The sequence below is a fragment of the Micromonospora sp. A202 genome (genome assembly GCF_006715105.1).
Lineage (GTDB): Bacteria > Actinomycetota > Actinomycetes > Mycobacteriales > Micromonosporaceae > Micromonospora > Micromonospora zamorensis.
Genome location: NZ_VFMP01000001.1, coordinates 56,393 through 506,257 on the forward strand (window position 1 = coordinate 56,393; position 449,865 = coordinate 506,257).

Annotated in this window: 424 protein-coding genes, 4 tRNA genes, 12 pseudogenes and 1 riboswitch (2 of these 441 only partly in view); of the genes and pseudogenes, 259 read left to right on the forward strand and 181 right to left on the reverse strand. The window is 71.3% G+C overall.

What is annotated here, in order from left to right; translation table 11 throughout:
- From FBZ33_RS00260 to FBZ33_RS00270, 3 genes are all read left to right on the forward strand, one after another.
- On the forward strand, nt 1-684 hold the 3' portion of the coding sequence (locus FBZ33_RS00260) for an ABC transporter substrate-binding protein (protein ID WP_141907584.1). The gene continues 246 nt to the left of window position 1, outside the view; only the last 684 of its 930 coding nucleotides appear in the window; the start codon falls outside the window, past its left edge; the stop codon is at nt 682-684.
- A gap of 103 nt (nt 685-787) precedes the next feature.
- Complete coding sequence (locus FBZ33_RS00265) at nt 788-1,822, forward strand: FecCD family ABC transporter permease (protein WP_370453064.1); 1,035 nt, start codon at nt 788-790, stop codon at nt 1,820-1,822.
- Between the two features lie 104 nt (nt 1,823-1,926).
- On the forward strand, nt 1,927-2,763 hold the full coding sequence (locus FBZ33_RS00270) for an ABC transporter ATP-binding protein (RefSeq protein WP_141907586.1): 837 nt from the start codon (nt 1,927-1,929) through the stop codon (nt 2,761-2,763).
- Here the strand turns inward: FBZ33_RS00270 and FBZ33_RS00275 are convergent.
- From FBZ33_RS00275 to FBZ33_RS00295, 5 genes are all read right to left on the reverse strand, one after another.
- Nucleotides 2,713-3,477, reverse strand: coding sequence for a VOC family protein (locus FBZ33_RS00275; RefSeq protein WP_141907587.1), 765 nt, complete (start codon nt 3,475-3,477; stop codon nt 2,713-2,715). The genes FBZ33_RS00270 and FBZ33_RS00275 overlap by 51 nt on opposite strands.
- Nucleotides 3,478-3,571: 94 nt before the next feature.
- Entirely contained in the window at nt 3,572-4,309 is a 738-nt protein-coding gene (locus tag FBZ33_RS00280; protein ID WP_088951100.1) for an ABC transporter permease, read from the reverse strand.
- A gap of 10 nt (nt 4,310-4,319) precedes the next feature.
- Nucleotides 4,320-5,264: an ABC transporter ATP-binding protein gene (locus FBZ33_RS00285; protein ID WP_141907588.1), complete on the reverse strand. Its 945-nt coding sequence runs from the start codon at nt 5,262-5,264 to the stop codon at nt 4,320-4,322.
- The gene (locus FBZ33_RS00290) at nt 5,261-5,572 is read right to left on the reverse strand and encodes a transcriptional regulator (RefSeq protein ID WP_141907589.1); all 312 of its coding nucleotides are present in this window, start codon (nt 5,570-5,572) and stop codon (nt 5,261-5,263) included. The genes FBZ33_RS00285 and FBZ33_RS00290 overlap by 4 nt, the downstream gene beginning before the upstream one ends.
- Nucleotides 5,573-5,580: 8 nt before the next feature.
- Complete coding sequence (locus tag FBZ33_RS00295; protein ID WP_141907590.1) at nt 5,581-6,207, reverse strand: transporter; 627 nt, start codon at nt 6,205-6,207, stop codon at nt 5,581-5,583.
- Nucleotides 6,208-6,338: 131 nt separating this feature from the next.
- On the opposite strand from FBZ33_RS00295, the gene FBZ33_RS00300 reads away from it, so the two are divergent.
- Genes FBZ33_RS00300 through FBZ33_RS00315 form a run of 4 tightly spaced genes read left to right on the forward strand, consistent with a single transcriptional unit; the run spans nt 6,339 to nt 8,622 of the window.
- A complete protein-coding gene (locus FBZ33_RS00300; RefSeq protein ID WP_141907591.1) occupies nt 6,339-6,734 on the forward strand; it encodes a type VII secretion target in 396 nt (131 codons plus the stop codon).
- On the forward strand, nt 6,731-7,657 hold the full coding sequence (locus FBZ33_RS00305) for a WXG100 family type VII secretion target (RefSeq protein WP_141907592.1): 927 nt from the start codon (nt 6,731-6,733) through the stop codon (nt 7,655-7,657). Before FBZ33_RS00300 ends, FBZ33_RS00305 begins: the two co-directional genes overlap by 4 nt.
- A 9-nt stretch (nt 7,658-7,666) precedes the next feature.
- Complete coding sequence (locus FBZ33_RS00310) at nt 7,667-8,014, forward strand: YbaB/EbfC family nucleoid-associated protein (protein WP_099849887.1); 348 nt, start codon at nt 7,667-7,669, stop codon at nt 8,012-8,014.
- Nucleotides 8,011-8,622 (forward strand): hypothetical protein, encoded by a 612-nt coding sequence (locus tag FBZ33_RS00315; protein ID WP_141907593.1) that lies wholly within the window; start codon nt 8,011-8,013, stop codon nt 8,620-8,622. Before FBZ33_RS00310 ends, FBZ33_RS00315 begins: the two co-directional genes overlap by 4 nt.
- Here the strand turns inward: FBZ33_RS00315 and FBZ33_RS00320 are convergent.
- Nucleotides 8,611-10,719: an AAA family ATPase gene (locus FBZ33_RS00320; protein ID WP_141907594.1), complete on the reverse strand. Its 2,109-nt coding sequence runs from the start codon at nt 10,717-10,719 to the stop codon at nt 8,611-8,613. The genes FBZ33_RS00315 and FBZ33_RS00320 overlap by 12 nt on opposite strands.
- 245 nt (nt 10,720-10,964) lie before the next feature.
- Complete coding sequence (locus FBZ33_RS00325; RefSeq protein WP_255508669.1) at nt 10,965-12,005, reverse strand: HNH endonuclease signature motif containing protein; 1,041 nt, start codon at nt 12,003-12,005, stop codon at nt 10,965-10,967.
- Nucleotides 12,006-12,174: 169 nt separating this feature from the next.
- Here FBZ33_RS00325 and FBZ33_RS00330 point away from each other — a divergent pair, with 169 nt between their 5' ends.
- The 3 genes from FBZ33_RS00330 (at nt 12,175) to FBZ33_RS00340 (ending at nt 15,068) form a co-directional block, all read left to right on the forward strand.
- Nucleotides 12,175-12,759 carry a helix-turn-helix transcriptional regulator gene (locus FBZ33_RS00330; protein WP_141907595.1) on the forward strand — a complete coding sequence of 195 codons (585 nt, stop codon included), beginning with the start codon at nt 12,175-12,177 and terminating at the stop codon, nt 12,757-12,759.
- Between the two features lie 114 nt (nt 12,760-12,873).
- A complete protein-coding gene (locus FBZ33_RS00335) occupies nt 12,874-14,265 on the forward strand; it encodes an MFS transporter (protein ID WP_141907596.1) in 1,392 nt (463 codons plus the stop codon).
- Nucleotides 14,217-15,068, forward strand: coding sequence for a menaquinone biosynthetic enzyme MqnA/MqnD family protein (locus FBZ33_RS00340; protein WP_141907597.1), 852 nt, complete (start codon nt 14,217-14,219; stop codon nt 15,066-15,068). Before FBZ33_RS00335 ends, FBZ33_RS00340 begins: the two co-directional genes overlap by 49 nt.
- A gap of 70 nt (nt 15,069-15,138) precedes the next feature.
- On the opposite strand, the gene FBZ33_RS00345 is transcribed toward FBZ33_RS00340, so the two are convergent.
- Nucleotides 15,139-16,095 (reverse strand): serine hydrolase, encoded by a 957-nt coding sequence (locus tag FBZ33_RS00345; RefSeq protein WP_141907598.1) that lies wholly within the window; start codon nt 16,093-16,095, stop codon nt 15,139-15,141.
- Nucleotides 16,095-17,087, reverse strand: a complete 993-nt coding sequence (locus FBZ33_RS00350; RefSeq protein WP_141907599.1) for a hypothetical protein — start codon at nt 17,085-17,087, stop codon at nt 16,095-16,097. The genes FBZ33_RS00345 and FBZ33_RS00350 overlap by 1 nt, the downstream gene beginning before the upstream one ends.
- A 370-nt stretch (nt 17,088-17,457) precedes the next feature.
- On the opposite strand from FBZ33_RS00350, the gene paaA reads away from it, so the two are divergent.
- From paaA to FBZ33_RS00475, 25 genes and pseudogenes are all read left to right on the forward strand, one after another.
- Nucleotides 17,458-18,537, forward strand: coding sequence for a 1,2-phenylacetyl-CoA epoxidase subunit PaaA (gene paaA, locus FBZ33_RS00355; RefSeq protein WP_099849894.1), 1,080 nt, complete (start codon nt 17,458-17,460; stop codon nt 18,535-18,537).
- On the forward strand, nt 18,534-18,818 hold the full coding sequence (gene paaB, locus FBZ33_RS00360) for a 1,2-phenylacetyl-CoA epoxidase subunit PaaB (protein ID WP_088951115.1): 285 nt from the start codon (nt 18,534-18,536) through the stop codon (nt 18,816-18,818). Before paaA ends, paaB begins: the two co-directional genes overlap by 4 nt.
- 76 nt (nt 18,819-18,894) lie before the next feature.
- Nucleotides 18,895-19,620 (forward strand): 1,2-phenylacetyl-CoA epoxidase subunit PaaC, encoded by a 726-nt coding sequence (paaC, locus tag FBZ33_RS00365; RefSeq protein ID WP_088951116.1) that lies wholly within the window; start codon nt 18,895-18,897, stop codon nt 19,618-19,620.
- Nucleotides 19,614-20,090: a 1,2-phenylacetyl-CoA epoxidase subunit PaaD gene (gene paaD, locus FBZ33_RS00370; RefSeq protein ID WP_088951117.1), complete on the forward strand. Its 477-nt coding sequence runs from the start codon at nt 19,614-19,616 to the stop codon at nt 20,088-20,090. Before paaC ends, paaD begins: the two co-directional genes overlap by 7 nt.
- Nucleotides 20,087-21,196: a 1,2-phenylacetyl-CoA epoxidase subunit PaaE gene (gene paaE / locus FBZ33_RS00375; RefSeq protein WP_141907600.1), complete on the forward strand. Its 1,110-nt coding sequence runs from the start codon at nt 20,087-20,089 to the stop codon at nt 21,194-21,196. Before paaD ends, paaE begins: the two co-directional genes overlap by 4 nt.
- 170 nt (nt 21,197-21,366) lie before the next feature.
- On the forward strand, nt 21,367-22,557 hold the full coding sequence (gene mqnC / locus FBZ33_RS00380) for a cyclic dehypoxanthinyl futalosine synthase (protein ID WP_088951121.1): 1,191 nt from the start codon (nt 21,367-21,369) through the stop codon (nt 22,555-22,557).
- A gap of 420 nt (nt 22,558-22,977) precedes the next feature.
- Nucleotides 22,978-24,258, forward strand: a complete 1,281-nt coding sequence (locus FBZ33_RS00385; RefSeq protein WP_141907601.1) for a cell wall anchor protein — start codon at nt 22,978-22,980, stop codon at nt 24,256-24,258.
- Between the two features lie 165 nt (nt 24,259-24,423).
- A complete protein-coding gene (locus tag FBZ33_RS00390) occupies nt 24,424-25,134 on the forward strand; it encodes a demethylmenaquinone methyltransferase (protein ID WP_088951123.1) in 711 nt (236 codons plus the stop codon).
- Nucleotides 25,135-25,221: 87 nt separating this feature from the next.
- The gene (locus tag FBZ33_RS00395) at nt 25,222-25,446 is read left to right on the forward strand and encodes a hypothetical protein (protein WP_088951124.1); all 225 of its coding nucleotides are present in this window, start codon (nt 25,222-25,224) and stop codon (nt 25,444-25,446) included.
- A 139-nt stretch (nt 25,447-25,585) separates the two neighbouring features.
- Nucleotides 25,586-26,863 (forward strand): geranylgeranyl reductase family protein, encoded by a 1,278-nt coding sequence (locus tag FBZ33_RS00400; protein ID WP_088951125.1) that lies wholly within the window; start codon nt 25,586-25,588, stop codon nt 26,861-26,863.
- 135 nt (nt 26,864-26,998) lie between these two features.
- Nucleotides 26,999-27,364: an NADH-quinone oxidoreductase subunit A gene (locus tag FBZ33_RS00405; RefSeq protein ID WP_007454588.1), complete on the forward strand. Its 366-nt coding sequence runs from the start codon at nt 26,999-27,001 to the stop codon at nt 27,362-27,364.
- A 14-nt stretch (nt 27,365-27,378) separates the two neighbouring features.
- A complete protein-coding gene (locus FBZ33_RS00410; RefSeq protein ID WP_124821345.1) occupies nt 27,379-28,056 on the forward strand; it encodes an NADH-quinone oxidoreductase subunit B family protein in 678 nt (225 codons plus the stop codon).
- Nucleotides 28,053-28,790 (forward strand): NADH-quinone oxidoreductase subunit C, encoded by a 738-nt coding sequence (locus FBZ33_RS00415; protein ID WP_112638718.1) that lies wholly within the window; start codon nt 28,053-28,055, stop codon nt 28,788-28,790. The genes FBZ33_RS00410 and FBZ33_RS00415 overlap by 4 nt, the downstream gene beginning before the upstream one ends.
- Nucleotides 28,787-30,112, forward strand: coding sequence for an NADH-quinone oxidoreductase subunit D (locus FBZ33_RS00420; protein WP_141907602.1), 1,326 nt, complete (start codon nt 28,787-28,789; stop codon nt 30,110-30,112). The genes FBZ33_RS00415 and FBZ33_RS00420 overlap by 4 nt, the downstream gene beginning before the upstream one ends.
- Nucleotides 30,109-31,032, forward strand: a pseudogene (gene nuoE, locus FBZ33_RS00425) (NADH-quinone oxidoreductase subunit NuoE); the annotation flags it as partial. The gene FBZ33_RS00420 and the pseudogene nuoE, both read left to right, overlap by 4 nt.
- Before the next feature lie 287 nt (nt 31,033-31,319).
- Nucleotides 31,320-32,636 carry an NADH-quinone oxidoreductase subunit NuoF gene (gene nuoF / locus FBZ33_RS00430; RefSeq protein WP_099849910.1) on the forward strand — a complete coding sequence of 439 codons (1,317 nt, stop codon included), beginning with the start codon at nt 31,320-31,322 and terminating at the stop codon, nt 32,634-32,636.
- 58 nt (nt 32,637-32,694) lie between these two features.
- On the forward strand, nt 32,695-35,202 hold the full coding sequence (locus FBZ33_RS00435) for an NADH-quinone oxidoreductase subunit G (protein ID WP_141907604.1): 2,508 nt from the start codon (nt 32,695-32,697) through the stop codon (nt 35,200-35,202).
- Nucleotides 35,199-36,551, forward strand: coding sequence for an NADH-quinone oxidoreductase subunit NuoH (gene nuoH / locus FBZ33_RS00440; protein WP_141907605.1), 1,353 nt, complete (start codon nt 35,199-35,201; stop codon nt 36,549-36,551). Before FBZ33_RS00435 ends, nuoH begins: the two co-directional genes overlap by 4 nt.
- 1 nt (nt 36,552) lies before the next feature.
- On the forward strand, nt 36,553-37,194 hold the full coding sequence (gene nuoI / locus FBZ33_RS00445) for an NADH-quinone oxidoreductase subunit NuoI (RefSeq protein WP_141907606.1): 642 nt from the start codon (nt 36,553-36,555) through the stop codon (nt 37,192-37,194).
- On the forward strand, nt 37,191-37,961 hold the full coding sequence (locus tag FBZ33_RS00450) for an NADH-quinone oxidoreductase subunit J (protein WP_099849918.1): 771 nt from the start codon (nt 37,191-37,193) through the stop codon (nt 37,959-37,961). The genes nuoI and FBZ33_RS00450 overlap by 4 nt, the downstream gene beginning before the upstream one ends.
- 58 nt (nt 37,962-38,019) lie before the next feature.
- The gene (gene nuoK / locus FBZ33_RS00455) at nt 38,020-38,337 is read left to right on the forward strand and encodes an NADH-quinone oxidoreductase subunit NuoK (protein WP_088951135.1); all 318 of its coding nucleotides are present in this window, start codon (nt 38,020-38,022) and stop codon (nt 38,335-38,337) included.
- Nucleotides 38,338-38,349: 12 nt separating this feature from the next.
- Nucleotides 38,350-40,275 (forward strand): NADH-quinone oxidoreductase subunit L, encoded by a 1,926-nt coding sequence (gene nuoL, locus FBZ33_RS00460; protein WP_088951136.1) that lies wholly within the window; start codon nt 38,350-38,352, stop codon nt 40,273-40,275.
- Nucleotides 40,276-40,339: 64 nt separating this feature from the next.
- Nucleotides 40,340-41,875, forward strand: coding sequence for an NADH-quinone oxidoreductase subunit M (locus tag FBZ33_RS00465; RefSeq protein WP_141907607.1), 1,536 nt, complete (start codon nt 40,340-40,342; stop codon nt 41,873-41,875).
- A complete protein-coding gene (gene nuoN, locus FBZ33_RS00470) occupies nt 41,872-43,425 on the forward strand; it encodes an NADH-quinone oxidoreductase subunit NuoN (RefSeq protein WP_088951138.1) in 1,554 nt (517 codons plus the stop codon). Before FBZ33_RS00465 ends, nuoN begins: the two co-directional genes overlap by 4 nt.
- A gap of 90 nt (nt 43,426-43,515) precedes the next feature.
- Nucleotides 43,516-44,601, forward strand: a complete 1,086-nt coding sequence (locus tag FBZ33_RS00475; RefSeq protein WP_141907608.1) for a polyprenyl synthetase family protein — start codon at nt 43,516-43,518, stop codon at nt 44,599-44,601.
- Here FBZ33_RS00475 and FBZ33_RS00480 read toward each other — a convergent pair.
- A complete protein-coding gene (locus tag FBZ33_RS00480; RefSeq protein ID WP_141907609.1) occupies nt 44,577-45,806 on the reverse strand; it encodes an MFS transporter in 1,230 nt (409 codons plus the stop codon). The genes FBZ33_RS00475 and FBZ33_RS00480 overlap by 25 nt on opposite strands.
- Nucleotides 45,807-45,960: 154 nt before the next feature.
- Here FBZ33_RS00480 and FBZ33_RS00485 point away from each other — a divergent pair, with 154 nt between their 5' ends.
- From FBZ33_RS00485 to FBZ33_RS00495, 3 genes are all read left to right on the forward strand, one after another.
- Nucleotides 45,961-46,743 (forward strand): IclR family transcriptional regulator, encoded by a 783-nt coding sequence (locus FBZ33_RS00485; protein WP_088951141.1) that lies wholly within the window; start codon nt 45,961-45,963, stop codon nt 46,741-46,743.
- 307 nt (nt 46,744-47,050) lie between these two features.
- Nucleotides 47,051-47,566 carry a sigma-70 family RNA polymerase sigma factor gene (locus FBZ33_RS00490; RefSeq protein ID WP_141912302.1) on the forward strand — a complete coding sequence of 172 codons (516 nt, stop codon included), beginning with the start codon at nt 47,051-47,053 and terminating at the stop codon, nt 47,564-47,566.
- Nucleotides 47,563-48,282, forward strand: coding sequence for an anti-sigma factor (locus tag FBZ33_RS00495; protein ID WP_141907610.1), 720 nt, complete (start codon nt 47,563-47,565; stop codon nt 48,280-48,282). The genes FBZ33_RS00490 and FBZ33_RS00495 overlap by 4 nt, the downstream gene beginning before the upstream one ends.
- A gap of 22 nt (nt 48,283-48,304) precedes the next feature.
- On the opposite strand, the gene rarD is transcribed toward FBZ33_RS00495, so the two are convergent.
- From rarD to eccE, 4 genes are all read right to left on the reverse strand, one after another.
- The gene (gene rarD / locus FBZ33_RS00500) at nt 48,305-49,222 is read right to left on the reverse strand and encodes an EamA family transporter RarD (protein WP_141907611.1); all 918 of its coding nucleotides are present in this window, start codon (nt 49,220-49,222) and stop codon (nt 48,305-48,307) included.
- Nucleotides 49,219-49,716: a GNAT family N-acetyltransferase gene (locus FBZ33_RS00505; protein ID WP_141907612.1), complete on the reverse strand. Its 498-nt coding sequence runs from the start codon at nt 49,714-49,716 to the stop codon at nt 49,219-49,221. The genes rarD and FBZ33_RS00505 overlap by 4 nt, the downstream gene beginning before the upstream one ends.
- A gap of 112 nt (nt 49,717-49,828) precedes the next feature.
- Nucleotides 49,829-50,215 carry a phage holin family protein gene (locus FBZ33_RS00510; RefSeq protein ID WP_088951145.1) on the reverse strand — a complete coding sequence of 129 codons (387 nt, stop codon included), beginning with the start codon at nt 50,213-50,215 and terminating at the stop codon, nt 49,829-49,831.
- Nucleotides 50,216-50,276: 61 nt separating this feature from the next.
- A complete protein-coding gene (gene eccE / locus FBZ33_RS00515) occupies nt 50,277-52,280 on the reverse strand; it encodes a type VII secretion protein EccE (protein WP_141907613.1) in 2,004 nt (667 codons plus the stop codon).
- A gap of 203 nt (nt 52,281-52,483) precedes the next feature.
- Here eccE and FBZ33_RS00520 point away from each other — a divergent pair, with 203 nt between their 5' ends.
- Together FBZ33_RS00520 and FBZ33_RS00525 are read left to right on the forward strand one after the other, a co-directional pair.
- Nucleotides 52,484-52,804, forward strand: a complete 321-nt coding sequence (locus FBZ33_RS00520; RefSeq protein WP_088951147.1) for a WXG100 family type VII secretion target — start codon at nt 52,484-52,486, stop codon at nt 52,802-52,804.
- A gap of 23 nt (nt 52,805-52,827) precedes the next feature.
- Nucleotides 52,828-53,121: a WXG100 family type VII secretion target gene (locus FBZ33_RS00525; RefSeq protein ID WP_088951148.1), complete on the forward strand. Its 294-nt coding sequence runs from the start codon at nt 52,828-52,830 to the stop codon at nt 53,119-53,121.
- A gap of 85 nt (nt 53,122-53,206) precedes the next feature.
- Here FBZ33_RS00525 and mycP (FBZ33_RS00530) read toward each other — a convergent pair whose 3' ends face one another.
- On the reverse strand, nt 53,207-54,430 hold the full coding sequence (gene mycP, locus FBZ33_RS00530) for a type VII secretion-associated serine protease mycosin (RefSeq protein WP_141907614.1): 1,224 nt from the start codon (nt 54,428-54,430) through the stop codon (nt 53,207-53,209).
- Nucleotides 54,431-54,582: 152 nt separating this feature from the next.
- Here mycP (FBZ33_RS00530) and FBZ33_RS00535 point away from each other — a divergent pair, with 152 nt between their 5' ends.
- Nucleotides 54,583-57,489, forward strand: coding sequence for an SseB family protein (locus FBZ33_RS00535; RefSeq protein ID WP_141907615.1), 2,907 nt, complete (start codon nt 54,583-54,585; stop codon nt 57,487-57,489).
- On the forward strand, nt 57,486-57,851 hold the full coding sequence (locus FBZ33_RS00540; RefSeq protein ID WP_088951150.1) for a hypothetical protein: 366 nt from the start codon (nt 57,486-57,488) through the stop codon (nt 57,849-57,851). The genes FBZ33_RS00535 and FBZ33_RS00540 overlap by 4 nt, the downstream gene beginning before the upstream one ends.
- Nucleotides 57,852-57,855: 4 nt before the next feature.
- Here FBZ33_RS00540 and FBZ33_RS00545 read toward each other — a convergent pair whose 3' ends face one another.
- The 5 genes from FBZ33_RS00545 to acs form a co-directional block, all read right to left on the reverse strand.
- A complete protein-coding gene (locus FBZ33_RS00545; RefSeq protein ID WP_088951151.1) occupies nt 57,856-58,788 on the reverse strand; it encodes an alpha/beta fold hydrolase in 933 nt (310 codons plus the stop codon).
- 105 nt (nt 58,789-58,893) lie between these two features.
- On the reverse strand, nt 58,894-59,406 hold the full coding sequence (locus tag FBZ33_RS00550; protein WP_255508671.1) for a hypothetical protein: 513 nt from the start codon (nt 59,404-59,406) through the stop codon (nt 58,894-58,896).
- A 74-nt stretch (nt 59,407-59,480) separates the two neighbouring features.
- Nucleotides 59,481-61,922, reverse strand: coding sequence for an immune inhibitor A domain-containing protein (locus FBZ33_RS00555; protein WP_141912306.1), 2,442 nt, complete (start codon nt 61,920-61,922; stop codon nt 59,481-59,483).
- Nucleotides 61,923-62,249: 327 nt separating this feature from the next.
- Entirely contained in the window at nt 62,250-65,045 is a 2,796-nt protein-coding gene (locus tag FBZ33_RS00560) for an immune inhibitor A domain-containing protein (protein ID WP_141907616.1), read from the reverse strand.
- A gap of 268 nt (nt 65,046-65,313) precedes the next feature.
- Entirely contained in the window at nt 65,314-67,278 is a 1,965-nt protein-coding gene (acs, locus tag FBZ33_RS00565) for an acetate--CoA ligase (RefSeq protein WP_141907617.1), read from the reverse strand.
- Nucleotides 67,279-67,747: 469 nt separating this feature from the next.
- On the opposite strand from acs, the gene FBZ33_RS00570 reads away from it, so the two are divergent.
- The gene (locus tag FBZ33_RS00570) at nt 67,748-68,494 is read left to right on the forward strand and encodes an oxidoreductase (RefSeq protein WP_141907618.1); all 747 of its coding nucleotides are present in this window, start codon (nt 67,748-67,750) and stop codon (nt 68,492-68,494) included.
- Between the two features lie 7 nt (nt 68,495-68,501).
- On the opposite strand, the gene FBZ33_RS00575 is transcribed toward FBZ33_RS00570, so the two are convergent.
- From FBZ33_RS00575 to FBZ33_RS00595, 5 genes are all read right to left on the reverse strand, one after another.
- Nucleotides 68,502-69,134: a TetR/AcrR family transcriptional regulator gene (locus FBZ33_RS00575; RefSeq protein WP_099849945.1), complete on the reverse strand. Its 633-nt coding sequence runs from the start codon at nt 69,132-69,134 to the stop codon at nt 68,502-68,504.
- Nucleotides 69,029-70,393 (reverse strand): methyltransferase, encoded by a 1,365-nt coding sequence (locus FBZ33_RS00580; protein ID WP_141907619.1) that lies wholly within the window; start codon nt 70,391-70,393, stop codon nt 69,029-69,031. Before FBZ33_RS00580 ends, FBZ33_RS00575 begins: the two co-directional genes overlap by 106 nt.
- Nucleotides 70,390-71,286 carry a hypothetical protein gene (locus FBZ33_RS00585; protein WP_141907620.1) on the reverse strand — a complete coding sequence of 299 codons (897 nt, stop codon included), beginning with the start codon at nt 71,284-71,286 and terminating at the stop codon, nt 70,390-70,392. Before FBZ33_RS00585 ends, FBZ33_RS00580 begins: the two co-directional genes overlap by 4 nt.
- Nucleotides 71,287-71,461: 175 nt before the next feature.
- Nucleotides 71,462-72,268 carry an HAD family phosphatase gene (locus FBZ33_RS00590; protein WP_088951161.1) on the reverse strand — a complete coding sequence of 269 codons (807 nt, stop codon included), beginning with the start codon at nt 72,266-72,268 and terminating at the stop codon, nt 71,462-71,464.
- A gap of 812 nt (nt 72,269-73,080) precedes the next feature.
- Nucleotides 73,081-73,470, reverse strand: a complete 390-nt coding sequence (locus FBZ33_RS00595) for a hypothetical protein (RefSeq protein WP_141907621.1) — start codon at nt 73,468-73,470, stop codon at nt 73,081-73,083.
- A gap of 484 nt (nt 73,471-73,954) precedes the next feature.
- On the opposite strand from FBZ33_RS00595, the gene ssd reads away from it, so the two are divergent.
- The 7 genes and pseudogenes from ssd (at nt 73,955) to FBZ33_RS00635 (ending at nt 79,261) form a co-directional block, all read left to right on the forward strand.
- Nucleotides 73,955-75,058 carry a septum site-determining protein Ssd gene (ssd, locus tag FBZ33_RS00605; RefSeq protein WP_099849952.1) on the forward strand — a complete coding sequence of 368 codons (1,104 nt, stop codon included), beginning with the start codon at nt 73,955-73,957 and terminating at the stop codon, nt 75,056-75,058.
- On the forward strand, nt 75,055-76,266 hold the full coding sequence (locus FBZ33_RS00610) for a TadA family conjugal transfer-associated ATPase (protein ID WP_141907622.1): 1,212 nt from the start codon (nt 75,055-75,057) through the stop codon (nt 76,264-76,266). Before ssd ends, FBZ33_RS00610 begins: the two co-directional genes overlap by 4 nt.
- Nucleotides 76,267-76,880: 614 nt before the next feature.
- A pseudogene (locus tag FBZ33_RS00615) lies at nt 76,881-77,582 on the forward strand (type II secretion system F family protein); the annotation flags it as partial.
- Entirely contained in the window at nt 77,579-78,220 is a 642-nt protein-coding gene (locus FBZ33_RS00620; protein ID WP_141907623.1) for a type II secretion system F family protein, read from the forward strand. The pseudogene FBZ33_RS00615 and the gene FBZ33_RS00620, both read left to right, overlap by 4 nt.
- Nucleotides 78,221-78,243: 23 nt before the next feature.
- The gene (locus FBZ33_RS00625) at nt 78,244-78,411 is read left to right on the forward strand and encodes a DUF4244 domain-containing protein (RefSeq protein WP_081883916.1); all 168 of its coding nucleotides are present in this window, start codon (nt 78,244-78,246) and stop codon (nt 78,409-78,411) included.
- A 32-nt stretch (nt 78,412-78,443) separates the two neighbouring features.
- Complete coding sequence (locus tag FBZ33_RS00630) at nt 78,444-78,854, forward strand: TadE family type IV pilus minor pilin (RefSeq protein WP_141907624.1); 411 nt, start codon at nt 78,444-78,446, stop codon at nt 78,852-78,854.
- Nucleotides 78,854-79,261, forward strand: a complete 408-nt coding sequence (locus tag FBZ33_RS00635; protein ID WP_141907625.1) for an Rv3654c family TadE-like protein — start codon at nt 78,854-78,856, stop codon at nt 79,259-79,261. Before FBZ33_RS00630 ends, FBZ33_RS00635 begins: the two co-directional genes overlap by 1 nt.
- A 148-nt stretch (nt 79,262-79,409) precedes the next feature.
- Here the strand turns inward: FBZ33_RS00635 and FBZ33_RS00640 are convergent, their stop codons facing one another.
- The 3 genes from FBZ33_RS00640 to FBZ33_RS00650 all read right to left on the reverse strand — a co-directional run bounded on the left by FBZ33_RS00640 (nt 79,410) and on the right by FBZ33_RS00650 (nt 82,840).
- Complete coding sequence (locus FBZ33_RS00640; RefSeq protein WP_141907626.1) at nt 79,410-79,988, reverse strand: hypothetical protein; 579 nt, start codon at nt 79,986-79,988, stop codon at nt 79,410-79,412.
- A 144-nt stretch (nt 79,989-80,132) separates the two neighbouring features.
- A complete protein-coding gene (locus FBZ33_RS00645; RefSeq protein WP_141907627.1) occupies nt 80,133-80,342 on the reverse strand; it encodes a hypothetical protein in 210 nt (69 codons plus the stop codon).
- 98 nt (nt 80,343-80,440) lie between these two features.
- A complete protein-coding gene (locus FBZ33_RS00650) occupies nt 80,441-82,840 on the reverse strand; it encodes a DEAD/DEAH box helicase (RefSeq protein ID WP_255509094.1) in 2,400 nt (799 codons plus the stop codon).
- Nucleotides 82,841-83,001: 161 nt separating this feature from the next.
- Here FBZ33_RS00650 and FBZ33_RS00655 point away from each other — a divergent pair, with 161 nt between their 5' ends.
- The 6 genes from FBZ33_RS00655 to topA all read left to right on the forward strand — a co-directional run bounded on the left by FBZ33_RS00655 (nt 83,002) and on the right by topA (nt 91,142).
- Nucleotides 83,002-83,358, forward strand: a complete 357-nt coding sequence (locus FBZ33_RS00655) for an STAS domain-containing protein (protein WP_088951170.1) — start codon at nt 83,002-83,004, stop codon at nt 83,356-83,358.
- Complete coding sequence (locus FBZ33_RS00660) at nt 83,355-83,792, forward strand: ATP-binding protein (RefSeq protein ID WP_141907629.1); 438 nt, start codon at nt 83,355-83,357, stop codon at nt 83,790-83,792. Before FBZ33_RS00655 ends, FBZ33_RS00660 begins: the two co-directional genes overlap by 4 nt.
- 315 nt (nt 83,793-84,107) lie before the next feature.
- Nucleotides 84,108-86,468, forward strand: coding sequence for a sodium-translocating pyrophosphatase (locus FBZ33_RS00665; RefSeq protein WP_141907630.1), 2,361 nt, complete (start codon nt 84,108-84,110; stop codon nt 86,466-86,468).
- Between the two features lie 102 nt (nt 86,469-86,570).
- Entirely contained in the window at nt 86,571-87,113 is a 543-nt protein-coding gene (locus FBZ33_RS00670) for a hypothetical protein (protein WP_088951173.1), read from the forward strand.
- Nucleotides 87,104-87,835 (forward strand): hypothetical protein, encoded by a 732-nt coding sequence (locus tag FBZ33_RS00675; protein WP_141907631.1) that lies wholly within the window; start codon nt 87,104-87,106, stop codon nt 87,833-87,835. Before FBZ33_RS00670 ends, FBZ33_RS00675 begins: the two co-directional genes overlap by 10 nt.
- A gap of 478 nt (nt 87,836-88,313) precedes the next feature.
- A complete protein-coding gene (gene topA, locus FBZ33_RS00680; protein WP_141907632.1) occupies nt 88,314-91,142 on the forward strand; it encodes a type I DNA topoisomerase in 2,829 nt (942 codons plus the stop codon).
- Between the two features lie 127 nt (nt 91,143-91,269).
- On the opposite strand, the gene FBZ33_RS00685 is transcribed toward topA, so the two are convergent.
- Nucleotides 91,270-92,586 carry a D-arabinono-1,4-lactone oxidase gene (locus FBZ33_RS00685; RefSeq protein WP_141907633.1) on the reverse strand — a complete coding sequence of 439 codons (1,317 nt, stop codon included), beginning with the start codon at nt 92,584-92,586 and terminating at the stop codon, nt 91,270-91,272.
- Nucleotides 92,587-92,812: 226 nt separating this feature from the next.
- Between FBZ33_RS00685 and FBZ33_RS00690 the strand changes: the two genes are divergently transcribed.
- The gene (locus FBZ33_RS00690) at nt 92,813-93,418 is read left to right on the forward strand and encodes a TetR/AcrR family transcriptional regulator (RefSeq protein WP_088951177.1); all 606 of its coding nucleotides are present in this window, start codon (nt 92,813-92,815) and stop codon (nt 93,416-93,418) included.
- Nucleotides 93,419-93,450: 32 nt separating this feature from the next.
- On the opposite strand, the gene FBZ33_RS00695 is transcribed toward FBZ33_RS00690, so the two are convergent.
- Nucleotides 93,451-94,659: an amino acid deaminase/aldolase gene (locus FBZ33_RS00695; RefSeq protein WP_099849979.1), complete on the reverse strand. Its 1,209-nt coding sequence runs from the start codon at nt 94,657-94,659 to the stop codon at nt 93,451-93,453.
- 317 nt (nt 94,660-94,976) lie between these two features.
- Between FBZ33_RS00695 and tmk the strand changes: the two genes are divergently transcribed.
- The 8 genes and pseudogenes from tmk to FBZ33_RS33165 form a co-directional block, all read left to right on the forward strand.
- Nucleotides 94,977-97,067, forward strand: coding sequence for a dTMP kinase (gene tmk / locus FBZ33_RS00700; RefSeq protein WP_255509095.1), 2,091 nt, complete (start codon nt 94,977-94,979; stop codon nt 97,065-97,067).
- Entirely contained in the window at nt 97,067-98,332 is a 1,266-nt protein-coding gene (locus FBZ33_RS00705; RefSeq protein WP_141907634.1) for a DNA polymerase III subunit delta', read from the forward strand. The genes tmk and FBZ33_RS00705 overlap by 1 nt, the downstream gene beginning before the upstream one ends.
- A gap of 145 nt (nt 98,333-98,477) precedes the next feature.
- Nucleotides 98,478-98,807 carry a YbaB/EbfC family nucleoid-associated protein gene (locus tag FBZ33_RS00710; RefSeq protein ID WP_053659404.1) on the forward strand — a complete coding sequence of 110 codons (330 nt, stop codon included), beginning with the start codon at nt 98,478-98,480 and terminating at the stop codon, nt 98,805-98,807.
- A 1-nt stretch (nt 98,808) separates the two neighbouring features.
- On the forward strand, nt 98,809-99,114 hold the full coding sequence (locus FBZ33_RS00715; protein WP_088951180.1) for a type VII secretion target: 306 nt from the start codon (nt 98,809-98,811) through the stop codon (nt 99,112-99,114).
- Complete coding sequence (locus FBZ33_RS00720) at nt 99,114-99,794, forward strand: hypothetical protein (protein WP_141907635.1); 681 nt, start codon at nt 99,114-99,116, stop codon at nt 99,792-99,794. Before FBZ33_RS00715 ends, FBZ33_RS00720 begins: the two co-directional genes overlap by 1 nt.
- A 312-nt stretch (nt 99,795-100,106) precedes the next feature.
- Complete coding sequence (locus tag FBZ33_RS00725) at nt 100,107-100,967, forward strand: regulatory iron-sulfur-containing complex subunit RicT (RefSeq protein WP_099849985.1); 861 nt, start codon at nt 100,107-100,109, stop codon at nt 100,965-100,967.
- Nucleotides 100,968-101,064: 97 nt separating this feature from the next.
- Nucleotides 101,065-101,196 carry a hypothetical protein gene (locus FBZ33_RS33160; protein ID WP_255508672.1) on the forward strand — a complete coding sequence of 44 codons (132 nt, stop codon included), beginning with the start codon at nt 101,065-101,067 and terminating at the stop codon, nt 101,194-101,196.
- Nucleotides 101,197-101,216: 20 nt separating this feature from the next.
- Nucleotides 101,217-101,429 (forward strand): annotated as a pseudogene (locus FBZ33_RS33165) (regulatory iron-sulfur-containing complex subunit RicT); the annotation flags it as partial.
- Between the two features lie 54 nt (nt 101,430-101,483).
- Here the strand turns inward: FBZ33_RS33165 and FBZ33_RS00740 are convergent.
- Complete coding sequence (locus tag FBZ33_RS00740; protein ID WP_141907636.1) at nt 101,484-101,966, reverse strand: GNAT family N-acetyltransferase; 483 nt, start codon at nt 101,964-101,966, stop codon at nt 101,484-101,486.
- Nucleotides 101,967-102,180: 214 nt separating this feature from the next.
- On the opposite strand from FBZ33_RS00740, the pseudogene FBZ33_RS00745 reads away from it, so the two are divergent.
- A pseudogene (locus tag FBZ33_RS00745) lies at nt 102,181-102,390 on the forward strand (regulatory iron-sulfur-containing complex subunit RicT); the annotation flags it as partial.
- Between the two features lie 103 nt (nt 102,391-102,493).
- Here FBZ33_RS00745 and FBZ33_RS00750 read toward each other — a convergent pair.
- Nucleotides 102,494-104,236 carry a metallophosphoesterase gene (locus tag FBZ33_RS00750; protein WP_141907637.1) on the reverse strand — a complete coding sequence of 581 codons (1,743 nt, stop codon included), beginning with the start codon at nt 104,234-104,236 and terminating at the stop codon, nt 102,494-102,496.
- A gap of 144 nt (nt 104,237-104,380) precedes the next feature.
- On the opposite strand from FBZ33_RS00750, the gene FBZ33_RS00755 reads away from it, so the two are divergent.
- Nucleotides 104,381-104,457: transfer RNA gene (locus FBZ33_RS00755), tRNA-Thr, on the forward strand.
- A gap of 80 nt (nt 104,458-104,537) precedes the next feature.
- Here the strand turns inward: FBZ33_RS00755 and FBZ33_RS33670 are convergent.
- From FBZ33_RS33670 to FBZ33_RS00775, 5 genes and pseudogenes are all read right to left on the reverse strand, one after another.
- Nucleotides 104,538-104,840 (reverse strand): annotated as a pseudogene (locus FBZ33_RS33670) (tyrosine-type recombinase/integrase); the annotation flags it as partial.
- Nucleotides 104,841-106,261: 1,421 nt separating this feature from the next.
- Nucleotides 106,262-106,618 carry a hypothetical protein gene (locus tag FBZ33_RS00765; RefSeq protein ID WP_141907638.1) on the reverse strand — a complete coding sequence of 119 codons (357 nt, stop codon included), beginning with the start codon at nt 106,616-106,618 and terminating at the stop codon, nt 106,262-106,264.
- 158 nt (nt 106,619-106,776) lie between these two features.
- Nucleotides 106,777-107,310, reverse strand: a complete 534-nt coding sequence (locus FBZ33_RS00770; protein WP_141907639.1) for an AAA family ATPase — start codon at nt 107,308-107,310, stop codon at nt 106,777-106,779.
- Between the two features lie 669 nt (nt 107,311-107,979).
- A complete protein-coding gene (locus FBZ33_RS32570) occupies nt 107,980-108,147 on the reverse strand; it encodes a hypothetical protein (RefSeq protein WP_185755176.1) in 168 nt (55 codons plus the stop codon).
- 204 nt (nt 108,148-108,351) lie between these two features.
- On the reverse strand, nt 108,352-109,086 hold the full coding sequence (locus tag FBZ33_RS00775) for an LPXTG cell wall anchor domain-containing protein (protein ID WP_141907640.1): 735 nt from the start codon (nt 109,084-109,086) through the stop codon (nt 108,352-108,354).
- Between the two features lie 452 nt (nt 109,087-109,538).
- On the opposite strand from FBZ33_RS00775, the gene FBZ33_RS00780 reads away from it, so the two are divergent.
- Nucleotides 109,539-110,891, forward strand: coding sequence for a hypothetical protein (locus FBZ33_RS00780; protein WP_255508673.1), 1,353 nt, complete (start codon nt 109,539-109,541; stop codon nt 110,889-110,891).
- Between the two features lie 44 nt (nt 110,892-110,935).
- On the opposite strand, the gene FBZ33_RS00785 is transcribed toward FBZ33_RS00780, so the two are convergent.
- The 5 genes from FBZ33_RS00785 to FBZ33_RS00805 form a co-directional block, all read right to left on the reverse strand.
- Nucleotides 110,936-111,319 carry a hypothetical protein gene (locus tag FBZ33_RS00785; RefSeq protein WP_141907641.1) on the reverse strand — a complete coding sequence of 128 codons (384 nt, stop codon included), beginning with the start codon at nt 111,317-111,319 and terminating at the stop codon, nt 110,936-110,938.
- 42 nt (nt 111,320-111,361) lie between these two features.
- Nucleotides 111,362-111,688, reverse strand: coding sequence for a DUF6331 family protein (locus FBZ33_RS00790; RefSeq protein WP_088951189.1), 327 nt, complete (start codon nt 111,686-111,688; stop codon nt 111,362-111,364).
- A 68-nt stretch (nt 111,689-111,756) separates the two neighbouring features.
- On the reverse strand, nt 111,757-112,614 hold the full coding sequence (locus FBZ33_RS00795; RefSeq protein ID WP_141907642.1) for a patatin-like phospholipase family protein: 858 nt from the start codon (nt 112,612-112,614) through the stop codon (nt 111,757-111,759).
- An 84-nt stretch (nt 112,615-112,698) separates the two neighbouring features.
- Nucleotides 112,699-113,343 carry a class I SAM-dependent methyltransferase gene (locus FBZ33_RS00800; RefSeq protein WP_141907643.1) on the reverse strand — a complete coding sequence of 215 codons (645 nt, stop codon included), beginning with the start codon at nt 113,341-113,343 and terminating at the stop codon, nt 112,699-112,701.
- A 15-nt stretch (nt 113,344-113,358) separates the two neighbouring features.
- Nucleotides 113,359-113,937: a DUF5565 family protein gene (locus FBZ33_RS00805; protein ID WP_141907644.1), complete on the reverse strand. Its 579-nt coding sequence runs from the start codon at nt 113,935-113,937 to the stop codon at nt 113,359-113,361.
- Nucleotides 113,938-114,098: 161 nt separating this feature from the next.
- Between FBZ33_RS00805 and FBZ33_RS00810 the strand changes: the two genes are divergently transcribed.
- The 6 genes from FBZ33_RS00810 to FBZ33_RS00835 all read left to right on the forward strand — a co-directional run bounded on the left by FBZ33_RS00810 (nt 114,099) and on the right by FBZ33_RS00835 (nt 120,493).
- Complete coding sequence (locus FBZ33_RS00810; protein WP_141907645.1) at nt 114,099-114,503, forward strand: VOC family protein; 405 nt, start codon at nt 114,099-114,101, stop codon at nt 114,501-114,503.
- A 51-nt stretch (nt 114,504-114,554) separates the two neighbouring features.
- Nucleotides 114,555-115,094 carry a DUF4240 domain-containing protein gene (locus FBZ33_RS00815; protein ID WP_255508674.1) on the forward strand — a complete coding sequence of 180 codons (540 nt, stop codon included), beginning with the start codon at nt 114,555-114,557 and terminating at the stop codon, nt 115,092-115,094.
- A gap of 132 nt (nt 115,095-115,226) precedes the next feature.
- A complete protein-coding gene (locus tag FBZ33_RS00820; RefSeq protein WP_141907646.1) occupies nt 115,227-115,979 on the forward strand; it encodes an ABC transporter ATP-binding protein in 753 nt (250 codons plus the stop codon).
- A complete protein-coding gene (locus FBZ33_RS00825) occupies nt 115,976-118,516 on the forward strand; it encodes an ABC transporter permease (protein ID WP_141907647.1) in 2,541 nt (846 codons plus the stop codon). The genes FBZ33_RS00820 and FBZ33_RS00825 overlap by 4 nt, the downstream gene beginning before the upstream one ends.
- Before the next feature lie 115 nt (nt 118,517-118,631).
- Nucleotides 118,632-119,849, forward strand: a complete 1,218-nt coding sequence (locus FBZ33_RS00830) for a sensor histidine kinase (protein ID WP_141907648.1) — start codon at nt 118,632-118,634, stop codon at nt 119,847-119,849.
- Nucleotides 119,849-120,493, forward strand: a complete 645-nt coding sequence (locus FBZ33_RS00835) for a response regulator transcription factor (RefSeq protein ID WP_141907649.1) — start codon at nt 119,849-119,851, stop codon at nt 120,491-120,493. Before FBZ33_RS00830 ends, FBZ33_RS00835 begins: the two co-directional genes overlap by 1 nt.
- A 69-nt stretch (nt 120,494-120,562) precedes the next feature.
- On the opposite strand, the gene FBZ33_RS00840 is transcribed toward FBZ33_RS00835, so the two are convergent.
- Nucleotides 120,563-121,180, reverse strand: coding sequence for a pyridoxamine 5'-phosphate oxidase family protein (locus FBZ33_RS00840; protein ID WP_141907650.1), 618 nt, complete (start codon nt 121,178-121,180; stop codon nt 120,563-120,565).
- A gap of 167 nt (nt 121,181-121,347) precedes the next feature.
- Between FBZ33_RS00840 and FBZ33_RS00845 the strand changes: the two genes are divergently transcribed.
- From FBZ33_RS00845 to FBZ33_RS00855, 3 genes are read left to right on the forward strand one after another with little or no spacing between them, the layout of a single operon-like run.
- Nucleotides 121,348-121,851, forward strand: coding sequence for a DUF2231 domain-containing protein (locus FBZ33_RS00845; protein WP_141907651.1), 504 nt, complete (start codon nt 121,348-121,350; stop codon nt 121,849-121,851).
- A complete protein-coding gene (locus tag FBZ33_RS00850; protein WP_141907652.1) occupies nt 121,851-122,396 on the forward strand; it encodes an Hsp20/alpha crystallin family protein in 546 nt (181 codons plus the stop codon). The genes FBZ33_RS00845 and FBZ33_RS00850 overlap by 1 nt, the downstream gene beginning before the upstream one ends.
- Nucleotides 122,397-122,404: 8 nt before the next feature.
- Nucleotides 122,405-123,511: a glycosyltransferase family 9 protein gene (locus FBZ33_RS00855; RefSeq protein WP_141907653.1), complete on the forward strand. Its 1,107-nt coding sequence runs from the start codon at nt 122,405-122,407 to the stop codon at nt 123,509-123,511.
- A gap of 2 nt (nt 123,512-123,513) precedes the next feature.
- On the opposite strand, the gene FBZ33_RS00860 is transcribed toward FBZ33_RS00855, so the two are convergent.
- Complete coding sequence (locus tag FBZ33_RS00860) at nt 123,514-124,392, reverse strand: glycosyltransferase family 2 protein (protein ID WP_141907654.1); 879 nt, start codon at nt 124,390-124,392, stop codon at nt 123,514-123,516.
- Nucleotides 124,389-126,236, reverse strand: coding sequence for a D-glycero-beta-D-manno-heptose 1-phosphate adenylyltransferase (gene rfaE2, locus FBZ33_RS00865; RefSeq protein WP_141907655.1), 1,848 nt, complete (start codon nt 126,234-126,236; stop codon nt 124,389-124,391). The genes FBZ33_RS00860 and rfaE2 overlap by 4 nt, the downstream gene beginning before the upstream one ends.
- A 155-nt stretch (nt 126,237-126,391) precedes the next feature.
- On the opposite strand from rfaE2, the gene FBZ33_RS00870 reads away from it, so the two are divergent.
- The gene (locus FBZ33_RS00870) at nt 126,392-126,931 is read left to right on the forward strand and encodes a type 1 glutamine amidotransferase domain-containing protein (protein WP_088951201.1); all 540 of its coding nucleotides are present in this window, start codon (nt 126,392-126,394) and stop codon (nt 126,929-126,931) included.
- 195 nt (nt 126,932-127,126) lie between these two features.
- Nucleotides 127,127-128,803 (forward strand): MDR family MFS transporter, encoded by a 1,677-nt coding sequence (locus FBZ33_RS00875; RefSeq protein WP_141907656.1) that lies wholly within the window; start codon nt 127,127-127,129, stop codon nt 128,801-128,803.
- Nucleotides 128,804-128,846: 43 nt separating this feature from the next.
- Here the strand turns inward: FBZ33_RS00875 and FBZ33_RS00880 are convergent, their stop codons facing one another.
- A complete protein-coding gene (locus tag FBZ33_RS00880) occupies nt 128,847-129,701 on the reverse strand; it encodes a helix-turn-helix transcriptional regulator (RefSeq protein WP_141907657.1) in 855 nt (284 codons plus the stop codon).
- A gap of 152 nt (nt 129,702-129,853) precedes the next feature.
- On the opposite strand from FBZ33_RS00880, the gene FBZ33_RS00885 reads away from it, so the two are divergent.
- On the forward strand, nt 129,854-130,963 hold the full coding sequence (locus FBZ33_RS00885) for an NAD(P)/FAD-dependent oxidoreductase (RefSeq protein WP_141907658.1): 1,110 nt from the start codon (nt 129,854-129,856) through the stop codon (nt 130,961-130,963).
- Nucleotides 130,964-131,026: 63 nt separating this feature from the next.
- Here the strand turns inward: FBZ33_RS00885 and FBZ33_RS33025 are convergent, their stop codons facing one another.
- Nucleotides 131,027-131,665: a TetR/AcrR family transcriptional regulator gene (locus tag FBZ33_RS33025; protein ID WP_221629420.1), complete on the reverse strand. Its 639-nt coding sequence runs from the start codon at nt 131,663-131,665 to the stop codon at nt 131,027-131,029.
- 128 nt (nt 131,666-131,793) lie between these two features.
- Here FBZ33_RS33025 and FBZ33_RS00895 point away from each other — a divergent pair, with 128 nt between their 5' ends.
- Entirely contained in the window at nt 131,794-132,828 is a 1,035-nt protein-coding gene (locus FBZ33_RS00895) for an aldo/keto reductase (protein ID WP_088951204.1), read from the forward strand.
- Nucleotides 132,829-132,864: 36 nt separating this feature from the next.
- On the opposite strand, the gene FBZ33_RS00900 is transcribed toward FBZ33_RS00895, so the two are convergent.
- Nucleotides 132,865-133,356, reverse strand: coding sequence for an NUDIX domain-containing protein (locus FBZ33_RS00900; RefSeq protein ID WP_141907659.1), 492 nt, complete (start codon nt 133,354-133,356; stop codon nt 132,865-132,867).
- Between the two features lie 56 nt (nt 133,357-133,412).
- Here FBZ33_RS00900 and FBZ33_RS00905 point away from each other — a divergent pair, with 56 nt between their 5' ends.
- Nucleotides 133,413-135,062, forward strand: a complete 1,650-nt coding sequence (locus tag FBZ33_RS00905; protein ID WP_141907660.1) for a fatty acid--CoA ligase — start codon at nt 133,413-133,415, stop codon at nt 135,060-135,062.
- A 191-nt stretch (nt 135,063-135,253) separates the two neighbouring features.
- Here the strand turns inward: FBZ33_RS00905 and FBZ33_RS00910 are convergent, their stop codons facing one another.
- The 6 genes from FBZ33_RS00910 to FBZ33_RS00935 form a co-directional block, all read right to left on the reverse strand.
- Entirely contained in the window at nt 135,254-136,264 is a 1,011-nt protein-coding gene (locus FBZ33_RS00910) for an NADPH:quinone reductase (RefSeq protein ID WP_141907661.1), read from the reverse strand.
- A 70-nt stretch (nt 136,265-136,334) separates the two neighbouring features.
- A complete protein-coding gene (locus FBZ33_RS00915) occupies nt 136,335-136,988 on the reverse strand; it encodes an HAD family phosphatase (RefSeq protein WP_141907662.1) in 654 nt (217 codons plus the stop codon).
- Nucleotides 136,989-137,020: 32 nt separating this feature from the next.
- The gene (locus FBZ33_RS00920; protein ID WP_141912320.1) at nt 137,021-137,848 is read right to left on the reverse strand and encodes a hypothetical protein; all 828 of its coding nucleotides are present in this window, start codon (nt 137,846-137,848) and stop codon (nt 137,021-137,023) included.
- 189 nt (nt 137,849-138,037) lie between these two features.
- Complete coding sequence (locus FBZ33_RS00925; RefSeq protein WP_370453065.1) at nt 138,038-138,757, reverse strand: FKBP-type peptidyl-prolyl cis-trans isomerase; 720 nt, start codon at nt 138,755-138,757, stop codon at nt 138,038-138,040.
- 107 nt (nt 138,758-138,864) lie between these two features.
- Nucleotides 138,865-139,503 (reverse strand): DUF4241 domain-containing protein, encoded by a 639-nt coding sequence (locus FBZ33_RS00930; RefSeq protein ID WP_141907664.1) that lies wholly within the window; start codon nt 139,501-139,503, stop codon nt 138,865-138,867.
- 73 nt (nt 139,504-139,576) lie between these two features.
- Nucleotides 139,577-140,605 carry a Ku protein gene (locus tag FBZ33_RS00935; protein ID WP_141907665.1) on the reverse strand — a complete coding sequence of 343 codons (1,029 nt, stop codon included), beginning with the start codon at nt 140,603-140,605 and terminating at the stop codon, nt 139,577-139,579.
- 85 nt (nt 140,606-140,690) lie between these two features.
- On the opposite strand from FBZ33_RS00935, the gene ligD (FBZ33_RS00940) reads away from it, so the two are divergent.
- Both ligD (FBZ33_RS00940) and ligD (FBZ33_RS00945) read left to right on the forward strand, forming a co-directional pair.
- A complete protein-coding gene (gene ligD / locus FBZ33_RS00940; protein ID WP_088951212.1) occupies nt 140,691-141,632 on the forward strand; it encodes a non-homologous end-joining DNA ligase in 942 nt (313 codons plus the stop codon).
- Nucleotides 141,622-142,533, forward strand: coding sequence for a non-homologous end-joining DNA ligase (ligD, locus tag FBZ33_RS00945; protein WP_141907666.1), 912 nt, complete (start codon nt 141,622-141,624; stop codon nt 142,531-142,533). The genes ligD (FBZ33_RS00940) and ligD (FBZ33_RS00945) overlap by 11 nt, the downstream gene beginning before the upstream one ends.
- Before the next feature lie 314 nt (nt 142,534-142,847).
- On the opposite strand, the gene FBZ33_RS00950 is transcribed toward ligD (FBZ33_RS00945), so the two are convergent.
- Nucleotides 142,848-143,900, reverse strand: a complete 1,053-nt coding sequence (locus FBZ33_RS00950; RefSeq protein ID WP_141907667.1) for a hypothetical protein — start codon at nt 143,898-143,900, stop codon at nt 142,848-142,850.
- A 142-nt stretch (nt 143,901-144,042) separates the two neighbouring features.
- Between FBZ33_RS00950 and FBZ33_RS00955 the strand changes: the two genes are divergently transcribed.
- Nucleotides 144,043-144,795, forward strand: coding sequence for a TIGR03089 family protein (locus FBZ33_RS00955; RefSeq protein WP_141907668.1), 753 nt, complete (start codon nt 144,043-144,045; stop codon nt 144,793-144,795).
- 159 nt (nt 144,796-144,954) lie between these two features.
- The gene (locus FBZ33_RS00960; protein ID WP_141907669.1) at nt 144,955-145,917 is read left to right on the forward strand and encodes a zinc metalloprotease; all 963 of its coding nucleotides are present in this window, start codon (nt 144,955-144,957) and stop codon (nt 145,915-145,917) included.
- A 150-nt stretch (nt 145,918-146,067) separates the two neighbouring features.
- Here the strand turns inward: FBZ33_RS00960 and FBZ33_RS00965 are convergent, their stop codons facing one another.
- Entirely contained in the window at nt 146,068-147,747 is a 1,680-nt protein-coding gene (locus FBZ33_RS00965) for a DNA repair helicase XPB (protein WP_141907670.1), read from the reverse strand.
- A gap of 173 nt (nt 147,748-147,920) precedes the next feature.
- On the opposite strand from FBZ33_RS00965, the gene FBZ33_RS00970 reads away from it, so the two are divergent.
- Nucleotides 147,921-148,808: a L,D-transpeptidase family protein gene (locus tag FBZ33_RS00970; protein WP_141907671.1), complete on the forward strand. Its 888-nt coding sequence runs from the start codon at nt 147,921-147,923 to the stop codon at nt 148,806-148,808.
- Between the two features lie 99 nt (nt 148,809-148,907).
- Nucleotides 148,908-149,147 (forward strand): hypothetical protein, encoded by a 240-nt coding sequence (locus FBZ33_RS00975; RefSeq protein WP_141907672.1) that lies wholly within the window; start codon nt 148,908-148,910, stop codon nt 149,145-149,147.
- Nucleotides 149,148-149,194: 47 nt separating this feature from the next.
- On the opposite strand, the gene FBZ33_RS00980 is transcribed toward FBZ33_RS00975, so the two are convergent.
- Entirely contained in the window at nt 149,195-151,678 is a 2,484-nt protein-coding gene (locus tag FBZ33_RS00980) for a helicase-associated domain-containing protein (protein WP_099850050.1), read from the reverse strand.
- Between the two features lie 84 nt (nt 151,679-151,762).
- Between FBZ33_RS00980 and FBZ33_RS00985 the strand changes: the two genes are divergently transcribed.
- The gene (locus FBZ33_RS00985) at nt 151,763-152,386 is read left to right on the forward strand and encodes an HAD family hydrolase (RefSeq protein WP_141907673.1); all 624 of its coding nucleotides are present in this window, start codon (nt 151,763-151,765) and stop codon (nt 152,384-152,386) included.
- 27 nt (nt 152,387-152,413) lie between these two features.
- Nucleotides 152,414-152,800, forward strand: a complete 387-nt coding sequence (locus tag FBZ33_RS00990; RefSeq protein WP_088951221.1) for a cold-shock protein — start codon at nt 152,414-152,416, stop codon at nt 152,798-152,800.
- Here FBZ33_RS00990 and FBZ33_RS00995 read toward each other — a convergent pair.
- The 3 genes from FBZ33_RS00995 to FBZ33_RS01005 form a co-directional block, all read right to left on the reverse strand.
- Entirely contained in the window at nt 152,761-153,609 is an 849-nt protein-coding gene (locus FBZ33_RS00995; RefSeq protein ID WP_141907674.1) for a 1,4-dihydroxy-6-naphthoate synthase, read from the reverse strand. The genes FBZ33_RS00990 and FBZ33_RS00995 overlap by 40 nt on opposite strands.
- A gap of 411 nt (nt 153,610-154,020) precedes the next feature.
- Nucleotides 154,021-154,671 carry a futalosine hydrolase gene (locus FBZ33_RS01000; RefSeq protein ID WP_141907675.1) on the reverse strand — a complete coding sequence of 217 codons (651 nt, stop codon included), beginning with the start codon at nt 154,669-154,671 and terminating at the stop codon, nt 154,021-154,023.
- Nucleotides 154,668-156,269, reverse strand: a complete 1,602-nt coding sequence (locus FBZ33_RS01005; protein ID WP_141907676.1) for an MFS transporter — start codon at nt 156,267-156,269, stop codon at nt 154,668-154,670. Before FBZ33_RS01005 ends, FBZ33_RS01000 begins: the two co-directional genes overlap by 4 nt.
- Nucleotides 156,270-156,375: 106 nt before the next feature.
- Between FBZ33_RS01005 and FBZ33_RS01010 the strand changes: the two genes are divergently transcribed.
- Complete coding sequence (locus FBZ33_RS01010; protein WP_141907677.1) at nt 156,376-157,197, forward strand: DUF3027 domain-containing protein; 822 nt, start codon at nt 156,376-156,378, stop codon at nt 157,195-157,197.
- Nucleotides 157,198-157,233: 36 nt separating this feature from the next.
- Here the strand turns inward: FBZ33_RS01010 and FBZ33_RS01015 are convergent, their stop codons facing one another.
- On the reverse strand, nt 157,234-157,479 hold the full coding sequence (locus tag FBZ33_RS01015) for a DUF2530 domain-containing protein (protein ID WP_141907678.1): 246 nt from the start codon (nt 157,477-157,479) through the stop codon (nt 157,234-157,236).
- An 88-nt stretch (nt 157,480-157,567) separates the two neighbouring features.
- Here FBZ33_RS01015 and FBZ33_RS01020 point away from each other — a divergent pair, with 88 nt between their 5' ends.
- The 5 genes from FBZ33_RS01020 to thpR all read left to right on the forward strand — a co-directional run bounded on the left by FBZ33_RS01020 (nt 157,568) and on the right by thpR (nt 162,230).
- Complete coding sequence (locus FBZ33_RS01020; RefSeq protein WP_088952161.1) at nt 157,568-159,046, forward strand: NCS2 family permease; 1,479 nt, start codon at nt 157,568-157,570, stop codon at nt 159,044-159,046.
- Nucleotides 159,047-159,162: 116 nt separating this feature from the next.
- A complete protein-coding gene (locus FBZ33_RS01025) occupies nt 159,163-159,612 on the forward strand; it encodes a MarR family winged helix-turn-helix transcriptional regulator (protein WP_172862146.1) in 450 nt (149 codons plus the stop codon).
- Nucleotides 159,613-159,685: 73 nt separating this feature from the next.
- Nucleotides 159,686-160,969 carry an MFS transporter gene (locus tag FBZ33_RS01030; RefSeq protein ID WP_141907679.1) on the forward strand — a complete coding sequence of 428 codons (1,284 nt, stop codon included), beginning with the start codon at nt 159,686-159,688 and terminating at the stop codon, nt 160,967-160,969.
- Between the two features lie 161 nt (nt 160,970-161,130).
- Nucleotides 161,131-161,640 carry a hypothetical protein gene (locus tag FBZ33_RS01035; RefSeq protein WP_141907680.1) on the forward strand — a complete coding sequence of 170 codons (510 nt, stop codon included), beginning with the start codon at nt 161,131-161,133 and terminating at the stop codon, nt 161,638-161,640.
- A 5-nt stretch (nt 161,641-161,645) separates the two neighbouring features.
- Nucleotides 161,646-162,230, forward strand: coding sequence for an RNA 2',3'-cyclic phosphodiesterase (gene thpR / locus FBZ33_RS01040; RefSeq protein WP_141907681.1), 585 nt, complete (start codon nt 161,646-161,648; stop codon nt 162,228-162,230).
- Nucleotides 162,231-162,339: 109 nt separating this feature from the next.
- On the opposite strand, the gene sepH is transcribed toward thpR, so the two are convergent.
- From sepH to FBZ33_RS01055, 3 genes are all read right to left on the reverse strand, one after another.
- The gene (gene sepH / locus FBZ33_RS01045) at nt 162,340-163,419 is read right to left on the reverse strand and encodes a septation protein SepH (protein ID WP_088951230.1); all 1,080 of its coding nucleotides are present in this window, start codon (nt 163,417-163,419) and stop codon (nt 162,340-162,342) included.
- Nucleotides 163,420-163,604: 185 nt separating this feature from the next.
- Nucleotides 163,605-164,732: a phosphoserine transaminase gene (gene serC / locus FBZ33_RS01050; protein ID WP_088951231.1), complete on the reverse strand. Its 1,128-nt coding sequence runs from the start codon at nt 164,730-164,732 to the stop codon at nt 163,605-163,607.
- A gap of 207 nt (nt 164,733-164,939) precedes the next feature.
- The gene (locus FBZ33_RS01055) at nt 164,940-166,046 is read right to left on the reverse strand and encodes a citrate synthase 2 (RefSeq protein WP_141907682.1); all 1,107 of its coding nucleotides are present in this window, start codon (nt 166,044-166,046) and stop codon (nt 164,940-164,942) included.
- A gap of 279 nt (nt 166,047-166,325) precedes the next feature.
- On the opposite strand from FBZ33_RS01055, the gene pdxH reads away from it, so the two are divergent.
- The 7 genes from pdxH to FBZ33_RS01090 all read left to right on the forward strand — a co-directional run bounded on the left by pdxH (nt 166,326) and on the right by FBZ33_RS01090 (nt 172,493).
- The gene (gene pdxH / locus FBZ33_RS01060; protein WP_141912321.1) at nt 166,326-166,955 is read left to right on the forward strand and encodes a pyridoxamine 5'-phosphate oxidase; all 630 of its coding nucleotides are present in this window, start codon (nt 166,326-166,328) and stop codon (nt 166,953-166,955) included.
- Nucleotides 166,952-168,250, forward strand: coding sequence for an MFS transporter (locus FBZ33_RS01065; RefSeq protein WP_141907683.1), 1,299 nt, complete (start codon nt 166,952-166,954; stop codon nt 168,248-168,250). The genes pdxH and FBZ33_RS01065 overlap by 4 nt, the downstream gene beginning before the upstream one ends.
- 18 nt (nt 168,251-168,268) lie before the next feature.
- The gene (locus FBZ33_RS01070; RefSeq protein ID WP_141907684.1) at nt 168,269-169,198 is read left to right on the forward strand and encodes an aldose 1-epimerase family protein; all 930 of its coding nucleotides are present in this window, start codon (nt 168,269-168,271) and stop codon (nt 169,196-169,198) included.
- Entirely contained in the window at nt 169,198-169,800 is a 603-nt protein-coding gene (locus FBZ33_RS01075) for a nitroreductase family protein (protein ID WP_141907685.1), read from the forward strand. Before FBZ33_RS01070 ends, FBZ33_RS01075 begins: the two co-directional genes overlap by 1 nt.
- A gap of 187 nt (nt 169,801-169,987) precedes the next feature.
- On the forward strand, nt 169,988-170,293 hold the full coding sequence (locus FBZ33_RS01080) for a type II toxin-antitoxin system VapB family antitoxin (RefSeq protein WP_030329612.1): 306 nt from the start codon (nt 169,988-169,990) through the stop codon (nt 170,291-170,293).
- 44 nt (nt 170,294-170,337) lie between these two features.
- Complete coding sequence (locus tag FBZ33_RS01085; RefSeq protein ID WP_099856949.1) at nt 170,338-171,501, forward strand: acyl-CoA dehydrogenase family protein; 1,164 nt, start codon at nt 170,338-170,340, stop codon at nt 171,499-171,501.
- A 173-nt stretch (nt 171,502-171,674) separates the two neighbouring features.
- Nucleotides 171,675-172,493: a DUF4230 domain-containing protein gene (locus FBZ33_RS01090; protein ID WP_141907686.1), complete on the forward strand. Its 819-nt coding sequence runs from the start codon at nt 171,675-171,677 to the stop codon at nt 172,491-172,493.
- A gap of 355 nt (nt 172,494-172,848) precedes the next feature.
- Here the strand turns inward: FBZ33_RS01090 and FBZ33_RS01095 are convergent, their stop codons facing one another.
- A complete protein-coding gene (locus tag FBZ33_RS01095) occupies nt 172,849-173,058 on the reverse strand; it encodes a PspC domain-containing protein (protein WP_088951236.1) in 210 nt (69 codons plus the stop codon).
- Nucleotides 173,059-173,529: 471 nt separating this feature from the next.
- Here FBZ33_RS01095 and FBZ33_RS01100 point away from each other — a divergent pair, with 471 nt between their 5' ends.
- From FBZ33_RS01100 to FBZ33_RS01145, 10 genes are all read left to right on the forward strand, one after another.
- Complete coding sequence (locus FBZ33_RS01100) at nt 173,530-174,900, forward strand: L-serine ammonia-lyase (protein WP_088951237.1); 1,371 nt, start codon at nt 173,530-173,532, stop codon at nt 174,898-174,900.
- 72 nt (nt 174,901-174,972) lie between these two features.
- Nucleotides 174,973-175,800, forward strand: a complete 828-nt coding sequence (locus tag FBZ33_RS01105; RefSeq protein WP_141907687.1) for an ABC transporter permease — start codon at nt 174,973-174,975, stop codon at nt 175,798-175,800.
- A gap of 1 nt (nt 175,801) precedes the next feature.
- On the forward strand, nt 175,802-176,548 hold the full coding sequence (locus FBZ33_RS01110) for an ABC transporter ATP-binding protein (RefSeq protein ID WP_141907688.1): 747 nt from the start codon (nt 175,802-175,804) through the stop codon (nt 176,546-176,548).
- Nucleotides 176,545-178,512: a DUF5941 domain-containing protein gene (locus FBZ33_RS01115; RefSeq protein WP_141907689.1), complete on the forward strand. Its 1,968-nt coding sequence runs from the start codon at nt 176,545-176,547 to the stop codon at nt 178,510-178,512. The genes FBZ33_RS01110 and FBZ33_RS01115 overlap by 4 nt, the downstream gene beginning before the upstream one ends.
- 15 nt (nt 178,513-178,527) lie before the next feature.
- Nucleotides 178,528-180,738 carry a bifunctional glycosyltransferase family 2 protein/CDP-glycerol:glycerophosphate glycerophosphotransferase gene (locus FBZ33_RS01120; protein ID WP_141907690.1) on the forward strand — a complete coding sequence of 737 codons (2,211 nt, stop codon included), beginning with the start codon at nt 178,528-178,530 and terminating at the stop codon, nt 180,736-180,738.
- A gap of 133 nt (nt 180,739-180,871) precedes the next feature.
- A complete protein-coding gene (locus FBZ33_RS01125) occupies nt 180,872-182,173 on the forward strand; it encodes an ABC transporter ATP-binding protein (RefSeq protein WP_141907691.1) in 1,302 nt (433 codons plus the stop codon).
- A gap of 94 nt (nt 182,174-182,267) precedes the next feature.
- A complete protein-coding gene (locus FBZ33_RS01130; RefSeq protein WP_141907692.1) occupies nt 182,268-183,263 on the forward strand; it encodes a hypothetical protein in 996 nt (331 codons plus the stop codon).
- Between the two features lie 63 nt (nt 183,264-183,326).
- Nucleotides 183,327-183,791, forward strand: a complete 465-nt coding sequence (locus FBZ33_RS01135) for a DUF4442 domain-containing protein (RefSeq protein ID WP_141907693.1) — start codon at nt 183,327-183,329, stop codon at nt 183,789-183,791.
- A 59-nt stretch (nt 183,792-183,850) separates the two neighbouring features.
- The gene (locus FBZ33_RS01140) at nt 183,851-184,654 is read left to right on the forward strand and encodes a beta-phosphoglucomutase family hydrolase (RefSeq protein ID WP_141907694.1); all 804 of its coding nucleotides are present in this window, start codon (nt 183,851-183,853) and stop codon (nt 184,652-184,654) included.
- Nucleotides 184,651-187,023, forward strand: coding sequence for a glycoside hydrolase family 65 protein (locus FBZ33_RS01145; protein WP_141907695.1), 2,373 nt, complete (start codon nt 184,651-184,653; stop codon nt 187,021-187,023). Before FBZ33_RS01140 ends, FBZ33_RS01145 begins: the two co-directional genes overlap by 4 nt.
- A gap of 47 nt (nt 187,024-187,070) precedes the next feature.
- Here FBZ33_RS01145 and FBZ33_RS01150 read toward each other — a convergent pair whose 3' ends face one another.
- Nucleotides 187,071-187,250: a hypothetical protein gene (locus FBZ33_RS01150; protein WP_141907696.1), complete on the reverse strand. Its 180-nt coding sequence runs from the start codon at nt 187,248-187,250 to the stop codon at nt 187,071-187,073.
- A 170-nt stretch (nt 187,251-187,420) separates the two neighbouring features.
- Here FBZ33_RS01150 and FBZ33_RS01155 point away from each other — a divergent pair, with 170 nt between their 5' ends.
- The gene (locus tag FBZ33_RS01155) at nt 187,421-188,074 is read left to right on the forward strand and encodes a dienelactone hydrolase family protein (RefSeq protein WP_141907697.1); all 654 of its coding nucleotides are present in this window, start codon (nt 187,421-187,423) and stop codon (nt 188,072-188,074) included.
- On the opposite strand, the gene FBZ33_RS01160 is transcribed toward FBZ33_RS01155, so the two are convergent.
- Nucleotides 188,075-189,196, reverse strand: a complete 1,122-nt coding sequence (locus FBZ33_RS01160; RefSeq protein ID WP_141907698.1) for an AI-2E family transporter — start codon at nt 189,194-189,196, stop codon at nt 188,075-188,077.
- Nucleotides 189,197-189,421: 225 nt separating this feature from the next.
- On the opposite strand from FBZ33_RS01160, the gene FBZ33_RS01165 reads away from it, so the two are divergent.
- Nucleotides 189,422-189,592 (forward strand): antitoxin, encoded by a 171-nt coding sequence (locus tag FBZ33_RS01165; RefSeq protein ID WP_370453066.1) that lies wholly within the window; start codon nt 189,422-189,424, stop codon nt 189,590-189,592.
- 67 nt (nt 189,593-189,659) lie between these two features.
- On the opposite strand, the gene FBZ33_RS01170 is transcribed toward FBZ33_RS01165, so the two are convergent.
- A complete protein-coding gene (locus FBZ33_RS01170; protein ID WP_141907700.1) occupies nt 189,660-190,265 on the reverse strand; it encodes a hemerythrin domain-containing protein in 606 nt (201 codons plus the stop codon).
- A gap of 93 nt (nt 190,266-190,358) precedes the next feature.
- Here FBZ33_RS01170 and FBZ33_RS01175 point away from each other — a divergent pair, with 93 nt between their 5' ends.
- Nucleotides 190,359-191,759 carry an FUSC family protein gene (locus tag FBZ33_RS01175; RefSeq protein ID WP_255508676.1) on the forward strand — a complete coding sequence of 467 codons (1,401 nt, stop codon included), beginning with the start codon at nt 190,359-190,361 and terminating at the stop codon, nt 191,757-191,759.
- A 10-nt stretch (nt 191,760-191,769) separates the two neighbouring features.
- On the opposite strand, the gene FBZ33_RS01180 is transcribed toward FBZ33_RS01175, so the two are convergent.
- From FBZ33_RS01180 to eccB, 8 genes are all read right to left on the reverse strand, one after another.
- A complete protein-coding gene (locus tag FBZ33_RS01180; RefSeq protein ID WP_099850094.1) occupies nt 191,770-192,414 on the reverse strand; it encodes a C39 family peptidase in 645 nt (214 codons plus the stop codon).
- 269 nt (nt 192,415-192,683) lie between these two features.
- Complete coding sequence (locus FBZ33_RS01185; protein WP_141907701.1) at nt 192,684-193,091, reverse strand: pyridoxamine 5'-phosphate oxidase family protein; 408 nt, start codon at nt 193,089-193,091, stop codon at nt 192,684-192,686.
- Between the two features lie 31 nt (nt 193,092-193,122).
- A complete protein-coding gene (locus FBZ33_RS01190) occupies nt 193,123-193,464 on the reverse strand; it encodes a YkvA family protein (protein WP_088951252.1) in 342 nt (113 codons plus the stop codon).
- A 33-nt stretch (nt 193,465-193,497) separates the two neighbouring features.
- Nucleotides 193,498-194,295 (reverse strand): hypothetical protein, encoded by a 798-nt coding sequence (locus FBZ33_RS01195; protein ID WP_099856953.1) that lies wholly within the window; start codon nt 194,293-194,295, stop codon nt 193,498-193,500.
- A gap of 154 nt (nt 194,296-194,449) precedes the next feature.
- A complete protein-coding gene (locus FBZ33_RS01200; RefSeq protein ID WP_141907702.1) occupies nt 194,450-194,806 on the reverse strand; it encodes a hypothetical protein in 357 nt (118 codons plus the stop codon).
- A 206-nt stretch (nt 194,807-195,012) separates the two neighbouring features.
- The gene (locus tag FBZ33_RS01205; RefSeq protein ID WP_141907703.1) at nt 195,013-196,296 is read right to left on the reverse strand and encodes a WXG100 family type VII secretion target; all 1,284 of its coding nucleotides are present in this window, start codon (nt 196,294-196,296) and stop codon (nt 195,013-195,015) included.
- A complete protein-coding gene (locus tag FBZ33_RS01210) occupies nt 196,289-196,657 on the reverse strand; it encodes a hypothetical protein (protein ID WP_088951255.1) in 369 nt (122 codons plus the stop codon). Before FBZ33_RS01210 ends, FBZ33_RS01205 begins: the two co-directional genes overlap by 8 nt.
- A gap of 89 nt (nt 196,658-196,746) precedes the next feature.
- Entirely contained in the window at nt 196,747-198,282 is a 1,536-nt protein-coding gene (gene eccB, locus FBZ33_RS01215; protein WP_141907704.1) for a type VII secretion protein EccB, read from the reverse strand.
- A 160-nt stretch (nt 198,283-198,442) separates the two neighbouring features.
- Here eccB and FBZ33_RS01220 point away from each other — a divergent pair, with 160 nt between their 5' ends.
- Entirely contained in the window at nt 198,443-199,627 is a 1,185-nt protein-coding gene (locus FBZ33_RS01220) for a type VII secretion protein EccE (protein ID WP_141907705.1), read from the forward strand.
- Nucleotides 199,628-199,643: 16 nt separating this feature from the next.
- Here FBZ33_RS01220 and eccD read toward each other — a convergent pair whose 3' ends face one another.
- Nucleotides 199,644-201,041, reverse strand: a complete 1,398-nt coding sequence (eccD, locus tag FBZ33_RS01225) for a type VII secretion integral membrane protein EccD (protein WP_141907706.1) — start codon at nt 201,039-201,041, stop codon at nt 199,644-199,646.
- Between the two features lie 165 nt (nt 201,042-201,206).
- On the opposite strand from eccD, the gene eccCa reads away from it, so the two are divergent.
- From eccCa to FBZ33_RS01240, 3 genes are all read left to right on the forward strand, one after another.
- The gene (eccCa, locus tag FBZ33_RS01230; RefSeq protein WP_141907707.1) at nt 201,207-205,172 is read left to right on the forward strand and encodes a type VII secretion protein EccCa; all 3,966 of its coding nucleotides are present in this window, start codon (nt 201,207-201,209) and stop codon (nt 205,170-205,172) included.
- A gap of 206 nt (nt 205,173-205,378) precedes the next feature.
- Nucleotides 205,379-205,687 carry a WXG100 family type VII secretion target gene (locus tag FBZ33_RS01235; protein WP_088951260.1) on the forward strand — a complete coding sequence of 103 codons (309 nt, stop codon included), beginning with the start codon at nt 205,379-205,381 and terminating at the stop codon, nt 205,685-205,687.
- A 25-nt stretch (nt 205,688-205,712) separates the two neighbouring features.
- On the forward strand, nt 205,713-205,991 hold the full coding sequence (locus FBZ33_RS01240) for a WXG100 family type VII secretion target (RefSeq protein ID WP_088951261.1): 279 nt from the start codon (nt 205,713-205,715) through the stop codon (nt 205,989-205,991).
- A gap of 79 nt (nt 205,992-206,070) precedes the next feature.
- Here the strand turns inward: FBZ33_RS01240 and mycP (FBZ33_RS01245) are convergent, their stop codons facing one another.
- Together mycP (FBZ33_RS01245) and FBZ33_RS01250 are read right to left on the reverse strand one after the other, a co-directional pair.
- Entirely contained in the window at nt 206,071-207,303 is a 1,233-nt protein-coding gene (gene mycP / locus FBZ33_RS01245) for a type VII secretion-associated serine protease mycosin (RefSeq protein WP_255508677.1), read from the reverse strand.
- A 51-nt stretch (nt 207,304-207,354) separates the two neighbouring features.
- Nucleotides 207,355-207,690, reverse strand: coding sequence for a MarR family winged helix-turn-helix transcriptional regulator (locus FBZ33_RS01250; protein ID WP_088951263.1), 336 nt, complete (start codon nt 207,688-207,690; stop codon nt 207,355-207,357).
- 227 nt (nt 207,691-207,917) lie between these two features.
- Here FBZ33_RS01250 and FBZ33_RS01255 point away from each other — a divergent pair, with 227 nt between their 5' ends.
- Nucleotides 207,918-208,646 carry a carbonic anhydrase gene (locus tag FBZ33_RS01255; protein WP_141907708.1) on the forward strand — a complete coding sequence of 243 codons (729 nt, stop codon included), beginning with the start codon at nt 207,918-207,920 and terminating at the stop codon, nt 208,644-208,646.
- Nucleotides 208,647-208,708: 62 nt separating this feature from the next.
- Here the strand turns inward: FBZ33_RS01255 and FBZ33_RS01260 are convergent, their stop codons facing one another.
- Together FBZ33_RS01260 and FBZ33_RS01265 are read right to left on the reverse strand one after the other, a co-directional pair.
- Nucleotides 208,709-209,728 carry a hypothetical protein gene (locus FBZ33_RS01260; protein ID WP_088951265.1) on the reverse strand — a complete coding sequence of 340 codons (1,020 nt, stop codon included), beginning with the start codon at nt 209,726-209,728 and terminating at the stop codon, nt 208,709-208,711.
- A 4-nt stretch (nt 209,729-209,732) separates the two neighbouring features.
- Nucleotides 209,733-209,863, reverse strand: a riboswitch (cyclic di-AMP (ydaO/yuaA leader).
- A gap of 166 nt (nt 209,864-210,029) precedes the next feature.
- The gene (locus tag FBZ33_RS01265; protein WP_141907709.1) at nt 210,030-211,400 is read right to left on the reverse strand and encodes a YibE/F family protein; all 1,371 of its coding nucleotides are present in this window, start codon (nt 211,398-211,400) and stop codon (nt 210,030-210,032) included.
- A gap of 309 nt (nt 211,401-211,709) precedes the next feature.
- Between FBZ33_RS01265 and FBZ33_RS01270 the strand changes: the two genes are divergently transcribed.
- Entirely contained in the window at nt 211,710-213,806 is a 2,097-nt protein-coding gene (locus FBZ33_RS01270) for a copper-translocating P-type ATPase (RefSeq protein WP_141907710.1), read from the forward strand.
- 6 nt (nt 213,807-213,812) lie between these two features.
- On the opposite strand, the gene FBZ33_RS01275 is transcribed toward FBZ33_RS01270, so the two are convergent.
- Nucleotides 213,813-214,109, reverse strand: coding sequence for a metal-sensitive transcriptional regulator (locus FBZ33_RS01275; RefSeq protein WP_088951268.1), 297 nt, complete (start codon nt 214,107-214,109; stop codon nt 213,813-213,815).
- 98 nt (nt 214,110-214,207) lie between these two features.
- Between FBZ33_RS01275 and FBZ33_RS01280 the strand changes: the two genes are divergently transcribed.
- Genes FBZ33_RS01280 through FBZ33_RS01290 form a run of 3 tightly spaced genes read left to right on the forward strand, consistent with a single transcriptional unit; the run spans nt 214,208 to nt 217,655 of the window.
- Complete coding sequence (locus FBZ33_RS01280; RefSeq protein WP_141907711.1) at nt 214,208-214,417, forward strand: heavy-metal-associated domain-containing protein; 210 nt, start codon at nt 214,208-214,210, stop codon at nt 214,415-214,417.
- Nucleotides 214,418-214,430: 13 nt separating this feature from the next.
- Entirely contained in the window at nt 214,431-215,402 is a 972-nt protein-coding gene (locus FBZ33_RS01285; RefSeq protein WP_141907712.1) for a hypothetical protein, read from the forward strand.
- Between the two features lie 12 nt (nt 215,403-215,414).
- Nucleotides 215,415-217,655: a cation-translocating P-type ATPase gene (locus tag FBZ33_RS01290; RefSeq protein ID WP_141907713.1), complete on the forward strand. Its 2,241-nt coding sequence runs from the start codon at nt 215,415-215,417 to the stop codon at nt 217,653-217,655.
- 58 nt (nt 217,656-217,713) lie between these two features.
- On the opposite strand, the gene FBZ33_RS01295 is transcribed toward FBZ33_RS01290, so the two are convergent.
- A complete protein-coding gene (locus tag FBZ33_RS01295) occupies nt 217,714-219,174 on the reverse strand; it encodes an aminotransferase class I/II-fold pyridoxal phosphate-dependent enzyme (RefSeq protein ID WP_141907714.1) in 1,461 nt (486 codons plus the stop codon).
- Nucleotides 219,175-219,349: 175 nt separating this feature from the next.
- Here FBZ33_RS01295 and FBZ33_RS01300 point away from each other — a divergent pair, with 175 nt between their 5' ends.
- The 3 genes from FBZ33_RS01300 (at nt 219,350) to FBZ33_RS01315 (ending at nt 221,732) form a co-directional block, all read left to right on the forward strand.
- Entirely contained in the window at nt 219,350-219,523 is a 174-nt protein-coding gene (locus tag FBZ33_RS01300) for a CsbD family protein (RefSeq protein WP_099850124.1), read from the forward strand.
- 341 nt (nt 219,524-219,864) lie between these two features.
- Nucleotides 219,865-220,134, forward strand: a complete 270-nt coding sequence (locus FBZ33_RS01310) for a hypothetical protein (protein ID WP_141907715.1) — start codon at nt 219,865-219,867, stop codon at nt 220,132-220,134.
- 125 nt (nt 220,135-220,259) lie between these two features.
- Entirely contained in the window at nt 220,260-221,732 is a 1,473-nt protein-coding gene (locus FBZ33_RS01315) for an alpha/beta hydrolase (RefSeq protein ID WP_141907716.1), read from the forward strand.
- A 53-nt stretch (nt 221,733-221,785) separates the two neighbouring features.
- Here the strand turns inward: FBZ33_RS01315 and FBZ33_RS01320 are convergent, their stop codons facing one another.
- The gene (locus FBZ33_RS01320; protein WP_141907717.1) at nt 221,786-222,418 is read right to left on the reverse strand and encodes a bifunctional 2-polyprenyl-6-hydroxyphenol methylase/3-demethylubiquinol 3-O-methyltransferase UbiG; all 633 of its coding nucleotides are present in this window, start codon (nt 222,416-222,418) and stop codon (nt 221,786-221,788) included.
- 88 nt (nt 222,419-222,506) lie between these two features.
- Between FBZ33_RS01320 and FBZ33_RS01325 the strand changes: the two genes are divergently transcribed.
- A complete protein-coding gene (locus FBZ33_RS01325) occupies nt 222,507-223,091 on the forward strand; it encodes a helix-turn-helix domain-containing protein (RefSeq protein ID WP_141907718.1) in 585 nt (194 codons plus the stop codon).
- Between the two features lie 6 nt (nt 223,092-223,097).
- Here FBZ33_RS01325 and FBZ33_RS01330 read toward each other — a convergent pair whose 3' ends face one another.
- The 3 genes from FBZ33_RS01330 to FBZ33_RS01340 all read right to left on the reverse strand — a co-directional run bounded on the left by FBZ33_RS01330 (nt 223,098) and on the right by FBZ33_RS01340 (nt 226,117).
- The gene (locus FBZ33_RS01330) at nt 223,098-224,351 is read right to left on the reverse strand and encodes an RNA polymerase sigma factor (RefSeq protein WP_141907719.1); all 1,254 of its coding nucleotides are present in this window, start codon (nt 224,349-224,351) and stop codon (nt 223,098-223,100) included.
- A complete protein-coding gene (locus tag FBZ33_RS01335) occupies nt 224,348-224,704 on the reverse strand; it encodes a YciI family protein (RefSeq protein ID WP_255509098.1) in 357 nt (118 codons plus the stop codon). The genes FBZ33_RS01330 and FBZ33_RS01335 overlap by 4 nt, the downstream gene beginning before the upstream one ends.
- 147 nt (nt 224,705-224,851) lie before the next feature.
- Nucleotides 224,852-226,117, reverse strand: coding sequence for a DUF2786 domain-containing protein (locus FBZ33_RS01340; protein WP_141907721.1), 1,266 nt, complete (start codon nt 226,115-226,117; stop codon nt 224,852-224,854).
- Between the two features lie 187 nt (nt 226,118-226,304).
- On the opposite strand from FBZ33_RS01340, the gene FBZ33_RS01345 reads away from it, so the two are divergent.
- Together FBZ33_RS01345 and FBZ33_RS01350 are read left to right on the forward strand one after the other, a co-directional pair.
- Nucleotides 226,305-226,793: a DUF2243 domain-containing protein gene (locus tag FBZ33_RS01345; RefSeq protein ID WP_221629421.1), complete on the forward strand. Its 489-nt coding sequence runs from the start codon at nt 226,305-226,307 to the stop codon at nt 226,791-226,793.
- 2 nt (nt 226,794-226,795) lie between these two features.
- The gene (locus tag FBZ33_RS01350; protein WP_221629422.1) at nt 226,796-227,641 is read left to right on the forward strand and encodes a cytochrome c oxidase assembly protein; all 846 of its coding nucleotides are present in this window, start codon (nt 226,796-226,798) and stop codon (nt 227,639-227,641) included.
- Here the strand turns inward: FBZ33_RS01350 and FBZ33_RS01355 are convergent, their stop codons facing one another.
- The 7 genes from FBZ33_RS01355 to FBZ33_RS01385 all read right to left on the reverse strand — a co-directional run bounded on the left by FBZ33_RS01355 (nt 227,642) and on the right by FBZ33_RS01385 (nt 235,495).
- A complete protein-coding gene (locus tag FBZ33_RS01355; protein WP_141907723.1) occupies nt 227,642-227,917 on the reverse strand; it encodes a hypothetical protein in 276 nt (91 codons plus the stop codon).
- Between the two features lie 6 nt (nt 227,918-227,923).
- Complete coding sequence (locus tag FBZ33_RS01360; RefSeq protein ID WP_221629423.1) at nt 227,924-228,478, reverse strand: reverse transcriptase domain-containing protein; 555 nt, start codon at nt 228,476-228,478, stop codon at nt 227,924-227,926.
- 238 nt (nt 228,479-228,716) lie between these two features.
- Entirely contained in the window at nt 228,717-229,838 is a 1,122-nt protein-coding gene (locus FBZ33_RS01365) for a CaiB/BaiF CoA-transferase family protein (protein ID WP_141907725.1), read from the reverse strand.
- The gene (locus FBZ33_RS01370) at nt 229,835-231,991 is read right to left on the reverse strand and encodes a 3-hydroxyacyl-CoA dehydrogenase NAD-binding domain-containing protein (RefSeq protein WP_141907726.1); all 2,157 of its coding nucleotides are present in this window, start codon (nt 231,989-231,991) and stop codon (nt 229,835-229,837) included. The genes FBZ33_RS01365 and FBZ33_RS01370 overlap by 4 nt, the downstream gene beginning before the upstream one ends.
- A 17-nt stretch (nt 231,992-232,008) precedes the next feature.
- Nucleotides 232,009-233,223 carry an acetyl-CoA C-acetyltransferase gene (locus FBZ33_RS01375; RefSeq protein ID WP_141907727.1) on the reverse strand — a complete coding sequence of 405 codons (1,215 nt, stop codon included), beginning with the start codon at nt 233,221-233,223 and terminating at the stop codon, nt 232,009-232,011.
- Nucleotides 233,213-234,379 carry an acyl-CoA dehydrogenase family protein gene (locus FBZ33_RS01380; RefSeq protein ID WP_141907728.1) on the reverse strand — a complete coding sequence of 389 codons (1,167 nt, stop codon included), beginning with the start codon at nt 234,377-234,379 and terminating at the stop codon, nt 233,213-233,215. The genes FBZ33_RS01375 and FBZ33_RS01380 overlap by 11 nt, the downstream gene beginning before the upstream one ends.
- Nucleotides 234,380-234,520: 141 nt before the next feature.
- Nucleotides 234,521-235,495, reverse strand: coding sequence for a YafY family protein (locus tag FBZ33_RS01385; protein ID WP_141907729.1), 975 nt, complete (start codon nt 235,493-235,495; stop codon nt 234,521-234,523).
- Between the two features lie 100 nt (nt 235,496-235,595).
- Between FBZ33_RS01385 and FBZ33_RS01390 the strand changes: the two genes are divergently transcribed.
- From FBZ33_RS01390 to FBZ33_RS01405, 4 genes are all read left to right on the forward strand, one after another.
- Entirely contained in the window at nt 235,596-236,003 is a 408-nt protein-coding gene (locus FBZ33_RS01390; protein WP_088951289.1) for a VOC family protein, read from the forward strand.
- A gap of 21 nt (nt 236,004-236,024) precedes the next feature.
- Entirely contained in the window at nt 236,025-236,678 is a 654-nt protein-coding gene (locus FBZ33_RS01395) for a TetR/AcrR family transcriptional regulator (RefSeq protein WP_141907730.1), read from the forward strand.
- A 132-nt stretch (nt 236,679-236,810) separates the two neighbouring features.
- Nucleotides 236,811-237,659, forward strand: coding sequence for an MBL fold metallo-hydrolase (locus FBZ33_RS01400; protein ID WP_141907731.1), 849 nt, complete (start codon nt 236,811-236,813; stop codon nt 237,657-237,659).
- Nucleotides 237,652-238,326 carry a CGNR zinc finger domain-containing protein gene (locus tag FBZ33_RS01405; protein ID WP_255508678.1) on the forward strand — a complete coding sequence of 225 codons (675 nt, stop codon included), beginning with the start codon at nt 237,652-237,654 and terminating at the stop codon, nt 238,324-238,326. The genes FBZ33_RS01400 and FBZ33_RS01405 overlap by 8 nt, the downstream gene beginning before the upstream one ends.
- Nucleotides 238,327-238,335: 9 nt before the next feature.
- On the opposite strand, the gene FBZ33_RS01410 is transcribed toward FBZ33_RS01405, so the two are convergent.
- On the reverse strand, nt 238,336-239,193 hold the full coding sequence (locus FBZ33_RS01410) for a zf-HC2 domain-containing protein (protein WP_141907732.1): 858 nt from the start codon (nt 239,191-239,193) through the stop codon (nt 238,336-238,338).
- A gap of 72 nt (nt 239,194-239,265) precedes the next feature.
- Between FBZ33_RS01410 and FBZ33_RS01415 the strand changes: the two genes are divergently transcribed.
- The 7 genes from FBZ33_RS01415 (at nt 239,266) to FBZ33_RS01450 (ending at nt 248,907) form a co-directional block, all read left to right on the forward strand.
- Nucleotides 239,266-240,306 carry a TRM11 family methyltransferase gene (locus FBZ33_RS01415; RefSeq protein WP_141907733.1) on the forward strand — a complete coding sequence of 347 codons (1,041 nt, stop codon included), beginning with the start codon at nt 239,266-239,268 and terminating at the stop codon, nt 240,304-240,306.
- Between the two features lie 460 nt (nt 240,307-240,766).
- Nucleotides 240,767-240,856, forward strand: a complete 90-nt coding sequence (kdpF, locus tag FBZ33_RS01425; protein WP_088951295.1) for a K(+)-transporting ATPase subunit F — start codon at nt 240,767-240,769, stop codon at nt 240,854-240,856.
- Nucleotides 240,856-242,511, forward strand: a complete 1,656-nt coding sequence (kdpA, locus tag FBZ33_RS01430) for a potassium-transporting ATPase subunit KdpA (RefSeq protein WP_141907734.1) — start codon at nt 240,856-240,858, stop codon at nt 242,509-242,511. Before kdpF ends, kdpA begins: the two co-directional genes overlap by 1 nt.
- Before the next feature lie 20 nt (nt 242,512-242,531).
- A complete protein-coding gene (gene kdpB, locus FBZ33_RS01435) occupies nt 242,532-244,727 on the forward strand; it encodes a potassium-transporting ATPase subunit KdpB (protein WP_141907735.1) in 2,196 nt (731 codons plus the stop codon).
- Entirely contained in the window at nt 244,727-245,608 is an 882-nt protein-coding gene (locus tag FBZ33_RS01440; protein WP_141907736.1) for a potassium-transporting ATPase subunit C, read from the forward strand. Before kdpB ends, FBZ33_RS01440 begins: the two co-directional genes overlap by 1 nt.
- A gap of 72 nt (nt 245,609-245,680) precedes the next feature.
- Complete coding sequence (locus FBZ33_RS01445) at nt 245,681-248,230, forward strand: DUF4118 domain-containing protein (RefSeq protein WP_141907737.1); 2,550 nt, start codon at nt 245,681-245,683, stop codon at nt 248,228-248,230.
- The gene (locus FBZ33_RS01450; RefSeq protein WP_088951300.1) at nt 248,227-248,907 is read left to right on the forward strand and encodes a response regulator; all 681 of its coding nucleotides are present in this window, start codon (nt 248,227-248,229) and stop codon (nt 248,905-248,907) included. The genes FBZ33_RS01445 and FBZ33_RS01450 overlap by 4 nt, the downstream gene beginning before the upstream one ends.
- Here FBZ33_RS01450 and FBZ33_RS01455 read toward each other — a convergent pair.
- Both FBZ33_RS01455 and FBZ33_RS01460 read right to left on the reverse strand, forming a co-directional pair.
- A complete protein-coding gene (locus tag FBZ33_RS01455) occupies nt 248,895-249,302 on the reverse strand; it encodes an SAV_915 family protein (protein WP_141907738.1) in 408 nt (135 codons plus the stop codon). The genes FBZ33_RS01450 and FBZ33_RS01455 overlap by 13 nt on opposite strands.
- Nucleotides 249,299-249,709, reverse strand: coding sequence for a hypothetical protein (locus tag FBZ33_RS01460; protein WP_141907739.1), 411 nt, complete (start codon nt 249,707-249,709; stop codon nt 249,299-249,301). The genes FBZ33_RS01455 and FBZ33_RS01460 overlap by 4 nt, the downstream gene beginning before the upstream one ends.
- Before the next feature lie 164 nt (nt 249,710-249,873).
- Between FBZ33_RS01460 and FBZ33_RS01465 the strand changes: the two genes are divergently transcribed.
- Nucleotides 249,874-250,626, forward strand: a complete 753-nt coding sequence (locus FBZ33_RS01465; RefSeq protein ID WP_141907740.1) for a dienelactone hydrolase family protein — start codon at nt 249,874-249,876, stop codon at nt 250,624-250,626.
- Between the two features lie 18 nt (nt 250,627-250,644).
- On the opposite strand, the gene FBZ33_RS01470 is transcribed toward FBZ33_RS01465, so the two are convergent.
- From FBZ33_RS01470 to FBZ33_RS01505, 8 genes are all read right to left on the reverse strand, one after another.
- Entirely contained in the window at nt 250,645-251,748 is a 1,104-nt protein-coding gene (locus FBZ33_RS01470) for an L-dopachrome tautomerase-related protein (RefSeq protein WP_141907741.1), read from the reverse strand.
- A 117-nt stretch (nt 251,749-251,865) separates the two neighbouring features.
- Complete coding sequence (locus FBZ33_RS01475; RefSeq protein ID WP_141907742.1) at nt 251,866-252,747, reverse strand: SMP-30/gluconolactonase/LRE family protein; 882 nt, start codon at nt 252,745-252,747, stop codon at nt 251,866-251,868.
- A gap of 20 nt (nt 252,748-252,767) precedes the next feature.
- On the reverse strand, nt 252,768-253,709 hold the full coding sequence (locus tag FBZ33_RS01480) for a sugar kinase (protein WP_141907743.1): 942 nt from the start codon (nt 253,707-253,709) through the stop codon (nt 252,768-252,770).
- Nucleotides 253,706-254,326, reverse strand: coding sequence for a bifunctional 4-hydroxy-2-oxoglutarate aldolase/2-dehydro-3-deoxy-phosphogluconate aldolase (locus FBZ33_RS01485; protein WP_141907744.1), 621 nt, complete (start codon nt 254,324-254,326; stop codon nt 253,706-253,708). The genes FBZ33_RS01480 and FBZ33_RS01485 overlap by 4 nt, the downstream gene beginning before the upstream one ends.
- 10 nt (nt 254,327-254,336) lie before the next feature.
- Nucleotides 254,337-255,176, reverse strand: a complete 840-nt coding sequence (locus tag FBZ33_RS01490) for a hypothetical protein (protein WP_141907745.1) — start codon at nt 255,174-255,176, stop codon at nt 254,337-254,339.
- Nucleotides 255,170-256,315, reverse strand: coding sequence for a galactonate dehydratase (dgoD, locus tag FBZ33_RS01495; protein WP_141907746.1), 1,146 nt, complete (start codon nt 256,313-256,315; stop codon nt 255,170-255,172). The genes FBZ33_RS01490 and dgoD overlap by 7 nt, the downstream gene beginning before the upstream one ends.
- On the reverse strand, nt 256,312-257,022 hold the full coding sequence (locus FBZ33_RS01500) for a FadR/GntR family transcriptional regulator (protein WP_088951310.1): 711 nt from the start codon (nt 257,020-257,022) through the stop codon (nt 256,312-256,314). The genes dgoD and FBZ33_RS01500 overlap by 4 nt, the downstream gene beginning before the upstream one ends.
- Before the next feature lie 35 nt (nt 257,023-257,057).
- Nucleotides 257,058-257,804, reverse strand: coding sequence for an SDR family NAD(P)-dependent oxidoreductase (locus FBZ33_RS01505; protein ID WP_141907747.1), 747 nt, complete (start codon nt 257,802-257,804; stop codon nt 257,058-257,060).
- Nucleotides 257,805-257,963: 159 nt separating this feature from the next.
- Here FBZ33_RS01505 and FBZ33_RS01510 point away from each other — a divergent pair, with 159 nt between their 5' ends.
- Genes FBZ33_RS01510 through FBZ33_RS01530 form a run of 5 tightly spaced genes read left to right on the forward strand, consistent with a single transcriptional unit; the run spans nt 257,964 to nt 265,342 of the window.
- On the forward strand, nt 257,964-259,259 hold the full coding sequence (locus FBZ33_RS01510; RefSeq protein ID WP_141907748.1) for an ABC transporter substrate-binding protein: 1,296 nt from the start codon (nt 257,964-257,966) through the stop codon (nt 259,257-259,259).
- 1 nt (nt 259,260) lies between these two features.
- On the forward strand, nt 259,261-260,178 hold the full coding sequence (locus FBZ33_RS01515; protein ID WP_088951313.1) for a carbohydrate ABC transporter permease: 918 nt from the start codon (nt 259,261-259,263) through the stop codon (nt 260,176-260,178).
- Nucleotides 260,178-260,999, forward strand: coding sequence for a carbohydrate ABC transporter permease (locus tag FBZ33_RS01520; protein WP_141907749.1), 822 nt, complete (start codon nt 260,178-260,180; stop codon nt 260,997-260,999). Before FBZ33_RS01515 ends, FBZ33_RS01520 begins: the two co-directional genes overlap by 1 nt.
- Nucleotides 260,996-263,083 (forward strand): alpha-galactosidase, encoded by a 2,088-nt coding sequence (locus FBZ33_RS01525; protein WP_141907750.1) that lies wholly within the window; start codon nt 260,996-260,998, stop codon nt 263,081-263,083. The genes FBZ33_RS01520 and FBZ33_RS01525 overlap by 4 nt, the downstream gene beginning before the upstream one ends.
- 45 nt (nt 263,084-263,128) lie before the next feature.
- The gene (locus FBZ33_RS01530) at nt 263,129-265,342 is read left to right on the forward strand and encodes a glycoside hydrolase family 27 protein (protein WP_141907751.1); all 2,214 of its coding nucleotides are present in this window, start codon (nt 263,129-263,131) and stop codon (nt 265,340-265,342) included.
- A 130-nt stretch (nt 265,343-265,472) separates the two neighbouring features.
- On the opposite strand, the gene FBZ33_RS01535 is transcribed toward FBZ33_RS01530, so the two are convergent.
- Together FBZ33_RS01535 and FBZ33_RS01540 are read right to left on the reverse strand one after the other, a co-directional pair.
- On the reverse strand, nt 265,473-266,723 hold the full coding sequence (locus FBZ33_RS01535; protein WP_141907752.1) for an HNH endonuclease signature motif containing protein: 1,251 nt from the start codon (nt 266,721-266,723) through the stop codon (nt 265,473-265,475).
- Between the two features lie 153 nt (nt 266,724-266,876).
- Nucleotides 266,877-267,356, reverse strand: coding sequence for a helix-turn-helix domain-containing protein (locus FBZ33_RS01540; protein ID WP_088951318.1), 480 nt, complete (start codon nt 267,354-267,356; stop codon nt 266,877-266,879).
- A gap of 104 nt (nt 267,357-267,460) precedes the next feature.
- On the opposite strand from FBZ33_RS01540, the gene FBZ33_RS01545 reads away from it, so the two are divergent.
- Complete coding sequence (locus tag FBZ33_RS01545) at nt 267,461-269,008, forward strand: MFS transporter (protein ID WP_255508679.1); 1,548 nt, start codon at nt 267,461-267,463, stop codon at nt 269,006-269,008.
- A 70-nt stretch (nt 269,009-269,078) separates the two neighbouring features.
- Here the strand turns inward: FBZ33_RS01545 and FBZ33_RS01550 are convergent, their stop codons facing one another.
- Nucleotides 269,079-269,486: a RidA family protein gene (locus FBZ33_RS01550; RefSeq protein WP_185755177.1), complete on the reverse strand. Its 408-nt coding sequence runs from the start codon at nt 269,484-269,486 to the stop codon at nt 269,079-269,081.
- A complete protein-coding gene (locus tag FBZ33_RS01555) occupies nt 269,477-270,313 on the reverse strand; it encodes an NAD(P)-dependent oxidoreductase (protein WP_185755178.1) in 837 nt (278 codons plus the stop codon). The genes FBZ33_RS01550 and FBZ33_RS01555 overlap by 10 nt, the downstream gene beginning before the upstream one ends.
- 79 nt (nt 270,314-270,392) lie before the next feature.
- Here FBZ33_RS01555 and FBZ33_RS01560 point away from each other — a divergent pair, with 79 nt between their 5' ends.
- A complete protein-coding gene (locus FBZ33_RS01560; protein ID WP_141907754.1) occupies nt 270,393-271,298 on the forward strand; it encodes a LysR family transcriptional regulator in 906 nt (301 codons plus the stop codon).
- A gap of 34 nt (nt 271,299-271,332) precedes the next feature.
- Here FBZ33_RS01560 and FBZ33_RS01565 read toward each other — a convergent pair whose 3' ends face one another.
- Nucleotides 271,333-272,199 carry an oxidoreductase gene (locus FBZ33_RS01565; RefSeq protein WP_141907755.1) on the reverse strand — a complete coding sequence of 289 codons (867 nt, stop codon included), beginning with the start codon at nt 272,197-272,199 and terminating at the stop codon, nt 271,333-271,335.
- A 132-nt stretch (nt 272,200-272,331) separates the two neighbouring features.
- Between FBZ33_RS01565 and FBZ33_RS01570 the strand changes: the two genes are divergently transcribed.
- The gene (locus FBZ33_RS01570) at nt 272,332-273,213 is read left to right on the forward strand and encodes a helix-turn-helix domain-containing protein (protein ID WP_141907756.1); all 882 of its coding nucleotides are present in this window, start codon (nt 272,332-272,334) and stop codon (nt 273,211-273,213) included.
- A 223-nt stretch (nt 273,214-273,436) separates the two neighbouring features.
- On the opposite strand, the pseudogene FBZ33_RS33675 reads toward FBZ33_RS01570, so the two are convergent.
- A pseudogene (locus FBZ33_RS33675) lies at nt 273,437-273,646 on the reverse strand (winged helix-turn-helix transcriptional regulator); the annotation flags it as partial.
- Between FBZ33_RS33675 and FBZ33_RS01580 the strand changes: the two are divergent.
- From FBZ33_RS01580 to FBZ33_RS01620, 10 genes are all read left to right on the forward strand, one after another.
- Nucleotides 273,605-274,000: a nuclear transport factor 2 family protein gene (locus tag FBZ33_RS01580; protein WP_255508680.1), complete on the forward strand. Its 396-nt coding sequence runs from the start codon at nt 273,605-273,607 to the stop codon at nt 273,998-274,000. The pseudogene FBZ33_RS33675 and the gene FBZ33_RS01580 sit on opposite strands and share 42 nt — an antisense overlap.
- A 46-nt stretch (nt 274,001-274,046) precedes the next feature.
- Nucleotides 274,047-274,589, forward strand: a complete 543-nt coding sequence (locus FBZ33_RS01585; protein WP_099850179.1) for a TetR/AcrR family transcriptional regulator — start codon at nt 274,047-274,049, stop codon at nt 274,587-274,589.
- Between the two features lie 90 nt (nt 274,590-274,679).
- Nucleotides 274,680-275,711, forward strand: coding sequence for a medium chain dehydrogenase/reductase family protein (locus tag FBZ33_RS01590; protein ID WP_141907758.1), 1,032 nt, complete (start codon nt 274,680-274,682; stop codon nt 275,709-275,711).
- Between the two features lie 319 nt (nt 275,712-276,030).
- Nucleotides 276,031-276,204: a hypothetical protein gene (locus FBZ33_RS32575; protein WP_172862148.1), complete on the forward strand. Its 174-nt coding sequence runs from the start codon at nt 276,031-276,033 to the stop codon at nt 276,202-276,204.
- Nucleotides 276,201-277,205, forward strand: coding sequence for a glycosyltransferase family 4 protein (locus tag FBZ33_RS01595; protein ID WP_088951324.1), 1,005 nt, complete (start codon nt 276,201-276,203; stop codon nt 277,203-277,205). The genes FBZ33_RS32575 and FBZ33_RS01595 overlap by 4 nt, the downstream gene beginning before the upstream one ends.
- Nucleotides 277,206-277,322: 117 nt before the next feature.
- Nucleotides 277,323-278,459: a glycosyltransferase gene (locus tag FBZ33_RS01600; protein WP_141907759.1), complete on the forward strand. Its 1,137-nt coding sequence runs from the start codon at nt 277,323-277,325 to the stop codon at nt 278,457-278,459.
- Nucleotides 278,456-279,508: a glycosyltransferase gene (locus FBZ33_RS01605; protein WP_141907760.1), complete on the forward strand. Its 1,053-nt coding sequence runs from the start codon at nt 278,456-278,458 to the stop codon at nt 279,506-279,508. Before FBZ33_RS01600 ends, FBZ33_RS01605 begins: the two co-directional genes overlap by 4 nt.
- A complete protein-coding gene (locus FBZ33_RS01610; RefSeq protein WP_141907761.1) occupies nt 279,505-281,013 on the forward strand; it encodes a glycoside hydrolase family 130 protein in 1,509 nt (502 codons plus the stop codon). Before FBZ33_RS01605 ends, FBZ33_RS01610 begins: the two co-directional genes overlap by 4 nt.
- 58 nt (nt 281,014-281,071) lie before the next feature.
- Nucleotides 281,072-282,286, forward strand: coding sequence for a PP2C family protein-serine/threonine phosphatase (locus FBZ33_RS01615; RefSeq protein WP_255508681.1), 1,215 nt, complete (start codon nt 281,072-281,074; stop codon nt 282,284-282,286).
- Nucleotides 282,287-282,354: 68 nt separating this feature from the next.
- On the forward strand, nt 282,355-283,422 hold the full coding sequence (locus FBZ33_RS01620) for a DUF2855 family protein (RefSeq protein ID WP_141907762.1): 1,068 nt from the start codon (nt 282,355-282,357) through the stop codon (nt 283,420-283,422).
- Nucleotides 283,423-283,442: 20 nt separating this feature from the next.
- Here FBZ33_RS01620 and FBZ33_RS01625 read toward each other — a convergent pair whose 3' ends face one another.
- Together FBZ33_RS01625 and FBZ33_RS01630 are read right to left on the reverse strand one after the other, a co-directional pair.
- Nucleotides 283,443-284,249 carry a SigB/SigF/SigG family RNA polymerase sigma factor gene (locus tag FBZ33_RS01625; protein ID WP_141907763.1) on the reverse strand — a complete coding sequence of 269 codons (807 nt, stop codon included), beginning with the start codon at nt 284,247-284,249 and terminating at the stop codon, nt 283,443-283,445.
- 245 nt (nt 284,250-284,494) lie between these two features.
- Complete coding sequence (locus FBZ33_RS01630) at nt 284,495-284,680, reverse strand: hypothetical protein (protein ID WP_141907764.1); 186 nt, start codon at nt 284,678-284,680, stop codon at nt 284,495-284,497.
- Nucleotides 284,681-284,990: 310 nt separating this feature from the next.
- On the opposite strand from FBZ33_RS01630, the gene FBZ33_RS01635 reads away from it, so the two are divergent.
- Complete coding sequence (locus FBZ33_RS01635) at nt 284,991-286,880, forward strand: sigma-70 family RNA polymerase sigma factor (protein ID WP_141907765.1); 1,890 nt, start codon at nt 284,991-284,993, stop codon at nt 286,878-286,880.
- Nucleotides 286,877-287,578, forward strand: coding sequence for a DUF305 domain-containing protein (locus tag FBZ33_RS01640; RefSeq protein ID WP_255508682.1), 702 nt, complete (start codon nt 286,877-286,879; stop codon nt 287,576-287,578). The genes FBZ33_RS01635 and FBZ33_RS01640 overlap by 4 nt, the downstream gene beginning before the upstream one ends.
- A gap of 42 nt (nt 287,579-287,620) precedes the next feature.
- Here FBZ33_RS01640 and FBZ33_RS01645 read toward each other — a convergent pair whose 3' ends face one another.
- Nucleotides 287,621-288,181, reverse strand: a complete 561-nt coding sequence (locus FBZ33_RS01645; protein WP_141907766.1) for a GNAT family N-acetyltransferase — start codon at nt 288,179-288,181, stop codon at nt 287,621-287,623.
- Nucleotides 288,182-288,262: 81 nt separating this feature from the next.
- Between FBZ33_RS01645 and FBZ33_RS01650 the strand changes: the two genes are divergently transcribed.
- The 8 genes from FBZ33_RS01650 (at nt 288,263) to FBZ33_RS01685 (ending at nt 298,835) form a co-directional block, all read left to right on the forward strand.
- Nucleotides 288,263-288,973, forward strand: a complete 711-nt coding sequence (locus tag FBZ33_RS01650; RefSeq protein ID WP_141907767.1) for a siderophore-interacting protein — start codon at nt 288,263-288,265, stop codon at nt 288,971-288,973.
- The gene (locus FBZ33_RS01655; RefSeq protein ID WP_141907768.1) at nt 288,970-290,226 is read left to right on the forward strand and encodes an MFS transporter; all 1,257 of its coding nucleotides are present in this window, start codon (nt 288,970-288,972) and stop codon (nt 290,224-290,226) included. Before FBZ33_RS01650 ends, FBZ33_RS01655 begins: the two co-directional genes overlap by 4 nt.
- Nucleotides 290,223-291,746 (forward strand): MFS transporter, encoded by a 1,524-nt coding sequence (locus tag FBZ33_RS01660; protein WP_141907769.1) that lies wholly within the window; start codon nt 290,223-290,225, stop codon nt 291,744-291,746. The genes FBZ33_RS01655 and FBZ33_RS01660 overlap by 4 nt, the downstream gene beginning before the upstream one ends.
- 47 nt (nt 291,747-291,793) lie before the next feature.
- Nucleotides 291,794-292,963: an acetyl-CoA carboxylase biotin carboxylase subunit family protein gene (locus FBZ33_RS01665; protein WP_141907770.1), complete on the forward strand. Its 1,170-nt coding sequence runs from the start codon at nt 291,794-291,796 to the stop codon at nt 292,961-292,963.
- Nucleotides 292,960-294,588 (forward strand): IucA/IucC family protein, encoded by a 1,629-nt coding sequence (locus tag FBZ33_RS01670; RefSeq protein WP_141907771.1) that lies wholly within the window; start codon nt 292,960-292,962, stop codon nt 294,586-294,588. The genes FBZ33_RS01665 and FBZ33_RS01670 overlap by 4 nt, the downstream gene beginning before the upstream one ends.
- Nucleotides 294,585-296,183, forward strand: coding sequence for an IucA/IucC family siderophore biosynthesis protein (locus FBZ33_RS01675; protein ID WP_141907772.1), 1,599 nt, complete (start codon nt 294,585-294,587; stop codon nt 296,181-296,183). The genes FBZ33_RS01670 and FBZ33_RS01675 overlap by 4 nt, the downstream gene beginning before the upstream one ends.
- Complete coding sequence (locus FBZ33_RS01680) at nt 296,180-297,322, forward strand: alanine racemase (RefSeq protein ID WP_141907773.1); 1,143 nt, start codon at nt 296,180-296,182, stop codon at nt 297,320-297,322. The genes FBZ33_RS01675 and FBZ33_RS01680 overlap by 4 nt, the downstream gene beginning before the upstream one ends.
- A gap of 223 nt (nt 297,323-297,545) precedes the next feature.
- Nucleotides 297,546-298,835: a cellulose binding domain-containing protein gene (locus FBZ33_RS01685; RefSeq protein ID WP_141907774.1), complete on the forward strand. Its 1,290-nt coding sequence runs from the start codon at nt 297,546-297,548 to the stop codon at nt 298,833-298,835.
- A 57-nt stretch (nt 298,836-298,892) separates the two neighbouring features.
- Here the strand turns inward: FBZ33_RS01685 and FBZ33_RS01690 are convergent, their stop codons facing one another.
- A complete protein-coding gene (locus FBZ33_RS01690; protein WP_141907775.1) occupies nt 298,893-300,122 on the reverse strand; it encodes a serine protease in 1,230 nt (409 codons plus the stop codon).
- Nucleotides 300,123-300,304: 182 nt separating this feature from the next.
- Here FBZ33_RS01690 and FBZ33_RS01695 point away from each other — a divergent pair, with 182 nt between their 5' ends.
- Nucleotides 300,305-300,784 carry a DUF4383 domain-containing protein gene (locus FBZ33_RS01695; protein WP_255508683.1) on the forward strand — a complete coding sequence of 160 codons (480 nt, stop codon included), beginning with the start codon at nt 300,305-300,307 and terminating at the stop codon, nt 300,782-300,784.
- A gap of 81 nt (nt 300,785-300,865) precedes the next feature.
- Here FBZ33_RS01695 and FBZ33_RS01700 read toward each other — a convergent pair whose 3' ends face one another.
- The 6 genes and pseudogenes from FBZ33_RS01700 to FBZ33_RS01725 all read right to left on the reverse strand — a co-directional run bounded on the left by FBZ33_RS01700 (nt 300,866) and on the right by FBZ33_RS01725 (nt 307,394).
- Nucleotides 300,866-301,255 (reverse strand): STAS domain-containing protein, encoded by a 390-nt coding sequence (locus tag FBZ33_RS01700; RefSeq protein WP_185755179.1) that lies wholly within the window; start codon nt 301,253-301,255, stop codon nt 300,866-300,868.
- A 242-nt stretch (nt 301,256-301,497) separates the two neighbouring features.
- On the reverse strand, nt 301,498-301,956 hold the full coding sequence (locus tag FBZ33_RS01705) for a hypothetical protein (RefSeq protein WP_141907777.1): 459 nt from the start codon (nt 301,954-301,956) through the stop codon (nt 301,498-301,500).
- 3 nt (nt 301,957-301,959) lie between these two features.
- A complete protein-coding gene (locus tag FBZ33_RS01710; RefSeq protein ID WP_141907778.1) occupies nt 301,960-304,395 on the reverse strand; it encodes a molybdopterin oxidoreductase family protein in 2,436 nt (811 codons plus the stop codon).
- A 16-nt stretch (nt 304,396-304,411) separates the two neighbouring features.
- Nucleotides 304,412-304,810, reverse strand: a complete 399-nt coding sequence (locus FBZ33_RS01715) for an HPP family protein (RefSeq protein WP_141907779.1) — start codon at nt 304,808-304,810, stop codon at nt 304,412-304,414.
- Between the two features lie 84 nt (nt 304,811-304,894).
- Nucleotides 304,895-306,688 (reverse strand): annotated as a pseudogene (locus tag FBZ33_RS01720) (thiamine pyrophosphate-requiring protein).
- A gap of 199 nt (nt 306,689-306,887) precedes the next feature.
- Complete coding sequence (locus tag FBZ33_RS01725; protein ID WP_141907780.1) at nt 306,888-307,394, reverse strand: Lrp/AsnC family transcriptional regulator; 507 nt, start codon at nt 307,392-307,394, stop codon at nt 306,888-306,890.
- Between the two features lie 140 nt (nt 307,395-307,534).
- On the opposite strand from FBZ33_RS01725, the gene FBZ33_RS01730 reads away from it, so the two are divergent.
- A complete protein-coding gene (locus FBZ33_RS01730; RefSeq protein ID WP_255508686.1) occupies nt 307,535-308,740 on the forward strand; it encodes an MFS transporter in 1,206 nt (401 codons plus the stop codon).
- A 34-nt stretch (nt 308,741-308,774) separates the two neighbouring features.
- On the opposite strand, the gene FBZ33_RS01735 is transcribed toward FBZ33_RS01730, so the two are convergent.
- A complete protein-coding gene (locus FBZ33_RS01735; RefSeq protein WP_255508687.1) occupies nt 308,775-309,236 on the reverse strand; it encodes a pyridoxamine 5-phosphate oxidase in 462 nt (153 codons plus the stop codon).
- Between the two features lie 379 nt (nt 309,237-309,615).
- On the opposite strand from FBZ33_RS01735, the gene FBZ33_RS01740 reads away from it, so the two are divergent.
- From FBZ33_RS01740 to FBZ33_RS01750, 3 genes are all read left to right on the forward strand, one after another.
- Nucleotides 309,616-310,800 (forward strand): low temperature requirement protein A, encoded by a 1,185-nt coding sequence (locus FBZ33_RS01740; protein ID WP_185755180.1) that lies wholly within the window; start codon nt 309,616-309,618, stop codon nt 310,798-310,800.
- A 529-nt stretch (nt 310,801-311,329) separates the two neighbouring features.
- Nucleotides 311,330-311,920, forward strand: coding sequence for a hypothetical protein (locus FBZ33_RS01745; RefSeq protein ID WP_221629424.1), 591 nt, complete (start codon nt 311,330-311,332; stop codon nt 311,918-311,920).
- A 13-nt stretch (nt 311,921-311,933) separates the two neighbouring features.
- Nucleotides 311,934-313,082 carry a glutathione-independent formaldehyde dehydrogenase gene (locus FBZ33_RS01750; RefSeq protein ID WP_141907783.1) on the forward strand — a complete coding sequence of 383 codons (1,149 nt, stop codon included), beginning with the start codon at nt 311,934-311,936 and terminating at the stop codon, nt 313,080-313,082.
- A gap of 275 nt (nt 313,083-313,357) precedes the next feature.
- On the opposite strand, the gene FBZ33_RS01755 is transcribed toward FBZ33_RS01750, so the two are convergent.
- Complete coding sequence (locus FBZ33_RS01755) at nt 313,358-314,224, reverse strand: hypothetical protein (RefSeq protein WP_185755181.1); 867 nt, start codon at nt 314,222-314,224, stop codon at nt 313,358-313,360.
- 567 nt (nt 314,225-314,791) lie between these two features.
- Between FBZ33_RS01755 and FBZ33_RS01760 the strand changes: the two genes are divergently transcribed.
- Entirely contained in the window at nt 314,792-315,724 is a 933-nt protein-coding gene (locus FBZ33_RS01760) for a LysR family transcriptional regulator (RefSeq protein ID WP_255508688.1), read from the forward strand.
- Nucleotides 315,721-316,641 carry a serine hydrolase gene (locus FBZ33_RS01765; RefSeq protein ID WP_141907785.1) on the forward strand — a complete coding sequence of 307 codons (921 nt, stop codon included), beginning with the start codon at nt 315,721-315,723 and terminating at the stop codon, nt 316,639-316,641. The genes FBZ33_RS01760 and FBZ33_RS01765 overlap by 4 nt, the downstream gene beginning before the upstream one ends.
- 19 nt (nt 316,642-316,660) lie before the next feature.
- Here the strand turns inward: FBZ33_RS01765 and FBZ33_RS01770 are convergent.
- The 6 genes and pseudogenes from FBZ33_RS01770 to FBZ33_RS01795 all read right to left on the reverse strand — a co-directional run.
- Nucleotides 316,661-318,811, reverse strand: a pseudogene (locus tag FBZ33_RS01770) (transglycosylase domain-containing protein); the annotation flags it as partial.
- Between the two features lie 146 nt (nt 318,812-318,957).
- Nucleotides 318,958-319,863, reverse strand: a complete 906-nt coding sequence (gene bla, locus FBZ33_RS01775; protein ID WP_099850241.1) for a class A beta-lactamase — start codon at nt 319,861-319,863, stop codon at nt 318,958-318,960.
- A gap of 278 nt (nt 319,864-320,141) precedes the next feature.
- The gene (locus FBZ33_RS01780) at nt 320,142-320,369 is read right to left on the reverse strand and encodes a hypothetical protein (protein WP_255508689.1); all 228 of its coding nucleotides are present in this window, start codon (nt 320,367-320,369) and stop codon (nt 320,142-320,144) included.
- Nucleotides 320,370-320,391: 22 nt separating this feature from the next.
- Nucleotides 320,392-321,123, reverse strand: coding sequence for a MerR family transcriptional regulator (locus FBZ33_RS01785; RefSeq protein ID WP_141907787.1), 732 nt, complete (start codon nt 321,121-321,123; stop codon nt 320,392-320,394).
- A gap of 150 nt (nt 321,124-321,273) precedes the next feature.
- The gene (locus tag FBZ33_RS01790) at nt 321,274-321,786 is read right to left on the reverse strand and encodes a BBE domain-containing protein (RefSeq protein ID WP_221629425.1); all 513 of its coding nucleotides are present in this window, start codon (nt 321,784-321,786) and stop codon (nt 321,274-321,276) included.
- A 207-nt stretch (nt 321,787-321,993) separates the two neighbouring features.
- Nucleotides 321,994-322,433, reverse strand: a pseudogene (locus FBZ33_RS01795) (hypothetical protein).
- A 264-nt stretch (nt 322,434-322,697) separates the two neighbouring features.
- On the opposite strand from FBZ33_RS01795, the gene FBZ33_RS01800 reads away from it, so the two are divergent.
- Together FBZ33_RS01800 and FBZ33_RS01805 are read left to right on the forward strand one after the other, a co-directional pair.
- Nucleotides 322,698-322,770: transfer RNA gene (locus FBZ33_RS01800), tRNA-Arg, on the forward strand.
- A 178-nt stretch (nt 322,771-322,948) separates the two neighbouring features.
- A complete protein-coding gene (locus FBZ33_RS01805) occupies nt 322,949-323,416 on the forward strand; it encodes an NUDIX hydrolase (RefSeq protein ID WP_255508691.1) in 468 nt (155 codons plus the stop codon).
- 31 nt (nt 323,417-323,447) lie between these two features.
- Here FBZ33_RS01805 and FBZ33_RS01810 read toward each other — a convergent pair whose 3' ends face one another.
- The 4 genes from FBZ33_RS01810 to FBZ33_RS33680 all read right to left on the reverse strand — a co-directional run bounded on the left by FBZ33_RS01810 (nt 323,448) and on the right by FBZ33_RS33680 (nt 326,006).
- Nucleotides 323,448-323,798, reverse strand: coding sequence for a DoxX family protein (locus tag FBZ33_RS01810; RefSeq protein ID WP_141907788.1), 351 nt, complete (start codon nt 323,796-323,798; stop codon nt 323,448-323,450).
- A 132-nt stretch (nt 323,799-323,930) separates the two neighbouring features.
- On the reverse strand, nt 323,931-324,698 hold the full coding sequence (locus tag FBZ33_RS01815; protein ID WP_141907789.1) for a hypothetical protein: 768 nt from the start codon (nt 324,696-324,698) through the stop codon (nt 323,931-323,933).
- A gap of 73 nt (nt 324,699-324,771) precedes the next feature.
- The gene (locus tag FBZ33_RS01820; protein WP_088951348.1) at nt 324,772-325,371 is read right to left on the reverse strand and encodes a ClpP family protease; all 600 of its coding nucleotides are present in this window, start codon (nt 325,369-325,371) and stop codon (nt 324,772-324,774) included.
- A 137-nt stretch (nt 325,372-325,508) separates the two neighbouring features.
- On the reverse strand, nt 325,509-326,006 hold the full coding sequence (locus tag FBZ33_RS33680) for a helix-turn-helix domain-containing protein (protein WP_141907790.1): 498 nt from the start codon (nt 326,004-326,006) through the stop codon (nt 325,509-325,511).
- Between the two features lie 152 nt (nt 326,007-326,158).
- Between FBZ33_RS33680 and FBZ33_RS01830 the strand changes: the two genes are divergently transcribed.
- Complete coding sequence (locus FBZ33_RS01830; RefSeq protein ID WP_088951350.1) at nt 326,159-327,172, forward strand: TrkA family potassium uptake protein; 1,014 nt, start codon at nt 326,159-326,161, stop codon at nt 327,170-327,172.
- 17 nt (nt 327,173-327,189) lie between these two features.
- Here the strand turns inward: FBZ33_RS01830 and FBZ33_RS01835 are convergent, their stop codons facing one another.
- Entirely contained in the window at nt 327,190-327,669 is a 480-nt protein-coding gene (locus FBZ33_RS01835) for a MarR family winged helix-turn-helix transcriptional regulator (RefSeq protein WP_185755183.1), read from the reverse strand.
- Nucleotides 327,670-327,751: 82 nt separating this feature from the next.
- On the opposite strand from FBZ33_RS01835, the gene FBZ33_RS01840 reads away from it, so the two are divergent.
- Nucleotides 327,752-328,396, forward strand: coding sequence for an FMN-dependent NADH-azoreductase (locus tag FBZ33_RS01840; protein WP_141907791.1), 645 nt, complete (start codon nt 327,752-327,754; stop codon nt 328,394-328,396).
- 69 nt (nt 328,397-328,465) lie between these two features.
- On the opposite strand, the gene FBZ33_RS01845 is transcribed toward FBZ33_RS01840, so the two are convergent.
- The 3 genes from FBZ33_RS01845 to FBZ33_RS01855 form a co-directional block, all read right to left on the reverse strand.
- Entirely contained in the window at nt 328,466-329,500 is a 1,035-nt protein-coding gene (locus tag FBZ33_RS01845) for a 2-oxoacid:ferredoxin oxidoreductase subunit beta (protein WP_141907792.1), read from the reverse strand.
- Nucleotides 329,493-331,340 (reverse strand): 2-oxoacid:acceptor oxidoreductase subunit alpha, encoded by a 1,848-nt coding sequence (locus FBZ33_RS01850; RefSeq protein ID WP_141907793.1) that lies wholly within the window; start codon nt 331,338-331,340, stop codon nt 329,493-329,495. The genes FBZ33_RS01845 and FBZ33_RS01850 overlap by 8 nt, the downstream gene beginning before the upstream one ends.
- Before the next feature lie 294 nt (nt 331,341-331,634).
- A complete protein-coding gene (locus FBZ33_RS01855; protein ID WP_141907794.1) occupies nt 331,635-333,074 on the reverse strand; it encodes a hypothetical protein in 1,440 nt (479 codons plus the stop codon).
- A 129-nt stretch (nt 333,075-333,203) separates the two neighbouring features.
- On the opposite strand from FBZ33_RS01855, the gene ndhC reads away from it, so the two are divergent.
- A complete protein-coding gene (ndhC, locus tag FBZ33_RS01860) occupies nt 333,204-333,581 on the forward strand; it encodes an NADH-quinone oxidoreductase subunit A (RefSeq protein WP_141907795.1) in 378 nt (125 codons plus the stop codon).
- Between the two features lie 67 nt (nt 333,582-333,648).
- Here the strand turns inward: ndhC and folP are convergent, their stop codons facing one another.
- A complete protein-coding gene (gene folP / locus FBZ33_RS01865) occupies nt 333,649-334,518 on the reverse strand; it encodes a dihydropteroate synthase (protein ID WP_141907796.1) in 870 nt (289 codons plus the stop codon).
- 155 nt (nt 334,519-334,673) lie between these two features.
- On the opposite strand from folP, the gene FBZ33_RS01870 reads away from it, so the two are divergent.
- The gene (locus FBZ33_RS01870) at nt 334,674-335,273 is read left to right on the forward strand and encodes a DivIVA domain-containing protein (RefSeq protein ID WP_141907797.1); all 600 of its coding nucleotides are present in this window, start codon (nt 334,674-334,676) and stop codon (nt 335,271-335,273) included.
- Nucleotides 335,270-335,767 carry an SRPBCC family protein gene (locus FBZ33_RS01875; RefSeq protein WP_141907798.1) on the forward strand — a complete coding sequence of 166 codons (498 nt, stop codon included), beginning with the start codon at nt 335,270-335,272 and terminating at the stop codon, nt 335,765-335,767. The genes FBZ33_RS01870 and FBZ33_RS01875 overlap by 4 nt, the downstream gene beginning before the upstream one ends.
- Here FBZ33_RS01875 and FBZ33_RS01880 read toward each other — a convergent pair.
- A complete protein-coding gene (locus tag FBZ33_RS01880; protein ID WP_141907799.1) occupies nt 335,712-336,605 on the reverse strand; it encodes a sterol desaturase family protein in 894 nt (297 codons plus the stop codon). The two genes, FBZ33_RS01875 and FBZ33_RS01880, sit on opposite strands and share 56 nt — an antisense overlap.
- A 137-nt stretch (nt 336,606-336,742) precedes the next feature.
- On the opposite strand from FBZ33_RS01880, the gene FBZ33_RS01885 reads away from it, so the two are divergent.
- Together FBZ33_RS01885 and FBZ33_RS01890 are read left to right on the forward strand one after the other, a co-directional pair.
- Nucleotides 336,743-337,324, forward strand: coding sequence for a DNA-3-methyladenine glycosylase I (locus tag FBZ33_RS01885; protein WP_099856976.1), 582 nt, complete (start codon nt 336,743-336,745; stop codon nt 337,322-337,324).
- Between the two features lie 13 nt (nt 337,325-337,337).
- On the forward strand, nt 337,338-337,961 hold the full coding sequence (locus FBZ33_RS01890; protein ID WP_141907800.1) for a hypothetical protein: 624 nt from the start codon (nt 337,338-337,340) through the stop codon (nt 337,959-337,961).
- On the opposite strand, the gene FBZ33_RS01895 is transcribed toward FBZ33_RS01890, so the two are convergent.
- Genes FBZ33_RS01895 through FBZ33_RS01910 form a run of 4 tightly spaced genes read right to left on the reverse strand, consistent with a single transcriptional unit; the run spans nt 337,958 to nt 342,186 of the window.
- Complete coding sequence (locus tag FBZ33_RS01895; RefSeq protein WP_141907801.1) at nt 337,958-339,199, reverse strand: DUF1501 domain-containing protein; 1,242 nt, start codon at nt 339,197-339,199, stop codon at nt 337,958-337,960. The two genes, FBZ33_RS01890 and FBZ33_RS01895, sit on opposite strands and share 4 nt — an antisense overlap.
- 14 nt (nt 339,200-339,213) lie before the next feature.
- Complete coding sequence (locus FBZ33_RS01900) at nt 339,214-340,512, reverse strand: DUF1800 family protein (RefSeq protein ID WP_141907802.1); 1,299 nt, start codon at nt 340,510-340,512, stop codon at nt 339,214-339,216.
- 59 nt (nt 340,513-340,571) lie between these two features.
- On the reverse strand, nt 340,572-341,363 hold the full coding sequence (locus FBZ33_RS01905) for an enoyl-CoA hydratase-related protein (protein WP_099850290.1): 792 nt from the start codon (nt 341,361-341,363) through the stop codon (nt 340,572-340,574).
- Nucleotides 341,364-341,367: 4 nt separating this feature from the next.
- Nucleotides 341,368-342,186: a PaaX family transcriptional regulator C-terminal domain-containing protein gene (locus FBZ33_RS01910; protein ID WP_088951363.1), complete on the reverse strand. Its 819-nt coding sequence runs from the start codon at nt 342,184-342,186 to the stop codon at nt 341,368-341,370.
- 190 nt (nt 342,187-342,376) lie between these two features.
- Here FBZ33_RS01910 and FBZ33_RS01915 point away from each other — a divergent pair, with 190 nt between their 5' ends.
- Nucleotides 342,377-342,544 (forward strand): DUF3117 domain-containing protein, encoded by a 168-nt coding sequence (locus FBZ33_RS01915; protein ID WP_007455245.1) that lies wholly within the window; start codon nt 342,377-342,379, stop codon nt 342,542-342,544.
- Nucleotides 342,545-342,691: 147 nt separating this feature from the next.
- Nucleotides 342,692-344,167, forward strand: a complete 1,476-nt coding sequence (locus tag FBZ33_RS01920; protein ID WP_141907803.1) for a M17 family metallopeptidase — start codon at nt 342,692-342,694, stop codon at nt 344,165-344,167.
- A gap of 5 nt (nt 344,168-344,172) precedes the next feature.
- On the opposite strand, the gene FBZ33_RS01925 is transcribed toward FBZ33_RS01920, so the two are convergent.
- Nucleotides 344,173-344,892, reverse strand: a complete 720-nt coding sequence (locus tag FBZ33_RS01925; protein WP_256440149.1) for an O-methyltransferase — start codon at nt 344,890-344,892, stop codon at nt 344,173-344,175.
- Between the two features lie 278 nt (nt 344,893-345,170).
- Here FBZ33_RS01925 and FBZ33_RS01930 point away from each other — a divergent pair, with 278 nt between their 5' ends.
- Together FBZ33_RS01930 and FBZ33_RS01935 are read left to right on the forward strand one after the other, a co-directional pair.
- A complete protein-coding gene (locus FBZ33_RS01930; protein WP_255508692.1) occupies nt 345,171-346,616 on the forward strand; it encodes a S1C family serine protease in 1,446 nt (481 codons plus the stop codon).
- Nucleotides 346,617-346,692: 76 nt separating this feature from the next.
- The gene (locus tag FBZ33_RS01935; protein ID WP_088951365.1) at nt 346,693-347,115 is read left to right on the forward strand and encodes a preprotein translocase subunit TatB; all 423 of its coding nucleotides are present in this window, start codon (nt 346,693-346,695) and stop codon (nt 347,113-347,115) included.
- Nucleotides 347,116-347,417: 302 nt separating this feature from the next.
- Here the strand turns inward: FBZ33_RS01935 and FBZ33_RS01940 are convergent, their stop codons facing one another.
- The 3 genes from FBZ33_RS01940 to FBZ33_RS01950 all read right to left on the reverse strand — a co-directional run bounded on the left by FBZ33_RS01940 (nt 347,418) and on the right by FBZ33_RS01950 (nt 350,572).
- The gene (locus FBZ33_RS01940; protein ID WP_141907804.1) at nt 347,418-348,566 is read right to left on the reverse strand and encodes an Mrp/NBP35 family ATP-binding protein; all 1,149 of its coding nucleotides are present in this window, start codon (nt 348,564-348,566) and stop codon (nt 347,418-347,420) included.
- A gap of 76 nt (nt 348,567-348,642) precedes the next feature.
- On the reverse strand, nt 348,643-349,293 hold the full coding sequence (locus FBZ33_RS01945) for a DUF1003 domain-containing protein (protein WP_141907805.1): 651 nt from the start codon (nt 349,291-349,293) through the stop codon (nt 348,643-348,645).
- Nucleotides 349,286-350,572 (reverse strand): magnesium transporter MgtE N-terminal domain-containing protein, encoded by a 1,287-nt coding sequence (locus FBZ33_RS01950; protein ID WP_141907806.1) that lies wholly within the window; start codon nt 350,570-350,572, stop codon nt 349,286-349,288. Before FBZ33_RS01950 ends, FBZ33_RS01945 begins: the two co-directional genes overlap by 8 nt.
- Nucleotides 350,573-350,605: 33 nt before the next feature.
- On the opposite strand from FBZ33_RS01950, the gene FBZ33_RS01955 reads away from it, so the two are divergent.
- Nucleotides 350,606-351,475, forward strand: a complete 870-nt coding sequence (locus FBZ33_RS01955) for a PhzF family phenazine biosynthesis protein (RefSeq protein WP_141907807.1) — start codon at nt 350,606-350,608, stop codon at nt 351,473-351,475.
- A gap of 58 nt (nt 351,476-351,533) precedes the next feature.
- Nucleotides 351,534-352,043 carry a hypothetical protein gene (locus FBZ33_RS01960; protein WP_141907808.1) on the forward strand — a complete coding sequence of 170 codons (510 nt, stop codon included), beginning with the start codon at nt 351,534-351,536 and terminating at the stop codon, nt 352,041-352,043.
- Between the two features lie 8 nt (nt 352,044-352,051).
- On the opposite strand, the gene FBZ33_RS01965 is transcribed toward FBZ33_RS01960, so the two are convergent.
- A complete protein-coding gene (locus FBZ33_RS01965; protein ID WP_141907809.1) occupies nt 352,052-352,771 on the reverse strand; it encodes an HAD family hydrolase in 720 nt (239 codons plus the stop codon).
- Between the two features lie 106 nt (nt 352,772-352,877).
- On the opposite strand from FBZ33_RS01965, the gene FBZ33_RS01970 reads away from it, so the two are divergent.
- Nucleotides 352,878-353,837, forward strand: a complete 960-nt coding sequence (locus tag FBZ33_RS01970) for a DMT family transporter (RefSeq protein WP_141907810.1) — start codon at nt 352,878-352,880, stop codon at nt 353,835-353,837.
- A 10-nt stretch (nt 353,838-353,847) separates the two neighbouring features.
- Here FBZ33_RS01970 and FBZ33_RS01975 read toward each other — a convergent pair whose 3' ends face one another.
- Together FBZ33_RS01975 and FBZ33_RS01980 are read right to left on the reverse strand one after the other, a co-directional pair.
- Nucleotides 353,848-354,123 carry a hypothetical protein gene (locus FBZ33_RS01975; protein WP_231927205.1) on the reverse strand — a complete coding sequence of 92 codons (276 nt, stop codon included), beginning with the start codon at nt 354,121-354,123 and terminating at the stop codon, nt 353,848-353,850.
- Nucleotides 354,124-354,133: 10 nt separating this feature from the next.
- Nucleotides 354,134-354,958: an SDR family NAD(P)-dependent oxidoreductase gene (locus FBZ33_RS01980; protein WP_141912348.1), complete on the reverse strand. Its 825-nt coding sequence runs from the start codon at nt 354,956-354,958 to the stop codon at nt 354,134-354,136.
- 128 nt (nt 354,959-355,086) lie between these two features.
- Between FBZ33_RS01980 and FBZ33_RS01985 the strand changes: the two genes are divergently transcribed.
- The gene (locus FBZ33_RS01985; protein WP_088951376.1) at nt 355,087-356,043 is read left to right on the forward strand and encodes a CoA ester lyase; all 957 of its coding nucleotides are present in this window, start codon (nt 355,087-355,089) and stop codon (nt 356,041-356,043) included.
- A gap of 46 nt (nt 356,044-356,089) precedes the next feature.
- Here FBZ33_RS01985 and FBZ33_RS01990 read toward each other — a convergent pair whose 3' ends face one another.
- On the reverse strand, nt 356,090-356,644 hold the full coding sequence (locus FBZ33_RS01990) for a DUF4190 domain-containing protein (RefSeq protein ID WP_088951377.1): 555 nt from the start codon (nt 356,642-356,644) through the stop codon (nt 356,090-356,092).
- 117 nt (nt 356,645-356,761) lie between these two features.
- Between FBZ33_RS01990 and FBZ33_RS01995 the strand changes: the two genes are divergently transcribed.
- On the forward strand, nt 356,762-357,667 hold the full coding sequence (locus FBZ33_RS01995; protein ID WP_141907811.1) for an SDR family NAD(P)-dependent oxidoreductase: 906 nt from the start codon (nt 356,762-356,764) through the stop codon (nt 357,665-357,667).
- 14 nt (nt 357,668-357,681) lie between these two features.
- Here FBZ33_RS01995 and FBZ33_RS02000 read toward each other — a convergent pair whose 3' ends face one another.
- On the reverse strand, nt 357,682-358,221 hold the full coding sequence (locus FBZ33_RS02000) for a DUF4190 domain-containing protein (protein ID WP_185755184.1): 540 nt from the start codon (nt 358,219-358,221) through the stop codon (nt 357,682-357,684).
- 177 nt (nt 358,222-358,398) lie between these two features.
- On the opposite strand from FBZ33_RS02000, the gene FBZ33_RS02005 reads away from it, so the two are divergent.
- Nucleotides 358,399-359,595: an acyl-CoA dehydrogenase family protein gene (locus FBZ33_RS02005; protein ID WP_099850308.1), complete on the forward strand. Its 1,197-nt coding sequence runs from the start codon at nt 358,399-358,401 to the stop codon at nt 359,593-359,595.
- 241 nt (nt 359,596-359,836) lie between these two features.
- Here FBZ33_RS02005 and FBZ33_RS02010 read toward each other — a convergent pair whose 3' ends face one another.
- Entirely contained in the window at nt 359,837-360,244 is a 408-nt protein-coding gene (locus tag FBZ33_RS02010; protein WP_099850310.1) for a CoA-binding protein, read from the reverse strand.
- A gap of 24 nt (nt 360,245-360,268) precedes the next feature.
- Nucleotides 360,269-361,315, reverse strand: coding sequence for an Rv2578c family radical SAM protein (locus tag FBZ33_RS02015; protein WP_141907812.1), 1,047 nt, complete (start codon nt 361,313-361,315; stop codon nt 360,269-360,271).
- A gap of 93 nt (nt 361,316-361,408) precedes the next feature.
- Here FBZ33_RS02015 and FBZ33_RS02020 point away from each other — a divergent pair, with 93 nt between their 5' ends.
- Nucleotides 361,409-361,828, forward strand: a complete 420-nt coding sequence (locus FBZ33_RS02020) for a thiol-disulfide oxidoreductase DCC family protein (protein WP_099850313.1) — start codon at nt 361,409-361,411, stop codon at nt 361,826-361,828.
- Here the strand turns inward: FBZ33_RS02020 and FBZ33_RS02025 are convergent.
- The 3 genes from FBZ33_RS02025 to trxA all read right to left on the reverse strand — a co-directional run bounded on the left by FBZ33_RS02025 (nt 361,792) and on the right by trxA (nt 363,689).
- Nucleotides 361,792-362,739 (reverse strand): HTTM domain-containing protein, encoded by a 948-nt coding sequence (locus tag FBZ33_RS02025; RefSeq protein WP_141907813.1) that lies wholly within the window; start codon nt 362,737-362,739, stop codon nt 361,792-361,794. The genes FBZ33_RS02020 and FBZ33_RS02025 overlap by 37 nt on opposite strands.
- Entirely contained in the window at nt 362,736-363,176 is a 441-nt protein-coding gene (locus tag FBZ33_RS02030) for a hypothetical protein (protein WP_141907814.1), read from the reverse strand. Before FBZ33_RS02030 ends, FBZ33_RS02025 begins: the two co-directional genes overlap by 4 nt.
- Nucleotides 363,177-363,326: 150 nt before the next feature.
- Entirely contained in the window at nt 363,327-363,689 is a 363-nt protein-coding gene (trxA, locus tag FBZ33_RS02035; protein ID WP_030329190.1) for a thioredoxin, read from the reverse strand.
- A 548-nt stretch (nt 363,690-364,237) separates the two neighbouring features.
- Here trxA and FBZ33_RS02040 point away from each other — a divergent pair.
- The 11 genes from FBZ33_RS02040 (at nt 364,238) to FBZ33_RS02085 (ending at nt 372,652) form a co-directional block, all read left to right on the forward strand.
- Nucleotides 364,238-364,753, forward strand: coding sequence for a MaoC family dehydratase (locus tag FBZ33_RS02040; RefSeq protein WP_088951384.1), 516 nt, complete (start codon nt 364,238-364,240; stop codon nt 364,751-364,753).
- An 83-nt stretch (nt 364,754-364,836) separates the two neighbouring features.
- A complete protein-coding gene (locus FBZ33_RS02045; RefSeq protein WP_185755185.1) occupies nt 364,837-365,373 on the forward strand; it encodes a hypothetical protein in 537 nt (178 codons plus the stop codon).
- A 51-nt stretch (nt 365,374-365,424) separates the two neighbouring features.
- Nucleotides 365,425-366,048, forward strand: a complete 624-nt coding sequence (locus FBZ33_RS02050; RefSeq protein ID WP_141912352.1) for an RNA methyltransferase — start codon at nt 365,425-365,427, stop codon at nt 366,046-366,048.
- 80 nt (nt 366,049-366,128) lie between these two features.
- On the forward strand, nt 366,129-366,806 hold the full coding sequence (locus tag FBZ33_RS02055; RefSeq protein ID WP_327650505.1) for a DUF6758 family protein: 678 nt from the start codon (nt 366,129-366,131) through the stop codon (nt 366,804-366,806).
- A gap of 116 nt (nt 366,807-366,922) precedes the next feature.
- Nucleotides 366,923-367,081, forward strand: a complete 159-nt coding sequence (locus FBZ33_RS32580; protein WP_172862153.1) for a hypothetical protein — start codon at nt 366,923-366,925, stop codon at nt 367,079-367,081.
- Between the two features lie 6 nt (nt 367,082-367,087).
- The gene (locus FBZ33_RS02060) at nt 367,088-367,963 is read left to right on the forward strand and encodes a PH domain-containing protein (RefSeq protein WP_088951386.1); all 876 of its coding nucleotides are present in this window, start codon (nt 367,088-367,090) and stop codon (nt 367,961-367,963) included.
- A 103-nt stretch (nt 367,964-368,066) separates the two neighbouring features.
- Entirely contained in the window at nt 368,067-368,843 is a 777-nt protein-coding gene (locus tag FBZ33_RS02065) for a SigE family RNA polymerase sigma factor (protein WP_141907816.1), read from the forward strand.
- Between the two features lie 83 nt (nt 368,844-368,926).
- Entirely contained in the window at nt 368,927-370,102 is a 1,176-nt protein-coding gene (locus FBZ33_RS02070; RefSeq protein WP_185755186.1) for a hypothetical protein, read from the forward strand.
- Between the two features lie 57 nt (nt 370,103-370,159).
- Nucleotides 370,160-371,032 (forward strand): PHP domain-containing protein, encoded by an 873-nt coding sequence (locus FBZ33_RS02075; protein ID WP_141907818.1) that lies wholly within the window; start codon nt 370,160-370,162, stop codon nt 371,030-371,032.
- Between the two features lie 40 nt (nt 371,033-371,072).
- Nucleotides 371,073-371,687 (forward strand): MarC family protein, encoded by a 615-nt coding sequence (locus FBZ33_RS02080; protein ID WP_088951390.1) that lies wholly within the window; start codon nt 371,073-371,075, stop codon nt 371,685-371,687.
- Nucleotides 371,688-371,731: 44 nt separating this feature from the next.
- On the forward strand, nt 371,732-372,652 hold the full coding sequence (locus FBZ33_RS02085; RefSeq protein WP_141907819.1) for a PD-(D/E)XK nuclease family protein: 921 nt from the start codon (nt 371,732-371,734) through the stop codon (nt 372,650-372,652).
- 21 nt (nt 372,653-372,673) lie between these two features.
- Here the strand turns inward: FBZ33_RS02085 and FBZ33_RS02090 are convergent, their stop codons facing one another.
- Both FBZ33_RS02090 and FBZ33_RS02095 read right to left on the reverse strand, forming a co-directional pair.
- On the reverse strand, nt 372,674-373,537 hold the full coding sequence (locus FBZ33_RS02090) for an oxygenase MpaB family protein (RefSeq protein WP_141907820.1): 864 nt from the start codon (nt 373,535-373,537) through the stop codon (nt 372,674-372,676).
- Nucleotides 373,538-373,642: 105 nt separating this feature from the next.
- Complete coding sequence (locus FBZ33_RS02095; protein WP_141907821.1) at nt 373,643-374,071, reverse strand: Fur family transcriptional regulator; 429 nt, start codon at nt 374,069-374,071, stop codon at nt 373,643-373,645.
- Between the two features lie 203 nt (nt 374,072-374,274).
- Between FBZ33_RS02095 and FBZ33_RS02100 the strand changes: the two genes are divergently transcribed.
- The gene (locus FBZ33_RS02100) at nt 374,275-374,757 is read left to right on the forward strand and encodes a DUF2231 domain-containing protein (protein ID WP_141912353.1); all 483 of its coding nucleotides are present in this window, start codon (nt 374,275-374,277) and stop codon (nt 374,755-374,757) included.
- An 18-nt stretch (nt 374,758-374,775) separates the two neighbouring features.
- On the opposite strand, the gene FBZ33_RS02105 is transcribed toward FBZ33_RS02100, so the two are convergent.
- On the reverse strand, nt 374,776-375,192 hold the full coding sequence (locus FBZ33_RS02105) for a hypothetical protein (protein ID WP_141907822.1): 417 nt from the start codon (nt 375,190-375,192) through the stop codon (nt 374,776-374,778).
- A gap of 131 nt (nt 375,193-375,323) precedes the next feature.
- On the opposite strand from FBZ33_RS02105, the gene FBZ33_RS02110 reads away from it, so the two are divergent.
- The gene (locus FBZ33_RS02110; protein ID WP_088952184.1) at nt 375,324-375,506 is read left to right on the forward strand and encodes a hypothetical protein; all 183 of its coding nucleotides are present in this window, start codon (nt 375,324-375,326) and stop codon (nt 375,504-375,506) included.
- 21 nt (nt 375,507-375,527) lie between these two features.
- Here the strand turns inward: FBZ33_RS02110 and FBZ33_RS33180 are convergent, their stop codons facing one another.
- Nucleotides 375,528-376,190 carry a flagellar biosynthesis protein FlgA gene (locus FBZ33_RS33180; RefSeq protein WP_255508693.1) on the reverse strand — a complete coding sequence of 221 codons (663 nt, stop codon included), beginning with the start codon at nt 376,188-376,190 and terminating at the stop codon, nt 375,528-375,530.
- Nucleotides 376,191-376,560: 370 nt separating this feature from the next.
- Here FBZ33_RS33180 and FBZ33_RS33185 point away from each other — a divergent pair, with 370 nt between their 5' ends.
- A complete protein-coding gene (locus tag FBZ33_RS33185; protein ID WP_255509196.1) occupies nt 376,561-376,794 on the forward strand; it encodes a hypothetical protein in 234 nt (77 codons plus the stop codon).
- Between the two features lie 62 nt (nt 376,795-376,856).
- On the opposite strand, the pseudogene FBZ33_RS33190 reads toward FBZ33_RS33185, so the two are convergent.
- Both FBZ33_RS33190 and FBZ33_RS02130 read right to left on the reverse strand, forming a co-directional pair.
- A pseudogene (locus FBZ33_RS33190) lies at nt 376,857-377,015 on the reverse strand (FmdB family zinc ribbon protein); the annotation flags it as partial.
- Nucleotides 377,012-377,662 (reverse strand): 5-formyltetrahydrofolate cyclo-ligase, encoded by a 651-nt coding sequence (locus FBZ33_RS02130; RefSeq protein ID WP_370452945.1) that lies wholly within the window; start codon nt 377,660-377,662, stop codon nt 377,012-377,014. The gene FBZ33_RS02130 and the pseudogene FBZ33_RS33190, both read right to left, overlap by 4 nt.
- Nucleotides 377,663-377,774: 112 nt before the next feature.
- On the opposite strand from FBZ33_RS02130, the gene FBZ33_RS02135 reads away from it, so the two are divergent.
- From FBZ33_RS02135 to FBZ33_RS02160, 6 genes are all read left to right on the forward strand, one after another.
- A complete protein-coding gene (locus FBZ33_RS02135; RefSeq protein WP_185755187.1) occupies nt 377,775-380,087 on the forward strand; it encodes a diguanylate cyclase in 2,313 nt (770 codons plus the stop codon).
- Between the two features lie 9 nt (nt 380,088-380,096).
- Nucleotides 380,097-381,059: a UTP--glucose-1-phosphate uridylyltransferase gene (locus tag FBZ33_RS02140; RefSeq protein WP_088951398.1), complete on the forward strand. Its 963-nt coding sequence runs from the start codon at nt 380,097-380,099 to the stop codon at nt 381,057-381,059.
- Nucleotides 381,056-382,369: a gephyrin-like molybdotransferase Glp gene (gene glp, locus FBZ33_RS02145; protein WP_141907824.1), complete on the forward strand. Its 1,314-nt coding sequence runs from the start codon at nt 381,056-381,058 to the stop codon at nt 382,367-382,369. The genes FBZ33_RS02140 and glp overlap by 4 nt, the downstream gene beginning before the upstream one ends.
- A gap of 109 nt (nt 382,370-382,478) precedes the next feature.
- A complete protein-coding gene (locus tag FBZ33_RS02150) occupies nt 382,479-383,129 on the forward strand; it encodes a GNAT family N-acetyltransferase (RefSeq protein ID WP_099850333.1) in 651 nt (216 codons plus the stop codon).
- A 177-nt stretch (nt 383,130-383,306) separates the two neighbouring features.
- Entirely contained in the window at nt 383,307-384,089 is a 783-nt protein-coding gene (locus FBZ33_RS02155) for a hypothetical protein (protein ID WP_185755188.1), read from the forward strand.
- A 214-nt stretch (nt 384,090-384,303) separates the two neighbouring features.
- Nucleotides 384,304-384,377: transfer RNA gene (locus FBZ33_RS02160), tRNA-Ala, on the forward strand.
- A gap of 94 nt (nt 384,378-384,471) precedes the next feature.
- Here the strand turns inward: FBZ33_RS02160 and FBZ33_RS02165 are convergent.
- Nucleotides 384,472-385,344: a hypothetical protein gene (locus FBZ33_RS02165; protein ID WP_141907825.1), complete on the reverse strand. Its 873-nt coding sequence runs from the start codon at nt 385,342-385,344 to the stop codon at nt 384,472-384,474.
- A gap of 150 nt (nt 385,345-385,494) precedes the next feature.
- Between FBZ33_RS02165 and FBZ33_RS02170 the strand changes: the two genes are divergently transcribed.
- The gene (locus FBZ33_RS02170) at nt 385,495-386,580 is read left to right on the forward strand and encodes a Gfo/Idh/MocA family protein (RefSeq protein ID WP_141907826.1); all 1,086 of its coding nucleotides are present in this window, start codon (nt 385,495-385,497) and stop codon (nt 386,578-386,580) included.
- 32 nt (nt 386,581-386,612) lie between these two features.
- Nucleotides 386,613-387,893, forward strand: a complete 1,281-nt coding sequence (locus FBZ33_RS32585; RefSeq protein ID WP_185755189.1) for a ferritin-like domain-containing protein — start codon at nt 386,613-386,615, stop codon at nt 387,891-387,893.
- A 228-nt stretch (nt 387,894-388,121) separates the two neighbouring features.
- Here the strand turns inward: FBZ33_RS32585 and FBZ33_RS02180 are convergent, their stop codons facing one another.
- Both FBZ33_RS02180 and FBZ33_RS02190 read right to left on the reverse strand, forming a co-directional pair.
- Nucleotides 388,122-388,700 (reverse strand): DUF4352 domain-containing protein, encoded by a 579-nt coding sequence (locus tag FBZ33_RS02180; protein ID WP_185755190.1) that lies wholly within the window; start codon nt 388,698-388,700, stop codon nt 388,122-388,124.
- Between the two features lie 457 nt (nt 388,701-389,157).
- Nucleotides 389,158-389,814 carry a 4'-phosphopantetheinyl transferase gene (locus FBZ33_RS02190; RefSeq protein WP_141907829.1) on the reverse strand — a complete coding sequence of 219 codons (657 nt, stop codon included), beginning with the start codon at nt 389,812-389,814 and terminating at the stop codon, nt 389,158-389,160.
- Between the two features lie 202 nt (nt 389,815-390,016).
- On the opposite strand from FBZ33_RS02190, the gene FBZ33_RS02195 reads away from it, so the two are divergent.
- Nucleotides 390,017-390,286: a hypothetical protein gene (locus tag FBZ33_RS02195; protein ID WP_099850366.1), complete on the forward strand. Its 270-nt coding sequence runs from the start codon at nt 390,017-390,019 to the stop codon at nt 390,284-390,286.
- A gap of 45 nt (nt 390,287-390,331) precedes the next feature.
- Here FBZ33_RS02195 and FBZ33_RS02200 read toward each other — a convergent pair whose 3' ends face one another.
- The 3 genes from FBZ33_RS02200 to FBZ33_RS02210 all read right to left on the reverse strand — a co-directional run bounded on the left by FBZ33_RS02200 (nt 390,332) and on the right by FBZ33_RS02210 (nt 394,479).
- Nucleotides 390,332-391,114 (reverse strand): peptidase, encoded by a 783-nt coding sequence (locus tag FBZ33_RS02200; RefSeq protein WP_141907830.1) that lies wholly within the window; start codon nt 391,112-391,114, stop codon nt 390,332-390,334.
- Complete coding sequence (locus FBZ33_RS02205; RefSeq protein ID WP_141907831.1) at nt 391,114-392,397, reverse strand: VWA domain-containing protein; 1,284 nt, start codon at nt 392,395-392,397, stop codon at nt 391,114-391,116. Before FBZ33_RS02205 ends, FBZ33_RS02200 begins: the two co-directional genes overlap by 1 nt.
- A 420-nt stretch (nt 392,398-392,817) precedes the next feature.
- Nucleotides 392,818-394,479, reverse strand: coding sequence for a dolichyl-phosphate-mannose--protein mannosyltransferase (locus FBZ33_RS02210; protein ID WP_370453067.1), 1,662 nt, complete (start codon nt 394,477-394,479; stop codon nt 392,818-392,820).
- Nucleotides 394,480-394,611: 132 nt separating this feature from the next.
- Here FBZ33_RS02210 and rsmI point away from each other — a divergent pair, with 132 nt between their 5' ends.
- Nucleotides 394,612-395,460: a 16S rRNA (cytidine(1402)-2'-O)-methyltransferase gene (gene rsmI / locus FBZ33_RS02215; protein WP_088951415.1), complete on the forward strand. Its 849-nt coding sequence runs from the start codon at nt 394,612-394,614 to the stop codon at nt 395,458-395,460.
- Nucleotides 395,461-395,501: 41 nt separating this feature from the next.
- Here rsmI and FBZ33_RS02220 read toward each other — a convergent pair whose 3' ends face one another.
- On the reverse strand, nt 395,502-396,233 hold the full coding sequence (locus tag FBZ33_RS02220) for a hypothetical protein (protein WP_141907833.1): 732 nt from the start codon (nt 396,231-396,233) through the stop codon (nt 395,502-395,504).
- Nucleotides 396,234-396,655: 422 nt separating this feature from the next.
- Here FBZ33_RS02220 and metG point away from each other — a divergent pair, with 422 nt between their 5' ends.
- Entirely contained in the window at nt 396,656-398,458 is a 1,803-nt protein-coding gene (metG, locus tag FBZ33_RS02225; protein ID WP_141907834.1) for a methionine--tRNA ligase, read from the forward strand.
- Nucleotides 398,459-398,504: 46 nt separating this feature from the next.
- On the opposite strand, the gene FBZ33_RS02230 is transcribed toward metG, so the two are convergent.
- On the reverse strand, nt 398,505-399,752 hold the full coding sequence (locus FBZ33_RS02230) for a hypothetical protein (protein WP_141907835.1): 1,248 nt from the start codon (nt 399,750-399,752) through the stop codon (nt 398,505-398,507).
- A 125-nt stretch (nt 399,753-399,877) separates the two neighbouring features.
- On the opposite strand from FBZ33_RS02230, the gene FBZ33_RS02235 reads away from it, so the two are divergent.
- From FBZ33_RS02235 to FBZ33_RS02260, 6 genes are all read left to right on the forward strand, one after another.
- Complete coding sequence (locus tag FBZ33_RS02235) at nt 399,878-400,777, forward strand: TatD family hydrolase (protein WP_088951418.1); 900 nt, start codon at nt 399,878-399,880, stop codon at nt 400,775-400,777.
- 46 nt (nt 400,778-400,823) lie between these two features.
- Nucleotides 400,824-401,693, forward strand: a complete 870-nt coding sequence (rsmA, locus tag FBZ33_RS02240) for a 16S rRNA (adenine(1518)-N(6)/adenine(1519)-N(6))-dimethyltransferase RsmA (protein ID WP_099850378.1) — start codon at nt 400,824-400,826, stop codon at nt 401,691-401,693.
- 87 nt (nt 401,694-401,780) lie between these two features.
- The gene (locus tag FBZ33_RS02245; protein ID WP_141907836.1) at nt 401,781-402,731 is read left to right on the forward strand and encodes a 4-(cytidine 5'-diphospho)-2-C-methyl-D-erythritol kinase; all 951 of its coding nucleotides are present in this window, start codon (nt 401,781-401,783) and stop codon (nt 402,729-402,731) included.
- 120 nt (nt 402,732-402,851) lie between these two features.
- Nucleotides 402,852-404,660: an ABC-F family ATP-binding cassette domain-containing protein gene (locus tag FBZ33_RS02250; protein WP_088951421.1), complete on the forward strand. Its 1,809-nt coding sequence runs from the start codon at nt 402,852-402,854 to the stop codon at nt 404,658-404,660.
- Nucleotides 404,661-404,760: 100 nt separating this feature from the next.
- Complete coding sequence (locus FBZ33_RS02255; protein ID WP_088951422.1) at nt 404,761-405,216, forward strand: DUF4383 domain-containing protein; 456 nt, start codon at nt 404,761-404,763, stop codon at nt 405,214-405,216.
- Nucleotides 405,217-405,418: 202 nt separating this feature from the next.
- Entirely contained in the window at nt 405,419-405,895 is a 477-nt protein-coding gene (locus FBZ33_RS02260) for a DUF4383 domain-containing protein (RefSeq protein ID WP_088951423.1), read from the forward strand.
- 49 nt (nt 405,896-405,944) lie between these two features.
- Here the strand turns inward: FBZ33_RS02260 and FBZ33_RS02265 are convergent, their stop codons facing one another.
- Both FBZ33_RS02265 and FBZ33_RS02270 read right to left on the reverse strand, forming a co-directional pair.
- The gene (locus tag FBZ33_RS02265; RefSeq protein WP_088952186.1) at nt 405,945-406,658 is read right to left on the reverse strand and encodes a TetR/AcrR family transcriptional regulator; all 714 of its coding nucleotides are present in this window, start codon (nt 406,656-406,658) and stop codon (nt 405,945-405,947) included.
- Between the two features lie 224 nt (nt 406,659-406,882).
- The gene (locus FBZ33_RS02270; RefSeq protein ID WP_141907837.1) at nt 406,883-407,848 is read right to left on the reverse strand and encodes an acyl-CoA desaturase; all 966 of its coding nucleotides are present in this window, start codon (nt 407,846-407,848) and stop codon (nt 406,883-406,885) included.
- A 371-nt stretch (nt 407,849-408,219) separates the two neighbouring features.
- On the opposite strand from FBZ33_RS02270, the gene FBZ33_RS02275 reads away from it, so the two are divergent.
- From FBZ33_RS02275 to FBZ33_RS02310, 8 genes and pseudogenes are all read left to right on the forward strand, one after another.
- A tRNA-Gln gene (locus FBZ33_RS02275) sits at nt 408,220-408,291 on the forward strand.
- A gap of 167 nt (nt 408,292-408,458) precedes the next feature.
- Nucleotides 408,459-409,960, forward strand: a pseudogene (gene glmU / locus FBZ33_RS02280) (bifunctional UDP-N-acetylglucosamine diphosphorylase/glucosamine-1-phosphate N-acetyltransferase GlmU).
- Between the two features lie 58 nt (nt 409,961-410,018).
- On the forward strand, nt 410,019-410,999 hold the full coding sequence (locus FBZ33_RS02285) for a ribose-phosphate diphosphokinase (RefSeq protein WP_030329105.1): 981 nt from the start codon (nt 410,019-410,021) through the stop codon (nt 410,997-410,999).
- Between the two features lie 344 nt (nt 411,000-411,343).
- Nucleotides 411,344-412,027: a 50S ribosomal protein L25/general stress protein Ctc gene (locus FBZ33_RS02290; protein ID WP_141907839.1), complete on the forward strand. Its 684-nt coding sequence runs from the start codon at nt 411,344-411,346 to the stop codon at nt 412,025-412,027.
- A 71-nt stretch (nt 412,028-412,098) separates the two neighbouring features.
- Nucleotides 412,099-412,713: an aminoacyl-tRNA hydrolase gene (pth, locus tag FBZ33_RS02295; RefSeq protein WP_370452950.1), complete on the forward strand. Its 615-nt coding sequence runs from the start codon at nt 412,099-412,101 to the stop codon at nt 412,711-412,713.
- A gap of 155 nt (nt 412,714-412,868) precedes the next feature.
- The gene (locus FBZ33_RS02300; protein ID WP_099850392.1) at nt 412,869-413,699 is read left to right on the forward strand and encodes an inositol monophosphatase family protein; all 831 of its coding nucleotides are present in this window, start codon (nt 412,869-412,871) and stop codon (nt 413,697-413,699) included.
- 75 nt (nt 413,700-413,774) lie between these two features.
- On the forward strand, nt 413,775-414,686 hold the full coding sequence (cysD, locus tag FBZ33_RS02305; RefSeq protein WP_088951429.1) for a sulfate adenylyltransferase subunit CysD: 912 nt from the start codon (nt 413,775-413,777) through the stop codon (nt 414,684-414,686).
- On the forward strand, nt 414,686-416,014 hold the full coding sequence (locus tag FBZ33_RS02310) for a sulfate adenylyltransferase subunit 1 (protein WP_141907841.1): 1,329 nt from the start codon (nt 414,686-414,688) through the stop codon (nt 416,012-416,014). Before cysD ends, FBZ33_RS02310 begins: the two co-directional genes overlap by 1 nt.
- Before the next feature lie 179 nt (nt 416,015-416,193).
- On the opposite strand, the gene galK is transcribed toward FBZ33_RS02310, so the two are convergent.
- Both galK and galE read right to left on the reverse strand, forming a co-directional pair.
- Nucleotides 416,194-417,363: a galactokinase gene (gene galK, locus FBZ33_RS02315; protein WP_141907842.1), complete on the reverse strand. Its 1,170-nt coding sequence runs from the start codon at nt 417,361-417,363 to the stop codon at nt 416,194-416,196.
- Nucleotides 417,360-418,343: a UDP-glucose 4-epimerase GalE gene (gene galE / locus FBZ33_RS02320; RefSeq protein WP_141907843.1), complete on the reverse strand. Its 984-nt coding sequence runs from the start codon at nt 418,341-418,343 to the stop codon at nt 417,360-417,362. Before galE ends, galK begins: the two co-directional genes overlap by 4 nt.
- Before the next feature lie 194 nt (nt 418,344-418,537).
- Here galE and FBZ33_RS02325 point away from each other — a divergent pair.
- The 6 genes and pseudogenes from FBZ33_RS02325 to FBZ33_RS02350 form a co-directional block, all read left to right on the forward strand.
- Nucleotides 418,538-419,545 (forward strand): annotated as a pseudogene (locus FBZ33_RS02325) (hemolysin family protein); the annotation flags it as partial.
- Nucleotides 419,546-419,761: 216 nt separating this feature from the next.
- Entirely contained in the window at nt 419,762-420,787 is a 1,026-nt protein-coding gene (trpS, locus tag FBZ33_RS02330; RefSeq protein WP_088951433.1) for a tryptophan--tRNA ligase, read from the forward strand.
- A gap of 24 nt (nt 420,788-420,811) precedes the next feature.
- Nucleotides 420,812-421,381, forward strand: a complete 570-nt coding sequence (locus tag FBZ33_RS02335; protein WP_172862155.1) for a 2'-5' RNA ligase family protein — start codon at nt 420,812-420,814, stop codon at nt 421,379-421,381.
- Nucleotides 421,382-421,460: 79 nt separating this feature from the next.
- A complete protein-coding gene (locus tag FBZ33_RS02340; protein ID WP_099850398.1) occupies nt 421,461-422,387 on the forward strand; it encodes a YhjD/YihY/BrkB family envelope integrity protein in 927 nt (308 codons plus the stop codon).
- Entirely contained in the window at nt 422,387-422,773 is a 387-nt protein-coding gene (locus FBZ33_RS02345; RefSeq protein ID WP_141907844.1) for a GntR family transcriptional regulator, read from the forward strand. The genes FBZ33_RS02340 and FBZ33_RS02345 overlap by 1 nt, the downstream gene beginning before the upstream one ends.
- Nucleotides 422,774-422,854: 81 nt before the next feature.
- The gene (locus FBZ33_RS02350; RefSeq protein WP_030486628.1) at nt 422,855-423,292 is read left to right on the forward strand and encodes a hypothetical protein; all 438 of its coding nucleotides are present in this window, start codon (nt 422,855-422,857) and stop codon (nt 423,290-423,292) included.
- A 46-nt stretch (nt 423,293-423,338) separates the two neighbouring features.
- On the opposite strand, the gene FBZ33_RS02355 is transcribed toward FBZ33_RS02350, so the two are convergent.
- The 3 genes from FBZ33_RS02355 to FBZ33_RS02365 all read right to left on the reverse strand — a co-directional run bounded on the left by FBZ33_RS02355 (nt 423,339) and on the right by FBZ33_RS02365 (nt 426,606).
- Nucleotides 423,339-423,710 (reverse strand): VOC family protein, encoded by a 372-nt coding sequence (locus tag FBZ33_RS02355; RefSeq protein ID WP_088951437.1) that lies wholly within the window; start codon nt 423,708-423,710, stop codon nt 423,339-423,341.
- Nucleotides 423,711-423,892: 182 nt separating this feature from the next.
- Nucleotides 423,893-425,527 carry a glycoside hydrolase family 13 protein gene (locus FBZ33_RS02360; RefSeq protein ID WP_141907845.1) on the reverse strand — a complete coding sequence of 545 codons (1,635 nt, stop codon included), beginning with the start codon at nt 425,525-425,527 and terminating at the stop codon, nt 423,893-423,895.
- Between the two features lie 32 nt (nt 425,528-425,559).
- The gene (locus tag FBZ33_RS02365; RefSeq protein WP_141907846.1) at nt 425,560-426,606 is read right to left on the reverse strand and encodes a LacI family DNA-binding transcriptional regulator; all 1,047 of its coding nucleotides are present in this window, start codon (nt 426,604-426,606) and stop codon (nt 425,560-425,562) included.
- Between the two features lie 199 nt (nt 426,607-426,805).
- On the opposite strand from FBZ33_RS02365, the gene FBZ33_RS02370 reads away from it, so the two are divergent.
- The 11 genes from FBZ33_RS02370 to FBZ33_RS02420 all read left to right on the forward strand — a co-directional run bounded on the left by FBZ33_RS02370 (nt 426,806) and on the right by FBZ33_RS02420 (nt 439,878).
- On the forward strand, nt 426,806-428,053 hold the full coding sequence (locus FBZ33_RS02370) for a maltose ABC transporter substrate-binding protein (RefSeq protein WP_141907847.1): 1,248 nt from the start codon (nt 426,806-426,808) through the stop codon (nt 428,051-428,053).
- Entirely contained in the window at nt 428,053-429,696 is a 1,644-nt protein-coding gene (locus FBZ33_RS02375) for an ABC transporter permease subunit (RefSeq protein WP_141907848.1), read from the forward strand. The genes FBZ33_RS02370 and FBZ33_RS02375 overlap by 1 nt, the downstream gene beginning before the upstream one ends.
- A complete protein-coding gene (locus FBZ33_RS02380; protein WP_088951442.1) occupies nt 429,693-430,580 on the forward strand; it encodes a sugar ABC transporter permease in 888 nt (295 codons plus the stop codon). Before FBZ33_RS02375 ends, FBZ33_RS02380 begins: the two co-directional genes overlap by 4 nt.
- Before the next feature lie 79 nt (nt 430,581-430,659).
- Nucleotides 430,660-431,001, forward strand: coding sequence for a hypothetical protein (locus tag FBZ33_RS02385; RefSeq protein WP_099857000.1), 342 nt, complete (start codon nt 430,660-430,662; stop codon nt 430,999-431,001).
- Between the two features lie 276 nt (nt 431,002-431,277).
- Nucleotides 431,278-432,345 (forward strand): BMP family protein, encoded by a 1,068-nt coding sequence (locus tag FBZ33_RS02390; protein WP_088951443.1) that lies wholly within the window; start codon nt 431,278-431,280, stop codon nt 432,343-432,345.
- 249 nt (nt 432,346-432,594) lie between these two features.
- Entirely contained in the window at nt 432,595-434,142 is a 1,548-nt protein-coding gene (locus FBZ33_RS02395) for an ABC transporter ATP-binding protein (RefSeq protein WP_307871553.1), read from the forward strand.
- Nucleotides 434,139-435,509: an ABC transporter permease gene (locus tag FBZ33_RS02400; protein ID WP_088951444.1), complete on the forward strand. Its 1,371-nt coding sequence runs from the start codon at nt 434,139-434,141 to the stop codon at nt 435,507-435,509. Before FBZ33_RS02395 ends, FBZ33_RS02400 begins: the two co-directional genes overlap by 4 nt.
- Before the next feature lie 3 nt (nt 435,510-435,512).
- Nucleotides 435,513-436,793 carry an ABC transporter permease gene (locus tag FBZ33_RS02405; RefSeq protein WP_099850414.1) on the forward strand — a complete coding sequence of 427 codons (1,281 nt, stop codon included), beginning with the start codon at nt 435,513-435,515 and terminating at the stop codon, nt 436,791-436,793.
- A 172-nt stretch (nt 436,794-436,965) separates the two neighbouring features.
- Nucleotides 436,966-437,670, forward strand: coding sequence for a cytidine deaminase (locus FBZ33_RS02410; protein ID WP_141907849.1), 705 nt, complete (start codon nt 436,966-436,968; stop codon nt 437,668-437,670).
- A 136-nt stretch (nt 437,671-437,806) separates the two neighbouring features.
- Complete coding sequence (locus tag FBZ33_RS02415) at nt 437,807-439,087, forward strand: thymidine phosphorylase (RefSeq protein WP_088951448.1); 1,281 nt, start codon at nt 437,807-437,809, stop codon at nt 439,085-439,087.
- 110 nt (nt 439,088-439,197) lie between these two features.
- Entirely contained in the window at nt 439,198-439,878 is a 681-nt protein-coding gene (locus FBZ33_RS02420; RefSeq protein ID WP_088951449.1) for a DUF4272 domain-containing protein, read from the forward strand.
- A 2-nt stretch (nt 439,879-439,880) separates the two neighbouring features.
- Here the strand turns inward: FBZ33_RS02420 and FBZ33_RS02425 are convergent, their stop codons facing one another.
- Nucleotides 439,881-440,750: a putative RNA methyltransferase gene (locus FBZ33_RS02425; RefSeq protein ID WP_141907850.1), complete on the reverse strand. Its 870-nt coding sequence runs from the start codon at nt 440,748-440,750 to the stop codon at nt 439,881-439,883.
- Between the two features lie 106 nt (nt 440,751-440,856).
- On the opposite strand from FBZ33_RS02425, the gene FBZ33_RS02430 reads away from it, so the two are divergent.
- Entirely contained in the window at nt 440,857-441,930 is a 1,074-nt protein-coding gene (locus tag FBZ33_RS02430; protein ID WP_141907851.1) for an adenosine deaminase, read from the forward strand.
- A gap of 24 nt (nt 441,931-441,954) precedes the next feature.
- Here FBZ33_RS02430 and FBZ33_RS33610 read toward each other — a convergent pair whose 3' ends face one another.
- Nucleotides 441,955-442,248, reverse strand: a complete 294-nt coding sequence (locus FBZ33_RS33610) for a hypothetical protein (protein WP_305069503.1) — start codon at nt 442,246-442,248, stop codon at nt 441,955-441,957.
- 502 nt (nt 442,249-442,750) lie between these two features.
- Between FBZ33_RS33610 and FBZ33_RS02440 the strand changes: the two genes are divergently transcribed.
- From FBZ33_RS02440 to FBZ33_RS02455, 4 genes are all read left to right on the forward strand, one after another.
- Nucleotides 442,751-446,368 carry a sensor histidine kinase gene (locus tag FBZ33_RS02440; RefSeq protein WP_141907853.1) on the forward strand — a complete coding sequence of 1,206 codons (3,618 nt, stop codon included), beginning with the start codon at nt 442,751-442,753 and terminating at the stop codon, nt 446,366-446,368.
- The gene (locus tag FBZ33_RS02445) at nt 446,365-446,769 is read left to right on the forward strand and encodes a roadblock/LC7 domain-containing protein (protein ID WP_030329023.1); all 405 of its coding nucleotides are present in this window, start codon (nt 446,365-446,367) and stop codon (nt 446,767-446,769) included. Before FBZ33_RS02440 ends, FBZ33_RS02445 begins: the two co-directional genes overlap by 4 nt.
- 101 nt (nt 446,770-446,870) lie before the next feature.
- Nucleotides 446,871-447,245 carry a DUF742 domain-containing protein gene (locus FBZ33_RS02450; protein ID WP_088952188.1) on the forward strand — a complete coding sequence of 125 codons (375 nt, stop codon included), beginning with the start codon at nt 446,871-446,873 and terminating at the stop codon, nt 447,243-447,245.
- 1 nt (nt 447,246) lies between these two features.
- On the forward strand, nt 447,247-447,840 hold the full coding sequence (locus tag FBZ33_RS02455; RefSeq protein ID WP_007455465.1) for an ATP/GTP-binding protein: 594 nt from the start codon (nt 447,247-447,249) through the stop codon (nt 447,838-447,840).
- Between the two features lie 243 nt (nt 447,841-448,083).
- Here the strand turns inward: FBZ33_RS02455 and FBZ33_RS02460 are convergent, their stop codons facing one another.
- Nucleotides 448,084-449,865, reverse strand: the 3' portion of a protein-coding gene (locus FBZ33_RS02460) for a transposase (protein ID WP_141907854.1). The gene runs 789 nt beyond the window's last position; 1,782 of the gene's 2,571 nt are visible here — the last part of the coding sequence; its start codon lies beyond the right edge, outside the window; its stop codon occupies nt 448,084-448,086.

Consider the following 449,865-nt stretch of genomic DNA (forward strand, 5'->3'; position numbering starts at 1 on the left):
TCCAACTATCCGGCCGACGTGCCCAAGAGCGACATATCCGCCTTCCAGCCGAACGCCGAGGCGATCGCCGGTAAGAACCCCGACCTGGTGGTGCTCTCCGACGACCGCAACAAGATCGTCGAGCAGCTCGGCAAGCTGAAGATCCCGGTGTACCAGACCCCGGCGGCCACCACGCTCGACGACACGTACCGGCAGATCACCGAGCTGGGCACGCTGACCGGGCACGCCGACCAGGCCACCGACGTCGCCAGCCGGATGAAGGACGACATCGCCAAGCTGGTCAAGGACGTGCCGCAGCGCGCAGAGAAGCTCACCTACTACCACGAGCTGGGCCCCGAGCTGTACAGCGCGACCAGCAAGACCTTCATCGGCACGCTCTACAGCCAGATCGGTCTGACCAACATCGCCGACCCTGCCGACGCGGACGGCAAGAGCGCCGGCTACCCGCAGCTGTCCCAGGAGTTCATCGTCAAGGCCAACCCGGACTTCGTCTTCCTGGCCGACTCCAAGTGCTGCCAGCAGAACGCCGACTCGGTCAAGGCGCGCAGCGGCTGGTCCGGGCTCACCGCGGTGAAGAACAACCAGGTGGTCGCACTGGACGACGACGTCGCCTCCCGCTGGGGGCCGCGGGTCGTGGACCTGCTCCGGGTCATCATCGACGCGGTTGCCAAGGTGCCCGCGTGACCGTCGTCCGTCGGTGACCGGGCCGCTTCCCGCGGCCCGGTCCGCCGGACCGCCGTCCGCGCCGCGCCCCGCCGGACCGCCGTCAAGGGCCCGGCCCGCCGGGCTGCGCAAGCGATGGCTGGTCGCCGGGGTGTTCGCGGTGCTCGTCGCGCTCGTCGCCGGGGTGTCGCTCGGCCCGGTCAGCCTGCCCGCGGGCAGCGTCGCGGCCGAGCTGCTCAACCTGATCCCGGGGATGCACCTCGACAGCGGTCTCTCCGAGCGGGAGATCGCGATCGTCACCGAGCTGCGGTTGCCCCGGGTGGTGCTGGGCCTGCTGGTCGGCGGGTTGCTCGCCCTTGCCGGCGGCTGCTATCAGGGCGTGTTCCGCAACCCGCTCGCCGACCCGTACCTCCTGGGCGTGGCCGCCGGCGCCGGCCTCGCGGTCACCGCGGCGATCGCCCTCGGCGGCGCCGGCCGGCAGGGCGCGATCTCCGGGCTGCCGATGACCATCCCGTTGGCCGCCTTCGCCGGGTCACTGCTCGCCGTCACGATGACCTACGTGCTCGGCGCGGCCGGCGGGCGCGGCGGCTCACCGGCGATGCTGATCCTGGCCGGAGTGGCGGTCTCCGCGTTCCTCTCCGCCGGGCAGACGTATCTGCTGCAACGACACTCCGACAGCATCCAACCGGTCTACTCCTGGCTGCTCGGCCGGCTGGCCACCGCCGGCTGGCACGACGTGCTGCTGGTGCTGCCGTACGCCGCTCTGACCACTGTGGTGGTGCTGCTGCACCGCCGCGAGCTGGACGTCCTCGCGGTCGGTGACGACGAGGCGAGGAGTCTGGGCCTGCACCCGCAGCGCACCCGTTACCTGTTGATCGCCGCAGCCTCCCTGGGCACCGCTGCGGCGGTCTCCGCGACCGGCCTGATCGGCTTCGTCGGCATCATCGTGCCGCACACCGTCCGGCTGCTCGCCGGGTCGAGCTACCGGGCGATCCTGCCGCTGTCACTGCTGTTCGGCGGTGCGTTCCTGGCACTGACCGACGTGGTGGCCCGCACCGTCGCCGCTCCGTCCGAGGTGCCGATCGGGGTGGTGACCGCCCTGCTGGGCGGCCCGTTCTTCGTGATCGTGCTGCGGACCGCCCGACGGGTGCTCACGTGAGCCGCGAACCCGCCGCCGGCCCGTCCGGCGGCCGTCCGCCTGGCAGCCTTCCGTCCGGCGGTCTTTCGTCCAGCGGTCCTTCGTTTGGGGGTGGCGACGGCGGTGTGCCGGCCGTCGAGGTGCGTGGGCTGCACGTCGACCTCGGCGGCACACCGATCCTGACCGGCGTCGACCTCACCGTCGCCGTCGGCGAGTGGGTCACCGTGATCGGCCCGAACGGCGCCGGCAAGTCCACCCTGTTGCGCGCCGTCGGCGGCCTGCTGCCCGCGCCGGGGGCGATCACCCTGTTCGGTACGGCGAGCACCGCGCTGCGCCGCCGGGACCGCGCCCGGGTGGTGGCCACCGTGGCACAGTCGCCGGTGGTGCCGCCCGGCATGTCGGTGCTGGACTACGTGCTGCTCGGCCGCACCCCGTACATCCCCACGCTGGGCCGGGAGTCGACCGCCGACCTCGACGCCGTACACGAGGTGCTCGGCCGGTTGGACCTCACCGGCTTCCACCGTCGTGAGCTGGCCACCCTCTCCGGAGGCGAACGGCAGCGGGTGTTCCTCGCCCGGGCGCTCGCCCAGGGCGCGACGCTGCTGCTGCTCGACGAGCCGACCAGCGCGCTCGACATCGGGCACCAGCAGGAGGTGCTGGAACTGGTCGACCAGTTGCGCCGCGAGCACGGCCTGACCGTCCTCGCCACGATGCACGACCTCTCCCTGGCCGGCGAGTACGCCGACCGGATGGTGATGCTCGCCAGCGGTCAGGTGGTGGCCGCCGGGACCCCGTCCGAGGTGCTGACCGAGCACCTGCTGGCGACCCACTACCGGGCCAGCGTGCGGGTCGTCCCCGGCACCCACGGCCCACTGGTGGTCCCGGTCCGCCCCCGCGCCAGATCGTCCGGGTCAGGGGCCCAGGTCGATGACGGAGAAGAGGGCGCCCTGGGGGTCGCGTAGGGCTGCGAACCGGCCCGCCGGGATGTCCCGGGGCGGGACCAGGATCGTTCCGCCCAGCTCGGCGGCGCGGGCCGCGGCGGCGTCCGCGTCGGTCACCGCGAAGTACACCGTCCAGTACGCGGGCAGGTCGGCCGGGAAGTCGTCGGCCAGCGGCGGCATCATCCCGGCGACGATCTGCGTCCCGAGCCGCCAGCCGGTGTACGTCATGGCGCCCACCGCCTGGTCGTCCGGCTGCCAGCCGAACACCAGCTCGTAGAAGACCTTCGCGCCCTCGGGGTCGGGGGTGACCAGTTCGTTCCAGCTCATCGCGCCCGGCACGTTGAACACTTCGGCCCCGGCCATGGCCAAGGGCTGCCAGACGCTGAACGTGGCGCCGGCCGGGTCGGCGAAGACCGCCATCCAGCCCCGGTCGAAGACCTCGAACGGCGGCACGACGACCTGCCCGCCGGCCCGCTCGACCCGGCCGGCGACCAGTTCCGCGTCGTCGGTGGCCAGGTACGTCGACCAGATCGGCACCTGGTCCGGGATCGCCGGTGGCCCGGCCCCGGCCACCGGCCTGCCGTCGAGCAGGAAGACCGTGTAGCCGCCCGCCTCGGGCTCCGGTGTCACCCGGCCGGTCCAGCCGAACAGCTCCGGGTAGAAGCGTCGCGCCTCGGTCAGGTCCGGGGTGGCCAGGTCGGCCCAGCAGGGCGTACCCGGCGGGACGGTGCTCACGTCAAGACCCCTCTCGGCCCGGGCGGTCACGGCGACCCCCTGCCGGAATCCTGGCACCGTCCCGCCGCAGCCCGGGGCGGAAACGGACGAATCGTCAGCTGAACCGGCGACCCTCGTCCCGTCGGTACGCCCAACCGGCGAGCGCCGCGAGCAGCACCACCCAGACGCCGAGCATGATCATCGCCAGCGGCTCGACGCGGTATTCGCCGACCGCCGACCACATCAGCTCGGCCGCGCCCCGGGTGGGCAGGTACGGCGCGATCGTCTCGATGAACCCGGGTGCCTCACCCGGCGCGGAGAGCAGGCCGCCGCCGAACGCGAGCGGCAGGAAGACGACCTGCGCCACGACGATCGCCGCCTTGCTGGGAAGCGAGTAGCCGATCGCGAGGCCCATCAGAGTGAACGGCACCGAGATGACGGCCACGGTGCCGATGGTCAGCAGTAGGGCCGCGGGGGTGATCTGGGCCGCGGTCAGCGTCGCGCCGATCACCACGACCGGGATCAGCGAGAGGTACGTGAGCGCAAGGCCGGCCAGCACCCGGCCCGCGAACCTGGGCGCGGGCCCGGCCGGCAAGGTCCGGGTGTACGGGTTCCAGGGCTGGTCGCGGTCCTCGGCGACGCCGACGCCGTACTGAAAGATGTTGGCGCTCATCACCGAGAAGGTGACCATCGACGCGGTGGCGAAGGTGGCACCGGCCGCGTCGTCACCAGCGAACGGCACCACGAAGAAGATCATGGCGGCCGCCGGAAAGAAGGCGCTGCCGACGACGGCCACCGGAATCCGGATGATCTCCAGGAGTTGGTAGCGGGCGTGAACCAGGGCGAGCTGCACGGTGGCCTCCTCAGACTGTGGTGGGTTGGCCGCCGGCAGCGGCGGTGGTGGTGGCTCGGCCTTCGGTGGCCGACTGGTCCCCGGCGGGCGCGTCCCCGCTGGTGATGGCGAGGAACGCCTCCTCCAGCGAGGTCGGTCGTACCTCCAGGTCGGTGAAGGCCGTTCCGGCCGTGACCAGCGCTCGGACCAGTTCGTCGGCGTCGGTGGTGAGCAGGTGCAGCCGGCCGTCGACCCGTTCGGTGCGGACGACGCCGGGCAGGTCGGGCAGTTGGTCGGCGACGAGGCTGACCCGGCGTACGCCGACGATGCCGCGCACGGCGTCCACCGTGTCGTCGGCGAGCACCCGGCCCTGCCCGATCACCACCACCCGGTGCGCCAGCGCCTCCACCTCCTCCAGGTAGTGGCTGCTCAACAGCACGGTGCCGCCGTCGGCGTGGAACGCGCGGATCGCCTCCCACAGGGTGTGCCGGGCGGCGACGTCCAGACCGGTGGTCGGCTCGTCGAGCAGCACCAGCCGGGGTCGGCCGACGAATGCCAACGCCACCGCCAACCGGCGACGCTGCCCACCGGAGAGGCCTCCGGTCTGCCGTCGGGCGAGGTCGCCCAGGCCGAACTGGTCGAGCAACTCACCGCGGGGCACCGGGTCCGGGTAGTGCGCGGAGACGAAGTCGACGACCTCACCGACGCGCAGTGTGCCCGGCAGGCCGGTCTCCTGCGGGGTGACCCCGATCTGCCGCCGGTTCGCCGGGTCGCGGGGGTCGCCGCCGAACAGCTCGACCCGCCCGGAACTGGGCCGGCGCAGACCGACCAGCAGGTTCATCAGTGTGCTCTTGCCGGCGCCGTTCGGGCCGAGCAGGCCGACCAGCTCACCGGCCCGGACTTCCAGGTCGACACGGTCGAGGGCGAGGACGTCGCCGTACCGGCGGCTGGCCTGGTCGGCGTGGGCGAGGGTCATGTCTGCTCCTTCGACGGGGTGGGGTCGAGCAGGATGCGGATCGCTTCGGTGTACTCCTCGAACGCCAGCCGGCCCCGCCGGCTGAGCCGGACCAGGGTTGCCGGGGTGCGTCCACGGTGGGTCTTGCTGATCTCCACGTAGCCGGCGTCCTCGAGCTTGCGCAGGTGCACGGAGAGGTTGCCGGCGGTCATCGCGAGCAGTTCCTGCAACCGGGGGAAGGCGATCAGGTCGCCGTCGCCGAGAGCGGAGAGGCTGGCGACCACCCGGAGCCGGGCCTGCGCGTGGATGACCGGGTCCAGTTCGCTCATCGGCGGTGTCACTGTCGCCGTCGGGCGATCGCGCCGGCGACCAGGATCCCGCCGCCGCCGGCCACCGCAATGACCAGCGCGTGCCAGCCAGGCCCGGCGATCACACCGGCCAGGTTGATCACGCTTATCCAGACGCCCAGCCGGAAAAGGTCCCGATCCAGCCAGATCGCTCCACCGGCCATGTGTAGCGCGCCGGTCAGCCCGACGGCGGTCGCCGACCAGACCAGGCCCGCCAGATCGTCCGGTAGGTGCTCGGAGATCCGGCCGAGCCCCGCGTAGATGCTCACGGAGCCGAGGGCCCACGTGCACCCATACCAGCGCCCACGCTGGGCGGAGTCACCGATCACCTGGCCGTAGGCCCGTGTGCTGACCACTGCCTGGATCACTCCGGCTGCCACGAGCAGCGCGAAGAGGACGGTCAGCGGCAGCCAGCTCGGCAGCCGGAGCAGCTCCCGGTCGTCGGGGGAGAACCGCAGGAAGAACAGCCCGAAGCCGACCAGCCAGGCGACTCCCCAGGGCCAGTAGACCAGGCGGGCGTCGGGATCGAGGCGCCGTGCCGTCGCGGAACGCTGGTCCTGGATCAGCCGGAGGGCCGCTGCCGCGTCGGCGGGTGGAAGGTCATCGTCTAGGTGCACGCAAACTACTTTACGATGCAAAGTCCGAACGCGGTGTCCCGCTCGGCGTCCGGGTTACGACAGCGGCGCGCAGTGCCTATGGTGGGGAACCGTGGCGGCTGACCGGTCGCACAGGACACAGGGGAGGGTCCGTGTCGAGCCCGAGCAGAGACCTGGAGGTCCAGCCGGAGGCGCTGGCGGCGTTCGCCAAGACGTCCAACGACCGGGCGGCCCGCTTCCGCGAGCTGCACCGTTCATTTGGCGACGGGCACGTGCCTCGGCACGCGTTCGGGGTGATGCCGGCGTCGTTCGGCCTCGCCGCGGCGTACGCCGAGCAGTTCGAGGCGTGCCTCCAGGGGCTCGCCGACGGCGCCGAAATGATGGCGGACATCGCGGAGGGGGTCAGCGACACCGCCGGTGCCTACACCGGCACCGACGTGGCCAACACCGACATGTTCGTGCCCGGCCGCCCGCCAGCTCCCGACCTCATCGCTCCCGGCCCCTGGTCGGGTGGCGCCGGCGCTCCGAGCGGGCCGGTGCCCGCATGAGCACGGAGGCGTTGCACCGCAACAAGACCTACTTCGAGCAGATCGTGTCGGGCACTCCGGAGCCCTTCAAGCCGCTCTCCAACGCGGTGCTCTGGCCGTTCGAGCAACTGCTGGAACTGGTCGCCGGTGAACCGGACGACCTGATGCGGGCGGCGCAGGTCTGCCTGGACACCGGCGCGGCGGTCCGGGAGATCGCAGGCGACCAGATCGCCGACCGGGCCCGCTTGCGCGGCAACTGGAAGGGCGACGCCGCAGAGAGCTTCCACGCCTCGATGGAGTCGGTGGAAAAGGCGATCGAGGAGCTGGCCCGAGGGCTCGACGGCACCAAGGACGTGCTGGTCGAGGCGGCCAACGCGGCGGTCGACGCGTTCAACCTGCTGGTCGAGCTGATCCTCGAGTTCCTGCTCTGGTTCCTCACCGAGGTGATCATTGCGGCGGTGGCCGCGGCGCTGAGCGCCGGCGTCTCGCTGGCAGCCACTGTGGTCCGGGTGCTGGCCCGGCTGGCCACCACCGTGGGTCGGATGGTCAAGATCGTCGCCCGGTTCGCCGAGGTGCTCACCCGCCTCGCCACTCGGTTGGGCAAAGTCGCCGGGCAGCTCCGCGAGTACGCCAACACCGTCATGGAGCTCAAGAAGCGGAAAAAGCAGTACAAGCTGATTACCAAGGGTGGCTGGACGCCGGAGGGGCGTGCCTTCCAGATCGAGAAGTTCAAGACCCTCTTTCCCGGCAAGTTCGTCATCAACCATGTCTCGCCGGTCAACGTCCCCGGCTTCGGCGGCGCACTGCTGGACACCGGTGTGGGCCTGCACGACATCTCCGACGGGCAGAAGGACCGCAATTACCTCGTGGACGGCACGTACAGCGATGACCTGGGCCCGTACACCAAGAGTGTGCAGAATGTCTTCGACTCCATCGTGAACTGAGAGGCAGCCATGACCTTCCCCGCCCTGGACCGCATCGAGGCGCTGGCCCGCAACCTGGACGGTTGGCAGCGGCAGCTCGCCGACCGGATGGCGGAGCTGGAGCAGACCAGCGCCGAGGGGGTGAGCGACTCCGGCCTGGTGCGCGTCACCGCCGCCGCCGACGGGAAGATCGTTTCTGCGGAGCTGAACGCGCGGGCGATGCGACTGGACTCCTACAGCCTGGCCGAGGAGTTCACCGCAGCCGCCAACCGGGCGCAGGAGGCCGCTGCGGCCCAGGTCCGGGAGTTGGTCGGTGAGGTCATCGGGGAACCAGGTGCCGGCCCGCGCCGGCCCGGCGACCACGAGGAGCGCCGATGACGGTCGACGGCAGTCAGGCGCGGTACGTCGAGGGGGTCACCCGGCTGCTAGCGGCCGGAGAGCAGGTGCGTGCGGTGGCCCGGGTCCGAGCGGGGGGAGGGCTGACCCCGGCGGCACCCCCGCAGCCGTCGGCGCCACCCACCCCGGGTGGGCCGGGCTTCCTGGGTGCCCTGCTCAACGTGCTGTCGCCGAACATCACCTTCGGTCGGGCGGACGACGCCGTCGACTGGCTCTTCTTCGGCGTCGGAGGTCGAGGCGAACCAGGTTCGCAGGCTTCCCTGCTGCACCACGCCCTGACCGTGACGGCGAAGGGTTCCGGCGTCCGCGACATCGTGCTCGGGGTCACCGACCAGCGGTTGCTGGTCGGCGCGACAGCACCGGTCGGGTTGCTCTCCAGCTCAGCGGCGGACGAACGGGCGCAGGCCGACATCGAGCTGCTCGGGTCGGTGCCGCGCACGGCCGTGACCGCCCGGGTCGGCCGGTACCGGTTGAACTGGAAGCGGCTGCGGATCGACTTTGCCGACGGGTCGTGGTTGTCGTTCCACGTGCCACTGGCTGACTCCGGCCGCCCCCTGCGGGAGATCGCGGCGGCCCTGTCAGCCGGCTGACCCGCCGACGAGCGGCGCGGGCAGCGGCTCGTGGTGCAGCACCGCCAGCCGGGACACCGCTCGGGTGAGCACCACGTACAACCGGTGCAGCCCGCGCGGTTCGGCCGCGACGATCGCGGCCGGCTCGACCACCACCACATGGTCGTACTCCAGGCCTTTGACCAGCGTCGCGGGCACCAGGGTGACCCGCTCGGCGGCCGCCACGTCGTCGGCGGTCGCGGTCGCGACACCGGCATCGGCCAGTGCGGCGCGCAACCCGTCGACCGCGTCATCCGCGGCGATCACACCGACCGAGCCGTCGTGCGCGAGCGCCGAGCGCACCTCCGCCACCGTCGCCGAGGTCAGGTCGGTCACCGTACGCACGTCCAGGCCGCCGTCGTGCCGTAGCGACTCGGCCGGCGGTACGTCCACAGCGAGCGCCGGCAGGAGCAGGTTCGCGAATGCGACCACCGCGGCGGGCACCCGGAAACCGATCGTCAGCGGGACCACCACGGCGTCCGGCTTGCCCAGGTGGGCGAGGGACTCCTTCCAGTCCGTGGCAGCCCACGGCGCGGTGCCCTGGGCCAGGTCACCGAGGAGGGTGATCGAGCCGTGCTCGCTGCGCCGGGCGATGGCCCGACACTGCATTGGGGAGAGGTCCTGCGCCTCGTCCACCACCACGTGCCCGAACCCGGAGGGTCGTTCCAGCAGCCCGGTCGCCTCGTCGATCAGCACCGCGTCGGCGGCGGTCCAGCGGGTCGCCTTGGGGGTGCGAGCCGGCTTCGCCCAGACGAGCAACGCCTGCTCCGCGTCGCTGAGCAGGCCGTCCGCCGCCGCGGCCAGCCGATCCGGGTCGGAGAGCAGGCTGTGCACCAGCCCTTCCGGGGTGAGTGCCGGCCAGACCGCGTCCAGGAAGTCGACCACCGGGCGGCAGCGGCTCATCCGACGCAGCCAGGCATCACCGGGCGACTCGGCTCGGCGGGCCTCGGCCTGCCGTTGCAGCAGGCTCACCACCCGCGCCCGGACGCGCTCCCGGCCAGTGCCGTACGGCAGACCTTCCCGACGGGTCTCCTCGACGATCCGGTGCAACGGCTCCAGACCGATCCGCCACCGGAACGAACCGTCCGACACGGTGATCGACTCGGTGGGCGTGCCGATCTGTGCCTGCACCGCGCGTTGCAGCACGCTCGCCATGCGTACGTCGTGCTTGAGCGTGGCGACCATCGGCGCCTCGACCGCCCGAACCGGCACCCGGGAGATCAACTCCTCCACCGTGGCCTGCTCGACCTCGACCTCGCCGAGCGCCGGGAGCACTGCCGCGATGTACGACAGGAACGCCCGGTTGGGTCCGACGATCAGCACGCCGGCCCGTCGCAGACGCTCCCGATGCAGGTACAGCAGGTACGCGGCCCGGTGCAGGCCGACAGCCGTCTTGCCGGTCCCCGGCGCTCCCTGCACACAGATCGAGTCGGCCAGGTCGGCCCGGACCAGCTCGTCCTGCTCCGGCTGAATGGTCGCGACGATGTCCCGCATCGGCCCGACGCGTGGTCGTTCGATCTCGGAGGTGAGGATCCGGCTGGTCGTACCGAGTTCCTCGCCCCGATCCAACCGCTCATCCTCGAAGCTGGTCAGCACGCCGTTGCTGAACCCGAACCGCCGCCGGACGGCCACCCCCTGCGGATCCCGCGCGCTAGCCCGGTAGAACGACCGGGAGACCGGTGCCCGCCAGTCCAGCACCAACGGCTCGCCAAGCTCGTCACTGACGTGCCGCCGCCCCACGTGGTACCGCCGGCCTTCATGATCACCGCTGCCGCTGCTGGAGGTCGCGCTGTCCGCGGTCGCGTTGTCGATGGTTTCGTGGTCCGTGGTTCCGGTGAAGTCGAGGCGACCGAAGAAGAGCGGCGTGGTCGGGTCGTCCGCCAGCTCGGCCACCCGGCGGGCCAGGGTGCGACCCAGCGTCTCGGCCGCGTAGGCGTCGCCGGCAACCTGGTCACCGGTCGAGAAGAGGGCTTCGGCCCGCTCCCGCATCCGGCGTAGCGCTGCCCGCGAGTTTGCGAGGTGCGTGCGTTCGGCGGCCAGATCCGTGTCGAGGTGGGTGTCGAGGTCAAGTGCGGGCATGCTGACGTCCCATCGTTCACATCTGCTGCGCGCTCGCGTGTCCGGGGGCGGATGGCCGGCCGCCCGGCGCGAAGACGTCCGTTCCGGTGCAGCTCACCTCGGCCGTCAAGCGGGCTGCAACCCTACGCTCCCCAGCCCGTCCGTTCCACCGAATTACCCACGCGACCATCCGTACGAGAGGGCGTGTCGCCGGGCGCGGCGCACGAAAGTGGGCGTGTCGTGGGTAGCAACACGCTGCCCCGACGTCACCGGTCGGCCCGTGTGGTTGATCCCGTTCTCGGGTGGCGACGGCACGTCTGCCGGGTGTCAGCAGCGCCGGTGGTAGAGGTTGCGTCGTGGTGCGCGTAGCGGGTCGAGCCAGCTGGGCGGGAGAATTCCGGCCGGCTGTCGGGCGCGATGCGGACCAGCCAGTCGCCGCGGTGGATGAGCCGGTGGTGGTAACCGCAGAGCAGCACGGCATTGCCCAGCGCGGTGGCTCCGCCGTCTGCCCAGTGTCGGACGTGGTGACCGTCGCACCATCGGGATGGCCGATCACAACCAGGAAAGGCGCAACCGCCGTCGGGCAGCACGAATGCTCGGCGCAACGGGCCGTTGAAGAGCCGGCGCTGGCGCCCGACGTCCAGAACCTGACTGTCGCCGCCCAGCACCGCCGGCAGCACGCAGGCATCGCAGGAGAGACGGCGGATCGCGCCCGGCGCGAGGGGTGGCCCGGTCTCCAGGGTGCCGGCGCGTACGCCGTTGACCAGCTCGTCCAGCGACACGGTCACGACGAGCTGCGGCCGGTCGCCGCCGTTGTCGGGCAGCTGGCCGGTGCGCAGCGCCAAACGACAGACCTCGCCCAGCGCGTCCGCTCGGCGCTGACCGGGACTGCGGTCGTCGTGATCGCCGGCCGGGGCGCAGAGCCTGTCGATCGCCTCCCGTAGCAGGCTCGCGGTTTCGGTGTCGAGGTTGCCGCTGAGGCGTACCTGCCCGTCCTGCTGCTCGGAGAGCGTGACGTGCCGACGGGCCACGGCTCGCTCGGTGGCTTTTTCGAGGGCGGCCAGCTCTGCCTGGTCGGCCAGATCCGGTGCGACGTGCGTGAGGACGCGCTCCCCGAGCCGGCTGAGGATGGTCGGATCGAAGCGGTCGGCCCAGGTGACCAGCAGTTGGGTGGCTTTGTCCGCCACCTCCGGGCCGGCCTCGGGCGGCAGGGCCGCGATCGTCTCTGCCACCACCCGACCCTGCTCGACGGTCATCGCGCCGCTGAGCAGTGCGTCACGCACCGCCTGCGCCAACGTCCTCAACATAGACAAAGACTAGAACAGGTGTACGACAGTTTCGGTCCGCTTCGACTGCGGCGTTGACGCTGAACGTCGCGTGAACTGGCCACGCCTCAAATCGGGTGTTCGCAGAAGTCGGATGCTGCTCACTGCGGGGGTGATGGCGGGTCGGGGAGCCGCCCGGGATCATGGGCTCATGACCGAGGCCAGCCCCGATTCGCGTCGAATGACGATCAGTGACCCGCAGGTGATGCGGGCGATGGCTCATCCGGCCCGGATCGCGATCATGGAATACCTGAGTAGCCGGGAGAGCGGTGGGACCGCCACCGAGTGCGCGGAGATCGTCGGTCTGTCGCCGAGCGCGACCAGTTACCACCTGCGCGCGCTGGCGAAGTTCGGCCTGGTCGAGCAGGCGCCGAGTCGCGGGGACGCGCGCGAGCGGCTGTGGCGAGTGCCGAGTGTGAGTGTGTGGGTCGAGGCGGGTCGCGATGCCGGGCCCGAGGCGCGCGCGGCCGAGCAGGCGCTGGTGGAGGCGCACGCCGTTCGGGCCATGGAGCGGACCCGGGACTGGCTGCGGCGCGCCGGGGACGAGCCCGCCGAGTGGTACGACGCCGCGCTCTTCAACGACACGTTGCTGCTGCTCACCGCCGAGGAGCTGGCCGAGGTGAACCAGGCGGTCCTGGCCATGCTGCAGCCGTACCGGGCTCGCCTGCGCCAGGCCGATCCTCCGGCGGGGGCGCGCACGGTCGCCGTGCAGTACCGGGCCGTGCCGCTGGCCTGACTGGATGGTCGCGGTGCGCCGAGCCGCACGCGGGTTGATCGCCGACCGGCCATTCGCCGTCGTGGCGGCGGCAGGGGGTTGTGCTGATCAGTTGTGAAGGATTATTTTCGAAGTATGTCCTTCACAACTGAGCCGTCGCGCTGGTCGGACGTCTGGCTCGCCGCCACCGCCCGTGGCACCACGATCTGCGGCGACTTTCTGGCCGCCACCGCGCTCGCGCTGGCGCTCCAGGGCTCCGGCGCCGGAGGGCTTGCCGTGTCGGGGCTGCTGCTCGCGGCCACCCTGCCCTTGGTGGTGCTCGCCCCGCTCACCGGACGGCTCGCCGACCGGGTGGACAGCCGCACCCTGCTGGTCACCGTCGGGCTGGCGCAGGCTGTCATCTGTACGCTGCTCGCCGTCGCCGAGCACCCGGTCCTGGTTGTGGGCCTCGTCGCCCTGCTCGCCTGCGGGCTCGCGGTGACCCAGCCCTGCCTGGCGGCGCTGCTGCCGGCGATGGTCCGCCCGGCCGACCTGCCCCGGGCCAGCGCGATCAGTCAGAACGCCGTCTCCCTCGGCGCGCTCGGCGGGCCGGTGCTGGCAGGCCTGCTGGTGGGGCAGTTCGGCACTCGCGTACCCCTGCTTCTCGATGCCGTGACCTACCTGGCGCTGGTGGTCGCGGGCCTGCTGCTGCGGACCCGGCGGGGCGGCCGACGGCCCGCCACCGCAGGGCCGGCGGGCGGGGGAAGCCCCGCGAACCAGGCCGACCCGAGCGGTACGGGGATGGGCTGGCGGCTGCGCCGTGACCCGCTGATGCTGGTCATGGTGGCCAGCACCGCGGTGGTGATCGCGGCGATCGGCGGCATCAACGTGATCGAGGTCTTCTTCATCCGGGAGACGCTGCACGGTTCGGCGACCACGTACGGCCTGGTGGGAGCGGCATGGATGGCCGGCATGCTGCCCGGCAGCTGGATTGCCGCCCGACTCGCCCGCCGGTTCGACCACGACGGGGCGCTCATCCGTGGGGTGCTGGTGACGCTGGCCATGTGCAGCCTGCTGGTGCTGCTCGCCGCGACGGTGCCGACGGCCGGCCTGCTCGTGCCGCTCTGGCTGGTGGCCGGCGCGGCGAACGGCGGCGAGAACGTCTTCGCCAACCTGCTCACCAGCCGCCGGGTGCCGGAGGCGATGCGCGGCCGGGCGTACGCCAGCTACGGCGCTGCGGTGCAGGGTGGCTCGATGGCCGGCTATCTGATCGGCGGGGCGCTGCTCACGGTCGTCCCGCCCCGACCACTGATCGCCGCAGCGGGCGTGGCCGGGCTCGTGGTGGTGTTGGCGTTCGTGCCGGTCGTCGCCCGGGCGGTACGACGGCCGGTGCCGGACGAGGCCCTCCGACATCCCCAGGCCGCTGGCACGGATGCGGGGTTGGCCACTTCGGGCCGGCCCGCCGAGCCGGAGCCGGAGGCCGGGGATACGGTCGGGTCATGGCTGAGCGCATCGCACGCCCGCGGGTCGGGCACATCCAGTTCCTGAACTGCCTGCCGATCTACTGGGGTCTGATGCGCTCCGGCGCCCTGCTCGACGTCGACCTGCACAAGGATTCACCGGACCGGTTGAGCGCTGCGCTGGTCGCTGGCGACCTCGACATCGGCCCGATCACCCTGTTGGAGTACCTGAAGCACGCCGACGAGCTTCTGCTCCTGCCGGACCTGGCGGTGGGCAGCGACGGGCCGGTGCTCTCGGTCAACATGGTCTCCACCCGACCCCTCGCCGAGCTGGACGGCGCCCGGGTGGCGCTCGGCTCGACGTCGCGGACCGGGGTCATGCTGGCTCAACTGCTGCTCACCGAGCAGTACAACGTGCGGCCCGACTACTTCCGTTGCCCGCCGGACCTGACCCAGATGCTGCTGGAGGCCGACGCCGCGGTGCTGATCGGTGACGTGGCGCTGCGGGCGTACTACGAGGCGCCCCAGCGGGGCCTGACCGTCACCGATCTCGGGCAGGCGTGGCGGGAGTGGACCGGCCTGCCGATGGTCTTCGCCGTCTGGGCGGTCCGCCGCGACTTCGCCTCCGCCCATCCGGGCATGGTCAAGGAGGTGCACGAGGCGTTCCTGCGCTCGCGGGACCTCTGCCTGGCCGAGTTGGACCAGGTCGCCGAGGCGGCGGCCCGGTGGGAGACGTTCGACGCGGAGACGCTGGCCACGTACTTCCGGACCCTGGACTTCTCCCTCGGCGACCGTCAGGTCGCCGGGCTGCGGGAGTGGGCCCGGCGGGCTACCGCCATCGGCGAGGCCCCGGCTCTGCCGGATGGCGGCCCGGAGTTCTTCGCCGGCTGAGCGGCGGGCGCGGCCCCTGCCAGCCAGCCTGCGCGGGCCAGCCGAGCAGCCGGCCGGGGGCCGGCGGGGCTCAGGCACCGGGGCGGAGCAGCGCCTCGGTGATCTTCTCGCAGTTCTTCATGCCGTAGTCGTAGCCCTTGTCGATCGGGTACTTCACCATCACGCCCATCGTCCAGGTGTCGCCGATGGCCAGGCAGTTGATGTGCATCTCCTGCTCCCTGGTCCGGTCGATCCACCCGTTCTTGATGGCGATCTGCTTCTGCTCGGCGGCCGGGAAGGCCTTGCGGATGCCGAAGTCACCGGCGCCGCGCACGAGCTTCATCTCGTTGAGCAGCCACTTGGTCCACTTCGGCCCGGCAGCGGTGCCGGTGGCGATGCAGTTGCCCAGACGGGCGGTGTCCCGGGGGGAGAGAGCCGTGCGGCTCCAACCGCGGTCGGGGGCGACGCTGCTGTCGGTCAACTTGCACATCGAGATCAGCCGCTTGATCGAGGCGTCCCGGCCGACCTGGTTGTAGAACTGTTCGGCCCGGGTGTTGTCGCTGTCCCGGATGATCCGCGTCGCGTCGGCGAGCTTCGCGTCGCTCGGGGTCTGACCGGCGTCGGCTGCGCGACGCAGATAGTCGGCGACGATCCACGACTTGATCATTGAGGCGGTGGTGCTGGTCTCGCCCATGTTCCTGGAGCCGATGATCTGCCCGGTCCGACGGTCCAGCACGCTCCAGGAATACCAGCCCTCGATGTCCAGGTCGAGGTTTTTGGCCGCGAACGGCAGCGGTGCCAGCGTGGGGCTTGGCGATGGCGGGGCTGGCTGGCGGGCGCTGCGGTCAGTGGGTTTGCCGGTGGACCGGTCGTTGGTCGTCGTGCCGGCGTTGCCCCACTTGGCGGCGGCGGACGACTCGAACGGCGACCCGGGCAGCAGCCGCAGCGACACCAGCACCAGCCCGATCAGGATGACCGCGATCGCGACCAGCCGAAGGGGGGAGGCGTCAGCGCCCTCGCGCCGGGTGGCCCGACGGTTGCCGGCCATCAGAGTTTCCCGACCGGTTGCTGCGGCACCTTGAGCGCGGCACCCGGCTGCGGGGTGACCAGCTGGGTGGCCACGCTGGCACAGACCTTCGCGCCGTAGTCCAGACCGCTCTTCTGCGGGTAGCGCAGCATCACCGCGAGACTCCACTTGTCGTTGACGGCGAGGCAGTTGACGTGCCAGTTGCCGTCGTAGTTGATCGGGGTCCAGCCGTTCTTGATGCTGACCGGGCCCTGCGCGGTGATCGATTTGGGCAGACCGTCGATGATCCCCCAGCGTCCACCGCCGGAGTCTGGTCTCTGGTCCTTCTTGGCGGTGGTGCCCTTGACCTTGCTCATCTGGTCCAGCACCCATTTGGTCCACTTGGGCCCGGCGGCCTTGCCGTCGGCGATGCAGTCGCCGAGCCGGACCGCGTCCCGGGGGGACATCCGGGTGAAGCTCCAGTAACCGGTGTACGGCTTGACGTTGCCGCGCTTGGTGTCGGTCAGCCCGCAGATCGTGATCGCCCGTTGGATCACCGCGTCGGGTGTGCTGCTGTTGGAGGGCTTGTACGAGCCGCCAGCAGCAGCGTGCACCTTGTTGGCAGCCCCGTCGTTGCTGTCGACGATGGCGACTCGAGCCATCTCCTTCATCGCTGCGGACGGCTCCTTGTTCTTGAGCTGTCGCAGGTAGTCGGAGACGATCCACGCCTTGATCATCGACTCGGTGGAGCTGGTCGCGGTCATGTTCGGCGATCCGGAGATCGTGCCTGTCTGGCGGTCCAGCAGCGCCCACGAGAAGAACTCGCCCTGGAAGCTCACTGACACCGGTCCGGCGGCCAGCGTGGGCGGCGGCGGCGGGGTGGGCGCGGGCGCGGCGACGGTCGAGGCGGCACCGCCGCCTCCGCCTCCGCTGCTGCCGCCGTCGGAGAGGCGGGCGTACGCGGCGGGGACCAGTAGGACGCCGCCGAGCAGGACCGCCGTGATGGCGAGCACCATGGTCACGCGAGATCGCATGAGTGGGTGAGCTCCAGGTGTCAGGGCCGGGGGGACCGGCTTGTTGTCCGGACAAACCGGCTGATCGCCAAGGCCGGGGGAGGTGGCCTCTGTCGTACGGCGATCGTTTGAAGCCGATCGGTGTGACGGCCGAAAGTCTACGTCCGGTTGCCGGACCCGCCAGAGTCCGACACCAGGCACGCCGCCATAAAGACGCGATATGGGACCGGTATGCGGTTCTTGCGGGGATTCACCTTTGTTTCGTGGCCCAAGTCACTGCGACGTCCGGCGATCCAGGTGACGCAAAGCGCTCATTCCGTTACGGATGGGATCCTCGGATTCCTGTTACACCCCCTGGTGCAACGTGGCGCAAGCTGTAACACTTAGCGTCATGTATGGCAACGACTTCTCCGCCCCGAACGGCGCCCCGGACGACGCCCCCGGCAGCGGCCTGCTGGGTGAGGTCGAGGCCGCCGAGGCCGAGCTTCGCGCGGCGGCAGCGCGCGGACGGCGTGGCGGCCCAGCCCCGGACGAGGACCTGGCGGCGTACTTCGCCGAGGTCGTCGACGCCGAGCAGAAGATCGAGCCACGCGACTGGATGCCCGACGCGTACCGCCGGACGTTGATCCGGCAGATCGCGCAGCACGCCCACTCCGAGATCATCGGCATGCAGCCGGAGGGCAACTGGATCAGCCGGGCGCCGTCACTCAAGCGCAAGGCGATCCTGCTGGCCAAGGTCCAGGACGAGGCGGGCCACGGCCTCTACCTCTACGCCGCCGCCGAGACCCTCGGCATCAGCCGCGACGAGCTGGTCCGGCTGCTGCTCGACGGACGACAGAAATACAGCTCGATCTTCAACTACCCCACCCTGAGCTGGGCCGACGTGGGCGCGATCGGTTGGCTGGTGGACGGCGCGGCGATCGTCAACCAGGTGCCGCTGTGCCGCTGCTCCTACGGCCCGTACGCCCGGGCGATGATCCGGGTCTGCAAGGAGGAGTCGTTCCACCAGCGGCAGGGCTACGAGATCCTGCACACCCTGGCGCACGGCACCCCGGGGCAGCAGGCGATGGCTCAGGACGCGGTGGACCGCTGGTGGTACCCGTCGCTGGCCATGTTCGGCCCGCCGGACGGCGACTCCACGCACTCCGGTCAGTCGATGGCCTGGAAGATCAAGCGCTTCTCGAACGACGACCTGCGGCAGCGTTTCGTCGACATGTGCGTCCAGCAGGCCGAGATCCTCGGGCTGCGCATCCCCGATCCGGACCTGCGCTGGAACGAGGAACGGCAGGCTCACGACTACACCCAGCCGGACTACGACGAGCTGATGCGGGTCATCTCCGGCGACGGGCCGTGCAACCGGGAACGGATCGCCCACCGCCGGGCCGCACACGCCGACGGCGCATGGGTACGGGAGGCCGCCACGGCGTACGCCGCGAAGCGGGCAGAACAGCGGGAGAAGGTAGCGGCATGACGGATCACTCGCCTCTGTGGGAGGTCTTCGTGCGGGCGCGGCGCGGGCTGTCGCACACCCACGTCGGCAGCCTGCACGCCCCCGACGCCGAGTTGGCCCTGCGCAACGCCCGGGACCTCTACACCCGCCGCCAGGAGGGCGTGTCGATCTGGGTGGTGCCGGCCGGCGCGATCACCGCGTCCAGCCCGGACGAGAAGGACGCCTTCTTCGACCCGGCCGCCGACAAGGTCTACCGCCACCCCACGTTCTACGAGGTGCCGGACGGGGTGGCCCACCTGTGAGCGAGCGGAGCGAGCGAACCAGCCAGCTCAGCAGCGCGGCGCTTCGCGTCGCCACCGAGCGCAGCGAGGTGGTGGCGTGAACGGGCCCTTCGACTTCGCCCTTGGCCTCGGCGACGACGCGTTGATCGCCGCGCAGCGTCTGGCCGAGTGGACCACCCGCGCGCCGGAGATGGAAGAGGACGTGGCGCTGGCCAACATCGCCCTCGACCAGCTCGGCGCGGCCCGCCTGCTGCTGTCGTACGCGGGCGAGTTGGAGAGCGCGGGCCGGGACGAGGACGCGTTGGCGTACCTGCGCGACGACCGCGAGTTCCGTAACGCCCTCCTGGTCGAGCTGCCCAACGGCGACTTCGCGGTGACGATGGCGAAGCTGTTCTTCCTGGCGGCGTACCAGTTGCCGCTGTACACGGCACTGGCCGGCTGCGCGGACGAGCGACTGGCCGCGATCGGCGCGAAGGCGCGCAAGGAGTCGGCGTACCACCTCGACCACGGCGCGCTGTGGGTGAAGCGGCTTGGCGACGGCACCGAGGAGTCGCACCGTCGCATGCAGGCCGCCGTCGACCAGGTGTGGCCGTACACCCATGAGCTGTTCGCCGCGGACCCGGCGGCGCCGGTCGACCCGGCCACCCTGCGGCCGGCGTTCGACGAGACCGTCGGCGCCGTGCTGGCGGAGGCGACGCTCACCCTGCCGGGAAGCGGCTGGGCGCCGGCCGGTGGACGAACCGGCGTGCACACCGAGCACCTGGCCTACCTACTCGCCGAAATGCAGGTGCTGCACCGCGCCCACCCCGGAGCGCAGTGGTGAACCCCAGGGAGGCGGCCGCGTCTGTGGTGGACCCGGAGATCCGGGTGATCACCATCGACGAGCTGGGCATCCTGCGGGCGGTCGAGGAGGATCCGGCCAGTGGCCGGGTCACCGTCACCATCACCCCGACCTACACCGGCTGCCCGGCGATGGACGTGATCCGGGCCGACATCCGCCGCGCGCTCGCGGTCGCGGGCCACGCCGACGCCGAGGTGCGCACGGTCTTCAGCCCGCCGTGGAGCACCGACTGGATCTCCGACGGTGGGCGGGCCAAGCTCGCCGCCGCCGGGATCGCCCCGCCGGCCCCGGTGCCGGCCGCCGGCGTGGTGTCGTTGACCCTCGCGGTCCGCTGCCCGCAGTGCGGTTCGCCGGAGACCGAGCAGGTCAGCCGGTTCGGCTCCACCGCGTGCAAGGCGCTGTGGCGTTGCCGTTCCTGCTCCGAACCCTTCGACCACCTGAAGGCGCTGTGACTGTCACCATCACCCGCCCGGTCCGTCGCCGGCCGGCCTTCCACCCGTTGTCGGTCGCGGCCGTCGACCGGCTCACCGACGACTCCGTGGCGGTCACGTTCGCCGTACCGGAGGAGTTGCGGGACACGTTCGCGTTCCGGGCGGGCCAGCACCTCACTGTGCGGCGGGTGGCTGAGGACGGCTCGGACGTGCGCCGGTCGTACTCGATCTGCTCCACCCCCGACGACCTGACCCGGCACGGCCGGTTGCGGATCGGGGTGCGAGAGATTCCCGGCGGCGCGTTCTCGGCGTTCGCCTGCGGGGCGCTGCGCGGCGGCGACACGGTCGAGGTGCTGCCGCCGCTGGGCACCTTCACGACGGCCTTCGCGCCGGACCGGGTGCGCCACTACGGCGCGGTCGTCGCCGGCTCCGGCATCACACCGGTGCTCGGGCTGGTCGCGACCGCCCTGGCCGTCGAGCCGGCCAGCACGTTCACCCTGGTGTACGGCAACCGCACGGCGAACACTGTGATGTTCGCCGAGGAGCTGGCCGACCTGAAGGACCGCTATCCCACCCGGCTGCACCTGGTGCACGTCCTCTCCCGGGAGCAGGGCGAGTCACCACTGCTCTCCGGACGCATCGACGCCGAGAGGCTGGGCCGGTTGCTGGGCAGCATCGTGCCGGGCGACCTGGTCGAGGAATGGTTCCTCTGCGGTCCGTACGGCATGGTGGTCGACGTCCGGGACGTGCTGACCGCGCGTGGGCTTCCCGAGTCGGCGGTGCGTACCGAACTGTTCCACGTCGACGCACCGCCGGAGCCGGTCCGCCGACCCACCGACCAGGTGGGCGCCGGGGCCGAGGTGACCGTCGTGCTGGACGGCCGCTCGTCGAACTTCACGATGGGTCGCGAGGAGCGGGTGCTGGACGCCGCGCTGAAGGTTCGCGGCGAGCTGCCGTACGCCTGCAAGGGTGGTGTCTGCTCGACCTGCAAGGCGAAGGTCGTGGACGGCGCGGTCACGATGGCCCGCAACTACGCCCTGGAGCCCGACGAGCTGGCCGCCGGTTACGTCCTGACCTGCCAGTCCAGCCCGACGACCGACAAGCTCACTGTCGACTACGACGCATGACGACGCCGAACGACCGGGTCGCCTTGCGTAGATCTTGGACAGTTTCCGTTCGGCGCTGACGGAAACTGTCCAAGATCTCGGCCCTCCGGACAGCTCTCAGACGCTGGGGTGCACGTCACGGGAGGCGGAGCGGAATGCCGGGCGCTGGCCGGGCGACGTAGGCTCGGGGTGTGACGGTGAGCCGGGAGATCGACGACATCCTGCAGCGTGGCGCGGACGGCGGGCGGATCACGCCCGAGGAGGCGCTGCTGCTCTACACCGAGGCGCCCTTCCACGCGTTGGGCGAGGCGGCGGACGCGGTGCGCCGGCGGCGCTACCCCGACAACGTCGTCACGTACCTGATCGACCGCAACATCAACTACACGAACGTCTGCGTGACGGCGTGCAAGTTCTGCGCGTTCTACCGCGCTCCCAAGCACAAGGAAGGGTGGACCCACCCGACCGAGGAGATCCTGCGCCGGTGCGGCGAGGCGGTCGAGCTGGGCGCGACCCAGGTGATGCTCCAGGGCGGGCACCACCCGGACTACGGCGTGGAGTACTACGAGGAGCTGTTCTCCTCGGTCAAGCAGGCGTACCCGCAGCTGGTCATCCACTCGATCGGCCCCAGCGAGATCCTGCACATGGCGAAGGTCTCCGGTGTGAGCCTGGACGAGGCGATCGCCCGGATCAAGACCGCGGGTCTGGACTCGATCGCCGGCGCCGGCGCGGAGATGCTGCCGGAGCGGCCGCGAAAGGCCATCGCGCCGCTCAAGGAGTCGGGCGAGCGCTGGCTGGAGGTCATGGAGCTGGCCCACCGGCAGGGCATCGAGTCGACCGCCACCATGATGATGGGCACCGGTGAGACGCACGCCGAGCGGATCGAGCACCTGCGCATGATCCGTGACGTGCAGGACCGCACCGGCGGTTTCCGGTCCTTCATTCCGTGGACGTACCAGCCGGAGAACAACCACCTCAAGGGCCGCACCCAGGCGACCACGCTGGAATACCTGCGGCTGGTCGCGGTGGCCCGGCTCTTCTTCGAGACCGTGCCGCACCTCCAGGCGTCCTGGCTGACCACGGGCAAGGACGTCGGGCAGCTCTCGCTGCACATGGGCGTGGACGACCTCGGCTCGATCATGCTGGAGGAGAACGTCATCTCCTCCGCCGGTGCCCGGCACCGCTCCAACCTGCACGAGCTGATCGGCATGATCCGCTCGGCGGACCGGATCCCCGCGCAGCGGGACACCCTCTACAACCGGCTCGCCGTGCACCACACGCCGGCCGACGACCCGACCGACGAGCGGGTGGTCTCACACTTCTCCTCGATCGCGCTGCCCGGTGGCGGGGCGGGCAAATCCCTGCCGCTGGTCGAGGTCAACTGACGCGGGTCGGCGTCCGGCCGTTCGGCTGACCGAGGCTCATGCTCTCGCCTGGTCGGGTCGGCGGTACGGGTGGTCCCCGTCGCCGCAGCGTCAGGCTGTCCGTCGCGGGGGTGGTGGAGATGATCGTCGACGGCTAGCGTCGCGCCTCGTATCCGTTGCCACCGTCGGCCGCCGAGAACGGCGCGACCGTGCTGGTGGCGGATGGTCTGATGGCCGTGTGCTGTCCTCCATCGGCCCGCTGAGGGTCGTTCATATAACGCACGGCGGTACGGGCGGGATGGGTGACCATCCCGCCCGTACCGTCTGCCCAGCTCGGGCCGGATGGATGAAAACGCCCTCCCCAGCTGGCGTAAGAGATCGACCTTCGATAGCGTCCGCTCCGTTCCGCAACCATTCTTCTTCCCTACCCCCGGGGGACTGATGACAGCGTTCCACCGCTCGGCCCTGGCGCGCGCCGGCGTTGTGGCTCTGCTCGCGGCAGGTGGCCTGGCCACCGTGGCCGCCCCGGCGCAGGCCGCCGACCAGGCCGACCTGGCGCTGGTGCCGCTCAGCTACGAGCTGGCCAAGGGCGTCAAGGCGGCCAAGGCCAAGCCGTTCAAGTTCCTGGTCGACAACACCCGGAGCACGGTCGCCGCCAAGGGCGTCAGCTACACCGTGGACACCAGCAACCTGCGCAAGGGCCGGGTCGGGGTCTTGGTGCCCGACGGTTGCCAGGTGAAGGGCAGGACCTTCACCTGCCAGCTCGGCGACGTGGCCGCCGGCACCAGCGAAGACTTCGGCATCCCGCTCTTCTCCACCGGTGGCCGCGGTGAGGCCGGCACGCTGGTGGTCACCATCAAATCGGCCACCGCCGACCCCAACCGCGAGGACAACACGGTCGAGCACGACATCACCGTCGCGAAGCCCGGCTACGACCTGACCAGCTGGGTGCAGGACGTCAACGCGAACGTGGTGGTGAACGGCGTCCAGGGCGACGACCCCGACCTCAGGCCGGTCCGGCGCGGCGAGACGGTGCCACTGGACTGGGCGGTCTACAACGACGGCAGCCGCAAGGCCACCGGCCTGTCCTACGTGCTCACGCTCCCGGCCGGGGTCACCTTCGCCACCCTGCCGGACACCTGCGTCGCGCAGACCTTCGGCGGCGTCGCCCAGGCGCTCTGCCAGGACGACGGCGCGGTGATCAAGCCCGGTGAGTACTACACGGCGGACATCAAGGTGACGGTCGGCACGAACGTCACCGAGCCGGTGCTGCGCGTTGGTGAGCTGGTCGCGCATGGTCTGGACGCGGCGACGGGCCAGCCCGAGGAGGAGCCGGAGCCGGCGACCAGCGCCCAGCGGAAGGCCTTCACCGAGGTCGACGAGGGTGACAACCAGGCGATCTTCGACGTCTTCGTCGACCTGACCACCCAGCCGTCCCCGACCCCCACGCCGACGCCCACCGCGACCCCGACGCCCACCGCCACGCCGACGCCGGACGGCACGCCGAGCCCGAGCGGCACGACGACGCCCGGCACGACCACGTCGCCGGGTGCCGGTGGCGGTGGCTCCGACGGCGGTGGGTTGCCGGTGACCGGTGTGCAGGTCGGCCTGATCGGCGGCATCGGCGCGATCATCCTGCTCGTGGGCGGGGCGCTGCTGGTGCTCTCCCGTCGGCGCAAGGTCGTCCTGGTCGCTCCGGGCGACGAGAAGTCGACCGACTGACGACACCGCGCCGCTGACCCGAGGCGCTTCGACACGAGGCGCAACGGCGGCGGACCTGGCACGACGCGAGGGCGGGGTGGGCGACCACCCCGCCCTTTCGCGTACCCGTGCGACGGCACCGCACCCAGCTGGCGGCGCTCGTCGGCCGGCTGGCAGAGTGGAGGGGTGAGCCGTACCCCGCAGGGCCAGCGAGCCAGTCTGGACAAGCAGCCGCACGAGGTCGCCGCGATGTTCGATGGCGTGGCGGAGCGTTACGACCTGACCAACACGGTGATCTCGCTGGGTCAGGATCGCTCGTGGCGTCGCTCCACCCGGGCGGCGCTGGGGCTGCGGCCGGGTGAGCGGGTGCTGGACGTGGGCGCCGGCACCGGCGTCTCGACGCGGGAGCTGGCGCAGTCCGGGGCGTACGCGGTGGGCGCCGACCTGTCGTTGGGCATGCTGTACGCCGGCAAGCGGGCCCGCCCCGAGGTGCCGCTGCTGGCCGGCGACGCGCTGCGGTTGCCGTTCGCCGACGCCAGCTTCGACGCGGTGACCATCTCCTTCGCGCTGCGCAACGTCAACGACACCGACGCGGCCCTGCGTGAGCTGGCCCGGGTCACCCGGCCGGGCGGGCGACTGGTGGTCTGCGAGTTCAGCACCCCGGTCAACCCGGCCTTCCGGACGGTCTACCTGTCGTACCTGATGCGGTCACTGCCGGTGGTCGCCCGAGCGGTGTCGAGCAACCCCGAGGCGTACGTCTATCTCGCCGAGTCGGTCCGGGCCTGGCCGGCGCAGGCCGCGCTTGCCGGGCGGATCGCCGCGGCCGGGTGGGGACGAGTGGCGTGGCGCAACCTGACCGGTGGTGTGGTTGCCCTGCATCGGGGCATCCGCGAGTAGTCCGCGATCGACACGGGACGGCACGGACATTATTCAGGTTTCGTGAATATCGGCCTTTAGTCCACTTTGCCCCGTACGCTCGATCGCATGACCGGAGCAGACCCGGCGGACCCGGTGGCCGCCACCGACGACGACGCGGCCGAACTCATCGCGCAGTTGCGCGCGTTGGCCGGAGCCGACCCGGTGGAGGTCCGGCTGGTGGTCGCCGAGGTGTTGGCGGCACTGGACCGGGCGGCGGGTGGCGCGCTCCGTGAGCATCTGCCCGAGACAATCCGGGTCGATGCGGGGCTGGACGCCTCCAGCTCGGCCTGACACCTGACTGCTGTGGACGGTCGGGGACTGTCACATCGGCGAGTTAGGTACCCCTGATCCTGCGCTGGTATGACGCCGGTCATACACTCGTCCCGTCTGGCTTGTGAAGCATTTCACGAGCGTGCGGGAGGAGGCGCGAATGACCCCGGTGGAACACGACGCCGACGTCATTGTCGTGGGCGCCGGTCCCGGTGGATCAGCTACTGCGTACCACCTGGCCCGGCACGGCGTACGGGTGCTGTTGTTGGAGAAGACCGAGTTCCCGCGGGAGAAGGTCTGCGGCGACGGGTTGACCCCGCGCGCCGTCCGTCAGCTCATCCGGATGGGTGTGGACACCTCGCCCGAGGCGGGCTGGCTGCACAACCGCGGCCTGCGCGTCATCGGTGGTGGGGTGCGCCTGGAACTGGACTGGCCGGAGCTGGCGAGCTTCCCCAACTACGGCCTGGTGCGTACGAGACTGGACTTCGACGACCTGCTCGCGCGGCAGGCGGTGGCCGCCGGTGCCAAGCTGCGGACCAACGTCAACGTGCTGGGCCCGGTGCTCGACGGCGACGGCCGGGTCACCGGCGTCGAGGCGGAGGTCGGGCCGGGCAAGGAGCCGACCACCTTCCACGCCCCGCTGGTCGTCGCGGCGGACGGGGTCTCCGGCCGCTTCCCGCTCGCGCTCGGGCTGGCCAAGCGGGAGGACCGGCCGATCGGCGTGGCCGTCCGCCGCTACTACCGCTCGCCGGCCAAGCACGACGACAACTACCTGGAGTCCTGGCTGGAGTTGCGCAGCAAGGACAGCGGCGACAACCTGCTGCCCGGGTATGGCTGGATCTTCGGCCTGGGTGACGGTCGGGTCAACGTCGGTCTCGGCGTGCTCAACTCGTCCTCGGCGTTCGGCAAGACCAACTACCGCCGGCTGCTCACCGACTGGCTCGCCAACACCCCCGAGGACTGGGGGATGACCGACGAGACCAACGCCGACGGCCCGATCCTCGGCGCCGCGCTGCCGATGGGCTTCAACCGGGTGCCGCACTACACCCGTGGCGTGCTGCTGGTCGGTGACTCGGGGGGCATGGTCAACCCGTTCAACGGCGAAGGCATCGCGTACGCGATGGAGTCCGGCGAACTGGCCGCGGAGGCCATCGTCCAGGCCCTCGCCCGGCCGGCCGGCCCGGAGCGGGAGCGGGCGCTGATGGCGTACCCGAACGAGCTGAAGGCCCGACTCGGCGGTTACTACCGGTTGGGCGGCATCTTCGTGAAACTGATCGGCCGCCCGGAGATCATGCGGATCGCCACCAAACACGGCATGCCGCACCCGACGCTGATGCGTTTCGTCCTCAAGCTGTTGGCCAACCTGACCGACCCGCGTGGCGGGGATGCGATGGACCGGGTCATCAACGCGATGACGAAGGCAGCTCCAGCCGTATAAGTAGGACGGCATCGGTGCTGGTCACAGCCCCGACGCCGACAAAGATCGACCCCCGCCGACTGCCACTGCGAGGGACGTGAATAGTGTGATTTTCGTCAAGCACCGAGGGCAGGGAAGGACGAGCAGGAGAAAACGATGTCGCTCTCGCCTTACGCACCGATCATCGGGCTGTTCGCCCTCGCCGCGGCGTTCTCGCTGTTCTCCGTCGGCGCCGCCCGCTTCGCGGGTCCCCGTCGCTACAACAAGGCCAAACTCGAGGCTTACGAGTGCGGCATCGAGCCCAGCCCGCAGCCGGTCGGCGGCGGCCGGTTCCCGATCAAGTTCTACCTGACGGCGATGCTCTTCATCGTCTTCGACATCGAGATCATCTTCCTCTACCCCTGGGCGGTCTCGTTCGACGCTCTGCCGATCTTCGGCTTCGTGGAGATGGTCCTGTTCATCGTCGCGGTCTTCGTTGCGTACGCCTACGTGTGGCGGCGCGGCGGCCTGGACTGGGACTGAGGAAGGAACGTCAGATGGGCATCGAGGAGAAGCTTCCCGCCGGCGTCCTGCTCACCTCGGTGGAGAAGCTGGTCAACTGGTCCCGGAAGTCGTCCGTGTGGGGCGCTACCTTCGGCCTGGCCTGCTGCGCCATCGAGATGATGGCAGCCGGTGGTCCGCACTACGACATGGGCCGCTGGGGCATGGAGGTCTTCCGGGCGTCGCCCCGGCAGGCCGACCTGATGATCGTGGCCGGCCGGGTGAGTCAGAAGATGGCCCCGGTTCTGCGCCAGATCTACGACCAGATGGCCGAGCCCCGCTGGGTGCTCTCGATGGGCGTCTGTGCCAGCAGCGGCGGCATGTTCAACAACTACGCGATCGTGCAGGGCGTCGACCACGTGGTGCCGGTCGACATGTACCTGCCGGGCTGCCCGCCCCGGCCGGAGATGCTCATCGACGCGATCCTCAAGCTCCGCGAGAAGATCATGTATGAGCCGCTGGGCCCGAACGGCCGCAAGATGCTGGCTGCCCGCCAGGAGCGCGGCGACGTTCCGATCGTGCCCTACGGCTCCATGCCCTCCTCGTACCGCAGCGACAAGGCCCGGCGTGCCGAGTGGACCCGGGCGGTCCGCGAGGGCCGCGAGGAGCAGCTGCGGATCGAGAACTGGATGAACGCTCAGAACCACCTCCACCCGCAGGCAGGCCCCAAATGACGTCACCCACGGACAAGCCCAACGACGGCGGAGTGCCGGTCCCGGTGACGCCGGTCGGCGCCAGCAGCACGGCTCCGGCCGAGTACCCGCCGGCCAGCCCGGCCGGGCGTGGGATGTTCGGCAACCAGGGCACCGGCGATGTGTCCGGCTACGGCGGCCTGGTCCGCCAGCGCCAGCCCATCGAGGAGGCGTCCCGTCCGTACGGGAGCTACTTCGACGAGGTCCGCGACGCGTTGGAGGAGGCGTACCCGGCCTTCGGCGACGCGATCGAGAAGGTCGTGGTCGACCGGGGTGAGCTGACGCTGCACATCCGTCCGGAACGGATCGCCGAGGTCTGCCAGGTGATGCGCGACGACCTGGCGCTGCGGTTCGAGCTGTGCTCGTCGGTGTCCGGCGCGGACTACCTGGGCGCCGACGAGCGGCGGCTGCACGTGGTCTACCTGCTCACCTCGATGACGTACCGCCGGCGGGTCCGGCTGGAGGCCGCGGTCTCCGTCGAGGCCCCGCACCTGCCCAGCGTGACCGCCATCTACCCGACGGCGGACTGGCAGGAGCGCGAGGCGTACGACATGTTCGGCATCGTCTTCGACGGCCACCCCAACCTGACCAGGATCCTCATGCCGGACGACTGGGAGGGCCACCCGCAGCGCAAGGACTACCCGCTCGGCGGTGTGCCCGTCGAGTACAAGGGCGCGGAGATCCAGCCGCCGAACGAGCGGAGGTCGTACCAGTGACGACGTCGAACTACGCCAGCGAGCGCGAGACCGACGAGGGTCGAGTCTTCACCGTCACCGGTGGGGACTGGGACACCATCGTCTCGGGCACCGACCCGATCAACGACGAGCGGATCGTCGTCAACATGGGTCCGCAGCACCCGTCCACGCACGGGGTGCTGCGGCTGATCCTGGAGCTGGAGGGCGAGACGGTCCGCGAGGCCCGTTCCGTCGTCGGCTACCTGCACACCGGCATCGAGAAGAACCTCGAATACCGCAACTGGGTTCAGGGCTCGACGTTCGTGACCCGGATGGACTACCTCGCCCCGATCTTCAACGAGACGGCGTACGCCCTCGCCGTCGAGAAGCTGCTCGGCATCACCGACGACATCACCGAGCGGGCCACCACCATCCGCGTGCTGATGATGGAGCTCAACCGGATCTCGTCGCACCTGGTCTGGCTGGCCACCACCGGCATGGAGCTGGGCGCGATCTCGATCATGCTGTACGGCTTCCGCGAGCGGGAGTACATCCTCGACATCTTCGAGACCATCACCGGTCTGCGGATGAACCACGCGTACGTCCGGCCGGGCGGTGTGGCGCAGGACGTGCCGGACGAGGCGATCGTCAAGATCCGCGAGTTCCTCAAGATGATGCCGAAGAAGCTCAAGGAGTACGAGGACCTGCTCTCCGGCCAGCCGATCTGGACCGAGCGGACGAAGAACGTCGCGGTGCTGGACGTGACCGGCTGCGTGGCCCTCGGCATCACCGGGCCGGTGCTGCGCTCCGCCGGTCTCGCCTGGGACCTGCGCAAGACCATGCCGTACTGCGGTTACGAGAACTACGAGTTCGACGTGCCGACCCACCCCGACGGTGACGTGTGGGGCCGCTACCAGGTCCGGCTCGCCGAGATCCGGGAGTCGATGAAGCTGGTCGAGCAGGCCCTGGACCGGCTCCGCCCGGGTCCGGTGATGGTGGCCGACCGCAAGATCGCCTGGCCCGCGCAGCTGGCCATCGGCGTGGACGGCATGGGCAACTCGCTGGAGCACGTAGCGAAGATCATGGGTCAGTCGATGGAGTCGCTGATCCACCACTTCAAGCTGGTGACCGAGGGCTTCCGGGTTCCGCCGGGCCAGGTGTACGTCGCGATCGAGGCTCCCCGGGGCGAGTTGGGCGTGCACGCGGTCTCCGACGGTGGCACCCGGCCGTACCGGGTGCACTACCGCGAGCCCAGCTTCGTCAACCTCCAGGCCCTCCCGGCGATGGCCGAGGGCGGTCTGATCGCCGACGTGATCGCCGGCGGCGCCTCGTTGGACCCGGTGATGGGTGGTTGTGACCGATGAGTGTTTTCACTGACGAGACCCGGGAGCGGGCGCGCGAGATCATCGCCCGCTACCCGGCGGACCGGTCCCGCTCGGCGTTGCTGCCGCTGCTGCACCTGGTGCAGGCCGAGGAGGGGTACGTCTCCCCGGCCGGGGTCACGTTCTGCGCCGAGGTCCTGGGGCTGAACAAGGCCCAGGTCGGCGCGGTGGCGACCTTCTACACGATGTACAAGCGCAAGCCGACCGGTGACTTCCTGGTCAGCGTCTGCACCAACACCATGTGCAACGTGCTCGGTGGCCAGGAGGTCTACGACACCCTGTCCGAGCACCTGGGCGTCGGGCACGACGAGACGACCGCCGACGGCACGATCACGCTGGAGCACGCCGAGTGCCTGGCGGCGTGCGACTACGGCCCGGTGATGACTGTCAACTACGACTTCTTCGACGGCGTGGACGCTTCCACAGCGGTCGGTGTCGTCGACGAGCTGCGGGCGGGCGGGCGGCCGATGCCGACCCGCGGTGCCCGGCTCTGCACCCTCAAGGAAATGGCGGTGCAGCTCGCCGGTTTCGCCGACGAGCGCGAGGGCGCGGTCGCCGACGGTGGGCCCGGTGAGCCCACCCTGCGCGGGCTGCGGTTGGCGCAGGAGCACGGCGTCTCGGTGCCGGGCTTCGACCCGAACACCCCGATCCGCAGCAAGGCCGAGGCCGACAAGGCCGCCGCTGAGGCGAAGGCGAAGGCGGAGGCCGCCAAGCCGGCGCCCGTCGAGGCCAGCGCGGCACCGGTCAAGGGTGGCGACGGGGCGTCCGCCCCGACGGGGGCGGCCGGGGTCGGCGAGCCGGCGAAGCCGGCAGACGCCACTGGGCCGGCGGAGGCCACCGGGCCGGCGAAGCCGGCAGACGCCAGTGGCAGCACCACGCGGGACGTCAAGGCACCGGACGACAAGTCGCCGCAGGTGCGTACCGCCGAGACCCGGCAGCCGGACGCGGGCACGGCGGTGCCGGACGCCCCTGGCACCAAGGTCCCGACTGACGGCACCGGCACCGCGCCCGAGGCTGGCGACGCACGGTCGGCCGAGGCCGCCGGTGTGGCGGCCAACGCGCCGGCCGGTGACGGCAAGCCCGCCGGCGACGAGGCCGGGGCGCAGGAGCGCAACCTCACCGAAGCGAAGGCTGGCACGGACGCCGACGGCGCCGGACCGGCGGACGCGAACGAAACGGGGGCCCAGAAGTGACCACTCCCCGCCCGGAGACCGTGGCCAAGCTGACGCCGGTGCTGACCAAGCGCTGGCTGTCGCCGGACGCCTGGCGTATCGGCACGTACGAGCAACTGGACGGCTACGCCGCACTGCGCAAGGCGCTCAAGGCCCACCCGGACGACCTGATCCAGCTGATCAAGGACTCGGGGCTGCGCGGCCGGGGTGGCGCCGGCTTCCCCACCGGTCTCAAGTGGGGCTTCATCCCGCAGGGCGACGGCAAGCCGCACTACCTGGTGGTCAACGCCGACGAGGGCGAGCCGGGCACCTGCAAGGACCTGCCGCTGATGACCCACGACCCGCACGCGCTGGTCGAGGGCGTGATCATCGCGTCGTACGCGATCCGGGCCAACCGCGCCTACATCTACATCCGGGGCGAGGCGGTGCACGCCGCGCGTCGGCTGCGCAACGCGGTCCAGGAGGCGTACGACAAGGGCTACCTCGGCCGGAACATCCTGCGCAGCGGCTACGACCTGGAGCTGGTGGTGCACTCCGGCGCCGGGGCGTACATCTGCGGCGAGGAGACGGCGCTGCTGGACTCGCTGGAAGGCTTCCGGGGGCAGCCCCGGCTGCGCCCGCCGTTCCCGGCCACCCACGGCCTGTACGCGAGCCCGACGGTGGTGAACAACGTCGGCACCATCGCCAGCGTGCCGCCGATCGTGCTCGGCGGGGCTGACTGGTGGAAGAGCATGGGCACCGAGAAGTCCTCCGGGCCGATGATCTATTCGCTGTCCGGTCGGATCGTCAACCCGGGCCAGTACGAGTGCTCGATGGGTGTCACGCTGCGCGAGCTGCTGGAGCTGGCCGGTGGCATGCAGCCCGGGCACAACCTGCGGTTCTGGACCCCGGGTGGCTCGTCCACCCCGCTGCTCGCCGCCGAGCACCTGGACGTGCCACTGGACTTCGAGGGGGTGGCGGCGGCCGGCTCGATCCTGGGCACCACGGCCACCCAGATCTTCTCCGACCAGGACTGCCCGGTCTACGCGACGTACCGGTGGCTGGAGTTCTACCACCACGAGTCGTGCGGTAAGTGCACCCCGTGCCGCGAGGGCAACTACTGGATGGTTCGGGTCTACCGGCGGATCCTCGCCGGTCAGGGCACCCACGAAGACCTGGACACCCTGCTGGACACCTGCGACAACATCCTCGGCCGCTCGTTCTGCGGCCTGGGTGACGGCGCGACCAGCTCGGTGACCTCGTCACTGAAGTACTTCAAGCAGGACTACCTCGACTACATCGAGGGACGTACCGCGCCGAAGCTGTCGGACAAGCAGCTAGTTGGAGCTCACTGATGCGAGCGCGAGGAGTGAGCGGAGCGAGCCCCGCAGTCGCGAGCGAAAGGCAAGCACTGTGACCGACGTAGCAAAGCAGACCGAGACCGTCACGCTCACCATCGACGGCGTCGAGGTCACCGCCCCCAAGGGGACGTTGCTGATCCGGGTCGCCGAGCAGATGGGCACCGAGATCCCCCGGTTCTGCGACCACCCGCTGCTGGCCCCGGCCGGCGCGTGCCGGCAGTGCCTGGTCGAGGTGGAGGGCCAGCGCAAGCCGGTGGCCTCCTGCACCCAGGCCGTCGCCGACGGCATGGTCGTGCGTACGCAGATCACCTCCCCGGTGGCCAAGAAGGCGCAGGAGGGGGTGATGGAGCTGCTGCTGCTCAACCACCCGCTGGACTGCCCGATGTGTGACAAGGGCGGTGAGTGCCCGCTCCAGAACCAGGCGATGTCCACCGGCCGCACCGACTCGCGCTTCCACGAGCACAAGCGGGAGTACGAGAAGCCGATGGCGATCAGCAGCCAGGTGCTGCTGGACCGCGAGCGGTGCGTGCTCTGTCAGCGGTGCACCCGGTTCTCCGAGGAGATCGCCGGCGACAAGTTCATCGACCTGATGGGCCGGTCGTCCGCCGAGGAGATCAACATCTACCGGGACGACGCGTACGGCGAAGAGGGCGACGCCGGTGACGTCCCGTTCAACTCCTACTTCTCCGGCAACACCGTGCAGATCTGCCCGGTGGGCGCGCTGACCGGTGCGCAGTACCGCTTCCGGGCCCGCCCGTTCGACCTGGTGTCCAGCCCGAGCGTTTGCGAGCACTGCTCGGCCGGCTGCGGGCAGCGCACCGACTGGCGGCGCGGCAAGGTGCTGCGCCGGCTGGCCGGCGACGAGCCGCAGGTCAACGAGGAGTGGAACTGCGACAAGGGCCGGTGGGGTTTCCAGTACACCCGGGCCGCCGACCGGTTGACCACCCCGCTGGTCCGCGACGAGCACACCGGCGAGCTGCGCGAGGCGTCCTGGAGCGAGGCGCTCACCGTGGCCGCCGAGGGCCTGCACACTGCTCGGGAGAGTGGGCAGGGCACGGCGGTGCTCACCGGCGGCCGGCTGACCGTCGAGGACGCGTACGCCTACGCGAAGTTCGCCCGGGTCGCCCTTACCACCAACGACATCGACTTCCGGGCCCGGCCGGTCTCCCGCGAGGAGGCCGACTTCCTGGCCAGCTCGGTCGCCGGGGTCACCGACGTCACCTACACCGACGTGGAGAACGCGCCGGCGGTGGTGCTGGTCGGCCTGGAGCCGGAGGAGGAGTGCCCGATCCTCTTCCTGCGGCTGCGCAAGGCGTACCTGAAGAAGACCCTGACGGTGTACGCGCTGGCGCCGTTCGCCACCCGCGGCCTGGAGAAGCTCGGTGCCAAGCTGGCCCGGGTCGTGCCGGGCGAGGAGGCCAGCGTGCTCGCCGAGCACGCCACGGTCGCCGAGGCGCTGAGCGCACCGGGCGCGATCCTGATCGTCGGCGAGCGACTGGCCACTGTGCCGGGCGGGCTCTCCGCAGCGGCGGACGTGGCGCGGCGTACCGGCGCGAAGCTGGTGTGGGTGCCGCGGCGCGCGGGTGACCGCGGCGCTGTCGACGCGGGCTGCCTGCCCAACCTGCTCCCCGGTGGACGGCTGGTGACCGAGCCGGCCGCCCGCGCCGAGCTGGGTGAGGCGTGGGACATCCCGGCCGGGGTGATCCCGAGCCAGGCCGGGCGGGACACCGACGGCATCCTCACCGCGGCGGCCAACGGGCAGCTCGGCGCGCTTGTCGTCGGCGGCGTCGACCCGGCCGACCTGGCCGACCCGCGACTGGCCGAGGCCGCCCTGGACGCGGTGCCGTTCCTGGTCAGCCTGGAGCTGCGCGCCAGCGCGGTGACCCGGCGGGCGAACGTGGTGCTGCCGGTCGCCCCGGTGGTTGAAAAGGCCGGCAGCTTCCTGGACTGGGAGGGTCGGCTGCGCCCGTTCGAGGCCGTGCTGAACACCGCCGCGATGACCGACGGTCGGGTGCTCGACGCGCTGGCCGCACTGCTCGACGTGCGGCTCGGCACGGCGGATGTGCCGAGCGTGCGTCGTGAGCTGGGCACGCTGCCGGCGACGCGGATGTCTCGGCCGGCGGCGCCGTCGGTCGCGCCGGGCCGGGTGCCGCAGCCGAACGCCGGGGAGGCCGTACTGGCCACCTGGCACCAACTGGTGGACCTCGGCACCCTGACCGAAGGCGACGAGAACCTCGCCGGGACCGCCCGTCCGCCGGTGGTCCGGCTGGGTAAGGGCACCGCCGAGGCACTCGGTGTGGTCGACGGTGACGCGGTCACGGTCGGCACCGACCGGGGGGCGCTGACCCTGCCGGCGGAACTCACCGAGATGCCGGACGGCGTGGTCTGGCTGCCGACCAACTCACCCGGCTCGACCGTGCGGCGCAGCCTCGGGGCGTCGTCCGGCGCGGTCGTCCGGATCTCCGTCCCCGCACCGAGTACGGCCATCCCGGCCGGACGCGTGGCGGCCGACGAGACCGGTCTCCCGGGTCCTCTCCTCAACTCCGGGGGTAACCAGTGAGTCCGATCTACCTGGCCCAGGATCCGACGCTTGCCGATTTCGGCCGGGATCCGTGGTGGCTGGTCCTCGGCAAGATTGTCTTCGCGTTCGCCTTCGGTCTGCTGGCCACCCTGCTCGGTGTCTGGTTCGAGCGGCGCGTGGTCGGCTACATGCAGGTGCGGCCCGGCCCCAACCAGGTCGGCCCGTTCGGCCTGCTGCAGACCCTCGCCGACGGCCTGAAGATGGCCTTCAAGGAGGACATCCTGCCGAAGGCGGCCGACAAGGTCGTCTACTTCTTCGCCCCGACGATCTCGGTGATCTGTGCGGTCACCGCGCTGTCGGTGGTGCCCTTCGGCCCGATGGTGAGCATCTTCGGCCACCACACGCCGTTGCAGGTCACCGACGTGCCGGTGGCGGTGCTGCTGCTGCTCGCCTGCTCGTCGATGGGCGTCTACGGCATCGTGCTGGGTGGTTGGGCCTCCGGCTCGACGTACCCGCTGCTCGGTGGTCTGCGGTCGACCGCCCAGATGATCTCCTACGAGGTCGCGATGGGCCTGAGCATCGTGGCGGTCTTCATGACCGCCGGCACGATGAGCACCAGCGGGATCGTCGCCGCTCAGGGCGACGCCACGCGGCTGACCATCATGGGCACCGAGATCCCGGCGCCGGGCTGGTACGCGATCCTGCTGCTGCCCAGCTTCATCATCTTCTTCATCGCCACGGTGGGTGAGACCAACCGGGCGCCGTTCGACCTGCCCGAGGCCGAGTCCGAGCTGGTCGCCGGCTTCATGACGGAATACAGCTCGCTGAAGTTCGCGCTCTTCATGCTCAGCGAGTACGTCGCGATGGTGACCATGTCCGCGGTCACCACCACGCTGTTCCTGGGCGGTTGGCGGGCACCCTGGCCGATCACCATCTGGGAGGGCGCCAACTCCGGTTGGTGGCCGATGCTCTGGTTCTTCGGCAAGGTGATCGCGCTGGTCTTCGTCTTCGTCTGGCTGCGCGGCACGCTGCCCCGGCTGCGCTACGACCAGTTCATGCGCCTCGGTTGGAAGGTGCTGCTGCCGATCAACCTGGTCTGGATCCTGGTCCTGTCGGGCCTGCGTTCCATCGAGGACTGGGACACCCGCGGCAAGGTGATCGCGGTTGGCATCCCCGCCGGCCTGCTGCTGATCGCCACGCTGTTCTGGCCCAGCCGCCGGCCGCAGCCGAAGCCGACAACTCAGGAACAGGTCGACAACCGGCCGTACGGGAGCTTCCCGCTGCCACCGATGGATCTTCAGGTACCACCGAGCCCGCGCATCACGCGCGTGGTCGCCGAGCGGGAGCCGGCCAACATCGTTGCCGGCTCGGACTCCAGGGAGGTGTGACGTGGGCGCGATCACCGGAACGTTCAAGGGATTCGGTGTCACCTTCTCGCACATGTTCAGGAAGGTCGTCACGACCGACTACCCGTTCAAGCCGCCGGTGTCGGCGCCGCGCTACCACGGGCGGCACATCCTCAACCGGCACCCGGACGGCCTGGAGAAGTGCATCGGCTGCGAGCTGTGCGCCTGGGCATGCCCGGCGGACGCGATCTACGTCGAGGGTGGCGACAACACCGACGAGCAGCGCTTCTCGCCGGGTGAGCGGTACGCCAGCATCTACCAGATCAACTACGCCCGCTGCATCTTCTGCGGGCTGTGCATCGAGGCCTGCCCGACCCGTTCGCTCACCATGAGCAACGAGTACGAGCTGGCCCGGGACAACCGGCAGGACCTCATCTTCACCAAGGAGCAGTTGCTCGCGCCGTTGCTGGAGGGCATGGAGCAGCCTCCGCACCCGATGCGGCTGGGTGACAGCGAGAAGGACTACTACGTCGGCGCGCTGGACAACCCGGGCACCTCCGCCGGTGCGGAGACGTCCCCGATGGGTCCCGGCCGCTACCAGGTCGAGGAGCACCCCGGCGTGACGTTCCCGGGCGCCGAGCAGGCCGCCCAGCGCGCGGCTGCCGGCAAGGGAGAGAAAGCATGACCACGTCTACGGTGCTCGCCGCGGCGGGTTCGGTCTCCACCGGCGAGGCGGTCACCTTCTGGATCCTCGCCCCGCTCGCGCTGCTCGGCGGGATCGGGATGGTGGCCGCGCGCAACGCCGTGCACTCGGCGCTGTGGCTGGTGCTGACCATGCTCTGTCTGGGCGTGTTCTACGTCCTCCAGGCCGGTCCGTTCATCGGCATGGTGCAGATCATCGTCTACACCGGCGCGATCATGATGCTGTTCCTCTTCGTGCTGATGCTGGTCGGTCGGGACTCCACGGACTCCCTGATCGAGACGCTGCGCGGCCAGCGCGTCGCCGCGATCGTGCTCGGCCTGGGCTTCGCCGGCCTGGTCGGCACCGGCCTGTACCAGGCGCTGGACCAGACCAACACTGTCGGCCTGGAGCAGGTCAACGCCGAGGGGAACGTGCAAGGCATCGCCCGGCTGCTGTTCACCAAGTACGTCTTCGCGTTCGAGCTGACCTCGGCGCTGCTGATCACCGCGGCGGTCGGTGCCATGGTGCTGGCCCACGTCGAGCGGCGTAAGCAGGACAAGGTCGACCAGGTGTCGACCATGAAGGCACGCTTCGCCCCGGGCAACTACCCCGGGCCGAAGCCGGGCCCCGGTGTCTTCGCGACCTCGTCCTCGGTGGCCACCCCGGCCCGGCTGCCCGACGGCCGCCTGACCGACCGCAGCACCCCGGCGATCCTTCCGCAGCGCGAGCTGACCGCCGAGGAGACGTCTCTGAAGGGCACGGACCGGTGAGCGCGAGGAGTGCAGCGGAGCGGAGCCCCGCAGTCGCGAACGGAAGGCAAACCAAGTAATGGGAACGTTCTTCTCGGTCGAGCCGACCTACTACCTCGTCCTCGCCGCGGTGCTCTTCACCATCGGCGCAGCCGGGGTGCTGATCCGGCGCAACGCGATCGTGCTGTTCATGTGCGTGGAGCTGATGCTCAACGCCGCCAACCTGACGCTGGTCACCTTCAGCCGGATCAACGGTGACCTCAACGGCCAGATCATGGCGTTCTTCGTGATGGTGGTGGCGGCGGCCGAGGTCGTGGTCGGGCTCGCGATCATCATGTCCATCTTCCGGACGCGACGCTCGGCGAGTGTCGACGACGCCAACCTGCTCAAGTACTAGAGGGGTCCACCGGTGGAAGAGACTGTGGAATACGCCCAGGCCACGGGGCTGCTCGGGGGCGTCTGGCTGCTGGTGGCGATCCCGCTGCTCAGCGCGGCCATCCTGCTGCTGCTCGGCCGGCGGGCCGACCGCTGGGGGCACTGGTTGGGTGTTGCCGCCATCGGCGCCGCCTTCGTGCTCGGCCTGTCCTTCTTCTTCCAGCTGCGTGGCCTGGAGAACAAGTCGGTCGAGCTGAGCCTCTGGGACTTCATCGCGGTCGGTGACCTGCGCGTCGACTTCGGCCTGCTGTTCGACCCGCTGGCCGCGGTCTTCGTACTGCTGATCACCGGGGTGGGCTTCCTGATCCACCTGTACGCGGTCGAGTACATGGCGCACGACGCGGGTCGTCGGCGGTTCTTCGCGTACTTCAACCTGTTCGTCGCGGCGATGCTGCTGCTGGTGCTCGGCAACAACTACGTGATGCTCTACTTCGGCTGGGAGGGCGTCGGTCTGGCGTCGTACCTGCTGATCTCCTTCTGGACCGAGCGGCCGAGCGCGGCCACCGCCGGCAAGAAGGCGTTCCTGATGAACCGGGTCGGCGACGCCGGCCTGGCCATCGGCATCTTCATCATGTTCGCCACCCTGGGCACCACCCAGTACGACGAGGTGTTCAACGGCGTCGGCGCGCTGACCGGCACCACCGTGCTGGTCCTCGGCCTGTTGCTGCTGCTTGGTGCGGCCGGCAAGTCCGGTCAGTTCCCGCTGCAGGCGTGGTTGCCGGACGCGATGGAGGGCCCGACCCCGGTGTCGGCGCTCATCCACGCGGCCACCATGGTCACCGCGGGCGTCTACCTGATCGCCCGGTCCAACCCGATCTTCTCCGCCAACTCGACGCTCCAGCTCGTGGTGGTCAGCGTCGGCGCGCTCACGCTGCTGATCGGCTGCATCATCGGCGCGGCCAAGGACGACATCAAGCGGGTGCTCGCCTGGTCGACGGTGAGCCAGATCGGCTACATGTTCCTCGGCGTCGGCCTGGGCGGTGGCGCGTACGCGCTGGCCATCGTGCACCTGCTGGCGCACGGCTTCTTCAAGGCCAACATGTTCCTGGGCGCCGGCTCGGTGATGCACGGCATGAAGGACCAGGTCGACATCCGCCGCTTCGGTGGCCTCTCGAAGCACATGAAGATCACCTGGCTGACCTTCATGATGGGTTGGCTGGCCATCATCGGCATGTTCCCGTTCTCCGGCTTCTTCTCCAAGGAGCCGATCATCGTGGCCGCCTTCGAGCGGGAGGACTGGACCGCCTGGCTCTTCGGCGGTGCGGCGCTGCTCGGTGCCGGACTGACCGCGTTCTACATGACCCGGCTGTTCGTGCTCACGTTCCACGGGCCGCAGCGGTGGACCGAGGACATCGAGCACCCGCACGAGTCGCCGAAGCTGATGACCATCCCGCTGATCCTGCTGGCGGTCGGCTCGGTCGGTGCCGGCTTCCTGCTGTCCACGTCCGTTCCGGACTGGCTGACGGCCACCGCCGGCCTGGGCGGCGAGCACGGGGAGCACGAGGCGGTCCTCTCGCACGCCGTCATCACCACCCTGTCGCTGCTGGTCACCGTGCTCGGTGCCGGGCTCGCCTGGTTCCTGTTCCGGGCCGGGACGGCCACCGCGCCGCAGCCGGCCGGGGTGCTGGTCACCGCCGCCCGGCGCAACCTCTACACCGACGCGGTCAACGAGGCCGTCTTCGAGAAGCCGGGCATCTTCCTCACCCGGGCGCTGGTGTACCTCGACAACCGGGGCATCGACGGGCTGGTCAACGGGCTTGCCGCCGCTGTCGGCGGTGGCTCGGGTCGGCTCCGGCGGATGCAGACCGGCTTCGTCCGCTCGTACGCCACCTCGATCCTGGCCGGTGCGCTGCTGGTGATGGCGGCGTTCCTGGCGGTGCAGGCCGGGTGGTTGGCGTGATCGACCTGTTCCCGGCCGCCCCCGCCGGCGGACCACGCAGTGACGACGGAGGTAAGGCCGCATAATGTCCAACTTCCCGTTCCTCTCGGTGCTCACCGTGGCGCCGCTGGTGGGCGCCCTGGTGGTGGCCTTCCTGCCGCGCCACCGGCCGGAGCTGGCCAAGCAGGTGGCGTTCGCCTGGTCGCTGCTCGTGCTGGTGCTCTCGGTGGTGATGTGGGTCAGCTTCAACGCAGGCGGTGACCGGTTCCAGTTCCGCGAGTCATACTCGTGGATCCCGAACTGGGGCGTCAGCTTCACCTTCGCCGCCGACGGCATCGCGCTGGTGATGCTGATGCTGATCGCGGTGCTGGTGCCGTTGGTGATCCTGGCCTCCTGGCACGACGCGGAGTCGTCGAAGCGGTCGGTGCCCGTCTACTTCGCGCTGCTGCTGGTCCTCGAGTGCACGATGATCGGTGTCTTCGCGGCCGCCGACGTCTTCCTGTTCTACGTGTTCTTCGAGGTCATGCTGGTCCCGATGTACTTCCTGATCGGCAGCTACGGCGGCCACCAGCGGCAGTACGCGGCGGTGAAGTTCTTCCTCTACTCGCTGGTCGGCGGTCTGTTCATGCTGGCCGCGGTGATCGGCCTGTGGGTGGTCGGCGGAAAGACCTTCGACTGGCAGGCGCTGTCCCAGGTCGACATCAGCACCGGCACCGAGCGGTGGCTGTTCCTCGGCTTCTTCCTCGCGTTCGCCATCAAGGCGCCGTTCTTCCCGTTCCACACCTGGCTGCCCGACGCCGGTGGTGCGGCCCCGGCGGGAGCGGCGGCACTGCTGGTCGGTGTGCTGGACAAGGTCGGCACGTTCGGCATCCTGCGCTACTGCCTGCCGCTGTTCCCGGAGGCGTCGAAGTGGTTCGCGCCGTGGGCGCTGGCGCTGGGCGTGATCGGCATCGTCTACGCCGCGCTGCTGGCGGTCGGTCAGAACGACCTCAAGCGGCTGGTGTCGTACACCTCGATCGCGCACTTCGGCTTCATCGGGGTGGGCATCTTCGCCTTCACCACCCAGGCCGGCACCGGCGCGGTGCTCTACATGCTCAACCACGGGCTGGCCACCGGTCTGCTCTTCCTGGTGGTGGGCATGCTGATCAGCCGGCGTGGCTCGGCGTTGATCAGCGACTTCGGCGGTGCCGGCAAGCTGGTCCCGGTGCTCGCCGGTGTGCTCTTCTTCGCCGGTCTCGCCTCGCTCGCACTGCCCGGCACGGCGCCGTTCATCTCCGAGTTCCTGGTGCTGATCGGCACCTTCACGGTGAACAAGCCGGTGGCGATCATCGCCACGCTCGGCATCATCCTGGCCGCCGCGTACGTGCTGTGGATGGTGCAGCGCACCACCCAGGGCACGCTCAACCCGGCTCTCACCGAGGTCGACGGGATGCGCAAGGACCTCAACCTGCGCGAGAAGTTCGTGGTCGCTCCACTGATCGCGCTGATCGTGCTGCTCGGCTTCTTCCCCAAGCCGGTCACTGACGTGATCAACCCGGCCGTCCAGGCGACCATGGACGACATCGGCAGAACCGACCCGGCGCCGTCCGTGGGCGGCACCGTCCAGGAGGCGGCAAAGTGACCGAGTTGAAACTGCCGTCGATCGACTACGCGGCGATCTCCCCGATCCTGATCATGCTGGGCACGGCGTTGCTCGGCGTGCTGGTCGAGGCGCTGGTGCCTCGTCGCTGGCGGCACGTGGTGCAGTTGACGCTGGCGCTGCTCGCGGTGCTCGCGGCGCTGACCATGGTGGTCCTCAGCGCTGATGAGCGGATCATCACCGCCGGCCAGGCGCTCGCGATCGACGGGCCGACGCTGTTCCTCCAGGGCGCGATCCTGGTGCTGGCCGCGATGGCGCTGCTGCTGATCGGCGACCGCTCGGTCGAGCGGGGCGGGGCGTTCGTCGCCCAGGCCGCGGTGACCGCCGAGTCGGCCGACGACCGGCGGCAGGCCGAGGGGCGCAACGGCCTCACCGAGGTCTACCCGCTCACCACGTTCGCGATCGGCGGCATGCTGATCTTCGTGGCGGCGAACGACCTGCTGACCATGTTCATCGCGCTGGAGGTCTTCTCCCTTCCGCTCTACCTGCTCTGCGCGCTGGCCCGTCGCCGGCGTCTGCTGAGCCAGGAAGCGGCGATGAAGTACTTCCTGCTCGGCGCGTACGCCTCCGCGTTCTTCCTGTTCGGCGTGGCCCTGATCTACGGCTTCACCTCGGGCATCCCGGGCCGGACGGCCGGCGTCGACTTCGCCACCATCCACGCGGCGGTGAGCGAGTCCCCGGCCAGCAAGGTGCTGCTCTTCGCCGGCATGGCACTGCTCTCGATCGGTCTGCTCTTCAAGGCCGCGGCGGCGCCGTTCCACGTCTGGACCCCGGACGTCTACCAGGGCGCGCCGACCCCGGTCACCGGCTTCATGGCGGCCTGCACCAAGGTCGCCGCGTTCGGTGCCCTGCTGCGCGTCTTCCACGTCGCGTTCACCGACGCCTCCTGGGACTTCACCCCGGTCCTCGGCGCGGTGGCGGTGCTGACCATGCTGATCGGTGCAGTGCTCGCGGTCACCCAGACCGACATCAAGCGGCTGCTCGCGTACTCCTCGATCGCCAACGCCGGCTACCTGCTGGTCGGCGTGCTGGCACCGAGCCGCGACGGGCTCTCCGGCACGATGTTCTACCTGGTCGCGTACGGCTTCTCGGTGCTGGCCGCGTTCGCCGTGGTGACCCTGGTGCGGGACGCCGACGGGGAGGCCACCCACCTGTCCCGCTGGGCCGGGCTGGGTCGGCGGTCGCCGTTCTTCGCCGGGCTGTTCACCTTCATCCTGCTGGCCTTCGCCGGTATTCCGCTGACCAGCGGCTTCACCAGCAAGTTCGCCATCTTCGGGCCGGCCCTGGAGGGTGGTCAGGCCTGGCTGGTGATCGCCGGTGTGCTGACCAGCATGGTGCTGGCGTTCCCGTACCTGCGGGTCGTGGTGATGATGTGGCTCTCCGAGCCGGGCGAGTCCACCCCGACCGTCATGGTGCCCGGCGGGCTCACCTCCGCCGCGCTGATGATCGGCGTGCTGGCCACTCTGGTGCTGGGCATCGCCCCGGCGCCGCTGCTCGATCTCGCCACGGGAGCTGCCGAATTCGTGCGATGACCGAAGGATCGACCACCGGGGGCCGGCGCGTGTTCACGTGCCGACCCCCGGTGCGTATCCCCGACCCGGAGCAGGTCGAACGGGTGTGGCATGGTTGATGGTGTGGTGAATCCGGCGGGCGAGCGTTCAGGTGCCTCCGGCTCCGGCGGTCGGCGGGGTCGGGCGAGCACGAGTCAGTTCGGCGCGCTCGGCCTCAATCTCGCCGATCCCCGCGTCGAGGCGTCCGTGCTGGGTCTGCTGGAGACGGTCGAGGTCGAGCTGCGGGCCAGTGTGTCCAGCGCCGACCCGTTCGTCACCGAGGCCGCCCGGCACCTCCTGGAGGCCGGCGGCAAGCGTTTCCGGCCGCTGCTGGTGGCGCTCGGTGCCCAGTTCGGTGATCCCACCGGCGCGCAGGTGGTCCCGGCCGCCGTGGTGATGGAGCTCACTCACCTCGCGACCCTCTACCACGACGACGTGATGGACGAGGCCGCCGTTCGCCGGGGCGCGCCCAGCGCGAACTCCCGCTGGACCAACTCGGTCGCGATCCTGGTCGGCGACTATCTCTTCGCCCGTGCGGCGGACATCGCCGCCGACCTGGGCCCCGAGGCGGTCCGGTTGCAGGCGCGCACCTTCGCCCGGCTGGTGCACGGCCAGATCGCGGAGACGGTCGGGCCGCGCGCCGACGACGACCCGGTGACCCACTATCTCAACGTGATCGCCGACAAGACCGGCTCGCTGATCGCCACGTCGGCACGCTTCGGCGGCATGTTCGGTGGCGCACCGGCCGAGCACGTGGAGGCCCTCGCCGGATACGGCGAGACGATCGGCGTCGCCTTCCAACTCTCCGACGACCTGCTCGACATCGCCTCCGAGTCGGTGCAGTCGGGCAAGACGCCCGGCACGGACCTGCGCGAGGGCGTCCCGACCCTGCCGGTGCTCTACGCCCGCGCGGCGGACGACTCCGACGCGTCCTCGGTGCGACTGCGGGAGATCCTGGCGACCGGCCCGCTGACCGACGACGCGCTGCACGCCGAGGCGTTGGGTCTGCTGCGCGAGAGCCCCGCGCTCAAGCGCGCCCGGGAGACCGTGCGCAGTTACGCCGAGGACGCCCGTGCGCGCCTCGCCCCGCTGCCCGAGGGCCCGTCCCGGCACGCCCTCGAGTCGCTCTGCGACTACATCGCCGACCGCACCAGCTGATCGTCACCCCGGCTCGCCGCACTGGCGACGCGGGTCAACAGGCGGCCGCCGCAGAGCATGAGGACGGCCGCGAGCAGCATGGACACCGCCGAGGCGGTCCACATGGCCGGATAGCCGAGGTGGGCGGCCAGCGGGCCGAGGGTCAACGGGCCGAGGCAGCCGCCCGCGTACACCCCGGTCTGGGTGATCGAGGTGGCGGCGGCCGGTGACTGCGGGTGGAGTCTGACCACCGCGAACGTCATCAGGCCGGGCCAGGCCCAACCCAGGCCGAAGCCGAGCACCACGCCGGCCACCAGCGGCACCGGGCCGGTCAACGCGAGCAGGCCCAGCCCGGCCGCACCGACGACCAGCATCGCGGCGATGACGGCGACGTGACCGGTGACGCGGCGGTCGGCCAGCCAGCCGGCACCCACCCGCGCGGTCATGCAGATCGCACTGCCCAGCGTCAGGGTGAGGCCGGCGAGGCCCGGCGACATGCCCCGGGCCGCCGCGGAGTCCACCAGGAAGGTGCCCAGCGCGTTCGCTGCGGCCGCGGCCAACGTCGCCGCCGCACCGACCACCACCAACGCCGCAGTGGCCCGGCCAGCGCGCGTCGCGCCGGCCCGCCGCGCCCGCAGGGGCACCTGCCGGGGTACGGCGGCCAGCGTCATCGTCGCGACCACGGCCGCCGCCACGAACGCCCAGCGCCAGCCGACGGTCAGCGCGATGGTGGGCACCGCCGCCCCGGCCAGCAGTGTGGAGACCGGGATGGCGGCCTGCTTGACGCCGAACGACAGACCCTGCCGTCGGGCCGGCACGTGCTGGGCCAGCGCGGCGTTGCTGGCCAACTGGCCGAGCGCGTTCGCGGCGGCGCTGAGCGCCAGCAACCCGACCAGCACCGGGTACGAGCGCGCGAAGGCCGCTACGGCCAGCATCGACCCGGCGGCCAGCACGATGCCGCAGCGGGCCACCAGGGCCGCTCCGTACCGCTCGACGAGGCGGCCGGAGGGCACCGAGGCCAGCGCGCTGACCCCGAAGTAGACGGACACGGCCAGGCCGAGGCCGGCCGGGGAGAAGTCGAGGTCCCTGCCCATCTGCACGGCGAGACCACCGAGCAGAAAGACGGGGAGTACGCAGGCCACGGTGGTGGCCACTGCGCCGGCGCTCGCCCTGATCGGATGGGAGGGGGCGACGGTCGGGTCGGGGGTGATGGCGTTGTTGGTCATCGTCCGGCAAACCTACGTGAGACTCGCTCAGGCCACTCCTGGTGACGGTCGGGGCACAACGAGTGGATGACGATCTGGCATCCTCGACCCGAACAGGCATTTCGCACCGGGCCTGTTTTTCATATGGTGTAAGTCCCCGGCGGCGGAGGTGGTTGTGCGCGACCCCTTGGCAGAACCTTCGGACCTGATCCGCAGCGTGTCCCGAGCGCTGCGGGTGCTGGAGTCGGTCGGTCGCGCCCCGAAAGGCCTGACCGTCAAGCAGATCGCTCGACGGTGCGAGCTGACCGTGGCCACGACCTACCACCTGGTCCGCACCCTGGCCTACGAGGGCTACGTGATCCGTCGCGAGGACGGCACGTACATCGTGGGGTTGGAGGTGGCCGACCGGTACCGGGAGCTGGTGACCGCGTTCCGGGGCCCGCCAGCGGTCGGTGAGACGCTGCGGCGGGCCGCACTGGACACCGGCTACAGCCACTACCTGGGTCGCTTTGTCGGCGGTCAGGTGGCCCTTACGGCGGTCGCCGAGGGGCACCGGTCGCCCTACCTGGAGGACCTGGTCCCCGGCTTCGACGAGGGGGCGCACGCGACGGCCCTGGGCAAGTCGCTGCTCGCCACCCTCACTGTCGACCAGCGCAACCGCTACCTGCGCGAATACGGCATGCGCCCGTTCACCACGGCCACGCTGACCACCACCGAGACGTTCGAGGCCGACCTGGCCGCCGGCGACCGGCGTGGCATGCAGTTGGAGATGGGCCAGTTCCGTCAGGGGGTGGCCTGCGCGGCGGTGCTCGTCGCGCCGGACAAGGACATGGAACGCCGCGTCGTGCTGGCCTGCGCGTTGCCGGCCAGCGAAATGATGACCTCCGCCCGGGTGGTGCGCGCCAAACTGCTCACCGTGGCCCGCAGCGTCGCCGACGGCATCGCCTCCGACAACTGACGCACCCACGCATGAGAGGCCCTCTCCCAGGCTGGGAGAGGGCCTCTCGCGGCGGTCCAGCGCCGGACCGCCTGAGCAACGTCAGCTGCCCACCGGGCCGCCGTCGAGACGCGGGTGCCATGGCGGGTGCCGGTCAACAGGGGGAGCATCCGGGGGCGGTCATTCATGGGAGAAGCCTCCATGAACACCTTCGCGGGCGGCAACCGGCACGCAACCGGTCTGACCTCGGGCTGAACCGATCGGCGTGACGGCACGTATTCCCGAGCGAACGCACCGCCGGACGCCCGCCGGAAGCGAGGAGACCGCCATCAGCGACCACGACGCCCAACTGCTGCGCGCGCTGCACGACGAGCACGCGGAGGCGCTGTACGCCCATGCCCTGCGGCTGGTCGACGGGGACCGGCAGCGCGCCGAGGACCTGGTGCAGGAGACGCTGCTGCGGGCCTGGCGACATCCGGAATCCCTCGACCCGCAGCGCGGTTCGGTGCGGTCCTGGTTGTTCACCACCGCCCGCCACCTGGCCATCGACGCCTGGCGGCGGCGGTCCACCCGGGTCGGCGAGGTGTTCACCGACGATCTGCCCGAACCGCCGGGCGTGATCGACGAGGCCGAACGGGCGGTGGAGGCGTGGACCGTCGCCGAGGCGCTGAACCGGCTCAGCCCGACCCACCGCGAGGTGCTGGTCGAGTGCTTCTACCAGGGGCGGTCGGTGGCCGAGGCGGCATCCCGGCTGGGCGTGCCGCCGGGGACCGTGAAGTCCCGCACCCACTACGCGCTGCGGTCTCTACGGTTGGTGCTGGCCGAGATGGGGGTGACGGGATGACGCAGTGTGAGTTCGCGTACGACGATGGCGCGTACGTGCTGGGCGCCTTGGCCCCCGCCGAGCGGGCGGCCTACGAGCGGCATCTCTCCGGCTGCGCCTCCTGCCGGGAGGCGGTCGCCGAGATCGCCGTCCTGCCCGGGTTGCTGGGGCGTCTCGACCCGGCGGGGTTGGAGCAGATCCTTCCGCCGCCGGCCCCGCCCCGGGTGCCCGCGCTGATCGAGGAGGCCCGGCGTCGCCGCAGGAGGGAACGCTCCGCGGACCGCCGACGGTACGCGCTGACCACACTGGCCGCTGCCGGGCTGGCCCTGATGGTCGGTGTGGGCACTGCCGTGGTGCTGCCCCGACCCACCGACCCGTCCGGACCTCCCGTGGCGCAGACCAGCGCCCCGGCCACGCAGGTGTCGATGGTCGCCATGCGACCGGTGGCCACCGCCGGGCCGGTGCACGCCGACATCGGGTTGTCCGGCACCAAGTGGGGCACGGCGGTGACCATGCGGTGCGGGTACGACGCGCGGACCAGCTATGGCAAGGCGTACCCGTTCCGGCTGGTGGCGCACGGCCCGAACGGCGCCAGTGAGCAGATCGGCTCCTGGCTGGCGGCCCCCGGCGACGCCCTCCAGTTCAGCGGCGCCACCAGGTTCACCGACGCCGAGCTGGTCAGCGTGGAGCTGCAACGAGCCGACGGCACACCACTGCTCACCTACGCGGTGCCCTGACCGCCCGTCTGTGCATGGGCGGTCAGGGGGTGGGGACGGGCTCCAGGATCCGGGCCTGGGCCCGCGTGCGCCGGGAGTTGCGGACCGCGTCGGCGGTGAAGACGATCAGGGCGAGCCAGACCAGCGCGAAGCCGGCGAGGCGGGCCGGTGGCATCGGCTCGTGGAAGATCAGCACGCCGCAGCCGAGCTGGAGGATCGGTGCCAGGTACTGGATCATGCCGAGGCTGCTCAGCGGCAGCCGGTTGGCCGCCCCGGCGAACATCAGCAGCGGGATCGCCGTGGCCGCACCGGCCAGCACCAGCAGCGCGGTGTGCCCGACCGAGACGTGCCCGAACGTCGAGTCGGCTCTTGCCATCAGCCAGCCGAGATAAGCCAGCGCCGGCAGCGCCAGCACCGCCGACTCGACGAAGAGCCCTTCCGCGGGCGGCAGCCCCAGCCGCTTCTTGACCAGGCCGTAGCCGGCGAAGCTGAACGCCAGGGTCAACGCCAGCCACGGCAACCGGCCGTAGTCCACGGCGAGCACCGCGACCGCCGACGCGCCGATCCCCAGCGCCACCCACTGCGCCGGGCGTAGCCGCTCCCGCAGCACCGTCACCCCGAGCAGCACCACGACCAGCGGGTTGATGAAGTAGCCGAGCGCCGTCTCCACCACCCGGTCGGAATTGACACCGTAGATGTAGGTGCCCCAGTTGACAGCGATCAGCGCGGCGGCGGCGACCATCCCGGCCATCGCCCAGGGCCGACGCAGCAGCGCCCGCAGGAAGCCGACGTTGCGCAGAGCGGCCAGCAGCAGGGCCACGAACACCACCGACCAGACGATCCGGTGGGCCAGGATCTCCAGTGGGCCGGCCGGCCGCAACAGCTTGAGGTAGAGCGGGAAGAAACCCCAGAGCAGGTACGCGCCAAGGCCGTAGAGGTATCCCAGGCGGAGAGGCGTCACGCCTCCACCGTAAGGGGCGTACCGTCGCTTTGTTCCTTTCCGGTGACCGGGGTCACCGGGATCCGCCGGTCGAGGCTCATCCACCGCTCCGGCACGTCGAGCGGCGTGAAGCCCACCCGCGCGTACACCTGGTGTGCGTCGTTCGTGGCCAGCAGGATCCGGCGTACGCCCAGCTCGTCCAGGTGGTCGCGGGCCGCGCTGGCCAACCACCCGCCCAAACCGCGACCACGGGCGGCGCGGTCGACGTACACGTCGCAGAGCCAGGCGAAGGTGGCCCGGTCGGTGACCACCCGGGCCACCGCGACCTGGCGGCCGTCCTCAGGCCGGTAGACGCCGAACGGCAGGGAGCCGGCGAACGCCCGGTCGACGGTGGCCCGGTCACGTCCGAGTGCCCAGTACGCGTCGGTGGACAACCAGTGGTGCACCAGGCCCAGGTCGAGCAGAGCCGGGTCGGTGCTGAGCAGATAGCCGTCGTTGCGGGTCAGCGTGAACACGATGCGACGCTAACCGCCCAGGTGGGGACTCGTGCCGGCCAATTCCCGAACTCTGGTCACCGGCCTGCCCGGGCCCCGGCCGGAGCCCGGGGCGGGCCGGTGCGGTCGGCGGTCAGTCCCGGTCGAGGACGGCGCCCAGGATCCAGGTCACGATGCTCACGAAGAGGGCGCCGAGCACGGCGGCCGGCCAGAAACCGTCCACGGTGAACGGCAGCCCGGCCTGGTCGGCGATCCAGCTGGTGAGCAGGAACAGCAACCCGTTCACCACCAGCGCGATGAGACCGAGGGTCAGCAGGTAGAAGCCGCAGCCGACCGTCTTGATGAGCGGCTGGAGAACCGCGTTGACCACGCCGAAGATCACCGCCACCAGGAGCAGCGTGGTCACCGTCTCGCCAGCGGAGTTCGACTCCAGAGAGATGCCCGGAATGAGGAGTGTGGCCAGCCAGAAAGCCAGCGCTGTGCTGGCCAGCCGAATCAGCAGACCTTTCAGAAAACCCATGGCGGGGATCGTGCCACGGACCACGCACCCACGTAACCCGCCAGTTGACCACCACGGTGGATCAGCCGCGAGCCGGACGCCCGATCAGTTGCGACTCGATCGGCGTGGGGGAGAGCAGTGCCCAGCGCAGCGCCCGCCGGTTGACCACGGCCACCATGTCGTCCCGGATCCGGGTCAACCACTCGGCCGACCCACCCAGCCCCAGCGCGGTGCCGGCCAGCGCCGCCTCGGTGACGCTCAGCGGTTGCAGCAGCGCCAGGTCGACCCGGCTCAACGCGTCCACGTCCGCCGGGGTCAGCTCGTCGCGTACCACCAGAGTGGCGCGCCACGGCGGGCCCGGCTCGGCGTCGGCCGGCACCGGCCCGGCGTCGACGACCAGCAGCAACGGGCGCAGTGCGCTGCCCACCCCGTCGGCCACCGGTCGACCGGGTGGGATCAACGGGATCGTCCCGCCCGGTGCGCCCACTCCCCGGACGAACGGCTCCCAGACGCGCGGTCGGGAGGTCTGCACGACCACCAGGGCGCCGAGCGCCAGGGCGCGCAGGGCCACCAACTGGGCGGCGCGCACCCCGCCGACCAGCAGCACCCGAGTGCTCTCCGGCCGGAACAGTCGGACGGTGACCGCCCCGCCGTGCCGGTTCGTGCCGACCATCATCCCGGCATCGCCCAGAGTGAGATCCCAGTCGTCCAGTGCGGGGCGGGGCTGCGCTTCCCGGGTGGTCAGCGCCAACGGCAGCGTGGCGGCAAGCCCGCCCAGGTGTGCGCCGTCGAGCCGCCGCAGCTCCCCGCCCAGGTCGTTCACCAGGCGCTCCAGGGCCTTGGTGGCCGTGGTCAGCTCGGTCGCCGTCTGAGCGGCCAGGCGCACGGTCAGCTCGGTCGGCACCCCGGCGGCGGGGGTGATCGGTGCCGGCCCTGCGGAGATCGACACCGTCGTCGCGGTTGCCGGGAGCGCGAGCAGCCGGGGCACCAGCCGCCGTGCACCCGTTCCGTCCGGCCATCTGATCAGCCGGAAGGTGGCCTGGACCAGGGTGCCGGACCGGAGCGCCGGCCAGGACTCCCGGACCCGGTCGCCGTCGTGATGGGCCAGCTCGCCCAGGACACGCAGCGCCGCCGGCACGCCGAGCGGCCGCGCGGTCAGCGACCCGAGCCGGCGGACGATCCGGCGTACGGTGCCGGCGAGCACCCGGCGAAGGTCCTCCTCGGACCAACCGTCGACGCGCAGCACTCGCACCGCCAGCACCGCCCGTTCCCGCCCGGCGAGCCGCCCGTCGGTGAGCTGCCGGTACGACGTCCCGACGGTGCCACCCGCGGCCGGCACCGGTGCCGGTGCTCCACTGAACAGCAGTTGCACCCGCAGCGGGGGCGCGTCCGGCCCGGTCTGGGGCAGCAACGCGGACGGCGCCGGGATGGCCCGGGACGCGTCGCCGAGCAGATCGCCGGGGTCCCCGAGTTCCAGGAGCACCACCATGCCCTCGGTGTCCTCCAGCACTGCCGCAGGCCCGCCGGTCAGCTCGGTCGAGTGGACGACGGTGCCCGGAGCGACGAGGTCGAGCAGGTCGGCCGCCCCGGCCGGCGCGGTCAGCTCCCGACGACGGGTCAGATGCCCGGCGGCGGTGCCCAGCCACTCGAAGAGCCACCGGCCCCGGACCCGGAGCACGGCGACGGCCACCAGCAGCACGGCGACCAGTGCGGCGGCCGCGGTGACCGGTGCGGGTCGGCCCAGGGCGGTGAGGACGAGCGCCGCCGCAACCTGCGCGGCGACCAGTTGACCGGCCCGCACCCCTGTGCCGGTGCCCGGAGTGGGCGACGCCCAGCGGCCGAACGGCGAGCGGCGACGCGGTGCGCGCTGATCGGCCGGGCCCGGGCCGCGGCCAGCGGGTTGACCCGGCGAACCCGGCCCGATCGCCCGGGGAACGGCGCCCGGCCCCGGCCCGACCGGTGTCGCCGGGTGCGGCCCTCCGGTGGTGATCGCCGGCACCGCGCCTCCTCGACCAGTCGGGACCGCGTCGGGCGGTCGGCCGCCCTCGGACGGCCCGTCACGCGCCGCGACGCGGCTGCAGCACATCGTAAGTGACCGATGGCTGCCGTGGTTGTCCACAGGGGAGAGGCGGGGGGTAGCAGAACTGCTACGGGATCGCTACCGTCAGCCACGAAGTTCGTCGCTGACCCGTGTCTCAGTGCTCGACGACCGGGCCAAGCGAACGACGCGCCCCCAGGGCGGGCGCGTTCGAGGGCCACGCGCGATCAGAGAGACGAGGTGACATCGGGGTGTCCCAGACGCAGGCAGAAGCCGCGGTGATGCAGCAGACCGCCGCGAAGTTCGAGCAGGTGGACCAGTCGTTGCAGTCCATGCTGACCGGCCTGCTGGCCGAGCTGGAGGTGTTGCAGCAGGCCTGGCGTGGCGCAGGCGGCCGATCGTTCGAGCAGGTCAAGCAGCAGTGGTCACAGGACCAGGCGGCATTGCACCGGGCGCTGCGGGAGACCGCCGGCGCGATCCGCACCGCCGGCCGGCAGTACGACGCCTCCGACGACGAGGTGGCCAGCCGGGTAGCCGGCACCAACCGCGGCGGCATCCAGCTGCCGCTCTGATCCCGCCCCCGGAAGGAAATCCGATGGACCATGGTGTGCTGGTCGTCAACTTCGCCGCGCTTCAGCAGGCCGGCGCCGACATCCACAAGGCCCTGAACAGGCTCGACTCGCAACTCGGTCAGCTTGAGCGAGATGCCGCTCCGCTGGTGGCGAGCTGGACGGGCGAGGCCCGCGAGGCCTACGAGCAGCGGCAGGCGCGGTGGCGCTCCGCCTCTCAGGACCTCCAGGCGATGCTGCGTGACATCAAGCTGGCGGTGGGCGACTCCGCCAACGACTATCTGGACACCGAGAAGAAGAACACCGGGCTGTTCCAGTGAGCGCGGTGGGCCGGGAGCGCTGACCATGTCCAGGTCGGTGCCCCGGCCGCCGCCGCGCTGCGGCCAGGGCGGTGGGCTGACCGGGTCAGGCCTGGCCGGCCGGGCGCCAGCGTCGGCGGGCACCACGGGGCAGCACCAGGGCGAGCAGCACCACGGTGGCCGCCGTCGTGCCGACCACCGCACCGACCAGCAGGGCGCGGTCCCGCGCCGTCGCCCGTCGGGCCCGGTGGGCGAGCACCGCCGGGTCGGGCCGGTCGTCGGCGAGCGCGGTGACCGGTCGAGGGTCGCCCGCACGGCTGCCGCTGGTCTCGGTGACCGCCCGGTACGGGTTCAGCACGCCGGCGCCGTACCCGCCGCCGTGGCCCGCGCCGGGAGCTGGATCGGCGGTGGCGATGATCCGCTCCGCCACCTGGGCCGCGGTCAGCTCCGGTCGATACTGGCGCAGCAACGCGGCGGTGGCGGCCACGAAGGGTGCCGCGTAACTGGTGCCCTCGACCTGATGGTGGCCCGCGCCGGGGGCGGCGGTCAGCACCTCGCTGCCCGGGGCGACCAGGTCGACGTACGCGCCGGTCTGCGAGAACGTCGCCCGTCCACCGTCCGCCCCGATCGCCCCCACGCCGAGCACCCCGTCATAGCCGGCGGGAAACGGTTTGGGGTCACCGCTGTCGTGCAGGTTGCCGGCTGCGGCCACCAGCACCACGTCCCGGTCGACCGCGTACCGCACGGCCGAGCGGACCTCCGGGTCGTCCGCATACAGCACCACGGACAGGTTCACCACGTCGGCGTCGTGGTCGACGGCCCAGCGGATGGCCTGCGCGAACTCGCCAGCGCTGACCGTTCGCCCCGATTCCCGCCCCTGCACCACCTGCTGCTCACTCACCCGCACCGGCAGGATCCGGGCATCCGGCGCGAGACCCTGGAAGGCGACCCCTGCGCGGGGTGTCGCCGCGATGATGCTCGCCACGCCAGTGCCGTGCCCGGCGCAGTCCCGACTGCCGTCCCCGCCGGGGTCGAGCAGGTCGGTGCCGGCCAGCACGCGGTCGGCCAGTTGGGGGTGCGCCCGGTCCACCCCGGAGTCGACCACCGCGACGGTCACCCCGGCGCCGGTGGCCAGGGGCGCGAGCCGGGCGGGGTCGTACCGTTGCTGTGGCCAGGGCGCGGCCGTGACCGGCCGGGCCGGGGCGAGCGGGGTCGCACAGGCCGGTGCCGCACGGAGCCCGGCGGTGGCGGCGACGGTCGGGAGGGCCGGTACGGTCAACAGGCCGGCGGCCAGACCTGCGAGGACCGGGCGCGCGATCGATCGGGACATCGACAGCCTCCGTATCGTGTCGGCTCCGGTACGGGATGTTATCGCCTCATCCGCGCCCCGGCAGGCCGCCGACGGCCAGCCATCGTGATCTTGATACCACCTTGTAGGTTGTACGCGATACCTGTGGCCTGTTCTCGGAAGGGGAGGTGGCCGTGACCGCATGGGAGCCGGCCACGGAGGCCGAGGTGGCGATGCGCGACGCGCTGCGCGCCAATGACCAGGAGCTTTACTTCCGACTCCTGTCCCGCACCGATCTGCTGTTGCCGGTCGCCGCCCCGACGCAACCCGGCCAGCCAGCCGCCGGCTGGGGCACCTGGACCACCGGCGGCCGGACCCACGTCCTGGCCTTCACCTCCGCGGCCGCACTGCGGGCCTGCCTCGGCGATCACCCCGGCAGCAACCGTCGTGTCCCCTTCACCGACCTCGCTGTTGGCTGGCCCAACCACGAGTGGTGGCTCGCCGTCAACCCCGGTCTGCCGGTCGAGGGCTACCTGCCGGCCTGGTTCGTGGCTCAACTCTCCCGGGGCGACGTGCGCCTGCCCGGCCGCGCCATGGGTGCCCGCGCCCGCCTGGAGCGGGTCGAAACCCTCGCCCGCACCCGGACCGGTCCGCCCGGCCGGGACACCGCGCCAGCCGCTGGTCGGCCCTCCGGGGCGGGTACGTCGTCGCCCGGGTCCGAGCCGGCCCCGGCGGCCCCAGGTCGGCCTGCCCCGGTTCCGCCTACGCCGAGTCCGCTCGCCCCGAGCCCGCTCGCCGCCGTGCCGCCCGCTGCGGTCCCCTCTGCTTCGGTCTCCCCTCGGAGGCCCTCGCAGGGTGTGTCGCCTCGGGTCGCTGCCCCGGCGTCCGGGACGCCCGGCACCGCTGATGCGTCCCGCCGACCCGGCGAGGAGGACCTGCCGGCCGCCGGTCAGCGCCACCCGACCGAGCCGCCGCGACCCGGCCTGCCGGGCACCGGTGCCCTTCCCCGCTCCGCTCGGCCGTCCCGGTTCGCACCGTTGACGCCCGTCGAACGTCCCACCACCGACCAGTCGAGGTTCGGCGCGGGCTGGCCGGCGGCGGACCGGCCGGGCGACGACGGCCTGACCGGGGGCAACGGCAACGGCGGTCCCCAGGCCGCTCGACGTTCCTTCTTCGAACCGACCCCCGTCCGGGACCGGGCAGCCGACCCGAACGCGAGTGGGGGCCGCCCCGGTGACCGGGCAGCACCACCGACGCGCTTCGGGCTCGGCAGCCAGCCGTTCCCACGCCGCCGTCCGGCCGACGGGCCCGCCGACGAGACCGCGACCCGCGCCTTCCCGATGGCGGATCCGGACGCCACCCGGCCACTTCGGCAGCCGGCGGGCGACCTCGGCACGTCCCGAGGGGTACGCGCACCGGCACCCGGTGAGGAAGTCACCCAGCCGCTGCCTTCCCGCCGGCCCGACCCGGCGGCGGAGGAAGTCACCCGCGCCTTCCGGACGACCGGTGAGTCCCCGCCGACCCGGTCGTCGGCGCGGCCGAGCCCTCCGGCGGACGAGACCCAGGCGATCCCACGCGACCTGCCGAACCGGTTCGCCCCGGTGGAGGAGGTGTCGGCCGCGGAACCGGTCTCCGGTCCGCCCGCACCACGCCGCGGCTTCACGCCCATCGTCATCGAGGGCACCATCATCGAGTCCCGCGACCTCACCGACCCGGTCGAGACCAGCGGCCCGGCCGACCCTCCCCGAGGCCCCCGCCCCGCCGAGACCGCCCCGCCACCCTTCGGCACGACGCACGCCGGGCCGGGTCTGTTCGAGCCGTCGTCGGCCGGTCCCCGCCCGTCCGGTCCGGCGTCGTTCGTCCCCGTGCAGCCCGCCACGAGCCCGTCCACCCAGCGCCCCGCAGGTCCGGCGGAGGCCGGCGACGTGGGCGGTGTCCACGCCGACGCCCGCGCCGGCGACGTGGGCGGTGTCCACACCGACGTCCGCGCCGGCGACCCGGTCGGTGTCGACCGCGCCGACACCGACAGCCCGTCGGTCGGCGTGACCAGCGCGGATCCGACCAGCGAGAGCGCCACCACCAGGGACGGCGACGGGCAGCGTCCGCCGGCCGACGAACCGGCGGTGGTCGAGTTCGATCCGGCCAACACGGTCGAGGAGGACCTGCTCGGCGCCGCCGGCTCCGGCAGCACCGACACGTTCCTGTCCACCCTGCTGCTGGCCCGGGTCCTACTGCCGGCCGCACCCGAATCGCTGCGGGGAAGCCGCCCCGGCGATGCGGGCTTCGTCTGGCGTACGGCACAACTCGACGGCGAGACGTACGTGGTGGTCTACACGTCGCCGGAGCGCCTCGCCGACCACTTCGAGGGCGACGTCGACACGGTCCGGGTGAAGTTCGCCCAACTGATCCGGCGCTGGCCGGACGAAGACTGGTCGTTCGCCGTCAACCCGGGCACCCCGGTCGGCGCCAAGCTGCCCGGGGAGCAGATCATCGCGTTGGCCAACTGGGCTGCCGAGGTGGGGCTCGGTGACGACCTGGAGGTTGACCAGGAGGAAGCGCCGGCCGTGGCGGAGCCCGCCGCCCGCCCCCGGTACGCTCCGGCGGCCGTCGACCCGACCCGACCGACGGTCATGCAGAAGGCGATCGCGCCCAGCCAGCTCGCCTACTACCTGGATCGTGGCTACGACCGGGTCTCCGGCTTCGTGCACCGTGCCGGTGAGCTGGCGCACCTGACCACGCCGGCTCAGGTGCACGACGCGCTCGGCCTCAGCTACCCCGGATCCCCGTTCTCCCGGGACGCCGAGGAGATCTACGTGCTGCGCTGGCCGGCGCACCGGCCGAGCCTCTACCGGATTCCGTACGGCGGTCAGAACGAGGCGGCGATGCGGGCCATGGAGGGCTGGGTCATCGAGCGCCCGCCGTTCCGGGGCAACGGCTTCGCCCCGGGTGAGAGCAGCGACGTGGTGGCCGAGTTCAAGGTGGACAGCGCGCGCCTCCCGCACGGCGCGCAGCTGTGGCGGGTCGCTGCGGACGGCACCGAGTGGGTCATCGCGGAGCTCGACACCGACGCGGTGGTCTGGCGACGGGTCGGGGAGGCGTGATGCGCGACGGTTACGTTGCCCGTTGGCAGGGTCGGGAATACCAGGCCAGCCCGGACGGCGACAACATCCGCCTCTATCAGCCCGAGCCGGGCGAGGGCTTCGAGGAGGTCCGCGCGGGCCGGTATGTCCGGGTGCTGCCGGCGAGCGAGATCGAGGATCTGGCGTACGTGCGCACCACCTGCACGTGGCAAGGGCAGCCGTTCATCGTGCTCGGCGAGCACGACGCCTGGCTGCGGGTCGAATACACCGGTGGCCGCTGGCCGGTGGCGGAGGCGATGCGGCTGGAGGTCTTCGACTTCGGCGTCTACCAGGGCTGGGCGCCGGCCGCCGAGGTCACCGACCTGCGGGAGCAGCGGGTCTGACCGGTCAGGTCTTGGCCCAGCGCAGGATTTCGCCGAGCACCAGCTCCGGTGCCTCCAGGTGCGGGAAGTGCCCCACCCCGTCGAGCAGCCGCCACTCGTACGGGGCGACGACGTAGCGGCCGGAGCCCAGGGCGGTGCGCGGCAGGGAGGCGACGTCCAGCGCGCCGTGCAGTTGCAGGGTCGGAGTGGACAGCGGCTTCTGCATGAGGCGGACGAACCGGTAGCCGTGCAGCCGCAGCAGCGAGCGGAACGCCCAGCGGTACCCCTCCAGGGCACAGAACGCGGCCTGCGGGATGCACATCGCCTCCCGACACCGCTCGGCGTACGCCTCGAACTCCGACCCGGCCACCCAGCGCGGCCCGCCCCAGCGGTGCAGGATCTCCCCGATGGCCGCCGCGCCGTCCCGGGTCAGCACGTGCTCGTAGCGGGGTAGCTGGAACTTCAGCGCCAGGGTGGAGGCGGCGAACTGCCCGCGCGGGTCGGCGAAGGTGGCGGTGCGCAGCCGCAGCGGGTGCGGCGCCCCCAGCACCACGAGCCGGCGGACCAGGGACGGGTGGAACGAGGCCACCGTCCAGGCCACCATGCCGCCGAGGCCGCTGCCGACGATCGTCGTCGACCGTTCACCGAGCGCGCGGATCAACCCGGCGATGTCGGCGGCGAGGGTGTAACCGTCGTACCCCCGGGGTGGTTTGTCGCTGGCGCCGTAACCGCGCAGGTCGACGGCGACCGCCCGGAAGCCGGCGTCGGCGATCGCCGGGAGCATCTGGTGCCACGCCCACCAGTGCTCCGGAAAGCCGTGCAGGAAGAGCACCATCGGGCCGGTGCCGGCCTCGACCACATGGAAACGGCTGCCGTTGGCGCCGACGAAGCGGTGCGTCCACGGCCCCTCGGTGAGGACACAGGACTCGTCGACGGCTCCGCCGCGCTGGTCGGTCATGGCAGACAGCCTAGGACCCGGTTGCCGCTGACGACCCCGGTGGTCGTATTGAACAGGGAGAAGCCCGGGTTGTCCCCTACCGGCGGTAGGTGCCGGGTCGCCGTGTCACGGCGTGACGATGCTGACGCGGATGCCCGGGCCGCAGTCGATGTCGGACGACCGGGAGACGATGCGGAGGGTGACGAAGCTGCCCTCGGTCAGGTTGCCGTAACCCGGGCCGTGCAGGGCGTACGCGCGGCCGTCCTCGGCGACGAGGCTGTAGCAGGGACCGGCGCCGCCCCGGGTGATGTGGCCCGTGATCAGGCCGTTGTCCCGTAGATCGGTCGGCGGTGTCGGCTTTGGTGGCTTTGGCGGAATGCCGATGGGCGGCCGGAGTGTGCGCGACAGCGGCGGTGTGAAGGCCGGTAAGGGCGTCGCTGCGGGCTGGGCGGGCCTGAATGCGCGCGAGGTGGGCGCGTCCGGCGTCGGGACGTCGGAGGCCGAGGGAGCAGCCAGGGGGCCGGCACCCTCCGGGTCGGCGCACGCGGTCAGGGGCAGCAGGAGGAGCGCGGCGAGGAGGGTCACGCGTGAGGCGAGGTGCACGGTGATGGGACGTTCCAGCAGGTCGCCGGGTTCCACCTCACGGTGGGACAAAGGGCGGCGCCCGGGCAGATGATCCGCCCGGGCGCCGCTGGGTGTTGCTGAATCAGTGGTCAGCTGATCCGGATCTTCATCGAGGTGCCGTTCTGCTCCTTGACCTCGATCTTGACACCGGCTGCCGGGAGCTTGACGCCGTGGTTCGGCAGCTCCTCGTAGAAGTACTTCTTGGTGTCGTTGAACACGGGCTCAGCGGCCTGACCGCGGATGTACTGCGGCTGGCTGTTGAGGTGCAGCGTGAACGAGTCAGCCTTCTTGAGGCTGAACGGTGCGTCGTACACCTGGACCCGGGCGCGCCACGGAGCACCGGTCAGGTTGTAGATCGGGCGCGGGTGCGCGTCGATGTACAGGTTGCGACCCTCGCCCGGGTGACCACCCGGGTTGGTGGGCGAAACCGGAGCGGTGTTGTTGTCGGAGAACCGCGTGTTCCAGTACGAGATGAGCAGACCCTCCTGGTACGCGTAGTGGTCCACCCAGTCCGGGCGGGTGTTCGCGTAGCCGAAGAAGTACGGGCCCGTCTTCAGGTACTTGTCGTACGAGACGTACGACCGGTTGCCGGCGATGTAGTAGTTGTCGAACAGCCGGGTGTAGGTCGCCCCGACCACCTCGAACTTCTCCAGTGCCCAACCCGCGTCGGTCTCGGCACCGTCGCTGAGCACGGTCTGACCGTCGGCGGTCACGGTGATCGCGTCACCGAAGAAGCCGCCCTCGGAGACACCACCGTCGGTGACGTAGTGCAGGCGAACCTGAGCGACCTTCCCGGCGACCGAGGTCAGCGGGATGTTGATGTCAGCCCAGGCACCGTTGCTGCTGCCGGCGAGGGCCGGGCGACCCGCACCGTCGACGCCGATCGGCTTGCCGCCGACAGTGCCGTCCAGGTCGGTCCAGGTCTGACCGCCATCGGTCGACGCCTCGAAGTAGAGGTAGTCGTAGCCGGCCTCGATGCTGTACTTGCCCTTGAGCGACATCGCCGCCGCGGACTTGCCGGTGAGGTCGAACGTCCTCGTCATCTTGCTGTCGAGGTCGTCCTCGTTACCGGAGAAGTACTGCTTGGCGCCCTCGAACGGCGCGCCGTAGTTGAACGTGTATTCCCGCTGGGGAAGCACCACCACGGCGGCCTGTGCCTTCTCCGAGTTGTACTCCTGCGGGCCGAGGTCCAGCGTGCGCTTCTGCCCCGCCACGACCACCTCGTAGTCGAGCCAGCCGAGCTGGAGCTTGTTCCACGCGCCGAGGTCGCCGCCACGGTCACCGATGGCCGGGTCGTTCTTCGCACCGAGCCGGCTCTGGGCCATCAGGGTCCAGTGCTCGTTGCTGTTGTCCGCCGGTCCGTAGTCGTCCGGCAGGCCCAGGTCGTGGCCGTACTCGTGGTAGAAGACGCTACGGCCGCCGTTTTCCGGCTGGATCGTGTAGTCGCGGATCCAGACGCCGGTGTTGCCGATCTGGGTGCCACCGATCGGGAAGTTCGGCGGGCCCACGGGCGAGCTGTTGAACGCCGACCAACGGTGGCTCCAGATGGCGTCCTCACCCTGCTGCGGGTCACCGTCGGCCTGGTCGCCGCCGGAGTGGACGATCTGGAAGTGGTCGATGTAGCCGTCCGACTCGTTGAAGTCGCCGTCACCGTCGAAGTCGAAGCGGTCCCACTGGTCGAAGGACTTCATCTCCTCGGCGATCTGCGCGTCCGTCCGGCCCTTGGCCTTCTGGTCGGCGACCCACTGGTTCGCGGCGTCGCGGATCAGGGCCCAGGTGTTCGAGCAGACGTTGTCGCCGCAGACGGCGGGGTCGTTGGCCGGGTTTTCAACGTCGTCGTCCGCGATCGGGTCGTCGGAACGACCGTAGCGGGCCTCGTTGTACCGGACCTTGACCCAGTCGGTCACCTCACCCTCGACGGTGTAGCGACCCGAGGACTGAGCCTCGTAGTACTGCTTGAGCGACTCGTCGCCCGGGTTGGTGCCGAAGTAGACCTGGCGGAAGTGCTCCGGGCTGAAGTCCGGCTGCCAGATGGTGGAGTTGTCGACCGCCCGGTTCGGCTCCGGGATCTTGTTGTGCAGCGGACCCTCGAACGTCGCCGGGCCGGCGATGTTCGGGTTCATGTCCTTGTCCGGGTAGGACGGGTGCCGCTCGTCACCGAACTCGGCCAGGATCACGAAGATCTTGTCGGTCCGCTCCCGCTGGAGCTCGACGTACTGATCCTGGGTCGGCTGGGCGGCGGCTGCGGAGCGGGCGTTGGCGTTGGTGGCCGTCTTGCCAACCTGACCGACCTTGACGACAGTGCTGCCGTTGCGCTGAATTGGCTTGCTGCGACCGCTCAGCACGTCGCTGAGCCCCTGCTCACGCAGTGCGCGGCGCTTCTCCTCGAGCTTGTCGGGGAGTTCATCCTTCAGCGCCTGTGGTTCGGCAGCGGCCGGTGCTGCGGCCGGCAGTTTGGGCTGAGGCGCCGCCGAGGCGGACGGGCCGAAAGCCAGGCCTGTCGCCGTCAGTGAGAGCCCGAGCAGACCCACTGCGACTTTGCGCACGTGGTACCTCCGGTGTGAGGGAACCGGCCATACGGGGGTACGGGCCGGTGGGAGATCCCACTAGTGGGACCAATGGTGAACATAGACACTGCTGCGACGGGTGGGAAGATGCACGCGTCGATTTGTTGCAAGATTTTGTTGGGAATGCTTTTCACCGTCACATACCCGGGCTTCATCAGCCACGCTGACCAGCAAGGACGGCGCGGTCCCAAATATAACGACTCATTTCGATCAACATGATCGATGTACGGCAGTGGGGCCGGCGGCGTCTCCGCCACCGGCCCCACTGTCAGTTGTTGATCCGCGAAACCGTTACTTCCTCGCCGGAGTGACGAAGATCGTGGCGGACGAGTTGTCCCGTGCCGCCTTCTTGATGGTGAGCGAGACGCCGTAGTTCACGCCCTGGTCGCCGGGATTACCGGTGCCCAGCACGATCGCGCCACCGCCGAGGGTCGTGCCGTAGAACTCCGGTGCCGGGCTGCCGTCCGGGTGGGTGACCCGGGTGGTGTACGGCGCGTTGTTCCGCGACGGCACCACCACTGAGGCGTCGTTGTCCCGCGCGTACGGAGCCCCGTCGCGCATCTCGATGCCCGGGTACCAGGTCTTGGCGTCCGTGAAGCCCTTCACCGGCGCCTGCGCCTTGAACTTCGTGCAGTACGCGCTGTACGGCTCGTCCGCCGCCTCCAGGCACTCCGTGAAGGGGTACGTCTTGTTCAGCGAGAAGGCCGCGTTGGCCGACTGCGGACGGCTGGGCAGGTTGTCCGTCACCGACGGGTCCTTCACTGCCGCCTCACCGGTACGCCGGTACGGGTCGAAGTGCGAGTCGACGATGAGCAACCCGCCCTTCGCGCCGTAGCTGGGCAGCGCGGTCATCTGCCCGGTGACGTGGTTGACGTCGCCGAGAGCGCTGTCCCGGTACCAGACCAGCATGCCCGGGGCGTTGTAGGAGATCCGGTCGACCTTCCACGCGTCGTGCGAGTAGATGGTGTCGTAGGCGTACTTCAGGCCCTTGTCGAAGCCGTCGAAGTTGCGCCACTCCGCCAGGTAGAACTGGGCGTGGACCTCGGTGCCGCTGGAGACCTTCCAGCCCCCGCCGGTGGTGTCCACGAAGGTGCCGCCGGTGGCCGTCCAGCCGTTGGCGCCGCCCTCGACGTCGTCACTCCACGTGGTGGCGCCGCCGCCGGTGACCGAGAAGTCGTCGGCGAACCAGTTGCGCTCCTCGAACGCCTCGTCGGTGGCCTGGCGCAACCGCAGCTGCACCGTCGTGCCCGCGTACGCCGACAGGTCGACGTAGTCGTGGCGCCAGCCGTTCGTGCTGCCGGTCAGGCCGTACTTCTTGCCGCCGAAGTCGTTCATCCGGCCGTTCGGGTCCGGGTAGCCGTCCGGCGTGGTGACCACCGTGCCGCCCTCGTCGTACACCTTCTGCTCGGTCCAGGTCGTACCGCCGTCGGTCGAGAGCTCGACGAAGCCGTAGTCCCAGTCCTCCTCGATGATGTAGTTGTTCCACATCCAGAACTTCGAGTCCGCTGCCGCCGGCACGTCGACCGAGCGGCTGAGCTTGACGTCGGCCCACTCCTGGTCGTTGTTGCTGTGCCACATCTTGGTGCCGCTGTGCGGCGTGGCCAGCGTCGTCACCTTGTCCGGCAGGTCGACCTTGATGCCGTCCTCGGAGTCGATCGGGGTACGCGACGTCTGGCCGAGCTTCACCTCGCGCGGGTTCGACCCGGGGCGGATGGTCAGCGGGTCGGCCCAGCCGAGCACCCACTTGTCCCAGATGCCCATGTGGGTGGGCAGCGCCTGGAAGATCTCACCGGAGTGCGAGCCCGAGGCCATCAGGTCCCAGAAGTCCACGTCGGAGTCGGCGTTGCCGGACGTGTCGTAGAGGTCCGGCAGGCCCAGGTCGTGGCCGAACTCGTGGGCGAAGACGCCGACACCGGCGTCCTCGGGCTGCACGATGTAGTTCGACGCCTTGAGGTTGGTGCCCGGGATGGTGTAGCCACCAGCGACCGTGGAGGAGTGCGCCCAGACGGCGTACACGCCCTCGGCGCCGCCGCCGCGCGACTTGCCCTGACCGGCGTGCACCAGCACGAGGTGGTCGATCACGCCGTCCGGCTCGTAGACGTTGCCGTCACCGTCGCGGTCGGCCTGGTCCTCGATGTCGTAGTCGGCCCACGGGAAGCTCGGGTCCTTCGCGACGAGCGCGTCGATTGCGTCGGTCGCCAGGCGGCCGGCGCCGGCCGGGTTGTCCGGGTGGCCGTTCATCGACTGCTCACGGCCGGGGACCCAGGCGCCGGTCTCGTCCTGGAAGCAGCGGTTGGCGGCGTACCAGCCCTCCGAGTGCGGCACGGTGATCCACGGGCTGGCCTGCCCGTCCACCGTGTACGCGTTCTTGGACATCTCCAGGTACATGTTGTGCATGGTGCGGCCGGAGAGGTCGACACCCTTCCTGCCGTCCGGGCCGCGCAGGTCGGTGCGGACCCGCTCGGTGATGCCCTTCTTGCTGTAGAGCATCTTGTTGTAGTGCGACGGCGAGAAGTCCGGCACCCACATCGAGTTGTTGTCCTCGTGGGGCAGGGTCGCCGGGTTCGGGATGTTGTTGTGCCTCGGGCCGTTCTGCACGGTGCCGGGGACACACGTCCGGTCCTCGAACACCGTCTTCGGGACCATCACGTCGGTGAAGTCGTCGTTGGCCTTGTCGTTGAACTCCACCAGCAGCGTGAGCAGCTTCGCCGTCTGGGTGGTCGGCGACTTCTTGAACTGCCGGGGGTTCTTGCCCGTCTTGAGCGACCGGGCTTCGTCCTTGGCGAGCTGCCGCGCGGTCACCGGGTTGCCCCGGGCGTGCTTCTGGTCGAACTCGCGCGCGGACTCCACGGCCGGGGTGTAGACGCCACCCTTGCCCTTGACCTCACGGCCGGTGGTGTCCGGCTGCACCTCGGGCTCGGCGTAGTTGATGTAGTGCTCGTCGGCCCCGATCACCGCCCGTGGGGCGGGGGAGGACGACTGGGCCGCCGCACTGCCGGTCACGGTCAGTGACGTGGCCGCGAGGGCGATGGCGGGTAGCGCGACGAGTAGTCGTCGGCGCGCCCCGGACTGCGGTTTGTGGTTCATGCCGCTCCATTTCTCGGGCATGGGGAGGAGGACGCTGGCGTGGCCGACCATCGATGCGATGAGCGTCGAACTCTGCCAACCTGCGTGAACCTAAATCACAACCGGCCGAAAGGACAGGGGTGGTCCGCCTCGTGTGTCCGTTCAGCTTCCCCGGCTCCACCGACCGACCGATGTGACACCGGTCAGGCCGTGCGTGCCGTACCCGTAAGAAAATGACGGAGGGTGGCGGTCCGCGCGGACCGCCACCCTCCGGTGTGTACGCCTGCCGTCAGTCCTCGTCGGACTTGGTGCCGCTCATCCCCGAGGAGATCAGGTCCATCACCGACGAGTCCTGCAGGGTGGTGACGTCGCCCAGCGACCGGTTCTCCGCCACGTCCCGCAGCAACCGGCGCATGATCTTGCCGGAGCGGGTCTTCGGCAGCTCCGCCACCAGCATGATCTGCCGGGGCTTGGCGATCGGGCCGAGCGTCTTCGACACGTGGTTGCGCAGGTCGGCGATGAGCTGCTCACCCGCCTCGCCGACGATGTCCGTGCTGCCGCGCGGGATGGCGAACGCGACGATCGCCTGGCCAGTCGTCGGGTCGGTCGCGCCGACCACCGCCGCCTCGGCCACCGACGGGTGCGACACCAACGCCGACTCCACCTCGGTGGTCGAGATGTTGTGCCCGGACACCAGCATCACGTCGTCCACCCGGCCGAGCAGCCAGATGTGCCCGTCGTCGTCCTTCTTCGCCCCGTCACCGGCAAAGTACATGCCCTGGAACCGCGACCAGTACGTGTCGATGAACCGGTCGTCGTCACCCCAGATGGTGCGCAGCATCGACGGCCACGGCTCGCGCAGCACCAGGTAGCCGCCACCACCGTTCGGCACCGACTGGCCCTGGTCGTCCACCACGTCGGCCACGATGCCCGGCAGCGGGGTCATCGCCGAACCCGGCTTGGCAGCTGTCACACCCGGCAGCGGGGAGATCATCATGGCGCCGGTCTCGGTCTGCCACCAGGTGTCCACCACGGGCAGCTCGCCCCGGCCGACGAACTGCCTGTACCACATCCAGGCCTCGGGGTTGATCGGCTCACCGACGCTGCCCAGCAGGCGCAGCGAGGACAGGTCGAAGCCGGCGGGGATGTCCTCGCCCCACTTCATCATCGTGCGGATCAGGGTGGGCGCGGTGTACAGGATGCTCACCCTGTACTTGTCGACGATCTCCCAGAACCGGCCCTTGTGCGGGGTATCCGGGGTGCCCTCGTACATGACCTGGGTGGCGCCGTTGGAGAGCGGCCCGTACACGATGTAGGAGTGCCCGGTGACCCAGCCGATGTCCGCCGTGCACCAGTAGACGTCCGTCTCCGGCTTCAGGTCGAAGACCGCGTGCGTCGTGTACGACGCCTGGGTGAGGTAGCCGCCGGTGGTGTGCAGGATGCCCTTCGGCCGGGCCGTGGTGCCGCTGGTGTAGAGGATGAACAGCGGGTGCTCGGAGTCGAACGGCTGAGCGGTGTGCGCGGGCGACGCGGTCTCCACCGTCTCGTGCCACCAGTGGTCCTTCTCCGTCCACGCGACGTCCTCGCCGGTGCGGCGGACCACAAGCACGTGCTCCACCGACGGGCTGTTGGCTACTGCCTCGTCCACTGTGGGCTTCAGCGCCGACGGCTTGCCCCGCCGGTAACCACCATCCGCGGTGATCACCACCTTGGCGCTGGCGTCCTGGATGCGGTTGCTCAGCGAGTCGGCCGAGAAGCCGCCGAAGACCACGCTGTGCGCCGCGCCGACCCGGGCGCACGCCAACATGGCCACCGCAGCCTCCGGGATCATCGGCAGGTAGATCGCCACCCGGTCGCCGGCGGTAACCCCCAGGTCGGTGAGCGCGTTCGCCGCCCGGCAGGTCAGCTCGTGCAGATCGGCGTACGTGAGGGTGCGGGTGTCGCCCGGCTCGCCCTCCCAGTGGATCGCGACCTTGTCGCCGAGCCCCGCCTCGACGTGCCGGTCGAGGCAGTTGTACGCCACGTTGAGCTGCCCGCCCACGAACCACTTGGCGAACGGCGGGTTCGACCAGTCGAGCACCTCGTCCCACTTCTTCGACCAGGCCAGACGGTCGGCCTGCTTCGCCCAGAAGGCGAGCCGGTCGGTCTCGGCCTCGGCGTACGCGTCGACGGTGACGTTGGCGTGCGCGGCGAGTTCGGCCGGCGGGGGGAACTGGCGCGTCTCGTTCAGCAGATTTGCCAATGCCTCGCTCATGCCGTGACTCCTCGTCCTCGGGGTGACCTGGTCCTCGGGGTGACCTGCGTTGGTCCTCGGGGTGACCTGCGTTGGCACGAGGGTAGTCGCGGGACCCTCGACGGGCGACCGCTGCCCACCACGTCGCGCCGAGTGGCCGTCACCACGCGCCCGACGGCCCGCCCAAGTCTGCGGGCTCGGTGTGCGGGCTCGGTCGGCGCGGGGTCGGTAGGTCGGCCTTGATCAACACGGGTTCATTGAAATCGCGGTGTCGGGGCCGATGGGATACCCCGAGTTCACCAAACTCGTGTTGATCAAGGCGAGACGTCGGCTCGGGTGGGGTGCGGGCTGGGCGCCAGGGCTGGGCGCCGGGTCGGGGGGCGCCAGGGCTGGACGCTGGCCCCGGTCGGGGCGCTCGGGGTGGGTGGTCCGGGTCGCGTTGCGGCCGGGTGCGGCCCGACCGGCCGGGCCGGGTCGCTAGCGTGACGGGGTGACCACCGATCCGCTCGCCCCGCTGCTCGCGCTCGCCGACATCGCCACTGCCGTCGAGCAGGCCCGCGAACGGTTCGACCAGGCGCTCGGGCACCGCGCGCTGCGGAGGCACGGTGGCCAGGTCGCGGCCGAGGTCAGCCTGCGCTCCGCAGTGGCCAGCGCCGCGCTCGAAGGGGCCGTGCACGAACGCGAGGCGGTCCGCGCCGGCACGGTCACCGACCCGCTGCTCCAAGGGGCGCTGCGGGTCGCCGGGGCGCTGCCCGGCCTGAGTGAACTCTGGCCGAAGGCCCCCCGGCAGGCTCTCGCGAAGCTGCACGTCCTCGCCGCCCGGGAGCTGGTGCCCGAAGCCGAGCTGGGCCGCCCGGTGCCCGACCCCGTGGTCGCCACGCGGCTGGACGGGCTGGCCGGGCTGGTCGCCGGTGGCACGAAGGTGTCGCCGCTGGTGCTGGCTGCCGTCGTACACGGGGAGTTGTTGAACCTGCGTCCGTTCGCCGGGCCGTCCGGCGTGGTGGCCCGGGGGGCCGCCCGGCTGGTGCTGCTCGCCAGCGGCCTCGACCCGCGCGGCCTGCTCGCCGTCGACGTCGGCCACCGCGAGCGGGAGCCGGAGTACGTCGGCTCGGCCGGCGCCTTCGCCACTGGCACCCCGGATGGTCTGCGCTCCTGGTTGCGCCACTACATGGCGGCCGTCGAGGTCGGCGCCGACCAGCTCACCGTCATCGGCGACGAGATCCTCGCCGCCGCCTGAGCCGCGGTCAATCCCGTCGGGTCGCCCGGTTGACCTTGGCCTGGAGCGCCCTTCGGGCGATCGGCCCGAGGTCGTCGACGATCTCCATGAGGAGCGCGAGCTGGTCGAGCGCGGCCATCGCCTGATCGGCGCCGGCCGGGTCCACCCCGTCGTAGAGTTCCAGCCCGATGAACGCGGCCGAGACCGCGCGGGCCAGGCCGGGCACGTCGGCGACCTCGGCGAACGGGGACCCGGCGAGCAGCCTCCGCAGCACCGCCTCGATCTCGTCCACCCACAGTTGGAGCGCCCCGGCGGTGGGGGCCGCCATCCGTTGGTCCGCCTGCGCACCCGCCAACATCTGGGCCAGGAAGGTGACGTTGCCGAGCTGGCGTTCCTCCTCGTGCAGCGCCCGCCCGACGGCGAGCAGTTCGCGCAACGAACCGGCCGAGGCCAGCCGCGCCGACCAGTGCTCGACCCGCTCGGCCGTGCTGACCCGGCAGGCCGCCGAGAGCAGGTCGTCGACTGTGCCGAAGTGGTAGAAGACGAGCGCCTGGTTCACCCCGGCGGCGGCACCGATGGTGCGGGCCGAGACGCCGGCGATGCCGTGCTCGCGGATGGCGGCGATGGCGCCGTCGAGGAGACGCTGCTTGGTGTCGGACATGGCTCTCCTTCCGGACGGGCCGGGTGCGGCGCTGCGATCATCGCATCGGTGACCAGTTGGGCGAGCCAGGTGGCCCCGGGCAGTCGCAGGGTCCAGCCGACCAACGCCCAGCCGAGGTGGACATGTTCGAGCCCGCGGGCGACGGCGGCCACCCCCCGTTGCGTGTGACCGTCGCCGCCCACGTACTCCGCCCGCCACAGCACGTGCTCGTGGTGGCGGGCCGGTCGGATCCGCAGTCCCACCGGATGCCGCCGGGCCAACATCCGCCAGGTGGCCGCGCAGGGCCCGCAGTCGTCGTCCAGCCAGAGCACCGCTGGTGGCCCGGAGGAGTACGGCCGCCATCGAGGCCACCAGTCGCGCACCTGCCGCCGGTAGGACCGCCAGGAGACGCCGTAGCGCACCCGTAGGTCGTGCTGCTCGTGCGGCCCGGCCACCGCTGCTCCGAACGCACCCGCCGACACCGCGGCGAGGACCAGGGCGACGCTCCGGGTGACCGCCGCGGTGAACAGCAGCAACACCACGGCGGAGACCTGCATCGGGTTGGCCAGGTAGGCGTACGGACCGGTGGTGACCAGACGACGCGGCGGGTCCCACGGGTACGGGGTGCCGCCGCCCCGCACGGCGAACTCCGCGACGGCAGCCAGCGCAGGCGTGGCCACCAGCAGGGCGAGCTGCGCGACGACCAGCATCCCCGTGCGGTCCAACTCGGTCAGCGCCGCCCACGACCCGTCGCCGAACTCGAAGGCCAGCGTGGGGACGAACCAGAGCAGCAGGGCGCTGAACACGCCCACCTGCAGGAACGTACGCGCGCCCAGGTGCCGACCGTCGGCGCAGAACCGACCGAGCAGTTGGGCGGGCAGAGCCACCGCGAGCAGCCCGACCACCTCCCCGACGAGCCAGTGTGGGCCGAGGCTGACCAGCGGGTGCAGTGCCGGCATGGCCACCGCGTCGACCCAGAGCAGCAGACCCAGCGCGACCGGCAGCGGCAGCACCCGGCGCAGCAGCACCGGCAGCGGACCCCAGAGGGCGGCCCAGCCGATCCACAGGTCCACCGGCATCCCCCGGTACGACCCGTCGACGGGCGCGAAGGCGTACCAGTCGGCCAGGCCGGCGACCTCGTGCAGCGCGGCGATGCCGATCCCGGCGGTCAGGAACGCCAGCAGCGCCGCAGCGCGGACGGCCCGGTCCCGTTCCCGGGCCCCGACGGCGAGGACGGCGAGAAGCGGCAGTGCCAGGCTCAACCAGCGGGCGACCGTCACCGCAGCGCCAACATGTCGAGCAGGTGCCGCATGCCGGCGCCGAGCAGCACCTGTTGCACCGGGCCGAAATACCAGGAGGGGTCCAGACCGCGCGTGTAGTCGACCCGGACCTGGACCTCGGTGTGCCCCGGGTCGAGCGCCCGCCAGGTCAGCTCCGCGTGCTGCCAGGTGAACCAGCGTGCGGTGATGGAGGTGTCCTCGACGAAGCGGAAGCTCACCCGCCCCGGCGCGACGGTCTCCACCTCGGCGAGCAGATGGCCGCCCGGGCCGTGCGCGCTGCCGTGGTAGCCGAACATCCACCGGTCGCCGACCTCGAGCCCGTCGCCACTGACCTGCCCGGGCGTGGGCACTCCCAGGAGTCGCAGCGGCGCGGACCGGACGGCGGTCGGGCGGGGGCCGGTGGCGAGCCGCTCGGCGACCCGCTCGACGGGGAGCCCGACGACCCGGACCACCTCGACCCTCTGCTCCGGGTCGACCCGGGGAGCGATGCCGCTGCCCTCCAGGCCGGGCAGGAGCAGCAGCGGAACGGCGATGATCGCGTACGGCCGGTTGGCCTCCCGTAGGGCGCGGATCAGCGCTGTGGTGCCGTGTGCCACCCCGTAGACCAGTGGGGCGGCAAGGATGACGCAGACCGCGCCCTCGTGCAGTGCCACCGCCGCCAGCAGCAGGGTCACCGTGGTGGCCGCGAAGACCTGGCCGTGGGCCGTCCGGCGTGGGGTGAGCGCGAGCCCGGCCGCCAGGAGCACCGGGAGCGCCACGAAGAGCACAGCGCTGTCGGCGCGTCCCTGGCGTACCACCCCGATGAAGAGGACCAGCCCGAAGAGCGCGATCAGGCCAGCCAGGATCCAGTGCGCACTCGTCCGCTGCGGTGTCGACCCATCGTCATTCTCCATCCGAAACCCCCCGTGTTGAGCAGTCGCTTAAACGGAGGGTACGGCTATTTGAGCGATCGCTCAATCCCGTACTCAGGCAGGAGTGAGGACGCTGGTGGCGGTGTGATTCCGGGCGGCCCGCACCGGCGGCAGGGCTTCGGGTGCTGGCTGGTGCGCCCTGCCGGCCTGGTCGGGCTCAGGCGGTGGTGGCGGCGGCGCGGGTGCGACGGTGCCGGCCGTACCAGGCGATGCCGATGGCCACGCCGACCCCGACGCCGAGCGCGGCCGCGGCCACCGGGACGGCGGGTCGCTCCCGCAGACGACGGCCCAGCGGGATCGGGTGCCGGAACTCCAGCACCGGCCACGCGTTCTCCGAGGCCAGCTTGCGCAGCTGCCGGTCCGGGTTGACCACGCTCGGATGGCCGACGCACTCCAGCAGCGGGCGATCGCTGTACGAGTCGGAGTAGGCGTACGAGTCGGCCAGGTCGTAGTCGCGGGCGGCGGCCAACTCGTTGACCGCCTCGACCTTGCTCGGGCCTGCCGCGTAGAACTCGACCTCGCCGCTGTATCTACCGTCGCGCACCGTCATCCGGGTGGCGATCACATCGGTCACCCCGAGCAGCTCGCCGATCGGCCGGACCATCTCCTCGCCCGACGCCGACACCAGGACCACGTCCCGCCCCGCCGCCTGGTGCTCCGCGATCAGGACGGCGGCTTCGGCGTACACATAGGGGTTGATCAGCTCGTGCAGCGTCTCCGCGACGATCTGGCGGACCTGCTCCACCTGCCAGCCCTTGCAGAGCGCGGCCAGGTAGTCCCGTGTTCGGGCCATGGTCTGCTCGTCGGTGCCGCCCAGCCGGAACATCAGCTGCGCGTACGCCGACTTGACCACGTCACGTCGAGTGATCAGCCCGTCCCGGTAGAACGGCCGACCGAACGCCAGGGCGCTCGACTTGGCGATGACGGTCTTGTCCAGATCGAAGAAAGCGGCACTTCGGCCCACGGCGCGAAAGTCTAGCCGGATGGTCTATCGTCGGCGGGTGCCCGGGGTCAGGCCACCCCTCAGACCTGCGGGCAGGCACCACCACCTCCGCTCCGCGTGACCGTGCTCACACTCTGCGAGGAGATTTTCGCACTGAGTGGAGGCGGCACCACTCGACGTGACGGGCCCGCTCAGGCAGACTTGTCCGTACGACGAGTTTTCACATCTCCGAAAACAGACAAGACCCTCAGCGGTTGCACCCCCCGTGACCGCTGAGTGGTTCGGCTCGACCCCCCCGGAGCCGAACCTTTCGACGACCCCCGTCTCCCCCCGACGGGGGTCGTCCCTTTCTGCTGGAAACGCTCCACCGCTGGTCGCAGGCCGTCCCCGGCCGGTCCGGGCGTTTGCGGACGGCGTTTCTGCGGTTGGAAAGCAGCACCGAGGCAGCGGAACCAGCGGGTGCCTACGGGACGCGGCGGTGGTCGTCCAGGTGTCGCTCAGCTGCGTGCCGAGACGGTCGATGAGCAGACCCGAGACTGGATCTGCTCATCGACCGGTGCGCCCGACCCGACTTCACCACGGATGCGCCGGCTCCTGGACCGTGTGACCGCCGGTCCGCCAGGGGCCGGGTCCCGGGCGGGGAATGGATCAGGGCCGCCGAATCTGCAAGTTCGACCGGACGTGCGGGGCGGCCGGTCGGTGTGACTACGCGCCACCTACGCCCGTGACCCGGGAGTGCGACACGGGATCGCCGCGCCGGACCTGGCCGCCGGCAAGTTGCACCACCGCATCCGCGACCGTGAACTCTGGCGCGGTTTCCTCATTGCGAGGGGTTAGCAGGAACCGTGCCAATTCACCTTGGTCACGATTACCTGAAGGTAGAAGATGTTGCCGCGCGGGGTGGCGCAGTGTGTGATAACCGTCGTGTCGTCCTGCCACGTGTGGTGGTATTCCAATTCGACGTTCGCCGTCGTGTGGTTGTAGAAGGTTTTCGTCGGGGCGCTGCCGGTCCACGGACCGGTGGTCACCAGGGACGGGGTCTCCGTGGGACCGGAATTCACGGGAGCCCAGTTCGGCCAGGCGCAGAAAGTGCCCTGCTGGCAGTTGCCGGGCGGCCACGGCTCCTCGTTCGGCCACGGGCCGTCGGCTGATGCCGGCGCGGCGGGGATGGCGGCCAGCAGGCCTGCGGTGGACAGGGCGATGGCGAGGGATTTCAGTCGCACGTTTCTCTCTTTCCCAGAGGAATCGGTCGATGAAAGTTACCACCGGGAAAGTTGAGAGCGCAAGTATTAAATCCACTAGCGTCAAAGCTTGGAGATTTCTGTGATCTCCCTGAAATTGCTGGCCAGTGGCGGTTGCCGTGATTGCCTTTCCGGCGTTGTGGCTGGTCAGGCGGTTTCTGATGAGAGAGCCTGTTGGGCGCCTCAGTGGGTCCGCCGAAGAAGCGGGACGAGGACTGGTTCACCAGCCGGTACGCCGCCGAGTACGCGCACACTTGCGGGATCGCTTCTTCCGGGAGCGGCCCCGCTGTTTTCCGGGCAGCGGCAGGAGCTGCGGAGTTGCCCGCGCCCGTAGCAGATCAACTGTCTCGACGGGCGTTGTCCACAGCCCACGAAGTTGTCCACAGGCGACGCGATCAGGGCGGCTCGCGGAGCGGTTTCCGAGCAGGGTCGGCGGCATACCAGAGCCCGACCGCTGGAGGCCGCGATGCCACCCCGTACCTCCGTTCCGCCGATCCGTCGGCTTCCGCTGGTCGTCACCGGCGACGACGATCTGCTCGATGATGTGCTCCGGCTCGCCGCAGCAGGCGGGACGGAGGTGGACCTCGCCCGCGATCCGGCGGCCGCCCGCACCCGGTGGCTTCCTGCGCCGCTGGTGTTGCTCGGCGCCGATCAGGCGCAGTCGTGTCTGCGCGCCCGGTTGCCGCAGCGCTCCCGGCTGGTGCTGGTCGGCCGGGCCGGTCAGCTCGATCCGGGCTGGCAGATCGCCGAGCTGATCGGGGCCGAACACGTCGCCATGCTGCCCGACGCGGAGCCGTGGCTGGTGGACCGGTTCGCCGAGCAGGGACCCGGCCGTCCGGACGGTGTCGGTGCTCGAATCGTCGCGGTCTTCGGCGGTCGGGGCGGTGCCGGCGCGAGCGTGCTGGCCGGTGGTCTCGCCGTGACCGCAGCCCGGGCCCGGCTGCGCACTCTGCTGGTCGACGCTGATCCGCTCGGTGGTGGCCTCGACCTCGTGCTGGGCTGGGAGCAGTTGGAAGGGCTGCGGTGGCCGTCCCTCACCGGTGCCGACGGGCGGGTGGATGCCCCGGCGCTCGTGCAGGCTCTGCCCAGCCGAGGTGACCTGGTGGTGCTCTCCTGGGACCGCGGCGAAATGCTGCCGCTGCCGGTGGCAGCGATGGCGGCAACCGTGGATGCCGCCCGTCGTGGGCGGGACTTCGTGGTGGTCGACCTGCCCCGACAGTTGGACGACGCGGCCGTGGTGGCGTTGCAGGCGGCCGACCAGGCGTTCGTTGTCGTCCCGGCCGAGCTGCGCGCCACTGCTGCGGCCGCTCGGGTCGTTGCCGCCGCCGCCCCGCACTGCGCCGCGCTCTCGGTGGTGGTGCGCGGTCCCGCCCCGGGCCGGCTGCGCGCGACCGAGGTGGCACGGGCTCTTGGGCTCCCACTGGCTGGCACGCTGCGCCCCGAGCCGGGGCTCTGCCGCGGGCTGGAACGGGGCGAAGCACCAGCCGCCGCAGGCAAGGGCCCATTGGCCGTGCTCTGCCAACGGATCGTCGCCGACCTCACCGGTGCGCCGGCGACGGGTGCGGCATGACCGGCCGGCCGGAGGACAGCGGCATCGCCGCCCGGGTGCGCCAGCGCATTGCCTCCGCCACCACCCCGGTCACACCGGCGGCGATCGTCTCGGCGGTACGGGCCGAACCGGCCGCCGCGGTGCTCGGCGACACCGCCGTGCTGCGGATCGCCGACCGGGTGCATGACGACCTCGTCGGCGCGGGGCCGCTGGCCCCGCTACTCGCCGACCCCGAGGTGACCGACGTCCTGGTCAACGGGACCCGAGTATGGGTCGACCGTGGTTCGGGGCTGCAACAGGTCGCGGTCCCGGTGGGCTCGGTGGAGGATGTCCGCCGGTTGGCGCAGCGAATGATCTCCAGCGCCGGTCGGCGGCTCGACGACGGGTCTCCGTACGCGGATGCCCGACTCCCCGACGGCACTCGACTGCACGCCGTGCTGCCACCGGTGGCGACCGAGGGTCCCTACCTGTCCCTGCGGACCTTCCGGCACCGGCCGTTCACGCTCGACGAGCTGGTGCGCCAGGGCACCGTGCCGCGACCGGTGGCACCGCTGCTCGCCGCCGTCGTCGCGGCCAGGCTGGCGTACCTGGTGACCGGCGGGACCGGTTCAGGCAAGACGACCCTGCTCAACACGTTGCTGGGGATGGTGCCAGCCAGCGAGCGGATCGTGCTGGTGGAGGACGCCGCCGAGTTGCGTCCGGGGCATCCGCACGTGGTGGGGCTTCAGGCGCGTACCGCCAATGTGGAGGGTTCGGGGGTCGTCAGCCTCGGAGACCTGGTCCGGCAGGCGCTGCGGATGCGCCCGGACCGGCTGGTGGTCGGAGAGTGCCGGGGCGGTGAGGTGGTCGACCTGCTGGCCGCGCTCAACACCGGCCACGACGGGGGCGCTGGCACGCTGCACGCCAACACCCCGTCCGACGTGCCGGCCCGACTGGAGGCGCTGGGCATGCTGGGAGGGCTACCCCGCGCCGCGCTGCACGCCCAGGTCGCCGCCGCGTTGCAGGTGCTGTTCCAGGTGCGACGAGGCGACCAGGGGCGCGTCCTGGAGTCGGTCTGCCTGCTGCTGCCCGAGGGGCCCGATCGGTTGGTGACCGTGGTGCCCGCCTGGGTGCGCGGCGGTGGGCTCGGGCTGGCCGCCCGTGCACTCGGAGCGCTGCTGCGGGCGCGCGGGGTGGCGGTGCCGCCGATTCTGAGCGAGCCGTGGCCCGGATCGGCAGGCCCGGCATGACCGGCGGGGCGCTGCTGGTGGCAGCGCTGCTCCTGGTCGCCGCCGCCCTGGTGGCGTGGCCCGTGCAGACCATCCGGTCCCGCCGGCGTCGCGTGTTGACGCCCGGACAGGGGAGCGCCGGTCCCGATCCGGACGACGCACTGGTGGAGTGGATCCGGGAACTCGGTCGTACGTTGGACGGGCCGGTCGACGAGACCGGCGAGTCGCTGACCTCGGGTCGTCCGGTCGGCATGGCGTACCAACCGCAACCCGGCGCGGGTTCCGGCGCGAGACGAACGGCGCTCGGCTGGCCTGCCCGGGACATCACCGGGAGACCGAGCTGGCCCGGGGCGCCGGGCGGGTCGGTGGGGTCGAAAGGTCCGGCGGGGCCGACGGGTCCGCCGATCCGTCGGGATCCTCGGCGTCCGGCCGGCACCGCAGTGCCGGAGGTCACGACCACCGACGCGGGACGTGGGGGCGGCACGTCGGTGGCCGCGATCGCGATCGACGACGTAGGAGTGACAGCGGACCGGTGGGTCGACGCCCCAGGCGCTGCGGCGATCGGTGATCGCACCAACGGCGAGGCGGACAGTCGAGGCGACGTGTTCGGCGCCGAGGGGCGCGGCGACGTCGATCGCCGTGACCATGGCGACCCGGCGGAGGTGACGGCCGCCGACCTGGCCGACATGACGGCCGTTGGGCCGAGTGCCGTCGCGGCGGCGCCTGCCGTGCGATCGAGGGCACGCGTGTTACCGCTGGTCAGCCTCCTGGGAGGCGGTGTCGGTGCGCTGGTCGGCGGTCCGGTGGCCGCGGTCGCGTTGGCCAGCTACGGCACGCTGGCCGTACGGGGTGTGTTGCGCTGGCGGGCGAACCGGCGCACCGAGCGCATCCGACGACGTGGGCTGGACCAACTCTGTGGTCTCGCGGCGGATCTCCGGGCCGGCCTGCCCGTCCCGCACACGCTTGAGGCCGCCGCCGGTTGTCCCGGGCAGTCGGACCGGTTGCGCCAGCTGACCTCAGCGGCGGTGCGACTGGCGGACCGGACCGGCGCGCCGCTCGCCGAACTCGTCGAGCGGATCGAGGCGGACGCCCGGGCGACCGACCGAGGTCTGGCCGCCGCAGCGGCACAGGCGGCCGGTGCCCGGGCCACGGCCTGGTTGCTGGCGGCGCTGCCGATCGGCGGGATCGCCCTCGGGTACGGGATAGGCGTCGACCCGGTGGCAGTGCTCCTGCACAGCAGGGTCGGCGGAGCCTGTGCCGTTCTCGCGGTCGCCCTGCAGGTCGTGGGTCTCCTCTGGGCGGAACGGCTCGGCTCGGCACCGGGACGGGCCGGATGACGTCCCGGGTCCCGGCGACTCGACGCGGCCCGGCCAGCGGCCGACGGCCGGACGCCATCCGGCTCGCCGCGGCGCTGTCCGGGCTCGCCGTAGCCGTGGTCGTCGGGGGGTGGCTGGGGCTGCTCGGTGCGGTCCCGACCGCATTCCTGCTGGACTTTCTCCTACGCCGGATCGAGTCGCCGGCTGTGCGCAAGCGGCGAGTCCAGGAGGCCGCCGACCTGCCGCTCGCCGCTGATCTGCTGGCTGCGGCGATGCGGGCGGGGGCCCCGGTGGATCGCTCGGTGCTGGCCGTCGCCGAGGCGCTCGACGGACCGCTCGCCGGCCGGTTGGCCCGGGTCGGCCGCACGCTGCTGCTCGGCGGTGGCCCGCCGGAGGCGTGGTCGGCGTTGGACGGGATCCCTGGCGCGGACCGGCTGACCGCGGCGGCCCTGCGCTCAGCCAACAGTGGTGCCGCCCTGGCCGGTGCGTTGACCCGGCTCGCCGACGACCTGCGCGCCGACCGTGCCACCGCCGCCGAGGCGTCGGCACGCAGGGCCGGCGTGCTCATCGTCCTGCCGCTGGGGCTCTGCTTCCTGCCGGCGTTCATTCTCGCCGGCCTGGTGCCGGTGATCGTCGCCGTTCTCGGCGACGTGCTCTGACCCCATCGAGAAAGGGAACAGTCATGCGCAAACTGATCGCCCGCCTGCGCGGCGACGCCGGGATGAACACGGCCGAGTACGCGGTCGGCACGCTTGCGGCGGTCGCCTTCGCCGGAATCCTGTTGAAGGTGCTGACCTCCGGCAACGTCCAGTCGGCGTTGACCGCCGTCATCGACCGGGCGCTGAAGTGACCGGGCGCCGGCAGGCCGGTCGCGGTCCAAGGTTGGGCACCCCTGGGCGGGCAGGTGAGGGCGGGCGGAGAGCCCGCTTCGTCGAACGCGCCGCTGGTGGGGACCGTGGGTCGTTCACCGCCGAACTGGCGGCCGGCCTGCCGGCGCTGCTCCTGCTCCTGTTGGCCGGCCTGACCGCGGTCAACGCCGTCACCGCGCAGGCTGGCTGCCTGCACGCGGCCCGGGAGGCGGCGCTGGCCGCCGCCCGTGGCGGGGACGGCAGCGCGGCGGCCGGACGTGCGGCACCGCCGGGGGCGTCGGTGACGGTGTCCGTCGACGGCAACCGGGTGCAGGCGACGGTACGCGCGCCCGTCCGCACGCTGGGCGGCCGGCTACCACGGGTCACCGTGGTCGCGACCGCCGTCGCAGCCGTGGAACCAGGCGCCGCCGGGGGAGTTTGGTGATGGGTTGTCGAACCCGCCTCGGCCACGGACCGGACGCTGAGCGACTCGATGACGGGCTGCCGGACGCGCAGCGCGGCGGTGCAACAGTCCTGCTGCTGGCGATCGGGCTGGTCTTCGTGCTGTTCGGGATGTTCGGCGCTGCCATCGCCGCCGCCGGCATGGCCGGTCAACGGGCGGCGGTGGCGGCCGATCTGGGCGCGCTGGCCGGAGCTGCCCAGGCGCTCGACGGCGACGCGGTGGCCTGCGTATCGGCCGCCGACATCGTCGGCCGCAACGCTGGTCGGCTGGTCGGCTGTCGCCTCGACGGACTCGACGTGCTGGTGACCGTCGAGGTGGCCTTCACGCCACTTCCCGGGCTGACCCGCGCCGTCACCTCGACGGCCCGCGCCGGCCCGGTGCGCGGTTAACGGGATGAAGCTGGGCAGCGCGTCGACAAAAGCTGTGGAGCTGGATCGTTTACGACATCAGGCGCGACGACCTGCTGGCCGGGATCGGGGCTGAGAGCCTCGTCCCGGCCAGCGGCCGAGGAATGGGTGGCCAGGCGGGCCGGGTGGGTCAGCGGGCCTGGAGCGCGTCGAGGGCGACGGCCATCGCGATGACCAGGCGACGGTCGATCTGCGGGTGCTGCACCTCGACGATGTACTTGTCGCGCAGGCCCCACTTCTTGACCACGGTGAAGACCGGCTGGCCGCCCGCGGTGAAGTCGAAGTGGTACGGCAGCCAGGACAGCGAGTCGACGAACCGGCGCAGCAGCGCCACCGGCATGCTGCGCTCCTGGCCCGTCACCTGCGGCAGGCCGTTCTGCTCGACGTGCCAGGTGGAGCGCAGCAGCGACTGGGCGAAGTCCTTGCGGAACAGGCCGATCGGGTTCCCGGCCGCGTCGGTGACGTCGTACGTGGCGCCGAGGTCCATGCGCTGGCGGGCCTTGAAGCCGAGCAGGGCCTGCTGCTTCGAGTCGTCCGTGTAGATCGTCACCTGCTCCTTGAAGGCGAGCCGCTTCTGCTGCGCGAACGCCAGCAACTCGCCTTCGGTGCCGTCCGGGGAGACTGCCCGGACCTCGTACTGGTTGACCATCATTCGCAGTCGCTGCCGGATGTGGAACTGGTGCTGACCTTGCAAGTTGTCAAGCTGCATCTGATCTCCTCAGGGGGTTCGTGCGCCGGAGTCTCGCACAGCCCGACAACCGTCGCGTTCCCCGCCATCGATGATCACAGGGTACGGGGCGGCCAGGCGACCGCCCCGCATCCCGGCGCCCGTGTGCCGACCGGGGATGGAGGATCAGCGGCCGTCGGTGGCGGTCGCGGCGCGCAGCGCCCACGTGTTGAGCACCTGGTGGATGACGCGCAGCCGTTCGTTGATCTGCTCCAGCCGTTCAGCCTGAGCCAGGGCGGCCAGCGCGGTTCCGAGCGCGATCTGCTGGTCGAGAGTGAGTTTGTCCTGGTCGATGGTGTAGAGCAGGTCGACGGTCTCAGCGATGGTGTCGGCCACGGCTTCTCCTCGGGCACGGGGGGCGATCAGCAACAAAGGCATCGATGGAAGCGCTCCCACACATTGTGCCCCGCGCCGAGTCGATTCATGCAACCTGCTCACTCCGGCAGGTTCGCCAACACCACGTCGAGCACCCGGATGGCGTCCGGCTTGGAGAGCGGGTTGTTGCCGTTGCCGCACTTCGGCGACTGCACGCAGGACGGGCAGCCGCTCTCGCAGCCGCACTCCGCGATCGCGTCCCGGGTGGCCCGCAGCCACGCCGACGCCGTCCCGTACGCCCGCTCGGCGAACCCGGCGCCGCCCGGGTGCCCGTCGTAGACGAAGACGGTCGGCGCCTCGGTGTCCTGGTGCACGGCGGTGGAGAGCCCGCCAATGTCCCACCTGTCGCAGGTGGCCATCAGCGGCAGCAGGCCGATCGCGGCGTGTTCGGCGGCGTGCAGCGCACCGGGCACGTCGGCTGGCTGGACCCCGGCAAGAGTCAACGACTGCGGCGACAGGGTGAACCACACCGCCACCGTGCGCAGCTCCCGGGCGGGCAGGTCCAGTGGCCGGGTGTCGATCACCTCGCCGGTGGCGATCCGCCGCCGCTGGTACGACACGACCTGACTGGTCACGTCCACCTCGCCGAGGAACATGCCGACCGGCCCGGCGTCCACGTAGGAGCGCACCGACACCACGGACAGGTCGGTGACGTCGCGGGCGTGGGTGGACCAGTCCGGCTCCTCGGCGTGCACCAGCGCACAACCGTCGACGAGGTCGAGATCGTCGACCACGTACGAGACGCCCTGGTGCAGATAGACCGCGCCGGAGTGCAGCAGGAAGTGCGAGGAGCCACCGTCGACCGTGCCGAGCAGCCGGCCGGTCGACGACTCCACCACGCAGACCGGGGCGCCGCCCTCCCCGCGCAGGTCCACCTCGGGCCGCTCCCGATGCCGCCAGTACCAGCCGGTGGGCCGCTGCCGCAGCGCCCCGGCGGCCACCAGTTGGTCGACGGCCTCCTTCGCCCCGTCACCGAATAGCGCCAGGTCAGCCGGGGTGAGCGGGGCCTCGAACGCGGCGCAGGCTAGCTGCGGTGCCAGCACGTACGGGTTGGCCGGGTCGAGCACCGTCGCCTCCACCGGCGCGCCGAAGATCGCCTCCGGGTGGTGCACCAGGTAGGTGTCCAGTGGGTCGTCCCGGGCCACCAACACGGCGAGGGCCTCCTGGCCGGAACGCCCGGCGCGGCCCGCCTGCTGCCACAGCGACGCCCGGGTGCCCGGGTAGCCGCAGATCAGCACCGCGTCGAGCCCGACCAGGTCCACGCCCAGCTCCAGCGCGTTGGTCGAGGCCAGGCCGAGCAGGTCGCCGTGCAGCAGCGCCCGTTCCAGCTCGCGCCGCTCCTCGCGCAGGTAACCGCCCCGGTAGGCGGCGACCCGGTCGCCGAGCCCCGGGACCGCGTCGTCCAGCGCCCGGCGCGCGTTGGCCGCCACCACCTCGGCGCCCTTGCGGGAACGAACGAACGCGAGCGTGCGTACCCCCTCGGCGACCGTGTCGGCGAGCAGGTCCGCGGTTTCGCGCAGCGCCGAGCGGCGGATCTGTTGAAGGTCGTCGTGGTCGCCGGTCGACTGCGGTGGCACCGGGGTGGAGGAGCCCGAGTCGGGTGGCAGCAGCGGCGGTTCCCAGAGCGCGAAGGTCACCCCGCCGCGCGGCGACGCGTCCTCGGTGACCGCCGTCACCGGCAGGCCGGTCAGCCGTCCGGCCGCGGTCGACGGGTCACCGGAGGTCGCCGAGGCGAGGACGAAGACCGGGGTGGACCCGAACCGGGCGCACTGCCGCCGCAGCCGACGCAGCACGTGCGCCACGTGCGAGCCGAACACCCCCCGGTAGGTGTGGCATTCGTCGACCACCACGTACGCGAGCCGGCGCAGGAAACCGGACCACTGGGCGTGCCCGGGCAGGACGCCGTGGTGCAGCATGTCGGGGTTGGTCAGCACGAACCGGGAGTGCCGGCGGATCCACTCCCGCTCGGCGCGCGGAGTGTCCCCGTCGTAGCAGGCGGGGCGTACCCCCTCCAGTTCCAGCGCGGCGACGGCCCGCAGCTGGTCGGCGGCGAGCGCCTTGGTCGGCGCGAGGTAGAGCACTGTGGCCCGGGGGTCGGCGAGCAGGGTGGCCAGCGCCGGGAGCTGGTACGCCAGTGACTTGCCGGACGCGGTGCCGGTGGCGACCACGACGTGCTCACCCTCGTACGCCAGGGTGGCCGCCTGGGCCTGGTGCTGCCAGGGCGCGACCACGCCGCGCCGGGCGAACGCGGCACGCAGCTCCGGCGGGGCCCACGACGGCCACGGCGCGGGCACCCCGGGGCGGGCCGGCACCCGTTCGACGTGGGTGACCGGGTCGGCGGCACCCCGGGCCCGGAGCCGGCGCAGCAGGTCGGCCGGCGTTGGCCCCGGGCTGGGACCAGCGGATACGGTGGCCGCGGACGACGACTCCAGCTCAGGGCGCGACGCGGGATGCGCCATGCTGAAGTCGTTGGAGGTCACGCCCTGCACTCTCGCACTGGTGTTCGGAGATGAAAAGTCGGACACCGGGGTAAGGGGAAGCCTCCACTGGCGTCCGCAGGCCACGCAGGCGGTAGTGGTTAGATGCCCACGAGAGTTTACGGCTCTGGCGAGGAGGACCGATGGAGCTGTCGCTGGCGACGCACACCGTGGGCGAGCACACGGTGCTTGAGGTCGGTGGTGAGGTGGACGTCTACACCGCGCCCCGGCTCCGCGAACGACTCCTCGAACTGATCGATGGTGGCGCCCGTCACGTGGTGGTCGACCTCGGTCGGGTGGACTTCCTCGACTCCACCGGGTTGGGCGTGCTGGTCGGCGCGCTCAAGCGGCTGCGCTCGGCCGGCGGTTCGTTCGCCCTGGTCTGCGACAAGGAGCCACTGCTCAAGATCTTCCGCATCACCGCGCTGGACCAGGTCTTCCCGCTGCACCCGACGGTCGACGCGGCGATCAGCGCCGACTCGGCGGGCGCCGGCGCGTGATGGCGACAGTCAAGCTCTCGTTCTCGCCCGCCCCGGTGCACGTGCGCACCGCTCGCCTGGTCGGCGTCGCCGTCGCCCGCCGTGCCGGGGTCCGGGAGGACCTGCTCGACGAGGTCCGCCTGGCCATCGGCGAGGCGTGCACCCGGGCGGTGGCCCTGCACCGGCAGTACGGCCTGGCCGACCCGGTGCTGGTGGAGATGTCCGACGGCGGCTCGTACGCGGTGCGGGTGGTGGACCGGGCGCCGATCGAGGCTGGCATCGGTCTGACCGCGCTGCCGCCGGACGAGCTGGCCAACGAGTCGCTCACCGACGAGGCGCTGACCACCGGTGTGGGCTTCGCGCTGCTCGCCGGCTTCGTGGAGGACCTGCAGGTGCGCCCGGTCGACGAGGGCGTCGGCACCGAGGTGCGGATGGTGTGGCCGGTCGGCCACTGACCCGTTCCCGTTCGTAGGCCGCATCCCCAGCAGGGGGTGCGGCCTTCTTGCATGGACCGGTCCCTATATCAGATTTCGTTTCATAACACAGCGACGAAGATCATCGCGACACGGTGGCACCTCCGTGTGACCTCCGACACTGTGGAGGGCTACAGTACCCGGGTTGTCAGCAAGTGACCTATCCCGCAGCCAGCGGGTATGGGTGTTCATCGCTGGTCCGCTGGTGGGTTGGCGCGCGCTTGCGAGTCCGCAATCAGGCGTCGGTCAGTGCGTCTCCACTCACCGGCGCGAGTGTTCGGTAACAGGAGGACACAGATGTCCGAGACCTTGGCCGCCGACGGCGGCGGGCTTTCCCTTACCGGAAGCAATGTCACCTACGTCGTCATCGCCGCGGTAGTCGCGCTGGTGGCGCTCGGTTTCGCTGCCGCCCTGACAAAAACGGTGCTGGCCGCTGGTAAGGGCACCGAGAAAATGCAGGAGATCTCGGGGGCGGTCCAGGAGGGCGCCTCGGCCTACCTGCTCCGACAATTCCGCACCCTGGCGATCTTCGTCGTCGTCGCCGTCGTGCTGCTCTTCCTGCTGCCGGTGCACGACACCGATGGCAGTGAGCTGACGGTGAAGATCGGCCGTTCACTCTTCTTCGTGGTGGGCGCCCTGTTCAGCGCGTTCATCGGCGGCGCCGGCATGTGGCTGGCGACCCGCGCCAACCTGCGCGTGGCCGCCGCCGCGAGGGAGCGAGTAGGTGGCCGCGAGGCGGCCATGAAGATCGCTTTCCGGACCGGCGGCGTCGTCGGCTTCTTCACCGTCGGCCTCGGCCTCTTCGGTGCCGCGCTGGTCGTCCTCGTCTACCGGGGTGACGCGCCGACCGTGCTGGAGGGCTTTGGCTTCGGTGCCGCGCTGCTCGCGATGTTCATGCGGGTCGGCGGCGGCATCTTCACCAAGGCCGCCGACGTCGGCGCCGACCTGGTCGGCAAGGTAGAGCAGGGCATCCCCGAGGATGACCCACGCAACGCTGCCACCATCGCCGACAACGTGGGCGACAACGTCGGTGACTGCGCTGGCATGGCCGCCGACCTGTTCGAGTCGTACGCGGTGACGCTGGTCGCCGCACTGATCCTCGGCCGCGCCGCGTTCGGCGAGGAGGGCCTCGTCTTCCCGCTGATCATCTCCACCATCGGCGTGCTGATCGCGATCGTCGGCGTCTTCATCACTCGGCTGCGCGCGACCGACCGCAACGCCCTGACCGCGATCAACCGGGCCTTCTACCTGTCGGCGGTGCTCTCCGCCGTGCTGGTGGCGATCGCCGCCTTCGCGTACCTCCCGGCGACTTTCGGCGAGTTCGACAGCGGGCTCACCGACGCGCCCGGCAACCCCCGGTTGGTGGCCATCGGCGCAGTGGTGATCGGCATCGTGCTGGCCGCCGCGATCCAGGCGCTGACCGGCTACTTCACCGAGACCAACCGGCGGCCGGTGCAGGACATCGGCAAGAGCTCGCAGACCGGTGCGGCCACCGTCATCCTGGCCGGCATCAGCATCGGCCTGGAGTCGGCCGTCTACTCGGCGCTGCTGATCGGCGCCGGTGTCTTCGGCGCGTTCCTGCTCGGCGGCAGCTCCATCACGCTGTCGCTGTTCGCGGTGGCACTGGCCGGCACCGGCCTGCTCACCACCGTCGGTGTGATCGTCGCGATGGACACCTTCGGGCCGATCTCCGACAACGCCCAGGGCATCGCCGAGATGTCCGGTGACATCGACGAGCACGGCGCCAAGACGCTCACCGAGTTGGACGCGGTCGGCAACACCACCAAGGCGATCACCAAGGGCATCGCGATCGCCACGGCGGTGCTCGCCGCGACCGCGCTGTTCGGCTCTTACACCGACTCGCTCACCAGCGCGTACGCGACGGCTGGCGTGAACGACGTCGGCAACGAGATCCTCAACGCGCTCAACGTGGCGAACCCGCGCAACCTGGTCGGCCTGATCATCGGGGCGGCGGTGGTCTTCCTCTTCTCCGGGCTGGCCATCAACGCGGTGTCCCGCTCGGCCGGCGCCGTGGTCATGGAGGTCCGCCGGCAGTTCCGTGAACTGCCCGGCATCATGGACGGCACCCAGCGCCCGGAGTACGGCAAGGTCGTCGACATCTGCACCCGGGACGCGCAGCGTGAGCTGCTCACCCCCGGCCTGCTCGCCATCCTGGCGCCGATCGCGGTCGGCTTCGGCCTCGGGCCCGGCGCGCTCGCGGCGTACCTGGCCGGTGCGATCGGTGCCGGCACCCTGATGGCGGTGTTCCTGTCCAACTCCGGTGGGGCCTGGGACAACGCCAAGAAGCTGGTCGAGGACGGCGCGTACGGCGGCAAGGGCTCCGAGTCGCACGCCGCGACGGTTATCGGCGACACCGTCGGTGACCCGTTCAAGGACACCGCCGGTCCGGCGATCAACCCGCTGATCAAGGTGATGAACCTGGTCTCGCTGCTGATCGCTCCCGCCGTGGTGGCGTGGAGCGTCGGCGATGAGCGCAACGTCGGCCTGCGGGTCGGCATCGCCCTGGTCGCGACGCTGATCATCGTGGCGTCGGTGGTGTTCAGCAAGCGCAAGGGCATCGCGATGTCCGACTCCGACGCCGACGGCAACACCGGCGCCGGCAGCACCGACCACCGCCCGGAGACGGTCAACGCCTGACCCGTCAACGGCCCAGGGTCCCCGGTCGACGTCCGCGTCGGCCGGGGACCCCGGCCGTCCGGACCGGTGCCACACCTGGCCAAAGGCCGTACGCTGCAACGCATGCGTACGTGCCGGGCGTCTGCCGCCGGAAAGCTCACGGTGGTCCTGGCCACGATCGTCGTCGTGCTCGCCGGTTGCGGCGGGGGTCCCAGCCCGCGGGCCTGGGCGGCCTCGGTCTGCGGCGCGCTCACCCCGTGGCGTTCCGAGATCAGCAAGTTGACCAGCAGCACCGACGAGCAGATGACCGCGCAGACCACGCCGGCGCAGGCCAAGGAGAACCTGGTGCGGCTCTTCGGTGGGGCCGAGAAGGCCAGCGAGACCGCCCGCCGCAAGGTGGAGCAGGCGGGCGTCCCGGAGACCGACAACGGCGAGGCGATCTCCGCCGGTTTCCGCAGCTCACTGGGGAAGATGCGGGACGCCTACGGCCGCGCCCGGGACACCATCGACGGGTTGGGCACCGGCGAGCCGACCGCCTTCTACGACGGAGTGCGGGCCGCGGTGGAGACCCTCAACAAGGAGTACGACGCCAGCGCGCTGGACACCAGCAAGCTCAACTCCGAGGAGTTGAAACAAGCCTTCGACGAGGTGCCGGAGTGTCGCTGAGCGGGCTCGGTGACACCGGGAAGGCAGAGCCGCCCCCGGCGCTGTTTCCCGCGCCCGAGTCGGAGGCGCCCGCACCCGCGCGGCGGCGCGGCGGCCAGACCCAGAACGGTCCACTCCATAGCGGCTCGGTTCAGGGTGACGACACGGGGCGGCAACTTGTCTTCTTCGGCGCGGAGGCGGCCGAGCCGACGGTCGCCGACCTGGCCGGGTTGCTCGCCGGACCGGGCGAGGTGGTCCGGATGGGGGGCACCGCCCGTCTCTCGGTGCAGGTGGACGCCGCGTGGCGGGTGCACGTGCTCGTCGCCGAACTGGCGGCGCGCGGGCTCGCGGCGACCTGGGAGCCAACCGAGGGCGAGCGACACGCCGTCCGTACGTCGTACACCCGGGTGTTGAAACCGCTCGCGGCTGCGTGGCTGCACAGTTCGGCGAAACGCCCGCCGGCCACCTTTCATCTGACCGGCCGGCGGCTGCGGCTGTGGCTCGCCGCCGCCGGGACGCCGGAGCCTCCGGATGCCTGTCTGCTGCGGCTCGGCGCGAACGACCAGGAGTGCTGGGAGCCGATCGGGGTGGCGCTCGCCGCCGCCGGGCTCGCCGGCACGCTCCTGAGCCCGAACGAGGGTGGCCCCGCCTACCGGATCACCGGCCGCCGCCGGCTCGCCCGGCTGGCCGAGCTGGTCGGCGAGCCCCCCAAAGCGGCACCGCCAGAAGCCTGGCCGTCCTAAGCCCGCCCTGCCTCGATCTTGACCCGCCCCACCCCACCCCGCCCCGTCGATCTTGGAGTTGTGGTGGTGGACGTACTTCTCGTCCGGGGTTAAAACGCCCACCATAAGTCCATGATCGACGGGGGTGGGGCGGGGGCGGGACGTGGGCGGGGCGCGCACTTCCGGTGTCCGGTGCCGGACAGCTGGCGGGTTGATCCAGGCGGAAAACGGGCGGGTCGGACCTCCGCCGTCAGTCCGCCATCGTCACAGTGACCCGCTTCGAGCCCTACCCACGGTGTACGGTGGCGCCGTCCGGCAGTGCCGAACGCGGCGAGGCGGCGTCCACCGCCGCGTTGAAGCGGATTGCGGCCCGCGAAACCCGAAACGCGGGCGGCGCGTTACGTTGGACATCCGGACCGCCGGTGCGACGGCGGGGGTCGAAAGCGGTCGCTGTCCGGGCGCCGGAAGGCCACGAGCAGGAGTGAGGTCGGGGAGAGACGTGCCAAGCGAAGCTGGAACCACCCGTCTGGTCATCGTCGAGTCACCGGCGAAGGCCAAGACGATCTCGGGCTACCTTGGCCCGGGGTACGTCGTGGAGGCCAGCTTCGGTCACGTCCGCGACCTGCCGCGCAACGCCGCCGACGTGCCGGCCAAATACAAGAAGGAGCCCTGGGCCCGTCTCGGGGTGGACGTGGACAACGGCTTCCAGGCGCTCTACGTCGTCTCCGCCGACCGCAGGCAGCAGATCAGCAAGCTGGTGAAGCTGGCCAAGGAAGTCGACGAGATCTTCCTGGCGACGGATGAGGACCGCGAGGGCGAGGCGATCGCCTGGCACCTGGTCGAGACGCTCAAGCCCAAGGTCCCGGTCAAGCGGATGGTCTTCCACGAGATCACCAAGCCGGCGATCCAGGCGGCCGTGGCCAACCCCCGGGAGATCGACCGCGACCTGGTCGACGCCCAGGAGGCCCGGCGGATCCTCGACCGGCTCTACGGCTACGAGGTCTCCCCGGTGCTGTGGAAGAAGGTCATGCCGAGGCTCTCGGCCGGCCGGGTGCAGTCCGTGGCGACCCGCATCGTGGTCGAGCGGGAGCGGCAGCGGATGGCTTTCCGCACCGCCGAGTATTGGGACATCCTGGCCACCCTCGCCGTGGCCAACGCCGGCGAGGGCCCGCGCGCCTTCAACGCCACCCTGATCGCGTTGAACGGCGACCGGATCGCCACCGGTAAGGACTTCGAGCCGACGACCGGTCGGGTCCGGGCCGGCGCCGGGGTGGTCCACCTCGACGAGAGTGGTGCCCGGGGTCTCGCGGCCCGACTCGACGGACGGCCGTTCACCGTCACCCGGGTCGAGGAGAAGCCCTACCGTCGCCGCCCGTACGCGCCGTTCATCACCTCGACCCTCCAGCAGGAGGCGGCCCGCAAGCTGCGCCTGTCCTCGCAGCAGACGATGCGCACCGCGCAGCGGCTGTACGAGAACGGCTACATCACCTATATGCGTACCGACTCGGTGAACCTGTCGGAGACCGCCATCTCGGCGGCCCGCCGGCAGATCGTCGAGCTGTACGGCGAGCGCAGTGTGCCGCCGGAGCCGCGTCGCTACACCGGCAAGGTGAAGAACGCGCAGGAGGCACACGAGGCGATCCGCCCGGCGGGGGACAACTTCCGCACCCCGGGTGAGGTGGCCAAGGAGCTGTCGACCGAGGAGTTCAAGCTCTACGAGCTGATCTGGCGGCGGACGATCGCCTCGCAGATGACCGACGCGGTCGGCTCCAGCGTCTCGGTGCGGATCCGGGCGGTCTCCACCTCCCAGGAGGAAGCCGACTTCGGCGCGACCGGCAAGACGATCACGGACCCGGGCTTCCTGCGCGCGTACGTCGAGTCCAGCGACGACGAGAACGCCGAGGCCGAGGACGCCGAGCGCCGGCTGCCGACCCTGGTCAAGGACCAGCCGCTGACCGCCGACGAACTGGCCGCGCAGGGCCACCACACCCAGCCGCCGTCGCGCTACACCGAAGCGTCGCTGGTCAAGGCCCTGGAAGAGCTGGGCATCGGCCGCCCGTCGACCTACGCGTCGATCATGCAGACGATCCAGGACCGGGGGTACGTCACCAAGCGCGGCCAGGCGATGATCCCGACCTTCCTGGCCTTCGCGGTGATCGGGCTGATGGAGCGGCACTACCCCCGCCTCATCGACTACGACTTCACCGCCACCATGGAAAACGAGCTCGACGAGATCGCCGGCGGTGACCACGCCGCTGTCGACTTCCTCACCGCGTTCTACTTCGGCAGCTCCAACGGTGCCGGCGACCAGGACATCGCCCGCTCCGGTGGGCTCAAGAAGCTGGTCACCGAGAACCTCAGCGACATCGACGCCCGCAGCGTCAACTCCATCCCGCTCTTCACCGACGACGACGGCCGCGAGGTCGTGGTGCGCGTCGGCCGGTACGGGCCGTACCTGCAACGGGAACTGCCCGGCGGCGAGCAGCCAGCACCGGCCGCCGAGGGCGAGGAGGGCGGCTCCCAGGGTGACCGGGCGCCGATCCCGGAGGGCCTGGCCCCGGACGAGCTGACGCCGGAGAAGGTGCACGAGCTGTTCCTCGGCGGCAGCGGCGAGCGCAAGCTCGGCGACGACCCGGCGACCGGCGAGCCGATCGTGCTCAAGTCCGGCCGGTTCGGCCCGTACGTGTCCAGCGGTGAGCGGAAGTCGTCGCTCCTGCGGACGCAGACGCCGGACTCGCTGACCCTGGAGGAGGCGCTCAAGCTGCTCAGCCTTCCCCGGCTGATCGGTGTCGCGCCGGACGGCGTCGAGGTCTTCGCCAACAACGGCCGCTACGGCCCGTACGTCAAGCAGGGTGAGGAGTTCCGTTCGCTGGACTCCGAGGACAAGATGTTCACCGTCACGCTGGACGAGGCGCTGGCTCTGCTGGCCGCCCCGAAGGCACGTGGACGGCGGGCGGCGGCACCGCCACTGCGCGAGATGGGCGTGGACCCGGCGACCGAGAAGCCGATGGTGATCAAGGACGGTCGGTTCGGCCCGTACGTCACCGACGGGGAGTTCAACGCGTCGCTGCGGCGCGGGCAGACTCCCGAGGCGCTGACCATCGAGGAAGCATCCGAGATGCTGGCCGAGAAGCGGGCGAAGGGCCCGGCGCCGAAGAAGAAGGCGGCGGCGAAGAAGGCCCCCGCCAAGAAGGCCACGGCGACGAAGAAGACGGCTGCTGCCAGCAAGTCCACGGCCGCGAAGAAGACCACGACGGCCAAGGCGACGACCAAGAAGGCCCCGGCGAAGAAGGCCACCCCGCGCAAGGCGGCCACCAGCACGGAGTGACCCCGCGCCGAGTCCACTCACACACGACCGAAGACCGACTCGGTTTCCCGGAAATCGGGGTATCCGAAGCCTGGTGATACCCCGACTTCCGGGAAACCGAGTGGATCAAACGCACCCGGCCGGGCCGTCAGACTCCGAGGACGTGGGTCAGGTGCGGGTTGGTGAAGACCCGGTGCGGGTCCAGCCGGTCGCGGACGGCCTGGAAGTCCGCGAAGCGGGGGTACGCGTCGGCCAGCGAGGCGGCGTCGCGGTAGTGCAGCTTGCCCCAGTGCGGACGACCGCCCAGCTCGGCGGCCACCTTCTCGAAGGCCTGGAAGTACGGCTCGTACGGCATGCCGACGTACTGGTGCACGGCGATGTAGGCGTTGTCCCGCCCGTAGCCGTGGGAGAGCCAGATGTCGTCGGCGGCGGTGAATCGCACCTCCACCGGGAAGAGCACCTTGAACGGCAGCCCGTCCACGATCCGCCGGAGGGCGGCGAGCGCCTCGGGCAGCGCCTCGCGGGGCAGGCCGTACTCCATCTCCACGAAGCGGACCCGGCGCGGGGTGCAGAACACCCGGTCGGAGCGGCCGGTGTAGTGGCGTTCGGTCAGGGCGCGGGCGGAGACCGCGCTGATTCCCGGTGCCAGCGCGGGCATGGCCCGGCCGAGTCGGCAGGCGCCCGCGAAGACGGTGTTGGACAGGAAGTCGTCGTCCAACCAGCCGCGCCAGCGGGGCAGTGGTCGGTCGTTGGCGGGGACCCGGTCGTTGGTCTTGACCTGCACCCGGGAGGTGTAGGGGAACCAGTAGAACTCGACGTGGTCGTGCCCGCCGATCAGGGTGGTCAGGTCGCCGAGCACGTCGGCCATCTCGGCCGGGCGTTCGTGGGCGTGCAGGACGAAGGCGTCCACGCAGCGCAGGGTGACCTCGACCAGGACGCCGAGCGCGCCGAGTGACACCCGGGCGGCGGCGAGGACGTCCGGGTTCTCGTCGGCGGAGCAGCGCAGCACCTCGCCGGTGCCGGTGACCAGGGTGATCGCCTCGACGAAGGTGGACAGGCACCCGTAGCCGGCGCCGGTGCCGTGGGTGCCCGTGGAGATCGCCCCTGCGACGGTCTGGGCGTCGATGTCCCCGAGGTTGGGCAGCGCGAGGCCGTGCCGGGCGAGCAGGCCGTTGAGCGCGTGCAGAGTCATTCCGGCCGGTACGGTGACCAGTCGGTGGGCGACATCGACGCTGACGGTGCTGTCCAGCTCGGACAGTTCCATCCGTCGGTCGTCGGCGAGCGCGACCGCGGTGAACGAGTGACCGCTGCCGGTGACCCGGATCCGACCGCCGTCGGCCGCGACCGATCGGACAGCTTCCGCGACCTCGGTCGGCGAGCCGGGGCGCAGGATGGCGGTGGCGCTGCCACGCTGGTTGCCGGCCCAGTTGGACCATTTGGCGGTGAGCGATGCGGTGCCTACCATGCGCGCTCCTCATTCATGAATATGAACTGACTTCATATCAGGAACGTTCTAGCTGGTAAATACCGCAATTGCGATCCGCTCGTTGTACCGGTAGTCACGGACTCGTGACGTGGAGATATGTTCATCCGTCGAAGGGGGGTGGCGCCGAGTGTCCACACCAGCCGCCACGACCGGGCCGCTGCGCCGCGTACCGGTGCAGGGTCGAAGTGTCGCGCGGGTACAGCGCATGTTGGATGCCTGCGCCGAACTCGTCGACGAGGTGGGGTACGAGGGGCTGACCACGACCCTGCTCGCCGAACGAGCCGAAGTGGCGATCGGGTCGGTTTACCAGTTCTTTCCGGACAAACGGGCGATCGTGCAGGCGTTGACCCTGCGCACCATGGAGTCCTACCTCCAGCGCCTCGACGAGCGGTTCGCCTCGGACGAGATGACCCACTGGTGGGACGGCGTCGACGCGGGGATCGACGAGTACATCTCGATGCACCGCACCGTGCCCGGCTTCCGTACCCTGCACTTCGGCGACGTGGTCGACCTGCACCTGCTCGACGAGCAGCGGGACAACAACGGCGTGATCGCCGACCAGTTGGCCCGGGTGCTCACCGAACGTTTCGGGCTCACCGACGTACCGAAGCTGCGCTTCGTCCTGGAGATCGCGGTCGAGGCGGCGGACGCGCTGATCAAGCTCGCGTTCCGGCGCAGGTCCGACGGCGACGAGCGGGTGCTGCTCGAGGCGAAGGCACTGATCCGGGAGTATCTGCATCGCCAGGTCGACGGCCCGGACAGCGGTCGGGTCGCCGCCGAGCAACCGGTCGAGGTGGCCCAGCCCGCCTGACCCGTGTCGGCCGGCCCGGGGCGGGCGGCAGGTCAGAGGAACGCCTGCCCCTCACCCCGGTAGGTCGGGACGGTCGCCACCACCGCGTCCCCCTCGACCAGGTGCAGCTCGTTGACCCGTTCACACAGCTCCCCAGCCTTGGCGTGCCGGAACCACACCCGGTCGCCGACCTGGAGGGTGGCCGCGGCCGCGCCGGACAACGGGGTCTGCACCTCGCCGGCGCCCTCGCTGCCGACCAGCTTGAGCCCGGCCGGCAGCCACGGTCGGGGCAACCGGCTGTCGGCGGCCGGGCCGGAGGCGATCCAGCCGCCGCCGAGCACCGTCGCCAACTCCGGCGTCGGCCGGCGGACCACCGCGCAGGCGAAGAACGCCGCCGGGGTGGGCCGCCAGGCGCGATAAGCGTCGAACAGCGTCGGCCCGTACAGGCCCGATCCCGCGGTGACCTCGGTGACCGCGGGATCGGCGCTGGTCGCCGCCACGCTGCCGGTGCCGCCGCCGTTGACGAACTCCAGGTCGGCGTGCTCGCGTACCGCGGCCACCGCCGCACCCCGGCGGGCCAGCAACTCGCGGTACGACCCGCGCTGGGCCAGCCTGATCGCGCCCGCCAGCAGCGTCTGCCCCGGTGGCGCGTCACCCAGGCCGGCTATCTGCGCCTCGTATGACATGAGCCCGACCAGCCGGAAGCCCGGCCGCCCGGCGACGGTGGCGGCGAGCGCGGCGGCAGCCCGTGCGCTGTGCACCGGTGAGCGGCGGACGCCGACGTGCACCCGCCCGCGCATCGGCCGCCAGGAGGCGTCCAGGTCCAGGCAGAGCCGCAGCTCGGCGCGCTGCCCGGGGGCGCGCACGTCGTCGATCAGGTCGAGCTGCCCGGTGCCGTCGATCATCAGGGTGATCGCGGCGGCCAGAGCCGGGTCGGCGGCCAGCTCGGCGAGTGCCGCGCGGTCCACGCTCGGGTACGCGACCAGCACGTCGTCGCTGACACCGGCACGGACCAGCCAGATCGCCTCGGGCAGGGTGAACGCCATCACGCCCCGCCAGCCGGGCCGGGCGAGCGCCCGGTTGATCAACTCCCGGGAGCGGACCGACTTGCTCGCCAGCCGGACCGGTTTGCCGGCGGCGCGGTCGGCCAGGGCGGCCGAGTTGGCGTCGAAGGCCGTGAGGTCGACCACCGCGTACGGCGGGTCGAGGTGTGCGGTCGCCCGATCCAGGCGCTCGCGAAGTTTGTCGCTTTCGATGGCCACGTATGCACGCTAACTGTCCGACGGAGAATGCGAAATACCCTCGCGTACGTCCGGGCTGCGGCCGGTACCTCCGGCGGCCTAGGCTCAGCGAGCAGGAGAATGTCGCCCGTGGGGTGGCCCCCCACCGGGTCTAGAGTGTTCCACCGGAGGTGCCCAGCGATGGGCCGGCACGTGGAGGTACGGCCATCGAAAGCCAGAACAGCGGCGAGTCGCCCGGCGTGTCGCGCTCGGGTGACCAGTCGGGCAACGCCGCCAAGCAGCCCAACGGCGGTCAGGTTGATCCGTCCGGTTATGCCGCGATCCGCTCCGTCCTGCGCATCCGGCCGTTCCGGCGGCTCTGGATCGTGCTCGGCGCGGCCTCCTTCGGTGACTGGCTCGGCCTGCTGGCCACCGCCCTGTTCGCCGCCTCGCAGGTGCAGGGCAGCACCGCCCAGGGCGCCGCGTTCGGTGGTGTCACCGCGATCCGGCTGCTGCCCGCGCTGGTGCTCGGCCCGGTGGCCGGCGTCTTCGCCGACCGGTTCGACCGGCGCTGGACGATGGTCATCTGTGACCTGCTGCGCTTCGTGCTCTTCGCCTCCATTCCGCTCTACGCCCTCTCCGGCGCCCCAGGCGGCCTGGTGGTCGGCTGGGCGCTGATCGCCACCTTCCTGATCGAGTCGCTCACCCTGCTCTGGATCCCCGCCAAGGAGGCCGCGGTCCCCAACCTGATCCCGCGGGCCCGGCTGGAGGCGGCCAACCAGCTCACCCTGATCACCACGTACGGCCTCACCCCGATCGCCGCCGCCATCGGCCTGGCCGTGCTCGACCGTGGCGTCCGTGGTGCCGTCGGCGGCGACCTGCCCTCCTGGGCCGAGCCGGCCCAGCTCGCGCTCTGGATCAACTCCTTCTCCCGGCTCGCCACCGCACTGGTGGTGGCATTCGGGATCAAGGAGATCAGCGAGGCGCAGCGCGGTGAGGCCGAGCGTTCCGAGCAGAGCATGTTCCGGCAGTTCTCCCAGGGCTGGAAGTACATCGGCGAGACCCCGCTCGTCCGTGGCCTGGTGCTGGGCATCTTCGGCGCGTTCGCCGGTGGCGGCATCGTGGTCGGCACTGCCAAGTTCTTCGCCAACTCGCTGGGCGCCGGCGACGCCGCGTTCTCGCTGCTCTTCGGCGCCATCTTCGTCGGTCTGGCGCTCGGCATCGGGCTCGGCCCGATGGTCGTCAAGGAGATGTCCCGGCGCCGCTGGTTCGGCATGAGCATCGTGCTGGCCAGCGCCGCGGTGATGACCCTCGCCTTCGCCATCCACCTGTCCATGGCGATCGTCGGTGCGGTGCTGGTCGGCGCCGGCGCCGGCATGGCCTTCCTGGCCGGCACCACGCTGCTGGGCGGCGAGGTGGCCGACGAGGTGCGCGGCCGGGTCTTCGCGGTGGTGCAGATCGGCACTCGGCTGGTGCTGATCCTGGCCATCGGGCTGAGCAGCGTGCTGGTCGGCGTCGGCGGCTCCCGCAAGCTGACCATCGCCGACCTCGGCATCTCCGTGTCCTCCACCCGACTGCTGCTGCTCGCCGCCGGTGCCGCCGGCATCTTCGCCGGGATCAGCGCCTTCGGCCAGATGGACGACAAGAAGGGCGTGCCGGTCCTCGCCGACCTCTGGGGATCCATCCGGGGCCGTCCGCTGATGCCGGCCGAGCCGTTCGTCTCCGCCGGGCTCTTCGTGGTCTTCGAGGGTGGCGAGGGTGCGGGCAAGTCCACCCAGCTCACCGCGCTCGCCGAGCGGCTGCGCGGCCACGGACGCGAGGTCGTGGTCACCCGCGAGCCGGGTGCGACCGGCGTCGGCCGACGGATTCGGTCTCTCGTGCTGGACACCTCGGGCGACGACGCGCCGTCACCGCGCGCCGAGGCGCTGCTCTACGCCGCCGACCGGGCACACCACGTGGCCACCGTCGTCCGGCCCGCACTGGTCCGGGGTGGCGTGGTGATCAGCGACCGGTACGTCGACTCGTCCCTGGCGTACCAGGGCGCGGGGCGGACACTCCCGGTCGACGAGGTGTCCTGGCTGTCCTCGTGGGCCACCGGCGGGCTCAAGCCCGACCTGGTGGTGCTGCTGGACGTCGAACCGAAGACCGGCCTGTCCCGGGTGGCCTCACGCAACACCGGCACCGACCGGCTGGAGGCCGAGTCGGTCGCCTTCCACGAGCGGGTCCGGTACGCGTTCCTGGACCTCGCCGCCGCCGACCCGAAGCGTTACCTGGTGCTCGACGCGTCCCGGTCGGTCGAGGAGATCAACCGGCAGGTGGTCCGCCGGGTCGAGGAGATGCTCGGCAAGCCGGGCGGCATCGTGCACCCCCGGCCGGCGCAGGGCCCGGACACGTCGGTGCAGCCTGAGTTATCCGACGCGGAGCTGGTGACGATGGAGCACAAGACCTGATGCCGGACGTCTTCGCTGACCTGGTTGGTCAGGACGAGGCGGTCACCGAGCTGCGCCGGGCCGCCGCCGCGGCGGCCGCCGTGCTGCGCGCGGGTGCGGTCGACCGGGCACCGACGCTGGTCGCCGCAGGCCCGGCCAGCGCTGCCGAGCCCGCGAGCGCGCCCGCCGGGGTGGACCCGTCCACCGGGATGACGCACGCCTGGATCTTCACCGGCCCGCCCGGCTCCGGTCGCTCGGTCGCCGCGCGGGCGTTCGCCGCCGCACTCCAGTGCGTGCACGGCACCGGCTGCGGCGAGTGCCCCGGCTGCCGCACCACGATGGGCGGCACGCACGCCGACGTCCGACTGGTGGTGCCGGAGGGGCTCTCCATCGGCGTCGGTGAGATGCGCGCGCTGGTGCTCCGCGCGGCCAGCACCCCGTCCGGCGGGCGCTGGCAGGTGGTGGTCATCGAGGACGCCGACCGGCTCACCGAGGCCGCCGGCAACGCGCTGCTCAAGGCGATCGAGGAGCCTCCGCCGCGTACGGTCTTCCTGCTCTGCGCCCCGTCCACCCACCCGGACGACATCTCGGTGACCATCCGGTCGCGCTGTCGGGTCGTACCCCTGCGGCAGCCGCCGGCCACCGCGGTGGCCGAGGTGCTGGTCCGTCGGGACGGCATCGCGCCCGACGTGGCGCAGTGGGCGGCGGCGGCCGCGCAGGGGCACGTGGGCCGGGCCCGCCGCCTGGCCCGCGACCCGGAGGCCCGCAAGCGGCGCGAGGCGGTGCTCGCGGTGCCGCGCCGGCTGACCGGTGTCGGCGCGGCGTTCGACGCGGCGTCCGCGCTGATCGAGGCAGCCGAGGCGGAGGCCGAGGCGTCGGTCACCGAATCCGACACGACCGAACGGGCGGCGCTGGAGACCGCGCTCGGCGCGGGCGGCACCGGGCGGGGCGCGTCCGGCGCGATCCGGGGTGCCGCCGGCCAGCTCAAGGAGCTGGAGAAGCGGCAGAAGTCGCGGGCCACCCGGGCCCAGCGGGACGCCCTGGACCGGGCGCTGGTCGACCTGGCAGGCTTCTACCGGGACGCGCTCACCATGGCGCTGCGCGCGCCCGTCGCCCCGGTGCACACCGACACCGCCGCGCTGGCCGGCGCTGGCGCTCAGAAGTGGGACGCCGAGGGGTCGCTGCGGCGATTGGAGGCCGTGCTCGCCTGCCGAGCGGCGATCGAGGCGAACGTCAAACCGCGGATCGCGGTCGAGGCGATGATGCTCGCCCTCTGGAAGGGCTGACCCGCACCCTCGGAGGCCCTGGTCCCGCTCGCCGGACTGGTCATCCACAGGCATCGACACACGCAATTGCTGTGCGGTACGGTCCGGTGTGCCGTGGTGACGGTGGCAGCACGCTGAGTGAGGGATCACCGGGAGGAGTCGGCCGATGCCGCGGGGGGAGATCGACGAAGCCTGGATCGAGGAGGCGGTGCGGCGCTACCGCCGGATCGAGTCGCTCCAGGCCGAGTTCGACCAGGCGGTGTCCACCGTCGAGGTGACCGTCCGGTCGCCGGACGGTCTGGTCGAGGTGGTGGTCACCGCTGGTGGGCGGATCACCGACGTCCGCTTCCTCGGGCCGCTGCACAGCCGCAGCCCTCGGGATGTGGCCGGCTCCGTGCAGGCCGCGGTCACCGCAGCGGCCGATGCCGCCGAGTGGGCCCGGGAAAAGCTGCACAACGAGACGTTCGCCGCCTACCGACCGCTCGCGGGAGCCTGAGATGGACACACTGCGCGCGCTCTCCGCCCGGCTGGACGAGGCGAGCGCCACGCTCACCGCTGTTTCGCACACCGTCACCGCCACCGACCCGGCCCAGGCCGCGTTCGGCACCGACGCCCCGGGTCGCCCCGGCGAGATCGGTCGCGCGCTGCACCGGCAGTGGACCACCGCCACCGACGACCGGGCCCGCGAGGCCCGCGCCGCCGCCGGTCGACTGTCCGCCGCCGCGGCGGCGGTGCGGGAGGCCGCCGACCGCTATGCCGAAGTCGACCGGGCGGCCCGCCGCCGGCTCGTCGGGGAGCCCTGATGGACGCGCTGGACCGGCTCGCCGAGCCCGGCCTCGACCTGCTGCGCCGGGTGGACGCGCTGATCGCCGCGGGTGTCCCCGAGGGGCACCGGATCTGGCCGCTGCTGCGCCGGATGCAGGTGCTGCCGGGCGACGCCGTCCGCAGCTTCCTCGACCTTCATCCCGCGCCGCTCGCCGGCGCCGGGCACGCGGTGCGCCGGCTGGTCCGGGGGTACGACGACGTCTCCGCCGCGCTCACCGACGGGCTGCTCTGGTCCGGTCCGGCCGCCACCGCGTACGGGCAGCAGCGGGCGGCACTGCTGCGTCACCTCGACGAGGGGCCGGACAGCCTGGTCGGGCGACTGGAGTCCACGGCCGGCTACGCCGACGCGCTAGCCGACTGGGTGGAGGGGAGCCGTCTCGCGCTGGCCCGGACGCTGGCCGACGTGCTCCGCTCGGCCGAGGCGGTCGCCGTGGTCTCCGCCACCGCCGCCGGTGTGTCGACGCGCCCCGGGCCGATCGGGCCCGGTGTGGCCGACGCTGCCGAGATCGGCGCGCGGGTGCTGGCGGTGCTGTGCGTCGCGTACGACGGGGCGGAGACGCTGCTGCGTCAGTGGGCGCCGAGTCTCGCCGAGGCGGCGTGGCGACCGCCGGTGGACGGGCGACCCCGTTACGACCAGCCCACCCGGGTCGGCTGGTAGCCAGATCCCCCGGAAGGGGGTCACCAGGTCCCGGACAGGCCACGGCGTCGCTCGCGGGCGCCTGACCTGAGCCGGCCCCACGGCGACGCCGTGGTCTTCCCCCTGCACCCCCCGCAGGTATGCCTCCACTCAACGCCTCCGGGGTGCGTCTTGTCTCGTGCCCGGGCCCGGAATCAACCGTCCGGTCGAGGAGCAACGGCACGACGGGCCGCCCGGCAATAGGTCAAGTCGACGGTCGTGAATGCAGCGGGGCGTAGTCGTCCGGCGACGGCCGACGTGCCCCTCGGCCCGGGACCGTCGTAGGGTGGGGGTATGGGCATGCTCTGCGCGGTCAGCTTCAACCGGTACGGGCGCCTCTACTACCTCGACCCGGGCGAGTTGCGCCCACAGGTGGGCGACAAGGTGCTGGTGCCCACCGACGACGGGCCCGAGGTGGCGGAGTGCGTGTGGGCCGCCCAGTGGGTCACCGAGGAGACCGACGGCTTCCCCCGCCTGGTGGGCCTGGCCGTCGACGACGACCTGCGCCGGGACGAGGCGCTGCGTCGCCGCAAGGCCGAGGCCAAGGTCGCCGCGAAACGGCTGATCCGCTCGCACGGCCTGCCGATGAAGGTGGTGGCCGTCGACCACGTGCTCGGCTCCGCCGAGGGTGGCGGCGAGCGCAGCACCGTCTACTTCACCGCGCCGCACCGGGTGGACTTCCGCTCCCTGGTCCGTGACCTCGGCGCCACCCTGCACTGTCGGGTCGAGCTGCGTCAGCTCTCCGCCCGCGACTCGGCGCGGGTGCAGGGCGGCATCGGCTCCTGCGGTCGGGACCTGTGCTGCGCCACGTTCCTCACCGACTTCGAGCCGGTGACCATCCGAATGGCGAAGGACCAGGACCTGCCGCTGAACCCGCTGCGCATCTCCGGGGCGTGCGGCCGGTTGATGTGCTGCCTCAAGTACGAACATCCGCTGTATGCCAGATTTGCCGAGTCTGCGCCGGCCATTGGCGCCCGCGTCGCCACGCCGGAAGGAGAGGGCCGTGTGGTCGGCCACAGCGTCCCGAGAGACGCGGTGACCGTCCGCCTGGACGCTGACGGCTCGCGTTCGATGTGCTCCCGCGCCGACGTCTGCGGTTCCCGCCGCGCCTACGAAAGCAGTGACCAGTTGGGCCCGGAGGGTGCGGCGCGATGATCGGGGGTGCCTCCTCGCTCACGGTCGCAAATCCTTGCGATGACCGAGCGGCCAGGAGGGACAGCATTCGTCTCACCTCGGTGGTTGGCATCCGGCGATGGGCCTGAGGAACTACCTGATCGAAGGCGTCTCCGGCACCGGCAAGACCTCGGTCTGCAAAGAACTGCAGCGGCGCGGCTACGACGCCGTCAACGGTGACCGAGAACTGGCTTACCAAGGCGTCAGGTAATGCTGTCTCCGGCCAAGTGAGAGCATCCCCCATATCAGACTTTTCAGGCATCTGCTCCGGCTGTCGGCTCCCGGGTGACGACACCTGAGGGCGATGGCCGAGTGGTCGCGCACAGCGTTCCCAAGGATTCCGTGGTTGTCCGCCTGGACGCCGACGGCTCCCGGTGCTCCTGCTCGCACGCTTCGGTTTGCGGGCCGAGGCAGGCGCACGACGAGCGATACACCGAGAGCTGATTTGAACACGCGACACGGGGCGGGGTGCGTTACCGCAACCCGCCCCGCGCCAGATCAGAGTTCCCGGTAATAGACGGCTACTGGCAGTGCGGTGCAACCGAGCGTTTCGTAGAGAGCTCGGGCGGGCGCGTGGAATCCGTCGCCACCCGTGCCGATCGTGACGACCTCAGCCCCGAGTCCGCGCATCGCGCTGAACGCGTGTTCGCACAGCCTGGTACCCGCCCCCTGCTGGCGGTGCCTCGCGGACACGGCGAGGATCGTGATGCTGGCATTTCTCCGCAACGGCTCCACCGACCAGGCCACGTAGCCGGCGATGGTGTCGTCGAACTCAGCGACCGCGATGTATCGGTGCTGATCGGGGTCGTGCAGCTTGGCGACTTGCTGGACATAGTCCTCGCGCCAGGAACCGTGCTGGTTAGCGAAGACAAACTCGCCGACAAGAGGTCGGAAAGAGTCTTCGTAGAACGGCCCGAACGTCTCGATGGTCAATTCGGTGAGCTGGGCAAGGTCATGCTGAAGAAATGAGCGGATACGCATATCTGAGGTGCCTCTCAAGCTGAAGTGCTGAAGCCGACAAATCGAGCATCAGGCGGGTCAGCTAGCGGCCGGGAACGGCGGCGAGCCGACCCTCAGCGGCGGGTGCGCCGAGCAGCAAAGCAACTCATGGGCAGAATCCTAACGGGCACCGCAACCGCATTTGTTTGTGCAGTGCGGCGGGATGGCAGGGTTAGTAATGCTTCCCGCGAAGTGAGAGTATCCGCTCTACCAGCGCTTTCAGGAGACAGCCCCGGCGGTCGGCAGCCGGGTCTCCACACCCGAAGGCGACGGCCGGGTGGTCGGCCACAGCGTTCCCCGCGACGCGGTGACGGTCCGGCTCGACGCCGACGGCTCCCGCTGCTCCTGCTCCCGCGCCTCCGTCTGCGCCCCCCGCCAGGCCCACGACCAGCACTACACCCCCTGACCCTGTCCCCGTTAATCATGAAGTTATTGCCAACCAGACCGGCGTGTCGGGGCAACAACTTCATGGTCAACGGAAGGAGAGGGGAGGGGGTGGGGTGCGGCGGCTAGTGCAGGACTGTGGGGGGTTCCGGTAGGCGGGGGATCAGGCGGGCTTTCGGGGTCAGCCAGCTTTGGGTGGGGGACTGGTCGGGGTTCACCTGCCAGTCACGGGAGACCCGGTCCACCGCGATCGGGTAGATCGTGAGCGTGCCGTCCGGGTCGATGCGCATCCGCAGGAACACTTTGGAGTCCTCGATGCCCTGCCCAGCGAAGAGCTCGTTGACGTTCACCCCGAACGACCCAGCCACCAACAGGTACGCCGCCACCAGCTGACTGGCCACCAGGCCGATCACCGGGCCGTAGAGAACTGCCGCGGCGACCGCCGGCAGCGGCCACGGCCAGTCGTAGAACGGCAGCGCCAACCACGCCCAGGTGCCGGCCGCCGCCAGGGCCACATGCGCCACGCCGTGACTGACACCGAGGATGCCATGCCGTGCGTGGCGTTTGCCGCTCGCGCTGGGCGGCTTGGCGAACAGAATCGCCGCCAGCACCGTCACGAGCACCATCAACACCAGCGGAACGCTGAACAGCCGCTGATTGGTGCTGTCTGCCCAGTTCGCGGTGGCACCCGCCATGGCCAGCATGAGGAGGGTGTGCAGGGTCCCGAGCAGAGTCGTGAAGCCGGGATTGCGGAACGGCAGCCGGGTGAAGATGCCCCAGCCGTAGCGCCGGGAGCGGGCCGCGTCCGGGTAGCGGGCCACCAGGTCGTACGGCTGGGCCGAGCTGGCCCGGCGGGCCAGCGTGTCCCGCGGTGGGACCTCGATGCGCTCGGGCAGCTTGTGCGTGGGGTAGAGATACGCCCCGCCGCCGCCGCACGTGATCAGTTGCCGGTCCGGCCCGGAATAGCGGGCGTAGTGGTGCAGGTCGCCGGAGAGCAGCAGCCGCACCCGTGCCCCGGTCGGGTCGATGATCGTCCGGATGAAGTAGTCGATCGAGTCGTACGCCGTGGGGTTGTCCGCCGCCTTGACCCAGGTCGGCGCCGGCGCCGCGATGATCACCTTCGACTCCGGGCCGAGCTGCCGGGCGACCTCGTCGAAGTAGGCCAACTGCGGGTCGTCCAGGTACGAGCCGGACTGGTCGTCCACGCCGAGAAGCCACCAGCCGGCCGGCAACTCCACCGCGAAGTACGACCGTGACTGCCCGGTGCGCCACCCGGCGAAGTTCCGGTCCCGGGAGCGGACGAACAGGCGCAGGAACGCGGTCAGTCCGTCGTACCAGTCGTGGTTGCCCGGCACCGCGAAGAGCGTGGGCTTCTCGGGCGGTGCCACCGGCAGTGCGGCCTGGTACGGGCCCTTGCACCGGTCCTCGTACGAGGCGTAGGCCGCCGACGGGTACACCTGGTCGCCACCCATCACCAGTGTCTGCGCCCGGGCCAGCCGGTGCCCGTCCACCGTCAGCTCCGGCTGCGCCAGCAGGTACGCCACCGAGTACGTGGCGTTGAACCCGTCGCCCAGGTCGGCCACATAGTCCAGCCACAGCCCGCCGTCCGGCCCGACCTGGCGGAAGACGTCGTCGCCGAACGCGTTCTGCAACTCGCGTTTGTCCAGGTACGCCCCGAAGAGCACGGCCAGCAGCGTACGGATGCCGGTGCTGATCAGCAGGAACGGCGCCAGCCACGGCACCGGTTTGCGCGGTGTGAAGCCCAGCTCCAGCGGGTCGGTGCTACGCGGACGGTGGGCGGCGCGTTCGCCACCCGGGGGGCGGGCAGGACGCTCCTGGTGGGGGGAATCGTCGCGTTCGTCGCTCACCCGCCGCAGCGTAGTCCCGCATTCGATCACCCGCTGTCCGGTAAACGGCTAGATGGCGGCCGATGTCCGGTTGGCGACGGCGGGACTGCCAGGGGTATCCCGTTCGAGCGGTGGGCGGGTGGTGCCGTACACTTGCTGATCGTTGCCGCCTTAGCTCAGTCGGCTAGAGCGACGCACTCGTAATGCGTAGGTCGACGGTTCGATTCCGTCAGGCGGCTCCACTGAAAGGCCCAGGTCACCGGCTTGATTGCCGATCATGACCTGGGCCTTTTGCCTGCCGTCGGGAGGTCGAGCAGCCAAGCTACTCACCGGACCACAGCGCCCCTTCCAGCCGTGCCGCAGGTTCCCGCGTGGCCTCAGGGGCCACGTGTGCACAGATGTTGAGAGTGACGCTGATCTGAGAGTGACCGAGGATCTCCATCACCACACGGTCGGGTACGCCCTGGGTGAGAAGGACGCTGGCCGCCGTGTGCCGCAGGTCGTGAAGACGAACCTGCCGTAGGCCGGCCCGCCGGATGATGTCGCGGAACGACCGGTAGTCGTTACGCGGGTGGATAGGTGTGCCGACGGCCGTGGCAAAGACCAGACCCAGGTCGGCCCAGTGGTCGGCGTCGAACCGTTCCGTTGCCTGGTGTTTCTGGTCATTCTCCCAGGCACGTAAAGATCGATAGTTGCGCGACGACCGGCCTCGTTGGCAGGGAGTCTCTCACCAGCTGTCGACAGCAACGATGACAGCAACGGGCTGGGACGCGGGCAGCCGCCAGCCGACGGGCGCGAACAGTCGTCCGAGGTCGCGGACACGGACGGACGCCGCCAAACGGAGCGCCCAGAACTTGTAGCGAGGCGTCAGCTCAGCCGGCGGGTCGGTCGGGGATCCTGACGGGATGGATAACCAGGATCTTGATGAGCTGATTCGGGCCGGACGGAACATACAAGCTCTTGTCCTGATCCGTGAACAGCGCGGGTGCAGCTTGCGAGAAGCAGTTGACCTACTCGATGGCCATCACAAGCGACTGAAAGTCGAGCAGCCAACCGAGTAGCCAAACCAGCGGTCATCGGTGGACGATGACGGACTCCACCCTTCCTGAGCCGTGTGGCACCGTGACGGACGGGCCACCGAACGGGGGACACATCAGCAAGAAGAACCGATACATCGGTCCCGGCGTGAGCAGGCCGTACAGGGGGGTGCCTGAGCAGGCGGACCGCTTGACGCTGATTACCGAGTGGCATCATCTCGTGCCCGAGCGCCCTGTCCTGGTCCAAGCCGGAGAGACGGTCTGGATTGAGGACCACCGACTAGCTGAGCACCGCAGGCCGCAGTATCACCTCATGGTGAAGCGGAACAGCGGCCAGCTGGACTCATACCCCGGCGAGCTGTACCGCTGAGGCGCCGCGACCAGCGCCGAAGCGCACGATGCGGACGCCAATGGCTGTATAGCCAGCGGTGCAGCCAAGCCACCCGATCCCGGTCGGCATCCCCAGACGGCGGCAGACCCTCTGAACAGGGCTAATGGCCTCCCATCAGGCCGCCGCGATCTTCTTCTGATCCCCGGCTTAGGACCTTCCATGTCGTAACCGCCTGTTACGGTGCGCCGCAGTTGGCCGGTCAGAGCAACCCCACGTGGGACAGCGCGGCTACGGGGGGCGGGCACTGGTAGGTCCCCGGAGTGATCCCGGGACTGAATATTGGACACCGCAACCCGCCCCCCGCACGCGCACCACGAGCCCGAGGTAGACGGTCCGCATCCAGTCCGCAAGAGGTCGACGGACGGCGGGGGAGTGGTGCGAGATGTCGAGAGGTATTTCCGCTGCTGGACACCCCATGTGCCCAGGTCGCCGGCTTGATCGCCGAACATGATCTGGGCCTTTCGCTTGCCTTCGTTGGGCCGAGCAGCCAAGCGAGCAGCCAACCTACTCACCGGACCACAGCGCCCCTTCCAGTCGTGCCGCAGGTTCCTGCGTGGCCTCAGGGGCCACGTGTGCGTAGGTGTTGAGAGTGACGGTCATTCGTTCACACCGAACGAGTCATCCGGCGAGTTCTCGCAGGAGGCTTGTTCCGTCGTCGCTCCACAGTTCGATCGAGTAGCGCAGGCCCAAACCCGCGAGGACGGCACCGAGTTCGTCGACGCGGGACGGATCAACGACGCCGCTGAAAAGGCGTTCATCAGGTGACGGCTCGACCAGTTCGATGCACACCCACTCGTGCTCGACCTCATACTCGGTCCACGAGCTTGCACGGGCACGCCAGCCTGCGCGCACGAACATCTCGGCCAAGACTTTCACCCTCGGGGCATGAGGGAGACGGCCATAGACGTTGTTGCCGCGAACGGCTAGACGGTCGGCAAGACGCGGCCCGGGGGTGCCGCCAGAAGTGATTTCCATGTTCCCTCCCAACGTTCTTCGTGCCCGTTCCTTTGCCCGACGCAACGGTCAACACCAGGTATCAGCAGTAGCCGCGCTGCACGCGGTATCAACGCTCTGTGCTATCCCCGTTGATGTCGGTCGCTGTCGTGGAGATCAACCTGATTTCCAAGTTGAGGTTAGGCACCTGAGCTTCCTGCGGTAGCTCGGAGGACGATCTGCACGGCGGCTTGGGCGGGGGTCAGGTGCGTGGTGTCGACGACCTCGGCCTCGGCATGCAGCCACACGCGGGCCGCCTCGGCGTAGGGCTCGAGGTACTTGAGACGGAACGGCGACGGGACGATGTGATCCCCCTCGATACGCCTGCGGAGGGTGTCTTCGTCAGCGTGGAGGACGAAGTGCCTTACTGGGATCGCATGTTCGCCGAGGCCCGTACTGATTTCGCGCCAGTATTGCTCGACCAGGACAGTCATGGGCATCACCAGAGTGCCGCCGGTGTAGTCGAGCACGTGGCGGGCGGTATCGACGACGAGCTGCCGCCACGGCGGCCAGTGCTGGAAGTTGTCAGTCTCGGGCAGCCCCGGCGTGATGTCCATGAGCGTCTCGCCGACCTTCTCGGCGTCGAATACCCGTGAATCGGGAATCAGTTGCTGCACGAGCGCGCTGGTCGTCGTCTTGCCCGCGCCGTGGGTGCCGTTGAGCCACACGATCATGGGACACATTAACGCGCGTGGGCAGCCCGACGACCTGTACAGGACTTGTAAGCGAGGCGTCAGGGCACCGCCGAGCAGCCAAACCGGCGAGCATGAGCGGACGATCGCGGAGGAACTGCGGCAGCGCGGTTGTCAAGCGTTGCCACCAGACCCTAGTAGCAAGCTGACCTGAGCCAACGTGCCTGGCGACATAACCCCAGGGCCCCGGAACGCGTGCCTGGTCTCGCTGATGCGCCCGTCCGGGGTCAGAGTCCAGTGCTGCGGACCCCAGCAGCCCTGCTCATCAAGGAGTATGCGGGCCAGCGCCCCGGTCTCTCCAGTGGCGCCGCAGGCGGTCAACATCGCAGCGAGGACGTCGTCCGCGTCTGAGGGGAGTTCCGCGTCGCTCATGATCGGCAGCAACAGGAGGAAGGTGTGGGGGTCAAGGCGCGGAGCCGATCCGGCTTCGGCCGCCGTATGCGCGACAGCGAGCAACTCCGGCCAGCACAGCCCAGGTCCCCTGAAGCAACCTTCGACAGTTGCCAAGGGCACCGTCGCCTTCCATGCAGGATGGTGCAGCAGGTAGTCGAACCCATGTTCTCCGGGAAGGTTGCGGTAGACGACATGGAGCAGGTGCCCTGCCGAGAGTGGGACGGACAGCACTGGCCACTGGCGCTCATCGCTGACCCGTTAAAAAAGCTGCAACAGGTCGGCCCCGCTGACTCCGAATCCCGCACACAACGGCTCTTCGACGCCGTTGGTGCATTGCAACAGGTGGCTCGCCCAGAACAGTGGCTCGTCTACCAGGTACGCCCCGTTGACCAGGGGGTCGTCTTCATAGCCTGGGATCTTGGGCATCGGCCGATTCTGGCAGAGATCTCAGACCCCAGCGCGCCGCCAACAAGCCGCCATCAGATGAGCGCCCGCCACGAGCTAACAGGGAGGCCAGCCGGGTGTCGGCGGATGCGGGACGCTCCTACGCCTTCGGTTCGGACGCACCTCGTCAGAACAGCGCGATCGCGCCCGGCCCGATGAAGCATCGAGCCGGGCGCGATCGGGTGGTTATGCCACGAAGCTGGAACGGCGACGGCGTCCGATCAGGTAACCCGCGCCGCCGAGGAGCAGAAGCGCGCCGCCAATGCCGGCCACGGTCGCGGTGTTGGCACCGGTCACCGGCAGCCCACCGCCCTCACCGTTCTCGCCGCCGGGAGCGCCCAGGCTGGCGGAGGAAGTGGGGGTCGGTGCAACGGTCGTCGTGGCGCCGGGCGTGGCGCTCGGCGTCGGCTGAGACGTCGGCGTCGGCGTGGGCTGAGACGCGCAGTCAAGCGCACGCGCGGCGTACAGGCCGTCGTTCAGGTAAGCCAGGTACGCATCGATGTCGCCCTCGTCGAGCACCTTTTGCGTGGCCTCCTTCACGTTGGGGCCGGCGTCCGTCAACGTCCGGACCACCGAGATCCGCAGATCCGTATACCAGGCCTTCTGCACGTCCGTCTTGAGGAAAGCGCGGAGATCATCCGTGGTGCCATCCAGTCGCTTCTGTATTTCGCCAGGCAGAACGGGAAACTTGTTGGCGTTTGCGTCGGCCAGGATCTGGGCGGTCAACACCCGCAGCTCTACGGTGGGGGCGGTATCCAGGTCGACGGCGCTGAGAAGCTTGCGGATGTCCTTGTGCACCTTGCGCTCGACCGTCTGGCAGGCCGCGTTCAGCCCAGGCGATTCGGCTTGGGCCATCGTCGGTGCCGCCGGAATCAAAAAGGCCAGCGCCAATAGGGCGCCAGCCGGGACCTTCCATCGCATGTGGTCTTCCTCCCCGTTGCAAGCAAAAACATGGAGATACTACCGTCAGTGGGCGGAAAGGCAAGGGGATGAACGTCCTCGTCTATGCAATGAGCAATCGCAGCTCAGGTCACCGCTCAAATCCCTCCACAAGGGATGAAAGGACTACCACCTAGATCTGGACCGGTCCAAATGGTCCAAGGCGCCACATTGTTCCTGCCGTGCCCGTCACGAAAGGTCCTGCTATGCCGATGAGCGGGCGCCGCGACGACGGGCGTGGGCGTAGGGTGCAGCCGATGACCGGCGACACTTCGTGGGATCGGTGTTCGTCTCCTCCGCGAACCTTGGGCGGGCTGGCGAGGAACCCGGCAGCGCCTACCGACCTGCTGCTCCGGCTGGTGAAAATGTGGCCGGAGCAGGTGTGCGAGGGGCTGCAGCGCCGCCGCGAGCTGCCGCCGCCGGTGAGGGTTGCGATGCTGCATCATCCCTCGCCCAGGATCCGCGGCGCGCTCGCCACCCACTCGCAGGTCGACGCACTGTCGCGTGCCCAACTGCTGGCCGACCCCGAATGGCGGGTCAGGATGCGCGCGTTCGGCCGGCCCGGTCAGGAATCGCTGCCTGACGACGTGCTGGTCAGATTGCTGACCGAGCTTGACCGTCCACCCTCCGACCTGCCGTTCAGCCGCGAGGAGTTGATCGGCGAGTTGTTCAACGCAATGAGGTACGACCGGCGTCTGCTTCGGCTGGCCGCCGCGCACCCCCGACCGGAGGTGCGCCGGTACGCGGCCGGTTCCCTGTACCGGCTGGACGAGCGGTCGCGCCAGGCGCTGCTGGAGGATGAGGTTCTCGAGGTGCGGGCGGCCGCCGTGGCGTCCGTCTCGCGCCGGCAGCAGGTGATGGAGCCTGCGGATCTGCCGGACCAGCACGGTCACGCATTCTGGTACGTGCTGCAGCGCCCACTGTCCCGGGCGCTGATCGATCAGGTGCTCGCCAGCGGCGACGCGGCTGCGCTGAAGGTGATGGCGAAGAACCCGAGTGTCCCGCCGGACGTGGTCGAGACGCTGCTGCGTCACCCCGACCCGTCGGTCCGGCAGGGACCCGCCGGTCGCGTCGACCTGAGTGGCGATCAGCTCCTCAGGCTCGCCACTGACCCAGCGGTCGAGGTCCGAACCGCGGTCTCCACGCATCCGGGCCTCACCGAGCCGCAGCGGGCCAGCATCGACATCGACACGACCACTGCCCCGGGTGATGGGCACTTCGGCTCTGGGGACGTCCGCTGCCGATGGATCCCGCCTCCCGACCACGCCGTACCGGCGCTCGCCGATGCGCTGCCGTGGGCCCGTTCGGTCAATCCGTTGCTGCGCCGCCGAGCGGCCCGCAACGCCGAGTTGCCGGCGGAAGTCGTCGCCATACTCGCCGACGACTCCGACTTGGGTGTCCGGGTCCTGCTCGCCCAGCACCACCCGGCTTCACCGCCAGCACTGCTGCTGCGCTCTTTCCTCGAGTACCACTGCTGCGGCCGGGACCGGTTGAGCGAGCTTCCGCAGTTTCCTACCGACGGGTTGGCCCGCTTCGCCGACGACCCCGACCCGGCGGTACGACGGCTCGTCGCCCTCGACCCGCACGCCGACCCCGAACTCGTCGACCGACTGAGCGCCGACCCCGACGCCAGCGTGCGACAGGCGATGGCAAGCAGCCCACGCCTCCCGGCACCGCGGATCGTCGCGCTTCTCAATGATCCTGAACTGGCCGAGGCCGCCGCGGCCAACCCGGCTCTGACGGTCGATCAGATGGAGCAGATCCTGGACAGGATGGCCGAGGGCTGACACCGAGGTGGGCGCTGCCGCCGGGCCGATCGTCCCTGATGCCGCTACCAGATGATGATGCCGCCGTGTACCGCTCTCGCGCGCGCCACAGCGTCGCGCATATTGGTCAGGTAAAGGAGGATGCGATCCGCGTCGTACCCAGTCGCGGCGGATAGTTGCTCGACGTTCTCTTCCAGGAGTACGCACTCCTGCTCGAAGACATCGAGCTGGTCGGGCGGGACCTGGAGTTCTGCATGGTTCTCGACCGTGATGTCACCGAGTTGCGGCAGAAACGTCGCGCCGAGACGCCAAGTGGCTGCGGAACTCCACAGCTTGTAACGAAAGCTCTCAGCTCCTACTCCGGTGCTGGTTCCCGGCGGATCCACGACAATCTGCCGACCGGCATAGGCGTCGCCGTCCGGTATCCACACCCAGATATCGAGGCTCAATCTCACACTCCCGCCGTTCTCGGTTCCGGTCCCCGTAGTCGCTCACGCGGCATCGCAGGCCGCCAGCCCCGTTTCGAGGGCAGCCAGGAAGTCCAGCAACTCACGCCGTGCGGCGTCGTCGTGCGTGCGGTGGTTCAGGAAGGTGGACGTGAGTCCATGTGAGCGGCCCTCGATCACCTCGATCAGCTCCGCAAGTTGAACCCGAGCCTCGACCACCGCATCCGACCCGACCTGATGGCACCACGCCTTGATAAGCGCGGGATCGGTGGAGACGGCGTCGATCCCGCAGCACCCGCGGACGCACTCGACCTCGCAGAAGATGATGCACTTGCTCAGGGGCGATGGCACTTCGACCGATACTTCCGCCATCGCCGCTCCATCGGTTGAGCCCGCCGAAAGCTGACGGGTAGCCGATGCTAGCGCCGCGACGGGCCGGCCTACGAGGGGCTGGTCGTGGCAAGTGCGGCAGCCACCCGTGACGCCTCGCGCCGACCCTGCTCTCGAGCGGCGGCGACAAGCGCGGGCACGATGGACCTGTCCATCACGTTCGTTCCCTGCGCTCGTCTGGACGCTGGATCCCGCAGGAGCAGCTCCACCCGGCGGGTTTCGCCCAGTGTGGCCCGCTGCTTGGCGATGCGCGCCCACGGGCCGATGGCGGCGGTGCTGGGCGCGAGGGCGACCACCGGGCCGACCCCGGGAGCGAGGTCGAGGTTGAGAGTCGACCGCATGCCCCCGTCCATGTACCGGCTGCCGTCGATCGTCACCGGCGCGCTGGAGAGCGGCATGGCGCAGCTCGCGGCGACGGCGTCCACGAGGGAGACACCGTCGTGCCGGGTGATGGTGCGGCTGTTGCCCGACTCCGCGTCGACGACGACGATGCGCAGGTCCGCGTCCTTCCAGGTGTGATCCGGCAGGCGGGCTTCGGCTGTCCGGCGTTGTCGTGACGGGTCGGGGGTGGGCGTGGCGAGGGCGAGGCGACCGAGGCGGCGAGCGGCCTGCTCGGGGGTCCGGGCGAACAGTTGCGCTCGGGCGAGGCGCAGGAGGTCGAGGAGGCCCAGTGCGGGAGAGGTCTCGTGGGCCACGCCCTGGCGTTGACGTTCGTAGAGCTCGCCGAGCGGCGTTCCGCTGGCGATCTGTGCTCCCACGACGGCACCGGAACTCGTGCCGATGAGCACTGCCTCCGGGGTGACGGTCACCCCCTCGTCCGCGAGTCCAGCGAGGACGCCCACCTCCCAGGCGATGCCGGTCACTCCGCCGCCACCGAGCACCCAGACGGGCCGCGTGTCGTCCGTCATCAGTTCCTCATTCAGGTTGGGCAAACCGCTAACAGTGTTTGCAGTTTCAGGCTAACAGGGGTTCCGGAGGGCTGGCAACGATGATCAGGGCTCTCGTCGTCCGAAGACGATGCCGCCGAGCCTGCTCTCCGGTGAGGTGAGAGTCGTCTGCGACTCGACCCGGAATCCGCTGTCGTGCAGCCAGGCCGCCACCTGGGCCGGCTGGCGACGATGGACGTGCACCTTCATCGGGTGGCCGCCGTACCCCTCCGTCTTGAGGGTTGTCTCGTCGCCCACGTGAAAGCCGAGCAGCAGCGGACCGCCGGGACGCACCACCCGCCGGAAGTGCGCGAACACCGCGCCGAGCTGGTCGTCGGGGATGTGGATGAGCGAGTACCAGGCGATCAGGCCGGCGACCGACCCGTCGGCCAGGTCGAGATCCGTCATCGAGCCCACCTCGAACCTCAGGCCGGGATGATCGCGGCGGGCCACGGCGATCATCCCGGCTGAGAGGTCGATCCCGAAGGCGTCGACGCCGAGCGTGCGCAGGTGGGCGGTGATGCGCCCCGTCCCGCAGCCCACATCCGCGACCGGCCCGCCACCGACGCCATCCACGAGCTCGGCGAACAGCCTCAGCGCCGCCCGTTCGTGCGGTGCCTCCGCCAGCAGGCCGCTCACCAGGTGTGCGTAGCTGACCGCAACGGTGTCGTAGGAGGTGCGGGTGTCTGCCAACCAACCGTCAACGTCCACCCCGGAGACGCTAGATCAGAGGGGAAAGTCGCGACGCTTGAGCTTCGCCATCCGGCCGTCCGGGTGGTGCCAGACGACACCCTCCCAGTCCGGGTGAGCCAGGAGCCATGCGCGCAGCCCGTCGTGGTCCAGCGGTGCCTTCTCCAACTCGTCGTCGTCGCCAGACGTGCAGAAGCCGTGGCGGATGAGCTGGTGGCCCGCGACCTGCTCCGGATTGCCGTTCACCTTTGGCCCGACCAGCTCGTAGGTCGCGCCGAGCTGTGGGCCGGCGAACTGATCCGCGTCGACGATCGCGTCCAGAGCCTCGGCGTGGAACGTGGCGAAGGACGACTGCTCGACCGGCTCCCAGCCGACGGTCTTGCCGGTCACCTCATCGGTCATGACCGGCTGGTACCCCGCTGGTGTGGCCCTGCCCGGCTTCACCTCGCGCCGGGCCCACCAGCGCTCGCCGTCGTACATCACGCAGGTGCCGTCGTACTTCCGGGTGGCGGTCCCCTCGCCGTCGAGCACCCACTGGCAGTCCGGGTGGACATCCGGCGTCACCCGGCGCATGTCGTCCGGGTCGCGGAGGAACAGGGTCGGGATCTTGCGCACGCTCGGCATCCTTTCCTGTCCGGCGGTCGTTGGTCGCCGGCTCCGCACAGCATGAAGGAGCGGCGATATCGGCCGCCACGTCTTATCGTGACCTCGCGAACCGGGTCCGGAGCGGGTCATGCTGCGACGGTGCCCGTCCGACGATCTGGAGGCGTCCGCCCATGACCTTCGTACCGATGACCGTCAGCCTGCCCATCGCCGACCGCGCCACCTCGTACCACTTCTATCGCGACGGTCTCGGCCTCGACCCCGTCGGCGAGCTGGCCGACGACGGCCTCCCGGAGCCGTTGCAGTTCGTGGTCAACGACGGTCTGCGGCTGATGCTGGTCCCGACCGGGGGCTTCGGTTGGGTGATCGGCCGGCATGAGGTCGCCGCGCGGGGGCAGAGCGAGTGCGTGCTCAGCCTCGGCGTCGCCTCGTCCGCCGACGCGGACGCGATCGTCGAGCGGGCGCGCTCCGCCGGCGGCGAGGTGGTCACCGCGCCGCAAGCCCAACCCTGGGGGTACGCGGCTGTGTTCGCCGATCCCGACGGTCACCTGTGGATGGTGTCGACCGCCCCGGAGTGAGCATGCCGCCAGGCGACCGGAAGTGTCGGTGGTGGTCGATACGGTCCGGCGGTGACCGTGACCACCGATGCCCCGCCGACCATGCCCACCTCCGCCGACGAGGCCCGACTGTGGGCGCTCATCGAGTCGGCGTGGGCCGAGCTGGGCCCCGAGCCCCTGGCGCTGCGGCGGGCCCTCGTCGAGCGCGACCCCGCCGACGATGACGGCCCGTCCTACGCGATCGGCGACTGGCTGGACCGGTTCCTGGACCGGCTCGGTCACCTGAGTGCCGAGCTGACCGGGCCGGAGTTGACGGACCTCGACCGGGTGGTGGAGCGCAAGCTGCACGACATCGATCGGGAGGACGTCCACGAGGTGACCGACGGGTCAGACGACGGCTTCCTCTACTGCCGGGGCTTCATCGTCGCGCTCGGCCGGGGGTTCTACGAGGCGGTTCGCGCCGATCCCGCCATGGCCCTGCCGGACGCCGAGTGCGAGAGCTTGTGTTACTTCTTCGCCCATCTGCACAACGACCGGTTCGGTTCATGGCCGGAGACCGGCTCCGGCATCTCCCGGGAGTCGTTCGGCAACCCCGCCGGTTGGTCGGCCTGACCGAGCGGCGTGTCGACCATCATCTGGCACGACCCGGGTCGAGGTTGATCAGCCGACGGTAGGGATTTCCCCACCACAAGATCATGGGTCGCCGTGTGTTTCGGCAAGGCCATCTCGATCAGGCTTTCCACCATGCGAAACAGTGGTACGACCTCCGCGGGCCGTAAGCCGGTCGTCGAGGTGATCGACGTGACGAAGACCTATCCCGGTGGCGGTGGTGTCCGGGCGTTGGATGGCGTGTCGGTCGCCTTCGAGGCCGGTTCGTTCTGCGCGGTGATGGGCCCGTCGGGCTCGGGCAAATCCACACTCCTGCACTGCGCGGCGGGCCTGGACCGACCGGACAGCGGCCGCGTGCTCCTCACCGGTCAGGACATCGGCGGGTTCCGTGAGCCGCAGCTCACCCAGGCGCGGCGGCGGGTCGGGTTCGTCTTCCAGTCGTACAACCTGCTGGACGCTCTGTCGGTCTGGCACAACATCCTGCTGCCGCAGCGGCTGGCCGGGACGCGACCGGACCGGGACTGGGCGCGGGAGGTGATACGCCGCGTCGGGCTCACCGGGCGGGAGAACGACCGGCCCGGCCAACTGTCCGGCGGTCAGCGGCAGCGGGTCGCGCTCGGCCGTGCCCTGGCCAGTCGGCCGGAGGTCATCTTCGCCGACGAGCCGACCGGGGCGCTGGACCTGTCGACCGGCCGTGAGGTGCTCGGACTGCTGCGCGAGGCGGTGGACACCACGAGCACGACGATCGTCATGGTGACCCACGACCCGGCCGCCGCAGCGTGGGCCGACCGCGCGGTGTTCCTTGCGGACGGTCGGATCGTCACGGAACTCGCCGACCCGACCGCCGAGAAGGTCGCGGCGCAGATGATGGCGGTGACCGTCCGATGATCCGGCTCGCACTCGGTAGCCTTCGTCAGCACCGCGGCGCGTACGCCGGCACGTTCTTCGCCGCGATGCTGGCCGTGGCCCTGCTCGCTGGCGGCGGTCTGCTGCTCGCCTCCGTGCTCACCGCAAAGCCGCCGGCAGATCGGTTCGCGGCGGCGGCGGTCGTCGTGTCGGGCGACCGCGACGTGACCCTTGAGAAGGTCACCACGAAGGAGAAGAAGGACAAGGTCAAGGTCAAGCGCAAGGTCAAGTCGGAGCGGCTCACCGGCGCCGGCTCACTGCCAGCGGACCTCGCCGGCCGGTTGGACGACCTTCCGGGCGTCGCGACCGCGATCGCGGACGTCGCCTTCCCGGTGCAGGTGCGTACGCCGCACGGACGTCCGCTGCGCGGCGCCGACGACGCTCCGGTGATCGGACACGGGTGGGCATCGGCGCCGCTGACGCCGTACTCGCTGCGCACCGGCGAGGCACCCGGCCCCGGCCAGATCGTCATCGACGCCGACCTTGCCGGCCGCTCGGCGACCACAGTGGGTGGACGTCTCATCGTCACCACGAAGACCGGCGTCCGCGACATGACCGTGTCCGGCGTGGCCGCGCCGGCCGGGCGGGACGGGCTGCCCGCTCAGGGTGCGCTGTTCGTCGCCGACGACGAGGTGGCGTCGGTGTCGGGGCTGCCCGGCCCTACCGCAGTGGCCGTCCTGGCCAGCCCTGGCACCGACCCGGTCGCGCTCCGTCATGCCGTCGAGGGGGTCGCCGGGAAAGCGCCCGTGCTGACCGGTGCGGACCGGGTCCACGCCGATCTGCCCGGCGCCCTGCCGGACTACATCGGTCCCATCTCGATGTTCGGCTTCGTCATCGGCATCACCGCCTTCTCGGCCGTCTTCGTCCTCACGGGCACGGTCACGCTCGGCGTACGTCAGCGCCTGCGCGAGTTGGCTCTGCTGCGCACCTGCGGCGCGACCCCCGGTCAGTTGCGCCGTCTCCTCGGCGTGGAAAGCGTCCTGCTCGCCGGGATCGCCGCACTGCCGGGTGCGCCGTTGGGCGTGGTGTTCGCCCACCTGGTGGCCGCCCGGTTCCGGGACCTGGGGGCGGTGCCAGCTCAGTTCACCGTGCGGACCAACGTGATCGTCCTCGTCGCCGCCACGGTGGCGGGAATGCTGGTGACCTTCGTCGGTGCCCGGATCGCCGCCCGCCGAGCGGTGCGGATCGCGCCGACGCAGGCACTCGCCGAAACCGCAAACGCGCCGACCGGCGGCCTCGCGCCGCGGGCCGCCCTCGCGGCGGTGACCACTGCTGGCGCGATCGCCCTGCTCGTCTTCGTTCCGCTCGACGGGCCACTCGGAATGGGCATGAGCTTCGTGTCGTCCGCCCTGCTGCTGTGCGCGGTCGCAGCCCTCGGTCCGCTGCTGATCCGGGTGTTGACGGCGCCGCTGTCCCGCCTCGTCGGTGCCGGCGGCGCGACCGGCTGGCTGGCCGGCCTGGTCACCCGAGCCGAGCCGCGACGGGTCGCGGCGGTCGCCGTCCTGCTCGTGCTCATGTTCGCGATCAACGCCACCATGCTGCTCAACAGCGCTCTGCTGGAGGAGCTGACCGCGCGGGAGCAGGTGGACCGGACGGCATCCGCGACGGCGCAGGTCACCGCGGCGGGCGGGCTTCCGCTCAGCACCGTCGAACGGCTCGTCGCTCTCGACGGCGTGACCGGGGCGGCGGCGACGCTGCCGACCCGGGCCATCGTGGAGCAGGGCGGCAAGCCCGAGGACTACGTGACGCAGGGTCTGCTGGTGGCCGGCACCGAGACGGCCCTCGACCTCGACCTGCGCGCCGGAACGCTGCCGGGCACGGGCGCGTTCGCCGCCAGCGAGTACATCACCGGTCAGTACGGCTGGCGGGTGGGCGACGAGGTGCGGATCTGGCTCGCCGACGGTCACCAGGTCAACCTGCGCCTCGCCGGGGTGTACGCCCGAGCCCGTGGCTTCGGTGACCTGGCGCTGCCCGCGAGCCTGGTGGCGGCGCACGACCCGCGTGGGCTGGTCAGCACGGTCGGGCTGCGCTATCGCGGCGACGTACCGGATCGGGTCGCCGCCTCGTGGCCCGAGCTGCGGCTGACTCCCACGCTCGGCGCGGCACCGGCCGGGGACGCGCAGAACCAGCAGGGCGCCTGGGAACTCATGGTGGTCATCTCCCTCGGCTTCACGGCGATCGCTGTCGTCAACACCTTCGCCATCGCCACCGCGGCGCGCCGACGCGAGTTCGCCGACCTGCGGCTGGCCGGGGCGACGACCGGGCAGCTCCACCGGCTTGCCGGACGCGAGGCGATGATCACGGTCAGTGCCGGGCTGACGCTCGGCATCGTGGTCACCGCGATCGTGGTCGGGGCGTTCAGCACTGCCCAGGACGGCACGTTACGGGTGTTCGTCGACGCCGGCACGTACGCGGGAATGCTCGGTGCTGTCGCGGTACTCGGATTGGTCGCGGGTGCCGTACCGGCCCGGGTCCTGCTGCGGCGGCGCAGCCTGCCGGCCCTGAGCGATGGACGCTGACCGTCGTCCCGACCGGATCGCCGCTCGGACCCGCCTCCCGGATCGTCGGGGATCGGGGCCGGTCGGCGGTCGTCGGCCCGGTCCGTGCCGGCACATCGCGGGTACGATCGCCGCGATGATCCGCACAACGGTGTCGGCGCTGGCGTACCTGGCCAGCAGCCTCGTCGCCGGTGTCGTCGGCCTCAGTTGGGCCGTGGTGTCCACCCTCGGCGTCAGTCTGCTGGCGATCACGCAGCTCGGTGGGCCGGCGTTCCTTGGTGCCGCCTGGGTGACCCGGCGCCTCGCGGACCTGGAGCGGCAGCGGGCTCGTTGGATACTCGGCGCCGCAATCGCCGTGCCGTACCTGTCGATCGAGGGTGGCACCGTCCGGCAGCGGGTCAGTCGGGTCGCGGTGCAGCCGGCCACCTGGCGTGACCTGGCGTGGCTGGTCGCATTGTTCCCGCTGGGCCTGGCCGGCGGAATCGCCGCCATCGTGGTCACCGTCGTCGACCTCGCCGCCGTCGTGGCGCCGCTGTGGGCGTGGGCGGTGCCGAACCCGCACGCGCCGTTCCCGATGCGTCCGCTCATGACGACCGTGCCGGGTCGGTTCGGCCTGACCGTCCTCGGCGTGCTGCTGCTCCCGGTCACCGCATGGTTCCTGCGAACCGCCGGACTGGCCCAGGCCCGGGTGGCCCGGGCTCTCCTGGCTCCCGGCGCGCACCGGCACCTCGTCGACGAGGCCGCCCGCCTCGCGCAGACGCGCCGCCGGGTCGTCGATGCGCAGGCCGCGGAGCTGCGCCGGATCGAGCGGGACCTGCACGACGGCGCCCAGGCCCGGATCGTGGCCGCCGGTATGACGCTGGCGCTGGCCGCCCGCAAGCTGCGGATCGGTGCGGCCGCCGAGTCCGATGTCGACCTGGCCCGCCGGCAGCTCGACGATGCCCTCACCGAGCTCCGCCGGCTGGTACGCGGCATCCACCCGCCGATCCTCACCGATCGAGGGCTGCACGCTGCTGTCGCCGCCCTGGCCGGCGACAGTCCGCTGGCCGTCGAGATCCGGGGCGATCCGAACGACCGTTACCCGGCGGCGGTCGAGTCGGCGGCCTACTTTGTCATCGCCGAGGGTCTTGCCAACGCGGGCAAGCACGCCGACGCCCGCACCTGCGTCGTCACCCTCTCCCGGACCACCGGCACGGTCACCGTCACGCTCACCGACGACGGGCAGGGCGGCGCCGACCCGTCCGGTTCCGGGCTCGACGGTCTGCGCCGTCGTGTCGAGGCGCTCGACGGCCAGCTCTTCATCACCAGTCCACCCGGCGGTCCCACCGTCCTGTCCGCGGAGCTGCCCCACTGATGCGCATCGTGATCGCCGAGGACCTGTTGCTGCTCCGGGACGGCATGGTGCGGCTGCTGACCGACACCGGCCACACCGTCGTCGCCGCCGTCGACACCGCACCCGCCCTGCTGGCGGCCGTTGCCGAGCACCGACCCGACCTGTCCATCATCGACGTTCGCCTGCCACCCGGCTTCCGCGATGAGGGACTCCGCGCCGCGCTGACGCTTCGGGCCACCGCCCCCGACACCAAGGTGCTCATCGTCTCTCAGTACGTCGAGCGGGCCTACGCCGTGGAACTGCTCGCCGACGGTCGGGGTGGTGTCGGTTACCTCCTCAAGGACCGCGTGATCGCCCTCGATGATTTCCTCGACGCCGTGGAGCGGGTCGCCAAGGGTGGGACCGCCCTGGACCCGGAGGTGGTTCGGCAGCTCTTCACCCGCAACAGCCACAACCACGGGGTCGACGGGCTCACCGCCCGGGAAGGGGAGGTGCTCGGCCTCATGGCGCAGGGCCTGTCAAACGCGGCCATCTGCGCGGCGCTCGTCCTTGCGCCGGTGTCGGTGGAGAAGCACATCACCAACATCTTCGCCAAGCTCGACCTGCCACCGGCCGAGGACGCCAACCGGCGGGTGCGTGCGGTCCTCGCCTACCTCAACCACTGACCACAGCCTGCTGCACGTCCCTTCCCCTGGGAGCCGTCCGGCAATCCGACGCCGGGCGGGCCAGCGCGATCAGACGTAGATCTTGGTGGCGTACTCCGGGCCGTAGTGCCGTTCCAGGTCTTCGAGGCTTTCCACCGGCGCCTCGACCTCCTTGATCAAGCGTGCTCGCGACGGCAGCGCGTCGGGCTGCCAGGTCTCCGGCTTCCACAGCGCGGACCGTAGGAACGCCTTCGCGCAGTGGTAGAAGATCTGCTCGATCTCCACCACGACGGCGAGCACCGGGCGGTGCCCCTTGACCACCATGTCGTCGAACCAGGGCGCGTCGCTCACCAGGCGGGCGCGCCCGTTGATCCGCAGGGTGTCGGTCCGCCCCGGGATGAGGAAGAGCAGCCCAACGTGCGGGTTGTCGAGGATGTTGCGGTAGCCGTCGGCCCGCTTGTTGCCCGGCCGTTCGGGCAACGCGACGGTCGTGTCGTCCAGCACCAGGGCGAACCCGGCCGGGTCGCCCTTGGGGGAGACGTCGCAACTGCCGTCCGCGCCGGCCGTGGCCACCAAGCAGAACGGCGAGGCGGCGAGCCATTCGCGGTCCCGCTCGTGCAGGCGGTTGCGTTCCTTGTTGGCGGCCCGCGCGGTCGGCACACCGAGCAGCTCGCGTAACTCCTCGTGCGAAGTGATCTCCACCGTCACGTTGATCCTCCCTCAGGCGTTGACCCGTTGGCGGGCACCACCATTTGTCAGCCTAGGCCGCCGTGACCAGCGCGAGGTTTGTGCCCGGTTGCCGGGGGTACGGCCTCATCCGACGCGCCCGTCGCAACGAGACCGTTCGCAGGACGCCGACCAGTGGAGGCCGGGAGATGGAGAGCCGACTCAAGGTGCTGGGGCACCCAGTCCACCCGATGCTGGTCATGTTCCCGGTCGCGCTGCTGGCCACGGCGGTGCTGTTCGACGTGGTGGACACCGTCGGCGGGCCGGACCTGCTCGGCGAGGTCGCGTACTGGAACATCACTGTCGGCCTGATCGGCGGCCTGCTGGCCGCGGTGGCCGGCTCGTTCGACCTGCTGGCGATCCCGACGGGCACCCGCGCCAAGCGGGTGGGCCTGCTGCACGCCGGGGCCAACCTCGCGGTGATCCTGCTCTTCGCCGCGATCTGGGTGGTCCGGCTCAACGCCGACTCCCGCGCCGCTGGCGGCGCGTTGCTCGTCGTCGAGATTGTCGCGTTGGCGATCCTCGGCATCAGCGCCTGGCTCGGCGGCGAGCTGGTCGACCGGCTCGGTGTGGGCGTCGACCGCGAGGCCGGCCTCGACGCGCCCAGCTCCCTACGGCCGCCGGCGGCCGCTCAGCGGATCGGAGATGTGTGATGAGTGAGCAGCAGTCCGGGGGCTTCGGCCGGGGTTGGCGGGGTGGCCGGCAGCAGGGCTGGGACCCGATGGGTGAGCTTCAGTCGCTGCGCGCCGAGCTGAGTCGCCTGGTCGGCGGCCGGGCCGGCGCGTCCGACGTCGAGTTGACGGAGACCGCCGACGGCTGGGAGGTCGTCGTCCGGCTGCCCGGTGTGGCACCGGAGGAGGTGGCGGTCGAGTTGGACGACCTCGAGTTGTGCGTGCGCGCCCGCTCCGAGGCGGAGGTCAACGCCGACCAGGGCATCCCCGGCGGTTTCGAGACCCGGGGCTTCGAATACCGCATCAACCTGCCGTCGCGGGTCGACCCGGATGCCATCGACGCGGTCATGGACCATGGCCTGCTCCGGGTCCGCCTGCCCCGGGCGACCCGGCCCGCGCCGCGCACCATCACCGTCGGTCGCACCGGGCCGCGCTCCGGCGACTTTTCCACTGGTACGCCGATGCCGGCCGATCCCGCAGCGGACCGGGAGTTGCACCGCCCGGACACCGAGATCGACCGGCCGTAGCGGCCTGCGTGGTCACCCCGGCTCTGCTCGGCCCGACCGCCGAGCGCCTTCCCGACGTGCGGCGGATCGCCGTGCTGCGCGCCAACGCACTTGGCGACTTCGTGTTCGCGTTGCCGGCGCTGGAGGCGTTGCGTGCCGCGTACCCGTCGGCGGAGATCGTGCTGCTCGGCGCGCCGTGGCACGCGAAGCTCTGGCGCGACCGGCCCGGCCCGGTGGACCGCGTGCTGGTCGTGCCGCCGGCACCCGGCATCCGTGCGCCCGACCCGGGCGAGGCGGAGTCGTCGCTGGACGACTTCCTGGTCGCTGCGACGGGTGAGGGTTTCGACCTGGCGGTGCAGATCCACGGTGGTGGCGCGAACTCCAACCCGATGATGGGTCGCCTCGGCGCCCGGCTGACGGTCGGCCTGCGGGCGGACGACGCGCCGCCGCTGGACCGGTGGCTGCGTTACGTCTACTACCAGCACGAGGTGATCCGCTACCTGGAGGTGGTGGCGCTGGTGGGAGCACCGGCGACCACCATCGTGCCGACGTTGGCGGTGACCGACGCCGACCGGGCCGAGGCGGCCCAGGTGCTCGGCCCGAAGAGCCGACCCCGGGTGGCGCTGCACCCGGGGGCCAGCGACACCCGCCGACGCTGGCCCGCCGAACGCTTCGCCGAGGTGGCCCGTGAGCTGCACGGCGACGGCTACGAGGTGCTGGTCACCGGCACACCCTCCGAGCAGGAGGTGGTGGACAGCGTCGTCGCCGCGGCCGGTGTGCCGGTGCGGCCGCAGGTGGGCACGCTCAGCCTCGGCGGGCTGCTGGGTTGCTACGCCGACTGCGCGCTGGTCGTCTCCAACGACACCGGCCCGCTGCACGTGGCCGCCGCGGTGGGCGCGCCCACGGTGGGCATCTTCTGGGTCGGCAACCTGATCAACACGGCGAATCCGTTGCGCGGCCGGCACCGGCCGATCTGCTCCTGGATGGTGCACTGCCCGGTCTGTGGGCTGGACTGCACACCGGGCATCTACCCGCACCGGCCCGGCGACGGCGAGTGCCCGCACCAGGATTCCTTCGTGGCGGACGTCCCGGTGATCGAGGTGCTGGAAGCCGCCCGGGAGCTGCTCAACCCGTAGTTTCAGGCCGGCTGCGGGCTGTCCTCGTCGGCCAGGACGACCTCCCACGCCTCCACGTCCCGGTCGGTGACAGTGGTGGGGGACTCCAGGTGGTACGCGCCGCTGGGCAGGATGCCCGCCCCGCCGTACCGGGCCAGCACCGAGAGCTGCGCGGCCACGTCCTCACCCTGGTGCTTCTCCTGCACCCGACGCCAGAAGTCGAACCCACCGGCGTCGACGAGCTTGGCCCTGTCGTAGAGCACGCACCCGCCGATCCAGGAGACCTTGTACGCCCGCCACGCCCCCGGCGGCAGCGCCAGGTGCTGGGTGATGTGCAGCAGGTTGGCCGCCGAGTGGATCCGGGCGCGGTTCCACTCCGGGGTGTCCGGGCGGATCCGCTCCGGCGTCGGGGGGCCGATCCACTCCTCGTAGTGCCCGTGCGACTCCGGCCGCACGTCGTCGGCGTACGAGAGCCCGTGCACGCCGTTGCCCACGAACCCGCAGCCCAGCTCGCCGATCGCCGTCACCAGCCGGTGCACCGCCCCCGGTTCCAACCAGATGTCGTCGTCGAGGCTGAGGACGTAACGGGCGGCCGAGGCGGCGAGCAGATACGCCCGGTGTTCGGCTAACCCCCGTCGGGGCAGCCGACGGGTCAGCAGCACCGGGTGACCCCGGTGACGCAGCGCCCGGGCCATGGTGGCGGCGGCGGGATGCGCGTACGCCGGATCTCCGTCGGACTGGTCGCTGACCACCACCCCGAAACCGGGTACGCCGTCCTGGGCGGCGAGCCCGCCCAGGGTGACCGCCAGCTCGGCGGGCCGGTTCCGGGTCGGAATCAGCACGTCGAGCAGCCGGTCGGCGCGGAACTCCTCCGGCGTGCCGAGGACGAGAGGGCGGTTCACGACGCCTGGGTGCGGGTGCTCAGCGACGGGTCGGGTTCCCGGTCGACGGGGTGCGCCGACGGGTCCTGGCTGTGTGACCGGATCCGCTCGATGATCGCGGAGGTGGACCGGTCCGGCACGTACCCCAGGGTGCGCACCTGGCCGCCCAGCCGGCGCACCAGCGGTGCCTCCGGCACCAGTTCCGGTGGGTAGTCCCCGCCCTTGACGTACACGTCCGGCCGGACCGCCTCGATCAGCGTGGCGGGCGAGTCCTCCTCGAAGACCACGACGTGGTCCACGCAGGCGAGCGCGGCGAGCAGGGCAGCCCGGTCCTCGACCGGGTTCACCGGACGGTCGGCGCCCTTCAGCCGGCGTACGCTGCCGTCCGAGTTGACCGCCACGATGAGCAGGTCGCCCAGCGCGCGGGCCTGCTCCAGGTAGCGCACGTGCCCTCGGTGCAGCACGTCGAAGCAACCGTTGGTGAACACCACCGACCGTCCCGCCTCGCGGTACTCGGCGACGATCGCGTCCAACTCGTCGGTGTCGACGAGCGCGGCATGGCCCGTGGTCTCGGTCGGCTGGTCGAGCGCGGTGAGCAGGTCCTCCCGCCTGCACACGCAGGTGCCGGTGTCGGAGACGGTGATGGTGGCCGCCAACTGGGCGAGCTGGGCGGCGGTGGGCAGCGGCGCGTCGGCGGCCAGGGCCAACGTCATCGCCGCCAGGTAGGCGTCGCCGGCGCCCACGGCGTGGCTCGCCGGGACCGGCGTGCTGTGGCTGCGTCGTGGCGCCCCGTCGGCGCCACCGACCACCGCGCCCTCGGTGTCCAGGGTCACCGCGACCACGTCGGCACCGGTGTGTGCGCGCAATTCGGCCAGCCGCGACTCGGCCAGGACGGCCCGGTCGACGCCCTCCCCGGCCTGGGTGTTCACCGTGACGCCGGTGCCGGTGACGCTGAGCCCGTCGCCGGTGAGGGCCACCCGACCCTCACCTGGGACGGGCTCACCGACCGGCCCGGGGCGATCGGACGGCGACGGCTCCGGGGTCGGGTCGGCGGGGCTGTCGTCGGCGCGTACCCCACCGGGTGCGGCGCCGACACTCAGTTCGGACGGTCCGTCGGCCGGGTCGCCGTCGGGGTGTTCCAGGTGCAGTTCGGTCCCCGTGGTCGTCCGGCTGGTGCCGCCGGCCCGGGCCAGAAGCCGGGTCGCCTCGGCGAAGCTGGGGGTGACGACGGTCGGCGCGAGCCCCCGCCAGTCGGCGAGGTCGTGGGCGTCCAGTGCGACAGTGGCGTACCGCTCGCGTTGCTCGACCAGCCACGCGCGGACCTGCGCGGGCAGCGCACCCAGGCCGTAGTCGCAGACCACCAGGGTCGGCGCCTCCCCACCGGCGGCGGCGCGCAGCTCCTCGGTGGCGCAGCTCAGGGCGGTGAGCAGCCGGGTCACGCCCTCCGGGTCGAGTGCGTCGTCCGGGTCGCCGGAGTCCTCGCGCAGCAGGATCTGGTTGCCGGCGAGCATTCGCCGCTTTACCGGGGTGGGCCGTCCCGGCTGGTTGACCGTCCGGTCCCAGACGCCCGCGCGGTCCAGGCAGTCGTGCAGTTCGTCGCCGGCCACGTCGGCGCCGACCGGTGCCACCAGCACCGCCCGGCCACCCAGGGCGGCGACGTTGACCGCGGTGTTCGCGGCGCCACCGGCGGCGGAGATCCGCCTGCGCAGGGTGAGGACCGGAGCTGGTGCCTCTCGGCAGAGCCGGTCGGAGTCGGCGAAGCGCCACTCGTCCAACATGGCGTCACCGACGATCAGGACTGGGCGCCCGAGCCAGCTCTCCACGACGGTGGCGAGCCGGCGCTGCTCCGCTGCTGCTCCTGCCATGCCTCCCGGGGTCCCCACCGCCCTCCGGGCCAAACCTGACCCGCGCCTGAGCTGCGGTCATGTCACCACCGTGCCCTTACCGCCCGGCTGGGCCGTTTCGGACGTCCGGAGGCGGGAAGGGAATTGAGGTAACCCCGGAAAGGAGATGTACCGAGATGGCAGCGCAACTGCAGGGCAAGCGGATCGCCTTCCTGGCCGCCGACGGCGTCGAGGAGGTCGAGTACGTCCAGCCGCGCGAGGCGGTCGAGAACGCCGGCGCGACGGTCGAGTTGGTCTCGCTCAAGCCCGGCTCCATCCAGTCCTTCAACCATCTGGACCAGTCGAAGACGTACGACGTGGACGTGACCGCGGACAAGGCGGACGCCGCCGGCTACGACGCTCTGGTGCTGCCCGGTGGGGTGGCGAACCCGGACTTCCTGCGTGGCGACCCGGACGCGGTGCGGTTCGTGAAGGCGTTCTTCGACGCCGGCAAGCCGGTCGGGGTGATCTGCCACGGCCCGTGGACGCTGATCGAGGCGGACGTGGTGCGGGGCCGACGGATCACCTCCTGGCCCACCCTGCGTACCGACCTGACCAACGCCGGCGCGACCTGGGTCGACGAGGAGTGCGTAACCGACGGCAACCTCACCAGCAGCAGAAAGCCCGACGACCTCCCGGCCTTCTGCCAGAAGATCACCGAAGTCTTCGCCGCCTGACGACCCCACCCACCCACCCACCCACCCCACCCCACCCCAACTCCGTCCCGTCCGCGTTGATCATGAAGTTAGCGTCCTCCGACTCGGCGTGTCGTGGCGATAACTTCATGATCAACGCGCTCTGGGCGGGGTCCTGGTGGGGTGGGTTTTTTGTGGTTGGGCGCATGTTCCGCGCTGTCCGGGATAGAAGGCCACATGACCACCGAAGCCTCCGGCGCGCCGGTGCTGAATCGTCAGCAGATTCGGCTGCTCATGTTCGGTCTGATGACCGGCATGCTGTTGGCCGCGCTCGACCAGACCATCGTGGGTACGGCCCTGCCGACCATCGTCGGCGAGCTGGGCGGGATCAACCACTACTCGTGGGTGGTCACCGCGTACCTGCTCGCCTCGACCGCGTCCACACCGCTGTACGGCAAGATGGCCGACCTGTACGGGCGTAGACCGGTCTTCCTCTTCTCGATCGGCACGTTCCTGGTCGGGTCACTGCTGGCCGGGCTGTCCCAGAACATGACCCAGCTGATCGTCACCCGGGGCATCCAGGGCCTCGGAGCCGGTGGTCTGCTGACCCTCGCGTTCACCATCATCTCGGACGTGGTGTCACCCCGGGAGCGTGGTCGCTACCAGGGTCTGTTCGGCGCCGTCTTCGGGATCTCGTCGGTGGCGGGGCCGCTGGTCGGTGGTTACTTCGCGGAGACCGACTGGCGGTGGATCTTCTACATCAATGTGCCCTTGGCGATCCTGGCCATCGTGGTCTGTTACCACGTGATGCGGTTGATCCCCTTCGAACGCCGGGACCACTCGATCGACTGGCTCGGCGCCGGCCTGCTGGTCGCCGGGGTGAGTTCGCTGCTGCTCGCGCTGAGTTGGGGCGGCAACGAGTACGCCTGGGGCTCCGGCGTGATCATCGGGCTCTTCGTCGTCGGTGCGGTGCTGGGGGTGCTCTTCGTCCTCCAGGAGGCCCGGGTCGCCGAGCCGATCCTGCCGCTGCGGCTGTTCCGGAGCGCCACCTTCGCGCTGGCCAACTCGGCGCTGCTCATCATCGGTCTGGTGATGTTCGGTTCGATCATCTTCATCCCGCTGTACCTGCAGATCGTCAAGGGCGCCTCGCCGACCCGCAGCGGTCTGCTGATGCTGCCGATGATGGCCGGCATCATCATCACCTCGATCCTGACCGGCCGGGCGATGACCCGGATCGGCCGGTACAAGTGGTTCCCGGTGGCCGGCTCGGTGACCCTGCTGGTCGGCATGTTCCTGTTCACCCAGCTGGAGGTGGCCACCTCCCTCTGGGTGGCGTTCGGGTTCATGGTGGTGATCGGCGTCGGGCTGGGTCTGTGTATGCAGTCGCTGATCCTGGCGGTGCAGAACGCGGTCTCCGTACGCGACCTGGGGGCCGGCACCTCCTCGGCGACCTTCTTCCGGTCTCTGGGCGGTTCGTTCGGGGTGGCGATCCTCGGCACGGTGCTGTCGTCCCGGCTGGCCAGCGGGCTCTCCGACCAGCTGCCCGGTGCCATCGCGCAGCTCCCGCCGCAGGAGCAGGCCGCGGTGGCGGCGAGTGGCGGCACCAACATCTCGATCAACGACCCGGCGACCATCCTGGCCCTGCCGGGTCCGGTCCGCGCGGCCATCCAGGGTGCCTTCGTCGACGCGCTGGACATGGTCTTCCTGACCGCCGGTCTGATCGCCATCGTGGCGGTGGTGGTCACCCTGACGCTGCCCAACACGCAACTGCGGGGCGCCGGCCCGCAGGGCGCGACCGGCGGCGCGGACCCGCTCGGCGGTGAGGCCCCGGCACCGGGCGGCAAGCCGCTGACCCGCGAGTCCAAGGAAGAGGCCGCCGCCGACATGGAGGCCAAGTCCCAGACGATGATCTGAGCGCGTCCGCCGACCGCCCCGGACCCGTCCGGGGCGGTCGGCGTCACCCGGCGACGAGGCGCAGCGGCTGCGGTTGTTGACTGTTGAGGCGGTCGAGCGCGTCGGAGGTTGCCGTATCGGCGGGCAGGTGCACGATCAGACGCTGGTCGTCGTCCGCCGGAAGTTCGAGGGTCTCGTACGCGAGCCGGAGCATGCCAGCCTCGGGATGGGCCAGACGGAAGACGCCGCTGGCCGTCGGCAGGCTGGGAACCGTGTCGACGCGCCGGGTGAACGCGTCGCCTGCGGTGATGGTCAACTCGTCCGCCAGGGCGGCCATCGGTGGATATGCCCGGAACGGGCCTTGCTTGAGGGCAGCTACCTGCTCGTCGGCCATGTGGTCCCAGTCGGGGTAGGTGCCGCGTGCCCGGGCGTCGGTGAGGACGAACCGCGCGAGGTTGGGCTGAGCCCCGTCCAGCAGCCCGATCGGTCTGACCAGCCGTTCGTAACCGGCGGTGTGGGCGAGGATGTCGCTGAGCTGGTTGAGCAGCACCGCTGCCGTGGGATCGAGGCGGTCGAGCAGCGCCTGAACGGTCGGACGCACCTCGTCTGTCGGGCCGATGTGGCCCCGGCAGTTGAAGCCGGGATCGGCTGCTTTGGTGAGGCGGTGCAGGTGGACGCGTTCGGTGCGGGTCAGTCGGAGTGCGTTGGCGAGCGCGGCGAGCACCTGCGGAGACGGTCGACGGTCGCGGCCCTGTTCGAGTCTCGTGACGTACTCCACGCTGACATCGGCGAGGGCCGCCACCTCGGAGCGGCGTAGCCCGGCCGCGCGACGGCGCGGCCCGGTGGGCAGACCCACCTCGGCAGGAGTCACCGCTTCACGGCGGATGCGCAGGAACAGCCCAAGCTCGTTGTCGCTCACCGTCCGAACGTAACAATGTCGACCGATCGGATGGTGTCCCTGCCACTACCAGCCTCAGTCCGGCCTCCCCGAACTCCGGCCAGCTCACGACCGTTGAGCACGGCGCTCGGCAGCAGGTCGAGCGGAGATCTCTGGCCGGTAGGAGCTGAATCATGAGTCGTACGGTTGCGGTCGTCGGCGGCGGTTACGGGGGTACGGCGGTCGCCAAGGCCCTGGAGTCGCAGGCCGACGTCGTCCTCATCGATCCTCGGGACGCATTCGTCAACGTCGCCGGATCGCTGCGGGCGCTGACCCGGCCCGACTGGGCCGGCAACATGTTCTTCCCGTTCGACACGGTGCTGACGAGAGGCACGGTGATCCGGGATCGTGCGGTCTCGGTGGATCCTGGCGGCGTCACCCTGGCCTCCGGTCAGCGTGTCGCGGCGGACTATCTGGTTCTGGCCACCGGATCCAGTTACGCCTACCCGGCCCGACTCGACGCCGACTCCATGGAAGGGGCGCTCGACGACCTGCGTCAGACCAACAAGGAGCTGGCAAGCGCCGAGCGGGTACTCATCCTCGGTGCCGGGCCGGTCGGCCTGGAGTTGGCCGGTGAGATCAAGGATGTCTGGCCGGACAAGCGGGTGACCATCGTCGATCCAGCCGAGCAACTGCTGCCCGCCTTCAGAGCGGAGATGCGTGATGACCTGCACCGCCAGCTCGACGAGCTGGGCATCCGGGTGCGGCTGGGCACCCGCTTGGCTGCGCCGTTGACGACCGGGGCCAATCGGGCCGCGACCTTCACGGCCACCACCACCGACGGCGACGAGATCACTGCGGACATCTGGTTCCGCGCCTTCGGCCTGCGCGTCAACAGCGACTACCTCGCCGACGGCCGCCTGACGAAGCCCACCCAGGAGGGGCAGGTGTCCGTCACCGAAACTCTCAACATCCGCAGGCCCGACGACGTCCTCGGCCACGTCTACGCGATCGGCGACCTCACTGATGTCGCCGAGGACAAGATGGCGGCGTACGCCTTGCAGCACGCTGAGGTCGTGGCGCAGAACATCAGCGCCCAGCTGCGCGGCGAGCAGCCCACCGCCACCTACCAACCGATGCCCCACCCGATGATCCTGGTGCCGCTCGGGTTGCGGCACGGTGTCGGCCAGATGCCCACGCCCGACGGTCCGGCCGTCGTTGCAGCCGCGACGGTATCCGAGTACAAGGGTGCCGACCTGTTCACCGGCCGCTTCACTGAACAGTTCGGCCCGAACGCGGCCTGAAGGTCAGGGAAGTCGGGGTGTCCGAGTGGCTGGGATGCCCCGACTTCCGTGATCCGGAGTCGATCAGGCGTTGTCGGGGCGGCGGTAGACGCCGTACCACCAGGTCGCGGCCAACTCTCTCGCAGCCGACGCGTCGGTGTCGGGGTCGGCCGAGGTGGCGCTGACGTGATCGGCGAGGAAGCGGTCGCCGCCGATCACGATCAGCCGGCTCGCGGTCACCGGGTCGATGCCCGCGGGGGTGCGCCCGGCCTGCTGTTCGGCGCGGAGCACCTGCACGGTGCGCGCCACGAACTGTTCCAGGCCTGCCGCCCAGTACTCCCGGACCACCTCGTCGTACGCGGCGACCTCGCTGACCGCCGCCAGCACCGGGGCGTACGTCCGGTATATCCGGATCACGTCGGCGAAGATCTCGGTCAGCGCCGCGAGCGGATCGCCCGGCCCGGCGGGGTTCCACTCGCCGGTGCGGCCGAAGGAGCTCTCCCGCATGGTGCCGGCGAGACGCATGAGCAGTTCGCTCTTGTCCCGGAAGTGGGTGTAGAAGGTCGACCGCGCCACCCCGGCCTCGGTGGCGATGCGCTGCACGCCGAGGTCGGTGAAGCGGATCCCCTCCTGGAGGAGTCGCTCGGTGGCCGCCAGCACCCGCGCTTCGACGGCGGCCCGCCCATCGGGGTTGCGTGGGCGACGGCGGGTGATCGAAGGCATAGCCGGAATCCTAGGTGGGCGGGCGCGGGGTGGGCGACGTACGCTCGTTGCCGGACACACTGTCCGACACTCTGACCAAGGAGCGCCCGACCCGTGGCCTCCGACCCCCGCACCGCGAGGAGCGACACGTGAAGTACCGACTGTTGGGCACCACCGGGGTGTACGTCTCGGAGATCTCGCTCGGCGCGATGACCTTCGGTGGCAGCGGACACCCCCTCTGGGGCACCCTCGGCGGGCTGGCGCTGCCCGACGTCCAGCGGATGGTGGACACCGCGCTGGACGCGGGGGTCAACTTCATCGACACCGCAGACGGCTACAGCGACGGCGAGAGCGAGGAGCTGCTCGGCCAGGCGCTCGGCAAGCGGCGCCGTGACGTGGTGCTGGCCACCAAGGTGCACTCCCGGACCGGGCCCGGCCCGAACGACGTCGGCACCTCCCGGCTGCACATCATGCAGAACCTGGAGGACAGCCTGCGCCGGCTGGGCACCGATCACATCGACCTGTACCAGATCCACAACTTCGACCAGGTCACCCCGATGGAGGAGATGCTGCGGGCGCTGGACGACGCGGTCCGGCAGGGCAAGGTCCGCTACATCGGCGCCGCCAACTTCGCCGCCTGGCAGATGTCCAAGGCGTTGGGCATCTCCGCCCGGGAGAAGCTGGCCGGGTTCGTCTCGGTGCAGGAGTACTACTCCCTGCTGGGCCGCGACGTGGAGCGCGACGTGGTGCCGATGGCGCTCGACGCGGGCGTCGGGCTGACCGTGTGGAGCCCGCTCGCCGGTGGTTTCCTCTCCGGCAAGGTCAGCCGGGACGGCGCCGTCGCCGACAGCGGCGCGCGCAGCGCCCAGCCCGGGTACGCAAGCTTCACCCCGTTCGACCCCGAGCACGCCTTCGCCGTGGTCGACGTGCTCAAGGGTGTCGCCGAGCGGCACGAGGTGAGCCCGGCCCGGGTGGCGGTCGCCTGGCTGTTGTCCCGACCGGCCGTGACCAGCGTGATCGTCGGTGCGCGCAAGCAGGAGCAGTTGGTGGACAACATCGCCGCCTCGGATCTCACCCTGACCGAGCAGGACCTCACCGAGCTGGACGAGGCCACCAAGCTGCCGGTCGCGTACCCGAACTGGATCCAGGAGGGGTTCTTCGCGGGGCTCCGCCACCCGCAGTGAGGCCACGGCCCCGGGGTCGGTGGCTCCGGGGCCGCCCTACTTCAGGATGAGCCGGTTGGTCTGCTCGAAGACGTCCAGATCTGCCAGCGTCTCGGTGACCGAGGTGGAGAGCGGGGCGGGGAACCGGTCCCGGGGGAAGAAGCCGGCGTCGGTGGTCTCGTCGGAGACCCGGGCGAGCTGCCCGTCCCACTCCTCCACCTTGAACGCCGTCGTGAAGACCTGGTACGTGTGCCCGTACATGTTGGTGCTCGTCCGGTCCGGGCCGGTGTAGAGGGCGAACGCGCAGACCCGCAGCGCGCGCAACCCGGTCTCCTCGCGGACCTCGCGGACCGCGCAGTCGGCGATCGACTCGCCCAGCTCCATCGCACCGGCCGGCATGGCCCACTGCCCGTTGTCCGAGCGCTGGATCAGCAGGATCCGCCCGGCGTTGTCGCTGACCACGGCACGGGCGCCGACGAACATCAGCGTCCGGTCTCCGGCGATCGCGCGTAACTGCCCTACGTATGAGTCGGCCCAGGAGATGCTCACCTGCGACAACTTACGGGGGTTCCCAACGTGTGACCGCCGACACTAGCTTGTTACCCATGCGTAGCACGATGATGGACGCCCCCCTTCAGGTCTCCCGGATCCTCGACCACGGCGCAGGCGTACACGGCACGGCCGAGGTGGTGACCTGGACCGGCGCCGAGCCCCGCCGAATGACGTACGCCGAGGTGGGTCGCACCGCCGCCCGGCTGGCACACGCGCTGCGCGACGAGTGCGGGGTGACCGGCGACGAGCGGGTCGCCACCTTCATGTGGAACAACAACGAGCATCTGGTCGCGTACTTCGCGGTGCCGAGCATGGGTGCGGTGCTGCACACGCTCAACATCCGGCTCTTTCCCGACCAGGTCGTCTACATCGCCAACCACGCCGAGGACCGGGTGGTGCTGGTCGACAGCACGCTCATCCCGCTGCTGGCCCGGGTGATCGGCGAGCTGAGCACTGTGCGGCACGTGGTGGTGGTCGGCGGCGGCGACCCGGCGCCCCTGGTGGCGGCGGCCGGCGACCGGATCACCGTGCACCACTGGGACGCGCTGCTCGCCGACCGGCCCGAGGCGTACGACTGGCCCGAGGTGGACGAGCGTGACGCCGCGGCCCTCTGCTACACCTCGGGCACCACCGGCAACCCGAAGGGCGTGGCCTACTCGCACCGGTCCATCTACCTGCACTCGTTGCAGGTCTGCATGCCGGAGGGCTTCGGTCTCGGGCCGACCGACCGGGAGCTGGCCATCGTGCCGATGTTCCACGCGATGTCCTGGGGTCTGCCGTACGCGGCCTTCCTCTCCGGCGCGTCGCTGATCATGCCGGACCGGTTCCTCCAGGCCGCGCCGATCGCCGAGATGATCGCGGCCGAGCGGCCCACCCTGGCCGGGGCGGTGCCGACCATCTGGACCGATCTGCTCGCCTACCTGGACAGCCATGACGTCGACACGTCCTCGCTTACCGAGGTGATCGTCGGTGGCTCGGCCTGCCCGCCGGCGCTGATGCACGCGTTCGACGAGCGCTTCGGGATCGACGTGATCCACGCCTGGGGGATGACCGAGATGTCCCCGCTGGGGTCGGTCTCACGCCCGCCCGCCGGCGCGACCGGGGAGCAGGCGTGGCGTTACCGCTACACCCAGGGGCGGGTGCCGGCGGGTGTGCAGGCGCGGATCGTCGGCCCGTCGGCCGAGCCGTTGCCCGCCGACGGCAGGGCCGTGGGCGAGCTGGAGGTCCGTGGGCCGTGGGTGACCGCCCGGTACGTCGGTGACGATGCCCCGGACGAGGAGAAGTTCCGCGACGGCTGGCTACGCACCGGCGACGTGGGCACCCTCTCGCCGGACGGCTACATCACGCTGACCGACCGCGCCAAGGACGTGATCAAGTCCGGCGGTGAGTGGATTTCCTCGGTCGAGCTGGAAAACGCGCTGATGGGTCACCCGGCGGTGCTGGAGGCATGCGTGGTGGGTGTGCCGGACGAGCGGTGGGACGAACGACCGCTGGCCACCGTGGTGGTCCGGGAGGGCGCCTCGGTGACCGCCGAGGAGCTGCGGGACTTCCTGGCCGGCTCGGTGGCGCGCTGGCAGCTGCCCGAGCGCTGGGCGTTCATCGACGCGGTGCCGAAGACCAGCGTGGGCAAGTTCGACAAGAAGGTCGTCCGTTCGCAGTACGCCGGGGGTGAGCTGACTGTCCGGGAGCTGACAGCCCCGTAACGTTTTCCCAGGCACTGTCGCCTGTTGGGGCAGGGGTAACTCCTGGAAGATCCCTCCCCAGGGGGCGGCCCCGGCGTTCGCACCGCGCCGGGGCCGCCCGTTCCACGCGGGGTTACCCCCGCACCGTCATTGTTGCGAAACTTGTTCGCCTCTGTCCTGATGACGGGGAAATCGGGTGGTCAGCGACCCGATCAGGCGTCGCTGGTGGTGATGAGCACCTTGCCCACCGCCGAGTCCTCCACCGCCTGGTGCGCCGCAGCCGTCTCGGCCAGGGCGTAGGAGTGCAGAGGCAGGCCGGCGTCCGCACCGACCCGGATTCCACCCTGGCTGGCCGCCGCCGCCACGTCCTTCACGCCCTGCGCCTTGGCCGCCTTCGGCTCCGTGTAGACCAGCACGAACTGCCACCGGGCGTTCGGCACCATCATCGCCCGGATCGGGATGCTCACCTCGTCGCCGCCGTTGTCGGCGTACATGCAGACCGCGCCGCCGTGCCGCAGCACCTGCACGTCGACCGAGGCGTTGCGGGCGGGGGAGACCTCCACGATCGTGTGGACCCCGTCGGGGGCGATCTTGTGGACCTCCTCGACCACGTCCTGTTCCCGGTAGTTGATGACGTAGGAGGCGCCGGCCGCCGCCGCGAGCTGCGCCTTCTCCGCGCTGCTCACCGTGGCGATCACCGTGGCGTCGGCCCAACGGGCCAGCTGGATCGCGGCGTTGCCCACGGCGCCGGCCCCGCCCTGCACCAGCACCGTGTGGTCCGCCAGCGCACCGGCGCGCAGCGTGTGCGGCATGAACTCGCCGGCGGTCAGACAGCGGTGCGCGGTGAGGAACGGAATGCCCAGGGCAGCTCCCAGCTCGAACGGGGCGTCACCGAGGCGTACCGCCTGCCGGACCGGCACCAGCGTGTACTCCGCCGACGTGCCCCACGGCCGCTGCCAGGCGGCCTCCCAGATCCAGACGCGCTCACCGATCAGGTCCGGGTCGACCCCCTCGCCGACCGCCTCCACCACTCCCGCGCCGTCCTGCCCGGGAATCTGCCAACCGTTCGGCGGGGAGCTGCGGCGGGACTTCCAGTCCGTCGGGTTCACCCCCGCGACCGCCATCCGCACCAGAACCTCGCCCGCAGTCGGCTCCGGCACCGGCCGGTCGACCAGCTCCAGCACCGAAGGGTCGCCGGTGCGCTCGTACACGATGGCTTTCATCCGTGATCTCCTCACCATGCGCGGCATCCGCGCCGAGCACCGCCGGCTGCGGTACCCCGCTCAGCCTCGATCAACCCAGGTCGTCCACCAGCTCCGGGGTCAGCTCACCGATCGCTCCCAGCGTCACCACGGCCAGCCGGGCGGCGTCCGGGTCGAGCGGGTACGAACCGTGCGGCACCGCCACCACCCGCATACCCGCCGCGGCCGCTGAGCGCACCCCGTTGGACGAGTCCTCCACCGCGACGCAACGGGCCGGGTCGAAGCCGAGGCGCTGGGCGACGCTCAGATACACGTCCGGTGCGGGCTTGCCCCGCTCGGTCTGCTCGGTGGAGAGGGTCGCGCCGAACGCGTCGGTCAGACCGGTGGCCGCCAGCGCCGCCTCGATCAGCCGGGTCGGCGACGAGCTGGCCAGCCCCAGCGGCCAGCGCGCGGCGAGCCGACGCACGACCTGATCGGCGCCGTCGATGAGGGGTACGTGGTCCCGGTAGCGCCGGGTCATCTCCTCGACGACCTCGCTGGCGACCTGCTCGGCCGTGCGGTCGACGCCCAACTCGCCGCTGAGGTAGTGGGCCCACTCGCCGGTGCTCATCCCCATCAGGCGACGTTGCGTGTCCGGTTGCCACGTCCCGCCGTGCGCCGCCACGTACGCCCGGCGGACCTCCTCCCACACCGGCTCGGAATCCACGATCACGCCGTCCAGGTCGAAGACCACCGCATCAGCCACGGCCCCATCCTGCCCGACGGGCGGGCGCCCGGTCAGCCGGGCAGTGCGGGCAGGCCGATCGGGCTGCCGGCCGGGATCAACGCATGGCAGGACCGGGCCGTCGGCTCCAGCAGCTCCCGGAGCCGGTCCGTGTCGTCTCGGCCCAGTGCCTGCCACGGGTGCGCGGCGGCCCGGTCGGTGGCGTCCTCGACCGCCTGGAACTCGGCCCGGCCGTGGTCGGTGGCCGTGCCGTCCCCGGTCAGCCAGCCCCGCTGCGCCAACCGCTCGCGGGCGGCGTGCCACTGCTCCTCGGACCAGCCCCGGCCCAGGAGATTCAGCGGCGACGAGCCGTCCATCGCGATCCGCCACGCCAGCGTCTCCACCGGGTCCAGCCCGGCGGCCACCAGCGCCGCCACGTGCCCGTCGCCGCGGTGCTCCCGCAGCGTGGTGGCGGCCTGCCAGAGCCGGGCCAGCGGGTACTCCCCGACCGGCAGCGCGGCGTTGACCGCGCCGAGCACCCGGCCGGCGGTCTGCGTCGCTGAGGCGGCCCGCTCCAGCAGGTCGGCGGCCTCCGCCAGGTGCGTCTCCGGCAGCTCGTACGTCAGCTCGGCGAGGGCCTGCACCGCACCGGTCAGGCGGGCACGCAGCGCCTCCTGCGGGGTGGCCAACCGCCACACCGCCGGCAGCGCCCGAGCAACCATCGGTGGTGCGAAGCTGAAGAACGCGGCGATCACCGGGGCCGCCTCGGTGGCGCCCAGCGGCGCGGCCCGGCCGGCGAAGTAACCCCGCCAGTAGCCGCGTAGCCCGACCGCCTCGTACGCGGCACGAGCCCGGGGGTGGAAGTAGGTGACCGCGTGCACCGGCTCGAAGTGCGTCCACATCAACCGAGCGGTCCGTCCAGGATCGTCCAGCGCTGTCACGTGCACCTCCGCGTCCCGGTCCCCGATGCTCACCCCGGGCGGCGAACCGCGCGGGGTGACGCCGAACCTACTGCCGTTGGGTAACGGGTCGGAAGCCCCATGTGAACAACTCCATCGCGACCGGGGGACAACCGGGGCGATTCAGGCAGGTCACTGGGCGGCGAGCACGTCCACCACGAAGCGCAGCGGGCCGGTCGGGCGTCCACCTGCGGCAGCCTCGTCGTTGCCGTACGCCAGCTCGCCCGGAATGTCGAGCTGCACCCGGCTGCCCACTGTCACGCCGACCAGGCCCTGGTCCCAGCCGGGGATGACCTGGCCGACGCCGATCGGGAAGGTGGCCGGCTGCCCGGCCTTCCAGGAGGAGTCGAACTCCTTGCCGTCCTTGAAGAACACCCCCACGTAGTTGGTGGTGATCGTCTGACCCTTCTGCACGGCAGCGCCCTTGCCCTTGATCAGCGGGGTGACGGCGAGCTTCTTGAGGTCGCCAGTGCCCTTTGCCACCGTCGGCTTGCTGCCCAGCGCCGGGTCGGAGCCCTCGGGCAACTGCGGGGCGGGAGGTGCGGCGGCGTCGGGGGCCGGGGCCGAGGCGGACGGGGTCGCGCCGGCCTGGTTGGCGGGCTTGTCGTCGCTCCGGTTCCGGTCGATCCACACGAAACCGCCGATCAACAGCGCCATCACCGCGACGCCGGCGAGCCCGCCCGCCCACGCCTGGCGTCGGCGCTTCGCGTCGGCAGCCTTCTTCGCCGCCAGCTGGGCCGCCAGCCGGCGGCCCGACTTGGTCGCCGGGCTCTGGTCGCCCGCCGACCGGTTCTGCTGCGTCCGCTCGCTCACGTCGTCGACTCCCTGCTGGAAGGTGTGGCCGGCACCCAGTGCCGGGGGGAAAGCCGACGCACACGGTACCCGCATCGCGGCCCACCGTGCCCGCCGCGGACGCCTCGGATCGCCCAGCGAGGCAGTTGCGGGGCCTTCGCGGGCGGTTATTCCGGGACGACCATGAAGTCGGTCACGAACGATGTCACGCGACCATCGGCGGCGCGACCGATCCAGGTGCCGTAGCAACCGTCTCCCCAACCGGTGGCCACGGTGACGACGTTGGCGCCGGTGGCCTCGTCCAGAACGGCGGTGATCAGCCCCGGGACCGGCGACGCGGGCAGCTCGGTCGGGATGAAGACCTCCTCGACCCGGTCCTCGTCCCACTCCTCCAGAACGGCCAGCGCCGTCGGGTCGGCGAGGGTGCCAGCGCCGGCGTCGACCCCGTACCCGAAGTAGTCGTCCGCGCCGAGCGTCGCAACGTCCTGGTCGCCCGCGACGGCCAGTTCCCAACGGGTGGTCGGCTCGTCCGAGACGACCAGCTCCAGGGCGGCCACCCGCCGGTCCACCTCGGCGTCCTCCCGCAGCACCACCGCCACCCAGGCGCGGGCGGGATGCCGACCGGGCGGCACGGTCACCGTGAACGGCTCGGCCTCCGGGCAGACCAGCGGGTCACACCCGACCACCTGACCCGTCGGCAACACGACGTCGCCCACCGGGTGGACCTCGATCAGGTATCCGCCGTGCTGGTCGGTGAAGCGGGCACCGGGCGTCAGCAACCGGTCCAGATCAGGGGTGTACGGCATGGGGGCTCCTCCGGTGGCCAGCGGCCGGCGGAGCGTACCCGGCCCGGCGGACACCGCCGTCGCTGCCGTACGGTCAGGCGCTCTTGCGGGGTGCGGCCTTCTTCCCGGCGGTCTTCTTCGCCGGCTCCGCCTTCTTCGCGGCGGTCCTCTTGGCGGCGGTCTTCTTCGCCGGCTCGGCCGCCTTCTTCTCGGCGGTCTTCTTCGCGGTGGTCTTCTTCGCCGGTGCCTTGGCCGCCTTCTTCTCGGCCGCCTTCTGCGCCGACCGGGCCGACGAAATCGGCGTCGGCTCGCCGCCGCCACCACCGCCACGCGCGGGTTGCTCGCCGCGAGCGGCCTTGGCCCTTTCCACGGATGCCTTCAGTGCGGCCATCAGGTCCACAGCGGCGGCCGGCGCCTCCTCGACCTCCTCCGGCTGCACGACCTCCCGACCCTCCACCTTGGCGTCGATGACCTCCTGCAACGCCGCCCGGTAGTCGTCGGTGAAGACGTCCGGCTCGAACTCACCGGTCATCGAGTCGATCAGGGAACTGGCCATCGCCAGCTCCGGCGGGCGCACCTTGAGGTCCTCGTCGAGGAAACCGAAATCGGGGGTACGGATCTCGTCCGGCCAGAGCATGGTGTTGAGCAGCAGCACACCCTCACGGACCCGCAGCGTGGCGAGCTGCTCCCGCTGACGCAGCGCCACCTTGACGATGGCCACCCGTTCCGAGTCGATCAGCGCGTCGCGCAGCAGCACGTACGGCTTGGTCGCCGCGCCTTCCGGCTCCAGAAAGTACGCCTTGTTGTAGAGGATCGGGTCGACCTGCTCCGCCGGCACGAACTCCAGCACGTCGATGGCCCGTGAGCTGGTCAGCGGCAGGTCGGCGAAGTCCTCGTCGGTGAGGATCACCATCTCGCCACCGCCGATGTCATAGCCCTTGGCGATGTCGTCGTAGGTGACTTCCTCGCCGCAGACCGAACAGGTGCGCTTGTAGCGGATCCGACCGCCATCCTCGCGGTGCACCTGGTGGAACCGAATGTCCTTCTCCTCGGTCGCGGAGTAGAGCCTCACCCCGATCGAGACGAGCCCGAACGACACGGCTCCCTTCCAGATGGCACGCATCCTGCGCTCCCTTCCCCGGTATCGACCATGCTCGCATCCGAAAGAACCGGACGCGAGCTGTTCGGCCTGCTACTACAGTCGGGTCGTGCCTGGCGCGCCGCTCAAGCCGATGCTCGCGATGACCGGGCCGCTCCCGGCCGGTGACGGCTGGGCGTACGAGTTCAAGTGGGACGGGGTCCGCGCGCTCGCCGACATCTCCGGTGGTGGTCAGCACCTGTATGCCCGCTCCGGCGTGGAGATCACCGCCGCGTACCCGGAATTGGCCACCCTGCCCGAGCAGGTCGACGACGCGCTGCTCGACGGCGAGGTGGTGCTGCTCGGCGAGAGCGGGCAACCGTCGTTCACCGCGCTGGCCGAGCGGATGCACGTGCGGGACCGGAACAAGGCGGCACGGTTGGCGGCGGTCATGCCGGTGACGTACATGATCTTCGACCTGCTCCGGTGGAACGGCGACGACCTGACCGGCTGGCCGTACGAGCGCCGCCGGGAGGCCTTGGAGGCCCTCGCGCTCGGAGGCGCCCGGTGGGCGGTGCCCCCGACGTTCGCCGACGGTCCGGCCACCTACGAGGCGGCCGGTGAGCACGGTCTGGAGGGGGTGATGGCCAAGCGGATCGGTGCCGTCTACCGCCCGGGGGTGCGCTCACCGGACTGGGTGAAGGTCAAGCTTGAGGTGACCGGCGACTTCGTCATCGGTGGCTGGCGGCCGGGCGCGCGCCGGATCGGCGGACTGCTGGTCGGGGTGCCCGGCCCGGACGGCCGGCTGATCTACCGGGGTCGGGTCGGCGGTGGGATCGGCGCCGCCATCGAACGGCAGCTCCTCGCCGAGTTGGAGCCGCTGCGGTCCGGCGCGTCACCGTTTGCGCCGGGTGTGCCGCGCGAGGATGCCCGAGGGGCCATCTGGGTAGAACCCCGGGTGGTGGTGGAGGTGAAGTACGGCCAGCGCACCCCGGACGGTCGACTGCGCTTCCCCCGGGTGCTGCGGTTGCGCCCGGACAAACCCGCGGAGGAGGTCGACGATGCCGGCTGATCGGCTACGGGTGGACGTCGAGGGCCGCGCGCTGGAGTTGTCCAACCTGGACAAGGTGCTCTATCCGGCGGCCGGCTTCACCAAGGGTGAGGTGATCGACTACTACACCCGGATCTCACCGGTGCTGCTGCCGCACCTGCGGGACCGACCGGTCACCCGGATCCGCTTTCCGAACGGCGTGGACGACAAGTCGTTCTTCGAGAAGAACACGCCGGCCGCGACCCCGGGCTGGGTGCGGGTGGAGAACCTCCCGGCGCCCGGCTCGACGAAGGGCCGGGAGACCATCGACTACGTGGTCGCCGACGACCTGCCCACCCTGGTCTGGCTGGCCAACCTGGCCGCATTGGAGCTGCACACGCCGCAGTGGAAGGTCGGCGAGCACCCGGACATGATGGTCGTCGACCTGGACCCTGGGCCGCCGGCCGGGCTCGCCGAGTGTTGTCCGGTGGCGGTGCTGATGCGCGACCGGCTCGCCGAGGACGGGATCGAGTCTTACCCGAAGACCTCCGGCAAGAAGGGCATGCAGCTCTGCTGCCCGATCGCGGGCACCCAGTCGTCGGATCTCGTCTCCGACTACGCCCGACGGATCGCCCAGGAGTTGGAGAAGGCCCACCCGAAGCTGATCGTGTCGAAGATGGCGAAGAACCTCCGCCCGGGCAAGGTCTTCATCGACTGGAGTCAGAACAACGCGGCGAAGACGACCGTCGCGCCGTACTCGCTGCGGGCCCAGTCGGTGCCTTCGGTGTCGACGCCGCTGACCTGGGACGAGGTCGAGGCCGGCGCCCGCGGCCGCAGGCCCGCCGTCCGCCAGTTCACCGCCGCCGAGGTCCTGGCCCGGGTCGAGGAGTACGACGACCTGCTCGCCCCCCTGCTCGACGGCGGCCCGGAACTGCCCCTCTGAGCGGATGGCGCGGCGGGCCGCCCGTGACTGAGCGCGACAAGTGCCAGTGCCTCACCCAGCCCTCTCAACCCCCTTTGCTTTGCTTACCTATACGCAACACCACGATGAGCTGGGGATTCCTTTCTGGTCTCCGATGGTGCGGCCGAACCTGTGCTCGCAGAGCGTTAGCGTCGCGTATAGGTATGCAGAGCAAAGGGCCTGGGGGGGGTGTGGCCGCGCCTGGCATCAGTTGTGTCACCGGCCCTGCGCCATGTGCGGTGTCCGCCGGGCCGGGAGGTACGCGGCTTTGGTGACGCCGTAGAGCTGGTCGCGCATCAGGTTGCGGCGACGTGAACAGCCGGCGAAGCACCCAGCCGCCACCAGGCGCCACCGATCAGGGCGAGCGTGACGACGGTGACCGCGACGTCGCCGGCCAGGGCCGCCGCCGGGGAGGCCGGAGAGTACGGCGGCACCAGGTACGCGAACGCGGCGGCGGTGAGCAGGCTCGCCGAGCCGGCGGCGAGTACGTGCCGCTGCCCCCAACCGTTGCGCGACGACCAGTACACGATCAGCGCTCCGACGGCGGCGGCGAGCGCCAGCGCGATGGCCACCCCCGCCCAGCCGGGCGTCAGGTCGGTGCCAAAGCGGGCCAGGACGACCAGCAGGCCCACCCAGAGTGGGTGCGGCACCCGACGGACCCGACGCGGACGCGGGCGGCGCCAGCGCGGTAGCAGCGCCGTCGCGACGAGGGCGAGGACCAGCACCGTGGCGAAGGTCAGCTGGAGCGGACTGGCCAGGAAGTCCTTCCGGCCGCTGCTGTCCGAGAAGATCAGCAGACTGCCGAGCAGGTAGATCACGCCGATCACGACGAGCCCGGGCCGGCCCAGCCACGGCCGCAGCCGGCGATCCGCCCCGAGGAACGACTCGATGAGCACGATCGGGGCGCAGATGGTCAGCACGATGTGGTTGCCCACGTAGTCGAAGGCCTGCCGGAGGCTGAACTCCAGCCCGGGCACCAGCGTCGCCTCCGCGGCGGCACGGGTGTCGGCGTACTGGGTGTCATCGAGGAAGTCGGGGTTGAACAGCGACTGGTCGACCAGGCCCGCCTGGAGTACGCCGAACGCGGCGGCGAGCAGCACGATCGTCGGCCAACCCGCGCCGAGATGCCGGGCGGTCTCCCGGATCAGGATCGCCGCCCCGCCGTACATCGGGCCCAGGAAGATCAGCACCGGAAGGAAGTCGTCGATGGCGAAGCCACCCCACGAGCACTCGGCCGCCCAAGGCGCGAGCAGCAGCAACGCGAGCACCGGCAGGAGCCGTCGGCGCAGCGGAAGACGCCCGGTGGTGGCGGCGCGGTCGGTGGCGGTGGGGTGGGGCTCGGCCGTCATGGGCGCTCCTCGGCGGCGCTGGGGTGTCACCCCCGTACCGTGCGCGGGCCACCCGACCAGCCGCTACGGCCATCGGCCGACGACCGGTGCGACCAAAGTCGTTGAGTAGGGTGGTGCCGACGTCGACCCGGGGAGCGTGGAGATGCAGCCAACCGTCACGGCCGACCTGGCGGCCCGACCCGCCGACGCCGAACACCCGCTGCTCAGCTACCGCGACGAGGCGACCGGCGAGCGCGTCGACCTGACCGCACAGCAGGTCGGCACCTGGGCGGCGCGCAGCGCGAGCCTCCTGCGCGACGGCTGCGGGCTCGGCCCCGGCAGCCGCGTAGCGGTCCTGCTGCCGCCGCACTGGCGTACCGCCGCGGTGTTGCTGGGCGCCTGGGCCTCCGGCCTGGCGGTGTCGTTCCGACCGCGCGCCACGGCGGGCCTGCCGGTCCTTGAGCCCGGCGGTGACCGGCCGTTCGACGCGGTTTTCGTGACGCCGGAGCGGCAGGACGACTGGCTGGAGGAGGTGCCGGACGCGCCGCACCGCTATCTCGTCGGCACCGGGCCGGGGCGGCTGGACGGCGTGCCGTTGGGCTGGTTGGACTGGTCCGCAGAGGTGCTTCGGTACGGCGACGGCGCGCCCGACCACACCGCCGTCCACCCGTCGGATCCGGCCACAGCGGACGGCACCACCTACGGCCAGTGGGGTGCGCTCGCCCAGGAGTTCGCCACGATGCTGGACCTGGGCGCCGGCGACCGACTGCTGGTCGACGCCGCCGAGACCGAGCAGCCGCTGAAGTGGTTGCTCGCGCCGCTCTCGGCCGGCGCGTCAGTGGTGATCAGCGCCAACCTCGACCCGGCGCGGCGGGACGCGATCGTCGCCGCCGAGCGGGTGACCCGGGTCCTCTGATCGGGCCGGACCGGCCCAAACAGCGCCGGCCGGCCCTGTTCCGTTACATCGGCATCTGCCCTGCTCAGAGGGTCTTTTGTCGATGCCGTCGGCGTGTTCTCATACCCGAACAGCGACGTCATCGACCCCGCACCGCCTCCCTCATCGAAAGGTGCACCGATGCGCAGAAGATCGACCTTCCGACTGGCGGTCCTCACCGCCACCGCCGCGACGTTCCTGGCGTCCGGTGGCGCCTCCGGGGCGCTCGCGACGGCCGCGCCCGCGACCGCCTCCCCGGGCGTCACCGCCTGTGAGCCGGGCACCGACGCGCACGGCGCCGCCCGGGTCGCCGAGGGCGCCACCGCCCAGGAGCCGGAGCTGTACTCCAAGAACGAGGCCAAGGCCTACGGCGTGATCAAGGACGCGCCGCGCCTGCCGAACGGCAGCGTCACCGTGCCGACGGTCTTCCACATGGTTTCCGACCACCCCCTCAGCGCCGCCGAGACGACCAGGTGGAACACCCTGATCGCCGCGCAGATGACGGTGCTCAACGACTCGTTCGCGGGCCGTACGGCGGGAGACGCCTCCAACACCCCGTTCCGGTTCTCGCTCGTCGACACGACGTGGACGGTGAACAGCGCCTGGTACACGGTCGTACCTGGCAAGAACGAGCGGGACATGAAGAAGGCGCTGCACACCGGCAACTCGGAGACCCTGAATGTGTACGCGGCCAACATCGGCGACGGGCTGCTCGGCTGGGCGTACTTCCCGAAGGGCTACAACAACGGCCGCGACTACATCGACGGCGTGGTGATGCTCGACGAGTCGATGCCGGGAGGCACGGCCGGCAAGTACGCCCTGGGTGACACGCTGACGCACGAGGTCGGGCACTGGCTGATGCTGGAGCACACCTTCGCGCACGGCTGCTCCGCGTCCGGCGACTTCGTCGCGGACACCCCGCGCGAGGCAGCGCCGCAGTTCGACTGCCCGGTGGGTGCGGACACCTGCACCGCGCCCGGGCTGGACCCGATCCACAACTTCATGGACTACACGCAGGACTCCTGCATGAACATGTTCACGCCGGGTCAGGCCGACCGGATGAGCGACGCCTGGGTGGCGTTCCGCGCCGGCGGCGCCGGGTAGCCCTCTGGAAGTCGGTGCCGGCGGGTCGCTGCATGCGACTCGTCGGCCCCTCGTCCTGCCGTCGATCAACTCGGCTTCCCGGAAGACGGGGTGTCGGCGTGCCTAGGACACCGCGACTTCCAGGAAACCGAGTCGATCAAAGCCGGAGCGTCAGTCGAACGACGGCAGCGACGGGCCGAGGACGTCGTCGGCATCCACGATCGTGTACGCGTACCCCTGCTCGGCGAGGAAGCGCTGCCGGTGTGCGGCGTATTCCGTGTCGATCGTGTCCCGGGACACCACTGTGTAGAAGTGCGCCTGCCGGCCGTCGGCCTTCGGCCGGAGCACCCGACCCAGCCGCTGTGCTTCCTCCTGGCGCGATCCGAACGTGCCCGACACCTGGATCGCCACCGCCGCCTCGGGCAGGTCGATCGAGAAGTTGCCGACCTTGGAGATCACCAGCGTGCGGATCTCACCGGTGCGGAACGCGTCGAACAGCCGCTCCCGCTCCTTGTTCGTGGTCGAACCCTGGATGATCGGCGCGTCGAGATATTCGCCGAGCTGGTGCAGCTGGTCGATGTAAGCGCCGATCACCAGCACCTGGTCGTCCGGGTGCCGGTCCACCAGTGCCTTGACCACCGGCAGCTTCGTGCGAGCGGTCGCCGCCATCCGGTACCGCTCCTCGGCCTCCGCCGTCGCGTACGACATGCGCTCCGCGTCGGTCAGGGTCACCCGGACCTCGGTGCACTCGGCCGGGGCGATCCAGCCCTGCGACTCGATGTCCTTCCACGGCGCGTCGTACCGCTTCGGGCCGATCAGGCTGAACACGTCACCCTCGCGGCCGTCCTCGCGTACCAGAGTCGCGGTGAGGCCCAGCCGACGGCGGGCCTGGAGGTCCGCGGTGAACCGGAAGATCGGCGCGGGCAGCAGGTGCACCTCGTCGTAGACGACCAGGCCCCAGTCGCGGGCCCCGAACAGGTCCAGGTGGGTGAACGCGCCGCCGCGCCGCGAGGTGAGCACCTGGTACGTGGCGATGGTGACCGGGCGGATCTCCTTGCGCTCGCCCGAGTATTCGCCGATCTCCTCCTCGGTCAGCGACGTGCGGGCGATCAGCTCCCGCTTCCACTGCCGGCCGGCGACCGTGTTGGTGACCAGGATCAGAGTGGTCGCCTTCGCCTCGGCCATCGCCGCCGCGCCGACCAGGGTCTTGCCGGCGCCGCACGGCAGCACCACCACACCCGACCCGCCGGCCCAGAACGCCTCGACGGCCTCCCGCTGGTACGACCGCAGCGTCCACGGCTTGCGCCCGTCCTTGCCGGCCTCGGCCAGCTCGATGGGGTGCGCCTCACCGTCGACGTACCCGGCCAGGTCCTCCGCGGGCCAGCCCAGCTTGAGCAGCGCCTGCTTGAGCCGGCCACGCTCGGACGGGTGCACCCGGATGGTGTCGTCGTCGATCTTGTCGCCGAGCATCCCGGCGAGCTTCTTGCTCTTGGCCACCTCGATCAGCACCAGGCGGTCCAGCGCGCGCAGCACCAGGCCGTACGCCGGGTCGTTGGCGAGCTGGAGTCGACCGTAGCGGTCCATGGTGTCGGCCACGTCGACCAGCAGCGCATGCGGCACCGGGTAGCGGGAGTACTTGAGCAGCGAGTCGACCACACCCTCCGCGTCGTGCCCAGCGGCCCGGGCGTTCCACAGGCCCAGCGGGGTCAGCCGGTAGGTGTGCACGTGCTCCGGCGAGCGTTCCAACTCGGCGAACGGTGCGATCGCCATCCGGCACGCCTGCGCGTCGGGGTGGTCGATCTCCAGCAGCAGGGTCTTGTCCGACTGCACGATCAGTGGTCCACCGCTCACGCGAGCGTCCTCTCCTCGGTTGGCCGTCCGGCCCGGGCGGGTCGCATACCCGCTGCTGGCCGACCATCCAGTGTTGCACGGTGCCGGCTGTCGGAAGAAAGATGCTCACCAGGTGCAACCAGGACGGCACCGACGAACGTCTAGCAAAGGGACGACTGTCAGGGGGAGCTGCCATGAAGCGTGTTCGGAGCAACTCCCGGCTGGTCGGCCTGCTGATGGTCGTGCTGGTCGGTGCTGGTGCGTGCACGTTCGATCCGCAGTCCGGTGGGAGTGGTGGCGGGGGAGCCGCCCCAGCCGGTGCGGCGGACCAGGCAACGGGGGCGAGCGACACGCCCGGCCCGGACCAGCGCGGCCGGCCCACGCCGGCCGCGCCCAGCCCCACGCCGAAGGCAACCCGGTCCCCGACGCCGAAACCCACACGCAGCGCAACGCCGAAGCCGAAACCCAGCACCGGCACGCCGACCGTCGCCGGCTGTCCGCAGGGCCAGCACCAGCGCGAGGTGGAGACCTACCTGGCCCGGTTGGGCGGGTTCGGGGCGGTGACCGTGGACGGCCGGCAGTCCGCCGCCGACTGCGTGGCGATCAAGAAGTTCCAGAAGAGGTACGGCATTCGCCCCGTCGAGGGTCGCGCCGGACCGACCACGTACGACGTGGCCCAGCGACTCGCCACCACCGACCCGGCCGCTTGCAAGGCCGGCACGGGCACCACGTTCTGCGTGGACCTGACCCGGCAGACCGTCTGGGCGATGCGCGGCGGCAAGGTGATCATGAAGCCGACGGTGACCCGCACCGGCATGTCCGGCTACCGCACCCCGGCCGGCACGTTCACCGTCAACTTCCGCAATCCCAGGGAGTGGTCCGACCCGTACGAGGTGTGGCTGCCCTACTGGCAGCACTTCACCCAGGGCATGGGCTTCCACGAGACCACCACCTACCTGCACGACAAGCCGATCGGCTCGCACGGCTGCGTCAACCTCCTGCACGCCGACGCGGTGCGAATGTGGGAGCTGGGCAAGGTCGGCACCCGGGTGGTGCTGATCGGCCGCCGCCCCGGCACCTGAGCGACACGCGGCGAAACGCGGGGGATAACCCCCTGTCCGAACCGGTCCAACGAGTGTCACGCTGGGAGTCCAGGGCCGGACCGGGCGGGGAGGCTTGGCATGACGGTCGACCGTGACGTGATCGTGGAGCATGAGCACGCGGCACCGCCCGACGAGGTGTCGCGCGGGACCGTGATCGCGTACGCCGTCGCGGCGACGCTCCTCGTCGGGTGGTTCCTCTTCGGCTGGCTGGTGCTGCGGCAGGGCTTCGTCGACTCGGTCGGGGAGTCCGCTGGCGCCGGTTTCGCGCTGCTCCTGATCATCTCGGTGGTCGGCACGGTTCGCCGCAGCCGCCGCTGACCGACGGCGCCCGCGTCGGCGCCGTCGGCCGACCCGGCCCGACCCGGTCAGTCCGCCAGCACCGCCGCGGTGACCCGGTGCAGTGCGAACGTGTGCAGCATCTCGGTCCGTTCGTCCTCGGCGCGTAGATAGCCAGCGCCGATCGAGACCGGCTTGACCAGGCGGGACGCGGTCGCCCCGTGCGCGTCGACGTAACCGACCCAGACCAGCGCCTTGTCCCGTACCGCCTGCTGGAGCACCGCCAGGGCTTCGCTGTGCGTGTGCGCCGGCACCGGGCCACCGCCCAGCCCTGCCGCACCGCCACGCACCACCGCCGGCGCCCGTCGGGCCGCCCGCGCCGCCGCGTCACCGCGCCGGATGTGCTCCACCACCCCGAGCAGCCGGGGCATGGGCAGCTTCGGGGCGGCCAACGGATCGAGTGTCCGGGTGGTCACCGAGACCCGAGGCGGGGCCCGTCGGATTCGTGGCCGGGTCAGCACGGTGCTGCCGGTGCCGTCCTCCTGCACCGGGGCGTACCCGGCGTCGCGCAGCGCACCCAGCAGGCGACCGACCTGGTACTGCGTGCACAGCACCGTCGGCGCGAGCCGGCGCAGCGCCAACGACTCCAGCCGCCGGTCCGCCAGCACCTCGCTGATCAGCGTCTCGTCGTCGCTGCGCAGGTACGCCCCGGCCAGGCCGACACGCAGCCCACCGTGCTTACGGGCCACGTCGTCCACCAGGTAGGTGAGGCCCTGCGGAATCGGAGTACGCGATCGTCGCCGGAACACGTCGTGCAGGTCGTCGGCCGTGTAGCCGGAGTCGAGTGCCCGCCGGACGCTGGCCGTGGTGACCCGGTGGACGCTGGCCCCACCGGCCGACTCAAGCTCGGTCATCGCCTCCAACTCGACGCCGAGCGCCGGCTCGGGCGGGCCGGGCACCACCACTGTCAGGTCGGCCTGCACCAGGAAGTGGTCGACCGGGGCGGGCAGCAGTGCGTCCAACGCCCGGGCGGCAGCGGACGGGTCACCACTCTCGACGTCCGCGTGCACGCCCAGCGGGTCGCCGCCCCGCTCGTCGGTCGACGTCAGGTCACCCAGCAGCAGCCGACCGTACGAGGTGAGCGCCCCCAGCCCGGTGACGCCCAACTGCGCGGCCTCGGCCAGCACCTCCCGGTGGGCGGCGTCCCGGCCCCGGCTGCGGCGCGGAGCCCGCCAGTCCAGCAGGTCCTGCACCTCCTCGGGCGTGGGCGCGGTCGCCGGTTCCAGATCGGCGAGCACGCCGAGCACCGCCCGCCGGGTGGCCGGCACACCCGCCCGTTCGGCCTCCGCGGAGAGGGCGGTGATCGGGCGGTCCCGGTCGTCCCGGCGGCCGACCAACCCCACCTGCCGGGTCATGCTCAGCCAGGCTCGGGCCAACTGCTCCCACCGTTGGGCCAGCGAGGCGGCCCGCCACACCTCGTACCCGCCGGTCGGCAGCACCTGCTGATCCGCCCCGTACCGGCTGGTGGTCGCACCCGGCATCTCCAGCTCGCCGGCGAGCCCCGCCGCGTACGCCACCTCCAGCAGCAGCGCGGTCGTCGGCTCGTCCAGCCCGGCGGTACGCGCCAGCCTCCGCAGGTCGCGTACGCCGATGCCACCGGAGCGCAGCACCGGCGCGGGCTCGTCGGCGAGTTGCTCCAGCAGCCCTTCGGTGTGCCGGACCACCTCCATCGTCTGCCCGGCGCCAGCCGAGTCGACCGCCTTCGGCTCGCGGGGCGCGGCGGCCACCGGCGGTGGGCTGGTGCGCAGTGGCCCGAGGGGGCCGCTGTCCCGGCGCAGCAGCAGACCGACCTCACGGGGCAGCTCCACAGTGCCGGCGGCCGTCGACGACCCGGTCGTCACGGGGACCAGCAGCCGGTTGTCGACGAGCCACCGCACCGGGGAGCCGGCCGGGGCGCCACCGTTGGTCGGGTCGGAGAGCACGGGATCCTCCGCGCCCAGCGGCGGTGCCTGCAACGCGCCCGGGGGCACGCTGCCCACCGGCGGGCCGGCCGCCAACCGGTCCAGGATCGCCCGGGCCGAGGGCGGGGCGGCGAGCAGCGTCCGCCGCAGCTTCGCCGGGTCCGCACAGAGCTCGGCCGTGCGCGGGTCCAGCTCCGCGGCCGGTCGACCGAGCCCGGCGGGGTACGGGGCGACTTCGTCGACGGCTGGCAGCACCTGCAGTGCGTGCTCCGGGCCGTACAGCAGGAACAGCGCGCGTAGCCGGCCCACGGCGGCCCGGACAGCGGTCGGGGCCGGCGGTTGCGGCCCTGCGGTCGCCATGGCGAGCACGGTGTCGGTGGTGGTGGTGCCGTCGTCCGGGTTCCGGGTGAGGCGGGCGGCGTCGAGGATCTGGAGGGTGAACTGGTCCAGCCCGTCCAGCGCACGAGCCACCGAGACCCGGGACTGGGCCCGGATGGCCAGGGCGGAGACGTCGGCTGGCACGGGCACGACGAGGTCCGGCCGCAGCTGGAGGAGCGCGGCCAGTGACTCGTCGGGCAGCGACCGCAGGTGGTCGGCGAGTGAGGTGGTCATCGTCTTTCCACGCTAGCCCGGCACCGGGCTTCCGCGCCCCTCGGACGTTCGGCTGGGCAGGTGTCGACGGGTACGTTTCTCGGCATGCCCGCACTGACCGTCGGTTTCGATCTCGACATGACCCTGGTCGACTCCCGCCCCGGCATCGCCGCGACCTTCGAGGCGCTGACCGCGCGGACGGGCGTGCCGGTGGACGCCGAGCTGGCGGTGTCCCGGCTCGGGCCGCCGCTGCGCACCGAGCTGGCGTACTGGTTCCCGCCGGGAGAGGTCGAGTCGGCCGTTCGCGCGTACCGCGAGTTGTACCCGGCGTACGCGATCACCCCTACGGTCCCGCTGCCGGGCGCGCGGGAGGCCATCGACGCCATCCGGGCCCGGGGCGGCCGTGTGCTGGTCGTCACAGCGAAGATGGGCCGGCTGGCCCGGCTGCACCTGGACCACCTCGGTCTCACCGTCGACGAGTTGGCCGGTGACCTGTTCGCCGAGCAGAAGGCGACAGCCCTGCGGGAGCACGACGCGACCCACTACGTCGGCGACCATGTGGCGGACATGGTGGCGGCGGGGGCGGCCGGGGTGCCCGGGATCGCCGTGGCGACCGGCCCTTGCTCTCCGGACGAGCTGCGCGCGGCAGGCGCGGAAGTCGTGTTGAACGACCTCACCCAATTCCCGGCGGCGCTCGACGACATGATCCAGCTAGCCTTGGAGCAGTAGCGGCTCAAGTGAAGCAGGGGTTTTCAGGTGCCTACGGGTCGAGTGAAGTGGTACGACACGGCCAAGGGATACGGCTTCGTCACGAGTGACGAGGGCGGCGACGTGTTCCTGTCCAAGGCGGCGCTGCCGGCGGGTGTCACCGACCTCAAGGGTGGCCAGCGGGTCGACTTCAGCGTGGTGGACAGCCGCCGGGGCGCACAGGCCATGGGCGTCAAACTGCTGGACGCGCCGCCGTCGATGGCCGAGTTGCGCCGTCGACCGGCCGAGGAACTGCACGGCCTCGTCGAGGACATGATCAAGCTGCTGGAGGCGAAGGTCCAGCCGGACCTGCGTCGGGGCCGGTACCCGGACAAGAAGACCGCGCAGAAGATCGCTCAGCTGGTCCACGCGGTGGCGAACGAGCTGGAGGTCTGAGGCACCAGCCCGGCGGTGGCGGCCCGGTCGAGCAGTGCCGCCACCGCGGCGAAACCGGCCTCGCCCAGGTCCGCGGTGAACTCGTTGACGTAGAGGCCGATGTGCCGGTCCACCACGTCGAGTTCCATCTCCTGGGCGTGCGCCAGCACGTACTCCCGGCTGGCCGCCGGGTCCGCCCAGGCCTGCCGGACGGACTCGCGGACCCAGCCGGCCGCGGCCTCCGGGTCCACGGCGCCGCGGCGGGCGAGAATCGCGCCGAGCGGAATGGGCAGGCCGGTGTCGGCCTCCCACCATTCACCGAGGTCGACCAGCGCGCTGAGGCCGTGCCGGTGGTAGGTGAACCGGGCCTCGTGGATGACCAGCCCAGCGTCGTAGCGGCCGGCCGCGACGCCCGGCATGATCTCGTGGAACGGAACCACCTCGATCCGGGCCGGCGGTCGTCCGGCCGACCAGAGCCGGAACAGCAGGTACGCGGTGGTCCGGTCACCCGGCACCGCCACCGTGGCGCCGGTCAGGTCGGTGCGGTCCGGCCCGCCGTCGCGGTCGCCCCGGGTGAGCACCAGCGGGCCGCAGCCACGACCGAGCGCGCCACCGCAGGGCAGCAGGTGGTAGTCGTCGAGCAGCCAGGGCAGCGCCGCGAAGCTCACCTTCACCAGGTCGAAGGCGCCCTGCTCGGCCGCCGTGTTGGTGACGTCCACGTCGGCGTACGTCACCTCGACCGGCGGCGCGCCGGCCACCCGCCCGTGCACGAGCGCGTGGAAGACGAACGTGTCGTTGGGGCAGGGCGAGATCGCCAGAGAGAGCGCCACGCCCTTCACGTTAGCCCCGCCCCTGCCACACCGTCCGCGCCCACCCCGCCCACTGTGATCCGCACCGTCAGGGAGCAGCATTGAACTGCGGCGGGCGCTCGCCGGCACATGGGCGGTGGCGTGGGTGATGGCTATGTCTGGCGGACCGGACATCTACTTGTCACTCCCTTTGGAGCTGATGTCGCAAACGATTCAGCTCCAAAGGGCCTGCGGAGTGGGCCATCCACCGGCCGGAGTGGGTTGTCCACAGGGTTATCCACAGCTTCGGGTGGGGGTGTTGATAGCTCGCTGAGCGGCGGGGAGCATCGGCCTGTGACCGAGGCGACCGACCGCACCGACGCCACGGGCGCCGCTGCCGCCGCTGATCTTGGCCGGCTGAGCCACAGGGCTGCAGCTGAGGCTGGGCCATGGTCAGCGCAGCGCTGGGGCCGCAGCGGTCAGGGCGGTGAGGGCCTCGCGCAGCCGCCAGGCGTCCCGGTCGCGGGGGCCGATCGGGTTCGAGATGGTGCGCAGCTCGGCGAAGGGCACCCCAGCCTGGGCGGCGGCGACGGCCACCCCGTACCCCTCCATGGCCTCGGCGACCGCCTCCGGATGCCTCCGGCGCAGCTCCTCGGTGCTGGCGGTGGTGCCGGTGACCGTGCTGACGGTGAGCACCGGCCCGGTCGTGGCCGCTGGGAGGGCGGCCCGCAGTGCCGCCAGCAGACCCGGGTCGGTCGGCACCACGCCGCCGACACCCAGCATCGCGGGCGGCATGCCCAACTCGTCGACGGGGATGAAACCGTCCGGTGATTCGGCACCCAGGTCGGCGGCGATGCTGGCGGTGCCGAGCACGGTGTCGCCGACCTCGACCCGCCCGATGAAGCCGCCGGCCACGCCGGCGCTGACCACTGCACGGTACGGGCGGCCGGCGGCCTCGGCCAGCGCCAGCAGCCGGGCGGTGGCGGCACCGGCGACGGCCGGGCCCACGCCAACCGGGGTGACGGTCACGGTGGGATCGGTCAGACCGGCGCGGACGGCTTCCGCCTCGGCTGGTACCGCGGTCACCACCAGCAGACCGCTCACGAGACTGAGCCGGGGGACTCCCGGCGGGTCTCGTCGTCCGCCCCGCCGCCCGGGCCGCCAACCGCTGAGGACGGGCGGTAGATGTGGTAGCCGGGAGGGGCCAGGCTGGGATCGTCGTACTGCGGGGAGCTGGCCTGGGCCGGTGCCGGCGAGGTGGGCGCGGCGTCCCCGGGCTCGTCGGCCGGCTCGTCCTCGGTCAGCTCGTCGTCGCCGAGCGGCCGGCCGGCCAGCTTCTCGCCGCGCAGCCGGGCGGCGACCAGCACACCCCGGATCGCGGCCAGGACGCCCACCCCGGCGGCCACGGCGATGCCCATCCGACCGTCGAACGGGACCAGCCCCAACCCTCCACCGGCGACGAAGGCGAGCATCAGCACCGTCTCCGAATGGGCGAAGGAACTCGCGCGCAGCCGCTCCGGGATGCGCTCCTGGATCGAGGCGTCCACGGCCAGCTTCGATATCCCGCTGACCAGCGCGGCGACCAGGCAGAGCAGGGCGACCATCACCAGCGAGAACTGGATGACGGCGAGCACCGCCACCCCGGCCACGATGATCATGCTGCTGGACTGGATGGCGGTCGGCCGGTGGATGCGCAGTCGGGTGCCGATGGCGGTGGCCAGGAAGGTGCCGACCGCGAGGGCCCCGCCGACCAGCCCCAGCGCCCACTCAGCGCCCAGATCCCGGCCGAACGCGACAGTGGTCAGGTCGCCCTTCTTGATCGCGAAGGCGAGGAAGAGCAGCAGGAAGCCGTACACCGCGCGGAGCGTCGCGGCGCCGATCAGCGACGCGATCACCAGGCGGCCGGCGGGTCGGCCTCGGCCCAGCGGCCGATCGCCACGGCGGCGGCCCAACGCGCGCAGCGGCCGGGGGACCCGCTCCGGTGGCTCCGAATCGGCCTTCGGCGGCAGACGCAGGGAGATCACCATGCCGACCAGGAAGATCACCGACGCGACGCGCAGCGGCCACTGCGGACCGAACCAGAACGCGGCCAACCCGATCGGCGCGACCAGCGCACCCGCGACCGTGCCGTAGACGCTGGCCCGGGCGCCCACCTGGGACAGGCCGAGCCCTTCCGGCAACAACCGGGGCACGGCCGCGGACCGGGCCACGCCGTACGCCCGGGACAGCGCGAGCACCCCGAACGCGGCCGGATAGAGCCCGAAGCCGTGGATGTAGTCGGAGATCAACCAGGCCAGGAAGGCGCGGCCCAGCATCGTCGCGGCCAGCGCGTACCGCCGGCCGTGCCGGAAGTGGTCCAGCAGCGGGCCCACCACGGGGGCGAGCATGGCGAACGGCACCATGGTCACCAGCAGGTAGAGGGCGACCTTGCTGCGGGCCTCGCCCAGCGGCACGTTGAAGAAGATCGTGCCGGCCAGGCCGATGGCGATCAGGGTGTCACCGGCGCAGGAGAGCGCGTGCAGGTCGAACAGGCGGACCATGCCGACCTCGCCACCGGCGCCCCGGGCCCGGGCGCTGCCGGCCCGACGGGTCACCCAGCGGCCGCTGCCCAGCGAACCACGCAGCAGCAGACGAACGGCGCGAATGCCGGTGCCGACGGTCCGTCCGAGGACGGATCGCCCGGAGCGGGAGTACGACGGCATGTCCACCATCCTCGCCCATCCGATCCTGGTACGCCGCACCACTGCGGGGAAAGGTTCCCCGGGAGTCCCTGTCACCCCTGCGAGGCGCATAGGGAACAATGGTTAGGTGACCAGGCCTGTCTCCACCCGTGCCGCCCGTCTCGACCAGGTCTGCGCCGCCGCCGTCCAGGTGGCCCGCGCTGGCATCACCGAGGTCGACGCCGACGATGTCGGCGATCACCTGCAGGTTGTGGCCGAGGGTGAACGGCTGGTCACCCACTACTTCGAATGCCTCCTCGCCGGCTACCGCGGTTGGCGGTGGGCGGTCACCGTCACCCGGGTGTCGCGCAGCAAGACCGTGACCATCTGCGAGACGGTGCTGCTGCCCGGGTCCGACGCGCTGCTCGCGCCCGGCTGGCTGCCCTGGCAGGAGCGGCTCAAGCCGGGCGACCTGGGTCCGGGCGATCTGCTGCCGACCTCACCGGATGACGACCGGCTGGTCCCCGGCTACCTGCTCTCCGACGACCCGGCGGTCGAGGAGACGGCGTGGGAGCTGGGCCTCGGTCGGGCGCGCGTGCTCTCCCTCGAGGGCCGCATGGAGGCGGCGCAGCGCTGGTATGACGGCGACCACGGCCCCGCCGCGCCCATCTCCGCTGCCGCGCCAGCCGCCGCCCGATGTGGCACCTGCGGTTTCTACCTGCCGCTGGCCGGTGCGATGCGGCAGGCGTTCGGGGCGTGCGGCAACTTCTACGCCCCTGACGACGGCCGGGTGGTGAGCGCCGACCACGGTTGCGGTGCCCACTCCGAGACCCTGATCGAGGCGGCCGAGACCGCGGTCGAAGAGCTACCCACGGTGTACGACGACAGCGCGGTGGAGGCCATGTCGGTCAGCCGCGCCCCGGGCTCGGTGGAAGCCGCCGAGCCGGCGGAGCCGTACGGGCACTCCTGATCGTTCGCACCGGGAGTGGCCCGGTGCGTGGCCGGGTCAGCGCGCGCGGCGACGTCGTCGGTTGGCGTCGTGCCGCATCATCACGGCGAGGCCCGGGAAGCCCCACAGGAACCCGGCGAGGCAGGTCCAGAGCCAGTTCTGGTGACCGTGGTCGGTCAGCCAACCCCGGAAGAAGATCAGCAGGATCAGCCCGGCAATCGCCCAGGCGGCCAGCCCGGCGAGGGCGAACGGCACCATCGGCGGGTCCAGTGGTGCGGGCCGCGGTGGCTGCTCGTTCGGCATTCGGCAAGCGTACGCGACCTACTTCCCCTGCCCGTCGGTGATCTGGGACGATGCGCGCGACAACCGGAAGATCACCTGCGAGGACCTGATGGCAGTAGCGCCGCCCGAGAACGGCACCCCTCCCAACCCCGCTCACCCGCGTAACGGATTCGACCGGTTCTTCGAGATTTCCGCCCGGGGCTCGACGATGAGCCGCGAGGTACGCGGTGGCCTGGCGACCTTCTTCACGATGGCGTACATCGTGGTGCTCAACCCGCTGATCCTGGGTGGTGCCGTCGACGGTGACGGCAAGACCCTCCCCATTCCCGCGCTGGCTGCCGGGACCGCGCTGGTCGCCGGCCTGATGACCATCCTGATGGGCGTGGTGGGTCGGTTCCCGCTGGCGCTCGCCGCCGGTCTGGGTGTCAACGCGCTGGTGGCGTACGAGATCGCCCCCGAGATGACCTGGGCCGACGCGATGGGCCTGGTGGTGATCGAGGGTGTGATCATCGCTGTGCTGGTGTTGACCGGTCTGCGGACCGCTGTGTTCCGCGCGGTGCCGACCCAGATGAAGACCGCGATCGGGGTCGGGATCGGTCTGTTCCTGACCATCATCGGTCTGGTGGACGCCGGTTTCGTCCGACGGATCCCGGACGACGCCAACACCACAGTCCCGGTCGGTCTGGGCATCGGCGGCAAGCTGGTGAGCTGGCCGATGCTGGTCTTCGTGGTGGGCCTGCTGATCACCCTCGTGCTGGTGGTCCGCCGGGTACGGGGTGCGATCCTGATCGGCATCCTCGCCTCGACCGTGCTGGCGGTGATCGTGGAGGCGATCGGCAACATCGGCCCGTCGTTCGTCAACGGTCAGCCCAACCCCAAGGGTTGGTCGCTGAACGTGCCGGAGCTGCCGAAGACAGTGGTGGACCTGCCGGACCTGTCGCTGCTCGGCAAGTTCAACGTGCTCGACTCGTGGGGTCGGGCCGGTTGGCTGGTCGTGCTGATGTTCGTCTTCACGCTGCTGATCACGGACTTCTTCGACACCATGGGCACGATGGTGGCGGTCGGCCAGGAGGGCGACCTGCTCGACGAGCAGGGCACCCCGCCACGGGCCAAGGAGATCCTGCTGGTCGACTCGATCGCCGCGGCGGCCGGTGGTGCGGCCAGCACCTCCAGCAACACGTCGTACATCGAGAGTGCCGCCGGTGTCGGGGAGGGTGCCCGGACCGGCGTGGCCAGCCTGGTCACCGGCGTGCTCTTCCTGCTGGCGATGTTCCTGGCGCCGCTGGTGGTGATCGTGCCGTTCGAGGCGGCCTCGACGGCCCTGGTGGTGGTCGGTTTCCTGATGATGACAGCGGTGCGGACGATCGACTGGTCCGACTACGAGATCGCCATCCCGGCGTTCCTCACCATCGTGCTGATGCCGTTCACCTATTCGATCTCGAACGGGATCGGCGCTGGCCTGATCACCTTCGTGGTGGTGAAGCTGGCCCGGGGTAAGGCCCGGGAGGTCCACCCGTTGCTGTACGGGGTGGCCGTGCTGTTCGTGCTGTACTTCCTGCGCGGGCCGATCGAGTCCCTGGTGCTCTGACGTACGTTCCGGGCGGGGAATGGAACGGGATTCCCCGCCCGGAACAGCACCAACGTCCTCGTGAGCCTGGTCATAACGGATGTCGTTAGCCAGGCTCATTAGTTAAGCTAACTAACGTGATGGAGCGGACGGTGACGGCGGAACGCGTGCCACCGGCGCAACTGGCTCCCCAGTTGCGTGATGCGATCACCCGACTCAACCGGCGGGTCCGCCAGGCCCGACCGGTCGGCGACCTCACGGTCACCCAGGTTTCCGCGCTCACCAGCCTGCGGCTGGCCGGCGCGCTGACGCCCAGGGAGCTGGCCGACGTGGAGCGGGTGCAGCCGCCGACGATGACCAAGATCGTCGGGAAGTTGGAGGACCGCGGCCTCGTGCGGCGGACACCCCACCCGACCGACGGCCGGCAGGTCATCCTCGCGGCGACCGAAGGAGGGCAGGCCGTGCTCGACCAGTTCGAGCGGGCCCGCGACGAGTGGCTGGCCCACCGGCTGGCCGCACTCGACGAGGACGAACGGGAGACCCTGCAGAGGGCTGCCCAGATTCTTCAGCAGCTCGCTCGCGCCTGAGCCGCGCCCGCGCCACCGGGTCCGTGCCGTCACCTGTCGATGACGCGTACGTTCTTAAGGAGGCGCACGAAGAGTGCAGGCCAGGTTGAGCACGATGTTCCAGTCCCTGCAGGTCCGTAACTACCGCCTCTTCGCATCCGGGCAGCTGATCAAGTTGATCGGCGTCTGGATGATGTTCATCGCCCAGGACTGGCTCGTCCTTGAGCTCTCCAACAACTCGGCCACCGCGCTCGGCGTGGTCACCGCCTGCCAGTTCACGCCGGTGCTCCTGCTCACCCTGCTCTCCGGCCGACTTGCCGACCGGTACGACAAGCGGGTGCTGCTCTTCGTCGCCAACGCCTTCTGGACCGTGCTGGCGCTCGGCATGTCGGTGCTGGTCCTCACCGACCTGGTGCAGCTGTGGCACGTCTTCGCCTTCGCCGCGCTGCTCGGCACGGCCAACGCCGTGGAGACCCCGGTCCGTCAGGCGTTCGTCTCCGAACTCGTCGGCACTCCGCTGCTGCCCAACGCCTTGTCGCTGAACGCCGCCGTGTTCAACTCGGCGCGGATCGTCGGCCCGGCCGTCGCCGGCCTGGCGATCGCCGCCTTCGACGTCGGCCCGGTCTTCCTCTTCACCGCCCTCAGCTCCGTCGCGCCCCTGGTCAACGTGGTCCGGATGCGTACGGCCGACCTGCACCGCGACGCCCTGCTGCCGCGCGACGAGCGGGCGTCCGCACGGGTCATCGACGGGCTGCGGTACGTGTCGCGCCGCCCCGACCTGCTGCTGCCGATGGCGGTCATGTCGGTGATCGGCATGTCGCTGTTCAACTTCCAGCTGACCCTGGCCGCGCTGGCGAAGACGGTCTTCCACACCGGTGCCGCCTCCTTCGGCCTGTTCAGCACGGCGCTGGCCGTGGGCGCGCTCGGCGGTGCGCTCAGCGGCACCGGTCGGCGGAGCCGGCCGTCGGTCTGGCTGGTGCTCGGCGCGGCGATCGCCTGCGCCAGCTTCGGCACCCTGGTCGGTCTCGCCTCGACGTACTGGCTGGTCGTGGCACTGCTGGTGCCGACCGGCTTCTTCATGGTCTTCTTCGCCCAGGCCGCCAACCAGCGGGTCCAGTTGGGCGTGGACGCGGCCTTCCGGGGCCGGGTGATGGCGCTGTGGGTGTTGGTCTTCCTGGGTACCAACCCGGTCGGCGCGCCACTGATCGGCTGGGTCGCGGAGCGCTTCGGTGCCGGTGCCAGCATCTGGATGGGCGGGCTGATCTCGCTGGCCGCCGCGTTGATCGCCCTCACCTGGCAGCTGCGGCACTCCGGCGCCCGGCTGCGCTTCCGGGTGCTGCCGATGCCCCGCTTCTACGTCACGTCCACCGACTGCTGAGCTGTCCGGAAGGGCCCCCTCGTCATCGGACTTCGCATGACAAGGGGCCCTTCCGGGCACTGCCGCATCCGCGGTCCGATCCGCACGCGCCGTCTTGAGCGGATGACGCGGATGCGGGCAAACCGCTGGCGGGGCGGCACGATGGGGCTTAGCGTCGATACGTGGGAGTCGGACGCGCGCTGATGCTGGCCCTGGCGTTCCTCGCCGTGGCCAGTCTTCCGGCGGCACTCGCCCTGCTCTTCTGCTATGACGAGATCCTCGACCGGGTGGTCTGCGGCTGGTCCGAGTGGCGTGATCGCCGACGGGAGAAACGGACGATCGCGCGTCTCGACCGGACCATCGAGGCCGACGCGCTGACCCGGGACATCGACCTCAGCGAGTTCGACCGCACCGACCGTCGGCCCCTGGAGCAACTCGCCGCCGACCTGCGCCGCCTCGGCGGTCAGCGGCTCGGCGGCACGGGCCGGTCGATGGTCTGGCACGGCGCGCTGCTCCAGGCGTACGACGACCGGCTTCGCCTCGCCTGCCGCGCCCTCGGCATCACCGAGCACCTTGGTGAGTTGGAGGGCGTCGATCAGGAGATCGAGCGGGTCCGGGTGGAGGGTGTGCTGCACGCCGCCGGGCTGACCCTGCCAGCGGCTCGGGCCGGGCACCGGCAACGGCACCGCTGAGACTGTTGCGGCTCTTCGTCGCGGTCTACCCGCCCCCCGAGTCGGTCGGCCACCTCGGCGCGCAGGTCGCGCGACTACGGGTCGGCGCAGCGGCTGCCGCCGACATCAACGTCCGGCTCGCCGATCCGGCCCATCTGCACGTCACCTTGGCCTTCCTCGGCGACGTCGAGGCGGCCCGGCTGGTCGAGGTGGAGAGCGCGCTCGGGCTGGCCGCCGAAGCGTTCCACGACGGCCGGAACGCCCCGCCCCGGTTCAGCCTCGGTGGCGGTGGTCGGTTCGGTCAGGGTCGGTCCACTGTGCTCTGGGTGGGCCTGCGAGGCGAGGTCGACGCACTGCACCTGCTCGCCGGGCTGGTCCGGTCCCGGTTGCGGCAGGCCCGGCTGCCGTGCGACGACGCCAGGCCGTTCCGCCCGCACCTGACCGTGGCCCGGCCGGGCGATCGGATGGACCTGGCTGACATCGAGGCGGACCAGGCCGACCTGGACGACTACCAGGGACCGGAGTGGCCGGCGACGGAGCTGCTGCTGATCCGCAGCCACCTCGACCCGCGACCATCGCGCTACGACCGGCTCGCCGCCTGGCCGCTCTGACCCGGCACTCTCGTTGCCTGTTCGGCGGCGCGGGGACACCGAAGACGTCGATGAGGCTCACGTGTTTCGCGTTGGCGGGTGGCGAACCGCCACCCGCCAACGCGAAGCGTCAGGAGGACTCGCGTGCGGCCGGGCCGCTGCCGAAGAGGACGTCGTCCCAGCTCGGCAGCCGCTTGCGCGGCTTGCCGTTGGCATCGGTGGACTCGCCGCCAGCGGCTGCCGCAGCGCCCGTCCGGCGAGGCCGCAGCACCGCCAGCGACGGCACGGCCGGCACCTCCTTGGGCGCGTCCGAGTCGTCGTCGAAGGCCGACCCCTGGCCGCCGCCGAGCAACGCGGCGGCACCCCCGCCGACCGGCCGCTGCCGGGGCGCGTCCGAGCCGGCGAGAGCAGCCGGGGTACGCGGTTCCAGACCACGGCCCGACGAGGCGCCGAGTGGGCGGTCCAGTGAGGCGAGCAACGCATCGCGGCCAGCGCGGATCGGATCCCGACCGGGACGCGGGTGCTCGGACGCCGCCGGCAACCCGTGCCCACCTCGGCTCGGCTCACCGCGCGACGGGCCCGGCAGGGCATGCCCGCCCCGCTCCGGTGCGGGCTCCTGGCCGAGGATCGGCGTGGGCCGCTCGGCGCACAGATACTGCGCCATGTCGTCGTGCGGGGCGACCGACTGCCGGGTCTTGTCGAGATCCCAGATGGCCTGCGCGGTGGCCTTGCCGGACGGCCAGGTGGCGATGATCCGCCAGGTGCCGTCATCACGCCGGTATGCGTCCCAGGAAATCTTCTCGGTGTCGATGCCGTGCTGGCTCAGCCGACCGTTGACCACCTCGGCGAGCGGGGTGGGCTTCTCCGCTCCCTTGAGGCGGGTGCGGCGGGCATGCTGCGCGAGCATCGCCCGCTCCTGCAGGACCGGGCCGGCATAGCGCAGCACCCGGTCGACCGGCACACCGGCGATCCGGGCGACATCCTCGGCGGACTCACCGGAGCGGATGCGGGCCTGGATGTCCCGCGGGGACAGTGAGGGAATCGGATCGGCTGCGGTCGGCGCCGCCGCGAGCGGCGGCGAACCGGGCTCCGCGTGCAGCGCACCGGAGATCCGTTCGTCGATCGGCAGGGCGAGCAACCGCCCGACCTCGTCGGCGAGAACCAGAGCATGGCCGTCCTCGGAGAGGGCGACGAAGCGTACTGGGCGCATAGCGTTGCCTCCGTCCCGCTTCGCTGGCCGCACGCCACGAGTCGGCCACCCAGGCGTCTCGGACCACCGTACGCGCATCTGTCTCGGGGTGGGGGAAGCGACACCCCGCATGTCGTGACTGAGCTGCGGCAATGATCACGGTCGGTGTCGGTGGAGGCCTCCACCGACACCGACCGTGACGAACGTCAGAGTCGCTCGACCACGTAGTCGATGGACGCGGTCAGCGCCTCGACATCTGCCGGCTCGATGGCCGGGAACAGCGCCATCCGGAGCTGGTTGCGGCCGAGCTTGCGGTACGGCTCGGTGTCCACGATGCCGTTGGCGCGCAGCGCCTTCGCGATCGCGGTGGCGTCCACCTCGTCGGCAAAGTCGATCGTGGCGACCACGTTGGAGCGCAGTGCCGGGTCGCCGACGAACGGGGAGGCCACGCTGGAACGCTCCGCCCAGCCGTACACCGTGGCGGCGCTTTCGGCGGTGCGCTTGGCCGCCCAGGCCAGGCCACCCTGCGCGTTCATCCAGTCGGTCTGCTCGGCGGCCAGGAAGATGGTGGCCAGCGCCGGAGTGTTGTAGGTCTGCTCCAGCCGCGAGTTGTCGATCGCGGTGACCAGGTCGAGGAAGGCGGGGATGTAGCGCCCGGACGCCTTGATCTCGGCGGCCCGGTCCAGCGCGGCCGGTGACATCAGGGCCAGCCAGAGGCCGCCGTCGGAGCCGAAGCACTTCTGCGGGGCGAAGTAGTAGACGTCGGTCTCGCCGACGTTGACCTCCAGGCCACCCGCGCCGGAGGTCGCGTCGACCAGCAGCAACGCGCCCTCGTCCGCGCCGGCCACCCGGCTGATCGGGACCGCCACACCGGTCGAGGTCTCGTTCTGCGGTGTCGCGTACGCGTCCACGCCGGATTCGGCGACCAGCGTCGGCGCGCTGCCCGCGTCGGCCTTGCGGACGGTCGGCTCGCCCAGGAACGGCGCGTCCTTGACCGACTTGGCGAACTTGGCGCCGAACTCGCCGAAGCTGGCGAACTGGGCGCGGTCGCGAATCAGGCCGAAGGTGGCGACCTCCCAGAATGCGGTGGTGCCACCGTTGCCGATCACGACCTCGTAGCCCTCGGGCAGCGAGAAGAACTCGGCGATGCCGGAGCGCAGTCGCGCCACCTGGTCGCGGACCGTCTTCTGCCGGTGCGAGGTGCCCAGGTAGCTCGTCGCGACCTCGGCAAGGGCGGACACCGCCGCTGGGCGGACCTTGGACGGGCCACAGCCGAAACGTCCGTCGGCGGGCTTGATGTCATCGGGAATCCGGATGGTCGGTGCGTCAGCCACGGTCTTGAAGATCCTTCCGCAAGGGCGAGGGCGGGCCCGGCGACACTGCCGGCCCTCATCCTCGCACCCGGACCCATCGGTGGAAGCCGGGCCCCCGAGGGCAGGTCTGAGGCCTTCGCCACACCCGGCGTCCTCAGCGCGCCCAGAGGTACGAAAGGGGGCCCCTCCTCGACGGCAGGCGTCGAGAAGGGGCCCCCTCGTGTCAAATCAGACGCCGTGCGGAATGGCGGCCCAGCCCTCGACGTCGGACGGCTTGCGGGTCTCCGGGCCGACGTAGCGGGCGGACGGGCGCACCAGCCGCTGAAGGCGCTTCTGCTCCAGGATGTGCGCGCTCCAGCCACCCATCCGTGCGCAGGTGAACATCGAGGTGAACATGTGCGCCGGCACCTCGGCGAAGTCCAGCACCACGGCCGACCAGAACTCGACGTTGGTGGCCAGCACCCGGTCCGGGCGGCGGGCCTGCAACTCGGCGAGGGCGGCCTTCTCCAGTGCCTCGGCGATCTCGAAGCGCGGCGCGCCCAGCTCCTTGGCCGTGCGCCGCAGCACGCGGGCGCGCGGGTCCTCGGCCCGGTAGACGCGGTGGCCGAAGCCCATCAACCGCTCACCGCGATCGAGGATGCCCTTGACGTAACCCTCGGCGTCGCCGCTGCGCTCCACCGCCTCCAGCATGCTGAGAACGCGGGACGGCGCGCCGCCGTGCAGCGGGCCGGAGAGGGCGCCGATGCCCGACGAGATGCAGGCCGCCGCGTCCGCCCCGGTGGAGGCGACGATGCGGGCGGTGAAGGTGGACGCGTTCAGGCCGTGCTCGGCGGCCGAGATGAAGTACGCGTCGACGGCCTTGACGTGCCGCGGGTCGGGTTCGCCGCGCCAACGCTTCATGAACCGCTCGACGATGGTCTGCGCCTTGTCGATCTCCTTCTGCGGCACCGCCGGCAGGCCGAGGCCCCGGGCGGACTGGGCGACGAAGGAGAGCGCGGTCACCGACACCCGGGCGAGGTCTTCGCGGGCCTGCTCGTCGGAGATGTCCAGCAGTTGGTTAAGCCCCCAGTACGGGGCCAGCATGGCGACCGCGGACTGCACGTCGACGCGGATGTCGCCGGAGTGCACCGGCACCGGGAACGGCTCCGCCGGCGGCAGGCCCGGCCCGAAGCGGCCGTCCACCAGCAGCGCCCAGACGTTTCCGAAAGACACCTGCCCGATCAGATCCTCGATGTCGACCCCGCGATAGCGCAGCGCGCCGCCCTCACGGTCAGGTTCGGCGATCTCGGTCTCGAAGGCGACGACGCCCTCCAGCCCGGGTTTGAAATCAGCCATGTCGCTCTCCTGGATCTGGTCGGTGCGCCCGAACAGCTCATCCGGCCCGGTCGGCCGGGCGCCTTAGGCGACCCTCAGGGATGTGTTCGCAACATCTTGCCTGCTGAGTAAGGGATACGCGACCCGCTGCGACTGTGCTGCACGCGACATCCCCGGGCGCGCAATCTCCGCTGGACTCGGTGAGACTGGGCGGTGCGTGCTGGCCAGCGCGGGAGGGCGTTGGCGGGGCCGCCGAGAAGGAGTGGGCACGTGACGGGTGACACACCCGCCCCGGCTGCGATGCGTAACGAGTACGCCGCGGACCTGGGCCTGACCGAGGCTGACCTGGCCGCCGACTGGCACACCCAGTTCGGCAGCTGGTTCGCCGACGCGGTGGCCTTCGGGCTACCCGAACCGAACGCGATGGTGGTGGGCACCGCGGACCCGGCCGGTCGGCCGAGCGGTCGGACGGTGCTGCTGAAGGGGTACGACCCCGAGGGGTTCGTCTTCTTCACCAACCACCTGTCGCGCAAGGGCGTCGAGGCGTCCGCCAACCCGTACGCCAGCCTGGTCTTTCCGTGGTTTCCCATGCAGCGCCAGGTGGTGGTCGCCGGGCGGGTCGCGCCGGTCGACCGCGCGACGAGCGAGGCGTACTTCACCAGCCGGCCGCGCGGCTCCCAACTGGGCGCCTGGGCCAGCCCGCAGTCGCAGGTGGTGTCGGGCCGGGCCGAGCTGGAGGAGAGCTACCGGGAGGTGGCCGAGCGGTTCGCCGACGAGGACGTGATCCCGACGCCGTCGCACTGGGGCGGGTTGCGGGTCCACCCCGAGTCGGTGGAGTTCTGGCAGGGTCGGGCCGGCCGGTTGCACGATCGGCTCCGCTTCCGTCGTCTCGACGAGGGCGGTTGGATCGTCGAGCGGTTGGCGCCGTGACAGGTGTGCAGGAGGCTCGGCCGCGCGGAGCGCGCCGCTGGGCCCTCGACGTACGCCCGCTGCGCGTGCCCGCGTACCGGCGGCTCTGGCTCGGCAACACCGTGGCGATGTTCGGCTTCCAGTTCACGGCCGTCGCGGTGCCGGTGGAGATGTACGCCCTGACCAGGGACTCCCTCTGGGTCGGCTTGCTGGGCGTGGCGGCCTTCGTACCGTTGCTGGTCTTCGGGCTCTGGGGCGGCGCGGTCGCCGACGCCCGCGACCGCCGCGCGGTGCTGCTCGGCGGCTCATTGTTGCTCTGGGCATCCACCCTCGGGCTGTTGGTCCAGGCACTGCTGAACGTGGGCAGCCCGGTGCTCCTGTTGGCGCTGATGGCGTTGCAGTCGGTGGCGTTCGCGATCAGCTCGCCGGCCCGCAGTGCCATGCTGCCCCGACTGGTCCCGGACGACCTCGTCCCAGCCGCCGCCACCCTGAACTACACGACCTTCACCGCCGCCTCGGTGGCCGGCCCGCTGGCCGCGGGCCTGATCCTCGCCGCGTCGCCGGACACCGCTGTGGTCCTGCCGATCGCGTACGGGGTGGACGCGCTGCTGTTCACCGCGATGCTCTGGGCGGCGCTGCGCCTGCCCTCGCTGCCGCCCGAGCCGAGCGCCGACGGTCAGGTCCGACGAGCCGGCCTGGCTAGTGTCATCGACGGATTCCGCTACCTGGCCACCACACCGGTACTCCTGCTGTCCTTCGGGGTGGACCTGATCGCGATGATCCTCGCCATGCCGCGGGCGCTCTTCCCGGAGATCGCCCACGAACGGTTCGGCGGTGGTGGGTCCGTCGGCCTGCTCTACAGCGCCATCGCGATCGGCTCGATGATCGGTGGTCTGACCTCCGGCTGGATCGGCCGGCTCCGCCGGCAGGGGCTCGGTCTGGTGCTCGCGGTGGTGGGTTGGGGCCTGGCGATCGCCGCGGCTGGGTTGGCCCAGCAGCTCTGGCTGATGGTCGCGCTGCTCGCCGTTGCCGGGGCCGCCGACCTGATCAGCGCGGTGCTGCGCCAGTCGATGCTGCTGGTCTACGCACCGGACCGGATGCGCGGCCGGCTCCAGGGCGTCAACACGGTCGTGGTGGCGGGTGGCCCACGTTTGGGCGACCTCCGGGCCGGCACCATGGCCGCCGGGTTCGGCGGCGGGGTGGCCTGGGTGGCCGGCGGGCTCGCCTCGGCGGTGCTCGTGGTCGTGCTCGCAGTGGCGTTCCCGGCACTGCTGCGCTACCGGGCCACTACCGCGTCGAGCAACGACCGGGTCTGACCGGTTAGGGTCGCCGGCATGGAAAGCCCCGATCAGCGCCCCTTCTCCGGCGCCCAGTGGACCATCTCCGCCGCCGGTCACGAGGCCGTCATCGTGGAGGTGGGCGGTGGGCTCCGGACGTACCGGCACGACGGTGTCGACCTGGTAGACGGGTACCAGACCGACGAGGTGTGCCCCGGCTGCGCCGGGCAGGTGCTGGCACCCTGGCCGAACCGGATCCGCGATGGCCGCTACGCGTTCGGGGAGCGGGCGCTCCAGCTCCCGCTGACCGAGCCGGAGCGGCACGTGGCCATCCACGGGCTGGTCAACTGGGTGCCGTGGCGTCTGCTGGAGCAGTCGGAGGCCGCGGTGACCCTCGGCTACGACCTGCCGCCGCAGCCCGGCTACCCGTGGCCGTTGCGGCTGCTCAGCCGGTGGAGCGTCGGCGCGGACGGGCTGCGCGCCGAGCACGAGGTGACCAACATCGGCGGGGAGGCCGCGCCGTTCGGCTTCTCCGTGCACCCGTACCTGCAGCTGCCGGGCGTCGCGGTCGACGACCTGGTCATGCGGCTTCCGACCCGTACCCGGTTGTTGGTGGACGGTCGGCTGCTGCCGGTCGGCGCGACCCCGGTGGCCGGGACCGAGTACGACTGGACCAGCCCGCGCCGGATCGGCGCCGCCGAGCTGGATCTCTGCTTCGGCGAGGTGATCCGCGACGCTGACGGCGGCTCGTCGGTGAGCCTGTCCGCGCCGGACGGTTCGGCGGGGGTGAGCATCTGGGCGGACGCGGAGTTCGGCTGGTGGCAGGTGTTCACCGGGGACGCGCTCACCGGTGACCGGCACCGCCGCTCGGTGGCGATCGAGCCGATGACCTGCCCGCCGGACGCGTTCCGCTCGGGCCGGGACGTGCTCACGCTCAAGCCTGCTACGACCTGGCGGGGTGCCTGGGGCATCCGGCCCGGGGCCTGATGGAGTTCGCCGAGGTCGTCCGGCGTCGGCGGATGGTGCGCAACTACGACCCGGACCGCCCCGTCCCGCCCGACGTGGTGGACCGGCTGCTCGACCACGCGGTCCGCGCACCGTCGGCCGGGTTCGCTCAGGGCTGGGGTTTCCTGGTCCTGGAGGAGCCGGCCGACCGGGAGCGGTTCTGGGCGGCCACCACACCGGACGGCGGTGGGCGGGAGCGCTGGCTGGCCGGGATGCGCCGGGCACCACTGATCGTGGTGCCGCACGCCAACGCGTCGGCCTACCTGCGGCGGTACGCGGAGCCGGACAAGGGGTGGACGGACCGGTCCACCGACCGTTGGCCGGTGCCGTACTGGCACGTGGACACCGGCTTTGCGGCGCTGCTGATGTTGCTCACCGCCGTGGACGAAGGGCTGGGGGCCTGTTTCTTCGGCATTCCGCCGCAGCAACTCGCCCCCTACCGCGACGCGTTCGGTGTGCCGGAGGAATACCAGCCCGTCGGTGCCGTCACAATCGGTTACCGGGCAGCGGACCATCGGTCACCGTCGCTGCGCCGGGGGCGTCGTCCGATGGACGAGGTGGTGCGGCGCGGCCGGTGGAGTTGAGCACTCCGTCCCGTTTGTCCGCTTGAGGATCGGACGACCGGTAGCGAAACTGACATCAGGGAGCGAAACGCGTCGTGCGCTGGGCGGCTAGGCTGGCACGGTCATCGGTGCCGCGCCGCGCGGTGCCCGCCGCGGCCCGGCTCGGCGCCGTCGGTCGGCCCGGCCACGGGGAGGGGAGCGTGCCGTCGTGATCTTCAGAGCGGTCCGGGACGGGCGTCCCTATCCGGAACACAATCTGACGCTCAAGCAGTGGGCGGAGATTCCGCCCCGGCCACTGCGCCTGGACCAGATGATCACCACCAAGCGTGAGCTGGCGCTCGACAAGCTGCTCGCCGAGGACTCCACCTTCTACGGTGACCTCTTCCCGCACGTCGTGCAGTGGAACGGTGGGCTCTACCTTGAGGACGGGCTGCACCGCGCGTTGCGGGCCGCCCTGCAGCAGCGCAACCAGATCCACGCCCGGGTGCTGGTGCTCTCCGAGCCGATCGAGTGACGAGCCCTTCTGTCGCTCGCTGAACCTTCGTTAGGGTGGCGTCCATGACCGCTGCGCTGGACCTGCTCGATCTGGACCCGTCGCTCACCGACGAAGAGCGACAGATCCGCGACGTCGTCCGCCAACTCGTCGACGACCGGGTGCGCCCGCACGTCGCCGACTGGTACGAACAGGGCCAGGTGCCAGCCCGCGAGCTGGCCCGGGAGTTCGGCAAGCTCGGCCTGCTCGGCATGCACCTCACCGGCTACGGCTGCGCTGGCGCCTCCGCCGTCGCGTACGGCCTGGCCTGCCAGGAGCTGGAGGCCGGCGACTCCGGCCTCCGCTCGCTCGTCTCGGTACAGGGCTCGCTCGCCATGTACGCCATCTGGCGCTACGGCAGCGAGGAGCAGAAGCAACGCTGGCTGCCGTCGATGGCCACCGGCGAGGCGATCGGCTGCTTCGGCCTGACCGAGCCGGACCACGGCTCCGACCCCGCCTCGATGACCACCCGCGCCCGCCGCGACGGCGACGACTGGGTGCTCACCGGCGCCAAGATGTGGATCACCAACGCGCCGATCGCCGACGCCGCGGTGATCTGGGCGCGCACCGACGAGGGCGTGCGGGGTTTCCTCGTACCCATGGACACGCCCGGTGTCACGGCCCGGGAGATCCGCCGCAAGATGTCGCTGCGCGCGTCGGTGACCGGCGAGATCGCGCTCGACGACGTCCGGCTCCCGGCGGACGCCCAACTGCCCGAGGCGATCGGGCTCAAGGCGCCGCTGAGCTGTCTCACCGAGGCCCGGTACGGCATCGTCTGGGGCGCGGTGGGCGCCGCCCGTGACTGCCTGGAAACCACACTGGCGTACGCCACCACCCGCACCCAGTTCGGTCGCCCGCTGGCCGGCTTCCAGCTCACCCAGGCGAAACTCGCCGACATGGCCGTCGAGCTGGTGAAGGGGCAACTGCTCGCGCTGCACCTGGGCCGGCTCGCCGACGCCCACCGGCTGCGACCCGAGCAGGTCAGCGTGGGCAAGCTGAACAACGTGCGGGAGGCCCTGGCCATCGCCCGGCAGTGCCGCACCATCCTCGGCGCCAACGGAGTCTCTGGCGAATACCCGATCATGCGGCACGCCAACAACCTGGAGAGCGTCCTGACGTACGAGGGCACCTCCGAAATCCACCAGCTGGTCGTCGGGCAGCGACTCACCGGGATCTCCGCGTTCGCGTGACCTGCGCGCGCGTGACCTGCGCGCGCGTGACCTGCCCGCGTGCTGACCTGCGCGCGTGACCTGCCCGCGCGTGACCTGCCCGTTTGTGCTTTCCGGCCGCTCGACGCGCGGCTGTCGTACGGGGGCCGTACCGTCATTGGCAGACGACGTGTCTGACGAGGACGGTGAGCGTGATGGCCCGCGACGCTGGCATCAACGAGCCCACGAGGGAGTTTCCCGGTTACCCGACCGGTGACGATCTCAAGGAGCGGTCGGCCGCGACACCCGAGCCGACCATGGACACACCGGGCGGCCCCGGTGGCCCGACGGGTGGCCCGATGGGCGGCAGCGGTGGCCCGACGGGTGGTGGTGGTGGCGGGGCCCGTGGCCTGCTCCTGCTGCTCGGCGCCGCCGCGCTCGCCGTGGTGGTGCTGCTCGGCATCCAGGCGACCGGCATCCTGCCGGATTTCCGCAACCCGTTCGCCAAGGAGCAGACCGACCGCAGCCAGCCACCACTGCTGAAGTCGATCCAGGACCTCAGCCGCTACGTGGCGGCCGAAGGCAATTTCCAGGTCGTGGTCGACACCCAGAACGACCGGCGCAACGTTCCCGACTTCCTGCTCAACGAGCGCACCCTGTTCGTCGGGGCCGGCAGCATCGAGGCGTACGTCGACTTCACCAAGATCGGTGAGGGTGCCGTCGTCCAGTCCGCAGACGGCAAGTCCGTCGAGATCAAACTGCCCGCCCCGCAGCTCGGCGAGACCAACCTCGACATGGAGAAGAGCTACGTCTTCGCGGAGCAGCGCGGTCTGCTCAACCGGCTCGGTGACCTGGTCGGCAACGATCCCAACCGGCAGCAGCAGGTCTACCAGCTCGCCGAGGAGCGGATCACCGCCGCCGCCCGCGACAGCGGTCTATCCGCCCGAGCCGAGGAAAACACCCGCAAGATGCTGGAGGGGCTGCTGCGCTCCCTCGGCTACCAACAGATCACGGTCACCTACACGGCTCCCTGACCGCGACAACCCGTACGCGGAAGCGCCCGCCCCGACGTCCGTCGGAGCGGGCGCTTCTCCATTGGGTCGTCGGCGGTCGCCGCTGGCAGTCGCGGCTGGTAGCCCCCGCTCTGCCGAGCGGCGTGTGCGCTCCTTGATCCACTCGGGCTTGCTGAATTCGGGGTATCACCGGCACCTGGACACCGCGGAATCAGCAAACCCGAGTGGATCAACGGCGAGGTGGGCAGCAACTTCGGGGAAGTTGCTGCCTCGGGCGGGGGCGGGGGGTGGGGGTGGGGGCCCTGGACGTGCGGGAGGCCACTACAACAGGGTTGTAGTGGCCTCCCGGACGCGCGGCGCGCTTGAGGGGTGGGGGTCAGTGCTGGGTGGAGGCCAGGTAGCGATCCTCGTTCGGCATGAGAACCCAGAGGACCAGGTAGACGATCACCTGGGTGCCGGGCAGCAGCAGGGACAGCAGGAACAGCAGCCGGACCATCCCGGCGGACATGCCGAACCGCCGACCGAGGCCGGCGCAGACACCGGCGAGCATGCGCCCCTCGCGGGGCCGGACCAGTTTGCGACTCATCGTCGTACTCCCACTCTGCGGCAGTGCGCCGCGTCTGCAATCCACGGTAGAAGGGGGTGGCCACCTCGCCCTCGGTCCCGAGGATGAGCGGTGACCCGTGGACCCGTAGGTGCTTTACCCGGGCAGCCCCTCGCTGATGCCTCCCGGCGACCCGCCCGCGCCGCGCCCGAGCGCCGCGCACGGCGGGACCGGTGAAGATCGCGCTCGTTCACGGGGTGGCCTCGGGGAAGGGCCCAGGCCACTGCAACATGGATCGAGCGTGATCTTGCAATGGCCGTGAGACGGCGGTCAGGTGCTCGCCTCCCGGTGGCCGGGTGGGCGTTGAGCTGGGCGGGTAGGCTGGCAGATCGGCCACCCACACCCCGGGTGACCGGCACCCATACCCCGGGCGGTCACGAGCGGGGCCGTCAGACCGGCGGTCACGACCCGGCCGGGTCCCGTACGCCGGGACGACGGCGAGGAAGCGCGGCCATGATCAGTGTTTTCGACCTCTTCAGCGTTGGTATCGGGCCGTCCAGCTCGCACACGGTGGGGCCGATGCGGGCCGCGCGTACGTTCGTTGGCGGGCTCAAGGCCGACGGGCTGCTCAGCGACGTCGCACGGGTGCAGGCCGAGCTGTTCGGCTCGCTGGGTGCCACGGGGCACGGGCACGGCAGTGGCCCGGCGGTGCTGCTGGGGTTGTCCGGGGAGTCGCCGGAGACTGTCGACACGGACACCGTCGGCCCTCGCGTCGAGCGGATCCGGGCCGAGCGGCGGATCAACATCCTCGACGCGCACGAGATCGACTTCGACCCGGACCGGGACCTGACGCTGCACCGTCGCCGGTCGCTTCCGTACCACCCGAACGGGATGACCTTCGCGGCGTACGACGGGGCCGGGGCCGAGCTGCGCAGTCGCACCTACTACTCCGTCGGTGGTGGCTTCGTGGTGGACGAGGCCGCGGCCGGCGCGGACCGGATCAAGCCGGACAGCACAGTGGTGCGGTACCCGTTCCTGACCGGGGCGCAACTGTTGGAGGTCACCACCCGCACCGGGCTGTCGATCAGCGAGGTGATGCTGGCCAACGAGCGTTCCTGGCGCAGCGAGGCGGACATCCGGGCGGGCCTGCTGGAGATCTGGCGGGTGATGCGGGAGTGCGTGGAGCGCGGCTGTGAGCGCGACGGCGTACTCCCTGGGGGGTTGAAGGTCCGGCGGCGCGCGGCGGAGCTGCGGCGCGGCCTGGAGGCGGACGCCGGAACGCCCGACCCGCTGCACGCGATGGACTGGGTGACGCTGTTCGCCCTGGCGGTCAACGAGGAGAACGCCGCCGGTGGCCGGGTGGTCACCGCGCCGACCAACGGGGCGGCCGGGATCATTCCGGCGGTGCTGCACTACTACGCCCGGTTCGTGCCGGGGGCGTCCGACGACGGTGTGGTGCGGTTCCTGCTGACGGCCGGCGCGATCGGGGTGCTGTTCAAGGAGAATGCCTCGATCTCCGGTGCGGAGGTGGGCTGCCAGGGTGAGGTCGGTTCGGCGTGCTCGATGGCGGCGGCGGGGCTGGCCGAGGTGCTCGGTGGCACCCCGGAGCAGGTGGAGAACGCGGCCGAGATCGGGATGGAGCACAACCTCGGGTTGACCTGTGACCCGGTGGGTGGCCTGGTGCAGATCCCCTGCATCGAGCGGAACGCGGTGGCTAGCATCAAGGCGATCACGGCCGCCCGGCTGGCGCTGCGCGGCGACGGTGTGCACAAGGTGTCGCTGGACAAGGTCATCAAGACCATGCGGGAGACGGGCGCCGACATGAAGGTCAAGTACAAGGAGACGGCGCGTGGCGGTCTGGCCGTCAACGTGATCGAGTGCTGAGTCCGGTCGATTCCGGGCATTCGTTCACCGACTGCTAACCTGTCGTCCGTTTCAGGAGGCGGGAGGCTCGCGGTGACCTCTGGCGTCGCGGCGTTGTGGTCGCACCGCAACTCGCTGCGCATCCTGGTCAGGCGGGACCTGGCGGTCAAGTACCAGCAGTCGGTGCTGGGCTACTTCTGGTCGTTGATCGAGCCGCTAGGCATGGGCGCCATCTACTGGTTCGTGTTCGGGGTGCTCTACTCCCGCGACACCGGCCGGCATCTCGGCGAGGCGGCCGGGTCGTACCCGTTGTTCCTGATCACCGGCATCTTCGCCTGGATGTGGACCAGCTCGGCGTTGAGCGAGGCCACGAACGCGCTGACCGGCCAGTCCCGGTTGATCACCACGATGAACGTGCCGCGTCAGATCTTCCCGATCGGCCGGGTCACCGGCCGGTTCGCCGAGTACGCGGCAGGCCTGCCGATCCTGATCGCCATCGCGGTGATCTACGCGGTGCACGGTCGGATCCACCCCGGCTGGTCGCTGCTGTCCCTGCCGCTCGCGGTGGCCGTCCAGGCCGTCCTGTTGACCGGGCTCGCCCTGCTGCTGTCCGCCTGGAACGTGCTGATGCGCGACGTGGAACGCTTGATGCGGCTGATCATCCGGGTGCTCTTCTACGCCACGCCGATCATCTATCCGCTCAGCCTGGTCCGGGAGTCCGGCCTGCCTGGCTGGCTGAAGGTGGTGTACGAGCTGAACCCCCTGGTCGGGATCTTCCAGTTGCATCACGCGATCTGGTACCCGGACGAGTTCCCGGACGCCCGGCTGCTCGCCACCACCGTCGTCGGCAGCCTGCTGGTGCTGGCCGCCGGCTGGTGGTCGTTCCGCCGGTTGGAACCCGCAGTGCTCAAGGAACTCTGACGTGGCCACCCCGATCATCGAGGCCGACGGCCTGGGCATCCGGTTCGTCCGGAACCGTCGCCGTCAACTGCGCCTGCGGGAGCTGTTCATCCACCGGGGTGCGCGTGGTGCCCTGCCCGGCCAGTTCTGGCCGTTGCGGGACGTGTCGTTCACGATCGAACCCGGCGAGACGGTCGGCGTGATCGGCCGCAACGGCACCGGCAAGAGTACCCTGCTGCGGTTGATCGCCGGGGTGCTCATCCCCGACGAGGGCGACATCCGTGTGCACGGCGCGGTGGCACCGCTGCTGGAGTTGTCTGCCGGTTTCTCCAACGACCTGACCGGGCGGGAGAACCTGCACCTGGTCGGTGGCCTGCACGGGCTGTCGACGGGCTACCTGAAGCGGCACTTCGACGAGATCGTCGAGTTCGCCGGTGAGCAGGTGGAGCGGGCCATCGACACGTCGGTCCGGCACTACTCGTCGGGCATGAAGGTGCGACTCGGCTTCGCGATCATCTCGCACCTGCCGCACCCGATCCTGCTGATGGACGAGGTGACCGCGGTCGGGGACGCGGAGTTCCGCAAGAAGTGTTACGCGACGATTGATCGTCTGCTCGGGGAGGGGCGCACGCTGGTGTTGGTGTCACACAACGAAAAGGACCTGACCCGGTTCTGTCGTCGGGGGTTGTACCTCGACGCGGGCCGGTTGACGCTCGACGGCACCATCGCCGAGGCGCTCGACGCGTACCAGGCCGCGGTCCCGCGGTGACGCTCGCGATCGTGCTCGCCGCCGGGTCGCCGGCAGCGGGCCTGACCACCGCGACCGGTGAGCCGCTGGCCGACCGCCTGGCCGCCCAGTTGCGCCGGGCCGGTGCCGACGAGGTGCGCTTCGCCGCCACCCTCGACGAGTTGACCGCGCTGGTCGCCACCGCCACCGCCCCCGTGCTGGTCACCGGCACCGACCTGGTGGCGCACACCGCCGTGTTGCGGCACCTGGCCACCAGCCCGGTGGGCCCCACGGTGGCGCTGGTGCTGGGTGACCCGCCGGTGCCCGGGCGCACTGCCGTGCGGGAGGAACGCGGCCAGGTGGTCGACGCCGGTGCCCTGGACGCACTCGACGGGGCCGCCACCGGCGTGTTCGGCGGCGCGCTGCGGGTCGGCGTGGACGACCTGCCGACCCTCGCCGCAGCCGCCCGCGCCGCGGAGGGTGGCCCCGGGTCCGCCGTGGACCGGCTCTTCGCGGGTCTCGCGGCGCTCGGCACGCTGATCTTCGCCCAGCGGGTACGCCTACTCGTCGCCCGCCGGGTCGAGGACGAGGACGAGGACGAGCTGGTCGCTGCCGAGGCGGCGGTGACCGCTGTCGACGAGGACCGGGCCGAGTTGCGGCTGTCGGTGAAGGAGAAGGACGACTTCTTCTCCACCTACTTCGTCAGCACCTGGTCCCCGTACGTGGTCCGGTGGGCGGCCCGGCTGCGGCTCACCCCGACCGGGGTGACGGCGATCTCGGTGCTGTTCGCGCTGGCCGCGGCGGTGCTGTTCGGGGTCGGTGGGCGACCCGCGCTGGTCGGCGGCGCGGTGCTGCTCTACCTCGGCTTCGTGCTGGACTGCGTGGACGGCCAGTTGGCCCGCTACACCCGGCACTTCAGCGCCTGGGGTGGCTGGCTGGACACGATGGCGGACCGGGCGAAGGAATACCTGGTCTACGCCGGGCTGGGCTTCGGGGTGAGCCACGCCGGGCTGGGCAACGGCTGGGCGCTCGCGATCGCCGCGATGACGTTGCAGACCGTCCGGCACATGACCGACACCTGGTACGGGGTGCTGCACGACGAGGCGGCCCGTCGACCGAGAGCGGCGGCGGGTGCCAGCGGCGGGATCGGTGACCGGCTGAACGCGGCGTCGACCCGTGTGCAGGCGGACACCGGGTCGCTGTCGTACTGGCTGAAGCGGACCGTCGTCTTCCCCATCGGCGAGCGGTGGGCGCTGATCGCGCTGACCGTTGCGCTGTTCAACCCGCTGGTCAGCCTCATCGCCGTCCTGGTCTGGGGTGTGCTGGCGTTCGCATACACCGGGGCGCTGCGGACGTTGCGGGCCCGCTGGATGAGGGTGCCGGTGCTGGACACGGTCGACGCCACCCTGCACCGCGACGACGGCCCGCTGGCCCGCTGGCTGCCGGTGGTCCGCCCGATGGGGCCGTTGACCCTGGCGGTGATCGCCGCGCTCGGCCCGGCGGTGCTGCTGGTCGCGGCGCTGTGGGGCGACTCGCCGGACGGGCTGCGCTGGGCGGTGCCGGTGGCGCTGCTGGTGCTGCTGGTCGGCGGCCTGGGCGCGAGGGCCGCGCACAGCGGTCCGCTGGACTGGTTGGTGCCCGCGGCGTTGCGGGCCGCCGAGTACCTGTTCGCCATCGCGATCGGGGTGGTCGGAGGGGCGCCGGGTTGGCTGATCTTCGGGTACGTCTTCGTGCTCACCGTGCACCACTACGACCTGACGGCCCGGCTGGAGAAGCGACAGGCGGCACCGCCGCTGCACGCGTCCACGCTGGGCTGGGAGGTGCGCTCGGCGCTGCTGGCCCTCGCGGCGATTGCCGGCATCGTGGGTATCGGGCTGGCTACACTCGGTGCGTACCTTCTCGTGGTTTTCGTGGTGAGCGTCGTCCTGGCCTGGTTCGTGCGACCGGCCCGTAGCGCGCGGGCGTCGGTCGCGCCGGTGGGCGCTGGAGGTGCCGCGCCGCACTGACGGAGGGACGGCCGGATGACCCTGATCAGCTTCGTGGTGCCGGCCTTCCGCGTGCAGGGATACCTGCGTGAATGTCTGGACTCCGTCCTCGGTCAGCCGGAGACCGACATCGAGGTGATCGCCGTCGACGACTGCTCGCCGGACGCCAGCGGCGAGATCATCGACGAGTACGCGGCCCGCGACCAGCGGGTCCGCTCGGTTCGGCTGTCGGAGAACGTCGGCCTCGGTCCAGCCCGCAACATCGGGTTGGACCGGGCCGTCGGCGAGTACGTGTGGTTCCTCGACGGCGATGACTGGCTGGCGCCGGAGTGCCTGACCGAGGTCGCCGAGCGGTTGCGGGCGACCCGCCCCGACGTGCTGCTGGTCGACCACGTCCGCACCCACTGGAACGACACAGCGACCCGCAGCGCGATGGCCGAGGTGTTCCCGGAGTCGCCCGGCGCGGACACCTTCCGGTTGCGGGACCGGCCGGAGGCGATGCACCTGCTGCACACCGCGTGGAACCGGCTGGTCCGGCGGGAGTTCCTGGCCGACCTGGGGCTGCGCTTCGCACCGGGCTGGTACGAGGACGTCTCGTTCAGCTATCCGGTGCTGATGGCGGCGCAGCGGATCGGCGTACTCGATCGGGTGTGCGTCAACTACCGGCAACGCCGCGCCGGCGCGATCACCCGGACCCGGGGTGACCGGCACTTCGAGGTCTTCCCACAGTGGCACCGGGTCTTCCACCTGATGGACGCGTGGGGCTCGGCGACGGACGCCCTGCGGCCGGCGGTCTTCGAGCGGATGATCTGGCACTACCTGACGGTGCTGGGCAACGGCCAGCGGATCGCCCCGGAGCTGCGACCGGCGTTCTTCGCGCAGATCACCGCCGACTACGAGCGCTGGCTGCCGGCCGGCGGTTATCCGGTGCCGGACGGGGTGGAGGGGATCAAACACCGGCTCGTCGCGTCCGGCCGCTGGCGCACCTTCAGCGCGTTGCGGGCCGCCAGCCGGGCCCGCGACGCCGCCCGTCGGCAGACCCGCACCGCCCGGCGTCGGGTCGGCCCGGTCGCGCGCCGCGGTGCCCGGCTGACCCGCGACGGGTTGCTGCGCGAGTACTACCGGGCCGAGTTGCGTCGGCCGGTCGACCCGACGCTCGCGGTGTACGCCGCCTACTGGTTCCGGGGTTACTCCTGCAACCCGGCGGCGATCTACGAGGCTGCCCGGACGTTGGCGCCGGGGGTGCGCGGCGTGTGGATCGTGCGCCGGGATCGGGTGGACAGCGTGCCGGCCGGGGTGGAGTACGTGGTCGCCGGCACGCCGGCGTACTACCGGGTCCTCGCCCGCGCCCGCTGGCTGGTCAACAACGTCAACTTTCCGGACTTCGTCCGCAAGCGGCCGGAGCAGGTGCACCTGCAGACCCACCACGGCACCCCGGTCAAGGTGATGGGGCTGGACCAGCAGCGCTACCCGATCGGCGCGGGTCGGATGGACTTCGCCGGGCTGCTGCGCCGGGTGGACCGTTGGGACTACAGCGTCAGCGCGAACAGCTTCTCCACCCAGATGTGGGACCGGGCGTACCCGTCCACGTACACGACTCTGGAGGTGGGTTACCCGCGCAACGACCGCCTGGTGACGGCCGGTCCGGACGAGGTGCGTCGGCTGCGCGCGGAGTTCGGCGTCGGCCCCGACGAGCAGGTCGTGCTGTACGCCCCGACACACCGGGAGCACCTTCCCGGCTACCGGCCACCGTTCGACCCGGACCGGTTCGTGCGGGCGCTGGGTGACTCGGGCCGGCTGCTGATGCGCAGCCACTATTTCCACGACCGTGACCGTCGCCCCGGTCGGCCGGTGGACTGGGAACGGGTTCGCGATGTGAGTGGCCACCAACGGGTGGAGGATCTCTACCTGATAGCCGACGTGTTGATCACCGACTATTCGTCGGCGATGTTCGACTATGCGGTGCTGGACCGGCCGATCGTGCTCTATATCCCGGACTGGGAGGCGTACCGGCTGGCCCGAGGGGTCTACTTCGACGTCACGGCCGAACCGCCGGGCGCGGTGGCCACCACCTTCGCCGACCTGGTCGACCTGTTCCGCACCGACGCGGTGCGCTCCGACGCGGCGACCAAGGCCCGTGAGCATTTCCGGGGCCGGTTCTGCACATTGGACGACGGGCACGCGGCGGAACGGGTGGTGCGTGAGGTTTTCCTGGGGGAGCCCAGCGGGCGATCTTCGCGCTGCTGACCGCGCTGTCCGTCTCCTTTGTCGTGTAATTGCGGCGTCATCCGTCGAACATGAGACGTTTACCCGATGTGCGGATCCAATGATCCTGGTCACAGTCTTGTGGGGTTCGGCAGACGAGCTGGGGGGGACGACGGTGAGCACCGTCACGCTCAAGGACGTGAGCAAGGTCTTCAGGGACGGCACGCTGGCAGTCGACAGCATCAATCTTGATGTGAACGACGGCGAGTTCATGGTGCTTCTGGGGCCGTCCGGCTGCGGCAAGTCGACGGTGCTGCGGATGATCGCCGGGTTGGAGGATCCGACCCAGGGCGCGGTGCTGCTCGACGGGGAGTTGGCGAACGACCTGCCTCCGCGCGACCGCAAGATCGCAATGGTCTTCCAGGACTTCGCGCTCTACCCGCACATGAGCGTCGGCGACAACATCGCCTTCCCACTGCGCCTCGCGGGAATCGAGCAGGAGCCGCGGGACGAGCGGGTCAGCGACGTGGCCAGCGCGCTGGGCATCGGCGACGTGCTGGCCCGTAAGCCGGGCCAGCTCTCCGGCGGCCAGCGGCAGCGGGTGGCGATGGGTCGGGCGATCGTCCGGCGGCCCGGCCTGTTCCTGATGGACGAGCCGCTCTCGAATCTGGACAGCGGCCTGCGCGCCGAGCTGCGCGCGGAGATCTCCGGCCTGACCCGGGAGCTGGGGGTCACCACCGTCTACGTCACCCACGATCAGGCCGAGGCGCTCACGATGGCCGACCGGGTCGCCATCATGCGCCGCGGCGTGCTCCAGGACGTCGGCACACCCACCCAGGTGTACGGCCGGCCGGCGACGCTCTACGTGGCCGCCTTCCTGGGCAGCCCACGGATGAACCTGCTGGAGGCGTCGGTCTACGTCCACCTCGACCGGTACGTCACGCTGAACCTCGGTGACCAGTCGCTCTACCTGCCCTGGAACGACATTCGCAGTCGGGCGGTGGCGCACTACCACGGTGAGCGGATCGTGGTCGGCATGCGGGCCGAGGCACTCACCCCGGTCGCCCCGGACAGCCCCGGCGACGTGCTGCGGGGGCGGATCCGCTACCTGGAGCACCACGGGCACGAGTCGCTGGCGTTCCTCGACATTGGTGCGACAGCGGTCGTGGTCGACGAGATGGGTGCGCCGATCGAATCGCCGCCGGTCGGTCAGCGCGGCCTGCGTCGGTTCGGCTCGGTGATGCAGCGCCTCACCGGCAAGCCGGTGGAGCCGCACGAGGCCTCGAGTGGCGCCGGCACCCAGACCAGCGTGCTTCCCGACCCGGGCCGGCACCACCGCCGCCCGGCGGAGCTGGCGGTGCGGCTGGCGCCGTACCCGGCGGTCAGCGCCGGTCATCCGCTCGCCGTCTCGGTCCGGATGGACGCGCTGCACTTCTTCGACGAGCGTGGCGCCCGGATCGACGTGGGTTGGCGCTGACGACTCGCCGGAGCGGGGTGGCGGGCCTACCGTCCGGTGTCCTACCGTCTGCGCACCCAGTCCACAGTGAAAGACCTCCGAGAGGGGTGCACCCGTGTCGGGTGACCGTCCCAGCCCGCTCGTCATCGAGCGCATCCTGCGCGATCGCGGGAGCATCTGGCAGCAGATCGTGGCCGAGCGTGACCTCAACGCGCTGACCGTTCGCATGCTGAGCAGTTCCGCCATCGCGTTGGCCTGTTACGGCGCGGTGCTGGGCGCCTTCCACAGCCCGCTGATGGCACTGACCTCCGCGTTGAAGCTGCCGCTGCTGTTCCTGGTCACGCTGGCCATCTGCCTGCCCACGCTCTACCTGTTCAACCTGGTCTTCGGCGCCCGGCTGTCGGTGCGTCAGTCGTTGGCGCTGGTGATGGTGGCGATCACGGTCACCTCGATGCTCGCCGTGGCGTTCGCGCCGATCAGCCTCTTCTTCCTGATCACCGCGCCCGACTACGGGTTCTTCAAGCTGCTCAACGTGGCGATCCTGACCCTGTCGGCAGTGGTCGGGTTGCGCTTCCTGACCGGCGGGATGCAGGTGCTCAACGACCACGGCCTGCTTGCGCCGGAGGCCGCCAACGCCCAGGCGCACGCGCCGGTCGCGGTCCAGGCCGCCCCGGCCCCGGTCCAGGCTGTGCCGGCCGCCGTGCCCGCCGGATCGACTCCGGCCGCCGGTCAGGGTGCCGAGCCGGTGGCCGTGCCGGCCGGGGCCGCGGTTGCCGAGTCGACGTCGAACGGCGCAGCGACCACCGCGCCGGTTCCGGCGCACGTGCCGGCTCAGTGGGCCGGCCAGCCGGCGGGCGCCTCGTTCCCTCCGGGCGCCCTGGTAGCGCAACGTCCGTGGGGCAGCCCGCCCGTCCGGCGCGGCGACCCGTCGCAGCGGCCGGCCAGCATGACCCTGCTCTACATCTGGATCCTGCTCTTCGGTTTCGTCGGCACCCAGTTGGCGTGGACGCTGCGCCCGTTCTTCGGTGACCCGGGCCAGGATTTCGCCTTCTTCCGCAGCATCGACGGCAACTTCTACGCGGAGATCCTGCGGACGATCGCCAACCTCTGAGCACCGGTCGAGCGCGGAAAGGCCCTGGTTGCCGGCCTGGTTACCGGCTAGTAACGTCAGGACATGACCATCGACTCCCGCCAGGTGGCGGCCGGCATCCTGGAAGCGGTGCCCTTCGCTCGTACGCTCGGCATCGAATTCGTCGAGGTGGCACCCGAGGCGGAGGGCGGGGTGCGGGCGGTCGTCCGGCTGCCCGACTCGCCGGCCACCCACAACCACATCGGCGGCCCGCACGCCGGTGCCATGTTCACCCTCGGCGAGACGGCCTCCGGCGCGGTCGTGCTGGCCGCCTTCGGGCAGCTGCTCGACCGGGCCGTGCCGCTCGCCGTCCGGGCCGACATCGCCTACCGCAAGCTCGCCATGGGCCCGATGCTGGCCACCGCGCGGCTCGGGCGGCCGGCGCTCGAGGTGATCGAGGAGCTGGAGTCCGGCCAGCGGCCGGAGTTCCCGGTCGAGGTGGAGATCGCGACCGAGGAGGGCAAGCCGACCTCGGCGATGACCGTGATCTGGACGCTGCGGCCGAACTGAGGCGCGCCGGGGCGGCGGAAACGGGTTTGCGGGCCCAGTGGGGTGGATAGATTCGTACCGTGCTGGGCCTACCTGCTCACGTGACCGCCTGTCTCTTCGATCTGGACGGTGTGCTGACGCAGACCGCCCGCGTGCACAACGCCGCCTGGAAGCAGACCTTCGACGAGTTTCTCCGGCAGCGAGCCACCGTCTCCGGCGAGCCCTTCCAACCGTTCGACCCGGGCCCGGACTACAACCGCTACGTCGACGGGCGACCCCGCGCCGACGGCGTCCGCTCGTTCCTCGCCTCCCGCGGCATAGTCCTCCCCGAGGGCACCCCGGACGACCCGCCGGACGCCGACACCGTCAACGGCGTGGGCAACCGCAAGAACGTCCTGCTGCTGGAACGCCTCCGCACCGCCGGCGTCGAGGTCTACCCGGGCTCGGTGCACTACCTGGAGGCGGCGAGGGCCGCCGGGCTGCGCCGGGCCGTGGTGACGGCCAGCGCCAACGGTGGCGAGGTGGTCGCCGCTGCCGGGCTGGAACCGCTGCTGGAGGCCCGGGTCGACGGCCTGGTCGCCCGCGGCCAGGGGCTGCGTGGCAAACCGCACCCCGACACCTTCCTCGCCGGGGCCACACTGCTCGGCGTCGACCCGACACGGGCCGCCGTCTTCGAGGACGCGCTCTCCGGGGTGGCCGCCGGCCGTGCCGGTGGCTTCGGCTACGTGGTCGGCGTCGACCGGGTCGGGCAGGCCGACGAGTTGCTCGCGCACGGCGCCGACATCGTGGTCCAAGACCTCGCCGAGCTGCTCGCCGTCGCCGACCCGTCGGTGCCGGCCCGTGCCGCCACCGCCCGCCCCGCCGATGGACGAGGCTCCGCGTGATCCGGGAGCGGGCCTATCCGGTCGAGCCGTGGCACGTCCGGGAGACCCGGCTCGACATGGACGTGCTGGCCCAGTCGGAGTCGGTCTTCGCGCTCTCCAACGGGCACGTCGGCCTGCGCGGCAACCTCGACGAGGGTGAGCCGCACGGCCTGCCCGGCACCTACCTCAACTCGTTCTACGAGCTGCGACCACTGCCGTACGCGGAGGCGGGCTACGGCTTCCCCGAGTCCGGGCAGACCATCGTCAACGTCACCAACGGCAAACTGATCCGACTGCTCGTCGACGACGAACCGCTCGACGTGCGCTACGGGGAACTGCTGGCCCACGAGCGGATCCTCGACCTGCGAGCCGGCACCCTGCACCGGGAGCTGCACTGGCGCTCTCCGGCCGGCCGGGAGGTCAAGGTCCGCAGCACCCGGCTGGTCTCCTTCACCCAGCGGTCGGTCGCCGCCATCAGCTACGAGGTGGAGGCCGTCGACGGTCCGCTGCGGCTGATCGTGCAGTCCGAGTTGGTGGCCAACGAGTCGCTGCCCGCGCAGAGCAAGGACCCCCGGGTGGCGGCGGTGCTGGAGTCACCCCTGCAGGCCGAGGAGGAGCTGACCACCCCTGACGGTGGGCAGCTGATCCACCGCACCAAGGTCTCCGGGCTGCGGGTTGCCGCCGCCATGGAGCACGAGGTCCACGGCCCGGACCACACCACCATCGAGTCCGAGGGCTACCAGGACTGGGTCCGCACCACCATCGCCTGCGTGCTCAAGCCCGGCGAGAAGCTGCGGGTGGTCAAGTACCTGACGTACAGCTGGTCGAGCCGGCGGTCGCTGCCCGCACTGCGCGACCAGGTCGGCGCGGCGCTGGCCGGGGCCCGGCTGGACGGCTGGGACGGCCTGCACCGCGAGCAGCGCAACTACCTCGACGCGTTCTGGGACGCGTCCGACGTGCTGGTCGAGGGCGACCCGGAGGTGCAGCAGGCGGTCCGGTTCGGTCTCTTCCACGTGCTCCAGGCCGGCGCCCGCGCCGAGCAGCGGCCGATCTCGGCGAAGGGGTTGACCGGCCCCGGTTACGACGGGCACGCGTTCTGGGACACCGAGATGTTCGTCCTGCCGGTGCTCACGTACACCCAGCCCAGCGCGGTGCGCAGCGCTCTCCAGTGGCGGCACAGCACGTTGGATTCGGCGAGGGAGCGTGCCGAGACGCTCAACCTCAAGGGTGCCGCCTTCCCCTGGCGGACCATCGAGGGGCCGGAATCGTCGGGGTACTGGCCGGCCGGCACGGCAGCCTTCCACATCGCCGCCGACATCGCCGATGCCACGCGCCGCTACGTAATGGTCACCGGGGACACCCAGATGGAACGGGAGATCGGGCTGGAACTCCTGGTCGAGACCGCCCGGCTGTGGCGCTCGATCGGCCACCACGACCGGCACGGGCAGTTCCACATCGACGGCGTCACCGGCCCGGACGAATACACGGCAGTGAAGAACGACAACGTCTACACCAACCTGATGGCGCAGCGGAACCTGCTCGCCGCCGCCGAGGTGGTGATGCGCTACCGGGACGACGCGTTCCACCTCGGAGTCACCGACGAGGAGGCCGCCAGCTGGCGGGACGCGGCTACCTCGATGCACGTCCCGTACGACGAGGAGCTTGGGGTCCACCAGCAGGTGGAGGGCTTCACCCGGCTCCAGGAATGGGACTTCACCCACACGCCGGCGGAGAAGTATCCGCTGCTGTTGCACTACCCGTACTTCGAGCTGTACCGCAAACAGGTGGTCAAGCAGGCCGACCTGGTCCTCGCGATGCACTGGCGGGGGGACGCGTTCACCCCCGAGCAGAAGGTGCGCAACTTCCTCTACTACGAGCGCCGCACCGTACGCGACTCGTCGTTGTCGGCCTGCACCCAGTCGGTGCTCGCCGCCGAGGTGGGCCACCCGGAGCTGGCGCACACCTACCTGCGCGAAGCCGCGCTGATGGACCTGCACGACCTCAACGAGAACACCCGCGACGGCGTACACATGGCGTCCTTGGCCGGCGCGTGGCTCGCCCTGGTCAGCGGGTTCGGCGGCCTGCGCGACCACCACGGCGAGCTGTCCTTCGCCCCCCGGCTCTCCAGCCGACTCAGCCGGTTGGAATTCTCCCTGCAGTGGCGGGGGCTGTCGCTGCGGGTGGATGTCCGACCACACCAGACCACCTACTCGCTCCGCCACGGCGGCCCGGACGACGTGGTGGAACTACGCCACCATGACCAGGTGCTACGGGTCACCTGTGACGAGCCGGTGACGGTGCCGGTGCCCCCGGCGGAGCCGTCCGGCCCCGCGCCCGAGCAGCCACCGGGCCGGTCACCGCTGCTGCGGCTGCCCGAGCGCGAGCAGTGACGGTCGGGGCGGGATTCGCTCCCGCCCCGACCGCCTCGCACCAGTTGTCAGACCGGCTCGCCGGTTGACGGGCGTCCGATCGCGTCCCGGGGCGCAGCCGCCTTGGGATCGTCGGGCAGCCGGGCCGAAGCGGCCTGGTCCCCGAAGTCCTGCTTGCGCTCGGCGTCCTGTTCGCGCTGGGCCCGCTCGGTCATCTGCTGCTGCTCGGAAATCTGCTGCTTGGCCATGGCGATCCTCGCGATCCGTCGGGGCGCGGCTGCGCCGACACGGTCTGCGGTCAGTCGTCGCGTACCCGGCGCCCCTTTGGGCAAACGCGGCCCGCCGGCGCGGCCGTCGGCGTGCGTGCGGCGCGGCCGGCGGGGTACCCGGCCCGTAGGCGAACTCACGGAGGTGGGGCATGGACGAGCAACGCAGCACGGTGGCCATTCCGGTTGGCGACGCCCGACTCCCCGCTGATCTGATGCTGCCCGCTCAGCCGGTCGGTGTCGTGCTGTTCGCACACGGCAGCGGCAGCTCCCGGCACAGCCCGCGCAACGTGGCGGTGGCCCGTGCCCTGAACGATCGGGGGCTCGGCACGGTGCTGGTGGACCTGCTCACGCCGACCGAGGACGAGGTGGACGCCTGCACCGCCGAACTCCGGTTCGACATCGGGCTGCTGGCCAGTCGACTGGCCGGGATCGTCGACTGGTTGGCGGTGCAACGCCCCGCCGGTGACGTGCCGATCGGGCTGTTCGGCGCCAGCACCGGGGCCGCCGCCGCACTCGTCGCGGCGTCGTCCCGGGCGGATCGGGTGGGTGCCGTGGTCAGCCGGGGCGGCCGGCCGGACCTGGCCGAGGAAGCGCTGGCGCAGGTGCGTACGCCCACGTTGCTCCTGGTTGGCGGCCTGGACGAGGAAGTGATCACGCTCAACGAGCGGGCGCTGGCCGAGATGGGGGAGACCGGCGAGCTGCGGGTGATCCCCGGTGCCACCCACCTCTTCGAGGAGCCCGGCACCCTGGAGCAGGTCGCCGATCAGGCTGGCACCTGGTTCACCACACATCTCAAGCGGTGATCACTCCGCCGGCACGAGAGCCGAGGTCGCACGGCGCTGTTGGACGGTGTCGATGACGCGCCAGAGGACGGCGGTGATCGGGACACTGACGAAGGCGCCCGCGATCCCGGCGATCAGCGTGCCGGCGGTGACCGCCACCAGGATCACCGCCGGGTGCAGCCGTACCTGCCGTTTCATCACCAGCGGTTCCAGCAGGTTGCCCTCGATCTGCTGCACCGCGATCACCGCGGCGAGGGTGAGCAGAGCGGTGGTGGGGCCGTTCGCGGCCAGCGCCACCAGCACCGCCACCGCACCGGCCACCGTCGCCCCGATGATCGGCACGAACCCGCCGAGGAAGGTGATCAGCGCCAGCGGCAGGGCCAACGGCACCCGCAGCACCACCAGAGCCAGCCCGATGCCGAGCGCGTCGATCGCGGCGATCAACATGGTGCCCCGGCTGTACGCACCAAGGGTCTGCCACCCGGCCCGGCCGGCCTCGGCCATCACGGGCTGGGTCGCGCCGGACATCCGGGACACCAGCCAGTGCCACATCGACCGGCCATCCTTGAGCAGGAAGAAGAGCAGCACCAGGGCGAGCAGAGCGGAACCGAACACCTCGGTGGCCGTCCGGGCGCCCGCCACCGGGTCCGGCGAGCTGCCGCTCAACCCCTGTCGGGCCTGGTCCACCAGCCGGTCCAGCTGCGCCTCGGTCACCGGCAGCGTCGACGTCACGAAGTCCCGACTGCGCTCGACGCCCTGCGTCAACTCCTGACTGAGCTGGTCGAACTGACTGGCGGTCAGGTTCCACACCAACGCGCCGACGCCGACCAGGATGCCGAGCAGCAGAAGTACGGTGCACAGCGCGGCAAGTGCCGCCGGCAGACGCAGCCGACGCAGCAGGAGCAGCACCGGGTCGAGCAACGCGGTGAGGAAGACGGTGGCGGCCAGCGCGATGGCCAGCGGCGCCAGCAGGACGGCAATCTTGCCCAGCAGGTAGAGCCCGGCGACGATCACCACCAGGCAGGCGCTCCACAACACCGCGGTTCGGACCAGCCAGGGCAGCGCCGCCCACGACTGGCGCGGGCCGGCGCCGCTCGTTGTCGCTCCGGGATCCGTTGTCGCTCCGGGATCCTCTGCCGCCATGTCGGCCTCCTCGATCTCGGCGAGTCGGTACCCAGCCGGTCCTGCGCCGACACCCGTATCGCTCCAACTGCGCGCTGGCCGCTGCCCGCGCGGATCGTACGCCGTTCGGTGTGCCCCGGGTGGATGTTCGCCAACCGCGTCCGGGACAACGGCGTTTGCGCTGTCCGCCCAAGGGAACGCAATCAGGAGCAACCGGACCTGAGGAGGAGCACCGTGGGTGATTTCATGGACAAGGCCAAGGACTTCGCGGACAAGCACGACAAGCAGGTCGACCAGGGTGCGGAGAAGGCCGGCGACATGGCCGACAAGCGCACCGGCGGCAAGTACGACGACAAGATCGACAAGGGTGTCGACCAGGCCCAGGCGCGCACCGGTGAGGGCGACCAGGTCCGTTGATCCGCCAGACGCCTCCCGGGTCGCCGCGCCGTCGGCGACCCGGGAGCGTTCTGTGTGGACGCACCGGTCAGCGCTGCTGCTCCTCGCGTAACTCGTCCGTCGAGGTGGGCCGGCCGCTCAACGCGTCGCGCATCCGGTCCACCAGACCGATGCCCGGTGCGAGCAGCTTGTTCGCTGGCGGGTGGTGCGGTTTTCCCGGGTGCGGGCGGGTCGGGCCGATCTCCTTGACCGCCGTCACCTTGTCGGCGACCTCGATCAGCTCCTCCCGGGCGGTCGCCGCGCGCAGCCGGGGAAAGAGTTCGTTCTCCTCCTCGCGTACGTGGTCGCGGATCGTGCTCATCAGGTGGGCGAGCAACTCGTCGAAGCGCGGGTCGGACGCGTCGACGGACTCCAGCTCCTTCATGGTCCGTTCGGCGTCGGTGTGCTCCGTTATCTCGCGATCGGCGATCTCATTGCCGTCGGGCAGCGCCTTACGGGCGATCGGATAGACGTACGCCTCCTCGGCGACCGAGTGGCGGACGAGTTCGGCGATCACGACGTCGACGAGTTGGCGGCGGTGTTCGAGGGTGCCCTGGCCGGTCTCCAACTCGACGAAGAGGGCCTCGACCTCACGATGGTCGGCGACCAGGATGTCGACGACGTCATGGTCGTCGTCGTTCTGCGGGTTGCTCATGTCACGGCCCCTTACCGGTTGCGGATCGGTGGGAGGTGTGAGGCCCAGGTACCCCCACGGGGCTGCACAAACCCATGGACGACGATGCGTTGCATGACACAGGTGGGGCCGGTGGTGGGGCTGATGCCGGATCGGCACGACTGCCCCGCCGTGGCCGGGGTAAGCGCCGCCATGGCCGACGACCGCCCACCCGCCGACCGCGCCCGGTCGCGGTTCGACGAGGCTGCCGAGCGGAGCGGTCAGGCCGTCCAGCGGGCACGACACCGGGGCGGACAGGCCGGCAGGATCCGCGCCCGCCAGTGGGAGGTCACCCTGGTGATCTCCATCCAGGCGGGACTGGCCGCAGCGATCGCCGCCCTGCTCGCCCAGAAGCTGCTCGGGCAGGGATCGCACGTCTTCGCACCCGCAGCCGCCGTCGGTACGATCGCCACCGCCATCGGCCAGCGGGCCCGACGCACGTTCGAGCTGCTGGGTGGCGTGGCCCTGGGCATCATCATCGGCGACACGCTGCGTTTCCTGCTCGGCAACGGTCCGTGGCAGACCGGTGTGGTGGTCGCCCTGGCCATCGCCGTCGCCTTGCTGGTGGCCGGGAGGGGCGGCCCGCTGGTCGGTCAGGCCGGCGGTACCGCCGTGCTGATCGCCACGCTGGCCCCGATGGAACGTGGCCTGGAGCTACCCCGGATCTTCGACGCGCTCGTCGGCGGGGCGGTCGGGCTGGTGGTGGTCGCGCTGTTGCTGCCGGTGAACCCGATGCGGGTCCTGGACCGCGCCGCAGCGCCGATCTTCGCGGTTCTCTGCGAGCAGCTCGCCGAGCTGTCGCAGGGGTTGCGGGACCGCGACGGGGACCAGACGCTGCGCGTCCTCGATCGGCTGCGGGGCACCGAGGACGACGTCAGCAGGCTGCACGAAGCGTTGAGCGGGGCGGAGGAGGTGGTGACGCTCGCCCCGGTCCGCTGGCACCGCCGCGAGCAGTACCACCGGTACGCCCGCAGCGCGGATCACCTCGAACGGCTGCTGCTGGACACCCGGGCCCTGGCCCGCTGGTCGTCGACAGCCCTCCAGTACGACGAGCCGATCCCGCAGCAGCTGCCGGACGCGATGACCCGGTTGGGTCAGGCGGTGGCGGAGATGCGTACGGAGTGCCGCGTCGGCGACGACCCACGACGCACTCTCCGGTTGATCGAGGAGTGTGCCGAGTTGGCCGGGCAGGCTGCTGCGAGTGGGGTCGAATCGTTCGGCGAGTCCCTGGTTACCGGGCTGCGTACCGCGGCCAGCGACCTGCTCCGAGCGTGCGGTTGTGAACCCGACGACGCCAACCGGATCGTGCGGCGGGCCGCCGGCGCCGGTGAGGCGGCAGTTCACCCGCTGGTCCGGCGACAACTGCACCGCGTCCGGCCGACGCGGGCCCTGCGAGCTCGTCGGCGCGCGCACCTGGCCGCCCGGATGCGGATGGCGAACGGGCCGGCCTCCCCGCAGGGGAGACCGGCCCGGTGACACCGTCAGATCAGGAGGAGTAACCGCGCTCGGCGATCCAGTTGGCGACCTTCGGCAGGCTCATCCAGTACTCGCCCAGCGTCGGGTCGGCCGGGTCGGCGACCCGGATGCTGTCCCCACCGTCGCGGTAGCCGACGAGCGTCAGGTAGTGGCCACCCTCGTACGAGTGCGGGTTGCCGTCGGTGTCGACGGTCGTGCCCTTGATGTTGGCCACCACCGGCCGGCCGGCGTCCACCGCGGCCAATACGTCCCGGCGCAACTGTTCGACCTGGTCGGGCCGGGCCACGGAGTCACGAATCTCGGTGGTCCGGTACTTGCCACCGGTCAGTTCGTTCAGCACCCGGGTGGTGTCCAGGGCTGAGGGGGTGCCGGCCTCGGTGGTGCCGAGCAACTTGGCCACCTCGTCCTGGGAGAGCGCCTTGCCCTGTGCGGACAACGCGATCCGGGTCGCGGCCGGGCCGCAGTAGTAGAAGTTGGGCTGGGCCTGGTAGTCGATGCCGAGGACCCGCTCGGCCGAGCGCTGCGTCTGGCTCGACGAGGTCGACGCGGAAGGCGCCGGGGCGGCTTGGGCGGCTACCGCGGGGCCGAGGGCGCAACCGCCGGCGACGAGCAGGCCGACGACGGACAGACCGCTCTTCTGGACGATCGGGTTCATGGTCGAGTCTCCGTTCGGGGGTTGACGCCTCCGACAGGCGGAGGGCGCAGCACCGGGAATGGCGCTCGGCTCATCACGGGGGCGACGACCAGCGGCGGTCCGGGCCACTGGCGTACCGGGGACGTAACAGCCCTGCTCCGGCCGGCATTCCGCCGGCCGCGGGCGCGGGCGTCGCGGACCATGTCCAACGGCTGCCGGCCGGGAGGGATTCCGGCGAATCGGGCTGCGCTGACCGTGACCCGTCCGGACGACCCGTCACACGGTCGGGGTCAGAGGCTCCCCAGGAGCCGGGTCACGGTGATCTCGATGACGACCCGCTCCGGATTCGGACGGGGGGTCCGATACCGCTCGGAATAGCGACGCTCGGCCTCCGCCACGGAGGCGGGATCCGACCGCAGGACCGCGCGGCCCTCGATGGTCAGCCAGCGGCGGCCATCCACGTGGCACACGGCCACTGCCGCGCCCGCCGGGCCCGCAGCGGCCACCTGACGGGCCTTGCGGGACGCGCCGGAGGTGATCACCCGGGCCAGCCCGGCCGCCGGGTCGAGGGTGACCCCTACCGGTACGACGTGCGGGGTGCCGTCGGCGCGCAGGGTGGTCAGCGTCGCGAGGTGCCGTTCCGCGCAGAAGGCGACAACGCGCTCATCGCGCACATCCAGTCGATGATCGCCCGCCATGCCCGTCCCCTGTCCGCCGAACCGACCCCGATCATGGCACGCGACGGTGGGCGTGGTCCCGATCCGGCAGGGCGTCCGGCTGACCGGGCAGTTGTCGACCGGCCGCCCGTCGTTGGTGCACCAGCCGGGTGAGGTAGATCAGCGCGGCGGCCAGGACACCCATGTCATCCAGGTAGATCGGGTCCGGGAGCACGTCGACCGGGAAGATCGTGTAGATCAGCGCCCCGTAGAAGGCGAACTTGCCGCCCGCACCGAGCCCGGTCAACATTCGTCGCGTACGCACCACCCGTACCGCCAGCACCACGGCACCGACCAGTGTGGCGATCGCCAGGATGCCGGCGACCACCACGAGCACCCACGCCTGTCGGGACATGCCGTCACGCTAACCCACCCGGCGCCGTACGGCTCAGAACGCGGGCACCGTCGCCCGACCGCGAGCGATCACCTTGTTCTCCCGGGTCTGGTCAACTGCCGGCCGGACAACTTCGCTGAGCGGCAACACCGACGCCGACTCCGCGACCCGCCGTCCGGTGGCGGCGTGGGCCTCCTCGCGCAGACTGCGGGCCGCCGCCACTGCCAACTCGGCCGCCCGCCAGGCAACCTGCTCCTGCTCACGGGCGGCGGCGTGCCGGGCCGCCAGGTTGTCGCGGATCGCCCGTTGCAGCACCAGCTCCTGCTCGACCGGGTGCAGCCGGGGGTCCCAGCCGTCCCGGTGCGCGAAGACCTCACTGAGCTGCTCCACCGACAACTCCCGCCGCCAGTACGCATCGAGGGCGGCACGGTGCAGGTAGCGCTCACGATCCACGTACTCCGCCGGGGTCCGGGCGGTGTGCGGCAGCGGCATCGCGGCCGCGGCGGCGAGCCGTCGCACGGCTGCCTCGGCCGCTTCGTACGTCTGCCAGGCTCCCTCCACGGCCTCCTGCGCGGCCACCCACTCCGCCCGGCGGCGCTGCGCGGTGGTGGTCGCCCGCTCCGCGGCCACCGCGACCTCCTGCGCGTAGCGGCTCTGTTCCCGTTCCTCCTGCGCGTGTTCGAGTTGGCTCGGCATGGCCGCGCGACGGATCCGGGCGACCGGGTCGAGGCGAAGTCGACCGGGCCGCAGCAGGAGAGCGGCGACAGCGACAGCGACCACCCCGAGCAGGCTCAGCCAGATGACGGCGGCTCGGGACAGGTCGGGCAGGACGGCGGAGAGGACGGTTTGCATGATCAGCACCTCGCGCTCGAAGGCGGGTATCGACGGGTGTCAGGAGGAGCCCGACGGGGCCGGTCGGCCGGGAGGTGGGATCGTGCCGTCAGCGGCAACTCAGGTGCCGCGACGGATCACCCGCAACCGGGCCCCGGGGACAGCCGGGCCTGGATCAGCGGGTGGGCGGGCCGCGCCGCGCCGCGGTGCCACGGCCGGGATCGATGGCCGGCGCGTGCCCCGGGACCGCAGTGACCGGACCGGGTGCGGCGATGGTGTCGACCGCGCCGGCGGGCGGGGCGGCAGGCTGGCCCGCGCGCTCGGCGGCCGGCACGGCATCGGGGCGGACGGTGGCCACCCGGCTGCTCACGGCACTCGGTCGCGCAGACGTCGGGGCGGGCGGTGAGGTCGCAACGAGAGCGCCACCGAGGCCGACCGCGAGCACCAGTGCGGTGACCGCCAGTCGGGTCATCTCGCGCAGTGACCGCAGCACAGCCCACCGGGCTGGGCGGACACAGGCTGCGGACGACACCCGACCAACCTATCGCCCGACCCGGCGCGCCGCAGCACGGCGACCGCCGGTTCTGCCGTGACCGCCACCACCATGCGCACTGTGGACGCCGAATATCGAGACCCGGGAAAGGCGGCGCCCCCGGCCGGAGCTGGTCCGGTCGGGGGCACCCTGTGTCGTTCGTCCGGCAGCGCCGGGGGCGCCTGCTCGCCCGTGGCGGATAACGGTCAGTCGCTGGCGCCGAGCACGGGCGGCGCTGCGTTGTCGCCGTCGCGCCACACCATCTCGTCCTCGGTCAACCAGGTCAGCCGCTCATCGGAGTCGCCCTCCTGAGGCCGACCCCGTCCTCCGAGCACGCCGGAACCGCTGCCGCCCGCTCCGCGGCCGCTGCCGGTCGCGCCTGCACGACCGCCACGCTGGCCGTCGATGCTGCGCCCGATCCCGCTGGCGGAGCGACTGTCTGCCGGGGCGGCCGCACCGGTCGGGCGAGCCGACGTGGTGGGCGTGCTGCCCGAACTGGCGAGCGTGGCGGTGCGGAGGACCCCGCCGGCCGGTGCCCCACCCTGTCCGCCGTAGAGCAGACCGGGGCCGGTGCCGGCGCCAGCGGTCACGGTGGTCGGCCCGGACAGGCCAGCCAGCCCGGCGGCACCACCAGCGACCAACGCGCCGCCGACCAGCGGGTCCGCCCCGGCGAGTGAGGTGCCGCGGACATCGACATCGCTGCCGACGCCGATCGTGCCGCTGCCGACGGTCGGCGCCCCACCGGTGCCGGGGACGCTCTGCTCGGGGAACGAGCCACCGCCGGTGACCGGCGGCGCGGCGGCGCGGTCGGGCCGCACGATGGTCGCGCTGCCGGTGTGCGCGGTGACGCCGGTGCTGCTGGGACCGGCGGTCGCCGTGGCGATGCTCGGAACGCTCCGAGGGGACGTCGGGTCCTTGCTGACCGTGTCGGGAGTGTCCGGTCCCGGCAGGGGCGGGTCGACCACGCGGTCGTAGGCGGAGATCTCGTAACCGTCGGCCAGTTTGGCCACCAGTTTCACCATCCGCTGGTGGGCCTTCTCCTGCTCTTCCTTGTCCTGCTGGTGACCCGCGAGGCCCATGACCACGGCGCCCGGCAGACCGAAGGTGATGGCACCCTTGGCCGCACCGGACAACGCCTTGTCGTTGTCGTCGGTCTCCTCCGGGCTCTCGGCCTGCTTGCGGGCCGTGCGCAGATGGTCGGCCATCATGGTCAGCCCCTGCTTGACGCCGGACATCCCGTCGCTCAGCGCGTCGGAGTGGGCGACGATCAGGCTGAGTCGCCGGTGGAACTCACGACCGGCCGAGCCCGTCCAGGTGTTGCCGAGCTTCTCCAGGTCGCCGCTCAGCTCCCGGCTGAGACCGTCCAGGATTCCCTTGAGCTCGGCCCACTGGGCGGCCACACCCTCGATCTGCTCCGGCTGGCCGGCCATCACGCCGTCGTAGAGCTCCTGGTGGCTGCTGCCCTCGTAGCGGTGGGTGGAGTCAGACACGCCCGTCCTCCTTCGGCTGCAACGCCTGGTCGACCCCGGTCAGCGCGGCGGTGACATCGGTGGCGTTGGCCGCGTTTCGTGCCTCGGCGGTGCGGTAGTTGCTCAGGATCGTGCTCGTCGCCTGCTGTGCCGCCAGCACCGCCCGCCGCACGCGCTCAGCCTGGTCGACATAGGACTGGTGGACCTCGCTGTAGCGGCGCGCCTTGTCGGTGGCGTCGAAGAACGAACCCAAAGCGGGTGGGCGGCACTGCATCTCAGTGTTGAGCTTGCGCAGCACCGACTCCACCTGGCTCAACCGCGATGCCAGATGCAGGTGGAAGTCCTCAAGGGACAGCAGGTCGACTTCCGTACGCCCGGTCATGGCAAACATCCCCGTCGTTCTGGTTGACAACCGTCAGCGACACTCAGGTTAGTCCACCACTGCGACACGGGGCGACCCGTCACGGCTGCTCAGCCGTCGGCTCCCGTCGATCCCGAGGCCGTCGGCGTCGCGCCGACCGCCCCACCGGTCGGCGGCGCCGTGCCGTTCGTCGGAGGAGATGGCGCCGGCCCGGTCGGGGATGCGGCCGCCGCCGACCCGTCGGGCGAGAAGACCGAGAGCGCGTCCTCACGCTTCAGGGTGGGCCCGGTCGGGATCAGTGCGAGCAGCGAACCGGGCACCGCGAGCGGAGTGACCCCGCCGTAACCGAGCACCCCCAGCGTCGCCTCCGAGCCGAGCGGGTATCGGATGCCCTGTGGGCTGATCAGGTAGATCGTCGAACCGGCGGCACCGGAACCGCTGGTCCCGGCACCCGGTGAGGCCTGCGCGATGACGCCCTTGCCGCCGGGCAGCAGGACCGCCTCGGCGGTGCGTACGGCGTCCCGCCTGGTCTGTGGCACCGGCACCGCGCCCGGACCGGTCGCGGTCAGCTCGGTCGGCACCCGGTCGAAGACCTCCAGGGTCGTGGTGGGAGGGCCGCCGGAACTGCTCGCCCGGTACGTCGCGCAGAGGGCGGTCCGACCCGACGTGGCCGGGTGGAAGGCGGGCATCGTCTCCGGCAGCCCCTCCTCCTCGACCCGCTGCTCGACATACAGCTCGCCCGCCTGATTGGGGGTGATGTCGGTGATCTGACCGCCGCCGCCGACCATCAGCAGGGCGGTGATCTCACTGATCGACGCGAGGCCCTCCCGGGCGAGCACGTAGTGCCGCCCGGCCGCGCTGAACACCTGACCGATCTTGGCCGGTCGGCCGGCCACCGTCCGGGTGCTGGACTCGCCCTCGCCGGCCAGCGACGGCTTGCGCAGCGGTGGCCCGGCCGGTACGGCGTTGAGCAGTTGCTGCCCGACCCGCAACTGCGCGGCGCCGGGCAACTTCAACGCCGTGATCGTCCGGTCACCGCCGAGCACCTGGAGCCGGATGTTGTTGGTGACCAGGTACTTCTGATCGTCCACCACGACCAGCACCGCCCGGTCGCCCAGCGGCACGCCACCGGGCAGCGCCCGGTCGATCACCACCCGGGTGCGGGAGCGCTGCGGGTCGACCGGATCGGGCACGTCGCAGACCGACCAGGGCAGGCCGGTCAGCGACTTGCGGTCCGGTAGAGCGTCCGGCGCCCCGACGATGCCGAGGGTCAACCCGCGTGGACGGTCCCGCAGTGCGGCCTGGGACATCGTCCGCACCTCGGCGTCGGGCTTGTCGAGGATCAGGCGGGCTGACGCGTAGTTGAGCGTCGGATGCAGCTGCCCGCTCATGAAGACGTACGTTGCGCCGGTTTCCCGTTCGATGACCAGGGTCTGGTCGTTCAGCGGCGCGGTGTTCCCGGTCAGTTGGCCGTATGCGCCGACGCCACCGAGCACGACGGCCGCGGTGATGACACTGCCGAAGACGGCCATGCCGAGCCGCCGCATCGGCAGGTTGGTGGTCTCCGGATCGCCCGACAGCAACGCGGAGACGATCCGGCGGGTGACGAAGCGGTACGCCTGCACCTGATCGCGGCGGGTCCGCATGACTTACCTCCGGCGGGGTGGATCCGCGACGATCAGGTCGGGGTGCCGTCGCGGGCTTCCCTACGATAAGGGGCCGACCGGGGTTCCTCGGGACCACCGTTCGTGGCCGGCACCGGACCGACCCGGCGCAGAGTCGTACGTGCAGGAGGGACAGTCAGCGATGACGCAGGTTCAGGCACGACCCGCCCGAGCGGCCACGGACCCGTCCACCGTTGCGACGCGGTCGACGCCGCCGACCGACCGGCCCGGCCGTGGACGGGTCGGCCCGGTGCTGGTCGGGCAGCTCGTGTTGGTGGAGTTGTGCGTGGTCGGCGTCTGGGCCGCATCGGCCGGGCCCGGTTGGGTGCTCCCCGTGGCGGGCGGCGCGGCGGTTCTGGTCGTCCTGGCGACCTTCGCCCGCAGGGGTGGCCGCTGGTGGTTCGAGGACCTGCTGCTGCGCCGGCGGATGCGACGTCGCGGTGAGCGCGCGTCGGCGGCGCTGGCCGGCGGCACGGCCACCGACCCGCGGTTGGTCGCACTCGCCCCAGAGTTGAGTTTCATCGAGTTGACCGACCGGGGCACCCGGCTCGGCATCGGGCAGGACGCTCAGGGGTGGTTCGCCGCTGTCGCGTTGCAGTCCGCCAGCGGTACGACGGTCGGCTCGGCGCACGCCTCCACCGTGGATCGGGTTCTGGGCGTGCTCACGGACTTCAGCGCCCCGGTCTCCCGGGCCCAGGTCGTCGCACACACCCTGGTCTGGTACCCGGCGCCCGGTGCGCCGCCAGCGGCTCACCGGACCGTCTGGGTGGCACTGCGGCTCACCGTCAGCGACGCGCGGGTCGAGGCGGTGAGCAGGGGTGGCGGGCTGCCCGGCGTACACCGGACCGTGGCTGCCGGGATCGGTCGGCTCGGCAAGGCGCTGACCAGCGCGGGTCTGGCGCATCGGCCGCTGGGTCGCGAGGAGCTGCGCGCGGCCGTCGTCTCGGCCGCCGGTCTGGATCTGGGCCCGGAGGCGCCGACGGAGACCTGGCGAGGGCTGCGCGGCGGCGGTTGGACCCACCGGTGCATGACCCTGCGGGGTCGTTCGGACGCGCCACTCGGTCCGCTCGTCGACGCGATCACCGCGACCTCGGCGCCGTCGCACACGGTTGCCGCGACGGTGTCGGTGGACGGCCGGGTGGCGGCGCCGCTGCTGCGGGTCGCCGCGATGGACAACCACGTCGAGGCGCTGGTCAAGGTGGTACGTGACGTCGCCCATCGGACGGGCATGTCCGCCCGACCCCTGGACGGTCAGCATGGTCCGGGCGTCTACGCCACCGCGCCGGTCGCGTCCGCGCTGGGTGTCTCCGCCCGACCGCAAGCGTAGGGACCGGCGCGGGCGGTCAGGGCCGGAGGTTGACGATCCAGCCGTAGAGGCCGCACACCCAGAAGGCGAGCGGGACCAGCGCGATGATCAGCAGGATCTCGGCGATGTCGAGAAGGCGGCCCCAGACCGGCGAGATGCGCTTGCCGGCGACGCTCAGACCGTAGATCAGGCTGACCACGGCGGCCAGCACCAGCCCGCCGAGGATCAGACCGAGTCGGACCGACAGCGACCCGTCGGCGAAGGTGGCCGCAGCGGCCAGGCCCAGCCCGACGGTGCCCGCCAGCAGCACCGGGGTGCGCTGCGCGCGGCCCAGGAGCGGCCGGGCCCGCAGCAGCGACAGCAGGGCCAGCACCAGGCACAGCAGCACCGCCGGCAGGCGTCCGTCGAGGGCCAGCACGAACTGCGCGCCCAGCACCAGCAGCGACACCGTCCACAGCAGACCGGTCATGAACTGGTCGGCGCGTTCGCTGCGCTGCAGCACCTGCCGGCCGTCCACCGACTCGGTGTCGGTCTTCAGGTCCTCCGGGCCGGTCGGGATCGACGGCACCGGCAGTCTCGCCAGCCGGTAGGCCATCATCGGCAGCGCCGGCACGACGCCGAACGCCACAGCGGCCACCACCGCCGCGGCCGCCGGCGCGTCCAGGCCGAAGACCAGGCAGAGCAGTGCGCCCAGGCCGGTCGCGGCCCCCACCCCGATCGCGGCGAAGAAGAGGGGGTACCGGTCACCGACCGCCATCACGGCCACCGCCCCGGCGACCACCGCGGCGGTCGCCGCCAGCAGCACGTGCGGGCTGGCCAGCTCGGTCAGCGGCCGATCACCGGCGAGCAGCAGCAGACCGCCGGTGGCGGCGTGCACCAGGCCGACGATGGCCAGAACCGCGCCGGTCTGACTGTCGCCGACGGCCCTGGACAGCACCGCCGCACCCACCAGCAACGCCACCGCGACCAGCAGGGCGGCCACCGCGCCGGGCAGGTGCGGCGGGCCGGCGAAGAGCGCGGCCAACGCACCGGCGCCGAGCGCCGCCGCCGCGAAGACCACCGCGAAGGACCGGGTCGCACCGACCTGCCAGGCACCGGGGCGTTGGTTGGTCGCGGTGGCGACCGCATCCACCACGTCGTCGAAGACGATCTCCGGAGCGGCCGCGGACCGGGGATTGAAGTAGAGCACTTCACCGTCACGGACACTGAGCTGCGCAGCCGTACGCCCACCGTCCAGCGGCGCACCGCCCAGTCTGGACAGTGCCCAGCCACCGTGCCGCGCGCCCTCGTCGGCCATGTCCTCACCCGCGTAGCGCAGCAGGGTGGGAAGCAGGTCCGCCATCGGGACGTCTGACGGCAGCGCCAGGTCCATCCGGGTACGCGGAGCCACGATGGTGATCCGGCTCAGACCACCGGTCGCCGTGTTCGTCGCCACAGTGGCCTCCAGGTGTGCGTCTGTGATCGGCTGGCCGCGATGCTGCGTCCGGGTCCACCGCGCCCACGGCAGATTACCTACGATGGCGGGCACGTACGATGCCCACCCGCGGGCTCCGGTCCGCGGCGGCACGTCATCAGGGCCGCTTCTGGGGAGGAGACAGCCGTGAGCACTGTCGTGTTCCGCAGGCTCCCGCGTCAGCCGGGGCCCGCCCTACCGCGCGGCGAGGTGCTGCTGGAGTCGCCTCCCGAGCTGCCGGAGCCGACGCCCCGCGGCATGGGGCAGCTGCTCATGATCCTGCCGATGTTCTGCGGGGTCGGTGCGATGGCCTTCCTCTACGCCGGCAAGGGCGGCGGCATGATGACGTACGTCGCCGGTGGTCTCTTCGGCGTCTCGATGCTCGGCATGGCGATCGGTTCACTCGCCAACAGCGGTGGCAAGGACAAGGCCGAGTTGAACGCCGACCGCCGCGACTACATGCGCTACCTGGCCCAGATGCGCAAGCGCACCCGGCGGGCCGCTGAGCAGCAGCGGGCCGCGATGGCCTGGCGGCACCCGGAGCCCGACGCGCTCTGGTCGATCGCGGCGTCCCGCCGCCTCTGGGAGCGGCGGATCACCGAGGACGACTTCGGCGAGACCCGCATCGCCCTCGGCCCGCAGCGGCTGGCCGTGGAGATCGTCCCGCCGGAGACGAAGCCGGTGGAGGACCTGGAGCCCATGAGCGCCATCGCGCTCCGCCGGTTCGTGCGCGCGCACTCGACAGTGCCCGAGCTGCCGACCGCCCTGTCGGTGCGCGCGTTCAGCCGGGTGGCGCTGCGTGGCGACCGCGAGCCCGTGCTCAACCTGACCCGGGCGGCGCTCGGGCAGCTGGCCACCTTCCACGCACCGGACGACCTGGTGGTCGCGGTGGTCGCCGCTCCGGACCGACAGTCGTCCTGGGGCTGGGTCAAGTGGCTGCCACACGCCCACCACAGCGCCCGTACGGACGCCGCCGGCGCGCGCCGGTTGGTCTTCGCCAGCCTGGCCGAGGCCGAGGCCGCGCTCGCCGGTGAGCTGGCGGGGCGACCCCGATTCGCCCCCGAGGCCAAGCCGCTGACCACCGCCGCGCACCTGGTCGTGGTCATCGACGGCGGGGAGGTCTCGCCGACCTGCCAACTGGTGGGGCCAGGGTTGCTCGGCACCACAGTGATCGACCTTTCCGGGACGGTGCCGCGCGACGCGGGCCGCTGGCTGCTCTGCCTCGACGTGGCTGACGGAAGCTCCCTCGACCTGGTCCGGGGCAGCTCGTCGTCGCCGCTGGGTCGACCTGACCAGCTCAGCGCCGAGGCCGCCGAGGGGCTGGCCCGGCAGATCGCCCCGTACCGGCTCTCCCAGCAGCAGACCAGCAGCGACGAGCCGCTGGCCCGCAGCATGGAGCTGCCGGACCTGCTCGGTGTGGGTGACGCCGCGACGGTGGACGTCCAGAACACCTGGCGTCCGCGGGGTCACCGGGACCGGCTGCGCATCCCGCTCGGTGTCGGCCCGGACGGCAACGTGGTCGAGCTCGACTTCAAGGAGTCGGCGCACGAGGGCATGGGCCCCCACGGTCTGGTGATCGGTGCGACCGGGTCGGGCAAGAGCGAGCTGCTCCGGACGGTGGTGGCCGCGTTGGCGGTGACCCACTCGTCGGAGGAGCTGAACTTCGTCCTGGTGGACTTCAAGGGCGGTGCGACGTTCGCCTCGTTGGAGGCGCTGCCGCACACCAGCGCGGTCATCACCAACCTGGCCGACGAGCTGCCGCTGGTCGACCGGATGCGCGACGCGCTCGCCGGTGAGATGGTGCGCCGGCAGGAGCTGCTGCGGGCGGCCGGCAACTACGTCTCCCGCTTCGAGTACGAGAAGGCCCGCTCGGCCGGCGAGCCGCTCGCCCCGATGCCCAGCCTGTTGATCATCTGTGACGAGTTCAGCGAGCTGCTCGCCGCCAAGCCCGACTTCATCGACCTGTTCGTGATGATCGGCCGACTGGGCCGGTCGCTCGGCGTGCATCTGCTGCTGGCCAGCCAGCGACTCGAAGAGGGCAAGCTCCGCGGTCTGGACACGCACCTGTCGTACCGGATCGGTCTGCGTACCTTCTCCGCTGTGGAGAGCCGGATCGTGCTCGGTGTCCCGGACGCGTACGAGCTGCCGAACGCACCCGGTCACGGTTATTTGAAGACCGACACCAGCACGATGCTGCGGTTCCGGGCCGCGTACGTGTCGGGGGCGTACCGGGCGCCGGGGCAGCAGGCCTCCGCGTCGCAGGCGCTGGTGCAGCGGCGGATCGTGCCGTACGGCCTCGACTTCGTTCCGGCCCAGGTCCCGCAGGTGCCGGTGACCACCACGCCCGAGCCGGAGCAACCGGCCGACGGCAAGGCCGTGGCGATGCTCGACGTGCTGATCGACCAGCTCAAGGGTCGAGGGCGTCCCGCCCACCAGGTGTGGCTGCCGCCGCTGGCCGATCCGCCGGGCCTCGGCGAGCTGCTCGGCGCGCTGGCGGTCGACCCGACCTACGGGCTGTGCACGGCGTCCTGGCCCGGGCGGGGGCGGCTGACCGTACCGGTCGGGGTGGTGGACCGCCCGTACGAGCAGCGCCGTGACCCGATGATGGTCGAGCTGGCCGGTGCCGGCGGCAACGTGGTCATCGTCGGCCGCTCACTGAGTGGCAAGAGCACCATGCTGCGTACGCTGCTTGCCTCGTTGGCACTCACCCACACGCCGCGTGAGGTGCAGTTCTTCTGCCTGGACTTCGGTGGGGGCGCGCTGCGCAGTCTCGACCGGTTGCCGCACATGGCGGGGGTGGCCGGTCGTCGGGACGTCGAGGCGGTCCGCCGGACGGTGGCCGAGGTGGTGGCCGTCCTGGACGACCGGGAGACGCGTTTCGCCCAGCACGGCATCGACTCGGTGGCCAGCTACCGTCGTCGCCGGGCCGCCGGTGAGTTCGCGGACGACCCGTTCGGCGACGTGTTCCTTGTGGTGGACGGCTGGAACACGCTGCGCCAGGAGTACGAGGAGCTGGAGCAGACGATCACCACGCTGGCCAACCGGGGTCTCGGTTTCGGCGTGCACGTGGTGCTCACGGCGGTGCGCTGGGCCGAGATCCGGATCAACATGCGGGATCTGCTCGGCACCAAGCTGGAGCTGCGCCTCGGTGACGCGTCGGAGTCCGAGATTGATCGTCGGGCGGCGACGAACGTGCCGGAGAAGTCACCCGGTCGCGGTCTGACGCGCGACAAGCTGCACTTCCTCACTGCCATCTCGCGCATCGACGGTCGTCGCGACATCGACGACCTGAGTGAGGCGTCGCTGTCCCTGGCGGGGCACGTGGCGGCCAACTGGCCGGGGCGTCCGGCGCCGAAGGTGCGGCTGCTGCCGCGCACGCTTCCGGTGGCCGAGCTGGCCCGGCTCATCGACCGGTCGGCACCCGGCCTGCCGATCGGTGTCAACGAGTCGGCACTCGCGCCGGTCTACCTGGACCTGGTCAACGAGCCGCACCTGACGGTCTTCGGCGACGCGGAGTGCGGCAAGACCAACCTGCTGCGGTTGATCGCCCGGGGCATCACCGAGCGGTACACGCCGGCGCAGGCCCGCCTGGTGATCGCCGACTACCGGCGTGGTCTGCTGGGCGCGGTCGAGGGTGATCACCTGCTGGACTACGCCCCGTCGAACCAGGCGTTCGCGCAGGGCCTCGGCTCGATCCGCAGCGCGTTGTCCAACCGGCTGCCCGGCCCGGACGTGACCACCGCCCAGCTGCGCGACCGCAGTTGGTGGAAGGGCCCCGACCTGTACATCCTGGTGGACGACTACGACCTGGTCGCCTCCGGTGGCAGCAATCCGCTCAGCGCCCTGCAGGAGCTGCTGCCGCAGGCACGCGACATCGGTCTGCACCTGGTCATCACACGTCGGGTCGGCGGGGTGTCCCGGGCGCTCTACGAGCCGGTGCTGCAACGGTTGCGCGAACTGGACTCACCGGGCCTTCTGATGTCCGGCAACCGGGAGGAGGGCGCGGTCTTCGGGACGTTGCGGCCGAGCCCGCAGCCGCCTGGTCGCGGCACCCTCGTCCGACGGCGTGATGGCCAGCAACTGATCCAGACCGCCTGGGCGGAGCCGTCCTGACCGGTGTCCGCCATCCGGTGCGAGGTGATCGGCCGCTCAGGTCCGATTCACCACCATCCATCGGACGTCGCCGGTCAGGGCTGCGAGGGCTGGTCCGCTTCCGCTACGGTCTTCACTGGAGTGTCCGTCGGTGGGGTGTTGCTGCCTTGCCGCGGGGGAGGGGTGCGGCGAGTCCGCCACCACAACATGACGGAAGGGTGTGAGGCATGGCGTTCGAGGTCGAAGCAGCGACTCTGCATACCGCCGCGAGTGACGTGCGGTCCACGCGCAGCGAGGTTGACGGCGAGCTGAAGAAGCTCTGGAACGTAGTCGACGACCTGGCGATGGCATGGAAGGGCCAGGCGTCCACGGGCTTCCAGTCGCTGATGACGCGCTGGAGCGAAGACACGAGCAAGCTGCTGACGGCGATGGACAACATCGCCGATCTGCTCGACAAGTCGGGTACGACGCACCAGGTCAACGACGAAGAGCAGCAGCAGATGCTGGACAAGTTCCACTCTGCTCTCAACCCGTGATCCGCAGCCAGCAGAGGAGGAAATCGTGACGATCAAAGTTGACTATGCGGTCCTCGAGAGCAGCAACCAGCAGATGCAGGCCATCTCGAAGACCCTCGAGGAGAAGCTCGACACGCTGCGGTCGATGCTGACCAAGCTCCACTGGGACGGCGAGGACCGGGTTGCCTACGAGCAGCACCAGGCCAAGTGGGACGCGGCGGTCCAGGACATCAACCGCATCCTGAACGAGATCGGCGGCGCCGTCGGCATCGCCCGGGAAAACTACCTCACCACCGAGATGAGCAACTCGAAGGTGTGGGGCTGAGGCATTCGGCGGGGTGGCTCCGGTCCGGTTGATCCGGGCCGGAGCCGCACTGTGTCTGGCCTCGGTGCGGCGGCGCCGGTCAGCCGGCGGCCGCTGAGTCGGTGCGCCGGCCCGGGCGCCAGCCCCGTCGGCGACCACGGGTGACGATCGGTCGCGCGATCAGCAGCAGCACGGTGAGCAGGCCACCGACCGCCGCCGCCCAGATCGCGGCGGGGCGTTGCCAGCCCAGCGGGTCGTCCTGCGCCGGGGGCATCGGGAGGGCGCCGGCGGGCGGGTTCGTCCGGGTGCCCAGCAGGCTCGACACCGCACGGTATGGGTTCACCATGCCGTAGCCGATGTCGGCGTTGTGGCCTTCCGGTGGGTTGTCGGCAGTGCGTTCCAGCCGTTCGGCGATCTGTTGTGGACTGAGGTCCGGGTATGCGGCCCGGACCAGCGCGGCGGCCCCCGAGACGTACGCGGCGGCGTAGCTGGTGCCGCCGTTCGGCTCGCCGCGGTAGCCGGCTCCCTGCGGTGCCGGCCCGATGATGTTCAACCCCGGTGCGGCGATGTCGACGTAGTCGCCGCTGATCGAGCTGCCCACGTGACCGCCCTGCTCGTCCACCCCACCGACGGCGATCACCCCTGGGTACGCGGCCGGGTAACCCGGTCTGTCCTGCTGGCCCTCCTGCCGGTTGCCGGCGGCGGCGACCAGCACCACCCGCTTGGCCAGGGCACGCTCGACGGCGGCTGTCAGCTCGGGTCCGGGAACGGTGGTCAGGGACAGGTTGATGACGTCGGCGCCCTGCTCGACCGCCCAGTCGATGGCCGCGGCGATCTGCCCGGGGAGGTCGGGGTCGTTGGTGTCCTTGAGGTCCGGCAGGACCCGGACGGGGAGGATGCGGGCACCCGGGGCGATGCCGCTGAACGGGACGCCCGTGCCCTCCCGGCCGGCGATGATGCCGGCGATCATCGTGCCGTGCCCGACCAGGTCGCACTGGCCCTGGTTGGCCGGCAGATCGTTGAAGTCGCGGCCTTCGAGCACCTGACCGTTGAGCAGCGGATGGGTCGCGGAGACCCCGGAGTCGATAACCGCCACCGTGACGCCGGCACCCCGGGACAGTGGCCACGCCGAGGACGGCTCAAGCCGGCGCAACGCCCATGGCGTCTCCGTCAGGCTCTCCTCGCTGGCCGGGCCGCAGGAGAGCGCTGCGGCGGCTGCCGGGGTGGGTGCCACCAGGCCGGCGCCGAGCAGAGCCGCCAGCGTTCCACTGAGGACCGCTGTGACGGGACGACGGGACAGGGTGGTCGTGCTCAACGGCGGGCATTCGCGCACCCGCAGAGATTACCGCTGTGCCCGGTCGGGCAGCGGCCCGGCGACCGAGGGTCAGGCCTGGGGGCCGACCTCCGCGGTGGACGGATCGGCGAACAGCGCGAGCAGGGCACCGACCTGGCGGTCGGCCTCGGCGGGATGACGGAACCGGCCGGACGGGTTGAGGGTGTACTCGTTGCGCCGCCCGACGCGGGTGCGGTGCAGGTATCCGCCCGCCTCCAGGTCGGCGACGATCGCCTGCGCGGCACGTTCGGTCACGCCGACCTCGGCGGCGACATCCCGCAACCGGGCGGTGGGGTCGCGGGCGATGGCCAGCAGAACGTGCCCGTGGTTGGTGAGGAATGTCCAGTTCCGCCCACCACCGGTGTCGCCCGCCGCCGTCTTCGTCATCGTGTGACCGCCTCTCCGGATGCCGACCCTGCCCTCGGGGAGTCTGGTCGGCCCTGCCCGGGGTGCGTTACCCAGGGGCGGGCTGAAGTCAACGTATGAAATCCATATCACGTATACCTTGACGCATCTTACGGTGCGTGTGACCGTAAAAGCCGAGCCAGCGCCCGCCGCCGGCCCGGCTCAAGAGCCGGTTGACCAGGTCAGATGCGTCGAGACGAGGTGCGGGGATGAGTCATTCCGGAACGCCCGGCGGACAGCCGGGCCCGCAGCGGACCACCGACCGCGCCCCGGCGCCGAGCGAGCCGGCCCGCGCGTACGCCGAGTTGATCGCCGGCAACCGGCGCTTCGTCGGCGGCGCCCCCCGCCACCCCAACCAGGACGCCGGGCACCGGGCCGCGGTGGCCGACGGGCAGCACCCGTTCGCGGTGATCGTCGGCTGCTCCGACTCCCGCCTGGCCGCTGAGATCATCTTCGACCGCGGGCTGGGCGACCTGTTCGTGGTCCGCACCGCCGGCCACACCGCCGGCCCCGAGGTGCTCGGCAGCGTGGAGTACGCGGTGACCGTGCTGGGCACCCCGCTGGTGGTGGTGCTCGGGCACGACTCGTGCGGTGCGGTACAGGCGGCCCGGGAGGTCGCCACGACCGGCACCCAACCCCAGGGGCACCTGCGGGCGGTGGTCGACGCGGTGCTGCCCAGCCTGCGCCGGGCCGAGACCGAGGGTGTGCAGGACATCGACGGCATCGTCGACATCCACATCGCACAGACGGTCGAGACGCTGCTCGGGCAGTCGCCGGTGCTGGCCGACGAGGTGGCGCAGGGGCGGTGCGCGGTGGTGGGTGTGTCGTACCGGCTCGCCGCCGGAGCGGTCAGCCCGGTGGCCGCCGTGCCGGCCTGCTTCGCGACGCTCGGCGAGGAGGCCGGGCCCCTCGACCCGGCCGCGCCCGCCGCCGCCTGACGCTGACGCGACGAGGGCCGCCCCGCGCGACGCGGAACGGCCCTCGGCGAGGGTTCAGCGGGTCAGAGCAGCGACATGTGGACGTGGTCGGTGTGGTTCGACGGCCCGCTGTACGAACTCCAGCCGGTCGCCGGGAACCAGATCTGCCGGTTCCAGATCACGTAGTAGATGCCCAGCCGGTCGGCGTTACGGATGAGGAAGGCGGCGACGTTGTTGCCGTACCTCCGGGTGTCATCGTTGTGCCACGGGGCGAAGCCGCTCTTCTGCAGCGACCAGTCGCAGGCGCGGCCCTTCGGATGCTCCCACGGCCCACCGGATCGGTAGCAGCCGACAAACCGGTTGTAGCCGGCCGCCTTGACCTCCTTGTACGCGTGCAGGGTGCGGGGCGTGACGCAACCGGACGTGGTCGGGTCGTTCTCGCTGCACGACTGCGGCTTCCAGTCACCGTCGGCGGTGCGACCCGGGCCGATCTTGGCCACCTTCGAGGTGGCGTCCACCAGGCCGCCGGTGAAGCCCTTGCCGCCGACGAGGGAGAGCGCCTTGTCCGCCTCGCTCTTCCGCTTCGCCATCAGGGCGGTCTGCTTCTGCTGCTCGCGGACCTCCGCGTCGAGGGCCAGCTTGGCCTGCTCGGCGCGGGCCTTCGCCGTGTTGACCTCGGCGAGCTTCTTCTCGTTGACCATGTTCATCTCGTCGAGCACCGCGGCACGCTGGACGAAGGCGTCGGGGGCCTTGCTCTCCAGCAGCATCGCGAGCGCGCCGATCCGGCCGGTCCGGTACGACTGGGCGGCGATCAGCCCGACCTGTGGGGTCAGCGCGTCCAGGTCGGCCTTTGCCCGGTCGACCTCCAGCGCAAGTTCCAACTGCCGCTTCTTGGACTTGTCCAGTTGGGACTTGGCGGCGGAGTAGTCGCGGTTGGCCTGCTCGATGACGTCGGTCAGCAGTTGCGGCTCGCCGTCCTCCTCGTGCCCGGACGGTGTGGGGGTCGTCGGGGCGGCGTGGGCCGGGAGGGGCCCGGCGAGCACGGTCAATGCGGCGATCACGGCCACCACGGGTGTCAACCAGCGGCGTAGGGGTGCCGTCACAATGTTCCCTTCCGTCGACCGCCGACCGGGTTAGCTGACGGGTTCGGGGCGGAAGTGGCCCCTACCGCTGACGCGGATTCACCCCACGTACCTGGGTCCCCGATTCGCCGGTTGGCGATTGGGCGGTGGCACCGCAGGCGCCGCTTCGCGCCTTCATCGGTAACCGGCAGCGAGGTTACCCGAGAGTCGGCCGTGTGAGCTACGCCTGGATGCCGACCAAAAGCGTCATTTCGCCATAGCGTTGAGTGACCAGTGACGTGGTTCTCAGGGTGGACGCCCGATCTGGTCACGCTGAGGAGTGTCACCATGCCGTATCCGTGCTCCTGTTCGACTCCGGCCACCCGTCGGTGGCGGTGGATGGGGGTGGGGTCCGCGTCGGATCCGGCTCGTCGGGGCGACCCGCTCGCGGTGAGATGAGTGCGGCCAGTGCCTCCGCCCGGTCCGGCTGAGGTCGCGGGGCGGAAGCGTCGGTGGACGGTGTGGCGTCCGCACGCCCGGCCGCGGTCACCACTGCGGCCAGCCCGGTTGTCAGTGGCACGGCGGCGATCAGGCCGAGGGTGGCGACAGCGCTGCGGACGATCTCCTGCGCGAGGAACTCGCTGGTGAGGATCTGCCCGATCGGCCGCGCGTCGGCGGTGAGCAGGAGCAGCAGGGGCAGCGACGCGCCCGCGTACGCCAGCACGATGGTGTTGACAGTGGAGGCGATGTGCGCGCGGCCGACGCGGGTCGCGGCGCGGTAGAGCTGCAACCGGGTCAGGCCGGGGTTGGCGTGCGCCAACTCGGTGACGGTGGCCGCCTGGGTGACCGTCACGTCGTCGAGCACCCCGAGCGAGCCGATGATGATTCCGGCGAGCAGCAGACCGTGCAGGTCCACGTCGCCCTGGAACATCGACAGCGTGGTGGCGTCCTCGCTGCCGAAGCCGGTGAGGTGGGTTGCCGCCGTCGCGATGGTGGCGAGCACGCCGGTCAGCACCAGGCTGCCCAGGGTGCCGAGCACCGCGACCGAGGTCTGTGCGGTGACCCCGTGCGTCAGGTAGAGCACCACGAACATGATCAGGGCGGCACCCACCACCGCCACCAGCAGAGGTGACTTGCCGGCGCCGATGCCCGGCAGCACGAAGGTGAGCAGGATGGCGAAGCTGGCCGCCAACCCGGCGAGCGCGGCCAGACCCCGCCACCGACCGAACGCGACGATCGCCGCGGCGAAGACCACCGCCAACCACAGCATCGGGGTGCCGCGCTGGTGCTCGGCGATGTTCCAGTTGCTGGTGCTGGGATCGGTGGGATCGGTCAGCTCGACCAGGATGACCTCGTCGCCGACCGCGACCCGGGGTGCGCCCGGCCCGTCGGGCACCGGTGTCTGCACCTGCTGGCCGGCGGACGGCCCGTCGTCCACCCGGACGTCGACAGTGCCGCACGGGCCGCCGCCGACGCGTGGTGTGCCCTCCGGGCTCGACGGCGTCGGCGGGCATGGTTCGGTCACCACCCGGGTCACCGTGCCGGGGAAGCGCGGCACATCCGCCCCGCCGTCGGTCTCCGATGCCCCACCGCGCGGCCAGAGCAGCAGTGCTGCGAGCACGGTGGCGACGAAGAGGGGCACCACCGTCATGATGAGGATCCGCCGGACCCGGGGCGGGGCGGACGGAGCGGGGCGGGTGTGGTCGGAACCCAAGGCGAGACTCCCAACGATCCGGTGCGGGGTACGTGTCAGTGGGCCGGTCGGTTCATCCGCACTGCGGAATCGCGGCGGGAGACGCGGCGGATCGCTGACCGGCGACCACCCGATCACGGATGGTCAGTGCCCGGCCCGGGCGGCCAGGAGCGACGCCACCGGGTGGCGGCGCCGGTGCCCGTTCGTGCAGCGGCATGCGGGGGGTCATCGTGGGGAATGCTAACCAGCCCGGTCCGGGGACGCAGGTCGTGACGGAGTGTCGCCGCTGAACCGCTCGCGTGCCGGTCCCCGGCCAGGCATGTTGGAGACATGCCCGCTCAATCACCGCCCGATCCCGGCCATGAGCGGCACGCCACCCCGGCCGCGCCCCCGCAGCAAGCGGGGCACGACAAGCACGCCGGGCACGACAAGCACGCCGGGCACGACAAGCACGCCGGGCACGATCCGGCGATGTTCCGTCGTCGCTTCTGGGCCTGCCTGGCGCTCACCATCCCGGTGGTCCTGGCCAGCCACCTGGTCTGGGACCAGCTGGGTCTGAGCTGGGACGTTCCCGGCCGCTCCTGGGTGGGTCCGGTGCTCGGCTCGGCGGTGTTCTGGTGGGGCGGCTGGCTGTTCCTGATCGGTGCGGTCCGGGAGGTGCGGGACCGGGCGCCCGGGATGATGCTGCTGGTCGCGATGGCGATCACCGTGGCGTACACCGCGTCCCTGGCGACCAGCCTGGGCGTCTTCGACCTGGACTTCTGGTGGGAGTTGGCCGCGCTGGTCACCATCATGCTGCTCGGGCACTGGCAGGAGATGAAGGCCATCGGGCAGGCCCGGGGAGCGCTCGTGGCGCTGGCCGCGCTGCTACCGGACGAGGCCGAGCGGGTGGCGGCGGATGGCCGGGTCGAGGCGGTGCCGGTGACCGGTCTGCGGGTCGGTGACGTGGTGCTGGTCCGCCCGGGCGGGCGGGTGCCGGCCGACGGGCGGATCATCGATGGCGGCGCCGAGCTGGATGAATCGATGATCACCGGGGAGTCGCGGCCGGTCGCCCGGTCGACGGGTGATCGGGTGGTGGCCGGCACCGTCGCCACCGACTCGGCGATCCGGGTCGGTGTGGAGGCGCTGGGTGAGCAGACCGCACTCGCCGGCATCCAGCGCATGGTCGCGCAGGCCCAGGCTTCCGGTGGGCGGACCCAACTGCTGGCCGACCGTTTCGCCGCGGCGCTGTTCTACGTGGCCACCGGCACCGCCGTGCTGACCGTGCTGGTCTGGACCGCGCTCGGTCAGCCCGACGAGGCGGTGGTGCGTGCGGTCACCGTCCTGGTGATCGCCTGCCCGCACGCACTGGGTCTGGCCATCCCCCTGGTCGTCGCGCTCTCCACCGCGTTGGCCGCGCGGTCCGGAATCCTGGTCAAGGACCGGTTGGCGTTGGAGCGGATGCGGACGGTCGGCGCGGTTCTCTTCGACAAGACCGGCACGCTGACCCGGGGCGAGCACGCGGTCACCGACGTGGTGACGGTGCCGGGCATCGGGCGGGACGAGGTGCTGCGGATCGCGGCGGGTGTCGAGTCGGACAGTGAACATCCGTTGGCCCGGGCGATCGTGGCGGCGGCCGGACACGCGGCCCCGGCCGCCGGGTTCCGGTCGCTGCCGGGCCGCGGTGTGCAGGCGACGATCGACGGTACGGAGTACGCGGTGGGCGGGCCGGCGCTGCTGCGGGAACTGGGCCTGTCGCTCCCGACGGAACTGGTGACGGCGAACGAGCGGTGGTCGGCGCGGGGTGCTGCGGTGCTGCATCTGGTGCGGCTGCCGGACACCGTGCTCGGCGCGTTCGCGTTGACCGACGAGGTGCGTCCGGAGGCCCGGCGGGCCGTCGACGAGCTGCGTGCCGAGGGCGTCCGAACCATCGCCATGATCACGGGTGACGCCCGACCGGTCGCCGAGGCGGTCGCTGCCGAGGTCGGTTTCCGGCCCGGTGTCGACGAGGTCTTCGCCGAGGTGCTGCCGGGGGAGAAGGACGACCGGGTGGCGGAGCTGCAGCGGCGAGGGTTGATCGTGGCGATGGTCGGTGACGGGGTGAACGACGCTCCGGCGTTGGCCCGAGCGGACGTCGGTATCGCGATCGGCGCGGGCACCGATGTGGCGATCGAGTCCGCCGGGGTGGTGCTGGCGTCCTCGGACCCGCGCGGGGTGGGTGCCGTCGTCCGGTTGTCCCGGGGCTCGTACCGGAAGATGCGACAGAACCTGGCCTGGGCGGCGGGCTACAACGTGGTGGCGCTGCCGCTGGCGGCGGGTGTGCTGGCCTGGGCCGGCGTGGCGTTGAGCCCGGCGGTGGCAGCGGTGCTGATGTCCGCGTCCACCATCGTGGTGGCGCTCAACGCGCAGTTGCTGCGCCGCGTCCGTCTCGACCCGGCGCCGGACTGAGGGGCGTCAGCCGCGCTTCATCAGCCGGCCGACCGCCGCCATCATCTCGGTGGCCATCTCGTCGGCCCGGCCCTCGGCCGCCCCCTCGTGCATGCAGTGCCTGGCATGCCCGTCGAGCAGCCCCAGCGCCACCTTGTCGAGTGCGGCCTGGATGGCGGAGATCTGGGTGAGCACGTCGATGCAGTAGCGGTCGTCGTCGACCATCTTCTCGATGCCGCGGACCTGCCCCTCGACGCGGCGGAGCCGCGTGAGCAGCTGGTCCTTGCTGGCGGTGTACCCGCGGATCGGGGTGGGTGCGGTCATGCGAACCAGGATAGCGTACCCCTGGGGGGTATGGTACGGTCGTCTTCGGGTGGGATACCCCCACCGGGTACGGGTAATCCGTTCAAGGAGGCGTTCCAATGGTCAACAAGACGTACCAGGTGCAGGGAATGACCTGTGGGCACTGCGTCAGCGCGGTGAGCGCCGAGGTCGGCGCGATCCCGGGCGTGCAGGACGTCCAGGTCGACCTCGCGGCCGGTCGGGTCACCGTCAGCAGCGACCAGCCCCTCGACCCGGCAGTTGTCCGGGCTGCCGTCGACGAGGCCGGCTACGACCTCGTCGACGCGTGATCGGAGGGCGGGCATGCGCACCGTGACGAGACTGGCCGGGTTCGCCGTGGGCCTCGCGGCGGTCTTCGGCACGACGTACGGGATCGGCCGGGTCGTCGACCGCGCCCCGGTGGTCGAGGGCCAGCACGACGGCGACGGCGCCCATGCGACGGGCGAGCACGACGAGACGACCGACCGGCTCCCCGGCGGCCTGCTCGTCTCCGACCGGGGCTACACCCTCCAACCGGTCGACGCCCCGGCCGACGAGTTCGCCTTCCGGATCGCCGGGCCGGACGGTCAGCCGGTGACCCGGTACGACGTGGCGCACGACAAGCAGATGCACCTGATCGTCGCCCGGCGGGACCTCTCCGGCTTCCGTCACGTGCACCCCGAGCTGGCAGCGGACGGCACCTGGCGGGTCGACACCCCGCTGGCCGGTCCCGGGCTGTGGCGGGCGTTCGCCGACTTCACCCCGACCGGAGGCGAGGCGCTGACCCTCGGGGTGGACGTGACCGTCCCCGGTGAGCTGACCGAACGGCCGCTGCCCGCCCCCTCGACCAGCACCACCGTCGACGGCTACACGGTCACCCTGACCGGCTCGCCGCAGCCTGGCCGCACCTCACCGCTGACCCTGACGGTGAGTCGGGGCGGGCAGCCGGTCACCGACCTGGAGCCCTACCTGGGCGCGTACGGGCACCTGGTGGCCCTGCGCCGGGGCGACATGGCGTACCTGCACGTGCACCCGGACGGGGCTCCCGGCGACGGGCGGACCCAGCCCGGCCCCGCGGTCACCTTCCTCGCCGAGGTGCCGTCGGCTGGCAGCTACCGGCTCTACCTCGACTTCCGGCACGGCGGGGCGGTGCACACCGCCGAGTTCACCGTCGTCGCCGGCACCCCAGCGGCCGGCACTCCAGCGGCCGACGCCCCACCCACCGGGGGCGACCCGAGCGGACCCGCACCGACCGGGGGCGCCGACCACGGCACCCCCGGGCACGGGCACAACTGACGGGACCAGACGATGACCACCACCAGCAGCAGACCACTGCCCGAGGCGCCGAACCAGATCGAGTTGGCGATCGGCGGGATGACGTGCGCAGCCTGCGCCGCCCGGATCGAGAAGAAGCTCAACCGGATGGACGGCGTGAGTGCCACAGTCAACTACGCCACCGAGAAGGCGACCGTCCGGTACGCCGACGCCGTCACACCGGACGACCTGATCGAGACCGTGCAGAAGACCGGCTACACGGCCGCACTGCCCAGCGCGCCGGCCGAAGAGCAGTCGGTGGACCCGCTGAAGGGCCCGCGTACCCGGCTCTGGGTGTCGGTGGCACTGAGCGTGCCGGTGGTCCTGCTGGCGATGGTCCCGGCCTGGCAGTTCGACTACTGGCAGTGGCTGTCGTTGACCCTGGCCGCCCCGGTGGTGGTCTGGGGTGGGCTGCCGTTCCACCGGGCCGCCTGGACCAATCTGCGGCACGGCGCGGCGACCATGGACACGCTGGTGTCGCTCGGCACCCTGGCCGCGTTCGGCTGGTCGCTCTGGGCACTCTTCCTCGGCGACGCCGGGATGCCGGGGATGACGCACCCGTTCCGCTTCGACATCACCCGCACCGACGGCGCCGGCAACATCTACCTGGAGGCGGCCGCCGGGGTGACGGTGTTCATCCTGGCCGGTCGCTATTTCGAGGCCCGTTCCAAGCGGACCGCCGGTGCCGCCCTGCGCGCCCTGCTCGAACTCGGGGCCAGGGAGGTGGCGGTGCTGCGGGACGGGGTGGAGACCCTGATTCCGGTGGACCGGCTCGTCGTCGGTGACCGGTTCGTGGTCCGTCCCGGGGAGAAGATCGCCACCGACGGGGTGGTCGACGAGGGCACCTCCGCCGTGGACGCCAGCATGCTCACCGGTGAGTCGGTGCCGGTCGAGGTCGGCCCCGGCGACGGCGTGGTCGGCGCCACCATCAACGCGGGCGGCCGACTGGTGGTCACCGCGACCCGGGTCGGCGCGGACACCCAGCTCGCCCGGATGGCCGATCTGGTCGAGCAGGCGCAGAGCGGCAAGGCGGCCGTGCAGCGGCTGGCGGACCGGATCTCCGGCGTCTTCGTGCCGATCGTCATCACGCTGGCCGTCGGCACCCTCGGCTGGTGGCTCGGCACCGGAGCCGGCCCGACCGCAGCGTTCACCGCGGCCGTGGCCGTCCTGATCATCGCCTGCCCGTGCGCGCTGGGCCTGGCCACGCCGACCGCGCTGCTGGTCGGCACCGGCCGGGGCGCGCAGCTCGGTGTGCTCATCAAGGGGCCGGAGGTCCTGGAGTCGACCCGCCGGGTGGACACCGTGGTGCTGGACAAGACGGGCACCGTCACGACCGGCCGGATGACGCTGGTGGACGTGGTGCCGGCGAGCGGGGAGGACCGGGCCGAGCTGCTCCGGCTCGCCGGCGCGGTGGAGGCCGCCTCCGAGCACCCGATCGCCCGTGCCGTCGCCGCGGGTGCCGCCGAGGCCGGCGCACTGCCCCCGGTGACCGGCTTCCGCAACCTCGAAGGGCTGGGCGTGACCGGCACTGTCGACGGAACTGTCGTGCTGGTCGGTCGGGCCCGGCTGCTGCGGGAGCACGACATCGACGTACCGCCGGAGGTCGAGTGGGCCGTGCGCGACGCGGAGGCCGCCGGTCGTACGGCGATCGTCGCCGGCTGGGACGGGCAGGCCCGGGGCGTGCTCGCGGTCGCCGACGTGGTGCGGCCGACCAGTCGGGCGGCGGTGGCCCGGTTGCGCGCGCTGGGGCTCACTCCGGTCCTGCTGACCGGGGACAACACCACAGTGGCCCGGGCGGTCGCCGCCGAGGTGGGCATCGACGAGGTGATCGCCGAGGTGCTGCCGGCCGGGAAGGTCGACGTGGTCAAGCGGCTCCAGGCCGAGGGGCGGTCGGTGGCGATGGTCGGCGACGGGGTCAACGACGCCCCGGCGCTGGCCCAGGCCGACCTCGGGCTGGCCATGGGCACCGGCACCGACGTGGCGATCGAGGCGTCCGACCTCACTCTCGTCCGGGGTGACCTGGACGCCGCTGTGGATGCGATCCGGTTGTCCCGACGCACGCTCGGCATCATCCGGGGCAACCTGTTCTGGGCCTTCGGCTACAACGTGGCGGCCCTGCCGTTGGCCGCCGCCGGGCTGCTCAACCCGATGATCGCCGGTGCCACGATGGCGCTGTCCTCGGTCTTCGTGGTGGCCAACAGTCTGCGGCTGCGACGGTTCCGTTCGGCCACCTGACGTCCCTGACCCGCCCGGGCAGGGCTGGCATCCGGCCAGCCCTGCCGGGCGGTACGCCTCAGCCGGCGTGGACCCGCACCGTCTTCAGCTCCGCGTCGGCGGCGTCCGGGATGGTCATGCCTGCGGCGAGGCCGGTGCGCAGGTATTCGACCACCGCCTCGTTGATCACCTCGCCCGGCAGGACGGCCGGCACGCCGGGGGGGTACGGGGTGAGCATCTCAGCGGCAACCCGGCCGACCGCCTGCTCGGCAGGCACCTGCTCGGCCCGGCCGAAGAACGCGTCCCGGGGCAGCATGGCCAGTTCCAGCCGCAGCTCCTTCGGGGTCGGCAGGGTCACCGGCTTGGCCCTGGGCAGCCGGTCGGCGGCCTCGGTCAGCGCCCGCAGCCCGTCCAGCAGCGGACCGGTGGTCTCGTGACTGTCGGCGTGAGTGAGGGCCAGGGTCATCCGGCGGTGGTCGGCCAGTGCCAGATTGATGTGCCGTTCGTTGTGCAGCCAGTCGACTGCCTGGTAGCCGCTGATGCCGAGCTCGGAGACGTCGATGACGATCTTCAACGGGTCGGTGTCGGCTGCCCGCTGCGGGCCGAGGAGGCGTTCGCCCAGCACGGTGAGGCCGGGTAGCGCGTCGATCGCCTCACGGGTCTCGTGGGCGAGGGCGAGAGCAGCGGTCAGCAGGTCGTGGCCGTGCTCGGCCATCTGCCGGCGCCAGCCGTCCAGTGCCGCGTAGATCAGCGGTGAGGAACTGGTCGTACCAAGCATGTCCTCGCGCTGGCTCAGCACGCTCGGGTCGATCCGCTCGCCCTGAAGGTGGAACACCGAGCTCTGCTCCAGGCCGCTGCCCATCTTGTGCACGCTGGTGACGCAGGCGTCCGCACCGGCGTCCATCGCCCACTGCGGCAGGTCGGGGTGGAAGGGCAGGTGCGCGCCCCACGCCTCGTCCACCAGGAACGGCTTGCCCTGCTGGTGGCAGACGTCGGTGATGGCGGCCAGGTCGGCGCAGGTGCCGTAGTCGGTTGGGGTGACGACCAGGACACCCTTGGCGTCGACGTGACCACTCAGCGTCTCGGCCACCGTGTCGGCGCCCGGCGGGTACGTCAGGTGCAGTTCCTCGTCCCACCGGGGCTCGATCCAGACCGGTTGGATGCCGGCGATGATGATCCCGGAGACCACCGACTTGTGGGCGTTGCGGTTGATCAGCAGCTTCTCTTCAGGGCCGGCGACCGAGATCATCAGAGTCTTCACCGAGAGTGAGCTGCCGCAGGTCGAGAAGAACGCGTGCTCGGCGCCGACCGCGTCGGCCATCAGCCGCTGCGCGGTGGCGAGCACTTCATGGGTCTGCAACCGATCGTCGAGTCCGTTGTTGGTCATCACGTCCGCGGCGAAGAGGTCGCGGCCGAGCACCGCGAGGACGCGCTCGTCGACTCCCCGTCCCTGCTTGTGTCCAGGCGGTGTGTAGTTGATGTCTCCGCGTTCCCGGTAGGCGACGAGGGCTTCCAGGATCGGGGCAGATGACTGGTCCATCGACTGCTCCTTCCGACGTTTGCCCTGCTGTTCCTTCCCCCGGTCGGCGCCGCCCAACCGCCGGTTGGACGGCCCGACGATGACCGGAGGCGGGTCGGAGCTGGCTGAAATGGTTGGGCGGCTGACTGTGGGGGTACTGCTGAGGGCGTAGCGACGCTTGCAATGGAGGTTGGCAATGGGTATGGATGACAAGATCAACAATGCCACCGAGGACGCGACCGGCAAGCTGAAGGAAGGCGCCGGTCGGGCCACCGACAACGAGCAGCTCGAGGCCGAGGGTCGTACTGACCAGTCGACGGCCAAGCTCAAGCAGGCCGGCGAGAAGATCAAGGACGCCTTCAAGAGCTGACGTACGACGCACATTGCACGCCGGGCCGGTGATCATCACCGGCCCGGCGTTCTGTGTGTCCGGCGCTTTCTCATGACCCTGAGATCCCCCTGATTCCGCTTCCGGCACCCACAGCCGAACGCCTCTACCTGCTAACTTCCATTGGCATGTGCGAGGGAAGGTTATGAGCAGCTGGCGGCGGCCGGGTTGGTCACCGCCAACCTGGAGTTGTCGAGGGACGGGAAGGCCATGAACTACTACGAGGTGAAGCCGTTCGTGCTCACACTCACCCCCGAGGTCATCGCGACGGCGGTCGAGACGCTGACCGTGCCCGGCTCGGCCGAGCAGCCGGGAGCGGGCCGATGAGCGAGCACGACTGGACCGAGGTGGTCGGAGCGATCGGCATCTTCGCCCTGATCATCAGCGTGTTCACGGTGACCGTCGTCCAGCTGGCCAAGACCCGCCGGACCCGGCTCGAACTGGCCCGCCCGGACGACTACCGCCGGCTGGCCGAGACGGCAACCCAGGCCCAGGCCGAGAACGCCCGACTGCTCGCGGCGATGGACGGGCGGCTGGGCGGGATGGAAACCCGGATGACCACGCTCGAGCGCGTCCTGCGCGAGGTCGAGTGACCCGCTGAGAGCAGAAGGCCCCGGGCCGTCGAGCGGCTACTCGACGGCCCGGGTGGAAGCAGCATCACCTCGCCCAGTGGGCGAGCTTCACCGGTAACGCTCCTTCGAGGAGAGGACAGCACCTCATGCTGCGCGTACGCAAATCCGCAGTGGGCTGGGCGGTCGCCCTGGCCCTCACGGCCACCGGCCTGACCCCGGCGAGCCCCGCCGCCGCTCGACCACAGCCCGGTCCGACGATCGACTGGCGGCCCTGCGCCGCAGACTCGGATGCCGAGTGCGGCACCCTGTCGCTGCCGGTGGACTGGAACCAACCCCGAGGTGAGCGCTTCGACCTGGCGTTGGCTCGCCGGGCAGCCGACAAGACCACCCGCAAGGGTGCGCTGGTCTTCGGCCCGGGTGGGCCGGGCGACAGCGGGGTCGACCGGGTGGTGAACGGCAGCTCCCGGTTCAGTGCCGACCTGCGCCGCCGGTTCGACATCGTCAGCTTCGACCCGCGCGGCACCGGCGGCAGCCACCCGGTGATCTGCGCACGGGACCTGCTCGCCCGGCAGCCGCAGCTGATCGCCGACCAGGCCCAGTTCGACGCGACAGTTGCCAACAACGCGCTGCTGCGCGTCGACTGCCGGGCCCGCACCGGGGCGCTCTACGACCACGTCGACACGACCAGCGCCGCCCGGGACCTGGACGCGGTCCGCGCCGCACTCGGCGAGCGTCAGCTGACCTTCCACGGCAGCTCGTACGGCACGCTGCTCGGGCAGCGGTACGCGGAGCTGTATCCGAACCGGGTCCGGGCCGTCGTGCTGGAGGCCGCGATGGACCACAGCCTCGGCACCCGCGCCTTCCTCGACAGCCAGGCGGTCACCGCGGAGAACGCGTTCGACGAGTTCGTCGCCTGGTGTGACCGGTCCACCGCCTGCGGGCTCAAGGGACGGGACGTCCGGGCGATCTGGGCCGGGCTGCGCGCCCGGGCCGAGCGCGGCACGCTGACCGACCCGGACCGGGCCGGGGTGGTGCTGACCCCGTTCGAGTTGGCCCGGCTCACCCACAAGAAGTTCTACGACACGTGGCGGTGGCCGGGGCTGGCCGACTGGCTCGGCAGGATGGACGCGGCCGCCTCGCCGACCGCCGCGCCCCCGGCCGACGCCACGACGACGGTCGACGCCGTCGCGCCGTACCCCTTCGCCGTCTTCTGCCAGGACTGGAGCCTGCCCGTCCGCGACTACCGGGAGTACGCCGCACACGTGCGCCGGGCGGCCCTGCTGGCACCGGACCTGCGGTATCCGCCGGCCCTGTTCGCGCTCGTCACCTGCCTGGGCACTCCGTCGCCGGTCGCCAACCCGCAGCACCGACTGCGGGTCCGCACCGACGTGCCACTGCTGATCGCCGCCACGGTGCACGACCCGGCGAGCGGGTACGACTGGGCCCGCGCTGTGGCGCGGCAGTTGGGCAGGCATGGCGCTCTGCTCACCTACCAGGGGTGGGGGCACGGCAGTTACAGCAGCAGCCCGTGCGTGCAACGAGCCGTCGACGCCTACCTGATCGATCAGGTGGTGCCCGCCCGTGGTGCCAGCTGCACAGCCGTCGACCCCGACGTGTGATCGTGCCGCCGGCCGTCGGGTGGTCAGGTTCGCCCGACGGCCGGCAGCGGGGTTCAGTGGCGTCGGGTGGCGCGGACGACCACGTCGTGCAGCGGGACTTCCCGGCCGGGCACCGAGCGGCGGTGCTCCTCGGCGGTGACCATCTCCCAGGTGGCGCTGTCCAGACCGGCGGTGATGTCCGCGAGGGTGACCGATGCCTCCTCGGGTGGGTGGTGGCCGTGCCCGGTGGCTTCCGAGGTGTGCAGGTGCCCGACGATCAGCAGGCTGCCACCCGGCGCCACCCACCCGGCGATGCGGTCGTAGAAGGCCAGGTGCGGCATCGCCGGGTGCGCGTAGTGCGTCGTCACCAGATCGAACTGCGTCCCCGGCTCCCAGGTCGTCAGGTCCGCCTCCACCCACCGCACGCGCTCGGGCACCCCGGCGTCCGCCGCGCGTCCGGCGGCGAGAGCGAGGGCGGCGGATGCGATGTCGACAGCGGTGACCTGCCAGCCGTGCGAAGCGAGCCAGACCGCCTCCGTGCCGGTGCCGCAGCCGGCGTCCAACACCGTGCCGGGCGTCAGGCCGGCGATCTCACGGGCCAGGTACGGGTGCGGGGGAGCCGCGCCGACGGCACCCGGATGATCATGGTGCACCTGGTGCCAGTGCCGATCCCAGTAGCCTTTGTCGAACTCGTGCTGCTCGGTCATCTACCTGCTCCTTCGCGTCTCGGTAGCGACTGTGACCGGCCCACCCACCGATCCGCAAAACTTCTTGCCAAATGGCAAAATTGGCGACATGGACGAGCCGGACCGCACCCTGGACGCTGTCGGAGGAAGACTGAAGCGCCTTCGGCTCCGCCGCGACATCACGCTCACCGACCTCGCCGCGGAGACCGGCATCTCCGCCAGCACCCTGTCCAGGCTCGAAGCCGGCCTGCGTCGCCCCACGCTGGAGCAACTCCTCCCGCTCGCCCGCGTCCACGGCGTGACGCTCGACGAACTCGTCGGCGCGCCGCCGACCGGCGATCCCCGCATCAACCTGCGCCCCATCACGTGCAGCGACGGATCGGTCATCCTGCCGCTGACCCGGCGACCCGGGGGCATCCAGGCCTACAAGTACGTGCTCCCGGCCAGCGCCGACGACCGCGAACCCGACCTGCGCACCCACGAGGGACACGACTGGGTCTACGTCCTCAACGGCACGCTGCGACTGGTCCTCGGCGAGCACAATCTCGTCCTCACGCCCGGGGAGGCCGCCGAGTTCGACACCCGCACCCCGCACTGGTTCGGGGCCACCAGCTCCGGCCCCGTCGAGTTTCTCAGCCTGATCGGGAAACAGGGCGAACGCGCGCACATACGCGCCGCCCCGAAGGCCGATTGACCCAGGTCATCGCTGCCCAGTCAGTCGGCTGGCCTTCAGTTCCAGATACCGCTGCTCGGGCAGGCTCGTGGTGCCGCGTGCCGCGGCCAGGTACGCCTCCCGCGCCGCCTCGGCGTCCCCGGCCATCTCCAACAGGTGCGCCCGCACGGCGGCGAGCCGATGGTGCCCGGCCGTGCGCTCGTCGGCGATCAGCGGTGTGAGCAGCGCGAGCCCGGCCCCTGGCCCGTCCACCATCGCCACCGCCACCGACTGGTTGAGGGTGATCATCGGGTTCGGCGCGATCCGGGCCAGCAGTCGGTAGAGCGCGACGATCTGCCGCCAGTCGGTCTCCGCCGCCGTTGACGCCTCGGCGTGCACGGCGGCGATCGCCGCCTGGAGCTGGTACGGGCCCGGCGGCGACCAGGTCAACGCCTCGGTGATCAGCGCGATCCCCTCCGCGATGGCGGCAGAGTCCCACCGGGTGCGGTCCTGCTCGGCGAGGGGCACCAGTTCCCCGTCCGGGCCGAGCCGGGCCGCCCGGTGCGCGTCGGTGAGCAGCATGAGCGCCAGCAGCCCGGCCACCTCGCCGTCGTCGGGCAGCAGCCCGCGCAGGATGCGGGCCAGCCGGATCGCCTCGCCGGTCAGCTCGGCCCGGTGCAGGTCCGGGCCACTCGACGCGGTGTACCCCTCGTTGAAGATCAGATAGAGCACCCGGAGCACCGACCGCAGCCGCTCGTCCCGCTCGGCCGGCTCGGGCATCGTGAACCGGGCTCCGGCGGCCTCGATCCGCTGCTTGGCCCGGCGGATCCGTTGACTCATCGTCGCCTCCGGCACCAGGTGCGCCCGGGCGATCTGGGCGGTGCTGAGACCACCGACCGCGCGCAGGGTGAGCGTCACCTGCGCCGATCCGGTCAGCGCCGGGTGGCAGCAGAGGAACAGCAGCGTCAGGGTGTCGTCCGCGGCCGGGACCGCCGGCTCCGCGTCGGCCGCCGGCGCCACCTGGGCGTACGTCGGCTCGCGCAGCGCCACCGCCACCTCGCGGTCCCGGCGAGCGCTCTCGCTGCGCCACTCGTCGGTGAGCCGGCGGGTGGCCACGGTGAGCAGCCAGGCGCGGGGACTGTCCGGTACGCCCTGCCCGGGCCACTGTGTCGCGGCGGCCAGCAGCGCCTCCTGGACCGCGTCCTCGCACCGGTCGAACTGGCCGTGCCGGCGGACCAGCAGGCCGAGGACCTGCGGCGCGAGGGTGCGCAGCAGATCCTCGACCGTCCGGTCCCCGGTCACATCTCCGTCCCGGCCTGCTCCATCACCGGGCGGACCTCCATCGCGCCGCCGTAACGGACGTCCGGCCAGCGGGCCGCGATCTCGGCGGCCCGCTGCGGGCTGTCGCACTCGACGGTCAGATAACCGGCGAACTGCTCCTTGCTCTCCATGAACGGCCCGTCGACGATCTCGGTGGTGCCGTCGATCTGCCGGACCGTCAACGTCTGCGACGGGTTGGCGAGCGCCTGGCCGTCGACCAGCTCGCCGGTCTCGGTCAGCTCCTTCATGATCTCGTCGACCTCGCCGAAGAGAGCGGTGCGGTCCTGCTCGGTCAGCTCCTCGGTGAAGCCGGGCCGGTTCCAGATCAGCAGCATGTACTTCACGGCGGTGCTCCTCAGCTCTGGTCGCACCCCCGGTCGGGGCGCGGCTCACCGGAGGGTCGGAGCGGACAACCCGTTCCCTACGGCGTACCGAAGAAAATCGCAGATAACTTCGCCGGTGGTGGTCCCACGCCGGTCGGGTCAGCGGCGATCGGGCCGGCCGGGCACCTGTCGGGGCTGCTTGCGCCCGCCACCCACGTCCAGGGAGGCGCGGTCGGCGGCCGACGTGCCGGAGGACCAGCCCTCGGCGTCCCGGACGCTGAGCCGGTGCCGGGTCACGCCGGGGAAGAGGGTGTCCAGTCGTTCCCGGACGGCCTCGCCCCGGGCGGCGAGCACCGGCAACAGTCGCTCCGCCCCGGCCGTCTCGGCCGACGCCTGGTCCGCCGCTTCGGTCGCCGCCTCGGTGGCCGTACGCAGCCGCTCGCCGATCCGCAGCGCGAACGCGTTGAGGAAGGACTCGTCCCACACCTTCGTGCGCCGCCCCGACCCCGACCGGCGCTCAGCGCGCCCGCGCAGCATCGCGGCCGTGGCCTGGACCAGCAGCGACGTGTAGAGCAGCTCCACCGCCACCAGATCAGCCGGCCAGCCCAGCACGGTGGCGAAGCCGAGATCGTCGGACCAGACCGCCTCGCACCTGTTCGCCGCCGCCACCTCCTGCACCAGCAGCGCCTTCGCGCCCGCGTACGGAGTGTCGGTGCTCAGGCGCACCCCACCAGGCACGTCGCCGCGCTCCGAGCCGGCCGCCAGCAGCGCCTCGTCGATGCTGTGCCGGGCGATCAGCTCCTGCGCCTTACCGGTCAACGCCTCCGCCTCGGCCGGGAAGGTGGTCGACTCGGCCTTCGCCAGCAGCGCCCGGACCCGGTCCAGCATCGGTGACCCGCTGCGCGTCGTGCCCGCCGACCGGGAGGTGAGCGCACCGGTGGTGCCCGGCGGTGGGCGCAGCACCGCGATCGGCGGCAGGCTCTCCACCAGCGCGAGAGCGTCCACGGCCGCGCGGAGCGCGTCCGCCCGGTCCAGCCCCTCCGCGGCGGTCCAGGCAGCCAGCACGTCATGGCCGTCGTCCCGGACGTCGGCGGTCAACTCGCGTAGCTGGTCGTCCCACCAGGCCGGGATCGGTTCGGCCTGCTCACGCCGTTGGGCGGCCATCGCCTCGCGGACCAGCCGCGCCGAGCGGGGGTCGAGCCGCCGGCTGGTGAGCCGGTCCACGTCGACCGGCTGCCAGCCACGCGGCCAGAGCCGGCCCAGCGCGCGGACCAGGCGACGCAGCAGGGCCGCGTCCACCGCCGTGGTGCCGTCCGCCGCGCCGGTGCCGACCATCAGTTGGTCCAGCTGCCGTTCGGCCTGCCGTACGTCGGTGCCGCGCACCGCCGCGAGTGCGTTGGCGACGAGTTCGTCCGCGTCCGGCACGGGCACCTCCTTCTCGGGCTCTGGTTGCTCGGCTCGGTGTTCGCTGCCCCTTCAGGCTGCATGATCATGCCGCTAGTGGTGTGCGAGTCGTGAAACGGGGATGGCCCGCGGCGGCGCTGGCTGGGCATGTTTCGACATGTTCGGGGTAGTTTCCGACCTGACCCCCGAGGTGGATGCGAGGTGTGTGGTGTCCGATTCGAGCCTGCCGAGTGCACGCACCGCTGACGTACGTTCCTCCACGCTCGTCGGCGTCCTGATCGGCATCGCCATCATGGCTGCGGTGGACGAGATCGTCTTCCACCAGTTGCTGGCGTGGCACCACTTCTACGACCGGTCCACCCCGTCGGTGGCGCTGCTCTCCGACGGGCTGTTGCACGCCGCCGAGGTGATCATCCTGGTCGGTGGGTTCTTCTGGTTCGCCGACCTGCGTCGACGACGTGCCCTGTCGACCCGGCTGGCCTGGGGCGGATTCCTGCTCGGCGCCGGAGGGTTCCAGGTCTTCGACGGGGTGGTCGACCACAAGGTGCTCCGGCTGCACCAGATCCGCTACGGCGTACACCTGCTGCCGTACGACGTGGTGTGGATCGCGTCCGGCGCTGTGCTGCTGCTGGCCGGTGCCGCCGTGGTCTGGTGGGCCCGGTCCCGGCGGCCGGGCGACGGCCGTCGGGGACGGTGACCGTGCCGCCCGCGTTCGCCCACGGCGGGCACGTGGCGGAGGACCCGACCTGGTTCCCGCTGCTCCCGGTCGTGCTACTGGCCGTCGGCTACCTGCTGGCCGCCGTACGCGACCCGCGGGGTTGGGACCACCGGCGCACCGCCGCCTGGCTGGTCGGCTGCGCACTGCTGGCGGTCGCCGTCGGGCCGTTTGCCCCGCTCCCCGACGATCCGCGCGGGCACATGGCGCAGCACCTGCTGCTCGGCATGCTTGCCCCGCTCGGGCTGGTGCTCGGCGCCCCGGTGACGTTGCTGTTGCGGGTCGCCCCGCCGCCCGTACGCCGGGTGGTGGGCCGGCTGCTGCGCGCCCGCCCGCTGCACCTGATCGCGCACCCGGTCACCGCTGCGCTGCTCAGCACGGGTGGGCTGGCGCTGGTGCTGCTCACCCCGCTGTACGCGGCGGCCGAACGACACTCTGCGCTGCACCACGCCCTGCACCTGCACTATGTCGCCGCCGGCTATCTCTTCGCCTGGTCCCTGGCCGGGCCGGACCCGGCGCCGCGTCGACCCGGCCTGGCGGTACGGGTGGGCGCGCTGCTGGGAGCGGCGGCCGGTCACGCCGTGCTGGCCAAATACCTGTACGCGAACGCCGAGACCCTGCCGCCCGGCCTCACCGACCGGGACCCGGCGGCGTTCCAGTCGGCCGCCCAACTCATGTACTACGGCGGCGACCTGGCGGAACTGCTCCTGGCGGTGGCCCTCTTCGCCACCTGGTACAACCGCCCCGACCGTCTGCGCCCACCCCGCCCAACCATGTTGATCAAGAAGTTTACGTCACCAAAGGACGGTTCTCTGACGCAAACCTCTTGATCAACATGGAGATGGGGTGGTCAGGGCTGCCGAGAGCTGGCTGAGGAAAGTGCGAATGCTCTCCTCGCTGTGGTGGGTTTCGATCTGGTCGTTCAGCGGGCCTGGATGGCGCAGCGCATGGGCGAGCGCCTCCAGCATCTCGGCTCGGTCACCTGGGTAGAGGCCGCCGGTCACCCCGTCGGCGACCCGGGTCACCACTGTGTCGTCGAGCGCCCGGTCGAACTGGATACCGTAGAGGATCCCGTTGACGTGGCCCTTCCAACTGCTCGTACCCATACTCATTCACTCCCGTGGAAGATCCGATCGCGGCACCGGCCCAGCAAGGGCGGCGGTCAGGAGCCTCGCCAGTTTCGCGGATCGGGTGGGGTGGGCGTGGCTCAGCCAGGCGACGCGGCCGATCAGGTGCTCTGCGAACGCCGGATGACCGGCGTGGTTCTGCGCGGCCAGGCCAGTGCGGGCTGCGTTGTGCAGGATCGCGCGCAGTAGGTCGTACTCGGTGCGCGGCACCGCGGGCCGTTCGTTGACCACCAGCCCGGCGAGGAGCTGCCGGTCGGCCCGGCCACGCACCCGGGTCTTGCCCGAGTGCACTCGGAACCCCTCGTCCCGGGTTACCTCCGTCACCGCGGCGAGCAGGTCGGCGACCCGCCGGGGTGGCAGTTCGCCGGAGAAGGCGAGATCGTCGGCGTAGCGCTGATAGGCGAGGTCGAACGCTACGGCCAGCCCGGTCAGCCGACGGTCGAGCCGGAACGCACACAGGTTCGCCAGCGCGGGCGACGTCGGCGCGCCCTGCGGCAGGTGCCCGCCGCGCAGCACGGCCAGGGAGGCGACCGTCGTCACGGCCGCACCGGGAAGGGTGGCAGCGTGCCCCGACGATGCCCGGTCGTACGGGTGCACAGGCTCGCGAAGCGTGCCGACGCACCTGTGGTGTGCTGCCCAGGTGGATGTGACGCCCCCGGGGTTACCCCGGAGGAACCTCGACCGCGCCCCCAAAGGGCTCGCGGCCAGGTCAGCTCGGGGCACGCTGCCACCCGGGCAGCGTAGCCCTGGTCGGCGGTACGGGGTGTGCCTCCGCCCGTCACTGCCACCCGGTGAGGATCTCCTCTACCGGCAGGACGTCCCGTTCCGGGTCCGGCGCGGGGGCCGGTCGGTCAGCCGGCGTCCGGTCGAAGCGTGGCGCTGGCGCCGGCTGGATCTCGCCGCCAACCTCGACGAACGTGCCCCGGGCGGCGTTGTGCGGATGCTGGTGCGCCTCACCGGGGGCGAGCACGGGCGCGACGCAGGCATCCAGGTCGGCGAAGACCGCCGTCCACTCGTCCCGGGTCCGCTCGGCGAACCGCTCGGTGAACCGTCGCCGCAGCTCGTCCCAGCCGCTCGGGTCGTACTGCGCGGGCAGGTCCGGGTCGTCGGCGAGGTCGAGGCCCGCGAGCAGTACGGCGTAGAAGGCCGGTTCCATAGCGCCGACGGCCATGAAACCGCCGTCCGAGGTGGCGTACGTGTCGTAGAACGGCGCACCGCCGTCGAACATGTTGCGCCCGCGCGGCGCCGCCCACAGTCCGGTGCCGAGCAGCCCGTGCAGGAACGACGTGAGCAGAGCCGAACCGTCCACCATCGCCGCGTCGACCACCTGACCGACACCGGAACGTTCCCGTTCCAGCAGCGCGGCCAGCACGCCGACGGCGAGCAGCATGCCGCCGCCGCCGAAGTCGCCGAGCAGGTTCATCGGCGCGTACGGGCGCTCGCCGGCACGGCCCAGCGGCTCCAACGCCCCGGCGACAGCGATGTAGTCGATGTCGTGCCCGGCGCGAGCCGCCAGCGGGCCGTCCTGACCCCAGCCGGTCATCCGCGCGTACACCAGTCTGGGGTTGCGGGCCTGGCACACCTCCGGGCCGAAGCCGAGCCGCTCAGCGACCCCCGGCCGGTACGCCTCGACCAGCACGTCCGCCCGCTCGGTCAGGCGCAGCAGGTCCGCCACGCCGGCCGGGGACTTCAGGTCCAGCGTGGTGACCCGCCGGCCGCGCTGCAACGGCCCGCCGGTCGGCGCGGCCAGGCGCCCCGCACCCGGAGCGCCCGGCCGGTCCACCCGCACCACGTCCGCGCCGAGGTCCGCGAGCACCATGCACCCGAACGGCGCCGGGGCGAGGCTCGCGAGTTCGACCACCCGCACCCCGGCGAGCGGCCCACCCCGCGCCGCCGTCACGCGACGCCGGCCGTCTCAGCGGGACGGGCGGCCAGCCGGTCGACCAGGTCGGCGGGGGGTGTGAACCGGTCGCCGTAGCGGTCGGCCAGTTCGGTGGCGCGGGCCGCGAAGCCGGCCGGGCCGCCCGCGTACTGCCGGACGTAGCGGATCACCCCTCCGGTCCAGGCCGGGAAGCCGATGCCGAAGATCGAGCCGATGTTGGCGTCGGTCTCGGTACGCAGCACGCCCTCGTCGAGGCAGCGCAGCGCGTCCAGCGCCTCGGCGAAGAGCATCCGCTCCTGGAGGTCGGTGAAGGGCACCGCCCGTCCAGCGTCGGTGGCCAGGTCGGCAAGGCCGGGCCAGAGCCGGCCGCGGGTGCCCTCGTCGTAGGAGTAGAAGCCGCGCCCGGCTGCACGCCCCGGCCGGTCGTACGCGTCGACCAGCTCGTCGACGAGCCGGTGCGCCGGCAGCGGCAGGAACTCCTCGCTGGCCGCCTCGAACTGGCGGCGGATCCGTTGGATCAGGGTGAGGCTGACCTCGTCGGCCAGCGCGAGCGGCCCGGTCGGATAGCCGGCCTGAAGGGCGGCCTGCTCCACCGAGGCGGCGGGAACACCCTCGGCGACCATGCCGACCGCCTCGTCGATGAACCGGCCGATCACCCGGCTGGTGAAGAAACCTCGGCCGTCGTTGACCACGATCGGGGTCTTGCCGATCCGCCGACCCAGGTCGAACGCCCGCGCCAGCGCGGCGTCACCGGTCCGTTCGCCGACCACGATCTCCAGCAGGGGCATCCGGTCCACCGGGGAGAAGAAGTGCATGCCGATGAAGTCGGCCGGGCGGTCCACCCCGGCGGCGAGCCCGGTGATCGGCAGGGTGGAGGTGTTGGAGGCGATCAGCGCGTCGGGCGCCAGCACCGGCAGCACCTCGGCGAACACGGCCTGCTTCAGCGCCGGGTCCTCGAAGACCGCCTCGATGACCGCGTCGCATCCAGCGAGGGCGTCCACCTGGTCGGTGGTGGTGATCCGGTCCAGCACCGCGCGGGCCTCCGCCTCCGTGGCGCGGCCCTTACGGACCTTGCGGGCCAGCAGCCGTTCGGCGTGCTCCCGGGCCCGCCCGGCGGCCTCGGGCGAGACGTCCCTGACCACGACGTCCAGGCCGGCGCTGGCGCAGACGTACGCGATGCCCGCGCCCATCATGCCGGCGCCGAGCACCGCCACCCGCCGCACCGGCGGAACGTCGACGGACGGCCGGGCGGCACCACCGTTGACGGCCTTCAGATCGAAGAAGAAGGCCCCGATCATGTTCTTGGCGACCTGCCCGGTGAGCAGACCGATCAGGTGCCGGGTCTCCACGGTCAGGGCGGTCTCCAGGTCGACCTGTGCGCCTTCGACGGCGGTGGCCAGGATCGCCTCGGGCGCGGGCAGCCGGGCACCCTTGAGCTGCTTGCGCAGGGTGGCCGGGAAGGCGGGCAGCTGGGCGGCCAGCGAACGGCTGGCCGGGGTGCCACCGGGCATCCGGTAGTCCGGTCGGTCCCACGGCTGTTTGGGATGCGGGTTCGCGGCGATCCAGGCCCGCGCGCGGTCCAGCAGCTCCGCCTCGGTGGCGACCACCTCGTCCACGATGCCGGCGGCCAGGGCATCGGACGGGCGCATCCGCCGGCCGGTGAGCAGCACAGTGGTCAGCGCACCCGCCAGGCCGAGCATCCGTACCGTCCGGGTGACACCGCCGGCCCCGGGCAGCAGGCCCAGGGTCACCTCGGGCAGCCCGAGCCGACTGTCCGGCGCGTCCAGCGCGATCCGGTGGTGGCAGGCGAGCGCGATCTCCAGCCCGCCGCCGAGCGCGGAGCCGTTGACGGCCGCGACCACCGGCCGGCCCAGTGTCTCCAGGCGGCGCAGGTCCCGTTTGATGGTGCCGAGCAGCTCCGCCAGCGCTGGCGCGTCCTCGCGGGTGGCCCGGATCATCTCAGGTAGGTCACCGCCGGCGAAGAACGTCGACTTCGCGCTGGTCACGATGACCCCGGTCAGCTCGTCGCGTTCGGCCTCCAGCCGGTCGAGGATCGCGCTCATCGAGGCGGCGTACGCGCGGTTCATGGTGTTGGCGGACTGGTCGGGGTCGTCCAGGGTGAGCGTGACGATGCCGTCGGCGCCGCGGTCGTACCGGATGGTGGTGGTCATTTGTCTTTTCCCCCGGGTCAGCAGCGCTCGAGAACGGTGGCGACGCCCATGCCGCCACCGATGCAGAGGGTCACCACGGCGCGGCGCAGGTCGCGGCGCTCCAACTCGTCCAACGCGGTGCCGAGCAGCATCGCTCCGGTCGCGCCGAGCGGATGGCCGAGAGCGATCGCCCCGCCGTTGACGTTCACCCGGTCCGGGTCGAGGCCCAGGTCGCGGACGTACTTGAGCACCACAGCGGCGAACGCCTCGTTGATCTCGAACAGGTCGATGTCGTCGAGGGTGAGCCCGGCGACGGCGAGCGCCTTGTGGGTGGCCGGGATCGGGCCGGTCAACATCAGCGTCGGGTCCGCGCCGGTGACCGCCGCGCCGGCGATCCGGGCGCGCGGGGTGAGGCCGAGATCCCGACCCAGCTGCTCCGAACCGATCAGCACCAGCGCCGCGCCGTCCACGATGCCGGACGAGTTGCCGGCGTGGTGGACGTGCTCGATGGCCTCCAGCCAGTGGAACTTCTGCAACGCGACCGCGTCGAAGCCCGCCGCCTCACCCATCGTCGCGAAGGACGGGGTGAGCCGGGCCAGCGCCTCCCGGGTGGTCTCCGGGCGCGGGTGCTCGTCCACGGTGAGGATGTCCAGCCCGTTGCCGTCACGGACCGGCACCACCGAGCGGGCGAAGTACCCGCCGGCCATCGCCTTGGCCGCCCGCTCCTGCGACCGCAGCGCGTAGCCGTCCACGTCGTCGCGGGTGAAGCCCTCCAGGGTCGCGATCAGGTCGGCGCTGACCCCCTGCGGCACGAACGACGTGGCCAGGGCGGTCTGCGGGTCGGTGGCCCAGGCCGCGCCGTCGGAGCCCATCGGCACCCGGGACATCGACTCCACCCCGCCGGCGAGCAGCAGGTGCTCCCAGCCGGAGCGGATCCGCGCGGCGGCGGAGTTGACCGCTTCCAGCCCGGAGGCACAGAACCGGTTGAGCTGCACCCCACCAACCTCGTCGGGCAGCCCGGCCAGCAGCGCGGCGGCCCGCGCCAGGTCGCCGCCCTGCTCGCCGACCGGAGTCACGATGCCCAGCAGCAGATCCTCCAGCCGACCGACGTCCAGGCCGGGATTGCGCTCACGCAACGCGTCGATCAGGCCGACCACCAGGGAGATCGGCTTGACCCCGTGCAGCGCGCCGGTGTCCCGGCCGCGTCCGCGCGGGGTGCGGACCGCGTCATAGACGTACGCCTCAGAGGGCACGGGCGATCAGCTCCTTCATGATCTCGTTGGTGCCGCCGTAGATCTTCTGGACGCGGGCGTCGGCGTACATTCGGGCGATCGGGTATTCGGTCGTGTAGCCGTAGCCGCCGAACAGTTGCAGGCACCGGTCGATGACCTCGCACTGCCCGTCGGTGAGCCACGACTTCGCCATCGCCGCGGTCGCCACGTCCAGGTCGCCGCGGCTGTGCCGGACGATGCAGTCGTCCAGGAAGACCCGGCTGACCCGGGTACGCGTGGCGCACTCGGCGAGCACCATCCGGGTGTTCTGGTGGCCCATCAGGGTCTTACCGAAGGCGGTGCGCTCCTTGGCGTACGCGACGGTCAGCGCGACCGCCCGTTCCATTGCCGCGACCGCGCCGACGCCGATCACCAGCCGTTCCTGCGGGAGCTGCTGCATGAGCTGGATGAAGCCCAGCCCTTCGGCGCCGCCGAGCAGGTTGGCCGCCGGTACCCGCAACTCGTCGAAGAACAGCTCTGCGGTGTCGTTGGCGTGCAGCCCGATCTTGGACAGCAGTCGACCGCGGCGGAAGCCCTCCGGGTCGCCGCCCACCTCGCAGATCAGCAGCGAGACGCCGGCTGCCCGCTGCTCGGGGTCGGTCTTCACGGCCACGATGATCAGATCGGCCAGGCCGCCGTTGGTGATGAACGTCTTCGCGCCGGTGACCAGGTAGTCGTCGCCGTCACGGACCGCCCTGGTCCGCATCGCCTGAAGATCGGAACCGCCGTCCGGCTCGGTCATCGCGATCGCGCCGACCAGCTCGCCGGTGCACAGGCCGGGCAGCCAGCGTCGCTTCTGCTCATCGCTGCCGTACGCGACCAGGTAACCGGTGACGATGCCACTGTGGACGGCCAGCCCGAGACTGCTCTCCCCGGTGTACGCCTGCTCGTGCAGCATCACGGCCTCGTGGGTGAACCCACCGCCCCCGCCGCCGTACTCCTCCGGGACGGACAGGCCGAGCAACCCCAGCTCACCGGCGCGCCGGTAGTGCTCGCGGTCCGGGTGGCCCTGCTCCTGAAGGCGGTCGGCGTGCGGCAGGACCTCCTTGGTGAAGAAGGCACGGGCCAGGTCGGCCAGGTCGTTGTGCTCCGGCTCGCGCCAGGGCGAGAGGGGACCGTCGAGTGGGGGCGTCGGCATGTGCACCACCCTCGCGCGCTGTTGGCGGCATGTCAATAAGTAGAGATCCACGGGCGGGGGCCGGTTCTGGGTCGTCCGCGAAGGGCGGATGTCCGCAGCCCGCCAGCGCCACGTGCCGTGCGTAGGCCTCGCGACTGCCCGCTACGACGGCGACACACGTCGTCCGGATGCCGCCAACCGCTCAGCGAGTGCGACGACACGATCGCGGAGTTCGTCCGGGCGTTCGATGACGAACGGCAGGTCGAGCGCGGCGAGCACACCGGGTAACCAGTCGAGACTCTCTGCCCGGATCTCCACGTCCTGCCAGCCTTCGTCCGCACCCTCTCGCACCTCGGCGATGCTGGCCGGTAGCTGCCTGCGGATCTGCTCCTGTGTTCCTTGTATCCGTAGCGACACCGCATGCTGGTACGGCGCCTGTGCCATCGAGGCGAGGAGATGCCCTGCCGGATCGTTCCCGGCGGGCGGCTCGAACGAGCCGGGCAGCGTTCTCGCGTCCGCGATGCGGTCGAGCCGAAGGGTCCGATCCTCACCGATATCCGGATCGGCCCCGATGACATACCACCGGCCCGCATGGTTGACCAGCCCGAACGGATGCAGGGCGCGGACGCTACGCCTGCCGTTGCGCGAGGTGTACTGGAGTGAAATCGGCCGGTGCTGGCGGACCGCCTCGGCGACGGTGAGTAGTACATCTGCCTGCGGCGCAGGGAAGTCGTCGGGTTCGGTGGCGAAGGCGAGGGACTGGAGTACGGCGTCCAGCCGGTCCGCGATCCGCGACGGCAGGACGCGCCGGATTTTCGCGGCGGCAGTCTCACCCGCCGTACCTGTAGCCGTCGCCAGCCCGGCACGGCGGCCCGCAACCAGGCCGAGCAGGACGGCCAAGGCTTCGTCGTCGCTGAACATCAGCGGCGGCAGACGATAGCCGGCGGCGAGCCGATACCCGCCGTAGCGACCGCGCACCGACTCCACTGGCACGTCGAGGTCGACCAGGCGAGTCACGTAGCGCCGCACCGTGCGCGGTTCGACACCGAGGCGCTCGGCAAGCTCGGCCATTGTCCGGACGCCACCGGACTGCAAGAGCCCCAGCAGTGCGAGCACCTGGGCTGTCGGTCGTGCCATGGTCTGAACCTAATCCGAATACTGGACCAGATCTGTCCGGTATTCGAGTTAGCGTGCTGACGACAGACGGATCCCGACCGTACTGAGCAGGGAGAAGACAGTGGATTTTGTCTCGATCCGCATCATCACTGGTGACATCAACCGCCTGGTCGGCTTCTACGAGAAGATCACCGGCGTGCAGGCGGCCTGGGGCAACGAGGACTTCGCCGAGTTGCGCACTGCCCACGGCACGCTGGCGATTGGCAGTACCCGCACGGTCCCACTGTTCGCGCCAGGGTCGGCCCGCCCGGCCGACAACCACACCGTGATCATCGAGTTCCTCGTGGCAGACGTGGACGCGCTTTACGAGAAGCTGAAGAACGTGGTGGAGGACTTCGTGAACGAGCCCACGACCATGCCCTGGGGTAACCGAGCCCTGCTCTTCCGCGACCCCGACGGCAACCTGGTCAACTTCTTCACCCCGGTCGTCGACCGGGTGCAGCGAGCGCGAACGGCGGCCGATCGGTGAGCTGCCGATAGGGTCGGGCAGATGAGTGTCGAGACGGCTCCGCGCCGCCGCCGTTTGGAGCCGGACGCCCGGCGGGGGCAGATCCTGGCCTGTGCGGTCCGGCTGTTCGGCGAACGCCCGTACGCGGACGTGTCGACCACCGACATCGCCCGGGAGGCCGGTGTCGCTCGCGGCCTGGTCAACCACTACTTCGGTGCCAAGAAGGGCCTCTACCTGGAGGTCGTCCGGGTCATGGTGACCATCCCGGAGGTCGCCGTGGAGCGCCTGCCCAAGGGGGACCTGCGGACCCGGGTCGACGCCAGCGTCACCTGGTTCCTCGACGTGGTGTCCCGGCACAGCACCTCCTGGCTCGCCGCCGTCACCGCCCGGGGGATGGGCGGCGACGCCGACGTCGAGCGGGTGCTCGCCGAGGCCGAGGAGGTCGCCGCGGACCGGATGCTCGTCGCCGTCGGTCTGGCTGGCCAGGCCGCGCACCACGAGGAGCTTCGCGGCATGGTGCGGGCGTACTGCGGGTTGGCGACGTCGACCGCCCGGGAGTGGCTACAGCGTGGCGCGCTGACCCGCGCACAGGTGCACCTGCTGCTCACCACCACCCTGCTGACCATCGTCGAACAGGTCATCCCGCAGGTCATCGCCGATGACGGTCCGACCCGGTCGGCGGTGCCTAGGACCTGACCCGCGTGGGTGACGCAGGCCATGGAAGCGATGGCGCGAGTGAAATAGGCATACGAGCTATGGTTATTTCACTGAACCAGGGGTACGCCAGTGCTTGCGGCACCTGGTTCGTCACATCACCGAGGGGGACGCATGAATCCATCCGCCCTGTCCTACGAGGTTTTCGTCTCGGATGGTCCGGTTCGAGCGGGTGACCAGTGCATGCCGGACGGCTCGCGGATCCACTGGAACCCGATCTCGTCCACGCTGATCTTCGGGACCGAGGAGGCGCTCCTCGTGGATCCCCCGTTCACTCACGAGCAGATCGCGGCGGTGGGTGACTGGATCGCACAGTCGGGCAAACGGCTGACCCACATCTACGCCACACACGGGCACGGCGACCACTGGTTCGGCGCAGGTGAGCTGGTCAAGCGCTTCCCCGGGGCCGTCACCTACGCGACGCCCGGCACCATCGACGTCATGCGTCAGCAGGCCACCGTCGGGCGGAGCCAGCTGTTCGACCAGGTCTTCCCCGGCCTGATTCCGGAAACACCGGTCGACGCCGTGCCCGTGCCTGCCGAAGGATTCCTGCTCGAGGGCAACCTCATCCAGCCGGTCGAGACCGGGCACACCGACACCGACCAGACGACAGTCCTGCACGTCCCGTCGATCGGCCTCGTGGTTGCCGGTGACGTCGTCTACAACGGGGTTCACCAGTACATCGTGGAAACAGTCGACGGTGGCCTGCGGGAATGGCTCAAGGCTCTCGATCGCGTCGAGGCGCTCGCGCCCCGCGCAGTCGTCGCCGGCCACAAGAACCGGGACCGCCCGGACGACCCGGCCAGCATCGATCAGACCCGGAACTACCTGCTGAACGTGGAGCGGCTGCTGGCCGAGAAGCCGACCGCCCGAGAGTTCTTCGACGAGATGGTGCGGCTCTACCCAGACTGGGTGAATCCGGGACCGGCGTGGTACGGGGCGCTCGCCCTGCTCGGTGAGTGAGCTGATGGTGCCCTCGGTTCCCGACCGCGCGGCAGGTGTGGTGGTCGCGCCGTGGATCGCCACCGCCAGATACGACCTGGACCAGGCCCCAGGCAGCCTCGGGCTCGTCCAGGATTTGCTCAACACGATCTCGGCCGGCATGCCACGGCAGGCCGATCTCCTTGACGACCTGACCAGTGCTACCGAGTGGGCACAGCAGGCCGTCGCCCAGTGGTCGGCGGCCACCGGGCGGCCGGCACCCGACGTCACGCTTGACGCTGCGGGCCTCCGGGCGCTTCGGATCTTCCGCGAGGAACTGCGGGACGAGTTCGACGCCAGACTCCACGTCCCGCCGAAACCTGGGCAACCCGGCACCGGGGCGCCGGACCGTGCCCCGACCGGGTCCCGGACCAGCGGCGCCACCCTTCGGCTCGATCGGAACGGATCCGTCCACCTCGACCCCGCCGGGGTCGGAGCCGATCTGCTGATCTCGCTCGTTCTCGCCGCCCTGTTCGAGGCGCAACTCGCCGACGTCGGGCGGCGGATCAAGACCTGCCGCAACCCCCGCTGCCGGGTGGCGTTCTACGACCGCTCGCGCAACAACAGCGGGGTGTGGCACTCCGTGCGTGTCTGCGGGCACCCGACCAACCTGCGCGCCCACCGCGCACGCCAGCGGCAAGCGGATTGACCTGGCCGGTCAGGCGGCGCGGCGTTCGTCGGCCTGGCCGCTGCGCGCGGGTCGGCCGGTACGCGCTGCCGGGGCGGCGTAACGGTCGGCGGCCTGCGCCGGGTACGACTCGGCGTGGACCACCCGCAGCGGCCGGTCCACCTCGTCGGCGCCGAACCGCCAGCGCGACGGCGCCGGTTGCCGCTGCGGCGCGGGCCCACCGGGGCGCAGATTGGGCCGGGACAGCAGCACGGTGATCAGGTAGCCGACCACCAGGAAGCCGTGGCTTACCAACCGCTCACCGCCCACCGAGCCGGTGGCCAGGTCGTTGACCGAGAGCAGCAGCAAGGTGCCGACGAACGCGCTGAGCATCGGCAGCAGCCCGGCCGGCGGGCTGCGACGCACCGCCACGAAGAGGAAGCCGGCGCCCACCGCGACGTTCCAGGCGGCTGACTCGTGCCACAGGTGCTGACCGGTGGGGTGCAGGTGATCGGCGGCGGCACCCCGGCCCACCTGGGCCAGCCCGAGCACCAACTGCACCGCGCCGAGCAGCCCGAGCGCCGCGCGCAGCCCGGCGACCAGCTTGCCGCGCCCGAGCGCCGCGCGCAGCCCGCCGACCGGCCGACCGCCCGCGACCAACCCGCCTCGCCGCCACCACGGCCGGCGGGCCGGTGCCGCCGCGATGGCGGCCAGAATCGCCTCGGTCCGGTCGGGCACGTCGGTGACCAGACGGGTACGAACCCGACGGGTCACGCCAGCCGCCGCCGTGAACCAGGCCCGACAATCGGCACACCCGTCGAGGTGCCCCTGCACCGCCGTCAGTTCGGCGGCGGTCTCCTCCCCGTCCAACTGCGCGGACAGGACCTCCCGCCACTGCTCACACCCCATGTACCGGTAGTCGCTCCGGGGGCCGCTCCGGTTCCCGGCGACCGGGGCCTGTTGTGGAATACTCGCCCGATCATGACGCGTTACGGCCTGCTGATCCTGCCCGCCACCAACCGGGTGTACGCCCGCTCCGCCATCGACCTCACCCGGGCCGAGCTGGAGATCTTCGGTCTCTCGGCCCTCGACGGTCAGGTCGGCGAGTTGGACACCGAGGTGGTCGGTGGGGCCTCCTACGTCACCTTCACCGGTGACGGGTTGACCGAGCGGGACCTGACCGTCCTGGGCAATCTCTCCGCCGGGTACGCACTGTTCGAGATCGTCGGTGAGCTGCTGCGCCCGATCGAGTGGAGCCGGCTGGACCGCTACGACGACGACCTGCTCACCATCCAGAAGTACCCGGGCAAGACCAACGAGCAGTTCACCAAGCTGCTGCTCAACGTCACCCTGCTCGCCTCGGACTGGGCCACCGAGATGACCAGCCGGCGGTTCCGGGTGCTCGACCCGCTCTGCGGCCGGGGCACCACACTCAACCAGGCGCTGATGTATGGCTTCGACGCCGCCGGGATCGAGCGCGACCAGAAGGACGTCGAGGCGTACCGGGCGTTCATCACCACCTGGCTGAAGCAGAAGCGGGTCAAGCACCGGGTGCTGGAGTCCGGTCCGGTGCGGCGGGAGCGCAAGGTGGTCGGCCGGCGGGTGCGGATCGAGCTGGCTCCGACCCGTGAGGAGCACAAGGCCGGTCAGACCCAACTGCTGGACGTGGTCAACGCCGACACCGCCCGCTCGGCGGAGTTCTTCCGCCCGGAGACCGTCGACCTGGTCGTCGCCGACGCGCCATACGGCGTGCAGCACGGCAGCCGTACGGCCGAGAAGGGCCTGACCCGTGATCCGCTGGCGTTGCTCGCGGACGCCGCGCCGGTCTGGGCGCGGTTGCTGCGTCCCGGCGGTGCCCTCGGAATCTCCTGGAACACCCACGTCGCCAGCCGCGAGGACGCGGCGGCGGCGTTGGCCGACGCCGGCCTGACCGTGGTCGACGCCGAGCCCTACCGCGCGCTGCGGCACCGGGTCGACCAGTCGATCATGCGCGACGTGCTGGTGGCCCGCCGCCCGGCCTGACCCGGCCCGCCGCCCGGCCTGACCCGGCCCACTGCCCGGCCTGAACCGGCCCACTGCCCGCGCCACCCATCCGGGTCGCGCGTGGTCTCTCGTCCGTCCTTTGCTCTGCAGCCGCGGAAGCGACACTCACGCTCTGTTGCTGGTGCCTCCGCGGGTGCAGAGCAAAGGGGGCGGACAGCAGGTCTTGACCTCGCGGACGGTCCAGGGCCTGTGCCGCATTTCACCTGTTCAGTGCACGGGTGTGAAAACCACGTCAAGAAAAGGTTCGGCTCCGTCATGGTCGCGTTATGACCCCTGCCGACCGGTGGGTGGTGGGGCTTTGATTGCCCGGCGCGACCGGAAGGCGGTCGCGACGAACCTTTCCGGTATGAGGAGTCAGCGTGTCTGACGTGGTGTTCGTGGTCCTGACGGTGGTGCTGTTCGCAGTGCTCGCCCTGGTGGTCCGGGCGGTGGAGAAGCTGTGAACGCGGTCAACGCCGTCGGTCTGGTGCTCGCGATCGTCCTGGGCGCGTTCCTGTTGTTCGCCCTGCTGTTTCCGGAGCGCTTCTGATGACCATGACAACAGCGGGCGTCATCTTCATCGTGACGCTGGTGGCGGCCCTCGTCGCCGTCTACAAGCCGTTCGGTGACTACATGTTCCGGGCGGTCGCCGGGACGAAGCAGTCGCGGGTCGAGAGGGGCATCTTCCGGCTGGTCGGGGTCAACCCCGCCGCCGAGCAGACCTGGGGGGTGTACGCCCGCAGCGTGCTGGCGTTCTCCGCGGTCTCGATCCTGTTCCTGTACCTGTTCCAGCGGGTGCAGAACCACCTGTGGCTGTCCCTGGGCTTCGACCCGGTGGTGCCGCACGGCGCGTGGAACACGGCCGTGTCGTTCGTGACCAACACGAACTGGCAGTCGTACTCGGGTGAGTCGACCATGGGTCACCTGGTGCAGATGGCCGGCCTGGCGGTGCAGAACTTCACCTCCGCGGCGGTCGGTGTCGCGGTGGCGGTCGCCCTGGTACGCGGCTTCGCCCGTAGCCGGACCGGGCAGCTCGGCAACTTCTGGGTCGACCTGACCCGGATCGTGCTGCGGATCCTGCTGCCTATCGCCGTGCTCGGCGCCATCGCGCTGATGATCGGCGGCGTGGTGCAGAACCTCTCTGGCGGCACCGACGTGACCACGCTGACCGGCGGCACCCAGACGATCACCGGTGGTCCGGTCGCCAGCCAGGAAGTGATCAAGGAGCTGGGCACCAACGGCGGCGGCTTCTACAACGTCAACAGCGCCCACCCGTTCGAGAACCCCACCAGCTGGACGAACTGGCTGGAGATCTTCCTGATCTTCCTGATCCCGTTCAGCCTGCCCCGGGTCTTCGGCCGGATGGTCGGGCAGAACCGGCAGGGCTACGCCATCGCCGCGGTGATGGGCATCCTGGCCGTCGCCAGCGTCGCCATCACCAACATCTTCGAGCTGACCGGCCACGGCACGGTGCCGCAGGCGGTCGGCGCTGCCCTGGAGGGCAAGGAGGTGCGGTTCGACGTCTCGAACTCGGCCACCTTCGCCGCCGCCACGACGCTGACCTCGACCGGTGCGGTGAACTCGTTCCACGACTCGTTCACCTCGCTCGGCGGCATGATGACGATGGTCAACATGATGCTCGGCGAGGTCGCGCCGGGCGGCACCGGCTCCGGGCTGTACGGCCTGCTCATCCTCGCGGTGATCACGGTCTTCGTGGCCGGCCTGATGGTGGGCCGCACCCCGGAGTACCTGGGCAAGAAGATCAGCTCGCGGGAGATCAAGTTCGCCTCGCTCTACTTCCTGATCACGCCGATCCTGGTGTTGACCGGTACGGCGGCCGCGTTCGCCACCGGCAACAACTCCACGGCGCTCAACGTCGGCCCGCACGGCCTCTCCGAGGTGCTGTACGCGTTCACCTCGGCCAGCAACAACAACGGCTCGGCCTTCGGCGGCATCACTGTCAACACCACCTGGTGGGACACCGCGCTCGGGTTGTGCATGCTGCTGGGCCGGTTCCTGCCGATCATCTTCGTGCTCGCGTTGGCCGGCTCGCTGGCCCGCCAGGCACCCACCCCCGCGTCCGAGGGCACCCTGCCGACCCACCGACCGCTGTTCATCGGCATGGTCGTCGGCGTCACCGTGGTCCTCGTCGCGCTGACCTTCCTGCCCGCGCTGGCGCTCGGCCCGCTGGCAGAGGGGCTCTGACCATCATGAGGAACGAGGACATGTCCATCACGTCCGCCCCGACAGAGCAACTCCCCGGCACGCCCGCCACCCAGGGCAACCGGATCGGCGGGGGCCTGCTCGACCCTAAGCAGCTCATCCGGTCCCTCCCGGACGCGGTACGCAAGCTCAACCCGACCACGCTGTGGCGCAACCCGGTGATGCTGATCGTGGAGGTCGGCGCGGCCTTCACCACCGTCCTGGCGGTGATCGACCCGTCGGTGTTCGCCTGGGCGATCACCATCTGGCTGTGGCTGACCGTGGTCTTCGCCAACCTCGCCGAGGCGGTCGCCGAGGGCCGGGGCAAGGCCCAGGCCGCCGCGCTGCGGCAGGCCAAGCAGGACACCATCGCCACCCGGCTGATCGACTGGAAGCCCGGCGCACGGGCCAACACCTACCGGGACGAGGCGGTGCCCGCCCCCGCGCTGCGTCAGGGCGACATCGTGCTCATCGAGGCGGGCGGCATCATCCCCGGCGACGGCGACATCGTCGAGGGCATCGCCAGCGTCGACGAGTCGGCAATCACCGGCGAGTCGGCCCCGGTCATCCGGGAGTCCGGTGGTGACCGCAGCGCGGTCACCGGTGGCACCAAGGTGCTCTCCGACCAGATCATCGTGAAGATCACGCAGAAGCCGGGGGAGAGCTTCATCGACCGGATGATCGCCCTGGTCGAGGGCGCCAACCGGCAGAAGACGCCGAACGAGATCGCGCTGAACATCCTGCTCGCCGCGCTCACGGTCATCTTCCTGCTGGCCGTTGTCACCCTCCAGCCGCTGGCGATCTTCTCCAAGGCGTACCAGGCGGCCGCGCCGGACAGCGGGGCGATCACCGGTTCCGGTGTCACCGGGGTCGTGCTGGTCTCGCTGCTGGTCTGCCTGATCCCGACCACCATCGGCGCCCTGCTCTCCGCCATCGGCATCGCCGGCATGGACCGGCTGGTGCAGCGCAACGTCCTCGCCATGAGCGGACGGGCCGTCGAGGCGGCCGGTGACGTCAACACCCTGCTGCTGGACAAGACCGGCACCATCACGCTGGGCAACCGGCAGGCCGCCGAGTTCGTACCAGTCGAGGGCGTCACGGCCGCGACCGTGGCCGACGCCGCGCAGCTGTCCAGCCTGGCCGACGAGACCCCGGAGGGGCGCTCGGTGGTCGTACTGGCGAAGAACGAGTTCGGGCTGCGCGAGCGGGAGCCCGGCGTGATGCCGCACGCCACGTTCGTACCGTTCACCGCGCAGACCCGGATGAGCGGCGTCGACATGGCGCCGGAGGCCAGCGTGGACGGCGGGGCCTCCGGAACGGGGCGTCGGGTCCGCAAGGGTGCCGCCGCCGCGGTGATGAAGTGGGTACGGGAGAACGGCGGCCATCCGACCGAACAGGTCGGCGAGATCGTGGACGCGATCAGCGGCACCGGCGGCACCCCGCTGGTGGTCGCCGAGCACATCGACGGTGAACCCGCCCGCGCCCTGGGCGTCATCCACCTCAAGGACGTCGTCAAGTCCGGCATGCGCGAGCGGTTCGACGAGATGCGCCGGATGGGCATCCGGACCGTGATGATCACCGGTGACAACCCGCGCACCGCGAAGGCCATCGCCGACGAGGCCGGGGTGGACGACTTCCTGGCCGAGGCCACGCCGGAGGACAAGCTCGCGCTGATCAAGCGGGAGCAGGAGGGCGGCCGGCTGGTCGCGATGACCGGTGACGGCACCAACGACGCGCCGGCGCTCGCCCAGGCCGACGTCGGGGTGGCCATGAACACCGGTACGTCGGCCGCCAAGGAGGCCGGCAACATGGTCGACCTCGACTCGGACCCGACCAAACTGATCGAGATCGTGGAGATCGGCAAGCAGTTGCTGATCACCCGTGGCGCGCTGACCACGTTCAGCATCGCCAACGACATCGCGAAGTACTTCGCGATCATCCCGGCCATGTTCGCCGGCCTCTACCCGAGCCTGGACGCGCTGAACATCATGCGGCTGTCCAGCCCGGAGTCGGCGATCCTGTCCGCGGTCATCTTCAACGCCCTGGTGATCATCGCGCTGATCCCACTCGCCCTGCGGGGCGTGCGGTACCGGCCGGCGGCCGCGTCGAAGCTGCTCAGCCGCAACCTGCTGGTCTACGGGCTGGGCGGCATCATCGTGCCGTTCATCGGGATCAAACTCATCGACCTGCTCATCCAGTTCATCCCGGGGATTTCGTGATGCGCCTACCGACCTGGATCGCCCAACACCTCGCCGCGCTGCGCGCCGTACTCGTCTTCACGGTGCTGCTCGGCCTGGTCTACCCGCTGGCCCTGGTGGCGCTCGGTCAGCTGCCCGGCCTCAACCACAAGGCCGACGGCTCGCTGATCACCGTGGGCGGGGACACCGTCGGCAGCGCGCTGATCGGCCAGTCCTTCACCGACGCGGACGGCAACCCCGTCGCCCGCTACTTCCAGTCCCGCCCGTCCGCCGCTGGCGACGGCTACGACCCGACGTCCACCTCGGCCAGCAACCTGGGCCCGGAGAGCGTGGTCGACACCATCGCCACCGACCCGGAGGAGTCCAGCGAGAGCCTGCTCACCCAGGTGTGCGGGCGCAGCAAGTCCGTCGGTGAACTCAACGGCGTCGACGGCCGGCGCCCCTACTGCACCGACGACGGGGTGGGCGCCGTGCTCGCGGTCTTCCGCGCCGACGGTCTGACCGGCCCGGTCACCCGGGTGGTCAGCGTCAACCAGGCTGCCCCGGCCACTCCGTTCGTCACCGAGTACGAGGGTGTCGCTGTGGAGCCGGCCCAGCCCGGCGAGGACTACGTGGCCGCCGGCGGGGTGGTCACCCCGATCCGCGGCGACGCGCCCGCCGAGCCGGCAGTGCCCGCCGACGCGGTCACCGCCAGCGGCAGCGGTCTCGACCCGCAGATCAGCCCGGCGTACGCCGAGTTGCAGGTGAACCGGGTCGCGCGCGAGCGTGGCGCGGACCCGGCGGCGGTCCGCAAGCTGGTCAAGGAGCACACCGACGGGCGCGGGCTCGGCTTCATGGGTGCGCCGGGTGTCAACGTGTTGGAGCTCAACATCGCCCTCGACAAGCAGTTCGCCGCGCGCTGAGCGCACTCTGGGCGGGGCCGTGCCAACCGGGCGCGGCCCCGCCCGCCGATCTGACCAGGGAGGATGGTCCCCGTGCCACGCGGAGAACTGCGCATCTATCTCGGGGCCGCCCCCGGCGTCGGTAAGACGTACGCCATGTTGGAGGAGGCCCAACGGCGGGCCGCGCGCGGCACCGACGTGGTGATCGGCTTCGTGGAAACCCACGGTCGCCAGCACACCGCCGCGATGCTCGCCGACCTGGAGCAGGTGCCCCGCCGCACGATGGAGTACCGGGGCGTCGAGTTCACCGAGATGGACCTCGACGCGGTGCTGGCCCGCCGGCCGGAGATCGCGGTGGTCGACGAGTTGGCGCACAGCAACGTGCCCGGTTCCCGGCATGACAAGCGCTGGCAGGACATCCAGGAGCTGCTCGACGCGGGGATCGACGTGCTGTCCACGGTCAACGTGCAGCACCTGGAGTCGGTCAACGACGTCGTCGCGCAGATCACCGGCACCACCCAGCGGGAGACCGTGCCGGACGAGATCGTCCGCGCCGCCGAGCAGGTCGAGCTGGTCGACATGACCCCCGAGGCGCTGCGTCGGCGGATGGCGCACGGCAACATCTACCGACCCGACAAGATCGACGCCGCGCTGGGCAACTACTTCCGGGTCGGCAACCTCACCGCGCTGCGCGAACTGGCGCTGATCTGGCTGGCCGACAAGGTCGACGAGCAGCTCGACCGCTACCGCAGCCAGCAGGGCATCGCCGCCACCTGGGAGGCCCGGGAACGGGTCGTGGTGGCACTGACCGGTGGCCCGGAGGGCGAGACGCTGATCCGGCGCGCGGCCCGGGTCGCGGCCCGCAGCAAGGGCGCCGACCTGCTCGCCGTGCACGTGGCCCGCAGTGACGGCCTGGCCGGCGCCGACCCGGCCCAACTGGCCCGTCAGCGAGTGCTCGTGGAGAGTCTGGGTGGCACGTACCACCAGGTGCTCGGCACCGACGTACCAGCTGCGCTGCTGGACTTCGCCCAGGGCGTGAACGCCACCCAGCTGGTGCTCGGCGCCAGCCGCCGGGGTCGCCTCGCGCAGATCTTCGCCCGGGGCGTCGGGGTGACCACCACAGCGCTGTCCGGGTCGATCGACGTGCACCTGGTCACCCACAAGCAGGCCGGCAAGGGCCGTCGAGCCATGGCCGTGCCGGCGGCGCTGTCCCGGCGTCGACGGCTGCTGGGCTTCGGTCTGGCCGCGCTGGGGATGCCGCTGCTCACCCTGCTGCTGAGGACACTGCCCGACCTGACGCTGACCAACGACATCCTGCTGTTCCTCGCCGGGGTCGTCGGTGTCGCGCTGGTCGGTGGGGTGTGGCCGGCCCTGGTCGCCGCGCTCGGCGGCTCGCTGCTGCTCAACTGGTTCTTCACACCGCCCTACCGCACGTTGACCATCGCCGAGGCCGACAACCTGCTCGCCCTGGCCGTCTTCGTCGCCGTGGCGCTGGCGGTGAGCTGGGTCGTCGACGTGGCCGCCCGACGCACCCGGGAGGCCGCCCGCGCCGCCGCCGACGCGCAGACCCTCGCCGCCCTCGCCGGTGGCGTGCTGCGCGGCGAACGCCCACTTCCCGCACTGCTGGAACAGCTCCGGGAGACCTTCGGGCTGCGCGCCGTGAGCGTCCTGGAGCTGGCCGAGGACGCCAGCGGGCGCCCCGAACGGGCCCGCGAGGAACACGCCTGGTGTGTCGTGGCCAGCGTCGGCGAGAGCCCGCCCTGCACACCCGAAGGCGGTGAGACGACGGTACCGGTCGACGACCGGATCACCGTCGTGCTCTGCGGCCGACGGCTGGAGGCCGCCGACCGGCGCATCGTCGAGGCGTTCGCCGCCCAGGCCGCCGTGGCGCTGCGCCAGGAGCGGCTCGCCGAGGAGGCCGCCACCGCCCGGCCGCTGGCCGCCGCGGACCGGATGCGCACCGCGCTGCTCGCCGCGGTCAGCCACGACCTGCGTACGCCGCTGGCGTCGGCGAAGGCGGCGGTGACCAGCCTGCGCAGTCACGACATCGAGTTCGACGAGGCCGACCGTGAGGAGTTGCTGGAGACCGCCGAGGAGTCGCTGGACCGGCTCGCCCGGCTGGTCGGCAACCTGCTGGACATGAGTCGGCTCCAGGCCGGTGTCCTCGGCATCACGGCCACGGCGATCGGCCTGGAGGACGCCGTACCCCTGGCGTTGGACGAACTTGGCCCGGCGGCCGCGACGGTCGGCACGGACATCCCGGCCGACCTGCCGGCAGCCACCGCCGATCCGGGCCTGCTGGAACGGGTGCTGGTCAATATCGTCGCCAACGCGCTGCGCTACAGCCCGCCGGACCAGCCGCCCACGATCACCGCCAGCGCGCACGCCGGCCAGGTGGAGCTGCGGGTGATCGACCGGGGGCCGGGCATCCCGGAGGACCAGTGGGAGCACGTCTTCCTGCCGTTCCAACGCCTCGGCGACCGGGACAACCAGACCGGTGTCGGTCTCGGACTCGCCCTGTCCCGAGGGTTGGCCGAGGCGATGGGTGGCAGCATCACCCCGGAGACCACGCCCGGCGGTGGGCTCACCATGGTGCTGCGGTTGCCCGCCGCGCCGACCAGCTCGGAGGGGTCGCAGGAATGACGCGCATCCTGGTCGTCGACGACGAACCGCAGATCCTGCGCGCCCTGCGGATCAACCTGCGGGCCCGCCGGTACGACGTGGACGTCGCCGCGACCGGCGCCGCCGCGCTGAAGGCCGCCGCCAGCCACCCGCCCGACCTGGTGGTGCTGGATCTTGGTCTGCCCGACATCGACGGGGTGGAGGTGATCCGCGGCCTGCGCGGATGGACCGCCGTGCCGATCATCGTGCTCTCCGGCCGGGCCGGCAGCGAGGACAAGGTCGCGGCGCTCGACGCGGGCGCCGACGACTACGTCACGAAGCCGTTCGGGGTGGAGGAACTGCTGGCCCGCATCCGTGCCGTCACCCGTCGCCTCGGCGGGCCCAGCGAGGCGGTGCCGGCGTTGCGGATCGGCCAGCACACCGTCGACCTGGCCGACCACAGCGTGCGGCGCGACGACGGCACCGAGGTCAAGTTGACCCCGATCCAGTGGAGCGTGCTGGAGAAGCTGCTGCGTCACCCCGGCAAGCTGGTCAGTCAGCGTCAGCTCCTCCAGGACGTGTGGGGGCCGGAATACCAGAACGAGACCAACTACCTGCGGCAGTACCTGGCCCAGCTGCGGCGCAAGCTGGAAGACGACCCAGCCCGCCCCCGCCACCTCATCACCGAGCCGGGAATGGGCTACCGCTACCGCCCCTGACTCGTTGACACCCGCCTGCGGACATCGCGTACTCCGGTGGGGTGAGCACCCGGAGCGTCGATCGGACGGGCGACGGTCTTCGGCTCCAGCGGCGGCGCCACCAGCAGCGGGTCGACCTGGATCACCTCAATGCCGAGCGGGCGCAGCATGCCGCGCAGCGCCGACTCGCACAGCTCCTCCCACTGCTGGTCGGCGCCCATCGCGGTTACCAGCAGCTCGGGTCGGGTGAAGGCGATGCCCACCTGTTGCCCCTGTGGCGAACGGCCGGTCCGCACCGTCCGCACCCCCAGCCGCCCCGGCAGATCGCGCACCGGAACGGCGTAAATTATCGGGGCCTCGTCCATGGTCGGGTTGGTCCTTTCCGAAAGGAAGCGGTCGTCGGTGGGGCGGCTCATGCGGCGGACACCGCCCACGCCGGCGCGTCCTTCCCGGTACACGGGTCGGCCGGCGTGGTCAGGTCGAGCGCGCGGAGGATGTAGTTGGCCACAGCGACCTCCACCCCGGCGCGGCGGCGCAGGTCGGCCACGGCGCGGTGCAGCATCGTCATGCTGTCGGCGGAGAGCCGCACCACGGCGTCGACGTCGGCGGCGATCCACCACGCGTCGACGGCGCAGGGCTCGTGCCGCAGGTACTCCACCAGGTGACTGCCGGGCGCGGACGGGCCGAGCCGGACGCTGACCAGCGCCTCGTGCCGCCGTACCGGCTCTTCCGCGCTGGTCGCGGGCTCGCCGGGGCCGTTGTCTGTGTCGGTGCCGGCTGGCGATCCACCGCGTTCCCAGCGTGTCATCCGCCAAGGACTCATGGACCCATCGTCGCCACCGGACGGCGGTGGAGCACCCGTCGATACGCGCTTTCGACGGGTCACCGCCAATTCTTGACGCCGCGTTCACGCGGCTGCCAGGCCGGCCCACAGACACGGGGAGTAGCGTTCCGGACGGACCAAGATCGGCGTACGAGGAGGCTCCTGTGCAGACGACGGTGGACATCCCGACCAGTGACGGAGTGGCGGACGCGTCCCTCATCCGGCCCGACGAGGACGGCCCGTTCCCGGCGGTACTGCTCTTCATGGATGCCTTCGGGCCGCGTCCGCGCCTGGTGGAGATGGCGGAGCGGATCGCCGAGCGCGGTTACCTGGTGCTGACGCCCCACCTGTTCTACCGGGGCGGCCGGGCACCGATGTTCGACCTTTCCCGGCTCGGTGAGGCCGACCAGCGCGGCGCGCTCTTCGCGAAGATCGCGCCGCTGGCCCAGGCGCTGACCCCCGAGGCGATCAGCCGGGACACCGCCGCGTACCTCGACTTCCTGGCCGCCCGCGACGACGTCCGGCCGGGCCCGATCGCGATCACCGGCTACTGCCTGGGCGGCACCAACGCGCTGCGGGCCATCGAGGCGCACCCCGACCGCATCGCGGCCGTCGCCAGCTTCCACGGCGGGCACCTCGTCACGGACGCGCCGGACAGCCCGCACCGAGGCGTCGGCTCGATCACCGGCGAGGTGTACTTCGGGCACGCCGACGCCGACCAGTCGATGACGCCGGAGCAGATCGCCACGCTGGAGCAGGCGCTCGACGCCGCCGGCGTGCGCTACCGCTCCGAGGTGTACGAGGGTGCCCACCACGGCTTCACCATGGCCGACACCCCCATGTACGACGAGAAGGCCACCGAGCGTCACTGGGCCGCCCTGTTCGACCTCCTGGACCGGGCCCTGCCCGCGAGTTGACGAGCGAGCCGGCCCGGATCAGCGGCGCAGCAGCACCGGGCCGGCGTCGATGCGGGTGCGGAACAGCGCGTACGGCTTGCGCCGGAGGTCCTGGCCCCGCTGGTACTGCGGCTGGCGGTGCAGTTGGTTGGCGGTGACGTAGAGGTACCCGTCGGTGGCCACCGACATGGTGTCCGGCCAGAGCAGCCGCGGATCGTGGACCAGCGTCTCGTACTCGCCGTCGGGCAGTCGACGCAGCACCGCGTTGTGCTCGTACGAGGTCAGGTAGAGCCGCCCCGCGTCGTCGCTCTCCAACCCGTCCGAGGCGGTGCCCCGGTCGCCCTCGTCGACGACTGTCTCCGCGACCGCCTCCTGTGTGACGCCCGGGTCGGCCAGCGCCTCGGTGGACACGCTGTGCAGGCGCCGGGATGCCAACGGGCAGTAGTAGAGCCGGGTGCCGTCGGCGGAGATGGCGATGCCGTCGCAGCCCATGCTCACCGGCTTCGGTGGGCCGTCCGCCGGGCGTTCGAGGAACGGTCGGCCCTCGACCACCGGACGGAACGACGTCAGCGGCTCCGCCTTGGTGGACGGGTGGTCGTGCAGCCGCCGCCAGGACGCACCGCTGGCCAGGTCCACCACGATGATCCCGTTCGGGCCGGAGTCCGCCGAGTCGGTGATGTACGCGATCCCCGCCTCACCCCGCCGCAGGTCGAAGCGGACGTCGTTGAGGTACGTCGTCGGCAGCGCCACGTCCGCCGGGAAGGTGATCACCTGGGCCACCGTGTCGGTGTCCAGGTCGACGCGGACCAGCTTCGGGCCGCCCGGTTTCGTGGGCTGGAACATCGGGCTGCCGGTGTCCAGCACCCAGAGCCGGTCGGCCGGGTCGACCACGATGCTCTGCACCGACACGAACGCGCCCGCGTCGTCGTCGCCGGACGGGTCGTTCCACTGCTGGTCGGGGTAGGGCACCTCCTGGCCGTCGCGCAGCTCGACGACGGTGGCCGGCACCTCGTCGCCCCACTTGGGGAAGTTGACGAAGATTCGGCCCTGGTGCGAGACGCTCACGCCGGTCGGCATGGGGCCGGTGAAGGTGTGCACCAGCTCCAACTCGCCGACCGGCTCGTCGCCGACCGGCCCGTTCATGACTCCCGCCCCATGGTGCTCATCGTCCCGCCCCCTGCCAGTCGGCCCGTTGTCCCGCTTCGGCGGGACTATTCCCGCCCCGGCGTCCGATATGCCTGCGGCCAGCTGTGCCTGCGGTCAGCTCGGGGGCGCGGTGGCGCCCGCGGCGGGCAGGCCGGGGACCTCGACGTCCACCGCGAGCAGCGCGCCGTCCGCCGGGCCGACGGTGTCCAGCCCCACGCGGGCGGTGCCGACGAAGAGTCGGCGCAGGTCGGGGCCGCCCAGGCAGATGCCGGCCGGCTGCTTCGCCGGTAGCCGGATCTGCCGGTCGAGGCTGCCGTCGGGACGGTAGCGGCGTACCGCGGAACCGCCCCACAGTGCGATCCAGAGATGGCCGGCCGCGTCCACCGTCATGCCGTCGGGCCCGCCGTCGGCGGAGGAGATCCGCAGGAACGGCTCCCGCCCGTGCAGGGCCCCGGTCTCCGGGTCGACGGTGAACCGGTCGATGGCGCCAAGCGGCGTGTCGGCCAGGTACATGGTGGTGCCGGCGGCGTCGAAGGCCGGCCCGTTGGGGATGGTCAGCCCGGTCACCGCGGGCACCGGCTCGGCGCCCGGGGTGAGGCGGAACAACGTGCCTCCGCCGGGCACGGCGGCGTACGTCATGCTGCCGGCCCAGAAGCGGCCGTGCGGGTCGGCGACCGCGTCGTTCATCCGGGTCGGCTCGGGTGCCTCACCGACCAGGTCGGCGACCGGTCGGGGGTCTCCGGCGGTGGTGAGCACTGTGATGCCGGTCCCGGCGGCGGCCAGCCAGTCGCCGGGTCGGCCGGTCACCGGGGCGACCGCGCCGAGCGGGACATCCAGGCGGCGCAGCTCCCGCAGCGGGGTCGGGGCGTCGCCGTCGGTCTCCAGCAGTCGCCCGGCCAGCAGGTCGACCAGGACCAGCCGGTCGTCGACCCAGCGCAGCCCCTCGCCCAGCTCCAACCGGTCGGTGCTCCAGATGGTCGGCTCGGTCAGCTCCATGGTGGTCCTCCAAAGGATCGTCAGCGGACGGTACCGCCGGGGCCATGGTCGAGCAGCGCCAGCTCGGCCCGGTCGGGCAGGCCCTCCCAGTCGCCCCGGGTGGCCACCGCGAACGCCCCGGTGGTGACGGCCCGGTCCAGCCGGCGCGGGACGTCGGCTCCATCGAGCCAGCCGGAGAGCAAGCCGGCCACGAAGGCGTCACCTGCGCCGACGGTGTCCACCACCGGCACCGTCCGGGCTGGACGGCGCACCACGCCGGTCGCGCTGTGGCTGGTCGCTCCGCCGGCACCGTGCTTGACCACGACCTCGGTGACGCCGGCCGAGAGCAGCGCCGGGACCGGGTCGGAGGCGCCGGTCAGCACGGCCAGCTCGTCGTCGGAGGCGACCACCAGATCGATCAAGGGCAGCAGCGGTCGTAGCGCGTCGGCCGCCTCGGTGACCGACCAGAGCCGCTGCCGGTGGTTGACGTCCAGGCAGACGGTGGTGCCGGCCGCGTGGGCGCGCCGGACGGCCTCCACCACGGCCTGGTACGGCTCGACGCCGAGCGCGCAGGTGATGCCGGTGACGTGCAGCAGCCGGGGTGGAGGCCCGGGCGCGTCGAAGGCGCGGGTCACGTCGACCGGGCGCAGCCGGGAGCCGGCGGAGCCAGCGCGGTGGTAGGTGACCCGGTTGATGTCGGCGACCCGGTTCTCGAAGAGGATCAGGCCGGTCGGAGCGGTCGGGTCGACCCGGGACCAGCGCAGGTCGACACCCTCGGCGCGCAGCGTACGGCGGACCAGTTCGCCGGGCTCGTCGGCGCCGGTGACCCCGATCCAGGCGGCCTGGTGGCCGAGCCGAGCCAACCCGATCGCCACCGTCGACTCGGACCCGGCGACGGAGATCCCGGCGGTGCCGCCCAGTCGCAGCGGCCCGGTGGTGCGGAAGGCCGCCATCGTCTCGCCGAGCGTGAGCAGGTCGGTCATCGCCGGACCGCCGCGAGGAAGGTCGCGGCGCGCTCGCGCAGCGCCGCCGGGTCGCCACCGCGAACGGCGTCACCGAGCAGCGGGGAGCCGACGCCGACCGCGACCGCACCCCGGTCCAGGTACTGTCGCGCGCCGTCCGCGTCGACCCCACCGACCGGTACGAACGCGGTGCCGGGGAACGGGTCACGCAGCGCGCCGAGGTAGTCGGGCCCACCCAGGGAGGCCGGGAAGAGCTTGATCGCGGCGGCCCCACCGCTGCTGGCCTGCACCACCTCGGTGGGGGTGAGCGCGCCGGCGAGCACCGGCAACCCGAGCCGGCCACCTTCGGCGAGGCTGGCGGAGATCGCCGGGGTGACCAGGAAGGCGGCGCCCGCGTCGGCCGCCGCGCGGGCGTCCTCGGCGCTGAGCACGGTGCCCGCGCCCAGGGCGTAGTCAGGCCCGAGGGTGGCCCGGGCATGTCGGATGACGTCCAGCGCGTCGGCGCTGGTGAGCGAGACCTCGACCAGTGCGACTCCGCTCTCGGCCAGGGTGAGCACGGCGGTCAGCGCCGCCGCGGGGTCGGGGCCGCGCACGATCGCCAGCAGCCGGTGGGTACGCAACTCGTCGAGCAGGTTCATCGCGGTGTCCTCAGGGGGTGCGGTGGGCGGAGATGGTGAGTCGCCAGGCGATTTCACCGGCGGCGGGAACCACCGCCGCGTCGGACGGGCCGGCGTCGGCCAGGTCGAAGGCGGCGCCGAGCATCGGTTCGACCCCGATGCTGCGGTAGGGGCCGTTGGCCGGCCAGCCGCCCAGGTTGCGCCAGAGCGCGGTGCTGCGGGGCTGGTCAGCGCACTCCAGCTCCAGAGTCAGCCGGTCGGGGCCGTCGATCACCTGGACCCGGGGGCAGTCGAGCAGCACCGCGCCGAGCGCCGTCCCGTCGTCCGGGCCGAAGGTGTCCAGCGTCAGCCCGGCGGGGGCCGGCCACGCCCCGGTGAGCCACGGGGCGTTCGTGGGCCAGGTGCCCGACGGCAGGAACGCGGCGGCCTCCGGGTGCAGCCGGGTCGGCGTGCCGGCGGGTGCGTCGAGGCTGGCTGCGGGGGACAGGTCGAGCAGGGCGTGCGCCGCCCAGACGAACCGGTGACCGGGGTCGGCGGACAGTCGGTAGTCGGCCACCACCACGCCGCCTTCGTCGGTGATCCGGCGGCTCACTGTGAACGTCGGCCGCTGGATCACCAGCGTGTCGGGGCCGGCGCTGTGCCAGGGCCGCGACCACACCTCGCCGTGGTCGGGTCGACCGCGCACTGTGGGCAGGCACTCCTCCAGGCCGCCGGCGTCGACGAACGCGTCGTCGGGGCGTACCTCGTGACGGCCGGGCTCCGGGCCGCGCCACAGCCACTCCCGACCGCCGCCGTGCAGGCTGGTCCACCGGCCGCCGTGCGCCGCGTCGTACGCCACCCGCAGCGGCACCGGCGTCGCACCGGTCACCATTCCGCGAACGACCCGTCGGCGTGCTGCCAGACCGGGTTACGCCAGGTGTGCGGGGTCTGCGCGGCCTTGCGGACCGCCGCCTCGTCCACAGTGATGCCCAGGCCGGGCCGGTCGAAGCGGGCGATGTGCCCGTCCACGAACCGGAACGGCTCCGGGTCGATCAGGTAGTCCAGCAACTCCGAGCCGGCGTTGTAATGGATGCCGATGCTCTGCTCCTGGATCAGGAAGTTCGGCGTCGCGAAGGCCACCTGGAGGCTCGCCGCCAGGGAGATCGGGCCGAGCGGGCAGTGCGGGGCGAGCAACGCGCCGTACGTCTCGGCCAGCGCGGCGATCCGGCGGACCTCGGAGATCCCACCCGCGTGCGACAGGTCCGGCTGGACCACGGCGACTCCGGCCTGCAACGGGCCGAGGAACTCGGAGCGGCCGTAGAGCCGCTCGCCGGTGGCCACCGGGATCGGTGTGCTGGCGACGATGTCGCGTAGGTGGTGGGCCTGGTCGGGCAGGACCGGCTCCTCCACGAAGAACGGGCGCAGGGAGACCAGTTCGGGCAGGATCCGGCGTACGGTGGCCATCCCGGCCCGGCCGTGGAAGTCCAGCGCGATGTCCCGGTCGGGGCCGAGCACCTCGCGGGCTGCGGCGACCCGGCCGACGATCGCGTCCACCTCGGCAGAGGTGGGGATGGGGGAGAGTCGCCCGCAGGCGTTCATCTTGACGCCGGTGAGACCGGCGGCGACCTGCGCGGCGGCGGCGTCGGCCACCTCGTCCGGCTCGTCCCCGCCGATCCACGAGTAGATCCGCACCCGGTCACGTACGGGCCCGCCGAGCAGCGCGTGCACCGGCGCGCCGTACGCCTGCCCGGCGATGTCCCAGAGTGCCTGGTCGAGACCGGCGACGGCGCTGGAGAGGATCGGGCCGCCCCGGTAGAAGCCGCCCTTGGTGAGCACCTGCCAGTGCTGTTCGATGCGCAGTGGATCGGCGCCGATCAGGTGTTCGGCGAGCACCTCGACGGCGCTGCGCACCACTTCGGCGCGCCCCTCCACCACCGGTTCGCCCCACCCGACCAACCCGTCGTCGGTCTCCACCCGGCAGAACAGCCACCGTGGCGCGACCAGGAAGGTCTCGATCCGCTCGATCTTCACTGACTGCCCCTTCGTCCCCGTGCCTTCTCGACGTCGCGGACGGCCTTGTCCAGCAACTCACGCATGGCGGTCTCGGCCGCCGTCTCGTCTCGCTCGCGCAGCCCGTCGACTACCGCACGGTGGCTGGGCACCGGGTCGTCGTGCGCGTCACCGCCGTGCACCAGCCGGTCCCGTTCGGCGAGCCCGGTCTCCATCACCACCTCCATCCGCTCCAGCAGCTCGTTGTGGGTGGCGGCGAGCAGCGCGCGGTGGAAGGCGAGGTCGGCGGCGATGGCGGCGGCGGGATCACCGATGGCGTCGGTCATCTCGGCGAGTGCCTGGTCGAGGGCGGCCAGGTCGTCCTCGGTCGCACGGGTGGCGGCCAGTCGCGCGGCGGCGGGCTCGATGATGGCGCGTACCTCGTGCAGCTTTTCGAGCAGGCGCTCGTCGGGGCCCTCGGCGAACTGCCAGCGGATCACGTCACCGTCGAGCAGGTTCCAGTCCGCGCGGGGCCGCACGAATGTGCCGCGCTTCTGCCGGGCGTCGACGATGCCCTTCGCGGAGAGGACCTTCAGCGCCTCGCGTAGCGCGGTCAGGCTGACGCCGAACTCCTCCTGCAACGCGACGATGTTCAGGGTCGCGCCGACGGCGATCTCGCCGGTGAGGATGCGACGGGCGATCGCTTCGACGGTCTGCCCGTGGACGCCGCGGCGTGCGTACTGTGCCAATGCTCCTGGCCTTTTCGCTGGTCGGTATCGATCTCTCAGGCCGAGGCTTTCACCGCTGTCCAGCCACCGTCCACCACGAGGCTCGCGCCGGTGACGTAGGCGGCGTCCGGTGAGGCGAGGAAGGCGACCGTCGAGGCCACCTCGTCGGGCGTGCCGAAGCGCTTCGCCACGGTTTCGGCGACGCTACGCTGCCGGTCCTCTTCGGACACGTCGGCCCAGGCGCCGGTGAGGATGGGCCCGGGCAGCACGGTGTTGACCCGCACCTGTGGGCCGTACTCCACGGCGAGTTGGCGGCCGAGCGCGACCAGGCCGCCCTTGGCCGCGGCGTACGCGGGTCGGCCGGGCAGCCCGACCAACGCGTGCACCGAGGAGATCAGCACCACCGCGCCCGAGCGGGCCCGCAGGTCGTCCAGGCAGGCGCGGACGCCGAGGAACGAGCCGGTGAGGCTGACGCCGAGCTGGTCGTCCCAGGACTGCCGGCTGGTCTCGTGCGCCGGAGCGACCTGCACGGCGTACGCGGTGCTGACGAGGATGTCGATCGGGCCGAGGCTCGCTCGTGCCGCCGACACCGCGGCCGTCCAGTCGCTCTCCTCGCTGACACTGCCCATTACGGACAGTGCTCGGTGACCGGCGGCGGTCAGCTCGTCGGCCAGCGGGGTCGGATCCTGGACGTCGAGCAGCGCGAGGGCTGCACCCTCGGCGGCGAGCCGCCGGGCGATGGCCGCGCCGATCCCGCCCATAGCGCCAGTGACCAGCGCGTTCTTGCCTTCAAGCCGACGCATAGGCTGATCCACCTGACCCTCACCTTGATCTCATCTAATCATTAATTACTAAGATATCTTGACAGCCGGCGGCGGCCGATGCAACCTTCTCGTCACAGCATTCACATGGACGACACACTGCGCAGTGACGCTGCGTGTCGTAGAGGAAGGGATACCTCCGTGAGCGACTTCGACCCCGGTCGCCGGCGATTCCTTGGTCACCTTGGGCTCGCCGGCATGGGCGCGCTCGGCGCCAGCTCGTTCCTCAGCGCGTGCGCCAGCTCCGCCAGCGGGCCGACGACGAGCAACGGCTCGGGCGCGGTCACCATCCAGTCCAACCTCTCCTCGCCGCAGGCCAAGGCCGCGATGGAGAAGCTGATCGAGAATTTCAACGCGCAGGGCAAGGGCACGGCGAGCCTCAACACGATCGCCTCGGAGACCTTCCGGACCCAGCTGCCGACGTACCTGACCTCGGCGAACCCGCCGGACCTCTACACCTGGTACGCGGGCTCGGTCGCCAACGACTACGCCAGCAAGAACCTGTTGCTGGACGTCTCCGACGTCTGGAAGTCGCTGGGCGACTACCCCCAGTCGCTGCGCACCCTCTCCACCGATGCCAGCGGCAAGCAGATCCTCGTGCCGATGAACAACTACTGGTGGGGCTTCTTCTACCGCAAGTCCAACTTCGCCAAGTGGGGCGTGCAGGAGCCGAAGACCTGGACCGACTTCCTGGCGCTGTGCGAGACGCTGAAGAGCAAGGGCATCCCGCCGATCGGCATCGGCCTCGGCGACACCCCGTGGGTGGCCTCGGCCTGGTTCGACTACCTCAACATCCGGATCAACGGCGCGCCGTTCCACCGCGAGTTGCTCGCCGGCAAGCAGCGCTTCGACGACCCCAGGGTCAAGGCGGTCTTCACCCGCTGGCGCGAGGCCCTGCCCTACTTCGACCCCAAGGGCAAGGCGTACCCGTTCCAGGAGGCGACCACAGCGCTGCTGGCCGGCAAGACCGGCATGTTCCTGATCGGCACGTTCTTCGCCGACGCGGCACCGAAGGACGCCCTCGGTGACCTGGACTTCTTCCGGTTCCCGATCATCGACCCGGCGGTGCCGCTGGCCGAGGAGGCCCCGACGGACGGCTTCTTCGCCAGCGCGAAGACCGCCAACCCGACCGGCACCAGGGCCCTGCTCAGCTACCTCTCCGGGGTCGAGGCCCAGGAGGCGTACGTCAAGGCCAGCTCGGGCATCGTCCTGCCGGCCAACCCCAGGGCCAAGGCGTCCGACTCGCCGCTGGTGGTCAAGGGCAAGGCGATGCTCGACGAGGCCAAGGAGCTGACCCAGTTCTTCAACCGCGACTCCAGTGACGCACTCCAGCCGACCGCGGACACCGCGCTGACCAAGTTCATCGACAAGCCGGACCAGATCGACGCGATCCTGCGGGAGTGGCAGGCCGGCGCCGAGAAGGTCTTCAAGGGCTGACGTGACAGCAACGATCTCCACGACCTCGGTCACCCCCACCCGGCGGCGGCGACGGTCGGCCCGGCTGTCGCCGCTGCTGGTGGCGTTCGTCCTCGTGCCGTTCGCGGTCGAGAGCATCTGGGTCTTCTGGCCGGCGCTCCAGGGCTTCTGGTTCTCCCTCACCCGCTGGGACGGCATGTCGTCGCCGACCTTCGTCGGCACGGACAACTACGTCGAGCTGGCCGGTGACGCCACCTTCCGAGGCGCGCTGGTCAACACGGTGATCTGGCTGGTGCTCTTCGGTGGTCTCTCCGTGCTGGGTGGCTTCGGCATGGCGCTGGTCCTGCAGAAGGAGCGGCGCTGGGTCGGCTTCTACCGGGCCGCGCTGTTCACCCCTGTGGTGTTCTCACTGGTGGTGACCGCGCTGGTCTGGCGGGTCTTCTACCAGCCCGACGGCATCGCCGACACGTTGCTGCGGGCCGTCGGCCTGGAGCACCTGATCCGGCCCTGGCTCGCCGACCCGCAGACCGCCCTCTACGCGGTGATCCTGCCCGCCCTGTGGCGGCAGATCGGCTACGTGATGGTGCTGTTCCTGGCCGGGCTGAAGGCGATCGACCCGGCGCTGCACGAGGCCGCCCGGATGGACGGCGCCAACGCCTGGCAGCGGCTGCGGCACGTCACGATCCCCCAGCTCAAGGGCGTCAACGCCGTCGTGCTGTCGGTCATCGTGATCGACTCGCTGCGCTCGTTCGACATCGTCTGGTCGCTGACCAAGGGTGGGCCGTACCACTCCTCGGAGCTGCTCAGCACCTACATGTACTCGACAGCGTTCCAGAGCCTGCGGCTGGGTTACGCCTCCGCGATCGCCGTGGTGATCTTCGTGCTCGCGCTGGCCGTCATCCTCGGCTACCTGGTCCGCGCGTTCCGGGAGGAAGCGTGATGAACAAGCTCCGTACCGGGGCCTTCCACACCGGCATGGTCCTGCTCTCGCTGCTCTGGCTCGGTCCGGTGCTCTGGGTCGTGGTGATGTCCACCCGGTCGTTCGACGACATCGCCGCACACGGCGTGGGCAGCCTGCCGCGGTCGTTCACGCTGGACACCTACCGACAGGCGTGGACCGACGGCGGCGAGCTGCGCGCCCTGATCAACAGCATGCTGGTCGCCGTCCCGTCGGTGGCGTTGAGCCTGGGGCTGGCCGCGATGGCCGCGTTCGCGCTGAGCCGCTTCCGGATCCCCGGCCGACGCACCATCCTGCTGCTGATGCTCGCCGGCAACCTGCTGCCACCGCAGATCCTGCTCATCCCGGTGGCGAAGTTCAGCGAGCTGACCGGCCTGTACGACACGCTCTGGGCGCTGATCGCGGTGCAGGTCGGCTTCGGGCTCGGCTTCTACACCTTCGTCCTGCACGGCTTCATGCGGGACCTGCCGGGCGAGATCCAGGAGGCGGCCACCATCGACGGCGCCGGTACGGCGCAGATCTTCACCAGGGTGATGCTGCCACTGACCCGGCCGGCGCTCGCCGCTCTCGGGGCGCTGTCCTTCACCTGGATCTTCAACGACCTGCTCTGGGCGATCACCGTGCTGCGTACCGACGACAACATGCCGGTCACCCCGGCGCTGCTCGCCCTCCAGGGCCAGTTCGTCTCGTCCTGGAACGTGATCGCCGCCGGCACCGTCATCGCGGCCGTCCCCACCGTCGCGGTCTTCCTGCGCTTCCAGCGGCACTTCGTCTCCGGCCTGGCGCTTGGAGCGGTCAAGTGACCGCCGCGCTCGCGCAGTGTTGGACGCTGCGCGGCACGCACACCGAGTACACAGTCACCGTGCCGGCGCACGGCCGCTGGCTGGAACTGGTCGCGTGGGGGCCGCACGGCGTCTCCGACGGGCCGTCGCCGGTCGCCTACGACGGCCCGGTGCCGTTCCTCACCGCCGGGGACGCCGCCCCCATCGAGTACGCCACCGACGCCGACCGGCCGTTCACCGGCGCGGACCTGGTGGTGGAGACCGTGACCGGGCAGCGCCGGGTGGGCTTCACGCACACCGGCGTACGGGTCGACGCCGACCAGCGGGAGCTGGCCGTCGACTTCGCCGACGCGGTGACCGGGCTGCGCGCCACGGTGCACTACCGGGTGCCCACCGGCACCGATGTGGTGCAGCGGTGGGTCGAGCTGACCAACGGCGGCTCCGCCCCGCTGCAGGTGGTCCGGGCCGGGTCGGGCGGGTTCTGCGTACCGACGCCGCACGGCGCGCTGCTCAGCCACCAGTGGGGGCAGTGGGCGCAGGAGTTCCAGCTCTCCCACGTCGAGCTGGGCCACGGCACCTTCAGCATCGGCAGCTCCCAGGGCGTACCCGGGCATCTGCACGTGCCCTGGCTGGCCGTGCGGGACACCGCCGAGCCGGCCGGTCCGACGTGGGGGATGGCGTTGGCCTGGACCGGTTCGTGGGAGATCAGCGCCGAGCGGGACACCGGCGGGCTGACCCGGGTCCGGGCCGGCCGACAGCTGGTCGACGGCCCGCTGGCGCTGGCCCCCGGCGAGGTGCTGGCCCTGCCGGTGGTCACCGGGGCGTACAGCCCGGACGGCCTGGACGGGCTGGCCCGGGTCTGGCACACCCACCAGCGGTTGCTCACCGCCGACCGGCTCACCCCACGTCCGGTGCTCTACAACTCGTGGGAGGCCACCTACTTCGCCGTCGAGGCGGAGAGCCAGCTCGCGCTCGCCCGGATCGCCGCCAACCTGGGCGTCGAGACGTTCGTGGTGGACGACGGCTGGTTCGTCGGCCGCGACGACGACACCGCCGGACTGGGTGACTGGACGCCCGACCCGGCGAAGTTCCCCGCCGGGTTCGACACGTTCATCGCCGACGTCCGCGCGCTCGGGCTGAACTTCGGGCTCTGGGTCGAGCCGGAGTGCGTCAACCCGAGGTCGACTCTCTACGCAGAGCACCCGGAATGGGTCTACTCCGTCGACGGTCGGCCGCTCACCCCCGTGCGCAACCAGTACCTGCTCGACCTGGGCCGGCCGGAGGTCGCCGAGTTCGTCCACTCCACGGTGGACGATCTGCTGCGCCGGTACGACATCGACTACCTGAAGTGGGACTTCAACCGGCCGCGTACCGAGCCGGGCCGGCCGGGCGGTGTCGGTCCGCTCGACCTGGACGGCGCCCACGTCGCCAACCTGCACCGGATCTACGAGCGGCTGCGCCGGGACCACCCCGGTGTGCTGATCGAGGCCTGTGCCGGCGGCGGCGCGCGGACCGACCTGACGATGGCCGCCCGCGCCGACGTGTTCTGGCCCAGCGACAACACCGGTCCACTCGACCGGCTGGCCATCCAGTACGGCTTCCTGCACGCCAACGCCCCGCACCTGCTCAGCTCCTGGGTCACCGACGCGCCCGGTCTGTTCGACAGTCGACCGCGAACCCTTGCATTCCGGTTCGTCCTGGCGATGGCCGGTGTGCTCGGCATCGGCGCGGACATCCGGGCCTGGACTCCCGAGGAACGGGCCGAGGCGGCCGGCTGGATCGCCCGGTACAAGCAGATCCGGGACGTCGTCACGCACGGCGAGGTGCACCTGATCGGTGGGCCCGACCAGGCCCGCTGCGCGGTGCAGTACACGGCGCCCGACGAGCGCCGGGTGGTCGTCCTGGCCTGGCACACCGGCCGGCTCGACGGCGCCGGCCTGCTGCCGTCGCGCCCGGTACGGCTGCCCCTGCGCGGCCTCGACCCGGCGGCCCGTTACCGACACGGCGACCGCCACTACTCCGGCAGTCACCTCGCCGCTGTCGGCCTGCCCGTGCAGTGGAGCCCGACCCATGACGCCGACCTCATCGTGCTGACCCGCGACTGAGGTCGGAGCACCACCACCCCACCCCCGAGGGACAGGAGTACCTCCATGCGCCTGAACCGACCGCTGACCGCTGCCCTGGCCGTGCTCGGCCTGGGCCTGGTCAGCCCGACGCCGGCACTGGCCGGCCCACCGCACACCGACCCACCCCAGGTCGGTCACGGGCCCGGCCGGCCCGGCCACGCCCCGGCCGCCACCGGCGCGGAGGACCAGGGCGCCCCGACGTTCTTCAACAGCGGCCTCGCCCCGACGCCCTACCAGGGCTGGAACACCTACTTCGGCCTCGGTGGCGATCCCACCGAGGCCGAGGTCAGGTCCGTCACCGACCACATGGTCCACAGTGGCCTGCGCGACGCCGGCTACACCTACGTCTGGATCGACGGCAACTGGGCCGCGCCCACCCCACGCAACGAGGCCGGTCAGCTCGTCGCCGACCCCGCCCGCTTCCCCGGCGGAATGGCCGCGCTGGCCGCGTACATCCACAGCAAGGGGATGAAGGCCGGCATCTACACCGACGCCGGCCCGTACCTGCCGGGGCAGTGCGGGCTCGGCAGCAACGGCCACTACCAGGCCGACGTCGCCCAGTTCGCCGGCTGGGGCTTCGACGCGCTCAAGGCCGACTGGCTCTGCGGCCGGGCCGCCGGCCTCGACCCGGAGGCCACCTTCCGTGAGCTGGCCGAGGCGGTACGCCAGTCGCCGCGGCCGATGCTGCTCAACATCTGCAACCCGGTCAGCTCCGACTGGGGTGGCGGCCCGTACACCCCGGAACAGCTCTCCACCTGGAGCTACACGTACGCGCCCACCATCGCCGACTCCTGGCGGACGTACACCGACGTGGGCCTGACCGACCCGAGCCCGCAGTGGGCGTACCCGTGGGTGCTACGCAACATGGACGTCAACGCGTACCACCCGGCGGCCACCGGGCCGGGGCACTACAACGACCCGGACTACCTGCTGCCGATGCGTCCACTGCCCGACGGCGGGTACGAGTTGAGCCTGGACGAGTCCAGGACGCAGCTCGGCATGTGGGCCATCATGGCCGCACCACTGGTGATCGGCTCCGACCCGCGTGGCCTGCCGGCGGAGATGATCTCGGCGTTGACCAACCCGGAGATCGTCGCGGTGGACCAGGACCCGCTGGTCCGACAGGGCGTCAAGGTCGCCGACACCGGCACCGACGCGCAGGTCTGGAGCAAGGTGCTCACCGGTTCCGGCAAGCGGGCCGTCGCGCTGCTCAACCGGCACGACACCGCTCAGCAGATCACTGTGAATTTCGCCGACGTCGCGCTCGGCGGGTCGGTGCGCGTCCGTGACCTGTGGTCCCGCGCTGACGTGGACGCCCAGCCCGGCTCCGCCGGAGTCCAGCCGTTCACCGGCTCGTACACCGTCGAGGTGCCGGCGCACGGCGTGGCCATGCTCGGTCTGACCGGCACCGACCAGGTTGCCGGCGCCAACCTCGGCGGCACCGCCAGCGCCAGCCCGGCGCTGGTCCGGGTGGACGACACGCACGCCGCCGCCTTCGTCCGCGACGCCTCCGGTGCGCTGGCGATGAACACCCGCACCGGTACGACGTGGGGCACGCGCTGGACCTCGCTCGGCGGCCCGGTCGGCGGCCGGATCCTCGGCCAGCCAGCCGCGTACGGCTCCGCCGGTGGCCGACTCGACGTCTTCGTCCGTGGCACCGACAACGCGGCCTGGCAGCGCAGTTACGTGGCCGGCAGCTGGGGGCCGTGGCGCAGCCTCGGTGGCACGCTGACCGACGCGCCCACTGTGGCGTGGACCAGCCCGACGCAGTGGACGCTCGTCGCCCGCGGTGTCGACGGCAAGCTCTGGTCGCGTAGGCCGAACGCCGGCTGGACCGGTGTCGGGGCTCCGGAGAACCGGCCGTTCCACGGTCGGCCGAGCGCGGTCGTCGACGACGCCGGCGTTCTGCACGTGGCGGTCCGCAGCCGCACCGACGAGGTGTGGTGGAGCAGCCGGACCGGCACCACCTGGTCCGCCTGGACCAACCTGGGCGGCACCACCAGTGGCAGCCCGACGTTGCTCGCCACGTCCGGCCGGGTCTACCTGTTCTCGTTGGCCGCCGACAACCGGCTCTGGCAGCGCAACCTGACCGACGGCGCCTGGGGTGGCTGGTTCCGGCGCGGTGAGTTCGCGACCGACGGGTTCCGGGGCGCGCCCGGGGCCGCCGCCGGTGCCAACGGCAGCGCCTGGCTGGCCGTACGCGGCGTGGACAACCGGGTGCACCAGGTCGTCCTCTGATCCACGGTGGCGGGCCGTCGTTGGGCGGCCGGCCACCCTGCACCATCCCGGCCCGATGCGCCAGGCCGGGACGAGTTCCCGGCATCGGCGCAGGGCGGCGAAAGGATCATTCAACGCCTTCGGACCGTGTCTATGTCCGTCGGTGGTAGTGGTTGCGGCGGGGGAGTTGGTCGGGGTCGAGCCAGGCGGGCGGTATGAATTCGGGGTAGCCGTCGCCTGTCAGCCGGACGGTCCAGTCGTTGTGGTGGAGGTGTCGGTGGTGGTGGCCGCAGAGCAGGACGGCGTTGTTGAGGTTGGTGGGGCCGCCGTCGGCCCAGTGGTGGATGTGGTGGGCGTCGCACCAGCGGGGTGGGCGGTCGCAGCCGGGGAAGGCGCAGCCGCGGTCGCGGAGCACGAGGGCGCGGCGTAGTGGGCCGGTGATGAGGCGGCGTTGTCGGCCGAGGTCGAGTGGTTGGCCGGTGCTGTTGAGGACGGCGGGCAGGATCGCGGCGTCGCAGGCGAGTCGGCGCACCGTTTCCGGTGTGAGGTGCAGGCCGATGTCGAGCGCCCCATCGCCCAGCTGCCGGGTCAGCGTGTCGTAGCTGGTGGTGACGACGATCTGGGCGGGGTCGCCGCCGCTGTCGGGTAGCTCACCGGTGCGCAGGGCGAGGCGGCACACGTCGGCGAGGGCGTCGTGGCGGCGCTGGCCGGCAAAGCGGTTGTCGTCGGGGCCGGCGGGTGCGCTGAGGGGGTCGATGGCGGCGCGCAGCAGCGCGGCGGTTTCCGCGTCGAGGGTGGCGGTGAGGCGCAGCCGACCGTCGGTCTGCTCGGAGATGGTGAGGTGCCGGTCGCGGGTCGCCCGGGCGGCCTCGGCGTCGAGTGCGGTGCGGGCGGCGGCGGCGGCGATGTCGGGTGCGACGTGGTCGAGGATGCGGGTGCCGAGTTTGCGCAGCAGGGTGGGGTCGAACTGGCCGGCCCAGTCGACCAGCACACCGACGGCCTTGTCGGTCACCTCCGGCCCGGCGGCCGTCTGCACGGTGGTGACGGTGTCGGCGATGACCCGGGCCTGCTCCATGCTGATCGCGCCGGCCGCCAGCGCATCCCGCACGGCGGTCGGGGCCGCGTCGACGCAGGCCGCGAGATCGACCAACCGGCGGGCCGCCGGAATGGTCAACCGCAGTCGCTCGCGCAACCAGACCGCGGTGCTGGACGCGCCCTGCGCGACCGCAGTGCCCCGACCGTCCACCTCCCGCACCAACGCCAGCTTCACGGCGGCGAGACGCTGCTCCAAGCGGTGCGCGGCATCGAGCGCCGCGACCAGCTCATCATCGGCGACGGCCCAGACGGCGTCGTCAACGCAGGCAGCGACCGCGCCGTCTGCCTGCGCCAACTCCTCGACCATGACCACACACTAGAACAGGTGTACGACAACTTTCAGTGACCAAGATCGATCGGGTGACGGCACGCCGCTGGCCTCGTCAGGCCCTCGGGTGGTCGGCGCCTCAGCCGTCAGCTGCGCCGGATCAGGCCTGGGCCTGATCCGGCGTCTCGGTCGTCAGCTGCGCCGGATCAGGCCCGGGCCGGCGGCGATGTCGATGTCGCCGTCCTCCACCTCGTGGCCGGCCGCGCAGCGGAGCACCGCGCGGACCGGTTCGCCGCAGTCGTGGTGGGTGGCGACGACGGACGGGCCGGCGTCGTCGGCGGCCCAGGTGTCGCCCCAGTTGCGCAGCGCGGTGATCACGGGCAGCAGTTCGTGGCCCTTGCGGGTGAGCTGGTATTCGTGGCGGGTGCGCTGACCCGGCTCCCGGTAGGGGATGCGTTCGAGCAGGTTGGCGGCGACCATTTCCTTGAGTCGGGCGGCCATGGCGGGCTCGCCGACGCCGACCCGGCGGACGAAGTCGTCGAAGCGGCGTGTGCCGAGCAGCGCCTCACGCATGATCAGGACCGTCGACCTGCTGCCGACGATGTCCATCGCCCGGGCTACCGAGCAGTTCTCGCTCGACCAGGAGTCGCGATCTTCTCGGAGGTCCTCCATGCCGTCCAGCGTACCTGACTTGCGTAAAAGCTAGCCAGGTGGTTCACTTGGCCGTCGCTGGCTTATGCGAACGCAAGTCAGCCCGACGAGCATCGAGGACGCCAGTGACCACCAACACCACGGCCCCGACCGCAGCCGCACCCGGACCGGCCACCGCCAGGTCCCTTCGCGGTTCCCGCCCGGTGACCCTGATCGCCATGTGCCTGGGCGCGATGATCACGTTCCTCCAGATCACCGCGACGGTCTCCGCCCTGACGACCATCCAGCGCGATCTTCGGGTCGACCCGACCACCGTGATCTGGATTCCCAGCGCCTACACCCTGGTCGTGGCCAGCGTGGTGCTGTCCGCAGCCACCCTCGGCAACCGCTACGGACGCAAGCGTATGTTCGGCGCCGGCATCCTCGCCATGATCGTGGGCGGTGCCGTGGTGGCCGGTGCCCCCACCGTGGCCTGGGTGATCGTCGGGCAGTTGGTCGCCGGCCTCGGCGGGGCCCTGATCCTGCCCAACAGCCTGGCGATCCTCGGAGTGACCTTCACCGACCCGCACCGCCGTACCGAGGTCATCACCGCGTGGGCGGCCGCCTCCGGCATCGGGCTCGCGATCGGCCCGCTCATCGCCGGCACCCTGCTGAAGCACTACTCGTGGCACAGCGTCTACCTGTCGACGATCGTGCTGGGCGTGGTCACCCTCGTCGTCGCCGCCATCGGCGTGGCCGAGTCCCGGCCGAGCGCAGGCCGACTCGACGTACCCGGCCTGCTGCTCGGCACCGTCGCCATCGCCGCGGCCGTCTACGCCCTGATCCAGGGCGGCAAGGACGGCTACACCAGCCCGGTGGTGACGATGGCCTGGATCGCCGCTGCTGCCGCGCTTGTCGCGTTCGTCCTGGTCGAGCTGCGTTCCGATGCGCCGATGCTCGACATACGGCTGTTCCGGTCCGCGTCGTTCAGCGCCGTCATGGTCGTCGCCGCGGTGTCGCTGTTCGGCTTCACCGGCGTGGCGATCCTGCTGGTCCTCTTCCACGAACGTGTCCAGGCACTCAGCCCGCTGGACACCGGCTGGCGGATGCTGGTGCTCTTCGGCGCCTACGTGGTCGTCGCCTTCGGTGCCGGGCGGGCGATCCGTCGTACCGGCTTCAAAGCGCCGCTCACCCTCGGCCTGGTCCTGGGTGCGGTGGCGAGCTTCGGCCTGGCGGCCCAGGGTCCCACCGCGTCGTTCGGTCACCGGTGGGCGCTGTTCGCCTTGTTCGGTGCCGCAGGCGGCCTTGTGGTGGCTCCGGCGACCGCCGCCGCGTTGGCCAGCGTCGCGCCCGCGCAGGCCGGGATGGCCTCCGGCGCGGTCAACGCCGCCCGACAGGTCGGCTCCGTGCTCGGCACGTCCCTGCTGGGCACGCTGCTCACCACCACGATGCTGGCCGACCTGCCCGACCGGTTGGCCGCGCACCAGGTCGCCGAACCCACCCGTGGCGCCGTGCAGGCGGCGGTGGCCGCCGGTGTCACCGGCGACCAGCCGCTGCCCGACCCGGTCCGGGCGGCGATCGCCGAAGCCATGACCTCCGGCGTCCAGGCCGGGTTGCGGATCAACGGCATCGTCTTCCTCGTCACCGCCGTGCTCACGCTCGCCCTCGTCCGCAACCGGCCGGACCAGCACTGAGACCGGCCGCACCAGCACTGAGACCAGTGCGCCGACTGCGCCGATCGCCACGAAGATCAGCCGATCCCGGTCAACCCGTGGTCACGGCCGCGGTGACCTCGACCTCCAGCACCGCGCCGTCGAGAAAGAGCCGGCTCACCTCGACGGTGGTGCTGGCGGGCCTGGTCTGCCCGAAGTAGCGGTTGCGGACGTCCGCATAGCCGGCCAGGTCGCCGAGGTCGGTCATGAACGTCCGGACGTGCAGCACGTCGGCGAAGGTGGCGCCGTGCGCCGCGAGCAGCGCGCCGATCAACTCGAAGATCCGTTCGGACTGCGTCCGCACGTCGCCGGGTGCGACCACCGCGCCGGCTTCGTCCACCCCGACCTGACCGGAGAGCATCAGCAGCGCGCCCCCTGGTAGGTCGAGGCGGGCGACGTGCGCGAACCGATCGCCGAACGGCGCGGCGACGGTCGTCGGGTTGTCCAGGGTCAGGTCCACTGATTCTCCTCGGAAGCGGCGGCGTCGGTGAGACGGGCGATGTCGTCCTGCGGATGGCGCGCGGCCGCCAGCGCCGACGCGGCGGCGCGCAGCAGGGGCACCGGCGCGTCGCCGAGCACGTCGAGGGCGAGTCGGGCGTCCTTGGTGGCCAGGGCGGCGGCGAACGCGGCGTCCGTGGCGGTCGCCCGGGCGACCGCGCCGCCGAGTGGCCCGGTGCCAAGTGCATCGATCGCGGTACGTCGGTCGACGCCGACGGCGTCCGCGACGGTGAGCGTGTCCGCGACCGCGGTGACAGCGGTGATCAGCGCGGTGTTGAGCACCAGCTTCAACGCGGCGCCCCGGCCGGAGCCGCCGCAGCGACGGACGGTGCCCAACGTCCCCAGCAGCGGGGCGATCCGCTCGACGACCGCCTCTTCCCCGCCGGCCAGGACCACGAGTTGGCCCGTCTCGGCAGCCCTGGCACTGCCGGCGACCGGAGCGTCAACCAGCGGTACTCCCGCCGGCAGCAGGGTGGCCAGTTCGGCCACGGCCCGGGGACCGATGGTGGACATCTCGATCACGGGGGTGCCCGACCGCAGCGCCAGTGCCGCACCGGAGTCGACCAACGTGTGCCGGACGGCGACCGCATCGGTGAGCATGGTGATCACCACGTCGGCGTCGCGGACCGCCTCGGCTGGGCTGCCAGCGGCTCGCGCCCCGGCGTCGACGAGCCGGGCCGTGCGGGCGGACGTGCGATTCCAGACGGTGACCGGGTGCCCGGTGGCCAGCAGCCGACGGCCGATCGCGGTGCCCATCGTGCCCGTCCCCAACAGTGCGATCTCGAACATGTCGCCAACGCTAGGGGGCGGAAAGCCATGCCACCAGCGACTGTTATGCATCGCTGCCATGCTGCGGGAGCATGGCACGATGCAGCTGAACGCACTCCAGGTCTTCCGTGCCGTCGCCGAGCACGGCTCCATCACGGCTGCGGCCCGAAGCCTGCGCTACACCCAGTCGGCGGTGTCCCGCCAGATCGCCGCGCTGGAAGCCGAGACCGGGTCGCCGTTGCTGGACCGGTTGCCGCGCGGTGTCGCCCTGACCGAGCAGGGCCGTTGCCTGCTCGGCCACGCCGAGGCGGTGCTCGACCGGCTGGACACCGCCCGGCGGGACCTGGCGGCGCTGCGCGACCTGTCCGCCGGCCGGTTGCGGGTCGGCGCGTTCCCCACGGCGGTCGCCGCGCTTGTGCCACGTGCTCTGGCCAGCTTCAGGTCCGAGCATCCCGAGGTGGCCCTGTCGCTGGTCGAAGGGCTCACGCCCGGGCTGCTGGAGCGCCTGGTCGACGGCGGCGCCGACGTTGCCGTGGTGAGCGCCGCCTCGGACCAGCCGCTCGACGGCGACCAGTTCGACCTGCACCACCTCGTCGACGAGACGCTTCTGGTGGCCGTTCCCCGGACGCATCGGCTCGCCCACCGGCGGACCATCCGTCTGCGCGACCTGGCCGACGAGTCGTTCATCGCCGGCTCGGCGACCGCCGAGGAGACCCTGCTGCGGGCGACCCTACCGGCGGGTTTTCGCCCGCGCATCGACATCGTCGCGGCCGAGTGGACCGGCAAGCTCGGCTGTGTCGCGGCAGGCCTGGGCGTCGCGCTGGTGCCGGCCCTGGCCGTACGCGCCGCTCCATCCGACCTGACCCTGCTCCGCCTGCACCCCGACGACGCCTCCGTCCGGCGGATCTTCGCCGCGACCGTCGCCGGGCGGAGCCGACCACCGGCGGTGCGGCGGTTCCTCACCCATCTGGACCGGGCGGCGGGCCTGAGTGAAGCGGGCGGGTGACGCGGACCGCCGTGTGGCGGTCCGCGTCCCGGCGTCAGCCGCCGATGGTGTCAAGCTCTTCGATCGCGTCGGCGGGCAGCTTCAGGTCGGCAGCGGCGATGTTCTCCCGCAGGTGCGCCAGCGTCGAGGTGCCCGGGATCAGCACCGTGGTGGGGGAGCGCTGGAGCAGCCACGCCAGGGCGACCTGCTGCGGCGACGACCCCACCCGGGCGGCCACTTCGTTGAGTGTGTCGGACTGCAACGGCGTGAACCCGCCGAGCGGGAAGAACGCGGCGAACGCGATGTTCCCCGCCGCGCACCGGTCCACCAGGGCGTCGTCCTTCCGGTTGGCGAGGTTGTAAAGGTTCTGGACAGTGACTACCGGGGCGATGGCCTGGGCCTCGGTGAGCTGGTCGAGCGTGACGTTGCTGAGCCCGAGGTGCCGGATCAGCCCCTCCTGCCGCAGTTCGGCGAGGGCGCCGAACTGTTCGGAGAGGGGATCGTCGCCGGTGCCCTCCGCTACACCGACCCGCAGGTTGACCACGTCGAGGACGTCCAGGCCGAGGTGCTGGAGGTTGTCCCGGACCTGGGCCTTCAGTTCGTCCGGCTCCAGCGCCGGGATCCAGGAGCGGTCGGCGCCGCGGCGCGCGCCGACCTTGGTGACCAGGTGCAGATCCTCGGGGTACGGGTGCAGTGCCTCGCGGATCAGCTCGTTCACCACCACCGGGCCGTAGAAGTCGCTGGTGTCGATGTGCCGGACACCGAGGTCGACGGCCTCGCGGAGCACGGCGATCGCCTGCTCGCGGTCGCGGGGCGGGCCGAAGACACCCGGGCCGGCCAACTGCATAGCTCCGTAGCCCATCCGGCTGAGGGTGAGGCCGTCAGCCAGGGTCAGGGACCCGCCGGGAAGGTTCTCGCTCATGTCGTCCTCTATCCGTGATCGGAGTGGATATGCGTCGACTGTGCGTCGGGGGTCGGCCGGCCGGCAGGGCGAGCTGTTCCTGGTAGTGACACAGCCAGTCACCGGGCGGCCCGGCGATCTACCGTCGGTCTCATGGACGCGACGAACCCGCTCGGCGAATTTCTGCGTGCCCGCCGGGAGCAGACCCGGCCCGAGGACGTCGGGCTCGGCCCGGGAGTGGGCCTGCGCCGGGTGCCGGGGCTGCGGCGCGAGGAGGTGGCGATGCTGGCCGGGATCAGCGCCGACTACTACCTGCGGTTGGAACAGGGCCGCGAGCGGCATCCGTCGGTGCAGGTCCTCGATGCCCTGGCCGGGGTGCTGGGGTTGGACCCGGAGGCGACCGCGTACATGATCGGGCTGAGCCGTGCGCGGTCGCGCCGGGCAGCCCGACCGGCCGTTGACCGGGTGCCGGCCAGCATCCTGCACCTGCTGCGGCAGCTCGACATGCCGGCCTTCGTGCAGAACCGCTACCTCGACATCCTGGCCTCGAACCCGATGGCGAGGGCACTGTCGCCGAATCTCGCCCCGGGCGCCAACCGACTACGCGCGGTGTTTCTGGATGAGGCCGAGCGGGAGCTGTTCCGCGACTGGCGGCAGGCGATGCAGAGCGTGGTGGGGCAGATGCGCGCCGACTCGGGCGGGGCCACCGACGACCCCCGGTTGACGGCGTTGGTGGGGGAGCTGTCACTCAAGAGCGACTGCTTCCGCCGGTTGTGGGCGCGTCACGAGGTGCGTCGGCGGGAGGGCGTGGTCAGCCGGCTGCGTCATCCCGAGGTGGGTGACCTCGACCTGTACTGCGACAAGCTCGCGGTGGCGGGCGCCGACGGGCAACTGCTGGTGATCTACCACGCCGAGCCGGGTACGGAGTCCGCACGCTCGTTGGCGCTGCTCGGCTCGATCGCTGCCAGCACCCGGGACGACACCCCGGACAGTCTCCGACCCGGTGACCCGGCTCGGCTCTACCCGTCGGAGTGAGCTGACCCGGTACGTAGCGCTTGCGCATGGCCTCGCTGGCGGCCGGGCCGGCGGCGAAGACGAAGTCGGCGTCGTCGAGCGGGCGCCCGGTGCTGCGGTCCACGATCACCGGGTCGGCCTCCACGCCGGTGTTCCGGTCGACCAGGATCATGCTGCGCTCGCTCGGGTCGAGGCGTGAGTTGCCCCAGGCGGCGAGGGCGACGACGACGGGCCGCAGGCTGCGACCGAGGTCGGTGAGGACGTACTCGTAGCGGTCGGGCCTGGTCTGGTAGCGGCGTCGTTCGAGCAGCCCCTGCCCGGTCAGGGCCTTGAGTCGGCTGGTCAGGATGCTGGACGAGACGCCCAGGTTGGCCTGGAACTGATCGAAGCGGGTGTAGCCGTCGAAGGCGTCATGCAGGATCAGCAGCGTCCCAGCTTCCTGCTGCCCAGCCACGTCCGGGAGGGACGCGAAACCATGACCGCCACCCAGGCCGCACCGGCCATCATCCGCCGCTATTTCGAGCTGGCCGGCCAGCCCGACTCGGAGGACTACTTCGGTCTCTTCGCCGAGGACGCCGTGGTCGAGGACGAGTCGACCGAGTACCGGGGCATCGAGGCCATCCGCCGGTGGCGTCGAGCCGTGCCGCTGGTGTCGTACGAGATCACCGACATCGAGGAAACTTCCGCCGGCACGATCGTGACCGCGACGATCACCGGCGACTTTCCGGGCAGTCCCTTCGCCGGGCTCCGCTACCGCTTCAGTGACTACGACGAGAGCGCGATCCGGGCCCTGCGGATCGCGCCCTGACCGTCGAGGGTTGACGACACAAGTTTGTGAGTGCACACTTACAAACATGCGATCGACCGCCGAGGCCCGCCGGGTCACCGTCCTGAGCGCCGCAGTGTCGGCCTTTGCGCGCACCGGCTTCCACGCCACCCCGGTCACCGCCGTGGCCGCCGCCGCCGGCATCTCCGAGGCGTACGTCTTCCGGCTCTTCTCCGGCAAGCTCGGGTTGTTCGTGGCGTCGGCCGCTGCGTGCTTCGACAGGATCGCCGCAGCGATCGAAGCGGGGGCAGAGCGCGCCACGGGCGACAGCCCGGAGGAGATCCTCGACGCGATGGGTGACGCCTACGCGGAGCTGATCGCCGATCGCAATCTCCTGCTCTTCCAGGTCCAGGCGCAGGCCGTCACGGACATCCCCGAGATCGCCGAGGCGGTGCGGGCCGGCTACCGGCAGGTCGCCACCCTCGTGCAGAGCCGGGCCGGCGCCAGCGACGCACAGGTGCAGCAGTTCTTCGCCTACGGCCAGCTCTGCCACCTGATCGTGACCGCCGGCCTGGAGCAGGTCTCCGAACCGTGGGCTCGCGCCCTGACCGCCGGCATCCGCCACCCCTGACCCGACGTACGACCCCAGGGCCGCACCCGCGGCCCACTTTTTCGGCTCGATAAGTGTGTGAGTGCACACTTACAAACAAGGGAGAACCCGATGACGACCGATGCGATGATCACTGAAGTGGTGCTGCCCGGCGTGGTAGAGCCCGACGGCCTCCGGCTGCGCCGCCGTCCCATGCCCGCCCCGGCCCCGGGGCAGGCGCTCGTCCAGGTCGAGGCCACCGGCATCTCGTTCGCCGAGCAGCAGATGCGCCACGACCTCTACCCCGGCCAGCCGAAGTTCCCGTTCGTGCCCGGCTACGACCTCGTCGGCACCGTCCGGGCGGTCGGTCCCGGCGGCGACCACTCACTGGTCGGCACTCGGGTCGCGGCGGTCACCAAGACCGGCGGCTGGGCCTCGCACGCGCTGGCCGACATCGACGCCCTGGCCCCGGTACCCGCTGGTCTCGACCCCGCCGAGGCCGAGACCGTCGTCGTCAACGGGGTCACCGCCTGGCAGATGGTGCGGGGCGCCGACCTGCGCGCCGGGCAGACCATCCTCGTGCACGGCGCGAACGGCGGCGTCGGGACCGTGCTCGTCCAGCTTGGACGCCACCTCGGCCTGCGGGTCATCGGCACCGCCGCCGTACGGCACCATGCCGCGCTGCGCGAACTCGGCGTCGAACCGCTCGACTACCGCGACCCGAACATGGCCGCGCGCGTCCGCGAGTTGTCGCCGGGTGGCGTCGACGCCGTCTTCGACCCGGTCGCCGGCCCGGGCGTACGCACCTCGTACGACCTGCTCGCCCCGCGCGGCAAGCTGGTCGTCTACGGCAACGCCGCCGCCGTGGGCTCCGGCCAGTCGGTCGTGTGGGTCTTCGTGAAGCTGCTGGCCCGCCTCTACACCTGGAACGCGCTGCCGAACGGCCACCGGGCCGGTTTCTACAACTTCTGGGCCGGTCACCTCACCCGCCGCACCGCGTTCCGGCGCCGTCTGCGCACCGACCTCGGCATCGTGCTCGACCTGCTGCGGCAAGGAGTGATCGTGCCGCAGATCGCCGCCCGCTACCCGCTCAGCGAGGTTTCCGCCGCACTGGTGTTCGCCGAGACCCGCAGCCGGCCCGGCAAGGTGGTGCTGGAGCCCTGACCATCACACGCGTGTCTGGCAGGCCTCGCCACACCGGTGCGTATGCAGTCGAGGGCCCCGAGGGCGTACGGTGGACACGTCGCCCGGGATCCCGGTGGCCGCCAGACGCCGTCGCCACCAGCCCATCAGGGGCGTTACCGATCGTCATCCCCGTCGCCGCGACTCTTTGGCCGTGTCGGCCGATCGCCGAGCACGTGCCGGCTGTCGGGTTCCGCCGCCATCGCGGTCGGAACAGTTGGTGGTCCGGATCCGACGCACGCATGCACACCACTGTCCGTGCGAATGATCATTTTGAACACCCAACCAGGGGGAGCACCAGATGAGGATCGCCAGGGACAGGATCGTCACCGCACTTCGCGACCGGGGCCAGCAGGCCCGGGCCGACTGGGTCGAGCGTGAGCTGCCGGAGCGCGTGGACCCGGCGAAGCACTCCGGCCTGCTCGCCACCCTGCACCTCAACCCAGCTGATCTCGTCGACGCGTCCTCCCCTTGAGGGTTGCGCTGCTCGGACCGGTCGCCTGGCGTACGCCCCCGCACCACTACGGGCCGTGGGAGCAGGTGACCGGCCTGCTCGCCGAAGGGCTGGTCAGCCGCGGCGTGGACGTGACGCTCTTCGCGACACTGGACTCCGTCACCTCCGCCCAGCTCGATGGAGTCTGCCCACGGGGGTACGCGGACGACCCCGACCTGGACGGTCGGGTGTGGGAGGCGATGCACGTCTCCCACGCGATGGCCCGCTCGGCGCAGTTCGACGTGGTGCACAGCCACCTGGACTGGCTGCCGCTGGCCTTCGCGGAACACTGCCGGGCACCGCTGCTGACCACGGTGCACGGCTTCTCCGGCGCGGGGATCCTGCCCGCCTACGGCCGAGCCCGCTCGTCGTACGTGTCGATCTCCGACGCCGACCGGGCACCGGAACTCGACTACGTTGCCACGGTCTACCACGGCGTCGACGTCGGCGGTCTGCCGTTCACCGACAAGGCCGGCCCTGGGCTGGCCGCCTTCGGCCGGATCCACCCGGACAAGGGCACCCACACCGCTATCGAGATCGCCCGCCGCGCCGGCCGGCCGCTGACCATCTGCGGGATCGTGCAGGACGAGCGGTACTTCGCCGAAGAGGTGGCACCGCACATCGACGGTGACCAGGTCGTCTTCCTCGGGTCGGTGGGCCCGCAACGGCGTGCCGAGGTGCTGGGCGAGAGCACCGCGCTGCTGCACCCGATCGCCTTCGACGAGCCGTTCGGGCTGTCGGTCGTGGAATCGATGGTCTGCGGCACCCCGGTCGTCGCCTATCGGCGGGGGTCCATGCCCGAGGTGGTCGACGAAGGGGTGACGGGCCTCCTCGTCCACACCGTCGACCAGGCCGTCGAGGCGATCACCCGGGCCGCCGACCTCGATCGGGCGGAATGTCGGGCGCAGGCTTTGAAGCGCTTCAGCGCCGACCGGATGGTCACCGACTATCTCGCGGTCTACGACCAGCTCGTTCGTAACTGACTGAGCCGCACACCTCTTCGTTCCGCCGGTCACACACGCTGACCGGCGTGCGCCGTTCCCGCGTGAGGCTCACCGCGTACTCCTGTGGTGGGCCGACAACCGGAAGGCACGACGTTCATGCCCAGCTACGGATTCCTCAGCACCCACCCACCGACCCGGTGCGGCCTGGCCACGTTCAACGCCGCCCTCGCCGCCCAGCTCACTGCCGACGGCACCCACGGCGGCATCGTCCGGGTCACCGATCACGGCGACGACCAACGGCCCGCGCCCGGGGTCGTGCACACCTGGTCGGCGCGGGACCCGGCCGGCTGGCGGGACGCGGCGGCCGCCCTCAACGCGTACGACGTGGCGATCGTCCAGCACGAGTACGGCATCTACCCCGGCACCGACGGCGAGGAGGTCCTGCCGTTGCTGCGGCGCCTCAGCGTGCCGAGCATCGTGGTCCTGCACACCGTCCTCAGCCAGCCCTCCGCCCGGCAGAAATCCCTGCTGGAGCAGATCGTGGCCACCGCCGGGGCGGTCGTCACGATGACCGACACCGCCCGGGACCGGCTGCTCGTCGGGTACGCAGTGCCAGCGGGCAAGGTGACTGTCATCCCGCACGGCGCCGCCGAGCTTGCCGGTGTGCCCGTCGACCGGCGTGCCCGCCCGCACCTGCTGACCTGGGGACTGATCGGCCCGGGCAAGGGCATCGAGTGGTCGTTGCGGGCCCTCGCGCGCTTGCAGGATCTGGAACCGACTCCGACCTACACGGTCGCCGGACGGACCCACCCGAAGGTGATCGAGCACCACGGTGAGGCGTACCGGGCCGGGCTGCACCAGCTCGGCGCCCAGCTGGGTGTCGCGCACGCCGTCGACTATCAGGACATCTACCACGGCCAGGAGGCACTGGGCCGGCTGATCCGATCCGCCGACGTGGTCGTCCTGCCCTACGACTCCCGCGAACAGGTCACCTCCGGCGTCCTCATCGAAGCGGTGGCCGCCGGGGTGCCCGTCGTGGCGACGGCGTTCCCGCACGCCGTCGAGCTGCTGACCGGTGGGCCCGGTCTGGTCGTACCCCATCAGAACCCGGCGGCGCTGGCCAAGGCGATCCGGCGGGTCCTGACCGAGCCGGGACTGGCCGCCCGGTTGGCCGGGCGGGTCCGCCCGCTGGCCGCGGACCTGCGCTGGCCGGCGGTGGCGGCCCGCTACGGGACCCTCGCCGAAGACCTCCTGGCCGCCCGCTCGCCCACCGTCAGCCCCGTGCCGGCGTGACGGCGACCACCGGACACCCCCGGACCGCGACGGGTGAGCGCTGGGTGACGGCGCCCCCGCCGAGCTTCGCGCACCTGGCACGGCTGAGTGACGACACCGGTCTGTTCGAGCATGCCCGGCACGCCATCGTCCGCCGCGAGCACGGCTATTGCACCGACGACGTGGCTCGCGGCCTGGTGGTCGTCAGCCGCGAGCCGGAGCCGAGCGACGAGCTGCTCCGGCTCGCGGAGCGCTACCTGGCGTTCCTGACCCACGCGCAGGACACCGACGGCGCGTTCCACAACCGACTCGGGCACGACCGGCGCTGGGCCGACGAACCAGGGCTCGGCGACTGGTGGGGTCGGGCGCTGTGGGGCCTGGGCACTGCCGTCGCCCGCAGCCCCGCGCCCTGGGTACGGGAGGAGGCGCTGGTGGCGTTCAGCCGGGGTGCCACCCGGCGCGCCAAGGCACCGCACGCGATGGCGTTCGCCGGTCTGGGCGCAGCCGAGGTGCTCCGCCGTCACCCGGGTCACGTCGCTGCGGCATCCCTGCTCGCGGACGCCGCCAGCACTGTCGGCCCGGCCGGGTCCGACCCGCGGTGGCCGTGGCCACGGCAGGAGTTGACCTACGCGAACGCGGCCCTCGCCGAGGTGGTCATCGCCGCCAGCCAGCTTCGCGAGGGTGGTCCACCTCTCCACGACGGCCTGCTGATGTTGACCTGGCTGCACCAGGCCCAGCTCCGCGACGGGCGGTTGTCGGTCGTACCCGCCGGGGGGTGGCGGCGCGGCGCCGTACGACTGCACCACGACCAGCAGCCGATCGAGGTCGCCGCCTTCGCGGACGCCTGCGCCACCGCTGCCACTGTCACCGGGGACCCCGGGTGGGACGTCGGCGTGCGGCAGTCGGTCGGGTGGTTCCTCGGTGACAACGACCTCGGCACCCCGATGTGGGATCCGGCGACCGGCGGTGGCTACGACGGGCTGACCGCGCACGGGCCCAACCTCAACCAGGGCGCCGAGTCCACGCTCGCGCTCATCTCCACCCTGCAGCACGCCCGGCGGTGGTCGTGACCCGGAGCCTGGCCGTCCGTCAGGACGTCACCCTCACCCCGGACCCACGCCGGGTCATCATCAAGCTCTTCGTCCCGGGTGAGGACGCCGCGGTGGTACGCACCCGCGCGCGGGCACTCATCGACCGGGTCGCGCGCCTCGGCGACGAGGAGACCGGCCGGCTGCTGCGGGACACCTTCGACCGCTTCGGCGCCCGGCACCGCGACCTGGCCGGCACGTTCCACCACCACTACGACCTGGTCGGGCACCGGGCCGCGCGGGCCGGGGACCTCTCGCCGACCAGCCGGCTGCTGGTCGGCGCCTACTTCAGCCACGAGTACGCCGTCGAGGCCGCCGCCCTCTGCAACCCGTCGATGGTGGCCCACCCGGACCAGACCGAGCTCGGCGCCGGGCAACTTCGCGTCGCCGTCAGCCTGCGCCAGGTAGGGGAGGGGCACGTGTCCTCCATCGGGTTCGCCACCGCGGTCATCGGACCAGGGCGGCAGCTCACGGTCGCCGACCGGTCCGGTCCGTTGGCCGTCGGGCAGCGGGTGGGCGTACGGCACCGTCGGGACCTGCTCGTCGCCGGCCTGGCCGAGGAGGACTGCGACAACGAGGTCGCCGCCACGGTGCTCGACGCCCTGCCCGAGTGGTACGACGAGGCCACCTTCGAGCGGGTGCTCGCCAACCTGCCACCCGATCTGCTCTCTCGCAGCACCGGGTTGGGCACCCTCGAACAACTGCGTCGCACCAACGCCGGCAGCTACGCCACGGCCTTTCCCGCCGACACGGCCCTGCACCAACGGGTGCTCTGGCCGGCCACCCCGGCAGAGAGCAACGGCATGGAGGATGCGCGGTTCGTCCGGTTCGTCGACGAGTCCGGGCCGGTGTACCGGGCCACCTACACCGCCTACGACGGCCGGAGCATCGCCACCCGTGCGCTGGTCAGCAGTGACCTGCGCCGCTTCGAGATGACCCCGATGCGCGGGCCGGGTGCCCGGAACAAGGGGATCGCGCTGTTTCCGCGTACCGTCGGCGGCCGGCACCTGGCCTTGTGCCGTGCCGACGGCGAGACCATCGGTCTGACCACTCTGGACAGCGACAACCGCTGGCAGGCTCCGGCCCCGTTGCACGCCCCGGGCGAGAGTTGGGAGCTGATCCAGGTCGGCAACTGCGGGTCTCCCATCGAGACCGACGCGGGTTGGCTCGTCCTCACCCACGGGGTCGGGCCGATGCGCCGGTACGCGATCGGCGCGCTCCTGCTCGACCTGCACAGACCGGAGCGGGTCGTCGCGCACCTGCCCGGCGTGCTCCTGGCACCCGACGAGAACGACCGGGACGGGTACGTTCCCAACGTCGTCTACTCCTGTGGGGCACTCGTGCACGACGGTGAGCTGTGGGTGCCGTACGGGGCGAGTGACGCCCGGGTTGGTTTCGCCACCGTGTCGGTGCCCGCGCTGCTCAGCGCCATGGTGCAGGCCCCACCGCCGGTGACCGCGACTGTTGAACTGGGTGGGGCAGGGTAGCCTCACGCTGGCACTACGTGCTCCCGCGGTCGGGGGAGGACTCGGGGGGAGGTGGAGCGTGGGCGACGTCGGCGAGGTGGTGCGCTGGCTTCAGCTCAACGCGCCCCGTGGCGGGCCGGACGAGCTGTCTCAGCTGATCGCCGAGGCGGCCCCCGCCCTCGACGCCAGCGAGATGGTGCTCTATCTGGCCGACTACACGCAGTCCCTGCTCGTGCCCCTGCTCGGCGCGGGCCTCGACCGGGACGAGTTGTCGATCGAGACGACCCTCGCCGGCCGGGCCTTCACCAACCTCACCATCCAGCGCGCGCCCGACAACCCGGACCGGGTCTGGGTGCCGCTGCTGCTCGGGTGCGAGCGGATGGGCGTGCTGGAGATCGTCGCGCCGACGGCCGCCGACGAGGCGATGGACGGGCCGGCCTGGGAGGTGGCTGTCACCATCGCCCAGATCCTGGTCAACCGCCGGCTCTACGGCGACGTGGTCGAGCGGATGCGGCGCCGGCTCCCGATGCAGGTCGCGGCCGAGATCGTGTGGGGCCTGCTGCCACCGCTGACCTTCGCCACCGACGACCTGGTGATCACCGCCATCCTCGAACCGTGCTACGACGTCGGCGGCGACATCTTCGACTACGCGCTCAACGACGACGTGCTCAGCGTCGGGCTCTTCGACACCTGCGGGCACGGCATCAAGGCGAGCACCCTGGCCTCGCTGGTCGTCAGCGCGTACCGCAACGCCCGCCGGTGTGGCCTCGACCTGGTCGACACGGCGATCAGCATCGACCGGTGGGTGCGATCCGAGCACCCGAACTTCTTCGCGACCGGGCTGCTCCTCGAACTGGACCGCCGGACCGGCCGGCTGAGCGCGATCAACGCGGGTCATCCCGGCGCGATGTTGCTGCGCGACGGCAAGGCTATCCGTGAGCTGCCAGGGCCGACCGCGTTGCCGCTCGGCCTGGGTCATCTGACCCCACACCGCCCGCAGGTGCACGTCGAGGATCTGCACCCGGGCGACCGCATCCTCGCCTACACCGACGGCATCACCGATGCGCGCAGCGCCGAGGGTGAGCACTTCGGGCTGGACCGGCTGGTCGACTTCGTCAACCGGGCCCTCAACGACGGCTTGCCCAGCCCGGAGACGATGCGTCGCCTGGTACGCGCCGTCGTCGGGTACCAGGACGACCAGCTTCAGGACGACGCGACGGCGCTCTTCGTGGAGTGGCGGCCGCCGCACCTGCCGCTCGCGCACCTGCGTGACCTCGCGGCGAACCGCCACTGACCGCAGCAGTGGGATTTTGCACTCGCAGTGCACTTGTCTCCGGTTGTGGCGCTGTCTAGCGTCAGCTCATGGCTGACTCATGGACCTTCGCCGTGGCGCGTGACGACCTCGGGCGGAGCACGCTCGTCGATGGCGCCACGCCCGAGGTGGCCGATGGTGAGGCGCTGCTGCGGGTGGACCGCGTCGGCCTCACCGCCAACAACGTGACCTACGCGGTGCTCGGCGACGCGATGCGCTACTGGGAGTTCTTTCCGCCGGCGGCCCGTGGGCTCGGGCCGCAGTGGGGCCTCCCGCCGCTCTGGGGTTTCGCCGAGGTGGTCGCCTCGACGGTTGCCGGTGTCGAGGTGGGGCAGCGGGTCTACGGCTACCTGCCTCCCGCGGGGCACCTCGTGGTGCGGCCGGACCGGGTGGACGCGTCCGGGTTCCGCGACGCGAGCCCGCACCGGGCCGAGTTGCCGTCGCCGTACAACGCGTACCGGTCGACCACCGGCGACCCGGCGTACCAGGCCGACCAGGAGGACCTGCTGATCCTGTTCCGGCCCCTGTTCTTCACCTCGTTCATGCTGGCCGACCAGGTCGTCGACAACGGCTTCTACGGTGCCGAGGCGCTGCTGGTGTCATCGGCGTCGAGCAAGACCGCGTACGCCGCCGCGTTCGAGCTGCGCGGTCGCGGGCCGCGCCTGGTCGGGCTCACCTCACCCGGCAACCTGGCCTTCACCCGGTCACTCGGCTGCTATGACGAAGTCGTTCCGTACGACGACATCAGCGCCCTCGACACGGTCCCGACCGTCTACCTCGACCTGTCCGGCGCGCCCTCGACCCGTGCCGCCCTGCGCCAGCACCTCGGCGACCGGCTCGTCCGGGACATCGCGGTCGGGCTCACCAACCAGACACCGAACGCCGCCGCTGCGGAGGAGGTGTTCTTCGCGCCGGTCCAGATGCGCAAGCGCGGCCAGGACTGGGGCCGCGAAGGGCTCGACCAACGGTTCACCGAGGCCTGGCAGCGCTTCACCGCAGTGGTCAGCGGGTGGCTCGACGTCCAGGTGGGTGTCGGGCCGGAGGCCCTGCAACGGGCCTGGGCCGACGTCCTCGCGGGTCGTACGCCGCCGCGGGTGGGTCACGTCGTCCAACTCTGAGAGGTCGACGACGCCGACGGTCAGAACGAGTTGTCGCCGGAGAGGTGGCGACGCAGCGTGGCCAACGACCGGTTGATCAGCCGGGAGACGTGCATCTGCGAGACACCGACCCGGTCGGCGATCTGGGACTGGGTCAGGTTGCCGTGGAAGCGCAGGCTCAGGATCTCGCGCTCGCGCTCCGGCAGCGTGGCGAGGGCCGGGCCGAGGGCGACCCTGATCTCCACGACGTCGAACTCGTGGTCGTGGCCGCCGAGGGTGTCGCCGAGCTCCCGGCTGCCCTCGCCACCGATCGGCGTGGACAGCGACGTGGCCCGGTAGGCGCGTGCGCCCTCCAGCCCTTCCAGCACCATCTCCTCGGTCACGTCCAGGTAGGACGCGATGTCGGCCACGGTCGGCGACCGACCGAGGGTCTGGGTCAGGACGCTGTTGGCCGCGCTGATCGACAGGCGTAGCTCCTGGAGGCGGCGGGGCACCCGGATCGCCCAGGTGCGGTCCCGGAAGTAGCGCTTGATCTCGCCGATGATGGTGGGGATGGCGTACCCGGCGAAGTCGACGCCTCGACTGTGGTCGAAGTTGTCCACAGCCTTGATCAGACCGACCGAGGCGATCTGGACCAGGTCGTCGTCCGGCGCGCCGCGACCGCCGTAGCGGCGGGCCAGGTGCCGGGCGAGCGGCAGCCACGCCTCGATGGTGCGGTCGCGCAGGGCTGGGCGGCGAGAGTCGTCGGCCGGCGTCGCCGCCAGGGCGGCCAGGAGGTCTTCCGGGCTCTGCTCAGTGCGCCGCTGGTCGATGCTGGTGCTGGTCGCGGTGTCGACGATGATGGCCATGGGAGTGGTCCTTCCCGCACTGCCCGTCGATCGAGTCGACCGGAAGGGGTCTCCGAACCGGCTGACGCCGGGGCGCACGTACGGGCGAAGGTGCGCTGTCGCAAGGCCACGAGCACGGGCCTCGCCGCCGCGTCATGTCGTTCACTTGATGACCCGGACACTACCCGAAATACTGAATGTTTACTAGCCGAAAGTACGATCCGGCGCAGGTGGATGGTGCTCGAAACGGGTGAGAACCGCCCCGATCAGCCCTGCGGGTCCGGCTCGTCGCCGACGATCGGGGCCTGCTGGGCCGGCTTCACCGCGAACGGATGGCGCAGCCGCAGCATGGCCTCCTCGCTGCCGTCGAAGGTCGCCATCGACCCGTCGAGCACGTCGGAGTTCGACGTGGCGAGGAACAGGGCCGGTCGACCATTGTCGTTCGATGTCATGCAGATTCCTGTCTTCCATTGAGGAGTGCGTCCGGGCCCCGGCTCTCGCCGTGCGACCTCGTGACATGCGGCGCTCACACTGGCGCCCGATCAGGTGCCTCGTGCACGGGCGAACGCCCGGCGACACCGACACCCCGCACCATACCCGCCCTCCGCACCCCTCATGCGCCGCCGAGGCCCCGGGATCGCATCCGCCCCGCCAGCAGCCGAGAATTCTGTAATCCGACCCGGTGCTGCCAGTCTCCGATCCTGAGGGCGGTCAACGCGCAGCGCGGGTGCCGCGCGGACGAGCACACAAGGAGTGACACCCATGTCGTCAGCCGGTCGAGCACTACCCGATGCCGGGTTGGTCGTCGCGGCCCGACAGGGCGACCAGCGCGCCCTCGATGACGTCGTCGCGGCCTCGCTCCCGCTGGTCTACAACATCGTCGGGCGTGCGCTGCGCGGTCACGCCGACGTCGACGACGTGGTCCAGGAGACGTTGGTACGGGTGATCCGGTACCTGCCCGCGCTCAACGACCCGGCGGCGTACCGCTCGTGGCTGGTGGCGATCGCCATCCGTCAGGTGCGTGACTGGGAGCAGCGCCGACGGCTCGCGCTCAACCGCGACGCGGGGCTCGACGCGATCCACAACGTGCCGGACCCGGCCTCCGACTTCGCGGGGATGACCATCCTCCGGCTCGGCCTCACCGACCAGCGACGCGAGGTCGCCGAGGCGACCCGCTGGCTCGACCCGGACGACCAGGAGCTGCTGTCGCTGTGGTGGCTGGAGGAGACCGGCGAGATCACCCGCGCCGAGGTCGCCGACGCGCTGGGGCTGTCACCCGGGCACGTCGCCGTGCGGATCCACCGGATGAAGGAGCAGATCCAGAGCGCCCGGGGCGTCGTACGCGCGCTCGGCGCCCGCCCCGGTTGCCCGGACCTGCGCGCCGTGAGCGGCGAGTGGGACGGCACTCCCAGCCCGCTGTGGCGCAAGAGGCTGGCCCGACACGTCCGCGACTGCGCGTTCTGTGGGCGACTGGGCTCCACGCTCCTACCGATCGACCGGCTGCTCGCCGGTCTGCCGATGCTGCCGTTGCCGGCGGGTCTGAGCGCCCACTTTCCGAGCGCGGCCGCACCCCCGGCTGCCGCGCAGGCCGTCGGGTATCACCCCCCGGGCCCGACGGCCGGGCACACCGCCGGGACGACCCCGCCCGGCGGTGTGCCCTCCGACGGCGGCGGTGGCCCGAGCATCGTCGACCTCGCGGTGAACCGCCCCCGTGGCCTGGTCCCGTCCCTCGCCGCCGGGGTCGCAGCGGCCGTTCTCGCCATCACCATGGCGGTGGTGATCCTGCCGGAGGACCCACCAGCGCCCTCGTGGGCTGCACCGCCGCCCGCCGCGCCCACCGCCGTGGCCAGCCCGAGCGTCGCACCGTCACCGAGCGCACGCCCCTCGTCGAAGGCTCCGGTCGTCCCGGCGGTCAGCTCCGCCCGCAAGGGCGTCGGAGTGTGGAACTTCGCCGGAGCCAGTCAGGCGTTGGCGAACTCGAAGGCCGGCTGGTACTACACCTGGGGCACCCAGCACCCGGGAATCAGCACGCCGCGCGGTGTGACGTTCGTGCCCATGATCCGCAGTGCGGAGAACGTCACCGCCACGGAGCTGGCCCGGGCCAGGGCGGCGGGGCCGGATCTGCTCACCTTCAACGAGCCGGACATGCCCGAGCAGGCGAACATGACCGTCGAGCAGGCGCTGGACCTGTGGCCGCAACTGATGGCGACGGGCAGCAGACTGGGCAGCCCGGCGGTCGCCTGGGGCGGGCCGGATCCGCAGGGTTGGCTGGACAGGTTCATGACCGGCGCCCAGGCCCGCGGCCACCGCGTCGACTTCATCACCCTGCACTGGTTCGGCGCCGACTTCACGACCAGCACCGCGGTCGACCAGCTCCGGCGATATCTCCAGGCCGTCCACCAGCGGTACCGCAAACCGATCTGGCTGACCGAGTTCGCTCTGATCCGCTTCGACAGCGGCGGCGCACAGTTCCCCGGTCAGGAGCAGCAGGCGGCGTTCCTCACCGCGGCCACCACCATGCTCGGCCAACTGTCCTATGTGCAGCGGTACGCGTGGTTCGGCCTGCCCGCCACGGACAAGGACCGCTCCGGGTTGTTCAGCAACGGCACCGAGGCGACAGTCGTCGGTCGCGCGTTCCAGGCCGCCCGTTGAGCGGCGACGCGCCGGTGGGCCAGCAGCCGACCACGACCAGACGCCCGGCGTTCGGTGGCCGCGCCGGGCGGATCGTCGGCGTCGTCGCGACAGTGGTCGTGACGACGGTGGCGGTCGGGCTCAGCCAGGGTTGGGGCCGCGCCGACCAGACCGCATCCCCGTCGGCCGCAGCCCCGTCGGCCGCAGCCCTGCCGGCCGGTCCGGCGCCGACCGCGTTGGTGGTGCTCAACAGCACCGATGACGCCTTCATCCAACTGCTCATCCCGATGAACGAGGGTGCGCTCGCGCTGATCGACCACGTCGACAGCCGGTCGGCGGGCGCGGATCCGTCGCTGCGGGCACTGCTCAACGACCTCCGGGCTGCTCACCAGGCCGAGTTGCGGGACCTGCGCGGGCTGCTGGCCGCGGGCAACGTCCCGGAGCAGAACATCCACGAGGGGCACCAGATGCCCGGCATGGTCACCGACGCCAGCCTCGCCGAGCTGCGCGCCGCTCCCGATACCGAGGTGCCGTCCCGGGCCGCCGCGTTGGTGCGGGCGCACCTCGCGCAGACCGTGGTGCTGTGCCGGGGCGAGCAGACCGCCGGGGGCAGCCCGGAGCTGAAGGCGCTCGCCGGCCGGATCCAGCAGGCCCGGGCCGCCGAGTTGAGCGCGCTGGACGGTCGGCCCGGCGCGACCGGAACCCCGCAGGCCGAGTGAGCATGCCGCGCAGAAGACCTACCGACGTCGCGGCGCCGCTGCTCAGGCCGGCATCGAATGGTCTGCGTCGAACCGGTCGCGCGTCAGGAACGCCAGCTGGGCCCGCTTGTCCGGCATGTCGATCTCCGAATCGAAGGTGAACCCCTCGATCTCCAGTCGGCGCAGCGCGAGGTGGTTGCGGATGTCCGGCTCGACCACGATCCGCTGGGCGGCCGGGTCGCGGAACAGGAAGCGGGCGAGGGCCGGGCCGACGACGTTGGTGAGGCCGCGGGCGAGGCGCCGGTCGGGACTGAGCAGCAGGTGCATCCCGATGTCACCGGGCTGCACGCGGTAGCGCTCGCCGACCGGGTCCGCCTCGGGCTGGTAGGTCTGGAAGAGGCCGACCGGCTCCGCGTCGACCATGATCAGGTACGCGTGGTGCGTCGGCAGACTGTCCACGAAGGCGTAAATCTCGCGTACCTGTTCCAGGGTGTGCGAACCCATGCCCCAGAACGAGTTTCGAGGTTGGGTGACCCAGCCGTGCAGGAGGGCGGCGTGCCGGTCGGGGTCGACGGTCACCAATGACAACTCACCGAGACCGGCGATCTTCTCCAGGTACGTCATCGGGCGCTGTCCTCTGTTCCGTCCGGGGCGCGACTTAGGTTAACCTCTCCTAACCAAGGATGACCTTACCTGGAGGGGTGCGTGAAACGGAACTGGGAGGCCCTGGTCCTCAAGGCCATGGGAGGCCGGGACTTTCGGTTGACCGTGCTGGGCACCGAGTCGATCGACGGCCACTATCAGCGGCTCCTCCTGGACGGCGGCGGCCTGCTGGAGGCGTGCGGGGTGCACCCCACGATGTGGATCCGGCTCTGGTTCGACAACGACGGTCGGGCACACCAGCGCGCGTACACCCTGGTGGACCCCGACCCGTTCACCGGCCGGTTCACCCTCGAATTCGCCATCCACGACGGCTGCGCCGCCCGCTGGGCCGCCACCGCCCAGGTCGGCGACACCATCAGCGCGACCGTCCAGGGCAGCGCCTTCGACCTGCCCGACCCGGCGCCCGAGCACCTCTACCTCGTCGGCGACGCGGCGTCCCTGCCCGCGGTGAACAGCCTGCTCGACGCCAGCGCCGACATCCCGGCGACCGTGTGGCTGGAGTACGCCCACGAGGGCGAGAAGGCTCTCGCGTTGCGGGCCCGGGCGCACCACGACGTCACCTGGGTGCCTCGGCGCGACGACGGTCAACACCTCGTCGACACGGTCTGCGCGGCCCTGCCGACCAGCGGCGCGGGGCACTACTGGGTGGCCTGCGAGGCGGCCACCACCCGTGGCATCACCCGACACATCCGACGAACGCTGGGTGTCGACAAGGACCGGGTGACCTCCCTCGGCTACTGGAAAGCCGCATGAAGGGTCGGCTCGGCACCCTGACCGCGCTGTACGTCACGCAGTACCTCGGCGTCGGCTTCATCACCGTCGGGCTGACCGCCATCCTGCGCGACGGCGGCACCTCGCTGGACACGCTGGCCCTGTTGCAGATCGTCGGCCTGATCTGGCCCATCAAGTTCCTCTGGGCGCCGATCCTCGACCGGTACGGCTCGCGGCACCGCGGCCACTACCGATCCTGGTTGCTCGTGCTCCAGACCGCCCTGGTGCTCGCTCTGCTGGCGCTGCTGCCGTTCACCGACCCGGCCGACGCGCTCGGCCCGATCGTCGCGATCTGCGCCGCGTACGTCTTCTTCTCCGCCACGCAGGACATCGCCGTGGACGCCGTGGCGGTCCGGATGCTGGCCGAGTCGAGCCGGGGGACCGGTAACGGGATCCAGGTCGCCGCGAGTTACCTCGGCAACCTGCTCGGCGGCGGGGCGTGCGTCCTGGTCTACGACCAGTTCGGTTGGGCGGCGGCGATCGGTCTGCTGGCCGCGATGACGGCGGTCGGGTTGGTGGTCGTGTGGCGGTTCCGGGAACCTCCGCGTACCGACCGGGTGGCCAAGGTCGGCACGGCCTACCGGGCGCTGCTGTCGGTGTTCGGCCAGCCGGGCTGCCGGTGGTGGACGTTCGGCGTGGTGCCGCTGGTCTACGTCGGGGCGGGGATGGCGTACGCCCTGGTGACGCCGGCCCTGGTCGACGCGGGGTGGTCGTTGGGCCGCATCGGCGTCGTCACCGGAGTGGTGACCAGCGTCCCGGCCATCGTGGCGGGCCTGGTCGCCGGGCTCGGCATCGGCCGGTTCGGGCGCGGCGGCGTGCTCGTGGTCGGCGGCGTGGCACTCACGGTGTCGACGCTGCTGCTGCTGCCGTTGATGAACGGTCGCGCCCCACTGGGCGGGACGGTCGCCGCGCTCTGCTGCTTCATGGTGGCCTACACCATCGCCAACGTGGTGCTCTACACCGTCAACATGGACTATTCGCGCCCCGACACCGGTGGCACCGACTTCACCGTCCTGTCGTCGTTCGGCCTGGTCTGCTCGTTCGTGGCCTCGTCCATCGGTCTCGCGGCCGCCGACGGGGTCGGCTACCCGCCGGTCGCGATCGCGGCCATCGTGCTGGTGGCCGCGGGTGTCGTCCTCGGCCTCGCCCACCAGCGGCGATTCCCCCGCAGGCCCGGTCCCGTCGGCTCGACGGCGGAGCACCCGACGGTGGATGGCGTGAAGGCCGTGGCGTGACCACGGTTCAGCCGGCCAGCGACACCACTCAGCCGGCCGGCGGCACCACGGCCTCGGCGCGACTGCCGCAGCGGTGGCTGATCCTGGCCGTGCTCTGCGTCGCGCAGCTCGTGGTGGTGCTGGACAACACAGTGCTGACCGTGGCGGTGCCGGTGCTCACCACCGAGCTGGGCGCCAGCACCGCCGACGTGCAATGGATGATCAACGCGTACGCGTTGGTGCTGTCCGGGTTGCTGCTGACCGCCGGCAGCGCCGCCGACCGGTACGGGCGTCGTCGGATGCTGCTCACCGGGCTCGCCCTGTTCGGTTTCGGCTCGCTGGCCGCCGGGCTGTCCAGCACCAGCGGGCAGCTGATCGCGGCCCGGGCCGGCATGGGTGTCGGTGGCGCGTTGCTGATCACCTCGACGCTCGCGGTCGCGATGCAGGTCTTCGACGCCAGCGAGCGGTCCCGAGCGATCGGCATCTGGGCGGCCACCAGCGCGCTGGGCTTCGCCGTCGGGCCACCGATCGGCGGCACGATCCTCGCGCATCTGCCGTGGGGCGCGATCTTCCTGGTCAACGTGCCCATCGTGCTGGTCTGCCTGTTCGTCGCTCGCGCGCTGATACCCGAGTCCCGTGACCCGGCCGGTGGCCGCCTGGACGTGGTGGGCGCGGCGCTCTCCACCGCCGGCCTGACCGCGGTCGTCTGGGCGATCATCTCCGGGCCGGAGCACGGGTGGACGTCGGCTGAGGTGCTCGGGGTGGCGGCTGCCGGCGTACTCCTGCTCGGTTTCTTCGTCCGCTGGGAGCGGCGGATCCCGCACCCCATGCTGGACATGCACTTCTTCCAGGACCGGCGGTTCGTGGGCGCGATCTCCGGGGTCGTGCTGATCACGTTCGGCGCCACCGGCGCGTTGTTCCTGCTCACCCAGCATCTGCAGTTCGTCCGCGGCTATCCCGCCTGGGAAGCCGGTCTGCGGATGGCGCCCTTCGCGCTGTCCATTGTGCTGCTCAACGTCAGCGGTGCGGTCGCGGTCGTGATCCGTCGGCTCGGCCTGGCCGCCGCCATCGCCATCGGTATGACGCTGCTCGCGGGCGGTCTCGCGCTGATCACCCTCTTCCCGTCCGACGGGTACGGGGTGCTGCTGGCCGGGCTGCTCGTGATGGGTGTCGGGTGCGCGTTGGCCAACCCGGCCATCGTCGAGGCCGTGATGAGCGCCATCCCGGCGCAGAAGGCCGGCGCGGGCGCGGGTGTCGACGGCACCATGACCGAGGTGGGCAGCAGTCTCGGCATCGCGGTGCTGGGTGCGGTGCTGAACGCCCGGTTCGCCGCCCTGCTGCCGGCGGCCCTGGCCGGCGCCGGATCGTTTCCCGCCGCCCTGGCCGCCGCCCGCGACGGAGCCGAGCGGGAGGCCGTCACTGTCGCCTTCGCCTCGGCGCTGGAGACGGGACAGTTGGCGGGCGCTGCTGCGGTGCTGATCGGTGGGCTGGTCGCCGCCGGGCTGCTCTACCGGGCAGACCGCCCTAAAACCGCCCAATAAGGGTAGGCTACCCTAATTACGACATCGTCGTAGTCGACGGAGGCGGTATGCGGCTGTACCTGACCGCGCTCAACCCCACCGACGCCGTGCTGGAGGGGTTCCTCCCCGCGGCGGCGTCGCTCGGGCTGTCGGTCACCGTGTTGACCGACCGGCCGGTGGAGTGGCCGGCGGGCGTGCCGGTGGCGCGCTGCGCGGTCCGGGACGCGGCCGCTGTGGTCGCGGCGACGGCACCGACCCGACCGGTGGCGCTACTGTCCAACAGCGACCACCTTCAGGAGGCCACCGCGATCGCCGCACGGAAGCTCGGTCTGCCCGGCAAGGATCCCGACGCCGCCCGTCTCTGCAAGGACAAGGCCGCGGCCCGCCGGGTGATCGCGGCTGCGGGCCTCGATCTGGTACGCACCGTCACCGTCGATCCCGGTGTGGCACCGCAGGTGCCGGACGGGATGTTCCCAGCCGTGGTCAAACCCCGCGAGGGGGTGGCCAGCGAGGACACGTACCTGGTGACCGACCATGCCGAGCTGGTCGCCCGGATCGCCGAGATCCGTGGCCGTCGGCCGGACGTGGCCCTGGTGGTGGAGGAATACCTCCCCGGCGAGCTGCGGACCTTCGAGACCCTCGGCGACGGCACGGCGCTGGCCTCCCTCGGCGGCTGGCGCACCGGCCTCGGGCCGCCACCGACCTTCACCGAGGAGAGCCTCGCCTGGTCGCCTCCGGCGGAGCGGGAGACCACCCAGCTTCGGGCGCGGCTCGCCGCGCTCGGGGTCGGCTTCGGCGCCTGCCACACCGAGTACGTCATCGCCGACGGCAGGGTCCGACTGATCGAGGTGAACTACCGGCTCATCGGCGACCGGATGGACCTGATCCTCTCCGACCTGCTCGGTGTGCCGCTGTTCGAACACGTCATCCGGCTGCACCTCGGCGAGCCCCTGGCCGCCCTCGACCTGCCCGCCACGGTCGACCGGTACGCCCAGGTCGAGTACGTCTGCGCGGATCGTTCCGGCCGCCTGGTCGCCGCGCCGGGCCGACTGGACACCGTCCATGACGATGTCCGGCTGGGCTGCCATCCGCTGCGCGAGGTGGGGCGCACCGCCGAGCACACCGGCACGAACCGCGACTACCTCGCCGTGCTGCACGGGATCGGCCCCGACGAGGGCGCGGTCCGGCGGTCGCTGGCCGCCTTCCGCGGCGACCTCCAGTGGACCATCGTCGAGTGAGCGACGACTGCGAGCGGGAGGTGTTCACCCGGGTCCTCGACGCCCTGCTGCGCGAGGATCACCTCGGTCTGCTCAGCACCGGCCGACCGGACGGGCCCGACTGGTGGCAGGCACCGCACCCCGCCGGCCTGCTGCGGATCCCGGTCCGGGCGGACGGGTTCCAGCAGGCCCTGCGCAGCGCCGCACCGATGGTGCTGCTGCTCGACAGCAGCGGCGACACCCACTGCACGGACACGGTGGAAGGCCTGCTCAGGTTGCTCACCCCGCAGGGCAACGCCGAAGCCGAGGCCGGCTGGCGGGACTTCGGCGTCGAGTGCCGCGCCGACCTGCGCGCCCGGCGGCTCGCGGCCCGACACCGCTCGCGGGTGCTCGCCGAGGTCGCCGCCGAACGCGCCAGCACCCCCACGGGACTGCCGGCGGCGCTCCTGGACGACGTACTCGCCGCCCACCACGGCCACCCGGTCTACCCCACCGACCGGTGCCGGCACGGTCTCGGAGACGACGATCTCCTCCGGTACGCCCCGGAGCACGCCCCGCGTTTCGCGCTGCGCTGGTACAGCGTCCCTGCCGAGGACGTCCAGCTCACCGGCGAACTCCCGTCCTGGTGGCCACGCGCACGACGACCGGACCAGCTGTTGCTGCCGGCGCACCCGATCACCGCCGAGCGCGACGCGTTGCCGGTGACGGACCTGCCGGCGATCACCGTACGGCCCACCCTCTCCATGCGGACGGTGGCGCTCGACGATCACCCGTACATGCACCTCAAGCTGCCGCTGCCGACCGCGAGCCTCGGCGCCCGCAACCGGCGCACGCTGCACCCCGGCTCGCTCGCCGACGGCGCGGCCGTCGCCGCGCTGCTCGACCGGATCGCCAACGCCGAACCCACCTTCGCCGGACGGATCCGGCACGTCGACGAAAGCACCTGGGCGCACGTCGGCGGCGACGAGCGGCGCAGCTTCCTCCTACGCCGATTCCCGGGTGATCTGGCCGGCGTCCACGTGGTGCCGGTCGCGGCCCTGGCCGCACCCGACCCGGTCGCGGCAACGGTCCTCGAACGGATCAGCCCCGAGCGGCCCGAAACGCTGCTGGAGTCCTATCTGGACCTGCTGCTCGACTGGCACGTCTTCCTCTGGCTCCGCCACGGGATCGCGCTGGAGGCGCACCCGCAGAACATCCACCTGCTGGTGCACCCCGACGGCACTGTGGGCCTGCTCTACAAGGACAACGACGGGGCCCGCCTCGACCCGCGGCACGGCGGCCCGGGTGGGCTCACCCTCGACGACGACCGGATGTGGGCGCGCGACCCGCAGGAGCTGGCCGACGTGTTCATCACCATCACCCTGCACCTGGCCGCCGCCGCACCCCTGGTCGCGCTGGCCGCCCGAGGGCTGCCCGTGCCGTCACCCGCCGAGGCGCTGGCACCCCGGCTCGGTGCCGCCCGCGACCGGTGGGGTGACGGGCCAGCAGCACGAACCTTCACCGACCGGGTCCTGCGGGCCGGCCACCTGCCCATCAAGGCGATGCTCACCGCCGGCACCCTGCTGCCCAAACAGCGGCTGGGCTGCACCGACATCAACAAGTACTACCTGCGTACCGGCCCGAACTACCTCCGGGAGACACGATGACGAGCGCCCAGTTGCGCTCCCGCCCGGCCACCGAGACCGGTCAGCTCGCCGACCTGGCCACCGCCCACGCCGTCTTCGGTTGCCTGGTCCGCGAACTCACCCCGCCGGACGGCGGCCCGAGCGTGGTCGACGGTGCCGCGTATCTGCTGCTGCGGCACCTCGGCGTCACGGTGCGCTGCGGTGTCGCGCGACACTCGCCGCTCGGGGCGCACCGCTACACCGGCCCGGTGCAGCGGCGTACCGACAACGGACGGTGGGTCGACCTGGACGCGGACGGGCTCGCCAGCCTGGTCGCGGCCGAACTCACCACCCGCACCGGCCTGGCCAACGACGAGTTCGTCGAGCAGGTCCAGGCCAGCCGGGACACCGTGGCCCGACTGCTGGCAGACCGGCCGACCGAGGACCCGGAGCCCACCGGCGAACCGGCCATCGACGCGTACGTCGACTCCGAACAGTCACTGGTCTTCGGCCATCCGCACCACCCCACCCCGAAGTGGCGCAGCGGTGACCCGGAGAGCTGGCGGGCGTACGCCCCGGAGCTGCGCACGTCGTTCCGGATGCACTGGCTCGCCGTACCCGACGACCTGGTCGCCGGCGCCGGGCCGTTCGACGCGCTCGTGGCCGCCCTCGACCCGCCCCGGCCCCCGCACGGGCACCGCGTTCTGCCGGTGCATCCCTGGCAGCTGTCACTGATCCCGCCGACGCACCCCCGGTTGCGGGACCTGGGGGAGGCCGGTGTGCCGGTGCGGCCCACGGCGAGCGTCCGCACCCTCTACGCCCCGGCGGCCGACCTGTTCGTCAAGACCAGCCTGCACGTACGGATCACCAACTGCCTGCGCAAGAACGCCCGCTACGAGCTCACCGGCGCGGTGGCCCTGACCGACCTGCTGGCGCGGGTGCCGATGCCGGACGGGGTCGGGCTGCTCACCGAACCCGCCTACCGCACTGTCGACGCCGCCGGCCCGGACGAGGCGTACGGGACGATCCTGCGCAGCGGCCTGCGCCCACACCTGCGCCCGGGAGACACCCCGATGCTGGCGGCGGCGCTGGCCGCCATGCCACTGGTGACACCCGACCCGGTGGCCTGGTGGCGGGCGTACGTCGGGCTGCTGGTGCCGGCGGTGCTGCGCTGCTGGCTCAGCCACGGCGTCGTGCACGAGGCACACCTGCAGAACGTTGTCGTCGTGCTCGACCGCGACCGCCGCCCGGTACGCATGCTGCTGCGCGACCTGGAGGGGGTGAAACTCGACGCCGACCGTTGGGCGGCCTGGCCGGAGGGGGTCCCGGCGCAGGTCCGCTACGGCCCCCTGGACGCCCGGCGCCGGATCGTCTACTGCCTGTTCGTCAATCACCTCGGAGGCATCTGCGGGGCGCTCGCCGACGCGCGACCGGGAATCGAACGGCGGCTGTGGCAGGACCTGCGGGCCGTCGTCGAGGCGGTCGCCGCCGACCTGGACGACCCACCCGAGCTGCGCGCGCTGCTGAACGGTGAGCCGCTGGTGGCCAAGGCGAACCTGCTGGTCCGGTGGCGACGCGACGCGGACCGGGCCGCGCCGTTCGTGCCGGTGCCCAACCCGCTGGGCGGGTCACTGTGACGCGACCCGTCTACGTCCACGACCTCGACGCGCTGGCCATCCAGGCCCGGGCCATCCGGACGGCGCTGCCCCAGCCGGTGGAGCTGCTCTACGCGGTCAAGGCCAACCCGGACCCCGGTGTGCTGCGCACCCTCGCCCCGGCCGTCGACGGGTTCGAGGCCGCGAGCCGTGGTGAGCTGCGCAGACTGGCCGAGGTGCTGCCGGGGCGGCCCCCCGCCGCGTACGCCGGGCCGGGCAAGACCGACGCGGACCTCGCCGCCGCCCTCGCCGCCGGGGTGCACCGCATCCACGTCGAATCGCCCGCCGAGCTTCGGCGACTCGGCGCACTGGCCACCGCCTCGGGCACCTCGGCCCAGGTGCTGCTGCGGGTGAACCTGCCGGTCGAGGCGCCCGGCGCGAGCCTGGTCATGGGCGGCGGGCCCAGCCCGTTCGGCATGGACCCGGCGGACGCGGCCGAGTGCGCCCGCAGGCCGCCCGTCGGCATCGACGTACGCGGAATCCACGCCCACCTGGCCAGCGGGCTGGACGCCCCTCTCGCCGGCGCGGTCGCCGCCGCCGTGGTCGAGTGGGCGGTCACCGAGGTCGGTGCCGCCGAGGTCGACGTCGGCGGAGGCATGGCCGTCGACTACACCGACCCGGCGGCGCGATTCGACTGGGTCGACTACGGCCGGGCACTGGCGGACGTCCTCGACGTGTACCCGGGGGTGCGGCTGCGCATCGAGCCGGGCCGGTCGGTCACCGCCTACTGCGGGGCGTACCTCACCGAGGTCATCGACGTGAAGCGCTCCTACGGCGAGTGGTTCGTGGTGGTGGCCGGGGGCACCCACCACCTGCGTACACCGGCAGCGAAGGGGCACGCGCAGCCCTTCCGCGTACACCGGCGCGGCGTCGACGGCGTGCGTACCGACGGGGGACCGGTCACCGTGGTCGGGCAGCTCTGCACCCCCAAGGACGTGCTGTCCCGGTCGGCCACCGCCGGGCCGATCGGCGTGGGTGACGTGCTGGCCTTCGCCATGGCCGGGGCGTACGCCTGGAACATCAGCCACCGCGACTTCCTGCTGCACGAGCCCCCGCTGTTTATGAACGGCGACCCGCAGGAGGTGGCCGCCGAATGGGCGGCCCGACCGCCTGCGCCCTGACCCGGAGAGGCGCGAACGCTTCAGGATGTTATCGATAACATGCTATCTTTCATCCGGGAGTGAAGGGCACGCTCCCGGTCACCGCAGCCAGTCGCGAAGACGTGCCGCCGCACGCCATCTCCCGCCGGCCCCAGGTCGGTGACCCGTCCGGGCACCCCAGTCGATGCCAGGCGACCGCATTCCGTCGCCGGCCGACACGGCCCTACGGCAAGGAGCCCACGCAATGCTGAAACGTAGGTATCTCCTCCCATCCATCATGGCCGCGGCACTTCTCCTCGCGGCCACCGCCGGCGGCGCACTGAGCGGCGGCTTCGGTGCGACAGCGGTCGCCGCCACCAACGGCACCCTCGCGGCCACCGCCGGCTGCGGCAAGGCCCCCACCCTGACCAACGGAACGCGCACGATCCAGAGCAGCGGACAGAGCCGTACCTACAACCTGCGGATCCCGGACGGGTACGACCGGAACCACCCCTACCGACTGATCTTCGGGTTCCACTGGTTGAACGGCTCAGCCAACAACGTCACCTCGGCCGGTTACTACGGGCTTCAGCCGCTGTCGAACAACAGCACGATCTTCGTCGCGCCGCAGGGCCTCGACGCCGGCTGGGCCAACACCAACGGTCGGGACCTGACCCTCTTCGACGACATCTCCCGACAGATCGAGAACGACCTCTGCGTCGACACGACCCAGCGCTTCGCGCTGGGCTGGAGCTACGGCGGGGCCATGAGCTACGCGGTGGCCTGCGCCCGGCCCACCGTCATCCGCGCGGTCACCGTCCTGTCCGGCGCCAACCTCAGCGGATGCAACGGCGGCACGCAGCCCGTCGCCTACTTCGGCATCCACGGCACCTTCGACAGCGTGCTGAACATCTCGCAGGGTCGGCAACTGCGCGACACGTTCGTCCGCAACAACGGCTGCACCGCGCAGAGCCCGCGCGAGCCGAGCCGAGGCAGCCTCACCCACATCACCACCGCGTACGCCGGATGTCTCGCCGGCTACCCGGTGCAGTGGGCGGCGTTCGACGGTGACCACACCCCCAGCCCCGTCGACGGGTCCGGCAGCCCGAACGACTCCCGGACGTGGACCTCGGGTGAGATCTGGCGGTTCTTCAGTCAGTTCGAGTCGACCACGCCACCCACCAGTCCGCCCCCGACCACCCCGCCGCCGACGACCCCGCCCCCGACCACTCCGCCGCCGACCGGCGAGCCGGGCACCTGCGCCGCCACCTACCGGGCGGTCAACAGTTGGCCCGGTGGCTTCCAGGGCGAGGTGACGGTGGCCAACCCCACGGCCACGACACTCAACGGCTGGACCGTGGGCCTGACCCTGGCCGGCGGCCAGGCCATCAGCAGCCTGTGGGGCGGCACCAACACGGGCACCACCGGTAGCGTCACCGTGCGGAACGCCGCCTACAACGGCACGTTGGGCGCGAAGGCGTCGACCACGTTCGGGTTCACCGCCACCGGCGACGGCGCCACCCCGCCGAGCAACGTCACCTGCACCAGTCCCTGAGCACGGCAGAGAGAGGGCCCGGAGCCAGCTGGCTCCGGGCCCTCGTGACGTCGGTCGTCAGCCGTTGTCGATCAGACTGGCGATCTCGTTGTAGATCAGGTGCGCCTTCGCGCCCTGGTTCGACGGGCAACCGCCGAGGTGGTGCAGGGCGATCACCCGGTGGCTGGCGTTCAGCACCGGCGAACCCGAGTTGCCGCCGGAGGTGTCACAGCTGTAGCTGATGTTGTAGGTGTTGTAGTTCGCGTTCTTCACCGTGCACGTCGCGCCGTTCTGGGTGTCCTCGTAGATGGACAGTCGCTTCGGGTTGCCGTCGCCGTGGCCCGGGACGTACATCCGGGTGCCGGTGGTGGTGGCGGTCGTCGCCAGGTACAGGGTGCCGAACGACTGGATGTTGGCGAAGTTGTTCACCGAGTACAGGGTGTAGTCCAGCTGGCTGGAGCCGCCGCTGCTCACCTTGTAGAGGGTGGCGCCGCTGACCTTGGTGCCGGCGCCCGGGTTCGAGCCGCCACAGGTGGCGCACTGGTAGTTGAACTGCATCTCGCTGCCGCTGACGGCGGACTGCGTCGAGAAGCAGTGCTTGTTCGTCAGCATGCGGTTGGTGTTGCCGACCCGCCAGGTGGTGCACATCCCGCCACCGCTGATCAGCAGCCGCGCCACCGCCCTGCCCTTGGCGTACTCGTTGGGGTGGCTGGTCTGGTAGCAGACCACGTCGCGCCGGGCGTCGGTGCTGCAGACGGACTGCGTGGTGAAGTTGTGCTGCTTGATCTCGGTGGCGTCGTAGCCGCGCCAGAACCGGTCGATGGTCGCGGCGCTGGTGCGGGAGGAGCGGCTGCTGTGCACCGTCACCACAGCGGTGTCGCCGTCCACCGACATCGCCCAGAAGCCCGGTCGTCCGTCGGTGGTGTAGTCCGCGCTGGTCGCCCGGTTCAGGTGGCGGTCGTACCGGTAGCTCTCCCGACCGTCGGGGCTCGACACGGTCACGTACTCGCCGTCGGCCAGGCGCAGCGAGCTGAAGTGCACCTTGACGTACGACGCGCCGGGGTGCCGGACGATCTGCTTCCCGCCCTCCTGTGCGTATGACAGCGAGCCGTCGATGGTCCGGAGTTCGCCGACCGTGGTGACGCCCTCGGCCGAGAACTGGTCTGCTTCGGGTGCCCGCTGGGATTGCGGCGCGAGTGGTTGAACCGAGTACGCCTCGGCGGCCGGTACCGACAGCAAGCTCAGCCCGAGTGTGCCGGCGCCGAGCGCGACGGCCACCGTTCGTAGGCGGCGCAGGGCATGTTTCATCGTCGCTCCTCCCGAAGAACCAGCACCGAACGTGCTTGCAGCCTTCATACCGGATAGTGAGAACACATGCAAGATTATCTATCTTTTGAGTGGTCTCCGGAGCGGAACCCAAACGGGGGCTCTGTCGCCACTGCTTCGAACCATCCGGTTTCGAGCTGGCCTTCCGGGGGACAAGCATCTCGATGCCTACAGAGGAGGTCATGATGGTCAACAGGTCCGGCCGGGGCGGCACCACCACCACCGGAAAGCACCCGGTACGCACGGCGGCGCAGGTCGTCGGCGTGGTCTTCCTGCTGGTCGGCGTGCTCGGGTTCATCCCCGGCATCACCAGCGATTTCGACACCATCCAGTTCGCCGGGCACGAGTCCGAGGCGAAGCTTCTCGGGTTGTTCCAGGTCTCGATCCTGCACAACCTGGTCCACCTCGCGTTCGGTGTCGCCGGGCTCGCACTGGCCCGGACGATCTCCGGGGCGCGGGGCTACCTGATCGGCGGCGGTGCCATCTACCTGGTTCTCTGGCTCTACGGTCTGGTCATCGACCACGAGAGCGGCGCCAACTTCGTGCCGCTCAACGGAGCGGACAACTGGCTGCACCTGTTCCTCGGGCTGGGCATGATCGGCCTCGGCGTGGCCCTGACCCGTCAGCCGGCCGATCGTCGCTGACCCACGAGCAGATCGACGTCGAAGCCGAGCCGCACCGCTGATCGCGCCAGATCAGCGGTGCGGCTCAGTTCCCGGCCAGGATCAGCCGCTGGTCAGGGGGTGGTGCCGCACGGGCGTCACCAGGTCGGCGGTCACCGGTCGCGGACGGGGGCGGTGTCCGTCGCCGCGGTTGAGCCGGAAGTCCCCGAGGGCACCGGACGTGGCGAGGAGGTAGGTGACGCACGGCGCGGGGTTACGCAGGATGAACGCGGCTCCGGCGGTCACCGCGATGTGCTGAGCCTCCAGCAGCGCGCTGACTCCGTGCGCGCTGAAGAACCGCACAGCGGAGAGGTCCACCGTGATCACCGGCGCCGCGGGCGAGTGGCAGGCGCACGCCACCAACTCGGTGAGCAGGTGCGCGTTGCTCATGTCGATCTCACCGGAGACGTGGATCAGCTTCGCCGAACCCACACAGGTCAGGGCCAACGACATGACCTGGTCACCGACCCGGTCCGGCCCTCGCCCCGATCGACGGCCCGCCCGCTCACCAGATGTGCCGGTCTCCCACATGACGCCTCCGCTCCGCAACGGCCACGCCACCCGCAGCGGCACGAGATGCCACCCGGGAGGCTGGAGGGCGCATGTCTTGACCCGTGCGTGTTCCTACCCCGAGGAAGCCCGCTCACGCCTGCCGGCAGTGTGAGGAGAACGGCTCCGGTCGAGCTGGACGTGGGTCAGTCGGCGACGACGAGCGCCTGGGGCGCGGCGGCCTTCATCCTGGTACGCAGCCACTTGAGCTGGATGGCGGTCTGCCCCTCGCAGCGCCGCACCACCGCGAGCAGATCCTGGTCGCGGACCCCGTACGCCGCCTGGCCGACGACGGTCCAGGTGATGTCGCACTCGGCGGCCATCAGGTACAGGTCCTGTAGGTCACGCAGCAGGCCGATGCCGCCGGTGCGGGTGCCCGAGAAGAGTTGCGAGTGCAGCCGGTCGGGTTCGTCGGGCGCGTCCTCGGCGTAGCGGGCGGCGAACGGTTGGAGCTGTTCGGCGTACTCGTCGCAGCGCTTCGCCTGCTGCTGACACAGGTGGCGGATGTCCGGTTCCTCCGCGTGCGCGTCGCCGACCTGCCGGAAAGCGTCCGCCAAATTGACCTGCGCGCGGTGCAGCAGGCCGAGGTAGTGGGCGAGGTGCACGGCTCACTCCTTTCCGCTGGTGGCCTCGGCGGCCGGCCCGCCGACGGTCGACGGCACGTGGGCGTCCGGGGGCGGCGCGCTGCCGCCGACCGTGGGCGCCGGCGAGGGTACGCCGCGGCCGTCGGCGAGTTTCGCCACCGCCACGGCGGCGACCTTGAACAGAGGCTGCTTGGAGACCGGGTCCCACGCGGTGATGGTCAGCTCGTTCGCGGCGCGCGGTGTGCGGTCGTCCGGATCCTGGTCGAAGTAGCCGTAGTGGAACGGCACGAAGACGACACCCGGACGGATGCCGCAGAGCCGGGCGCGGGCCTGGATGGCGCCGCGCGGGGATGAGATGCCGACCAGGTCGCCCTCGGCGATGTCGAGTCGGGCGGCGTCGTCCGGGTTGAGTTCCACCCACACGTCCGGGGCTGCCTGGTTGAGCTGCGGGGCGCGGCCGGTCTTCGTCCGGGTGTGGAACTGGTAGACGGTGCGACCAGTGGTGAGCAGCATCGGGTGGTCGTCGTCGGGCACCTCGGGTGAGGGCTGGTAGTCGACGGTGAGCAGGAACGCCCGGCCACGCGGCTCCTTGGCGCGGTACTCCGGCTCGGTGAACTCGGCGCCGGTGGCCAGGTCGTTGCCGTACGTCTCGCAGTAGTCGGGGTCGGTGTTGAAGGTCCCGTCGGTGTAGAGGCGCTCGGTGCCGTCGGGATGCTCCTCGGTGCAGGGCCACTGGATGCCGGAGCCACCGCGAAGCTTCTCGTACGTGATGCCGGTGTAGTCGCAGGGCCGTCCGCGGCTGCACTCCTTCCACGCCTCGAACGCCTCCTCCGGCCCGGTCCACCGGATCAACGGCTGGCCGTCACGGTCGCGGAAGTCCATCCGGCGGGCGTAGTCGAGGAAGATGTCGAGATCCGTGCGCGCCTCGCCGGGCGGGTCGACCGCCTTGTCGGAGATGTGCACCGTCCGGTCGACGCTGGTGAACGTGCCGGTCTTCTCCGCCCAGGTGGCGGCGGGCAGCACCACATCCGCCAGTTCGGCGGTCTCGGTCAGGAAGAGATCCTGCACCACCACGAACAGGTCGGGCTTGGCCAGCATCCGCCGGATCCGGGCCAGGTCCGGCAACGAGACGGCCGGGTTGGTGGCGGTGATCCAGAGCAGCTTGATCGAGCCCTGCTCGGCGTACCGGAAGATCTGCATGGCGTGCGTCGGCGGCGCCCAGTGCGGGATCATGTCGACGTCGACGTTCCACAGCCGGGCCAGTTCCTCGATGTGCGCGGTGTTGTCCCAGTTGCGCAGGCCGGGCAGGTCGCCGTCGGCGCCGGTCTCCCGGGTGTTCTGCGCGGTGGGCTGACCGTTCATCTGGTAGATGCCCGCCCCCGGCCGGCCGATCATGCCGCGGATCAGGTGCAGGTTGTTGACCGCGCAGGCGGCGGCGGTGGCCTGGTTCGACTGGTAGAAGCCCTGCAACACCGTCGACAGCAGCCGCTGCGACGAGCCGAGCAGCTCGGCGGCGCGCTCCACGTCGGCCGCGGACACGTCGCAGATGTCGGCGACCCGGCGCGGGGGGTAACCGTCGATGATCCGGCACAGCTCGTCGAAGCCCACTGTGTGCGCGTCGACGTAGTCACGGTCGTACCAGCCCCGCCGGACGATCTCCCGCAGCAGGCCGTTCATCAGGGCCATGTTGGTGCCGTTGCGGACCGCGAGGTGCAGGTCGGCCTCCCGGGCGACCGGGGTGGCGCGCGGGTCCACCGCCAGCATCGCCGGTGGATTCGGCCCACGTCGACGGTCCAGCATCCGCATCCACAGCACCGTCTGCGTCTCCGCCACGTTGTGCCCCCACAGCGCGATCGCGTCGCAGTGGTCCACATCCGTGTACGAACCGGGCTGGCCGTCGGTGCCGAAGCTCGCCTTCATCGCCGCCGCGGCGGTGGCCGTGCAGAGCCGGGTGTTGCCGTCCATGTGCGGCGTGCCGAGGCCGGCCTTGCCGATCACGCCGAGGGTGTAGTACTCCTCAAGGAAGAGTTGGCCGCTGGTGTAGAAGCCGAAGTGCCCCCATCCCCCCGGCCCGTCGAGGAGTTCCTTCGACCGGGCCACGATCCGGCCCATCGCGGTGTCCCAGTCCGCCTCGACCAGACGGTCACCGTCGCGGACGAGCGGCCGGGTCAACCGGTCCGGGCTGTGGTTGGCCTGCCAGCCGTAGAGGTCCTTGGGGTCGAGCCGGCCCCGGTTGATCCGGTCCACGGCGCGGCCACGCACGCCCACGATCCGCCCGTCGGCGACCCCGATGTCCATGGCGTCGCCGTTGGAGTGCAGCACCGACGCGGACTGCACCCACCGGTCCACGTCGGCATCGCCCCGACCGTCGGCCAGATACCGGTCCACCCGTACCGGCCACTCCTGCCCCGGCCCGTACGGGGTTCGCTCACCCCACGGTTCGGCGATCCGGTCCACCACGACGCACTCCTCTCGACTACCGCTCGGGTGCCGCCCACAGCGGCATCGGTCGTCCGGACACCCGCCCGTACAACCAGTCAACGACAGTGACCAGCACCGCCGCGCCGGCCGCGATGAGCAACTGCGTCGGCGTACGCAGCAGACCCAGACTCACGATCAGCGTCGTCGCCCCGGCCGGGGCATGGGACGCCTTCAGCAGCATCAACACCAACACGGTCACCGCCAGCGAGCCGGCCACCGCCACGATCCGCGGCCCACTCACTCCCTCCTGGAGCGCGGAGGGTTCGTCGGCGAGCCCACAGACCATCAGGAACAGGTACCCGGCCAGCAGGGCGACAGCGTGCCCGATGAACGTGTTACGCGGCGCCAGCGCGCTGCCCACGAAGGCGTGCGCCGACTGCCTGGCCAGGCTCATGCGCTTCCCCCTGGTCTCGTTCGCCGCCCGTCAACGGCTCAGCGATATGTCCCCCAGAACCCGAACGTGACACCTGCCCGCCGATCACTGCGGGTCGTCGAAGCCCTCGCTGGCCCGCTCGCGACGCAGGTGTGCCAGCGCCCGCCGACTCAGGTCGGTGTCCTCCCGGCCGAGCGCCTGGTACATGGTGGCGACCTTCTCGTACGGCTGCGCGGGCGGCAGCAACGGGATCGCGGGATCCACGATCGCCTCGATCAGCGTCGGACGATCCGCCGACAGGGCCCGGTCCCAGGCGGCGTCGACCTCGGCGGGGCTGGTGACCCGGAAGCCGTGCAGACCCAGCAGCTCGGCCCAACGGGCATACGGGGCGTCCGGCAGTCGTTGCGAGTCGACGAAGCGAGGGTCGCCCTCCATCTCCCGCTGCTCCCAGCTCACCTCCGCCAGGTCGCGGTTGTGCAGCACCAGCACCACGAAGCGCGGGTCCGCCCAGTCCCGCCAGCGGTGCGCCACTGTGAGCAGCTCGGCCAACCCGTTCATCTGCATGGCACCGTCACCGGCGAGGGCCACCACCGGTCGGTGCGGTGCGGCGAGTTTCGCGGCCAACCCGTACGGCAGTGCCGAGCCCATCGAGGCCAGGGTGCTCGACAGGTGCGCGTCGACACCGACGGGCAGCCGCAGGTGCCGCGCGTACCAGTAGGTCACCGACCCGACGTCCACCGACACCTGCGCGTCTCCGGGCAGCCGGTCGGTGAGCGCGTGCACTGCGTACTGCGGATTGAGCGGCTCGGCCTCGGCGGTGGCCCGCTGCCGGGCGATGTCCCGCCAGCGGGTCACCTCGGCCTCGACGCGCTGCCGCCAACTCCGGTCCGGTCGGGGCGTGAGCAGCGGCCGGAGGGCCCGGATCGTCTCGGCGGCGTCACCGAGCAGCGGCACCTCCACCGGGTAGCGCATGCCCAGACGCCGGCCGTCGATGTCGATCTGCACCGCCCGGGCCTGCCCCGGCGCGGGGTAGAACTCGGACCAGGGGTCGTTGCTGCCGACGATCAGCAGCGTGTCGCACTCGCTCATCAGGAAACTGCTGGCGGTGCTGCCCAGGTGACCCATCACGCCGGTGTGGAACGGCATCGCCTCGTCCAACACCGGCTTGCCGAGCAGCGACACTGTCACCCCCGCGCCGAGCGCCTCGGCCAGCTCGGCCACCTCGTTGGCGGCGGCGCGGGCGCCCTGGCCCACCAGGATCGCCACGCGCTGTCCGGCGTTGAGCAGATCCGCGGCGGCCCGCAGATCATCGGCGCGGGGCCGCAGCTCCGGCACTGGCAACCCAGGGTTGGTCACCATGATCCCGTGCTGCTGAGCACCGAGGTCGGGAGCGGGCGCGGTCTGCACGTCGTGCGGCAGGATCACGCAGGTCGGGCTGCGGGTCGCCAGGGCCGTCCGGATCGCCCGGTCCAGCAGCATCGGCAGCTGCTCCGCGGTGTACGCGGTCTGCACGAACTGTGCGCACACGTCGCCGAAGAGACGTACCAGGTCGATCTCCTACTGGTAACCGCTGCCCAGCACCGACGTCACCTGCTGGCCGACCAGGGCGAGCACCGGTTGGGAATCCAGCCGGGCGTCGTACAGACCGTTGAGCAGATGCACCGCACCCGGCCCCTGAGTGGACAGGCACACCCCCAGCCCGCCGGTGTACTTCGCGTGACCGCACGCCATGAACGCGGCCATCTCCTCGTGCCGGGCCTGCACGAACTCCGGCTGCCCGGCCCGACGCAGCGCCCCCATCACCCCGTCGATGCCGTCACCCGAATAGCCGAAGACCCGGTCCACACCCCAGTCCGTCAAGCGGGACACCACCAGGTCCGCCACCGTCGCGTCCGCCACCGCCGCCTCCCTCGCCTCGATCGCCTCGATCGCCTTCCACCAGATGGCCGTACCCAGAGCTGCCACGTCAAACCGGACGGAAAGAACCTGCATTGGGTGCATTGGCTGCCAAAGGTCGGCGGCACCGCTGCGCCCAGCTCAAGCGCACGAGGACCGAGGAGCCGGAGTTGCCTGACCGGCCCCGCCGCTCCCCGGCTCATCACCGGGGCTGCCAGCCTGCGTGCCGGGTGGCACCGCGATACGCCTCGTGCGGCGGGGTGACCCGGTCGTCCTCGTGCTGACTGGAGAGCACCACGCTGGATCGGACGTCGCCGTGTCGCCCCAGGCGTTCGAGCAGCCCTTCCAGGTGCTCAAGAGAGGTGGTGCGTACCTTCAACATCGAGCAGTACCCACCGCTCAGCTTGTGGCCCTCGACAATTTCCGGATGCTCGGCAGCCGAACTCGTGTTCAGCAGGCATTGTCCGCGCGCACACCGAAGTTCCACGAACGCCAGTAGCGGGTATCCGGCAAGTCGCGGGTTGATTCGCGCCTGGTATCCGGTGATGACACCGAAGTCCTCCAGCCGCCGGACCCGCTCGCCGACCGCCGGGGCCGACAGGTTGACCCGCCGACCGAGGGCGCGGATGGACAGCCGACCGTCCTGCTGAAGCTCCCGGATGATCTGCCAGTCGACGTCGTCGAGCGCCTTTTCCAGTTGAAAAGCCATCGCCTGTCCTCACCTGACAAACGGATCTCTGATCGCGCATCTGTGAAACGCATGAAATTCTATATCGACTACTGAATTTCTAGGCTGCAAGGATGGGGTTTCTACGACATGGAATTGCTCCACCCTCCCGCGCGCGAGCGATGACCTCGCTGTTCGTCGGGGTGGCCATGATGAATACGGCGACCGTGGCGGTCACCACCGTGAGCACCCTGATCGTCGCCGACAGCGCGGGGGCCCGCCTGAGCGGCTTCGCCAACGCGGCGGGAGTGCTCGGGTCCGCGATCGGTGCGCTGGGTCTGGGCGCGGTGACGGCACGTCGGGGCGGGTCGTTCGCGCTGACCGTGGTGTATTCGTCGGCGGTCGCGGGGGCCGTCGCCGCCTTCGCCGGCGCGGCCGGCGCCGGCCTGGTAGCCCTGCTCGTCGGGCTGGTCCTGATCGGCGTCGGTAACGGTGGCGCCCAGGTGTCGCGCTATCTGGCGGCGGACATGTACCCCGAGGATCGCAAGGCGTCCGCGCTGTCCATCATCGTCTGGGCTGGCACCGTCGGCGCGCTGACCGGCCCCAACCTGGTCGCGCCCGCCGGCCGACTCGCCGAAGCCATGCGCCTGCCGGCACTGTCCGGCACGGTGTTCGCCGCGGTCGTGCTCGTCATCGTGGCGCTGACCATCACCCGGGTGCTGCCACCGTCCGGCGAGCCACCGCGTGTGAATCGACCGTCCGCGCTCTCCCTGTCCCGCGTTCGCGCGTTGGTGCGGCTCCCCGCCGTGGCCACCGCCCTGTGCGCGATGCTCGGTGCCCACCTCTCAATGGTCACCGTGATGACGATGACCCCGTTACAACTGCACGATCAGCACCACGGCCTGAACGTGGTCGGCATGGTGCTCAGCGCCCACATGATCGGCATGTTCGCCCTGGCCCCCTTGTCCGGTCGTCTGTCCGACCTCTGGGGTGGGCGCTGGACGGTGAGCGCCGGGGTCGTCCTCCTCGTCGCGGCCGCCCTGATCGTGGGGATCGCCCCAACCGGGCACACGACGACACTCCCGGCGGGCCTGTTCCTCCTCGGATACGGCTGGAACCTCGTCTTCGTCGGCAGCAGCATGCTCAGCGGGCAGTTGGACCCGGTGGAGCGCAGCGAGGTGCAGGGTGGCGTGGACGCAATCGTCTTCACCGCGTCGATCGTCGCCAGCCTGGCCGCCGGAGCACTCTTCGCCGGGGGCGGGTTCGCCGGGGTGGCGGTGGCCGGCGGTCTCATGGCGCTCGTGCCGATCCCGTGGTTGCTCGCGTACCGGCAGTCTCGTTCGAAGCCGGAGCGGCATCCCGAGCTCGCGGCCGACCGCCGAGGCTGAGTCGGCCCGGCCTGAGAATCGGTCAGGCGGAGCCTCAGTAACGCGGCCGACGTTGGACCCCACGGCCCTCCTGCCAGGACTCGACAATGAGGTGGTCACGGGTCTCGGCGACGTAGGTCAGCACCACCTCACGCACGTCGACGCGGAAGAACCGGGCACCCTCCACGGTGTTGTCGGCCGGCTCCGGTACCTCGACAGCTACACCGGCCAGCTTGGCGTCCCCGGGCCAGCCGTCCGACTGCTCCTCGGTCGGCTCGATGGTGGGGCAGTGGATGGCGATCCGGGCATCACGCAGCAGGTCGAGCAGCTTCATCGACCCGGGCATCATGCCCAGCTTCACCTCGCTGTCGCGGAACTCGACCTCACATGCGCTGATGCGGGGCCCGCCATCCTTGCGCAGCGTGGCGATCGTCTTGTTCGTCCCCATCGCGAAACGTCGTTTCACCCGGTCCGCGAGAGACCGATCCGCCGTCTCCACCTGCATCCAGCTCGCCACTGTCCGACTCCTCGTCCCGATGTCCGCCCGGTCGGCCGTCTGCCGACGCCGCCCCCGAAGAGCCGATCCGCGATCTGTGGCCGGCTCGTGATGTTCCGTTCCGGTACACGCCAAAGACCCATCGATCCGGTACGCGCGATACCCGGCCCGCTCGCCTAGCTTCTTACAAACCTCTGTTGCGGTGGGACCGTCGGGCGGGTGCCGTGCGGAAGTTGTGACCAGACAGGCAATTCTCTGCGGCCGCAGCCAATTGGGCGGTTGGCGAGCGCGGTTAGCGTCGCCAATCCGAGGTGAGTTAACTGGATCAGTCGCGGGATTGATGCCTGACGCTTGTGGTGAACCAGGATCTTGCCGGCTTAATCGTCGATATGCTGTCGGAGTGCCGACCTCGCCTCCCGAGAAGGGGGTTATCTGGGAAGAACTCTTCTTCGACCTGGCCTTCGTGTTCGCGCTCACTCAGTTCTCCCACATGCTGCACGACGACCACAGTTGGGCAGGAATCGGCCGGGTACTCCTCCTGTTCGTAACCATCTTTTGGGCCTGGGCTGGCACCACGATCTATACCGACCAACGCGATGTCGGCAACGCGCTGGATCGGGCTGGGGTCTTTGCCCTCGGGCTCGGCAGTCTCCTACTGGCCCTGACGGTCCCCGGCGCCTTTGATGGTCGGGGCCTGCTGTTCGTCGGTGTTTACCTGACGATGCGGGTACTGCTGGCGGCACTGGCCTTGCGCACCCCAGGCGGCTGGCGGTCCCCGGTCTTTCTCCCCTACGGGTCGGGCTTGGTGGCTGGTCCGCTGCAACTGGCCGGTGGCCTGCTGCACGGTACGACGCGAATGGTGCTCTGGTCGATCGCGGTCCTCGCCGATCTGATCGGCACTTCGCTCACCCGACGGACACTCGACAAGGTCCGAGTTCGGCCGCTGCACTACACACACCGCTACGGACTGCTGATCATCCTCGTGCTCGGCGAGTCGATAATTCAGGTCGGAATGGTAGCCGTGGACGAGACGCTGACCCCCGCCCGGTTGGCCGCCATCTGCCTCTCCTACTCCCTGGTCTGCGCCCTCTGGTGGGCGTACTTCATCTACGGTGTCCGGGCCTTTCGGCAAGCGGTGGACCGGAGCGCGCAGCAGGCAGACATCCGCCGCTCCGTCATGGTCTACGGGCACCTGCTGTTCAGTTTCGCGATCATCACGATCGCTGTCGGCCTGTCCGAGGTGGTGACGGAGCCCCTCAAGCCGCTTCGGGCCGGCGAGGAAACCGTGCTCTTCGGCGGCGCCGCGCTCTTCCTCGGCACGTTCGCCTACACCCACTGGCGGATTCATCGACAAATCGCGCGACGACGGGTCGGCGCAAGCGTGCTCTGCCTGGTCCTGCTGCCACTAGCACCCCTGGTGCCAGCCCTGGCCGCCCTGGCGACCCTGTTTGCGGTGGTTGCCGGAGTGAGCGTGCTGGAAGGGATGATCCTGCACCGCCACCCGCTGATCGGGGAACGCGCGACGGAGGGCGAAATAGGTGGCGACCCGGGTTACGCGGACGAGGGCCCCGTGGTGCGCGGATGACGCCACCCGACGACTCGCGCAACGCCGCGCGGGCGGTGAACGAGGGTTGCTGCCGGTGCGGGCGGCGTTGTGCAGGATGGCCCGGACTCGGTGGTATTCGTCGCGGGATGTGGCGGGGTGAGCGTGATGAGGACCAACTGACGTCCGACCTGAAGCACCACGTACGGCACGGCGAGATCGAAGAACAACTCCAGGAAGTTGGCTCGCCGGCCGTCCCGCTCCGGGCTCTCGATCGTGGCCGGTGCATCTCCGGGTCGATCCTCGTCCCGGGCGGCGCGTCCGTTCCGCCGACCGTCTCCGCCCTCCGTCATTGATCCAGTGTTCAGTCCGACGGGCGCGGACAGGCAGCAAAGCGACAAAGTCCCGACCTGGGGGAGCACTGTCGGGACCGCCTCCTGGTAACCGATATGTCGGAAGAATTCCCGGTCCGGCGGTCTCCATGCCAATGGGCTGGAAAGGTGAGAGACGCGGTCGCCGAGCGTCTCCGCGCGCTCGACTGAACATTCGACCCCGACGGCAGGAGAATCCCGTGCAGATGACCGCGACCGACAACCACGCCGTGGCACAGGCGGTCCACGACGTCGGGTCCGCGTTGTGGTTCGGTGGCAGCGTCATGGGGGTGGCCGGGGTGAACAAGTCCGGCAACGACCTCAGCCAGGGCATCGATCGGATCCGCGTGGCCAAGTCGGCCTGGACCCGCTTCAGCCCCGCCCAGTGGCTCGGAATCGGTGCGACGCTGCTCGCCGGCGCGCAGCTCACCCGCAGCAGTCGGGGCCGGCTGGCGATGCAGAAGGGCTACGGCTCCGCCGGTTCCGCCAAGGCGGCCACGGCGGTGCTCGGCGCCGCCGCCACCGCGTACGCCGCCTACTGCGGCACCCGCATTGGTCAGCTGGCCGAAGAGGCCCGGCAGCGCGGTGAACAGGTGGAGGTCAGGGACGCCACAGTGCCCACCCCACTCACACCGCCGGAGATCGCCACCTGGCAGCGCCGCCAGCGCCTTGCCCAGTACGCCGTGCCCGCCCTCGCCGGCGCGAACATCGTGCTCGGCTCCTACCTCGTCCAGGCCTACCGGCCCGGCACGACCGTCAAGGGGCTGCTCGGCCGCCTGCTTCCCGACTGATCAGGAGTACGCCATGAAGGCTGTCGTGTACCGGGGCCCCCATCAGGTCACCGTCGAGGATCGACCCGATCCCACCGTCCAGACCCCGACCGACGCGGTCGTGCGGATCACCACCACCAACATCTGTGGCTCCGACCTGCACATGTACGAGGGGCGCACCTCCGTCGAGGAAGGCAAGATCCTCGGGCACGAGAACATGGGCATCGTGGAGGCCGTCGGGGAGGCGGTGACGCGTATCCAGGTCGGTGACCGGGTGTCGGTGCCGTTCAACATCGCCTGCGGGACCTGCCGCAACTGCCTGCACGGCTGGACCAGCTTCTGCCTGCGGACCAACCCCACGGAGGGCATGGACGGCGCCGCCTACGGCTACGCCAACATGGGCCCGTACGACGGCGGGCAGGCCGAGTACCTGCGGGTGCCGTACGCCGACTTCAATCTGTTGCACCTGCCGCCGGGCACCGAGCACGAGAACGACTTCACGATGTTGTCGGACATCTTCCCCACAGGCTGGCACGGCACGGAACTCGCCGGGCAGCGCCCCGGTGACACCGTCGCCGTCTTCGGCGCAGGGCCGGTCGGGCTGATGGCTGCCTACAGCGCGTTGATCAAGGGCGCGGACCGCGTCTTTGTGGTCGACAAGGAACCCGACCGCCTCGCCATGGCCGAGCAGATCGGCGGGATCCCGGTGAACTTCGCCGACGGCGACCCGGTGCAGCAGATCATGGACGCCACCCATGGCGTCGGCGCCGACTGCGGCGTGGAGGCCGTCGGGTTCCAGGCCCACGACCCGTCCGGCAACGAGCATCCCGAGCTGGTGCTGGACAACCTCGTCAGCGTTGTTCGCTCGACCGGCGGGATCGGCGTGGTCGGGGTATACGTGCCGCAGGACCCCAACGCCCCCGACCAGCAGGCACAGCAGGGCCGGATCGGCTGGCAGTACGGCACGTTCTTCAGCAAGGGCCAGCAGATGGGTACCGGCCAGTGCCCGGTCATGCGTTACAACCGCCAGTTGCGCGACCTCATCATCGCCGGCAGGGCGCGACCGTCGTTCCTCGTCTCCCACGAACTGCCGTTGACCCAGGCACCCGAGGCGTACGAGCACTTCGACCGGCGCGACCCCGGCTGGACCAAGGTCCTGCTGCACCCCGGCCAGGGGTCCTGACTGGGGATGCTGCTGACGCGATGGACACCGCGACCCGAGTCATCCTCGGTGCCGGTGACCCGCGACCAGGAAATCGCTCCGGGCAACATCGCCAGCCCGCCGCTACCACCGGAGACTTCGGCTGTGGTCCTGGGGCCCAGGACGACGCGCCACCGTCGGTTGCTGCCTGGACTGGTATCCCACGCCGTACGCCAGGGCTCCGCACTCGGCCGCACGCATCGGCCCAGTCGGCGCGCGCCCGTTACGTCTGCGGCAGGGACCTGCTCATCGGATGCTCAACCTCGCAATCGCGTGAGGCGGCTGGCAATGTCAGCGGGAAGGCCCCTCGTATCGCTGTGCGTCGTCAATACCATTCGGAGTGACCCGGCGTGCGTGACGACGCCGAGAATCCGTTCGTCGCGGACCTGCGTCGTCATCGTCGGTCCCCAGATCGCGACCGCGGACGACGTGCCGGGCTCGGACGTCCCCAGGTTGGTGATCTCCAGGTCGGCGGCGGTGGCCGCGAGCATCGCCGCCTCTGCCTCTGCGGCGTCGGTGGGTTTGAGCGAAGCCAGCATCAGCGCCGCGTCACGGGCGCCGTCCCGTGCTGCTCGCAGTTGCGCCGTCGCGTCCTGCGCAAGCGACCAGAGCGTGCTCTGTGCAGGTGTATGCAGCACCACGGTCGTCGCCGTGAAGCGGTTCACGACGTCGTCCTCGAGACCCAGCGCAGAGCGGAGGTCGATGGGAACGTTGATGCGGATGCTCTCGCCCCCGGTGAGCGCGGAGAGTGCCTGGGCGGCGGCGGCGCAGAGCGCACCCTGGACGGTCGACCCGTGGGCGCGGGCGGTGGAGCGAAGGTGTTCGGTCGCCGCCCGGTCGAGTTCGGCGATCTCGATATTGGGTGCGGTGGCGTCGAACGGACGTATTGTGGCGACGGCCGGCTCCGGCGAAGGAACCGGGGTTTGATCGGCCGGCCGTTCCGCCTGGGGTAGGCCCGCGAGCAGGCTCTCCTGGTCGATGGGCGCCGGTCGGGCCGAGAGCGTCAGCCCGTCGAGGATCGCGACGAGGTCGTGTGCCGCGCGGAGCGCGCCGCGTCCGTCGGTGATCTGGTGGGAGAACGTCAGGAGGACGACCCTTCCCCGATCACCGGATTCGTCGCTCACGAGCGTCGCGCGCGCCAGCGGACTCCCGTCGGCATCGACGGGACGCGTCTGCTCCTGCGCCGCCGCTTCGCGCCAGTCGTCCCCGTGGACCTGTCGGACCGGGATGAGTTCGGTCGACTCGTGGAAGGCCGGCCGATCGCCGTTGCGGTTGATGGCGACGGCGAGCAGCGGGTGCGTCTGCTGCAGGTGCGCGAGCGCGCGTTCCAGCTGCTGCGCCGAGACGACATGTCGATCGGTTGGCCGCTTCAGTGCTCAGAGTGCTCGTGCCCCGGTACGGTCGCCCGTGACGGCGTCCGACAAAGCCACGGGAGCTCTCCGGAATCGATTCGTCCTACAAGTTGCGCCTTGGATGAGACACCCGGCCGTAGCGGCATACTCAAGCCCGCGCCCACGTGATCCCCGTCTCGGAGGCCGGCGGCCCGGTGTTCGGTCCGGGCGGCCACGCCTCGATTTCGCCACGTCACCGCCCCGCGTCGCGTGGGCATTGCGCTCGTCTCAGGCCGCCCGGACTGATGCTGGACAGATGCCGCGCCGGTTCGTCCATGCGCCCCGGTATAGGTTCGGTGGGTGGATGTGGTCGCCGCCTGCCGTGCCTTCGTCGCGGTCAGCGGCCACGGCAGTTTCACCTCCGGCGCCGCCGCCGCGGGCATCCCCCAGTCCGTCGCCAGTCGCCGCATCGCCGCCCTGGAGGAACACTTCGGAGCCCGGCTGTTCGACCGGTCGTCCCGGGCGGTCCGGTTGACGTCGTTTGGGCAGGACATGCTGCCGGCGGCTCGGCGCCTGGTCGACCTCACCGACGCCATGGTCGACGACGCCGCGCGGGCCCGGTTACGTCCGCTGCGAGTCGCCGTACCTGAGATCTGCCCGCCGCGCCGCCTCGCTGATCTGGTGGTCGCGGCGCGTCGGCAGCGGATCCACCTGGAGGTACGGCCGGCCGGCCCCGGGGAGCGTGCCCGGCTCTGTCAGACCCTGGAGGTCGGTGCCGGGATCGTGGCGGTTCCGGATGCGGCGGCGTCCTGGCGGGTGCCGCTCGGTCTGGCCGCCCGGACCCCGTTCCCGGCGCCGACGGTGTTCCTGGAGACGCTGCGCAGTGGCCGGGCCCGCACGCAGGCGCGCCGGCGGATCCTGATCCAACCCGAGGACGACGTCGCGCACCTGCGGGACCCACTGACCCGTGCCGGCCAGTCGGCCGGCCTGGCACCGGCCCAGGTGACTGTCGCGCCGTCCCTGGTCGACGCCGCCGCAGCGGCCCTCGGCTCCCCCGACCTGCTGCTCTGCTCCCGTCAACAGGCCGAGGAATTCGACCTGCACTGGCGACCCGTCAGCGGTCCACGGCTCCTGCGAGGTTACGACATGGTCGCCGGCGTACGCGAGGATCTCGATCAGCTCAGCACCGTCCTGTACGCGGACATCGCACGATGCCTGGGCACCTCCGACGGCCACTCGAGGCCGACTGAGGGTTCCCCACCCGGCAATTCTTCGACCGGAGATCCGACGTGAGCGCCACCGCGGTCGTACGCAATGCCCAGGACCTGCTCGACGACGCGGGGCTGCACGGCGCCTTCCTCGTCCGCAACCTCGACACCGGCGCGGAGATCGGCTTCGAAACGGAGACCCCGTACCCGGCGGCGTCGCTGGTGAAGGTGCCGCTGGCAGTCGCCGTGCTGGAACGGGTCGCGCGCGGGGAACTCGACCCGGCGGCGCCGGTAGACGTCCTGCCCGGTCGGATCACCACACCGGGCCCGACCGGGCTGAGCCGCTTCCGCCATCCGGCGCGGATCGCCGTGGACGATCTGCTCTACCTGAGCATCGCCGCCAGCGACGGGGTAGCCTCCGACGCCCTGTTCGACCTCACCCCGCCGGCCGCGGTCGCCGCCGAGCTGCAGCGACTGCGCGTCGACGGCATCGCCGTGCGGCACCGGGTCGGCGAGCTTGCCGACACGCCGGCGGAACGTCTCGGCTCCGACGACGTGCACCTGGCCCACTCCCTCGCCATCGGCGCGGTGACCCCCGGGCAGGGCCACCCCGTCGCCCAGCTCGACGTCACCCGCGCCAACGCCGGATCGGCCCGGGCCTTCGTCGATCTGCTGCACGCTCTCTGGCGACCCTCGACGATCCTGCCGACCACCGCCGATCGGGTACGCGCCCTCATGGGTGACAACCTGCACCGGCAGCGGCTCGCCCCCGACTTCACCTCCGACGCCTCCCGCTGGTCGTCCAAGACCGGCACCCTCCTGCACCTGCGCCACGAGGTGGGCGTGGTGGACCACGCCGACGGGCAGTCGTACGCCGTCGCCGCGCTCACCGCCTCCCGGGTGCCCGCCGCCGCCCAACCCGGCAGCGAGGCGACGATGGCCCAGGTCGCCCGGAGCCTGCATGACTACCTGCGGACGGGCGCCCTGCCCTGGTGGGGTTAGCCGGCGTGGCTCAACGGGCCAGTTCCGTCGGTGCCGGTGCAAAATCAATGCGTGGCTTGCCCCGCATCGCCGCCGCCAGGCTCTCGTAGACCGGCGGGTTGATGCCGTCGCGCTGCTGGTGCCGCATCTTCACGGTGGTCTGCGGCCAATCCGGGTCGGTCAGGATGCCGGCCACGGCGTACTGCCTGGTCATCGCGACCATTGAGGCGTAGTTCTCCGCGTCGGTGGTGCCGGTCTTGCCGGCGACCGGAGCGTCTACGGCGGCCTTCACCTGCGTGGCCGTGCGGCTGCCGCCGCACCGGCTGGTGGCGGAGTCGTCGCCGACGGGGCAGCGGGCGACGTCGACGGCGGCGCGGGCCACGCCGGTGCTCACCCGCTTCTCGCAGTGGGGCTGCGCGATGTCCAAGGTCCCGCCGTCCGGGCCGCGGATCTCCTGCACGGGAGTCGGCACACAGTACGTGCCGTCCGCTGCCAGGGTCGCGTACGCGTTGGCCAGCTCCAGCGGGGTCGTGGCGGAGACGCCCAGGGTGAACGCGCCCCAGTCGTGGGCGGCCTCCCGGTGGTCGGCCCACCGGTCCTCCCGGTCGACCCGGAACCGGATGCCGAGCCGCTTGGCCACGTCGACCACGTTCTCCGCGCCGATCTGCTGTTGCAGCGGCACGAAGTAGGTGTTGGTCGACCGGGCGAACGCGCTCCACATGTTCAACACGCCACCGGCCAACTTGTCGGAGTTCGTGGGGCAGTAGAGATTGGTTCCCGGGCACGCGGTGGGGCTGGCGCGGTCGATGACGTACTCCGACCGGAACCGTTGTGGCGCGTCGATGGTGTGGCTGAGCGGGATGCCCTTCTCCAGGGCGGCGACCACGGTGAATATCTTGAAGGTCGAGCCGGCCTGGTAACCGGTGATGCCGTCCCCGCCGGTGAGCAACGGGTTGACGGTGCGGGGATAGCTGCCCGGCCTTCCCTGTGATCGCTGCTCCGGGTCGCTGTGGGGCCCGTTGACCGGGTCCCTAGGGTCATCGAGCGCGAAGGTGCGGTTCACGGCCAGTGCACGGACGCGGCCCGTGCCCGGCTCCACCGCGGCGACCATGACGGCCTCCTCCGCGGTCTCGCCCTTGGCCCTGCGGACCGCCTGGTCTGCACCGCGCTGGGCCTGAACGTCCAGGGTGGTGACCACCCGGTAGCCACCGCCCTTGAGCCGCCGCTCCCGGTCGTAGGCGGTGGCGCCGAACTCCTCCTGCGACATCCACCAGCGGTAGAAGTAGTCGCAGAAGAAGCCCCAGCCCTTCTCGCCGGCGGAGACGCAACCGTTCGCAGGGCGCCTGTCCTTCACGACCATCTTGGCGGCCTTGGCCGCGTCGGCCTGCTGCTGGTTGATCGCCCCGATGGTGACCATGCTCTGTAGGACGTAGTCGCGACGGTCCTTGGCCAGCGGCTTGCCGCTGCGGGTGGTCGGGTCGTTGGTGGTCGGCGCCTTGACCATGCCGGCCAGCAGCGCTGCCTCCTCCAGCTTGAGCTTGCTGGGCGGCTTGCCGAAGTGGACCTGGCTGGCGGCGAAGATCCCGTACGCGCCGTTGCCGAAGGCCGCGATGTTGAGGTAGCGCTCCAGGATCTCGTCCTTGGAGAACTCCTTGTCGACCTGCAGCGCGTAGCGCACCTCGCGCAGCTTTCGGCCGCTGGTGTCCTCGGTCGCAGCGACCACGTCCGCCGGGTGGGTGGCCGAGTAAGCGATGGCCAGCCGGACGTACTGCATCGTCAGCGTCGAGGCGCCCTGCGGGGAGTTGGCGCCGGACTGGTTGTTGACGAATGCGCGGGCGATGCCGCTGAGATCGACCCCGCTGTGCCGGTAGAAGTCGTGATCCTCTGCGGCGATGATGGCCTGCTGCATGACCGGGGCGACGTCGGCGAGCTTCACGTCCCGCCGGTTCTCGTCGTACATCGTCGCCAGCGGGGTCTTGCCGTCCGAGGCGAGCAGGTAGCTGATCTGGGGCGCGCGGGCCACCGTCAGCTCGCTGGGGAGAGCGCCGAACGTCTCGGAGCCGGCCTTCGCGGCCAGTCCGGACATCGCAGCCGCGGGGAAGGCCGCCGCGGCGACCACCGCTCCGCCCAGAAGGCCACAGACCAGCAGCGATGCGGCGTTGGTGAAGACATTGTGGTCGCGTTTCCACATCTGGGTTCCTCGATCCATAGGGCGCAGGGCGGCAGCGGCCCACCAACCGGCGTTTCAAACCCCGGTCGGTTCTCCATCGCTGCCGCCCTGCGGGTTTCGACACGTCCATACGGGCGCTCGGCCACGACTGGGTGCCGGTCAACCGGTCACCAGCTGGCCATCACCACCTTCGTCGCCTCGGCGATCAGTGCGTCGTCATAGTCGGCGTCCTTCTCGTCGCGGCTGGACAGCACCGCGAGGACGATCGGCGCACGGTTCGGCGGCCAGATCACCGCGATGTCGTTACGGGTGCCGTACCCGCCGGACCCGGTCTTGTCCCCGACGACCCAACCGTCGGGAACGCCGGCGCGGATCAGCGCACCGCCGGTGGTGTTCCCCCGCAGCCAACCGTTGAGGGTGTCGCGGTCCGAGGGTTCGAGGGCGTCACCGACGGTGTACGCCCGCAGGGACCCGGCCATGGCCTGCGGGGTGCTGGTGTCCCGCCGGTCACCCGGCCTGCCCTCGTTGAGCTCGGTTTCGTAACGCGCCGGATCGGTGACCTTGTCGCCGATCTTGCGAAGCTCCTTCTCGAACTTCTGCGGTCCGCCGAGGTGGCGCAACATCAGGTTGGCGGCGGTGTTGTCGCTGTACCGCACGGCCGCGTCCGCGATGGCCCGCATTGTCATGCCCTCGGCCACGTGCTGCTCCGTGATCGGCGAGTAGGTCACCAGGTCGTCGGCCGAGTAGCGCACCACCCGGTCCAGCTCGGCGTCCGTGGTCTCGTCGAGGATCTCGGCGGCGGCCAACGCCTTGAACGTCGAGGCGTACGCGAACCGCTCGTCGGCCCGGTACTGCACGGTCTGGCCAGTGCCGGTGTCGATCGCGTACACCCCCAGCCGCGCGTCGAACCTCTCCTCCAGTCGCCGGAACTCGTGGTCCCAGTCAGCGGCGGTGGACGGGTTCACCGTTGCCGCACGGTCCTGCTTCGGCTGCTCGGCGGCCTCGGCGGGGCCGCAGGCCGCCAGTGACATCACTGCCACTGCGGCTACCAGACGGCGTGTTGCAAGCACCATGGTCGCTCCTTGTCGGTGTCGTCCGGTCCGGCGCGGGCGGCGCCGGTCGGGCAGAACTCGACAGTGACAGGGAACCTGGATGCGGTCGAAGACGGAACTGGCGGTATTCATGCTGATCTGGCATCGCCTGTGGTCAGGGCAGGGCCAGATCAGGCCGGCGATCCGGGACGTCGTCCGAGGCCAAGTTCCCCGAGCAGCGGCAACGGCGGAACTCCGGAGCGATCGAGGTGGGGGCGGCCGGCCGGTGCTGACCGCCCCCACTGGTAGCCCCGGGTCGGTCAGGAGCTAGGTCCCGCGAAGGGGCCGTCGGCGCTGAACACCCGCTTCGTGAAGCGTTCGGCGATGCGCCGGTGGGTGGCGGTGTCCGGGTGCAGCTGATCGGGCAGCGGCAGCTCGCCGAAGTCGGTCGAGGCCGTCGAGGTGGTGCAGGTTCGGGTCGTGACCGCGGTCAGCAGCACGACCAGGTGTCGGGCGACCGATGACTTCGCGGCACCGGCCGAGGTCACCCGCCACCAGCGGACCGGACAATCAGTGGTGCGGTTCGGTGAGCAGCCGGTTGGTGCGCCGGAGGACGTCCAGCTGTGCGGGGTTGTAGAGCTCCGCGAGGGCCTTGCCGACGGCCTGCTGGACGTAGCGCGCGCTGTACCGGGTGCCGGCGTTCGTGATCTTCGCTCCGGGGTGCTCCGCTTCCAGGGCGCGCACGTAGGGGGCCAGGTCCCGGGCCACGGCGGCGCGGGTCTGCTCGTCGGCGTCGGGGGGAAGCGTGTTGAACCGCTCGGCGACCGGGTCGGTGATCGGCTTGCGCAGCATGTCCGTCCAGGCCCGCATGGTTTCGACGCCCAGGACCCGGGTCAGTACGACGACGAACGAACGGTCGGCCTGCGGCATTTCCGCCACGACGTCGGCTGCGGCGAAGCCGGATGGTAGTTCCGCCGGTGTGGGCCGTCGCAGGATGACGCCGAGTTCGAGGCGGGCGCGTTGCAGGCGTTCGATGGTGGCCGCGAGTTCGGCGTCGAGGGCGCGCAGCGCCTCCTCCGGATGACCGTCGGTGTCATCCATCGTCGCGATCTGGGACAGCGAGAACCCCAGGTCCGTCAAGCGCCTGATGCGCAGGATCCGGACGAGGTGATCCACCCCGTACTGCTTGTAGCCGTTGGCGTGCCGGTGCGGTTCCGCCAGCAGGTCGATGTCGTGGTAGTGGCGCACCGCTCGCAGGGTGGTGCCGGCCAGTTGGGCGATCTCCCGAGTGCTCCAGCCCATTGCGTACCTCCGTTCGACGACAGTTCCTCGGTGCCCTGGCACCGCCCGGCTCCGGTGGAGACCACGCCGGGGTGGCATGGTCCAGCCTGTTCCCGCACCGCCCGTTCCGGAGTGCGGCGTCGGCCCGCGACCATGCCGCCGATGTCGCCGTCAGAGCCTGCCCGGGGCGTGGAACACGAGGTCCGGGTCGTACCGCTTCTTGGCGGCGAGCAGGCGCTCGGCATTCGGCCCGAAGGCGGCGGCAGTGCGCTCGGTGTCCTCCGGACCGAGCAGATTGGGATAGCCGCCGGGAAGCCGGTCGGTTCCCTGCACCCAGGCCCGGTGCTGATCTTCAGCGGGATCTCCCGGTTCCCAGACCGCGATGGTCTCGACCATCAGGTGCGGCGTCCGGTTGCGGAACGCGCTGGCGTCGGCGGGGACGCGAGCGGCTGCCCCATGAAGGCTGTGCAGCGAGATCGCGGAGAGCGGCGAGGTCATGGCGCCTGCGGCGTCGGTCAAGGTTTCCTGGACCGTACGGTCGAGCCCGGTGACTGTGCGCGTCCCGATCTGGACGTGGCGGCCGGCGGGGAACATCGCGTCGATCTGTGCGAGCTGGTCTGTCATCGTGGTCGGGCCAACCTGCGCCGACAGCGGCTCGCCGAGTTCGGTGAGCTGTTGCAGCACCCGGGTCCCAGCCTCGGGATCACCGCACCAGGTCGGTGCGGCGAAGAGCACCGGCTCACCGGCCGGGGCGGTGATTTAGCGGACGCGTTTTCGATTTGCGAGGAAGGCTGCTTTCGATTTGCGGCAGCGGGTGCGTTCGGTACGCGGTCATCTGATGTTCGATCTGCGGGCCACGCGGGCGAGGCGGTTCGTGGGGGAGGTCCACGGCTACGTCGCGTTGCTGCGGGTTGCGGCGAGGTCGGGGAAGGCTTCCTCCCAGCGCTGGCGGAGCTGGGGTGGCAGCCAGAGGGTGGGCCAGAGCCGCCGGAGGAGGTCGGCATTGAGCCAGGTGTTCAGATCCTCGACCCTGGCGGCTTCGGTGAGTACCACCTTGTACATGCTGGCCAGGCGCGCGGTCCGGTTCAGGTTGTACTCGGCGCGCCCGGACCAGTCGAGGTGACGCGGAAGCGACACCGTGCCCTCGGTCGGGCCGTGCGCCTGACGGATCGTCTCCCGGCTGTACCCGGTGACCCGCTGCAGATCCACCGGCCGCCAACCGGCCGCGTGAAACGCCCGGAGTTGCTCGTCCCGCTCGGTCAACGCGGCCGCGCGCGTCGCCTCATACCTGGAGACAACCCGTGCAACTCATCCTCGGAGAACCGGCCCATGCCCGTAGGCTCCTACGCTAGGCCAAGCATGCTTGGCCTCTTTGTCGAATCGCGGTCGACCGACCCGCCGCATGGCAGCGGGTCGACGAACTCATCGCCACGAAGAAACCCCGCGAGTACGACAGCGCCGTTCAACTCCTCGTTGACCTAAAAGCTCGGGCTGTGGCCCTGGGCTGGGAGAACGGCGGTCCGGGGAACGTGGGTGAACGTGGGCCACTCCCTGGCACCCCAGGTGAACCCCAGGTCGCTAGACTAGGCCCTCGCGCCCCCGTAGCTCAGGGGATAGAGCATCGGTTTCCTAAACCGTGTGTCGCAGGTTCGAATCCTGCCGGGGGCACCTCGTCCGACGTTTCGGGCGCCTCCTCGCCTCGGAGCAAGGTCGCCATCCACCGCGTTGCCACGGCCGCCGAGCTGGACGATCTGCAGGTCGCCATCGAGCCAAGCTCTCGGGAGCTGGTCGGCTTGGCCAGCGGCTCAAGGGGCTCGATCGAACCCAGCCCATCTAGGCTGACCTGGTGACGGCCAACGAGATGTCACCCATGGCAACCCCACACGTCGCCGCCGGCGCCCTCTTCTTCGACGACGAAGGCCGCGTGCTCCTCGTGCACCCCAGCTACAGGAACCACTGGGAAATCCCCGGCGGCTACGTCGAACCCAACGAGTCGCCGCGTGCGGCGTGTATGCGCGAGGTGCGGGAGGAACTTGGCTTGGCACCCGCGCTCGGATCAATGCTGGTCGTTGACTGGGCACCCGCCGACAACGAGGGCGACAAGCTCCTCTTCATCTTCGACGGCGGATCCCTTGGTGCCGAGCAGGAACGCGACATCCACTTCGCGGACGGCGAACTCACCGAGTGGCGCTACGTGGAGGCGGAGTCCTTGGAACAGCACTGCCCGCCCCGGCTCGCACGCAGGATCCGCACTGCGATTGATGCGCGGAGTGGCAGCGTTTCCGCATATGCCGAACATGGCAGCGCTGTCTAGCGCACCGTTTCGATACTCGAGCCGGGGCGGATCACCAGTGACAAAGCAGGTTCAGGACCAGCGCCGCCACCGAGGTGGAGAAGAACACCGCCCATCCCACGAGCTGGCGGGAACCTACCCGCAGGTGCGCGATGAGCGCGCCGACGAAGTACAACACCAGGCCGGCGGCGGCGAGTGTCCCCAGTAGTGGCACGGCGAACCCGGCCAGCAGCCCCAACGCACCGGCTGCCAACGCCGTGCCCAACCTCGGCATCCAGGCCCGTGGCAGGCGCTTCATGTCCATCTGGGCCTTCGGGTAGTCGTGGCCGATCAGGTAGGTGACGGCGGCGACTCCGGTGAAGACCGAGGCGAGGATGGTGACCGTGACATAAGCGGCGTACATGTGCCCTCCCTTGTGGTTTGTGCTGCCTCAAGGACGGGCTGGTCCAACGGATTGTTACCGGTGGCGCTGTGAGCTGGGGCACAGACAATGGCTGGTGGGCTGCGGGTATCCCGCAGCCCACCAGCCGACCGGTCAGAGGAACTTGTACATCTCCTCGGACGCCGCCTCGGTGTCGCTGGCGGGCGGGGCGTCCACCGTGACGGGCTTGCCGAAGTCGCTCATGCGCATCTCGGTGACGAGGTCACCCAGCTTCTTGGTGGCGATCGTGTAGGAGAGCGCGGTGAGGCGCCCGTCGGCGTCGAGAGTCGCCTCGAACGGGACCGCCTTCGGGTCCTTCGCCAGCTTGGCGGTCGACTCGAGGCCCTCCCGCATCCCGGCTTCGCCGCTGGCCGCCTCGGCGGCCTTCTCCAGGTCGGCGACGCCGGTGTACCGACCGCCGCCCACCTCCTGGGCGGACACGACGCCGCCGATGAGGCCGGTCTGCGACTTCAGGTCGAAGGACTGGCGCAAGGAGCTGTTCGGCCTGAGCTTGGTGAGGTCGATCTTCATCCACGGCTTCTCGCCGTCCAGCGAGTCCGACTTGAGGTAGGCGGCGTCCCCGATCAGCCGCGCCTCGATCGGTTCCGGCGCCTTGCCGGTCAAGTGCAGCGTGCGGGCGGCAGGGTCCATCTTTCCGCTCATGGTGATCGACTGGTTGCCGGCCTTGACCGAGGCATCCATGGTGAGCGGGCCGGCGAGGCTGCGGTCCATGCCCTGCTTGACGGCGGCGGTCGGCTCGACCTTGGACGCTGCGGGCGCGGCGGAGGACGATGACGCCGCCGGGTCGCCGGAATTGGTGCCGCAGCCGCTGACGAGGGTCACGGCGAGGGCAATCGAGAGGGCTGGGATCAGTCGACGCATAGACGTGACCCTAACGGGCGAGCGCTACCGATATTGCCCGAGTGCCGCCGCCGAGACCAGGCCAGCGGGTGGCTCAGACCGCCGGTAGCTGCTCGGCTCGGGTGATCACCTGGTCGATGAGGCCGTACTCCCGGGCCTGCTCGGCGGTGAACCAGCGGTCCCGGTCCCAGTCGCGCTGGATCTCGTCCAGCGTCCGTCCGCTGTGCTGGGCGGTCAGCTCCTGCATCGTCCGCTTCACGTGCAGCATGTTCTCCGCCTGGATGGTGATGTCCGAGGCGGTCCCGCCCATTCCACCGGAGGGCTGGTGCATCATGATCCGCGAGTGCGGCAGCGCGTACCGCTTGCCGGCCGCCCCCGCGCACAGCAGGAACTGCCCCATCGAGCCGGCGAAGCCGAGCGCCAGGGTGGCCACATCGTTGCGGACGTAGCGCATCGTGTCGTAGACCGCCATTCCCGCGCTGACAGACCCGCCCGGCGAGTTGATGTAGAGGTAGATGTCCGATTTGGCGTCCTCGGCGGCGAGCAGCAGGATCTGCGCGCAGATCTGGTTGGCCGACTCCTCCGTCACCTCGGTGCCGAGGAAGACGATGCGTTCGCGCAGCAGCCGCTCGAACACCTGGTCACCGAAGGACGCCTGCGGGCCGTCCAGCATCCGTACGCCGTACTCGATCATGTGCCGCCGCCTTCCACCGTGCCGGCGGGCGATGGGACCGCCCGGGGGACCGGCGCCTTGAGCGTGCGCGCGGCGGCGGTTGCGGGCCCAGTGATTCTGCCGCCGGCAGATCCGCCGACGGCAGAACCCCACGCGGCCTACGCGGCGGTCAGCCGCCGCAGGCCCAGCCGGGTCTGTGCGCTGTCAGCCAGGGCGGCGGTACGCGGACCGGGGCGCGAGCCACCAGCGGAGGCTTTTCCGGCGACGCTGAGGGCCGGCTCGGTCGCCACCGGCCCGTGGTGCAGGACGAACCCGCCGATACGTGGACCCACCAGCAGGGTGGCGTTGCCGATCTCGCGCCGGGTCGCATCGACCCGCTCCAGGTGGGTGAGCGCGGCGCGCGGCGCGGCCGGGAGGCGGGGCTCGACCCGGCGCATATCGTCGCGGGCCTCGCCGAGCAGGTCGGCGAGGCTGATGCCGAGCGCTCGGCAGATCGCCGCCAGCACCTCCGACGAGGCCTCCTTCCGGCCCCGCTCGACCTCCGAGAGGTAGGGCACCGAGACGTCGGCCGATGCAGCCACCTCGCGCAGCGTGCGGCCCTGACGCTGCCGATGGCGGCGTAGCACTCCGCCGATGACTCGTCGCAGCAACGACATGCCGGCCTCACTTTCGCGGTCGTCGTCGGGAACACCCTCATCATGCCCGTCCCGGGCCGTCCAGGTTGTCCGCGAGCGACCCGGACGTGCGGAGCGGGACGTAACCGCTATGTTGTGGGCGTGCAGGCGACGGTGGCGGGGCAGGTTCGACGGTGATCCATTTCCCCGCGCAGCGCCGGGGCCCGCTGAGCGCGCTGAGCCTACGACTCGCCGCCGCCCTGGGCCTGGTCTTCGCCGTGGTCGCCGCCGTCTATATCGGCCGGGACGGCTACCGCGATGTCAACGAGGACGGCCTCACCCTGCTCGACTGCTTCTACTACGCGGTCGTGTCGCTCTCCACCACCGGCTACGGCGACATCACACCGGCCGCGCCGTCGGCTCGGCTGGTCAACGTCCTCTTCATCACCCCCGCCCGGGTGATCTTCCTTATCATCCTGGTCGGCACCACTCTGGAAGTTCTGACCGAGCAGTACCGCACCGGCCGTCGCCTGTCGCGGTGGAGGAGAAGCGTGAAGGACCACGTCATCATCTGCGGCTACGGCACCAAGGGGCGCAGCGCGGTCTCCGCCCTGATGGAGAACGGTCTGGACCGGTCGCGGATCGTGGTGGTGGAGCGCAGCGCCGCCGCCCTGCGGCAGGCCACCTCCGCCGGGCTGGTGGCGATCGAGGGCTCGGCGACCCGGTCGTCGGTGCTGAACGAGGCGCACGTCAAGAACGCGAAGGCCGTGATCATCGCGACCGACAGCGACGACGCCTCGGTGCTGGTCGCGCTGACGGTGCGGCAGCTCACCGCCGGGCAGGTCCGGATCATCGCGGCGGCGCGGGAGGCGGAGAACGCCCCGCTGCTCAAGCAGAGCGGTGCGCACCACGTGATCGTCTCCTCGGCCACCGCGGGCCGGCTGCTCGGTCTGTCCACCTCGGCCCCGCCGTTGATCGACGTGGTGGAGGATCTGCTCACTCCCGGTCAGGGCATGGCGTTGGCGATGCGCTCGGCCGAGCGGAGCGAGGTGGGTCGCTCGCCGCGCGAGCTGGAGTCACTGGTGATCGCCCTGGTGCGGCGGGGCAAGGTGGTCAGCCTGGCCGACCGGGCCGGTGCCGTGATCGAGACCGGCGACATGCTGGTGCACGTACGCGACGACCGCCCGCAGTCGGCGACGACCGCCTGACCCTGCGGCCGCCGCCGTCAACAGTTGTCGACGTCGGCGCGGAGCGCTTCGGTGCAGATGACCGGTGTCGCGGAGACGGCCCGCCGGAGCAGCTCGTAGAGCGTCTCCCGTTCGGCGGGTCCCAGTGCGGTCAGCACCTCGTCCTCCGCGCCAGCCAGGGCGCATTCGGCCTCTTTGAGGTGTTTTGCACCGTCTTCGGTCAACTCGACGACGTGCCGTCGGCGGTCCTCCGGTGAGCGGCGCCGCTCGACCAGGTGCTTCGCTTCCAGGTCGTTGAGCAGCCCGACGATGTTCGTGCTGTCCATTTCCAGGGTGCTGGCGAGCGCCTGCTGACTGCTGCCGCCGCCGTCCCGCAACACGGTGAGCGCGACCAGGTGCCGTGGTCGCAGGCCCAGTGGCGCCAGCACCGACTCCGAACGCAGTCGCATCCGCCGGGCCAGGTGGTCCAGGAGCGCGCCCGAACGGTGCTCCGAGGGATCTGGGGCCAGGGCGGACATGTGACCCAGTCTACCGAGTGATTGGAACATCTGCCTGCTATAAATAGTTGGCGCTACACAGACGATCCCTGGAGGGGGAACCATGCATCTTCTGCATATTGACTCGAGCATCCGCGGTGAGTGGTCGATCAGCCGGCGGCTCACCGCCCGCGCGGTCGCCGCATGGCGTGCGGCCCACCCCGACGGCACGGTGGACTACCGGGACCTCGGCGCGGAGCCGCTGCCGCACCTGGACGCGGACGGCGGGCTGGCTCGGATGACGCCGCCGGACCAGCACACCCCGGCCCAGCGCGAGTCCTGGGAGCTCAGCGAGCGGCTGGTCGACGAGGTGAAGCGGGCCGACGTGGTGCTGCTCGGCCTGCCGCTCTACAACTACGGCGCGCCCAGCAGCGTCAAGTCCTGGGTCGACCACCTGATCGTCGCCGGCCTCACCTACGACCCGACGACGCAGGAGGGCCTGCTCGGTGGACGCGAGTTCGTGGTGCTGGCCAGCCGGGGCGGCGGCTACGGCGAGGGCACCCCGCGCCACGGCTGGGACCACGCGGAGCAGTGGCTCCCGCACGGCCTGTCGATGACCGGCCTGGAGCCGCGCTTCATCCATGTCGAGCTGACCCTGGCGCCCTCGGTGCCGGCGATGGCCGAGCTGATCCCGCTGCACGAGGCGAGCCTCGCGGCGGCGGAGAAGCAGATCGACAACCTCTGGGTGCCGGCCTCCGCTCAGCGCTGAACAACCGGCACCGAGCATGACGAACGGCCGTCCCCGAAACGGGGACGGCCGTTCGTCGTGCAGTACGGGTCAGAGGATCGTCCAGGTGTCGCCACTGCCCAGCAGGCCGGCGAGCTGCTGCTCGGGAGTTTCGGTGACCGTCGCCTTGGCGGCCGCGAGCTGACTCTGCACCACGCTGTCGTAGGACGGCCGGTCCACCGAGCGGAACACACCGATCGGGGTGTTGCGCAGGTCGAGACCGGGCAGCCGGGACAGCGCGAACGCGTACGCCGGGTCGGCCACCGTCGCGTCGTGCACGACGATCTCCTCCGGGCGGACCGAGCTGGTCTCCCGGACCTCCAGGCCGAAGCCACCCGGCGGGTGCACCACGCAGAACTGCCCGTCGGCCCCGAAGGTGATCGGCTGCCCGTGCTCCAGGCGGATCAGGTAGTCGTCCCGCGTGGACGGGTCCTTGAGCTGCTCGAACGCCCCATCGTTGAAGATGTTGCAGTTCTGGTAGATCTCCACGAACGCCGAACCCTCGTGCTCGGCGGCGGCCCGCAGCACCGACTGGAGGTGCTTGCGGTCCGAGTCGATGGTCCGGCCGACGAAGCTGGCCTCCGCGCCGAGCGCGAGCGAGAGCGGGTTGAACGGGGCGTCCGCCGAGCCTGACGGGGTCGACTTGGTGACCTTGCCAACCTCGGAGGTGGGCGAATACTGGCCCTTGGTCAAACCGTAGATCCGGTTGTTGAACAGCAGGATCTTGAGGTTGACGTTGCGCCGCAACGCGTGGATCAGGTGGTTGCCGCCGATGGAGAGCGCGTCGCCGTCACCGGTGACCACCCAGACCGACAGGTCCGGCCGGGACACCGACAGGCCGGTCGCGATCGCCGGGGCGCGGCCGTGGATCGAGTGCATCCCGTACGTGTTCATGTAGTACGGGAAGCGCGACGAGCAGCCGATCCCGGAGACGAAGACCGTGCGCTCCCGGGGGATGTTCAGCTCCGGCATGAACTGCTGGATGGCGGCCAGGATCGCGTAGTCACCGCAGCCGGGGCACCAGCGCACCTCCTGGTCGGACTTGAAGTCCTTCGCGGTGAGCTTGAGGGCGACGGGCTCAGACATTCTTCAGCACCTCTTCCAGCGTCGTCTCCAGCTCGGCGGCCGTGAACGGCAGGCCGCGGACCTGGTTGTAGCTGATCGCGTCGACCAGGTAGCGGGCCCGGATGACGTGGGCGAGCTGACCCAGGTTCATCTCCGGGATGACCACCTTGTCGTACGAGCGCAGCACCTCACCGAGGTTGGCCGGCATCGGGGCGAGGTGCCGCAGGTGTGCCTGGGCGATGGAAAGCCCCCGCTGGCGCACCCCGCGGCAGGCCGCGCCGATCGGCCCGTACGTCGAGCCCCAGCCGAGGACCAGCACCCGGGCGTCGCCGTCCGGGTCCTCCACCTCGATGTCGGGAACCGGAATCGTCTCGATCCGGGCCGCCCGGGTCCGCACCATGAAGTCGTGGTTGGCCGGGTCGTACGAGATGTCGCCGGTCTTGTCGGCCTTCTCCAGGCCGCCGATCCGGTGCTCCAGCCCGGCGGTGCCGGGGATCGCCCACGGGCGGGCCAGGGTCTCCGGGTCGCGCAGGTAGGGCAGGAAGGTGGTGCCGTCGTCGCCGTTGGGCTTGGTGGCGAACTCGACCCGCAGGTCGGGCAGCGACTCCACGTCGGGCAACAGCCACGGCTCCGAACCGTTGGCGACGTAGTTGTCGGACAGCAGGATCACCGGAGTGCGGTAGGTCAGCGCGATCCGGGCCGCCTCCAGGGCCGCGAAGAAGCAGTCCGACGGTGACCGGGGCGCGACGACCGCGACAGGCGCCTCGCCGTGCCGGCCGTAGAGCGCCATGTTGAGGTCGGCCTGCTCGGTCTTGGTCGGCATGCCGGTCGACGGGCCGGCGCGCTGCACGTCCACGATCACCAGCGGCAGCTCCAGCGCCACCGCGAGCGAGATCGTCTCGCTCTTGAGCGCCACACCGGGGCCGCTGGTGGTTGTCACGCCGAGCGAGCCGCCGTACGACGCACCCAGCGCGGCGCCGACCGCGGCGATCTCGTCCTCGGCCTGCACTGTGAGAACGCCGAAGCGCTTGTGCTTGCTCAGCTCGTGCAGGATGTCGGAGGCGGGCGTGATCGGGTATGCGCCGAGGAAGACCGGCAGCCCGGACCGGACCCCGGCGGCGACCAGCCCCAGCGAGAGCGCCGCGTTGCCGGTGATGTTGCGGTAGGTGCCCGGCTTCATCTTCGCCGGCTTGACCTCGTAGCGGACCGCGAAGTCCTCGGTCGTCTCGCCGAAGTTCCAGCCGGCCTTGAAGGCGGCGACGTTGGCCGCGACCAGCTCTGGACGGGCCGCGAACTTGCGCTCCAGGAAGCGCAGCGTCGACTCGAAGGGCCGGGAGTACATCCAGGAGAGCAGGCCGAGGGCGAACATGTTCTTCGACCGCTCGGCGTCCTTCTTGGACACCTGGTACGCGGCGAGCGCACCGACCGTCATCGAGGTCAGCGCCACCGGGTGCACGACGTAGCCGGCCAGCGAGTCGTCGTCCAGAGGACTGGCCTGGTAGCCGACCTTGGCAAGGTTGCGCTTGGTGAACTCGTCGGTGTTGACGATGATGTCCGCGCCGCGCGGCAGGTCGGCCAGGTTGGCCTTGAGGGCCGCCGGGTTCATCGCCACCAGCACGTTGGGCGCGTCGCCCGGTGTGAGGATGTCGTAGTCGGCGAAGTGCACCTGGAAGCTCGACACACCGGGCAGGGTGCCGGCGGGAGCCCGGATCTCGGCGGGGAAGTTTGGCAGCGTGGAGATGTCGTTGCCGAGCTGCGCCGTCTCCGAGGTGAACCGGTCGCCGGTCAGCTGCATGCCGTCGCCGGAGTCACCGGCGAATCGGATGACCACCCGGTCGAGCTGACGGATCTGCTTGGTCACTGTGCCACCTTCGTTCGCGACTGCGGGGCTCGCAGAAACTCGCCATGCCCGGCCACGGAACCTCCTTGACGCAACGTGTCACCGCACCGCCCCAGGCTGGTCCGGCCGCTGTCGTACCTCACCTCAGAGCCTACGTCTAAGGGAGCCCTAACCATCCCCGGAGGTCCGCCGACTGGGACCCCTAACCGCTGCCACTCGCCCCGGTTTGCGGCGTTTTGCCCCGCCCGCCGTAATTCAGATCACCACCGGATCACCGCGGCGACCCCGACCGGGTGCGGCGGGGTCGCCGAGCGATCACTCGACCGGGTTGGGCGCGGGTCCGGGCACCGGGCCGTTGAGGCGGCGGCGCAGCGAGATTGTGGCCAGGGTGAGGGCGAGCACCACCAGCAGCGCGGAGACCACGATCAGGATGATCGCGGTGCGCTGCACCGAGGTCATCCCGCCGTCGCCGTTGGCAGCACCCCCGGGGAGTACGCCCTGGGAACCGGTCGGTGCGGGCGGTGAGACCACCGGCGTGGCCAGCGCGGCCGCAGCGGTGATCCGGAAGCTCATCTGGAGTTGCCGGGTCGCGCCGCTGCGTGGGTCGAGTTGACCGATCAGGGCACCGGACAGCGGTGCCGCCCGCTGAGCCTCCGGCGTCGCCTCCACCGGCAGCCGCAACTCGGCGGTCTTACCCGCCGCCACCAGGCCCGCGTCGCAGCGGGTCCGGGTCGGGTCGACCGCCACGCAGCCGGGCGGCGGAGTCGGAACGGTCACCCCGGGTGGCAGCACGACCTCGACCTGGCCGGTGGCGTCCACCGCGCCGGTGTTGCCCAGCCGGAGCGCGAGGGTGCTGGCGGCGCCGCTGATGTCGAAGGCCACCTCGTCGGCGGCGAGAGCGATCCCGGGCGCCGGCGGGCCGGGCGGGAAGAGCACCGCGAAGCCCTGGTCGTCCTTTGCTTCCCCGGGCACTCCCGGCGCGTCCGCGACGACCTGGACGGAGCCGGCGAGCGGCATCTGCTTCCACGCGCTGCCGTCGACCCGCAGGCGGAGCAGAGCGCTGAACCGTACGCCCGCCTCGGCTGTCCAGGCCCCGCAGCGGTACGTGCCGTTACCGGCGGCGGTGCAGCCCTTCGTGCCGACGTCGGTCAGCCCGGCCGGCAGCGTGTACGAGAGCCGGATCCGCTGCGCGGTCGTGCCCGTGTTGTTGACGGTGACCTGCAACGTGGTGGCCGTGCTGGCGGCGTTCCAGTAGGCCTCGGTGAGGGTGACGTCCTGGGTGGTGACCTGGACGCCCAACGGGCTCGGCGGCGGCGCCGCCGAGCCCGGGGGAGGCGGGCGGACTGGCGGGACCGGGGGTGGCGGCGCGATCGGGGGCACCGCCGTCGGTGGTCCGCCGGGCGCGGGCGCAGTGGTGGTCGGTGCCGGAGGCACCTCCGGGGCGGTGGTCACCGGTGGTGGCGGTGGCGGTGGCGTCGTCTCCGGTGCGGGTGCGGTGGTCTCCGGTGCAGGGTCGGTGGGCAACGGATCCGTCGGCTCCTCGGTCGGAGTCGGATCCTGCGACGCGGTGGTCTCCGGTTCGCTGACCGGGTCGGTCACCATCACGACCGGCTCGGGCTCCGGCGTCGCCGCGTTGGCTCCGGTCGGTCCCACGGCGAGCGCCGCGAGCAGGCCGAGCGCGAGCGCGGCCGCCAGCGAGGGCGCGGCACGCCGCACCTCCGCCCGTCGACCGGGCAATGCCTTCACGCGGGCCATCTGTCCTCCGTGCCGTGGGTGGGGGTCCAGTATTCGGTAACAGTTGCCCTGGTGCACTAGTCCCGTCCGGAAACAAATCCGTAACGTGTTTGGGACGACGCCTCCGGGCGGACGGTAGGCTCCCGAACTGTGACCGGATACCTGGGCTCGTACGTGACGCTCGGGCTCTTACTGCTCGCCAGCGTCCTGTTCTTCGTTACGGCGTTCTCGGCCAACCGGGTGTTACGTCCGGCGCGTCCGGCCGACCCGCCCGGCAAACGGACCAGCTACGAGTGCGGTCTCGACCCGGTCGGCGCGGACTGGGCGCAGATGCAGATCCGCTACTACGTGTACGCGTACCTGTACGTGCTGTTCGCGGTCGAGGCGGTGTTCCTCTTCCCCTGGGCGGTGGTCTTCGACCGGCCGGGCTTCGGCCTGGTGACGGTGGTGGAGATGGCGGTGTTCGTGGCGGTGCTCGCGCTCGGCATCCTCTATGCCTGGCGAAGGAACATCCTCCGCTGGACCTGAGCGTCGCGACCTCCGGCGATCGTGTCGGCCCGCCCGGCCGTTCCCGGTCGGTTACGGCGATGACCGGTCAGGCCAGCCCTCGGCGGGTCGCTGCCGGCGGGCGGTCACCCCGGATCGAGGCCACCATGTCCAGCACCCGGCGGGTGGGGCCGACCTGGTGGGCCCGGAAGACCCGGGCGCCCAGCCAGGCCGACACCGCCGTCGCGGCCAGCGTCCCCTCCAGCCGTTCGGCCACCGGCAGGTCCAGCGTCTCGCCGACGAAGTCCTTGTTGGAGAGCGCCACCAGCACCGGCCACCCGGTCGCGGTCAACTCGTCCAGTCGGCGGGTGATCTCCAGGGAATGCCGGGTGTTCTTGCCGAAGTCGTGTGCCGGGTCGATGAGGATGCCGTCGGGGCGTACCCCTGCCGCCACCGCGCGCTCGGCGAGCCCGGTCACCGTCGTCACCACGTCGGCGACCACGTCGTCGAAGGCGGCCCGGTGTGGCCTGGTCCGGGGGACCAGGCCGCCGGCGTGCGAACAGACCAGGCCCGCGCCGGTCTGCGCGGCCACCCGGGCCAGCGCCGGGTCGGCACCCGACCAGGTGTCGTTGAGCAGGTCGGCGCCGGCCGCCACGGCCTCCGTGGCCACCTCGGCGCGCCAGGTGTCGATGGAGATGACCACCTCCGGGAACGCGGCCCGGACGGCGGCGATGGTGTCCACCGTGCGCCGGATCTCCTCGGCGGCGCCCACGTCCGCGCCGGGGCCGGCCTTGACCCCGCCGATGTCGATGATGGCCGCGCCCTCGGCCACCGCCCGCTCCACCGCGCGCAGGGCGCTGTCGGCGGCGAAGGTGGCCCCCCGGTCGAAGAACGAGTCCGGCGTGCGGTTGATGATCGCCATCACCACCAGCTCGCCGGGGGCGAACGTGCGCCCACCCAGCCGAAGCGCCCCCGCCATGCCGCCTCCTGAGAGTCCGCGCCGTCGCCGCCGCGTCGGCCGGTCCCGACGCTAGTCGGTCGACGGAGGAGAACCGTGGGCGGGAGCCCGTTCCGATCATGATCGGAACGGGTGGCGGGGTCGCTCCTGGCCGGCCGTCATGCCACGATCAGTGCATGGGTCATCTTCTGCTCCTTCTGGTCGTGGCATTGACCGTCGCGGCGGTGATATTCGGCGTTACGGTGCTGGTCAGCGGCCGTGATCCCGGCCTGGTGCCCACCGAACCGGACTCTCAGGCCGTGGCGTTGCCGGGCACCCGTCCGCTGCGCGAATCCGACGTGGGGGCGGTCCGTTTCGACACCGGGTTGCGCGGGTACCGGATGGCCCAGGTCGATCAGGCGATGCGCCGCGCCGCCTACGACATCGGCTACAAGTCCGAGCTGATCGGCGTACTGGAGGCGGAGGTCACCGCGTTGCGTGAGGGCCGCACCGACGACGCGGAGGCGCTGCGCCAGGCCCGTGAGCAGTCCGCCAGCAAGGCGACGAACGCGGACGTGACCGACTCGGACGACAACGCGTCATCGACCGATGTCGTGGGTTCCGACGCCGGCCCGCTGCCCGCCGCCACGTCGTCTCCGGCGGATTCCGACGGTGTGGCCCCGCTCGACGGCGAGCCGCCGGTCGACAGCGAGCCCGTCGATCGTGAGCAGACCGACGGCGCGTCCGCCGACGGCACCGGGCAGCGCGACGTGGTGGTCCGGTCGGAGTCGGCGTGACCGACCCGGGAGGCGCTGACGATCTTCGGGAGGCAGCCCGACCCGGCGCCGGCGAGGTGACCGCCACGGTGATCGTCGACGCCCCGGCGGAGCAGGTCTTCGCCGCGCTGCTCGCCTGGGAGCGCCAGTCCGACTGGATCCCGTTCACCCGTGTCCGGGTGGTCGAGGGTGACGGGCGCGAGGGCAGCCGGATCGAGGCGGTGACCGCGGTCGGCCGGGCCACGTTGCGCGACGAGATGCGGGTGGTCCGGGTCGACGAACCGTACGAGATCGGCGTCGTGCACCACGGTCAGTTGCTGCGTGGGCCGGGCGTGCTGCGCTGCACCCAGTTGGGCCGGGCCCGCACCCAGGTCGTCTGGCACGAGTGGTTCCACCTGCCTGGCGGCCGAGCCGGTCGACTGGCCTGGCCGCTGCTCTGGCCCGGCTCCAAGCTCGGCCTCACCCAGGCGCTGAAGAGGTTCGCCCGTCTGGTCGAGCAGGGCCAACTGCCCTGACCGCGCCCGGTGCCGGCTGCCAGCCCGGCGCTCGGAAGAGGTGCCCGACCCGATGCCGCCAGGTCGCCGCGGCGCGGAGGTCCCGGGCGATCGAGGCGTACTCGTGGAAGGCCACCCGGACGGGGTTGTAGCTGCCGACGTTCTTGGTGAGGCCGTACACGCAGCGCTCCCGCTCGGCGGCGAACGAGCCGAAGAGCCGGTCCCAGACGATCAGGATGCCGCCGAAGTTGCGGTCCAGGTAGCCGCCCTGGGAGGCGTGGTGCACCCGGTGGTGCGACGGGGTGTTGAACACCGCCTCGTACCAGCGCGGCATGCGGTCGATGCGTTCGGTGTGGATCCAGAACTGGTAGAGCAGGTTGACCGAGCCGCAGAACGCGACCACCGCCGGGTGTACGCCGATGAGGATCAGCGGGATGTAGAAGACCCAACTGGTCAGCCCGGTCCACGGTTGGCGCAGCGCCGTGGAGAGGTTGAACCGCTGCGACGAGTGGTGCACCACGTGTGAGGCCCAGAGGATCCGGATCACGTGGTGGCCGCGATGGGACCAGTAGTAGAAGAAGTCCTGCGCGAGCAGGATCAGCGGCCAGGTCCACCAGACCTCGGCCACCCGCAGCGGGGTGAGCGCGTAGAGCAGCGCGTACGCGGCGGCGATCGGCACCTTCCAGAGCAGGTCGGCGAAGATGCTGCCCAGGCCCATCGCCATGCTGGTCGCGGTGTCGGCACCGCCGTAGCCGACCTCGTCATCGTCGCGGTGCAGCAGGTAGGAGACCCGCTCCAGCACGATGAGCAGCACGAAGGCCGGGATCGACCAGGCGATGACGTCCGGGAATTCCTTCATCGCGCGGCCTCCGCTCGCCGTCGCCGGTCGGGGCGCACCGCTGGGTGACCCCGAGCTACCGGTCGGTAACCAGCACCTTAGGCAGCCGAACGCCCGGTGGCAATGGGGTGTCGGTGCGATGCCCTAGCGTGTACGAGGTGACAGACCTGGTGATCGGCGCCGACGGCCTGGCGCGCTGCGCGTGGGGGTCGAGCACCCCGGACTACGCCGTCTACCACGACACCGAGTGGGGGCGGCCGCTGCGCGGCGACGACGCGCTCTACGAGCGGATGACGCTGGAGGCGTTCCAGTCAGGCCTGTCCTGGTTGACCATCCTGCGCAAGCGCCCGGCGTTCCGGCTGGCCTTCGACGAGTTCCACCTCCCGACCGTCGCCGGATACGGCGATGCCGACGTGACCCGGCTGCTGGCCGACGCGGGCATCGTCCGTAACCGGGCCAAGATCGAGGCGGCGATCGCCAACGCCCGCGCCGCACTGGAGCTGCCGGAGGGGCTGTCCGCGCTGCTCTGGTCCTTCGCTCCGGAGCGCCGGCCGGCCCGTCCCGCCTCGTTCGCCGAGCTGGCACCGATCACTGGAGAGTCGACGGCGATGGCCAAGGCGCTCAAGAAGCGCGGCTTCCGGTTCGTGGGCCCGACCACCGCGTACGCGCTGATGCAGGCCACCGGCATGGTCGACGATCACATCGTCGGCTGTCACGTCACCCTCCCATCGGCGACATGATGAGATGGCAGACATGACGACCGAGACCGCGTACCGGGCCGGTGGCCCCGGCCGTGCCGACGGGGTGGGCACCTGGGCCGTGCTGCTGCCAGCCGAACGGTACGAGGCCGAGCGGCTCGTGCACCACGACACGTTGGAGCTGACCGGTCTGACCGATGTCGTCCGACCGGGCCCGGGAGACCAGGTGGCGGTGCTGGTCGACGCGCCGCCGCGGCTGGTGGCGCTCGGCCGGGTCGCCGCGACGGGTCAACGCCACCGGGAAGACCCGGACGACCCGCAGTCCGACGTCGAGCCGGGGACGCTCGTCGTGGCGTACACCCGCAGGGCCTTCGACGAGCCGGTCCCGGCCGACCTGCTGACGCTCGACGGGCCGGTCACCGCGCTGGAGCCGGCGGCCTTCCGGGCGCTGGCCGACCAGCTCGGCCCGCCCCCGGCGCGGCGCACCTGGCTGGTCAGCCTCGACCTGCCCATCGAGGCCGCCACGCCGGCCGAGGCGGTCCGGCTGTTCTGGTCCTACGTGCAGGAGCTGGGCCCCCGCGAGCTGCCCGCCTTCGTCTCGCCGGCCGGTGACGAGCTGGCCATGCAGGCGTTCGTGCTGGGCGAGCAGGCCAACCAGGACCCGGAAGAGGACGACTAGAACAATTTGTCCACTCGTCCCCGCCAGTCCGCGAGGATCGGGCCCGGGTCGGTGTCCAGCACCCGTTCCAGCACTGTGGCGTACACGTCCCGGAAGTCGGTGGTGAACTTCAGGTCGCCGTCGTCGAGGTCGGTGAGGCTCGGTGCCGCCCCGTGCCAACCGCCGCGTACGCCCGCGCCGAGCAGCAGCACGTCCGAGGCGGTGCCGTGGTCGGTGCCGTCCGAGGCGTTCGCCCGTACGCGGCGGCCGAACTCGGAGTAGACCGCCACCACCACCTTCCGACCCGCCTCGGTGCGGCTCATCCGGTCGGCGAACCCGGTCAACGCCCGGTCCAGTTGGCCCAGCAGGACGGCCTGCAACTGCTTCTCGTCCGCATGCGTGTCGAAGCCACCGAGCGACACCGAGAACGCCCGGGTGGACACTCCCGCCTCGACGCACTGCGCGACCAGGTCCAGCTGCGCGTCCAGCGGGGTGCGCGCCCCGCCCGTCGCCGTGGCGGGTGCCTGCTCGCCGTCCGGGTCCGCCGTGTCCGGGTCGGCGGCGTCGCGTACCTGGCGGATCATCTCGTCCACCGACCGCAGGTCGGCGAAGCAGGCGGCGGCCCGGCTCCGGGCCGCCGACTCACCGGCCTGGGCGGCGGCGAGCGCGGCCAGCGTCTCCGCGGACAGGCCCTTGGCGGCCTTCCGTTCGGTCACCGGCACGGCGGCGCCGGCACTCTGCGCCCCGGCCAGCAGCGGCGGCAGCGCCGGCTCGAAGGAGACCGCCAGCCGGGGGTCGCCGCCGGCGGAGTCCAGCCAACGGCCCAGCCACCCGGTGTTGCCCGGCCGGTCCGGCTGCGCCGTGTGCCAGATGTCCATCGACCGGAAGTGGCTGCGATCCGGCTTCGGGTAGCCGACCCCGCGCACGATCGCCAGCCCGCCGCCGGACCAGCGCTGGTGCAGGCCGGCCAGCGCCGGGTTGAGACCGAAGTCGTCGTCCAACTGCAGCACCTCCCCGTCCGGGTACGCCAGCTCGGGGCGGGCCGCCCGGTAGGCCGGGTCGCCGTACGGGATGACCGTGTTGAGCCCGTCGTTGCCGCCGTAGAGGGTCACCAGCACCAGCGTGCGGGCCTGCGGATCGCGGTCCCCGCTGGTGTCCAACAGGTCCCGCAGGCTGTACGCGCCGGCTCCGGCGGCCAGCGCGCCCGCGCCGACCACCCCGCTGGTCAGCAGGAACCTGCGTCGGGTCAGGGTGTCCATGTCGACTCCTCCGCTCAGCTGACTGTGTATTCGGGGCTGACCAGGCCGGCGGCCAGCAACTTGCGGGGCTCGTCGGCCAGCGGCGTGAGGGCGGCACGGGTGCGCGCGCTCCAGCCGTCGACCACCAGCAGTCGGGCCAGCGCGTCCGGTCGGCCGGCGGTGGGCGCGGCGGTCAGCCGGGCCAGCACCGCTGGTGCCGTTGCGGCGGCGAGCATCCCGGCGGTGCGCAGCCGGGCCTGCAACGACGAGGTGGTCAGCCAGGCCGCCCCGGCGGGCCAGCCACCCACGCTGGGCGGTCGCAGCGGCACCTGGTCCAGGGCGTTCAGACCGGCCAGCAGTTGTTTGCGTTGCTGCTCGGGCAGGGCGGAGGGTCGGATGCCGAGCTGGCGTAGCGCACCGACCAGCCACTCCACCGGCTGCTTGACCAGCGTGCCCCGGGACTGGGCGAAGGCCGGCGTGGAGAAGAGCGCGCGCAGGGTCACGGCGGTGTCCGCGCCGGCCAGGCCGTCCGGTGCCGGCACCTCGGTGCCCGCGTAGCGGAACCAGAGCCGCCGGGCCACGAAGGTCGCCGCCGCGGGTTGGGCGGCCAGCAGCCCGGCGTACGCCTCGGCGTCGAACCGGCCGCTCTGCCCGAGGATGGTCTTCTCGCCGGGGTCGTGCCGCCTGGCCTCGAACCGGGCGACACCGGTACGCCGGTCGACCACCCAGCCCGTCAGGGCGCGCGCGCCGGCCTTCACGTCCGCCTCGGTGTAGTTGCCGATGCCGAGGGTGAACAGCTCCATCAGCTCGCGGGCCAGGTTCTCGTTCGGTGCCTTGCGGGTGTTCTTCTGCCCGTCCAGCCAGATGATCAGGGCGGGGTCGCGCACCATCGCCGCGACCAGCGGGCCCAGCGGCCCCCGTCCGTGGCGGCGCAGCGTCTCCAACTGGCCCAGCATCGTCCGCGCGGACTTGACTTTCTGAGCGCTGGTCGCCCAGTGCCCGTGCCAGAAGAAGAGCAGCTTCTCGGTCAGCCCGTCCTCGGCGGCCACCATCCGGTCCAGCCACCACCCGGTGAGCTGCTGGAGCTGCTCACGGCGCTCCGCGTTGGCCTGCTGCCGCTGCTCCCGGGTGGATTCGCCGGTCAGCCGGGCGTACGGGTCTGCGGCCAGGGTCGGCGGTGGGGTGGCCGCCGCACCACGGTCGGTCCGACCGGGGGCGAGCAGCCGGTCCAGCGTCGCCGCCGGGCCGGTCCGCTCGGCCGCGTCCACCTCGTCCGCGGTCGGCCCGAAGGTGGCCCGGCGCAGCAGGTGCGCCACCGCTTCACGATCGCTCATACCGGCCGACGCTAGGCGGCCCGTGTTCGAGGACGGTAAGGGCGGCGTCCGAATCGCGTTCAGCGTCCCTCGAAGACCGGTTTTTGCTTGGCGACGAAGGCGAGCGTGGCCGCCCTGTGGTCGGCGGTGGCACCGCAGATCGACTGGGCCTGCGCCTCGGCCGCGAGGGCGTCGGCGAGGGTGCCGGCGTCGGCGATGGAGAGTTGCCGCTTGATCGCCCCGTACGCGACGGTGGGGCCGGCGGCGAGGCGGGCGGCCAACTCCTGTGCTGCCGGCAGCACCTGCTCGTCGTCGTCGGTCAGCCGGTTGAGCAGCCCCAGCCGGCAGGCCTCCTCGGCGCGGACCGGCTCGGCCAGCAGCAGCAGCTCCACCGCCTTGGCGTGGCCGACCAGTCGGGGCAGCGTCCAGGAGGCGCCGGTGTCGGCGGCGAGGCCGACCTTGGCGAAGGCCATCAGGAAACTGGTCGTCGGCCCGCCGATGCGGATGTCGGCGAGGAACGCCAACGACGCGCCTGCCCCGGCGGCCATCCCACGGACCGCGGCGACCACCGGCTTGGGCAGGTTGGCCAGCCGGGCGGCGATCGGGTTGTAGTGCGCCCGCACGGTGCCCAGCGGGTCACTGGCGGAGTTCTCCAGGGTCGACACGTGCTCGCGCAGGTCCTGACCGGCGCTGAACGATCCGCCCGCCCCGGCCAGCACGACCGCGCGGCAGGACCGGTCGGTCTCCAGCTCCGCCAGGGCGTCCCGCAGCGCCTCCTTGAGCGCCACGTCGAGCGCGTTCATCGCGTTCGGCCGGTTCAGCGTGAGGGTGACGACGGCGTCGGTCCGGTCGACCAGCAGCGGCTCGGTCACGTGTCTAACGACCCTTCTGTCGGACGAGGCGGTTGCCGGCGTCGAGGCACTGTTCGACGTACCGGTCGGCGGCCGGACGCAGACGTGCCGCGTGCCGGTCGAAGAAACTGGCCGCGGCGGTGCCGGGCCAGCGCTCGGGCAGCAGCGCCGGGGGCAGCTGCGGGTCCTGGAACAGGAACGTACGCCACGCGTGCACGAGCCGGAACCTGGTCGCGTACGCCTCCTCGTCGCTGCTGCGCACGGTGACCGCCGCGAGCAGCGGGCGCTGGTCCGCGACGAACCGCTCGTAGGCGTGACCGATCTCGGTGAGGTTCCACGCCCGCCGGACCACACCCATCGCGCCGGGGGTGCCGGCGAAGTGCGAGGCGGTGAACCGCTCGAACCGGATGCCGGCCTCGGCGAGGAGCAGGTCCACGTCCTCGGCGGGGCGGGTGGCGACCCAGGTCTGCTCGTCGAGGGTGCCGTAGCCGAGGAAGCTCAGGTTGGAGGCGAGCCGCTGCCGGTCCCGTCGGGAGCCGGGGGCCTCCAGCACCAGCAGATCGAACCGGCCGTCCCAGGTGACCCGGCCGGTCCGGTAGATCCGGGCCGCTGCCTCGTCGAGTCGTCGGGCTGCTTTCGGTGTGATCGAATATCCCGGTCCAGAGACCAATCGGAGTGGCTCCAGCCAGCCCTGGCGCACCATCCGAGACACTGCGGTGCGAACGGCTGGCGGTGCGATTCCCAGCGGCGCCAGCAGCTTGACCAGGGCAGCAACCGGTGCACGGCCACCCCTCGGACGGAGGTGGTCGCCGTACAGGTCGAAGAGTGCCGACCGTGCCTGCATGACCGCACATTGTGACAGGCCTTCTCAAGATAAGCTAGATGCTGTTACATCAATGCTGCTCCGGTTTGGGTCCGGCGGTGTTCATCAGGGAAAATCGTTGGTCGACACCCCCGTGACCGTTGCGGGTGGTCGAGACGAAGTGGCTGTGGGGCAACCCACCGACCCTGGTGTAGGTCTGAGGGGAGACAACATGGCGGCGATGAAGCCGCGGACGGGCGACGGTCCGCTGGAAGTCACCAAGGAGGGGCGGGGCATCGTCATGCGGGTCCCGCTGGAGGGCGGTGGCCGGCTCGTCGTCGAGATGACTCCCGACGAGGCCAACGCGCTCGGTGACGCGTTGAAGGCGGCGGCCGGCTGAGTAAGGAGTGGTCCGGGCGGCTCACGCCGCCCGGAGCGTTCTTGCGACCCTGAGCCACCGGTAACGCCGGTGGCTCAGGGTCTTCATCAGCGCGGGCAGGCGGGCTCGGTTCCGCTCCGCGACACTTTCCTGGAGGTACGGTCCCGCGTGCTCGCCATCCGTCTGATCGCCGAGCCCGACCGGCTCGACGTGCTCGTCCTGCCTGTTCGCACCGCCGATGCGGCAGCGGGAGGTGACACCTCGGCCGAGCCCGTCCCGACCGCCGTGGCACCCCCGGACGGCACGGCCGACGAGGCCGCCGCGCTGGTGCCGGCGGCCCGACTGAGCGGACGGGCCGGTGAGATCCACACCCAGCTCCGCCCCGGGCGTACTCCCGGCCGGCTGCTGCTGCTCGGCATCGGTGACGGAGACGAGGCGGCCTGGCGGACGGCTGGCGCGGCCCTGGCCCGCTCCGCCGCAGATGAGATCCATATCACCATCGCGTTGCCGGCCGACGTGGCTCCGGCCGCCGTCCGCGGGTTCACCGAGGGGCTGCTGCTCGCCCCGTACCGGTTCCGGATGACCGAGGCCGGCACCACACCGGCGCTCAGCAGCGTCGATCTGCTGCTCGCCGACCCGGGCGCGTTCGAGGCCATCGTCGCCACGGCCCGGACCACCGCGGCGATGACCCACCTCGCCCGTGACCTGACCAACACCCCCAGCTCGCTGAAGAACCCGCAGTGGTTCGCCGAGCAGGTGGCCTCCGCCGCAGCCGACCTGCCGGACCTGCGGCTGCGGGTCCGTGGCCCGGACGAACTGGCCGCCGAGGGTTTCGGCGGCATCCTCGCCGTGGGCGGCGGCTCGGCCAGCGGCCCCCGACTCGTCGAACTGGACTGGCACCCCGCCGACGCGCGTACGCACGTGGTGCTGATCGGCAAGGGCATCACCTTCGACACCGGCGGCATCTCGATCAAGCCGGTGCCGGCGATGAAACTGATGCGCAAGGACATGGCCGGCGCCGCCGCCGTCGTGGCCGCCACAGTGGGCGCCGCCACGCTTCGGCTGCCGGTCCGGATCACCACGCTGGCCCCGCTCGCCGAAAACATGGTCAGCGGCTCCGCGTTCCGCCCCGGCGACGTCATCCGGCACTACGGCGGCACGACCAGCGAGACGACCAACTCCGACGCCGAGGGCCGGCTGGTCCTCGCCGACGCCCTCGCGTACGCGGTGCAGCAGCTCAAGCCGGACCTGCTGCTCGACCTGGCCACCCTCACCGGCGCCAACGCCGTAGCCCTGGGCAAGCGCACCGCCGCCCTGTACAGCGAGAACGACCAGCTGGCCGCCGACGTGCGGGCCGCGGCCGAAGCAGCCGGCGAGTCGGTGTGGCGGATGCCGCTGCACGGCGACTACGTCGAATACCTGGGCAGCGAGATCGCCGACCTCTACAGCGCGCCGGCACAGGGAGCCGGCTCGGTGCTGGCCGCCCTCTACCTGCGTGAGTTCACCGGCGACCTACGCGACCGCTGGCTGCACCTGGACATGTCGGCCCCGTCCTGGGCGGATGGCGACCACGCAGAGGTCAGCAAAGGCGCCACCGGCTGGGGCGTCCGGTGGTTGCTGCGCTGGCTGGCCAGCGTCGACTGACCAGGTCAGCACTTCACCGCGGCGAGCACCCCGTGGCCGACCGGAAGCAGAGCGGGGATCCAGTGCTCCGACTCCCGGACCGCCTTGATCGTCTCGCGGACGGTCACCGTCTCCGCGTCCCGAGCGGCCGGGTCACCGATCCGGCCGCCGGCCAGCACACCGTTGAGCGCGAGCACGCCCCCCGGGCGCAACAACCGCAGCGCCGCCTCCACGCAGGCGTGGAAGCCTGTCGCCTCCGCGTCCACGAAGACCAGGTCGTACGCGCCATCGGCGAGCCGGGGCAGCACATCCAGCGCCCGGCCGGTGATGATCCGCGTACGGCCGGCGGCGAAGCCCGCCTCGGCGAAGATCCGTCGCGCGATCCGCTGGTGCTCCACCTCCACGTCGATGGTGGTGAGCACGCCGTCGGCGCGCATGCCGCGGAGCAGCCAGACGCCGCTCACCCCGGTGCCGGTGCCGATCTCCACCACGGCGCGGGCGTTGCCGGCAGCGGCCAGCAGCCGCAGCGCCGCTCCCGCGCCGGGGGTGACCGCGTCGAGGCCCACCTCCCGGGCCAGGCTGCGGGCGGTGCGCAGAACGAGGTCCTCGGTGACGTACGACTCGGCGAACTGTTGAGCCTGTGCCGTCGAACTGCCGGAACCGGCGACCGTGGCGATGGGGCACCTCCGGGGGCGGTGCGTGGTGCGGGGGCGGGTTGGCACTGTGAGCGTAGAGGCGACCGTCATGAGGCGCAGCCGCGCCTCCGCCTGTTGCGATCACCGGGGCAAGCGGTGACTCCATCGCGGGCATCCGTGCAATCCTGGAGGCGGTATCCCGTCAGCCGCGACCGAACCGGCCCGTGGCCGGGCGACGCGGCGCGGGATCCGGGGACGGACTGGGAGGCACCGACGTGACCGACGGCTGGGACTGGCGCCGGGGCGGTGAGACCCCGGCGGGACTGCCCGTGGCAGGGACCCCTCCGGCGGGATCGCCGACCACGCCAGGGGCTGGCAACGTGCCCGTCGTGCCGTCAGCCGGCGGCCCGGCACCAGGGCACCCGCCGACGACGCCCGGGGCCGCTGTGCCGCCCGTCGGGCCCTCGTCGAGCTGGCCCGCACCCGGCACCTACGGCCCGGCTGGGGCGCCGCCCTGGCCCGCAGCTGGCGCGTACGGCCCAGCCGGAGCGCCGCCCTGGCCGGCACCTGGCACGTACGGCCCGGCTGGGGCATCGCCGAGCTGGCCCGCACCCGGCACGTCCGGCACGGCCGGGGCGTCGCCCTGGTGGTCGGACGCGCTTGCCGATCCATGGCGGGACCCGGCTGCGCCGACCGCGGTGGTGGTGCCCGGCGTGGTGGCGACCGGCACCGAGCCCGAGGCGGTCACCGACCCGGACGCGCCGGGCCGACCGACGCTGCGTCACCTGCTGCTCATCCCCGTACTCACCGCTCTGCTGGCCGGCACCCTCGGCGGCGCGCTCGGCTACGCGTTCGCGGTCCGCGGCGGGGCCGGTGAGGCGGTGCTCGGCGGTGCGCCCGCGGAGGCCCCGGCGCTGGCCCAGCGCAAGCCGGAGTCACTGGCCGGTGTCGCCGAGCGGGTCCTGCCCAGCGTGGTCACCGTGCGGGTGAGCAGTCTCGGCGGCACCAGTGAGGGCTCCGGCTTCATCGCCACCGCCGACGGTCATGTGATCACCAACGACCATGTGGTGGCCGGCGGCACCGGCAAGGCCTCGGTGGTCTTCAACGACGGCAGCACCGCGCCGGCGACCATCGTCGGTCAGGACCCGGAATCGGACATCGCCGTGATCAAGGTGAGCCGGCCCGGCCTGCGGGCGGTGGAGTTCGGGGACTCCGACGCGCTGGCCGTCGGCGACCCGGTGCTCGCCATGGGCTCACCGCTCTCGCTGGCCAACACGGTCACCGCCGGCATCGTGAGTGCCCTGGACCGGACGATGCAGGCAGGTGAGCCGGGCGGGCCGGTGCGCTACTACGCGGCGATCCAGACCGACGCCGCGGTCAACCACGGCAACTCCGGCGGGCCGTTGGTCGACGGCGCCGGGCGGGTGGTCGGGGTCAACTCCACGATCAAGTCACTGGTCGCCGAGGGGCAGGAGGCCGGCAACATCGGCCTCGCCTTCGCCATCCCGATCAACCAGGCCAAGCGGGTGACCCAGGACATCATCGGCACCGGCAAGGCTCGGCGTACGGTGATCGGCGCCCGCGTGGACGGCCCGACCGGAGCTCTCGGGGGTGGCCTGCGGCTGGCGGAGGTGGAGCCGTCCGGCCCGGCGGCCGGCGCCGGGTTGAAGGTCGGCGACGTGATCCTCAAGATCAACGGCCGGCCGATGACCGAGCCGACGGACCTGACCGCGCTGGTACGCAAGTACGCGCCGGGATCGGTGGTGACCGTCGAGTTCCGGCGGGGCTCCGACCGGCAGAACACCTCGGTAACTCTCGCCGCGGACGCGAAGTGAACAGCGGCTCACCCCTTGCCCGAACGCCTCCCGGCGTGCGTAGTCTTGCTGCTGACGCCGAGAGGAGGCCAGCGGGATGCTCGACAACCTGAACTGGTGGGAAATCGGAGCGCTGCTGCTCCTGGCGCTGCTGATCTTCGGTGACCGGCTGCCCGCAGTCATCACCGACGGCCTGCGGCTGGTGCGCAACCTGCGCAACATGGCCCGCAACGCCACCGGTGACCTGAGTCGCGAGCTGGGCACCGACATCCAGCTGGAGGACCTGCACCCGAAGGCGTTCATCCGCAAGCACCTCCTCAGCGAGGAGGACGAGGCGGCGATCCGTAAGCCGTTGCAGGGCGTCTACGACAACCTGCGCGCCGACGTCAGCAGCGTGCACGACGACCTCAAGGACGTGGCCAGCTCCGCCGACCTGAGGTCGGACGGCGCCCGGCCCGGCACGGCCACCACCAGCCCCTCGGCGCCGGCCCCCCGCGTCAGCTACGACGACGCCACCTGACCGACCCCGCGTGCTCGGCTCGGCCCGCGCTCGGCTCCGCCTCTGCGGCCTGCCTTCGTGCTCGCGCGGCCTGCGCTCGCCTTGATCAGCTCGGGTTTCAGGAAGTCGGCCCTAAATCGGCGCGGAATGCCCCGACTTCAGAAACCCGAGTTGACCATGCGCCGCGCGGCCGTGCCGACGACACGGCCATGCCGACCACGCGCGCGGACCGTGCCGGCCACGCCTGGGCTGGACGGCCCACCCGCAGACACGACTCAGCCCGCCGGCCAACAGTGGCCGACGGGCTGGCGGTGTCGTGGTGGTCAGCGACCGGCGGGCTTGAGACCGAGCGGCTTGCCGAGCAGCGACTCACGGCGCATCGCGAGCCGGTCGGCGACGGAGTTGAGTGCCTGCGCGGCCGGGGACTCCGGATCGGCCAGCACGATCGGGTTGCCCGCGTCGCCGGCTTCGCGGACCCGGGTGTCCAGCGGGATCTGCCCGAGCAGTGGCACCTGGGCGCCGATGGTCCGGCTCAGCGACTCGGCGACGGCCGTGCCACCCCCGGCACCGAAGATCTCCATCCGTGAGCCGTCCGGGAGCTCCAGCCAGGACATGTTCTCGATGACGCCAACCACCCGCTGGTGGGTCTGCAGGGCGATCGCACCGGCCCGTTCGGCCACCTCGGCGGCGGCGGTCTGTGGCGTGGTGACGATCAGGATCTCCGAGTTGGGGAGCAGTTGGGCCAGCGAGATGGCCACGTCACCAGTGCCCGGGGGCAGGTCGAGCAGGAGCACGTCCAGGTCGCCCCAGTAGACGTCGGCCAGGAACTGCTGCAACGCCCGGTGCAGCATCGGGCCGCGCCACACCACTGCGGCGTTGCCGGAGGTGAACATGCCGATGGAGATCACCTTCACGCCGTGCGACTGCGGCGGCATGATCATGTCTTCGACGCGGGTGGGCCGGGCCTCCGTGCCGAGCATCCGGGGCACCGAGTGGCCGTAGATGTCCGCGTCGACCACGCCGACGGAGAGCCCGCGGGCGGCGAGGGCCGCTGCCAGGTTGACAGTCACGCTGGACTTGCCGACGCCACCCTTGCCGCTGGCAACCGCGTACACACGGGTGCGCGAGCCGGGCTGGGCGAACGGGATGACGGGCTCCTCGGTGGCGCCGCCGCCGCGCAGCTGCGACTGCAACCCCTGCCGCTGCTCGGGGCTCATCACACCGAAGTCGATCTCCACGCCGGTGACGCCGGGCACCGCTGCAACGGCGGCGGTGATGTCGTTACGCAGCTTGTCCTTCAGGGGGCAGCCGGCGACGGTGAGCAGCAGCTCGACGCGTACGACGCCGCTGGCAGCGATCGTGGCGGAGCGGACCATGCCCAGCTCGGTGATGGGCCGGCGGATCTCCGGGTCGTTGACGGTGGCCAGGGCGGCCTGGATCGCGTCCTCGACGGTGCTCACGGGTGCTGACATGCCCGCAATGCTACGTCGCGGGGCATCCGCTGCTGCCGCTGGCCGGGGCGGTGTGAGCCAATCGATGACCTGTTGATCAGCCGTCCGCTGGGCGGGGCCCGGTGCCGTCCGGCCGGGCGTCCCGGGCGAAGTCGCCGTCCAGGTCGTCGCGTGGTTCGTCCAGGCCGACACCGTCGGTCGGTCGCCTGCCGCGCTTCTCCTGCCGGATGTCCTTGTCCTGCTGGCGGCGTTCCAGCCGTTGCCGGCGCTGCCCCGCCTCGTCCAGTTCCTCGGCCAGCCGGGCCAGCTCGGAGCGGAGGAAGTCGCGGGTGGCCACCTCACCCATCGCGATCCGCAGTGCGGCGATCTCCCTCGCCAGGTACTCGGTGTCCGCCTTCTGCGCGGTGGCTCGCCGCCGGTCCTCCTCCAGGGCCACGCGGTCCCGGTCGGCCTGCCGGTTCTGGGCCAGCAGGATCAGCGGTGCCGCGTAGCTGGCCTGCAACGACAGCACCAGGGTCAGGAACGTGAAGGTGTACGGGTCGAAGCGCAGGTCCGTCGGGGCCAACGTGTTCCAGACGAACCAGATCGCGATCACCACCGTCATGACGACGATGAAGTTCGCGGTGCCCATGCCCCGGGCGATGCCCTCGGACCACCGGCCGAAGGCCTCCGCGTCGAACCGGGGCAGCTTGATGCCCCTGGGCTCGCGTGGCTGGTCGAGCCGTTCGTTCCGCCGCTGCTCAGCCATCCGCGCCGTCCAGCCCCGCGTCGGTGGTGCCCGGGCCGGTCAGGGCGTCGCGGTCCCGCCAGTCCCGGGGCAGCGAGTGGTCCAGCACGTCGTCCACTGTCACGGCGCCGACCAGCCGGTTGCTCCGGTCGATCACCGGCATGGCGACCAGGTCGTAGGTGGCCATCCGCCGGGTGATCTCCGGTAACGGGGTGGTGGGGCGCAGCGGGTCGATGTCGTTGACCACCACCTTGCCCAACAGGTCGGCCGGCGGCTCACGCAGCAGCGCCTGGAAGTGCACCATGCCCAGGTAGCGGCCGGTCGGGGTGATCTGCGGCGCCCGGGTCACGAAGACCTGTGCGGCGACGGCGGGGGAGAGCTGTGGTTCCCGGATCCGGGCCAGCGCCTCGGCGACGGTGGCGTCCGGCGGCAGGATGACCGGCTCCGAGGTCATCACGCTGCCCGCCGTGCCGGGCGTGTATTTCAGGAGCTGACGCACCGGGTCGGCCTCGTCCGGCTCCATGAGGTCCAGCAGCACGTCCTGCTCCGGTGGGGGCAGCTCGTTGAGCAGGTCCGCGGCGTCGTCCGGGTCCATCTCCTCCAGTACGTCGGCGGCCCGCTCCCGGTCGAGGGCGGCGAGGATCTCCACCTGGTCGTGCTCGGGCAGCTCGCTGAGCACGTCGGCCAGCCGCTCGTCGTCCAGCGCGGCGGCGACCTCGTTGCGCCGGGCGTCGGGCAGGTCCTGCAGCGCGTTGGCCAGGTCGGCCGGGCGCATGTCCTCCAGGACGGCGAGCAGGTTGGCCGTACCCCGGTTGTCGGCGATGCCGCTGAGCCCGCGCACCCGGTCCCACTCGACCTGGTGCAGGTGGCCGCGGCGGCTGAGCCGACCGGTCTGCTCCCGTACGGCGACGCGGGTCAGCGACCACTCGCCGCCCCGGCTGCAGTCCATCGCGACGTCCACGACGGCGCCGGGCTGGCCGCCCGGGTCGAGCTGTACCCGTCGGTCCAGCAGTTCCTGGAGCACCAGCAGCTCGTTCGGGCGCTTCTCGAACCGGCGCAGGTTGAGGGTGCCGGAGCCCAGCACGACGGCGTCCACGTCGATGGACGTGATCCGGTTGATGGACAGGAAGATCCGGCGGCGCATCGGCATCTCGGCGACGAGGCCCACCACCTCCGGGGGCCGTTTGGTCGCCCGCAGCCGTGCCACGGCGTCACGAACCCGCCCCACCTGGTCGCCGTTCGGGTCGAAGACGGCGACTCCGGCGAGACGGGCGATGTAGACCCGGGTCGGCGTGCTCACGGGCACCAGCCTAAGCGCCTAGTGTTTATCAACATGTCGACCTTGGCCTACGAGATCGTGGACGTCTTCACCGACCGCCCTTTCGCCGGCAACCCGCTGGCCGTGGTGTTCGGCGCGGAGGCGCTGGCCACCGAGCAGATGCAGGCGCTCGCGCTGGAGTTCAACCTGTCCGAGACGGTGTTCGTGCTGCCACCGACCCAGGTCGGCGCCACCTACCGGGCCCGGATCTTCACCCCGGTGGAGGAGTTGCCGTTCGCCGGGCACCCGAGCGTCGGCGCGGCGGTCACCGCCAGCCGGCGGGGCATGTTCGGTGTGGGACAGGTCACCCAGGAGTGCAAGGCCGGGGTGCTGCCGATCGAGGTGACCGCGTCGGGGGCGACGCTGACCGGGGGCACGCCGACTCTCGGGCCGGAATTGGACCCGGAGCCGTTGCTGGAGATCGCCGGGCTGCTCGCGGACGACCACATCGGGCCCGCTCCCCGCGTCGCCGGCTGCGGTTTGGAGTTCCCGTACCTCCCGGTGCGTCCGGAGTCGGTGGCCCGCGCGCGGGTGAACGCGACGGCGGCGCAGCGTTATGGGGTGTCGCACGTCAGCGTCTTCTCCTGGGACGCCGCCACGCAAACCGCGCACGCCCGGGTCTTCGTGCCGGGGATGGGTGTCCCGGAGGACCCGGCGACCGGCTCGGCGGCCCTCGGCCTCGGTGTCTGGCTGGTGGCGAGCGGTCTGCTGCCGGCCGAGGGGCTGTCCCGTTACGCGGTCCGTCAGGGTGTGGAGATCAACCGCCCGTCCTCGCTGGCCTGCACGGTCACCGCGGCGAACGGTGTGGCGGTCGGTGCGACCGTCGCCGGTCAGGTGATGCCGGTGGCGCGCGGTGAGATCGCGGTGCCGCCGTTCGTGGGCTGATCGCACCAAAGCGCCGGCGGCCTACGCGTCAGCGGCCGAGGTGCGGCAGGATGCGAGGGTGACTGACGACGCGCGTGGGTCGACGCCGCTGGTCGACGAGGCGATGAAGAAGGCTGCCGTGGCCTGGGTCAGCGTTTCCGGTGGGCCGGCGCTCGCGCTCTGGTGCGCCCCACTGGAGGGCGCTCTCCTGGTGGTCAGCGGGCCGGGCGAGCAGGCAGCGCCGGGTCTGGCCGACGCCACCGAGGCGCAGGTCTCCCTGCGCGGCGACCACGGTGGTCGGATCGTCACCTGGTCGGCACAGGTGAGCCGGGTGCAGCCGGGCACCGAGGCGTGGGACACCGCCGCGCCGCTGGTGGCGGCGAAGCGTCTCAACGCGCCCGGCCCGACCGCTGACCTGGTGGCCCGCTGGGTCGCCGACGGATGCGCGGTCAATCGGCTCACCCCGGCCGGAACGCCGCTGGCCGGCGCGGACCTGCCGGCCGACGCGCAGGCCGAGCCGCCTCGGCCCACCCCGGCCGTCCGGGCCACCCGCAAGCCGTTCCGCCTGCACCGGGTGCGTCGCCGCTGATCGGCGCGTCAGCCCGCCCGGCCGCCGGCGCCCACCACCTCGGCGTCGACGTCGACCAGGGCGAGCACCTCGCGCAGGGTGCCGATTGTGGGGCCGCGCCAGTCCAGGTCGGCGTTGAACACCATGTGCGTGGCCAGGTCCGTCGCGGCGAGCCGGACCGCGGTCATCCCGGCCCGCTCGGCGCCGGTCAACTCCTGGCTGCCGCCGTCACCGACGTACAGGCAGTCGCCCGGGGCGAGCCCGAGCCGCTGGCAGGCGGTCAGGTAGAGCGCCGGGTCCGGCTTGCACCGTCCGACCTGTACCGAGAAGACCCGCACGTCGAGCAGCCGGGCGACCGCGAGCTGTGGCAGGAAGGCCGGCAGTTCGTGCGTACAGTCGCTGATCACACCGGTACGCAGGCCGCGCCGGCGTAGGGCCGCCAGCACCGGCACGGCGTCGGCGCGCAGCCACGTGTCCGCGCGGACCGCCCGGTGCCGGGACGCAACGGCCGCCCGCACCGCGGCGTCGCTCGGGTGTACGCCGGCCTGGGCGCACACCCACCGAAGGGTCGCCTCCGCGTTGCCGAGTCGACCGGTGGCCCGCTCGTAGTACGTGCGGTCCAGCACCTCGGTCAACGTGTCGGTGTCACATCCGAGCAGCTCGGCGGTGTCGGTGTGCGCGACACCGCGCTGCACCGAACGGGTGAGGGTGCCGAAGAAATCGAACAGCACCGCCTGGTAGGTGGGCATGGGGGAGCGCCTCCGGGCGGTCGGGGGTTGGCGGCGCGGACCCGCGTGATCGTAACGGAGTGATGACCCTGCGTGTTGTCCGTCATACGTGTGAGGATTACGTCCCGTGTCCCCACCTTCACCCCGGCCGTCCCTGGATCCGCTGACCACCGGCGCGGTCGGTTTGGCCGTGGTCGCCGTGTCGTCGTCCGCGCCACTGATCGCGTACGCCGCCGCACCCGCGCTGGCCATCGCGTTCTGGCGCAACCTGCTCGCGGTGGCAGTGCTGAGCCCTTTCGCGCTGGCCCGCCGTCGCTCCGAGTTCCGCAGGCTGACCACCGGCGTGGGCCGGCGGGAGGGACTGTTCTGCATCCTGTCCGGGGTCGCGCTGGCCGGTCACTTCGCGACGTGGGTGCCGAGCGCCCAGCTCACCTCGGTCGCCACGTCCACCGCCCTGGTCGCCACCCAGCCGGTCTGGCAGGGGCTGATCGCGCGCGCCCAGGGGCGTGGGCTGCCCCGGATCGTGTGGATCGGCATCGCGGTGGCGGTCGGCGGCGCCGCGATCGCCACCGGGGTGGACGTGGGGGTCTCCGGCAGGGCCGTCCTCGGCGACGTGCTGGCGTTGACCGGCGGCATGTTCGCCGCCGTCTACACCGCCTTCGGTGAGCGGGCGCGGACCAGCATCAGCACCACCACCTACACCACCATCTGTTACGGGATCTGTGCACTGCTCCTGCTGGTCATGTGCCTGATCGGCGGCGTACGGCTGACCGGGTTCGACGGGCGGACCTGGCTGGCCATCCTCGCCCTCGTGGTCGGCGCCCAACTGCTCGGGCACTCGATGTTCAACTACGCGCTGAAGAAGATCCCGGCGACCACTGTGAGCGTGCTGATCCTGCTGGAGGCGCCCGGCGCGGCCCTGCTCGGTTGGGCCTGGCTGGGTCAGGTTCCCCGCCCGTACGCGCTGCTCGGGATGGCGCTGCTGCTGGCCGGGGTGGCGGTGGTGGTGCTCGGCGGCGCCCGGGCCGGCCGCCGCGCCGCGCCGCCCACCCCGTTGCCTGCCGACGCCGAACCGCTGAGGGATTGAGCGGACCTGCCTAAACCTCGTGCACCTCGATGACCCGGGTCGTCGGGGCGGCTTCGCCGAGCGCGGCGCGCAGCGCGGCCCGTTCCGGATCGACGAGGAACGACTCGTAGCCGGCGCGGGCGTCGAACCGGATCACGTGCACCTCGGTCTGCCCGTCGGTGCCACGCAGCCGCCGTTCCAGCTGGCCGCCGTGCCGCCCGAGAAAGGCCAGCACGGCGTCCTCGTAGCGTTGCCCGGCGGCCTCGGCCCCGGATGCGTACTCGACCAGCGCGACGAGAGTGAGCATGGCGGCCACGCTACCCAGCGATGCCGACGGCCTTCGCGCTCGCCTGCCAGAGTCGGGCGGCGAGCCGCGGGTCGCTGGCCTTGCGGTACGGCCGACGCGGGCGACGGTCGGCGTAGAAGCCGCCGTTGGTCAGCCGGGACCGGTCCTGGTTGGCCAGCCACACCAGTGTCTCGGCGCCCTTCTCCGGGCTGCGGAACGGCATGAACCGCATGCCGAACGCGACCAGCCTGCTGTCGTTGCCGAACCGGGTGCGCACCACCCCCGGGTGGAAGCAGTACGCGGACATCTCCGGCCAGCGTCGGGCCGCCTCGGCGGTGAACAGGATGTTCGCCTGCTTGCTCGTGCCGTACGCGCCGATCGGCCGATAGCCGCGCAGCGGCGCGTTCAGGTCGTCCGGGTCGAGCGCGCCGAAGCGGTGCGCACCGGAGGCGGTCACCACGATCCGGCCCACCCGGTCGGCGAGCAGGTTGGTCAGCAGGAACGGGGCCAGGTGGTTGGCCTGGATCGACATCTCGAAGCCGTCGACGGTGGTGAGTGGTTGCAGCGCGATGGCACCGGCGTTGTTGGCGAGCACGTCGATCCGGTCGTACGCGGCCCGTAGCTGCTCGGCGAGCCGGCGCACGTCGTCCAGGACCGCGAAGTCGGCTCGGAACAACTCCGGACGCTCGCCCGAGTTCTCCCGTACCCGCTCCGCTGCGGTCTGGAGGCGCGCCGGGTCCCGCCCGACCAGCACAACCTGGTCACCGCGGCAGGCCAGCTGCACGGCGGCGGCCAACCCGATGCCGGAGCTTGCCCCGGTCACCACCACCAGCCGACGTCCAGTGAGATCTTCCACAGGTCCATTCACCCCGGTCATGGCGCGAGGTTACCGTGGCGTCACAACGCCCTTTGGGATCGTTAAGTTCTCAACTCTGTCGTCAGGTGGCGTCGGCATGCCCGCCGGACGCTGGAAGGAGCGCATCCATGGCCGCAGTCGGTCGCCCCCGCAGGTCCTGCCTCGCCGTGCCGGGTTCCAGCGTCAAGATGCTCGGCAAGGCGCAGGGCCTTCCAGCCGACCAGGTCTTCCTCGACCTGGAGGACGCCGTCGCCCCGCTGGCCAAGCCGGACGCGCGCAAGAACATCGTGGCCGCGCTCAACGAGGGGGACTGGGCCGGGAAGACCCGCGTGGTCCGCGTCAACGACCTGACCACCCCGTGGACCTACCGGGACGTCATCGACGTCGTCGAGGGCGCTGGCGCGAACCTGGACTGCATCATGCTGCCGAAGGTGCAGACGGCCGCCCAGGTGCAGTGGCTGGACCTGACGCTCACCCAGATCGAGAAGACGCTCGGCCTGGAGGTCGGCCGGATCGGCATCGAGGCGCAGATCGAGAACGCCGCCGGGCTGGTCAACGTGGACGCGATCGCCGCCGCCTCGCCGCGCGTGGAGACCATCATCTTCGGCCCGGCCGACTTCATGGCGTCGATCAACATGAAGTCCCTGGTGGTCGGCGCGCTGATCCCGGACTACCCGGGCGACCCGTACCACTACATCCTCATGCGGATCCTGATGGCCGCCCGGATGCACGACAAGCAGGCCATCGACGGCCCCTTCCTGCAGATCCGGGACGTCGACGGGTTCCGCGAGGTGGCCAAGCGCTCGGCGGCGCTGGGCTTCGACGGCAAGTGGGTGCTGCACCCGGGTCAGATCGACGCCGCCAACGAGGTCTACCAGCCGGCGCAGGCCGACTACGACCACGCCGAGCTGATCCTCGACGCGTACGAGCACTACACCTCGGAGGCCGGCGGCAAGCTGGGCGCTGTGATGCTCGGCGACGAGATGATCGATGAGGCGTCCCGCAAGATGGCGCTCGTGGTCGCCGCGAAGGGCCGGGCCGCCGGAATGAGCCGTACCTCGTCGTTCACCCCACCGGCCGAGTGAACCGCCGAGCCGCCCCCGGGTCGCACCCGGGGGCGGCTCGCCGAACTCAGTAGTTGCCGCTCTCGTAGCTGGACGTGTCCTGGTTCGCGGCCCAGACGATGAAGATCACGATGACGATGGTGGCCAGCACCGCCAGCGCGGTGGCGACCCAGCCGACGATGATGCCGGCAGTGGCGAAGCCCTCGCCGCCCTCGCCGCGCTCCTTGATCTGCTTACGGGACACGTGGCCGAGGATCGCGCCGATCGCGCCGATGTAGCCACCGAGGCCGTACGCGCAGAGGCCGAGGGCGCCGATGATCGAGACGACCATCGCGGCGATGGCCAGGCCGTTCTGCTTCGGTGCGGGCGGGTACCCGTAACCCGGGTAGCCAGGCGGCGGGTAACCGGGCGTGGCCGCGTACGGGCCGGGTTGGGTCGGTATCTGCGGCGCGCCGCCCGCGTACGGACTGGTCGGCGCGTACGGGTCGGTCGGCGCGTATGGGTTGACTTCGATCGGCTGGGTGGGTGCCGGTTGACTGCTCACCGGGAGGGTGGGGTCACCGGACTGCTGTCCCGACCACGCCGGGTCGTGCCAGCCGCCAGAGGGCGGGGGGTTGGTCATGCGATCTCTCCGTCAGGTCGGGTGCGCCGTCAGGGTAGCCAGGGGTGACCAAAACCGTTGCCCCCGCTCCCGGGTGCCGCGTTGCTTCGGGCCGGTCGTAACGGGCAGGATCTCGACATGGCATTCGACGCGCGCGCCGCGGACCGCTCCGGCAGCCGACCCAGACGGGACGTCAGCCGCCCGGGCGGGGCCCGACGTGCCCGCGCGGCCACACCGGCCGGCGGCCCCGGCCCCGACGAGCCGGTCGCGCTGGCCGACCCGGTGACCATGCGGCTCGACGGGCGGGTCGCCCTGGTGACCGGCGCGGGCAGCCCGGACGGCATCGGGTACGCGACCGCGCGCCGACTCGCCGACCTGGGCGCCCGGGTGGCCATCGTCTCCACCACCCGGCGCATCCACGAACGCGCTGGCGAGCTGGGGGTGACCGGCTTCGTCGCGGACCTGACCGACGAGTCGGAGGTCGGCGCGCTGGCCGACGCGGTCGCCGAGCAGTTGGGCGACGTCGAGGTGCTGGTCAACAACGCCGGCCTGGCCAGCCGGGCCAGCCAGGGAGTGCTGCGGCCGGTCGCGCAGCTGACCTACGACGAGTGGCGCGGCGAGATCGACCGCAACCTGTCCACCGCGTTCCTGTGCAGTCGGGCGTTCATCGGGGGGATGGCCGAGCGGGGCTGGGGTCGGATCGTCAACCTGTCGGCCACCGCCGGCCCCGTCAACGCGCTGCCCACCGAGGCCGCGTACGCCGCGGCGAAGGCCGGCGTCGTCGGGCTGACCCGGGCGTTGGCGATGGAGATGATCGCCGACGGCGTGACAGTGAACGCGGTGGCACCCGGCACCATCTACACCGCCGCGTCCACGATGGCCGAGATCAAGCAGGGGCTTGGCACGCCGGTGGGTCGACCGGGCACTCCGGACGAGGTCGCGGCGGCGATCAGCTTCCTCTGCTCGCCGGCCGCCTCGTACATCACTGGCCAGATGCTGGTGGTGGACGGCGGCAACAGCGTCCGCGAGGCCCGGTTCCGCTGACCGGCGGCTAGCGGTCAGTAGCCGCCGCTGTCGCCGGTGTTGCCCAGGGCCACGAGGGCCAGCCAGCCGCAGCACGCCAGCAGGGTGAGCCCGGTGAAGACGTAGCCGAGGATCAGCCCCCAGGTGGCGAGCTGGTCACCCTCCTCGCCGCTGGTGCGGATCTGCCGCTTGGCCACGTGGCCGAGGACGGCACCGGCCGGCGGAAAGGCGAAGGCGAACACCAGCGACAGGATCGCCAGCACGTTGGTGCCCCGACCCGGCCCGGACGGCGGCGGGCCGTACTGACCGTAGGGGCCCTGCGGGGGGTACGGCGGCTGCTGACTCCAGTGCCCCGCCTGGTGCGGCCCCTGCTGCCCGTACGGCGACGGATCGTCCGCAGGCGGCCCGTACGGTGAGCGTTCCGCCGGCAGCTCGAACGCCGGCTGGTCCGGTTGTGGCGCGTACGGCGGCTGGCCGGCCGGCGGCGGCGCATACGGCGACTGGTCCCGGGGCGGCTCGTAGGGTGACGGCGGCTGCTCGTCTGATGGTGGTCCCGACGGCGGTGGGTAGCTCACAGCTGTCCTCCTCCTGCCGGTGCCGGAAAAGTCCCTCTTGCCGGACGCTACCCGCAGCGGTGAACCTTTTCACAGCGGTTGTGTGGACTGGTCACCTTGGCCTCGTCGGCTCCGGAGACCGATACTGACCCAGCGTTCAGTTACCCACGAGTAGTGCGCGGATCCCCGGAGGCTGTGATGGCTCGACTCGCCCAGACGCCCGGCCTGACCGATGTGCAACAGTCGATCCTGGAGACCGTTCGGGACTTCGCCGACAAGGAGATCATTCCGCACGCCCAGCGGCTGGAGCACGCCGACGAGTACCCCACCGACATCCTCGACGGCATGCGTGAGATGGGCCTGTTCGGCCTCACCATCGACGAGGAGTTCGGCGGCCTGGGCGAGTCGCTGCTGACCTACGCGCTGGTGGTGGAGCAACTGTCCCGGGGCTGGATGTCGATCTCCGGCATCGTCAACACCCACTTCATCGTGGCGTACCTGATCTCCCAGCACGGCTCGGCCGAGCAGAAGGCCCGCCTCCTGCCGAAGATGGCCACCGGCGAGGTGCGCGGAGCGTTCTCCATGTCCGAGCCGGAGACCGGCTCCGACGTCTCGGCGATCAAGTCCCGGGCTGTCCGCGACGGCGACAACTACGTGCTCAACGGCCAGAAGATGTGGCTGACCAACGGGGCGTACTCCTCGGTGGTGGCCACCCTGGTCAAGACCGACACCGGCGCCGAGTCGGTCTACGGCAACATGAGCACCTTCCTGCTGGAGAAGGAGCCGGGCTTCGGCGAGACCGCCCCCGGCCTCACCATCCCCGGCAAGATCGAAAAGATGGGCTACAAGGGCGTCGAGACCACCGAGATGGTCCTCGACGGGGTGACAGTGCCCGACTCCGCGATCCTCGGTGGCGCCGACAAGGTGGGCCGAGGCTTCTACCAGATGATGGACGGCATCGAGGTGGGCCGGGTCAACGTGGCCGCCCGCGCCTGCGGCATCTCCATCCGCGCCTTCGAGCTGGCGGTCAGCTACGCCCAGCAGCGCAAGACGTTCGGCCAGCCGCTCGCCAAGCACCAGGCGATCGCCTTCAAGCTCGCCGAGATGGGTACGAAGATCGAGGCCGCGCACGCCCTCATGGTCAACGCCGCACGCCTCAAGGACGCCGGCCAGCGCAACGACGTCGAGGCCGGAATGGCCAAGCTGCTCGCCTCCGAATACTGCGCCGAGGTCGTCCAGGAGGCGTTCCGCATCCACGGCGGCTACGGCTACTCCAAGGAGTACGAGATCGAGCGGCTCATGCGGGAGGCCCCGTTCCTGCTCATCGGCGAGGGCACCTCGGAGATCCAGAAGACCATCATCTCCCGGGGCCTGCTCAAGGAGTACAAGCTCTGAACCGCGCCTGCTGATGCAGTTGCCCGTCGCTCGGTCGGTCTGTCCGTGCCTTCGGTCAAGAGCGTGATGACTGTGAGGCATCAATATGACTCAGAGGCATCACGCTCTCCGCCGAGGCCGTCCGCGCCGACGGACGCCTCGCTCTGCTGCTCGCCAGCTCGTTGGCCAGGCCCTGCGGAGACGCCAGGACCAACCCACGAAGCTGGGCACCACAACTCCATGATCGCGGGAGCGGGGTGGGTCAGGCGAGGCGGGTGAGGCCGGCGGCGGCGCGTTCGACGATGAGACAGCGGTCTTCGACGTAGTCCATGCCGGCCTCCTCGGCGATCCGCCGCGCCTCGGCCGAGACGATGCCCAGTTGCAGCCAGACCGCGGGGGCACCAATGGCCGCCGCGTCCCGGACCACCTGCACGGCGTCGGCCGCTGGCCGGAACACGTCCACCAGGTCGACCGGGTGCGGGATGTCGGCCAGCGACTTGTACGCCCGCTCCCCGAACAGTTCGTCAACGGTCGGGTTGACCGGGATGATGCGCCAGCCGTGCTGCTGCATCTGCAACGGCACGCCGTGCGCGGCCTTCAGTGGGTCCCGGGACGCACCCACGACGGCGATCACGGCGGAGTCGGCGAGGATCTGCGAAGCGGTACGCACCTGCCGACTGTAGCTCTGAGCCGACTAGAGCAGAGTCAACTGCTCCGCAGCCGGCGGTGGCGGCGGCTCGGGCAGGCTGCGGTTGTCGCCCCGCTCGCCGCGGTGCAGCCCGTGCCGGCGTGCCGCGATCCGCACCCGGGCGGTCAACTCCCGCTGGTACGCCTGCGGGGCGTACGCACCGGCCCGGTAGAGCTCGCGATAGCGGGGCACGAGGTGCGGGTGCTCCCGGGCGAGCCAGTGCGCGTACCACTCCCGGGCGCCGGAACGCAGGTGCAGGGGCAGGGCGGTCACGCTGGTAGCGCCGGCTGCGGCGATCGCCGACACGGTGGCGTCGATCGACTCGTCGCTGTCGCTGAGGCCAGGCAGGATCGGGGCCATCAGCACCCCGACGGAGAAGCCAGCGTCGGCGAGCGCCCGGACCGCGTCCAGCCGGCGGCGAGGATGCGGCGTGCCCGGCTCGACGGAACGCCAGAGCTGCTCGTCGACGAACCCCACCGAGAAGGAGATGCCCACTGTGGTGACCTCGGCGGCCTGACGCAGCAGGGGCAGGTCGCGAAGGATCAGCGTGCCCTTAGTGAGGATCGAGAACGGGTTGGCGAAGTCCCGCAGGGCCGCGATGATCTGCGGCATCAGCCGGTAGCGGCCCTCGGCCCGCTGGTAGCAGTCGACGTTGGTGCCCATCGCCACGTGCGCGCCCCGCCACTTCGGCGCGGCCAACTCGCGCCGGACCAGCTCACCGGCGTTGACCTTGACGATCACCTTCCGGTCGAAGTCCGCACCGGCATCGAGATCGAGATAAGTGTGAGTATTTCTCGCGAAGCAGTAAACACAAGCATGGGAACAGCCACGGTACGGGTTGATGGTCCACTCGAACGGGACGCGGGACTGCCCGGGCACGCGGTTGAGGATGGACTTGGCCTGCACCTCGTAAAAGGTCATCCCGGCAAACTCGGGGGTGTCGAAGGTGCGGGCAATGGCGCCGGGCAGCGCCAGCGGCAGGGGTGGCGTCGCTGGCGCTGCCCGCTCGGGGTCTCCCTCGACCGGGGGAGCGGTGAGGTTGTCCCAGCGCATGGCCACTATTCGAACACGCGTACGAGTGGAGTGCAAGTGACCCGCCGTACACCGGTGGTCGTTCGGGTGGTCGGAGAGGGGAGGATGGACAGCATGGAGACGTCGACCTTCGTCTACGACGGGGACTGCGCGTTCTGCACGCAGTGCGCCGAGTTCATTGCGCGCCGGATCCCCACTGGTGCGCGGGTGGTGCCCTGGCAGTTCACCGACCTGGACGCGCTCGGTCTGACCGTGGCCGAGTGCGAGGAGGCGGTGCAGTGGGTCGGGGCGGACGGCGCACGTGCCGCCGGTCCGGATGCCATCGCGAAGCTGCTCGCCGACAGCGGCCCGGTCTGGCGGATCGCCGGGGCGGGCCTGCGGTTCCCGCCGGTGCGCGCCGGGGCCTGGCCGGTGTACCGCTGGGTGGCGCGCAACCGGCACCGCCTGCCGGGCGGCACGGCGGCCTGCGCACTGCCGCAGGAAGCCCGTGAACGGCTCTACGGCCCGGCGGGGCGCCCGACCACCGGGGCCTGATCGCCGAGCGGCGCTGGGCCCGCGCTGGCGCCGACGGGATCCTGGTCCGGCAGTGTGTCGACGTCCGTCGAGGTCGGTGCGGGGCTGCCACGGCCGATGAGCCGGCGGGCCCAGACCAGCGGGCGGACCCGCTCCAGCGGCAGCAAGCTGGTCATCGCGGCCAGGTGTGGCGCGAACGAGATCGTGATGGTCGCGATGGTGACCACGTGGAACGAGTAGAAGAAGCCGACCATGGCGTGTCGCCAGCGGGGTGGCAGGAAGAAGACCACCGGGCTGAGCAGCTCGAACGCCACGATGCCGAACTGGGCGACGATCAGCAGGTACGGCACCTGGGCGATCAGGTCCGCCAGGTCCGTGCCGCGCCGGATGATCGCGCGGGCGAGGACCGAGCCGGTCAGCCAGTCCAGCCCGCCGAAGCGCAGCTTGGCAAAGGCGGCCAGGAAGTACGTGCAGATCACCGCGATCTGGGTGACGCGGAGGGCCCAGCCGCCAGCCTCGGTGCGGGTGGTGTCGCCGTGTCGGGCCCGGCCGGCGGTGGGCAGCACGGCCAGCGCGATGAGCAGCCCGAACCGGTCGTGGTCGACCTTCCCGTAGCTCATCGCGATGATCATCCACTCCAGGTACAGCGCGCAGACCGCCCAGCCGAGCAGGCGGGGTGCCCGGCCGGTCGCGGCGAGGAGTGCGAGCGCCAGCAACGACCAGAAGATCACCGTCACCAACGTCTCGGTTGGCGTCGGCAGGGGGAGCAGGCGGCCGATCAGGAGCGGCCGGTAGAGGTCGCCGGGCACGCTGACGCGGGTGCGCACCCAGGGGGTGAAGATCACCAGGTCGGCGGCGACGAAGAGGTAGATCACGGTCCGGAAGGCGGCCACCCGGCCCCGGGGCACGGCCTCGGTCAACCAGCGGGTCATCGGGTTGCCTGCCAGCTGACGACGGTCTGGTCGGTGTGCTGCCCGGTCGGTCGACCGGCGCGGATGCCGTGCCAGCGGATGACGATGCGGACCTCGACCAGCGCTGGGGCGTCGGGGTGTCGTTCGGCGTACGCGTCGGCGACCTCGGTGAGCAGCGTCGGGTCGGCGGCGTAGCGGGCCTGCTGACCCTCGATCTCGGCGCGACGGATGCCGGTCGCGTCCTGGTTGAGGTCGATAACGGCTCCGGAGCTGTTCACCCCCTCGACGCGGGTGTCCGGTGCGGGTGCGTTCGGCGGATTCGAGGTGGAGTACATCCGGAACGGGCCGAACGGGAAGTCGTCGTCGCTGCCCCAGAAGGTGCCGACGATCAGCAGGGCGAGGCCGAGTGCGGTCGCGCCCAGCCGGGTCACGCGTCCGCGGGTGGTCAGGGTCTCCATCGGGTCGTGACGATACGGGATGTACCGGCTGCCCCGGTTCCCACCGACGGTCACTCTGGCCTGCCCAGGAAGGTGATCATGCGCGCGCCTCCGGGTACGACGGAGGCCGGGCCCGAACCGGGCCCGGCCTCGCGTGTCGCCGTGGGCGACTCAGTGGTTGTGCTCGGCCAGCTGCTTACGGACGTCGTCCATGTCCAGCGCCTCGACCTGCTCGATCAGGTTCTCGAGTGCGGACTCGGGAAGGGCGCCCGGCTGGGCGAAGACGATGACGCCGTCGCGGATCGCCATGATCGTCGGGATCGACCGGATGTCGAACTTGGCGCCCAGCTCCTGCTGGGCCTCCGTGTCGACCTTGCCGAACACGATGTTCTGGTGCTTTTCCGAGGAGCGCTCGTAGACCGGGGCGAACCGCTTGCACGGACCACACCAGTCGGCCCAGAAGTCGACCAGGACGATGCCGTCGTTGCCGGTCACCTCGTCGAAGTTCGCCGAGGTCAGCTCAACGGTTGCCATTGCACTCTCCGATCACCGCGGTTTGTCTACGTCCCGTAGAACCAGGGCTGACCGTATCGAATTCCCGGGCGGTCGGGCACGAAACGTCCTTCGTGCTGGCGGGGGGCCCGAGGGTCATCGACCCACGTCTGTCTGTCCCGGCCTGCGGAACGCAAATGCATGACGCACTTGCGTGACCAGCGGTGATGGGAGCGTTTCCAGGGAGATCCACCCGATTGAGCAGTACGAATCGGTAACTTGAGCCTTGACAAGCAGGTATCCGGCCTGCGGAGATCGCTGATCAACCTCCGGACCGTCACCGAGAGTAGTGTTACAAAAAGATAAATGTGACGCCGATCTCTGTCGAACCTACGTTGTCGTAGGGCACACTTCTCGGCATCAGAGCGTGGGCGGCGGGTGCCGGGGAGGGCCCCGCCGCTCATTGCGTCTCCCCCCGTTTTGAGTGACCGGTGTGACTTTTCCGCCGCCGTCGCGCCCCGCCGGTCGCCTTAACCTTCGGTAAGGCATGCTGTGCCGAACTCCATCGCCACCCGTCGAAGGGGACCAGCATGCAGTTCGGCCGCTACTACGAGGAGTTCGAGGTCGGCGCGGTCTACCGGCACTGGCCGGGCAAGACCGTCACCGAGTACGACGATCACCTCTTCTGCCTGCTCACCATGAACCACCATCCGCTGCACATGGACGCGCACTACGCCGAGACGGCCAGCCAGTTCAAGCGCAACGTGGTGGTCGGCAACTACATCTACTCCCTGCTGCTCGGCATGTCGGTGCCCGACGTCAGTGGGAAGGCGATCGCCAACCTGGAGGTCGAGTCGTTGCGGCACGTCGCGCCGACTTTCCACGGCGACACGATCTACGGCGAGACCACGGTGCTGGACAAGCGTGAGTCGGGTTCCAAGCCCGACCGGGGTGTGGTGTCGGTGGAGACCCGCGGCTACAACCAGGACGGCACGATGGTCTGCGTCTTCCGGCGCAAGGTCATGGTCCCCAAACGGGAGTACGCGGCCAGCGCCGTGCCCGAGGGAGTGGATCCGGAGCGGCCCAGCTTCCCCGAGCCGCGCTGAGCGTCAGTCGCAGCCAGCCTCCGGGCTCCTTCCCCCGCAGCGGGTTCTGCCGGGGAAGGGGCCCTGTTCCCATTACGGGGCATATGCTGGCGACGGAGGTTTCGATGAGCCACTCCGTCGCCGGAGAGCCGCCCTCTGCCGGCCGCCGAGCCGCACCCTTGACCACAGCTGTCTATTCCGCCGCCGAGTGGGACCTGCTCACCGGTCTGCCCGGCCGGGTTCTCGTGGCCGCGGTCGCCCCGGGGCCGGGCCGCACGGAACGCGGTGTCCTGGCGGGACTGGCCGGCCTGGATGCCGTTGCCGCGGGCCGGGCCTCCGACAGCGATCTGGTCCGCGCGGTGGTCGCCGCGATCTACGCCCGTCACGACGGCGCCCCGCAGCCCGTCGAGCGGCTCACCGATCTGGTGGACCTGCTCGCGGCCTGCCGGGCGGCGAGCCGGGTGCTGGGGCGGCGCGCCGACCCCGCCGACTCGGCCGCGTACCGCCAGTGGGTGCAGTCGGTCGCGGCCCGCGTCTGCCGCGCGGTGCCCAGCCCCGGCGAACGCCGGGCGGAGCAACCGATCAGCCCGGCGGACCGGCGCTTCCTGGACCGGCTCGGCGCCGCGCTCGGACTGGGCTGACCGGCAGGTCGTCGCGCCGAGCGCAGACGTGGTCCGTACCCTCTGATGACCGTGACCGACGACCAGCTTGAGGTGGGTGTGGGCCCCTGGCCGGGAACCCCACCGGACGACCCCCGTTACGACCCGCAGTTGCTGGCGGAGGGGGACCGGCGCAACGTCGTGGACCGCTACCGCTACTGGCGCCACGAGGCGATCGTCGCCGACCTGGACGGGCACCGGCACGGCTTCCACGTCGCGATCGAGAACTGGCAGCACGACTTCAACATCGGCACTGTGGTCCGCAACGCCAACGCGTTCAACGCCGCCGAGGTGCACATCGTCGGACGGCGACGGTGGAACCGGCGCGGTGCGATGGTGACCGATCGCTACCAGCATGTGCGCCATCACGAGACGATCGAGGAGTTCGTGGCCTGGGCGGGCGAGCGCAGGCTGCCGGTGTTCGGCATCGACAACCTGCCGGGCTCGCGCCCGTTGGAGACCGGCACCCTGCCCCGGGACTGCGTGCTGCTGTTCGGCCAGGAGGGCCCGGGGCTCTCCGCGCCGGCCCGCGCCGCGTGCGACCAGCTCTACTCCATCGCCCAGTACGGCTCGACCAGGTCGATCAACGCGGGCGTGGCCAGCGGTATCGCGATGCACGCCTGGATTCGTGCCCACGCCGGCCCGCCGCCGGACTGACCCGCGCCCGGGTGCCGAATCGGACGTTCCCGCTTGACGGGCCGGCGGTACCGGAGAACGGTGGGGATGTGAGTGTCGCGGTGAGTTGTCCGAGATGCGGGGGCCCGGTAAGGGCGCCGGATCTGATGCACACCGACTCGAGGTGTCTGCGCTGCGGCCCGGTGCCGCCCCTGCACGTGCCCGAGCACATCGGAGCGGAGATCGTGGCGAGCGTGGTGGAACGCATCACCGCGACCGCGGCTCCGCCGGGAACGCCGCTGTGGTGCCCGTGGCCGCTGCCACCCGGCTGGACCCTCACCGGGGTGGCGTACGCCGGGGACGACCGGACGGGAGTGCGGGCGACAGCGGTGGCCTGCGCGGGCCCGGCGCCGCTCGGTGGTGGTCCGGCCGACCTGGTCTTCGTGGCCGAGGAGCCGGGTGTCGGCCTGGGCACGCGACTCGCCGGACTGGCCGGGCCGGACCCGGGACCGGAACTGGTGGACGCGTTGACCGACCCGGGGCCGGGTCACCCCGACCACGTTGGGCAGGCCAGGATCAGGGTCGCCGGGCATCCGACTCCACTGTGGTTGGTGAATTCTCCAACGGATCGAAGCGCGTACGCCGGCGAAGCTCGGGGAATGTGGCTCCATGCGATAGCCTGGCCGGCGAGTGCGGGTCACCTGCTCGCGGAAGACGTCGTCCTACACGACCTGACCGAGTGGACTCCCCCCGAGCTCGTGTATGGCGCACCGTCCCCGCACTTACCTGGGAGAGCCTGACAAGTCTCCCGGTTTGACGGAGAACGGACGCAGATATTCACTGTACGACGCCACACTGATACTCTGGGTGCCGCTGCGGTAATGGGACCCGGCGCCGCGCGAGAGGATGGCCCGCCATGGTCAAGAAGGTCCTCACCTGGGCCGGAATCGCATTCTTGATCTTCTTCGTCGCCTACCGGCCAAACTCTGCGGCGGATGTGTTCAAGTCACTCGGCGGCGGCGTCATGGACATCGCTCAAGGGTTCGGCGACTTCTTCACCAGTCTCGTCGCCTAGCAGCCGATGGGCAGCCCCTCCGGTCCACCCTTCGACCCGGACGACCCCGACCGGGAACGCCGCGAGCGTGACACCGAGCCGATCCCGAGGATCGGGCCCGATGACGGCCCGGGCTACGGGGCCGGTCCCGGCCTGTCCGACGGTCCGTCCCTTTCGGACGACGTCGGCTATGGCGACGGGCCCGGCTATGCCGGCCAGGGCCGCTCCGGTCGAGGGTGGATCCGTGATCCGGAGGCGAGCTACCAGCCGCCGCAGATCTCCGAGGACGAGCTGGCCGGGTTGCGCGCCGACGCGACCGGTTCGACTCCCCGGCGGGTGCTGCCACTGGAAGACGAGCCCAGTTCGCTGGTGGCCCGCTACCTCTTCCCCACCGAGCGCTACCGGGGTGAGTGGAAGCGGCACTGGATCCACCTCACCAACCCGCTGCTGATCGGCGTCGCGGCGACCTTCGTGCTCGGCTACCTCTCCGGCTTCCTCGCCGGGCAGGACGTCGGTGCGCTGACCACCATCGCCGTGCTGCTCTGGTTCGCGGTGATGGGCTGGGTGGCGTGGAAGGTCGCCGACTGGTGGTATGACCGTTTCATCCTGACCAACAAGCGGGTCATGGTGGTCAACGGCATCGTCACCCGCAAGGTGGCCATGATGCCGCTGGTCCGGGTCACCGACATGAAGTACGAGCAGACCCCCACCGGCCGAGCGCTCAACTACGGCACCTTCGTGCTGGAGTCCGCCGGCCAGGAGCAGGCGCTCCGCGAGATCAAGAACCTGCCCAACCCGAACGAGCTCTACCTACGCGTCGTCGAGGAGATGTACGAGCCGCAGGCAGTCGAGGCGCGGCTCGGCAAGGAAGCCGACGAGGCCAAGGCCGACGACGGGGCGTGAAGGTTTTCGACCGAACATCGGAGTAAGTGCGCACCTTTCGTCATGGACCGGAATGCCTCTGACGTGGCACTCTGCCAGGACGACTGGGGTGTGGAGGTGGGCGGTGGCGAGCAAGGACTCGTTGGAGGAGCAGTTCCGCGAGTTCGTCGCGGCCCGCTCCGCCGCGCTCCTACGCACCGCTTATCTGCTCACCGGAGACTGGGCCACTGCCGAGGACCTGCTCCAGACGGCACTGACCAAGACCTACCTCGCGTGGAAGCGGCTCGGTGGGATCGAGGCGGTCGAGCCGTACGCCCGCCGTGTGATGGTCAATACGTCGACGAGCTGGTGGCGGCGCCGCTGGCACGGCGAACGCCCGACCGAGGTGCTGCCCGAACGCGCCGGTGTCGACGAGATCGAGCAGCAGCTCGACCGTGACCTACTGTGGCGGCACCTCAGGGAGTTGCCCAACCGGCAGCGGGCGGTGCTGGTGCTGCGCTACTACGAGGACATGTCGGAGGCGCAGACCGCCGCGATGCTGGACATCTCACCGGGAACGGTGAAGAGCCAGGCGTCGCGAGCCCTGGCCACGCTGCGCCGACGGTTGGGAGCCGACGCAGCGGAGCTCGCCGCCGCTGCCGGCATCGCCGGCCGGCCAGCACCACCGGCTGCCGACGGTCGTCCGGCCGCTGCCGGCGCCCCCCGACGTGGCGTCCCGGCCGGGCAGCACCCGACCACCGGTGCCGCCGCGCCGCGCCGACCCCGGCAGGCGGAAGGCCGAGCCGTTCCCCGCCCTGCCGCGCCCCGACCGGTCGCTCCGCGTCCGATCGGCCCGCCGGTCGTGCTGCCCACCGCCCCGGCGGCCGTGCCCGTCGGCACGGGCTCCGGGGAGCAGCAGTGAGCGGATTTCCGCGCCGGTCCGACAACCTGACGGACGGCCCTCGGCGTTCTAACCAGGTGCGGCCTGACGAGCTGGAAGGTGCGGTGCGGGAGACCCTCTCGCACCAGGTCGCCCTTGCCCGCCCTCTGGCAGCCGACCCGGCGGGTCAGGCGATCCGCCGCGCGAACCGGATCCGTCGCCGGCGCACCGCAACCGGCCTCGCCCTCGCGGCGGCCGTCACCGTGCTGCTGAGCGCCGGGATGGCCCGGCTCGCTGCCGAGACCAGGCGGGACGGCGCGCCCATCGTGGTGATCGGTGATCCAGACCCGTCCAACCGGCCGATCCCGACGGTCAGCGCCCCGGGCCCCGGCCCCTCGCCGGGAACGTCCGCGTCCCTGCTGGTGAGCGAGACGCTGGTCAGCGCCGACGGGAAGCGGCTGGTGCTACCCGACGTCGGGCCGGCCGAACACGCCCAGCTCCTGCCCGGCGGCACCGGGTGGTTGGTGGTCGGCACGGCGAGCACCGCCGGCCGATCCCTCTGGGTGGTGCAGAACGACGGCCTGGTGCAGGTCCTGCTGGCCGGCGCAGGCCCCATCGTCCTGGCACCGGACGGCCGCCAGGTCGCCTGGCGTGACGGCAGCGACCTGCTGGTGGCGGGGGTGGTCGGCACCCAGCTCATCGGCGCGGTACGCACGCCCGCGCCCGCGGACGCCCAGCCCGTCCGGTTCGTCGGTGACAACGTGCTGGTCCGACTCGACCCCGGCAGCGCCGGCCACACCCTCTGGCGGCCCGGCGCCGGGCCGCTGCCCGCGACCGTCGACCGACAGACCCTCCACGTCTACGGAGCGCTGCCCGACGGGCGGCTGGTCGGCCAGATCGCCGCAACCGACCCGGGCGGGACCTGCCTGGCCGTGCTCGACCCGACGCGCCACCTGACCCCGGTGGACTCCGGCTGCGGGCCGGACCTCAGCGAGGACGGCGTCGGCGGAATCTCCGCCGACGGACGGTGGCTGCTGGTGAACGGACGGGTGGGCAAGGCCGACCGTGCCCTCCTGGTCGACCTGCGGCAACTCGGGCCGGTCACGACCGCCGTTCCGGCCGGACCGCCGATGACCGGCACGGTCGTCTGGAACAACGACTCCCACGCCTCCTACCTCGACGAGGCCGGTGCACTGGTCCGGGTCGACCCCGCGCGGGTACGGGCAGGAGAGCCCGCCAACCCCGAGCCGGTGCCCGGCCTGCCCGCCGGGGAGCGGCCGGTCCTGGTGAGCAGCTTCTGACGCCGTCGGGATGACCTTCGCGAGGCGGGCTCGGTTATCCCTGGGTAGCGTCGTGCGGTGACCTCGCGTACCGGCGCCGCCCCGCGGATCGACCTGCACACCCACTCGACGGCCAGCGACGGCACGCTGACCCCGGCGGAGCTGGTTCGCGCGGCCGCCCAGGCCGGGCTGGACGTGCTGGCGATCACCGACCACGACACCACCGCCGGCTGGGCGCCGGCCGTCGGCGCGCTGCCGCCGGGACTACGCCTGGTCCGGGGGGCGGAGTTGTCCTGCCGCTGGTCCGGCACCGAGCCGGCGGTGCCGCTGCACCTGCTGGCGTACCTGTTCGACCCGGACCACCCGGAGCTGGTCGCCGAGCTGGCCCGGGTGCGGGCCGCCCGGGAAGATCGCGGAGAACGGATCGTCGCGCTGTTGCGCGCCGACGGCATCGACGTGAGCTGGCCGGACATCCTGGCCGGAGCGGGCGGCGGCACTGTGGGCCGGCCGCACATCGCCCAGGCACTGATCCGGGTCGGCCTGGTCGGCAGCACCCGGGAGGCGTTCGGCCCGGACTGGCTGGGCGAGCGGTACCGGTTGCCCAAGGACGACATCGACGTGTTCCGGGCGATCCGGCTGGTGCGGTCGGCCGGCGGTGTGCCGGTCTTCGCCCATCCCCGGGCCACCCGACGCGGCCGGGTGGTGCCCGACGAGTTGATCGCCGAGCTGGCCGCCGCCGGGTTGGCCGGGCTCGAGGCCGACCACGAGGACCACAGCCCGGCCGAGCGTGCGCACGTGCGGGCGCTCGCCGCCGACCTGGGCCTCTTCGTCACCGGCTCCTCGGATTTCCACGGCACGCACAAGACCGTCCAGCTCGGCGAGTTCAGCACCGGCGTCGAGGCGTACGAGCGGATCGTCGCCGAAGGCGTGACCGAGGTCGCTTCCGGCTGATCCCCATTTTCGGGAATCTCGGCGCGGCTAGGTTGATCACGTGGATCTGAAGCTGTTCGGCGAGGTTTTCGTGACCCTGCTGGTGATCACCGACCCGCCGGGCATGATGCCGATCTTCCTGGCGTTGACCGGCCCGCTGCCCGCCCGCGACCGTAACCGGGCGGCCTGGCAGGCCGTCACGCTGGCGTTGGGCGTGATCGTGGTCTTCGCGGTGGCGGGGCAGACCCTGCTGGACTACCTGCACGTGGACCTGCCGGCGTTGCAGGCGGCCGGTGGGCTGCTGCTCGTACTCGTCGCCCTGGAGCTGCTGACCGGCAAGACCGACGGCCCGAGCTCGGAAGCCACCTCGAACATCGCCCTGGTGCCGCTGGGCACCCCGCTGCTGGCCGGCCCCGGTGCCATCGTGGCCACCATGCTCTTCGTCCAGCAGGCCGACGGGCTGGCCGACTTCACCGCGATCGCCGTGGCGATCCTCGCCGTGATGCTCGCGGTCTGGATCGTCCTCCGCTTCTCCGGCGGCATCGTGAAGATCCTGCGTCCCGGCGGGATCGAGGTGCTGACCAGGATCGCCGGCCTGCTGCTGGCCGCTATCGCCGTGCAGCTCATCGCCGACGCGGTGTTCGCCTTCGTCACGCAGTACGTCAACATGACCTGACCGGCACACCAGCGGTGTCGGGGGTGGGTGGCAGGATCGCAGGCGTGCGACGATCCTCCTCAGCGGGACGGCCGGCGGCCGGTGGCCGGGCTCCCCAACAACGCGCCGGCGGTGCCGAGCAGCTCGGCTTCGAGGGCATGCCGGAGCGCCTGTTCGTCTGCACACCGAGCAAACTCGGCGCTTTCGCGGACTGCCCACGCCGCTACCGCTACTCCTATGTCGACCGGCCGACGCCACCCAAGGGCGCGCCGTGGGCGCACAACTCGCTGGGCGCCAGCGTGCACACCGCCCTGAAGAACTGGTATGCGTTGCCCGCCGACCGGCGTCGCCCCGAGGCGTTGGCCACCCTGCTCAAGGGCACCTGGGTCCGCGAGGGCTACCGCGACGACGAGCAGGAGCGGGCCGCCTACCGGCGGGCGCTGGGCTGGTTGGAGGCGTACGTCGAGACGCTGGAGGCCGACTCCGACCCGCTCGGCGTGGAGCGGGTGGTGGCGGTCAAGACCGCCGTGCTGGCGTTCAACGGTCGCGCCGACCGGATCGACTCCCGGCCCGGGCCAGAGGGGCCGGAGCTGGTCATCGTCGACTACAAGACCGGTCGCAGCGGGCTGGACACCGACGACGCGCGCGGTTCGCAGGCGTTGGCGCTCTACGCGTACGCGGCCGAGCGGGTTTTCCGACGGCCGTGCCGTCGGGTGGAGCTGCACCACCTGCCGACCGGCACGGTCGCCGGCCACGACCACACCGTCGAGTCGCTGGCCCGGCAGTTGACCCGGGCGGAGGAGACGGCCCGCGACATCATGACTGCCGAACGGGCGGTCGCGGACGGCGCCGACGCGGACGAGGCGTTCCCGGTGGCACCCGGCCCGCGCTGCGGCTGGTGTGACTTCCGGCGGCACTGCCCTACCGGCGCGCAGGTGCCCGGCAAGGAACCATGGGCGGCCGTGGACCGGCACACCGACGGCTGAATCCCGGCGGCGGACGCCGGGTCAGCCGGCCACCGTGGTGGCAGCGTGACGCGCGGCCCGCTCCTTGGCGGCCAGAATCAACGGCCCCTCCAGATAGCGACGGGGCACGGCAGCGAACGCGAGCCGCAGGGCGCGCACCGACAGGTCCGCCGACAGGGCGGTGGTGGGCAGACCCAGCCAGCCGTACATCCGACGAGCCCACCCCGGCAGCAGTCCGAACGCGGTGCCGGCGATCCCCAGGTACGCCCAGCGCGGCGGCCCGAGGTTGAGCCCCAACCGGGCCGGCAGGCTGAGCTTCCACGGAAACGGCGGGGCGGTCAGGAAGATCGCCGTCTCGGCGGCCTCCCGGGTCATCCGCAGCTCCGGCCGTACGGCGCTGTAGTACTCCGCGACCTCGGCCGCGGTGCCCGGGACGGTGGCCGGGTCCAGGCCGACCAGAGCGGCGGACCGGCGCTGCTCGGTGTAATAGCCGTCCACCTCCTCGTCGGTGAGCGGCAGCCCGGCCCGCCGGGCCGTGCTGAGGAACGACTCGACCTCGGTGACGTGCACCCAGCGCAGCAGGTCCGGCTCGTCGATCCGGAACTCCTCGCCGGTGAGCGGATCGGTGGCCCGCAGCCGGTCGTGCAGCCGGCGCAGCCGGGCCCCGGCCGTCTCCGCCTCGGCGGTGGTCCCGTAGACGGTGGTCTCGACGTAGGTGGCGGTGCGGGCCAGGCGACCCCAGGCGTCGGCGCGGTAGTTGCTGTTCTGCGCCACCCCGGCCATCGCCCGGGGATGCAACGCCTGGAGGTAGAGCGAGCGCAGGCCCGCGACGATCAGGATCCGCTCCTCGTGCACCTTCCACGTGACCGAACCCGGACCGAAGAGGCCGAGGTCATCGGAGTCCACCGTCCAAGAGTGCCACGGTCACCCCGACCTCGTCGGGCACGTCCCGTCGGTGCCGGCGGGTCAGACGTCGGCCGGTCGGACGTCGGCGGGTCGGACGTCGGGTGGTCAGACGTCGGTGAAGCGACGAGCCCGGCAGCCCGGGCAGAGACCCCAGAAGGTCACCTCCGCCTCGTCCACCTCGAACCCGTGCGACACGCTCGGCTCCAGACACGGCGCGCTGCCCACCGCGCAGTCGATGTCGGCGATCTCGCCGCAGCCCCGGCAGACCACGTGGTGGTGGTTGTCGCCGACGCGCGCCTCGTAACGCGCGGGACTGCCGGCCGGCTCGATCCGGCGGGACAACCCGGCCCGGGACAGGGCACCCAGCACGTCGTAGACCGCCTGGGTGGACACCGAGTCGAGGCGTTCACGGACCCGCCGGGTGATCTCGTCGACCTCCAGGTGACCGCCGCCGTCGAGCACGTCGAGCACCGCGAGGCGTGGCCGCGTGACACGCAGGCCCTTCGATCGCAGCAGCTCCTCGGCACCGGACATTGGCCAATGACAGCACGCGCGACCAGCATCGACAACCGTCGCCGGGCCCGGGTGGCCACCGACACAGCAGGGCAAGATCGTGCTCACGACCCGGGACGGTGAACCCGATGGTCGCGTCGCACGTGTCTCCGGTCGAGAGCCTCGGGACGATCGGCGGACCGTACGCTGACCAACCCCTGACCGTGATCCACCTGGAGGATTCGATGTTCGAGGAGATCCTGGGTCTACCGGCACACGTCCTGGTGGTCCACGCGGTCGTCGTGTTCGTGCCGCTGCTGGCGGTGCTGGCCATCGCGTACGTCGGTCTGCCACGGTGGCGGCACCGGCTGGACTGGGCCCTGGGTCTCCTTGCCGTGGTCGCACCGGTGACCGCCTTCGTGGCCGTCAAGTCGGGAGAGGTGTTCACCGACGCGCTGGTCGCCCGGGGTTTCCAGGGGCAGATCCTCGACCAGATCTTCGAGCACTCCCGCTACGGCGACATCCTGTTCCGCATCGTCGTGCCGCTGGGAATCGGGGCCATTCTGCTGCTGGTCGTCACCAGCGGACACCCCCGGGTGCCGCAACTGCCGGCGCTGGTCACCCCGGTGCTGGCGGTGGCGGTCATGGCGCTGTCCATCGCCGCCCTGGTCTACGTCTACCTGACCGGGCACAGCGGCGCCGAGGCCGTCTGGGGCACCACCCTCTGACCTGCTCTGCCCGCCGCTCTAGAAGATGACCCGCGAGCAGAGCAGGCAGAACAGGACCACCAGCACCACAGCGGCTGCCGCGCCGAAACCGTAGGTGACCCGCTGCGAGCGCTGCTCGGCCGCGTCCAGCTCGGCCATGTCCTGCGGTGGCAGCCGCCGTGGCGGTGCCGGCTGCAGGTGTACGGGTGGACGCCAACCACTCGGCGGCGGCACGCTCGGCGGCGGCCCGGCGTACCCGCTCGCCGGTGGGCCGGTGGGCACGCTCGGGGGTGGGCCGGCGTACCCGCTCGGGGCTGGATCGGCGTGTCCGCTCTGCGGTGGGTTGGTGGGGCCGCTCGGCGGTGTGGCGGGGGGATGGTTCGGCACCGCGTCGGCACCGGTGCCGGGCCGTCGCCAGTAATCGTCCGGGGTGCTGCCACCGCTGGGGGTCGTCACGCCGTCCGACGCTACCAACGTGGGGAGCGTGCGGGTCGTTTCTCACCGGCGTGCCACCGTCGGCGGCCCTGCCCAGGAGCAGAGGGTCAACGACGTGGGGGAGGCACGCGGTTGCGCTAGTCTTGCCGCTCGTGAGCACCGAGGACCCCGGCAAGCAGGGCGTACGCGACGACGACGACCGCACCGTCGACCTGAGCGAAGACTTCGTGGTGCTGCCCGAGCAGACCTCCGACGACACCGACCGTGGCTGGGGCGAGCGGTCGGGTGGCAACGACGACTGGCTGCTCGCCGAACGCCCTCCGCACTGGGAGTGACCCCGCTGGTGCGGTGAGCGCTCAACCGCGTACGACGATGGCGAATCGAGTGCCCTCGGGGAGCCCGACGGCGCGTTTCGCCTGGTCGGGGCGGAGAGCCAGGTAGAGCGCCGAGGACCCGTCGGTCGCGTCGGCGCCCAGCACGTCCAGCACCAGCACCGCGGGCGCGAGCAACGTCGCCTCGGTGCCCGCCCCACCCGGTGTCGCGGCGAGCAGGTCGACCCGGGTCCCCGGGCGGGCCACCGCCAGCGCGGCCGGCTCGGCCAACCGGACCGGCACCCCGACAGCGCCACTGGGCAGCGGCAGCGGGCTGGTCCTCCCGCTCCCGGTGGTCGTGCCGTCCCGGCCAGTGCTGCCGTCTCCGGCGGTGCCGCTTCCGGTGGTCGAGCTGTCTGCGGCGGCTGCTCCGGTTGGCGGTGGCCCGGCCGTGTCGCTGTCGCCGGTGGGCCCTGCCCCACCGGGGTCGGTCGGCCCGGCCTCGTCGGACCGCCCGGCCGTGCCGTCGGCCCCCGTCGGCGCACGGGATGGCTCGGCCGTCGGCGGGCAACTGGTCGGGGTGTGCAGAATGGCAGCGGCCAGGCCGAGCAGTACGGCGACCAGACCGGCCCGGAGCAGGGTGCGCCCGCCGGGCAGGGTGAGCCGGCGCAGCGGACGCAATGCCCGCGCGGAATCTGGATCGCCCATCGTTGCTGCCGCCTCCCGTCCGAGGACGCCGCAGCGACACCCTCGGCGGCAGGTTAGGCCGTTCCAACAGCAGTTGGTCGGCCCTCGGTCGGCGCCTGTGGATAACCGGCCGGCCTGTGGACAACGCCCACCGGCCGGCCCGATTTGCTATGGCAGCGGCCTTGATCGACTCGACTTCAAGGAAGTCGGGGTGTCAGGGCAGCCGGGACAGGCCGGTTTCCGTAAACCCGAGTGGATCACGGGTCAGGCCGACGGGGTCAGGCCGACGGGGTCAGGCCGCCGGGGTGAGGCCAACGGGGGCCAGGCCGCCGGGTCAGGCCCGCCGGACTCAGGCCGCCGGGATCAGGACGCGGAGCTGGCCGCTGGGGACTTGCCGCCGCTCGACCCACCCGACGACGAGCCGCCAGAGGACCCACCGGACGACGAACCCGAACCCGAAGACGACCCGGAACCCGAGGACGACCCCGAACCGGAAGACGACCCCGACGAGGAGGAACCGGACGACCCCGAGCCCTCGCCGGAGGACGACTCGGACTTGCCGGGCTTGGTGGCCGTGCCGCCGGCCGTCGTCTCGGAGCCGGACGCCCGCGAGTCGGTGCGGTAGAAGCCCGAGCCCTTGAAGACGATGCCGACCGAGTTGAAGACCTTGCGCAGCCGCCCCTGACACGCCGGGCACTCGGTCAGCGGCTCGTCAGAGAAGGACTGCACCGCCTCGAGCTGCTCACCGCACGTGGTGCAGGCGTACTGGTACGTGGGCACGTTCTCCTCCGGATCTGGGCTCAGCCAGTTGGCACTCGACCTATTCGAGTGCCAATGGTGCGTCATCTGGCCCGGGTTCGTCCAGCGGACGTGTGGGGCGCGACACCATGCGCCGCACCCGGGCCGCCGTCAAGCGTACGCACTCCGTCGGCGGGTGTGACGACCGCGCGGACAAGCCGGTCGTGTGCCTCCGCCGGCAGCGCCTCGACCAGTTCCCCGTCGTGCAGAGGCACCACGGTCAGCGTCGACCCGGGCACCCGGGCGAGCGCGCGGTCGTACGAGCCGCCGCCGCGTCCGAGTCGCCGGCCGTGGTGGTCGACGGCGAGAGCCGGTACGACCACCAGCTCCGCGTCCGCCACGGCGGCCACCCCGAGGCGGGCGCCGGTTGGCTCCCGCATACCCCGACCGGCGGCGATCAGGTCCTCGGGCCCGGTATATGCCGCCCAGTCCAGATCGAGGTCGTCGAGGAGCACAGGCAGCAGCAGTTGGGCGTCGGTGGGCAACGCCGCCCGCAGTGCGTCCGGCAGGTCTGCGCCGCCCGGTTCGGAGCCGACCGGCACGTACGCCGTCATCCTGCGCGGGCGCAGTCTGCGTACCAGGGCGACCAGCTCGGCCTGCACGCGCCCGGCGGCGGCGGCCCGGGCGGGGCCGGGCAGCGAGCGGCGGCGGGCGAGCAGGTCGGCGCGGGCTTCCCGCTTCGCGGTACGGGTCACTTCCGCTTCATAAGAAAATTCCGGCACGCAACACTCCTGACGCAACGCCTCTCCCACGGTTGCACTGTGTCAGCATCGCAAGCAACGGAGGCGGAACTTCCGGGGGGACCGAGTGACGCTACGCGGGCGGTTGACAGCAGCCTTCCTCGTGGTGGTGCTCGGGCCGGTCCTGCTCGGCGCGCTGTTCGTCGCCTCCACGCTCGCGGCCGTGGACCGCAGCCGCTCCACCGAGCGCCTGGCGGTGGCGGCGTCCACAGTGCGTACCTCGGTCGACGCGCTCTGCCAGCAGTTGCGGGCCACCGCCGACGCGGTGGCGCTCACCGCCGAGCCGGCCGTCGGCGCCGCCCAACTGGTCGGTCGAGGTCTGGCCGCCGCGGTGCTGATCACCGACCTGACCGGCGAGGTCAGCTACGTCTCGCCGGGCGCGCCGCCGACCCCGTGGCGGGACTGCTCCGGCTCGACCACCGGTTCGGCCAGCCCCGTCCGGGCGCTGGCCGCCCACGTCGACCTGCGCGACCGCGCCGGCACGCTGCGGGGCACTGTGACCGCCGCGCAACTGGTCGACCCGGCCTTCGTGGCCCGGCTGGCGGCGGTGACCGGGGTGGCGGTCACCCTGCTCGACAGCGGAGCGAGCGCCGCGCGGGTCACCCACACCACCGAGTCCCGGGAGGTACGCGACGCGGTGCTGGCCGCCGCCAGCACCGTCGAGGGCGAGCGGGTCACCGAAACCACCGAGGGCCGGTACGTGCGGAGGATCGGGCCGTCCGACGAGCAGCCGCTGCCACTGGTGCTCTCCGTGCCCAGTGAACGGCCGCCGGGGCTGCACGCCACGCTGGTAGGGGTGGTCGTGCTGGCCGGGCTGCTCGCCGTGCTGACCGCCTGGCGGCTGGCCCGGGTGACCACCCGGCCGCTGGTGGAGCTGGCCGGTGCGGTGGACCGGGTGGCCCAGGGTGACCTGACCGCCCGCGTGCCGGTCCGCAGCCGCGACGAGCTGGGTCGGCTGGCCGCCGCGTTCAACCGGATGACCCGGGAGACCGGCTCCTACGTCGCGGCGTTGACCAGCAACCGCGACCAGCTTCGCGGGCACCTCGCCGTGCTCGGCGACACCCTGGCCAGCACGCACGACCTGCAACGCATCCTGCGGGTGATCCTGCACAGCGCCATCGGCGCGACCGGCGCGCGCGCCGGCGCGGTGCTGCTGGTGGAGGCGGGCGGGGTGCTTGTCGCACAGTGCACCGAGGGGCTGGACGGGCGGTGGCCGGAGGGTGACACGGACGGGTCGTCGACGCTTCGGGTGCCGGTGGGGGTCGGTGTGGTCGGCGCGGTCGCCGCCACCGGGGAACCACAGCGGGGCAGGGTGGAGCCGACCGAGGTTCCGTCGGGTGAGCCGCGCTGCCGCACGTACGTCGCGGTGCCGTTCGCGGCCCCGGGTGGAGGCGCCGCACCCACCCTCGGCGGGTCCGGCGACGAGGCCGGCGCGGCGGCGGCACTCGGCGTGCTGGCCCTGTACGACCGGCTGGGCGCCGATGAGTTCGACGACGACGACCTGGTCACCCTCCGCACCTTCGCCGGTCACGCGGCCGTGGCGGTGGACAACGTGCGGGTGCACGAGGAGGCGCAGCGACTCTCGCTCACCGACCCGCTCACCGGGCTGTGGAACTACCGCTACCTGCGCGAGTCGATCCGGCGGGAGGTGGAACGGGCCAGCCGGTTCGGGCGGATGCTCAGCATCCTCGCGATGGACCTCGACCGCTTCAAGGACGTCAACGACACGTACGGGCACGCTGCGGGGGACACCGTGCTGGCCGAGTTCGCCCGGCGGGTGCGCGGCGAGATCCGCGAGGTCGACCTGGCCTTCCGGCAGGGCGGTGAGGAGTTCGTGCTGCTGCTGCCGGAGACCGACGCGCGGGGCGCGGCGATCGTTGCCGAGCGACTCGGCGCGGCGGTTCGCGAGACGCCGATCGCCGTCGAGGCGTACGCCGGGCCGGTCCTGGTGACCGTGTCGGTGGGCATCGCCGTCTACCCGGACAACGGCAGCACCGGGCGGGAGGTGCTGGAGGCCGCCGACGACGCGCTCTACGCGGCCAAGGCGGCCGGCCGCGACACGTACCGGGTCGCCGAGGTGCGCCCGGACGTGCCGACGAGGGAGATACCGGTGCTCGCCTGCGCGGTCAGTCCACCCGACGGGCTGCCGCGCGCCGGTCAACCCGCACAGGTCATCCGGGAGCCGGGCGGGCCCGCCCGGTCGGAGCCGGCTGTGGGCGTACCGGAATCATCTGCGGCGCACGCGCGGCCGGAACCGGCCGGCGACGGCCCGGACAGCGCGACCGGCGGGGCGCGGGCCGGCCCGGACGCCGCGCGGCCGGGGCCGGGTGGCGGCGCGTCTTCTGGGCCACACCCGCCGCGACAGAGCCGTGGCCGATAGTCTCGCGGCATGTCGGAGCACTCAGCGAACCCCTCATCGACGGTCGCCGCAACTGGCCGTCCCCTGGCGGTCAAGGCCGTCATCCCGGCCGCCGGACTGGCCACCCGGTTCCTGCCAGCCACCAAGGCGGTGCCCAAGGAGCTGCTGCCGGTGGTGGATCGGCCGGTTCTGCAGTACATCGTCGAGGAGGCCACCCAGGCCGGCATCGGTGACGTGTTGCTGATCACCGGTCGGGGTAAGACGTCGATGGTGGACCACTTCGACCGTCGCCCAGACCTGGAGACCAGGCTGGAGGAGAAGGGTGACACCGAGCGGCTGGCCGCGGTGCGTCGCCCCAGTGAGCTGGCCGAGATCTACACCGTCCGGCAGCCCGAGCAGCTCGGGCTCGGCCACGCCGTCGGGTACGCCGAGTCGCACGTCGGCGACCAGCCCTTCGCGGTGCTGCTCGGCGACGAGTTCGTCAAGCCGTCGGAGCCGCTGCTGCCGGCGATGCTGGAGCTTCAGGCCCGCACCGGCGGTGTGGTGCTCGCCTTCTTCGAGGTCGACCCGGCCGAGACCAAGCGGTACGGCATCGCCTCCGTCGAACCCGCCGAGTCGGAGCTGACCGACATCGGTGAGGTCGTCAAGGTGACCGGGATGGTGGAGAAGCCGCAGCCGGAGGACGCGCCGAGCAACCTGGCGGTGCTCGGCCGCTACGTGTTGCCGGGCAAGATCTTCGACGCGATCCGGCGGACCAAGCCGGGCAGCGGCGGCGAGATCCAGCTGACCGACGCGATGGAGTTGCTGCGCACCGAGGGCACCCCGGTGCACGCGATCGTCTACCGGGGCACCCGCTACGACACCGGCATGCCGCTGGGCTACCTGCAGACGGTGGTGCAGATCGCCGCCGAGCGCGAGGACCTGGGCAGCGAGTTCCGCTCGTGGCTGGCCGACTTCGTCAAGGCCGACGCGGCGGGCGGATCTGGTACATGACCGCGACGGCCGACGCCGAGGCGGCCGCGAACGAGTTGACGCCGCTCGCCGACTACCTGGGCAGCGTGCTGCGCAGGTTACGCGCGCTGCCGCCACTCGACCTCGACCTCACCCAGGCGCACGGCAACGTCCTCGCCGAGGATGTCGTCGCGCCGCACGCCTTCCCGGCCTTCGACCAGGCTGCCGTGGACGGCTACGCGGCCCGCTGGGAGGACATTTCCGGAGGGGGTCGGGGCCCGAGCTATGTCCCGGCCCCCTCCGGCACGCCCGGCGGCCGGACCATCCGGCTCAACGTGGTGGGCGATCTGGGTGCCGCGAGCTGGCGGCCGGTCCGCCTCACCCCGGGTTCGTGCTTCTCGGTGGCCGCCGGGGCGCCGCTGCCGGTCGCCGCGGACGTGGTGGTTCCGGTGGAGTGGACCGACCAGGGCATGGCCGCTGTGGAGATCTTCCGTACACCCAAACGGGGGTACGGGGTACGCCGAGCCGGTGAGGAACTGCCCGTCGGCACTCTGCTCGCCCGCGCCGGCACGTACGTCTCGCCGGCCCTGGTCGCGGTCTTCGCCGCCACCGGTATCGGGCACGTGGTGGTCCGGCCCAGCCCACGGGTGGTCATCGTGGCCACCGGCGACGAACTGGTCGACGTGGGTCGGGGCAGTCAGCCCGGGCAGGTGGTGGACGCGAACTCGCACGCGTTGACCGCCGCCGCGGCCGAGGTGGGCGCACTGGCGTACCGGGTGGGGATCTGCGACGACGACCCGGAGGGGCTGCGCGGGCTGCTGGAGGACCAGACCCTGCGCGCCGACCTGATCATCACCACCGGGGGCACCGGCACCGGCCCCGGAGACATGGTGCGCCGGATCCTGTCCCGCCGCGAGGGCAGCCGGGCCGGGCCGGTCACGTTCACCGACGTGGCGCTCTATCCCGGCACCGCGCTCGGGTTCGGCACCGTCGGCGCCGAGGAGGTGCCGGTGGTCTGCCTGCCCGGCGACCCGGGCGCCGCGCTGATCGGTTTCGAGGTGCTGGCCCGCCCCGCCATCCAACTGCTCGCCGGCGCCGAGCCGGTGTTCCGACCCAGCGTGCGGGCGCACCTGCTGGAGACCGTGTCGTCGCCGACGGGGCTGCGCGAGTTCCGGCCGGCGCACGTCGCCGAGCGACGCGGCGGTGGATACACGGTCCAGCCTCTCAGCGGTGGGCCGTTCACGCTCTCCGGGCTGGCCGAGGCGAATGGCCTGCTGGTGCTCGGCGAGCGGGTCACCACGGCCGCCGCCGGTTCCACGGTGGACGTCCTGCTGTTGGACCGCCGCCGGTGACGGTGACCCGGTCGATCCGCCGGCTGGCCACTCGGGCGCCGCGCGGTCATCGGGTCCATGCGGTGGGTCCACTTGCGCGCGACACGGTCCCGCGCGGGAGACTGTCCGGGTGAGTCTCTTCGGACCCCCGCGGGCACCGGGCTGGCCGGTGGAGTTGGCGGACGGCCCGGTGTTGCTGCGGCCCTACCGGCGCTCCGACGCGGCGGCATGGTCGGAGATACGGCGGGCCAACCGGGCCTGGCTGGCACCCTGGGAATCGTCGCTGCCCGGCGCCTGGGACGACCTCAACTCGCCGGCCGCGTTCCGCTGGGTGCACCGTGACCAGCGTCGTTCCGCCCGTGAGGGTGAGGGAATGCCGTTCGCGGTCTGTCTGCGCGAGGCCGACCGGGACCGGCTGGTCGGGCACATCAACGTGGGCAGCATCGTGCGGCGGGCGCTCTGCTCCGGCTATGTCGGCTACTGGGTGGACGCCCGGGTCGCTGGCCGAGGTGTGATCCCGACGGCGCTCGCGCTCGCCGTGGACCACGCGTTCGGCCCGGGAGGGCTGCACCGGGTGGAGGTCAACATTCGTCCGGAGAACCGGCCGTCCCGGCGGGTGGTGGAGAAACTGGGCTTCCGCGAGGAGTCGTACCACGTGCGCTACATGCACATCGACGGCGCTTGGCGTGACCACATCGGATACGCGATGACGAGCGAGGAGATCGCCGCCGAGGGCGGCCTGTTGGCCCGCTGGCACCGGGTGCGCGCCGACGCCCGCTGAGTCGTCCCACGGGCGGGATCGGCGCGGCGCGGTGGCATCCCGGTCGGCGCGTCGTAACCTCAAGTAACTGCAAGCTGCGGCAAGCGCTCCCCGGCCGGACGATCGACGCACCAAGGCGCGATCGGTGGAAGATCCTGCGGTCCGGTGGCGGTTGCGACGAATTCGGTGACGGGAGGGGTGAGGGTGCCGACCTCGGTGCTCCTCGCCGTCCTCGCCGCCGCCGGCCTGCTCGCCCTGGCCCCGGCGCTGGTCCGCCGGTACGACGCCACCGAGCGGCTGGTGGCGGAGCGGGCGCAGTCGACGGCGCGGGTGCTCCAGCGCCGCCGACGGCGCCGCACTGTGCCCGGACGGCAACCCGTCCACCCACCGCGCTCGCTGGTCGTCACCCTCAGTGAGAACGCGACTACGGGGGTGTTGGGTGCGCCGGTCTCCGCGCCCCCGGCCGCCCGCCGCTCCGGTCGGCTGCGCGCCGTGCCACCCGCACCCAAGCGGTCCCGCCGCCGCCCGCCGCCGCGCCGACAGCACACCCCCGCCGTGTACCGGCGCCGGCGGGTGCTCGCCGCGCTGCTGCTCCTCAACGTCGTCGAGCTGGTCGGCGTGCTGTTCGTCAGCCCCGGCTTCTGGATCGGCTTCTCGGTCACCTTCCTGCTCCTGGCCACGTACGTCGTACACCTGCGCGGTCAGGCCCTCGCTGGGCGTCGCCGCCGCCGCGCCCGGGCCCGCGAGGCGGCCTGGCTGGCCGCCCGGCAGGCCGAGGTGCGCCGGGAACAGGCCCGCCGGGCGGCGGCCCGCCGGGAGGCGCAACGCCGCCTGGCCGCCCAGCGCGAGGGGGTACGCCGAGCCGCGATGGGCCTGGACCGCCCGGGAGACCTGCCGGCGGCAGTCAACGGTGGGTCGGTCTCGTACCGGCGCTCGGGTGGCCTACGCGGACGCCCCTACGAGGCCGGCCGCGGCGCCTGATCGTCGTGCTCTCGGCTTGATCGACTCGGGTTTCTGGAAGTCGGGGTGTCGTGGCGTCCTGGATGCCCCGATTTTCAGGGAGGCGAGTGGATCAAGCCGGAGGGTCGGAGCGCCGCGCCGGGGGCGGATTCGCGGTGGGGACCGACGACCTGTTAGCCTTGCTGCCGGCCCGCCCGGTGTAAGCCGGGTGGGACCGAAGCCGGCTCGCCGGCGGGGGGCTGTGGCGCAGACTGGTAGCGCACCTCGTTCGCATCGAGGGGGTCAGGGGTTCAAATCCCCTCAGCTCCACCCCAGGTCAAAGGCCGTTTCCGCTAGTCGGAGACGGCCTTTTCCGATCTTGCATGGCAACGGTCGGCGGGTCGGGGCCATCCAGCTCGCCAGGTCAGGTCCACCTCAGCCTGGCGAGTTCTGCCCGGAACTCCTTCAGGCTGAAAGTCCCGCCCTCGGCGGGCCTCAGCCTCAGCGAGTACGTCACGCCCCCGACCTCCCACCGCACCTGCCAGGAGAGTTCCGGGCTGCCGGTGATGGTGCCCTCGCGTGAGCCGATGGAGACGGTGCCGACGGCTGCCGAGGATTCCCCTCCAACCGTGCGGCCCGCAATCGCGACCAGTGTGGAGCCGTTCGGGTCGTTGTAGCCCTGACACCAGCCCTCATCGCAGTGACTCGAATGTGGACTCCACCTTTTGTCGGAGGCCAGGTCCGGCAGCTCGCGTTCGGAGAAGGTCGGTGGTGGCAGCGCACTGGCGGCGTCGCGGAGGACCCGATCGCCGAGGGGCTTCTGAAGCGACACGACGAGGGGCATCCGGATGCCGCTGGTCGAGCAGTCGTTGGCGTCGATGATGCGACCGTTCACCCCGACGACGACCTGGGTGTCCGTCTGCTCGGTGACCGTGGCCTGTGGTTGCACGACATCCTTGCAGCGCACGTCGGCGAGGCTGGCGTACACGTTGATGGTGGTGTCGTCGCGGGCGACCAGCGCCGCATTCCAGCCGATGGCCGACGTCACTGGCGGCGCTGCGGCCGGCGCCGTGTTCGCGGCCGGGGGTTGGGTCGTGGCCTGGTCGGGCACGCGGCGGCTGAGGAGGATGCCGCCAACGAGCGCGAGGGCGACGGTGACGCCCACCGCCGTGCCAACGACCCTCCGGTGACGGTCGACGTGATGCTCGCTGCCATTGCTCTTGGCGGGCCGTTCGTCGGTCTGCACAGCTTCCGTCCCCCCTGCCGCGACACGCGGAAACGGATCGTACGTGAGCATCCGCTGCTCCCGGGTCCCCTCGGATCGGCAGGTGGTCGGCCACCCCTACTGTCGGGCCGCGCGCAACGGGTCGATGGTCATCAGCACAACCGTAGTGAAGAAGGTGGCCCCGAAACGGTTAGCATCCGGACCTCTACGTGAGGAGCCCAGATGACTTCGGTGGCCCAGACCCGGTTCGGCATCGTCGGCAGTGGCTGGCGGGGTGAGTTCTTCCTGCGACTGGCTCGACTGCTGCCCGATCGGATGCGGGTTACCGGGGTGGTGACGCGTACCGAATCGCGTGGTGCCGAGGTGGCGGCCGAGTGGGGCGTGCCGACCTTCCGCACGGCGGCCGACCTGCTGGCCCACGAGCGACCGGACTTCGTCATCGTGTCGGTGCCCTGGCCGGTGACTCCCGACGTGACCCGCGAGTTGGTCGCGGCCGGCGTACCGGTGCTCGCCGAGACGCCGCCCGCCCCCGACGTGGCCGGGCTGCGCTCACTCTGGGCGGACGTCGGCGGCAGCGGTCTGGTGCAGGTCGCCGAGCAGTACCTGCTGATGCCGGGACACGCGGCCCGCCTGGCGGTGGTCCGTGCCGGGGTGCTCGGCGAGCCGACGTCGGTGCAGATCTCCTCCACCCACCTGTACCACGCGGTGTCGCTGATCCGTGGCCTGCTCGGGGTTGGTCACGAGAGCGCCGAGGTCAGCGCGCGCGCCTTCGTCGCGCCGCTGGCCAACCCGCTGTCGCCGGCCGGCTGGAGCGGTGACGACACCCCGCAGCAGCTCTCCACGACCCTCGCGACAATCGACTTCGGCGGGCGGATGGGTTTGTACGACTTCACCGACAACCAGTGGTGGAACCCGTTGCGGACCCGCCGGTTGGTGGTGCGGGGTACGCGCGGTGAGCTGGTGGACGACCGGGTCGTCCGCCTGGTCGACCCCACCACGCCGGTGGAGTCGTCGCTGAGCCGACGCCAGACCGGTCTCGACCTCAACCTCGAAGGGCTCGACCTGAAGCACATCAGCTTCGACGGCGACGTGGTCTATCGCAACCCCTTCGTCGGCAGTGGGATGTCCGACGACGACATCGCGGTGGCCGACATCGTGACCCGCACCGGTGCGTGGGCGCGGGAGGAGGGCCCGGCCCCGTATCCCCTCGCCGAAGCCTGCCAGGACCACCTGATCAGCCTCGCCATCGAAGAATCCGTACGCGCCGGCCGGCCGGTCGTCACCGACGCCGAGGCGTGGGGGCGGTAGCTCCACGATTGTGGAAGAACGGGGGAAACGACATGGGATTCGAGACCTGGGTACGCGAGTTCACCGAAAACGCCGAGCGTCGCCGAGAGGAGCCGGATCCACCGTGGGACGAGGGGAGTCCACTGTCGCGAGCACTCATTCGCAGCCTGCAGAGATTCCAGGCCGGTGAGGACGGCGACGGCGCGAACCTTATCCGGAAGAGCGCCAGTGCTGGTGATCCGAGCTACCTGGCGGCGGTGCGACTGTTCGTCGCTGAGGAGCAGAACCACGCCCGTCTCCTCAAGCAACTGCTGCTCAGCACGGGCGGGGATGTCATTGACGGTCACTGGACCGACCGGGTCTTCGTGGCGATTCGGCGCGCCCTGGGGTTGCGGCTGGAACTGATGACGCTGATGGTCGCCGAGGTGGTCGCGTTGCGCTACTACCGATCCGTTCGTGACGGTACGGCCGATCCGCTGCTCGCGGACGTGGGCGCCCGCATCCTGACCGACGAGCAGAGGCACGTGCCGTTCCACACCGAGCGGTTACGCGAGGCATGGGACGGGCGCAGCCGACCGGTACGGGCGGCGTTGGCCGCAGGGTGGTGGGCGTTGCTGCTCGGCGCCGTCGTCGTGGTCGCTTACGGGCACGGCGCCGCGCTGCGTCTGCTCGGTGTCGGCCGGCTCCGGTTCATCGCCGATACCGCGACGCTGTTCCGGCCGGTCGTACGGGAGGTGCTGTTCGTTCCTCGCCGAGAGGTTCGCCTGACCACCCCCACGACCGAGGCCGAGCAGCCCGAGATGGCTTCGACGGTTCGGAGAACCAGGACGCGGCTCTGGCGTTGGGGCACGATCCTGCTGGTGATCGCCGGATTGGCGGTGGCGCTCTACCCGCCCGCGCACTTCTGGGGTCCGAGGCCCTATCGGCACCCGGACGGGCTGTTCGGTGTGACCCGGGGCGACTTCGAGGACGACATACTGCCGCACTACGAGGTCAGCCTGCCGTGTGACGTGGACGGCCTCCGGTACAGCAACGCCGAGGACATGACCGGACCGATGGGCCAGCTGTACCTGCACTTCACCACGTCCCAGGGATGCCTGGACCGGATCCTTGACGGCTGGGCCGCCGTACCGGCAGAGCCATCGACGATGGCACCGACCGATCCCGGTTTCCCGCTTCCCGCCGCGGCCATTCCGGGCACGATCGGGTGGCGCTTCGACGCGCCGTCTTACCAGGTCTACCGACGCGAGGGGGACGTCGTGACCGGAGACGTGGTGGTGGTGCGCGACGGCAGGCAGCTCAGCGTGTACCTTCTCGCTCGCTACGCCTACTGACGACGCCGGCGACAGGTCCGGCAGCTCCACTTTGTCGCTTCGGCGACAGTGCGGCTGCCCGTCCGGGCACGGTCGAGGTGCTCGACGCCCCGGTCGACGCCCAGCCGAGTGGAATTACGGACAACGGGACCATCGTCGGTAGCGCCGGGCCGGTGCGCTTGACCGGCTGCTGACCCACCGACTCGCGACAGTGTGAGGCCGGCCCGTCGGGGCCGGCCTCACGTCGCGTCACGGCTTCCAGGAGCCGGCGGTCTCGAACCTGTGCTGGTACTCCAGCACCCCCGACGTGTCGGGTACGTCGAACACCACGCTGCCGGTGCGCCTGGTGCCGGCGGTCAGGTCGTCGGCGGGGGGCATCGGTTTGCCGCACCCGGAGAAGGCCCCGGCGATCGCGTTGGCCTCGGTGCCGTCGGCGGCCACCCACTCGAAGAAGAGCGGGTTCGCCGAAGCGGTGCCCCTGGTGACGGTCAGCGTCACGTCGGCGATCACGTACATGCCCTCGTCCGGCTTGAGGCCATAGGGAGCGCACGGCTTGGTGGCGGTGCTGAACTTCGTCACGGTGATCTCGATGGTGCCGCCGTCACCATCGATGACCAGGGTGTCTCCGGGTGCCATGTTGCGAGTGTCGCCGCTGGCCGTCGACGAGGGGGCTTTGGCCGACGGCTGAGCGGTGGCCCGGGTCACCGCGGGGGTGGGGCGCGCCTCGGTCACCTTGTCCGCGGCCCGGTTGGTGCCGATGACGACCGCCACGATGCCCCCGGCGCAGCTGAGGAGGGTGAGGACGGCCGCGGTGATGGCGACGGCCACGACTGTCCTCTTGGAGCCCTGCGTCGGCGCCGCCGGCGGTGCGAGGAGTGGATGACCCGGCCAGCCGATTGCCGTGTGGCCTCCGCCAGCGCCGACGTACCCACCGCCGGCCGTCGGGTACGCGGTGCCCGAGAACGGCGGCTGCGACGCGCTCCCCGCCGCAGACCACGGGCTGGGCGGCAGTGGTGCCTGCGAAAGCGTCGACTCAACAGTGGACTGCGGCTGTGTCACGGGGGACGACTGCGTCGGTGGCTCCGGGTTCGGGTGCTGGGGGTGCTGCGGCCCGGCGGGGGGCTGGGGGTGGGTCACCGTACTCCTTGACGCCTCGGTACGTGCGGTTCGGGAACCCGCCGACGCTACCGTGCGTGGCCGATCGCCCGGTCGCCGCGCCGGATTCCGTCCCACCGTCGACGGCGACCCTCGCTTCGATCCGGTCAGCCTGGACGGTGTCCGGGAATCAGCCCAGTGGGAGCACTGCGGCGGTGCGGACCAGCCCGCCGGCGACCACGAACCGGCCGACGATGGTTTTCGGCGGAGCCTCGACCGCCGCAGCGTCCACCCGGGCCGGTGCGATGCGGGCCGTGAACGTGCCGGCGTCCGGGTCGACGTCGAGCTGGGCGTCACGGAAGCCGAGCCACGTCCCGACCACCGGGTACCACACCTTGTAGACGGTCTCCTTGGCGCTGAACAGGACGACCGGCCAGGAGATGTCGCCGGGCAGCCGTGCGCAGAGGGCCTCCTCCTCGGGCAGCAGCACCATTCTGCGTACTCCCGGATCGACCTCGTGGTGCTGCTCGGCGTCCATTCCGACGGATCGGACATCGGTGGTGAGCGCCGCCGCGGCGGCGCAGTAGCCGGCGGTGTGGGTGATGGTGCCGACCACCCCGGCCGGCCAGACGGGCGCGCGGTCGGGGGCGGCCGGCACGGCGGTCGGTGGCAGGCCGAGACCGGTCATGGCCCGACGGGCGCAGGTCCTCCCAGCGGCGAAGTCCCGCCGACGGGTCTGCACAGCCCGCTCGCTGAGGCACGCCTGCTCGGCGGGGAGCAGTTCGCCGACCCAGTCGTCCGGCCCGGCCACGGCCACGGCGACTGTCGACGGCAGCAGGTCACGCATCGCGGCAGCCTACTGGTCGGTGGGAGCAGCGGCTCCTGTCAACCGTCAGATTTCCGACTCCCACGACGGGAGAAGGTACCGCAAAGATGTAACACCGGAGGGACGTGCAGCGCGCCCTCCCTGATGGCTCCGGGGGGACCACCATCAAGAACTGGTCAGGCAGGGCAGCCGCCAGTCCCGTGGACATCTGGAAGGACGTGCGATGACCGATGGTGCGGAACGGTCGGGGGTGCGGGTGGACGATCACGCCCCGAAGACCCCCTGCTGGAGCTGCGGCTCCTGCGGCGACGAGTGGCCGTGCGCGACGAAGCGCAGCCGGCTGCTGGCGGAGTACGGGAGTGACCGCGCGATGCTCAGCGTCTATCTGGGTTCCTGTCTCGCCGCCGCCACGGAGGATCTGCGCGCCGCGCCGGTGATGTCGCTCCAGAATCGGTTCATCGGCTGGTTGCCACGCGGCTCCCGCCGGGGTTGAGCCGCTGGTGGCCCCACCTTCGGGCAGGGCCACCAGCGGGGCGGTTCAGCGACGCCGGGGCCGCCTGGTCACCGCGAAGCCGACGACGCCGGCCACCGCGGCGAGCACGCCGCCGATGGCGGTCCAGACCCATCGCGAGCCGAGGTTCGGCAACCAGTCCGCCGGCGAGTCACCGTCGTCGCCAGCTTCCGGGTCCGCCACGGGTACGGCGTTGAGCACCGTGCCCGCCTTGGTGTTCGGCACCAGCGGCGCTGCCAACTCACCGTCGTCGGCCGAGGCGCCCCGGTCGGCGACCGTGCCGACCAGCAGGTCCACGTCGATCGGTGCGCCCAGATCCGGCTCGGGCAGATCGATCACGGAGAGCCTGATGACGTACGTGCCGGGCAGTGGATCGGCCGACCAGGGCTCCGCCCACGGTCGTACCTCGCGCAACGTGCAGCCCAGCACCACGCTCGACGCCTTCGCGTCCACCGTCGGGGTCTGTGCCCCGGCGGTGCACGCCTGCCGCCGGCGCAGCCCGTCGAACACGTCGACCGTCCAGGTGGAGGCGCCGCTGCGCCCCTTCGGGAAGGTGACGGTGGCGGTGATCTCGTGCACCTGGCCGGCTTTCGCCGGGAACGCCCAGTAGAGGTGGTCGCCGATCGACGCGTCCACCCGTACCGGTTGCCCCGCAGCGATCGGGGTGGCGCTGAGGAACGACGTGCCGGCCCGGTTCACCGGCGTGGCGCCCGGGGAGGGGCTCGGGGCGGCGACGGCCGAGGCGGGGAGCAGCGCAGCCCCGCCGGCGGCGAGCAGCGCCGCCAGCGATCGGAACAGGGCGGTACGCATCAGTTCTCCCTCCAGGTGGCGACCCACCAGCGGGTGAGCAGCCCGGCGATCAGGCCGGTGAGCAGCCCGGCGACGGTGAGCAGGGCGAGCAGCGCCCAGCCTCGACCGAGGTCCGGGCCGTCCGGTGCCGGTGCGGCGGCGACCACGTCGATGGTCAACTCCACGGGCATGCCCGGGGTGGCCGCGGTGCCGGGGCGCGGGGCGAACGAGTTGCTCACCACCAGGCAGACGGTGGTGGGCTCGATGACCGGCGCGGAACTCTCCTCGGCCTTCGCGGCATCCTCGTCGTCGGCGCTGGCCGACCAGCGCAGCCCGGCGGACAGCACATCGGCCCGTCCGCTGCCGGCGTCAGCGCCGCGAACCAGTTCCCGGCCGTCCGCTGCGGTGGCCCTCAGCAGGACCCCGTAGTCCCGGTTCACTCCTCGGTCCAGCGACATGCTCACCGACGCGCGCAGCTCCTGCCCGGGGCGTACCGGCACCCGGTAGTAGCGGTGCTCGGAGAACGCCTCCCGGTCGGCGTAGACGCCGGGGGCGAGCAGCGGCGCCGAGTCGCAGACGTTCGTGCCGCCGACCACCGTCGGGGCGCGGGTGTTCGTGTCGCCGGCCCGCTCGACGAGCTGTTTGATCCGTCCGGTCAGCTCCTCGGCGCTCTGTGCGGCGGTGTAGGTGCCGCCGGTCGCGCTGGCGATGCAGAGCAGCTGCTTTCGGACCTTCTCGTCGGGGGCCAGACCGAGGGTGTCGACGACCAGGCTGGTGCCCTGGGCGGCCAGCTCCCGGGCCACCTCGCACGGGTCCGGCGGGGCGCAGGTGTCCTCGCCGTCGGTGATCAGCACGATCCGTCGGGTGGTGGCCCCTCGGCCCAGGTCCTCAGCGGCGGAGCGCAGTGCGAGGCCGACCGGTGTGAACCCGGTCGGCCGCAGCGTCGCCACGGCAGCTTTGGCCGCGGACCGGTCCACCGGGCCGACCGGCACGATCTGCTGAGTGTCCTGGCAGCCGACCTTCTTGTCCTTGCCGCGGTAGGTCGCGCCGAGCACCCGGATGCCGAGCTGGGTCTCCGCCGGCAGCGCGTCGACGACCTCGTTGAAGGCCTGCTGGGCAACGGAGATCCGGCTGCGCCCGTCGATGTCGGCGGCGCGCATCGAGCCACTGACGTCGAGCACCAGCTCGACCCGGGGCGGCTCGGGCACCGGCTCCTCGTCGGCCTGCGCCGGGGCGGGCCCGGCCAGTGCGGTGGTCGCCAGCAGCCCGAGAAGGACCGCCGTCGATCGTCTGAAGTTGATCACGGCCCGCAGTGTAGTGAGATCCACTTTGGATGATCGTCCGGGTGGGCGTGGATCAGACCCCGGCGCCTCCGGCCAGGTCGATGACCGCCTCCGACCTTGCGTTTCCGCGCTCTGGGTCCACGCCAGGTCACCCTCGGTCAACTGCAGGCGGGTACGAGTCGGCCCGGCCACCATCCGTCGGAAATCTGACCCAAGTTGACCCGTTGTGCCGGTGGTGCGCGGTGGTTAAGCTCTTCATGCGCGCCCCAATCGCCCGCTTCCCCCGTGGCAGGCGATCGGGGCGCGCGTCTTTGTCGAAAGGCCCCGCACGGTCACAGTGCCCGCAGGGGTCGCAGTGCCCGCAGGGTCACAGAAGGGCCCGCACGCTTCGGCGTGCGGGCCCTTCTTCGTCGCGCTGTGCGGCGCGTCGCCTGTCGGTGCTTATATCCACCGACCGTCGAGCCACATCCGGGACAGCCAGTCCGAGTACGGAATCACCTTGCCGACGAAGATCGGATAGAAGTACGCGAAGCAGAGCCCCACCAGCAGCACATACGCCCCGGCCGCGATGCTGCCCACCAGTCGACGTTCGTAGCTCGGGTCGCCGGGCACCAGCGGTGCCACCTCACCCACGTCACCCCCGGCGGGCGCGATCAGCGCGCCGAGCACGTACACCACGGCAAGCACCAGGAACGGCAGCGCCGGCGCGGCGTAGAACGAGAACATCGTGCGGCCGTCGAGAGCGAACCAGAACCAGGGCAGCAGCCCGGCCGCCACGGTCAGCAGGATCGCGCCAGCCCGCCAGTCGCGGCGGGCCAGACCCAGCCAGGCCAGCGCCGCCAGGGCGGGCAGGAACGACCACCAGAGCAGTGGGGTGCCGAGCAGCAGGATCTCGGAGGCGCAGGTCGGTGCGCCGCACGCCCCGTCACCGGACCAGTGGAACGCCACCGGCCGGCCGAGCAGCAGCCACTGCCACGGCCACGACTGGTATTTGTGCGCGTCGTCGAGCTGGGCGTGGAAGCCGTACGCCGCCCGGTGGTACTCGAAGAGGTTGATCAGCGGCCCGATCACCGGGCGGTCGCTGAGCGGGGCGCTCGGGTAGGCCGACGCGAGCCGGTAGTAGCCGTCGTCGGTGAGCAGCCAGCCCGACCAGGTGGCGACATAGGTGGCCAGCATGAGCACACCGGCGAGGACCAGCCAGGGCAGCTCGTCGAGCACTGTGTCCCGCCAGGGTCGGCGGACCCCCGCCGAGCGGCGGACGCCGACCTCCCAGAGGATCACCAGCAGCGCGAAGACCGGTACGAAATACAGAGCGCTCCACTTGACCGCGCAGGCGCAGCCGATCAACACTCCGGCTGCCAGCCGCCACCACGGCCAGGTGCGCCAACCGGTCGGCGGCCGGCCGGCGCGGCCCGGTTGGCTCGGGTCGAGCCCGTCGTCCAGGGCCCGCGCCCAGCGCCTGCGGCGGGCGTCCCGATCGAGCACCAACGCGCCGAACGCGGCCAACACGAAGAAGAGCAGGAAGATGTCGAGCAGCGCAGTGCGGGACAGCACCAGGTGGAAACCGTCCAGGGCGAGCAGCAGGCCGGCCGCGCAGCCGAGCACCGTCGAGCGGAACATCCGCCGACCGATGCGGACCAGCAGCAACACCGACAGGGTGCCGATCACGGCCGCCGAGAACCGCCAGCCGAACTCCGGCGTGGTGGTCATCAGGTGCCCGGGCACGGAGACCTTCGAATCCGCGTCCTGGTAGCCGAAGGCCCACTCGCCGAGGCCGATGAGCCACTTGCCCAGCGGTGGGTGCACGACGTACGACGGGACGTTGTCCTTGTAGTTCCACTCGACGCCGCGGGAGATCAGCCCGTAGCCGTCCTTGGCGTAGTAGGTCTCGTCGAAGATCTTGGTCTTGATGCTGGACAGCCCGACGAAGCGCAGGATCCCCGCGATGGCCACCACCACCGCCGTGGCCAGCCAGGAGAACCGGTCCACCTGGCTGTCGACGGTGGCGAACCTCCGCCGGAGCGCGGCGGACGCACCACCGCCACCGGCACTCGGTGCCGCCGGCTCCTGGTTGGGGCTGGGCTCGCCCGTCACCTCGACCATCTTGGCAGGCTCGGCACTCGGGCTCTGCGCTGTCGACGCACTCGTCACCCGGCGATCGTAGGCTGCCAAGGTGTCCTGTGGCGCCCGTCGTCCCTGATACCGGTATTCGCTGTCGATGAAGGAGACGAATTCGTGGGTGAAAAGTCCGAAGCTGGGCGCCTGATCCTGCTCGGTGCCCCGCTCGGCAACCCCGCCGACGCCTCGGCCCGGCTCCGGGAGGTGCTGAGCACCGCCGACGTGGTCGCGGCCGAGGACACTCGCCGGCTGACCCGGCTGGCCCGCGACCTCGACATCACGGTCGGCGGCCGGATCGTCTCCTACTTCGAGGGCAACGAGGAGCGGCGCACCCCCGAGCTGGTCGAGGTCATCCTGAGCGGATACGTGGTGGCACTGGTCACCGACGGGGGCATGCCGAGCGTCTCCGACCCCGGCTACCGCCTGGTCCGGGCCGCACTGGACGTCGGGGCGCCGGTCACCGTCGCCCCCGGGCCCAGCGCGGTCACCACCGCGCTGGCGGTCTCCGGGTTGCCCTGTGACCGGTTCTGCTTCGAGGGCTTCCTGCCCCGCACCCCCGGCGCCCGGCGAACCCGCCTGCGCGCGCTCGCCGCCGAGGAACGGACGCTGGTCTTCTTCGAGGCCCCGCACCGGATCGGTGCGGCTCTCACCGACCTCGCCGACACGTTCGGCGCGGACCGGCCAGCCGCACTCTGCCGGGAGCTCACCAAGACCTACGAGGAGGTGCTCCGCCGTCCCCTCGGCGAGCTGGCCCGGTGGGCCGCCGAGGGAGACCCGCGCGGCGAGATCACTCTGGTGGTGGCCGGTGCGCCGGTGATCGCCCCGGAACGCCCCGACGACGACACCCTGCGCGCGGCCGTCGCCGAGCGGGAGGCCGCCGGCCGGTCCCGCCGGGACGCCATCACCGACGTCGCCACCGAGTACGCGCTGCGCCGGCGCGACGTCTACACCATCGTGCACAGCTGACCCGGGCGCCCGGCCGTGCCGGGGTTCACCGGGCGACGCGCTCACCAGGCGAAGGCCAGGAAGCCGACGGTGATCAGCACGGGGCCGGCGATGGCCGCTGTCACGGCCCAGCGACGGTGCCGACGGCCGGGCAGCCGCGCCGACCCGGTCCACCGGACGATGCCGGCCGTGCAGGCCAGCACCACCAGCAGACCGGGCAGCCAGAGCAGGTGCCGGCCCACGCCGGTGTCCGCGTACGCGGTGCCGGCGTCCGGTCCCGTCATCCGTGCCGGCACCGATGTACCGCTCGCCTTCTCCCCGGCGGGTACGCCGCTGACCCGTACGCCGTGCGCGATGAACCGCCCGTCGTCGGCCGTGAACGTCCCCCGACACCGTTGGGTGAGCCCGTCACCGGTGCAGCCGTCGAGCACCACAGTGCCCACCCGGGCGTGCCCGACGGCGAGCCAGAACGGGCCGGCGCTGACCCAGGCGAAGAAGGCCGCCACCAGGCTCAGCGTCACCAGCGCGGCCAGCCCGGGCAGCGGATCGGGCGGTGGGGCCGTACGGCTCGGTGCCGGGCGGCCCACCGGGCGGAAGCCGCGGTCCCCCGACGGCGCCGGGTCCTCCCGCACCGGGGTGCCGTCCCAGTGCACCTCCTCGATCGGCGCCCAGAAGGCAGCGACGTCGTCCGGCGTGTCACCGTCGGACCGGCCCTCCCGTTGCAGGCGGCTCTGCTGGCGGACGGGCACTCGACGCGGCACCGCGTCCACCGGCGCGCCGGTGGTGGGTTCCATCTCGACGGCCTCCGTGGCGGCGGGTGCCGAGCCGACCGGGGGGCCTGGTAAGCCGGGCCGGTCGGCCCCGGGCTGCGGGGCGGGGCTCGGTCGCGGGCTGGGACTGGGGCGCGACGCGGAACCCGCGTCGGCTCCGGGCACCAACCGGGGCTGGGGTGCTACCCCGGCACTCCGGGGCGAGGCGGGGTCGAGGCCAGGGTCGTCGCCGACCGTCGGGCCGGTGCGAGGGTCCTCGTGGTCCCGTGCCGCTCGTCTGCCAGTCACGACGTTCATTGCACACCGGTCCGGGAGGCGGAACGGGCAGCTCGACCGCGTGTCGGCGACAAATCGGACCAATGGTGGAGGTGGTCCGGCCGGTCCGCCGGCCCGGCACCCCCCATTGGTTCGCGGTCGCCCCTGGCGGGTCACTAGGCTTGCTGCTCATGAGTCACGTTCTCGCGGCAGTGGCCTGGCCGTACGCCAACGGCCCCCGCCACATCGGCCACGTCTCCGGTTTCGGCGTTCCCTCCGACGTCTTCGCCCGGTACATGCGGATGGCCGGCCACCACGTGCTCATGGTCTCCGGCACCGACGAGCACGGCACCCCGATCCAGGTGCAGGCCGACGCCGACGGGGTGACCCCGCGCGAGCTGGCCGACCGGTACAACAGGGTGATCGTCGAGGACCTGCACGGCCTGGGTCTCTCCTACGACCTGTTCACCCGCACCACCACCCGCAACCACTACGCGGTGGTGCAGGAGTTGTTCGAGGGGATGTACCGCAACGGCTACATCGTGCCGAAGACCACCATGGGCGCGATCTCCCCGTCCACCGGCCGCACCCTGCCCGACCGTTACATCGAGGGCACCTGCCCGATCTGCGGGTACGACAGCGCCCGGGGTGACCAGTGCGACAACTGCGGCAACCAGCTCGACCCGATCGACCTGATCGACCCGAAGTCACGGATCAACGGGGAGACCCCGAAGTTCGTCGAGACCGAGCACTTCTTCCTGGACCTGCCCGCGCTGGCCGAGGTGCTGCGGCAGTGGCTGGACACCCGGGAGGGGTGGCGGCCCAACGTGCTGCGGTTCTCCCGCAACCTGCTCGACGACCTCCAGCCCCGGGCGATCACCCGTGACCTGGAGTGGGGCGTGCCGATCCCGCTGGACGGCTGGCGGGACCGGCCGGACAAGCGGATCTACGTCTGGTTCGACGCGGTGATCGGCTACCTGTCCGCCTCGATCGAGTGGGCCCGCCGCTCCGGCGACCCGGAGGCGTGGCGGCAGTACTGGTCCGCCGACGGTGCCGGTAAGGACTCCCAGTCCTACTACTTCATGGGCAAGGACAACATCGTCTTCCACTCGGTCATCTGGCCGGCGCTGCTCTCCGGATACTCCGGCGAGGGCTCCCGCGACGGTGCGCCGGGCGAGCTGGGTCGGCTCAACCTGCCCACCGAGGTGGTGTCGAGCGAATACCTGACCATGGAGGGGCGCAAGTTCTCCTCGTCGCGCAAGGTGGTCATCTACGTTCGTGACTTCCTGGAGCGCTACGACGCCGACGCGCTGCGATACTTCATCGCCGCCGCCGGCCCGGAGAGCAACGACACCGACTTCACCTGGGCCGAGTTCCTGCGCCGCAACAACGACGAGCTGGTCGCCGGCTGGGGCAACCTGGTCAACCGGTGCGTCTCGATGGCGGCGAAGAACTTCGGCGAGATCCCGCCGGTCGACCCGGCCGGGCTCACCGAGGCCGACGAGGCGCTGCTCGCGACCTCTCGGGCCGGCTTCGCCACAGTGGGCGACCTGATCGGCCGGCACCGGCAGAAGCAGGCCATCGGTGAGGCCATGAGGGTGGTCGCCGAGGCCAACAGATACCTCTCCGAGCAGGCCCCGTGGAAGCTCAAGGGCGAGGCGGAGAAGCCCCGGATGGGCACCATCCTGCACGTCGCCCTCCAGGTGATCAGCGACGCGAACACGCTGCTCACCCCGTTCCTGCCGCACTCGGCTCAGCAGGTGCACGAGCTGCTCGGCGGCACCGGTGTGCACGCGCCGATGCCCGTCATCGAGCAGGTCGACGACCTGGACGGCGGGCCGTCGTACCCGGTGCTCACCGGGGACTACACCGTCGGCGCGCGCTGGGAGTCGGTGTCGATCGAGGCGGGCCGGCCGCTGGCAGCGCCGAAGCCGGTGTTCCGCAAGCTCGACCCGTCGATCGTCGACGAGGAGCTGGCCCGACTGGCCGACTGAACGCACGACGCCCCCGGTGGCAGGGCATCCGGCCGCCGGGGGGACGTCACATCACGTACCGGGTGTCCATCACCTGGTCGTCGCTCACCTCGGCGCCCGGTGCCCAGGTCTCGTAGATGCCGCGGTCGTGACACTGCGCGCCGGTGGCGACCACGGTGTCCGGGTCCGGGAAGCGCAGCCGCAATCGCAGCCAGCCGGCCTCCTCGCGCAGCACCAGGCACGGCACGCCCCGCCACTGGGCGAACCGGAGCCGGCGGGCCACCGCGTCCACCGGGTAGCGGGCCGCCCGGGTCATCGCCAACACCCGGAACCCGCCGGGCAGGTCGGCCACCGCCTCGTACTCGGTGTCGCCGTAGAGGCCCACCAACTGGGTGGAGCGCAGAGCGTCGCCGGTCGGCACGTACTCCTGGTCGGGGGAGAGGCCCGGCACCGCGGCGAGCAGGTGCCGCCACTGCGGACCCACCATCCGCAGCCAACCGCGCTGCTCCGCCTGGTACGTGTAGAGCACGACCTCCACCCCCTCGGCGGGGTAGGCGAGCAGGGTGGCGTTCGCCGGCATCGGCAGGTCGGCGAAGTCCCGGGTGATGAACTCGGGGATGAGCTGACCATTGCTCGGCACGAAGCCGGTGCCCAGCACCGGTGGGCCCAGCCGGTCCCGGGCGGCCAGCGCGGTCAGACCGCGGTGCGTCTCGCCCACCGGCACGTCGTAGTCGCCCGGGTCCGCGGCCCGCCAACGCAGCGCGTACGCGACGTCCGAGCCTTCCCGCCCGGCGTCACCGTCGGTGCGCAGCACCGTGGTGGCGGTCGGCGTACGCAGGTGCGCCACGTCGTGCTCGCGGAAGCAGAAGCCGTGCGGCAGCCAGCCCCGCACGTACCCGGCGAGCTGCCGGGCGGAGAGCACCTTCACCATCCGGGTGCCCCTCCGCACCACCGCCGAGGCACGCACCGAGGTCAGGACGGGGTCGCCCGCCGCGGACGGCTGCTGGCTGAGCTGGTGTACGTGCGCCCAACCGCGTTCCCGGTGCGCCGGCATCATCAGCGGCGTCTCCGGCTCCTCGGCCGGCTCGACCGCCCCGTGCACCGCGCTCGCCTCGGTGACGTGCACGAACCGGCGCCACGGCAGGGCGCTGCCCGGTCGGGGCGCCCGCTCGAAGCCGGCCACCTCCTCGGCGCTGAACAGCTCGTACGCGGCGCCCCGGGCGATCTCCTCGGCCGGGTACACGCCGCCGCCGAACGCCACGCGCAGCCCGGTACGTTCGCCGGCCGCGCCGCTCGCGTGAGGTGTGACGCTCACGGTACGGCCAAGCTGCTGTGACTCGGGGTTCGCTCGCTGCGCTCGCTCACCCGGCGACGGTAGAGTCGCGCGGCGTAGTCGAGGTGAACGTCGGGTGGCGGGCAGATGGCCAGGCCCGGTGTGTGATGCTGTCGCTGATGAGCGAGCCCACTGAATCCCGCCGAGAGCGTGCCGCCCGGCGGGCCGGAGAGTTTCCGCCCGCCCCCGAGCCGCTGCCCCGGCCGGTGCTGGACAGTCACACCCACCTGGACATCACCGTCAGCGAGGCCGGCGTGCCCGGCGGCGGGCCATCCGACGACCCGGTGGGCACGGCGATCGCGCTGGCCACCAAGGTCGGCGTGGACCGGCTGGTCCAGGTGGGCGTGGACGTCGCCTCCTCACGGTGGGGCGCGGACGCGGCCGACCGGTACCCCGCGGTGTTGGCCACCGTCGCGCTGCACCCCAACGAGGCGCCCCGCCTCACCGACCTCGACGAGGCGCTGCGGCAGATCGAGTCGCTGGCCGCCCGCGACCGGGTCCGGGGGATCGGCGAGACCGGGATGGACTTCTTCCGGACCGGCGACGACGGGCGTGCCGCGCAGGAGCACAGCTTCCGGGCGCACATCGCCATCGCCAAGCGGTACGGCAAGGCGCTGGTCATCCACGACCGGGACGCGCACGCGGACGTGCTGCGGATCCTCGACGACGAGGGCGCTCCCGACCGGGTGGTGCTGCACTGCTTCTCCGGTGACGCCGACTTCGCCCGCGAGTGCGTCCGCCGGGGCTACCTGCTCAGCTTCGCCGGCACCGTCACCTTCGGCAGCGCCACCGCGCTGCGCGAAGCCGCCGCACTCACCCCGGTCGACCAGATCCTGGTGGAGACCGACGCCCCCTACCTCACCCCGACGCCGCACCGCGGCCGGCCGAACGCCTCGTACCTGATCCCGCTGACCGTCCGCGCGCTCGCCGCGACCACCGGCAGTGACCTGGACGAGCTGTGCGCGGCCATCTCCGCCACCGGCGACCGTGCCTTCGGGCCGTGGTGAGCCCGGGCCGGCGGTCGGCCCCGACGTCGCCGCTACGCTGCCAGGCATGACCGGTCTTCTCGGCCCGGCGGAGATCCGGGAACTCGCCGCCCGGCTGGGCGTCGCGCCCACCAAGAAGCTGGGCCAGAACTTCGTGCACGACCCGAACACCGTGCGCCGGATCGTCACCGCCGCCGGGCTGACCCCCGACGACGTGGCCCTGGAGGTGGGCCCCGGCCTCGGTTCGCTGACCCTGGGGCTGCTGCCGGTCGCCGGGCACGTGCACGCCGTGGAGATCGACCCGGTGCTCGCCGGGGCGCTGCCGGAGACCGCCGCGCGACACGCCGGGGCGGACGCCGACCGGCTCACCGTGCACCGCGCGGACGCCCTGCGCATCCACGCCGCCGAGCTGGCCGATCCACCGCCGACCGCGCTGGTCGCAAACCTGCCCTACAACGTGGCAGTGCCCGTGGTGCTGCACCTGCTCGCCGTGCTGCCCACCCTGCGGCACGGCCTGGTCATGGTGCAGAAGGAGGTCGCCGACCGGCTGGTCGCCGGTCCCGGCTCCAAGGTGTACGGCATTCCGTCGGTCAAGCTCGCCTGGTACGCCCACGCCCGGGGCGCCGGCAAGGTGCCTCCGAACGTGTTCTGGCCGGTGCCCAACGTCGACTCCGGTCTGGTCGCCTTCACCTGCCACGAACCGCCCCGAACCGACGTACCCCGGGAACGGGTCTTCGCCGTTGTCGACGCGGCGTTCGCGCAGCGGCGCAAGACGCTGCGCGCCGCGCTCGCCGGTTGGGCCGGTAGCGCGGACCGTGCCGCCGCCGCGCTCACCGCGGCCGGCGTCGACCCCGGCGCCCGGGGGGAGTCACTGACCGTCGAGCAGTTCGCCGCCATCGCCGCGTCGGCTCCGGTCGGTACGCCGGCCGCGAAGTAGGCTGACGCCCGTGCCCGCCGAGGACGCCGAGGAGCAGATTGTGGCCAACCCCTTCGACATCCGCCTGCGCGTACGGGACCTGACCCCGTGACCGAGGCCTGGCGACCGGACGGCGAGGACGAGCGACGCGGGTCCATCGGGCCGGTGAAGGTCCGGGTGCCCGCGAAGGTCAATCTGCACCTCGGGGTGGGCCCGTTGCGCCGCGACGGCTACCACGAGCTGAACACGATCTACCACGCCATCTCGATCTACGACGAGCTGACGGCCCGTCGGGGTGACACCCTCGCTCTGACCATGGAGGGTGAGGGCACCGGCGAGCTGGCCCTGGACGACACCAACCTGGTGATCCGCGCGGCGCACGCCCTCGCCGGGTACGCGGGCGTGCTGCCACACGCCCGGCTGCACCTGCGCAAGCAGATCCCGCTCGCCGGTGGGCTGGCCGGCGGCAGCGCCGACGCCGCCGCCGCTCTGGTGGCCTGCGACGCGCTCTGGGGCACCGGGCTGTCCCGCGACGAGCTGGCCGGGATCGCCGCCGACCTCGGCTCCGACGTGCCGTTCCTGATCTACGGTGGCACCGCGCTGGGCACCGGCCGGGGCGAGGCGATCAGCCCCGTGCTCGCCCGCCCGACCTCCTGGCACTGGGTGGTGGCGATCGCCGACGGGGGCCTCTCCACTCCGGCCGCGTACCGCGAGTTGGACCGGCTGCGCGACTCCGGCGCCGCCGGCACCCCGCTGGGCTCCACCGACGCGTTGCTGGGCGCGCTGCGTCAGCGCGACCCCCGGGTGCTCGCCCGGACGCTCGGCAACGATCTTCAGGACGCCGCGCTGGCCATGCGCCCGGCGCTGGCCGACACCCTCAAGGCCGGCGAGGCGGCCGGCGCGCTCACCGGGATCGTCTCCGGCTCCGGCCCGACCTGTGTGTTCCTCACCGCCGACGCGGCCGACGCGGAGCGGATCGCCGCCGAGCTGAACGGCGCTGGTGTGTGCCGGGAGGCGCGGGTCGCGCACGGCCCGGTCGTCGGCGCCCGCGTCGGCTGACGGGTCGTCCCACCCGGCCTGCGGGCGCGCGGCGCGGGTGTCCGGGGCGTCCGCGTACCCTTGAGGGAGGCGTCCAGGTGCCCGCCGGCACCGGGACGCCTTGATCATGAAGGGTGGAACGTGGCGAACATCGTCAATCTGGACCGGGTGTCCAAGGGGTACGGCGCCGCCGGGCGGCTGCTCACGGACGTCTCGCTCGGTCTGGACGACGCCGACCGGATCGGCGTGGTCGGCCTCAACGGCGCCGGCAAGTCCACCCTGCTGCGGCTGCTCACCAAGCAGGAGGACCCCGACGACGGCCGGGTGACCCACCGCCGCGACCTGCGCGCGCTCTGGCTGCCGCAGCAGCTCACGCTCGCCCCCGACGCCACCGTCCGGGACGTCGTGCTCGGCACCGCCTGGCTCAACGAGGGCATGGGCGCCGAGCACGAGTGGGCCGGCGACGCCGGCGTCCGCGGCATCCTCGACGGCCTCGGCATGCCGCACCTCGGCCTCGACCAGCCGGTCGGCCCGATGTCCGGTGGCGAACGCCGCCGGGTGGCGCTCGCCGCGCTGCTCGTCCGCGACTCCGACCTGCTCATCCTCGACGAGCCCACCAACCACCTCGACGTCGGCGGTGTCGACTGGCTGGCCCGGCACCTGGTCGGCCGCAAGGGCGCCCTGGTCGTGGTCACCCACGACCGGTGGTTCCTGGACGCGGTCTGCACCACCACCTGGGAGGTCGCCGACCAGACCGTTCGCGCCTACGAGGGTGGATTCGCCGCCTGGACCCTCGCCCGCGCCGAGCGCGAGCGCGTCGCCGCCGCCACCGAGGCCCGTCGGCAGAACCTACTCCGCAAGGAGATCGCCTGGCTGCGCCGTGGCCCGCCGGCCCGGACGTCCAAGCCCCAGTTCCGCATCGACGCCGCGAACGCGTTGATCGCCGACGTGCCGCCGGCGCGGGACACCATGTCCCTGCAGCGCATGGCCACCTCGCGGCTCGGCAAGCAGGTGTACGACCTGGAGAACGTCGAGCTGCACGCCGGCCCCAAGGAGATCCTGCGCGACGTCACCTGGCTGGTCGGCCCCGGTGACCGGATCGCCATCCTCGGTGCCAACGGCGCCGGCAAGACCACCCTGTTGCGGATGCTCGCCGGCATCACCCGCCCCGACGGTGGCCGCCTCGGCACCGGCTCCACCGTGCGGCCCGCGTTCCTCTCCCAGGAGCTCACCGAGCTGCCCGGTCACCTCCGGGTGCTGGAAGCCGTCGAGGAGGTCGCCCGCCGGGTCCAGCTCGGTGACCGAGAGGTTTCCGCCGCGCAGCTCGCCGAGGTGTTCGGCTTCGACGACCGCCGACTCTGGACCCCGGTCAGTGACCTCTCCGGTGGGGAACGCCGCCGGTTGCAGATGCTGCGGCTGCTCGCCGGCGAGCCCAACGTGCTGCTCTTCGACGAGCCCACCAACGACCTCGACACCGACACCCTCGCCTCGCTGGAGGACCTGCTCGACTCGTGGCCCGGCACGATCATCGTGGCGAGCCACGACCGCTACCTGATCGAGCGGGTCACCGACACGGCGTACGGGATGTTCGGCGACGGTCGCCTGGTGCACCTGCCGGGCGGGGTGGACGAGTACCTTGCCCGGACGGCCGAGCGGGCCGGCTCCGCCCCCCGGGTCGGCGTGAACCCGACCGCCGCGCCCACCGGCCCGAGCGCGGGTGGCATGTCCGCTGCCGAGGTCCGCCAGGCCCGCAAGGAGCTGAGCCGGCTGGAACGGCAGCTCGGCAAACTCGACCAGCGCGAGACAACGCTGCTCGGTCAGCTCGCGGCGGACGCCACCGACTATGCCCGGGTGGCCGAGTTGGACACACAGCTCAAGGATCTGCGCGCCGAGCGGGAGCGGATCGAGGAGAGCTGGATGACCCTCGCCGAGGACCTGCCGGAGAGCTGACTGGGCCGGGCACGCCGGGCGAGGACCGTGTGCGGCGTCACACCGCCACATGCGAGACAATCGTCGGTGACACCTACCCCACGGCGTTGGAGACACAGACATGGCACACACCCCCGTCAACCACCCCGCGCGGCCGATCTACCGGGCGATCGGCGGGCTGACCGGTCTGTACCTGGTGGTCTTCGGTGTGCTCGGCATCATCGCGAGCATGGGCGACGAGATCCTCGCCCAGGACGACACCCGGGTCCTCGGTCAGGGCACCAACCTCGGCTTCTCGCTGCTCAGCGTGCTGCTCGGGATCATCGTGCTGGTCGGCACGGCCCTCGGCCGCAACATCGACGTGGCGATCAACCAGTGGCTGGCGTACGCCCTGATGGTGATCGGCCTGGCCGGCCTCGCGTTCATCCGGACCGACGCCAACATCTTCAACTTCAGCATCACCACCGTGGTCGTGGTGCTGGCGGCGTCCCTGGTGCTGCTGATGGTCGGCATGTACGGCAAGGTCGGGTCCGAGGATGAGGCGGAGGCGTTCCAGAAGGCTCGTCTCGTTCTCTGAGCTTTCCCTGGTTGCGGTGGTGGTTTTCGCCGGAGCCCGAGCTGCTCCGGGCGGTCAGGCTTGATCCCTGCGCAACTCGGGCTCCGGCGAAAACCTGACCTGGTCCTGCCTGTCGGCGGACCTCCGCCATTGTGGTTTTCCGGACAGTCGGCTCTGCCTGGGCGACAATCCTCCTGAAGCGGTTGATTCAGGGGGTCTCGGTATGCCGCACTTTCCGGTGAACCATCCGGCACGGCCGCTCTACCGGGTCCTGTCCGGTCTGATCGGCGTCTACATCCTGGTCTTCGGCGTCTGGGGCGTCGCCGAGACGATCGGTGACCCGCTCTTCGCCCGGACCAGCACCTGGGCCCTCGGACTCCGGACCAACCTGGCCTTCTCGCTCGCCTCGGTGATCTTCGGTGTCGTCCTGATCATCGGGGCGTCGCGGCGCAGCAACCTCGGCCACTACATGAACCTCATCGCCGGTGTCGTGTTCCTGGTGACCAGCATCCTGATGATGTCCGTGCTCCAGACCGAGGCGAACTTCCTCAACTTCTCGATGTCGACAGTGGTGGTGTCGATGCTGTTCGGCCTGATCCTGCTCGGCACCGGCCTGTACGACAAGATCGGCCCACCGGAGCACGCGGAGGCGGAGCTGGAGCGCCGCAAACACCCCGTGGCCGACGCGCACCGCCGCTGATCGGGCTCAACGGCGCTAGCCGTTCATCGGGCTCAGCGGCGCCGGCCGCTCATCGGGCTGAGGGGCGCCGGCTGGTGATCAGCGTCGGCTTCGCCTCCAGGTGCGACAACCCGTTCCAGGCCAGGTTGACCAGGTGCGCCGCCACCGTCTCCTTACGCGGCTTGCGGACCTCCAGCCACCAGCGCCCGGTCAGTGCCACCATGCCGACCAGCGCCTGCGAGTACAGCTCGGCGAGCTTCGGGTCGTACCCCCGGCTCTTGAACTCGGCACCCAGGATGTGCTCGACCTGGTGGGCCACGTCGTTCATCACGCTGCTGAAGTTGGCAGTGCCGGCCATCAGCGGCGACTCGCGGACCAGCACCCGGAAGCCGCTGGCGTCCTCCTCGATGTAGCCCAGCAGGGCCAACGCCGCCTGCTCCAGGAGCTCTCGGGGGTGCCCGGCAGTCAACGCCGTGGTGATCCGGTCCAGCAGGGCGCGGACCTCGCGGTCCACCACCACCGCGTACAGGCCTTCCTTGCCGCCGAAGTGCTCGTACACCACCGGCTTGGAGACCTTGGCGCGGGCCGCGACCTCCTCGATCGAGGTGGCGTCGAACCCGCGCTCGGCGAAGAGCTGCCGGCCGGTCGCGATCAACTGCTCCCGCCGCTGGGCCGCCGACATGCGGACCCGGGAGGCGGGTTTGGCCTTGGGTGCCGCGGCCGGGGCCGGCGGCGTCACCCGTCGGCCGCCGGCACCGGCATCGCCGTCACTGACCTCGGGCATGTCGCCGCCTCGCTGGCGCTCGGTGACGCCCTGCCGTGGAATGGTGCCTCCGCTGTGCCCGTTCACGTCGTCGCCTCACTGTCGGGCGGTGCGACCGCCCTGCCGCGCCGTCCGACCGTACCCGGATCGGGCCCGGCTCCCCGTCTGCCGAGCCGTCCGGTCCCCCCGCGTGGCTCGGTCACCCGGCCATCCTGCCAGGCGGCATGTCGGAGCACCGCCCGGTTTTAGTGGGGTGCGACCGGCTTCACCAGCTTCGCGGCGAGGCGTTCCGGCTTTGGCCAGCGCACCTGCGTCGCGGCGCCGACCTTCTCGAACAGCCAGATCACCCGGGCGGAGATGTCCACCTGGCCCCGCAGGACACCGTGCCGGGCGCTGGTCGGGTCGGCGTGGTGCAGGTTGTGCCAGCTCTCGCCGAACGACAGGATCGCCAGCGGCCAGAAGTTGGACGCGCGGTCGCCCTGACGCATCGCGAACGGGCGCTCGCCGTAGACGTGGCAGACCGAGTTGATCGCCCACGTGACGTGGTGCAGCAGACCGATCCGGACCAGCCCGGCCCAGAAGAACGCGGTCAGCGCGCCCTGCCACGACCAGGTCACCAGGCCGCCGATCAGCGCGGGGCCGAGCAGCGAGACGGCCACCAGCGCAGGGAAGAGCTTGTCGACCCGGCTGATGTCGCGGTCGGCGATGAGGTCCGGAGCGAAGCGCGCACGGTTGGACAGCTCCCGGCGGAACAGCCAGCCCACGTGTGCGTGGAACAGGCCTCGGGTCAGCGCCCAGAAGCTGGTGCCGAAGCGCCACGGCGAGTGCGGGTCGCCCTCCATGTCGGAGAACGCGTGGTGTCGGCGGTGGTCGGCGACCCACTGGATGATCTCGCCCTGCACCGCCAGGGAACCCGCGACCGCCAGCGACACCCGCAGCCACCGCTTGGCCTTGAACGAGCCGTGGGTGAAGTAGCGGTGGAAGCCGACGGTGATGCCGAGCCCGGAGACGACATACCAGACCAGGCCGATGACCACGTCGGTCCAGCCCAGCCAGCCGCCCCAGGCCACCGGCACGGCGACCAGCAGGGCGACGAAGGGGATGACCACGAAAGCCCAGAGGGCGGCCAGGATGCCGGTGGACTGGCTGCCGTCGGTGAGTGGTTTGGGGCCGGGTCCGGCGGTGTTGGGATCGAGCAGAGCAGTGGACATGGGACCTCGCAGGGGGATGGTTACGATCACGAAGCTACGCCTACGTCACCGTAACTTACGGCACCGTAGATCGCACGAGGAAGTTCGAAAGCTCTTCACGTGGCGGTCGAAAGCCGCAGGTCAGGTGCCGTCGGGGCGAGTGGGGCGGCGTCGTCCACTGACGCGACTCGACGTGCGCTGTCCCGGCACCCGGGAATCCCCGACATTCTGGGAACCGGGTTGATCAGCGGGCCCGCGTGGCAGGCTCTCGCCCCGCGCTCCCGGGTCGCTCCCGCTCTGCGGCGGGATGAGCGATGGCGTCCGACGGCAGGGACGCTAAGGTGTAGCGGCGGGATGTTCATCCCCCTGATGCGACGTGCTCGCGTCGCTGATCGGCCGTGGTGTAATTGGCAACACCCGGGTCTTTGGTACCCGTATTTCAGGTTCGAACCCTGGCGGCCGAGCTGCCCATCTACGTCCTGTTCAAGGGCCGGTGGGGGTAAGAGGAAGACAGGCCGGGCCTCGCGGTTAGCATGACCGCGAGAGTGTCCGCCGTCCCGACGGGAGCCACGTCGTGCCCCAGCCCCACCTTCGTACCGTCGTCGTTCTCGCCGCCGGTGAGGGCAAGCGGATGAAGTCGACACTGCCCAAGGTGCTGCACCCGCTGCTCGGTCGGACGCTGCTCGGTCACGTGCTGAGCGCCGCCGCGCCGCTGGCCGCGGACCGCACCGTCGTCGTGGTGGGGCACGGCGCCGACCAGGTCCGGGCCCACCTGGGCGAGGTCGCCCCGGACGCCACGCCGGTGCTCCAGGCCGAGCAACTCGGCACCGGGCACGCCGTGCGGATCGCCCTGGACGCCGTCCCGGACGGCGCCGGCACCGTCGTGGTGATCAACGGGGACGTGCCACTGCTGCGACCCGAGACGGTGGGCGCGCTGGTGACCGCGCACGAGCAGGCCGCGGCGGCAGCCACAGTGCTGGCCGCCGAGGTGCCCGACCCGACCGGGCTCGGTCGGATCGTCCGGGACGCCGACGGCCGCCTGGAGCAGATCGTCGAGGAGCGCGACGCCGACGCGACGCAGCGTACGATCCGGGAGATCAACGCCGGCATCTACGCGTTCGACGCGGTACGGCTGCGCGAGGCGCTGAGCAAACTCTCCACCGACAACGACCAGGGCGAGGAATACCTGACCGACGTCTTCGGCCTGCTCCGCTCGGTCGGTGAGCCGGTCGCGGTGCACATGGCCGACGACCACGTCGAGACGTTGGGCTGCAACGACCGGGTGGAGCTGGCGACGCTGCGCCGGCTGCTGCGCGATCGGGTCAACGAGGCGTGGATGCGTACCGGGGTGAGCCTGCTCGACCCGGCGACCACCTGGATCGACGTGACGGTGGCTCTGGACCGCGACGCGGTGATCGACCAGAACACCCAACTGCGCGGCGGCACCGTGGTCGGCGAGGGCGCGTTGATCGGGCCGGACGTCACGCTGGTCGACACAATCGTGGGCCCCGACGCGTCGGTGGTCCGCAGTCACGCCGTCGGCGCCGAGATCGGCGCGGGCGCGAGCGTCGGGCCGTACGCGTACCTGCGGCCGGCGGCCCGGCTGGCCGAGAAGGCGAAGGTCGGCACGTTCGTCGAGGTGAAGAACTCGCAGATCGGCGCCGGCTCGAAGGTGCCGCACCTGACCTACGTGGGCGACGCGACGATCGGCGAGCAGACCAACATCGGCGCCGCGTCGGTCTTCGTGAACTACGACGGCGTCAACAAGTACCGGACCGTGATCGGCAGCCACGCGCGCACCGGTGCGGACAACATGTTCGTGGCGCCGGTCGAGGTGGGTGACGGGGCGTACACCGCCGCCGGCTCGGTGATCGTCGACGACGTCCCGGCGGGCGCGATGGGTGTGGCGCGCGCACGTCAGCGCAACATCGAGGGCTGGGTCGTGAAGCGTCGCGCCGGCACGGCTGCGGCCGAGGCGGCACAGCGGGCCCAGGACGCGAAGGGTGCGCAGCCGAACGGCGACGCGAAGGGTGCGTCGTGACACCCGGCACCGCAAGCGACAGTGAGGCAATCCACGGGGTGACCGAGACGGTGGGCGGCGCATCCGGCACGGGAGATACTGCAACCGAATAGTCCCCGACCCACCACCACCGGGTCGGGTACCGCCGACAAAACGGGAGCAGACGGGCCCATGGGCAGCATCGTCGCCGAAAACCGCAAAAGCCTGATGCTCTTTTCCGGACGTGGCTTTCCGGAGTTGGCCAAGGAGATCGGCGAGGTGCTCGGCGTCGCGCCGACCCCGGCCGACGCGTACGAGTTCGCCAACGGCGAGATCTTCGTACGGTTCAAGGACTCGGTGCGTGGTTCGGACGCCTTCGTGGTGCAGTCCGTCACGCACGGGGTGAACACCTGGGTCATGGAAACCCTGATCATGGTGGACGCGCTGAAGCGGGGGTCGGCCAAGCGGATCACCGTGGTGCTGCCGTTCTACCCGTACGCACGGCAGGACAAGAAGCACCGGGGTCGGGAGCCGATCTCGGCCCGGCTGGTGGCGGACCTGCTGAAGACCGCGGGCGCGAACCGCATCCTCACCGTCGACCTGCACACCGCACAGATCCAGGGCTTCTTCGACGGCCCGGTGGACCACCTCTTCGCCATGGACATCCTGGCCGAGTACGTGGAGCACAAGTACGCCGGCCGGCCGATGACCGTGGTGGCCCCGGACTCGGGCCGGGTGCGGGTGGCCGAGCGCTGGACCGACCGGTTGGGCGGTTGCCCGCTGGCGTTCATCCACAAGACCCGTGACCCGATGAAGCCGAACCAGGTCGTGGCGAACCGGGTGGTCGGCGAGGTCGAGGGCCGGGTCTGCCTCATCGTCGACGACATGATCGACACCGGTGGCACGATCGCCAAGGCCGCCGACATCCTGAAGGAGTCGGGGGCGGCGGAGATCGTGGTCGCGTCCACCCACGCGCTGCTGTCCGACCCGGCCACGGAGCGGCTGAAGAACAGCTCGATCAGCGAGATCGTGGTGACCAACACCCTGCCGCTTCCGCCGGAGAAGCAGTTGGACAAGCTGACCGTGCTGTCGATCGCGCCGCTGTTGGCGCGGGCGATCCGGGAGGTCTTCGACGACGGCTCGGTGACGACCCTCTTCGGCGGCCTGAGCTGAGCATCGCGCGTCGGTGAGCCCCGTTTCCGCCACTCGCCGCGCCGGTGGGGGCGGGGCTGTCAAACTGGTGGAAACGGGGCCGGCGCGCTGGTGGGAGGACCACCGACGCGCCGGTCTGGAGCCGTGAACGGGGACTGCCGGAAACCCTGGAAACAGCTCGGGTAGACTGGTGCGGTTGCCACGGCGAGGGTGCCCGGCGGGCCGCTGAGAAGCGCCGCACGGAGGCACCGTCATCGACGCGGTGCTCCGGGCAGTCGTTCATGACGCATGAGCCCCAGCGAGCCCCTCGCCCCAGCACCGCAAGACGACAAGCCGCCGCAGCGAAAAGCATCAGGAGTTTCCCCGTGTCCGAGGTAAAGATCAGCGCCGAGCCCCGCACCGAGTTCGGCAAGGGTGGTGCCCGCCGTACCCGCCGGGCCGGCAAGGTGCCCGCCGTGCTGTACGGCCACGGCGAGAAGCCACAGCACATCTCGCTGCCGTCCCGGGAGTTCGCCGCCGCGATCCGCAAGGGCGGTGCCAACCAGCTCTTCGCGATCGACATCACCGACGGCACCCAGGTGCTCGCACTGCCGAAGGCGATCCAGCGGGACCCGATCCGCGACACCTTCGAGCACGTCGACCTGATCCTGGTTCGTCGGGGCGAGCAGGTCACCGTCGACGTTCCGGTTCAGCTGACCGGCGAGGCCGCACGGGACACCCTGATCGTGCACGACCACGACACCCTCTCGGTGACCGCCGACGCCACCAAGGTTCCGGACCACCTCGAGGCCTCGATCGACGGCTTGGAGGCGGGCACCCTCGTGACCGCCGGTGACGTCAAGCTGCCGGCCGGCGTCGAGCTGGCCGTCGACTCGGACCTGACCGTCGCGTCGATCACCGCCGCCCCCACCGCCGAGCAGCTCGAGGCGACGCTGCCCGAGGTCGAGGCTGCCACCGACGAGGCCGAGGCCGAGGTCGGCGAGACCACCGAGGGCTCCGAGGGCGCGGACACCGCTGCCGAGACCACCGAGGCGCGCACCGAGGCCTGATCGGTTCGTACTGTGCGACAGGCGTCCCCGGATGTTCGGGGGCGCCTGTCGGCGTATCGGGAGTCGGTGGGATGGACGTCGGGAGGGACAGGGTCGTGACGGACGAGGCGTGGCCGTGGTTGGTGGTCGGCCTGGGCAACCCCGGTCGGGAGTACGCCGGGAACCGGCACAACGTCGGGTTCATGGTGGCTGACCTGCTGGCCGGGCGGGTCGGCGTGCGGTTCGGGCGGCACAAGCGGGCGGTGGCCGAGGTGGCCGAGGCGCGGCTGGGGTTCGGTGGACCGAAGCTGGTGCTGGTCAAGCCACTGACGTACATGAACCTGTCGGGTGGGCCGGTGGCGGCTCTGGCCCAGTTCTACAAGGTGCCGACGTCGCAGGTGATCGCGGTGCACGACGAGCTGGACATCGAGTTCGGTCAGGTGCGGATCAAGTTCGGTGGCGGCGAGGGCGGGCACAACGGCCTGCGTTCGATGTCGAAGTCGTTGGGCACGAAGGACTACGCCCGGGTGCGGTTCGGCGTCGGTCGACCGCCGGGGCGGCAGGATCCGGCGGACTACGTACTGTCGGATTTTGGCCCGGCAGAGCGCAAGGAAGTGGATTTCCTGGTGGACCGGGCCGCCGACGTGGTGGAGTCGGTGATCGTCAAGGGCGTGGAGCCGACGCAGAACCTCTACCACGGCAGCTAGAGACTTCCCGACAGTCTCTGGCCGGGCGGGGCGTACCGGATCGGAAACGGCGGGCCGGTAGTCTGCGCCTTTCGGCGTGCCGCGACCGGCGACGCGGGTCGCGGCGAATCGATCCGTGCGGGCACGGGTCGCGGCGAGGCGACGGGAGCGGACAGATGACGAGTCCTCCGATGATCGATGGCGCGTTCGCCCGATGGTTGGCGTCCCGGGCCGGGCAGGCGTTGCTCGACCTGCGGACGGAGATGGGTTTCGCCGACGCCGGCGCGCTGAAGTCGGCCGGGGACAAGGTGTCGCACGACCTGATCCGCACGGAGCTGGCGAAGTGGCGGCCCGGTGACGCGGTGCTCTCCGAGGAGGACGAGGGCTCGCGGTTGGCCTGGGCGGCGGAGGTGAACACCGGAGCGGTGTCGCGGTTGACTGCGGACCGGGTGTGGATCATCGACCCGTTGGACGGCACCCGGGAGTTCTCCGAGGAGGGCCGCTCAGACTGGGCGGTGCACGTGGCGCTCTGGGCGCGTCGCGCGCCGAGCCCGCACGGGCTGGTCGCCGGGGCCGTGGGGCTGCCGGCGCAGCACCGGGTGCTGGGCACTGACTACCCGCCGGCGTACCCGCCGATGACGGTGGAGGCGGCGACGGCCGGCGAGCGGAAGATCCGCCTCGCGGCGAGCCGGAGCCGGCCGCCGGTCTTCCTCACCGACCTGGCCGAGGACGTCGGGGCGCACCTGGTGCCGATGGGCTCGGCCGGAGCGAAGATCGCCGCCGTCGTCACCGGCGAGGTGGACGCGTACATCCACGCCGGTGGGCAGTACGAGTGGGACTCGGCTGCCCCGGTGGCTGTGGCGACGGCCACCGGACTGCACGCTTCCCGGATCGACGGATCTGCGCTGAGATACAACGAGGCGGATCCGCGCCTGCCGGACCTCCTGGTCTGCCGCAAGGATCTCGCCACCCGGTTGCTTGCAGCGCTGCAGAGACATTCCGGGTAGCCTGAGCGCACTTTCTTGACATGTCCGACCGGAAAGGTCTGGAAATCGGATGAGCGAGCGAATCGAGCCGGAGTCATGACCACCCCCGCGGCGTACCGGGTCTCCCACCTGGACGCCCTGGAGGCGGAGAGCATCTTCGTGATGCGCGAGGTCGTGGCCGAGATGGAACGCCCGGTGCTGCTCTTCTCCGGCGGCAAGGACTCGATCGTCATGCTGCGCTTGGCGCAGAAGGCGTTCGCCCCGGCCAACATCCCCTTCCCCGTCATGCACGTCGACACCGGGCACAACTTCCCCGAGGTCCTCGAATACCGTGACCAGCGGGTCGCCGAGCTGGGGTTGCAGCTCGTAATCGCGAGCGTGCCGGAGGCCCTGGCGAGCGGCATGGTCCGCGAGTCCGGCGACGGCATGCGCAACCGGATCCAGACACCGGTGCTGCTCGACGCGGTGGAGAAGCACCGCTTCGACGCCCTGTTCGGTGGCGCCCGCCGCGACGAGGAGAAGGCCCGGGCGAAGGAGCGGGTCTTCAGCTTCCGCGACGAGTTCGGCCAGTGGGACCCGAAGAACCAGCGACCGGAGTTGTGGTCGCTGTACAACGGCCGCCACCACCCCGGCGAGTCGATCCGGATCTTCCCGCTGTCCAACTGGACCGAGCTGGACGTCTGGCACTACATCGCCCGGGAACGCATCCCGCTGCCCTCGATCTACTACGCGCACGAGCGTGAGGTGATCGAGCGGGACGGCATGTTCTACGCGGTCAACGAGTTCTTCCGGCCCCGGGCGGGCGAGGAGCGGTTCAAGGCGCAGGTGCGCTATCGCACCGTGGGCGACGCCTCCTGCACCGCCGCGGTCCGATCCGACGCGGACACCGTGGAGAAGGTCATCGAGGAGGTGGCGGCCACCCGGATCACCGAGCGCGGCGCGACCCGTGGTGACGACCGGGTCAGCGAGGCCGCCATGGAGGACCGCAAGCGGGAGGGCTACTTCTGATGAGCACCGAGATCGTGGCGTCCGCGAATGCGGAGGCCCGGGCTGTTACCGGGGCCGGGCCGGAGGCCCGGGCTATGGACCTGCTGCGGTTCGCCACCGCAGGCAGCGTGGACGACGGGAAGTCGACCCTGATCGGCCGGCTCCTCTACGACACCAAGTCGCTCTTCACCGACCAGCTGGCGGCGGTCGAGGCGGTCAGCGCGGCCCGTGGCGACGAATACACCAACCTGGCCCTGCTCACCGACGGTCTGCGCGCCGAGCGGGAGCAGGGCATCACGATCGACGTGGCATACCGGTACTTCGCCACCCCGCGCCGCAAGTTCATCATCGCCGACACCCCGGGGCACATCCAGTACACCCGCAACATGGTCACCGGGGCGTCCACCGCCGACCTGGCGTTGATCCTGGTGGACGCGCGCAAGGGCCTGGTCGAGCAGTCCCGCCGGCACGCGTTCCTGTGCTCGCTGCTGCGGGTGCCGCACCTGGTCCTCTGTGTCAACAAGATGGACCTGGTGGACTGGTCGCAGGAGGTCTACGAGCGGATCGCCGACGAGTTCACCGCGTTCGCCGCGAAGCTCGACGCGCCGGACCTGACAGTGGTGCCGATCTCCGCGTTGCGCGGCGACAACATCGTCGCCCGCTCGGAGAACATGCCCTGGTACGAAGGCCCGTCGCTGCTGCACCACCTGGAGCGGGTGCACATCGCGAGCGACCGCAACCTGGTCGACGTCCGGTTCCCCGTGCAATACGTGATCCGCCCGCAGTCGACAACTGTCACCGACTACCGCGGTTACGCCGGTCAGGTCGCCTCCGGCGTGCTCAAGCCGGGTGACGAGGTAATGGTGCTGCCGTCCGGCTTCACCAGCCGGATCGCCGCGGTGGAGACCGCCGACGGGCCGGTCGCGGAGGCCTTCCCGCCGATGTCGGTGACGGTACGACTGGCCGACGAGATCGACATCTCGCGGGGTGACCTGATCTGCCGTCCGAACAACGCGCCTGCGGTGGCCCAGGACATCGAGGCGATGGTCTGCTGGATGGACGAGACGGCACCGCTGCGGGTCGGCGCCCGGTACGCGATCAAGCACACCACCCGGTCGGCGCGGGCCATCGTGCGCGGGCTGCACTACCGGTTGGACATCAACTCGCTGCACCGTGACGAGTCGGCCGACGAGCTGCGGCTCAACGAGATCGGTCGGGTGCGGCTGCGGACGACGGTGCCGCTGCTGGCCGACGAATACCGGCGTAATCGCACCACCGGGGGCTTCGTCATCATCGACGAGAGCACCAACCGCACGGTGGGCGCCGCCATGATCGTCGAAGCCAGCTAACCGAACCCCACCCCGACCCGCCCCACCCCACCCCACCCCCTGTCCACCCCGTCCGGTGATCAAGAGGTTTGCGTCAGTCCGAGCGCGGATTCTGACGCAAACCTCTTGATCAACCCCGGCGGGGTGGGTGGGTGGGTGGGGGTGGGGTGGGGGTGGGGGTGGGGTGGGGGTGGGGTGGGTTAGGGGAGGCGGGTTGCTCCGGGGGCGGGGACGACCGTCAGGGTGCCGGGGGCGGTGAAACCGCGCTCGGCGTACGCGGCCGTGACGGCTGCGGCGACCTCGTCGGCTCGGTCGGCCTGGACCAGGGCGAGAACGCAGCCGCCGAAGCCGCCGCCGGTCATCCGGGCACCCAACGCGCCGGCCGCCAACGCCGCCTCGACCGCGGTGTCGATCTCCGGCACGGTGATCTCGAAGTCGTCGCGCATCGAGACGTGCGATGCCGTGAGCAGCGGGCCGATGTCGCGGACCCGGGCGGCGCGGAGCAGCGCCACAGTGTCCAGTACGCGCTGGTCCTCGGTGACCACGTGTCGGACCCGTCGTCGGGTCTCCTCGTCGTCGAGTTGGGCCAGCGCGGTGTCGAGCTGGTCGACGCCCACGTCCCGCAGCGCGGTGACCCCGAGTGCGCTGGCACCCGCCTCGCAGGAGCGGCGCCGGGCAGCGTACTCACCGTCGGCGTGCCGGTGCGGCGCTCGACTGTCGATGACCAGCACCGCCAGCCCGGCCGCGTCCAGGTCGAAGGGGATCTGCTCGACCGACTCGTCTCGGCAGTCCAGGAAGAGGGCGTGCCCGGCGCGGCAGCGGATGACCGCGGACTGGTCCATGATGCCGGTCGGCGCGCCCACGTAGACGTTCTCCGCCCGCTGCGCCAGCCGGGGTTGCAGCTCGGGGGAGAGCTCCAGCCCGCCGAGGTCGAGCAGCGCGGCCAGCACGGCCGACTCCAGCGCGGCCGAGGAGGAGAGACCGGAGCCCAGCGGCACGTCCGAGGCGATCGCCAGGCGGGCACCCGGCACCGGGTGGCCGGCCTCGCGGAGCGCCCAGACCACCCCGGCGACGTACGCGCCCCAGCCGGTCACCCGCCCTGGCTCGGCGATGTCGTCCGCGCCGAAGGTGATCGTCTCGCCGGACAGCTCGGACCAGACCGTCCACTGGTCGCCGTCCTGTCGGTCGGCGGCGACCACGGTCCGCAGCGGCAGCGCGAAGGGCAGCACGAACCCTTCGTTGTAGTCGGTGTGCTCGCCGATCAGGTTGACCCGGCCGGGAGCCGCCCAGCGGCCGGTGGCCTTGCCGCCGTACTGCTTGGTGAAACCCTCGGCGGCCCGCTCGGCGACGTCGCCGGTGGGGTTGGTCATGACCGCTCCAGGACGTGCGCGCGGTAGAACGCCCAGGCGTCGCCGACCATGTCGTGCAGGGTCGGCTTCTCGGGCACCCAGCCCAGCTCGTCGCGGGCCAGGGCGGAGGAGGCGACCAGCTCGGCGGGGTCGCCCTCGCGGCGCGGCGCGACCTCGACCGGCACGGGTTGCCCGGTGACCTCGCGGACCACGTCGACCACCTGGCGGTTGCTGAAGCCGTTGCCGTTGCCGAGGTTGTAGATGCGGTGCTGGCCCGCGGTGGCGGCGCCCAACGCCAACAGGTGTGCCCGGGCGAGGTCGGCGACGTGGATGTAGTCGCGGACGCAGGTGCCGTCGACGGTGGGGTAGTCGTCGCCGAAGAGCTGGAGCTTCTCCCGCCGGCCGGCGGCGACCTCCAACGCGATGGGAATAAGGTGTGTCTCCGGGTCGTGCCGCTCGCCGAGCGAGACGTCACCGTCGAGGTGGGCGCCGGCCACGTTGAAGTAGCGCAGCGAGACGGCGGCCAGCCCGTGTGCGACGGCCTCCGAGGTGAGCGCCATGTCGGCGGCGAGCTTGGTGGCGCCGTACGTGTTGGTGGGCGCCTTGACCGCGGTTTCGCCGATGGGCAGCTCGGTGGGGTTGCCGTAGACGGCGGCGGTGGAGGAGAAGACCATCCGGGGCACCCCGGCGGCCCGGACCGCGTCGATCAGGGCGAGCGTGCCGACGGTGTTGTTCTGCCAGTACAGCTCCGGCTTGACCATCGACTCCCCGGCGGCGATCAGGGCGGCGAAGTGCAGCACCCCGTCGAAGCCGGCGTCCGGGGTGACGATGCGGGCGGCGTCGTGGATGGACGCCTGCACGTGGGTAGCGTCCGGCGCGAGCGCCTCGCGGTAACCGGTGCGCAGGTCGTCCAGGACGACGACCTGGTGGCCCGCGTCGAGCAGCATCCGGGTCACCACGCTGCCGATGAAGCCGGCGCCCCCGGTGACGAGCAGTTTCACGTCGTTGCCTCCTGCCTGGCCCGCCCGGGACGTGGCCCTTCGTGATCACCCTAAGACGACGGCCGGCACCGTCGCCGACGCCGTCCTCATCCCCATCCCATCATAATCTCTCACGATTAAACAGACCCGAACATCTGTGGTCCGCGTCGCGTGATCCCCGGTGCGACGGGCCAACGGTGTCTACCATCTCTGTCATGCGGGAAGCGGCCCGTACCGGGCTCCGGCGACGCGTGCGGGTGCCGCCCCGCCGCGACCCCGGGCCGCTCGCCCGGGCCGTCGCCCGGGTGCTGGTCCGCGCCGCCGATGGTGCCACCCGACTCGTCACCGATCTGCTCGGGGCGGGCCCGGCAGCCGGCCGGGAGCGCATCTCCGAAGCCGAACTGCGGGACCTAGTCGCGGCGAACACGGTGCTCGACCCGGACGAGCGGCACATCATCGACGAGGTCCTGGTCGCCGGTGCCAGCCTGATCCGCGAGGTGATGATGCCGCGCACCGAAGTGGTCTTCCTCCCGGCGCGGCTGACCATCGCCGAGGCCGCCCGGTTGGTCCGCGCCGAGACGCACACCCGTTACCCGGTCACCGACGGCACCCACGACGACGTGGTCGGCTTCGTGCACCTCCGTGACGTGCTGCTGCGCCCGGACGCCGACCCGTGCGTCACCGTCGGTCAGCTGGCCCGGGAGGTGAAGCGGCTCCCCGGGAGCAAGCGGGTGCTGCCCGCACTGACCGAGATGCGTCGAGAGGGCCAGCACCTGGCCGTGGTGGTCGACGAGTACGGCGGCACCGCCGGGATCGTCACCCTGGAGGACCTCATCGAGGAGCTGATCGGCGAGATCCACGACGAGTACGACGCCACGCCGGATCCGGTGCGCGCCGGCCTGCCCGCCGTGGTGGACGGCCGTCTCAACCTCGCCGACTTCGCCGAACGGACCGGGATGGCACTGCCCGCCGGCCCGTACGAGACGGTTGGTGGGTTCGTGATGGCCGCGTTGGGCCGGCTTCCGGTGGACGGCGACGAGGTCCCGGTGCCCGGTGAACCCGACGAGGGCGACGTGCCCGACCCGGTTGGCACGACGGGCGGCTGCCTGCTGCGGGTGCTCGCGTTGGATGGCCGCAGGGTGGCCCGGCTCGCGGTCTCCGCCGTCCCAGCCGAGCAACGCCTAGAACCCGACGGCGGGCAACGCCACCAGACGGACGCCGGGCAGCGCCACGAGCCGGACAGCGTGGCGGCTCGGGGCGGCGGCTCCGGGCCGGCGCGGGAGGCCGTGGGCGGACAGCAGCGCCGGGTCGCGGTCGGGCCGACGCGCCGGGTCGGCGCGGGCGAACCACGCGAGGTCAGCAGCCCGACATCGGCGGGCCGCGGCCGACCCGCCGGCCCGTCATGACGGACCCGGTTGGTTGCTGACAGAATTATCGCCATGTCCGACGTTCCCGCCCGCCCCCGCGTCTTCTCCGGTATCCAGCCGACGGCCGACTCGTTCCACCTCGGCAACTACCTGGGCGCGGTACGGCACTGGGTGGCTCTCCAGGAGACCCACGACGCGTTCTACTGCGTGGTGGACCTGCACGCCATCACCGCGGGGCACGACCCGGCGCTGCTGCGCCAACGGACCCGGGTGGCCGCCGCCCAGCTCTTCGCGGTCGGGCTCGACCCGGATCGCAGCACCCTGTTCGTGCAGTCGCAGGTGCCCGAGCACCCGCAGCTGGCCTGGGTGCTCGGCTGCATCACCGGCTTCGGTGAGGCCAGCCGGATGACCCAGTTCAAGGACAAGTCGCAGAAGCACGGCAACGACCGGTCCAGCGTCGGGCTGTTCACCTACCCGATCCTGCAGGCCGCTGACATCCTGCTCTACCAGGCCAACGCGGTGCCGGTCGGTGAGGACCAGCGGCAGCACCTGGAGCTTTCCCGGGACCTTGCCCAGCGCTTCAACTCGTTGTTCGGCCAGACGTTCACGATCCCGGCGCCGCACATCGTGAAGGACACCGCCAAGATCACCGACCTTCAGGACCCGACGGCGAAGATGTCCAAGTCGTCGTCCTCGCCGGCCGGCATCATCGACCTTCTGGAAGACCCGGCCCGATCCGCCAAGAAGATCAAGTCGGCGGTCACCGACACCGGTCGCGAGATCGTCTTCGACACCGAGACCAAGCCGGGTGTGTCCAACCTGCTGACCATCCACTCGGCGCTGAGCGGTCGGAGCATCGACGAGCTGGTGGCCGCTTTCGCGGGCCGCGGCTACGGCGACCTGAAGAAGGAGTTGGCCGAGGTCGTCACGGACTTCGTCCGCCCCATCCAGGAGCGCACCCGCGGCTACCTCGACGACCCGGCGCAGCTGGACAAGCTCCTCGCCAGCGGCGCGGAGAAGGCCCGCGCGGTGGCCGCGACGACCCTGCGGTCCGCGTACGAGCGGGTGGGGTTCTTCCCGCCCGTTCGTGGCGAGTAGCTCGCGGGACAGGTGGACGGGTCGGTGGCCGGAGGGGCGGCGCGAAGCGTGGATCGCAGTGGCGGGGTTTCGCCGACCGGCGACACCATCCAGATCGGCATCGCGGTGGACATTCCCGAGCCGTGGGGTGCCCAGCTCACCCGGCGGCGCGTCGAGGCCGGCGACCCGCTCGCGGTGCCCGCGCACGTGACGTTGCTCGGGCCCACCGAGATCCAGACGGCCAACCTGCCCGCTGTCGAGCGGCACCTGGCCGCCGTCGCCGCCGGGCACCTGCCGTTCGCGCTGCACCTGCGGGGCACCGGCACGTTCCGTCCGGTCACCCAGGTGGTGTTCGTCGCGGTGGCCGCCGGGATCAGCGAGTGCGAACTGCTGGCCGCCGCGATCGCCGCGGCACCAGGTCTACAACGGCAGGCGCGCTTCCCGTACCATCCGCACGTCACCGTGGCGCAGGACGTGCCGCCGGAGGCCCTGGACAAGGTGTACGAGGACCTGGCCGACTTCTCCGCGATGTTCGAGGTCGACGCGTTCACCCTCTTCTCGCACAGCGGGGAGGCCCGGTGGCAGCCGCGTCGGGACTTCCGCCTCGGCGACTGAGCCGTCGGCGACGCGCCGATCGGTGAGCTTCGGGAGCCGGTTGCCACGACGGCGGTGGGAGATCGGCGAGGATGATCGCGTGAACGTGATCGGCCGCATCGAGGCGGGCATCGACCGCTGGGTGAGCGCCGCGCGCCGCCGGTCTGGCCTCTTCGACCACGTCTGGCGGGCCGGCGCCCTGTACGCCGACGTGCTGGCCGGGCGGTTGGCCGCAGCGATCGCCTACTACGGCTTCTTCGCGGTGTTCGCTCTCGCCCTGGTCGCGTACTCCATCTTCGGCGCGATCCTGGAGGACAACGACGAGGTCAGCGCGGCGGCGGCTGACTTCCTCAAGGAGAATCTGCCGTTCCTGGACGCCGAGCAGATCGCCAACTCCAGCGGCACGGTCGGTGTGGTCGGCCTGGTCATCCTGGTCTTCACCGGGATCGGCTGGGTGGAGGCGATCCGGTCCTCGCAACGGTTGATGTACTCACTCAACCAGCAGCCGGGCAACCTGGTGATCCGGCGGCTGGTCGACCTGGGCGTGATGATCGGCATCTTCGTGCTGCTGGGCGTCTCGGTGGCGGCGGTGGACGCGTTGGAGTCGGTGCTGCGGTTCCTGTTGCGCAGCACCGGGTCGGTCGGTCTGACCACGATCAGCGCGGTGCTCAGCGTGCTGGTCAACGCGGTGCTCGCCACCGCGTTGCTCCTCGCGGTGCCCCGGCTGCGGATGAGCCGGTCCCGGCTTCGTCCGGTGGTGCTGCTGGTGGCGATCGGCATCACGCTGTTGAACACGGTCGGGCGCTACTACGTGGTGCGTACCGAGCGGAATCCGGCGTACACCGTTGTGGCTGGCGCCGTTGGTCTGCTGCTCTACCTCTACCTGCTCAATCAGCTGGTGTTGTTCGGTGCGGCGCTGCTCGCGACCAGTTCGAACGGGCGGGTGGTGGACCTGGCGGAGGCCGCCGCCCCGCCCAAACCGGCCGACGAGGACACCGACCCCGGTACGCCGGGCGGTGGGGGCTGATGACGGAAGGTGCCCACGTGCTGATCTCGGTCGACCCGGACTCGTCGGTGCCCCCGTACGAGCAGGTACGCGGGCAGCTCGCCGAGATGATCGGCGACGGCCGGTTGCCGGTCGGCAGCCGCCTGCCCACCGTCCGGCAGCTCGCCGCCGACCTGAGGCTGGCCGCGAACACGGTGGCCCGGGCGTACCGGGAGTTGGAGGTGGCCGGGCTGCTGGAGACCCGGGGGCGCAACGGCACCTTCGTCGCCCCTGGCCGGGACGACGCCGTCGACCGGTTGCAGCGGGCGGCGGCCGGGTACGCGGCCGAGGCGGCTCGGCTCGGTGTGGCGTCGGCCACCGCGCTCGCTCTGGTCCGTGCCGCCCTGGACGCCGCCCGCCCCGGCTGACCGGCCGCTGATCGACCGCCGGACGGGCGGTAACTGAGCCGAAAGGCATCGTGGCTCGCGTTTGCGGACCATGATGAGCCGGTGGGCGCACTCATGACACTGGACCTGCCGGCGGACTCACCGCTTCTCGGCCTGCCGTGGATCATCACCTTCGGTCCGCTCGGTGACCTCGACGAGTGGGAGCCGGTGGTCTGCGGGCCGTACGAGCGGCCGCACGCGTTGGCGCTGGCCGAGGCGGTGGTGGCCGAGGAGCAGCTGATGGCCGTGGTGGAGCCGCTGCTGCCGGCGCTGTCGGCCGACGAGATTCGCAGTGAGATCGCCGCTGCGCAGGTCGCCGCCGAGGACGAGGCCCGCCAGGTGGAGGGGGCCGACCTCTACGGTGACTTCGAGGACGTGATCGACGAGGAGTTGGACGCCGCCGCCGACGAGGCGGGGCACGGCGAACCGGTGGAGCCGCCGGACGAGGCCGAGGTGCGCGCCGGCTTCACCCGGATCGCGGCGCTGCTCACCGCGAAGTGACGGCCCCGGGAACGGTCAGCGGGTCGCGGCGACTCCCGGGAGACGGTCAGCGGGTCGGTGCCGAGTCCAGCACGCAGAACTCGTTGCCCTCGGGGTCGGCGAGCACCGTGAACTGTTCGGATCCGGTCTGACCGATGTCGACATGGCGTGCGCCGAGGTCGATCAGGCGCCGTACCTCGGTCTGCGGGTCGGTGTCGGCGACCAGGTCGAGGTGCAGACGGTTCTTGCCCCGCTTGCCGGTGCCGGAGCCCTGCAACCAGAGGGTGGGCGCCGTGGCGGACGGGCCGCCCGGGGGCCACAGCTTGGCGCTGCCGTCGTCGCCCTGCTCGATGTCGTAGCCGAGGGCCGCCGACCAGAACGACACCATCAGGTCAATGTCCTCGACGTCTAGTGTGCACTGCGCAATCCGTACGCCCATGGGTTTCCGGTACCCACGGCGGCGGCGGTAAACACGCCGGGCCCGGACGGACACCGGCGCCACGCGGAGCGGACTCCGCGTGGCGCCAGCGCCACCTCACCCCCCACCACAAGGGGTTGGTAGCCCAGTCGCCCGTTGGCGCGGGGCACGACGGACGACCAGGTCGAAAACGAGTTACCCGCTCAGCGCCGTTCCAACCAGGCTGCCGCGTCGACCGGCAGCAGGTGACCGGAGCCCTGCTCGGTGAGCGTGTCGCTGGCGACGAGCGGCTGACCGTACCCGTCGATCAGGACCGGCGCGCCGCTGAGGTTGACCAGGCAGGTCAGCACGGTTTCGCCGGCGGTGCGGGAGAAGGCGAGCATGTCCGGCCCGCTCTCCAGCCAGGTGACCTCGCCGGCGTCGACGGCCAGCGCCGGGTGGTCGCGGCGGATTCGCAGCGCGGTCCGGTACAGCTCCAGCGTCGAGCCGGGTACGCCGCTCTGCGCGTCGACGGAGAGGGCCCGCCAGGTGGCGGGGGTGGGCAGCCAGCTCGCCTCGCTGCCGGCCGGTCCGAAGCCGTACGGGGCCAGGTCGCCGCTCCACGGGAGTGGCACCCGGCAGCCGTCGCGGCTCTCGCCGGTGCGCAGGAACGCGGGGTCCTGGCGCAGCTCGTCGGGAAGGTCGAGGACCTCGGGCAGGCCCAGTTCCTCACCCTGGTAGAGGTAGGCGCTGCCGGGCAGGGCGAGCATCAGCAGGCTGGCGGCGCGGGCTCGGCGCAACCCCTCGACGCCGTCGCCGTAGCGGGTGACGTGTCGCTGCTTGTCATGGTTGGAGAGCACCCAGGTGGTCGGTGCGCCGACCACCGTCGACTCGGTCAACGCGGTGTCGATCACCTTGCGGAACGAGTCGGCCGTCCAGGTGGCGTCGAGGAAGTCGAAGCTGAACGCCTGGTGCAGCTCGTCCGGGCCGACGTAGCGGGCGAGCCGTTGCGGGGTCTCGGCCCACGCCTCGGCGACCGCCATCCGACCGCCGGGGTAGCTGTCCAGGATGGGCCGCCAGGCACGGTAGATCTCGTGCACCTCGTCCTGGTCGAAGTAGGGCAGGCGGCCCTTTCCGAGCAGTTCGACCTGGCGCTGGCCGGTGGTCATCGTGCTGAAGCCGACGTCCGGCAGCCCGTCCGCCTTGATCATGCCGTGTGCCACGTCGACGCGGAACCCATCCACGCCCCGGTCCAGCCAGAACCGCAGCACGTCCTCGAACTCGGCGCGGACCTCCGGGTGGCGCCAGTTCAGGTCCGGTTGGGCCGGGTCGAACAGGTGCAGGTACCACTGACCGTCGGCGGTCCGGGTCCAGGCCGCGCCGCCGAAGATGCTCTCCCAGTCGTTCGGGGGCAGCTCGCCGTGCGGGCCCTGGCCGTCGGCGAAGAGGTAGCGGGCCCGCTCCGGCGAGCCGGGGCGGGCGGCGAGGGCGGCGGTGAACCAGCGGTGCGCGCTGGAGGTGTGGTTGGGCACCAGGTCGACGATGATCCGCAGGTCGAGGGCGTGCGCGTCGGTGATCATCGCGTCGAAGTCGGCGAGGGTGCCGAACATCGGGTCGACGTCACGGTAGTCGGCGACGTCGTACCCGCCGTCGATCATCGGGGAGGTGTAGAACGGGGTCAGCCAGAGCGCGTCCACCCCGAGGTCGCGCAGGTACGGCAGGCGTTGCCGGATGCCCTGGAGGTCACCGACGCCGTCGCCGTCACTGTCGGTGAAGCTGCGGACGTACACCTGGTAGACGACCGCGGAGCGCCACCAGTCGTCCTCGGTGGCGTGCGGCGGGGTGGTGGTGCTGATCATCCGAGCAATATGCCGGCCCGCCGCTGCAAGAGTCAAGCAGATCTTGCGTAAGACAACCGCGCGGAAGTCGAAACGACTGCGGTGGAGCCGCGCACCACCAGCTCCGGCCGGAACAGGTACTCCGAGTGCGGGGCGCCGTGCCCGTTGATCTCGTCGACCAGGGCACGGACGGCGGCGACCGCCATCGCGATGACCGGCTGCCGCATGGTGGTCAGCGGCGGGTCGGTGAAGGCCATCAGCGGTGAGTCGTCGTAGCCGACCACGGAGAGATCGCCGGGCACGCTGAGGCCACGTTGGCGGGCCGCCCGGACCGCTCCGAGAGCCATCAGGTCGGAGCCGCAGACGACGCCGGTTACACCGCGGTCGAGCAGTCGACCGGCCGCCGCCTCGCCACCCTCCACACCGAACAACGACAGCTCGGCCAGGGGGCCCAGATCCGATTCGGCGACACCGGCCAGGCGCGTCATCGCCGAGCGCCAACCGGCCACCTTGCGCTGCACGGGAACGAACCGGTCCGGGCCGGTGATCAGACCGATCCGCCGGTGCCCGAGCGCGACCAGGTGGGCGACGGCCAGCTCGGCCGCCTCCCGGTCGTCGCAGGAGACGAAGGGGGCGCCGATGCCCGGCACGTACCCGTTGATCATCACGACCGGCAACGGTCGGGCGAGCAGTGCCCGGTAGCGGTCGTGGTTTGCGGCGGTGTCGGCGTGCAGGCCGGAGACGAAGGCGATCCCGGAGACCTGCCGGTCCAGCAGCATCTCCACGTACTCGTCCTCGGTCACCCCGCCGGCGCTCTGGGTGCAGAGCACCGGCGTGAAACCGCTCTGTGCCAGGGTCGACTCGATGACCTGGGCGAAGGCGGGGAAGATCGGGTTGTCCAGCTCCGGCACCACCAGGCCGACCAGCCCGGCGCTGCGTTTGCGCAGTCGGGCCGGGCGCTCGTAGCCGAGCACGTCGAGGGCGGTCAGGACGGCCTGCCGGGTCTCCGGGGCCACGCCGGGGCGGTCATTGAGCACCCGCGACACCGTGGCCTCGCTCACTTCGGCCTGCTGGGCGATGTCGGACAGTCGAGCGCGCATGGCGGCACTTTAGCCCACCGGCAAGTTCTTGCGGGGTCCTTTGCAAGCGCTTCCATTACTTGCAACCTCTTGCTAACGTGCCCGCAACATGCGAGAGCAGCGGCGCAGCACCTCTGCGCCGGATGGCAAGAACTTCCAGAGGTTCCCACTGGCGGGCCGCCCTTCCCCCGGCGGACCCGCCATGACGACAGGAGTACCGATGCGCATCCGTACCGCGGGTGTGGTCGCCCTCTTCGCCCTGGCGCTCGCCGCCTCCGGCTGTGGCGGCGACAGCGACGAGCCGGCCGCGAAGGAAACCCCCAAGGCCGCCGGCGGCAAACTGGTGATCTGGGCGGACGACAAGCGCACCGCCGCACTCAAGCCGTTCGCCGAGAAGTTCGGTCAGGAGAACGGCGTCACCGTCGAGGTCCAGGCAGTCAGCAAGGACCTGCAGACCAACTTCGTCACCGCCTCCCAGCAGGGCAGTGGCCCGGACGTGGTGGTCGGCGCGCACGACTGGATCGGCAACCTCGTGCAGAACGGCGCCATCGACCCCGTGCAGCTCGCCGCCGAGCAGAAGAGCGCGTTCAACGAGACCGCCGTCAAGGCCGTCACCTTCAACGGGCAGCTCTACGGCGTGCCGTACGCGCAGGAGAACCTGGCGCTGATCCGCAACACCGAGTTGGCCCCCGAGGCGCCGAAGACCATCGAGGACCTGGTCGCCTCCGGCAAGAAGCTCAAGGCGGCGAAGAAGGCCACCGAGACGCTCTGCCTCCAGGTCGGCCAGAACGGCGACGCGTACCACATCTACCCGCTCTACAGCTCCGCCGGCGGTTACCTCTTCGGCACCGCGGCCAACGGGGACTACGACCCGAAGGACCTGGGCGTGGGCAAGCCCGAGTCGATCGAGGCCTTCAAGAAGATCGGCGCGCTGGGCGAGAAGGGCGAGGGTGTGCTCAAGCGCTCCATCTCGGACACCAACTCGATCTCCACGTTCACCGGCAAGAAGTGCGCGTACCTGGTCTCCGGCCCGTGGGCGGTGGCCGACGTCAAGAAGGCCAACATCTCCTACGACATCTCGGCCATCCCCGGCTTCGCCGGCGGCAAGGAGGCCCAGCCGTTCGTGGGTGTGCAGGCGTTCTACGTGGCCGCCAAGGGCAAGAACAAGGCGCTGGCCCAGGAGTTCGTGGCCAACTACACCACCACACCCGAGCTGGCCGTCGCGCTCTACAACGCCGAGCCCCGGCCGCCGGCGCTGACCGCCGCCCTCGACCAGGTCAAGGGCAACGACCCGGATCTGGCCAAGTTCCAGGAGGCCGGTAAGAACGGTCAGGTCCTCCCGGCCATCCCGGCGATGGCCGCGATCTGGGACCCGTTCGGCAAGGCCCAGGCCGCCGTCATCGGCGGGGCCGACCCGACCAGCACCATCACCACCGCCGGCAAGACCATTTCCGGCCAGATCAAGTAATGAGTACGCCGCTGTCCGGCCCGGAGTCCGCCACGCGGACTCCGGGCCGGGAGCCCGCCGGCTCCCCACCCCCGCGCCCACGTGCCTCGCGCTCGCGCGACGACGCCCCGATCACAGTGGCCGGGCTCGCCGGCAAGGTGCTCCTGCTCGGTCTGACCGCCGGCATCGCGGTCTGGGCGGCCTTCCCGCTCATCGCCGCCGAGATGTGGACCGGCCTCGCCCTGCTGGCGGCGTCCACGGTCGGGCTGTTCTACCTGTACCTCACCCGCCGGCACGTCCCGGCCAAGTACCTGGTCCCGGGCACCCTGTTCCTGATCGCCTTCCAGGTCTTCCCGGTGCTCTACACCGCCAGCACCGCCTTCACGAACTTCGGGGACGGGCACCGGGGCAGCAAGGACGAGGCGGTCGTCGCGATCCAGACCTCGTCGGTCACCCAGGTGCCGGGGTCCGCCGAATACGCCCTGTCGATCGCCACCAAGGGCGACCCGGCCACCGGTCCGCTGGTCTTCCTGGTCACCGACCCCGGCACCGGCGCGGTCTCCGTCGGCGACACCGGAGGGCTCCGCCAACTCGACGCCGCCGACGTCACGGTCGCCACCGGCGGCAAGGTCACCGCCGCCGACGGCTACACAGTGCTGACCTTCGGCCAGGCCAGCGCCCGCAGCAAGGAGATCACCGACCTGGTGGTCCCGACCGCCGGTGGCGCGGTGCGCTCCAGCGGCCTGTCCCGGGCGTACGAGGGCAAGGCGGTGCGGGCGTACGAGGCTGGCTGCGACTGCGTACGGGACACCGAGACCGGGCGGACCTGGACCGCCGACGAGGAGGCGGGCGCCTTCGTCGCCGCCGACGGCGAGCGGCTGGCCCAGGGCTGGAAGGTCAACGTTGGGCTGAACAACTTCACCCGGGTGCTCACCGACGAGAACATCTCCGGGCCGTTCCTCGGCACCCTGGTCTGGAACTTCGCCTTCGCCATCGGCTCCACCGGTGGGACGTTCGTGCTCGGCACGCTGATCGCGCTCGTCCTGCACTCGCCCCGGATGCGCGGCACCAACTTCTACCGGGTGCTGCTGGTCCTGCCGTACGCCATGCCGTCGTTCGCGATGCTGCTCGCCTGGCGGGACATGTTCAACGCCGACTTCGGCCTGATCAACAGTCTGTTCGGCCTGGACGTGGACTGGTTCGGTCAGGAGTGGACGGCCCGTTTCGCCGTCATCCTCGTGCAGCTCTGGCTCGGCTACCCGTACATGTTCCTGGTCGCCACCGGTGCCTTGCAGGCCATCCCGCGTGAGCTCACCGAGGCCACCTCGGTCGACGGGGCGTCGCCCTGGCAGTCCTTCCGCGCGGTCACCCTGCCGCTGCTCCTGGTCGCCCTGTCGCCGCTGCTGATCTCGTCGTTCGCGTTCAACTTCAACAACTTCAACGCGATCTACCTGACCACCGAGGGTGCGCCCTTCCCGGCCGACAACCCTGCCAACGGCGCGACCGACCTGCTGATCACGTACACCTACCGGCTCGCCTTCGGCGGGCAGGGCGCGCAGTTCGGCTTCGCCGCCGCGATCTCGCTGTTCATCTTCGCCATCGTCGCGGTGGTCTCCGCGATCAGCTTCCGCCGGACCCGCAAGCAGGAGGAGGTGTACGGGTGACAACGGTCAACCACATCCGGACCGGTCGGCGGCGTGGCCGCTGGTTGGCCGAGGTCGGCTGGCGGCACGTCGTCGCCGTGCTCGCCGTGCTGTTCAGCCTGTTCCCGATCCTGTTCGTGCTGTCCGCCGCGCTCAACCCGCTCGGCACGCTGTCCACCACCGAGCTGGTGCCCACCGGCGGGGTGTCGCTGGACAACTTCGGCGAGCTGTTCGATCGCACCGCCTTCGGACGGTGGTTCCTCAACTCGTTGCTGATCGCCGGGGTGGCGTCGTTCGCGTCGGTGTTCCTGTCCGCGCTGGCCGCGTACGCCTTCTCGCGGATGCGGTTCCGCGGCCGCCGGGTCGGGCTGCTCTCACTACTGCTGATCCAGATGTTCCCGCAGTTCCTGGCGATCGTGGCGATCTACCTGATCTTCGGCACGATCACCGACCTGTGGCCGTCGATCGGCTTCAACACCCCGTGGGGCCTGCTGCTGCTCTACCTGGGTGGGGCGCTCGGGGTGAACACCTGGCTGATGAAGGGCTTCTTCGACACGCTGCCGCGCGAGCTGGACGAGTCGGCGACCATGGACGGCGCGTCGCACGCCCAGGTCTTCTTCCGGATCATGCTGCCGCTGGTGGCGCCGATCCTGGCGGTGGCCGGGCTGTTGGCCTTCATCGGCACCATCAACGAGTTCCTGATGGCCAACGTGTTCCTCACCAGCAGCGACTCCAAGACCCTCGCAGTCGGGATGTACGGCCTGGTGCAGGGCAACCAGAGCAACAACAACTTCGGGATCTTCGCGGCCGGCACCCTGCTCACCGCCATCCCCACCGTGCTGGTCTTCCAGCTTCTCCAGCGCTACATCGTCTCCGGCCTGACCGCCGGCGCGGTCAAGGGCTGACCGTGCCGCGGCCGGAGTCGACGCGCCGACCGCCAGACCCCCTACTACAAACCGTCGTTGATGGGAGAGGATGGGCGGCGTGGAAGCGCTGCGACTAATCCTCCTCTACGTCCATCTGATCGGCTTCGCCCTGCTGCTCGGCGGATCGATCGCCCAATACATCAGCGGACGGCTTCGGATCAACCCGGCCATGCTCTGGGGGGCGGTGATCCAGTTGTTGACCGGGCTCGGCCTGTCCGCCCCGCTGCGCGACGGGGACGAGCCGGCGCCCGCGAAGCTTGTGACAAAGTTGGTGATCGCGCTGCTGATCTTTGTCATGGTCTTCTTCTCCCGGAAGCGGGACGCGGTGAACCGGGGTCATTTCCTGGCGATCGTCGGCCTGACCCTGGTCAACGCGGCGGTCGCGGTCTTTTGGCGGTAACGTCCGGGGAGGGGCCGCCCCCGGGAAAACGGACGTTTCGGATGGCACGTCGCTTGCTTACCAGCACAAAGAGTGACGTGCCCCACGCAAGGGTTACACCCGGGTAACAGGCGCTCAACAGTCGTGCACGATTGTCGGCCGGTGGGTGGGCGCGGGCGTACGCTCCCGTCCGTAACGTGGGACAGCCGGCGGCACACCGCAGGTCGGCTGATGGGCTGCCACCGCACTAGGCGCGGTGTGCAATGGGAAGGAGACGTCTTGCGCTCGGTGCGTGGGATGCGGATCGCCTCGATCGTCGCGGCAGGTGGGCTTGTGCTCACCGCCGCCGCTTGTGGCGAGGCCCCCGATGATGACAACAACGCCGGCAGTGGCGGCAAGAAGTTCAGCGCCTGCATGGTGACCGACGTCGGTGGCATCGACGACAAGTCGTTCAACACCTCGGCCTGGAAGGGTCTCGAGGAGGCCAAGGCCGCCAACAGCAACATCGAGACCAAGTTCGTGGCGTCGAAGGCCGAGGCCGACTACGAGCCGAATCTGACGCAGTACGTCAACCAGAAGTGCGACTTCATCCTGGCGGTCGGTGGTCTGATGGCCAACGCCACCTCGAAGATCGCCAAGGCCAACCCGAACCAGGCGTTCGGCATCGTCGACGCCAACCCGGGTGACGCCAACGTCTACCCGATGCAGTTCGACACCGCGCAGGCCGCGTTCCAGGCCGGTTACCTGGCCGCCGGGATGAGCAAGTCCGGCAAGGTGGGCGCGTACGGCGGCCTGCCGATCCCGCCGGTGACCATCTTCATGGATGGCTTCGTCGACGGCGTGGCGTACTACAACAAGACCAAGGGCAAGAACGTCCAGGCGCTGGGTTGGAACAAGGAGACCCAGAAGGGCTCCTTCACCAACGACTTCGCCAAGCAGGACGAGGGCAAGAAGGTCTCCGACGCGCTGGTCGCCCAGGGTGCGGACATCATCATGCCGGTCGCCGGTGGCGCAGGCCTCGGCACCACCGCCGCGGCCAAGGCCTCGGGTGGCAAGTACAGCACCATCTGGGTGGACGTCGACGGCTGCGAGAGCACCCCGGACTGCTCGGCCATCATCACCACGGTGGTCAAGAACATCCCGGAGGCCGTCAAGGAGGCCGTGCTCAAGGCCGCCGGTGGCGAGAAGCTGCAGGCCAACCCGGGCTTCGTGGGCACCCTGGCCAACACCGGCGTCTCGATCGCCCCGTACCACGACTTCGACAGCAAGGTTCCGGCCGAGCTGAAGGCCGAGGTCGACAAGATCAAGGCGGACATCGCCGCCGGCACCATCACCGTCACCTCGAAGGCCCAGCCGACCAAGTGACAACCGCCCGGCTCCTCCGGTGAGATCATCGGGGAGGTCGGCGGGGGACAGGTACGACCGATCGGCCGCTTCGGCCCTGCGGGTGACCGTGGGGTCGGAGCGGCCGATCGCGCACCACGTCAACCGGGCCGCTCCGGCCAGGTTGACGGCAGCTAGGCTGCACCATCGCTCGCACTCCAGGAGGTTGCGCTGAGACTCGAACTGCGCGGCATCACCAAGCGGTTCGGTGATCTGGTCGCCAACGACCACATCGACCTGACGGTGGAGCCTGGAGAGATTCATGCCCTGCTCGGCGAGAACGGCGCGGGCAAGTCGACCCTGATGAACGTGCTCTACGGGCTCTACCAGCCCGACGAGGGCGAGATCCTGGTCGACGGCAAGCCGTTGAAGCTGAAGGGCCCGTCCGACGCGATCGGTGCCGGGATCGGCATGGTGCACCAGCACTTCATGCTGGTGCCGGTCTTCACCGTCGCCGAAAACATCATGCTCGGCGCCGAACAGGTCCGGGGCGGCATCGCCGGTTTCCTGGACCGCCGACGTGCCCGGCGCGAGGTCACCGAGGTGTCCGAGCGCTACAACCTGCGGGTCGACCCGGACGCGGTGGTCGAGGACCTGCCGGTCGGCATCCAGCAGCGAGTCGAGATCGTCAAGGCGCTCACGCGCGACGTCGACCTGCTCATCCTGGACGAGCCGACCGCCGTGCTCACCCCGCAGGAGACCGAGGAACTGCTGACGGTCATGCGGTCGCTCAAGGCGGCCGGCAAGTCGATCGTCTTCATCACCCACAAACTGGGCGAGGTCAAGGCCATCGCCGACCGGATCACGGTGATCCGACGCGGCAAGACCGTGGGCACCGCCTCGCCGGACGCCAGTCGCGACGAGCTGGCCGCGATGATGGTCGGGCGCAACGTCCGACTCACCGTGGACAAGGGCCCGGCCACTCCCGGTGAGCCGGTGCTGGAGGTGACCGGGCTGGTCGTCGACGACGACCGGCAGATCCGCGCGGTGGACGGGGTTGACCTGACCGTGCGCGCGGGCGAGGTGCTCGGCGTGGCGGGCGTACAGGGCAACGGTCAGACCGAGCTGATCGAGGCGATCATGGGCCTGCGGCCGGTGCTCGCCGGCACGGTCAGCCTGGTCGGCGACCGGATCGACGGCTGGAAGCCCAAGAAGGTGCTCCGCGCGGGCGTCGGCTACGTGCCCGAGGACCGCAGCGTGGACGGCCTGGTCAAGGAGTTCAGCGTCGCGGAGAACCTGGTGCTGGACATCTACGACCGGCCGCCGTTCGCTGCCGGGCTCGCGCTCAAGCCGGACGCGATAGCGGCGTCGGCGAAGGAGCGGATCGAGCAGTTCGACGTCCGCACGTCATCGGCCGACGCGTCGGTGGGCACCCTCTCCGGCGGCAACCAGCAGAAGGTGATCGTCGCCCGGGAGCTGTCCCGGCCACTGAAGCTCTTCATCGCGGCCCAGCCGACCCGTGGCGTCGACGTCGGGTCGATCGAGTTCATCCACAGCCAGATCATCCGCGAGCGGGACATCGGCACCGCCGTCATGGTGGTCTCCAGCGAGCTCGACGAGGTGATCGGGCTGGCCGACCGGATCGCGGTCATGTACCGCGGTCGCATCATCGGCATCGTCGGCCCGGACACCCCGCGTGAGGAGATCGGCCTGCTCATGGCCGGCATCAGCCCGGACGCGGCACACGAGCGCAACACGGACGCCGTGCCCAGCGACGGGCCGGCCACCGACGGGAGCCCGGCGAGCGGCCCGGGTTCCGCGAGCGAGGACGAGGCATGACCAACCCCCCAACCCCGCAGTCCGGCTCGCCAGACAAGGAGCCGGCGAGCGAGGCGCAGGCCGCGCAGAACGCGCTCGGCAACACCGAACGGGCCGAGGTGGCGACCGAGCCGGGCGGCCCGGCGTCCAAGCCGGAGCCGGAGCAGAAGCCGAGTCTGGGCCGGTTGTTCATGGACAACCTCTGGGCGGCCAACACCTTCACGGTGACCCTGCTGTCGCTGGTGCTGGCGATCGTGGTCGGCGCGGTGCTGATGATCGTTTCTGATCCGGCGGTGCTGTCCACGTACTCGTACATCACCTCCCGCCCGTCCGACGCGATCAACTCCAGCTGGACGCTGGTCAGCGAGGCGTACGCGAACCTGTTCAAGGGCTCGGTCTTCGACCCCGAGGCGTTCTCCGGCTGGGTGAACGGCACCGGTAGCTGGCAGGCCGTTCTCGCGCCGATCTCCGAGACGCTCACCTACGCCGCGCCGCTGGTCTTCACCGGTCTGTCGGTGGCGCTGGCCTTCCGCGGCGGCCTGTTCAACATCGGCGCCCAGGGTCAGGCCACCATCGGCGTGATCATGGCGGCCCTGGCCGGCTTCCTGCTGCCCCTGCCGCCCGGCCTGCACCTGCTGGTGGCGGTGCTCGCCGGCGCGCTGGGCGGAGCGATCTGGGGTTTCATCCCCGGCATCCTCAAGGCCCGGGCCGGCGCGCACGAGGTGATCAACACGATCATGCTCAACTACGTCGCCACGTACTTCCTCACCTGGTTGATCGTGCAGAACGGTGTGCAGGACCCGAACCGCACCGACGCGATCAGCAAGGCGGTGGACACCTCCGCCCAACTGCCCCGACTGCTGGGCGACAACCTGCGGGTGCACGCCGGCATCCTGCTCGCCGTGCTGGCCACCTGGGCGGTCGCCTGGCTGCTCAACCGTTCGACGCTCGGCTTCGAGCTGCGGGCGGTCGGCGCCAACCCGGACGCCGCCCGTACCGCCGGCATCAGCGTCACGCGGACGTACATCCTGATCATGGTTTTCGCCGGCATCCTGGCGGGCCTTGGTGGCTCGAACATGGTGCTGGGCTCGACCGCCAGCGCGTTGACCCCGCTGGTGGTCGCGCAGATCGGCTTCGACGGCATCCTGGTCGCGCTGCTCGGGCGGGTGAAGCCCTGGGGAGTGCTGCTGGCCGCGTTGCTGTTCGGTGCGTTGCAGGCCGGCGGCAACCGGATGCAGTCGTACTCCGGGATCTCGCTGGAGCTGGTGACCGTGCTCCAGGCGCTGATCGTCATCTTCATCGCCGCGCCGGCCCTGGTGAAGGCGATCTTCCAGCTCCGGGCCGCGCGCGCGGCCCGGTTGCAGACGAGCCTGGCGAAGGGCTGGTAACTCATGTCCACCATGGCTGTCCCCGACATCGCGGTCGCCCCGGTCGACGAGGGCTTCTGGACCCGTAGCCGCAAGGTCGGCCTCACGCTGCTGGGGCTCGGCCTGCTGGCCGCGGTGCTCTTCGGCGCGCTCGCCACCAACCAGCAGGCCCGGTTCACGCTCAGCGACGACGCGGCCGGTGCCGCACTGAAGATCAACGGCACGATCGGGGCGATCCTGTTCGGGATCATCGCGATCGCCGCCGGCGCGGCGCTGCTCGCCGGGGTGCCGAAGCGGTGGTTCATCACCGTACTCGGCATCGGGCTGGTGGGCTTCGTGCTCTCGTTCCTCTGTTGGCAGGTCTCCGCCGCGCCGGCCGGGCAGAACTTCATGCCCCTGGTCAACATCATCCGGGGCACGTTCATCCTGGCCCTGCCGCTGATCTTCGGCGCGCTCGCCGGGGTGCTCTGCGAACGCTCCGGTGTGGTCAACGTGGCCATCGAGGGCCAGCTGCTGATGGGTGCCTTCAGCGGCGCGCTCTTCGGCAGCATCTCCGGCAGCGTCTGGGTGGGTCTGGTCGCCGCAGCCCTCGGCGGCGCGTTCATCTCGCTGCTGCTGGCCGTCTTCGCCATCCGCTACCTGGTCGACCAGGTCGTCATGGGCATCGTGCTGAACCTGCTGGCGGTCGGCGTCACCGGCTTCCTCTACGAGCGGCTGATGCAGACCGACGCGGCGAAATACAACAGCGCGCCCCGCTTCAGCAACTGGGAGATCCCGCTTCTCAAGGACATCCCGGTGCTCGGGCCGGCGCTGTTCCGCGGCAACATCTTCCTCTACCTCGGGCTGCTGCTGGTGCTCGTGATCCACATCGGGCTCTTCCGCACCCGGTGGGGTCTGCGTACCCGCTCGGTCGGTGAGCACCCCATCGCCGCCGACACGCTCGGCGTCAAGGTGCTGCGGGTCCGCTACCGCAACGTGCTGCTGGCCGGCGTCGTCGCAGGCATCGGCGGCGCGTCCTACACGCTGGCGCTCTACTCGTTCACCAAGAACATGATCGGCGGCAAGGGCTTCATCGCACTGGCCGCGCTGATCTTCGGCCGGTGGAACCCGACCGGTGCGCTGCTCGCCGCGCTCTTCTTCGGTTTCGCCGACCAGCTCGCCACCTACCTGGGCGCGATCAGCAGCTCGATCCCCAGTCAGTTCCTGGCCATGCTGCCCTACCTGGCCACCATCCTGGCGGTCGCCGGGCTGGTCGGCCGGGTCCGCGCACCGGCCGCCGACGGCAAGCCGTACATCAAGGGCTGACAGGCCACCGCTTCTGTCGATCATGCAGTTGTGGTGCCTGACAAAAGTGGCGAAGCTTCACCTGCCGCCCATCACAACTGCATGATCGAAGGGGCAGGCGGGTCGGCACGCTTTTCGGGGGTGGCAGGACCCTGACGGCTGCTGAGCTGGGCCGCTTGGGCAGAATGGCGGCATGACCGACATTGACTGGGCACGGTTGCGCGCTGCCGCCATCGAGGCGATGCGGCACGCGTACGCGCCGTACTCGACGTTCCCGGTCGGCGCGGCCGCGCTGGTCGACGACGGCCGCATCGTGGTCGGTTGCAACGTGGAGAACGCCGCGTACGGTGTGACGCTCTGCGCCGAGTGCGGCGTGGTCTCCAGCCTGCACGCCACCGGCGGCGGGCGACTCGTCGCGCTCTCCTGCGTCGACGCCACGGGTGAGCCGCTGATGCCGTGCGGGCGCTGTCGGCAACTGCTCTGGGAGCACGGCGGGCCGGAGTGCCTGATCGAGAGCAGGACCCGCCCGCTGCGGATGGCCGAGCTGCTGCCACACGCCTTCGGTGTGGAGGACCTGGAGGCCGTCACCGGGGAGACGCCGGTGCCGGTGGTCCCGGAGCGACTGGCCGCCTGGCGCGGGCGCGGCACCGTCTTCGTGCACCCGGACATGTCCGCCGGCCAGCAGGTCTGGACGGCGTACTGGGAGCGGTCGGCCGGCGACGACGCGGGCGCCGAGACCGGGGTGTTGGAGGAGGCGTCTAGCTGGGACGACCCGGCCGAGGCGATCACCTGGGGTCTGGCCCGGACGCCCCGGGTGGTCGTGGTGGACGCCACCGGGACGATCTTCTGGGCTGGTGAGGGTGAGCCGCCGATGGAGATCCCGGTTCGCTGGAGTTGAGCTTTGGGGATTGGGCCGACCGTGCCCGGCTCCGGGCGGTCAGGCTTGATCCCTCCGCCGGGCACGGTCGGCCCAATCCCTCGGTGCGTGCGGTCCGCGGGTCGGTTTCACCATTCGACTAGGAAAGATTTTCTTGATGAGTGCTTTTGCTGCTGTTGACGTTATTCGGGTCAAGCGGGATGGCGGGGTGCTGTCGGACGCGCAGATCGACTGGGTGGTCGACGCGTACACCCGGGGGGTTGTCGCCGACGAGCAGATGTCCGCGCTGGCCATGGCGATCCTGCTCAACGGCATGACCGGGCCGGAGATCGCCCGGTGGACCGCCGCGATGATCGCCAGCGGTGAGCGGCTGGACCTTTCGGCGGTACGCCGACCGACTGTCGACAAGCACTCCACCGGCGGCGTCGGCGACAAGATCACTCTGCCGCTCACCCCGCTGGTGGCGGCGTGCGGCGCTGCCGTACCGCAGTTGAGCGGCCGAGGTCTCGGGCACACGGGCGGCACGCTGGACAAGCTGGAGTCCATCCCGGGCTGGCGGGCCACTGTGAGCAACGACGAGTTCATCACCCAGCTGGACGAGGTCGGCGCGGTCATCTGCGCGGCCGGCACCGGGCTCGCTCCCGCCGACCGCAAGCTGTACGCGCTGCGCGACGTGACCGGCACCGTGGAGGCCATCCCGCTGATCGCCAGCTCGATCATGAGCAAGAAGATCGCCGAGGGCACCGGCGCGCTGGTCCTCGACGTCAAGGTCGGCTCGGGCGCCTTCATGAAGTCCGTCGACCAGGCCCGCGAGCTGGCGCGCACCATGGTCGAGTTGGGCGGTGCGCACGGCGTCCGGACGGTCGCCCTGCTCACCGACATGTCCACACCGCTCGGACTGGCGATCGGCAACGCCGTCGAGGTGACCGAGTCGGTCGAGGTGCTGGCCGGTGGCGGCCCGGCCGACGTGGTGGAGCTGACCCTCGCCCTGGCCCGGGAGATGCTCGACGCCGCGGGCCTGCCGGACGCCGACCCGGCGGCGGCGTTGCGCGACGGCCGGGCGATGGACTCCTGGCGGGCGATGATCCGGGCGCAGGGCGGCGACCCGGACGCGCCGATGCCCGAGGCCCGCGAGGTCGAGGTCGTCCGCGCCGAGCGGGACGGACACGTCGCGGCCGTCGACGCGTACGCCATGGGGGTTGCGGCGTGGCGGCTCGGCGCAGGTCGGGCCCGCAAGGAGGACCCGGTCAGCGTGCCGGCCGGTGTGGTCCTGCACAAGCGGCCGGGTGACGCGGTGCGGGCCGGTGACGCCCTCTACGAGTTGCGCGCCGAGGACGCGACGCGGATCCCGGCGGCGTTGGCCGAGGCCGCCGACGCGGTACGGATCGCGCCGACCGCCCCCGCGACGACGCCGCTGGTCATCGAACGCATCGGCTGATCGAGCGCGGGTCGGGGCGGCGTGGTGCCGGTCACCTGGGAGCGCTATTGTCGCAGGCCAAGGGGGGACAACCGGCCTTGCGCCGGCGCGAGCAGACAGGAAGATCCGCCGTGACCGTTGCTGCCCCGGACCCACGTGAGGTGCGCGAGGCGAGTCTGGACGAGTTGTCCCGGCTCGGCCTGCCGTTGCCGCCGGCCCAGTTTCCCCTCGTCTGGGAGCCGGGCGACCGGATCGAGCTGCGCCCCACGGCGGAGATCGAGGCGCGGATCGCGGTGCTGCACCTGATCCTGGCCCGCTGCTTCGGGATGCCCCCGCAGGCGGCGATGAGCTGGCTGCTCGGCTCACACCTGGTCGAGATGGTCACCCCGCCGGAATGGCAGTTCGTGATGGGCGGCAAGGGTGACCACCGTTCGTTCGTGCTGCACCACGACGCGCTGTTCGCGCTGGCCTGGGTGCTCGGGCTGAGCAAGCAGCTCGACCCCACTCTGGCCGTGGACGAGCGGCTGGTCGAGCGGCTCCCGCACATCGCCGAGGGGGAGAGCTTCCCGCACTGGCGCTCCCGGATCCTCACGGCACCGCAGCACCCGGCCGACGCGGCCGCGCTGCTCGACCTGCACTACTGCCTGGACTGGGCGTACCTGGAGACCGAGCGCGACGGTCGGAGGGCCCCGGGCCTGGTCGACGCGAACGCGATCGGGCAGCGGCGCTGGGCCCTGGAGTGGGCGGTGATCCTGCGCGGGCCGTACCACGACGAGCCCCCCGGCTGGGAAGAGGTCGACCTCTCCACCTGAGGTCAGCGGGGTCGGTACGCGTCCACCCGGACCGCGACGGTCACCCGGACCGGCTCGGGCAGGGCGGCCAGCCGGTCGGCGAGAGCGCCCGGGTCGGTGTGCCAGGCGCTCGGGCCCATCCCGACCAGGCTGGCGGCCTCCCGGCGGGTCAGGGCCAGCTCCGCCCGGTGCACCGCCGAACTGACCGGGGTGAAGTGCCCGCCCAGGCTGCCGGTCACCCGGTCCGCCTTGTCCGGGTCCACCCGCAGCAGGTCGAGGGCATCCACCAACTCGGCGAGATGGTCGGTGTCGGGCGTGACCACCAGCAGCGTCCCGGCCGGGTCGAGCACCCGGTGGAACTCCGCGCCGTTGCGCGGGGCGAAGACGTTCAGCAGCACGGCCGTCGAGGCGTCCGCCACGGGCAGCCGCTGCCAGGTGTCGGCGAGAGCCGCGGCGGCCCGGGGATGCGCGCGGGCCGCGCGGCGCAGCGCCGGCTTGGACACGTCCAGGGCCAGACCCACGGCGTCCGGCAACGCCGCCAGCACCGCGCCGAGGTACCGGCCGGTGCCGGCGCCGGCATCCACCACCAGGGGGTACGCCCCGACGTCGGGCGCTGGCGGTTCGAGCCGGGCCACGGCCTCCGTCGCGGCGGCGGCGAGAGCGGCCGAGATGACGTCGTAGTGCCCGGCGGCCTGGAAGTCCGCGCGGGCCGCGACCATTTCGGGGGTGTCACCGACGTGCGGTGCACGACCGGTGAGCAGGTTGACGTAGCCCTGGCGCGCGATGTCGAAGCTGTGCCGGCGTGGGCAGCGCAGCGCGCTCGTGTCGGTGGCCTGCCCCAGAGACTCGCCGCAGACCGGGCAGCGCAGCCGGTCGAGGATGCGGGGGTCCACGTCAGGCGCACTCCATCCGCTCAGTTTAGACGTGCGCCGGATCGGAGGCCGTGACACCCGGGCGGCCCTGTCCCGGTCCGCCCAGGGCGCTGACTAGGGTCTGAGCATGGTCGCAACTATCCGGTATGAGGACATCGTCAAGGTTCCGAAGGCCCTGCTGCACGATCACCTCGACGGCGGGCTGCGGCCGGCGACGATCGTCGACCTGGCCGCGGAGGTGGGCCACGAGTTGCCCGCCACCGATCCCGACGCGCTCGGGCGCTGGTTCGCGGCCGCGGCCGACTCCGGCTCCCTGGAGCGCTACCTCGAAACGTTCGCGCACACCGTGGCGGTCATGCAGACCGCGCCGGCGCTGCGGCGGGTCGCCCGCGAGTGTGCCCTGGACCTGGCCGCCGACGGGGTGGTCTACGCCGAGGTGCGTTTCGCCCCCGAGCAGCACCTGGAGCAGGATCTCAGCCTGGACGAGGTGGTCGAGGCGGTGCTGGCCGGGTTCGCCGAGGGCACCGCCCAGGCCGTCGAGGCGGGCCTGAGCATCCGGGTGGGCACCCTGCTCACGGCGATGCGGCACGCCGCCCGCTCCCAGGAGATCGCCGAGCTGGCCGTGCGCCACCGGGACGCCGGGGTGGTCGGCTTCGACATCGCCGGCGCCGAGGCGGGCTTCCCGCCCACCCGCCACCTGGACGCCTTCGAGTACCTGCAACGGGAGAACTTCCACTTCACCATCCACGCCGGTGAGGCGTTCGGTCTGCCGTCGATCTGGCAGGCGATCCAGTGGTGCGGAGCGGACCGGCTCGGCCACGGGGTGCGGATCGTCGACGACATCGGCCCGGACGGCACGCTGGGCCGGCTGGCCGCGTACGTCCGGGACAAGCGGATCCCCCTGGAGCTGTGCCCGTCGTCGAACGTGCAGACCGGCGCGGTGGCCTCCATCGCGGACCACCCGATCGGTCTGCTGCGCGACCTGCGCTTCCGCGCCACAGTCAACACCGACAACCGGCTGATGAGCGGCACCTGCATGTCACGGGAGATGTCGCTGCTGGTGGAGACGTTCGGCTACGGCTGGAAAGAGCTGCAGTGGTTCACCATCAACGCGATGAAGAGCGCCTTCATCCCGTTCGACGAGCGACTGCGGATCATCGACGAGGTGATCAAGCCGGCGTACGCCAAGCTGATGGCCTGACGGTCAGCCGTGCTGACCTGACCATCAACCGTGCGGGTAGCCGGCGAGCAGGCCGGCCACCCGGCGCAGCACCTCCCTGGCGCGGGCCCCCTCCGCACCCAACCCGGTCTGCCGACGCAGGATCGCGGGCTCGGCCCGGAGTAGCGCCACGCCGCGCCGGACCAGCACCCGGGGGGCCTTGCGCTGCTCGGACAGGTCCCGGGCGAGCCGGCGCAGGAAGGTCGCCCCGCGCGGACGGCGCAGCGCGTACGCCCCGGCGAGCAGCCCGCGGCGACGGCATTCCTCGACGATCTCGGCGGCGAAGATCCCTTCGGCCACGAAAAGTGGCGATCCGGCGACATCAAATGTCCGGGTGGCCACCCTTCGGTCTGCGCCGATCGCATAAACCGGCACATCGGCGCGGCCTTCCCGAGCAAGTCGGGCAATGATTTCCACAGCGGTGGGGGCATCCCAGGACTGCGGCGATTCCCAATCCACCTGGCCGTTTCGTCGCGGCAACGTAGGGTCATCGCCGTCTTTGTAGAAGTCGTCCAGACAGAGCACCGGTAAACCGGTTTGCTGCGCTATGTACGACTTTCCGGAGCCGGAAGGACCGGCGAGCAGGACAACACGGTGCGGATGTTCCATTACCTTCAGTTACTCCGGCCAGACGGACTGCTATCAAATCGCATCAACATCTCATCACACCTCCGGCCGGTGACAACCTGGGCTTTCTTCTTGTCGACCGGCGTGATGGAATCTCGGGGGTCCGACCCGCCGGGTCGGTCGCTGGGCGTTGCCCGGGGCAACGCGTTGAAGCTGTAATCGCGAGGGCGGTGTTGTGAGCAAACGGCCAAAGACGGCGGGCTCCTTCCTGTCGCGGCTGCGCCGGCCGGCCAGCCGGCTCCGGGACATGCCGATCTGGTCCAAGCTCGGTCTCATCATGATCGTGCCGACCATCGCCACGGTCGTGGTGGGCACCAGTGGTCTTGTCGACCACGTGGAGACGCTCAACAATGCCAACCGAGCCGGCGACCTGGCCAACCTGTCGAGCTATTCAGGCAGCCTGGTCGACAGTCTGCAGGACGAGCGGACCGCCGCCGTGCTGCTGCTGGGGGCGGACGGGACGCAGCCGACGGCGCAGTACCAGGAGGCCTACAACCGGGTGACCTCCCGGGTGGACCGTGAGACGTCCCCCTACCGGCAGCAGCGTGCCGAGATCGAGGACCTGCCGGGCAGCCTGGAAGGTCTGCTCGACAGCATCGACCAGAACCTGCAGGACCTGTCGGGCATCCGCAGCCAGGTGTTCAACGGCAAGCTCGCGCTCACCGAGACCGTGCAGCAGTACGAGGGTCTGATCAGCGACCTGCTCGCCATCCGCGACTCGTCCACGCAGCTCGCCGGTGACAACCAACTCAGCGACCGGATGCGCGCCGCCGCGGCAGTCGCCCGGGAAAAGGAGTTCCTCGCCGTACGCCGGGTCGTTGTGCACCGCGCGCTGGGCGTGAAGGGCGGACAGCGCCTCACCCCGGCGCTGCGCAGGGACTACGTCGCCAGTGACACCGGCCAGCAGCAGGCCCTGCAGAGCTTCAAGGCCGTCGCCACCCCGGACGACGCGAAGTTCCACGACCAGACGGTCGCGGGCGGCGACCGCCGGGAGGCACAGAACTACACCGGCTGGATCGACGGCAACACCACCGGCGACATGCGCAACGCGCCGTTCGGGCCGGACCAGTGGGAAGCCGCCATGACGGCCAACGCCAAGCTGATCCGCAACGTCGAGATCAAGCTCGACGGCGAAGTGGTCGACGAGGCCAACAGTCTCCGCTCGGACGTGCAGCGCCAGGTCTTCCTGGAGACCGGCCTGCTGCTCAGCATGCTGTTGCTGGCCATCCTCTTCGCGTACCTGGTCGCCCGCTCCATGGCCCGTTCACTTCGTGAGCTGCGGCAGGGTGCGCTCTCCGTCGCCCAGTACGGCCTACCCCAGGCGGTTGCCCGACTGCGTGACCCGCAGGTCGTCGGGCAGCTCTCCCCGGTGCAGCTGGCCAACCAGATCGCCGAGCCACTACCGGTCCGCAGCCGGGACGAATTCGGCCAGGTGACCGAGGCGTTCAACGCCGTCCACCTGGAAGCCGTCCGTACGGCCGCCGAGCAGGCGGCACTGCGCGCCTCCGTCGCGACCATGTTCGTCAACCTGGCCCGCCGTTCACAGATCCTGGTCGACCGCCTCATCGGGCACCTCGACCGGCTGGAGCGCGGCGAGGAGGACCCGGACCGGCTGGCCGAGCTGTTCCAGCTCGACCACCTGGCCACCCGGATGCGCCGCAACGACGAGAACCTGCTGGTGCTCGCCGGTGCCGACTCCACCCGTGTGCAACGTGAGCCGGCCGCGCTCATCGACGTGCTGCGGGCCGCGCAGTCCGAGGTCGAGCACTACACCCGGATCGAGTTCGGCGTCATCGACCGCGACATCGAGGTCGCCGCGCACGCGGTCAACGACCTGGTGCACCTCGTCGCCGAGCTGTTCGACAACGCCACCGCGTTCTCTCCGCCCGACTCGCAGGTGATGGTCGAGGCCCGTCGGGTCGGCGACCGCTCCTCGCTCTACGTCGAGGACCGCGGCATCGGCATCAGCGCCGAGCAGTTGCACGACCTCAACGAGCGGCTCGCGACGCCGCCGCAGGTGGACGTCGCCGTCTCCCGGATGATGGGCCTGGTCGTGGTCGCCCGACTGGCGTCCCGGCACGGCGTCCGGGTGGAGCTGCGCCCCGGCTCCGACCGTGGCACCGTCGCGGACGTGACCCTGCCCACCTCGGTGCTGGTGCCCCGGGCGCTCTCCGGTCGGGTGCAGCAGCCCCCGGCCCTGCCCGCAGCCGGTGGCCCCCAGCAGAACGGGCCCGCACCGGCCTTCGGCGCCCTGCCGGCGCTGGGCAACGGCCCTCGTCCGAGCGAGTCCGGCAACCAGGTCACCCTCGGCGGGCGGCCGTTCGAGCCCGCCTCGCGCAACGGTGCCGGCACCCCCGCCAACTCCGGTGGCTACCGCTCGATGCCGGCCTGGTCCGACCTGACCGGCGCGGCCGGGACGAACGGCGTCAACGGTGGTGACGGGTTCACCCCGCGGACCGCCAACGGCCAGCCGATCGACCCGCTGCCGCAGCGTCGCGCCGGGGACGACAGCCCGACCTCCGGCCAGCAGCCGTCGATTCCACGGCAGCTGCCGAGCAGCCCCGAGGCACACCCGTACTCGGCGCCGCCGGTCTCCGCGCAGCCCTACTCCGGCGCGCCGGTCTCCGCCTCGCCGGCCTCCGGCCAGCCGTACTCCGGGCAGCCCTACTCGGGTGCCCCGTACGGTGGCCCGCCGGTCTCTGCGGCCCCGGCCTCCGGGCAGCCGTACGCCGGTCCGCCGGTGTCCGCGTCGCCCGTGTCGGCGTCGCCGGCGTCCGGCCAGCCGTATTCGGGTCAGCCCTACTCGGTGCCGCCCGCCTCCAGCCAGTCGTTCGCCGGGTTCGCCCCCCGGTCGGCCCCGCCCGCGCAGGCGCCCAGCACCCCCGCGCCGCCGGCCTGGCCGCCGGTGCCGGGTGCCGACCGCGACGCTTCGGCGCCGCCGGTGCCCGAGCGGCTCGCCGCTGCCCTGGACATGACGACGGAGCTGCCGCGGGTGCCGCGACCCGGCGAACAGCCGGCCGCAGCAGCCCAGCCTCCGACTCGGCCCTCGGCTCCTGCTCCGGCTCCGGCCCCGCAGAATCGGCCGGCCCCGCAGAATCGGCCGGCACCGCAGCAACCGCAGGCGCAGAACCGCCAGCGCTACGCGGACGAGACGATGGAGCTGCCGATCTTCCGGGAGCTCGAGTCGGCTTGGTTCCGTACCCGCCGTCCGGGTTCGGAGGAAGCGGGACCCGGCGCGCAGCCGGCGACGAACGGCGACTCCGCGACCCAGCAGTTCGCTACGGTCGAGGCCACCGGTCGGGCAGTCCACAAGACACCACCCGGGACGACAGGTAACACACCGATGGCAGACACTCCGACGGCCGGAGGAGCGCCGCGGGACAACGGCTCCACAGCAAACGAGGGCGGTCGCCCGAGCCTCGCTGAGAGCCTGCCGAACCGCCGGCCCCAACCGAAGACCAACGGCTGGCAGACCGCTGCCGACGACGGCTGGCGTGCTGCCTCGGCGGCGGCCGGCGCGGTGCCGGTGAGCGAGACCACCACGACCGGCCTGCCGAAACGCAAGCCGATGGCGCAGCTGGTGCCGGGCGCCGTGGAGAAGCCCACCACCTCGGTCCAGCGGCGCTCCCCGGAGGCGGTCCGTGGCCTGCTCTCCGCCTACCACCGGGGCGTGCAGCGAGGGCGTAGCACCTCGGACACCCCGACCAGCCCGGAGGCGACTCCGGGAGGGCAATCCTCGCAGTCTGGCTCAGGCCCGGTGGCCGGGAGCGGGCAGAAGGAGCAAGAAGGATGACAACTACGCAGGATCTTGGTTGGCTGCTGGCCAACTTCGCCGACCGGGTGCCCGGTGTCGCTCATGCGGTCGCCGTCTCGGCCGACGGCCTTCTCCTGGCGTCGTCACGGGACCTGCCGCGCGACCGGGCCGACCAGCTCGCCGCGATCTCCTCGGGTCTGGTCAGCCTGACCCAGGGGGCAGCCCGCTGCTTCGAGGGAGGCGCGGTGTTGCAGACCGTCGTGGAGATGGACAATGGCTTCCTGTTCCTGATGTCCATCTCGGATGGGTCGTCCTTCGCCGTGCTGGCCGCCCGCAGCTCTGACGTGGGCCAGGTCGGCTACGAGATGGCGCTGCTGGTCGACCGGGTGGGCGACGCACTGACTCCGCAGCCGCGTGCGGCTGCGGGCATGCTGGGCTGACGCCTCGCCGCCGACCGTGAGGTCGGCACCAACGCAACAACGACAACGACGGGCTTCACCGGTGGGAGCCGGTAACGGGTACGAAGGAGGTGAGCGGCGAGATGGCCGATCGTGACGAACCGACCGGAGCGTTGGTCCGTCCATACGCCGTGACCCGTGGCCGTACCCGTCCCCGGCTCGACATCGCGCTGGAGGCGCTCGTCGAGACGACGGTGCGCGGCCGCACCGCTGCCAGTGGCAACGGTGGTGGCCGCGAACACCAGTACATCGCCGCGCTGTGTGACGGACGCGTGCAATCGCTCGCGGAGATCGCGGCGCGGCTGCAGCTCCCGCTCGGTGTGGCCCGGGTGCTCATCGCCGACATGGCGACGGACGGCCTGGTCGCGGTCCACGAGCCGACCATCCTGGACGACTCCGACGACGCGGTGGGCACTGAACTGCTGGAGAGGGTGCTGAGTGGACTTCGCAGGCTCTGACATGTCGCACCGCCCGCCGAACCCGAGCGGCCGCGTGACGTCGGCGAAGATCGTTATCGCCGGTGGATTCGGCGTCGGTAAGACGACGCTGGTCGGCTCGGTCTCGGAGATCACGCCGCTGACCACCGAGGCCATCATGACCTCCGCTGGCGTGGGCGTCGACGATACCCGGCAGGTGCCGGGCAAGACGACGACCACGGTGGCCATGGACTTCGGCCGGATCTCGATCGACCGTGACCTGATCCTGTACCTGTTCGGTACGCCGGGTCAGACTCGATTCTGGTTCATGTGGGACGAACTGGTTCGGGGTGCGATCGGCGCGGTCGTGCTGGTGGACACTCGCCGGCTGGCCGACTGCTTCGCGGCGATCGACTTCTTCGAGCACCGACGCCTCCCGTACCTGGTGGCGATCAACTGCTTCGACGGGATGCAGTACCACGACCCGCAGGACGTTCGGGACGCCTTGGCGATCTCGAGCGACGTGCCGGTGGTGGCCTGCGACGCCCGTAACCGGGAGTCGACGAAGCACGTGCTGATCTCGCTGGTCGAGTACGTGCTCACCATGCGCCGTACGCGCGCCGTCGCCCCGGCCTGATCGGGACGCCGCACCCCGGTGGTGGCTCAGGCCGCCACCGGGAGCACCACCCTGCTCGCCGACGGCCCTACGTCGGCGCGCGCCCTACGCCGTCTCCTGAGGCCCTGGAAGCCACCGGCCCCCGCACCCTGGGCCGTTGAGCTGCCGGCTTCGAGAGGCGGCGTTGCCGCTCCAGGTGCACGTCTCCACACGCGACAGCGCCCTCAGTCAGCTGACTGAGGGCGCTGTCGCGTGTAACGAGGGTCAGGACTGGTAACCGGCGGAGCGGTACTCGTACTCCCGGTCGTCGTCGCGGTCGCCGTGGTCGCGGCTGAAGTCCCAGCCACCGGCCGCCTCGCGGCCGGGTCGACCACCCACCGCGAAACCGCCGATCTCCTGGCCGCGACGCCAACCACGGAAGTAGCCGGTGGTGTTCTCCGCGAGGCTTGCCGCATCGCGCACTATCCGCAATGGACGCTCCTCGCGCAGCGGGGAACCAGGGACCAGGTTGGCCTGAGGCACGCGCTTCGGCAGCCCGGCGTTGGTCTCGGCGCCGACCGCGGGGCGGGCGGCCTGCTCTGCGGCCTGCCAGCCGGTGTCGGCCGTGGTCGACCAGTCCAGGTCGGACTCCTCGGCCTGGCCGACGAACCAGGCCGACTTGGCCTGCGCGAAGATCAGCAGGTCGCCGTCACCCTCGTCGGCGACCGGCGGCGGACGGTGCTCGACCGGCGGCGTCCGGCGCTCCAACGGAGGGGTCCGGCGCTCCATCGGCGGCGTGCGCTGCTCCAGCGAGGGCGTGCGAGGCTCCACTGAGGGAGTGCGAGGCTCCAGCGAGGGCGTCCGGTGCTCCATCGGCGGCGGCGGACGGTGCTCGGCGGCACGGTCGGGCCGAGCGGCCGGTCGGCCGCCGCGAGCGGCCAGCTCCCGGTCGACCAACCGCAGCGGCGGCGTCTCCAGGTGCGCGTCCGCAGACGGGTTGAGCCCCTCGCGCAGCGCCCGGTCAGCCAGTGGCGGTGGCTCCACCAGTCGCAGCATGGGCGGCTCCTGCGGCAGGTCGTCCGCCAACCAGGGCGGGGTGACCCGACCGTCGGCCCGACCCGGGTCGGTCGGGGCCTCGATGCCGCGGCCGCCACCGTACGGGTAGGCCACCGGGTTGTTCGGCGAGCTGTCGGCCGGGTCCTCCGGGTTGTTGACCAGCGGCCAGTTGGCGCGGGAACCGGGGGGTGCAGCGGCCTCCTGGCCAGGACGGGGGGTCGGCACCGGGATGCTGAGATCGGTGGCGCTGAACCCGCCCGTGGGTGGCTCGTCCACCGGGCGTTGCAGGTGGCTCGGCCGGGGCTCGCCGTTCGTCTTGGGGCGGGGAGGAATGACCGTCCGCTGCCGTTCGGCACGCGCGTTGTTGATCGCGGCGGTGGTCAGCGTCGGCCGGAACGGCTCGCCCGCCTCGGCCGGAGGAACCATGCCGCGCTGTGCCGGTGCGATCGGGGTGATCCCGGGCGGCGGGGGCGGCGGCGAGGAGACCGGGCGGTTGGTCGGACCGTCGATCCGGCTGGGCGCCGGCTCGGTGCGGTTGGGAAGCGTGGACGACGGCGGCTTGGCCATGGCGGCCGGGGCCATCGGTGCGGGCGCGACCGGCGGCGGCGTGACCGGAGCCGGGGCGACCGGGGGCGGCCCGAGTGGGCGGGGCGACGCGAGCGGCGCGTTACCGGGGATCGGCTCGGGGCGGCTGCGTCGCCCGACGGCGGGTGCGGGGTCGGCGGCCGGGGTGGGCCGGAGCGACCGTAGCCCGGCGCCGGTGCCGGCCAGTCCGGTCGGCTCACCGGCTGGCTCGCCACGGCGGGCGCCGTTGCCGGCCATCCCGGTCAGCTCGCCGACCGACTCGCCACGGCGGGCGGCGGCACGGCGGCCGGGTGCCTGGGCAGGGGCGGTCACCCGCGAGCCGAGCGCGCTGACCAGGGCCTCACAGCCTGCGTCGCAGGCCCGCACCGAAGCGACGGCCTGGCGGACCGTCTCGGCCACCGCGGAGGTGAGCGCCCGGTTGACCGC

What these genes read in the sequence shown, in the direction of transcription:
- FBZ33_RS02370 (WP_141907847.1), top strand. Translation starts at nt 426,806, where the DNA reads ATGCGCATCCGTACCGCGGGTGTGGTCGCCCTCTTCGCCCTGGCGCTC.
- FBZ33_RS01700 (WP_185755179.1), bottom strand. Translation starts at nt 301,255, where the DNA reads ATGTCGTTGGCCCTGACCTGTGTGGGTTCGGCGAAGCTGATCCACGTC.
- FBZ33_RS01385 (WP_141907729.1), bottom strand. Translation starts at nt 235,495, where the DNA reads ATGGCACGACCGACAGCCCAGGTGCTCGCACTGCTGGGGCTCTTGCAG.
- FBZ33_RS01925 (WP_256440149.1), bottom strand. Translation starts at nt 344,892, where the DNA reads ATGACGGTCGCCTCTACGCTCACAGTGCCAACCCGCCCCCGCACCACG.
- FBZ33_RS00905 (WP_141907660.1), top strand. Translation starts at nt 133,413, where the DNA reads ATGCGTAGCACGATGATGGACGCCCCCCTTCAGGTCTCCCGGATCCTC.
- FBZ33_RS02170 (WP_141907826.1), top strand. Translation starts at nt 385,495, where the DNA reads ATGACTTCGGTGGCCCAGACCCGGTTCGGCATCGTCGGCAGTGGCTGG.
- FBZ33_RS02015 (WP_141907812.1), bottom strand. Translation starts at nt 361,315, where the DNA reads ATGCGCTGGGACAACCTCACCGCTCCCCCGGTCGAGGGAGACCCCGAG.
- FBZ33_RS00825 (WP_141907647.1), top strand. Translation starts at nt 115,976, where the DNA reads ATGATCCGGCTCGCACTCGGTAGCCTTCGTCAGCACCGCGGCGCGTAC.
- FBZ33_RS00335 (WP_141907596.1), top strand. Translation starts at nt 12,874, where the DNA reads ATGTCCTTCACAACTGAGCCGTCGCGCTGGTCGGACGTCTGGCTCGCC.
- FBZ33_RS01585 (WP_099850179.1), top strand. Translation starts at nt 274,047, where the DNA reads ATGCGATCGACCGCCGAGGCCCGCCGGGTCACCGTCCTGAGCGCCGCA.
- FBZ33_RS00830 (WP_141907648.1), top strand. Translation starts at nt 118,632, where the DNA reads ATGATCCGCACAACGGTGTCGGCGCTGGCGTACCTGGCCAGCAGCCTC.
- FBZ33_RS02265 (WP_088952186.1), bottom strand. Translation starts at nt 406,658, where the DNA reads ATGCCCGAGGTCAGTGACGGCGATGCCGGTGCCGGCGGCCGACGGGTG.
- FBZ33_RS02260 (WP_088951423.1), top strand. Translation starts at nt 405,419, where the DNA reads ATGCCGCACTTTCCGGTGAACCATCCGGCACGGCCGCTCTACCGGGTC.
- FBZ33_RS01335 (WP_255509098.1), bottom strand. Translation starts at nt 224,704, where the DNA reads ATGCTGCTGATCTGGAACCGGCCCGGCTTCACCGAGGAGCTGACCGAG.
- eccE (WP_141907613.1), bottom strand. Translation starts at nt 52,280, where the DNA reads ATGTGCTGCAGCCGCGTCGCGGCGCGTGACGGGCCGTCCGAGGGCGGC.
- FBZ33_RS00305 (WP_141907592.1), top strand. Translation starts at nt 6,731, where the DNA reads ATGAGCACGGAGGCGTTGCACCGCAACAAGACCTACTTCGAGCAGATC.
- FBZ33_RS32575 (WP_172862148.1), top strand. Translation starts at nt 276,031, where the DNA reads ATGAGGATCGCCAGGGACAGGATCGTCACCGCACTTCGCGACCGGGGC.
- FBZ33_RS02360 (WP_141907845.1), bottom strand. Translation starts at nt 425,527, where the DNA reads ATGATCAGCACCACCACCCCGCCGCACGCCACCGAGGACGACTGGTGG.
- FBZ33_RS02195 (WP_099850366.1), top strand. Translation starts at nt 390,017, where the DNA reads ATGACCGATGGTGCGGAACGGTCGGGGGTGCGGGTGGACGATCACGCC.
- FBZ33_RS01535 (WP_141907752.1), bottom strand. Translation starts at nt 266,723, where the DNA reads ATGGTCGAGGAGTTGGCGCAGGCAGACGGCGCGGTCGCTGCCTGCGTT.
- FBZ33_RS00585 (WP_141907620.1), bottom strand. Translation starts at nt 71,286, where the DNA reads ATGGAGAATGACGATGGGTCGACACCGCAGCGGACGAGTGCGCACTGG.
- FBZ33_RS01440 (WP_141907736.1), top strand. Translation starts at nt 244,727, where the DNA reads ATGCGCCTACCGACCTGGATCGCCCAACACCTCGCCGCGCTGCGCGCC.
- FBZ33_RS00710 (WP_053659404.1), top strand. Translation starts at nt 98,478, where the DNA reads ATGCCGCGGGGGGAGATCGACGAAGCCTGGATCGAGGAGGCGGTGCGG.
- FBZ33_RS01630 (WP_141907764.1), bottom strand. Translation starts at nt 284,680, where the DNA reads ATGACATCGAACGACAATGGTCGACCGGCCCTGTTCCTCGCCACGTCG.
- bla (WP_099850241.1), bottom strand. Translation starts at nt 319,863, where the DNA reads ATGGTGCTTGCAACACGCCGTCTGGTAGCCGCAGTGGCAGTGATGTCA.
- FBZ33_RS01785 (WP_141907787.1), bottom strand. Translation starts at nt 321,123, where the DNA reads ATGGGCTGGAGCACTCGGGAGATCGCCCAACTGGCCGGCACCACCCTG.
- FBZ33_RS01625 (WP_141907763.1), bottom strand. Translation starts at nt 284,249, where the DNA reads ATGGCCATCATCGTCGACACCGCGACCAGCACCAGCATCGACCAGCGG.
- FBZ33_RS01210 (WP_088951255.1), bottom strand. Translation starts at nt 196,657, where the DNA reads ATGACCGGGCGTACGGAAGTCGACCTGCTGTCCCTTGAGGACTTCCAC.
- FBZ33_RS01235 (WP_088951260.1), top strand. Translation starts at nt 205,379, where the DNA reads ATGGCGTTCGAGGTCGAAGCAGCGACTCTGCATACCGCCGCGAGTGAC.
- FBZ33_RS02285 (WP_030329105.1), top strand. Translation starts at nt 410,019, where the DNA reads ATGGGCAGCATCGTCGCCGAAAACCGCAAAAGCCTGATGCTCTTTTCC.
- FBZ33_RS01455 (WP_141907738.1), bottom strand. Translation starts at nt 249,302, where the DNA reads ATGAGCCGCCCCACCGACGACCGCTTCCTTTCGGAAAGGACCAACCCG.
- FBZ33_RS01725 (WP_141907780.1), bottom strand. Translation starts at nt 307,394, where the DNA reads ATGGCTTTTCAACTGGAAAAGGCGCTCGACGACGTCGACTGGCAGATC.
- FBZ33_RS01480 (WP_141907743.1), bottom strand. Translation starts at nt 253,709, where the DNA reads ATGACCGACCTGCTCACGCTCGGCGAGACGATGGCGGCCTTCCGCACC.
- FBZ33_RS00625 (WP_081883916.1), top strand. Translation starts at nt 78,244, where the DNA reads ATGCGCAAACTGATCGCCCGCCTGCGCGGCGACGCCGGGATGAACACG.
- FBZ33_RS01965 (WP_141907809.1), bottom strand. Translation starts at nt 352,771, where the DNA reads ATGCCCACCTACCAGGCGGTGCTGTTCGATTTCTTCGGCACCCTCACC.
- trpS (WP_088951433.1), top strand. Translation starts at nt 419,762, where the DNA reads ATGTCCGACGTTCCCGCCCGCCCCCGCGTCTTCTCCGGTATCCAGCCG.
- FBZ33_RS00845 (WP_141907651.1), top strand. Translation starts at nt 121,348, where the DNA reads ATGGAGAGCCGACTCAAGGTGCTGGGGCACCCAGTCCACCCGATGCTG.
- FBZ33_RS00720 (WP_141907635.1), top strand. Translation starts at nt 99,114, where the DNA reads ATGGACGCGCTGGACCGGCTCGCCGAGCCCGGCCTCGACCTGCTGCGC.
- pdxH (WP_141912321.1), top strand. Translation starts at nt 166,326, where the DNA reads ATGCGTAACGAGTACGCCGCGGACCTGGGCCTGACCGAGGCTGACCTG.
- FBZ33_RS01590 (WP_141907758.1), top strand. Translation starts at nt 274,680, where the DNA reads ATGACGACCGATGCGATGATCACTGAAGTGGTGCTGCCCGGCGTGGTA.
- FBZ33_RS00820 (WP_141907646.1), top strand. Translation starts at nt 115,227, where the DNA reads ATGCGAAACAGTGGTACGACCTCCGCGGGCCGTAAGCCGGTCGTCGAG.
- kdpA (WP_141907734.1), top strand. Translation starts at nt 240,856, where the DNA reads ATGACCATGACAACAGCGGGCGTCATCTTCATCGTGACGCTGGTGGCG.
- ssd (WP_099849952.1), top strand. Translation starts at nt 73,955, where the DNA reads ATGCCACCCCGTACCTCCGTTCCGCCGATCCGTCGGCTTCCGCTGGTC.
- FBZ33_RS00325 (WP_255508669.1), bottom strand. Translation starts at nt 12,005, where the DNA reads ATGTTGAGGACGTTGGCGCAGGCGGTGCGTGACGCACTGCTCAGCGGC.
- FBZ33_RS00415 (WP_112638718.1), top strand. Translation starts at nt 28,053, where the DNA reads ATGACGTCACCCACGGACAAGCCCAACGACGGCGGAGTGCCGGTCCCG.
- FBZ33_RS01730 (WP_255508686.1), top strand. Translation starts at nt 307,535, where the DNA reads ATGACCTCGCTGTTCGTCGGGGTGGCCATGATGAATACGGCGACCGTG.
- FBZ33_RS00310 (WP_099849887.1), top strand. Translation starts at nt 7,667, where the DNA reads ATGACCTTCCCCGCCCTGGACCGCATCGAGGCGCTGGCCCGCAACCTG.
- acs (WP_141907617.1), bottom strand. Translation starts at nt 67,278, where the DNA reads ATGAGCGAGGCATTGGCAAATCTGCTGAACGAGACGCGCCAGTTCCCC.
- FBZ33_RS01935 (WP_088951365.1), top strand. Translation starts at nt 346,693, where the DNA reads ATGCTCGACAACCTGAACTGGTGGGAAATCGGAGCGCTGCTGCTCCTG.
- FBZ33_RS01815 (WP_141907789.1), bottom strand. Translation starts at nt 324,698, where the DNA reads ATGCGTCGACTGATCCCAGCCCTCTCGATTGCCCTCGCCGTGACCCTC.
- FBZ33_RS01855 (WP_141907794.1), bottom strand. Translation starts at nt 333,074, where the DNA reads ATGGCCCGCGTGAAGGCATTGCCCGGTCGACGGGCGGAGGTGCGGCGT.
- paaB (WP_088951115.1), top strand. Translation starts at nt 18,534, where the DNA reads ATGACGGATCACTCGCCTCTGTGGGAGGTCTTCGTGCGGGCGCGGCGC.
- FBZ33_RS01580 (WP_255508680.1), top strand. Translation starts at nt 273,605, where the DNA reads ATGCAGGATCAGCAGCGTCCCAGCTTCCTGCTGCCCAGCCACGTCCGG.
- FBZ33_RS00345 (WP_141907598.1), bottom strand. Translation starts at nt 16,095, where the DNA reads ATGGCCGGCAACCGTCGGGCCACCCGGCGCGAGGGCGCTGACGCCTCC.
- FBZ33_RS01120 (WP_141907690.1), top strand. Translation starts at nt 178,528, where the DNA reads ATGACCCTGATCAGCTTCGTGGTGCCGGCCTTCCGCGTGCAGGGATAC.
- FBZ33_RS02040 (WP_088951384.1), top strand. Translation starts at nt 364,238, where the DNA reads ATGCAGTTCGGCCGCTACTACGAGGAGTTCGAGGTCGGCGCGGTCTAC.
- FBZ33_RS32585 (WP_185755189.1), top strand. Translation starts at nt 386,613, where the DNA reads ATGGGATTCGAGACCTGGGTACGCGAGTTCACCGAAAACGCCGAGCGT.
- FBZ33_RS01955 (WP_141907807.1), top strand. Translation starts at nt 350,606, where the DNA reads ATGTCGACCTTGGCCTACGAGATCGTGGACGTCTTCACCGACCGCCCT.
- FBZ33_RS01985 (WP_088951376.1), top strand. Translation starts at nt 355,087, where the DNA reads ATGGCCGCAGTCGGTCGCCCCCGCAGGTCCTGCCTCGCCGTGCCGGGT.
- FBZ33_RS01325 (WP_141907718.1), top strand. Translation starts at nt 222,507, where the DNA reads ATGGACGAGCCGGACCGCACCCTGGACGCTGTCGGAGGAAGACTGAAG.
- FBZ33_RS33680 (WP_141907790.1), bottom strand. Translation starts at nt 326,006, where the DNA reads ATGTCGTTGCTGCGACGAGTCATCGGCGGAGTGCTACGCCGCCATCGG.
- FBZ33_RS01175 (WP_255508676.1), top strand. Translation starts at nt 190,359, where the DNA reads ATGACACAGGTGGGGCCGGTGGTGGGGCTGATGCCGGATCGGCACGAC.
- rsmA (WP_099850378.1), top strand. Translation starts at nt 400,824, where the DNA reads ATGACCGGTCTTCTCGGCCCGGCGGAGATCCGGGAACTCGCCGCCCGG.
- FBZ33_RS00405 (WP_007454588.1), top strand. Translation starts at nt 26,999, where the DNA reads ATGTCGCTCTCGCCTTACGCACCGATCATCGGGCTGTTCGCCCTCGCC.
- FBZ33_RS00575 (WP_099849945.1), bottom strand. Translation starts at nt 69,134, where the DNA reads ATGTCCGACACCAAGCAGCGTCTCCTCGACGGCGCCATCGCCGCCATC.
- folP (WP_141907796.1), bottom strand. Translation starts at nt 334,518, where the DNA reads ATGGCGGGGGCGCTTCGGCTGGGTGGGCGCACGTTCGCCCCCGGCGAG.
- FBZ33_RS00980 (WP_099850050.1), bottom strand. Translation starts at nt 151,678, where the DNA reads ATGACCACCTCACTCGCCGACCACCTGCGGTCGCTGCCCGACGAGTCA.
- rfaE2 (WP_141907655.1), bottom strand. Translation starts at nt 126,236, where the DNA reads ATGGCAGGAGCAGCAGCGGAGCAGCGCCGGCTCGCCACCGTCGTGGAG.
- FBZ33_RS02445 (WP_030329023.1), top strand. Translation starts at nt 446,365, where the DNA reads ATGACAACTACGCAGGATCTTGGTTGGCTGCTGGCCAACTTCGCCGAC.
- FBZ33_RS02365 (WP_141907846.1), bottom strand. Translation starts at nt 426,606, where the DNA reads ATGCGCGCTCGACTGTCCGACATCGCCCAGCAGGCCGAAGTGAGCGAG.
- FBZ33_RS01005 (WP_141907676.1), bottom strand. Translation starts at nt 156,269, where the DNA reads ATGCCGTCGTACTCCCGCTCCGGGCGATCCGTCCTCGGACGGACCGTC.
- FBZ33_RS01460 (WP_141907739.1), bottom strand. Translation starts at nt 249,709, where the DNA reads ATGAGTCCTTGGCGGATGACACGCTGGGAACGCGGTGGATCGCCAGCC.
- FBZ33_RS00770 (WP_141907639.1), bottom strand. Translation starts at nt 107,310, where the DNA reads ATGATCGTGTGGCTCAACGGCACCCACGGCGCGGGCAAGACGACGACC.
- FBZ33_RS01910 (WP_088951363.1), bottom strand. Translation starts at nt 342,186, where the DNA reads ATGCAGGCACGGTCGGCACTCTTCGACCTGTACGGCGACCACCTCCGT.
- FBZ33_RS01715 (WP_141907779.1), bottom strand. Translation starts at nt 304,810, where the DNA reads ATGAGCCTGGCCAGGCAGTCGGCGCACGCCTTCGTGGGCAGCGCGCTG.
- FBZ33_RS01975 (WP_231927205.1), bottom strand. Translation starts at nt 354,123, where the DNA reads ATGCTCACTCTCGTCGCGCTGGTCGAGTACGCATCCGGGGCCGAGGCC.
- FBZ33_RS01995 (WP_141907811.1), top strand. Translation starts at nt 356,762, where the DNA reads ATGGCATTCGACGCGCGCGCCGCGGACCGCTCCGGCAGCCGACCCAGA.
- FBZ33_RS00290 (WP_141907589.1), bottom strand. Translation starts at nt 5,572, where the DNA reads ATGAGCGAACTGGACCCGGTCATCCACGCGCAGGCCCGGCTCCGGGTG.
- FBZ33_RS01555 (WP_185755178.1), bottom strand. Translation starts at nt 270,313, where the DNA reads ATGTTCGAGATCGCACTGTTGGGGACGGGCACGATGGGCACCGCGATC.
- FBZ33_RS01015 (WP_141907678.1), bottom strand. Translation starts at nt 157,479, where the DNA reads ATGCCGAACGAGCAGCCACCGCGGCCCGCACCACTGGACCCGCCGATG.
- FBZ33_RS00775 (WP_141907640.1), bottom strand. Translation starts at nt 109,086, where the DNA reads ATGCGATGGAAGGTCCCGGCTGGCGCCCTATTGGCGCTGGCCTTTTTG.
- FBZ33_RS02405 (WP_099850414.1), top strand. Translation starts at nt 435,513, where the DNA reads ATGTCCACCATGGCTGTCCCCGACATCGCGGTCGCCCCGGTCGACGAG.
- FBZ33_RS02410 (WP_141907849.1), top strand. Translation starts at nt 436,966, where the DNA reads ATGACCGACATTGACTGGGCACGGTTGCGCGCTGCCGCCATCGAGGCG.
- FBZ33_RS00285 (WP_141907588.1), bottom strand. Translation starts at nt 5,264, where the DNA reads ATGACCCTCGCCCACGCCGACCAGGCCAGCCGCCGGTACGGCGACGTC.
- FBZ33_RS00350 (WP_141907599.1), bottom strand. Translation starts at nt 17,087, where the DNA reads ATGCGATCTCGCGTGACCATGGTGCTCGCCATCACGGCGGTCCTGCTC.
- FBZ33_RS01475 (WP_141907742.1), bottom strand. Translation starts at nt 252,747, where the DNA reads ATGGAGCTGACCGAGCCGACCATCTGGAGCACCGACCGGTTGGAGCTG.
- FBZ33_RS00885 (WP_141907658.1), top strand. Translation starts at nt 129,854, where the DNA reads ATGAGTCGTACGGTTGCGGTCGTCGGCGGCGGTTACGGGGGTACGGCG.
- FBZ33_RS01645 (WP_141907766.1), bottom strand. Translation starts at nt 288,181, where the DNA reads ATGACGTACCTGGAGAAGATCGCCGGTCTCGGTGAGTTGTCATTGGTG.
- FBZ33_RS01840 (WP_141907791.1), top strand. Translation starts at nt 327,752, where the DNA reads ATGCATCTTCTGCATATTGACTCGAGCATCCGCGGTGAGTGGTCGATC.
- FBZ33_RS00400 (WP_088951125.1), top strand. Translation starts at nt 25,586, where the DNA reads ATGACCCCGGTGGAACACGACGCCGACGTCATTGTCGTGGGCGCCGGT.
- FBZ33_RS02455 (WP_007455465.1), top strand. Translation starts at nt 447,247, where the DNA reads ATGTCGCACCGCCCGCCGAACCCGAGCGGCCGCGTGACGTCGGCGAAG.
- FBZ33_RS02025 (WP_141907813.1), bottom strand. Translation starts at nt 362,739, where the DNA reads ATGACCCGCTGGTTGACCGAGGCCGTGCCCCGGGGCCGGGTGGCCGCC.
- FBZ33_RS01655 (WP_141907768.1), top strand. Translation starts at nt 288,970, where the DNA reads ATGAAGGGTCGGCTCGGCACCCTGACCGCGCTGTACGTCACGCAGTAC.
- FBZ33_RS00705 (WP_141907634.1), top strand. Translation starts at nt 97,067, where the DNA reads ATGCCGGACGTCTTCGCTGACCTGGTTGGTCAGGACGAGGCGGTCACC.
- FBZ33_RS01695 (WP_255508683.1), top strand. Translation starts at nt 300,305, where the DNA reads ATGCCTACAGAGGAGGTCATGATGGTCAACAGGTCCGGCCGGGGCGGC.
- FBZ33_RS01355 (WP_141907723.1), bottom strand. Translation starts at nt 227,917, where the DNA reads ATGGGTACGAGCAGTTGGAAGGGCCACGTCAACGGGATCCTCTACGGT.
- FBZ33_RS00610 (WP_141907622.1), top strand. Translation starts at nt 75,055, where the DNA reads ATGACCGGCCGGCCGGAGGACAGCGGCATCGCCGCCCGGGTGCGCCAG.
- FBZ33_RS01085 (WP_099856949.1), top strand. Translation starts at nt 170,338, where the DNA reads ATGACCGCTGCGCTGGACCTGCTCGATCTGGACCCGTCGCTCACCGAC.
- FBZ33_RS02060 (WP_088951386.1), top strand. Translation starts at nt 367,088, where the DNA reads ATGGGCAGCCCCTCCGGTCCACCCTTCGACCCGGACGACCCCGACCGG.
- FBZ33_RS33025 (WP_221629420.1), bottom strand. Translation starts at nt 131,665, where the DNA reads ATGCCTTCGATCACCCGCCGTCGCCCACGCAACCCCGATGGGCGGGCC.
- FBZ33_RS00715 (WP_088951180.1), top strand. Translation starts at nt 98,809, where the DNA reads ATGGACACACTGCGCGCGCTCTCCGCCCGGCTGGACGAGGCGAGCGCC.
- paaA (WP_099849894.1), top strand. Translation starts at nt 17,458, where the DNA reads ATGTATGGCAACGACTTCTCCGCCCCGAACGGCGCCCCGGACGACGCC.
- glp (WP_141907824.1), top strand. Translation starts at nt 381,056, where the DNA reads ATGACCGCGACGGCCGACGCCGAGGCGGCCGCGAACGAGTTGACGCCG.
- FBZ33_RS00655 (WP_088951170.1), top strand. Translation starts at nt 83,002, where the DNA reads ATGGAGCTGTCGCTGGCGACGCACACCGTGGGCGAGCACACGGTGCTT.
- FBZ33_RS01410 (WP_141907732.1), bottom strand. Translation starts at nt 239,193, where the DNA reads ATGGGGTGTGAGCAGTGGCGGGAGGTCCTGTCCGCGCAGTTGGACGGG.
- FBZ33_RS01315 (WP_141907716.1), top strand. Translation starts at nt 220,260, where the DNA reads ATGCTGCGCGTACGCAAATCCGCAGTGGGCTGGGCGGTCGCCCTGGCC.
- FBZ33_RS00970 (WP_141907671.1), top strand. Translation starts at nt 147,921, where the DNA reads ATGAAGCGTGTTCGGAGCAACTCCCGGCTGGTCGGCCTGCTGATGGTC.
- FBZ33_RS02165 (WP_141907825.1), bottom strand. Translation starts at nt 385,344, where the DNA reads ATGCTCACGTACGATCCGTTTCCGCGTGTCGCGGCAGGGGGGACGGAA.
- FBZ33_RS02390 (WP_088951443.1), top strand. Translation starts at nt 431,278, where the DNA reads ATGCGGATCGCCTCGATCGTCGCGGCAGGTGGGCTTGTGCTCACCGCC.
- FBZ33_RS01310 (WP_141907715.1), top strand. Translation starts at nt 219,865, where the DNA reads ATGAGCGAGCACGACTGGACCGAGGTGGTCGGAGCGATCGGCATCTTC.
- FBZ33_RS00725 (WP_099849985.1), top strand. Translation starts at nt 100,107, where the DNA reads ATGGGCATGCTCTGCGCGGTCAGCTTCAACCGGTACGGGCGCCTCTAC.
- FBZ33_RS00495 (WP_141907610.1), top strand. Translation starts at nt 47,563, where the DNA reads ATGACGCAGTGTGAGTTCGCGTACGACGATGGCGCGTACGTGCTGGGC.
- FBZ33_RS02400 (WP_088951444.1), top strand. Translation starts at nt 434,139, where the DNA reads ATGACCAACCCCCCAACCCCGCAGTCCGGCTCGCCAGACAAGGAGCCG.
- FBZ33_RS01090 (WP_141907686.1), top strand. Translation starts at nt 171,675, where the DNA reads ATGGCCCGCGACGCTGGCATCAACGAGCCCACGAGGGAGTTTCCCGGT.
- FBZ33_RS00835 (WP_141907649.1), top strand. Translation starts at nt 119,849, where the DNA reads ATGCGCATCGTGATCGCCGAGGACCTGTTGCTGCTCCGGGACGGCATG.
- FBZ33_RS01845 (WP_141907792.1), bottom strand. Translation starts at nt 329,500, where the DNA reads ATGTCTGAGCCCGTCGCCCTCAAGCTCACCGCGAAGGACTTCAAGTCC.
- FBZ33_RS01155 (WP_141907697.1), top strand. Translation starts at nt 187,421, where the DNA reads ATGGACGAGCAACGCAGCACGGTGGCCATTCCGGTTGGCGACGCCCGA.
- FBZ33_RS01620 (WP_141907762.1), top strand. Translation starts at nt 282,355, where the DNA reads ATGGCTGACTCATGGACCTTCGCCGTGGCGCGTGACGACCTCGGGCGG.
- ligD (WP_141907666.1), top strand. Translation starts at nt 141,622, where the DNA reads ATGCCGGCTGATCGGCTACGGGTGGACGTCGAGGGCCGCGCGCTGGAG.
- FBZ33_RS02355 (WP_088951437.1), bottom strand. Translation starts at nt 423,710, where the DNA reads ATGGGCGTACGGATTGCGCAGTGCACACTAGACGTCGAGGACATTGAC.
- FBZ33_RS01285 (WP_141907712.1), top strand. Translation starts at nt 214,431, where the DNA reads ATGCGCACCGTGACGAGACTGGCCGGGTTCGCCGTGGGCCTCGCGGCG.
- FBZ33_RS01485 (WP_141907744.1), bottom strand. Translation starts at nt 254,326, where the DNA reads ATGAACCTGCTCGACGAGTTGCGTACCCACCGGCTGCTGGCGATCGTG.
- FBZ33_RS01400 (WP_141907731.1), top strand. Translation starts at nt 236,811, where the DNA reads ATGAATCCATCCGCCCTGTCCTACGAGGTTTTCGTCTCGGATGGTCCG.
- FBZ33_RS01190 (WP_088951252.1), bottom strand. Translation starts at nt 193,464, where the DNA reads ATGTCCCGACAGGCGTGGGTGCTCGTGGTGGTCGCCGGCATCCTGGCG.
- FBZ33_RS01450 (WP_088951300.1), top strand. Translation starts at nt 248,227, where the DNA reads ATGACGCGCATCCTGGTCGTCGACGACGAACCGCAGATCCTGCGCGCC.
- FBZ33_RS02005 (WP_099850308.1), top strand. Translation starts at nt 358,399, where the DNA reads ATGGCTCGACTCGCCCAGACGCCCGGCCTGACCGATGTGCAACAGTCG.
- FBZ33_RS01195 (WP_099856953.1), bottom strand. Translation starts at nt 194,295, where the DNA reads ATGCAAACCGTCCTCTCCGCCGTCCTGCCCGACCTGTCCCGAGCCGCC.
- FBZ33_RS00450 (WP_099849918.1), top strand. Translation starts at nt 37,191, where the DNA reads ATGACCACGTCTACGGTGCTCGCCGCGGCGGGTTCGGTCTCCACCGGC.
- FBZ33_RS02030 (WP_141907814.1), bottom strand. Translation starts at nt 363,176, where the DNA reads ATGGAGACCCTGACCACCCGCGGACGCGTGACCCGGCTGGGCGCGACC.
- FBZ33_RS01990 (WP_088951377.1), bottom strand. Translation starts at nt 356,644, where the DNA reads ATGACCAACCCCCCGCCCTCTGGCGGCTGGCACGACCCGGCGTGGTCG.
- kdpB (WP_141907735.1), top strand. Translation starts at nt 242,532, where the DNA reads ATGTCCATCACGTCCGCCCCGACAGAGCAACTCCCCGGCACGCCCGCC.
- FBZ33_RS01900 (WP_141907802.1), bottom strand. Translation starts at nt 340,512, where the DNA reads ATGAGCGATCGTGAAGCGGTGGCGCACCTGCTGCGCCGGGCCACCTTC.
- FBZ33_RS01370 (WP_141907726.1), bottom strand. Translation starts at nt 231,991, where the DNA reads ATGACCACCACCATCCGGTACGACCGCGGCGCCGACGGCATCGTCACG.
- cysD (WP_088951429.1), top strand. Translation starts at nt 413,775, where the DNA reads ATGACCACCCCCGCGGCGTACCGGGTCTCCCACCTGGACGCCCTGGAG.
- FBZ33_RS01380 (WP_141907728.1), bottom strand. Translation starts at nt 234,379, where the DNA reads ATGCCGACGCCCCCACTCGACGGTCCCCTCTCGCCCTGGCGCGAGCCG.
- FBZ33_RS02095 (WP_141907821.1), bottom strand. Translation starts at nt 374,071, where the DNA reads ATGTCCGGTGCCGAGGAGCTGCTGCGATCGAAGGGCCTGCGTGTCACG.
- FBZ33_RS00810 (WP_141907645.1), top strand. Translation starts at nt 114,099, where the DNA reads ATGACCTTCGTACCGATGACCGTCAGCCTGCCCATCGCCGACCGCGCC.
- FBZ33_RS01170 (WP_141907700.1), bottom strand. Translation starts at nt 190,265, where the DNA reads ATGAGCAACCCGCAGAACGACGACGACCATGACGTCGTCGACATCCTG.
- mycP (WP_141907614.1), bottom strand. Translation starts at nt 54,430, where the DNA reads ATGTCCCGATCGATCGCGCGCCCGGTCCTCGCAGGTCTGGCCGCCGGC.
- FBZ33_RS00690 (WP_088951177.1), top strand. Translation starts at nt 92,813, where the DNA reads ATGTTGGATGCCTGCGCCGAACTCGTCGACGAGGTGGGGTACGAGGGG.
- FBZ33_RS02140 (WP_088951398.1), top strand. Translation starts at nt 380,097, where the DNA reads ATGTCGGAGCACTCAGCGAACCCCTCATCGACGGTCGCCGCAACTGGC.
- FBZ33_RS00765 (WP_141907638.1), bottom strand. Translation starts at nt 106,618, where the DNA reads ATGGAAATCACTTCTGGCGGCACCCCCGGGCCGCGTCTTGCCGACCGT.
- FBZ33_RS02100 (WP_141912353.1), top strand. Translation starts at nt 374,275, where the DNA reads ATGTTCGAGGAGATCCTGGGTCTACCGGCACACGTCCTGGTGGTCCAC.
- FBZ33_RS00850 (WP_141907652.1), top strand. Translation starts at nt 121,851, where the DNA reads ATGAGTGAGCAGCAGTCCGGGGGCTTCGGCCGGGGTTGGCGGGGTGGC.
- FBZ33_RS02375 (WP_141907848.1), top strand. Translation starts at nt 428,053, where the DNA reads ATGAGTACGCCGCTGTCCGGCCCGGAGTCCGCCACGCGGACTCCGGGC.
- FBZ33_RS33180 (WP_255508693.1), bottom strand. Translation starts at nt 376,190, where the DNA reads ATGGGCGATCCAGATTCCGCGCGGGCATTGCGTCCGCTGCGCCGGCTC.
- FBZ33_RS01290 (WP_141907713.1), top strand. Translation starts at nt 215,415, where the DNA reads ATGACCACCACCAGCAGCAGACCACTGCCCGAGGCGCCGAACCAGATC.
- FBZ33_RS01185 (WP_141907701.1), bottom strand. Translation starts at nt 193,091, where the DNA reads ATGGCGGGCGATCATCGACTGGATGTGCGCGATGAGCGCGTTGTCGCC.
- FBZ33_RS01750 (WP_141907783.1), top strand. Translation starts at nt 311,934, where the DNA reads ATGAAGGCTGTCGTGTACCGGGGCCCCCATCAGGTCACCGTCGAGGAT.
- FBZ33_RS01820 (WP_088951348.1), bottom strand. Translation starts at nt 325,371, where the DNA reads ATGATCGAGTACGGCGTACGGATGCTGGACGGCCCGCAGGCGTCCTTC.
- FBZ33_RS01280 (WP_141907711.1), top strand. Translation starts at nt 214,208, where the DNA reads ATGGTCAACAAGACGTACCAGGTGCAGGGAATGACCTGTGGGCACTGC.
- FBZ33_RS00475 (WP_141907608.1), top strand. Translation starts at nt 43,516, where the DNA reads ATGGTTGATGGTGTGGTGAATCCGGCGGGCGAGCGTTCAGGTGCCTCC.
- FBZ33_RS00685 (WP_141907633.1), bottom strand. Translation starts at nt 92,586, where the DNA reads ATGGTAGGCACCGCATCGCTCACCGCCAAATGGTCCAACTGGGCCGGC.
- FBZ33_RS00395 (WP_088951124.1), top strand. Translation starts at nt 25,222, where the DNA reads ATGACCGGAGCAGACCCGGCGGACCCGGTGGCCGCCACCGACGACGAC.
- FBZ33_RS01095 (WP_088951236.1), bottom strand. Translation starts at nt 173,058, where the DNA reads ATGAGTCGCAAACTGGTCCGGCCCCGCGAGGGGCGCATGCTCGCCGGT.
- FBZ33_RS01895 (WP_141907801.1), bottom strand. Translation starts at nt 339,199, where the DNA reads ATGGACACCCTGACCCGACGCAGGTTCCTGCTGACCAGCGGGGTGGTC.
- FBZ33_RS00340 (WP_141907597.1), top strand. Translation starts at nt 14,217, where the DNA reads ATGGCTGAGCGCATCGCACGCCCGCGGGTCGGGCACATCCAGTTCCTG.
- FBZ33_RS01165 (WP_370453066.1), top strand. Translation starts at nt 189,422, where the DNA reads ATGGACAAGGCCAAGGACTTCGCGGACAAGCACGACAAGCAGGTCGAC.
- FBZ33_RS01070 (WP_141907684.1), top strand. Translation starts at nt 168,269, where the DNA reads ATGGAAAGCCCCGATCAGCGCCCCTTCTCCGGCGCCCAGTGGACCATC.
- FBZ33_RS01135 (WP_141907693.1), top strand. Translation starts at nt 183,327, where the DNA reads ATGACCATCGACTCCCGCCAGGTGGCGGCCGGCATCCTGGAAGCGGTG.
- FBZ33_RS02235 (WP_088951418.1), top strand. Translation starts at nt 399,878, where the DNA reads ATGCTGTCGCTGATGAGCGAGCCCACTGAATCCCGCCGAGAGCGTGCC.
- FBZ33_RS00985 (WP_141907673.1), top strand. Translation starts at nt 151,763, where the DNA reads ATGCCCGCACTGACCGTCGGTTTCGATCTCGACATGACCCTGGTCGAC.
- FBZ33_RS00670 (WP_088951173.1), top strand. Translation starts at nt 86,571, where the DNA reads ATGCGTACGTGCCGGGCGTCTGCCGCCGGAAAGCTCACGGTGGTCCTG.
- FBZ33_RS01180 (WP_099850094.1), bottom strand. Translation starts at nt 192,414, where the DNA reads ATGAACCCGATCGTCCAGAAGAGCGGTCTGTCCGTCGTCGGCCTGCTC.
- FBZ33_RS02270 (WP_141907837.1), bottom strand. Translation starts at nt 407,848, where the DNA reads ATGTCCACTGCTCTGCTCGATCCCAACACCGCCGGACCCGGCCCCAAA.
- FBZ33_RS00960 (WP_141907669.1), top strand. Translation starts at nt 144,955, where the DNA reads ATGCGCAGAAGATCGACCTTCCGACTGGCGGTCCTCACCGCCACCGCC.
- FBZ33_RS01220 (WP_141907705.1), top strand. Translation starts at nt 198,443, where the DNA reads ATGACGCAGGTTCAGGCACGACCCGCCCGAGCGGCCACGGACCCGTCC.
- FBZ33_RS02200 (WP_141907830.1), bottom strand. Translation starts at nt 391,114, where the DNA reads ATGCGTACCGCCCTGTTCCGATCGCTGGCGGCGCTGCTCGCCGCCGGC.
- FBZ33_RS01490 (WP_141907745.1), bottom strand. Translation starts at nt 255,176, where the DNA reads ATGGTGACCGGTGCGACGCCGGTGCCGCTGCGGGTGGCGTACGACGCG.
- FBZ33_RS01075 (WP_141907685.1), top strand. Translation starts at nt 169,198, where the DNA reads ATGGAGTTCGCCGAGGTCGTCCGGCGTCGGCGGATGGTGCGCAACTAC.
- FBZ33_RS01275 (WP_088951268.1), bottom strand. Translation starts at nt 214,109, where the DNA reads ATGACCGCACCCACCCCGATCCGCGGGTACACCGCCAGCAAGGACCAG.
- FBZ33_RS01835 (WP_185755183.1), bottom strand. Translation starts at nt 327,669, where the DNA reads ATGTCCGCCCTGGCCCCAGATCCCTCGGAGCACCGTTCGGGCGCGCTC.
- FBZ33_RS00780 (WP_255508673.1), top strand. Translation starts at nt 109,539, where the DNA reads ATGCTGCATCATCCCTCGCCCAGGATCCGCGGCGCGCTCGCCACCCAC.
- pth (WP_370452950.1), top strand. Translation starts at nt 412,099, where the DNA reads ATGGACGTCGGGAGGGACAGGGTCGTGACGGACGAGGCGTGGCCGTGG.
- FBZ33_RS00385 (WP_141907601.1), top strand. Translation starts at nt 22,978, where the DNA reads ATGACAGCGTTCCACCGCTCGGCCCTGGCGCGCGCCGGCGTTGTGGCT.
- FBZ33_RS02190 (WP_141907829.1), bottom strand. Translation starts at nt 389,814, where the DNA reads ATGCGTGACCTGCTGCCGTCGACAGTCGCCGTGGCCGTGGCCGGGCCG.
- FBZ33_RS01295 (WP_141907714.1), bottom strand. Translation starts at nt 219,174, where the DNA reads ATGGACCAGTCATCTGCCCCGATCCTGGAAGCCCTCGTCGCCTACCGG.
- metG (WP_141907834.1), top strand. Translation starts at nt 396,656, where the DNA reads ATGAGTCACGTTCTCGCGGCAGTGGCCTGGCCGTACGCCAACGGCCCC.
- FBZ33_RS01560 (WP_141907754.1), top strand. Translation starts at nt 270,393, where the DNA reads ATGCAGCTGAACGCACTCCAGGTCTTCCGTGCCGTCGCCGAGCACGGC.
- FBZ33_RS00935 (WP_141907665.1), bottom strand. Translation starts at nt 140,605, where the DNA reads ATGCGTGCCATCTGGAAGGGAGCCGTGTCGTTCGGGCTCGTCTCGATC.
- FBZ33_RS01870 (WP_141907797.1), top strand. Translation starts at nt 334,674, where the DNA reads ATGGGTCATCTTCTGCTCCTTCTGGTCGTGGCATTGACCGTCGCGGCG.
- FBZ33_RS00315 (WP_141907593.1), top strand. Translation starts at nt 8,011, where the DNA reads ATGACGGTCGACGGCAGTCAGGCGCGGTACGTCGAGGGGGTCACCCGG.
- FBZ33_RS00465 (WP_141907607.1), top strand. Translation starts at nt 40,340, where the DNA reads ATGTCCAACTTCCCGTTCCTCTCGGTGCTCACCGTGGCGCCGCTGGTG.
- FBZ33_RS00790 (WP_088951189.1), bottom strand. Translation starts at nt 111,688, where the DNA reads ATGGCGGAAGTATCGGTCGAAGTGCCATCGCCCCTGAGCAAGTGCATC.
- FBZ33_RS32570 (WP_185755176.1), bottom strand. Translation starts at nt 108,147, where the DNA reads ATGCCCAAGATCCCAGGCTATGAAGACGACCCCCTGGTCAACGGGGCG.
- FBZ33_RS00480 (WP_141907609.1), bottom strand. Translation starts at nt 45,806, where the DNA reads ATGACCAACAACGCCATCACCCCCGACCCGACCGTCGCCCCCTCCCAT.
- FBZ33_RS33160 (WP_255508672.1), top strand. Translation starts at nt 101,065, where the DNA reads ATGGGCCTGAGGAACTACCTGATCGAAGGCGTCTCCGGCACCGGCAAG.
- FBZ33_RS02045 (WP_185755185.1), top strand. Translation starts at nt 364,837, where the DNA reads ATGCTGGCGACGGAGGTTTCGATGAGCCACTCCGTCGCCGGAGAGCCG.
- FBZ33_RS01415 (WP_141907733.1), top strand. Translation starts at nt 239,266, where the DNA reads ATGACGCGTTACGGCCTGCTGATCCTGCCCGCCACCAACCGGGTGTAC.
- FBZ33_RS00795 (WP_141907642.1), bottom strand. Translation starts at nt 112,614, where the DNA reads ATGACGGACGACACGCGGCCCGTCTGGGTGCTCGGTGGCGGCGGAGTG.
- FBZ33_RS01320 (WP_141907717.1), bottom strand. Translation starts at nt 222,418, where the DNA reads ATGACCGAGCAGCACGAGTTCGACAAAGGCTACTGGGATCGGCACTGG.
- FBZ33_RS00975 (WP_141907672.1), top strand. Translation starts at nt 148,908, where the DNA reads ATGACGGTCGACCGTGACGTGATCGTGGAGCATGAGCACGCGGCACCG.
- FBZ33_RS00560 (WP_141907616.1), bottom strand. Translation starts at nt 65,045, where the DNA reads ATGAACCACAAACCGCAGTCCGGGGCGCGCCGACGACTACTCGTCGCG.
- FBZ33_RS01530 (WP_141907751.1), top strand. Translation starts at nt 263,129, where the DNA reads ATGCGCCTGAACCGACCGCTGACCGCTGCCCTGGCCGTGCTCGGCCTG.
- FBZ33_RS02415 (WP_088951448.1), top strand. Translation starts at nt 437,807, where the DNA reads ATGAGTGCTTTTGCTGCTGTTGACGTTATTCGGGTCAAGCGGGATGGC.
- eccB (WP_141907704.1), bottom strand. Translation starts at nt 198,282, where the DNA reads ATGCGGACCCGCCGCGATCAGGTGCAGGCGTACCGCTTCGTCACCCGC.
- FBZ33_RS01055 (WP_141907682.1), bottom strand. Translation starts at nt 166,046, where the DNA reads ATGGCTGATTTCAAACCCGGGCTGGAGGGCGTCGTCGCCTTCGAGACC.
- FBZ33_RS02450 (WP_088952188.1), top strand. Translation starts at nt 446,871, where the DNA reads ATGGCCGATCGTGACGAACCGACCGGAGCGTTGGTCCGTCCATACGCC.
- FBZ33_RS02020 (WP_099850313.1), top strand. Translation starts at nt 361,409, where the DNA reads ATGGAGACGTCGACCTTCGTCTACGACGGGGACTGCGCGTTCTGCACG.
- nuoK (WP_088951135.1), top strand. Translation starts at nt 38,020, where the DNA reads ATGGGAACGTTCTTCTCGGTCGAGCCGACCTACTACCTCGTCCTCGCC.
- FBZ33_RS00510 (WP_088951145.1), bottom strand. Translation starts at nt 50,215, where the DNA reads ATGGGTTTTCTGAAAGGTCTGCTGATTCGGCTGGCCAGCACAGCGCTG.
- FBZ33_RS01570 (WP_141907756.1), top strand. Translation starts at nt 272,332, where the DNA reads ATGGACGCGACGAACCCGCTCGGCGAATTTCTGCGTGCCCGCCGGGAG.
- FBZ33_RS01505 (WP_141907747.1), bottom strand. Translation starts at nt 257,804, where the DNA reads ATGCGTCGGCTTGAAGGCAAGAACGCGCTGGTCACTGGCGCTATGGGC.
- FBZ33_RS01675 (WP_141907772.1), top strand. Translation starts at nt 294,585, where the DNA reads ATGACGAGCGCCCAGTTGCGCTCCCGCCCGGCCACCGAGACCGGTCAG.
- FBZ33_RS00635 (WP_141907625.1), top strand. Translation starts at nt 78,854, where the DNA reads ATGGGTTGTCGAACCCGCCTCGGCCACGGACCGGACGCTGAGCGACTC.
- FBZ33_RS00955 (WP_141907668.1), top strand. Translation starts at nt 144,043, where the DNA reads ATGCAGCCAACCGTCACGGCCGACCTGGCGGCCCGACCCGCCGACGCC.
- FBZ33_RS00740 (WP_141907636.1), bottom strand. Translation starts at nt 101,966, where the DNA reads ATGCGTATCCGCTCATTTCTTCAGCATGACCTTGCCCAGCTCACCGAA.
- FBZ33_RS01600 (WP_141907759.1), top strand. Translation starts at nt 277,323, where the DNA reads ATGCCCAGCTACGGATTCCTCAGCACCCACCCACCGACCCGGTGCGGC.
- FBZ33_RS00665 (WP_141907630.1), top strand. Translation starts at nt 84,108, where the DNA reads ATGTCCGAGACCTTGGCCGCCGACGGCGGCGGGCTTTCCCTTACCGGA.
- FBZ33_RS02210 (WP_370453067.1), bottom strand. Translation starts at nt 394,479, where the DNA reads ATGGTCGAGGTGACGGGCGAGCCCAGCCCCAACCAGGAGCCGGCGGCA.
- FBZ33_RS01520 (WP_141907749.1), top strand. Translation starts at nt 260,178, where the DNA reads ATGAACAAGCTCCGTACCGGGGCCTTCCACACCGGCATGGTCCTGCTC.
- FBZ33_RS01940 (WP_141907804.1), bottom strand. Translation starts at nt 348,566, where the DNA reads ATGTCAGCACCCGTGAGCACCGTCGAGGACGCGATCCAGGCCGCCCTG.
- FBZ33_RS01160 (WP_141907698.1), bottom strand. Translation starts at nt 189,196, where the DNA reads ATGGCGGCAGAGGATCCCGGAGCGACAACGGATCCCGGAGCGACAACG.
- FBZ33_RS00650 (WP_255509094.1), bottom strand. Translation starts at nt 82,840, where the DNA reads ATGGCGCATCCCGCGTCGCGCCCTGAGCTGGAGTCGTCGTCCGCGGCC.
- FBZ33_RS02310 (WP_141907841.1), top strand. Translation starts at nt 414,686, where the DNA reads ATGAGCACCGAGATCGTGGCGTCCGCGAATGCGGAGGCCCGGGCTGTT.
- FBZ33_RS00410 (WP_124821345.1), top strand. Translation starts at nt 27,379, where the DNA reads ATGGGCATCGAGGAGAAGCTTCCCGCCGGCGTCCTGCTCACCTCGGTG.
- FBZ33_RS00950 (WP_141907667.1), bottom strand. Translation starts at nt 143,900, where the DNA reads ATGACGGCCGAGCCCCACCCCACCGCCACCGACCGCGCCGCCACCACC.
- FBZ33_RS01665 (WP_141907770.1), top strand. Translation starts at nt 291,794, where the DNA reads ATGCGGCTGTACCTGACCGCGCTCAACCCCACCGACGCCGTGCTGGAG.
- FBZ33_RS00525 (WP_088951148.1), top strand. Translation starts at nt 52,828, where the DNA reads ATGGACCATGGTGTGCTGGTCGTCAACTTCGCCGCGCTTCAGCAGGCC.
- FBZ33_RS00875 (WP_141907656.1), top strand. Translation starts at nt 127,127, where the DNA reads ATGACCACCGAAGCCTCCGGCGCGCCGGTGCTGAATCGTCAGCAGATT.
- FBZ33_RS02220 (WP_141907833.1), bottom strand. Translation starts at nt 396,233, where the DNA reads ATGGAACCCACCACCGGCGCGCCGGTGGACGCGGTGCCGCGTCGAGTG.
- FBZ33_RS00930 (WP_141907664.1), bottom strand. Translation starts at nt 139,503, where the DNA reads ATGCCGTACACCCCTGATCTGGACCGGTTGCTGACGCCCGGTGCCCGC.
- FBZ33_RS00920 (WP_141912320.1), bottom strand. Translation starts at nt 137,848, where the DNA reads ATGTGGACGCACTTCGAGCCGGTGCACGCGGTCACCTACTTCCACCCC.
- FBZ33_RS01470 (WP_141907741.1), bottom strand. Translation starts at nt 251,748, where the DNA reads ATGAACGGGCCGGTCGGCGACGAGCCGGTCGGCGAGTTGGAGCTGGTG.
- FBZ33_RS01690 (WP_141907775.1), bottom strand. Translation starts at nt 300,122, where the DNA reads ATGAAACATGCCCTGCGCCGCCTACGAACGGTGGCCGTCGCGCTCGGC.
- trxA (WP_030329190.1), bottom strand. Translation starts at nt 363,689, where the DNA reads ATGGCAACCGTTGAGCTGACCTCGGCGAACTTCGACGAGGTGACCGGC.
- FBZ33_RS01685 (WP_141907774.1), top strand. Translation starts at nt 297,546, where the DNA reads ATGCTGAAACGTAGGTATCTCCTCCCATCCATCATGGCCGCGGCACTT.
- FBZ33_RS00870 (WP_088951201.1), top strand. Translation starts at nt 126,392, where the DNA reads ATGGCAGCGCAACTGCAGGGCAAGCGGATCGCCTTCCTGGCCGCCGAC.
- FBZ33_RS00545 (WP_088951151.1), bottom strand. Translation starts at nt 58,788, where the DNA reads ATGACCGACCAGCGCGGCGGAGCCGTCGACGAGTCCTGTGTCCTCACC.
- FBZ33_RS01945 (WP_141907805.1), bottom strand. Translation starts at nt 349,293, where the DNA reads ATGGCTGAGCAGCGGCGGAACGAACGGCTCGACCAGCCACGCGAGCCC.
- FBZ33_RS01915 (WP_007455245.1), top strand. Translation starts at nt 342,377, where the DNA reads ATGGCGGCGATGAAGCCGCGGACGGGCGACGGTCCGCTGGAAGTCACC.
- FBZ33_RS00910 (WP_141907661.1), bottom strand. Translation starts at nt 136,264, where the DNA reads ATGAAAGCCATCGTGTACGAGCGCACCGGCGACCCTTCGGTGCTGGAG.
- FBZ33_RS01635 (WP_141907765.1), top strand. Translation starts at nt 284,991, where the DNA reads ATGTCGTCAGCCGGTCGAGCACTACCCGATGCCGGGTTGGTCGTCGCG.
- FBZ33_RS01395 (WP_141907730.1), top strand. Translation starts at nt 236,025, where the DNA reads ATGAGTGTCGAGACGGCTCCGCGCCGCCGCCGTTTGGAGCCGGACGCC.
- FBZ33_RS01880 (WP_141907799.1), bottom strand. Translation starts at nt 336,605, where the DNA reads ATGAAGGAATTCCCGGACGTCATCGCCTGGTCGATCCCGGCCTTCGTG.
- FBZ33_RS00330 (WP_141907595.1), top strand. Translation starts at nt 12,175, where the DNA reads ATGACCGAGGCCAGCCCCGATTCGCGTCGAATGACGATCAGTGACCCG.
- FBZ33_RS01565 (WP_141907755.1), bottom strand. Translation starts at nt 272,199, where the DNA reads ATGAGCGAGAACCTTCCCGGCGGGTCCCTGACCCTGGCTGACGGCCTC.
- FBZ33_RS02345 (WP_141907844.1), top strand. Translation starts at nt 422,387, where the DNA reads ATGACGGAAGGTGCCCACGTGCTGATCTCGGTCGACCCGGACTCGTCG.
- FBZ33_RS01810 (WP_141907788.1), bottom strand. Translation starts at nt 323,798, where the DNA reads ATGTACGCCGCTTATGTCACGGTCACCATCCTCGCCTCGGTCTTCACC.
- FBZ33_RS01890 (WP_141907800.1), top strand. Translation starts at nt 337,338, where the DNA reads ATGACGACCGAGACCGCGTACCGGGCCGGTGGCCCCGGCCGTGCCGAC.
- FBZ33_RS01150 (WP_141907696.1), bottom strand. Translation starts at nt 187,250, where the DNA reads ATGGCCAAGCAGCAGATTTCCGAGCAGCAGCAGATGACCGAGCGGGCC.
- FBZ33_RS01270 (WP_141907710.1), top strand. Translation starts at nt 211,710, where the DNA reads ATGCCCGCTCAATCACCGCCCGATCCCGGCCATGAGCGGCACGCCACC.
- FBZ33_RS01250 (WP_088951263.1), bottom strand. Translation starts at nt 207,690, where the DNA reads ATGACGAAGACGGCGGCGGGCGACACCGGTGGTGGGCGGAACTGGACA.
- FBZ33_RS00640 (WP_141907626.1), bottom strand. Translation starts at nt 79,988, where the DNA reads ATGCAGCTTGACAACTTGCAAGGTCAGCACCAGTTCCACATCCGGCAG.
- FBZ33_RS01020 (WP_088952161.1), top strand. Translation starts at nt 157,568, where the DNA reads ATGGCAGTAGCGCCGCCCGAGAACGGCACCCCTCCCAACCCCGCTCAC.
- FBZ33_RS00620 (WP_141907623.1), top strand. Translation starts at nt 77,579, where the DNA reads ATGACGTCCCGGGTCCCGGCGACTCGACGCGGCCCGGCCAGCGGCCGA.
- FBZ33_RS02300 (WP_099850392.1), top strand. Translation starts at nt 412,869, where the DNA reads ATGACGAGTCCTCCGATGATCGATGGCGCGTTCGCCCGATGGTTGGCG.
- FBZ33_RS01540 (WP_088951318.1), bottom strand. Translation starts at nt 267,356, where the DNA reads ATGGAGGACCTCCGAGAAGATCGCGACTCCTGGTCGAGCGAGAACTGC.
- FBZ33_RS02430 (WP_141907851.1), top strand. Translation starts at nt 440,857, where the DNA reads ATGGTCGCAACTATCCGGTATGAGGACATCGTCAAGGTTCCGAAGGCC.
- FBZ33_RS01100 (WP_088951237.1), top strand. Translation starts at nt 173,530, where the DNA reads ATGATCAGTGTTTTCGACCTCTTCAGCGTTGGTATCGGGCCGTCCAGC.
- galK (WP_141907842.1), bottom strand. Translation starts at nt 417,363, where the DNA reads ATGACCAACCCCACCGGCGACGTCGCCGAGCGGGCCGCCGAGGGTTTC.
- FBZ33_RS01300 (WP_099850124.1), top strand. Translation starts at nt 219,350, where the DNA reads ATGGGTATGGATGACAAGATCAACAATGCCACCGAGGACGCGACCGGC.
- FBZ33_RS02255 (WP_088951422.1), top strand. Translation starts at nt 404,761, where the DNA reads ATGGCACACACCCCCGTCAACCACCCCGCGCGGCCGATCTACCGGGCG.
- FBZ33_RS01255 (WP_141907708.1), top strand. Translation starts at nt 207,918, where the DNA reads ATGAGTCATTCCGGAACGCCCGGCGGACAGCCGGGCCCGCAGCGGACC.
- FBZ33_RS00320 (WP_141907594.1), bottom strand. Translation starts at nt 10,719, where the DNA reads ATGCCCGCACTTGACCTCGACACCCACCTCGACACGGATCTGGCCGCC.
- sepH (WP_088951230.1), bottom strand. Translation starts at nt 163,419, where the DNA reads ATGCGCCCAGTACGCTTCGTCGCCCTCTCCGAGGACGGCCATGCTCTG.
- FBZ33_RS32580 (WP_172862153.1), top strand. Translation starts at nt 366,923, where the DNA reads ATGGTCAAGAAGGTCCTCACCTGGGCCGGAATCGCATTCTTGATCTTC.